Source organism: Apilactobacillus apisilvae (genome assembly GCF_023380225.1).
Taxonomy (GTDB): domain Bacteria; phylum Bacillota; class Bacilli; order Lactobacillales; family Lactobacillaceae; genus Apilactobacillus; species Apilactobacillus apisilvae.
Genome location: NZ_CP093362.1, coordinates 230,686 through 692,058, shown reverse-complemented (window position 1 = coordinate 692,058; position 461,373 = coordinate 230,686). Strand labels below are relative to the sequence as shown.

Below are 461,373 nucleotides of genomic sequence, written 5' to 3'. Positions count from 1 at the left end.
TTGCCTCTGGTTTCTTGTTTTCAGAATTTTTGAATCAATTGTATATCCGTTGGCGAATTAAAAAGGCCAATCAAAAAAAGGGGTAATGATTTCACTCATTACTCCTCTTTTTATTGACCTAAAAAGAAACTAAAAATTAATACTAATAATACGAAAGTTGTTATATATACATATAACATATCGTGTTCTTTATAAAATGAATAAATTGAAACAATAACTCTTAATACGGGGGTTAAAATTAAACAAAAAATTCCAACCATCATAATTGCATAAGATTTTAGTTGAGTCACTCCAGTGAAAATTTCTTTAAAAGAACTAGGATGATAATTTCCACTATATCCGGATTTACCAGTTAAAATAAAAATTAATAAACCAATCATCATAATTGTAGCTGAAATAATCACACCAATTCGAAGAATTTTACCAATTACTAATTCAATTTGATTCATTTCTTCTTTAGTAGTTTGTTTAGAATTATTCATCACTTACCTCCTAAAATCCTTTGATTAACATGTTTAATCCAATATAAAATAATACTGGGACGAAACAAATACGAATCCATCTAGCAGGCAATCTTTGCATAATTCGTGATCCTAAAGTTGCACCAACTAAAATTCCAAGGGCTAATGGTACCGCAATATATGGCAAAATTGATCCATTAAAGAAATAAACGGTAGCTGATGCAGCTGCAGTCACTCCCATCATTAGATTACTGGTAGCACTTGATGGTTTTAAGGGCATCTTCATAAAAGTATCCATTGCGATAACTTTGAATGCTCCAGAACCAATCCCTAGTAATCCAGATGCTAAACCAGCACCAAACATAACTGATAATCCTCCCGGAATGTTTTCTACTTGATAATCAATTTTTTTATTTTCAGCTTTATCATAATAGCTGCTATTTAACCTTAGTTTTTCAGCTAACGGATCATTTTTATGACTTAAATTAGACGAATTTTTATTTAAAAGCTTACGAATCATATTAAATGATGAGAATAATAATAGCAGACCGAATAATATGTAAAGATATTGAGGCTTTAAAATACCAGTTAATAGTGCTCCAGATACTGCTCCAATTGTAGTAGCAATTTCAAGGAACATCGCAACTCTTAAATTTAACACTTCATCTTTCAAATAAGCGATTGTTGAACCAGAACTAGTAGCGATAACAACGACTACACTAGCTCCAATTGCATATTTAATGTCTAAATTACAAGCTAACGTCAAAATGGGGGTTACAATAATGCCACCGCCTAATCCCAAGATAGCTCCGGCAATTCCAGCAAATATACCAATCACAATCATTAATAGGACTGTGCCAATCATGATGTTTCCTCCTTATATATTCAATTGATTTTATTATAACAACTATTATATTAAAGTCATTAAAAACGATTATATTAAATTTTTTGGAAAATTAAAGCCATTTTTATTTGCTATGTTATACTGAATTTAAAACTTTTAGGAGGATTAAGATTTTATGATAATTGATAAAGATCATAAAAGAGGCTTTAAAATTACATTGGGATTAATATTATCCTTATTTATGACCATTTCAGTCATAATGAATTCTGGATATTTAAAGTTTATCGACTCAGTTATTATTAGTTCAGTGCAAAAGTCACAGGGTGGTTTTGAAGACCGCTTAATGCATTTATGTACAACATTAGCTAGTCCCAAAATGGATATTATTTGGATTCTGATTATTGCCTTTTTCTTATGGGGATTTAGACATAAGATTGTCGCTATTTGGTCACTGTTCACTATTATTGGTGGGGACGTTATTGCATTTATTGTTAAAAATATTGTAAGAAGACCACGTCCATCATTACATAGTGCTGCCGATACAGGATTTAGCTTTCCTAGTGGACATGTTTTTGGAATCTTTATTGTCATTAGTATCATTTGGATTGTATTATTACCTTTAATTCAGGGTAAAAAGAAACAACTACTAATACAAATTGTGACATTTATTTTCTTGATTTTAGTAATGATGTCTAGAATCTATTTAAATGCTCACTTTCCTACTGATACTTTAGGTGCTGCTTTTATTGCATATACTTGGGTTCAAATTTCTCAAATTTTCTATGTAAAGTATGCTCCTTCATTAAAAGATCACTTTAAACCAGTAAAACGCTCATATTTATAAAAATAAAAAGTCGTTGATGATGTGAACCCTTAAATCGAAACAACTATTTATTTTCTAGGAGGTAAAGTTTCCGATATTCTTTCGGAGCTTTACCTCCTAGTTTTGTTTTAATTCTATAATTATTATAATATTTAATCCATTTTTTCATCGCTTTAATTAATGAAGACTTTGTTTCATAATGATTACTCATAATTTCTATTTTCATGATATGAAAGAATGATTCCATTTGTGCATTATCTAGACATGTCCCTTTACGGGACATGGATTGAAAGATGTGATTATTCTTTAATAATTTTTGCCATTTATTATTTTGATACTGAAAGCCTTGATCACTATGGACGGTGGTTCTATAGCTTAATTTTGGTAATTTTTTAATCAATTCTTTCATTGGCTTAATAGTAAAGTCGACATTTGGATGTTCGCTAATGGAAAAATTTAATATTTCATCAGAAAATAGATCCATAATTGGTGATAAATAAACCCTGTGATTTATATCTTGATTACCATATCTAAATTCACTGACGTCAGTTGTTAATTTTTGATAAGGACGATCAGTTTTAAATTTTCTATGAATCCTATTTTTGGCTATATGTCCAACTTGTCCAATATAAGAATTATATTTTCTTCTTTTTTTGTTATATTGATTGGTCGTTAAATTTAATGTTTTCATTATCCTTAATACTTTTTTATGATTAACAACTACGTTGTTATTTCTTAAAGCTAAGGTTAAACGGCGATACCCATAATTAGGATTAAAATGCTTTATTTTAGTGATCATCTTTTTTAAGTTATCATCTTTATCATCTTCTTTGAAATGTCGATAATAATAACTTCTACTTATACCGATACTTTTTAAAATGAATGATATAGAAAATCTTTTAAAGAAAGTAATCAATTTCTTTATGTGATCCATAGTAGATCCACATTCTTGTTTTATTTGTTCATAACGATAATTGATTAGATAATAATTAACTTTTTCTCTTAATGACTTGTTAGGTGATTTAATTTTAGTTTTATTTGATTTCATTTTTTTAGGGCCACGATTAGTGTATAATCCAGTTAGGCCTTTAGTCTCCAATCTTCGCTCCCAAGCAAAGATGGTACTTGGGGCTGATATGTTGAAGAAAAGTGCTGTTTCTGGATACGAACTGTGGTTAGTGTGCATCCAATGCAGCACTTTTCGTTTATAATATCCAGAATATACTTTGATTGGGTGCCTGACAATTAATCCTTTAATGCCGAAGGCATTATACATATGAATCCAATTTAAAATAGTTGTTCTGCTTTTAATATTATATTTTTTAGCAAGACTAGTAGAACCAATTCCTGCTGAAAAATATTCTTTAACTATTTTTTTCTTTAACTCAAAACTAAATTTTGTCATACAAAAACCCCTAAAGTGTTGTTTCACTTTAGGGGTTCACTTCATGATAATATCAGCGACTTTTTTGTTTATAGAATTTCTTTTAACCAATCATTTGCTAAATCAAACCATTTAGCTACATGTGAATTATTAGCATCATCTTTCCAAGCAGTTACATAATTAGCTAAAGCCATCCCATGAGGACCATGATGGAAAATGTGTAACTCATTATCAATATTGTGTTGATTTAATTCTAGTGAATAGTTTAGTGAATTAGTAACGGGAACTGCAGGATCATCAGCAGTATGCCAAATGAAAGTAGGCACATTTGTATCGGTTACATGTTCAGCAGCATTTAATTCACACTTATCATCAATCCAATTATTAACTCTTTTCTTATCGTCTGGAAAGCCAAGGGTTAGATCAGTAACGGGATAATTTAAAATGACGGCATTTGGTTTTAAAATGTTAGAATCATTAATTGAAACTTTATCCATTAGCCACTTACTATCATAAAAATCATTATATAGACTAGCAATCTGACCACCAATTGAAAAACCAGAGATAACGATTCGGTCCGGATCAATATTCCACTTTTGCGCATTTTTTCTGATTAGCTTAATTGTATTAGCTAGTTCAATCAATGGATTAGGTAACAAAGGCTTAGCTTCTTGTTCAAATGTATATCTTAGAAAGAAACTTTGGTATCCTTTAGCAGAGTAGTTTAATGCAATGCTTTCTGCTTGAACCATTGGAATGTGGGTATAAGATCCGCCGGGGATGATTACAATCGCTGGATGTTTGAAATTATTAGTTTCAACATCAGCGGGTCTAAGGTACCCTTGCATAAAGGCACTTGAATTTTTACGAACAGATTCTTTTAATATTTGCATATTTACACCTCAAATATATAATTTATATATACTATTCTAACGCAAGAAAGGCGTGAATGTCTGTTGAAAAATATAAAAGCGGATTTAGGCGACATTACGATTAATACTTTAAATCCCAAAGATTTTAATAATTATTGGGAAATGTTAGCAAATAGTGAACTTGCTAAAAAGACTGGCTTTGAACCAGTACTAGATGAAAAAAAGGCCAAAATGCTTTTTCAATCTGAAAACCAAGATAATATTACAGTTGCGATTAGAATTACTAAGTCTATGAAATTAATTGGAATTATTAACTTATTTCCAGAAATTGGTGAAAATTTTGAACCAGTATATAATAACCTAGAATTAGGGTACTTTATTAACGTTAATTATCAACAACATGGGTATATGACCAAAGCATTATCGAAAACATTGAGTTTAATCGATGGTAATACATTGATTGAAGCGACAATTGAAAAAGAAAATTTACCTTCAATGAAGGTTTTACAAAAATTAAACTTTGAAGAAATTGATCATTATGATGGATATAGAACTTTTTCATTAAAAATATAATAGTTATTGTCTAATTAAGCTTAATGTTATATAATGACCTAGTAAATCTAAGAAGAGGCGCAAATGACATTATTAACGGGTTCTAGTCAATAAAGTGATTAAAAAGAACTTGTGAAAGGGGATTTTGCCGAAATTTATAATTACTTTATTAATTATGAGTTGGGGCTCAGTTGAATAAGCTGAGGACTGTCGTAGTTTTCTACGGAGTGCTTTCTAGGATCAATAATTAAAGCTTTGTTAATTACGGATCTCTTCTTTGATGGGGAGATCTTTTTTAGTTATTTTTCTGATGGCACCTCTTAGAATCATAAGAGAGGATGACATATTTATGAGTGATAACTCACAGGATAAAGGGGTAAAGAGACGTCTAAAGACTAGACACGTCTCAATGATTGCCCTTGGTGGTTCAATTGGAACCGGATTGTTCGTTGCATCAGGATCAGTTATTAGTCAGGCTGGACCTGGTGGGGCATTAGTCGCATATTTCTTAATGGGATTAATGGTTTACTTTTTAATGACTAGTTTAGGAGAAATGGCCACTAATACACCTGTTTCTGGTTCATTCTCCGTTTATGCAGCTAAGTACGTTGATCCGGCTTTAGGATTTGCGATGGGATGGAACTATTGGTTTAATTGGGCCATTACAGTCGCCGTTGATATTAGTACGGCTGCATTGGTAATGAAATTCTGGTTGCCCAATATACCAAGTTGGATCTTTAGTGCGATTACTTTAGCATTGATTTTATTAATTAATGCATTATCGGTTAAAGCCTTTGGTGAAACTGAATTTTGGATGTCATTGATTAAAGTTATTACCATTTTTGTATTCCTAGGTGTTGGGGTTCTAACTATCTTTGGAATCATGGGTGGTCATACTGTTGGCTTATCTAATTTTCACTACAAGCAAGCACCATTTGTTGGTGGAATTCCAATGATTTTAGCAGTCTTTGTGGTTGCTGGATTTTCATTCCAAGGAACTGAGTTAGTTGGAATTACGGCTGGTGAAGCTGATAATCCTAGTAAGGCTGTTCCTCGTGCAATTAAAGATGTATTTTGGCGCATTATTTTATTTTATATTTTAGCTATTTTTGTGATTGGTGCAATTATTCCATATACTAGTCCTGACTTATTAGGATCTAGTGCTAGTGACGTTGCAATTAGTCCATTTACCATTGTTTTCAAACGTGCTGGTTTAGCAGCTGCAGCATCTATTATGAATGCAGTAATTTTAACTTCGGTTATTTCATCTGCTAATTCTGGTATGTATGCATCAACTAGAATGTTGTATTCAATGTCACATGAAGGCTATGCACCTAAAATTATGGGGAAAACCAATAAAAGAGGAATTCCTTACATGGCTTTAGGAGCTACTACGATTGTTTCATTATTAACTTTTATTAGTAGTATTGCAGGTCCACAAATTTACGTTTGGTTAGTAGCAGCATCAGGCTTAACTGGATTTATTGCTTGGGTTGGAATTGCACTTTCTCACTTTAGGTTCAGACGTGCATTTATCAAGCAAGGCCATAGTTTAAATGAGTTGAAATACCATGCCACTTGGTTCCCAACTGGTCCAGTAATTACATTATTTATTTGTATTTTGGTAATTTGTGGTCAAGATATTTCTTCTTTCGTCAACTTTAATTGGGAACAAATTGGAATTACTTATATTTCAGTTCCATTAGTTTTGATTTTATATTTTGCTTACAAATGGAAAAATCATACAAAAATTATTCCTTTAGATAAGGTTGATGTTTCACCAACTGATTTAAGAGATAAAGAATAGAATCAATGAGATGCTTTGAATTTAAAAGCATCTTTTTTATTGTTGTAAAATAATTAATGTAACTTATTTAAATATGTATTAGAATATAAATATTATTGATTTATTGAAGGAGAATTGCATGCTAGTACTAGCAGGAACTATTGGAGCTGGAAAGACTTCGTTAACAAAGCTTTTATCGCAACATTTAAATTCAACTGGTTACTATGAATCAGTCGATGATAATGAAATTTTACCTTTGTTTTATAAGGATCCTAAAAAATATGCTTTCTTATTACAAATTTATTTTTTGAATACACGTTTTGATAATATTGAAAAAGCTCAAGATGAAAAATTAAGTGTTATGGATCGCTCTATTTATGAAGATTCACTAATGTTTAGGCTAAATGCTGATATGAAGCGTGCCACTCAAACTGAATCTGATATTTATGATTCATTATTGTCTAACATGATGGAAGAAATACCTGACTCAACATTTCAAAAAAATCCTGATTTATTAATTCACATTAGTATCTCTTTTGATACGATGTTAAAACGAATAAAAAAACGTGGTCGTAGTTTTGAACAAGTTGCAAAAGATCCTAGTTTGTATAATTACTACAAAGACTTAAATGAGCGTTATGAAGATTGGTATAAAAACTATGACCAATCACCCAAGTTGCAAATCAACGGTGATAAGTATGATTTCATGGAAAATGAAAATGACTTGAAAGCAGTTATTAAGCAAGTTGATGATAAGTTAGTAGAATTAAACTTAAAATAGTTGATTATCTAAATTAGATGTAATATTATTAATTTATAGAGTTAAACGCGAAGTATGTTTATTAAGTAGACATTAAGAGATGTGATGGTTGGTGAGAATCACAAGTCGAAAATTCCGACATACGTAAAAGTGGGTAGGTAATGCTACACGGTAAATGGCCGTTATCATTGTACGAGTGTTTAGTTAATTTTTGACTAAGAACTTGGGTGGTACCGCGAAAAGAAGGTCTTCGTCCCAATGGATGAGGCCTTCTTTTTTATTATCCATTGGGAGGTTATTATTATGTTAGATATGAAAATGATTAGACAAAATCCTGATTTTATTAAGGATAAGTTAGCTACTAGAGGTATTAAAGCTGAAACAATTGATAAATTAATTGGTTATGACGAAAAACGCCGTGATTTAATTCTTAAGAGCGAAACTTTAAAAGCTGATAAAAATAAGGCATCTAAAAAAATTGCTGAAGCAAAACGTAACAAAGAAGATGCAACTGATGCAATTAATGAAATGAAACAAGTTGGTTCTGATATCAAACAATTAGATGCTGATTTGGAAAAAGTAGAAAAAGACCAACAAGATTTGGCAGCTCATTTACCAAATATTCCTGCAGATGACGTTCCAGTTAGTTTAACTGAAGAGGGTGCTGTTGAATTACGTAAAATTGGGAAAACTCGTGATTTCAACTTCGAACCCAAACATCATTGGGACATTGGTGAAAAATTAGGAATTTTAGATTTTGATGCTAGTGCTAAAGTTGCTGGTAGTCGTTTTGTTTACTATATGGGTGCTGGTGCTAAGCTAGAACGTGCTGTTTATAATTTCTACTTAGATCAAAATGATAAAGCAGGTTATAAAGAAGTATTGCCACCATACATGGTAAATTCAGCCTCAATGTATGGAACTGGTCAATTTCCTAAGTTCTTAGAAAATAAAGCTGGATTCGAAATTGCTGACAGTGATTTGACAATGATTCCAACAGCAGAAGTGCCATTGGTTAATTACTATCGCGATGAAGTTATTCCAACCGAAAAATTACCAGTTAAGTTTACTGCTTTAACACCTGCATTCAGATCAGAAGCTGGTAGTGCTGGTCGTGATACTCGTGGATTAATTCGTTTACACCAATTTAATAAGGTTGAAATGGTACAATTCACTAAGCCAGAAGATTCATGGGATGCGTTAGAAAGTATCACTGAACATGCTGAATCATTACTTAAATTATTAAAGATTCCATACCATGTAATTACTTTAACTACTAGTGATATGAGTTTTACTGCTGCAATGACTCATGATTTGGAAGTATGGATGCCTGCACAAGGTCGCTATCGTGAAATTTCAAGTTGCTCAAATACAACTGACTTCCAAGCTAGAAGATCTCATATCCAATACCGTGATGAAAATGGTAAATTACAATATGTTCATACATTAAATGGATCAGGACTTGCTGTTGGTAGAACAGTTGCTGCTATTTTGGAGAATTATCAAAATGAAGACGGAACTGTTGATATTCCAGAAGTATTACAACCATATATGCATGGTATGAAGAAGATTACAAAAGAAGACTAATTATTATTTTAAATTTGAGACAATCTCGATGATTGTCTCTTTTTTATAAAAAATTTAAAAATAGGGTAGACAAATGGTCTGATTTTAGATATACTATTTTTTGTTGAGTTTTTGAGATATGCAAAAATATAATTTAAAAAAGTTATTGACTTTCTAAAACTTAAGTGATATTATTAAATAGTTGTCTTGTTAAGACAATTTATCGGAAAGACCTTATGGAGGATTAGCTCAGTTGGGAGAGCATCTGCCTTACAAGCAGGAGGTCACAGGTTCGAGCCCTGTATCCTCCATTGAGCCGTTAGCTCAGCCGGTAGAGCATCTGACTTTTAATCAGAGGGTCGGCAGTTCGAACCTGCCACGGCTCATTACAATTTAAAAAAGCAACTTGCGGGCGTGGCGGAACTGGCAGACGCGCTAGATTTAGGTTCTAGTTTCTATATGGAAGTGGGGGTTCGAATCCCTTCGCCCGCATTATGCACAGCATATACTGCCGACTTAGCTCAGTTGGCTAGAGCGCTTCACTAGTAATGAAGAGGTCGGGTGTTCGAATCATCTAGTCGGCATATGCGGAAGTAGTTCAGTGGTAGAACATCACCTTGCCATGGTGGGGGTCGCGAGTTCGAATCTCGTCTTCCGCTTTTTATATTGTAAAATGCCTGCCGGGGTGGCGGAATTGGCAGACGCACAGGACTTAAAATCCTGCGGTTAGTAATAACCGTACCGGTTCGATCCCGGTCCTCGGCATTTAATTGAATATATTATTTTGCACCCATAGCGCAACTGGATAGAGTGTCTGACTACGAATCAGAAGGTTGTAGGTTCGAGTCCTACTGGGTGCATTTTTTTATTTCGGGAAGTAGCTCAGCTTGGTAGAGCACCTGGTTTGGGACCAGGGGGTCGCAGGTTCGAATCCTGTCTTCCCGATAATCTTTTATAATGAGAAAATAATTTGACTAATTCTTACTTTTATATGAAAGTGGAGATGTAGTTGAGTTGTTTTCTCATTTTTTGTATATGAATAATTCAAAATACTTTTAATTTGAATCATAACTCCGTATAATAAAAGTCAATATTAGTCAAAGATGGGACGGTTATTTATATGCAAGGTAAAAATCTTTCTGATATTATTGAAGCGTATTTAAAGAAGATATTGGCCGACGATGAAAAAGTAGAAATTAGCCGGTCTGACATTGCCAACCTTTTCGATGTTGTTCCATCTCAAATTAACTATGTTATAAAAACTAGATTTACCATTCAAAATGGTTATACTGTTGAAAGTAAACGTGGCGGTGGTGGATATATAAGAATTGAAAAGGTTAAGTTGCTTGAAAATTTAGATATTTTAGATACACTGATTACTGCAATCGGTGATAGTATATCTCAGCGTGAAGGTAAGGCCGTAATTGGCACTTTACTTGCGAATGAACTGATTACTGATAATGAAGCAGAATTATTGATTTCTGCTACTAATAAGCATACTTTATCCATTGGCAATAAAGTTTTTGAAAATAAAATTAGAGCTAAAATTATGATCTCAATATTGAATGATTTGAGATATAAAAGCTAGAAAGTGGGGCTATTTCATGGATAACATTTTTACTCCAAGTGCAAAGAACGTTTTAATTTTAGCACAAGAACAGGCGAAAACTTTTGGACACCAAGCTGTTGGTACTGAACATTTGTTACTAGCTTTAACAATTGAAAAAAATGGTATTGCTTATTCAGCACTACAACAATGTGGTATTTCTGAAGATGATATTAAAGGTGAAATTGAACTTATGATTGGCTATGGTAATTTTAAGGATCCAGATAAGAATACTTACTTACCATATTCTCCAAAGTCACAAAGTATTTTGACAATGTCTGGACAATTAGCTAAAAAGTACGGTTCTATTAAAATTGGAACTGAACACTTATTATTAGCATTGCTTGATACTCCTGATGTTTTATCAAGTAAGGTATTGGGGAGTATGAACTCTGGTGATAGTTCAATTTCTAATATAAAAACGGTATTATTACGCAAGATGGGTGTTTCTGGTAATAATAACAATACTAAACACATTCCATTTCCAGGTTCTAGAGAATCTCGAAAGAAAGTTGGGACACCCACACTTGATTCTTTAGCTACTGATTTGACTAAACAAGCTAATGAGGGCTTGATTGATCCTACAATTGGCCGCGATGGCGTTATTAAACGAGTTATTCAAGTCCTTAGTCGTCGTACTAAAAATAATCCAGTATTATTAGGTGAAGCTGGAGTTGGTAAAACAGCTGTAGTTGAAGGGCTAGCTCGTAAAATGGTTAAGAAAGAAGTTCCAGAAGATATCTCTAATAAGCGTTTAATGATGCTTGAAATGGGAACTTTAGTTGCTGGAACTAAGTATCGTGGTGAGTTTGAAAAACGTTTAATGAAAATCATTCAAGAAATTAAAGATGATGGGCATGTTATTCTATTTATTGACGAATTGCATACTTTAATGGGCGCCGGTGGTGCTGAAGGTGCGATTGATGCTTCTAATATTTTGAAGCCAGCGTTAGCTCGTGGTGAAATTCAAACTATTGGTGCAACTACCTTAAACGAATATCAAAAGCATATTGAAAAAGATGGCGCTTTAGCAAGACGTTTTGAAACAGTTGATGTTCCTGAACCAACTAAGTCAGAAACTAAACAAATTTTGAAAGGGATTCGTGCTAAGTACGAAGACCATCATCAAGTAAATATCACTGATGATGCAATTGATAAAGCTGTTGAATTATCAACTAGATATATTAGTGATAGATTTTTACCAGATAAGGCTATTGATTTAATTGATGAATCTGCTGCAATGGTAAGAATTGATAATTTAGATGATTCTGATAAGCTATCTGAAAAAGAAGCTAAATTAAATGAATATAAAAACCAAATGGAAGCATTAATTGAAGAGCAAAAATTTGAAGATGCAGTTGCTGTTCGTGAAAAAGAGCAGGCACTTCGTTTAGAAATTGAATCTGACGTTTCTAAATTAGAGGCTAAACAACAACAAACTAAGCAAAATCGTGATTACAAGTTAAAAGATACTGGTGAAGATGTTGCTAAGATTGTTTCAGAATGGACTGGGGTTCCAGTTACCAAGATGAAAAAATCGGATGCTAACCGTTTAGTTAACTTAGAAAATATTTTGCATAAAAAAATCATTGGTCAAGATGAAGCTGTATCTGCTGTTTCTCGTGCAATTAGAAGAGCACGTAGTGGACTAAAAAATCCAAATCGTCCAATTGGATCATTTATCTTCTTAGGACCTACTGGTGTCGGTAAAACTGAATTGGCAAAAGATTTAGCTGAAGAAATGTTTGGCTCTAAGGATGATATTATTAGAATTGATATGTCTGAATATATGGAAAAAACTTCAACTAGTCGAATGGTTGGTTCTGCTCCTGGTTATGTTGGTTACGATGAAGGTGGTCAATTAACTGAAAAGGTTAGAAGACATCCTTACTCAGTAGTTTTATTTGATGAAGTTGAAAAAGCTCATCCAGATGTATTTAATCTATTGTTACAAGTTTTAGATGATGGTTATTTAACTGATGCTAAGGGTCGTCATGTTGACTTTAGAAATACAGTTCTTATTATGACTTCTAACTTGGGTGCAACATCTCTTCGTGATAAAACCACTGTTGGTTTTGGTGCCGAGTCTGAAGACCAAGAAGAAAATCAATATAAGGCTATGTCTGCAACTATTAAAGCTCAAATGAAGAAGTTCTTTAGACCAGAATTCTTAAATCGGATTGATGAAACAATTATTTTCCATGAACTTAATAAGAAACAAGTTCAAGAAATTGTTAAGCTAATGACTGCTGACTTACTTGATCGTGTTAGAGCACAAGGAATTAACGTTAAAATGACACCTAGTTCTGTTGATTTAATTGCTGATAAAGGATTTAATCCGGAATTTGGTGCTCGTCCAATTAGAAGAACAATTCAAGCTGAAGTTGAAGATAAACTTTCAGAAGGAATGCTATCTGGAGAAATTAAACCAGGTGATAATATTAGCATTGGTGCTTCTAAAGGTAAGATTAGTATTACTAAAAAAAACGCTGATAATAAAAATGCGGTAAAAATATAATACAAAAAGAGGGAATTTTTCCTCTTTTTTTGTATAACTATTGACTTTGTTTTTTTAAAAGTATACTATACTATATATGTAACTACGAAGTTAAATGTGTGCTGGCGATCTATTGTCCGTCGAGCACGCTTATAATTAACCAAAAATAAGTTTATTTGATTTACTTATTTTGGTTTTTTTTTGCCCATTTTTAGTAAAAATAAGCAAAAAAAGTTAATTGTAATGAAAATGTAATATAATCCTTCGTAGAATATTTTGGAGAGGTGAAGAACTTGGCAGGACATTTAGTTAAATATGGTAAACACCGTATTCGAAGAAGTTACTCTCAAATCAAGGAAGTTCTTGATTTACCTAATTTAATTGAAATTCAAACTGATTCATACAAATGGTTTTTAGATGAAGGTTTGCGTGAAATGTTTAATGGCATTATGCCAATTGACGATTTTCAAGGAAAACTTTCATTAGAATTTGTTGATTACCAACTATTAGAACCTAAGTATACTGTTTCTGAAGCACGAGATCATGAGGCAAACTACTCTGCTCCGCTTCATATTACTTTAAAATTGACCAATCATGAAACTGGTGAAATTAAAACTCAAGATGTATTCTTTGGTGATTTCCCACTTATGACTGATCAAGGAACATTTATCATTAATGGTGCTGAACGTGTTATCGTTTCACAATTAGTACGTTCACCAGGAGTCTTTTTCCATGAAGAAAAAGCCAAAAATGGTCGTCTCTCATACGGGACTACTGTAATTCCTAACCGTGGTGCATGGATGGAATTTGAAACAGATGCTAAGAATCTTTCATATGTACGTATTGATAGAACTAGAAAGTTACCTATCACTGAACTAGTACGTGCTTTAGGATTCGGTTCTGATGATGAAATTACTCAAATTTTAGGTAGTAATGACAGTCTATCACTTACATTGGAAAAAGATGTTCATAAAGATACTGAAGATTCTCGTGTTGAAGAATCATTAAAAGATATCTATGAACGTTTACGTCCAGGTGAACCTAAGACTGCAGACTCTTCTCGTAGTTTACTAACAACTAGATTCTTTGATCACAAGCGTTATGATATGGCTCCAGTAGGACGTTACAAAACTAATAACAAGCTAAGTTTAAAGACTCGTTTATTAGGTTTAACTCTTGCTGAAACTTTAGCAGATCCTGATACTGGTGAAATTATTGCTAACAAGGGAACAGTCATAGATAAAAATGTTATGAAGACTCTAAGTTCATACTTGGATCGTGAAGACTTTAAAGCTTATACATTCAATCCTTCAGAGCAATCAGTTGTTCCTGAACCAATGACTGTACAAATCATTAAGGTTCAATCAGAAACTGATCCAGACCATGTTGTTAATGTAATTGGTAATGACAATATTCCATTAGACTATCAACACATTACTCCTGCCGATATTGTTTCTTCAATTAACTACTTCTTCAATCTACAAGAAGGAATTGGTGAACCAGATGATATCGATCACTTGGGTAATCGTCGTATTCGTTCAGTTGGTGAATTATTACAAAATCAATTTAGAATTGGTTTAGCACGAATGGAACGTGTTGTACGTGAACGTATGTCTATTCAAGATACTAGTACCGTTACGCCACAACAATTAATTAACATTCGTCCAGTTGTAGCATCTATCAAAGAATTTTTTGGTTCTTCACAACTATCTCAATTCATGGATCAAACCAACCCATTAGGTGAATTAACTCATAAACGTCGTCTATCTGCATTGGGACCTGGTGGTTTAACTAGAGACCGTGCTGGATATGAAGTTCGTGATGTTCACTACACTCACTATGGCCGTATTTGTCCAATTGAAACACCTGAAGGTCCTAATATTGGTTTGATTAACTCACTTTCAAGCTATGCTAAGATCAATAAATATGGATTTATTGAAACTCCATATCGTCGTGTTTCATGGGATACTCATAAGGTTACTGATAAGATTGATTACTTATCAGCAGATGAAGAAGATAACTTTGTGGTTGCACAAGCTAACTCTCCATTAGATGAAGACGGTTCATTTTCAAATGATATCGTTATGGCTAGATATAAGTCCAACAATATTGAAACTAAAATTGAAAACGTCGATTACATGGATGTTTCACCTAAGCAAGTAGTTTCAGTTGCGACTGCATGTATTCCTTTCTTGGAAAATGATGATTCTAACCGTGCTTTAATGGGTGCTAATATGCAACGCCAAGCAGTTCCTTTGGTTAATCCACATGCTCCATTAGTTGGAACTGGAATTGAATACAAAGCTGCTCATGATTCTGGAGTTGCCTTAATTTGTAAACATCCAGGTAATGTTGAATATGTTGATGCTGAAGAAGTTCGTGTTCGTCGTGAAGATGGGACATTAGACACTTACAAATTGATGAAATTCCAACGTTCCAATGGTGGTAAAAACTACAACCAACGTCCAATTGTTCGTGCAAATGATCATGTTGATGCTGATGAAATTCTAGCTGATGGTCCTTCAATGGAAAATGGAGAATTAGCACTAGGACAAAATCCAGTTGTTGCATTTATGACTTGGCAAGGTTATAACTTCGAAGATGCCATCGGTATCTCAGAAAGATTAGTTCGTGATGATGTATATACTTCAATTCATATTGAAGAATACGAATCAGAAACTAGAGATACTAAACTTGGGCCTGAAGAAATGACTAGAGAAATTCCTAACGTTGGTGAAGATTCATTAAAGGATCTTAACGAAGAAGGAACTATTCGTGTTGGTGCTGAAGTTCATGATGGTGATATTTTAGTTGGTAAAGTAACTCCTAAGGGTGTAACTGAGTTATCAGCCGAAGAAAGATTACTACATGCCATTTTTGGTGAAAAATCACGTGAAGTTCGTGATACTTCATTACGAGTACCTCACGGTGGTGGCGGTATTGTTCAAGATGTAAAAGTATTTACTAGAAAAAATGGTGATGAACTATCTCCAGGTGTAAATAAGATGGTTCGTGTATACATTGCTCAAAAACGTAAAATTCAAGTAGGGGACAAGATGTCTGGTCGTCATGGTAACAAAGGTACCGTATCTATTGTTATCCCTGAAGAAGATATGCCTTACTTACCAGATGGAACTCCCGTAGATATTTTATTGAGTCCTATGGGTGTGCCTTCCCGTATGAATATTGGACAAGTTCTTGAATTGCATTTAGGTATGGCAGCAAGAAAATTAGGTATTCATGTAAGTACTCCTGTTTTCGATGGTGCTCGTGACACTGATATTTGGGGGGCTGTTAAAGAAGCTGGAATGGCTTCAGATGGTAAATCAATCGTTTATGATGGACGTACTGGTGAACCATTTGATAAACGTGTTGCTGTTGGTGTAATGCACTACTTGAAACTTGCTCACATGGTTGATGACAAGATTCATGCCCGTGCTATTGGACCATATTCACTAGTTACTCAACAACCACTTGGTGGTAAAGCACAATTTGGTGGACAACGTTTTGGTGAAATGGAAGTTTGGGCTCTTGAAGCTTACGGTGCTGCTTATACATTGCAAGAAATCTTAACTTATAAATCTGATGATGTTGTTGGACGTGTTAAGACTTATGAAGCAATTGTTAAAGGTGAACCAATTCCTAAGCCAGGTGTTCCTGAATCATTCCGTGTTCTAGTTAAAGAATTACAAGCATTAGGATTAGATATGAAAGTTCTTGATTCAGATGACAAAGAAATCGAACTTCGTGACTTAGATGGCGAAGATGATGAAGTTGTTAATGTTGATGCTTTAAGTAAGCTTGCTGAAAAACAAAAGGCTGAACAACAAGAACAAGAAAATGCTAAAGCTGACAAAACAAATACCAACACTAAGGAATAAAGAAAGGGGACTATCCATTGGTCGATGTAAATAAATTTTCAAGCATGCAAATCGGTTTAGCATCTTCTGACAAGATTCGTAGTTGGTCATTTGGTGAAGTTAAAAAACCAGAAACCATTAACTATAGAACTCTAAAACCAGAAAAAGATGGTTTATTCGATGAAAGAATTTTCGGTCCAACTAAAGACTGGGAATGTGCTTGTGGTAAATATAAACGTATTAGATATAAGGGTATCGTTTGTGATCGCTGTGGAGTTGAAGTTACTCGTTCAAAAGTACGTCGTGAACGTATGGGACACATTGAATTAGCTGCTCCAGTTACTCATATTTGGTACTTTAAAGGTATTCCAAGTCGTATGGGACTTATTTTAGATATGAGTCCTCGTGCATTGGAAGAAATTATCTACTTTGCATCATACGTTGTTACTGATCCTGGTGATACACCACTAGAAAATAAACAACTTATGTCAGAACAAGACTATCGTCAAAAGAAACAAGAATATGGTAACCGTTTTGAAGGTAAGATTGGTGCTGAAGCTATAAGAACCTTACTTAACAATGTTGATGTTAAGAAAGAAGTTGCTGAATTAAAAGACCAATTAAAGAAAGCTACCGGTCAAAAACGTGTTCGTGCTGTTAGAAGACTAGATATTCTTGAATCATTCGTTCAATCAGGTAATGATTTAACTTGGATGATTATGGAAGCAATTCCAGTTGTTCCACCTGACTTAAGACCTATGGTTCAACTTGAAGGTGGCCGTTTTGCGACTTCTGATTTGAACGATTTATATCGTCGTGTTATTAACCGTAATAACCGTTTGAAGCGATTATTAGATTTACATGCTCCTGGTATCATCGTTCAAAATGAAAAACGTATGCTACAAGAAGCTGTTGATGCTTTGATTGATAATGGTCGTCGTGGTCGTCCAGTTGCCGGACCAGGTAATAGACCTTTGAAGTCACTTTCACATATGCTAAAAGGTAAGCAAGGTCGTTTCAGACAAAACTTACTTGGTAAACGTGTTGACTATTCTGGTCGTTCAGTTATTGATGTTGGACCATTCTTGAAATTTAACCAAATGGGACTACCAGTTCCAATGGCACTTGAATTATTCAAGCCATTTGTTATGAAAGAACTAGTTTCTAGAGAAATTGCATCAAATATTAAATCAGCTAAACGTCAAATTGAACGTAAAGATGAAGAAGTTTTTGATGTATTAGAAGATGTTATTAAAGAACATCCAGTTCTATTAAACCGTGCACCTACTCTTCATAGACTTGGAATTCAAGCTTTCGAGCCAGTTTTAGTTTCAGGTAAAGCAATGCGTCTTCATCCATTAGCTTGTGAAGCTTACAATGCCGATTTTGATGGGGACCAAATGGCTATTCATGTTCCTTTATCTGATGAAGCTCAAGCTGAATCAAGACTATTGATGTTAGCTGCTACTCATATTTTGGCACCTCGTGATGGTAATCCAATTGTTACACCATCTCAAGATATGGTTATTGGTAACTACTATTTAACTATGGAAGAAGCTGGACGTGAAGGTGAAGGTATGATCTTCAATACTCCAGAAGAAGCTAAGTTATCATATCAAAGTGGTTTGACTCATTGGCATACTCGTGTTGGAATTGCTGCTAAGTCAATGCCAAATAAACCATTTACAGATGAACAAAGAGACAAAATTTTAGTTACTACTATCGGTAAGATTATTTTTAATGGTATTCTTCCAAGTTCATTTACTTACCTAAATGAACCTACAGATACTAATTTACATGGTCATTTATCTGACAAGTTCTTCTTAGAACCTGGTGAAGATATTCATGAACATTTAAAGAATGCTCCAATTAATGGATCATTCAAAAAAGGTTTCTTATCAGATATTATTGCTGAAGTTTACAAGCAATATAAAGTAACTGAAACTTCACATTTATTAGATAAGATTAAAGATTTAGGTTACAATGAATCAACTAAATCAGGCTTAACTGTTGGAATAACTGACGTTACTGATTTAAAAGAAAAGCCTGAAATTATTACTGAATCTCATAAAAAAGTTGATAATGTTACTAAACAATTCCGTCGTGGTTTGATTACTGATCATGAACGTTATGAAAGAGTTATTGGTATCTGGAGTGATGCTAAGGATGACATTCAAAATAAATTGATGGAGAGTTTTGATCCTCAAAACCCTATCTTTATGATGAGTGATTCTGGTGCTCGTGGTAACATTTCAAACTTTACTCAACTTGCTGGTATGCGTGGATTGATGGCCGCTCCTAATGGTGAAATCATGGAATTACCTATTACTGCTAACTTCCGTGAAGGATTATCTGTTTTGGAAATGTTTATTTCTACCCACGGTGCTCGTAAAGGTATGACCGATACTGCTTTGAAGACTGCCAACTCAGGTTACTTAACTCGTCGTTTAGTTGATGTTGCTCAAGATGTTATTATTCGTGAAGAAGATTGTGGTACTGATCGTGGTGTTATTGTTACTGCCTTGAAACAAGGTAATGAAATGATCGAACCTCTTTACGATAGAATTCTTGGTCGTTACGCAATGAAGACTATTAAGAATCCTGAAACAGGCGAAGTTATTGTTAAACATAACCAAATGATTAATGAACCTGAGGCTCAAGCTATTATGGATGCCGATATTAAAGAAGTTGAAATTCGTTCAGCATTTACTTGTAATACTGTTCACGGGGTTTGTGAAAAATGTTATGGTCGTAACTTGGCAACCGGTTCTCCTGTAGAAGTTGGAGAAGCTGTTGGTACAGTTGCTGCCCAATCAATTGGTGAACCTGGTACTCAGTTAACTATGAGAAACTTCCATACCGGTGGTGTTGCTGGTAATGCTGATATTACTCAAGGACTTCCTCGTGTTCAAGAAATTTTTGAAGCTAGAAATCCTAAAGGTAAAGCAGAAATTTCTGAAGTTACAGGTACAGTTGACTTAATTGAAGAAAACCCTGCTGAAAGAGTTAAAGAAGTAACTATTAAAGGTGATTCTGATACTAGAACTTACAAAGTTCCAATCAATGCACGTATGAATGTTGTTGAAGGTGACTTCATTCGCCGTGGTGGAGCAATTAATGAAGGTTCTATCGATCCTAAAGAATTAATTAAAGTTCGCGATTCATTATCAACTGAAGTTTACTTGCTAAGTGAAGTTCAAAAGACTTACCGTATGCAAGGGGTGGAAGTTAGTGATAAGCATGCCGAAATCATGGTTCGTCAAATGCTACGTAAAGTAAGAATCATGGATGCTGGTGATACTGATGTTCTTCCTGGAACATTAATGGATATCGATGACTTTAAGAATGCTAATGCAGATGCAGTTATCTCTGGTAAAATTCCAGCTACATCACGTCCGGTAATCTTAGGAATTACTAAAGCCGCTCTAGAAACTAACAGTTTCTTATCAGCTGCTTCATTCCAAGAAACTACTCGTGTATTGACTGATGCTGCTATTCGTGGTAAGAACGATCCATTAGTTGGTCTAAAGGAAAATGTTATTATTGGTAAGTTAATTCCTGCTGGTACTGGTATGAAGACTTATGGTCGTATTGAACCAGAAGTTGAAGGTAAGGCAAAGGATAATAGTTCAGAAGATGTTTATTCAATTAGTGAAATTGATGAACGTATGAATCCTGAAGATGTAAATAATAAATAGTGTTTAAAAAAATAGCAATCACTAATATGTGATTGCTATTTTTGTATACATATAGATATTATGATACCTGCAAAAATAAATGGCACAAAAGGGAGCTTATTTTCTTTGTTTTTAAAATATACAAAAAATATTAGACATAAAGAAGATGATATTAAGACAATATTAATTAATGTATTTACATCAAAAACTATCGCACATATACAAATAATATCAATATCTGCACTTCCAATAAATTTTCCATACCTATTTAAAATGGTCAAAACTAAATAAATAGAAAAAATAATTAATATTTTGAATAAATCATAATTAATTGTAATTGCAATTACTAATAAAATAATAATTGCATACAATGAAACATACTTTTTATGAAAATCCTGTAATGAAAGAAAAATTAAACATAAAATGAATGGGACATAAATTAAACTGTTAGTTTTCAAATAAAAAAGAACGTTAATTAATATGGATAGTATTTCAATCATAAAAAATGAAATACTAATTTTTCTTTTACATTCCCGGCATTTTCCCATTAAAAATATATAACTAACAATGGGAATTAAATCAAACCACTGTAAAGTGTAATTACAATAATCACAGTGTGATCTTGGATAAATAATTGATTCATTACGGTTAGTTCGGCATTCAGCTAGTGCAATAAATGATCCCAAGATTGCACTGAATAATATTAAAATAAATATTTGAATTTTATCATCTCCTACAAGATAAATATACGTAAATAAAATATATTAAATTGCATTGACCAGATTTTTATTGCGTGTTAATATTATTAAGTGCTTAATCATTCGGTGAGATTCATCATAAAAAGAACCACCTGGATGTGTGGACTTATATAATATAAAAAATTTTCGGAAGGAGGAATTTTTAGATGCCTACTATTAATCAATTAGTACGTAAAGGTCGTCATTCTAGAAGTTCTAAATCAAAAGCCCCAGCTTTAAACCATGGGTATAACAGTTACAAGAAGAAGCAAACCAACAATCCTGCTCCTCAAAAACGTGGAGTAGCAACTCGTGTTGGTACTATGACTCCAAAGAAGCCTAACTCAGCTTTACGTAAGTATGCTCGTGTTAGATTATCAAACTTAATTGAAGTTACTGCTTACATTCCTGGTGTTGGTCATAATCTTCAAGAACATAGTGTTGTTTTAATTCGTGGTGGTCGTGTTAAGGATTTACCTGGTGTTCGTTATCATATCGTCCGTGGTGCATTAGATACTGCTGGTGTTACTGATCGTCGTCAAGGTCGTTCAAAATACGGTACTAAGAAACCTAAAGAATAAATTTTATAAGCTATAATACAAGGAGGATTTTTTAATGCCAAGAAAAGGAAATGTTCAACAACGTGAAGTTCTTCCTGATCCAATTTATAACTCAAAAATGGTTGCTAGTTTAATCAATCGTTTGATGTTAGATGGTAAAAAGGGAACTGCTACAGAAATTTTATATGGTGCATTTGACCTTATTAAGAAAGAAACTGGAAACGAAGCAGTTGATGTATTCGAAGAAGCTATGAAAAACGTTATGCCTGTACTAGAAGTTAAGGCTCGTCGTGTTGGTGGATCAAACTACCAAGTTCCTATCGAAGTACGTCCTGATCGTCGTGTTACATTAGGTTTACGTTGGATTGTAAACTACGCACGTCTACGTGGTGAACACACTATGGTTGAACGTCTAGGACGCGAAATCATTGATGCTTCTAACAATACAGGTGCTTCAGTTAAGAAACGTGAAGACACTCATAAGATGGCAGAAGCTAACCGTGCATTTGCTCACTACCGTTGGTAATATAAATTTGTACTTAATGTACAATTAATTAGTGGCTAATGGTATTAGCCACTTTTTTAAAAAAGTGAATTATTTGAGAGGAGAAACATTTTAATGGCTAACAACAAACGTGAATTCCCATTAGAAAAAACACGTAATATTGGTATCACTGCTCATATTGATGCTGGTAAAACAACTGCTACTGAACGTATTTTGTACTATACTGGTAGAATCCACAAAATTGGTGAAACTCATGATGGTGCTTCACAAATGGATTGGATGGTACAAGAACAAGAACGTGGTATTACTATCACTTCTGCTGCTACTACTGCTCAATGGAAAGACTACCGTATCAATATTATTGATACTCCAGGACACGTTGACTTTACTGCCGAAGTTGAACGTTCATTACGTGTTCTAGATGGTTCCATTACTATTCTTGATGCTGCCGCTGGTGTTGAACCACAAACAGAAACTGTTTGGCGTCAAGCTTCAGAATATAATGTTCCTCGTATTGTTTTTGCTAACAAGATGGATAAGTTAGGTGCTGACTTTGCTGCATCAGTTCAATCATTACATGATCGTTTAGATGCTAATGCACATGCTATCCAAATTCCTATTGGTAAAGAAGATACATTTGAAGGTGTTATCGATTTAATCGATATGAAAGCTGATATTTATGATGAAGATAAGTTAGGTGCAAAGTGGGATACTGTTGATGTTCCTGATGAATATAAAGATGCAGCTAATAAAGCTCGTCAATCATTAATTGAAGCCGTTGCTGATATCGATGATGATGTTATGGACAAATACCTTGAAGGTGAAGAAATTTCAAATGATGAAATTAAGGCTGCTATCCGTAAGGGTACATTAAACCTTGAATTCTTCCCAGTTCTAGCTGGTTCAGCATTTAAGAATAAGGGTATCCAAATGTTAATGGATGCTGTTCTTGAATACTTACCATCACCATTAGATGTACGTCCTTATAAGGCTACTGACCCTGAAAGTGGAGAAGATGTTGAACTTAAAGCTGATGATAGTAAACCATTTGCTTCATTAGCATTTAAAGTTGCAACTGATCCATATGTTGGTCGTTTAACTTATATTCGTGTATACCAAGGTACTCTTGAAGCTGGTTCATACGTTCTTAATGCAACTAAGGATAAACGTGAACGTGTTGGTCGTTTGCTACAAATGCATTCAAACCATAGAAAAGAAATTCCTGAAGTATTCTCTGGTGATATTGCTGCTGCTATTGGTTTGAAGAACACTACTACTGGTGATTCTTTAACTGATCAAAAGCATCCATTACACCTTGAATCAATGGTATTCCCAGACCCAGTTATTAGTGTTTCTGTTGAACCTAAGACTAAGGCCGACCAAGATAAGATGGATATTGCTTTACAAAAACTTGCTGAAGAAGATCCAACTTTCAAGGCTGAAACTAACCCTGAAACTGGTGAAACAATTATCGCTGGTATGGGTGAACTTCACCTAAATATCATTATTGATCGTATGAAACGTGAATTTAATGTGGAAGCTACTATTGGTGAACCACAAGTTGCTTACAGAGAAGCATTTACTAAGCCAACTAAGGCACAAGGTAAATTTATTCGTCAATCTGGTGGTAAAGGTCAATATGGTGATGTTTGGATTGAATTCACTCCAAATGAAACTGGTAAAGGTTTCGAATTTGAAAATGCCATTGTTGGTGGGGTTGTTCCTCGTGAATTTATTCCTGCTGTAGAACAAGGTCTAAAAGAATCAATGGATAATGGGGTTCTTGCTGGTTATCCATTAATTGATGTTAAGGCTAAGTTATTTGATGGTAGTTATCATGATGTCGATTCATCTGAAGCTGCATTTAAGGTTGCTGCATCAATTGCGCTTAAGAATGCTGCTAAGAGCGCTGGTCCAGTTATTTTAGAACCAATTATGAAAGTAGACATTGTTATCCCTGAAGAATACATGGGTGATGTTATGGGACAAGTTACTTCTCGTCGTGGTAGTGTTGAAGGTATGGAAGTTAGAAATAAGGCACAACTTATTCATGCATTTGTTCCATTATCAGAAATGTTTGGTTATGCTACTACTTTACGTTCAGCTTCACAAGGTAGAGGTACTTTCTCAATGACATTTGATCACTATTCAGCTGTTCCTAAGGCTATTCAAGAAGAAATTATTGAAAAAAATGGTGCTGAAAAATAATTTTAAAAAAGTGTTGAATTTATTCAACACTTTTTTTATTATATAGATAATGTATTTATGTGAAGAAATATCGAAAAGGACTTGAACTTTTGCGATATTTTTTGTATTATATAGAGGTACCTGTTTGAGGGACATCTATGTTCTTATACAGTTATCTAATTCAGGCTTTGATGTGTAAGGTTGCGACACACCCGGCCGCTTTGCCATGATAGGGCGTGGCGGTAATTTACACGGAGCTAGTCTTATTTTTAAATAAAGGCGAGGAGGGAAAACAATGGCAAAACAAAAAATTCGTATTCGTTTAAAGGCATATGAACACCGTACTTTAGACCAATCAGCTGAAAAGATTGTGGCTACTGCGCAAAGAACTGGTGCCAACATTTCTGGTCCAATTCCATTGCCAACAGATAGAACTGTTTATACTGTTCTAGCTTCACCACATAAATTTAAGAAGTCACGTGAACAATTTGAAATGTTAACTCACAAACGTTTAATTGACATCTTAAACCCAACACCAAAAACTGTTGATTCATTAATGAAACTTGATTTACCAAGTGGTGTTGATATCGAAATCAAACTATAATTAAAAATTACAATATATCGGAGGTGTACTCATGACCAAAAAAGGAATCTTAGGTAAAAAAGTCGGAATGACTCAAGTTTTCACTGAAAATGGTGAATTAATTCCAGTTACTGCTGTTGATGTAACTCCAAACGTTGTGTTACAAACAAAGACAACTGAAACTGATGGATACAATGCTATTCAACTTGGTTATGCTGACAAACGTGATGTTTTAAGTAACAAACCAGAAAAGGGTCATGTAGCAAAAGCAAATACAAATCCTAAGCGCTTCATTAAAGAAATCAGAAATGTTGAGCTTAGCGATTACAATGTATCAGATGAAGTTAAGGCAGACATTTTTGAAGCCGGTGACATCGTAGATGTAACAGGAATTACAAAAGGTCATGGTTACCAAGGTAACATTCATAAAGATGGTCAAGCTAGAGGACCAGAAACTCACGGTTCTAGATATCACCGTCGTCCAGGTTCACTTGGTGTTATTATTAACCGTGTTACAAAAGGTATGGAATTACCTGGTAGAATGGGTAATAACCAAGTTACTATTCAAAATCTAGAAGTTGTAAAGGCTGATGTTGACAACAACGTAATCTTAATCAAAGGTAACGTTCCTGGTGCTAACAAATCATTCTTAACAATTAAATCTGCAGCTCGCGGATCACAAAAATAAGAAAGGAGGAACCATAAATGACAAGCGTAGCATTATACAAAAAAGATGGTAGTAAAAATGGTAACGTTGATTTAAACGATGACATTTTTGCTATTGAACAAAATGACAGTGTTGTATTTGACGTTGTAACTATGCAAAGAGCATCTTTACGTCAAGGAACACATGCTGTAAAAAATAGACATGCCGTTAGTGGTGGTGGTAAAAAGCCATGGCGTCAAAAGGGTACTGGACGTGCTCGTCAAGGTTCAATCCGTTCACCACAATTTCGTGGAGGTGGAATCGTCTTCGGACCTACTCCACGTTCATACGGTTACCATTTACCTAAAAAGGTTAATCGTTTAGCTATTAAATCTGTTTTATCAGAAAAAGTTGCTAATGATAACTTTGTAGTGGTAGATTCATTAGATTTTGATGCTCCTAAAACTAAGGAATTTTCAGAATCATTAAATAAATTAAACGCTTCAGCTAAGACATTAGTAGTTTTGGAAGAAGACAATAAGAATGCTGCTTTATCAGCTCGTAACATTAGCAACGTTGAAGTTATTAGTGCTAAGAGTTTAAACACTTTAAGTGTTGTTAACAGTGGCAAAGTTGTCATCACAAAGGCTGCTCTTTCTCAAGTAGAGGAGGTGCTCGCATAATGGAAGCACGTGATATTATTCTACGTCCCGTAATTACTGAACAATCAACAGCAATGATGGACGATAAAAAATACACTTTTGATGTTGACTTACGAGCAACTAAAACACAAGTGAAAAATGCTGTTCAAGACATCTTTGATGTTAAGGTATTAAATGTTAATATTATGAATCTTAAAGGTAAATTGAAACGCCAAGGTCGTTACGAAGGTTACACTAAGAAACGTCGTAAAGCTATCGTTACCTTATCAAGTGATTCAAAAGAAATTAAATTATTTAGCGATAAATAAAATAATAAATATAGGAGGGAAATACCGTGGCTATTAAAACATATAAAGCAACCACCAATGGTCGTCGTAATATGACTAGCCTTGATTATGGTGTTATTACTACATCAAATCCAGAAAAGTCATTATTAGCTGCTAAGTCACATACTGCAGGTCGTAACAATTATGGCCATATGACTGTTCGTCATCGTGGTGGTGGTAATAAAAATCAATACCGTATTATTGATTTTAAACGTAACCATGATGATATTGATGGTACTGTAAAGACCATTGAATATGACCCAAACCGTACTGCTAATATCGCATTAGTTGTATATTCTGATGGTATTAAGACATACATTCTTGCACCTAAAGGATTAAAGGTTGGCGATAAAGTTCAATCTGGAGAAAATGCTGATATTAAAGTTGGTAACTCTTTACCACTTAACAACATTCCAGTTGGTACAACAATTCATAATATTGAATTAAAACCTGGTAAGGGTGGACAATTAGTTCGTTCTGCTGGTACTTCAGCTCAATTATTAGGTAAGGAAGGAAAATACGCATTAGTTAGATTAGCTTCTGGCGAAGTTCGTATGATTCTTTCAGTTAACCGTGCAACCATCGGAAGTATGGGTAACGAAGAACATTCATTAGTAAATGTTGGTAAAGCTGGTCGTAACCGTTACAAGGGACAACGTCCACATGTTCGTGGTTCTGTAATGAACCCTAACGATCATCCTCATGGTGGTGGTGAAGGTAAAGCTCCAGTTGGTTACCCATCACCATTATCACCATGGCATAAGAAAACTAATGGTAAGAAGACTCGTAAGAGAAAAGCTCGTTCAAACAAGTTTATCGTACGTCGTCGTAAGGGATCAAAAATGTAATAACTGATATATACATTAATGTATATATTTTCCTATAATGTTATTAAAGAGGAGGTTTCATAATGGGTCGTAGTTTGAAAAAGGGACCTTTTGCCGATAAGCATCTTTTAAAGAAAATCGATGCTCAAAAAGACCAAGAAAAGAAAGACGTAATCAAAACATGGTCACGTCGTTCAACAATTTTCCCTAGTTTTATTGGTTATACTATCGCTGTATATGATGGAAGAAAGAATGTTCCAGTATATGTACAAGAAGATATGGTAGGCCATAAGTTAGGTGAATTTGTACCAACACGTACTTTCCATGGACATGGAAATGGCGATGACAAGAAAACTGTCTAAACAAGGAGGATAACAAATGGCTGAACAAGTTACATCAGCACAAGCTACTGCTAGAACTGTTCGTATTGCCGCTCGTAAGGTTCGCCTTGTAGTTGATCTTATTAGAGGTAAAAGCGTTTCAGAAGCCGCTGCAATTTTGAAGTTCACTCCAAGAAGTGCTTCACCAGTTGTTTCTAAAGTTTTGATGTCAGCTGTAGCAAATGCAGAAAATAATTTTGATTTAGATCGTGAAGACTTGGTAGTAAGCGAAGTTTTTGTTAACGAAGGACCAACTTTAAAACGTTTCCGTCCTCGTGCTAAAGGTTCTGCTTCTCCAATTAATAAACGTACTAGTCATATAACTGTAGTAGTTTCAGAAAAATAAGGAGGGATTAAGCCGTGGGTCAAAAAATAAATCCTACCGGATTACGTGTCGGAATTATTCGTGATTGGGACGCAAAATGGTATGCTGAAAGAGCAGACTTTGCTACTGATTTAAATGAAGACTTGAAAATCCGTGAATATATTAGTAAGAGACTTGCTGATGCTTCCGTATCAAGAGTTGTAATTGAACGTGCTGCAAAACGTGTAAATATTTCAATTCATACTGCTAAACCAGGAATGGTTATCGGTAAAGGTGGATCAGAAGTAGAAAATCTTCGTAAAGAATTGAACACTTTAACAGGTAAACGTGTTCATATTAACATTATTGAAATTAAGAAACCTGATTTAGATGCTAAGTTAGTTGGTGAAAACATTGCCCGTCAACTAGAAGGCCGTGTAGCTTTCCGTCGTGCAATGCGCCAAGGTATGCAACGTGCAAGTAGATCTGGTGCTAAGGGTGTTAAAACTCAAGTTTCTGGTCGTCTAAATGGTGCCGATATGTCACGTGTTGAATCATATGCTGAAGGTACTGTTCCATTGCATACATTAAGAGCAGACATTGACTATTCATGGGAAGAAGCTCACACTACTTATGGTTCAATTGGTGTAAAAACTTGGATTTATCGTGGAGAAATTCTACCAGAATTAGCTAATGATAAGAAAGATAATAAAGGAGGGAAATAAACATGCTAGTACCAAAACGTGTTAAGTTCCGTCGTGAACACCGTGGTAAACTACGTGGACATTCAAAAGGTGGAAACACAGTAGCCTTTGGTAGTTACGGTTTACAAGCGCTTGATTCACATTGGATCACTAATCGTCAAATCGAAGCTTGTCGTATTGCTATTACAAGATACATGAAGCGTGGTGGGAAAGTTTGGATTAAAATTTTCCCTCATAAATCATACACTGAAAAAGGTGTAGGGGTTCGTATGGGTAACGGAAAAGGTTCTCCTGCTGGTTGGGTTGCTCCAGTTAAGCGTGGAAAAATCCTATTTGAAATTGGAGAAGTTTCTGATGAAGTTGCTAAAGAAGCTTTGCGTTTAGCTTCTACTAAACTTCCTGTTCGAACAAAGATTATTAAACGTGAGGAAGTAGGTGGCGAATCAAATGAAGGCTAAAGAAATTAATGAACTAACCACTGCTCAAATGCATGAAAAAGAACAAAGTTATAAAGAAGAATTATTCAACCTTCGTTTTCAATTAGCTACTGGTCAATTGGAAAATACTGCAAGATTGAAGAAAGTTCGTAAGAACATTGCACGTATCAAAACTGCATTGCGTCAACAAGAACTAAACAAATAGAATACGATAAAGGAGGTCAATGTTAATGGAACGTAATATGCGTAAGGTCTACAGAGGCCGTGTTGTTTCAGACAAGATGGACAAGACAATTGCTGTTGTTGTTGAAACTTATAAAACACATCCTACTTACGGAAAACGTGTTAAGTACTCAAAGAAGTACAAAGCTCATGATGAAAACAATGAAGCAAAAAATGGCGATATCGTTGAAATTATGGAAACACGACCATTGTCAGCTACAAAACATTTCCGTTTAGTTAATATCGTTAAAAAAGATGTAACTATCTAAAAATGTTTTTAACTTATCGTATTCTGAGTAAATACCGGAAGGAGGGTATTAGCTATGATTCAACAAGAAAGTCGTTTGAAAGTTGCTGATAACTCAGGTGCGCGTGAAATCTTAACTATTAAGGTTTTAGGTGGATCAAGCAGAAGATATGCAGGTATCGGTGATATAGTTGTTGCTACTGTAAAACAAGCAACACCAGGTGGCGTTGTCAAAAAAGGTGACGTTGTTAAAGCTGTTATTGTTAGAACTAAGGCTGTTTCACGTCGTTCAGATGGTTCATACATCCGTTTCGATGAAAACGCTGCTGTGTTAGTTCAAGACGATAAAAGTCCAAAAGGAACACGTATTTTTGGACCTGTTGCACGTGAATTACGTGATAACAAATTCATGAAAATTGTTTCCTTAGCGCCTGAAGTACTTTAATTAACTACTGTTAACCAAGGAGGTGCCAATAAATGTTTATTAAAACTGGTGACAAAGTTCGCGTAATTAGTGGTAAAGATAAGGGTAAAGAAGGAACCGTTACTAAAACTATCTCATCACAAGATCGCGTAATTGTTGAAGGCATTAATATTGTAAAGAAACATCAAAAAGCTTCTCAATCAAATCCACAAGGTGGAATTAATGATGTTGAAGCTCCTATCCATGTTTCAAATGTAATGTTAATTGACCCATCAAACAATGAACCAACAAAGGTTGGTTTCAAAATTGAAAATGGTAAGAAAGTTCGTATTTCCAAAAAAACTAACAAATCAATCGATTAATTTTAATTGAAAGGAGGATACCTTTCCATGTCAAACCGTTTACAAGACAAATATAAAGATGAAATTTCAAAATCATTGATCGAAAAGTTTAACTATTCATCAATGATGCAAGCACCTAAGCTTGACAAAATCGTTCTAAATATGGGTGTTGGTGATGCCGTTACTAATGCTAAAAACTTAGACGAAGCTGTTTCAGAATTAACTCAAATTTCTGGACAAAAGCCATTAGTAACTAAGGCTAAAAAATCAATTGCTGGTTTCCGTTTACGTGAAGGTATGTCAATTGGTGCCAAGGTTACATTACGTGGCGAACGTATGTATGATTTCTTAGATAAATTAGTTAACGTTTCATTACCTCGTGTTCGTGATTTCCATGGTGTTAACAAACGTTCATTTGATGGTCGTGGTAACTACACATTAGGTGTACGTGAACAACTAATTTTCCCTGAAATTAATTATGATAATGTTAACCGCGTTCGTGGTTTAGATATCGTTATTGTAACTACTGCAAATACTGATGAAGAATCAAAAGAATTGTTAACTCAATTCGGTATGCCATTTGCAAAATAATAGGAGGGTATAATATGGCTAGAAAAGCACTTATTGTAAAGAGTGAACGTCCTGCTAAGTTTTCAACTAGAAATTACACTCGTTGTGAACGCTGTGGAAGACCTCATTCAGTTTACAAGAAATTTCATTTATGCCGTCTCTGCATCAGAGATCTTGCCCACAAAGGTCAAATCCCTGGTATGAAGAAGGCAAGTTGGTAAAATAACTTAGTAAAAAGGAGGTTACGTTAATGTCCATGACAGATCCAATCGCTGACTTTTTAACAAGAATTCGTAACGCTAACATGGTTCGTCACGAATCTGTTGAAGTTCCAGCTTCAAAAATTAAAAAAAGCATTGCTGAAATTTTAAAACGTGAAGGTTTTATTCGCGATGTTGAATATATGGATGATGACAAGCAAGGTGTTATCCGTGTATTTCTTAAATATGGTAAAAATGATGAACACGTTATTTCTGGCTTGAAACGTATTTCAAGACCAGGTTTACGTTCATATGTAAAATCTGATTCAATTCCTAAGGTATTAAATGGTTTAGGTGTTGCAATTATCTCAACTTCTGAAGGTGTTGTTACCGATAAAGAAGCTCGTGCTAAAAAAATTGGTGGAGAAGTATTAGCTTACATTTGGTAATATTCTTTGCTTGAACTGGAGGTGTAATAAATGAGTCGTATTGGTTATAGAAAAGTTGTTTTACCAGAAAGTGTTGAATTAACTACTGATGGTAACAATGTAACTGTAAAAGGTGAAAAAGGTTCATTAACTCGTGAATTTTCACCAAACATTAAAATGAATGTTAACGATAATATCGTTACTTTTGAACCAGCTGTTAGATACGATAATAAGACCCGTGCTATGCATGGTACTATGCGTGCTAACTTAAACAACATGGTTGAAGGTGTAACTAACGGTTTTACAAAGACACTTAAATTAGTCGGTGTTGGTTACCGTGCCCAAGCTAAGGGTTCAGTATTAGAAGTAAATGTTGGTTATTCAAATCCTGTTGAAATTAATATTAATGATGACTTAAAGGTTGAAACTCCTGATAGCTTAACTATTAATATTAGTGGTATTAACAAAGAACATGTAGGAGACTTTGCTGCTCGCGTTCGTGCCGTACGTTCACCAGAACCTTATAAAGGTAAAGGTATCCGTTATGAAAACGAAGTTGTTCGTCGTAAGGAAGGTAAGACTGGTAAATAATAAGCATTTGCTTTTTATTTAGTCAATTTTACAAATTCAATTAAGAGGTGACTATTTTGATTAACAAACCAGATAAGAACAAGACACGTCAACGTCGTCACTTACGTGTCCGTAATAAGATCTCTGGTACTGCTGTGTGCCCACGTTTGAATGTTTATCGTTCTAACAAAAACATCTACGCTCAAATTATTGATGATGTAGAGGGTGTTACGCTTGCTAGTGCCTCAACTCTAGATAAAGACGTTAGTGGTGCAAATAAAACAGAACAAGCAAGTTCTGTTGGCTCATTAGTTGCCAAACGCGCTGCTGAAAAAAATGTTAAAAATGTTGTTTTCGATCGTGGCGGTTACTTATACCACGGACGTGTTCAAGCATTAGCTGATGCTGCACGTGAAAACGGATTAGAATTTTAAAAAAGGAGGAATAACCACAAATGGCAGAATTTATTGATCCAAATAAATTAGAACTTGAAGATACTGTTGTTTCTATTAACCGTATCACTAAGGTAGTTAAAGGTGGACGTCGTCTACGTTTTGCAGCTTTAGTTGTTGTTGGTGATAAAAACGGACATGTTGGATTCGGAACTGGTAAAGCCCAAGAAGTTCCTGATGCAATTCGTAAGGCTGTTGATGATGGCCGTAAGAACTTAATTACTGTTTCAAGAGTTGGTACAACTATTCCTCATGAAATTATCGGTACTTTTGGTGGCGGTAAGATCATGTTAAAACCTGCTGAAGAAGGTTCTGGTGTCGCTGCTGGTGGTGCCGTTCGTTCAGTTATGGAATTAGCTGGTATCGACGATGTTACAAGTAAACGTTTAGGTTCAGATACTCCAATTAATGCTATTCGCGCAACTTTTGCCGGATTAAAAGCATTAAAGAGTGCAGAAAAAGTTGCTACACTACGTGGCGTTTCTGCTCAACATTTAGCAGAATAAGGAGGGGTTTATAAGATGGCTCAATTAAAGATTACTTTAACTCATAGTGCAAATCACCGTCTCCCCAAACAACGTAAAATTGTTAAGGCACTAGGATTAGGTCGTATTAATAGTACCGTTGTTAAGCCTGATAACGAAGCAACTCGTGGAGCTCTATTCCATATTGCACACTTAGTTAAAGTTGAACAAGTTGATTAATAAATAACAAGGAGGTGCACTTCTAATGAAATTACATGAATTAAAAGCTGCTGAAGGTTCACGTTCATCAAGACAACGTCTTGGTCGTGGATTAGGAAGTAAAGGTAAGACTTCTGGTCGTGGACAAAAAGGTCAAAAAGCTCGTAGTAAGACCCGTCTAGGATTTGAAGGGGGTCAAATGCCTTTCTACCGTAGAATGCCAAAACGTGGTTTCACTAATATTAACCGTAAAGAATTTGCTATTGTTAACCTATCTACTTTAGATCAATTTGATAATGGTTCTGAAGTTACTCCAGAAACTCTTAAAGAATCTGGTGTTATTAATAACGTTAAGAACGGCGTTAAAATTCTTGGTAATGGTGAAATTAATAAGAAGTTAACTGTAAAAGCAAGTAAATTTTCCAATGCTGCTAAATCAGCAATTGAAAATGCTGGCGGTAAGACTGAGGTGATCTAAATGCTATCAACCTTGAAAAACGCTTTTAAAGTAAAAAGTATTCGTAATAAAGTTCTTTTTACTTTAGGAGTTTTGATTGTATTTAGACTTGGGGCATATATTACTGTCCCTGGGATAAACGCCAAAGCACTCCAAAGCGTTGCTTCATCTGGATTGGTTAGCATTTTAAACACCTTTAGTGGTGGTGGATTAACAAATTATTCACTATTCGCTATGGGTGTTTCACCATATATTACTGCACAAATTATTGTTCAGCTTTTACAAATGGACATTGTCCCTCGCTTTGTTGAATGGAGTAAACAAGGTGAAGTTGGACGTAAAAAATTAAATCAAGTTACTAGAATTTTGTCAGTAGTTCTTGCATTTGTACAATCAATTGGTATTACAGCCGGATTTAATACTTTAAGTAGTTTAAACCTTGTACAACATCCAGGACCAGCTACTTATTTAAGTATTGGTTTAATTTTAACCGGTGGATCAATGTTAACTACTTGGATGGGTGACATGATTACTGACCGAGGAATCGGCCAAGGTGTTTCAATGATAATTTTTGCCGGAATTATCGCTAGAATTCCAGTAGGAATTCAACAACTTTATAAAGAATATATTGTTGGTGATAGTTCTTCAGAATTATGGCAATCAATTATATTTATAGTTGTATTGTTTATAATTGTATTAATAATTGTTACTTTTGTTACTTGGGTTCAACAGGCTGAACGTAGAATTCCTATACAATATACGAGAAGAGAAACAGGTTCATCAGATAATAGTTATTTACCATTAAAGGTAAATGTTGCTGGTGTTATTCCTGTAATCTTTGCTAGTTCGTTTATTTCAACACCTCAAGCTATCTTGATGTTTTTTGCAAGTAAACATTCTGGTGATGGTTGGTATAAAATTATGAGTGATATATTTAATATGCAAACCATTCCGGGTGCTACTTTATATACATTTTTAATTATTGTATTTACATTTTTCTATGCTTTTGTTCAGGTTAATCCTGAAAAGTTATCTAAGAACTTGCAAAAGCAAGGAAGTTATATTTCTGGTGTTTGGCCAGGTAACGGAACACAAAAATATGTTTCTAAGCTTCTTATGAGACTTAGCGTTGTGGGTGCTTTATTCTTAGGAATTGTTGCACTTATTCCTTTAGTTGCACAAAATGTTTGGAATCTTGATGAGTCCATTGGACTTGGAGGTACAAGTTTATTAATTGTTGTTGGTGTTGCAATTCAAACAATTAGTCAAATTCGTGGTTTAATGATGAAACAAGAATATGTTGGATTCATTAAAGAACCAAGACCTGAAGATTTATAAAATTTGGTGTTCGGAGGAATTAAGATGACAATGAATTTGATTTTAATGGGTTTGCCGGGTGCTGGAAAAGGTACTCAAGCAGAAACCATTATTAAAAATTATGGGATCCCTCATATTTCTACAGGAGATATTTTTAGGGCCGCTATAAAAAATCAAACTGAAATGGGAATAAAGGCAAAACAATATATTGATAAAGGAAACTTAGTTCCTGATGATGTAACATGTGGAATTGTTAAAGATCGTCTTTCAAAAGATGATACAAAAGAAGGATATATGTTAGACGGTTTTCCTAGAACAATTGATCAAGCTGATTCTTTGCAAAGAATTAGTAAAGATCTAAATCGTCCATTGGATGCTGTTATAAATATTGACGTTGACCCTAAAATTCTTATTGATCGACTTTCCGGTAGATTTATATGTAAAAATTGTGGAGCTACTTATCACAAATTATATAAAAAGCCTAAAGTTGATGATACTTGTGATGTTTGTGGTGGTCATGAATTTTATCAACGTAGTGATGACAAACCTGAAACTGTTAAAAATCGTTTAGATGTAAACATTAAAATGAATACACCATTAATTGATTTTTACAGAGGTCTCGACCTATTGTATACCGTTGATGGTAGTCAAAATATTGATGATGTTACTGAAGACATTGACAAAATACTAAAAAAACTATAGTTACGATAATATAGGATTTGATGTAAGTTTGTTTGTGTGATAGACTAACTCATGTGTATTTGCGATTTTATAGATATTTCGGGATTAAAACATTACTGAATACTATTTATGTGTACCCTAATTATTATAAAAATCGTATTTTCGAGGAGGAAATTCTTTGTCTAAAGATAATGTTATTGAAATTGAAGGTAAGGTTACTGAAACTTTACCTAATGCTATGTTTCGTGTGGAATTGGAAAATGGACATGAAATTTTAGCTCACGTTTCAGGTAAAATTAGAATGCATTACATTAGAATTTTACCTGGAGATCGTGTCACTGTTGAAATGTCACCATATGATTTAAGCAAGGGACGTATTACTTACCGTTATAAATAAGTAGTACTGTCTTTAAATATAGGAGGGTTATTATAATGAAGGTAAGACCATCAGTAAAACCAATGTGTGAAAACTGTAAAGTAATTAGAAGAAAAGGCCGTGTTATGGTTATTTGTTCTAATCCTAAACATAAACAAAGACAAGGCAAGTAATTTATTTAATAAAACAGGAGGTGTATTTTAATGGCTCGTATCGCCGGAATTGATTTACCACGTGATAAGCGTGTTGTTATCGGTCTAACAAGTATCTTTGGAATTGGTCAAAGTAGAGCTGCTGAAATTCTTTCAAAAGCTGGCGTTTCTGAAGATGTTCGTGTTCGTGATTTAAGTTCTGAACAAGAAGATAAAATTCGTGAAGTCGTTGACAATTATAAAATTGAAGGTGACTTACGCCGTGAAGTAAGAATGAATATCAAGAAACTTCAAGAAATTGGTTCTTACCGTGGAATGCGTCATCGTCGTGGTTTACCACTTAGAGGTCAACATACTAAGAACAATGCTCGTACTCGTAAGGGTAAAAAAACCACAATGGCTGGTAAAAAATAATTAATAAAGGAGGTTAGTAAATCATGGTTCAAAAGAAAGGTTCACGTAAACGTAGAGCAAAGAAGAATATCGAAGCCGGTGTTGCTCATATTCACTCTACTTTCAATAATACATTAGTTATGATTACTGATATGCAAGGAAACGCTATTGCATGGTCATCAGCTGGTGCTTTAGGATTCCGTGGAAGTCGTAAATCAACTCCATTTGCTGCACAAATGGCTGCTGAAGCTGCTGCTAAATCATCTATGGAACATGGTATGAAGTCTGTTGAAGTTGCTGTTAAAGGTCCTGGTTCAGGTCGTGAATCAGCAATCCGTGCGCTACAATCAACTGGTTTAGAAGTTGCTGCAATTCGTGATGTGACACCAGTTCCACATAATGGATCTCGTCCTCCAAAGCGTCGTAGAGTTTAATTTTATATTCATCATAATAGATGAAAATATTAATATTAACTCATAGCGTTTTGAAAGGGGTAGAAGATAAGAATGATTGAATTTGAAAAACCTAATATTCATAAGATTGATGAAACTGATAATTATGGAGAAGTTGTTGTTGAACCATTAGAACGTGGTTATGGAACAACTCTTGGAAACTCGTTGCGTAGAATTTTACTTTCATCTTTACCTGGTGCTGCTGTTACAAGTATTCAAATTGATGATGTATTACATGAATTTTCTACTGTACCTGGTGTAGTAGAAGATGTAACACAAATTATTTTGAATATTAAAAAACTTTCATTAAAGCTTGATTCTTCTGATGAAGAAGAAAAGTCAATGGAAATTAATGTTACTGGTCCTGCACAAGTTACTGCTGATGATATTCAAGCAGATGGTGATGTTACTGTTTTAAATCCAGATTTACACATTGCCACTGTTGCTGAAGGTTCAACATTCCATATGCGAATGACTGCTAACAAAGGCCGTGGATATATTTCTGCAGATGAAAATAAGGCTCGTAATGATGGAATGCCAATCGGTGTCTTACCAGTTGATTCCATTTATACCCCAATCGAACGTGTTAATTATCAAGTTGAAAATGCACGTGTTGGTCAAGTATCTGATTATGATAAACTTACTTTGGATGTTTGGACGGATGGTTCTATCACTCCAAGTGAAGCTGTAAGTTTAGCTGCTAAGATACTAACTGAACATCTTGGAATGTTTGTTAATTTAACCGATGAAGCTAAAAACGCTGAAGTAATGGTTGAAAAAGAAGAAACACATAAAGAAAAGATGTTAGAAATGACAATTGAAGAACTAGACTTATCTGTTCGTTCATATAATTGTCTAAAACGTGCCGGTATCAACACTGTTCAAGAATTAACTAGTAAAAGTGAAAATGATATGATGAAGGTTAGAAACTTAGGCCGCAAGTCTCTTGTTGAGGTAATGCATAAGTTAGAAGATCTTGGATTATCATTACGAAAAGAAGATTAGTATAAAGGAGGATATCCATTTATGAGTTACCGTAAATTACAACGTACTAGTGCTCATCGTCGTTCATTATTACGTAACCTAACTACTGATTTGTTAGTTAACGGAGAAATTAAGACTACAGAAGCTCGTGCTAAAGAAGTACGTTCAACTGCTGAAAAAATGATTACTCTAGGTAAGCGTGGAGATCTACATGCCCGTCGTCAAGCAGCTTCATTCTTACAAAATGTTGTGGCTGATGCTAAAGAAGATGGCGATGATGTTACTGTTACTACTGCATTACAAAAGCTTTTTGATGAAATTGCTCCTAAATATGCAGAACGTAATGGTGGTTACACACGTATTATGAAAACAATGCCTCGTCGTGGTGACGGTGCAGCAATGGTTATTTTACAATTAGTTGACTAATTTAAAATAGACATATGAATAGCAACAATAGGAATCACTAGGTATATTAGTATAGAGCGTTATGATGATGGAATTTATCCAAGTCTAGCTTGAATGAAGTTTAAAACTTTGCGCTAATGTACTTATAGTGATTTTTTTATACATAAAATTATTTATTATGGAGTTGTAAGTATGGATAAAAAAATTATTAATGTTAAGAACTTAAAATTTAAATATGACAATAATAGTAATTATGCTATTAATAATTTATCGTTTTCCGTTAATAAAGGTGAATGGTTATCCATAATAGGCAAAAATGGTAGTGGTAAAACTACATTGATTAGTTTATTAGATGGTTTAATTCAATGTGAAACTGGAAATATATTTATTGACGGATTAGAATTAAACGAATCTAATTTAAATAATATAAGAGATAAAATTGGTATTGTTTTTCAAAATCCTAACAATCAATTTGTTGCATCGACTGTTAAAGAGGACGTTGCTTTTGGATTAGAAAATAGACAATATAATTATCAAAATATGCATAAAACTGTTCATGATATTTTGGTGGAAGTTGGTATGACTCAATATGAAAATAGTAATCCTTCAAGATTATCTGGTGGCCAACAACAAAGAGTAGCCTTGGCAGGAGTTTTAGCTGTTTTACCTAGCATTATAATATTAGATGAGTCCACTAGTATGCTTGATCCTAAGGCTAAAGATATGCTTATAAATTTGGTTAATCAATTTAGAAAGAAATATGACTTAACCGTTATTTCAATAACTCATGATATGGATGAAGTTCAATATTCTGATAGAGTAATGTTGTTAGAAAAAGGTAAATTAATAAAGTATATTTCACCACTAACTTTATTTAATGAAATTTCTAATGCCGAAGATTATGGATTAGAATTGCCATTATCTGAAAAAATCAGGATTAAATTAAGCGAAAATGGTTTTAATTTAGGTAATAATTATATGAATAATGAGGAGATTGCCAAATGGATAATTCGATATCATTCAAAAATGTAAGTCATATATATCAAAATAATACTCCTTTTGCTAAATGTGCTTTAAAAAATATTAATTTTAAAATAAAATCAGGTTCTTTTATTTCAATAGTTGGTAAAACTGGAAGTGGTAAGTCGACATTAATAAAACACATTAATGCTTTATTAAAACCTACAAGTGGGGAAATAAGTATTGGTAAATTTAAATTGAATTCTAAAACAAATAATAAAAATTTGAATCAACTGAGAAGTACCGTTGGAATGGTATTTCAATTTCCAGAACAACAATTATTTGCTGATACTGTAGAAGAAGATATCGCTTTTGGACCTTTAAATTTCGGCTATAGTAATGATGAAACATCTAGGACAATTGAGAAAGTAGTTGATTTAGTCGGACTAGATAAGTCCTTATTAACTAAATCTCCATTTGAATTATCTGGTGGACAGCAAAGAAAAGTGGCAATTGCTGATGTTTTAGCAACTCATCCTAAAATTCTTATTTTGGATGAACCAACAGCTGGCTTAGATCCACAAGGTCAAAAATTTATAATGAAGTTAATAAGCAAATTAAATAAGGAAAAAAATATAACAATAATTTTGGTTAGCCATCAGATGAATGATGTTGCAAACTATTCTGATAGTATATTCATAATGAAAAATGGTGAATTAGTAAAACAATGTCATCCCAATGAATTATTTAATAATGAATCTTTGTTAAGTGAGTATGATTTAAAAATGCCAGATAGTGCTATAATAGCTTCGCTATTAAATAATCACGGATTTGATTTAAATGATTTTAATTTTAATGATGAAGCTTTAATAAGCTCTATTTTAAAAAAATTAAGGAATGTTAAATAATTATGAATAATTTTATATTTGGTAGATATTTACCCTTAGGTTCTTTCGTTCATAAAATGAATCCAGCCGTGAAGATATTTTTGTGTTTTTATTTGGTTATTTTAGTATTTTTAGCTAATAACTTTTTTAGCTATTTATCAATGATCTTATTTGTCTCTTCTTTAATATTTTGCACTAAAACGCCGCTTAAACTTTTTATTAGAGGTATAATACCTTTAATCTGGATAATAATATTTACAATTATTATTCAGTTAATATTTAGCTCCGGTGGAGAGATTATTTATAAATTATGGTTTATTAGAATTACCAATTTAGGTGTGCATAACGCTATCTTTTTATTTTTTAGATTTTTATTAATAATATCTATTTCAACTGCGCTTACAATTACTACAAGTCCATTAGAAATAGCAGACGGAATTAGTATTTTGTTAAAGCCTTTAAAAAAATTAAAATTTCCAGTTGAAACTTTTTCCTTAATGATTTCCATTTCACTTCGTTTTGTTCCAACTTTAAATGATGAAGTTAAAACAATTATGGATGCACAAAGATCCAGGGGAGTAGATTTTGGTAGTGGTGGATTAATTAAGCGAATTAAATCTTTTGTTCCATTATTAATCCCGTTATTTGTTAGTGCTTTTAAACATGCCGATAATTTAAGTGTCGCAATGGAAGCTAGGGGTTATCAAATTAATCAAAAGCGTACTCATTATAATAGCTATCATTTTAATTATATTGATGCACTTTCAATTTTATTTTCTATATTAATTATGTTTTTATTATTTATAGTTAGAAATTAGGAGGAATATTTTGACTTATCGATATAAAATAACAATGTCTTATGATGGGACCAAATTTTCAGGTTTTCAAAGACAACCTAATCGAAGAACTATTGAAGGAACTTTAACAAAAATTGTTAATAAAATGGCTAAAAATCCTGAGAAACATATAGTGGTGTATGGTTCTGGAAGAACTGATGCTGGTGTGCATGCATTGGGACAAGTAGCACACTTCAATTTCCCCTATAATTTACAAGAAAAAAGTATGTTAAAAGCATTAAATAGTATGTTACCATTAGACATTGAAATATTAAAAGTTGAAAAAGTTAGTAATGATTTTCATGCTAGATATGATGTCTCTGGTAAAAGATATATGTATCGAATCGATTTAGGAGAATTTCGAAATCCTTTTAAAAGATTTTATACTGCACAATGGAAATTACCTGTTGACTTGGATAAAATAAATCATGCATTAGAAGACTTGGTAGGGGAACATGATTTTACAAGTTTTGTTGCTTCAGGATCAACTGCCAGAAGTAACATAAGAACTATTTATGAGGCGAATTGCTATATTGATGAAAAAAGTAATGAATTAATTTTTGAATTTTATGGTAACGGATTTTTATATAATATGGTTAGAATTCTTGTAGGTGTTTGTATTGAAATCGGATCTGGATATAGACCAGAAAATGATGTTTTAAGATTGTATGATGTTAAAGATAGGAGACAGGCGCGAAGAACGGTACCTGCATGTGGACTCTATCTTAAACATGTTTACTATGAAGATGAAGATCCTAAGCATCCAACAAAATTGCCCAAATATCAAAGATGATTTATGGTTGACTTTATATAAAAAAGTTTGTATCATTAATTATGGTATTGTTTGCCCCACAATAAGCCCCGGAAACTTATATTGGTGTCGAACAAACACAGAAACATGGAGGAATATTAAAGTGCGTACAACATATATGGCAAAACCAGGTGAAGTAGAACGCAAGTGGTACATTATCGACGCAACTGACATTAGTTTGGGTCGCTTAACTTCAACAGTTGCTTCTATTTTACGAGGAAAAAATAAACCAACATTTACACCTAACGTTGATACAGGTGATCACGTTATTGTTATTAATGCATCTAAGGTTGCATTAACAGGTCGCAAAGCAACTCGCAAAGTATACTCCCACCACACAGGTTATTTAGGTGGTCTTAAACAAAAAACTGCTGGTCAAATGTTAGAAAATACTCCAGAAAAATTAATTGAAACATCAGTTAAGGGTATGATGCCAGATGGTTCATTAGCTCACAAGCAATTATTACACTTGCATGTACATGCTGATGGTAGTCATGGTCATGAAGCTCAAAACCCTGAAGTATTAGACATTAATAACCTAATTTAAGGAGGAAACTTAATTGGCTCAAGTACAATATCGCGGCACAGGCCGTCGTAAAGACTCAGTAGCTAGAGTACTTTTAGTACCTGGTACTGGTAAAGTAGTTATGAACAAAAAAGCTATCGAAGATTACATTCCATTCCCTAACCTAAGAGCAGTGGTTATGCAACCATTTGATGTTACTGAAACTTTAGGTAACTATGATGCTTTAATCAATGTTAATGGTGGTGGATTCTCAGGACAAGCTGGTGCAGCTCGTCATGGTATCGCTCGTGCATTACTAGAAGTAGATCCTGATTTCCGTGCTCCATTAAAGAGCGCTGGCTTATTAACTCGTGATGCTCGTATGAAAGAACGTAAGAAGCCAGGTCTTAAGAAAGCTCGTAAGGCTGGTCAATTCTCAAAACGTTAATATTTATTTTATTAACCCTTCAAAGTACTTTTCATTTTCTGAAAAGTACTTTTTTATTTTACTGTTTTTAATGTGTATAATAATTATATATTATAAATTTTAGGAGTGATTAAAAATTAGTAATAAAAGTTATCGTATGAATATTCTTACAATGTTTATAGCTATAATTATAATACAGACAACTATACCAGGAATTGGTAATATACCGATAGGCCCGCTAAGTATTACAATAATTCCGATTACTATAATAGTTGCTGCAATTTTATTGGGAAGTAAAGAGGGATCTATCCTTGGCCTTATATGGGGACTAATAACATTTGTTCGTGCTTTTTGGTGGCCAACTAGTCCTTTGGCAGTTTTTGTTTTAGTAAATCCTTTGATTTCAGTGTTACCCAGAATATTAGTGGGATTTGTTAGTGGAATTTTTTACCATCGATTAATAAATTTTAGAATTAATAAAAATTTATTAATGGTATTTTCGGGAGTTATTGGATCTCTTGTTAATACAATATTAGTTTTATCACTAATTTATTTATTCTATCGTAATAATTCTTTTAACATCTATCATATTAATACTAGTGATTTATTGCCTTACCTTTTAGGTATTGCTGGAACTAATGGCCTAATAGAAGCAATCTTGTCAGGAATTTTTGTTCCAATAATTGTTAAACCTTTGCAAAAAATAAAAAAGTAGTGATTAAGGAACTGAAGTTATAATATTGAACAGATAAATAAAAGCACTTTCGATAAAAGTATTATTTTAATTTGGTAAAATAATATAATTCGGAGGTGTTTTTTGTATGACTAATAATAAATATTCATATGAAACTAAACTAGAAGCCGTTCGGCTTCTTAATGAAGGTATTCCTGGTAGAAAGATTTGTAAAATACTTGGTTTAAAGAGTGACGGCTTAATTTATACATGGCGGAAATATGTAAGAAATGGTGATTATTATCGTTTGAATCAAAAGCCTGGCAAACAATATAAATATAATAAAGGCAATTTAGAACTACCTAGTGATGTCAGAAAAGATATGGAAATTAAACAAATGAAGGAAGAACTTGAAGTTATAAAAAAATATTTAATCATGGAAGGGCTGTGGTAAATCAAGCTACTATTAAATTAATCGATACTTTCACATCCAAAATACCTTTAGTTAGGATTTGTCAGTATCTCAATATATCTAGAAGTACCTATTACTATCATAAAACACATGCAGCTCATTTTAATTTAAGTCAGATTGAACAGGAGATTCAACAACTATGTATAAAAACAAAGTTTTTATATGGTTATCGTAAAATTCATGCACTAATTAATAAGCACTTAAAATGCAGTGTTAGTAAAGTTCAAAGAATTATGGCTAAATACAATTGGGGGTGTCGTATTAAACGTAAAAGATCTCATCGACCTGGTAATCCGTTCAAACAATTTGATAATATAATCAATCGTGATTGGAACATTAGTTTACCAAATCGTAAATTAACCACTGATATCACTTATATTCCTTGCGGAAATAAAATGTTGTACCTCTCTACAATTATGGATAGTTTTAATTCGGAAATTATTGCTCATAAAATTTCTAATCATCCAAATACCCAATTGGCATTAGATACACTAAATCAATTAGGCTATTTAAGTGGTGCTATCATTCATAGTGATCAGGGTTCTACTTATACTTTGCGTGAATTTTTTGAATTAGCACGCAAAAAAGGCGCCATCAGAAGTATGTCCCGTAAAGGGACGCCAGCTGATAACGCCATCATTGAATCATTTCACTCAAGCCTAAAGACTGAAATGATATACACACAAGCTAAACCAAAAGGTTTAGCAGATACCATTAGGTGTGTGAATAATTATATCAAATTTTGGAATAATACACGAATATTAACAAAATTAGGCAACCAATCACCTGTAGAGTACAGGAAATCAGTTGCCCAATTAAATAATTAGAAAGCTGCTTTTATTTATTTGTTCAAAATAATAGTTGCAGTTCCTAAAATCACTACTTTTTTTCATTTTCTTCTTCTGGTTTATTTTTACCTTTACTGTTATTAGGACTTTTTTTAACCATCTTTAATTTTTTGTTACTAATAACAACTTTATCATGATACTTATCTTCTAGAACAGGATCATTAGTTTTAAAAGCGATTAAATATGAATTATTATATGCTTTTTCAATAATTCCCTTAAAAACAGTTTTTTCAAGATCAAATGAAACTTGGTCACCAATATCGAAAGGTGATTTATCATTACTTGTTAATTTATCTTTTACCAAAGGTAAACATCTCCTAACATACAGTTTAAAAATAACTAAAAAAATTCTTTTTGTCAATTTATTAGTCTTTATTAATTATAACATTGCTATTTTTATATAAAATAGTTTAGAATTATGTTTAAAAGTGAAAAGAGATGATTATATTAAAAATAAAAAGATAACTATTAATTTTGGTTGGATATTTATAATTTTTATTTTAACTATATTAATTTTTTCTACTGGTTATTATTATTTTAATAAAGCTTATACTTATAATATTTATAATCAAAAAAATGTCGAAAAAAATCATCGTAATTTCATTAATAAGTTATTGCCTTCCGTTAACGATGCGCAAAGAAAATATGGTATTTTAGCTAGTATCAGTTTAGCTCAAGCAGTAATTGAATCTGATTGGGGGACTAGTCAATTGGCTATGAAATACAATAATTTATATGGCATAAAGGCTTTTGAAGGACAACCATCAGTAAAATTATCAACTAATGAATTTGTTAATGGAAACTTTATAAAAATAAATGGAAATTTTCGAGTTTATAAAAATTGGGACGAATCAGTTCAAAGCCATGCTAGATTATTATTTAATGGAACTAATTGGAATCGTAATCAATATCAAGATGTAGTTAATTCCGATAATTATGTTGCAGCTGCTGAGGGATTACAAATTGATGGGTATGCAACAGATCCTAAATATACTAAAAAAATCATCGAAACTATTAAAAGGTATCATTTGAATCAATATGATAAAACATAAATAAGGAGAATTTATATGAAATTATTAGAAGATAAAATTGCATCAGAAGGACTTGTTTTGCCAGGTAATATTCTAAAGGTGGATCAGTTTTTGAATCATCAAATTGATCCAATGTTCATGAATGAAATGGGAAAAGAATTTGCTAAACTATTTAAAGATGATGGAATAACTAAAATTATTACAGTCGAATCTTCAGGAATTGCTCCAGCTGTTTTAACTGGACTACAAATGGAAGTTCCAGTTGTTTTTGCTAGAAAACATAAGAGTTTAACTTTAAATGATAATATCTATTCTAGTGATGTGTATTCTTATACTAAACAAACTAATAATAAAATTAGCATTGATAAACGTTTTATCAATTCCACGGATAATATACTTGTTATTGATGATTTTTTAGCAAATGGACAAGCAGTTTTAGGATTACTAGATATTGCTAAAAAAGCTGGTGCTAATGTTAATGGTGTCGGAATTGTAATTGAAAAAAGTTTTCAAAAGGGCCATAAAATCATTAAAGATTCTGGAATTCATTTAGAATCATTAGCTCGTATTGCTTCTTTAGAAAATGAAAAAGTTACTTTTGAATAAGCAAAAATTAGTCGGTAATTTTGCCGACTTTTATTTTGCACATAAATGAAAATAAAGATAGCTATGATATAATTAGACTATAAATAAATTGAGAGGATTGTGTTTTTTTTGTCAGTAAATGATGTAATTTCAGGAATGAATGGTAAACAAAAAGAAGCCGTATTATGTACTGAAGGGCCATTACTAATTATGGCTGGTGCTGGTAGTGGTAAAACACGGGTTCTAACTCATCGAATTGCCTACTTAATTGAAGAAAAACAGGTTTTACCTTGGAATATATTAGCGATTACTTTTACTAACAAGGCATCTAAAGAAATGAAAGAACGTGTTTCTAATCTATTAGACTATGGTGGAAATGAAGTATGGATTTCAACATTTCACGCTTTATGCGTTCGTATTTTGCGAAGCCATATCGATAAAATTGGTTACAATCGTGCCTTTACTATTGCAGGTAGTAGTGAACAAAGAACACTTGTTAAAAGAATTCTAAAAGACTTAAATATTGATCCTAAAAAAAATGATCCAAGAGCCATTTTGTCGGCTATTTCCAATGCTAAAAATGACTTAAAAACACCTTATGAATACCAAGAGAGTCTAAACCATACTAGTCCTTTCGAGGAAACAGTTGGTAAAGTTTATACAGAATATCAAAAACGTTTACATAATAATCAAGCACTAGATTTTGATGATTTAATTATGATGACAATTCAATTATTTGAAGATGTTCCTGACGTCCTTGATTACTATCAAAATAAATTTCACTACATTCACGTTGATGAATACCAAGATACTAATGAAGCTCAATATAAACTAGTTACAATGTTAGCTAAAAAATATAAAAATATTTGTGTAGTTGGTGATGCTGACCAAAGTATTTATGGTTGGCGTGGAGCTAATATGAATAATATCTTGAATTTTCAAAATGATTATAAAAATGCTAATACTGTGATGTTAGAACAAAATTATCGCTCAACGAAAAATATTTTAAATGCTGCAAACGATGTGATAAAAAACAACGTTTCTCGCAAAGAAAAAAATTTATGGACTGAAAACAAAGATGGCGATAAGGTTTCTTATTATCGTGGGCAAAGTGAAGTTGATGAAGCGCATTTTGTTGTCACTCAAATTAAAAAAATTATTGAAGAGAAAAATTATTCATATAATGATTTTGCAATTCTTTATCGAACCAATGCTCAATCTAGAATTATTGAAGAAACATTTTTGAAATCTAATATTCCATATATGATTGTTGGTGGCCATAAGTTTTATGACCGTAAAGAAATTCAAGATGTTTTAGCTTATTTAACTTTGATTGCTAATCCAAGCGATTCGATGAGTTTAGAAAGAATTATTAATGAGCCTAAACGTGGAATTGGTGCTTCCAGTATTGAAAAATTAAGAGTTTTTGCTCAAGAAAACAATTGGAGCATGTTAGAAGCAACTAAGAATATTGAATTAAATACTACTTTATCTAACCGTGCAAGAACCTCAATTGATCAATTTGGCAAAATGATGACTGGACTTCAAAAAATTGCTCAAGAAAATAAAGTTACTGATGTTACGGAACACATTTTGGATGATAGTGGTTATTTGGATAACTTAAAAAAATCAAAATCATTAGAATCTAAAGCTAGAATTGAAAATATTGAAGAATTTATATCAGTAACTCAACAATTTGATAACAATCGTACTGAAGACGAAGGTGACGAGCCGTTAACGGATTTTCTTGCTGATTTAGCTTTAGTTTCCGCACAAGATGATGTTGATGAGCAAACTCCACAAGTGACCTTAATGACTTTACATGCTGCTAAAGGACTAGAATTTCCTGTAGTGTTCTTAATGGGGATGGAAGAAGGTATTTTTCCATTAGGCAGATCTCTAGAAAATGAAGATGAACTAGAGGAAGAACGTCGTTTAGCATATGTTGGAATTACTAGAGCACAAAAGAAATTATTTATAACTAATGCTTTTTCTAGAATGTTATATGGTAGAAGGCAAACTAATCCAGAATCACGTTTTATTGATGAAATTTCGGATAATTTAATTCATTCAGAAAATAATTTTTCTAAAAATAATTCGTTAAAAACACCATTCGATTCATCAAGAGGTCGTCGAATGCAACAATTCTCAACTCAACGAGCTTATCGACAACCTAGCCAAAAAGTTCAAAAGCCTAAAGGTAGTGGAGCAGATAAAAAGTCGTGGATTGTTGGTGACAAAGTTCAACATAAAGCATGGGGTATTGGTACTGTCGTGAAAATTAATGGTAGTGGCGAAGATACAGAACTAGATATTGCTTTTCCTGACCAAGGATTAAAACGTTTACTTGCTGCCTTTGCACCAATTAATAAAGTTGAAAAATAACGTTTTTAATTGAGGTGAATTAAATTGTCAGATAAAACATTTAATAATATGAGTGATTCAGACCTAAAGAAAGAATATTCTGAGCTTAAAGATCAATTAAATTTATGGAGCCGTCAATATTACTATAATGACCAACCAAGTGTTGAAGACAGTGTATATGATGATAATTATCGTCAATTGCAAATTTTGGAAACACAAAATCCTAATCTGATTACTTCAGATTCACCAACTCAACATGTTGGATCGCAAACTTTGCCTGGCTTTGATAAAGTTCATCATGAGATTCCAATGTTATCACTAGGGGATGTTTTTTCTAAGCAAGAATTAGCAGAATTTGTTAATAATTTAAATAAAAATTATTCTCAAATCACTGAATATAATTGTGAATTAAAGATTGACGGATTAGCAATATCTTTACGTTATCAAAATGGTAAATTAGTTCAAGGATCGACTAGAGGTAATGGTACTATTGGTGAAGATATTACTAATAATTTAAAAACGATTAAATCGATTCCACATAAACTAACGCGACCAATTAATATTGAAGTACGTGGTGAATGTTATATGCCTAAAGAATCTTTTGCTAAACTAAATGAACAACGTGAGCGTGATGGTGAAAATGTTTTTGCTAATCCTAGAAATGCTGCTGCAGGAAGTTTAAGACAATTAGATTCTAAAGTCACAGCTAGTCGTAATTTAAGTACCTTTATGTATAATGTTGCTAATTATGATGATTTAAATACTAATACCCAATCTGGATTGTTATCCGAATTAAAATATTTAGGTTTTAATATTAATCCAACTTATGAAGTTGTTAAAAATATGTATGATATTAATAATTATATTGATAAATATACTGGTCAACGTGATAATCTAAGTTATGGTATTGATGGAATTGTTATTAAAGAAAATAATTTAGAATTACAAAAAGAAATTGGTGCAACAGTTAAAGTGCCCAAATGGGCGATTGCTTTTAAATTTCCTCCAGAAGAAGTTGAAACTAAGTTAAAAAATATTGAATGGACTGTTGGTAGAACTGGGGTAGTGACACCAACTGCGATTATGGACCCTGTTCAATTAGCTGGTACGATAGTTTCAAAGGCATCTTTGCATAATTCAGACTATTTGGAAGAAAAAGCAGTTCGAGTTGGTGATACGGTTAAGTTACACAAAGCAGGAGATATTATCCCAGAAATTTCTGAATATATTCCAAGTAAGCGTCCTAAAAATTTAGAACCTTACATTATTCCAAGCAAATGTCCATCTTGTGGTGATGAACTAGTTCATTTAGATGGTGAAGTTGCTTTGCGTTGTATTAATCCTAAATGCCCAGCACAGTTAACTGAACAAATTAATCATTTTGCTTCTCGCAATGCAATGAATATTGATGGATTAGGTCCTAAGATTGTTCAACAACTTTTTGATAAAGGCTTTTTAGATGATACGGCTAGTTTGTATAAACTTAATCGTGATGAATTAGAGACTTTAGATAAGTTTGGTTCTAAATCAGCTAATAATCTTTTAACTGCTATTGATAATAGTCGAAGTAATTCTATGGAACGATTATTATTTGGTTTAGGTATTCGTCATGTTGGTGCTAAGGCAGCTAAAATTATCTCCAAACATTTTAAAAGTATTAAAAGTTTAGCTAGTGCCAAAATTGATGATATTTCTTCAATTAATACAATTGGTAATACCATTTCGAAAAGCATTGTGACTTATTTTAAAAACCCCGAAGCTAATAAATTAATACAAGAATTTGAAGAATTAGGTATTAATATGGAATATAAAGAATCACAATTAAATTCAAGTAATATTGAATCTTCATTCTTTAATAAAAAAACGATTGTTCTAACTGGAAAACTATCACAAATGAGTCGTCCAAAAGCAGTATCTTGGTTAGAAAATCATGGTGCTAAGGTTACTAGTAGTGTTTCAAAAAATACTGATTTATTGATTGCAGGAAAAGATGCTGGTAGTAAGATGGATAAAGCACAAAAATTAAACCTATTAATTTGGGATGAAAATAAATTCATTGATGAAATGAATAACAATTAATCTTTTGTGGAGGCAAGCAAATTGAATAAATTAAAAGTATTATTCTTGGTGATGTTTACAACTGTTTTTCTAGCAGCTTGTGGAAATAACAAAAATAATAATGAAAATAGTTCTTCAGGAACGCAAGTTATTTCTCAAACTAACAGTAATTATTATCAAGGTGTAATTAAAAAGGGTCACTATTTGACCAGTAAGTCACGTGGTGTTTCCGTTCAACAAAATGATAATCAATTAAATCTTAAAGGATTTGAAAATGGATTATTAAGCATTTCAAAGGATCATTTCCCAACTGATGATTATATTTTACAAGAAGGTCAATATATTAATACTGATACAGTTGAAAATTGGTTAGGTCGTAAAAGTAAAAGTAATCCAGATGGATTGAATCCTGAAGGAAAAGATAGTAAAGAGCCTTTATATCTACAACAAATGGATGAACAAGATTTTATGACTGAAGATCATGATTCTTTGAAAATTAAGGGTATGACAATTGGATTGGGTATTAACTCAATTTATTATTATCGTAAAGAAGCCTATGGGGCTGTTTACCAAAAAACTCTTAACGAAAAAGATATTGTTAAACAAGGAAAAGAAATTGCTGACAAAATTTTGCAACGTTTAAGAAAGCGTAAAGAATTAAAGAATATTCCAATTGTTTTTGCACTTTACAAACAGGCTCCTAATGATAGTTTAGTGGGCGGTAACTTTTTTGCTTCTTCCGTTAATAATGGTAATAACATTAAAAACAGTGATTGGAAATCTTTAAATGTAAAAAACTATGTTTTACCTGATGAAACAAGTAAAGGTGTTAATAGTAATGATGAGAATGCTTTTGAAAACTTTAAGAACCAAATTCAAAAATTCTTTCCTAACTTGAGTGGGGTTACTGCACAAGCACATTATGTAGACGGACAACTCAGGGGAATGCATGTTAACATTACTACACAATTTTATGGGCAAAGTGAAATTATTAGTTTTACCCAATATGTAAATAGTACGGCTAATAAATATTTACCAAATAATATTCCAATTGATATTCAAATTAGTTCGACAGAAGGAATGCAAAGTTTTCTATCTAGAAAAACAGGGAGTAATAATTTCTATACCCATGTTTTCACTAGTTATTAAAATTAATTAAAAGATTGTGTTAAAATGTTTTTATAAGTATGAATTATTTTAAAGATGAATGAAAGAAGGAGCTATTCAATGTCTGAAAAAATAAGTAAAGACACCGTAAGTCATGTTGCTTCATTGGCTAAATTAGAATTAACAGATGAACAACTACCTTATTTTACCGATCAATTAGATAATATCATGGGAATTTTCGACTCATTAAATGAGGTTGATACTAATGATATTGAACCAACATTTAGTGTAACTGATCAAATTAATGTTATGAGAGAAGACGTTGCTGACAACTGGGGAGAAAGAGATCAATTATTGAAAAATGCTCCTGACGTTGCTGATGGTCTAATCCGAACACCTACAATTATTGATGAAAGTGAGGATTAATAGATGAACTTTTTAGGAAAAGATATTGCTAGTATCCATGAAAGTTTAGTTAAAGGCGATGTTACTGCTGAAGAATTAACTAAAGAAGCTATTCAAAATACTAAAAATAATGAAAAAGATATTAATGCATTTATTACAATCGATGAAGAAAATGCAATTAAACGTGCTCAAGAAATTGATAAGCGCGGTATTAATCCAGATAATGTACTATCAGGTATTCCAGTAGCAATGAAAGATAATATGCTAACTAAGGGTGTTTTAACCTCAGCTGGTTCAAAGATGTTATCTAATTTTAAACCGATTATTAATGGAACTGCTGTAAATAAGATGCTAGATGCAGATACTGTTAGCATTGGTAAAACTAATATGGACGAATTTGCTATGGGAAGTTCTACTGAAACATCATATTATGGTGACACTAACAATCCCTGGAATTTAGATAAAGTTCCTGGTGGTTCTTCTGGTGGATCAGCAGCTTCTGTGGCTGCTGGTGATGTTTTAGCAGCTTTAGGTTCAGATACAGGTGGATCCATTAGACAACCAGCTGCATTTAATGGAATTGTAGGTATGAAACCTACATATGGTCGTGTTTCTAGATGGGGATTAATTGCTTTTGCATCTAGTTTTGATCAAATTGGTCCCTTAACTAATAATGTTTATGATAATGCACTAGTTTTAAATGCTATTGCTGGACATGATGAACATGATTTAACTAGTTCAGACAAAGAAGTACCTGATTTCACTAAGGACATTGATGCAGGTGTTAAGGGTATGAAGATTGGTTTACCTAAAGAATACCTTGGTGAAGGTGTTAGTGAAGATGTCCGTAATTCTATCCAAGCTGCTGCAGATAAGTATCGTGAAATGGGTGCAACTGTTGAAGAAGTATCTTTACCACATAGTAAATATGGAGTAGCTGCTTACTACATCATTGCTCCTTCAGAAGCATCTTCTAATTTACAAAGATTTGATGGAATCCGTTATGGATATCGTTCTGAAGCTGCTAAAAATCTTGAACAGTTATATGTAAAAAGTCGTTCAGAAGGTTTTGGTGACGAAGTAAAACGTCGTATTATGTTAGGAACTTATTCATTATCAGCTGGCTTCTTTGATGCTTACTTCAAGAAAGCCGCTGAAGTAAGAACATTAATAACAAAGGATTTTCAAAATGTATTCCAAGATTATGATTTAATTCTTACACCAACTACACCAACGACAGCATTTGGTAAAGATGAAAACAAAGATCCTTTAACTATGTATATGAATGATGTTTTAACTATTCCTGTCAATATGGCTGGATTACCTGGAATGTCATTACCTGCTGGGTTCTCAAATGAACTTCCAATTGGAATGCAATTGATCGGTAAGCCATTTGATGAAACTACTATGTATAAAGCTGCCTATGCTTTTGAACAAAATACTGATTTTCATAATCAATATCCTAAGATTGGAGGAGACAAATAATGAATTTCGAAACTACAATTGGGCTAGAAGTCCATGTTGAATTAAAGACTAACTCTAAAATTTTTAGTCCTTCTCCTGTTGGTTATGGTGCAGAATCTAACCTAAATACTAATGTTATTGATTGGGGATATCCTGGTGTTTTGCCTACTACCAATAAAGGAGTAGTTAAGGATGGTATTATTGCTGCTTTAGCTTTACATGCTAATGTAAACCAACATCCTCATTTTGATCGTAAAAATTACTTTTATCCTGATAATCCTAAAGCTTATCAAATTACTCAACAAGATACCCCAGATGCAACTGATGGTTGGATTGAAATTGAAGTTGATGGTAAAAAGAAGAAAATTGGGATTGATGAAATGCATATTGAAGAAGATGCTGGTAAAAATAGTCATGGTAAGAATTACTCTTACGTTGATTTGAACCGTCAAGGGACTCCTTTAATTGAAATTGTTTCAAAGCCTGATATTGCATCTCCAGATGAAGCTTATGCTTATCTTGAAGCCTTAAGACAAAGAATTCTTTTCACTGGCATTTCTGATGTTAAGATGGAAGAAGGTTCTATGCGTGTTGACGTTAATATCTCAATTCGACCATATGGACAAAAAGAATTTGGTACTAAGGTGGAATTAAAAAACCTAAACTCATTTAACTATGTTCGTAAAGGTTTAGCTTACGAAGAAAAACGTCAACGTCAAATTTTAATGTCTGGTGGTAAGATTCAACAACAAACTAGACGTTTTGATGAAAATAACGGTACTACCATTTTAATGCGTGTTAAGGAAGGTTCTGATGATTATAGATATTTCCCAGAACCTGATCTACCATCTCTAAATATTTCAGATAAGTGGATTAATGAAATCAATTCTAATATTCCCGAAATGCCTAATAATCGTCGTGAGCGTTACGTTAATAAATTAGGTTTAACCGACTATGATGCAATGGTATTAACACAAACAAAAGAAATGTCTGATTTCTTTGATAATATGATTGAATTAGGTGCTGATCCTAAAATGGCATCTAATTATTTACAAGGTAATGTCAATGCATACCTAAATGATAAGCAAGTTGATTTATCTGAGACTGAAATCACTCCAGAAAACTTAACTACTATGATTAAGTTAATTGAAGATAAGACAATTTCTAGTAAAATGGCTAAGAAAGTATTTAAAGGAATTACTGAGGGTAAAGAGCCTAAGAAATTTGTTAACGATAATGGAATGGTTCAATTATCTGATCCAGCCAAATTACAACCAATTATCGATGATGTATTATCAAATAATCCACAATCCATTGAGGATTTTCATAATGGTAAAGATCGTGCAATTGGTTTCTTAGTTGGTCAAATTATGAAACAAACTCGTGGTAAAGCTAATCCACAGGTTGTAAATAAATTATTAATGGCTTCAATGAATAAATAATAGGATTAGGGGAATTTAGAATGCAAAAAAGAGCACGTGTAATATACAATCCAACATCTGGACGTGAAGCGTTAAAACAGAATATGATTGATATACTCGGTGTTTTTGAAAAAGCTGGTTTTGAAACTAGTGCATACGCTACAACTCCTAAACCATTTTCAGCAAGGGATGAAGCTAAAAGAGTTAGTTTAGCTGGCTTTGATTTAGTTGTTGCTGCTGGTGGCGATGGTACTATTAATGAAATTATTAATGGAATTGCGCCTTTAGAAAAACGTCCCCAGTTGGCTATTATTCCTGCTGGAACAACTAATGATTTTGCTAGAGCATTGCATATTCCTAGAGAAAATCCAGTTGCTGCTGCTAAAATTGTTTTAAAGAAACAAAATTTTAAAATGGATATTGGTAAAGCTGCTAATAAGTATTTCGTTAATATTGCTGGTGGAGGATTGCTAACTGAATTAACTTATGATGTTCCTTCAGAATTAAAAACTATTTTTGGTTATTTAGCATATCTTGTAAGGGGTGCTGAATTATTACCTAGAATAAAGCCCATTGATATGGACTTAGAATATGATGGTGGTCATTTCAAAGGCAAAGCCTCAATGTTTTTATTAGCAATGACTAACTCGATTGGTGGATTAGAGCAAATTGTCCCAGATGCTAGATTAGATGATGGTAATTTTACAATGATTATTGTTAAAACTAGTAATATTGTTGAAATTGTTCAACTTTTGGCCAAAGTCATTAGTGGTGGTCGTCATATAAATGATCCTAGAATCATTTATACTAAAACTAGTAAATTAATTGCTAATCCAATTAAAGATAAAATGCAAATTAATCTAGATGGAGAATATGGTGGAGATGCACCAATGACATTTAAAGATTTAAAACAACACATCGAAGTATATGCAAATATGGATGAAATGCCTACAAAATCAATTAGTTATGATGAAGTAAAAGTTGAAAAAAAATTTATTGATAAAGTTGATAAATTATCTTAATTTATTTTTAAAATGAAAAGTTTTGTTGTATTATATGATAAAGATACGACAAAACTTTTTTGTTTACTAAAGGGGAAAATATGAAAAATAAAGCACCAGTAGAAAAAAATGAAACTTATGATGTTAATATTATTGATTTAACATATCAGGGAATGGGATTAGCTAAAATAAATGATTTTTCAATTTTTATTGAAAATACCTTGCCCGGCGAAGAAGCTACAATTAAGGTTATTAAGGTTAACAAAAATTTTGGCTTTGGTAAGTTAATTAAGTTAATTAAATCATCTAAATATAGAGTTGAAAGTGTTGATAAAGATTATACTAGAACTGGTATTGCGCCGTTACAACATTTGAAATATGATGCTCAGTTGCAATTTAAACAAAATCAAATTCAACAGTTATTTGATAAAGCCAAAATGGGAATTAAGGTACTTCCAACTATTGGTATGGAAACACCTAATCATTATCGTAATAAAGCACAAATTCCCGTTAAGAAGATTAATGGTCAATTAGAAACAGGTTTTTATCGCCAACACTCTCATGACTTGGTACCAATTGAAGATTTCTATATTCAAGACCCAGAAATCGATAAAGCGATTGTTGTAGTTAGAGATATTTTAAGAAAATATCATGTTTCTCCTTATGATGAAGTTAATCATAGTGGAGTTATTCGAAATATTATGGTTAGACGCGGTCATTACAGTCATCAAATTATGATTGGTTTGATTACTCGTACTAAAAAGCTACCAATGGTTGATATGATTACTAAAGAAATTTCTCAATCATTACCAGAAGTTAAGAGTATTATGCAAAATATTAATTTAACCGATGGAAATGCATTAATGGGTAAAAAAACTATTTGCTTATATGGTAGCTCACATATTGAAGATAATTTATTAGGATTAAAATTTTATATTTCATTAACTTCTTTTTATCAAGTTAATCCAATTCAAACTGAAAAATTATATTCATTAGCAGTTGAAAAAGCTAATTTAGATGGCACCCAAAATGTTATTGATGCTTATTGTGGAATTGGTACAATTTCATTAGCAATGGCCAAAAAAGCCAAAATGGTTTATGGTGTTGAAATTGTTAAGGAAGCAATTGAAGACGCTAAAATTAATGCACAAAAGAATCATATAAATAATGCTAAGTTTGTTACTGGCAAAGCTGAAGATCAAATGGAAAAATGGCAATCACAAGGTCTAAAACCAGATGTAATTGTTGTTGACCCACCACGTAAGGGACTTGCATCATCATTTATTGATAGTGCAGCTAAGTTTGCACCTAAGCGAATTGTTTATGTTTCATGTAATCCATCTACATTGGTTCGTGATGCTAGAAGATTAGCAGATTATGGTTATGAAATATCTGAACCAGTTCAACCAGTTGATCAATTTCCTCAAACTGTGCATATTGAATCAGTTACTGTTTTTGAAAAGAAATAAAAAAAGATTGAAGATATTTCTTCAATCTTTTTTAGTTTAGTTTTTATTTAGATGTCTTTGTTGTAAATAATAAACTGGAACTCCGATTAATGTTAGTAAAATACCAATTACTGCTAGCGTAGTTTGAGCTATAATCGTAGCAAATAAGATAAAAATACCACCTATTAGAGCAATAATAGGGATGATGGGATACCATGGAACTTTATATGGTCTAATCATTTCAGGTTCTTTATGACGAAGTTTAAATACCGCAATGAATAATAGACAGTTAAATATCCACATAACAAATACTAACATATCAGTTAGTAAATCAAAGCTCCCAGCAAAAATCATAATGATAGCAATTAATAATTGGAAAATACCAGCAACGTAAGGTACTAAAGTCTTTTTTGTTAACTTAGTAAATGCTTCACTAAATGGTAATGATTTAGTTTTACCCATTGCATATGGAATTCTCATTCCACTAAGGGTATATCCATTTAATGATCCATATACCGAAATCAAAATACCAATAGTAACTAATTTACCACCAAATTCTCCAAATAATTTAATGGCTGCTTCAGATGCAGTATTTTGATTACCAGCAATTTGATCAATTGGTAATGTTTTTAGAAATACAACATTAATTAATGTATAGATTATAGTAATAAAACTTAATCCTAAAATAATAGCTTTTGGTAAATTCTTCTTAGGATTTTTAATTTCCCCAGCGACATCACAAACACCAATCCATCCATCATAAGCAAACATAGTGGCTAATAATCCTGATCCAAAAGCTGTCCATAAACCATCATGGTTAGTAGGGGCAATTGGGAATAATGATACATGAACTTCTCCAGGAATAAAGAATCCAATAATAGCAATAATAAAAATTGGAATTAGTTTAAAAATTAATGATACAGTTTGTACATTACCACTAATTTTCGAACCCATTAAGTTAATTAGTAAAATACTTAATGCACAGGTAATGGCAATTGGATTTAATAGACCACCTTGCAAATGAAAAAGATTAATTATTTGAGTGGAAAAAACAATCGATTCTGCCGCAATATTGGCTGGATAATAAATTAATATTTGTGCCCAACCCATTGAGAAACCAGTCAATGGACCATAAGTGTAATCTAAATATTTAATGGCTCCACCAGTTTTAGGAATTGCTGCCGCTAATTCAGAAACTGTTAATCCAGCACAAATTGTTAAGAGTCCACCAACAATCCATGCTAATACAGTTAATGTAAAGGAATGTGTGCTTTGTACAACACTAGCGGTTTTAAAAAATACACCACCACCAATTACAGTTCCCATAACTGTTGCTAATGCAGCCATCATTCCTATACCGCGTTTTAATTCATTTTCTTGCACTATTTTTTCCTCCAATAGTTTTTAATAAAAAAAGGCTGATGCTAAAGCATCAAACCACATTTTTATTTATTTGTTTTTTGCAATATCATGCTTACGTTGAAATTCAGCAATATTTTTATATTCACTTTGTAATTGACGACTTAAGCGGATATAAATTGGAACTAATTCACGATATGCTTCATAATTTTCGGGCTTAGGTTTAAGAGCATTAGTAATACCGACAAAGTTTTTAACATCAGCTAAGTCATCAATAATTCCTAAACTGTACATTCCAAGAGTTGCAGCACCTAAGGCAGTACCTTCGAAACTTTCTGGAATATTAACGTCTTGTTCAAAGATATCGGCTAACATTTGACGCCATAATCCTGAACGAGCAAATCCACCAGTTGCTTGAATGCTTGTTGGTGCACCCACAACTTCTTCTAGTGCTAAACTTACTGTATATAAGTTATATACAATGCCTTCTAGTGCAGCACGAATCATATGTGCTCTAGTATGAATTCTAGTGAGACCAAAGAAAGATCCACGTGCATTCGCATCCCAGATAGGTGCTCTTTCACCACCCAAGAATGGATGGAAAATCAATCCATCTGAACCTGCAGGAACTTGTTCTGCAATTTTAGTTAATAAATCGTAAGGATCCATATTTAATTGCTCAGCAGTAACTTTTTCCGGAGCACATAGTTGGTTTTTAACCCAACGGAAAACAATCCCACCATTATTAACTGGACCACCAACAACCCATTTACCAGGTGATAGATAGTAGCAGAATACACGGCCTTTAGGATCAATCTTAGGTTTATCAGTTACAACACGCACAGCACCAGAAGTACCGATAGTAACAGCTACTACACCAGGATTAATTGCATCAACACCTAGGTTAGCTAGAGGACCATCAGAAGCACCAATGACAAAAGGAACATTTTCATCAATACCAATTACTTTAGCATATGCTTTATTTAAACCTTTTAATTGATAAGTTGTATCAACTAATTCAGGAAGTTGGTCTCTAGAAACACCAGTTAGTTTAAGGGCTTCTTCATCCCAGTCCATATTGAAGATATTAAACATACCGGTTGCATTAGCAATTGAGTAGTCTTCTTTTAATTCACCAAATAGTTTATATAAAATATATTCTTTAATTCCGACAAACCAACTTGCTTTGTCATATAATTCTTTTTTATGATCCCTAATCCACATAATCTTAGTTAATGGAGTCATGGGATGAACTGGGGTACCAGTTCTTTCATATAGTTCTTTTGCTTTACCGGATTCTTTCAATTGATCAGCATAATCAACGGAACGATTATCTGCCCAAGTAACTGCACGAGTTAATGGTTTATGGTTTTCATCTAATAAAATTAAACTGTGCATTGCACATGAAAATGATACTCCTTTTAGAGTACCATGTTTTAAGTCAGCTTTTCTTAAAACTGATGTAAGACCTGAAATCATAGCAGAGAAAATTTCTTCTGGATCTTCTTCGGCCATATCAGGGGTATCTTGATACAAAGGATATCCATTATTTGAGTAACCTTTAACGTTACCTTCAGTGTCATATAATAGGGTTTTAACACTGGTAGTACCAATATCTACACCTATGATGTAGTTCATATTTAAACTTCCTTTCGGTATTAACAGAATAAAATTATTTATTCACTAACTATTTAATAGCGGTTACTATTATAATGAAATTGTAAATAAAAGTCATTATTGAATTATTGTTTAACGCTTTCATTATATTGAAAACAAAGGTTCTATTCAAGTTATTTAAGTAGTTTTATAATAAATTATAAATTAGTTTTTATTAAGTAAGGTGATTTACAATCCAAACTAGAAAAGAATTATATCATTTAAAAAATAATAAACATCATAGACTTATATTTATAATTATTATTTTATTAATAATTATGCTTACTTACATTAGTATTAATATTTACCATAATCAAACTAAAAATAATTACGCAGTAAAGGGTGTTCTTGTCAGCCAATATGATGGTTATATTGATTTTGTATCTTTAGCTAATGATAATCAAAAATTTGTTTATATTAGGGCTAGTCAGGGATCTACATATACTGATGATAACTTTTATGATAATTTTAGTCGTAGTCAAGGATCAGGGATGCAAATAGGTGCCTATCATGTTTTTAGTACTCAAAGCAATATTAAAAGTCAATTAACCAATTTTACGAATGAAGTTGGCTCAAATTATGGTTCAATTCCTCCTTTAATAATGGCAAATAATAATTTAACCAATAAGCAAATTAATAGTCTATCTAAATTTTTGTACTTAGTTCATCATTATTATAATAGTGATATAGTCGTTAATACTAGTGAAAATATTTTTAATAAACTTTTAAAAAATGGCAAATCGTATCTTAGTCTATTCAGTTTAAATAAGCTATCTAGTTCGTCTTTTATATCAATTAGTAACAATAGTTCCATGAATATTGACGGTTCTAATGTATCATTGAATCAAGTTGCATTTAATGGTAATAAGAAAAGTTGGGAACATTATTTAATGAAAACACGTGATCAATAATTTTATCTGAAATAATCAGTGATATTTGGTAAAATTAAGTATTAATAATAAAAATAGGTGAAATAAATGTTACAGCAATTTGAAAAATATTTTAAAAAATTAGGTTATGAACAACCAACCTTAATTCAATCAAAAGTTTATCCGCTAATTGAAAAAAATCATAGTGTATTAGGATTATCTCCAACCGGTTCTGGTAAAACAGTCGCATTTTTAATGCCCAGTTTAGCTAATTTAAAGCCAAATGAAGGTAGTCAATTGATGATTATAGAACCATCACAAGAATTAGCTATTCAGACTGCTAGAATAGCTAGAAATTGGGCTAATCTTTTAGGCCTAAAAGTTTTGGCATTAACTGGTGGAGCTAATATTAAGCGACAAACCGAACGCTTAAAGAAGCATCCAGAAGTTATTGTTGGAACGGCCGGTCGTTTAAAAAACTTAATTGATGATAAAAAGTTAAAAACTCATTTATTTAAAACTTTGATTATTGATGAAGCTGATGATCTATTACAAGGTGAAACTTTAACGACTGTTAGAGAAATCGTTGATTCAATGATGTCTGAAATTCAACTAGAATTTTTTTCAGCTACCGAAACTGAAATTTTAAAAGAATTAGGCCATTGGTTTGGAAATCGTGAAATCCATATAATTGATGTGCGTTCTGAAGATCATACACAAGGTGAAGTTAAACATGGATTGATGCAAGTTTTACGTGGGAATCGTAATAAAATGTTAGCTCGTTTTCAACACATTTCTGAATTTAAAGCCTTAGTCTTTTTCAATCAAACTGTTGATTTGAATAAGACTTATAGTTATTTCATTCATAATCATTACACGGGTGTTGCTAAACTAACTAGTGATCAAAATCAAAATAAACGTGAAAAAGCAATGAATGATTTTCGATTAGGACGAATTAAGTTACTTTTTACTACTGATGTCGCTGCACGTGGATTAGATGTACCCAAGTTGCCAGCAGTTGTTAACTATGACTTACCTGATCAAGCAATTGAATATATTCATCGAGTTGGTCGTACTGGTCGAATGGGTGAGAATGGTTTAGTTATAAATTTTGGTGATGATCATGATTTAAGAGATCTAAAAAACTTATTAAAAGGATATGATTATGATTTAAATCCAATTTATTTCTTTAAAAATAAAATAGTGGATGAAATTCCAGAATCATTTATTAAAGCAGAAAAAGAACGTAAGCAACGTGAAGCAATTAAACGACAAGAAAATAAAAAAAGTGCGCAAAATAAAGTTATTCCTAGTCCTAAAAAAGTTAATCGGACTAAACATATTGAATCTAATCCTTCTAAAAAGAGTAAAAAGAAAAACAAGCATACTAAGAATAAAGGGATGCGCAAAAAGTGGCGTAATTTAGATAGTAGAAACTCTAAATAACTTTACATTGTGTTTATTAAATGCGACAATTATAATTGTTGTATATGGCCTCATAGCACAACTGGATAGGGCGACCGCCTCCTAAGCGGCTGATCTCGGTTCGATTCCGAGTGAGGTCATAAATAAAGAAGCTGTTCATTTAATTATGAACAGCTTCTTTTATTTTTATAAAAAATTTACATAAAATTTACATAAAAACCATATTATATTTACAAACGATTGTTATAATTTGTTTGTAATTTAGATTAAGTCTTATGGGGAGGCTTCATTATGTTAAATTTAAAAAAATTTATAGCTATTATTTCGGTCTTTATTATTTCTGGTGCATTGTTAACAGCTTGTGGCAGTAGTAGTTCTAAAACTAAAATTACGGTAGTAGGCTCTACGGCCTTACAACCACTAGTTGAAGAAACTGCTAATGAATATCAGGAAGGTAATAATAACGTTTCAATTACAGTTCAAGGTGGCGGATCAGGAACTGGACTTAGCCAATTACAATCAAAGGCTGTAACCATTGGTAATTCAGATGTATTTGCTGAAAATCAAAACGGAATTGATGCTAAAAAGATGATTGATCATAAAGTTGCTGTTGTTGGCATGGCACCAGTTTTGAATAAATCAATTGGTGTAAAAAATTTATCAATGAGTCAATTAAGAGCTATATTCACTGGTGAAATTCAGAATTGGAAACAAGTTGGTGGTAAAAATCAAAAGATTGAAGTTATTAATCGTGTTAAAGGTAGCGGTACTAGAGCAACTTTTGAAGATAATGTCTTAAAGGGAAAATCGGCGATTAAATCACAAGAACAAGATTCTAATGGTACGGTTAAAAGAATCGTTGCAAGTACACCTGGAGCAATTAGTTATTTAGCATTTTCTTTTATTGATAAAACATTGCAACCTGTATCTATTGATAATATTCAACCTAATGATAAAAATGTAGAAGATAACTCTTGGAAAATCTGGTCTTATGAACATATGTATACTAATAAAGATATTAATAAAGAGACTAAAAAATTTTTAGAATATGTTCAATCAAAGAATGTGCAAAATTCATTGGTTAAAAAGTTAGGTTACATTAGTATTCATAATATGAAAGTTACTAAAGATGATAAAAACAAAATTATTGAATAGTTTTTAACAAAATGATGAAACTAATCATTTTAAATTATGGAGGTTTATCTATGGAGATAAAGAAAAAACTATTAATGCCATCCAAAGAAACTAGGCAAGATAGATTAGGCAAAGGAATTAGTTATTTAAGCATTGGTTTTATTATTTTATTAGTTACATTAATTCTTTATTTCATAATTTCAAAGGGGTTATCTACATTTACTACTAATAATATTAATATTTTAGATTTTTTAACTAAGCAAGACTGGTCTCCATCATCGATTGGAAAAGATGGTAAACCTGAGGTTGGTGCTTTACCAATGATTGTGACATCTTTTGGGGTAACCATTTTTTCAGCATTATTAGCAACTCCATTTGCAATTGCAATCGGTATTTACATGTCAGTCATAGCTCCTAAAAGAGGTCGTAAATTTTTACAAATAATTATTGAAATGTTAGTTGGAATTCCATCAGTAGTTTATGGATTCTTAGGATTAACAATTATTGTACCAATTGTGAGAAATATTTTTGGCGGAACAGGTTTTGGTATTTTGTCAGCCACATTGGTTTTATTCGTAATGGTGTTACCAACAATCACTTCATTAACTGTTGACAGTTTGAATGCTGTTCCTAAGTACCTCTCCGATGCTTCTTTGGCATTAGGTGCTACTCGTTGGCAAACCATTTATAAAGTTATTTTAAGGTCAGCAACACCGGGAATTTTAACAGCTATTATCTTTGGAATGGCAAGAGCTTTTGGTGAAGCATTAGCAGTTCAAATGGTGATTGGAAATGCTACGCTAATGCCTAAAAGCCTATTGACTCCATCTTCAACATTAACTAGTCAGTTAACAACTGGAATTGGTAATACAGTAATGGGCACTCTCGGAAACAATGCACTATGGTCTTTGGCATTAGTATTGTTATTAATGTCACTAGTATTTAATATTATTGTCAAAATGATTGGAAAGCGAGGTAATCTAAAATAATGAATCCAAAGACAACTAATAAAATTGCAATTGGTGTTATTTACTCATTTGTAGCATTAGTGGTTGCAATTTTAATATCATTAATTGGTTATATTTTGGTTACTGGAGTTCCACATATTTCTTGGCACTTCTTAACCGCAAAATCTCAATCATTTTTAGCAGGTGGCGGAATTAGAGATCAGTTATTTAATTCAGTTTACTTATTATTTTTAACATTATTGTTATCTTTTCCAATTGCTTTAGGATCTGGAATTTATTTGGCAGAATATGCTCCAAAAAATTGGATTACTGATGTTATTAGAACGACAATTGAAGTCCTAAGCTCATTGCCTTCAGTAGTAGTTGGATTATTTTGTTACCTATTATTCGTAGTTCAAATGCATATTGGATTCTCAATTCTGTCTGGTGCCATTGCACTAACATTCTTTAATTTACCTTTATTAACAAGAAATATTGAAGATTCACTAAAATCAGTTTCTAATCTACAAAGGGAGGCTGGTTTATCATTAGGTTTATCGAACTGGAAAACAATCATGGGGATTGTTTTACCAGCTGCAGTTCCTGGAATTATTACTGGAATTATTTTAAGTGCTGGAAGAGTTTTTGGTGAGGCAGCTGCATTAATTTACACAGCTGGTCAAAGTGCACCAATTATTGATTATGCAAACTGGAATATCTTTTCTGATAATAGTTTTTTAAATCCAATGCGACCAGCCGAAACTTTAGCCGTTCATATTTGGAAAGTTAATTCTGAAGGAATTACCCCAGATGCTAATCTAGTTTCTAGTGGATCATCAGCAGTTTTAATTATTGTAATACTAATCTTTAATTTATCGGCCCATTGGTTAGGTCGTCTTTTGTATAAGAAAATGACTTCTAATAGTTAAATGAGGGATATCAATGAAAACATATAACTTAAATGAAAATTTTATCGCCAAGTTTGATAACGAAAAAGCAATTGCTGCAAAAAAAATCAATGTATTTTATGGTACTCATCATTCAATTTTTAATGCTGATTTAGAATTTCCTCGATTTAGTATTACTGCGCTAATCGGTTCATCTGGATCTGGAAAATCAACTTTTCTAAGATGCTTAAATCGGATGAATGACACAGTCGCAAAAGTTGATGGTAATATTATGTACCGTGATGTAGATATCAATACTAAAGGAGTTAATGTTTACGAAGTTAGAAAACATATTGGAATGGTTTTTCAAAGACCAAACCCATTTGCTAAAACAATTCGTGATAATATAACGTTTGCCTTAAAAAAACATGGTATTAAAAATAAAAATGAATTGAATCAAAGAGTGGAAAGTAGCTTAAAAGAAGCGGCTTTATGGGATGAAGTTAAAGATAAATTGGATAAAAGTGCTTTATCACTTTCAGGTGGACAAGCCCAAAGACTATGTATTGCTAGAACCATTGCAATGAAACCTGATATTTTATTATTAGATGAGCCTGCAAGTGCTTTAGATCCGATATCGACCTCTAAAGTAGAAGAAACTCTCAAAAATTTAAAAGATAAATATACAGTAATCATTGTTACTCATAATATGCAACAAGCATCACGAGTTAGTGATTATACAGCCTTTTTTCATTCTGGACACGTTTTAGAATTTGATAAGACTGCTAACATTTTTACAAACCCTAAAATTAAAGCGACTGAAGATTATATTTCTGGTAATTTTGGATAGGTGATAACATGACAAGTATTTTACAAACAGAAAACGTTCATTTATATTACGGTGAATCTGAGGCCTTGCATGGTTTTGATTTAAGTTTTAATGAAAATGAAATTACCGCACTAATTGGTCCATCTGGTTGTGGAAAATCAACTTTCTTGAGATGCTTGAATCGAATGAATGATTTAAGACCCAATGTGACAATTAATGGCAGCTTTAAGTTTCAAGACGAAGATATTTATGCACCATCAACTGATTTAACCGAGTTACGTAAAAATATCGGGATGGTTTTTCAACAACCTAATCCATTTCCTTTTTCTGTGTATGATAATGTAGCTTACGGTTTAAAAATATCAGGAATGAAGGATAAAGATAAAATTGATAAAATCGTTGAAAATAGTTTAAAAGAAGCTGCCATTTGGGATGAAGTTAAAGATGATTTAAATAAAAGTGCATTATCTTTTTCAGGTGGACAACAGCAAAGAATTTGCATCGCCAGAGTTTTAGCGGTAAAGCCTAAAATTATCTTGATGGATGAACCTACCAGTGCATTGGATCCAATTTCTAGTTCTAAAATTGAAGATACTTTAGTTAATTTGAAAAAAGATTTTACTATTATTATGGTTACTCATAATATGCAACAAGCTTCTAGAATTTCTGATAAGACTGCATTTTTATTAAACGGTGATTTAATTGAATACGATTCAACCAAAAAAATGTTTATTAATCCTAATAAGCAAAAAACTAGTGATTATTTAAATGGTGAATTTGGATAGGGGGAAATTATTATGAATGAATCATTCTTAAATGAACTAAAAAAATTACAACGTACCTATATGAAGATGGGGATTACAGTTAGCGATCAAATTTATCAGTCAATTAAATCATTTACTGATAATGATCAAGTTTTGGCTAACAAAATTGTTAAAAAAGATAGTAAAATTAATGATGAAGAAGTTGATTTAGAAAAAGAATCACTTAATTTAATAGCATTAAAGCAACCAGTCGCTAATAATTTTAGAGCAATTATATCATTATTGAAGGCCAGTTCGGATTTAGAAAGAATTGGTGATCATGCCTCAACTATTGCTCGTGAAACATTACGTTTGAACACCAAGAATAGAATGCCGGATGTTAATGAAGCAATTAATCAAATGTCATTAAAAATTCGAGGAATGTTAGAATATTCTTTAGATGCTTATGTTCATGAAGATGAACAGGCAGCTCGTTTGATAGCTGAAGAAGATTTATTAATTGATAAAAAGTTTGTTTTAGCTAAAAATATTATTATTGATAATATTGAAAAAGATCAAAATAAAATTGAACTAGTTACTAGTTATTTAATGGTTGTTAGATTACTTGAAAGAATTGGCGATCATATAGTTAATTTATCTGAATGGATTGTTTATAATGCAACAGGCAAGATAGTTGAGTTAAATCCTGGTAAAATAGAGCCAGAGCTAATTGCTAAGGAATTAAAACAAGAACTAAAATAACCAGGAAGTGAACTATTTCTATGAAGAACATTTTATTAATTACGAATAACTTGAAGCTATCATCTCAAATTAGTAATTTAGCAGCTAATAATGGTATATTTATTAGTAATTTAAATAATATTAATTTAGAGGATATAAATTTTTTTCTTAAAAAGGATAATATTATAGCTATTATTTATGATTTATCCATCGTAGATAGCTTTAAAGATAATATTGATGTAATTAAAAAAATTAGAAGTAGTTTTACTAAGCCAATTATTATTGTTTCAAATAAGTATAATGAAGACCATGAGCAAGAACTTTTTGATTTAAAGATTGATGACTATATTTCTTCTGTATTAACTGCTAAACGAATTTTAAAACGTACTTTTCATAAAATTGAGTTGTATACCTACCTAATCAATAATGAATCGCAAAAAATTCGTAAAGAAACTTATAAAAATTTTGAAATAAGCTTAAAATATTTTCAAGTTAAATATCGTGAAAAAAAATTGGATTTAACACCTAAAGAATTTAACATTTTTTATTACATGGTTAGACACAATAATCAGGTTTTGAGCAGAGAACAAATTTTTAGCGGAGTATGGAGAGAAGATAGAAATAATTCTGATATTTTTATTTCATCTAGGATTGTTGATATGCATGTTAGTCATTTAAGAGATAAATTAAAATCATTGCCCGGTAATGAAGTTAATATAAAGACTGTTAGAGGATTTGGATATATTTTAAACTAAAATAAAAGGACACCTTTTTTGAACTGCCTTACAAAAGTTAATCATTTAAAAATAACTTTTATAAGGAACTCCATTATAAGGTGTCCTTTTTATCTTTTTATTTTAAAGAAATGCAGTAGTAGTTGCAGCTGCAATAATGAAAACTAAACCTAAAATAGTAATAATTAGTTCTTTGTTAGTCTTGTTTTCATGCAAGAAGTAAATACCAGTTAATGTGGCTAGAACTACAGATGTTTGTGAAAGCACAAATCCAGTAGCTAAACCATTCATATTTGGTTGAGCAGAAATTAAGTATGTTAATGCAGCAAAGGCAAAGAAGAAGCCAGAAATAATTTGTAAGTAGGATTCTTTTTGTTTAAAAATATTGTTGTTTTTAACATTTATTAAACAATAAATTAAAGCGGTTAAGAACATCCCTAAAGCTTGTGGTAGGAAAGCTTCTTTACCATTAATTTGAGCAGCTTGTGGTGCGGCAGAATATAACCAATAACCGATTACACCAATCAATAATAATCCAACAGCCTTTTTTAAATTAGTTGAACTTTGTGCATCTGAATGTTCTTGCCAAGCAGTCATAGTTGCACCAATTATAATTACAATTAAAGCAATAAATCCAATGATTCTGTTGGAAGTGCCTTGCCAATTACCTAGTGCAAAAACTCCCCATAGTGCAGTAACAATTAATTGTAAAGCAGTTGTAATAGGCATTACACGAGAAGATCCAATCAACTTAAATGATTTAAATGACATAATTTGACCAAATGACCATCCAGCACCAGATAATAATGATAAGAGGAATTTTGTTCCAGTTGGCATATTATTTCCAGATATCAATAAATAAATAAAAGCAAAAATCAAGGTACCAAGAGTAGCACCAAAAATTTGATTAGTTGGTTTACCCCCAAATTTGGCAGATACAGTTGGGAATAATCCCCATCCTAATAATGGCCCTAGGCCAATTAATAAAGCAATAGCGCTCAAAGTTATTCCTCCTCAATAATATTTATTTGAAATAAGTAGATATTTAAAAATAATATCATAAATACTATTCATTAGATATACAAAATGCTTGAAAAGTACAATACAGTGATATGTATTCTAATTTATTTTTTTAATTAATGAAAACGATTTCATTAAGTTTATAAATATGATAATATTACTTTATTGATATTATAAAACGCTTTCACAAAAAAAACAAAGGAAAGGTTAGGTATAATCAAATGCCATTTGTTGTTTTAGTATTAGGAATATTGTTATTATTATTTTTAATTATTAAATGTAAATTGAATACATTTATTTCATTAATAGTTACTTCAGTCTTAGTGGCTTTAGGTTTAGGAATGAATCCAGCTAATATTGCTACTTCTATTAAAAATGGAATTGGTGGATCGTTAGGTGAACTAGTTATTGTTTTTGGTTTTGGAGCAATGATTGGTCGACTAGTTTCCGATGCTGGAGGTTCTTATCGAATTGCTAGAACTCTTATTAGTTGGTTTGGTAAAAGAAAATTGCAATTTGCAATTGTAGTAGCTTCTTTTATTATTGGTATGTCATTATTCTTTGAGGTAGGTTTAGTTTTATTGACACCAATTGTTTTTGCGGTTGCTCTAGAAGCTGAAGTTCCATTTGTTTATTTAGGAATTCCAATGGCTGCCGCTTTATCTGCAACTCAAGGATTTTTACCGCCACAACCAGCACCAACTGCGGTTGCTTCTGCTTTAGGCGCTAACATTGGTCAAATGTTATTATTGGGCATTATTGTTGCAATTCCAGGAGTTATTGTTGCTGGACCAATTTTTACTAAATTAGCTAAAAAATTTGCTCCTGAAACATTTGTCGTAAAAAAATCATTACCAGCTTTTGGTGAAATTAAAGAATATGATTTGAAAGATACACCTAGTTTTGGAATGGCGGCCTTTACTTCTTTACTACCAGTTATTTTAATGGCTATTTCAACAGTTTATGATATGTTGTTTAATGGTGGTAAAGCACAACCTAATCCACATGGATTAGATGCATTTGTTTCAATGATTGGGAACCCAGTAATTGCTATGATTGTGACGTTGCTGTTTGCAATTTGGTCAATGGGATTCCGTCGTGGTAAAAAGATGGAAGACATTACTAATACTGTTACTGAAGCTATTAAATCTATTGCGATGTTATTGATGGTAATTGGTGGAGGATCAGCTTTTAAACAAATTTTAATTGATGGTGGAGTAGGTAAAGCAGTTCAACAAATGATGGCACATGCTAATTTATCTCCAATCCTTTTAGGATGGTTGATTGCTGTGATTTTAAGAGTTTCTCTTGGATCAGCTACAGTTGCTGGAATGACTGCCGCCGGGTTAGTTACACCTTTAATGCATTCACTAAACGTTAATCCAGTATTAATGGCTTTAGCAATTGGGGCAGGTTCATTGGCTGCTTCACATGTTAATGATGCTGGCTTTTGGATGTTTAAAGAATATTTTGATTTAAGTGTAAAACAAACTTTAAAAATTTGGACTACTTTAGAAACATTAATATCCGTTATCGGATTACTAATGGTATTGCTATTAAGTCTATTTATTCATTAAGACTAAAAAAAGCTAATCACAATTGTGATTAGCTTTTTATTTATCATGATTTATAAAAACAATAAACTTAGACCAGAAGTAGTTAAAAATAATTACTAAAATTTGAGCAAGAATTTTTACTACATTAAAACTACCATGCATTAATGTTTGACCAACCCAAATAATAGCTTCTTCTAATATCCATGAAGTTACTCGACCTAAAGTGAATGATTTCATTTCAGTAAGCACTTCTTGCCAAGTATTTGCTTTAGAATGAAACACCCATTTACGATTAGTAAAGAAAGCGAATAATACACTAGCAAACCAAGCAATTGCTGTATTCCAAAAAATATTTACGTTAGTATACTGATTTAATAGAAATGCAACAATTAAATCAACAACGGTTGTAAGTACTCCCCAAAATAAGTATGCGATAACTTCTTTATTGTTTTTAAATAATTGGATTAAAAATTTCAATTTATTTTTTCTCTTTTACAATATATTTTGGACGATGCTTTGTTTCTAAATATATTTTACCAATATAATTACCAACAATCCCTAAACAGAATAGCTGAATTCCATTAATTAGTAAAATTATTGATACCATTGAAGGCCATCCGGCAACAGAACCACCTAAAAGAATAGCTCTAAAGATAACAAAAATTAAACCTAAAATTGATAGGAAAAATGAGGTTCCACCGACCCAAGTAGCTATCTTTAATGGTACATCAGAAAAGTCGACAATTCCTTCTAAAGAATACTCTAATAGTTGATATAATGACCAATGAGAAGTTCCTGCAGCACGTTCAACACCATCATATTCAATGTATTTTGTATTAAATCCAACCCAACTAAAAATTCCTTTAGTAAATCGATTATATTCTTTAAGTTTTAAAACATTATCAACATATTGTCTAGTCATTAAACGATAATCTCTGACATTTTGTTTAATTTCCACATCTGACATTTTGTTAATTATCTTATAAAAACTGGAAGAAAGAAATGCTCTAATGGGATTTTGTTTTCTAGTTTTTTGAACACAACCAACAACATCATAGTTATCTTCTTTTATGTACTTAATCATTTTAGGTAGTAGTGCAGGTGGATCTTGTAAATCCACATCCATAACAGCAACATAGTCGCCACCAACATTATCTAGACCAGCAGCCATTGCAGATTCTTTACCAAAATTTCTAGAAAATGACACGTAGTGAACATCTTCATCTTTTTTATTTAAATTTTTAATAATACTTAAGGTTTTGTCAGAAGAACCATCATTAATAAACCAATATTCGTGATGGTAATTCAAATTATTTTGTTTCATTTCATGAAAAACGCGTTCTACTTCTTCGTAAAATAGTTCAATAGATGGTTCCTCATTATAACAAGGAACAATTAAACCGATAGTTTCCACTTTATTAACCTCCAAATTAATCTATGTTCATTTTACCATATCAATTGATTCTTTATACTTGTTTATTAAAAATTTAGTATATTAATATTAATTTTTAAAATCGGCATTTTTATATTCTTTTGTTATAATTAAAGTAATTAATATATTTTGTTCGGAGGATTTAGATTGAAAAAACCAATTAAAGTAATGACTGTTTTTGGTACTCGTCCTGAAGCTATTAAAATGGCGCCCATCATTTTAAAAATGCAGGAACAATTAGATGAATTTAAACCAATTACCGTCTTAACGGGTCAACATAAAGAAATGTTAGATCAAGTTATGGATATTTTTAATATTCAACCTGATTATAATATGCATGTAATGAAAGAAAAGCAGACTTTAAGCTCAATTACAACTGCTGTGATTAGTAAGTTAGACTATATCATTAATGAATCCAATCCTGATGTGATTCTTGTTCATGGTGATACAACAACAACTTTCGCAGCTTCAGTCAGTGCTTTTTATCATAAAATTCCGCTTGGTCATGTGGAAGCGGGTTTAAGAACTTGGGATAAATATTCACCATATCCAGAGGAAATGAACCGACAAATGACTGACACTCTATCTGATATTTATTTTGCCCCTACTAAATTAAGTCGAAGTAATTTAGTAAAACAAAATTTTGATGAAAAACGTATTTTTATTACTGGTAATACAGCAATTGATGCTTTAAAACAGACGGTGGATGATGATTATCACCACGATGTTTTAGATGATATTGATAGCAACCATCGTATTATTTTATTGACAATGCATCGTCGAGAAAACCAGGGTGAACCAATGTATAGAGCTTTTACTGCAATTAGAGATGAGGTTTTGAAACATCCCGATATTGAAGTTGTTTATCCAGTTCACTTAAGTCCAGTCGTTCAAAAAATGGCACATAGAGTTTTTGACGGAATTTCCAGAGTTCATTTGATTGATCCATTGGATGTTGTAGATTTCCATAATATGTCTGCAAGAAGTTATTTCATAATGACTGATTCTGGTGGTGTTCAAGAAGAAGCACCTTCTTTAGGGAAACCAGTCTTAGTGTTAAGAAATGATACTGAAAGACCAGAAGGAGTTGATGCTGGTACCTTAAAATTAGTAGGTACCGATTATGATAATATTAGGAATAATATGGATGAATTGTTGGACAATAGTTCAATTTATAAAAAAATGTCCCAAGCACAGAATCCTTATGGGGATGGACAAGCAGCTAGTCGAATTTTAAACGCACTGAACATTTTTATTAATAATGAATCAGGTGTTAATCAAAATGAAAAGTAAAAAAATTATAAACTATTTAAAAAAATTTATCTTAATTGTATTCAATCGATATAAAATTTCTAATGCTGGTGATTCGGCAATTGTTATTGCGTTCTATTCTTTGCTATCGATTTTTCCTTTAACAATTATTGCAGGAAATCTATTAAAATTATTTAATATTAATCAATATGAGATTGTTGATTACTTAGCTCCATTATTACCATCAACGATATTAAATACTTTAAAGCCAATCATTGATTCTGCATTAACAGGTGCGAGTGGTGATAATTTTTCCATTGGTTTAATTATTACTATTTGGTCTGCAAGTCGAGCATTAGCTGCTTTTCAAAAATCAGTTAATCAAGCTTATGGAATTCAAGAAACTAGTTCCATTATGACAAGAATTATTTCGTTTGTTTGGATGTTATTGTTGATTGTTTCACTATCAATTTTCTTGATTTTCTTTGGATTTGGTAAAGTTATTATCAATTATTCAGCTAATTTTATTGGATTATCACATCTTACTACTGATATTTTTATTATACTAAGATTTCCCTTAACCATTTTGGGTATATTTTTATTGATTTTGGTACTTTATTATTTTGTTCCAAATGTAAATACTAAATGGCGGTATGTATGGGCAGGCTCTTTAGTAGTAACTATTGGAATGCTACTTTTATCTAAAGGATTTTCAATTTACTTACATTATTTTGCAAAAAGTATGGATGCTTATAAAACCTTGGGAACATTTGTTATTTTAATGTTATGGTTATATATGTTAGGCACTATTTTAGTAATTGGCGCAGTTATTAATGCGTCCATTCAAGACAGTTTCGATACTAAAATTAAGACTAGAAAACCATCAATAAAGTCCTTTATACCTAAAAATGATAAATAAAAAATCGTTGATGAAAATCAACGATTATTTTTATTATATTCATCAACTAGATTTTTGGAAAATTCATCTAAAATTTTAATGTCATCTTCATCGGGTTCAAGGTTTATTTTTATTCCTTTTGCCCCTTGAATTGCATTTGCTTTTTTAAATTGTTCGATAAATTTATCTACTGAAGTATTATATGAATCTTCATAGAAATCATCACCAGATCCAGCAACACCAAAGATTTTACCTGATAAGTCAGTATCTTTTAAATCATCAAAAAAGTCTAAACCTTCTTCTGGTAAATGACCTTCATCATAAGTGTAGGCACAAACAACACAAATATCAGCATCTAATAATTCTTCAGTATCGGTTTGTGAAATTTCAGTTTCAGTAACGTCTGCACCTAAATCTTCTAAACCTTCTGTTACAATATCAGCAAGGTCCTCATTATTTCCAGTGATGGTTGCAAATACAACATGTGCTTTCAATTTTATAATCGATCCTTTCTCAAAAACGTTAATAATCTATATACTATTATACTAGGGAAGTGAATAACTATGAAGACTAAGATAACTAAAATTTCTGCACAAAAAAGAAAAGGTCGTTTTAATGTTTATATAAATGATCAATATGCATTTCCAATTAGTGAGAATGTGATGATTAAATACCATGTTTTTAAGGGGATGGAGATTGATAATGAATTAAAGAATAATCTAATTAATGATGATAATATTTCTAAGCTATATGGAAAAGCAATTGATTTTTTATCACATCAATTGAGAACTGAGCGTGAAACTATTAATAAATTAAATGATTTTACTGATAATGAAGATCATGTTGATAAAGTTATTAATAAGTTAAAAGAGCAAAAATTAATTAATGATCAAAATTATGCTAACAGTTACGTTAGAACTGAAGTTAAAAAACAAGACAAGGGACCATCGAATGTTTTCTTTAAACTAAAAGCTAAGTTCATTGATGAAAATAAAATTAAAGAGGCAATAGATAACTACTATAGTAGTGATGATGAGGCGATAAATTGTAGCGAACAAGCTAAAAAACTATTTAATAAGCATAAACGTGATGCTTTTAAAAATCGAATTAATAAGACTAAAATTAATTTGATGAAAAAAGGTTACAGTTCAGAAATTATAAACAAATCAATTGATTTGTTAGATTTTGAGCCTGATGTTGAACAACAAAAAGAATTACTCATCCAACAAGGCGAAAAAATATGGAATCGTAATCGAAAATATGAAGGATATCAAAGAAGTTTAAAAACTAAACAATCACTTTACAGAAAAGGATTCAATATTGATGATATTAATAATTTTATTGATTCTAAAAATAATAGTTTATAATAGTTAATAAAAGGAGTTATTTTTTATGTTTAAAATGATAAAAAATTCTTCACTAATATTATGGACAATAGAAATATTATTAGTAGTAGGAATTATTTTTATATGTACTAAACTTGATTTTATTTTTTCGCCAATAGGAACTTTCTTTTCGGCCATATTTATGCCTATTTTAATTGCTGGGGTACTATTTTATATGTTAAATCCAGTTGTTAATTTATTAATGAAAATTAAAATAAGTAAGACCAAAAATCTTTCTAGATTGATGTCGATTATTATAGTATTTATTTTATTTTTCTTGATATTATTCTATGCAACGTCTTTTTTAATACCTAGAATTGTTAATCAGGTAACCAATTTATTTAATAACTTACCCGATTTGGCTAATGAAACAACTAATTATGTAAAAAATTATTCACACAAAGGTATTTTAAAAAACGTTTATCTTAGTGATTATGTAAATAAATTTCAAAGTTATATTTCTAGTTATGCTCAACAGTTTTTGAGTGGATTAACATCTAGTATTGGTTCTATTATTTCAATGGCTGCTTCTACGGTAGTCATTTTAGTTACGGTTCCTGTAATGCTATTTTATATGTTAAAGGATGGACATAAGCTTCTACCTAATATTGCTAAAGTTTTACCATCTAATCGTCGTAAAAGTACAATTCGTTTACTCCAAAAAATGAGTGCTACTATTTCCAATTACATAGGTGGTCAAATGATTGAATGCTTATTTGTTGGTATCTTTACTTCGATTGGATATGTGTTAGTCGGTCAAAAATATGCATTATTATTGGGGTGCTTTGCTGGAATTTGTAATATCATCCCTTACGTTGGACCGTACATTGGAATTATGCCATCATTATTTATTTCTTTTTCTGAAGATTTTACAAAAGTCATTGCTGTTATCATTGTTGTTTTAATTGTTCAGCAAGTTGATGGAAATTTGGTTTATCCAAATGTTATCGGAAAATCTTTGAATATTCACCCATTAACCATTATAATTATTTTATTAGCTGCTGGAAATATTTCAGGATTGCTCGGTATGATTTTGGCAATTCCACTTTATGCCGTTGTTAAAGTGATTGTTCAATATGTTTATACAATATGGTTATTACAACAACAAAAAGAATAGCATAATGCTAAGAAACAGGAGATTTTATGAAAAAAGTAATTACTTATGGAACCTTTGATTTATTACACAAGGGTCATGTTAGATTATTAAAGAGAGCAAAGGCGTTAGGTGATGATCTAACTGTTTGTGTCTCAACAGATGAATTTAACGCCGAAAAAGGTAAAAAGGCATATACTTCTTATGAAGATCGTAAATACGTTTTAGAATCAATTAGATATGTTGATCATGTCATTCCTGAAAAAGGTTGGGATCAAAAAATCAAAGATGTTCAAGATAATAATATTGACATTTTTGTTATGGGCGATGATTGGGAAGGTCAGTTTGATTTTCTTAAAGATTATTGCGATGTAGTTTACTTACCAAGAACCGAAGGAATTTCAACTACTAAAATCAAGCATGATTTAGGTCTCAATGACGATAAAAAATGGGAAACTAAATAGTTTAAATAAAAACATCCTTAGAATTATATATCCTGGGGATGTTTTTTATATGTTACAATAATTCTTATATATTATTTTAAGACGGAAGGATTCAAAAAATGGGCAATAATAAAAATTTAGACAAAAGTGTAGATAAAAGAAGAACTTTTGCAATTATTTCTCATCCGGATGCTGGTAAAACGACAATTACTGAACAACTACTTTTGTTTGGTGGAATTGTAAGACAGGCTGGGACAGTTAAAGCTAAAAAGTCTGGCAACTTTGCTAAATCAGATTGGATGGAAATTGAAAAGAAACGTGGTATTTCAGTAACTAGTTCTGTAATGCAATTTGATTATTCTGGAAAAAGAATTAATATTTTGGATACACCTGGACATCAAGACTTTTCTGAAGATACTTATCGTACTTTGATGGCTGTTGATTCTGCGGTAATGGTTATTGATGCCGCTAAGGGGATTGAACCACAAACTAAAAAGTTGTTTCAAATTTGTAAGATGCGTGGAATCCCTATTTTTACTTTTATGAACAAAATGGATCGTGACAGTAGAGATCCAATGGAACTAATTAGTCAATTAGAAGATGTTTTAGGCATTGAGGGATATCCAATGAACTGGCCAATCGGTTCTGGTAAAATTCTTCGTGGATTATATGATCGATATAATAAGCGAATTGAATTGTATCGTCCTAAAGATGAAAATAAACCATACTTGCCATTAGATGATGATGGTAACTTATTGGAATCTAACCCAATTACAGAAGATAGTATTTATCAAGACGCTAAAGAAAGTATGGATTTAATCACTGAAGCTGGTAATCCATTTGATGCTTCTAAAATTAAAAATGGTGAACAAACACCGGTGTTTTTCGGTTCAGCTTTAGTTAATTTTGGAGTTAAAACATTTTTAGATGCATACTTAAAGTTCGCTCCTAAACCAGGGGAACATGAAACTTCCAATGACGTGGATGTTAAACCAGATGATGAACAATTTAGTGGTTTTGTATTCAAGATCCAGGCGAATATGAACCCTAAACACCGTGATCGTATTGCCTTCGTTCGTGTTTGCTCAGGAATGTTTGAACGTGGAATGGATGTAACTCTTGAAAGAAATCAAAAGAAATTACGTTTATCTAATGTTACTGAATTTATGGCAAATACACGTGAAAATGTAGAAAATGCAGTTGCTGGAGATATAATTGGTTTATATGATACCGGTAATTTTCAAATTGGTGATACGATCTATTCAGATAAACGTAAAGTGGAATTTACAAAATTACCACAATTTACACCAGAAATGTTTATGAAAGTATCTGCAAAAAACGTTATGAAACAAAAATCATTCCATAAGGGAATTAAACAATTGGTTCAAGAAGGTGCTGTTCAACTTTATACTGCTTATACAACTGGTGATTATATTCTTGGTGCAGTTGGACAATTACAGTTTGAAGTTTTTCAATTTAGAATGCAAAATGAATATAATTCTGAAGTTGTTATGGAACCAATGGGTAAAAAGACCGCTCGTTGGATTGATCCGGCACAATTAGATGAAAAAATGTCATCTTCTAGGAATATTTTAGTTAAAGACACCCATGATGAGCCATTGTTCTTATTTGAAAATAAATTTGCTGAACGTTGGTTTAAAGAAAAATATCCAGATGTTAAATTAACATCTAAACTATAGTAAAAAAGTCCTAATCATTGATTAGGACTTTTTTACTGAATATTTTCAGCTTTAATATAAAATAGATTATTTATTTCATACCAATGCTTATTATTTTCATCAATTATTGATAAAGTTATCTTAACTTCTTTATTATCTAATCCGTACCTAATTATTTCACCACTTGGATAGTTAAAGATAGATACTTTATTATTATAAATATCAGATTTTAAATAGGCTACTTTATTTAAGCTAATTATTTGCCAATTATTAGTATTTTTCAAAAAGCTGCCAAATGGATGGTAAATTGGGGTAAATGAATCGTTAATAATCCATTGATTACCACCAATATTTAGCCATAAATAATTTTCTGTTTTAACTTGATAAAATATTTTAATTTTACTATTTTTAGGAATATTTCTAATGATTTTGTTTTTTTCAGTGTTATTAAAAACATTAATATTATTTTTTGATTTTATATAATAACTTTCTCTGGTTATTTTTAGCCAATTTGATTTTTGGTAATACATTACAATTGATTTTATATGATTATCATATTGGCCTTTAAGCTCTCCTATATGTGACTTTAATTTATAGCCTGTTATTTTTGGGGGATTAATGCGATATTTTGTATGATACTTTCCAATTATAGTTTTGTAATTTTTAACCATTAGATAATTATCTAAGTTAATAAAGAATACATTAACTGGTTTACCATTAATAGACTGATATTTAATAAAAACATCATTATTATTTTTATTGAAATATTTTGGATTACCAACTATTTTACAAATTACATGTCCTTTAAAACTTGGAATAATAAAATTTGTTCTCGTATTTAAAGGCCCATTAAATGAATCAGCTTTTTTTAGGTTTATGCCATTTTCATTAATATAGTGAACTCTTAATGTAGCCAAAGATAGGGAAGCTGTTTCTTTGCTCAAATCACTTTTAAAATGGTCTTCAATTATTTTATGGTTTCTCTTATAGCTCTTGACTATTTTATTAAAAATTTTAAACAAAATAACAACCTCCCTTGAATCTATAATAACATATGAATTAAATATTTATGTATTTTTGTTATTAATAGTATGTTTTCTTTTTAAACAATAATATATAATGGAAAAGAAAGAGGGAATATTATTATCGATGAGCAAAAATATACCGAATTATTAAATCAGTTAAAAAATAATGAAATTAGTGAGTTGGTTATTAAGCCAGATGAATTTTTAGATTTTCAAGTAGCCTTTATGAACTTTCCTACTAGAAAAAGAGTTACTGGTAAAGCTGGTGAAAATGGAATAGTTACCTATACTTACTTGTCTGATAATAATTCTAATAATTAGTAAATCTTGTATTTTATAAAATTAATTGATATTCTAAATTTAATTAGAATGTTAAAAAGGAGATTTTTTTAATGGAAAAATGTAATTTTAAAATAATTTCAGAAACTGGAATTCATGCACGTCCTGCAACTTTGTTAGTTCAAACCGCAAGTAAATTTAACTCAGAGTTAGATTTGATATATCAAGGTAAATCAGTTGATTTAAAATCTATTATGGGTGTTATGTCACTAGGTGTTGGCCAAAATGCTGATATTACAGTTTCTGCTGATGGTGAAGATGAAAAGAGTGCAATTGAAGCCATCAAAAAATCTTTTAAAGAAGAAGGTTTAACTGAGTAGGTATGTTGAGGTATGAGGGGATTGCTGCTAGCAAAGGCTATGCAATTGCTAATGCATATAAGTTAGTTCATCCTAATTTATCTTTTTCAAGAATGATGATTGGTAATCCTAAAAAGGAAATAAAACGTTTAAAAAAGGCAATTAAACAAGCCATTAAAGATTTAAATAAAATTGAAGAAGTTGTAATAACTAACATGGGTTCTGCTTCTTCTGAAACTTTTAAATTGCAAGCTAATTTAATTTCAAGTCCTAGCTTTTTTGATAAAGTAACTAGTATTATATTAGATGATAAAGTTAATGCTGAGACTGCTTTACATGAATTCTTAGAAATGCAAATCATATCTATAAAAGACTCAGGCCCTGATAAGTTTATTTTGGACAAAGTTAAAGATATTAAAGATGTTGAAAAACGATTATTAACATATCTATTAAATAAACCTATGTCTGATTTAGCATTAATCCAATCACCAGTTATAGTAGTTTCAGAAGATCTAACACCTAATGATATCATTCAGTTAAGTAATAAAAATGTCAAAGGCGTAATTGCCGATTTAGGAACTAGTACTTCTCATTCTGCCATATTAACTAGATCATTAAATATACCTTCAGTTTTCGGCTTAAATAATGTTAGTTCTAACGTTAACTCTAACGATTCAATTATTGTTAATGGAATGTCTGGAGATGTTATTATTGACCCGAGTGAAAAACTATTATCTCAATATAAAACAAAAATTACTAAGTATAATGCTACAGAAAAGCCGTTAGATAAGTTAAAAAAACGTGAGGCTTTCACAAAGAATGGTAACTTAATTAGTATTAATGCTAATATCTCTAGTCCTAAAGAAGTGGACTTATTGAAAAACTATATGATTGATGGGATCGGTTTATATCGAACTGAGTACTTGTATATTGATTCAGATACATTACCAACAGAAGAGGAACAATTCAATGTTTATAAATTTATCTTAAAATCAATGGGAGATAAATCAGTTGTAATTAGAACTTTAGATATTGGTGGGGATAAGCAGGTTTCTTACCTAGAAAATGAATTTTCAGGAGAAGTGAATCCATTTTTAGGAAATCGTTCAATTAGATTTAGTCTATCTAGATTAGATATTTTTAGAACACAGATTAGGGCACTCCTTAGGGCTTCAATTTATGGTAATTTATCCATTATGTTTCCTATGATTTCTGAATTAGATGAATTATGTGCTGTAAAAAAAGTTTTTAAAGAAGAAAAAGAAAATTTAAAAAAATCTGGTATTCTCTATAAAGATGTTAAGTTAGGAATAATGGTTGAAGTGCCTTCAGTTGCAATTATGATTGATCAATTTATTAAAAAAGTAGATTTTATTAGTATTGGGACAAACGATTTAATTCAATATGTAATGGCTGCTGACCGTGGTAATCCAACAGTAGCTGCATTGGATAGTCCGTTAAATCCTGCTTTATTAAGATTAATGGAAAGAATTGCTAACGTGGCTAATGCATATAATGTTGAAGTATCCGTCTGTGGAGAAATGGCATGTAATCGTTATGCTTTACCATTGCTTGTTGGAATGGGAATAAAGAATTTTTCAATGAATATTAATTCTACTTTGGATGTTAAGGCATTACTTAGTTTAATTGATTATAATGTAATGCAAAAAATGACTGAAAATGTCATTAAAAATGCTGGAACAGTAAAAGATGTTATTAAAATAGAAAGAAGTTTTATTAAAATTTAATGTTTTTTGGACTAAAGGAATTAGAAATCCTTTAGCTCTTTTTTTATTCTATTATTTGCAAAGAAAACATCAAAACCATATAATTACAATTAATTATTAAGTTTAAGGGGGGTTAATTTTGAACATTGGAATATTTACTGATACTTATTTTCCACAAGTCAGTGGTGTTGCAACTTCAATCAAAACGTTAAAAGATCAATTAGAATTAAATGGCCATCAAGTTTATATTTTTACAACAACTGATCCTCATGTATCTAAAAATGATTACGAAAAAAATATCTTTAGATTTTCTAGTATTCCGTTTGTTTCTTTTACTGATCGTAGAATTGCAGTTAGAGGGATGTTTCAGGCTTATCAAATTGCCAAAAAATTAAACTTAGATATAATTCATACGCAAACTGAATTTTCAATGGGCATTATTGGTAAATTTGTATCTAAATTTTTAAGAATTCCTTGTTTACATACTTATCACACTATGTATGAAGATTATTTGCATTATGTTGCTAATGGTAAGTTATTGAAGCCAGTTCATGTTAAAGATGCTACTTTGGCTTTTTGTCATAATATGTCTGGAGTAGTTGCACCTAGTACACGTGTTCTAGATACGCTAGTTCGCTATGGAGTTAAAAGTCCAATTCGAATTATACCAACTGGAGTAAATATTAATAAGTTTGGTTTAAATGAAAATTATGATTTAAAAGCTAATTTAGGTTATGAAAACGATGTTCAAATCTTATTATCAGTTAGTCGTTTGGCATATGAAAAGAACATCTCTGAACTAATCGATATTATGCCTGAAATTTTAGTTAATAAACCAAAAGCTCAGCTGTTGATAGTAGGGGATGGACCTGCTAGAAACGATTTAGAAAAGCAGTCTCACGATATGCATTTAGAGAATCATGTAAAATTTATCGGTGAAATTAGTAATGATGAAATTAGTGCCTACTATCATATTGCTGATTTGTTCATTTCTGCTTCTAGTTCTGAATCACAGGGACTAACTTATATTGAAGCGATGGCTTCAGGTGTTAAAGTTGTTGTTACAGAAGGGCCTTATACTAAAAATTTATTGGATAGTAAAGCTCTTGGGATGACTTTTAAAAATAAAACTGAATTTATAAATGACATTCTTGCTTATTTATCTAATAAAATTATTATTGATGAAAATAATGCTGATGAGATTAGGTCTAATAAGCTTCACGAAATTTCTGCCGAAAATTTTGCTAATCGAGTGATTGCTTTTTATAAAAATGCACAGATAGAATATAACAATCAAGTTAGTGATTCTACAAGAATCAGTGATTAAGGAGGACTTATGTTAAACATAAATATGTTCTCAACTGCCGATAAAGTAAAAGGGCAAGGAGTTGGGAGCGCATATCTTGAATTGATTCGGATGTTAAAAAAACATTTTCCAAATGATTTTAATATTGAAATCAATAAACATAGTAAATCAGATATAACACATTATCATACAATAAATCCTAGTTATTATTTTTCAACTTTTTTTGCAAAACGTGGTAGAAAAATTGGTTATGTTCATTTTTTACCTGAAACATTGGAAGGAAGTCTTCATCTTCCTAAACCTATTAAATGGATATTTTATAAATATGTAATTGCTTTTTATAAAAGAATGGATCATATTGTAGTGGTAAATCCAACTTTTATTCCAAAGTTGGAAAAATATGGAATTCCTAAAAGCCGAATTACCTATATTCCTAATTTCGTTAGTAAAAAGGAATTTTATCCGTTGAACAATAATGAGAAAAATTCAATTAGACATAAATTAGAGTATAAAGATAGTGACTTTATAGTTGCAAGTACCGGACAAGTTCAAACTAGAAAAGGTGTTTTAGATTTTGCTAGATTGGCTGAAGCCAATCCAGATGTTAAATTTATATGGGCCGGTGGTTTTTCATTTGGTAAAATTACAGATGGTTATAAAGAATTGAAAGCTTTGGTTGATAATCCACCGAAGAATCTTTTCTTTCCGGGAATTGTTGATCGTGATTTGATTTTTAAATATTATAATATCGCTGATTTATTTTTATTACCTTCCTATAATGAATTATTTCCAATGTCAGTTTTAGAAGCATTTTCATGTGGAACACCCGTGATGTTAAGGCACCTTGATTTGTACAAAGAAATTATTGAAGGATATTATGTTCCATTCGACAATTTTAATGATATGAATTACGAATTGAAAAAATTAAAAAATGATTCTAAGTATTTATCAGAAATGTCTCAAAAATCAATAAATGCATCTAAATACTATTCAGAAAATCACTTAGCTTCAATTTGGTATGATTTTTACATATCACAATTAAAAGAAGGTTAAATATGTCTAAAAAGAATATAATTACTTTTATCTGTATGTTTTTATTTGGAGCCTTTATATTTTGGTATTTTATTAGAGATATAGAAATAAATATACTAGTTAAAGACTTCTTCACTATTAATTGGTGGTGGATTTTAGTAGCTGTTATTTGTATGGCTTTGTACTTAGGATTAGAAGCAATTATTACCAAAATGATTGTAGATACCCAATCTAAACATTTTACGTTTAAAGATGCTCTAAGAGTGCCCTTAGTAGAACAGCTGTTTAATGGTATTACGCCATTTTCTTCCGGTGGTCAACCTGGTCAACTATATGTTCTAGTCCAAACTGGTGTAGACGCCGGTAAAGCTAGCTCAGCTTTATTAATGAAATTTATAATTTTTCAAGGAATGATTGTGATTAATTTTTTGTTGAGCTTAATTATTGGATTTCATTACATTGAAGAAAAATTGCATTATTTGGCTATATTTGTTGTATTTGGCTTTATTATTCATTTATTTGTTATTGCCTTATTAATCTTGATTATGTATTGGTACTCTTTTACAAAGAAAATGATTGATACGATTATTAAACCACTTCACTTTTTTGTTAGTAATGAACGTTTTAATAAAATTAAAAATTTAATTGACGATAAGGTTGATACATTTCATCAAGAAAGTATAAAAATTGCTAAGCAATGGAAATTAATGTTTAAAATTATTCTTGTTACTTTTTTCCAGCTAGCATTTTACTATCTGATTCCATACTTTATTATGCTTTCTTTAGGTTTTAATAAAGTTAATATTATTGTAGTTGTTAGTTTACATGTTTTGATTTTCATGATTATATCTTTATTTCCAATTCCAGGTGGAGCTGGTGGAGCAGAGTATAGTTTTGAGGCTTTATTTAAAAGCTATATCACTAATAGTACTAAGTTAGTATTGGCCTTAATGATTTGGCGACTATTAACTTATTATTTGGGTATGATTCTAGGAGCTATCGCTTTATTTATTAAACCTGATAAGGTTAGTAAGAATATAGATAACAAATAAAATTTATTTTCGGAGGCATTGATAATGTCCAGTAACATTAAAAAAAGTAGAAGATTTCTTAATACAAAATTTGGCTTTTTTGTATTAATTGTTGCACTTTTTTGGTTAAAAACTTATTTTGCATATAATGTTGACTTTACTTTAGGTGCTAAGGGAGGAATTCAAAATTTTCTATTAGCAATTAATCCAATTCCGGCAGCTTTGCTTATTTTTGGAATTGCTTTATATTTTAAAGGAAAACTAGCTTATTGGCTGATGCTCATTATTGATTTAATTGAATCAATTTGGTTATTTGCTAATATTGTATATTACCGTGAATTTTCTGATTTTCTATCATTTGGAGTTATTAAAGGATCTGGTGATGTTCAAAACAATCTAGGCAAGAGTCTAGCTGAAATTATTCATCCACTAGACTTCATTGTTTTTTTAGATATTATTGTATTAATCATTTTACTCTTATTTAAATTTATTAAGGTAGATCATTCACCATTTAAAAAGAAAAATGCTTTTGCAATGACCATATTGTCATTTGTTTTAATCTTTGCTGAGTTTGGGATTGCTAATGCCAATCGTTCAGGACTGTTAACCAGAACTTTTGATAATAATTATATTGTTAAATATTTAGGATTAAATGAATATGCTGCTTTTAATGGTTATCAGACTTATAAAGAAAGTAAGACTAGATCAGAAGCAAAACCATCTGATATTAAGCCGGTCTTAGATTATTTGAAAAAGAATCGTAGTAGTCCTAATATGGAATACTTCGGTAAAGCAAAAGGTAAAAATGTCTTTGTAATTCATTTGGAAAGTTTCCAACAATTTTTGATTAACTATAAAGTTGATGGAAAAGAAGTTACACCTAACTTGAATAAATTTTATGGTAATAAAAATACTCTATCATTTGATAATTTTTATCATCAGGTGTCTCAAGGAAAGACTTCTGATGCTGAAATGATGTTAGAAAATTCATTGTTTGGATTGCCACAAGGTTCTGCAATGGTTAGTTATGGTACTCAGAATACTTACCAAGCTGCTCCTGCTATCTTATCTCAACGTGGATATAGCACTGCTGCTTTTCATGGGGATGTTCCTAGTTTTTGGAATCGTGATAATACTTACAAGTCCTGGGGATATCAATATTTCTTCGATTCTGACTATTATACTGAAAAACCATCTTATAGCGTAGGTTATGGTTTGAAAGATAAGATATTCTTTAAAGATTCAGCCAAGTATATTCAAAAATTACCACAACCATTCTATGCTAAATTAATTACTTTAACTAATCATTATCCATATGAATTAGATAAGCAGAATATTTCATTCCCAGCTACTAAAACTGGTGATGATACGGTTGATCCATATGTACAAACTGCTCATTATCTAGACCAGGCTTTTGGTGAATTTGTAAATTATTTAAATAAAACTGGACTTATGAAAAATAGTATGATTGTTTTGTATGGTGATCATTATGGTATTTCCAATAACCATAGGCCAGCAATTGCACAATTACTTCATAAGAAAAATATTACAAGTTATGACTTAGCACAATTTCAAAAAGTTCCATTTATGATTCATATGAATGGACTAAAGGGTGGAATTGATCACACTTATGGTGGAGAAATTGATGTTCTACCAACATTACTTCATCTATTAGGCATTAAGGATGATAATACTATTCAATTTGGAAATGATTTATTATCACCAAATAGAAGCCAAGTTGTAGCATTTAGAAACGGTGATTTAGTCTCTCCTAAATACACTATTATTGGTGGGACAGTGTATAATACTGAAAATGGTTCTGTAATTAATCCAAATCCTTCCCAACAAAAAGAGATTAAATCAATGCAAAATCATGTTACAACTGAATTATCATTATCTGATAAAGTAATATTAGGAGATTTACTAAGATTTTATAATCCTAAAGGTTTTACTAAAGTTAATAAAAAAGATTTTAATTATAAGTATTCATCAGCTATGAAACAACTGGATAAAATTGATAAAGATAAAAAATCAAGTTTATTAAGTAAACTTCGCAAAAATAATACAGATAACTTATATACTACAAATGCACCTGAATTAAAAAAATAAGAAAAAATCATTCTGTATTTATGTATATTAATTGACCTGCAAAAGTTGGACAAATAATTGTTTAATTTTTGCAGGTCAATTTTTATTTAAAATTCAATAATAATTTAAATAATTTAATTTATCATAGTTTTTCTTCATAAAATCAGTATATTAAAATTATTGTTGACTATTTATTCATTTATTGATATTATTATTTTTGTTGTCATTTAGACTACATATTAAATAAAATAACTTGTTGACTTTTATTATTTAACTTGTTATTATTTTATTTGTTGTTAAAAATAGCAAATTAGTTATTTAAAAAATAATTAAAAAAGTTATTGACTTTTACTTGTAAAGATGGCATAATAATTATTGTTGCGTTGCTGATAAAGCAAACGGCAATAAAAAATAATTATAAAAAGTTGTTGACGTTAAGTTGTTAACATGATATAATTAAAGAGCTGCTCAATGAAGCGGATAACTAATAAGTAGATCTTTGAAAACTGAACAAGATTGATAATCGATGATGTGTAAGGATTCTTATAATTTAGATTATAAGAAATTAAAACACAGCGAAGTCAATTCGCTTTTAAAAACAATTAATTTGATGAGCTAGAAAAGCTTTTCATCTATAAGATGAGAGTTTGATCCTGGCTCAGGACGAACGCTGGCGGCGTGCCTAATACATGCAAGTCGAACGAGTCCTCCCAATTTGATTTTATGCTTGCATAAAAGATTTTTGGATTCGGGACGAGTGGCGAACTGGTGAGTAACACGTGGGTAACCTGCCCTAAAGCAGGGGATAACATTTGGAAACAAGTGCTAATACCGTATAATTAGTTGGAACCACATGGTTCCAACTTGAAAGATGGCTCTGCTATCACTTTAGGATGGACCCGCGGCGTATTAGCTAGTTGGTGAGATAAAAGCCCACCAAGGCGATGATACGTAGCCGACCTGAGAGGGTAATCGGCCACATTGGGACTGAGACACGGCCCAGACTCCTACGGGAGGCAGCAGTAGGGAATCTTCCACAATGGACGCAAGTCTGATGGAGCAACGCCGCGTGAGTGAAGAAGGGTTTCGGCTCGTAAAACTCTGTTGTTAAAGAAGAACAAGTGTAAGAGTAACTGTTTACGCTTTGACGGTATTTAACCAGAAAGCCACGGCTAACTACGTGCCAGCAGCCGCGGTAATACGTAGGTGGCAAGCGTTGTCCGGATTTATTGGGCGTAAAGCGAGCGCAGGTGGTTTTTTAAGTCTGTTGTGAAAGCCCTCAGCTCAACTGAGGAAGTGCAGCGGAAACTAAAGAACTTGAGTATAGAAGAGGACAGTGGAACTCCATGTGTAGCGGTGAAATGCGTAGATATATGGAAGAACACCAGTGGCGAAGGCGGCTGTCTGGTCTATTACTGACACTGAGGCTCGAAAGCATGGGTAGCGAACAGGATTAGATACCCTGGTAGTCCATGCCGTAAACGATGAATGCTAGGTGTTGGAGGGTTTCCGCCCTTCAGTGCCGCAGCTAACGCATTAAGCATTCCGCCTGGGGAGTACGACCGCAAGGTTGAAACTCAAAGGAATTGACGGGGGCCCGCACAAGTGGTGGAGCATGTGGTTTAATTCGATGCTACGCGAAGAACCTTACCAGGTCTTGACATCTTCTGCCAACCTAAGAGATTAGGTGTTCCCTTCGGGGACAGAATGACAGGTGGTGCATGGTTGTCGTCAGCTCGTGTCGTGAGATGTTGGGTTAAGTCCCGCAACGAGCGCAACCCTTATTATTAGTTGCCAGCATTAAGTTGGGCACTCTAGTGAGACTGCCGGTGATAAACCGGAGGAAGGTGGGGATGACGTCAAATCATCATGCCCCTTATGACCTGGGCTACACACGTGCTACAATGGATGGTACAACGAGTCGCGAAACCGCGAGGTCAAGCTAATCTCTTAAAGCCATTCTCAGTTCGGATTGCAGGCTGCAACTCGCCTGCATGAAGTTGGAATCACTAGTAATCGTGGATCAGCATGCCACGGTGAATACGTTCCCGGGCCTTGTACACACCGCCCGTCACACCATGAGAGTTTGTAACACCCAAAGACGATGGAGTAACCTTCGGGAGCTAGTTGTCTAAGGTGGGACAGATGATTAGGGTGAAGTCGTAACAAGGTAGCCGTAGGAGAACCTGCGGCTGGATCACCTCCTTTCTAAGGATATTACGGAAACTTACATTAGGTTATCAATCTTATTCAGTTTTGAGAGGTTTACTCTCAAAAGAAGCTTATGCTTTTTGGGCCTATAGCTCAGTTGGTTGAGAGCGCACGCCTGATAAGCGTGAGGTCGATGGTTCGAGTCCATTTAGGCCCATAGGACTAGTGGATTACCACAAAACCTTATATGGGGAATTAGCTCAGCTGGGAGAGCACCTGCTTTGCAAGCAGGAGGTCAGCGGTTCGATTCCGCTATTCTCCATTGACACGAAAGTGTTGAACTTGGTTCTTTGAAAACTAGATATTATTAATTTCTAAAATTAACATTAAAATTTGTATTAAATACAATTTTAACCGAGAACACCGCGTTATTTTGAGTTTTTTAAAAAGTTTTATTCGTATTATACTCAATTAACCAAACATCACGAAGTGATGAACAGGTTAAGTTATGAAGGGCGCATGGTGGATGCCTTGGCACTAGGAGCTGATGAAGGACGGGACTAACACCGATATGCTTCGGGGAGCTGTACGTAAGCTTTGATCCGAAGATTTCCGAATGAGGAAACTCGATAACCTTAATCGGTTATCACCAATTAGTGAATTAATTAGCTAATTTGGCGGCAGACGTGGGGAACTGAAACATCTAAGTACCCACAGGAAGAGAAAGAAATTTCGATTCCCTAAGTAGCGGCGAGCGAACGGGGAACAGCTCAAACCAAAGAGCTTGCTCTTTGGGGTTGTAGGACTGAACATTTGAGTTACCAAGTTAGACAATAGTCGAACTAGCTGGGAAGCTAGGCGATACAGGGTGATAGCCCCGTAGACGAAATTGTTTAACCTCAGTTCAGGATCCTGAGTACAGCGACACACGTGGAACGTCGTTGGAATCCGGGAGGACCATCTCCCAAAGCTAAATACTCCCTAGTGACCGATAGTGAACCAGTACCGTGAGGGAAAGGTGAAAAGCACCCCGGAAGGGGAGTGAAATAGTTCCTGAAACCATGTGCTTACAAACAGTTAGAGCCCGTTAATGGGTGATAGCGTGCCTCTTGTAGAATGAACCGGCGAGTTATGTTAACATGCAAGGTTAAGGTGGATAAGACCGGAGCCGTAGCGAAAGCGAGTCTGAATAGGGCGTTTGAGTATGTTGAGATAGACCCGAAACCAGGTGATCTACCCATGTTCAGGCTGAAAGTGCGGTAAAACGCACCGGAGGGCCGAACTCGTGTACGTTGAAAAGTGCTGAGATGAAATGTGGGTAGCGGTGAAATTCCAAACGAACTTGGAGATAGCTGGTTCTCTCCGAAATAGCTTTAGGGCTAGCCTCGGATTTAGAATCATGGAGGTAGAGCCACTGTTTGGATGAGGGGCCCGTCATGGGTTACTAAATTCAGATAAACTCCGAATACCATTGATTTATATGTCCGGGAGTCAGACGATGAGTGATAAGATCCACCGTCGAAAGGGGAACAGCCCAGACCACCAATTAAGGTCCCTAAATATATGCTGAGTGGAAAAGGATGTGGAGTTGCACAGACAACTAGGATGTTGGCTCAGAAGCAGCCACCATTTAAAGAGTGCGTAATAGCTCACTAGTCGAGTGATTCTGCGCCGAAAATTTACCGGGGCTAAGCATATTACCGAGATTGTGGACATGACGTAGTCATGTGATAGGAGAGCGTTCTAAGGGCAACGAAGTTAGACCGTAAGGACTGATGGAGCGCTTAGAAGTGAGAATGCCGGTATGAGTAGCGAAAGATTAGTGAGAATCTAATCCACCGAATGACTAAGGTTTCCTGGGGAAGGCTCGTCCTCCCAGGGTAAGTCGGGACCTAAGCCGAGGCCTAGAGGCGTAGGCGATGGATAACAGGTTGATATTCCTGTACTAGTTAATTATGTTTGAACGATGGAAGGACGTAGGAGGCTAACTTGTGCGCACTATTGGATGTGCGTTCAAGCAGCAAGTCAGTTGAAGAGTGAAATGCTTTTCAGCGGGTTGACAAGCTGTGATGAGGACCGAATTTAAGTAGGGAAGTAAGCCACGTCACACTACCGAGAAAAGTTTCTAGTGAGTAATTAACTACCCGTACCGCAAACCGACACAGGTAGTCGAGGAGAGTATCCTAAGGTGAGCGAGTGAACTCTCGTTAAGGAACTCGGCAAAATGACCCCGTAACTTCGGGAGAAGGGGTGCTGCACTACGTGCAGCCGCAGTGAAAAGGCTTAGACGACTGTTTATCAAAAACACAGGTTTCTGCAAAATCGTAAGATGAAGTATAGGGGCTGACGCCTGCCCGGTGCTGGAAGGTTAAGTGGATGAGTTAGCTTCGGCGAAGCTCAGAAACGAAGCCCCAGTAAACGGCGGCCGTAACTATAACGGTCCTAAGGTAGCGAAATTCCTTGTCGGGTAAGTTCCGACCCGCACGAAAGGCGTAACGATCTAAGCACTGTCTCAACGAGAGACTCGGTGAAATTGAGATACCTGTGAAGAAGCAGGTTACCCGCGACAGGACGGAAAGACCCCATGGAGCTTTACTGTAATTTGATATTGGGTGTTGACATAGCTTGTACAGGATAGGTAGGAGCCGTAGAAACCGGAACGCTAGTTTCGGTGGAGGCATTGTTGGGATACTACCCTCGCTGTGCTAACACTCTAACCCGCACCACTTATCGTGGTGGGAGACAGTGTCTGATTGGCAGTTTGACTGGGGCGGTCGCCTCCCAAATAGTAACGGAGGCGCCCAAAGGTTCCCTCAGAATGGTTGGAAATCATTCGCAGAGTGTAAAGGCACAAGGGAGCTTGACTGCGAGACAGACAGGTCGAGCAGGGACGAAAGTCGGGCTTAGTGATCCGGTGGTACCATATGGAAGGGCCATCGCTCAACGGATAAAAGCTACCCTGGGGATAACAGGCTTATCTCCCCCAAGAGTTCACATCGACGGGGAGGTTTGGCACCTCGATGTCGGCTCATCGCATCCTGGGGCTGTAGTTGGTCCCAAGGGTTGGGCTGTTCGCCCATTAAAGCGGTACGCGAGCTGGGTTCAGAACGTCGTGAGACAGTTCGGTCCCTATCCGTCGCGGGCGTAGGAAATTTGAGGGGAGCTATCTCTAGTACGAGAGGACCGAGATGGACATACCGCTGGTGTACCAGTTGTCCCGCCAGGGGCACAGCTGGGTAGCTATGTATGGTTGAGATAAACGCTGAAAGCATCTAAGTGTGAAACCCACCTCAAGATGAAATTTCCCATTCCTTTATGGAAGTAAGACCCCTGAGAGATGATTAGGTAGATAGGCTAGAAGTGGAAGTGCAGCGATGTATGGAGCGGACTAGTACTAATTGGTCGAGGACTTAACCAAGTAAGGTTGTTCTCATTTAGAAATGATAATATCTAGTTTTGAAAGAACGAAGTTCTTTTAGAAAAATAGTGTGGTGGCGATAGCTAGAAGGATACACCTGTTCCCATGCCGAACACAGTAGTTAAGCTTCTAAACGCCGAGAGTAGTTAGAGGATCGCCTCTTGCAAGGGTAGGAAGTTGCCGCGCTATTTTAATTATGGAGGATTAGCTCAGTTGGGAGAGCATCTGCCTTACAAGCAGGAGGTCACAGGTTCGAGCCCTGTATCCTCCATATCTACGAGCCGTTAGCTCAGCCGGTAGAGCATCTGACTTTTAATCAGAGGGTCGGCAGTTCGAACCTGCCACGGCTCATTAAAACTAAATATTTTTGTTTTATATATGCCGACTTAGCTCAGCTGGCAGAGCATCTGTCTTGTAAACAGGGGGTCGGAGGTTCGAATCCTCTAGTCGGCATTTATGCGGAAGTAGTTCAGTGGTAGAACATCACCTTGCCATGGTGGGGGTCGCGGGTTCGAATCCCGTCTTCCGCTTTGTCAATTCATTAATATGCCGGGGTGGCGGAATTGGCAGACGCACAGGACTTAAAATCCTGCGGTTAGTAATAACCGTACCGGTTCGATCCCGGTCCTCGGCATTAATATTGCACCCATAGCGCAACTGGATAGAGTGTCTGACTACGAATCAGAAGGTTGTAGGTTCGAGTCCTACTGGGTGCATTTTTCGGGAAGTAGCTCAGCTTGGTAGAGCACCTGGTTTGGGACCAGGGGGTCGCAGGTTCGAATCCTGTCTTCCCGATAGGGTCAAAGTGCTCTTTACAACAAAAATTTATTTCGCGGTGTAGCTCAGCTGGCTAGAGCGTCCGGTTCATACCCGGGAGGTCGGGGGTTCGATCCCCTCTGCCGCGATTTAGGACTTGGACCTTTAGCTCAGTTGGTTAGAGCAGACGGCTCATAACCGTCCGGTCGTAGGTTCGAGTCCTACAAGGTCCATAATATTGGGGCTTTGATTTTAAATTTTAAATGGAGAATTACCCAAGTGGCTGAAGGGGGCGGTCTTGAAAACCGCTAGGTGGGTCAAACCACGCGAGAGTTCGAATCTCTCATTCTCCTTATTATCGCGGGATAGAGCAGTCTGGTAGCTCGTCGGGCTCATAACCCGGAGGTCGTTGGTTCAAATCCATCTCCCGCAATTTACGGTTCGTTGGTCTAGTTGGTTTAGGACGCCTGCCTGTCACGCAGGAGATCACGAGTTCGAGTCTCGTACGAACCGCTTTAATATGGCTCGGTAGCTCAGTTGGTAGAGCAACGGATTGAAGCTCCGTGTGTCGGCAGTTCGATTCTGTCCCGCGCCATTTAACTTAATTATTATGCGGGTATAGTTTAGTGGTAAAACCATAGCCTTCCAAGCTATTGTCGCGAGTTCGATTCTCGTTACCCGCTTTTGGTTTAATGGGCCTATAGCTCAGTTGGTTGAGAGCGCACGCCTGATAAGCGTGAGGTCGATGGTTCGAGTCCATTTAGGCCCATTTTGGAGAAGTACTCAAGTGGCTGAAGAGGCGCCCCTGCTAAGGGTGTAGGTCGGTTTTCCGGCGCGAGAGTTCGAATCTCTCCTTCTCCGTTGCGACCCGTTGGTCAAGTGGTTTAAGACACTGCCCTTTCACGGCAGTAACATGGGTTCGAATCCCGTACGGGTCATTATTATATTATCGCGGGATAGAGCAGTCTGGTAGCTCGTCGGGCTCATAACCCGGAGGTCGATGGTTCAAATCCATCTCCCGCAATTTTGTTGGTTCGTTGGTCTAGTTGGTTTAGGACGCCTGCCTGTCACGCAGGAGGTCACGAGTTCGAGTCTCGTACGAACCGTAACTTTTAAGATTATCCTTATTTGGATAATGTTTTTTTATATTTTAATTTAAAGACCCGTTGGTCAAGTGGTTTAAGACACTGCCCTTTCACGGCAGTAACATGGGTTCGAATCCCGTACGGGTCATTATATATGGAGAATTACCCAAGTGGCTGAAGGGGGCGGTCTTGAAAACCGCTAGGTGGGTCAAACCACGCGAGAGTTCGAATCTCTCATTCTCCTTAATTTTTGAAATTTAAAGATAGATGTTTACTATAAACATCTATCTTTTTTATATGTCATCGATAAATCACTAATTTTTACCACTGGATTATTATGAAACCAGTGGTAAAAATCTTTATAACTTTTCCAACAGGTCATTAATATATCTCTTTTTTTACCAAAGTCTTCTTTTAACATATAAATTGAATTAACATTTTTATATTTAATATTTATCATATTGGCTTTTAATATTTTTGTATTTTCTTCATCTAAGTTAAAATATAGATAGTTTACCATTTCCTTATTATCATTTATAGAGTTGCTATAAATGATTCTATATTCTAATTTATTTTTAAAGATAGATCTTTTATTACTAAAATCAACTATTTGATAATTTTGATTAACATTATTGATTGATTTAAAAATATATATTTTCCTACTAGGGTGCTTTTTCTTTATTAAATTGATAATGTAATTATTACCAAATGTTATTTTTATATTTTTGTCCATTTTTTCCTCTTTTGTTTTGTTCAAATATTTTACAAACTATAACTATATATTTACACTAAAGTATGTATTAAACAAGTCGGAGGTGCTGTTTTTATGAAAGTTAGAGTTTTAGGCTACTATGGTGGTTATCCATATGATGGTGTAGGAACTAGTGGGTACTTAATTCAAAGTGGTAATTTCAATCTGCTTTTGGATTGTGGTAGTGGTGTTTTATTAGAGTTGGAAAAGTATTTAGATCCTTTACAATTAGATGCATTAATATTATCTCATTATCATCATGATCATAAAGCTGATGTTGGGGTTTTAGAATATTATTGGCAACTAAATAAAGAAAACAGAAAGGAACCAACTCTACCAATTTATGGGAACACTGATGATGAATATTCTTTTGAAGGCCTTAATTGGAATAATGATACTAAAGCAATGCCATATAATGAAAATAAAAAATTGAATTTAGATCCGTTCACGATAACTTTTTTAAAAACTAAGCATCCAGTTCCATCTTATGCTGTAAAAATCCTTGAAAAATCTACTAAAAAAACTTTAGTATTTACTTCAGATACTAAATACTTTGATGGATTGGTTGATTTTTGTAGTGATGCAGATATACTAATCACTGATACTAATTTTTATGAGGATAAAAAAGGAATAAAATGGCATATGACTTCTAAAGAAACTGGTAAGTTAATTCGTGATTCTAAAGCTAAGTGCGTTATTATTAGTCATTTACCACAGTATGGTGTTCTTAGTGATTTATTAAATGAAACAGTTAAATATTCTGGAAATAAGTCTAATATTATGCTTGCAAAATTAGGACTTATGCTTGATATTAATTGAGTTTTATTGTTTACTTGTTCATGATTAATGATATAAAATTTAAATAGAAGTGAGGTGCTCTTTTATGGAAATGCAACGTATAAACGAAGATACAATTAAAGTTATTATAAGTAATGATGAGTTGTCTGAGCGAGGAGTAGATGTATTGTCGCTACTGGGTGATGAAGACCGTATTGAATCATTCTTATATGGTATTTTAGAAGAAATTGATGCTGATAAGGAATTTAAGGATACTTCTGCTGTTACATTTCAAGTAGTGCCTAATAAGTCTGGACTTGAAATGTTCATTAAAAATAACCATTTAAGTGATCAAGACATTGATAAAAATAAATTATCTAATGATAATTTTAATAAGACAACTAATAATAAAAATAATGGATATAATAATTCAGAACATGAAGATCTTGAAAATTTGAGCTTTGAATTGAATAAGCATATTAATAATTTCAACCAAGAGATTAAAGATCAAAATGGAAGAGATAATTTATTATATAATCTTAAGAAAATTAAAAATGAAATTGATGGATTAATGGGTTCTAAACAAAATGATATGATTAATAAATCAATTTCTCAACTTGTAAATGCTGCTAAAAGTATGGACAATGAAAATCCCAATACTTTAGTTACTAATATTACTCTTAAATTTAATTCATTTGAGGATTTAATTGGACTTTCAAAAGCTTTGGAAAATAAAATGCCAGAGACTTATTTATATAAATATAATGATGATTATTATTTATATATGACTTTACCTGATGGATATAATAATGATGATAAGGTTATATTTCAAAGAGACGTTTCTCTATCATTGGAATATGCTTCTAAAAGCAGAATTCCTATAGCTACTTTATCTGATGATGGTAAGTTAATGATTAAAGTTAATGCTTTACCAACCTTAAAAAAATATTTTGCAAAATAAAAGCTAGTACTTAAAAATACTAGCTTTTTTCGTATATATTGTTAGGGTGAATTATTTTGTTAATAGCTAAAAAAGGTACTGAAACGGTTATGTCAATTTATGCTAATAAAAATAATGATTACTATTGTCCAATTTGTTTATCTAAAGTCATTTTAAAAGAGTGTAAAAATAAGGTGAATCATTTTTCACATTTTTCAAATAGTGATTGTCCTAATCTTCATGAAAATGAAAGTAGTGAACACATTAAAGGAAAACTTCAAATTTTAAAATTTATTAATAATAAGAATACTAAAATGGAATATTACATACCGTGTATAAAGCAACGACCTGATTTAATAAATAAAAATATCGCTTTTGAATTTCAATGTAGTCCGATTAGTAGTGAAAGGCTAAAAGAAAGAATAGCTGGTTACAAAAAAATAAATATCCATTCTCTATGGATATTAGGCAGTAACTATTTAAAGCATTTTGGCAATATAAATACTAATAAATTTTTTTATTATTCTAAAAATTTAGGATTCTATATCATGTTTTGGTCTTTAAATAATTATTTGGAACTAAGATATAATTGTTTAGATATAGATGGAGTAATAAAATATAAAACTCATTTTTTCAATAACTTTAATGAACTTATTAATTTTATGAATACTAATACGGTTAATTATAATTATTTTTTAAGTTTTAATAGTTTAAAACATCAATATGATAGTTTAAGAAGTAAAATTAAATATAAAAATAAAAATGTATTATATTTTCAAGAATACTGTTATCTAAGAGGTGAAAATATTGAAGGAGTTCCGATAGTTAATGACTTAAAAAGATATTCTTATCCAATTTTTAATAATAACTATTTTTTTATTAAGATTGTAATTTTAATAAATTTAAAAAACGGTATTTATATTAGTGACTTATTTAAAATATATTGTTTACATGTAAAAAAATATTGTAATTTTCCATTAATTAAAGATATTTCTATATTTTATAAAATAGACTTTAAAAGATATATTATCATTTTAAAAAATAATGATTACATTAAAATAACCCATGGTAAAATATTCTTACTAAGAAGTATATTTTGGTTTAGTGATTATTTTGATCGCTTGAGCTTCTTAACAAAAAATAAATAAAAGTCCCCAAAATATATCTTTTGAGGACTTTTATTTATTTAACAATATGAAAATTAGATTTGTGCTTTTTTGAATGTTTAATAGCTTGATTCAAACTATCTTTTGTTAAGTTATCTTCACAGCATGTATTAAAAAGTTCAGAGTAGCATACATTATTTGTTAATATTCCATTATCGGTAGGATTCTCACAATTAAATATAACAGCTGATGCCGGCTTTTTAATATTCATTGCTTTAACAATCTTTTGATCTTCTTGAATTGTATTTTTGGCTAGATTAGATCTTCGATCTTCTTCAAACATCGAAATATCCAATTTATTATTTTCTGCTATGTTTAATGATAAGTCATTTGTGTATTTTAATCCGTCATTTAAAATTTTATCTTGCATGTCCATGAAAAATGATCTACCATTTCTCATACCTTGAAATAAAGCTGCTTTATAATCCAATACAACATCATGGTATAAAGAAGATAGTTCATTTGAAGACAAAATTTTTTTTAATTGGTTGTTTGAGTGACAAAAATCAGTTTGAATAACTTTCAGATTAAAGATAGGTATAAATTGAAATTTAAATTTAGAATCCATATCCTTAGATAACTGTACAACAGCTTCTTCTGATTGTTCACATTCTTTACATAACGGATCTATAAAAAGAAAAATTTCAAACATATTGTTCCTCCCTTCAAACTAATCCCAAAAATATATTAACAAAAACTACTTATTTAATTAGATTATTTAAATGAATAATACTACAATTATTAGCATACCAAAATATTTCATAAATACAAATAATTAATCTATTTTTATTAATATTTTTTACATATATTAAAATATGGTAAAATAATTGAGTGAAATGGCTTATATAAAGGAGGTTTTCCTAGTGATAAAAAATTGGAATAACTTTTTATTTCCATATGAACAAGCTTTAGGGGAACTAAAAATAAAGCTAAGAGGAATTCGTAATGAATTTATTCAATTTGGTAAAAGAAGTCCGATTGAATTTGTTACAGGAAGAGTTAAACCTGTTCCCAGTATTAAAGAAAAAATGACTAGAAGATATATATCAGAAAATCGTTTACCTCAAGATATGGAAGACATTGCTGGCCTTAGAATAATGTGCCCATTTGTTGAAGATATTTATCAAGTAGTTGATCTTTTAAGAAAAAGAACGGATATTAATATCTTAGAAGAACGTGATTATGTTAATAAAGAAAAATCTAGTGGGTACCGTTCATATCATATTGTCTTTGAATATCCGGTTGAAATGACTACCGGAGAACACAAAATTTTGGCTGAAATTCAAGTTAGAACTCTTGCCATGAACTTTTGGGCAACGGTAGAACATTCACTAAACTATAAATACAATGGAGTATTTCCAACAGAATTAAAAAATAGATTACAGCAATCTGCTGAAACTGCTTTTAAATTAGATGAGGGCATGTCAGAAATTCGTGATGAATTAATTGAAAAACAATCTGAATATTCTAAAAATAATAGGGATGATTAATAATGAGAGTTGCAATATATAGTAATGATGGATCCACTTCCAATAAAGTTGCAAGTCAATTAAAAGCAAAAATTAAGGACTCTGATAAGCTAAATTATGATGGTTTAAATCCAGAAATTGTTATATCTGTTGGGGGAGATGGAACTTTATTATCAGCATTTCATCATTACATTGACTCAATTAATAAGATTAGATTTGTTGGAATTCACACTGGACACTTGGGATTTTATACTGATTGGCGTGATTATGAAGTTCAACAGTTAGTCGATAGTTTAGAAGATGATAATGGTCAGAGTGTTAGTTATCCATTATTGTCAATTGATATTAAATATAAAGATGGTGGTCCATCTGATAGTATGGTAGCCTTAAACGAATCTACATTAAAGCGTGTTAATGGCACTATGGTTACTGACGTTAACATCAAAGACGAATTTTTTGAAAAATTTAGAGGTGACGGATTATGTGTATCTACACCGACTGGATCAACTGCATATAATAAATCAGTTAGTGGAGCGATAATCAGTCCTCAATTTAATGCAGTTCAAGTTTCTGAAATGGCGTCAATTAATAATCGAGTTTTTAGAACTTTAGGTTCACCAATTATTATTCCACCAAATGAATGGATTACTATTATTCCTGATGATCCATACCATAATATTTTAACTTGTGACCAATTATTAGTGAAGAATCGGCCAATTGAGTCCATTACTTATTCAATATCTAATGATCGTATTTATTTTGCTCAGTATCGACATACACATTTTTGGAAAAGAGTAAGTAATTCATTTATTGGAGTTCATAAAGATGACTGAATTTAATTGGGAAAATCATACCAAATCACCAATAAAACTAAGAACTTTTTTAAAATGGCATGGTGTTACTAGAAATTTGTTGAAGCAAGTTAAATTTCATGGTGGATTGATAATAGTTAATGGTAAAGAACAACATGTTAATTTTATGTTGAAATTTAATGATAAAGTGAAGTTAGTATTACCTAAAGAGGATTCTAATGATCATTTTTTGGTTTCTAACTTATCGATTGATATTTTATACGAAGATAGTCATTTTTTAGTTGTCAATAAACCATCCGGAGTTGCATCGGTTCCTTCCAGAATATACAAACAAGATACTTTAGCTAATCGTGTTAAAGGTTACTTTCAACGTCAAAACTATGAAAATCAACGAATTCATATTGTTAATCGGCTAGATATGGATACCAGTGGAATTGTTTTATTTGCAAAGCATCATTTTGCACATTCTGTTTTAGACAAGCAGTTTAAAGATGATACTATTAAAAAATATTACATGGCAATTGTAGATGGACATATAAATAATAAACATGTTGAGATTGATCTACCAATTGGTCGAAAAAAAGATTCTTTTGTTGAAAGAACAATTGATGATAATGGTAAGATATCTAAAACTGAATTTTGGGTAGAAAAAGAAATTAATCATTTTACATTATTAAATATAAAGCTTCATACTGGAAGAACCCATCAAATTAGAGTCCATTGCAAAGCTATTCATCATCCATTAATTGGGGACTGGCTATATAATCCTTATAATAATACAATGAAAAGACAAGCTTTACATTGCTATAAAACTATCTTTTATAACCCATTTATTGATAAATATATAGAATGCAATGCTCCAATTCCTGAAGATATGATGAAAATAATTAAATAAAAAGCTCCTTAAAAAGGAGCTTTTTATTATGATATACTTAAGGGTAATTAAAGGAGACTAGAAATGAAGAAAATAGAAATTGCAGAACAATTTTTATCCCAAAATATTAATCTTTTTAAGTGTCCAAATTGTGGGATGCCTTTTCAAAATATAAATAACCATTCTGTTACTTGTCCTAATAATCACTCTTTAGATATTTCTAAAAAGGGAACTTTGTACTTTATTAATCATAAGATTAATACCGAATACAATACTGATATGTTGGTTTCTAGAAGAAATATTATTAGGGCAGGCCTTTTTGATGGGATTTTAAACAAGATTTCAAGTCTAATACCATCGGGAAAACAAAATATTTTAGATATTGGTAGTGGCGAAGGAACCCCATTATCTAAGGTTGAATCAATTAGAAATAATCAAGATACCGCAATAGGGTTTGATATTTCTAAACCGGGAGTTAACTTATCAACTAGTGAGATTAATTCTAATTTATTTTATTGTGTTGCTGATTTGGCTAATCTTCCGTTTAATGATGATAGTATTTCTATAATTATGGATTTATTTTCGCCATCTTCTTACAATGAATTTAATCGAATTATTAAAAATAATGGACATTTAATAAAAATTGTTCCTAATTCTGGGTATTTATTGGAATTAAGAAAAAAGCTGTACAGTGATAATGACCAAAAACAAAATTATGATAATTTTAATGTTATCAATTTGTTTATGGAACATTATCCTAATTCAGTTACACATCAAGTGAAATATAAATTTAAAATTCCTCAAGGAATGCAGAAAGATTTAATGTTAATGACACCAATGCATTGGGGAAAAGATGCAAAAGATCTCACAAAAAGTCAGCTTAATGAACTTACATCAATTACCGTTGATGTTACCGTTTTAGATAATAAATTTACAAAATAAGGAGTAAAATTATGACTAATCATATTGTTTTGTTTGAACCACTAATGCCTGCTAATACTGGTAATATTGCTAGAACTTGTGCAGGTACAGATACAGTATTGGACTTAATTAAGCCTTTGGGTTTTTCAGTTGATGATAAACATTTAAAAAGAGCCGGCTTAGATTATTGGAATAAGGTTGATATCAATTACCATGAAAATTTACCTGATTTTATGGAAACATTAGGAGAAAAAGATCAATTGCATTTAGTTTCGAAGTTTGCAAGTAAAGATTATACGGATTGTGATTATTCTAAAATTGAATTTAACCATTATTTCATGTTCGGAAAAGAGACTACTGGGTTGCCAGAGCCATTTATGAGAAAACATTCTGAAAAAGCAATTCGTATTCCTCAAGATGATACTCACATTCGTGCGCTCAATCTATCTAATACATGCGCAATAGTTGTGTATGAAGCATTGAGACAACAAGGCTTTCCTAAATTGGATCGTACACATGAATATGAACATGATAAGTTAAAATAGAGGAGTAATATTTTTTGGCTAGAAAGAAAACAGTTCGTAAAAAGAAAAAATTGAATACTCATATCTTTTCTGTTGATAAAAAATATAATAATTATGTAATTGGATTATGTTTTATCGTTATTGCTTTATTTAGTTTAATGAAGTTAGGATTTATTGGTACGATTTTAAATAACATTTTCCGCTTTTTTGTTGGTGACAGTGTTCTAGTTTTATACATCATTTATTTCTTAATGGGAGGATTACTTTTATTTAAAGGAAATAAATTTAAATTCAACCCAAGAATTATAATCGGAAGTTTATTTATTTATTTAGGTGGACTTTTACTTTTATCAGCTTTGACTTTAACAAATGATAGTAGTATGAATTTTATAAATCAAAATTTGCAACTAATATCCCATGATTTTATTAGTATGAATGACAGTAGCGTACTAGGTGGCGGTATTATTGGAGCAATTCTATTAACTATTTTTAATTTTTTGGTATCCATTCTTGGTTCAGAAATTATTGCTATACTTTCAATGGTTATTGGAGCTTTAATTTTATGCAATATTTCAATGAATCAATTATTTGCTAAGTTCCAAAAAAATTCAGAAAATTTATCAAAAAAACTTGGTATATCGTCACAAAAAATAAGTTATAAAATTCATAATGTTCATTTAAAAAGTCATAAAAGTTCTAAAATATTCAATAATTCTGATAATATTAAACAAGAAGAAAGATTTGAGGATAATAAAAAAGTTTCTAAATCTAATCATGAGGAAAATAAACCCAAGTTATCTGGTTGGATGGATAAACATATTAGTGATAAAGATGAGGCCAAAGACTATAAAATAGCTAGTGATTATAATAAAGAAAATAAAGAATCTCCCAAAGTATCTGATGTTATAAATAAACATCAAGAGACTAAAGAAGATGATAATAATATTAACGTTAGTTCAGCAGATGATAGTGATTATACTTTACCATCATATAATCTTTTATCTGAAGTTAAACAAACGGATCAATCAGATGAGTATAAGGAAATTGACCATAATACTGGTGTTTTAAAAAAGACACTTAATAGTTTTGGTGTAGATGCTGAAATTAAAAATGTCAGCTTAGGACCATCAGTTACAGAATATGAAATCCATCCAGCAATTGGGGTGAAAGTTAGTAAAATTGTTAATTTGGCTGACGATTTAGCCTTGGCACTTGCTGCTAAAGATATTAGAATTGAGGCACCAATTCCTGGAAAGTCATTAATTGGAATTGAAGTTCCTAACAAACAAGTATCAATGGTTTCTTTTAGGGATGTTGTGGAGTCACAAAGCCCAAAACATGGTTTACTAAGTGTTCCTTTAGGAAGAAATGTAAATGGCGATGTTATTTCAACTGATTTGACAAAGTTGCCACATTTACTGATTGCTGGATCCACTGGTAGTGGTAAATCCGTTGCGATTAATGGAATCATTACTAGTATTTTATTAAATGCTAAACCTAGTGAGGTTAAAATGATGCTTATTGATCCTAAAAAGGTTGAGTTAGGCGTATATAATGGAATCCCACATTTATTAACACCAGTTGTTTCTGAACCTAAAAAAGCTGCTAGATCTTTGAACAAAGTTGTTAAAGAAATGGAACATCGTTATGATTTATTCGCTAAAAATAATCAACGAAAAATTAGTAATTATAATGACTACGTTAAAAAATTAAATCAAGAAGATAATGGAGATAGAGAGCCTTTACCTTATATTGTTGTCGTTGTGGATGAATTGGCAGATTTAATGATGACTGTTTCGAATGAAGTAGAGAGCGCTATTATTAGATTAGCTCAAATGGGGCGTGCAGCTGGAATTCATATGATTTTGGCTACTCAAAGGCCTTCAGTTGATGTTATTACAGGATTAATTAAATCAAATGTTCCTTCTAGAATTGCTTTTGCCGTCTCTAGTGGTGTTGATTCTAGAACCATTATTGATACTAACGGAGCTGAAAAATTATTAGGACGAGGAGATATGTTATATCTACCTATTGATAAAAATAAGCCAGCTCGTATTCAAGGAGCATTTATTTCTGATGATGATGTAGAAAATGTTGTTGATTACATAAAGCAACAACAAACAGCTGATTATGATGATTCTATGACTGTTTCTGATGAAGAAATTAAGCAAGAGGAAGCAACAGAAGATCAGGACGAATTATTTGGAGATGCATTAAAATTTGTTGTTCAGGAACAAAAAGCAAGTACTTCTTTATTGCAACGTAACTTTAGAATTGGTTATAATCGTGCTGCTAGAATTATAGATGATTTAGAACAGCGTGGATATATAGGACCACAAGAGGGTAGTAAGCCACGACAAGTTTATAAGCAACCTAGTGATTCTTAAAAATAAAAAAATGGAACCACTTAGGTTCCATTTTTTGTTATTGCATTATTGAATATACAGATCCCAGTACTAAACCAGCAACTGTCGAAATTATCATAACCCAAACAAAAATCATAGTAATTATTTGGAATCTTGATTTTTTCTTTTTAGCCATTAATTGCACCACTTTCTACACAATATATTAGTACTAAGTTTACAATTGATAATTATATATTGCAAATTCAAATTTTAAAGAAAGAAGATGAATTATAATTAGTCCTTTTTTATTTCTAAGTTTAATATTATTTCAAATAGTATTGCTTTTTATAGTTTCGTTGATATTCACTTCTATTAAATCTATTGTAAATAAATATTTTCCAAATAATTTAAGTATTAGTGACTTTTTCCCACTAATTAATGGTTTTTATATTTATCAAATATCTTTAAACAAAAATGGAACATCTTACTTACCTTTAGTATTATTTATTTGGGTTATTTTAGGCATTATTTTAGGCATTTTTTACTTATTTAGATCTAATGATGCTAATATTATTAAATTTTATAAGTTATTTTGGAAATTAGGCATTATATATATGTTTTTAGCGTGGATTTTAACAATTTTTATTTATGGTTATCAAATTTTATAAAAGTCATCTTTTTAGATGGCTTTTTTATTATATGAATAATGATAATGTGGTGGTGTAAAGTCTATTATAGTGGTAGAATTTAATTAAATATACTTTAATCGATTATTTTATAAAAAATATATAAAAGAGGTGACCCTAATGGTAAAATTTCATCATGAAACAGTACTACTTAATGAAGCAGTTGATGGCTTAAATATTAATCCAAATGGAATATATGTTGATTGTACTTTAGGCGGTGGTGGACATAGTGAGAAAATATTGCAACAATTGGACAAAGGTCATTTATATTCTTTTGATCAAGATCAAGTTGCAATTGAATATAATCAAGAACACTTAAAAAAATACATATCAGCTGGAAAAGTTTCGTTTATTCGTGACAATTTTAAAAATATTAGTGAAGCTTTAGATGAATTGGACGTTACTTCAGTTGATGGAATTATTTACGATTTAGGGGTTTCATCTCCACAATTTGATGATGCTAGTCGTGGATTTAGTTATCAACACAATGCTCGATTAGATATGCGAATGGATCAACGTAATTCTTTAGATGCTTGGCAAATAGTCAATAATTGGCCATACAACAAATTAGTTAAAATATTCTTTAGATATGGAGAAGAAAAATTTTCTAAGCAAGTTGCTCGAGCAATCGAAAATAATCGAGAAAAATCATCAATTGACACAACTGAAGAATTAGTTGAGGTAATTAAGCAAGGAATTCCAGCAGCGGCTAGAAGACATGGTGGTCATCCAGCAAAAAAAGTTTTTCAAGCTTTAAGAATTGCAGTTAATGATGAACTAGGTGCTTTAGAAACATCTTTAGAATCGGCTATTGATTTAATTGGAGTCAATGGGAGAATCTGCGTTATTACATTTCAGTCTCTAGAAGATCGACTAGTTAAAACTATGTTTAAAGAAAAAACTATTATTATGAATTTACCACATAATTTACCGGTTATCCCGCCTGAAATGCAACCCAAATATAAATTGGTTAGTCGTAAACCAATTTTACCTAGTGGCGAGGAACTTGAAGAGAATCATCGTTCACATAGTGCTAAGCTTAGAATAATACAGAGAATAAGCAATTAAATAACATAGAAAAGAGTAATTTAAATGTCACAAAATAATTTAGCTAGAAAGAAATATAATAATGCTTATAGTAATGTTTCTAAAAAACCAGCTACTAATAATACGGAAAAAATTCATCTTTCTTTGTCTAAGTTTGAAAAATCAGTTTTATTTGTAGGAACTGTAACTATATTTATATTAATGTTATGTTTAGTTGGAGCAAAAATTACTTTGGGCAATTATTCTACTGGATTACAATCAATTGAATCTTCTTTAAGTAAAATTGATAACAATAATACTTATTTAAGACAGGAGATTGGTGAGCTACAAAGTAGTAACAGATTACAAAATATTGCCAAAAAATCTAATTTGTCATTGTCTAATAAAAATGTAAGGAATGTAAGTAAATGAGTAATAAATTGAATAGCAATCCTAAACTAAAAAAACGCCAAAAAAATCGTAGCCATGTTGGACAACTTTTGTTGTTGCTATGTATGGGCGTTTTTTTGTGTATTGGGTTAAGATTTTCATACATTTCAGTATTCAAGCATGTTCAAGGAGTTAATTTAAGTCAGTTAGCTCATAATCTTTATACACAAAATAAGGTTATTCCTTCTAAAAGAGGAACTATTTACGATGCTAATGGTCAACCTTTGGCCGAAGATACTAGTAAGTATACTTTATATGCTGTTTTGAATAAAAATTATTTGGATATTAATCATAAACCAATGTATGTAACTAATAAGAAAAAGGTTGCTCGAGCTATTTCTGATGTTTTACCGATTTCTTATAAACAAGCACTAAAAAATTTGTCTCCTAAAAATAATGCCTTTCAAGTTGAGTTTGGAAGTGCTGGTTCCAATATTTCATTAATTACTAGGAAAAAATTAGAAAATAAGCATGTTTCTGGTTTAGGTTTTACACAACAACCATCTAGAATTTATCCAAATGGAGAGTTTGCTTCACATATTATTGGATATGCTTCGCCGTTAAATACTAAAAATGGTTCTTCTCAATTAGTAGGTCAAATGGGAATTGAACAAATATATAACAAGTTACTGACAGGAACAGACGGTTATAGCGAAGAACAAAAAGATAGTACCGGTGTAGAAATTCCTAATAAGAATAATAAAAGTAAAAAAGTCAAAAATGGTGATGATGTTTACACCACTTTAGACTATCGTTTACAGTCTTTATTAGAAACTGAAATGACCAATGTATATAATCAAGCTCATCCTTCAACTATGAATGCAGTTTTGGCGAACGCAAAAACTGGAGACATTTTAGCTGCAACTCAAAGACCAACATTTAATGCAACTACTAAACAGGGATTGGACAAAATTTGGCGAAATACATTGGTACAAGATTCTTATGAACCAGGTTCAACAATGAAAATATTTACAGTTGCATCTTCTATTAATAGTGGACATTATAATGGTAATGCAACTTATACATCTGGTCAGTATTTTATTGATGGACGTGTTGTTCCCGATTGGAATCCTGCCGGATGGGGAACAATTAGTTACAATAAAGGTTTCGCACTATCAAGTAACGTTGCAATGGCTCACCTGGAACAAAATATGGGACCTAAGACTTGGCGTCAATATATGAATCGCTTTCAATTCTTTAAACCATCTAATACAGGTTTTTCAGGTGAAGAAAATGGTAGTGTTCAGTTCCAATATCCAATTGAACAGGCTAATACTGCTTTTGGACAGGGGATTCAAGTTAATGCTCTTCAAATGGTTAGAGCGTTAACTTCGATTGCTAATGATGGAAAAATGCTTCAACCGAGATTTGTATCTAAAATTGTTAATCCGAAAAATAAAAAATTAATTCAAGAATTACCACCTAAAATAGTTGGTAATCCAATTACTTCTGAAACATCTAAAAAAGTTATCAAACATATGGAAGATGTTGTTTATCAACCTTATGGAATTGGTGCTGATTATAAAATTCCTGGATACAAAATTGCAGCTAAAACGGGTACTGCACAAGTCAGTGATGGTAAATCTGGATACGCTTCTGGTGATGATAGTTATCTATATTCTGTTGCCGGAATTGCACCCGCCAATAATCCTAAATACATTTTATATTTAACTATGAAACAGCCTAAATTACCTGCTGGTAAAACTGCTTCTCAATTAATGGCACAAATATTTAACCCAGTGATGCGTTTAGCTTTAGAAGAAAACGTTAATGCTAATAATTCAAATGATGTCGAAGTTCCCAAAATTGTTAATGACAGTATAGATGATGCTAAAAATAAGATGAAAAAATCTAAAGTTAAATATATTGTCATTGGTAATGGTAATAAAGTTATGGACCAATCAATTGATCCATATGAAAAGGTTACAAAGGATAGATTAGTTATTTTACAAACCGATGGTGATAAAAAATTGGCAAACTTTAAGGGTTGGTCTAGATATGACGTTGCAACTTATTGCAGAATGGCAGGAATATCTGTTGACTTGCAAGGTGATGGATATGCATACCAACAAAGTATTTTACCTAATAGTCCAATTTATGATATGTCTAAATTAAGTGTTAAATTTAAATAGAAATGGAATGTAATATATTATGATAAATGTTTTTTTACCGATAATCTTAAGTTTCTTAATAACGTTGATTTTTATGCCATCTTTGATTGGCTATTTTAGAAGAAAACATGAGGGTCAAATGATAAGGGAAGAAGGTCCAAAGTGGCACGAAAAAAAATCAGGGACACCAACTATGGGTGGACTTCTTTTTATTATTTCGATAATAATTGCTAGTTTGATTACTGGATTATTTATGCATAATTTTAATATGACAATTTTAATTTTGCTTTTTATATTAGTCTTATATGGACTTTTAGGAATGTGGGACGACAGCATAAAACTTTTTAGAAGACAAAATGAAGGTTTAAAAGCTTGGCAAAAACTTTTTGGTCAAATTATTGGTGGACTTGTATTCACTTTTGTTTATTCCCAGCATTTCCCAATGGCATTAAATATACCATTTTATGGTGATCTTAATATGGGATGGTTATATGTTATCTTTGTTATTTTCTATTTAACTGGTTTTTCCAATGCGGTGAATTTAGCTGATGGTCTTGATGGCCTTGTTTCCGGACTATCTATCATTGCTTTTGCAGCATACGGAGTTATTGCATATGCTCAACACCAAACCGACGTAGTGATTTTTTGTTCAGCAGTTGTTGGTGGTTTATTGGCATTTTTAATTTTTAATCATAAACCTGCCAAAATATTTATGGGCGATATGGGTTCATTAGCTTTAGGAGGTTCATTAGCTGCTGTTTCAATTTTATTACATCATGAATTATCTTTAATATGGATTGGATTAGTATTTGTTATTGAAACCCTAAGTGTAATGATCCAAGTTACTTCCTTTAAATTGACTGGAAAAAGAATATTTTTAATGTCACCTATTCATCATCATTTTGAGATGTTAGGTTGGTCAGAATGGAAAATTGATATTGTTTTTTGGTTAGTTGCAACCTTCACAGCTATTACAGGAGTAATGACTATTATTTAAAATTCTATATGATTAGAGGAATTTATTATGAAAAACATAAATAAATATACAAATAAAAATATATTAGTGTTAGGCGCTGGTAAAAGTGGTACTAATGCTGCCAAGTTGTTAATTAAATTAGGTGCTAAGGTAGTATTAAGTGACTCCAAAACCGAAGAACAAATAACTGATAAAGCGCTTTTAGAATCTATCGGAGTAAAAGTGCTTGCTGGCAAACAGTCTCCAGATATTTTGGCATCTAATGATTTTGACTTAGTTGTTAAAAACCCAGGTATTCCTTATGACACACCCATTGTTAAAAAAGCACAAGAATTAAAATTACCAATTATTGTGGAAGTTGAATTAGCAAGTGAAATTACTGATGCTGAATTAATTGGTGTAACTGGTAGTAATGGTAAAACAACAACTACTACTATGATTAACAAAATGTTGAATATGGAAAGAACTTCTGGAGAGTCCCGAGTTGCTGGTAATATTGGGGTTCCTGCTAGTAACGTTGCTGAAAAATCTAATTCAGATGATGATATCGTTATGGAACTTTCAAGTTTTATGTTATTAGGGATTACTGAACTACATCCACACATTGCTGTTTTAACTAATATTTTTTCTAATCACTTGGATTATCATAAGACTAGACAAAATTATGTAAATGCAAAAATGCGTATTACTATGAATCAAAATAAAAACGACTTTTTTATTGTTAATTTTGATAATGAAGAATGGCGATCTTTGAGTAAAAAAAGTAATGCTCAAGTCATTCCATTTTCTAGAAAAGGGAATTCTACCAAGGGTGCTTATGAAAAGGATGGAAAATTATATTTTAAAGATGAATATATAATGGATGCCCAAAACATTAGAATCCCTGGTGAACAAAATATTGAGAATGCTTTAGCTGCAATTGCTGTTGCAAAGATTAAGCAACGTTCTAATGTAGCAATTAAACATGTTTTAGAAACATTCGGTGGAGTTAGGCATCGTGTTCAATATGTTTTAGAAAGTGAAGATAGAAAATTCTATAATGACTCTAAAGCTACTGATATTGAAGCTACTCAAATGGCCTTAAGAGGATTTAATAAACCGGTAGTTTTGTTAGCTGGTGGATTGGATCGAGGATATAAGTTTGATCAATTAGTTCCTGATTTAAAAAAACATGTTAGCGGTATTGTTTTGTTTGGTGAAACTAGATACTTATTAGAAGATGCTGCCAAACAAGCGAATATAAAAAATATTAAATTAGTTAATAACTTAGATGAAGCTGTTCCATTGGCATACAAATTAAGTAATCAAGGAGATATTATATTACTTTCTCCAGCTAATGCTAGTTGGGATCAATTTTCAACTTTTGAAGTTCGTGGTGACCAATTTATAAAAGACGTAGAAAATTTAACTGGAAAGAAGGAAGAAAAATGAGGGTAATTATCTCCGGTGGAGGTACCGGTGGACATATATATCCAGCACTAGCATTTATTGAAGAATTATTAAAACAAGAGCCAAATTCTAAAATATTATATGTAGGTTCTACTAGAGGATTAGAAAAAAACATTGTTCCTAAAAAAGGCATTGATTTTAAAGAGCTAGAAATTCAAGGATTTAAACGTTCTTTATCTCTATATAATTTTAAAACGGTTGCTTTATTTCTAAAAAGTGTTCATAATTCCAAAAAAATAATCAAAGACTTTAAGCCAGATATAGTAATCGGAACTGGTGGTTATGTATCAGGTGCTGTTCTTTACGCTGCATCTAAAATGAAAGTTCCAACTATGATCCACGAACAAAATAGTGTGGTTGGATTGACTAATCGTTTCTTAAGTAAGCACGTAACTAAAATAGCGGTAGGCTTTAAGGATGCTATAAAACAATTTCCAGAATATAAAACTACATATACTGGTAATCCTAGAGCCCAACAAGTTGCTAATATGCACAGTGAATTTAAATGGTCTGAATATGATTTGAAAGATGATTTGCCAACAGTTTTAATTTTTGGTGGGAGTCAAGGTGCTTTAAAAATTAATAAAGTTGTTGAGGAATCAATGACAAATTTTAATAAACGTAGTTACCAAGTAGTTTTCGTTACTGGTTCTAATCGATATGCAGATGTTCAAGCTCAATTATCCAATACTAAGGTTGCTGATAATATTCGTGTTAAAAAGTATATATCTGATATGCCTAGTATTTTACCTAAAGTTGATTTGATAGTTGGTAGAGCTGGAGCTACTAGTTTAGCTGAAATTACTGCATTAGGAATTCCTTCAATTTTAATTCCTAGTCCATATGTTACTGCAGATCATCAAACTAAGAATGCTTTAAGTTTAGTTAAAAATGATGCTGCCTTAATTATTACTGAAGATGATTTGTCACCTAAAACCTTAATGAATAATATTGACTTTGTAATGCATGATGATGTAAAGAGAAAGCAAATGGCGGAAAACTCGAAAAAAATGGGATGCACAGATTCAGCTACTCAATTATTGAATTTAGCAAAGTCAATTATTAAATAAGAGGAAACCGTTTATGAAAGATTTTTTACAAGATCAATTTAAAAAATTTAAAAATTATTTTTCAAATTTGTTTAAAAATATCTCTTTTAAAGATGAAATTAAAAAATCTATTGATAAATTTTTTAATTTATTTAAAAAAATAAAGATAGGTAAAATAAAATTTAAATTAAAAAAGACTTTAATAATATTTATACCACTTATATTTGCACTTATTTTTTTGACCTATCTTATATCTCCATTAAGTAAGTTTGATTCTGTTCAGATTGATGGTAATGGTTACATTCCAAAAAATTATGTAAAAAAATTATTGAATGTTAACACTGGGGATAGTATTTTTAAAGTTGTGGGTCATAGGAAAAAAATAGTTAATAAATTATTAGATAATGATCACAGAATTAAATCAGTTTCTATTAGGATTCTCTCTTTTAATAAATTAATTGTTCAAGTTAGACCTTATAAAGAAATTGGTTATGAGACCAGAGGACTTGCACATTATTTAATATTAGAAAATGGTAGTGTTTCTAATTCTCCAATAGACAACCCTAACGATATTAAGCTTCCTTATATTGTTAATTTTAAGGACAGAGATAATTTAAAATCAATTATTGATAAATATATGAGTCTACCTAAAGATATTCGTGATAATATTAGGGTCATATCTTATGCTCCTACCAAAGTATATCCTGATGAATTGCATATATATATGAGGGACGGAAATAAGGTTTTAGTACTGTTGAGTAATTTTAGTTACAAAATGCAGTTTTATCGTTCTATTGCTACCAAATTAAAGTACAAGAGTATCATTAATATGGAAGTCGGCGCTTATTCATATCCGATAAATAAGCAAAAATAAGTGTCTTTAGAGTTAAAAAATAATATGTTAAAATTAAATTATAACTATAATTTATAAAAAACGAGTATTCTAACAAAAATTGAATCTTAATTGGAGGGTTCCTTTGGGATAATGAATTCTGAAATGTATGTTGGATTAGATATTGGAACTACATCTATCAAAGTTATCGTTGCTGAAAATGTTAAAGGACAGATGAATGTTTTAGGTTTAGGAAATGAACGTTCTGATGGTATTGACAGAGGGATAATTGTTGATATTGATAAAGCTTCCGAATCCATTAGAAGAGCTGTAGATCAGGCAGAAGAAAAATCTGGTATTAAAATTAATGATGTTATTGTCGGCATTCCTGCTAATCAATTAAAAATTGAACCTTGTAGTGGTATGGTTGCTATTTCTGATCAATCAAGAGAAATTTCTGATACAGATGTTAAAAACGTTACTGTGTCTGCAATGATTAAAAATTTACCACCTGAAAGAGAAATTGTTGACACATTACCTGATGAATTTATTGTTGATGGTTTTGATGGAATTAAAGATCCAAGAGGAATGGTTGGAGTTAGGCTAGAAATGAAGGGACGCATTATTACTGGTCCTAAAACAATTATTCATAACATCAGAAAATCAGTTGCTCAAGCTGGATTAAATCCTTCTGCAATTATTAATAGTCCATTAGCTCAGGGAATGACTATTTTAGATGATGGAGAACAAGATTTCGGAACGGTTTTGATTGATTTGGGTGGTGGCCAAACAACTGCTTCTGTAATTCATGATCATCAACTTAAGTTTACAACTGTTGATAGTGAGGGTGGAGAATATATTACTAAAGATATATCTGTGGTACTAAATACATCCACTGAAAGCGCTGAAAAGGTCAAACGTGATTATGGATTTGCTGATGCTATTGAAGCTTCAGAGGGCAATGAATTCCCTATTGAAGTAGTTGGACAAAGTCAGCCAATCAAACTATCGGAAAAATACTTAGCGGAGATTATCCAAGCAAGAGTTGATCAAATCTTTAATCGGATTTCTAAAACTTTGGCTAGTATTTCTGCATTAGATTTACCAGGTGGAATTGTTTTAACTGGTGGAGTAGCTGCATTACCAGGTATTTCTGAACTTGCAGCAGATCGATTTAATTCTAATGTTAGGGTTTATATTCCTAATCAAATGGGATTAAGACATCCTTCATTTTCTTTACCTTTGTCATTGGTAACATATCGTGCTAACATGAGTGAAATTCAAGTATTAGTACGTTCTTCTTTAGAAGGTAAAATTGTTAATGAAGATTATAATAGCAATGTTGAAGATGATAGCTTTATTCAAAATGATGCTTCTGATGATGAACATGAATCAGAAAACAATCATAATCAACCTGCCAATAATAATAAGAAGAAAAAGGGCATGGTTTCTAGATTAAGAAATGGTGCTAAAAATAAATGGCATGGCTTTTACAAAGAATTTTTTGAATAATTAAAAAGGATTAAACGGAGGAATTTTACATGGAATTTTCATTAGATTCTACAGAAGATCGCGGAGCAAAAATTAAAGTAATCGGTGTTGGAGGCGGTGGTAGTAATGCCGTCAATCGTATGATTGCTGAAGATGTTAAAGGTGTAGAATTCATTGTAGCTAACACTGATGTTCAAGCACTAAGCACATCTCAAGCTGAAACTAAAATCCAATTAGGGCCTAAATTGACTAGAGGACTTGGAGCAGGTTCAGACCCATCAGTTGGAACTAAAGCTGCTGAAGAAAGTGAAGAGGCACTTGCTCAAGCACTTGAAGGATCAGATATGGTATTTGTTACAGCTGGAATGGGTGGTGGAACTGGTAATGGTGCTGCTCCCATTGTAGCCAAAATTGCTAAGGATTCTGGTGCTTTAACAGTTGGTGTTGTTACTAGACCATTTACTTTTGAAGGACCTAGAAGATCTAAGTATGCTGCTGAAGGTGTTTCAGCATTAAAAGAAAATGTTGATACTTTAATTGTTATTGCCAACAATAGATTACTAGAAATTGTTGATAAAAAGACTCCTATGATGGAAGCTTTTCAAGAAGCAGATAACGTTTTAAGACAAGGGGTTCAAGGAATTTCTGATTTAATTACTAGTCCTGGTTATGTTAACTTGGATTTCGCTGATGTTAAGACAGTTATGCAAAATAAAGGTTCTGCTCTTATGGGAATTGGTTCTGCTAATGGTGAAAATAGAACTGCTGAGGCAACTAAAAAGGCTATTTCTTCACCATTATTGGAAGTTTCAATTGATGGTGCAAAGCAAGTATTATTAAATATTACTGGTGGACCAGATATGTCATTATTTGAAGCTCAAGATGCTTCAGATATCGTATCTCAAGCTGCAACTAGTGATGTTAATATTATTTTTGGTACTTCAATTGACGAAGATTTAGGTGATGAAATTAGAGTAACTGTAATTGCTACTGGAATTGAAACTACACCTGAAGAAATGATGAGTGGTAATAGAACCCAATCATCTAATACAAATAATAGTAGAATGATGGGACAACCTGGAAAGGTTGTTAGTCCAAGACATAATAAAGAATCTAAGAAGCCAGACAATGTTTCTAACGGACTTGATAATATGGATTCGGATAAGCCTAATAATAGTCGTTTTGCTAATGTTAAGAAGAAAGAATTTGATCCATTTGATGCTAATAATTCAGCTGATAATCAATCAGATGACAATTCTTCAAGTGATGATTTACCACCATTTTTCAAGTTCCGTCAAAAAAAAGATTAGCAGATTGAAACTTTCAACATTTCTTGAAAGGAATGAATTAAATGGCATCTAAATTTAGTTTTAGTAAATTTTTTGGTATGGATGAAGAAGAAATACCACAAAAACAAGACAATCATTCAATAAGAGATAAACAAAAGATAGTTTCTATTAATGATAATAAAAAAAGTGATAGTAAAATATCAGTTTTTGAACCTAGAATTTATTCTGATGTTAAGGTTATTGCTAAAAAATTAATTAATAACTATGCTGTAATTATTAACTTTGATAATGCTGATGATAAAACTACCAAAAGAATTATAGACTTTTTAAATGGTGTTATTTTTACTATTGATGGCAAAATTGAACGAATTTCCGAACTGGTCTTTTTATTTTCTCCACATAGTTATGATGTTGATGGTGAATTTAAGAAAAACATAAATCGAAGATTAAACTAAAATATTTAATTTGTTTTATAGAAGGAATTTGATTAATTAGATGAACAATAATGTTAAACAACATTTTAGAAAAGAAGAAAGTTCTTTTGTTGATTCAAGTGATGATTTAGCTAATGATTCTATAAATCAATATCGTCCGATATTAACTAAATTTTTAAATCCTAGAGAAATCTATATATTAAAAACTGTTGTTAATAGCTATTCAGGGCTTAATATTTCGACTTTTGGTGGGTATTATGGTTCTGAAATGAAAAGAGCTATTTTATACCCTGAATATTTTTCTCCAGAACAAGAAGATTTTAATGTTGTTGCTTTTAATATTGATTATCCAGAAAAATTTTCTAATTTAAAGCATAGTAAAGTATTAGGAACTTTAATGGGGTCTGGTATTGATCGTTCTACAATTGGTGATATTTTGACTGATGGCTGTAATTGGCAATTTTTGTGTACTAAAGAAATATCGGAATATTTGCAAATGTCTTTAGATAGAATTGGAAAAATTAAAGTATCTATTCAAAAAATTTCTTTAGACAATATCATTACTCCAGAAAATGATTGGGAAGAAAGACATTTAATATTGTCTTCATTCAGAGTGGATAATATTATATCTACTTCTTTTCATATTTCTAGAAATGATGCCAAGACACTAGTAAATCATAATAAAGTACATTTAAATTGGACTTTGCATGATCATCCTGATACTGAGATGTCAGTCAATGATGTTATTTCTGTTAGAAGGTACGGTAGGGTCAAGCTGGAAAGTAAAGATGGAGAAACTAAAAAGGGTAAAAGTAAAGCTTTTATTTCAATATTAAAAAAGTGATTTGGAGGAAATTTAAAATGGTACTTAGTCCACAAGATATTCACAATAAAGAATTTTCAGTAAAAATGAGAGGTTATAATATTGATGAAGTTAATGATTATCTAGATCGTATTATTAAAGATTATCAATTAACTTTAGAAGATAATGAAACATTGAAGAAAAAGTTAAATTCAGTAGATGAAAAATTAAAACAATACGATGGAATGAAAGATTCTTTAAATCAATCAATCATAGTAGCTCAGAATGCTGCTGATAATTTGAGAAGTGAGGCTAAGAAGGAATCTAAGACTATTTCTGAAGAATCACAAAAAAAAGCTAATAAGATATTGGATGATGCAACAACTAAGTCAAATAATATAATGAAAGATGCTTCTGAACGTGCTAAATCATTATTAACTGTTAATGATGATTTGCATAAAAGTACTTCTGAGTTTAAACAAAAAATTAGGACTTTATTACAAAGCCAACTTGATTTACTAGAAAATAATAAATGGGATCAAGTAATTAATTCTTCAGATGATAATTATGATAATGTTTTGAAAAAGGTAAATGAGCTTGACAATTATAAACAAGATAGCGTAAAATCTACAGGTAAAGATGAATTGAATGATAAAAAAGTAACAGTATTTTATCCAGATGGTTCATTTAATATATTTGAATAGTTTTGAGTAAGAGAATAGAAAGTTTGTATTGAAACATAAGCGAGCTAATGTATGGTGTGAGATTAGTTGTTAATCAATATATTTACAGATCATCTCTTTATTAATCTCAATATAATTAACTAAGATAGAATTATTTATTCTAAAATTGGGTGGTACCACGAAGACTTCGTCCCTTGCGATGAAGTCTTTTTTTATTAAAAAAGGAGTTGTTTGTTCATGCGAGTAAAAGATACATTAAATTTAGGAAAAACTAAGTTTAAAATGCGCGGTAATTTACCAGTTAAAGAAGTAGAACGTCAAAAAACATGGGAAGAAAACCAAGTATATGAATTAAGACAAAAGTTAAATCAAGGCAAACCATCATTTATTCTTCATGATGGACCTCCATATGCTAATGGTGATATTCATATGGGTCATGCGATGAACAAAATTTCAAAAGATTTTATTGTTAGATATAAGTCGATGAATGGATTTAGATCACCATATGTTCCCGGTTGGGATACTCATGGACTACCAATTGAACAAAAATTAACTCAAGCGGGTTATGACCGTAAAAAAATGTCAACTAATGATTTTAGAAAATTATGTCATGATTATGCTTTAAAACAAGTGGAACGTCAAAAAGATGAATTTAAACGTTTAGGTGTTTCAGCTGAATGGGACAATCCATATTTAACTTTAAAACCAGAATTTGAGGCAGCTGAAATTCGCGTCTTTGGTAAAATGGCTGAAAAAGGATTAATTTATCGTGGTAAAAAACCAGTTATTTGGTCATGGTCTTCAGAATCAGCATTAGCTGAAGCCGAAGTTGAATATCATGATATTACTTCTCCAACTGCTTTTTATGCTGAAAAAGTTATCGATGGTAAAGGAGTATTGGATGAAGATAATACTTACATGGTTGTTTGGACAACTACTCCTTGGACAATTCCAGCTTCTGAAGGGATTACAATTGATGCTGGATTCAACTATTCAGTTGTTAAACCAGAAGATGATGATCGACAATTTGTTTTAGCAACTGAATTAGTAGAAAAAGATGCTGAAACATTTGGCTGGAAAAATTATGAAATTGTTAAAACTGTAAAAGGTCAAGAACTTGAAGGTGTTCTTGCTCAACATCCATTTATGGACCGTAAGATCCTTACTATGCTTGGTGACTTTGTTACTATCGATACAGGTACAGGTTTAGTTCATACTGCTCCTGGATTTGGTGAAGATGATTACAATGTTGGTAAAGCTAATGGATTAGATATTTTTGTTGATGTTGATGCGCAAGGTTATTTGACCAAAGAAGCGGGGAAAGATTTTGAAGGTGTCTTTTATGATGATGCTAATGAAATCGCTTTGGATAAATTAAAAGAAAAGAATCTATTGTTAAAGGAAGAACCAGTTGTTCATAGTTATCCATTTGACTGGCGTACTAAAAAACCAGTTATTTATCGTGCAACTGATCAATGGTTTGCTTCCGTTGATAAGATTAAAGATAATATTTTAAATGCAATTGAAGATGTTGATTTTAAACCAGGATGGGGTAAAAAACGTCTTCATAATATGATTAAAGATCGTGGCGATTGGGTTATCTCTAGACAACGTGTTTGGGGAGTACCTCTTCCAATTTTCTATGGTGAAGATGGCGAAGCTATCATCACTAAAGAAACTACTAGTCATGTTGCCGACTTATTTGCTAAACATGGTTCAGATATTTGGTTTGAAAAAGAAGCTAAAGATCTATTACCTGATGGTTTTACTAGTGAACATTCACCAAATGGTAAATTTACTAAAGAAAATGATATTATGGATGTTTGGTTTGATTCCGGTTCATCACACCAAGGTGTCTGTGCTGAAAGAGACTACCTAACTTATCCTGCAGATTTGTATTTGGAAGGATCTGATCAATATCGTGGTTGGTTTAATTCTAGTTTAATTACAAGTGTTGCATATGATAACAAGGCTCCATACAAACAATTACTATCTCAAGGATTTACCCTTGATGGTAATGGTCATAAAATGAGTAAGTCACTAGGTAACACTATCGCACCAATTGACGTAATTAAGAAGATGGGTGCAGAAATCGTTCGTTTATGGGTAACCTCAGTTGATACTTCTGCTGATGTTCGTGTATCAATGGAAAACTTTGTTAAGGTGTCTGATTCATATAAAAAGATCAGAAATACAGTTAGATATATGTTAGCTAATACTTCTGATTTTGATCCTAAAGAAGATACTGTAGAATTTGCTGATATGGCACCTGTTGATCAATATATGCTGGTAAAATTAAATAAATTTATTAGTGAAGTTAAAAATGATTATGATAATTATGATTTTCTAAGTCTAAATCGTAAGTTACAATCATTCATTAACTCTGATTTATCTGCATTCTATCTTGATTTTGCAAAAGATATTTTATATATTGATGCAAAAGATAGTTTAAGTAGAAGATCTATGCAAACTGTTTTATATGATGCAGTTGTTTCTATTACAAAATTAATTACACCAATTCTTCCTCATACTGCCGAAGAAATTTGGCCATTCTTAAAAGAATCAGAAGATTTTGTACAATTATCTGAAATGCCAGAAGTTAAACATTTTGATAATGAAGATGCTATTTTCGATAATTGGTCACAATTTATGAAGCTTCGTGATGATGTACTAAAGGCTTTAGAAGAAGCCCGTGATGATAAATTAATTGGTAAAGCTTCTGAAGCTAATTTATCATTATATTTAAGTGGTGAAACTAAGTCATTATTTGATAAATTAGATGCAAATGTTCAACAAATCTTGATGGTTTCTCAAATGTCTATCGATACTATTGATAATGCACCAGAAGATGCACAAAACTTTAGAAATGAATTAGCTATTAAAGTTGATCATGCTGAAGGGGATACTTGTGAGCGTTGTCGTTTAATTAGTACTGATGTTGGATCTGATGCTGATTATCCTAAATTCTGTGGTCGTTGCGCTAAAATCGTTCGTGCAAACTTCCCAGAAACTGCATCTGAAGGATTTGAAGAAAAATAATAAAATTGACTGGGATTTAATCCCAGCTTTTTTATTTTAAGGAGAGTTATTATGATAAAAGGAAAAGTTAACAATTTTAATCCGGAACATGGTTTTGGATTTTTAAAAGGGCAAGATAAAAATAAAGTATTCTTCCATACTTCTGCTGTAAGTAATAAAAAAGCAGCTGACATTAAAATTGGAGAAGCTGTTGAATATCAAATTGCTGAGGGACAAAAAGGCCAACAAGCGGTTAAAATTACTTTTTTAGAAGATAACGATTCATTGAAAAAAGATTAAAATATCGATAAAATGAAATTATTAATGAAAAAGGTGATTTTTTATGAATTTAGAAGAAAAAGTAATCAAAGTTGAACCTAAATACAAAGGTTCAATTATTGACGTTGAAAAACAAACAGTTAAATTACCTAATGGAGATACATCCACAAGAGATGTTGTTCATCATTCAAAAGCTGTTGGCATTCTTGTTATTACTAAATCTAATAAAATGTTATTAGAAAGACAATGGCGTGCACCAATTTCCAAATCAACATTGGAAATACCAGCTGGTAAGGTAGACAATCGTGATGATACATCAAAACATGCTGCAATTAGAGAACTTAATGAAGAAACTAGATATCATGCCAATAATTTAAAAAGAATTACTGGATTTTATTCTACTGTTGGATTTTCTGATGAATATATGGATCTTTATATGGCAACTGATTTGGAACCAGTTAGTGACGAACTTCCACGTGATCAGGGAGAATATTTAAATATTGATGAATACACTTTGGAAGAAGCAATGAATTTAATTGACAGTGGTAAAATTGAAGATGCAAAAACAATTACTGCAATTTTCTACTGGAAGTTGTTACAAAAAAAGTAGGTGTTGAGTGTTATGAAAAATAATGCTGATTTAACCAGGGAAGAGTATCATAAAAGCAAACAAACTAATGACAAAAACAAATTTGAACAAAAAAATAGTAGATTAAAGAAAATTTTAAATTGGATAATTTTTTGGCTTATATTAGGAATTATTATTACCTATTTAATCTTGTTTTTCTTTAATCCATAGGATTGGTGATTAATTATGAAATTTGGAATTTTATGTGCAATGGATGAAGAAATTAAAACATTGATTTCTTCACTTGATAATGATAAGCAAACTAATATTCATGGAGTTATTTTTCATGAAGGAAATATTTTTGGAAAATCAGTTGTATTAGTTAAATCAGGAATTGGTAAGGTTGAAGCAGGATCTACTACTGCAATGCTAATTACTAATTTTAATGTTGATATTGTAATTAACTCTGGATCTGCTGGTGGAATTGGTACTGGATTATCAGTTGGTGATGTTGTTATTTCTAGTGAGACGGCATACCACGATGTTGATGCAAAAGCAGCCGGATATGCATATGGACAGTTACCTGGCCAACCAGCCAGATTTGAAGCTTCTAAAGAATGGACTAGTAAAGTAGCAGAAGCATCAGAAAATGTTGGTCTAAACGTGAAACATGGTCTGATAGTTACTGGAGATCAATTTATTGCTAGTCAAAGTGCAATCGACAATATCTTAAAAGAATTTCCAGATGCACTTTCATGTGAAATGGAAGGTGCTGCCGTTGGTCAAATTGCTAATCAATTTAACATTCCTTATGTTGTTGTGAGAGCTATGTCCGATGTTGGAGACGAGGATGCAGATAATAGTTTTGATAAATTTATTATTGATGCAGGTAAACGTTCTGCTAAGATGTTATTGAACCTATTTGAAAATAAATAATTAGAGAGGATTGAATATACTTGAAAGAAATTTATTTAGACAATGCTGCTACTACTAAAATTGACGATGAAGTTTTAGCAGATATGTATGATAAATTTAAAAATGTATATGGTAATGCCTCAACTTTATATGGACTTGGTAGAAGAGCCCATACAATTCTAGAAGATAGTAGAGATATTATTGCTAAAAGTATTAATGCCGAATCAGATGAAATTATTTTTACTAGTGGTGGAACTGAAAGTGATAATACTGCAATTATGCAAACTGCTGAAGCTAGAAAAAGTTTAGGTAATCACATTATCACTACTGCAATTGAACACGAAGCAGTTTTAAAGCCATTATCTTTTCTTGAAAATAATGGATTCAGAGTAACTTATCTTCCGGTAGATAAAAATGGTCAAATCAGCATTGATGATTTGAAATCTGCTTTAGATGACGATACTATTTTAGTTACAATCATGACTGGTAATAACGAAGTGGGTTCACATATGCCAATTCATGAAATTGGGAAAATTTTAAAAGATCACCAAGCTTGGTTTCATACTGATGCAGTACAAGCCTATGGGCTATCAAATATTGATGTAAAAGCTGATTATATTGATATGTTATCTACTTCAGCGCATAAGCTGAATGGTCCTAAAATGATGGGATTTTTGTATCGTAAAGAAGGAATTAGTTTTCCTAGTTTTATCAAGGGTGGAGATCAAGAAGATAAGCGTCGTGCTGGGACTGAAAACATTCCGGCTATTTCTGGCTTTGCAACAGCGGTTTCTTTAGCTACTCCTGAATTAAAGAAAAAATTACATGATCGTTATGTAGGATTTAAACGTACAATTATTGAAACATTAAAAAATAATAATATTGATTTTGAAGTTAATGGCTCTATGGACAACAATAACTTGCAGCATGTTTTTAATCTATGGGTTAAAAATGTTCCAACTGATCTATTACAAACTAATCTTGATTTAGATGGTATAGCTGTTTCTTCTGGGTCTGCATGTACTGCTGGTAGTATTGAACCATCACATGTTTTAATTGCAATGTATGGGAAAGAAAGTCCACGGATTAGTCAATCAATCAGAATTAGTTTTAGTAAATTTACTACTGATGATGATATTGATTCGTTTGTAACTTCTTTAATAAGAATTGTAAATCGGATAAAAAGATAGGAGAACTTAAAATGGCTTTTTCAACTGAAAATAAAATTGATGGTGATTCTAATGTTTATTCAATTAATCCATCAATCAAACGTTATACATTAACTGATACTGGATTCAGTAAAACTAATGCAGGTAACTTTGCATTTGAACAATCTTTAGACACTGAAGATCCTTACAAAGGAATAAAGTTAAAAATCACCTTTAAGGCTGATTTAAAATCGTTCAAAATGTCTACAGTTAGTGGTAATGGAATGAATAAAGTTAATATTTTTAAAAATACTAATAAAGATAATTTAATTCAGCAATTTCAATTTTTAATGAATAATTTTGTTGAACGAGAAGTTTTTATTAAAAAATAAAAAGAAACGCCTGGGCGTTTCTTTTTTTGTGAATTTATTGCATTTGATTGCTAAAATATGTATTATAGCAACTATGGGATATGCGACCTTCAAATCGTAGATTCTATGAATCTAGAAGAAATGATGGTGAGTTTTATATGACAGATAATAGTAAGACTCGTGTTGTTGTTGGAATGTCAGGTGGAGTAGATTCATCTGTTTCAGCTTATTTATTGAAGCAACAGGGTTATGATGTTATCGGGGTTTTTATGAAAAATTGGGATGATACCGATGAAAATGGAGTATGTACAGCAACTGAAGATTATAAAGATGTTGCTAAAGTTGCTTCTGAAATTGGGATTCCTTATTATTCTGTAAACTTTGAAAAAGAATATTGGGATCGTGTCTTTACTTATTTCTTAGAAGAATACAAGAAGGGTAGAACACCTGATCCAGATGTTATTTGTAATAAAGAAATTAAATTTAGAGCATTTTTAGATTATGCACTAGAATTAGGTGCTGATTATATTGCTACTGGCCACTATTCTCGTTTGGAAAGAGATAGTCAAGGGCATAACCATTTATTAAGAGGGAGTGACGATAATAAAGATCAAACCTACTTCTTAAGCCAATTGTCAGCTGAACAATTGGATCGTGTTATGTTCCCAATTGGTGATATGGAAAAACCAAAAGTTAGAGAAATCGCTAAAGAAGCAGGCCTTGCAACTGCTGATAAAAAAGATTCTATGGGAATTTGTTTTATCGGAGAAAAAAACTTTAAATCATTCTTAAGTAATTATTTACCTGCAACTTCAGGTAAAATGATGACTTTTGATGGTGAAGTTAAAGGTACTCATGATGGCTTAATGTACTATACAATTGGTCAACGTCGTGGCCTTGGTATCGGTGGCGATGGCACCGACAACCGTCCATGGTTTGTTGTTGGTAAAGATTTATCCAAAAATATTTTATACGTTGGTAAGGGATATGAAAATAAACATTTGTATGCTGATTATTTAGATGCCTCTGATATTTTCTGGATTAATGATATTACTAACCGTGGCAATGATTTTCGTTGTACTGCCAAGTTCCGTTATCGTCAAACTGATGTTAACGTTACAGTTCATTTGAATGATGATGGTAAGTCATTACGTGTCATTTTTGATGAACCGGCTAGAGCCGTTACTCCTGGTCAAGCAGTTGTTTTCTATGATGGCGATGAATGTTTAGGATCAGGCATTATTGATGCTGCTTTTCAAAATGACAAAGAATTACAATATATTTAACTATAAAAAGTCTTTAAAAAATATTTTAAAGACTTTTTTTGTTTAAAACTTTGAATTTATATTGGTAAATTGAGATAATATATATAATAATTTTTTAACGAGGGATAAAATTGAGATTATATTTTATAAGACATGGCAAAACAAAATGGAATTTAGAAAGTCGTTATCAAGGTGCAGGAGGCGATTCTGATTTATTGCAACAAAGTTATAATGAGATGGATAAATTAGCTACTGAACTGAAGACAATTAAATTTTCACATGCATATTCTAGTCCAATTAAACGGGCCAGATTAACTGCTAACAGGGTAATTAATCAATTAGATCATCGACCTAATTTATCTTTATGGAGCCGTTTAGAAGAGTTCAATTTAGGTAAAATGGAAGGCCAAAAGTTTTTGGATGTAGAAAAGAAATATCCTGAATCTTTTAATAATTTTAGGAATCATCCGGAAAAGTATGATGCTAAGGAAATTGGTGGAGAAAGCTTTTCTGATGTTATTAATAGAATGCGGCCTGCAATTCAATCAATAGTTAAAAATAATAATGATTATAGTAACGTAATTATTTTTAGTCATGGTGCTGCGCTTAAAGCCATTATTAATGCACTATTGGATACCCCAATTAAAGATGTTAGAAATCGTGGTGGATTAGCTAATACTAGCACCACCATTTTAGAAACTAATGATAATGGTTACAGCTTTCATTTAATTAAATGGAACGATACTGACTATTTAAATAAGAATTTAGATAAGACTGACTTAATATAGGTGATATTATGGAAAATAATGATGAAAAGTTAAAAAATAGACAATCTCAAGTTCAAAAAGAACATGAAAAAAGACAAAAAAAAGCTGACAAAACTTTACACAATTTAGTTACTGATATTGATGAACACCCACATGATTATCGAACTTATTATGATTTAGGTGCTTTTTTAGTTGAATTGCATAATTTTACTCAAGCAGAAGAGCTAATGATGAAAGCCTTGGGATTATTTGCAAATCAAAGTAAAAAAGCTAAAGAAGTTTTAACTTATGGCTTAGGGAATGTTTACTATGCTGCTGGTGAATTTGATAAATCGATTGAACAATTTAATTCTTTGAGTAGTTCAGATCTTAAATCAGATTCATATATTATGTTAGCTCAAAGTTATATGGGAAAAAAAGATTACAAAAAAGCGGTTGTTTTTGCTTTAACTGCACAAGGATTTAGAAGACAAGATCCAGATGTTAACTATCTTTTAGGAAGTAGTTTAATGGCATTGGGAAATTTTTCTGAAGCTGCTCAATTTTTAGATACAACATTAAAAGCCCAACCTAAAAATGGTAAAGCTAATTTTGATCGTGGAATTGTTGCAATGGTTTTAGGCGAAAATTTTAGTAATTATTTTAATAAATCTAAAAAATATGATGAAAAATATTTCAATGATGGTCAAAAGCGTTTATCTGATATCGAAAAATATATTCAAGCTAAACAAAGCAAAAAATAAGGAGGAATAAGCCCGTGGCAGAATCCATTAGTTTGTTCGCAGATAGTGGGGACGATAAAGAACAAAACCAAACATATATAAAAGGAAAAGTTACGGCCACCTTTTTTGAAAGTAACGATAGCTTTTATAAAGTAATTCTTGTTAAAATTATCGATACTAATCTTTCTGACTGGAATGAAGATGAAGTTGTTATTACTGGTAATTTTGCTGATGTAGTTGAGGACAATGAGTATTGCTTTTATGGTAATATAGTTGAACACCCAAAGTATGGAAAACAATTTAAAGCTACTAATTATGAAAGTAATGTTCCTACATCTTACGAAGGTTTAGTTTCATATTTATCTGGTGATGACTTTCCTGGAATTGGTAAAAAAACTGCTTCTAGAGTTGTTGATATTTTAGGTAATAATCTAATTCAAAATATTTTAAACGATTCTAAAGTTTTGAATAAAGTAGGATTGAATAATAAGCAAAATACAACAATTGTTAATTCTATTAATAAAAATAATGGGATGGAGCAAGTTATTATTGGCTTGAATAGTTATGGATTTGGTAGTGATTTATCATCTAGTATTTATAATAAGTATAAAAATGATACTTTAGATGTTATTAATGAAAATCCGTATCGCTTAGTTGAAGATATTAATGGCATTGGTTTTAAAAAAGCTGATGAAATTGCTTCTAAAATAGGGATGTCTTCCAACAATCCAGCTAGAATTAGAGCAGGATTAATCTCAGCTTTACAAAATTTATCAATAAAAAATTGTGATACTTACACTTTTACGGGGCCAATTATTGATGAAACTTTGAGATTATTAAATAATGGTAGCGGTAATAATATTTCTGGAGAGGATTTATCTAGTCAATTTATTGAATTAGCACGCAGTCAAAAAATTGTTGGAGAAGATGATCGGGTCTATTTAAAATCTCTATATGATGATGAATGGCAAATAGCTGAACATTTAAATCGAATTATTAAAAACCCAAGTCCAATTAAGTACAATAAAGCAACGATTAATAAAAAAATTAGATTAGTAGAAAAAAAGCTTAATATAGAATATGATGATTCACAGTTAGCTGCTTTAAAAAGCGCTGTTGATTCACAAATGTTTTTATTAACTGGAGGGCCTGGAACTGGTAAAACAACAATTATCAAAGGAATTATTTATTTATATGCTTATCTAAATGACTATTCTTTGAATCTTAATTCCTATAAAGATGAGGAATTTCCCATGTTATTGGCTGCACCAACTGGTCGTGCAGCTAAAAGGATGAATGAAGCTACAGGAGTTCCCGCTAGTACTATTCATAGATTATTAGGACTTAATGGTCATGAAGAAGATAGTGTTGAAAATACTAAAGACCTAGATGGTGGTTTGTTGATAATTGATGAGGTATCTATGGTAGATACTTACTTATTCAAGTCCTTAGTTAGAGCTATTCCCAATGAAATGAAAGTTATATTGGTTGGAGATAAGGATCAATTGCCTTCTGTTGGTCCTGGGCAGGTATTTAGTGACCTACTTAATTCTGAATGTATAAATAGTATGCATTTGAATACTATTTATCGTCAAGATAGTGATTCAACAATCATTCCATTGGCACATAGCATTCAACAAGGGACTTTACCTAGTGATTTTAAAGATAAAAAGCCTGATCGAAGTTTTATTTCTTGTACACCAAGTCAAATGAGTAATGTTATTGAACAAATTGTTACTAGAGCTAAATTGAAAGGTTTTACCGCCAATGATATTCAAGTCTTAGCACCAATGTATCGTGGAGCTGCTGGTGTTAATCACCTAAACGATGTAATTCAGTCTATTATGAATCCAAGTAATCCAGAAATATTTGAAGTTGAGTCTCGCGGTGTTATTTATCGAGAAGGCGACAAAGTTTTACAATTAGTTAATAGTCCGGAGAACAATGTATTTAATGGTGATATAGGGCAAATTATAAAAATCCAAAAAGATGATGATAAATCCAGTAATGATAAAATTACAATTGCTTTTGATCAAAGTGAGGTTACTTATAAAAGAAGAGACTGGTTACAAATAACATTAGCTTACTGTACAACTATTCATAAAGCACAAGGTAGTGAATTTAGGATGGTCATTCTACCGATAGTGCCTCAATTTTCTAAAATGTTAAAGAAAAATTTGCTTTATACCGCGATTACAAGAGCTGAAGATGCTCTAATAATGATTGGTAACTATAATTCTTTCCTAAATTGTGTTGAAAATGAATCAGATAATCGTAATACTAGTTTGAAATCTAGAATTCAAAAATTAATCAAAGGTAACGTTAAGCCTGAATTGAAATCATTTGATGACTCTAATGTTGATAAGTCTTCTAATGAAAATGATTACCATCTTACTAGTGAAATGATTAGAAAAGAATATGTTGATCCAATGATTGGAATGCAAGGCATTAAGCCATAAAAGGCATGTTTTATTTTATTTTTTGTGTTAAAATTAATCTTTGAATTATTCGATTGAGGGGGAACATTCCATGACAGACAATTCTGATAACAAAGGAATTAAAATTTTTTCGCTAAGTTCTAATAGACCTCTAGCAGAAAAAATATCAAAAACTTGTGGTGTAGAGTTAGGTAAAGCAACTATTAATCAATTTAGTGACGGTGAAATAAAAATTCAAATTGATGAAAGTATTAGGGGCGATTCGGTTTATATAATTCAATCTTTCTCTGACCCCATTAATACTAATGTCATGGAGCTATTCATCATGATTGATGCGGTTAGAAGAACTAGTGCTAAGTCAATTAATGTTGTTATACCCTACTATGGATATTCTAGATATTCAGCTAAAAGACGAGAGCGTAAACCCATTGTTGCAAAGCTGATTGCTTCTGTTTTAGAAAACGATGGAATCGATAGAGTTTTAACATTAGACTTACATTCTCCACAAATTCAAGGTTTCTTTAATAAACCTGTTGATAATCTAAAAATGGATAAAATTATGGCGTCACATATGTTAGATAATTATGATTTAAGTAATGCAGTAGTTGTATCTCCTGATCATGCTGGAGTAGGTCGTGCCAGAGGATTTGCTGGATTAATTGATTCACCAATTGCGATTGTTGACGATCGTGATCCTGGAAATATTAAGCATATACCTACTTTTGTAATAGGGGATGTGAAAGATAAAGTTGCTATAATTGCTGATGATATGATTGATACTGGAAATGGTGCAATTAAGGCAGCCAATGTATTAGCTAAAAATGGTGCTGATAAGATTTATGTAGTAACTACTCATGGAGTATTTGCCAAAGATGCATTACAGAGAATTGATGAATCACCAATTGAAAAAGTAATTGTTTCTGATTCGGTTTATCTATCTAATGATAAAAGAATAGACAAATTGGATGTTGTTTCAGTTGCCACTTTGATGGGCAAAGCGATCACCAGAATTCATGAAAATAAGTCGGTTGGTAAATTATTTAAATAATAATTATAGGCACTTGATTAAATCGGGTGCTTTTTATTTTGCAACGATATATTTTTATGCTAAACTACTTATTGTTATAAATTATGGTAGGTGATATATATTGAAGTGGAAAAAATCAATTGTAGGAATTATGACTGCTGGTTTAGCAATGGTATTAGTTGCTTGTGGTAGTCAAAGTTCTCAAGATAAGCAGATTAATAGTAAACAGTTAAATTTAAGTTATCCAACTGAAATATCATCAATGGATAATACTAAGGCTTCAGATTCTTCTAGTTTAACGATGTTATATCATACAACTGAAGGATTATATCGTTTGGGTGAAAATGATAAAATTGATAATGCCTTAGCTACAAGTTACAAAGTTTCTAACGATGGTAAACAGTATACATTTAACTTGCGAAAAGGAGCTAAATGGGTAAACGGACAAGAAGTGACAGCCAAAGATTTTGTTTATTCTTGGCGTCGAGCTGCTAATCCTAAATCAGCTTCTCAGTATGCATATCTATTCGCACAGATTCAAAATTATGACTCAATCCAAAAAGGTCAAATGAGTCCTGATAATTTAGGTGTTAAAGCGGATGGTAATTATAAATTAGTTGTTAATTTAAATAAGCCAGTTCCTTATTTTAGAAGATTATTATCTTTCCCCGTGTTCTTCCCATTGCAACAGTCAGTTGTTGATAAATATGGTAAGTCATATGGTGAAAATAGTAATAAGACAAATTCGGATGGTCCATTTGTACTAAAGAAATGGAATGGAACTAATGAAAATTGGCAATTGATTAAGAATAATAAATATTGGAACGCTAAAAATGTTCACTTAGATAAAATTAATGTTTCAGTTGTTAAGAATCCTAGTACTTCATTAAACCTATTCCAACAAGGAAAACTAGACGTTACTCCACTAAATGGAGATCAAGTTGTTAATTACAAAAACGAAAAGGGCTTTAAATCCTTTACTGGTGGTGCAACAGTTTATATGTTGCTAAACCAAAAGAAAAATCCTATATTAAGAAATGCTAATGCTAGACGCGCTTTGTCATTAGCTATTAATAGAGAAGAATTATCTAATAATGTTTTACGTGATGGTTCTGTTCCAGCTAAAGGACTAGTTCCATCTAAATTAGCTAGCATGAAAGGAAATGCTAGTGATAAGACATTTGGAGATAAGTCATATGTAAAAGATGCTGTTTCATACAATCTTAATGAGGCCAAATCTCTTTGGAAGAAAGCTATGAAGCAAGAAAATATGTCATCAGTTAACTTATCAATTTTGACAGCTGACGATGACCAATCCAAAGCTAATGCTGAATTTTTACAAACTCAATTAGATAAATTACCTGGTTTATCAATTAATGTAACTTCAATTCCTGATAAAACCAGAATGAGTCGTCAAGATAATGGTCAATTTGATATTGCCATTAATAAATGGGGAGCTGATTTTTCAGACCCAATTAACTTCTTACAATTGTTTGAATCTAATAATTCAATGAACTTTTCAAAATGGAGTAACTCTTCATTCGATAACTACATTGAAATGTCTAATAATCGAGATGCTAATAATTCAGAAAAACGTTTTGATGATTTAGTTAATGCTGAAAAAGTATTAATGCAAAATCAAGGAGTAATTCCATTGTATCAACCAGCAACTGCTGAGTTATGGAACACTCATATTAATGGATATATTTGGAATCCAGCTGGTATGAGTAGAAACTGGATTAACATTAAAATTAATAATTAGTTATTAAAGCTCTTAACATATTATTGTTGAGGGCTTTTCTTGACTTTATATAACGAAAAATTTTAAAATATTTATAGTTTAAAATAATAAGGGGGATTATTATGTATAAAGCTTCAGATCATCGTTATGATAGTATGAAAGTTCGTCGAGCAGGTAATTCTGGATTACAATTACCAGCATTGTCATTCGGTATGTGGCATAGTTATGGTGATGATGCTAACTTTAAAGATAGTGAAAAAGTAATGCTTGATGCTTTTGATAAAGGAATTTTTAGTTTTGATTTAGCTAATAACTATGGACCAGGTTCAGGTGCTGCCGAGAGAATGTTTGGCCAAGTTTATAATGCCGATTTAAAACCTTATCGTGATGAATTAGTTATTACGACTAAAGCTGGCTATCATATGTGGCCAGGACCTTATGGTTCTTTTTCTTCAAAAAAAACTTTAGTAGCTGCAATTGATCGTTCATTGAAACGAATGGGATTAGATTATGTTGATATTTACTATAGTCATAGATTTGATCCTAATACTAGTCTTGAAGAAACGGCCGAAGCACTTGATGGAATAGTTAAGTCAGGTAAAGCATTATATGCCGGTATTTCTAATTATAATGGTGAACAAACTAAAGAAATCATTAAGTACTTTAAAGAATTGCATACTCCATTTGTTGTTAATCAAATGTCTTACAACTTGTTAAATCGACAAGTTGAGCAGGATGGAACAATCGATACTTTAAAGGAAAATAATGATGCCCTAGTTGCATATGGTCCACTTGCTGAAGGAGTTCTAACTGATAAATATTTAAATGGAATTCCTGATGACTTAAAATTGCATTTTACTAATAGTTTCATGTTAAATGATAAAGGAAATGTGGTTGAAAAATTAAACAAATTAAATGATTTAGCTAAAAATCGTGATCAATCATTAGCTCAAATGAGTTTAGCTTGGTTATTACATGATCCGGTAGTAACAAGTGTTGTAACTGGTGCTTCTAAACCAGAGCATTTGATTTCTAATTTAAAGGCATTAGATAATTTATCATTTACTCAAGATGAACTTGATGAAATCGATAATATTCTAAAAAAATAATTTTTTTATAAAAGGGACTGTGACATAAGTCTCTAAAAAAATAACGCTCGTTGGAATTTAATTTTTCCAACGAGCGTTATTTATGTATAATAAAAAACGATATCGAACCAACCGATATCGTTTAAATAAATCTCCTTGAAAGGAAACTTAAAACTAATGAGTACTAATTATATTTTAAATATTCAAAATTGGCAACCTAAAAATAATCATCAAGTAAAAATTATCAATCAAATTGTTGAAATGATTGGTTTAGAAGAAAAATACATATTTGGTAGGCCACGAAAATACGACCTACGGTCACTATTAAAGTTAACCTTGTTTGCTTATTCTAAAGGGATTTTTAGTAGTCGCCAAATTAGTGAGCTGGCAGAAGAAAATTTACCTGCACGTTGGTTAACTAAAAATTCATTTCCTTCATACAGAACAGTCTGTCGATTTAGGATTTCAGATGAAGCAGAAAATTTAATTAGTAAATGCATGAATCAATTAACTAAATATCTAAGAAAAAATAATTATATTGATGATGTAAGTTTTATTGATGGAACTAAAATACTAGCGAATGCTAATAAGTATTCTTTTGTTTGGCGTAAAAATATAATCAGATTCGATAAATTAAATCGCGAAGCGATTATAAAATTACTACATGACATGAATGATGTTAAATATGTGGGTGAACTCCCAGATGACTCTGATATTTCAACAAGTGAGTTAGATGAAATCATCATCCATTTAGAAAATTGTTTAGCAGATTTAAATGATCAAATTAAACAGAATAAAAAACTATCACCTAATCCCCATAAACAAAAGCGTCGTAAGTTAAAAGCCATTAAAAGAAAACTTCGTTTTCGTAAATGCAAACAAATAGAATATCAAAAAAGTAATAAAATATTTTCCAATCGTAATAGTTATTCTAAGACTGATCATGATGCTACTTTTATGCGTATTAAGGAAGACCCCATGTTAAATGGACAACTTAAACCTGCTTATAATTTACAAATTGCCACTAGTGGACAATTCATAACTAATTTTGACATTTATCAAAATCCCACTGATACTCGTACTTTAATTCCGTTCTTAAATAAACAAATTAAGAATAATAGTTTAGGTAAATATATTGTTGCCGATGCTGGTTATGGATCTGAAAGTAATTATCGCTTTATAGAAGACAAACTAACTAATAACATTCCTTTAATTCCCTATGGAACAATGTTAAAAGAACAAAGTCGTAAATGGAAAAGTGATGACCGTAAGGTCATGAATTGGTATTATAATTCAAAAGATGATTATTATATTGATCCCAAAGGCATCAGATTTAATTTTAATGGTTATCGTAAAAGAACTGATAAATATAAATTCACTCGTGATTTTAAAGAATATAAAGCTGAAAAGTATGATCTTAATCAAGACATTAATTCATATGCTCTAACTAAGTCTGGTAACACTAGAAAAATTAGTATTAATTATGCATGGGAATATTTTAAAAACAAACAAAAAGCATTGCTTTTGGCACCAAAAACAAGTGATATTTACGCAAAAAGAAAGATAGACGTTGAATCGGTTTTTGGTAGACTAAAGGCTTCTTTGCGTTTCAATCGATTCTCCGTTAGGGGAATCGATAAGGTTAAAAAGGAAGCTGGGTTTACTATAATGGCATTAATTTTATAAAGTTATATACAAAAATAGGATTTACGTTAAATTTAAAACGTAAATCCTATTTTTGTATAGACTTATGTCACAGTCCCTTTTATTGTATACAATTACTTATTAATTACGTTATAATTGAATTTATTGTGTTTTTTAGAAAAATTTTTAAAGGAGAGAATGAAATGGGGAACTCCGCAAAAAAGCTAAACCTATATGAATTAATTGGTTTAGTAGTTGGTTCAATTATTGGTGGAGGAGTTTTTAATTTAATGAATGATATTTCTGCTAATGCTGGAGCTGGTGCAGTTATCATTGGATGGATTATAACTGGAATTGGAATGCTTTCTTTAGCACTAACTTTTCAAAATTTAACGATTAAAAGACCAGATTTACAAGCAGGTGTTTATAGTTATGCTGAAGCTGGTTTTGGTAGATACATGGGATTCAATTCTGCGTGGGGATATTGGTTATCAGTTTGGCTTGGTAATATTAGTTACGCTACCTTACTAATGAGTGCTTTGACTTATTTTTTCCCAATATTCGATAATGGTCATAATCTAATATCCTTTGGTGTTGGATCTATCTTTTTATGGATTTGTCACTTTTTAATTTTAAGAGGTATTCAATCTGCTTCTTTTATTAACACTATTATTACTTTCACTAAGTTAATTCCATTATTTTTGTTTATAGTAATTATGATTATTGCTTTTAAATTGAATGTGTTTACAACTGATTTTTGGTTGATGGGTAATAAGCCTTTCAATTTTAGTGATGTTTTGGGTCAAGTTAAAAGTACAATGTTAGTTACTGTTTGGGTCTTTTCAGGAATAGAAGGGGCCGTTATTTTTTCAGGATATGCTAAAAAAAGAAAAGATGTTGGTCGAGCTACGGTTTTAGGAATTGTAATAGTTGCATTGATTTATATGTTAGTTACTTTATTATCTTTTGGTGTAATGAAGCAAGCGCAGTTATCTCATTTAGGCCAACCTGCGATGGCATATTTATTACAAAGTTTAATTGGTAAGTGGGGAGCTATTATTGTTAATATAGGACTAATTATTTCAGTAATTGGTGCATGGCTTTCTTGGACTATGTTTGCATCTGAAGTTCCATATGAAGCCGCTAAAGTTGGTACTTTTCCAAAAACTTTTGCTAAAGAAAATAAAAATGGTGCCCCCATCAATTCTTTAATTTTCACAAATGTTTTAGTTGAAATATTTATGGTTTCATTTTTAGTTTCTTCTAGTGCTTATCACTTATTTTATTCTATTTCTAGTGCTGCTGTTCTTATTCCATATGCTTTTTCTGCTTTTTACCAATTAAAATATTCTTACTTGGATGATAAAACACCTAGTAGAAATAAAAATCTGTTTGTGGGAATTATAGCCAGTATTTACTCATTCTGGCTATTGTATGCAGCTGGATTAAATTTCATGTTATTAGCAACTATTTTGTTTGCAGCTGGAATCCCAGTTTATTATTATTTACAAAAATTTGATAATAAAGAAAGTATAGTATTTAATAATATAGAAAGATTTATTGCAGTAATTTTGTTTATTTTTGCTATTATTGCATTATATTGTCTCATTAATGGACTTATTACTGTTTAATAATATATAAAAAGCGCTGTGTTATATACTGCAGCGCTTTTTATATTATAAATGGGTATTTTGTTATTTTATAATCAATATCATAAAAACGACTACCTAATTGTTCACCATCAACTTGTCCATACTCTAATGAAGGTATTGTAATACTAATTTCATTTCCAGTAAATTTATGAATCGATCTCATCTTAAAGTGCTTTCCTATTATCACTAACATTAGAGTATAAACTAATCTAATAATATTTCTTTTTTCTATAACAATTAAATTCATATTATTATTAGATTGACTTACTGTACACATAATTGTTTTTGAAAAATAATAATTTTTATTATTATCTATTTTTATTTTAGATTCAAAAGAATCTATTTTATATAACAGTGGAATTAATGAAATAAGTTTAGTAATTTTATTAAATTTGCTTTTATTTCCAATGGTGCTTTTTAAATTAACAACATTGGCATCTAAACCAATTCCTATATTATTATGAAAAACGCCATATTGATTTTTTATATTTTCATAAAAAATTCCAATACTTAAATCATTAACCACCGGTTTTTTAATTAACTTAACTATTTCTTTTTTCCAATTGTTTCTTTTAATACCATGTTCTTTAGCAAAATTATTATTTTTACCAAAAGGTAAAATGCTAATCGGAATATCAGGAATACTTCTATCTTCTTCTTGTTTTACATAAATAGCACTTAATACTTCATTAAGGGTTCCATCACCACCGATAATTATTATTGCTTTAGGAAATTTTTTTATTTTTTTCCATTTTCTTATATAATAATTTAGTATTTCCTTGGCGTGATTTTTTTTTCTTGTTACCTTAAGAGTGTATTTAATATCGTTATCTTGTAAAATGTTTTCAACTTTTTTCCAGTTGTTTTTTGTTTTTCTGTCATTAGCTGCGGGATTCAGAATTATTAAGTAGTCTGAAAGCAATATATTTTCTCCTTTTTAATTAAAAAGACGAATTCATTTAAGAATTCGTCTTTCAAAAATAAGAATAGACAACTATTTTTTATTCATTATTAACATCGGTAAAATTAATGGATGTCTTTCGGTCTTATTATATAAGAATTCTTGTAAATCATCAATAATCGCATTTCTTATACTAGATTCATTGGCATGTCGATTACGCATAGCTCTCCTAATAGTTCTAAATACTAATCTACGACCTTCATCTAGTAGTTGACCAGATTCTCGCATGTAAACAAATCCTCTTGATAGCAAATCAGGGCCGGATTGAATTTCTTGGTCTTTTAGATTAATAGTTGCTACTACAACCACTAATCCTTCTTCAGATAGTAATTGGCGATCACGAAGAACTACACTTCCAACATCACCAATTCCATTTCCATCGACGTATACGTCTCCAGAAGTAAAATGTCCGGCTATTCTTGCAGAATCTTTTGTTAATGCCAAAACATCTCCGTTTTGCATAATAAAACTATTCTTTAGTGGAACACCACATTGCTCAGCTAGTTTTGTGTGAATTTTTAACATTCGATATTCACCATGAATTGGCATGAAAAATTTTGGCTTCATTAAACTAAGCATTAATTTTTGTTCTTCTTGTCCACCATGACCTGAAGTGTGAATTTTATTTACTTTACCGTGGATTACTTTAGCTCCAGCTTCTTCAAGTTCATTGATTACACGATCAACACTAATCTTATTACCTGGAATAGGGTTACTAGAAAACACAACAGTATCATTAGGTTGTATAGATATTTGTCTGTGTGTTCCGTTAGCAATTCTAGATAAAGCGGCCATTTGTTCACCTTGAGATCCGGTACACAATATAAGTGTTTTATCAGCAGGTAAAGACTGTAATTCAGAAGCATCTACAAAAGTATCATCGGGAACGTCTAAGTATCCTAATTCTTGACCATTAACAATCGCAGCTTCCATACTACGTCCAAATACAGCAATTTTTTTGCCGTGTTTAATTGCAGCATCACAAGCAGTTTTAATTCTTGATATATTTGAAGCGAAAGTGGCGAATATAATTCGACCAGTTTCTTCGTCAAATATATGATTTACAGCATGTTGAATCCAACTTTCAGACTTTGTCCAGATAGGGCGTTCAGCATTTGTACTATCAGACATTAGACATAAAACGCCTTCCTTACCGAGACGTGCCATTTCTTGCAAATCAGGTGGCTGTCTGGTAACAGGTGTTAAGTCAAATTTATAATCACCAGTTTCAACGATTACACCAGAAGGTGTATGGACAGCTATTCCAATTGTGTCTGGAATAGAGTGAGTGGTTCTGAAAAATGACACTTTAGTTTTGTTAAATTTGAGAACGCTTTTTGGATTTATTTCATGTAATTCAGTAGTTCTTAATAAACCATGTTCTTCTAATTTACTTTTTATTAATGCTAGGGCTAATGGACCAGCGTAGATTGGCACATTTAAGTCTTTTATTAAGTATGGAACACCACCAATATGGTCTTCGTGTCCGTGAGTAATAACTAACGCCTTGATTTTATCTTTATTTTGAACCAAGTATTGGTAATCAGGAATAACATAATCGATACCTAATAAATCATCTTCAGGAAATTTAATTCCAGCATCAATTAATATAATTTCATCTTGAAATTGAACTCCATAAGTGTTTTTACCAATTTCGCCAAGTCCACCAACGCCATAAATAGCAGTTTCATTATTTTTGACGTTTAGTTTATTCATAATTATTTAAACTCCGTAATTTTAAAATCTGGGCTCTTTTGTTCGTAAGCCAAGTGATTGCCTTCTAAAGGTTCAATAAATTCAATATTGTGATCTGTATTTTTGTCGACAATTTCTCTTGCTTCAACTTCAGTTTCACATTCTACATATAGAGATTTTGTAAATTCTCTTTTAGGATTAGATTTTGTATTTTCTTGATATAAAACTTTAAATATCATTTAAATAACTCCCTTTCATATTTTTAACCGTACGATTGTGCAAATACACAAATGATTAAATCAATTTTATCATATAAGTTTTAATAAGTATAGTAAGCAATTTAGTTGTGAAAATGTTAAAATCACTATCATAACAGTGATTTTAAGTAGGGGGGATATCTTTGTTAATCTTTGAAATGATATTGGCATTTGTTGCTGCTGTTATTATCTATAATTTAGTTCATCATTTTTTTATTACTAAACCTATTGATAAAGGAAATAAAATTACAATGGAAGTCTTAGATGAATTCGTTAAATATTTGAATCAAAAGAATGAAAATAAATTATACGTTATAGAAAAAAATAACAATGCTAAAATTTGGGGTAGAAATATTTATGATTATGAGTATGTAATTAATTATGATAAAACTTTTGATAAAGCAAATATTCAATCTTATATTCAGAATGAAATAAAAATATTTAATAATAAATCTAATTTTAATCATGACATTGTTATGACTGACTTCTTTTTTAGAAATGATGTTATGCATATAGATTTTGCTTACTTATTAAATTCATCAACATATGAATATGTTTTAGATATGAAAAAATTAAATAAATAATCCCTGTAAGTCATTATGATTTACAGGGATTTATATTATTCAACAAATAGGTCATTATCTTTTTTAGAAAATGGGTTTTCTTTATCGATATGATCATAAAATAAAGTACCATGTAGATGGTCAATTTCATGTTGACAAACAATAGCTGGATAATTCTTTAATCTAATAGTATGTTCTTTTCCTGAAACATCTTGATACTTAAGTGTGATTCTAGCTGAACGATGAATAAATCCTTCGAAATCTTTGTCTACTGATAAACAACCTTCACCTTCAGTTAAAGCACATCTTTGAACTGAATTGGACATAATAACAGGATTAATAATTACATCCTTGAATAATGGTTTTTCATCTTCATTGTCGCTTGGAACTAATACTGATGCCATCATTTCAGATACACCGACTTGTGGTGCAGCTAATCCAACCCCTGCTCTTAACCTGTATTTATCACATAAATCAGGATTTTGACTGACTTCTAGATATTCCATTAATTCTTTGGCTAATTTTTGATCTTTTTCACTAAGTGGAAACTTTACTTTACTAGCTTGTTGTCTAAGAACTTTGTTACCGTCTCTAACAATATCTTTCATTAAAAACAAATTATTTTCCTCCTTTTTTCTAAATTATTATATCATATGAAAAAAATAATTTAACGTATGTTAAATTTTATTCTTAAATGTTTTTATCTAAATTTAATTAAATTATGTATAATATATTATGAAAGTTTAATAGGGGGATTATATGAATAATAGATTGATTTTATCTGGTAATACTACAAGAATTAGAGAATTTGTTAAGTTTTTAAGCATAATTGATTATCCAATAGAAGTTTTATCGTTAAATAACAAATTAGAAAATTTTTTTAACGAATTTTTAACGCTAAATATTTGTAACAATTTTAAGATTCTAAATACACCAGTAGATAATTTTGAAAACTTTGATGCCATTCTATATTTGTATGATTTTCCAGAAAATGTTGATAACATTGAATTTTTAAAAGATAAAGTATCTAATTTTAGACTTTTAATTAATGATGCCATAGAGAAAGGATTCGATGGCAAAATATTGATTAATGGTTATCATGATGATGTTATTACATACTTTGCTAATAAATTCACTGGAAAATCTTTTCATAATATAATTGGTTTGGGAACATTGCCTAATACTTTAATTGTAAAAAATATTTTAAAAAATTATTTTAATGTTAACTATTCAGATATAAGTATTAGTACATTAGGCAATAATGCTTGCAATGTTATTTCTTGGAGTCGATCATATATTGGACAGTCACCCATTTTGTCATATTTATCTGATAAAAATAACTTGTTCAAAGACGAAATTAGGGAACAGATTAGTGGTGATTTGGCAGATGGTAAAACTATAAAAGATGATGTATTAAATTTTAAATCAATAATAATTATTATTGATGCTCTTTACCATAAAAAACCTACCATTTTAGATTTAACAAATTTGTCGAAGGTAAATAATGCAATTGAAGTTTTTTCCTCACCTGTTTTTATAAATGAAAAAGGTATCTTTAAGTACATAACTTTTTCGTTGTCTGACAATGAAAAAGATTTTTTAGATCATTCTGTCGAACAATCTAAAAATATAATTAATAAAGTAATGCAAAAGTAGGTGAAATATATAATGAGTCAGAACTATTCATATCCTATTTTTGAAAGTTGGAATAGGAATGAGATTATTTCAATGATGAGTTTGTACAACTCTGTTGAAAAAGCGTATGAAGATAATAATGGAATTAACAAAGATCAAATAATTGAATTATATAAACATTTTCAAAGTATAAATCCTTCCAAAATGGAACAAAAACAAATTGATAGTAATTTCTTTAATATATCAGGATACAGTATTTATAAAACTTTTAAAGCTGCAACAAATAATAAATCTAAAAATGTCAGAATGAATAAATAATTGATATATTTATGTGTGGTGATTTAATTTATGGATGAAGAATGGATAAAAACAACAGATAAAAAGATTATAAATCTTATTAGATTAACAAGAAAAAATACCTTAGATTATATTAATAAAGATATTAATGTTAGCACTAAGACTACTCGTAAAGACTTAGTTACTAATGTGGATAAGAGTAATGAACAATTTTTAGTTAATAATATTAGGGAAATTGATCCTAAATCCAAAATTTTAGGTGAAGAGGGATTTGGTGATAACGTAAATTCCATGAGTGGACATGTTTGGATTATTGATCCAATTGATGGAACTATGAATTTTGTTAAGGAAAAAAATCATTTTGCAATTATGCTTGCTCTGTATATAGATGGAAAAGGAATTTTAGGATATATATTAGATGTTATGCAAAATAAACTTTATCATGGAATATTTGGAAAGGTTTATGAGAATGATAAAGAAATTTTTAGTCCAAAAAATATTTCATTAAATAATGGCCTTATGGGGATGAGTGCACCATTATTAATAAATGATTATGATAATATGCAATCTATTGCTCATAAAAGCTCTGGTGTAAGAATATATGGAAGTGCTGGTATTCAGTTCATTTCCGTTATAAAAGGTGAACTTATAGGGTATATTTCACATTTGAAGCCCTGGGATATTGCTGCTGGAAAAGTCATGTGTGATAGCCTAGGCATTACTGTGACCACTATTGACGGGAATGCGCTTGATATGGTATCATCAGAAACTGTATTGATAGCGACGAAGATTGCACATAAGGAAATACTTGACTTAGTAAAGTAATGACCTTATGTGTAAATTTATATAAAATAATAACTTGATTCCGAGTTGCTAAGTAAGAGATAAGTGGATACTTCGAAAGGATGGCAAACATATGAAGACAAGAGACGATATTAGAAATATTGCTATTATTGCCCATGTTGACCACGGTAAAACAACATTGGTTAACGAATTATTAAAACAATCAGATACATTAGATGAACACGTTCAGATTGAAGATCGTGCAATGGATACAAATGACATTGAACGTGAACGTGGTATTACAATTCTTTCAAAGAATACTGCTGTTAGATATGGAGATAAACAAATTAATATTTTGGATACTCCAGGACATGCTGACTTTGGTGGAGAAGTTGAACGTATCATGCGAATGGTTGATGGTGTATTACTAGTTGTTGATGCTTTTGAAGGTACTATGCCTCAAACTCGTTTTGTTTTGAAAAAAGCGTTAGAACAACATCTAACACCAGTTGTAGTTATTAACAAGGTTGACCGTCCAGGTTCACGTCCTAGTGAAGTTGTTGATGAAGTACTTGACTTGTTTATTGAATTAGGTGCTGATGAAGAACAACTTGATTTTCCTATTATTTATACCTCAGCAATGAATGGAACTTCAAGTTATGATGATGACTTATCCACTCAAGAACATTCAATGAAACCTGTTTTTGATACTATCGTTGATGCTATTCCAGCTCCTATTGATAATTCAGATGAACCATTACAATTCCAAGTTGCTATGCTTGATTATGATGATTTCGTTGGTCGTATTGGTGTTGGTCGTATCTTCCGTGGAACTATTAAAGTTGGAGATAGTGTTACCGTTATGAAACTTGATGGTTCAACTCAAGATTTCCGTGTTACTAAGCTTATGGGATTCTTTGGACTTAAGAAGTTAGAAATTAACGAAGCTAAAGCCGGAGATTTAATTGCTATTTCTGGTATGGAAGATATTAATGTTGGTGAAACTATTGTTGATCCTTCTGCTAAAGAAGCTCTTCCAATTTTAAGAATTGATAAACCAACTCTACAAATGACATTTGGTACTAATACTTCACCATTTGCTGGACAAGATGGTAAATTTGTTACTGCTCGTCAACTAATTGATCGTCTTGAACGTGAATTGCATACTGATGTTTCATTACGTGTTGATGAAACTGATAACCCTGGTGCATGGACAGTTTCTGGACGTGGTGAATTACATTTATCAATTTTAATTGAAAACTTACGTCGTGAAGGATATGAACTACAAGTTTCACGTCCACAAGTTATCATTCGTGAAATTGACGGAGAAAAATGTGAACCATTTGAATCAGTTCAAATTGATACTCCGGAAGAATACTCTGGTTCAATCATTCAAACCTTATCTGAAAGAAAAGGTAACATGCAAAACATGGAAAATGTTGGTAATGGTCAAACTCGTTTGACATTCTTGGCACCTTCCCGTGGATTAATTGGTTACTCAGCAGAATTCTTATCACTTACTCGTGGTTATGGAATTATGAACCATACTTTTGAAAAGTACATGCCAGTTGTTAAGAATTGGAACCCAGGTAGAAGAAATGGTGCTTTGGTTTCAATTAATCAAGGTAAGAGTACAACTTACGCTACAATGGGTATTGAAAATCGTGGTACTATCTTTATTGATCCAGGTACCGAAGTATATGAAGGTATGATTGTTGGTAAAAATAGCCGTGATAATGATATTTCAGTTAATATCACAAAGGGTAAGAAACAAACTAACGTTCGTGCTGCTGGATCAGATGATACAGCTAAAATTAACGAACCAGATCATTTAACTCTAGAAGAATCTCTAGAATTCTTAAATGATGACGAACTTTGTGAAGTAACTCCTGAAAATGTTCGTTTAAGAAAAGATATTTTGAATACTAATGAACGTGAAAAGCAATCTAAGCGTAAACGTCATAACTAAAATTAAAATCAAAAGAGTAGGCCAAATGGCTTACTCTTTTTTTATTCAATTTTCAAAGAATAGCCTCGATTATGCTATAATATTATTAATATTAGCAATTTTTGGAGATGTATTTATGTTTAAATTTAAACAACATATATCGAACTTAAAGAAAAGTTTTTTAACGATGGATTATTATATTTTTATACCTTATATTCTTCTATCTTTTATTGGATTAATAATGGTTTATTCTTCTAGTTCGAATATTGCAGTTCAAAATGGAGGCACTCCTTTTGAATATCTGTTTAAACAAAGTATATATTTATTTATTAGTTTATTTTTAATAATTTTATGCTTAGCAGGTAATAATAAATTCGTTAGGAATCCTAAATTTTTAGGATTGTTCTCTGTAGTTTTATTTTGTAGTTTAATTTATTTAAAATTATTTGGCCATAGTATAAATGGTGCTGCTGGGTGGATTGCTTTAGGTCCCATTCATATTCAACCTACTGAAGTAGCGAAAGTATATATATTACTAAGATTTACTGCAACGATAACTAAAAAAGAACCATATTTAGAAGGTCATTGGTGGGCTTCTATGAGAGCCCAAATTCTTACTACATTATTTTTACTTTTTTTAATTGTTATTCAACCTGATTTAGGTGGTACAATTATTAACTTTTTAATTTTATTTGTATTGTTACTATCTAGTGGAATTAATTGGCGTGGCGCAGGTTTGTTACTAGGAATTACATCTGTGATTTCATATTTAGTAGTTAAACTATTAGCTATGATTTTTAGTAATGGAACTGATAATTATCAAATTCAAAGAATAATTTCTTTTACTGATCCATTTAAATACTCTCAAGGTATCGGTGCTCAATTAGTTAATTCATATTATGCATTGAGTAACGGAGGTGTCTTTGGAGTCGGATTAGGTAATAGTATTCAAAAAACAGGTTACTTACCTGAACCTAATACTGACTTTATTATGTCCATTGTGGCTGAGGAATTAGGACTTATCGGAGTATTATTTATTCTGTTTTTATTATTAACTATAATCGTTAGGTGTATCCAACTAGGTATTCGTTCTCGAAATACATATGATACATTAATATGTTATGGCGTAGGTTCGTACTTAACTATTCAGGCGTTTATTAACGTAGGTGGTGTAAGTGGTATGTTACCAATTACGGGTGTAACTTTTCCTTTTATTAGTTATGGTGGTTCTAGTATGATTACTTTGTCTTTGTGTATTGGTATGATTTTAGTTATTAGCTCGAAACAAAAGAAACAACGTTATGATTTCTAAATATTTTCTTGGAGGATTGTATTTTGAATAAAATGCTAGAAAATAGAAGATCTCTGATTATTTATGTATATTCCACTAAACAAATCAGACAATTAAAAAAGTATGGATTAATTTACTATGTATCTGATAGTATGCACTATGTAGTTATGTACATTAATTCTAATAATTATGATTTGGTTACAGAAAAATTGAAAAAATTAAAATTGGTTAAAAAAGTTTTAAGTTCACCATATATTGGTTTGTATAATGATCTTTCACAAAAAGAAGATATTGATGACCAAAAAGATGACGATGAATATTAAGAGGTGTTTAAATGCGAATTATATCCGGTAAGTTTGGCAGTAGAAACTTAAAGTCAGTACCTGGAAATAAAACAAGGCCTACTACTGATAAAGTTAAAGAATCTTTATTTAATATGATTGGTCCCTATTTTAATGGCGGAAATTTTTTAGATTTGTTTGCAGGTTCTGGTGCTGTATCGATTGAGGCAGTTTCAAGAGGCTTTGATAGTGCTACTTTAGTAGATCGACAATATTCTGCTATAAAAACAATTAACGAAAATATTAAAATTACCAAGGATAAAAATGCTTTTAACGTTTTAAAAATGAACGCTGAAAATGCATTAACATATTTATCTGAAAATAATAGAAAATATGATATTGTTTTTTTGGACCCACCATATAAAGATCAAAAAATGATTACTCAACTAAATGAAATTAAAAATTTAAATTTATTAAATAATGGTGGTATTGTTGTGTGTGAAACTGATGATAATGTCATTCTTGAAGATAATGTTGAAGGATATAAGATGATTCAACAGAAAAAATATGGAATAACGATTATCTCTATCTACAAATTACAGGAGTGATCTTAAATGACAATTGCTATATTTCCAGGTAGTTTTGACCCGATTACTAATGGACACTTAGACTTAATTAAGCGCGCTAGTAAGCAGTTTGATAAATTAATTGTTACTGTTGCAAAGAATACTAATAAAAATGGTATGTTTTCTTTAGAAGAAAGAATGCAAATGGTTAAGTTAAATGTATCAAATTTAGATAATGTTGATGTGAAAATTGCTGATGGATTGATTGTGGATTTTGCTAAATCAATGTGTGCAAGTGTTATTGTTCGTGGACTTAGAAATATTAATGATTTTAGTGCCGAGAACTCAATTTTTAATATGAATTATAATCTTGATAATAGTATTGATACAATGCTGTTAATTGCTAAGCCTAAATATCAGGTTATATCTTCTAGCTTAATAAAGGAAGTTTTTCATTTTGGAGGAGATGTATCTCAATATGTTCCTGAGAACGTGTTAAATAAATTGAAGGGAAAGATTTTTTAATTGTTCAAAAATAAACGAAATAAAGTATTATTAATATCAATTATTGGCCTAATTATTGGTATATTAATCATGTTTACACCATTTTTACCTCAATATATTGAAAGCCCTGGAAATGTTACTGATATAAAATCAATCATTAAAATTAATAATCATGAAGATAACAATAAGGGTAGTTTTATGTTAACCACAGTTACCGAGTCTAAAGCTTCTCCCGCTAGTTATTTATATGCCAAACTTAATCCGCATTATTCGATTGAAAGCGTTGAAGATGCTACTAATGGTGAAGATAATCAAACATATATGAAAGTTCAAAATTTTTATATGATTAATTCAATTAATGAAGCCATTTATAATGCCTATCTGCACGCAAATAAGAAGGTTTCTTTAAAATATAACGGTATTTACGTTTTGAATATTGATAATAAGTCTAAATTTAAAGATAAACTATCAGTAGGAGATACAATTATTGGTGCTGATGGAAAAAGTTTTGATAATTCAGAACAATTTAGAAAATATATTAATAATAAAAAAATTGGAGAAAAGGTTACTATAAAGTTTAATCATGATGGGGAAATTCATGAATCTACTGAACCTTTGATTAAATTATTTGGGTCTAAGGTTCCTGGAATTGGAATTATTTTAATTGATAATGATACAGTTAAACCTAGTATTCCAATTAAAGTTAATCCTGGTGCCGTTGGTGGACCTTCTGGTGGATTAATGTTTTCTTTGCAAATATACAGTCAGCTTACTGGTAAAAATATAAGGCATAATCAAAATATTGCTGGTACTGGTACAATCGATAAACATGGTAATGTTGGAGAAATTGGTGGTATTGATAAAAAAATAATTGCCGCTAAGAACGCTGGATGTAAATACTTTTTAGCTCCTTATGTTAAACCTACTAAGGAAACTTTAAAGTTTGAAGAAAATCACATGACTAATTATCAACTGGCGGTTAAAACAGCTAAAAAATATGCATCTAATATGAAAGTCATTCCAGTTACTAATTTTGATGATGCATTAAAACAATTGAATAAAATTTAAAAAAGGAAGAGATTTTATCTTCCTTTTTTCGTATATAAGTTTTAAAGGGAGGAAAAGGTGAATAAGATAGAAAACTTCATTTATAACATCAAAGGTTTTGCATTAAAATATTTTTATCAAATGATGATTGTATTAATACTAATTTTAATTTCATTAGGTTTAATGTTTATAGTTTACTTTCAAAATCATTCTAATGATAATGCAATTAATAGTTACCCTATATCTAATAGCTCGTATTCAAAAAATATTGAAACGAGCAGTTTAGATAATAATATTTATGTGGATATAAAAGGAGAAGTTAATGCTCCTGGAGTATACAAGTGTAATAAGGACGATAGAGTTACTGATATTATTAAATATGCAGGAGGTTTTAAAAGGCTTGCTAACCAATCATCAGTGAATTTAGCACAAAAAATTTACGATCAACAAGTAGTAATTGTTAATAAGAAAACAAATAATAATACTCAAGAAGAACAAGATTCTAACACAAATAATCGTTCTAAAGTGAATTTAAATACAGCTGATAAAAATGAATTACAGAAATTGGATAGTGTTGGAGACAAAAATGCAGATAAAATAATCGATTATCGTAATCAAAATAACGGATTCCATAATGTTGATGAATTAAAGAAGGTTAGTGGATTTGGAGATAAAACATTTGAAAAACTTAAAGATTATTTAGAAATATAATTATTTGATATAATATAATATAAATATTATTTAGGAGTGAACATAAAATGAGTGAGAAAAGAATTCCTTGGGATCAATATTTTATGTTACAGGCAGTTTTATTATCTACTAGGAGTACTTGTAATCGATTATCTGTAGGAGCAACTTTAGTCAGAGATCGTCGAATTATTGCAGGAGGATATAACGGCTCAGTATCTGGGGATGATCATTGTATTGATGTTGGTTGCTATATGCGAGAAGGACATTGTGTTAGAACTATTCATGCAGAAATGAATGCAATTTCACAATGTGCAAAATTTGGAGAAGCTACTGATGGTTCAGAAATATACGTAACCGATTTTCCATGCTTACAATGTACAAAGATACTATTGCAGTCTGGTATTATTAAGATAAACTATTTGAGAAATTATCATAATGACGAATATGCGAAAGAATTAATTAAAAAGAAAAATGTTAGTTTGCATAAAGTTGAATTAAATGAAGAAATGATTAATCAAGTTAAATTTAGCTCTTATTTACCAAAGTAAATTAAAAATCTATTTATATTTCCAGCAATTCTTTGTGTAATAATAAGTATTATATTTTTTGGTAATTTTTTTTTAGGAATAATATTGATTTTAATATGGATGTTACGAATGCTTTTTTTGCGTAGCTTTAAGACTACTTTGTATACCATTTTGATATCAATATTTTTTTGCTTTATTTGTACTTTAAAATTTTATTTTATAAATAATTATAATTTCGTTTCTAAAGATAATGTTTCTATGGAACTTTTAATTCATCCTGATGAATTAAAAATTAAAGATGATAGTTATAGTGGTGTATGTAAGTCTAAAGATAATAAAAAATATATTTTTTATAGTAATCAAGATATAAATTATATTAAACATTTACATAGTGCTGTTAATTTAACTGTTAATTGTAAAATATCTCCAATACATTTGCCAACTAATGAAAATGAATTTAACATGAAAGAATACTATCAATCTAATGATATTTATGAAAGTATTTATGTTAGTAAAATCACGAAAATTGAAGCAGTTAACAGAATATCTATAATTGACAAACTTCATAATTTTAGACAAAAACTCATAGAATATGGTAACGCTTTACCTAAACCTTTAAATTTATATTTTAATAGTCTTTTTTTGGGTAAAATGGATGATTCATTTAATGATGAATTATCTGGGGTGAAAACTTTGGGACTTATTCATCTATTTAGTATTTCAGGATTGCATGTTTTTTACATTATTGGAGTATTAACTTTTTTATTTATCAATTGCAAAATTAGTCGTGAAAAGTATTTGTTACTTTTAATAATTATATTACCAATCTTTTTTATTCTTGCAGGATCATCGATTGGACTATTGCGTTCTATCATCTCAGTTGAGATTAGTATGGTTTTAGCATTATTTAAAAGAAAAATAAGTTCTTTAGACATTTGGAGTTTATCAATTATAATTAACTTGTTTTTACAACCGCAGATGTTAATTCAATTTGGTTGTCAGTTAAGTTATGTTTTGGCTTTTGGACTTGTTTATACTAAAAATCTTAATACCTATTTTCAAACTATTTTTATGAATTTAATTAGCTTACCCCTAATTATTTATAGGATTTTTGAATGGCATTTACTAACAATGTTGGCTAATTTTATTGTAATTCCTATATTCTCAATTATTATTATGCCATTAATAACAATATCCATATTAACTTATCCGCTTATTCCTTTTTTTAGTGATATAACTGCTACGATTTTATCTTATTTTGATAATATACTTAATTTTATTGGTAAATTACCAGGAAATATAACTTTTGGGAAGCCAAATGTGTTCGTATGTTTAATTTTATTAATTATGACTTTATTTTTAATTGCCAATTACTCAAATAAAAAAATGATTATTTTATTAATAGCTTACATATGTTCATATGTATTTATTCATTTTCCAATATCCGGTGAGGTTACTACTTTTGATGTTGGCCAGGGAGACAGTTTTTTAATAAGAGAACCATTCAATAAATCTATCACAATGATTGATACCGGTGGAAAAGTTCAATTTGGAAAAACTTCGTCTAGTCCTAAATATAAAGCGCCTAAAATTTCTATTAATTATTTAAAAAGTCATGGATTAAATTACATTGATAACTTGGTATTAACTCATCAAGATGCTGATCATACAGGTGATGTTCCTAGTATTCTTAATAATCTATATGTAAAAAGGATTATTATTGGTGAAGGAACAAAGGACAACAAAAATTTTATGGACAAAATTTTACCTAACTTAAAATCGACTAAGTTAATCTTTGTTAGCGCTAATTCTAAAATCTTTAACTTTCCCTTTGAAATATATCATCCTTTTAAACCAGGACTTGGAAATAATGAAGATTCAATTGTTTTAGGAACTAGAAAGGGCAATCTTAATTGGCTATTTATGGGGGATTTAGGTCAAAATGGTGAAATAGATATAATCAATAAGTATCCTAATTTAACAGCAGATGTTTTAAAGCTAGGTCATCATGGAAGCAAAAATTCTAGTAGTGATAAATTCTTAGATTTCATTCATCCTAAAGTCGCAATCATTTCAGCCGGTAGAAATAATCGATACCATCATCCTAATAATGAAGTCTTAGACAAACTATATAAACGTCAGATAACTTATTTTAATACTCAAAAGCAGGGTATGATATCATATAAATATGGCTTTTTAGGAAACTACTGGAAAACTTTTTTAAAGGAGAATGACCTTGAAGATTAATGAACTTTTTAACTCTTTGACTCAAAATAATATTCAGCCTCTTTATTTAATAAAGGGAAATCAAGAATATTTAATAAGACAAATCAAAAATAAATTTATCTCTTTAATTCCAAAAGATGAGATTGCAATGAATTATGCAAATTATGATATGGAGAATACTAATATTTCAAATGCGGTAGAGGATGCCCTTTCTTTACCTTTTTTTGGCGAAAAGCGATTAGTTATTATCAATAATCCGTATTTTTTAACTGGTAATCGGGTTAAGGAAAAAATTGATCATGATATAAATTCTTTTATAAACTATTTAAATAACCTTCAAGAAAATACAATTATGCTTGTTATAGCTCCTTATGAAAAGTTAGATTCTAGAAAAAAAATTAATAAAATTATTGAAAAAAAAGCTGTTATTTTAGATTTGAATAATATTTCTGATCATGATATTAAGAATGCTTTAAAAAATAAAATCGATAATAATGGGTATTACATTGATAATCAATCTTTAAGTTACTTATTGCAAAGAACTTCTAATGATTTATCAAATGCAATGAGTGAATTGGATAAATTATTTCTTTATTGTCATCAAAGTAAAGTTATTGATAAATTATCCATAGAAAAAGTCGTAACTAAGTCTTTAGATCAAAATGTTTTTGATTTAGTTAATTACGTTATAAATAAAAATAGTAGTAGCTCAATTGAATTATATAATCAATTAATTTCTAGTAATAATGAACCTTTACAAATTAACGCAATTCTTTTATCTCAATTTAGACTTTTGATACAAGTTAAAGTAATGAGTAACAAAGGCTATAGTCAGGGAAAACTGGCAAGTAAATTAAGAGTTCATCCTTATCGTATTAAACTAGCTTTGCACAGTATTAGAGACTATAAATATAAAGAATTAATTGATGCTTATTTGGGATTAGTTGATATTGAAATTCAAATGAAATCGAGCAATATGTCTGCTGGATTATTATTCGAAATGTTTATGATTAAATTTATTGATAAAAATATGTAGAATAAAAAGGACAATCAATGACTGATTGTCCTTTTTTAATGCAAAGATTAAAAATCTTTATTTATTATTCATCATTGCAGCTAAACGAGATTTGTTACGTGCAGCTTTATTAGGTTTGATTAAACCTTTAGAACTTGCGTGATCTAAAGCACTTACAGCGTTGTTTAATAATTCTTCAAGGTTGTCAGCACCATTAGATTCAGCTTTTTCAAACTTTTTAACAGCAGTTCTCATTTCACTTAATTGTGATGAGTTACGTTTGTTAGCTTTTTCATTTGTTTTTACACGTTCAATAGCAGATTTGATAACAGGCATTAATTTCACCTCCGTAAATGTCGAATTTTAATAAAAATCCTCAAATTTCAACGACTTTTATTATACAAAATACAGTATATAAATGCAATAGTATTATTATAATTGTATACTTTAATATTATTATTAAAACTTGATATTTTTTAAATTACATAGTATTATAAATAATGTAATTTATTACCTGAACTTAGTTTTAACGTTATCTCACTTTTACGTATTACTCAGTTCAAGGTATATTGCAAATTTTGAAAGGTGGGAATTACAATGGCTTTAACACAAACTAAGAAAAACGATATTATTAAGAAGTATGCTCGTCATGATGGCGATACAGGTTCTGCTGAAGTACAAATTGCTGTATTAACTGCAGATATTACTGAAATTAATAATCATATGAGAGCTAACAAAAAAGACTTTCATTCACAACGTGGTTTAATGAAAAAAATTGGTCATCGTCGTAATTTACTACGTTACCTACGTAGCAAAGACGTTACACGTTACCGTGACTTGATCAAGAGCTTAGGCTTACGTCGTTAATAATTTAGATGGAACTATTATTACTAATAGTTCCATCTTTTTTTATACATAATATTTGTAATACCAAAAGAGTTATTAAATAACATAAAATATGATACACTATAACGAGTGTATATTTTGTTCGTATTTGAAATTTATAGTTTCAAAATAAAAGTTTTTTATTTTATTATAGTATGAGGTGAATTATGAAAAATAATATAAAAATCATTCCTCTAGGTGGCGTTAGAGAAAATGGTAAAAATTTATATGCCGTGGAAATCAATGATGGAATTTATATTTTAGATTGTGGTTTAAAATATCCAGAAAATGGAATGTTAGGGATAGATGTTGTTATTCCTGATTTTTCATATTTAGAGGAAAATAAAGATAAAATTGTTGGTGTATTTCTATCTAATGGTCAAGATGATTCAATTGGTGCATTGCCTTATTTCTTAAGTGATTTTAATGTGCCTATATTTGGATCTAAATTAACAATTGAACTAGCTAAGAATGAAATCAACGATAATCCTAAATCTAAGAGCTTTAATGACTATAATGTAATTGATCCCAAAAGTGAAATCATTTTTAATGATGTAACAGTTAGTTTCTTTAAAACTAGTTATTCAATTCCTGATTCAATGGGGATTGTTTTGTCAACTAATGAAGGGCAAATTGTTTATACCGGTGATTTTAAATTTGATCCAGCATTAAAAGGCGAATATAAAACAGCATATGGAGATATAGCTAGAGTTGGTGAAAAAAAAGTCATAGCTTTGCTTAGTGATTCTGGCAATGCAGATAATCCATTTCCAATGGACAATGAACTAAAAGCTGAACGATATATCTTTAATGTTTTAAAAGACAACGATGAAAGAATTGTTATAGCTGCTAATTCTTCTAATATTCTAAGATTACAACAAGTCTTTAATGCAGCCGCTGAATCTGAAAGAAAAGTATATATTGGTCACGACTTGTCTAAAAAAGTTATAACGGCAATAGAATTAGGGTATTTAGTTATTCCTAAAGACGATATGATTATTAAAACTGCTAAAGAACTTAATGAATTAGATAAACATGAAATTGTAATTTTAGAAACTAATCCAGTTGGTGAACCAATTAAAGTTATTCAGAGAATGGCTTCGCAAAAGGAAAAAAGCGTTAATTTGATACCCGGAGATGTTGTTTTAATAGTTACAACTCCATCACCAGCTTTGGATAATACCATGGCCAAAACTAGAGATATGGTATATAGAGCGGATGGGCAAGTTAAGACAGTTTCAGATGATTTAAATATTTCTAATCATGCTAGTGATGAAGATTTACAAATGATGATGGATTTATTAAATCCTGAGTATGTTATCCCTGTGAATGGTGAATATATGATGATGGATGCAAGTAAGAAAACTGCCATTGAATTAGGAATTGATAAAAATAATGTTTTTATTACTAACAAAGGTGATGTTCTAGAATATGATGGTAATAAAATCCATCATGGAAATTCAGTTGATGCTGGAAATACTATGATTGATGGTATTGGTATTGGAGATATTGGTAACATTGTCTTAAGAGATCGTAAGGTTTTATCAGAAGATGGTATTTTTATTGTAGTTGTAACAATTGATCGTAAGAAAAAATTGATTATATCTAAGCCTAAAATTACTTCTAGGGGATTCATTTATGTCAAGACTAATAAAGACTTGATGAACGATGCATCTCAAATTGTTTCTAAAACAATACAATCTAATTTAGATAACAAAGAATTTGACTGGAGCCATTTAAAACAAGCTGTTAGAGAACAAATTAGTCACTTTTTATTTGATGAAACTAAACGCAGACCAGTTATCCTTCCAGTTATTATGGAAGTTAATCAACATCATAGAAGAAATAAACATACATCTAAAAAAAATTATAAAAATAAAGAAAATAAATAAAGTAATTTTATGGACAATAAATTAAATAAAAACATCCAACAGATAAAACTAGATATTCAAAATCAAAGTTATCAAGAAGCTATAAACAAATTATTAGATATTTATCAAAATAAAAATATTTTCCCAGTTCCCGTTCTTTTGGCTAAGAGTTATTTTATGCAGAAGCAATTTATTAAAGCTATAAATATAGTATATGATAATATCAATGCATTTGTTAAAAACTATGATGATTTTAGACTTTTGGTAAAAATCCTTCTCAAAAATAACGAGTTTATAAAGTCAAGAGAACTTGCTGTTCAAGTTTCAAATACATTTGATGAAATTGATGATATTTTTATTCTAATTGAACAATCAGAACATCAATTTACTAATACACAATCCATTTATGCTAGAGAGTTGTCTAATAACTTTTATCATATGGGATTATATAAAAATTTATACAGTCAAAAAAAAAGCTTATTAGAAGGACAAAAATTGCCATTGGCTTTGTTTACCAAATATTCAAAATATCTTTTAATGGATCCTTTTGTTGATTCTATTATTAAGTCAGAATTATTAGATACTTTTAGAAAGCTTAATCTTAAAGAAACAGTTAAATTTATTGGATTGGATAAAAATATTTATGATATTCATCTGTCTAATTTAAAAGAATTAAGTTCTATGTATTCATACAATTATATTAATAATAAACTATATGAAGAATATGCTAATAATAATCCAATGGAATATTTTAAATTAAGGGCATATTTCGAATACCAGGGGATTTCAATGTATCCATTGAATGATAAAATAATTGCTGATTTGAATAACTGGTATAATCTGTCTATAGATGCTTATTTAGATAAAAATATTAGTAAATTTGATAAAAACAATTCTGATTTTAAAATTATTTCTATAATTATAAGTAAATTTAATGGTTTAAATTAAAATCATTTATAAACTTATGTTAAAAATTATATATTAAGTATTTACAAATAAAAATACAGTAGCTATAATATTAAAAGAATTCTTCTTGAGATTGATATGTTATTTTGTCTTTTTGGGAAGATGTAGTATAATAACTCATAAAGATACATTGTATTAATTCAATGTAAATCTTTCGAATTTATAGGAGGTTTTCATAAATGGCAAAAGAACATTATGAAAGAACAAAACCCCATGTAAATATTGGTACTATTGGCCATATTGATCATGGTAAGACTACTTTAACTGCAGCTATCACTAAAGTGCTATCAGAAAAAGGTTTAGCTGATGCTGAAGATTACGCACAAATTGATGCTGCTCCAGAAGAACAAGAACGTGGTATTACTATTAACACTGCCCACGTTGAATACTCAACTGAAAAACGTCACTATGCTCATATTGATGCCCCAGGACATGCTGATTACGTTAAGAACATGATTACTGGTGCTGCTCAAATGGATGGTGCTATTTTAGTTGTTGCTGCTACTGATGGTCCTATGCCACAAACTCGTGAACATATTTTACTTGCTCGCCAAGTTGGTGTTGAATACATTGTTGTATTCTTAAACAAGACTGATTTAGTTGATGATGACGAATTAGTTGACTTAGTTGAAATGGAAGTACGTGAATTACTTTCAGAATACGATTACCCAGGTGATGATATTCCTGTTATTCGTGGTTCAGCTCTTAAAGCATTACAAGATGACCAAGAACAAAAAGATGTTATCTTACACTTAATGGATGTTGTTGATGAATACATTCCAACTCCTCAACGTGATGATTCAAAACCATTACTATTACCAGTTGAAGATGTATTTACTATCACTGGTCGTGGAACTGTTGCATCAGGTCGTATTGATCGTGGTGTTGTTAAAGTTGGTGACGAAGTTGAAATTATTGGTCTTGTAGAAGACGTTCTAAAGACAACTGTTACTGGTCTTGAAATGTTCCGTAAGACTCTTGATGAAGGTGAAGCTGGAGATAACGTTGGTATGTTACTTCGTGGTGTAAACCGTGACCAAGTTGTTCGTGGACAAGTTGTTGCAGCTCCTGGCTCAATCAAACTTCATACAGAATTTGATGCACAAGTTTATGCTTTAAGTAAAGAAGAAGGTGGACGTCATACTCCATTCTTCTCAAACTACCGTCCTCAATTCTACTTCCATACAACTGATGTTACAGGTGTTATTACACTTGAAGATGGTGTAGAAATGGTTATGCCTGGTGATAATGCTAAGTTTAACGTTAAGTTAACTAAGCCTGTTGCCATTGAAAATGGTACTAAGTTCACTATCCGTGAAGGTGGACACACTGTTGGTGCCGGTGTTGTTTCTGGTATTGACGAATAAAAAGAATTTATTCTTTTGTAAAGATTCGAAAAGTTCGCTTTTCGAATCTTTTTTTATTGTTAATGGGTCAAATTCCCTTTAAATATTTACTTTTTACCGTTCATACGTTAAAATACTTATGTGCGCAATTGGAAGAAAAATTGTATCAAATTATATTTTCATGTCGGAGGGAAAATAATGTCTGCAAAATGGGAAAAAAAGGGTACTAATGATGGAGAATTAAAATTTGAAATTAGTACTGATAAAGTTAAAGAAGGTTTAGATAAAGCCTTCAATAAAAATAAAAAAAATATTAGCATTCCTGGTTTTCGTAAAGGAAAAGTTTCTCGCCAAATTTTTAATGAAATGTATGGTGAAGAAGCATTATATCAAGATGCTTTAAATATTTTACTTCCTGAAGCTTACAGTAATGCTGTAAAGGAAGCTGGTATTGAACCAGTTGCTCAACCAGAAGTTAATATTGATTCATTAGAAAAGGGCCAACCTTGGGTTTTAAAAGCTAATGTTACTGTAAAACCAAATGTTGAACTTGGTGAATACGAAGGTGTTGAAGTTGAAAAACCAAATACTCGTGTATACCAAAAAGATATCGATGCAGAAATTGAAAAGAAACGTCAAAACCAAGCTGAATTAGTTCTTAAAGAAGGTAAAGAAGCAGAAAAAGGTGATACTGTTGTCATCGATTTTGATGGTTATGTTGACGGAAAAGCCTTTGATGGTGGTAAGTCAAATAATTACTCACTTGAATTAGGTTCAAATTCATTTATTCCAGGTTTTGAAGATCAATTAATTGGTCATAAAGCTGGTGATGATGTTAATGTTAAAGTTACATTCCCTGAAAACTACCAAGCTAAAGAATTAGCTGGTAAGGAAGCAACTTTTAAGACAAAGCTACATGAAGTTAAAGCTAAACAATTACCTAAGTTAGATGATGAATTTGCTAAAGATGTTGACGAAGATGTTGATAGCTTAGATGAATTAAAAGACAAGGTAAAAGCTCAACTTAAGGATCAAAAGAAAACTGATGGTGAAAACCAATTAGAAGATGAAGCTATTAAATCAGTTGTTGCTAATGCAACAGTTAAAGATATTCCACAAGCAATGATTGACGAAGATGTTCAACGTCAAATGGATCAATATCTTGCAAATATGCAACAACAAGGTATTAATGCTCAAATGTACTTCCAATTAACTGGTACTAAGCCAGAAGATTTGAAAAAACAATTTGCTTCAGGTGCTGAAGAACGTGTAAAAACTAACTTAGTTCTAGAAGCTATTGTTAAAGACGCTAAGATTGAACCTACTAAAGAAGAAATTGATCAACAAGTTAAAGATTTAGCTGCTCAATATGGCATGAAAGAAGAAGCTGTGCGTGGTGCTTTAACTGATGATATGTTAAAACATGATATTTCTATTCAAAATGCTGTTAAGATGATTACAGATAATGCTAAAAAAGAACCAAAATCAAAAATGAAAAAATAATTTTTGATGATTTTTATGAAAGTTCAATTAACTTTGTTAATTGAACTTTTTGTTTTGTTAAGCATATTAAATGTGCTATTATCTATTTAGTTAGATTTATAAATTGAAGAGGTGAAATAGTTTGTTCGAAGATGATAAAAAAGATGGTCCAGTAACTTGTTCTTTTTGTGGTAAATCACAAGACCAAGTGAAAAAGATTGTTGCTGGTCCAGGTGTTTATATCTGTAATGAATGTATTGATTTATGTAAAGAAATTGTTGATGAAGAACTTTCACAAGAAAATAGTGATAAAACAATTAAGGCTTTAAGCCCAAGACAAATCGTGGACAAACTTAATGATTACGTAATTGGTCAAGATGATGCTAAAAAGACTTTAGCAGTTGCTGTTTATAATCATTATAAACGAGTAAATAGTTTAGATGATGACGATGACACTGATTTACAAAAGAGTAATATTTCTGTAATTGGACCTACTGGTTCCGGTAAAACCTATTTGGCTCAATCTTTGGCTAAAATTCTTAACGTGCCATTTGCAATTGCAGATGCAACTACATTAACTGAAGCTGGTTATGTTGGTGATGATGTTGAGAATATTTTACTTAAATTACTACAAAATGCAGACTTTGATGTAGATCGTGCTGAAAAAGGTATTATTTATGTTGATGAAATTGATAAGATTGCTAAAAAGTCTGAAAATGTTTCTATTACTAGAGATGTTTCTGGTGAAGGAGTTCAACAATCATTATTGAAAATTCTTGAAGGAACTGTTGCTAGTGTTCCACCTCAAGGTGGTAGAAAGCATCCACAACAAGAATCTATTCAAATTGACACTAAAAATATTTTATTTATTGTTGGTGGTGCATTTGATGGAATTCAAGATATCATTAAGAGCCGTTTAGGCGACAAAACAATTGGTTTTGGTACTGATTCTGCTGAATCAACTGAAATTGACGATGATAATGTTATGCAACACGTAATTCCAAGTGATTTATTAAAATTTGGCTTGATTCCAGAATTTATTGGTCGTTTACCTATTCTAACTGCTTTAAAGAAGTTAAATGAAAAAGATTTAGTTAGAATTTTAAGTGAGCCTAAGAATGCACTAGTTAAGCAATATACAAAGCTTATGAATTTAGATGGTGTTGATGTTACATTTAAGACAGATGCTTTAACTGAAATGGCTAAATTGGCAATTGCTCGCAAAACAGGGGCTCGTGGACTAAGATCAATCATGGAAGATACTATGAGAGATGTTATGTATAATGTTCCAAGTAATGATAATGTTAAAGAAATTATTATTACTAAAGAGTCTGTTTTGGGTGATGAAGAACCTAAGTTAGTTACTAAATAGTATTTTTAAAACGTCTTTTCTCGTTGTATTGAGAAGAGGCGTTTTAATTTAATTAAATAAAAAGTTTTAAAATGTGTTAAAATACATTAAGAACTTTAAAATGTAAGGGGAAGTACTACTGATGGACGTACACAATGTAAATATTGACATGAGTGCTGTAGAACCAAAGCAATATCCAGATAATGGATATCCTGAAATTGCTCTGGTAGGACGCTCAAATGTAGGAAAATCTTCATTAACAAATGTCTTAATTAATCGAAATAGCTATGCAAGAACTTCTAATACTCCTGGGAAAACTCAAACACTTAATTTTTATAATATTGATGATAAGATGTTCTTTGTTGATATTCCAGGATATGGATATGCCAGAATTTCTAAAAAAGAACGAGCAAAATGGGGAGTGATGATTGAAACCTATTTAACAACTCGTCGCCAATTAAACGGTGTAATTTTATTAATTGATGGTAGAAGAAAACCAAGTGATGATGATTTACAAATGTATGAGTTTCTAAAATACTATAATATACCTACTTTAATTTTAGCTACTAAAATGGATAAAACACCAAAAAGTAAATGGAATAAAGAGACTAGTTTATTAAATAAGACAATTGAATTGAATTATGATGATGAAATTGCTTTATTTTCTGCTCAAACTAAGTATGGTAAAGATAAAGTATGGAATTGGATTGAAAAGCATACGGGGGTAAATTAATTGGATTTCAATGATTATCAAAAAGCTGCTAATAAAACTCTACGTGGTAATGAACAAGTTTTAACTAATTGTGCATTAGGTCTAGGTAGTGAAACTGGTCAAGTTGTTGATTTAATTAAAAAATACACTTTTCATGGTGAAAATTTGGATCATGATCAGTTAGTCAAAGAAATGGGCGATGTTCTATGGTATTTGTCTCAAATTGCCGAATGGAATAATATTCCTTTTGAAGAAGTAGCCAACTTTAATATTAAAAGATTAAATAATACACATAATAGAATGTTGAAAGACTAAAAAAGGCTTCACAATAAAATTATTGTGAAGCCTAATTAGATTATTTTTCTTTTTTCTTACTTTTAGAATCTTTATTTCCATTTTTAAGAAACTTATCTCTTTTTTTGTCATTTGAGTCTACTTTAGCTAATTTATCGAACATGGCATTTAGGTCGTTGTTTCTTTGAATATTCAAACTCATAATACTCATCTCCTTAATTTTATAACTATATACTATCAAATTACTAATTATTTGTCATATTAAATGAGGTGATATATTTGGCAACTCCACATATTGAACACAAATTGAGATTATTACCTGATTTACCTGGATGTTATTTAATGAAAGATAAATTAGGGAAAATTATTTATGTTGGTAAAGCAAAAAATTTAAAAAATCGAGTTCGTTCTTATTTCAAAAGTCATCATGAAGGAAAGACAGCTAAGTTAGTTTCTAATATCAGAGATTTTGAAACAATTATTACTTCGACTAATAAAGAAGCTTTTTTACTAGAAATAACATTAATTCATAAACATCGACCTCATTTTAATATTCAATTAAAGCAAGGTAATAGTGGCTATCCTTATATTAAGATTACTAAGGAGAGAAACCCCCAGATAAAAATTGTTAATCATATTCGAAATGATGGTGGTTATTATTTTGGACCATATCCTAATGTTTATGCTGCAGATGAAACTTTGCATTTTTTGCAAAAAGTTTATCCTTTGAGAAGATGCAACGGTTACCAGAATCGACCTTGTTTATACTATCATATGGGTCAATGTTTGGGTGCTTGCTTTAAAAATATACCTGAATCAGTTTATGATGAACAAATTAAGAAAATTAAATCTTTTTTAAATGGCAACGTAACTATTGCTAAAAAGACTTTGACTTCTAAAATGTTAGAAGCTTCGAAAAATATGGAATATGAGAGAGCTGCGGAACTTCGAGATCAACTTAAATATATTGAGATCACTGTTGAAAAGCAAAAAATTATTTCTAATGATACAACACCAAGAGATATTTTTAATTATTATGTAAATGATGGCTGGTTATCAATTCAAATATTTTTTATTCGTCAATCTAGATTATTACAACGAATTAAGAGAACATTTCCAATTGTAGATTCACCTGAAGAAGAGATGACCGATTTTATCGTCCAATTTTATTCTCAAGAAAATCAACCATTACCTAATGAAATCTTGATTCCCAAGACCTTGGATAAAGATATGCTATCTGAAGCCCTTGATGAACGAGTTAGAGTACCCTTACGTGGGCAAAAAAAAGACTTATTGGATATGGCACAAAAAAACGCAAAGTTAGTCTTAGATGAAAAGTTTAGGCTAATGGAATTAGATAATATTAAAACAGTTGGTGCAATGGAAGATTTGTGTAATTTATTAAATATTCCCAATGGCCATCGAATTGAATCTTTTGATCATTCACATATTCAAGGTGCTGATTTAGTTTCAGCGATGGTAGTATTTGATGATGGTAAACCTAATAAAAGTGAATATCGTAAATACAAATTAAGAAACGAAGATCATGCTGATGAGGCAGCTAGTACTCGTGAAGTTATCAGAAGACGTTATGGTCGTTTATTAAAACAAAATGAAACATTACCTGATTTAATTCTTATGGATGGTGGAATAATCCAAATGAATGCGGTTAAGGATGTATTGGAAAATGAACTGAATTTACAAATACCGGTAGCTGGCATGGTAAAAAATGATAAACATAAAACTGCTGATTTGCTGTTTGGTCAGTTAGACGAGCATGTTTACCTAAATCCTAAAAGTCAGGCTTTTTATTTAGTTCAAAGAGTTCAAGATGAGGTTCATCGTTTTGCAATCAACTTTCATCGCAATATCCACACCAAACACTCTTTGAGTTCTCAATTAGATAATATTGATGGTGTTGGTCCTAAGACTAAAAATAAATTGTTACGCAAATTTGGTTCACTAAAAAACATTTCTGAAACACCAATTTCTAAAATTGAGAATTTAGGTATTTCGCATAAAGTGGCACAAAATATAAAGTTTACATTAGAAAAAATAAAAAGATAAATAAAAAGTTATATTGAGTTCTTTACGTAAAAAAATTTTCTCGTTATACTCAATAAATAAAATAAAAAAGTAGAGCTGATATAAAAATGTTTGTCGATCAAGTAAAAGTAAAAATAAAAGCAGGTGACGGTGGAAATGGAATCGTTGCCTTTCGTAGAGAAAAGTTTGTTCCTAATGGAGGACCTGCCGGCGGTGATGGTGGTCATGGTGGAAATGTTATTTTTGCTGTTGAAACCGGTATGAATACTTTAATGGATTTTCATTATAAACGTAAGTTTGTTGCTGATCGTGGTGCTGATGGTGGAAATAAGAAAATGACTGGGCGTAGTGCTGATGATTTAGTCGTTTATGTCCCTGAAGGAACATCTATTTATGATGAAGATACTAACCAATTAATTTATGATTTAGTGGATAAAGATGACAGCTATATTGTAGCTGCTGGTGGTCGTGGTGGCCGAGGTAATACTCATTTTGCTTCTGCTAAAAATTCTGCTCCTGAAATTTCAGAAAATGGCGAACCAGGTGAAGAACATAACATTAGATTAGAATTAAAAGTTCTTGCCGATGTTGGACTAGTAGGATTTCCTTCTGTTGGTAAATCAACTTTATTATCGACCATCACTAGTTCTAAACCCAAGGTGGCTCAGTATCATTTTACAACCTTAGTACCTAACCTGGGGATGGTAAGATTGGATGATGGTAGGGACTTTGCAATTGCAGATTTACCTGGTTTGATTGAAGGGGCCTCTTCTGGTGTAGGATTAGGATTTAAATTTTTACGTCATGTTGAGAGAACTAGAGTTATTTTACATTTGGTTGATATGAGTGGACAAGAAGGTCGAACCCCATTTGAAGACTACCAAAAAATTAATGATGAACTATCAAAATATGATAATAATTTATTGAAACGTCCACAAATTATTGTAGCAACAAAAATGGATATGCCAGACTCTAAAAATAATTTAAAACAATTTGAAGCAGAATTATCTAAAAATAATAATAATGCATATAAAGTTATTCCAATTTCTTCAATAACTCATAGTGGATTATCTAATTTAGTAAGTGAAACAGCTGATTTATTAGCTAAAACACCTAAATTTCCTATTACAGATGATCAGGAAACTAAGGAAACATCTGAATACAAATATGAGGCTGATGAAAAGCCATTTGAAATTAATAAAGATGAAGATGGCAATTGGATTTTATCTGGTAATAAGATTGAAAAGCTATTTAAGATGACAGATACTACCCACGATCAAAGTATGCTTAGATTTGCACGACAATTGCGTGGAATGGGCGTTGATGATGCTTTAAGGAAAGCAGGGGCTGAAAATGGTGATTTAGTATCCATTCTTGACTTTACATTCTCTTATGTAGATTAATATGAAAGGTGGGAATAATACCCATCTTTTTTTATGTATTGCAATTTATTTTTATATGCTACAATTTATATTAGTGATTTTAGATACGAATAATAAAAAAAGGAATAGATCTTTATGCAATTAGAATTTTTAGGAACCGGTTCTGGAGTTCCAGGTAAGTTTAGAAATGTTTCGTCAACAGCTTTAAAATTATTAGATGAGTGTAATTCTGTCTGGTTATTTGATTGTGGTGAAGGTACTCAACAACAAATTTTACGTTCAAATTTAAAGCCTAGAAAAATTAACAAAATTTTTATTACTCATTTACATGGTGATCATATTTTTGGGTTACCAGGTTTATTAAGTTCTAGATCTTTTCAAGGTGGTAATACACCAGTAACTATTTATGGCCCTAAGGGAATTAAAGATTTTGTTGAAATTAGTCTGGGAGTGTCGAAAACAAAGCTATCATATAAAATAAAGTATGAGGAATTTTCTGAAGCGGGAGTTTTGTTTGATAATAAGCTATTTAAAGTTGTTGCAGAAACTCTAGACCATCAAATTAAATCTTTTGGTTATAGAGTGATAGAAAAAGATCATCAAGGTGAGTTACTAGTTGATAAATTAAAAGAAGCTAAAATACCATCTGGACCAATTTATGGAAAGCTAAAAAATGGTGAAACTGTTACTTTAGATGATGGAAGAACTGTTAATGGAAAAGATTTTATTGGTCAATCTCAAAAGGGAAGAGTCATAACTATTATTGGTGACACTAGGAGTAATCCAAATAGTTATAAATTATCAGAAGACGCTGATGTTTTAGTTCATGAAAGTACATTTGGTAAGGGTGAAAGTAGATTAGCTCATAATTACTATCATTCTACTAATATGCAAGCAGCTAAATTAGCTAAAAAAGCTAATGTAGGCAAGTTATTATTAACTCATATTTCAGCTAGATATACTGGGAAAATGGCTAAAGAATTACAAAATCAGGCTAAAAGTATTTTTAATAATACTAAAGTGGTTAAAGATTTTGATGTGATTGATATACCTTTTGATAAAAAAGTTTAAAAGAGATGAATGTAGATGATACCAGCAAAATTTGATTGGAAAATTGATTCATCAATGATAGATGAAAATCAAAATAGAATTTCTCGAGAATTGGGAATTGGCTCATTAATAACCTCAATTTTATTTAGTCGTGGTTATAAAGATGCTAGTGCTATTAAGGAATTTTTAAGTCCACAACTTTCTAATTTAAGAGATCCTTACTTACTTCATGATATGCATAAAGCATGTGATCGAATAAAAAGTGCTATTCAAAATAATGAAAAGATTACAGTGTATGGTGATTATGATGCTGATGGAATCACAAGTACTGCTATCATGTATGAAACACTATCTAACTTAGGCGCTAATGTGAACTACTTTGTACCTAATCGATTTAAAGATGGTTATGGTCCTAATCCAAATATTTATAAACATTTAATTAGTGATGGAACTAATTTGATTGTAACTGTGGATAATGGAATTTCTGGGAATGACTCAGTAGCGATTGCAAATGAATTAGGGTGTGATGTTATAGTTACAGATCATCATAATATCCCTGATGAAATTCCAGATGCCTATGCAATTGTTCATGCTAGATATCCTGGGGATGAATATTCTTTTGGTGAATTTTCAGGTGTTGGGATTGCATTTAAAGTTGCTAGTGCCTTATTAGAAGAAATCCCTGAAGAATATTTTGATTTAGCTGCAATCGGAACAGTTGCCGATTTAGTGTCGTTAACTGATGAGAATCGCATCTTAGTATCTTATGGATTGGCCGCTCTTTCTGATACTCAACGTCCAGGATTAAGTAAATTAGAGAAATTAGCAGGTATTAAAACTGATAACTTAAATGAGCAAAGTATTAGTTTTGGGATAGCTCCAAGGTTAAATGCTTTAGGAAGAATTAGTGATGCCAGCACGGGAGTTGAACTGCTAACTACTTTTGATGAAGATTTAGCAGATGAATTAAGCCATGAAACTGAGAACGAAAATAAACAAAGAAGAAAATTAGTTGATGATATTTTTAAACAAGCTAATGATCAAGCTAAAAAAATAGCTGATAAAAATACAATTGTTGTTTATGGTAAAGATTGGCATGAAGGTGTTGTTGGAATTGTTGCTAGTCGATTAATTGAAAAATATCATAAACCAGCCTTGGTTTTAAGTTTGAATACTGAAACCAATATTTTAAAGGGCTCTGGGAGAAGCATTGAAAGATTCAATTTATTCAAAGCTTTAAATGGTGTCAGAAGTAATATGGTTTCCTTTGGTGGTCATAGTATGGCCGTGGGATTAAGTGTTGATTTAGATAACCTAAACACTGTTATTCAACACTTAGAAAGCTATGCGAACGAAAATAATATAACTGAATTGCAAAAGCCAATTTTAAAGTTAGCTAAAAAAATATCTGTCAATCAAGTTAATGAACAATTATTCAATCAATTACAATTATTATCACCTTTTGGAACTGATAATGAATATCCTATCTTTTCTTTTGAAGCTGATATGGTAACTAACATTCAAACAATGGGTAAAAACAATGAACATTTAAAATTTAAAATTCTAGGTGATAATTCTTCATTAAATGTATTAGCATTTAAAAAGGGTAATTTAGCTAATCGCCTAGAAGGTGTTAGCGATTGCGTTAGTGTTGCAGGACACTTAGAAAAAAATACTTGGAAAGGTCGGACAACAATCCAAGTTATGTTAGATGATATTTTTAGTGACAGTGTCGAAATCGTTGATTCTAGGACTAATAAATTAAATAAGCAGATGTTAAATTATTCAAATTCTTTATATGTATTCTTCAATGAAAAAATTTATGATAAATTAAAATCACTTATTAATGATAGTTCCAAAGCTGCTTTATTTAATAATTTGTTTTTATCTGATAATTTTGATAATATAATATTTGTTGATTGCCCTAATTCGTTTGAAGATTTAGATTTAGCTTTAAATTCTGTTAATAAAGATAGTAATTTAATTATGTATTTTTATAAAAAAAATATGGTCATGAACTACGCAATGCCTAATAGAAACCAGTATGCTGATCTTTTTAGATTTGTGGAAGGTCATAAAGATATAAATCTTAATAAAGATATTAACCTATTAAGTAATTATCTAAAAATAGATATAAATAATTTAATATTTATGCTAAAAGTATTTAAAGAATCAAAATTTATATCAATCGATAATGGCATTATGAATGGTAATCGTAATCCTATTTCAAATGATATAACTTTAACTAATAGTTATAAAAAAAGAAAGCAACAATATGATATTGAAAAAAACTTACTTATCGTTAATAATAGCGATTTTAATAAGGTTATTCGTAGTCATTTTGATTAGGATGAAAGGAAGTTATTTAACCAATGGCACTTGATTTATATAAATATGTTGCTAGTTATAAGGACTTTCCTGAAAAGGGAGTTACTTTTAGAGATATTTCGCCATTAATGGAAAATGGTGAAGCTTATCATGAAGCTACTGATCGTATTGTTAAATATGCTAGAGATAAAAAAGTTGATTTAGTAGTTGGACCAGAAGCTAGAGGATTTATTGTTGGATGCCCTGTTGCTTATGATTTAGGAATTGGATTTGTGCCTGCAAGAAAAAAAGGTAAACTTCCTGGTAAAGTTATTGGAGCATCATATGGATTAGAATATGGTAAGTCTTCTTTATATATTCATGCTGATGCTGTTAAACCAGGACAAAGAGTACTAATTACTGATGATTTATTGGCAACTGGTGGAACAATTGAGGCTACTATTGAATTAGTAGAAAAATTAGGTGGTATTGTTGTTGGAACTGCATTTATCATTGAAATTGAAGAACTAAAAGGTAGAGATAAAATTAAAGACTACGATTTATTAAGTCTTTTACAATATTAATTTTTAAGATGTGTTATCACATCTTTTATGGAGAGTTGGCAGAGCGGTAATGCATCGGACTCGAAATCCGACGAACCGGTATTTCCGGCGGGCAGGTTCGACTCCTGTACTCTCCTTAAACTTAAAAAAGTGTTAGTTATTTTATATAATTAACACCTTTTTTATAATTATGCTAACATGTTATGAAATAATATAATAAATGATATAATTATAATGTATCCTTTAGGAAAAGAGATTTAATTATGAATAAAAAAGTTATTATGTTATTTACATTACTTTTTACTTTAATTATATTGGCTTTTCAATTGTGTGGATTAAATAATAAATCAACTAATGTTTACGCTAATGATAAAAGAATTGGTTTAACATTAGATTGTTCTAGAATTTATTATTCTACTGATAAGATTAAGCAATATATTAATTTGCTAAGTAAAAATAAAGCTACTTATTTGCAATTACATTTAAATGATAATGAAAATTTTGGTATAGAAAATGAAACTTTAAATCAAACAACTGATAATGCTACAAAGAAGGGTAATGTTTACTACAATAAAAAAACAAAACTGCCATTTTTAAGTAAAGATCAGTTATTAGATATTATCCAATATGGATATGAAAAAGGAATTCAAGTTGTACCCGAGATTGATGTCCCTGGACATGCTCAATCGATTTTTAAATTACTTTCATATACAAAAAATGGTAAAAAGTTAGTTAAAGAGATTAGAAATCCAGATGGATATAATGAAATGTTTTATAATCGTAAGGCAACTATTGATCTTTCAAAAAAATTGCTTAGTGAATATGTAGGAATGCTACCTAAGGGTTATTATTTGGGGGTAGGAGCTGATGAAATTACCATCAGTGATAAACAAGATCAAAAGGCGGCAGTTAAATATATTAATACTATGGATGATTACGTTAATTCAAAATCCTTAAAGATGGAAATGTGGAATGACAGTTTTCATAAGGCAGTTTTAAATCAATATCATAAAAATATTTTAATTAATTACTGGAGCTTAAGTGGTGATGTTAGTGATACAAAAGATTATAACGACAATGTTAGACTTAGAGCAACGTTACCACAACTAAATTCTTCTGGATTTAAAACGATTAACTATAATAGTTATTACTTATATATAATTACCGATCCTCTATCTTTTACTAAAGATTCTATTAAAGATTGGAAAGATGATTTTGATAAATGGAAAATGGGGATGTGGAATGACGAATCTAGGAGTCAAATAGCTAAAAGTAAAAACAATATTGGAACATCGCTATCAATTTGGGGAGAATATCCAAATAAGTATGATGGTGATTCTGCTTATAAAAATACTAACTATTTTGTTAAATATTTTCTTAAAAAGGCACGTAGTTACTAAAGTACGATTAATTAATTTATGAAATTATGTTATATTATATATTGTATTACATAATTTTTAAGGAGTTTATAATGTTAAAATTAAACGTAAATACTAATTTTGTTAATCAAGAAATAACATTATCTGATAAAAGTACGGGTCAGTTATCTGGTGTACGTATTCCATCTACAATGGGACAGCAAGATGTTCAATGGACTTTTATTTCTACCGGTCGTAAACACGAAGGATTTGTTTTTACGGGTCAGTTGTCAGATGGACAAGTTATTAATTCATTTAATAATGAGGACCAATATAAAATACATTTGATGAATAAATAAAAAAGCACACATTTGTGTGCCTTTTTTATTTTAGTATTTTTTAATTCATAGTAAAATAATTATATTATTAAGGAAAGTTGAGTGATTTATTTGAAGGTTGGAATTGATAAAATTGGTTTCTATTCTCCTAAATTTTATATAGATACGTCTGATTTAGCAATAGCTAGAAATGAAGATCCTAATAAATATTTAATTGGTATTGGTCAAAAAAAGCAAGCTGTTATTCCTAATACCCAAGATGTGGTTACAATGGCAGCTAATGCTAGTTACAAAATAATTAGTCATGATGACATTGACAAAATTGATTTAATTATTTTTGGTACTGAAACGGGTGTTGATAATTCAAAATCTGCTGCTATCTATTTACAAAACTTATTGTCACTAAAATCTTCCGCCAGAGCATTTGAGATTAAACAAGCTTGTTATGGAGCTACTGCCGGATTACAAATGGCTAAAGAATATATAATTAATCATCCTGATAAAAAAGCATTAGTTATTGGTGCTGATGTTGCTAGGTATGGTATTAATACGCCTGGTGAAGTTACACAAGGTGGTGGAGCAATTGCAATGATTGTTTCATCTAATCCTTCGATTGCATCTTTTGATGGTGATAGTACTTTCCATTCTGATGATATTATGGATTTTTGGCGTCCGTTGTATAGTACTGAAGCTTTGGTTGATGGTCATTATTCAAATAATGTTTATGTTGATTTTTTTAAAAAAACATGGAAAGAATATAATGATAAAAATCAATTATCAATTGATGATTATTCAGCTTTAGTCTTTCATTTACCTTATGTAAAAATGGGCATTAAAGGTTTGCGTGCAGTTTTGTCGGAAGCAACTGAAGATAAACAAATTTCATTAAAAAATGAGTTTAATTTTTCTAAGACTTATAATGAAAATATTGGCAACCTGTATACAGGTTCTTTATATTTAAGCTTATTGTCATTAATAAATGAATCTAGTAATCTTAAATATGGTGATAGAATTGGTTTATTTAGTTACGGATCTGGTGCACAAGGAGAATTTTTCTCAATGAAATTAGAAAAATCATTTAAAAATGCAAAATCAATTAATGATTTAAATAATTTAATTGCCAATCGTGAGAAACTTTCCGTTGAAGAATATGAAAATATTTTTAATCAATGGTTGCCGATTAAAAATATTGATATTGATTTAAATTGGCAACGAGATGATTCAACGTTCTTTTTAAAGTCAATTAAAAATAGTCAAAGAATTTATTCTAGTAGATTAGAGGAAAAATAATATGAATTTATATTTAGCTAGTCCTTTTTTTAATGATGATCAAATCAACAGAGTGTCTAAAATTGAGCTTGCTTTATCTAAAAATAAAACAGTTGATAATGTATTTAGTCCAAGAAAATCTGAGATAAAGGATTGTAAAATTGGTAGTGAAGAATGGTCTAAAAAAGTATTTAAACTAGATACCGATGAAATAAAAAAAGCTGATGCCATCATTGCTATTATCGATTATGTTGACGATAATGTTGATAGTGGAACAGCTTTTGAAATTGGTTATGCAAATTCAATGAATAAACCAGTTATCGTTTTTCATGAAAAAGATAACAATGTTAATTTAATGATATCAAATAGTTTGAATGCTTATTTAACTAAATTTGATGAAGTTGAGCAATATAACTTTAAAACATTACCTAAATCTAGTTATACAGGAAAGGTGTTTTAACCGATATTACTTCGATAAAGTCCAACTACTTTGCCAATAATTGAAACTTGTTTTAAAATGATTGGTTCCATATAATCATTTTCTGGTTGTAATTTGTAATATTTTTCTTCTTTAAAAAATCTTTTACATGTTACTTCATTTTTATCAGTCATTGCAATTACAATGTCACCATTTTCTGCGTTTGACTGTTTTTTAACAATAACTTTATCGTTATTAAATATACCGATATTAATCATGCTTTCACCTTTAATGTTTAACATAAAGATATCATCTGTAGATTTGTTGTACTGATCTGACAATGAAAAATAATCATTAGATTCTTCAATTGCCAGAATAGGTTCACCGGCTGCAACATTTCCTAATAGCGGAATTCTTTCTGGATAGGCATTAACACCGATTTCTTTAAAACCTTTTTCAGTTATTTCCATAGCTCTAGGTTTTGCGTTATTTTTAACTAGTAGTCCTCTCTGAGTAAGTCTACTTAAATGCCCATGAACTGTTGAAGTTGATGATAGACCCATTGCTTTGCCTATTTCTCTAACTGTTGGAGGATATCCTTGATTATTGATGGTTTCCCATATAAATTTTAAAATGGCTATTTGTTTATTAGATGTTTTTCTAGTTTGAAAGGTCATATATATGCCTCAATTCTTGATTTTATTTAGGTTTAATATTAGCATATTAATATAATGTAAACAAACGTTCGTAAATAATAAAAAAGGAGACTTTAAAATGGCAGAAGATAAAATTTTAAAAGAATTAGTTCCTAGAATAAATGAATTATCTAAAAAAAGAAAAGCAGAAGGTTTAACAGATGCCGAAGAAGCTGAAAGAAAAGATTTGCATAAAAAGTATTTAAAACGTTTTAAAGAAAATATGAGAAGTCAAATCGAAATGGTTCAAGTTTTTAATAAAGAGGGTAAAGAAGTTACACCTGATAAAGTTAAAAATGTACAGAGAAAAAAGGGATTGCGTGACGACTAATTAAAAGAAATTTTGAAATTAATTTTTAATTTGTGTAAAATAATTATGTAAGTTGGGAGTGATATATATGTCTACAGCTCTATGGATAATTCTTGTTTTAGTAGCTTTAATTTTAGGTTTAGTTGGCGGGTTCTTCATGGCTCGTAAATACATGGAAAAATATCTTAAAGATAATCCACCAATCAATAAAGACCAATTAAGAGCCATGATGTTACAAATGGGTCAAAAACCTTCTACTAAGAAATTAAATCAAATGATGAACAGTATGAAAGCTCATGCTAAGTAGTTATTATTAACAAAAAAGACTTAAAATCTTTTAAAATTTTAAGTCTTTTTTATTTTTCTTTTGTAGCAGGATCTACATATTTAAAATCTGGATTAATCTCATCATCTAATTTATCAAAAGCATCTTGCATTTTCTTTTCTATCTCATGTTGACCTTCTTCATTTAATTTTATTTTTCTATCTATATATATAGGATCGCCAAAATTAATAACTGCCTTTTTTCTAGAAAATAAAGATTTAAAAGTTAAAGGTCCTTGATAGACTACAGGTAACAATGGTTTCTTTGATAACTTTGAAATTAAAGTGGCTCCACCCTTTAAATTTTGTGAATGTCTTGTACCAGATGGAAAAATAATTAATGATTTATTCGATTTTTGTAAAACCTTAACAGGTTCTTTAATTACTGAAGGACCTGGGTTTTCTCGATCAACGCTTAGAACATTTGCATGAATTAATATATATTTTAAAAAAGGATTTTTGAATAACTCTTTCTTTGCCATAAAAGCAAACTTTTTGGGACTAGCGGCTAACGCATAATATAATGGATCAAACCATGTTCTGTGTGGTGCTACCAATACATAGTTACCAGTAGGAATTCTATGTTTATTTTCATATTTAGGTTTACCATTAACTATGTATAATATTGACCTCGCTAATACTCTTAAAAAAGAATACATTTTTTTACTCCTTTCAACTCTTTATAAAACAATGATATTCTATTATTATTGTTTTATGCAAGTTAAATTAAGGTGGAGAAAGAAATTGAATGAATTATTACATGATAATGAAAGAATAGACCAACTGTATAGTAATGATATTAAGATTATTCAAAATCCTAATGTATTTTCATTTTCATTGGATGCAGTTTTGTTAGCAAATTTTGCAAAATTACCTTTCAAACAACAATCTAAGGCCGTAGATTTATGTTCTGGAAATGGTGCAGTTGGTATGTTTATGTCACATAAAACTAAAGGTGAAATAATAGAAGTGGAATTGCAGGATAAATTAGCTGATATGGCTAAAAGAAGTATTATTTTAAATGGTTTACAAAAACATGTAAAAATAATTAATGATGACTTATCTAATTTTAAAAAATATCTTAATAAAGATTCTATTGATGTCATTACCTGTAATCCACCGTATTTTCCTAATTTAGAAACAAGTAAAAAAAATCCAAATAAATATTTAGCAGTTGCTAGACATGAAATTACTACAAATTTAGGAGAAATTATGTCTGCAAGTAGTGAGCTGTTAAAAACTCATGCTAAAATATTTTTAGTTTATCGACCTGATCGTTTAACCGAATTAATGGAATCAATGCTGAAATATGGAATAGCTCCCAAAAAATTACAGTTTATTTACCCTAGAAAAAATAAAGATTCTAATATGGTTTTAGTTGAAGGAATTAATAGGGGGAAAAAGTCTGGGATGAAAATTCTACCACCAATTTTCACTTATAAAGACGATACTAATGATTATAGTGATTTTATCAGGGAAATATTATATGGAAAATAATTATTATCTTTATGTTCTATTATGTGGTGATAAATCTTTGTATGGGGGTATTACTAACAATTTAGAGCAACGGCTATTAAAGCATCAATCTGGTAAAGGAGCTAAATATACTAGATCACATTTACCTGTTAAAATGATATATAGTGAAACTTTTAGTAATAAATCAGATGCGTTAAAAGCTGAATATTATTTTAAACATCAGTCAAGAAAGAAAAAAATAGCATATCTATTAAAAAATGGGATTAATGTTTTTTAAATGGGATTAATGTTTTTTGATAATTATTTAATTTTAATATTGATTAATTATAATTTATGCTTTATTATTATAGATGGTTAATTTACTAAATTCACACTCAATGTGATAATTTGGCTAGTGCTTTTTATTAAGTCACCATATTAAAGGATCATTGAGGAGGAAAAACTATTTTGGAGGGCTATTATAATGGCTGTTATTTCTATGAAACAATTACTAGAAGCAGGTGTTCATTTTGGACACCAAACTCGTCGTTGGAATCCAAAGATGAAAAAATACATCTTTACTCAACGTAATGGTATTTACATCATTGATTTACAAAAAACTGTAAAGATGATTGATAATGCTTACAAATTTGTTAAGGATGAAGCATCAAAAAATGCTGTTTTCTTATTTGTTGGTACTAAAAAACAAGCACAAGATTCTATTCAAGAAGAAGCAACTCGTGCTGGTCAATTTTACGTTAACCACCGTTGGTTAGGTGGAACTTTAACTAACTGGGATACTATCCAAAAACGTATCAAGTACTTGAAAGACCTTAAAAAAATGGCTGAAGATGGTACTTTTGAAAGATTACCTAAGAAAGAAGTTTCTTTATTAAAGAAACAAACTGATAAGTTAGAAAAATTCTTAGGTGGTATTGAAGACATGCCTAAGGTTCCTGATGTTATGTTTATCGTTGACCCTCGTAAAGAACAACTTGCTGTTAACGAAGCTCACAAATTAAACATTCCTATCGTTGCTATGGTTGATACTAATACTAACCCAGACGATATCGATGTAATTATCCCATCAAATGATGATGCTATTCGTGCTGTTCGCTTAATTACTGCAAAAATGGCTGATGCTATTGTTGAAGGTAACCAAGGTGAAGAAGAAGTTGACGAAAAAACTTTCAAAGATGAAGATAATTCAAAAGATGAAAGTGAAAACAAATAATTAATTAAATAATTATATATATTTGTGCACTTAGGCTGACTCATGTTTTTGGACCGAAAAAGGCCTAATACATGAGTCAGTCTTTTTTATAACTATGATGATTTAAATATTTTAAGGAGGCCATTTCAATGGCAAAAATTACTGCTGCTCAAGTTAAAAACCTACGTGATAAAACTAGTGTAGGTATGATGGATGCTAAAAAAGCATTAGTTGCTTCCGATGGTGACGAAAAACAAGCTTTAGAATTCCTACGTGAAAAAGGTATTGCAAAGGCCGAAAAGAAAAGTGATCGCGTTGCAAACGCTGGTTTAACTCGTGTTGTTACTAATAACAACACTGCTGCTATTGTTGAGGTTAATGCCGAAACTGATTTTGTTTCAGGTAATGATGATTTTAAAGACTTAATCGATATGATTGCTGCTAAAATTGTTGAACAAAAACCAGCTAATGTTGAAGAAGCACTTAAAATGGATGTTGATGGTGAAACTATCAATGATAAAATTATTAATACAACTCAAATTACTGGTGAAAAAATCACTTTACGTCGCTTTGAAATTCTTAATAAAGAAGACGATGCTAACTTTGGTGCTTACTTGCATAATGGTGGATTAATTGGTGCTTTAGTACAAATTAAGGGTGCAGATGAAGCTACTGCAAAACATGTTGCTATGCACATTGCTGCTACTAATCCAGAATACTTAGATAGAAATTCTGTTCCTTCAGATCGTTTGGACAAAGAACGTGAAGAATTGAAAAAAGAAGCATTAGACGAAGGTAAGCCAGAAAAAATTGTTGAAAAAATGGTTGAGGGTCGTTTAAACAAATTCTTATCTGAAATTAGTTTAGCGGATCAAGAATTTGTTATGGATTCTGACAAAACTGTTTCTGAATTCGTTAAAGACAATGGTGGAGAATTAGAAGCCTTTGTTCGTTACGAAGTTGGAGAAGGTATTGAAAAAGAAGAACAAAGTTTTGCTGATGAAGTAAATAGTCAAATTAAATAATTAATTTTTTTATTAAAGGATGTACTCTGTATTGGGTTACATCCTTTTTTATATTTTTATTAAATTACTATATTAATCTGTTTTTGTTATTTATGTTATGCTAAAATTATAATAATGAATTGTGTAATGGAGGAAATTCGATGTCAGACGTAAAATACAAACGTATCGTCTTGAAGCTAAGTGGTGAAGCTTTAGCTGGAGATAGGGGTTTTGGAATTAATCCACCTGTTATAAAAAAAATAGCTGAAGAAATAAAAGAAGTTTATGAATTAGGTATTCAAATTGCCATTGTCGTTGGTGGTGGTAATATGTGGCGTGGAGTTGCTGGCGCCAAAATGGGTATGGAAAGAACTCAAGCTGATTATGTTGGTATGCTTGCTACCATAATGAATGGACTTTCATTACAAGATAATTTAGAATCAATTGATGTTCCAACTAGAGTTCAAACTTCAATTGAAATGAGACAAATTGCTGAACCATATATTAGAAGAAAAGCAGTTCGTCATTTACAAAAAAACAGAGTAGTTATTTTTGCTGGGGGTACTGGAAATCCTTATTTCTCAACAGATACTACTGCCGCTCTAAGAGCCGCAGAAGTCCATGCTGATGCAATCTTAATGGCTAAAAATGGTGTTGATGGAATTTATTCTGCAGATCCTAATAAAGACTCTTCTGCTGTTAAATATGATGAATTAACTCAAATGGATATTATTAATAAAAATCTTAATGTTATGGATACCACTGCTAGTTCTTTATCAATGGATAATGATATTCCTCTAGTAGTATTTAATTTAAATAAGTCTGGAAATATTAGAAAAGTTGTTCAAGGTGAAAAAATTGGAACAACTGTCAGGGGGAAATAAATTATGGTTACTTCAAAAGAAGTTTTAGATAATGCTAAAAGTAAAATGCAAAAAACAACTGATGCATTGAAAAAAGATTTGAGCTCTATTAGAGCTGGAAGAGCAAACGCTAGCTTATTAAATCGGGTTAGTGTAAATTACTATGGTGCACCTACTCCATTAAATCAAATTGCTGCAATAACTATTCCAGAAGCTAGAGTTATTATGGTTAAACCATATGATAAATCAGCATTAGATGATATTGAAAAGGGTATTTTAGAAGCTGATATTGGTATTAATCCAGCTAACGATGGTGATAATATAAGATTAGTTGTTCCTCAACTAACTGAAGAACGTCGTGCTGAAGTTTCTAAAAAAGTTAAAGCTACTGGTGAAAGTAATAAAGTTGCTATCAGAAATGTTAGACGTGAAGCAATGGATGCTGTTAAAAAAGGAAATAAAAATGATGATTTTAATGATGATGAAGCACATCGTCTAGAGGATCAAGTTCAAAAATTAACAGATAAAGAAATTAAGAATGTTGATAGTATCGTCTCTGATAAAGAAGACGAAGTAATGAACGGATAAGGAGATATTTTATGCCAGAACAAGAAATTACTCCAGGAACTAAAGAATTTGAAAAAATGATTTTTAAATTAAATGGAGATATGGATAGTAAAAATGCTCAAGCATTAGAATACAATGGAGGTAAATTACAAGAAATTCAAAAAGATGTATATGTAATGCCAGTATATGTTACAGATGAATTTAATTTATTTTTCGTTGTTTCAAAATTAATTGGTGATGATTGGGTCATTGCATTTACTCAGGCAACCATTCAAAACGAAACAGAAATTACTGATTTAACTGATCCAATTCCTACAGGTAGAGGTTTAAACATGCTCGGCGAACAAAGTGCCGCTGATGCAAATCAATTATTGAAATATTTCCAAACCTTAGTTGATACTAAGCGTGGGGAATGGAGATTAATTCAATAAAATTTAATCGACTTATTTAGGATGAGGATGTTAACTCATCCTTTATTTGTTTATTTTTATTTATAGGTGATATTATGTTTAATATAAATAGGCCAACGGAAAAATATCAATTAGATTTAGATAACATTCCTAAACATGTGGCTATTATTATGGATGGCAACGGTAGATGGGCAAAAAAAAGACATTTGCCTAGAATTGCTGGTCATAAACAAGGTATGGAAGTCGTTAAAAAAATTACTAAATCAGCAAGTGATTTGGGAATTAAGGTTTTAACTTTATATGCATTTTCTACTGAAAATTGGCATCGTCCGGATAAAGAAGTCAATTATTTAATGGGGCTACCTGAAAAGTTTTTTAATAAATTCGTTCCTGATTTAATAAAAAATAACGTTCAAGTACGTGTTATGGGTGAAATTGATAATTTACCAAATAATACTAAATTAGCAGTTAATAAAGCTATTAATGACACTAAAGGATGCGACGGAATGATTTTGAACTTTGCTTTAAATTATGGCAGTCATGATGAAATTGTTACTGCTATAAAAAAAATATCTAAAAAGGTTCAAGATGGTGAATTGAAAATTAATGAAATTGATACTGAAATGGTTGATCATTCTTTAATGACTGCTGATTTGAATAGCTTTGCTAATCCTGATTTACTTATTCGTACAAGTGGTGAAGAAAGATTATCTAACTTTTTACTTTGGCAATTAGCTTATAGTGAATTTGTATTTGATGATACTAAATGGCCTGATTATGATTCTAATAATTTAAAGGCATGCATTTATGAATATCAAAACCGTCATCGTCGATTTGGTGGCATAAAAAATAAATAGTTTAGAGGAAATAAAATGAAACAAAGAGTATTAACGGCAATTATTGCTTTAATAATATTTATTCCAGTCGTTTTATTAGGCGGAATATTTATAGATGTAGCTGCAATTGCATTAGGAATAATTGCTGTATCTGAAGCATTAGTTATGAAAAAGAAGTTGGTTGTTTCGATCGAAGCAATCCTATCTTTTATAGGTGTTTCTTTAATTATAGCTCCTGATAATTGGTTTATACATTTACCTAATTTTCTATCTTCACAGTTCTTATTATATATAGTTATTATGTTATTAATGCTTAGGACTGTTATAACTAGAAATCGTTTTTCTTTTGATGATGTTGGTGTCCTGACTTTATCGATGTTTTATGTAGGAATAGGTTTTCATTATTTTATTTCTGCTAGATCTGATAGCATATCAACATTGTTTTATGCTTTATTTATCGTTTGGATTACTGATAGTGGTGCTTATATTTTTGGTAAAAAATTTGGTAAAAATAAGTTAGCTCCACATGTGAGTCCAAATAAAACGTGGGAAGGATCGATTTGTGGATCTCTACTTGCAACCGTTATTGGTACAATGTGGATGTTATATTATAATATCGGTAATACTTCAGTTATAGAGGCTATATTTATTACCTTAATTTTATCAATTGTAGGACAATTTGGAGATTTGGTGGAGTCAGCTTTAAAACGCTATTATCGAGTAAAAGATTCAGGGAAAATTTTACCTGGACATGGTGGAATTTTAGACCGCTTTGATAGTCTTCTTTTTGTTTTACCGATATTACATTTGTTTGGAATTGTATAAATGATTATTTAAAGGAGCGATGATTGTGATTTTAACTATTGTATCTTTTATAATAGTTTTTGGAATTCTTGTCTTTGTCCATGAATTTGGACACTTTATAGTTGCTAAAAAGTCAGGAATTATGGTTCGTGAATTTTCTATTGGAATGGGACCTAAACTATTTTATTATCGACACAATTCAACAACTTATACGATAAGATTATTGCCATTAGGTGGATATGTAAGAATGGCAGGTTCTGCTGATAATGAATCACAAGAATTAGAACCTGGGACACCAGTTAGTTTACAGTTTGATAAAAATCAAAAAGTTAATTCAATTAATACAAGTAAAAAACAAACACTATATAAAGGAATCCCTTTAGAAGTAACTGGTTGTGATTTAGAAAATGATCTTTGGATTGAAGGTTACGAAAATGGTAATGAAGACCTAAAAAAAAGATACGATGTAAATCATGATGCAGTTATTATTGAGCAAGATGGTCTTGCTGTACAAATCGCACCTGAAGATGTTCAATTTCAAAATGCACCAGTTTGGAAAAAGTTTATAACTAATTTTGCAGGTATTTTTAATAATATTATTTTAGCAATTATAGCTTTTTCTTTGTTGGCTTTTCTTCAAGGTGGAGTGGCTTCTAATAGTAATTCTGTTAATGTTTCACCTAATAACCATATTGCTAAAGATGCAGGAATTAAGAATAAGGATAAAATAATTAGTGTAGATGGTCAAAAAATAAATGATTGGCAAAGCTTAAGTACTAATATTCAATCTAAACCAGATCAAAAAATAACATTAAAAGTTTTAAGGAATAATTCAGTAAAAACGATTAATTTAACAACTGGATCTGCTAAAAATGGTTCCAATAAATATGGCGTAATTGGTATTACAGGAACTTTAAATCATTCATTTAGTGCTAAACTATTTTCTGGATTCTCTCAAACTTGGAGCTTTACGAAGTTGTTAGTCACTAAATTAATATCGATGGTTTCTGGTAACTTTAGTTTAAACGACTTAGGAGGACCTGTAGCTATTTTTGCTAATACCTCACAAGCCGCTAAATTGGGAATTGATGGAATTGTTTACTTCTTGGCTTTCTTATCTATTAATTTAGCTATAATTAATTTAATTCCAATTCCTGCGCTGGATGGTGGTAAAATATTATTAAATATAGTTGAGGCAATCAGAAGAAAACCTACTTCTGAAAAAGTAGAAACAGTTGTTACTTTGGTTGGTTTTGCTTTTATAGTTATTTTGATGATTCTAGTTACACTAAATGATATACAGAGATACTTTTTACATTAAAAAGTAAATAAGGAGATTTTTTATGAAACAGTCTAAAATGTTGATTCCTACTACAAAGGAAGCTCCTAAGGGTGCCGAGGCACTAAGTCATAAATTAATGTTAAGAGCCGGTTATATTAAGCAAGTTTCAGCTGGAATGTATGCTTATTTACCACTAGCTTATCGCGTGATTTCTAAAATTGAAAATATTGTTAGAAAAGAAATGGATAGTATTGATGCTAATGAAACATTAATGCCAGCGGTTTTACCGGCCAAGCTTTGGAAAGAATCTGGACGTTTAGATACTTACGGTCCAGAGTTGTTTAAACTTAAAAATCGTCATGATACAGACTTTATTTTAGGACCTACTCATGAAGAAACTTTTACTACTTTAATAAGAGATTCAATTAAGTCTTACAAAAAGTTGCCTTTAATTTTATATCAAATTCAACCTAAATATCGTGATGAAGATCGTCCTCGTTATGGACTTTTACGTAGCAGAGAATTTATTATGGAGGATGGATATTCTTTCTCAATTGATGATGAAGATTTAGATAAAATCTATAATAATATGGAAAGTGCATATAGATCTATTTTTGATAAAATTGGTTTGAACTATCGAACTATTATTGGAAATGGTGGTGCAATGGGGGGATCAGATTCAATTGAATTTTCTGCTCCTGCTGCTGTAGGTGAAGATACAATTGTTTATTCAGATGATAGTAATTATGCTGCTAATTTAGAAATGGCTAAAAGCATTTATGAACCATTACAGAATAAAGCAGAAATCAAGGATATTGTGAAATTATCAGCACCTAACGTTAATAATGTTGATGAAGAAGTTAAGGCATTAGATACTACTAAAGATAAACTTATAAAAAGTATTTTATTCATTGCTGATGAAAAACCAGTTTTAGTTATGGTTCGCGGTAATGATGAAATTAATGATACTAAGGTTAAGAATTATTTATGCGCATCCGAACTAACACTAGCTAATGATGAACAAATTCAACATTTTGCTAATGTTAAAAGTAGTTATATTGGACCACTTGATTTAAATAAAGATGTTAATATTATAGCTGATAATTATGTTAAGAATATGATAAACGCTTATGTTGGTACTAATGAAGATGGATATTATTTTGCTAACGTAAATGCTGAGCGAGATTTTGAAAATGTCGATTACAATGATTTTAGAACTGTTAGAGAAGGTGAAATATCTCCAGACGGTTCGGGAATTTTGAAGTTTACTCGTGGAATAGAAATTGCTCATATTTTTAAATTAGGTACTAGATATTCCGATACGTTGGATGCGAATGTTTTAGATGCTAATGGTCGTCAAAAACCAGTTGTAATGGGTTCATATGGGATTGGAATTAGTCGTTTATTAACTGCTGTTGCTGAACAACAGTCTGATGAAAATGGATTGATTTGGCCTAAACAAATATCACCATTTGATATTCACTTAATTCCCGTCAATATTAAAAAAGATGATCAAGTAAAAGTATCTAATGAAATCGAAAAAGAACTTTTAGATAATGGTTATGAAGTTTTAACTGATGATCGTAAAGAACGAGCAGGAGTTAAATTTGCAGATTCTGATTTAATTGGTATCCCAATAAGAATTACTGTTGGTAAAAAAGCTACTGATGGAATTGTCGAAATTAAAATCAGAAAAACTGGTGAAACTATAGAAGTCAAAAAAGAAGAAGTTGGTAGTACTATTTCAATCTTATTAAAAGATTTGAAATAGATGATTTAAAAGATCAGTTTATTTTATAACTGGTCTTTTTTAATCTTTATGAATTTATTGGAGGTTTAATCCTTGCTAAATAAAAAAGAATTATTTTCCAAACTTTTGAAACAACTTCAATTCGATGGAGAAGAATCAGAATTCAGTAATGGAGAAATAGAAAAAATTGAAGTTCATAAGAAGTCTAAAATATTGGAATTCTTCATAACTTTGCCTAACATTCTTTCTTATGATGTTTTTGTAGATTTTTATAATCGAATGCAAGCAACTTTTGATGATATTAATAATATATCCTTAAATTTGTCTGTAAACGATAGTAATTTTAATAATAAAAATTTAGGTGATTATTGGAGTTGGGTCGTTAAGCATGCTAAAATTTCTGAATCGCTTAAACAAGAGTTATTAAAACATGATAATTTAAAATTGAATGATAAAAGGGTTGAATATACAGCTGAAAATGAGATTGTTAAGAATTTTTTGGTTAATAAAGCATTGGGCCCAATTGAAGAAACTTATCGTAGTCTTGGATTTCCACAGTTCAACATTCATGTTTATGTTGATGAAAGTGCTTCTCAAGAAAAAATTAAAGATTTTAAAATTCAAAAAGAAAAACGTGATGCCGAATTAGCCAAAAAAGCAGTTAAAGCAATCAAGGAATCATCTGATAAACGTCAAAATAATAGTAAAAAAGCAGTTCCCAGTGGAAAAGTTATGATTGGTAGACCAATTAAAAATGATGTTGATATTACAAAAATGATTGACATAGTTCAAGAAGAACGTTTAGTAGTTGTTAATGGTCATATTTTTGATAAGGAAATTCGTTCATTACGATCTGGTCGTCAACTAATGATTTTAAAAATTACTGATTATTCTTCTTCAATTGTTATTAAGAAATTTTCTAACAATGAAGATGATGAAAGTCAGTTTGCTGCTATCCAGGAAGGTGATTGGATAAAAGCTCGTGGTGGAGTGCAAGAAGACAACTATACACATGAACTTACTTTAAATGCTTATGATATTAATCCTTTAAAACACGAAGAACGTCAAGATAATTCTGAAGATAAACGAATTGAACTTCATTTGCATACTCAAATGAGTCAAATGGATGCTACTAATAGTATCAATGATTTTGTTTCAAGAGCTAAAAAGTGGGGACACTCTGCACTTGCTATTACTGATCATGCAGCTGTTCAAGGATTTCCATTTGCTTACAGTGCTGCTAAAAAGAATGATATTAAAATGCTATATGGAGTTGAAGCTAACGTTGTAGATGACGGTGTGCCAATTACTTTTAATGCCGATGACCGTGATTTATATGATGCAACTTATGTAGTATTTGATATTGAAACTACTGGATTATCTGCTATTTATGACAAAGTTATTGAAGTTTCAGCTGTAAAAATGAAGCATAATAATGTTTTAAGTCAATTTGAAGAATTTATTGATCCTGGTTTTCATTTATCTGATTTCACCACTCAACTAACATCAATTACTGATGAAATGGTTCATGGATCTAAATCTGAAGAAGATGTTTTTAAGCTTTTTAGAGATTTTTGTGGAGATGCAGTTGTTGTTGGGCATAATGTGACTTTTGATGTTGGCTTTATGAATGTTGGATATTCTAAGTATGGAATGGATGAAATTAAAAATCCAATTATTGATACATTGCCATTAGCTCGTTTCTTATATCCTAATTTTAAAAGTTATCGTTTAAATACTTTAGCTAAAAAATTTGATGTTTCACTAGAACATCATCATCGGGCAGTATTCGATGCCGAAAGTACTGGCCATTTAAACTATATTTTTGTAAAAGAAGCTGAAGATAAGTATGGGATAACTAAAGTTAATGAATTTAATGCACATATGAGTGAACATGATGCATATAAACACGCACGTCCTTTCCATGCAATCTTACTTGCACAGACACAAAGCGGTTTAAAGAACTTATTTAAATTAATATCATTATCGAACGTAAAATATTTTTACCGTGTTCCTAGAATTCCTAGAAGTGTACTAGAAGAATATCGAGAGGGTATTTTGGTAGGATCTGCTTGCTCTAGTGGTGAAGTATTCACTTCAATGATGCAAAAAGGTAAGCAAGAAGCTTTATCAAAGGCTGAATTCTACGATTATTTGGAAGTACAACCTAAGTCTGCTTATCAGCCATTGATTGATTCTCAACTTATTCATGATCAAAAACATTTGGAAGAAATTATTTCTAATATGGTTGAAGCTGGTGAAGAATTGGATAAGCCGGTAGTTGCAACCGGGGATGTTCATTATTTAGATCCGCATGACTATATTTATCGAAAAATTCTAATTCATTCTCAGGGATTTGCTAATCCATTGAATCGTCAAAAATTACCTGATTTACATTTCTTAACAACAGATGAAATGTTAGATAATTTTAAGTTCTTAGGTGATGATTTAGATCGCAAAATTGTTATTGATAACACTCATAAAGTTTCCAATATGATTGATGACGATATTCATCCAGTCTTAGATAAATTGTATACACCTCATATGAAAGGTGCAGAGGATGAAATTAAGAATAGTACTATGGACAAAGCTCATGAATTATATGGAGAGCAATTACCTGAGTTGATTCAAAAACGATTGGATAAAGAGTTAAAAAGTATTATTGGAAATGGCTTTTCAGTTATTTATTTAATTGCTAAACGTCTAGTTGCTAAAAGTAATAAGGACGGTTATTTAGTTGGCTCTCGTGGATCAGTTGGGTCTAGTTTGGTTGCTACGATGGCTGGAATTACTGAAGTCAATCCACTTCCGCCACATTATCGTTGTCCTAAATGTCAATACTCACTTTTCTATACCAAAGGAGAATACGGTTCTGGTTATGATTTACCACATAAAGACTGTCCTAAATGTGGAACTCTAATGGTTGGTGATGGACATAATATTCCTTTTGAAACTTTCTTGGGATTTAAAGGAAATAAGGTACCAGATATTGATTTAAATTTCTCTGGTGATTACCAACCAATTGCTCATAATTACTTAAAAGTACTGTTTGGTGAAAAAAATGTTTATCGTGCCGGAACAATTGGGACAGTTGCAGATAAAACAGCTTATGGATTCGTAAAAGCTTATGAACGTGATACTGAACAAGTTATTCGAAGTGCAGAGATTGATCGCTTGTCTAAAGGTGATACTGGAGTTAAAAGAACAACTGGGCAACATCCAGCTGGTATTATCATTGTTCCAGATGATATGGATATTTTTGATTTTACACCTATTCAATACCCTGCAGATGATCAAAATGCTGCATGGGAAACTACCCATTTTGATTTTCATTCTATTCACGATAACATTTTAAAAATGGATGTTTTGGGACATGATGATCCTACAATGATTAGAACTTTACAAGATTTATCTGGAATTGATCCACAATCAATTCCAATGGATGACCCAGGTGTTATGGGATTATTCTCTGGTACTAATACTATTGGAGTAACGCCTGAACAAATTCAATCAAAAACTGGTACGTTAGGGGTTCCAGAATTTGGTACTAAGTTTGTTAGAGGGATGTTAGAACAAACTAAGCCTAATAATTATTCACAGCTACTACAAATTTCTGGACTATCACATGGTACTGATGTTTGGCTAGGAAATGCTGATGAATTAATCCGTGATGGGAAAGCAACAATTGCTAACGTTATTGGTTGTCGTGATAATATCATGACTGATTTAATTAATTGGGGATTAGACTCAGAAACTTCTTTCCAAATAATGGAATCAGTTCGTCATGGTCGTGGGATTCCTGATGATTGGCAAAAACAGATGCATGAAGCAAATATTCCTCAATGGTATATCGATTCATGCTTAAAAATTAAGTATATGTTTCCAAGGGCCCATGCTGCTGCTTATGTTTTAATGGCACTTCGTGTGGCTTACTTTAAAGTTTACTTCCCATTAGTTTACTATTGTGCATATTTTTCAGTGAGAGCTGATGATTTTGATTTGGTTTCAATGTGTAACGGAAAAGAAACAGTTAAAAATAAAATGAAAGAAATCAACGATCAAGGAAATGATGCTTCTGCTAAAGATAAAAATTTATTGACTGTTTTGGAATTGTCTAATGAAATGATTGAACGAGGATTTGATTTTGAAATGGTTGATTTAGAAAAATCTGATGCTGAAAAATGGTTGATGGATGGTAAAAAATTAATTGCACCATTTAGAGCTATTCCAAGTTTAGGTATAAATGTTGCTAAACAAATTGTAGCAGCTAGAGCTGACAAGCCTTTTATTTCTAAAGAAGATTTGTCAAAACGTGGTAAGGTTTCTAAAAAAATAATCGAATTTATGACTGATAATCATGTGATTGATGATTTACCAGACGAAAATCAGTTAAGTTTATTTGATATGATGTAGATAGCGTTGAATTATTTATCTATTTATGGTATTATGTTTTCTGATTAGTATCCATGGAAAGGAGTGAGCAGAGATGCTCGCTCTTTTTATTGGCTTTTTTAGGAGGCGTTTCATTGAGTGAAATTACAGAAACAGTAAAGAAATTAGTTGATCCAATTCTTACTGACCATAATTTTTATTTGTATGACATTGAATTTGTTAAAGAGAGTAAAAATTGGTATTTAAGAGTATATATTGATAAGAAAAATGGAATTAATATTGAAGACTGTGCGCTTATCTCTGATGAGTTAAGTGAAAAATTGGATTCAATTGATCCTGATCCAATTCCACAAGCATACTTTCTTGAAGTTTCTTCTCCAGGAGCAGAAAGACCTCTAAAAAAACCAGCTGATTTTAAAAACTCAGTTGGTGAATATATTCATATTTCTTTATATGCACCCATCGATGGTAATAAAATTTATGAAGGTACTTTAAAAGAATATAACGAAGATGATTTGTTAATCGAAATTAATATCAAGGGTCGATTTAAAGATATATCGATTCCAAAGAAATCTATTGCTAAGGCTAGACTAGCAATTAAATTTTAATTAAGGGAGCAAAATAAAATGAGTAAAGAACTCTTAGGCGCTTTAGACGCTTTAGAAACTGAAAAGGGAATTGCTAAAGAAACGATTATTGATGCTTTAGAAGCAGCCTTAACATCAGCTTATAAACGTAATTATAATCAAGCACAAAACGTTGAGGTTTCTTTTGATGATAAAAAAGGTAAAGTTCATGTTTATGCTGTAAAGCAAGTTGTTGAAGAAGTTGCTGATAATCGTTTAGAATGTAGCCTATCAGATGCTCTACAATTAAATCGTGGGTATGAATTAGGTGACGACATTAGATTTGAAGTTACTCCTAAGAATTTTGGCCGTATTGCTGCACAAACAGCTAAACAAGTTATTATGCAAAGAGTCCGTGAAGCAGAAAGAACTATTGTTTACAACAAATATAGTAAGTACCAAGATGAATTAATGACTGGTGAAGTTGAAAGAGAAGACAATCATTTTGTATATATTGATTTAGGAAATGTGGAAGCTGTTATGTCACATAATGATCAAATGCCTAATGAAGAATATCGACCTCAAGATAGAATTAAGGTTTATGTAAACAAAGTTGAAGATGCTACTAAAGGACCACAAGTTTTTGTTAGTCGTACTGCTCCAGGATTATTAAAAAGATTATTTGAAGAAGAAGTTCCTGAGATTTATGATGGAACTGTTGAAATTGTTTCAATTGCTAGAGAAGCAGGTGATCGTGCTAAAGTAGCTGTTTATTCTAGTAATGATGATATTGATCCAGTTGGTACTACTGTTGGACCTAAAGGTCAAAGGGTGCAAACAATCGTTAATGAGCTTGGTGGAGAAAACATGGATATTGTTCAATGGACAGAAGATCCTGCTGAATTTATTTCCAATTCATTAAATCCATCAGAAGTGGTTGATGTTATTTTTGATGAAAATAATGAACATGCTTGTACTGTGATTGTACCTGATTATCAATTATCTTTGGCTATTGGTAAAAAGGGTCAAAATGCTCGCCTTGCAGCTAAATTAACTGGATATAAAATTGATATTAAATCAGAATCAGAAGTATCAAAGGAAACATCTGATATAATGAATGAAGATTCTGATTCAGATGATGAACTTTAATTTTTTAAGGAGTTGATAATTCAATGAAGCGTAGAAAAATTCCAATGAGAAAAGATATTGTCACTGGAGAAATGGCTCCCAAAAAAGAATTAGTAAGAGTTGTTAGAGATAAAGAAGGTAATGTATCAATCGACGAAACTGGTAAAAAGTCTGGCAGAGGTGCTTATGTTTCGATTGATGTTGATGTTGCAAAAAAAGCTAAGCAGAATAAGACATTTAATGAGGTTTTTTCTGTTGAATTAGATGATCAATTTTATGATGATTTAATCTCATATGTTGATCATAAACAAGCTAGAAAAGAATTGTTTAAAAATGACAGATAAAGACAAAATATTGAATTTTATTGGAATTGCCAAGCGTGCAGGTAAGGTAACAACTGGAGAAGATATTTTGCTAAGTGCAATCAAAAATAACAAAGTGAAATTTCTTTTAGTTGCTTCTGACACTGGTCAATCTAGTTATAAAAAATTCATGGATAAATCTAGTTATTACGGAATTCCAGTTAATAATATGTTTCTAAAAAATGAACTTAGTAATGCTATAGGTATGAAAAGAACTATTATTGGAATTTCGGATAATGGATTTGCCAAACGTTTAAAAGAAATGACAAATAATTGTAAAGGAACGTGATGATATGGGTAAAAAAAGAATTTATGAACTATCTAAGGAAATTAGAGTATCTACTAAAAAAATCATCGATACCGCTAAAAATAAGGGGATCGATGTTACAAATCATATGTCTACCTTAACTGATAGTGATGAAAAGACATTAAGAAACATTTTAGGTAAAAAGTCTAACCATCATTCAAATAATTCTAAAAAGCCTTCCGATGGACATCACAACAATAAGCCAATGAATAGTAATAATGGTAAACAACAATTTAATAATAATCATAAAAATACTAGTCAAGGTAAAAATACTTCAAAGTCTAATTTAAATAATAATTTTAAAAAAGGCAAAAAGAATAAAAAGAAATTCAATAAACGTAACAATCGTCATAATCGTTTTGCTGGAATGTATACTAAAAATCAACGCATTAGACAAAACCATAAGCAAAACAAGGCTCCGGAAAGAAAAGAACGTCCATTGCCAAAGACTTTTGTTTACACTACTGGAATGAATGCTCAAGAAATTGGTAAAGCATTGCACAGAGAACCAGCTGAAATTGTTAAAAAACTATTTATGTTAGGCGTTATGGTTAATCAAAATGTATCTTTAGATAAAGATACAATTGAACTTTTAGCAGCTGATTATGGTATTCAAGCAGAAGAAAAAGAAGTAGTTAATGTATCTGATTTGGATAAATTCTTTGAAGAAGAAGAAAATAACACTGATCATTTAGAAGATCGTGCTCCAGTTGTGACAATTATGGGACACGTTGACCATGGTAAGACTACTTTATTAGATTACTTAAGAAATTCTCATATTACTGCTGGTGAAGCTGGTGGAATTACTCAAGCAATCGGTGCTTATCAACTAAAGCAAAATGATAAGTCCATTACTTTCTTAGATACACCTGGACATGCTGCATTTACTGCTATGCGTGCTCGTGGGGCTGATATTACTGATATTACTATTTTAGTAGTAGCTGCTGATGATGGTGTAATGCCACAAACAATTGAAGCTATTGATCATGCTAAGGCTGCTAAAACACCAATTATTGTTGCAATTAATAAGATTGATAAGCCAGGTGCAAATCCTAACCATGTAATCGAACAATTGACTGGATATGGTTTAATTCCAGAAGACTGGGGGGGCGAAACTATCTTTGTTGAAATTTCAGCTAAGATGGGAACTAATGTTGATGAACTATTGAACATGATTTTACTTCAGTCAGACGTTATGGAACTTAAAGCTAATCCAGATCAAAATGCTGCTGGATCAGTGATTGAAGCTCGACTAGATCGTGGACGTGGACCAGTTGCTACCTTATTAGTTCAACAAGGTACTATGCATGTTGGTGATCCAATTGTTGTTGGTGATACATTTGGTCGTGTGAGAACAATGATGAATGAAAAAGGTCAAAATCTTAATGATGCGACTCCATCTACACCAATTGAGGTTACTGGTTTAAATGATGTGCCAGAAGCTGGTGATCGTTTTATCGTATTTGATGATGAAAAAACTGCTCGTAGTGCTGGTGAAGAAAGAGCTAAAGAAGCTCAAATGGAAGAACGTAAGAAAAATAATAGTGTTACTTTAGATAATCTTTTTGAATCAATTAAAGAAGGCGAAAAGAAAGAAGTTAATGTTATTATTAAAGCTGATGTTCAAGGGTCAGTTGAAGCATTAGCATCAAGTTTACAAAAAATTGATGTTGAAGGTGTAAAAGTAAATATTGTTCATAGTTCAGTAGGAGCTATTAATGAAAGTGATGTAGCATTAGCAGAAGCTAGTGATGCAATCATCTTAGGATTTAATGTGCGTGCTACTTCACAAGCTAAAGAACAAGCAGAAACTGATAAAGTAGATATTCGTTTACATCAAGTTATCTACGATGCTATTGATGAAGTTGAATCTGCTATGAAAGGTATGTTAGCACCTAAGTATAAAGAAGTTATTACTGGTGAAATCGAAGTAAGACAGCTATATAAGGCTTCTAAAGTTGGAACTATTGCTGGTGGAATGGTAACTAGCGGTTATGTGAATAGAGATAGTAAAATTCGCTTAATTCGTGATAATGTTGTTATATATAATGGCGAACTTAATAGTTTGAAACGTTTTAAAGATGATGCAAAAGAAGTTAAACAAGGTTTTGAATGTGGACTTACAATTGAAAACTACAACGATATTAAAGAAGGCGACGTTGTAGAATCATACAAAATGGAACAAATTCCTGTAAAATAAGGGGTGAATTGTAATGGCACAATATCGAGTTGGTAGATTAGAACAAGAAATTCAACGTGAAGTTAATGATATTCTTTTAAAAAGAGTTCGTGATCCACGTGTTCAAGGTGTAACAATTACTGGTGTAGATGTTACTGGTGATTTACAGCATTCAACAATTTATTACAGTATTTTGTCCAATAAAGAAAACGATGAAGAATCAACCCAAAAAGGATTAGATAAGGCTACTTCTTTAATTAGAGGTGAATTGGGTTCTCGTCTAAGTATTTATAGAACACCTGAATTAAATTTTAAACTTGATGAGTCAATTCAATACGGTAGCAAAATTGATCAACTTATTAATAACTTGAAAAAATCAGATAGATAAACAAAAAAGCAGATAATTTATCTGCTTTTTTTATTTGCAAAATTTCATTATGATATAATTTTATATAAATAATTTTAAATTAGGAGATTTAAATATGTTAGATGGAATTATTCCTTTATTTAAAGAAAAAGGTATGACAAGCTTTGATTGTATTCGCAAAATGCGTGGTATTTTAAAAATGAAAAAAATCGGTCATAGTGGTACTTTAGATCCAAATGTTGATGGTGTGTTACCAATTTGTGTTGGTAAAGGCACTAAAGTAGTAGATTATTTAATGAATTCTGGAAAAATTTATCAGGGTAGTATTACTCTAGGTTTTTCAACCACTACTGAAGATTTAGATGGTGAGATTGTAGATATGAAACCACTTGATAATCCTATATCTAATGATAAGATTAACAATCTTCTAGAAAGCTTTGTATCAGATGATTTAGTTCAAATTCCACCTATGTATTCTGCTATTAAGGTAAATGGTAAAAGATTATATGAATATGCTAGGAATAATGAAGAAGTAGAACGTCCCGAGCATCATGTAAAAATTCATTATTTTAAACAAATAAAAGCTAGCTTTTATGATAGTCAGAAAAAAGAACAAACAATTTATTTTGAAGTAGGTTGTGGTAAAGGAACTTATGTAAGAACTTTAGCTGTTGATTTTGGTCGCAAGCTTGGACTTCCAGCGGTTATGTCTAAGCTTACTAGAATTAAAAGTGGCAATTTTACAATCGACCAAACTGTTAAATTATCTGATGTTGAAGATGCAGTTAAAAATAATGACATTAATAATGTTTTATATTCAATTGATCATGCATTAAAAAATTATAAGCATGTTGATATGTCTTTAAATCAATGGAAGATAGTTCAAAATGGTGGTTTTTTAAGACCAAGTGAGTTGCAAATAGATGATAAAAAATGTGTTCTTTCATATAATAATGACATAAAGGCTTTATATTATTTCAGTAAAGATAAGCGTGAATTTAAGCCAGAGAAAATGTTTAGTAATAAATAAGAAAGGATATTTTCTAATGGAAGTTATTAAAATCCATCATCCAATTAATGAAAATTTAGAATTTAAAAATAAGTGTGTATTAGCAATGGGGTTCTTTGATGGTGTTCATTTAGGTCATCAGAAGGTTATTAATAAAGCTAAAAATATAGCTGACAAGAAAGGTTTAGATTTGGCAATATTGACCTATAATCATAAACCAGCAGTTGTCTATAAACAGTTAGATAGTCATGAAAGTAGATACTTGACTTTGTATAATCAAAAAATGAGTCTATTTAAAAATCTTGGTGTTAATAAAGTATTTTTAGTAAGTTATACTTTTGATTTTCAAAATCAATCACCAGAGGAATTTGTTAATAATTATTTAATTACTTTTAACGTAGATACTGTTGTTGCTGGTGTGGATCATACTTATGGTGATAAAAAGGCTAATATGGATATATTACCTGAGTATGCTAATGGAAAATTTAATGTTGAATCAGTTGATTTAGATAATTTGAATGAGAATAAAATCAGCTCTACCGCTATTAGGCATAATTTAGATCAAGGTGATATTAAAACTGTTAATGAATTATTAGGTAGACCGTTTAGAACTAATGGAATGGTTGTTCATGGCTTAGCTAGAGGTCGAGAATTAGGCTATCCAACTGCTAATATTCAACATGACGAAGTACAATGGTTGCCCAATATTGGGATATATGTTGTTAAAGTATTCATTGGTGGTAAAAAATACCGAGGGATGGCTTCGATTGGCAGAAATGTTACCTTTGGAAATAAAAATCCAATTACTGTAGAAATTAATATTTTAGATTTTGATCATAATATTTATGGTGAAGATTTATCGATTGATTGGTTATACAGAATTCGTGGCGAAGTTAAATTCAATGGCATTAATAGTTTAATAAATCAGCTTAAAGATGATGAGAAATTTACCAGAAACTTTTTTGATAAAAATAACGAGTAGTTTTCTTGACTTATATAAAACCTTTTGTTAAATTAGATATTGTAGTTAGCACTTAGCAATATCGACTGCTAAGACTGCTAATTATAAAGGAGTGATTGATATATGCTCAGTGAAAGACAAAAAACCGTTTTAGAAGTAATTGTTAGTGATTATACCAAATCGGGTGTACCTGTCGGATCAAAAGCATTATCTAATCAACTACCCGTACATGTCAGTTCAGCTACCGTGAGAAATGATATGGCTTATCTTGAGAAAATGGGATTGATTGCTAAAACACATTCATCATCAGGAAGAGTGCCATCAATTGAGGGCTATCGTTATTATGTTGATAATCTTTTGAACCCTAATCCAATTGATTTTACTGATAGTAAAATCATTGAAAATGCATTAGGTGGTCACTTTGGAAAGATTGACGAGATTGTTGAGCAATCTGCTAATATTTTATCAAATTTAACCAATTATACTGCTTTAGCTTTAAAGCCAGAGCAGCAGGTGAGTCGTAGATTAAGAAGTTTTCGTTTAGTGCCACTTGGCGATAGACAAGTTATGGCAATTTTAATTACTGATGATCAAGATGTTATCAATCAACTTTTTCATATATCTAATGATATCAATGGTGATCAATTAGATTCTGTTGTTAGACTGATTAATGATAAGTTAATTGGTAGAACTATATCTGAAGTATTAAAACTGTTATTAAAGGGTGATCTTACTAAAGAGGTTATTAAATATGTTAATAACCCTGAGGGATTATTACTTACTTTAAATGATATTTTAACTGAAGCTTCTAAAAATCAATTCTATATCGGCGGTGAATTGAATCTGTTAAGTTTTACTGATAATAACGATATCAGTTATTTAAAACCAATATATTCATTGCTCAATGATACTGATGATATATCTAAGTTTATTAATAACTCTGGTAAATCAATTTCAGTGAAAATAGGCCCAGAGATTAGCAATAGTTTATTAAAAAATTATAGCGTAATCACAGGGACTTATGATGTAGGTAACTATGGTAAGGGAATAGTTGCGGTTTTAGGACCCACTAGAATGCCATATTCAAGGATTATTGGTTTAGTAGAAGGTTTTAGCGATGAGTTATCAAAAAAACTTTTAAACTATTATAATAAGTATGATCAGTAAAAGGAGGTATTCACTTGGCAAATAAGGATGATAAAAAAGATTTGAAGCAATCTGAATCTGAAAAAGATGTATCTAAAAAGGAAGCTAAGGCTACTAAAAAGGATGCAAAGAAGAAGCAAAAGAATTCAGATCAAGATAAAATCAAAGAGCTTGAACAAAAAGTGGATTCAGTTTCTGATCAATATTTAAGAGCTGAAGCTGAAATGCAAAATATGCAAACTCGTTTCAAACGTGAACGTGCTGATATTTATAAATATGATGGTCAGAAATTGGCTACAAGTATTTTACCAGTAGTTGATAACTTAGAACGTGCTTTAAGTACTGAGGTTACTGATGATTCTGGAAAACAACTTAAGCAAGGTGTCGAATTAGTTCTTAACCATATGAACAAATCTTTAGCCGAAAATGGGATTAAAGAAATTGACGCATTGGGTAAGAAGTTTGATCCAACATTATGTCAAGCTGTTCAAACCGTACCTGCAGATGATGATCATCCTGCGGACACAGTTGTGGAAATTTTACAAAAAGGCTATCAACTAGCTGATCGAGTAATTCGACCAAGTATGGTTATAGTTTCACAATAATAAAAAATAAAGGGGTAAGATAATTATGGCAAGTAATAAGATTATCGGAATTGATTTAGGAACAACTAACTCAGCCGTTGCTGTTCTTGAAGGTAAAGAACCAAAAATCATTACAAATCCAGAAGGATCACGTACAACACCATCTGTAGTTGCATTTAAAGATGGCGAAACACAAATTGGTGAAGTTGCAAAGCGTCAAATGATTACTAACCCTAACACAATCTCTTCAATTAAGAGTCATATGGGTGAAGAAAATTACACAGTTGATGTTGATGGTAAGAAATATACTCCACAACAAATTTCAGCAATGATTTTACAATACATTAAGGGCTTTGCTGAAGACTATTTAGGCGATACTGTTAGCGAAGCAGTTATTACTGTTCCTGCTTACTTTAATGATGCTCAAAGACAAGCTACTAAAGATGCTGGTAAAATTGCTGGTTTAGATGTAAAACGTATTATTAACGAACCAACCGCTGCTTCATTAGCATATGGTTTAGATAAACAAGATAAAGATGAAAAAGTTCTTGTTTATGACCTTGGTGGTGGTACTTTTGATGTTTCCGTTCTTGAATTAGGTGACGGTGTATTCCAAGTGCTATCAACTAATGGTGATACTCATCTAGGTGGGGATGATTTTGATAAGAAAATCATGGACTACTTAGTTTCAGAATTCAAACAAGAAAATGGTGTTGACTTATCTAAAGATAAGATGGCATTACAACGTTTGAAGGATGCTGCTGAAAAAGCTAAGAAGGACTTATCTGGTGTTTCTGAAACTGAAATTAGTTTGCCATTTATTTCTTCAGGTGAAAATGGTCCATTACATTTGCAAACTAAGTTAAGCAGATCTAAATTCAATGAATTAACTTCTGATTTAGTTGATAAGACTAAGAAACCATTTGATGAAGCTCTTAAAGATGCTGGTCTAAGTACTTCAGATATTGATGAAGTTATTTTAAATGGTGGATCTACTCGTATTCCAGCTGTTCAAGAAGCTGTTAAGAGCTGGACTGGTAAGGAACCAAACCATTCAATTAACCCTGATGAAGCTGTTGCTTTAGGTGCTGCTGTTCAAGGTGGTGTCTTAACTGGTGACGTTAAGGATGTTGTATTATTAGATGTTACCCCATTATCATTAGGTATCGAAACTATGGGTGGAGTATTCACTAAATTAATCGACAAGAATACTACTATTCCAACTTCAAAAGCACAAGTATTCTCTACTGCTGCCGATAATCAACCAGCTGTTGATATTCATGTATTACAAGGTGAACGTCCAATGGCTGCTGACAACAAAACATTAGGTAATTTCCAATTAACTGACATTCCTGCAGCACCTCGTGGTGTTCCTCAAATCGAAGTTAAATTTGATATTGATAAGAATGGTATTGTTAATGTTTCTGCTAAGGACAAGGGTACTGGTAAGGAACAAAAGATTACTATCAAGGATTCAAATGGTCTATCAGACGATGAAATTAACAAGATGATGGATGAAGCTAAGCAAAATGAAGAAGCCGATAACAAACGTAAAGAAGAAGTTGACTTAAAGAATGAAGTTGACCAATTAATCTTCCAAACTGATAAGACTTTGAAAGAAGTTGAAGGTAAGGTTTCTGAAGACGAAATTAAGAAGGCTAAAGATGCAGAAGATGCATTGAAGAAAGCCAAAGAAGATAATAACTTAGATGATATGAAAGCTAAGAAAGATGAATTGAGTAAACAAGTTCAAGAATTAGCTACTAAGTTATATCAACAACAAGCTGCTGATCAACAAGCCCAAGGTGGTAAAGCTGATGGCAAAGAAGATTCATCAAAAGATAACGGTAAAGATGGCGACACTGTAAATGGTGATTTCCACGAAGTTCATGATGATGATGACAAAAACAACAAGTAATCAATGATTACTAAATGAGAAGTCAAAGTCTGACTCGTTGGGCTTTGGCTTTTTATTGAATATAGAATAAATATAATAACTATGGGGGATAAAAATGGCTGAAAAAGATTATTATGCTACTCTTGGTATATCTAAAGATGCTAGCCAAGACGATATAAAACATGCATATAGAAAAATGTCAAAAAAGTATCATCCCGATATTAATAAAGCTCCAGGGGCTGAAAAGAAATTTAAAGAAATTAATGAAGCCTATGAAGTTTTAAGTGATGAACAAAAGCGTCAAAACTACGATCAATTTGGATCAGCAGATGGCCCAGCCGGTGGTGGCTTTGGTGGCGGTGCTGGTGGTGCCGGAGGCTTTGGAGGCTTCGGTGGCACTGGTGGCGGCTTCGATGATATCTTTAGTCAATTCTTTGGTGGCGGTGGACAAAGATCTCGTCGAGATCCTAATGCACCTAAACCTGGTCGTGATTTACAATATCAAATGACATTAAAGTTTGAAGATGCTATTTTTGGTAAAAAGACTACCATTAGATATAATCGTGAAGCACAATGTGATACTTGTAATGGATCTGGAGCAAAGCCAGGTACTCATCCTGAAACTTGTCATAATTGTAGTGGTAGCGGTTATGTAACTTCTGTTCAAAATACACCTTTAGGCAGAATGCAAACTCAACATCCTTGTCCTGTATGTAATGGTACTGGTAAGGAAATTAAAGAAAAATGCCCTACTTGTGGTGGATCAGGTCATAAACAAGAAAGTCATGAAGTAGAAGTTAATATTCCTGCTGGTGTTGATGACGGGCAACAAATGAGATTACAAAATCAAGGTGAAGCCGGGACTAACGGTGGACCATACGGTGACTTATTTATTGTATTCCAAGTAAAGCCTAGTCCAGACTTCGAACGTCATGGATATAATTTAAACTATAAACAACCAATTTCATTTGTAAAGGCAACTTTAGGTAGTGAAATTGATGTTAAAACCGTTTATGGTGATGTTAAATTAACTATTCCAGCTGGTACTAAATCAGGTACTACCTTTAGACTACGTGATAAGGGTGTTCAAAAGTTAAATAGCAGTGGTAAAGGTGATCAATTAGTTACAGTTAACATTGCTACACCTAAAAATCTAAACCATGATCAAAAACAAGCTTTGAAAGCTTTTGCTGAAGCTAGTGGCGAAAAGGATTATAAAAACGGTGGCTTCTTTGAAAAAATGAAAGATGCTATTAGTGGTAAAAAGTAATTCAATAAGGGAGTTGATACATTGAAGTATCAACTCTTTTTTAATTTGTGCATTATGTTTCGTGTTGTTATAATTAATTATAATAATTAACCAGTTGAAAGTAGGAATTAAATATGGATATAAATAAGATGAAGGAGCACCAAAAATACATTCGTAATTTTTCAATTGTTGCGCATATCGATCATGGTAAATCAACTTTAGCTGATCGTATTTTGGAAATGACTGATACAGTTGCTAAACGTGATATGCAAAGTCAGCTCCTTGATAATATGGAATTGGAAAGAGAACGTGGAATTACAATTAAGTTGAATGCAGTTGAATTAACTTATCATTCAAAAGATGGGCACGATTATGAATTCCATTTAATTGATACTCCTGGGCATGTTGATTTTTCTTATGAAGTTTCCAGAAGTCTTGCTGCTTGTGAAGGTGCTATTTTAGTAGTTGATGCAGCTCAAGGTGTTGAAGCTCAAACACTTGCCAACGTATATTTAGCAATTGATGATGATTTAGAAATTGTCCCAGTTATTAATAAAGTTGATTTGCCTTCTGCCCAACCTGATGTCGTGAAAAAAGAAATTGAAGATATTATTGGTCTTGATGCAGATGACGCTGTGTTAGCAAGTGCTAAAAAAGGAATTGGTATTGAAGAATTAATGGAGAAAATTGTTCATGAAATTCCAGCGCCACAAGGAGATATCGATACTCCTTTGAAAGCGCTAGTTTTTGATTCTGTTTACGATGATTACCGTGGAGTGGTACTGAGTGTTCGTCTATATAATGGGGTTGTTAAACCTGGTGATAAAATTAGACTAATGAATAGTGGCAGTGAATATGAAGTCACTGAAGTAGGGGTTAACTCTCCACATCCTGTTCAAAGAGATTATTTGATGTCTGGGGATGTAGGTTATATAACAGCAAGTATTAAAGATATTAACCAAACCCGTGTTGGTGATACAATTACCAATGTAGATAATCCGGCTGAAGAAGCACTACCTGGTTATCGTGAAATGGAACCGATGGTTTATTCTGGATTATATCCAACCGATAATGCTAAATTTAGTGACTTAAGGGAAGCCCTAGAAAAATTAAAACTAAATGATGCAGCATTAGAATTTGAACCTGAATCTTCTCAAGCACTTGGTTTTGGTTTTCGTTGTGGATTTTTAGGATTATTACACATGGATGTTGTCCAAGAAAGACTGGAACGTGAATTTAATCTTGATTTAATTACTACGGCGCCATCTGTTACTTATCATGTAGAAACTACTGATAATGAGGTTAAGGATGTTGAAAACCCATCTGAAATGCCCGATTCTTCTGAAATAAGACAAGTTCAAGAACCATTTGTAAAAGCTACAGTTATGGTTCCTAATGATTATGTTGGCCCAGTTATGGAACTTTGTCAGGATCGTCGTGGTCAATTTGACACAATGGAATATATTGATGATTATCGTGTTAATGTTGTTTATTTTATTCCATTATCTGAAATTATTTTTGACTTTTTTGATAAACTAAAATCAGCAACTAGAGGCTATGCATCATTAGATTATGAACTTAGTGACTATAAACCATCCGATTTGGTTAAAATTGATATTCTTTTAAATAGTGAAAAAGTTGATGCTTTGAGTTTTATTTCTCATCGTTCATTTGCTGCTAATCGTGGAAGAGTGATTGTAAATAAACTTAAGGGGATTATTCCTAGACAAAACTTTGAAATTCCCGTTCAAGCAACTATTGGTGCTAAAGTTATTGCTAGAACTAATATTAAGGCTTATCGTAAAGATGTTACTGCTCATTTGTACGGTGGTGATCGTACTAGAAGAATGAAATTACTCGAAAAGCAAAAAGCTGGTAAAAAACGTATGAAAGCTGTCGGTAAAGTTGAAATTCCACAAGCAGCATTTATGGCAGTTCTCCAAACTGATGAAGAAGAAAAAGGAAGTAAATAATATAATAAAATAGAGTCTTTAACTTGGTCCCGTGAGACTATTAAGATATTCATTTGTTTTTTGTGTAAAGTCTACTTAATCTAATGGATAAGTAGACTTTTTTACTAAGTTAATACTCTTAATTAATCATTAAGGTGGTATTCATTTTGAATAAAAATAAAGATGTAATTTTAGATGTTGATGAAAAACCAGGATTTTGGCTATGGTTGGGATTATCAATGCAACATTTGTTTTCAATGTTTGGCAGTACAGTTATTGTTCCTTTACTAGTTGGCTTAAGTCCAAGTATTGCTTTATTTACTTCTGGGGTAGGAACTTTATTGCATATATTAATTACCAAAAAGAAAATTCCTGCATACATGGGTTCCAGTTTTGCTTTTATTGTACCAATGAAATATTTAATGCAAACAACTGGTTATCCGGGAATCGCACAGGGGGTCATTTCTGTCGGATTAATATATTTAATAGTTGCTTTAATGATTTGCTTTTTTGGCTCTAAATGGATTAATAAAGTTTTGCCAGAAGTTGTTGTTGGACCAATTGTCATTGTAATAGGTCTTTCATTAGCAGGGAGCGCTGCTAATGATGCGATGTTAAAAAATGGACAATATAATCTTAAATTTGTTTTTATTGCCATTGTTACTCTATTATTGGCTATCTTCTTTAATATTTATATAAAAGGTTTTCTTGGTTTTATGCCAATACTATTAGCAATAGTTTGTGGATATGTAATTTCTATTTTTTTAGGTGAAGTGAATTTAACTACTATTGCTAATGCCCCCTGGTTTGCAATGCCTAAATTTGAATTTCCTTTTATATCATATAATTTTCATTTTGAATGGGGAGCAATATTAGCAATTGCTCCAATCGCATTTGTAACTATTACTGAACATTTGGGCCATATTATGGTTTTAAATGAATTAACGAGACGTAATTATTTTCAAAATCCTGGTTTAAACCGAACTTTGAGTGGTGATGGAGCTGCATCAATATTTGCCGGATTGGTTGGAGGCCCCGCTGTCACTAGTTATGGTGAAAATATTGGTGTTATGGCAATCACTAAAATCCATAGTGTTTATGTACTGATTGGAGCTGCCACTTTTGCGATTTTATTTTCTTTTATCAATAAATTGAATGTAATTATTATGCAAATGCCGTTACCTGTAATTGGTGGAATAAGCTTCTTGTTATTTGGAACAATTGCATCTAGTGGAATTAAAATTCTAGTAGAAAATAAAATTGATATGAATTCCAATCGTAATTTGATGATTGTATCATCCATTCTAGTCATTGGAGTAGGTGGCTTCACTTTAAATATAGGAACTTTACCACTTAATGGATTAGCCGTTGCTACAATTATTGGTGTATTATTAAATCTTATTTTACCAAATCAAAATAATTGATTTTACTTTAAATACTAATTAAAAATAGTTTTATTAATGATATAATTATTATATGTATTTATTTTAATTATACTTAACTATCTTAATTAGTATTTTTATTTTACTATTTTATTAATAAATTAAGGAGAGGTATTAAATATGAATAAACCATATTTATCTGTAATAGTTGCTTGTTACAATGTTCAAGATTATGTTGAAGATTGTTTAGAATCTATTGCACAAACCGATTTTCCTAAAGAAAATATGGAAGTATTAATGATTGATGATGGTTCTACTGATGATACTTCATCAATTATTGATCAATATGAAGAAAAATATGACTCTTTTAAAGCATTACATAAAGAAAATGGTGGTATTAGTTCAACCAGAAATTATGGAATTAACAATGCTAAGGGAAAGTACATTGCATTTGTTGATGGTGATGATATTGTACCTGAAGATGCATATTCAAAGTTAACTTATAAGTCTAAACAAAATAATTCAGATGTTGTAGTAGGTTTCGTAAAACGTTTCGACAAAAATCGTTATAAAAATTCCTATTTACATTCTTTTGCAATCCATGATAATTCAGACAACACTAATATTTTTGATAATCATGATCTTTTGTATGATACAACGGTTTGGAATAAATTATATCGTCTAGATTTTTTATTGAACAATAATATTAAATTTATAGAAGGTATTATTTATGAAGATATTCCTTTTACTCTACAAGTCCATTTAAAATCTAAAGAAACTGACATCATAGAAGATGTTGTTTATAACTGGCGTTGGCGTGAAAGTAACGACTCTATTACGCAAAGTAGAAGTGCTTTATCCAATTTTAAAAGTCGTCTAGATGCCTTGAAAATGTGTAAAGAAATGTTAAAAAACTTTGGACAAGGTGAAAATAGCTCTTTATTCAAAGATCTTAAATATAAAGTTTTATTTTTAGATATTTTTATATTTATTGAAAACTTAGGTGATAATGAAGAAAGTTATATTTATACGGCACAAGAAATGGTTTATAAATTTCTTCGTGATTGGAATTTATGGGACTCTAAAGCGATGAAAAGCTTGCCTGTAAAGCAACAAGTAATTTATTACGCTTTGAAGAATGGTCAATTTAATATTTTGGATACTTATACGTATCGTCAATCGGTTGGTCATTTTAAAAAAGGATTTCATGGATTATCATATAAATTTTATATGCCGGAAATTTTTGAATATAGTGACGAATTTTCTAACATGATAGAATTTAGCAATGATAATGCTAAAATAAGCCAAAAAATTAGTAGTTATAATGTTGACGACAATGGTCATTTTATTGGTAAAGGTTACTTTATTTTTAGAAATATGAGATTATCAAAGAAATTTTTAGGATTGGGTAATGTAAATGAATTATTTTCTGCTAAGTTAGTTAATATTGATAATAATAAAGAAATGAAGATATCATTATTTAGGCCTAAGACTTCTTTATCGCAAAGATTATTAAATGCTCGTGGTAAATGGACTAATGCTAAATATCAATTTGAATTTGATTTAAATACGGCAACTAATAAATTAGGTTTAGGGACATGGAAAGTTTTATTAACTGATGTTATTGATAATAAATATTTAGTTAGTCGTTATGTTGCCTCTCCTAATCGTAAGACTAATCGCAAGTTTGTTTTACCATTTATTAATGAACAAAATCATGTTGGAGTAAATTATCGTTTTAATAATGTTGGAGAATTTGTTATTAATGCTGAAAGTATTTACGACAAGGATATTAAAACTCCAATTATTTCTAATGTTTTAACTTCGAATAACAATTTAGTTTTTGATATTAAGAATTGTAATACTGAAAATATAACTGCTGAATTATCATTTAGTGACGATGAGTCTATTGAAGGTAAGATTAATGAAGAAAATATTGTATTTGATACTAATGGATGGTCTAATAACTTACTTAAAAGAAAATCAGCTTTATTAATTAAGGATAAATTTACTAATAGTCAAATTGCATATTATTTCGATCGAAATAAAGAAAATCAACAAATTGATACAAGTGATGATATGAGTTACACTATTTTTTATGGAAATAAAAAATGTATTAAAGTAGTCTATGAAAATACACCATTTGAAACTAATAGTATTAATGTTGATAATAATAATTTATTAAATCTTTCAATTAATATTCCAGAAATTATAGATGCTAACGATGTTCTTATTAAGAATAGTAAAGTTGAAATGATTAGTACCGATAAAACGGTTAGAGAAGTTTTTGATACTGAATCTAATAATTTATCGTTAAAAGGCAACACTTTGTCATTAGATATTCCTTTAACTAATCAAGAAAAAAATCAATTGTATGTTTTATCTGGTAAATATTTATTCAAAATATATTTATATGTTAACGATGAAATTAGGGTATTTAGATTACTAGCAAATGATCAAAATTTTATTGATAAAAAAATGATGCCATTTAATGGTAAAGATAAAATTTATTATCAAGTACAAAATAATAATAGTAGTGACTTAATATTAAAGATTAATCAACCATTTTCTAGTTTTATTGATTCTAAAAAAGTATTTCGATCATTATCATATTCATTACTTTATCCTTTTATGCGATTTTTACCATTAAGAAAGATTATGGTATTTGACTGTTATTGGTCTAGTAAGTTTGATAGTAATGAAAAATTAATGTATGAATATGTTAAAAATGAACATCCAGAAATTAAAACTGTTTGGTTCTTTAATAATCTACAAACGCCGATTAATGGTAATGCTACTAAAGTAAAAGTTAATAGTTTTATGTATTGGTATTATTTAGCAGTTTCTAAGTATATTATTCAAAATACTAATATGCCAAATCGTTATGCAAAGAGAAAAGGCCAAGTCGAAGTTGAAACTTTACATGGAACTTTCTTGAAACATATGGGATTTGATGAACCTCATTTTAAATTTGCTACTCATGGTGTTCAAAATCGTTTTGCTAAAAGAAATCGTCGTTGGGATTATTTAGTAGTGCCATCAGATTATATGGCTACTACTGCTACTAATGCATTTGATTATGATCAAAAAGTGATTAAATCTGGTTTTCCTAGAAACGATGAACTATATACTAATAATAATAATCTTTATATTAATAGTATTAAGCAAAAATTAGGAATACCATTAGACAAGAAGGTTATTTTATATGCACCTACTTATCGTGAAAATGAAGGCTTTGATTTTCAGTTAGATTTAGATCGAATGCAAGCTAAATTATCTAGCAATTATGTTTTACTAATTAGATTACATTATTTTGTTGCTCATTCTAATAGTTTTTATAGTAATCCTGGATTTGTTTACGATGTAAGTGATTATAATAATATTAATGATTTATATTTAATTAGTGATGCAATGATCACTGATTATTCATCAGTAATGTTTGACTATGCTCATCTAAAACGTCCAATGATTTTCTATGCTTATGATAAAGATTGGTATTTAGATGATGAAAACCGTGGAGTTTACTTAGATTATGATAAAGAAATTCCTGGTCCTGTAGTGCTTAATGAGGATGATTTAATTAACCGAATTCAACATCTTGATTCGGTTGCTGATAATTATCATGATAAATTAATTGAATTTTATAATAAATTTGCTCAGTATGGTCAAAATGGAGATGCTGCTAAAAAAGTTATTGAAACAGTTTTATCTACTCGTAATAGTGATTTAGATCAAGAGCCAGAAAAACGTTTAATATCTAGAAAATTCGGTCATTTATTTAAAGTAAACTATTTACAAGCAGCTATTTTGAATCGTTTATCTAATATTTTGTCTAAAAAGAATATTATTATTTTTGAAAGTTTCTTTGGAACTCAATATTCAGACAATCCTAAAGCTATTTATGAATATATGTTAAAACATCATCCAGAATATAAGATGTACTGGAATGTTAATAAAGAATACGTTGACTATTTTAAAGAAAATAATATTCCATATATTGTTAGATTTAGTTATAGTGGGATTTTAAAACAAGCAAAAGCAAAATATTTTGTTACTAATGTTAGAAGACCATTTAGATGGAAGCCTGGTAAGGGCACTCAATTAATTCAGACTTGGCATGGAACACCATTGAAAACATTGGCTGCTGATGTGGATTTGGTTACGATGCCCGGGATGACAGCTGCAAAATATCATAAAGATGTATTTAGAGATAACCGCCGTTGGGATAAAATGATTGCCCCTAATATGTATTCAGCTAATATTATGCAAAGAGCATTCAGAATGAATTCTAATCAGATGATGTTAGATGGGTATCCCAGAAACGATGTTTTGGTGAATTCATCATGGAAAGACATTGCTGAAATTAAATCGTCATTAAATATTTCATCTGATAAAAAAGTTATTTTATATGCGCCTACTTGGCGTGATAATGAATATGTAAAAGCTAATGAATTTACTGCCAAGTTACACTTAGACTTAGATAAAATTAAAGAACATTTTGGCAATGACTTAATTATTTTAGTTAGAACTCACTATTTAATTGCTAATAATTTAGATTTATCTGATTATGATGATATTGCTATGAATGTAAGTCTTTATCCAGATATTGCAGAGTTATATTTAATTAGTGATGCTTTAATTACTGACTATTCATCAGTAATGTTTGATTATGCTGTTTTAAAACGTCCGATGATATTCTTCACTTATGATTTAGATTCCTATGCTAGTGAAATAAGAGGATTTTACTTTGATTTTGTTAAAGAGGCTCCAGGTAAAATTGTTCAAACTAACGATGGTGTAGTTAAAGAGTTAGATAATATTATTTCTGGTAACTGGAATATGAATGACAATTACAAAGATTTTGTCGATAAGTTTACACCTTGGATGGATGGTAATTCTTCTAAAAGAGCTACTGAACAATTTTTAAATAATAAAAATATGAAAGAATCTTTTGATACTGATATTAATAAATATGGATTGGCTGGAAAAATGAAAGTTAATGATGGTGCTTCATTATGGAATCTACAAAAAGATTTTACTGACTATGATGATATTAACTTCTCTCATAACTATAATGACAAAGATGATCTTGTAACTGTAAGTAAGATAATGAGCTTATCTGATCCTGATTTTAACGAAAATATTGGAATGAAATATGTTTTAATTCAATTAAACAGTCAACAATTTTGGATTAATATCAAAGATCTTTATTAATTAATTTGTAAAAGTCGTTAAAGTGATTACTTTAACGACTTTTATTTTTATTTGATACTTATTTCACGTTCTCTATAAAAAGCTTGAAAATAATTTATAAAATCGCTTACATTTTTTTAAAATACCCTTTATTTTATTAATTAAATGAGTTATAATTTATTTTGTTATGAAGTTCACAATTGAAAAATAATCATATGTATTTGTTTAAAATTAAAAATTATTGATTTCATAGTGATTATGTTTGCTTTATTTGTTTAAATTATTTTAATAAATTTATATTGATATGTGAATTATACATTTGATAGATAATTAATTCACAATATGAAAGAAATTAATAGATAGGAGTAATTTATTATGCAAGAATCCGCAAGTGCTCAAAAGTCAACAAAATCTCCAAGAACAATTTCTTGGACTAGTACAATTATGTATTTTGTTGTTTCATTAGTAATTAATGCTATGGGAAATGTTTTGACTCTAGTAACTAGTACTAAAATTCATCCTTCTTTTTTAGGATCAGCTTATTGGACAGCTGCAGAAAATAACTTAGGCTTTGCTATATTGGGAAATGGTCAATGGGTATTATTCTGGGCATTCTTTGGTTTAGGTATGTTGATTGCTGTATTTAATGCTATTTTGGTTGGCCACTGGAGTTGGTCCAGAATTATTGGAAATGCTGCTTTCTTAGGACCATTTTCATTATTGATTAACTACTTTAATGGATTAGTTTCTGGATGGTTACCTGAAGCACACAGTATTTGGATGATTATTTTATATGTATTTTTAAATTTCTTTGGAGTTGCTTTAATCGCAATCGCCATTTCGATTTATCAACGTGTAAATATTGCCTTACATCCAGCTGATGATTTGATGCAAATCCTTAGATTTAAATATTGTGGTGGGAATGCTGCTAAAGCTATGTGGTTTTCATACATTCCACCAACAATTATGGCAATTATAGCTATTATTATTACTCATCAATTTACTAATTTTGGACTGGGAACTGTATTTGCCTTCTTCTTCCAGGGAGGAATTACTGGAATTGCAGATGCTTATGTTTTCAAGAGCTTAAAGCATCAATCAATTGATGTTGGTTCCACAAAAGAATAACTTTAATGGTCTTGTTATTTGTATAAAATTTCAAGACTTTTTTAATATCAATAACTAGACAATTTAATTAACTTAATATAAAATTTAATTAAATAAGTTTATGTGCGATTCTTGTTTTACAGATAAAACATAAAATAAAATTAACAGGAGGTGTGATAGATGTTAAATAGAACTAAAAAGTTCTTAAGGGAAAATGGATATTATTATAAAAAAACATATATCAGACCACTACTGACTCCGGATAATGTTTATGTTTTTAGATTTGGTAAAAAACATTTAAATAATCGATTAATTATTAGGTACGGTCATCGATGGACTGGCCGTCAAAAAATTAATGAAATTGATCTAAGATTGCATAAGCAAAAACATCCAAGAATTTTCAAAGAAGAAAATTCATTGTTGCTTTACTTAGAAGGTCACTTGAAGCAACATGAAGATAAATTAAAACAATTAAAAATTCAAGAAACAAAAAAAGGTGCATCCAATTAGTTGGAGCACCTTTTTTGTAAATTATTAGGATAGGTGATTTATATTAATGACAATATTAAAAACAATATTAAAAACATTTTATCTATGAATTCCACTACTAGTATTGCTAAAAAATTACTTGGCCATTTAATAACTTTTAATGGTCTTAGCGGATATATTGTTGAAACAGAAGCTTATCTGGGTGTGGAAGATGAAGCCTGTCACTCATATAAGGGTCATCATTCAGATAAAAATAATTCAATGTATTTATCTGCAGGAACTATTTATGTTTATAGTATTTTTGGTCAAAACTTATTAAATATTATTACTCAAGATCCCAATGTTCCGCAAGGAGTTTTAATTAGAGCAATTCAACCTATTGAAATAAATCAATCAATGTTAGAGAATAGAAACCAACATGGATATAATATTAGTAATGGTCCTGGAAAACTAACTCAAGCTTTAGGAATTGATAAGACTATAAATGGTACTATGATCAATTGTAATCATTTGTATTTGGATTCTTATGAATTTAATATACCTAATAATATTATTTCTACGAATAGAATAGGTATAAAAAATAAGGGAATTTGAACTAATAAGAAACTAAGATTTTATGTAGATAAAAATCCATATGTTTCTAAAACAAAAAAACAAAACATCGATTTAAATAACTATGGATGGAAAATTAAAGGGGAACAATAATGCAGTGGACAAAACTTTCCGTAATAACTAATGATGAATCTCAAGATGCAATTGTTAACATTTTAATGGACTTTGGATCGCTAGGCGTTGAATTAAATAATGAAGATAAAAAAGTAATAGTTACTTCTTATTTTCCAAAGACTTTTGATATTAAAAATAAAATTTCCTCAATTCAATCAAGAGTGGATAATTTAAAATCTTTTGGTTTAAACCCAGGCCAAGGAAAAGTATTTAGTGAAAATTTGAATGATGATAACTGGAGTAAAGAATGGGAAAAGTATTATCATTCTACTAGAATTACTAAGTATTTAACGATCTCACCTTTATGGGAAGATTATCAAAAATCATTTAATCAAGAAATGGTTATTAAATTAAATCCTAAGAAAGCTTTTGGAACAGGCGTTCATCCAACTACAAAATTATGTATGCAAGCAATGGAAATGTACTTAAGAGAAGATCAATCAGTTATAGATGTCGGCACTGGATCTGGAATTTTAAGTATTGTAGCCAAATTATTGGGAGCTAATTCTGTTAAAGCTTGTGATTACGACGATGATGCAATTGATTCAGCTAAAGTGAATATTGAATTAAATGGTTATAAAGATGACATTAAAGTTTTTAAAAACAGCCTTTTAGATGATGTTAATGAAAAATTTGATGTTATTTTAGCTAATATGTTACCAGAAGCCGTATTACCTTTAATTCCACAGGCTAAAAACATTTTAAATGAACAAGGAATTATTATTATATCTGGAATTATCAAAGAAAAATTGTCATTAACTAATAAGACATTGGAGAATAATGGATTTAAGATAGATCAAATTATGACTTTAGATGATTGGCGAGGAATTATTGCACATATAAAAAAGGATGGTGAATAAAAGATGCAACATTATTTTACGAATCTAAAGCTATCAGAAAATGAAGAATTTATTATATCTGATGATATTGCTCATCATTTTTTATCAGTTTTGAGATCTAAAAATGGTGATAAATTTGAAATTGTAGATCAAAATCATAACTTATTTGTTGCTGAGATTACAAATTCAGATGATAAGTTGGCCAAAACTTTAAAACAAAGACATAATGAAGTTGAATTACCGGTTGATGTAACAATTGTTTGCGGATTACCTAAGAAAGAAAAGTCTGAGATGATTGTGCAAAAAGCGACTGAATTAGGAGTTAATCACATTATTTTTGTTTCAACTGATTGGTCGATTGCTCAGTGGAAAAATAATAAAGTTGATAGAAAACTTAATCGATTAAACAAAATCACCAGAAGTGCAGCTGAACAATCACATCGTAATCGTATCCCTTATGTTAGTTATATTAATTCTATTTCCGAATTGTTAAATAATAATTTTGATCATAAATTAATTGCTTATGAAGAATCAGCCAAAAAAGGCGAACATTCTGATTTAATTAAATCTTTTAAAAATACTAATGAGAAGGATAGTGTTGTTTGCTTATTTGGCCCTGAAGGTGGAATCTCACCAGCCGAAGTTAATAAATTGGTAGATAATGGATATGTAACATGTGGATTAGGGCCAAGAATTTTAAGAACCGAAACAGCACCACTATATTTTTTATCTTCGATTTCCACTTGGTTTGATTTATTAAAAGTATGATAAAATGTTAAAAATGATTATAAAAAGAAGTGATTAAAATGTCTAAACATAAAGTATGGTCTGAAGAAGATTTATTCAAGGAACTTTCAACTTATATGAATAATGATCATGTTAATTTAGTTAAAAGAGCATATAGTTATGCTGCAAAATGTCATAAAAATCAATTTAGACAGTCTGGTGAACCATATATTGTCCACCCAATTCAAGTCGCTAGTATTTTAGCTGATTTGAGAATGGATCCAGAAACTATTAGTGCTGGTCTATTGCATGATGTAGTTGAAGATACTGATGCGACTTTATCTGATATCAGAAAATTATTTGGCAAAAATATTGAACTAATTGTTGATGGTGTAACCAAACTAGGAAAAATTAAATACAAATCTAGTAGAGAACAATTAGCCGAAAATCATAGAAAATTATTATTAGCAATGTGCTCAGATATTCGTGTGATGATTGTTAAGTTAGCTGATCGTCTTCATAATATGCGGACTTTAGAGCACTTAAGACCAGAAAAACAAAGAAGAATATCTAATGAAACTTTAGAAATTTATGCTCCTCTAGCTGATCGTTTAGGAATTGGAACCATTAAGTGGGAATTAGAAGATATTTCATTGCGTTATTTAAATCCACAACAATATTATAAGATTGTGCACTTAATGAATTCGAAACGGAATGAAAGAGTTGCCTATGTGAATGAAGCTGTAAGAGAAGTTAAACAACAAGTTAAAGATATGAACTTATCTAATGTTGAAATTTATGGTCGACCTAAACATCTTTACTCAATTTATCGTAAGATGGTTATTAAACATAAAAAATTTGGTCAAATTTATGATCTATTAGCTGTTAGATGTATCGTTGATTCTATTAAAGATTGTTATGCTGTTTTAGGTGCAATTCATACTAAATGGTCACCAATGCCTGGTCGTTTCAAAGATTACATTGCAATGCCTAAAGCCAATATGTACCAATCACTTCATACAACGGTTTTTGGCCCAGGTGGTAAACCTTTGGAAGTTCAAATTAGAACTAAAAAAATGCACCAAGTGGCTGAATATGGGGTTGCTGCTCATTGGGCATATAAAGAAGGGATGAACGATGAAGTCCAAGCAACTTCTGACAATAATCGATTGAATTGGTTTAAACGAATTATTGAGTTACAAGAAGATACTGATAATGCATCTGACTTTATGGATGGAGTTAAGGGTGAATTATTTGGAGATCATGTATATGCATTTACTCCTAATGGGGATGTTTTAGAATTGCCTAAAGGCTCAACACCTTTAGATATGGCTTATTTAGTTCATACAGATGTTGGTAATCATACTACTGGTGCTAAGGTAAATGGGACAATCGAACCTTTAGATTATAAAATTCAAACTGGAAATATTGTTACAATTTTAACTTCTGTAAACTCGACTGGTCCAAGTAAAGATTGGGAAAATATGGTAACAACTAGTCGTGCTAAACATAAAATAAGACAATTCTTCAAGCATAAAGATCGCGAAAAAAATATTATTGCTGGTAAAGAGTTATTAACTAAAGCAATTAAAGATAATGGCTTTTCATTAGGTGATGTTTTAACTAAAGAAAATCTTAATAGAGTCCTTAAAGACACATATTATAAACAAATTGACGATATGTATGCTGAAATTGGTTTTGGTAATAAACAACCTAATGGAATTGTTAATATCTTAACTTCCCAAATTAGAGATGATGCTGAAAAGCAACGTCAGGAGCAAGAACAAAAAGATATTTTAGAAAATCACCAAACAATTGAAAAAAGTAACGATAGTAACTTAAAAAAAGGTAAATTAAACAAGGCATCCGATGGAGTAGTTATAAAAGATGTTGATAATTTATTAATTCGGCTAAGCCACTGTTGTGCACCAATTCCTGGAGATCCAATTGTTGGTTATATTACTAAGGGTAGAGGTGTTTCTGTTCACCGTTCCAATTGTCCTAATGTTATTGAAAATGACGAACGTTTGGTTAAAGTTAATTGGGAAATTCCAGAAGATTCACATACTTTATTTAATGCTTATTTACAAATTGAAGGTTATAACAGAAATAGTCTGCTAAATGATGTTATTAAAAACGTTAGCGGTGTATGTAAACAAATTAATTCAATTGAAGGAAAAGTTGCTCACGATAAAACAGTAACGATTTCTTTAAAAGTAAGTGTTAAAAATGTGGATCAGTTAAAGATGATTATGGATCATGTTAAAAATGTTCATGACGTTTATTTTGTAAAAAGGCCCTTTAAATAAAGGAGGTTTATTTAAGATTGAAAGTTATTTTACAAAGAGTTAACAATGCTAGTGTATCGATTGATAATAAAGTGTTTAATAGTATTAAAAAAGGTTTTTTGTTATTTGTTGGTATTAAAGATGGTGATTCTGAAGAAGATTTGGACTATTTAGTTCGTAAAATTACTAATATTAGAATTTTCGAGGATGAAAATGGTAAAACTAATTTAAACCTTGCATCGGTTAATGGTGAAATTTTATCTATTTCTCAATTTACTTTATATGCAAATACTAAACATGGAAATCGTCCATCATTTATTGATGCTGGTGATCCTAAGTTTGCATCTGAAATGTACGATTTATTCAATGAAAAATTAGTTAAAGCGGGTAACACAGTTAAAAATGGTCAATTTGGTGCAGATATGCAAGTTGATTTACAAAATGACGGACCATTTACAATAATATTTGATACTGAAAATAAATAAAAAGAAGCCATTGGCTTCTTTTTTAATTAGGAGATAAAAAATATGCAAAAAAATGTATTCTGGGATTTTGATGGCACTCTTTTTGATACTTATCCTATTATGGCTAAAAGTTTTTCACTAGCTATGCAAAAAATGAATATTGAAGAACTAGAAATTGATGAATATGATATTTTGGTTACGATGAGACAACATTCTTTAGCTACTGCATTGCAAAAGTTCTCAGCTGAATTTAATTTAGATGAAGGCTTATTGAAATCAAACTATAAATCAATTGAAAAAGACAAAATTAATATATCGAAACCATTTTTGAATGTGGATAAAGTTTTAACAAATATTATTAAAAATAATGGTAAAAATTATTTGTTAACTCATCGTGATAATAAAGCTATCGAACTTTTAAAGAAATTTAATTTTAATAATTTTTTTGATGATACTGTTACAAAAAGTCAGGATTTCAAAAGAAAACCTGACCCAGAATCTTTGAATTATTTAATTAGTAAACATAATATTGAGCGTAACGATGCTTTAATGATTGGTGATCGAAAAATAGATATTGATGCTTCGCATAATGCAGGTATTAAAGGTTGCCTTTTTGATAACAATAATATTATTAAATCTAAAGGTAATCCAGAGATGGAAATAAATAACTATTATGATTTTTTAAATGATCAATTTAAATAAATTTATTTAAAATATTATCAACGGCAAATCCATATGTTTCACCAAATAGATTTAAATGTGCTAGTAAATAATAAAATTGGTAGTAGATCAATCTTTGCTGCCATCCTTTATCAAGCGGATATTCATCATTATAACCTTCATAGAATTGTTGGCTAAAGCCACCAAATACAGTTGTTATTCCAATATCCATTTCACGATCACCGTAAAAAACATCTGGATCAATTAATATAGGATAACTATTTTCATCAAAGGTAAAGTTTCCTGACCATAAATCACCATGTAATAGTGAGGGGACAATCTCATGTGTTACGTTTTTTATAAATGAATTTTTTAACCTTTCAAAGCTAATTTGTCGATTATCGTTCCATAGACCGTTTTTCGTTGCCATTTTCACTAATGGTTCTAGCCTTTGATTAATATAAAAATTTTGCCAACTAGAATTCCATTTATTATTTTTTGGAATTTTACCTAGTTCGAAATTTTGATCCAAACCAAATTTCTTATTTGTAATTTTATGAACATTTGCGACCATTTTGCCCAGTTCATATTGATTGCCATTGCTTTTAACATTAAGCCATTTTTGAATCAAAAATCCGTCGTTATCTATTTCTCCATAAGTAACTATTTTAGGAACTTTTGCTGCTTGTGATAATAAATGGATTCCTTCTACTTCATGTTCAAAGAATTTTTTACCACGCTTAGGTTGTACTTTCATAAAATATTCTTGATTATCAGCAATCATATAGTATGAATCATTTATATCACCGCCAGAAACAGGTATTAGACTTTTGATTGTTTTAAATGGTAATTGTTTTAACCATTCATTATTTAAATTTTTCATAACAATACCTCCATTAATTATATTATAGTAAATTAATTAATAAATGGCTCCTATGAGTCTTGACTTTTTGGTCTAATTACATTAATCTAAAAATGAATAGAATAGTTCGCTGATGAAAAAGAAAAGTACGGGATTTTTCTGATATAAGAGAGCACCAATATTGCTGAAATGGTGACTGTTAAAATTCCAGAAATGACACTTTGGAGGCTGATAACTTATTATTAAGTTATTCGTTTTATACGTTACATATAAGTAAAAGAAAAGGTGGTACCGTGCTTTTTGCGCCCTTGTCAATATTTTTATAATATTTGGCAAGGGCTTTTTTTGTTCAACTGTCCTAACTTTAAATTGGAGGTATTACTCAATGAGATATCAACGTCCAAAAGGAACTGCCGATATTTTGCCTGGTGAATCAGAAAAATGGCAATATATTGAAGAAACCGCTAGAATGTTATTTTCTGATTATCGTTACAGAGAAATTAGAACGCCAATGTTTGAGAATTTTGATGTGTTTTCTAGAACATCAGGAGAAACTTCTGACATTGTAACCAAAGAAATGTATGATTTTTATGATAAAGGTGATCGTCATGTCACTTTAAGACCAGAAGGAACTGCTGGAGTAGTTCGTTCTTTTGTTGAAAATAAACTTTATGGTCCTGATACTCAAAAACCAGTTAAGGTTTTTTACATGGGTCCTATGTTTAGATATGAAAGGCCACAATCTGGTCGTTTAAGAGAATTCCATCAAATTGGGGTTGAGGCTTTTGGTAGTGAAGCTCCAGAACTAGATGTTGAAGTTATTGCAATGGCAATGGACTTACTACAACACTATGGAATTAATGACTTAAGATTAGCAATTAATACACTTGGTGATCAAGAAACTAGAGATAACTACCGTAAAGCATTGATTGATTACTTAACACCACATTTTGATAGTCTAAGTGAAGATTCTCAAGAAAGATTAAATAAAAATCCTTTAAGAGTTCTAGATAGTAAAGATCCTGCCGATCAAGTATTTGTCGATAATGCTCCTTCAATTTTAGATTATTTATCTGATAATGCGAAGAAACATTTTGATAAAGTAACTACTTTACTTAATGAATTAGGAATTGAATACAAAATTGATCACACGATTGTTCGTGGGTTAGATTATTATAACCACACCATTTTTGAAATTATGGCTAATTCTAAATCATTAGGAGAAGGCTACACGACTATTTGTGCTGGTGGTAGATATGATGGTTTAGTAAATGAACTAGGTGGTCCTGAAATGCCGGGTGTAGGTTTTGGATTAGGTGTTGAAAGACTACTACTTCTAATGGAAGCAGAAAAAGTGGAATTTCCAGAATTTAATCCACTTGATGCCTATGTGGTAGGAATTGGCGAAAAAGCTAATTTAGAATCTTTAAAAATTGTTCAATCATTAAGGATGAATGGATTTTCTGCTGACCGTGATTACTTGAATCGTAAACCTAAAGCTCAATTTAAGACTGCTAATAAAATGAACGCTAATTACACATTAACGATTGGTGATCAAGAAATTGAAGATGGAACAATTCATGTGAAAAATATGGAAAATAGTAAAGAAGAAACTTTTAAATTAGAAGAAGTTAAACAAAACTTTGGAAAATTAATTGAGGAAAACTTTTAATTAAGAGGAGGAATTATATATGGAACGAACTACTTATTGTGGTTTAGTAGACGAAAAATATTTAAACCAAGAAATTTGTTTAGATGGATGGGTTTCTAGAAGAAGAGATTTAGGTAAGTTAATTTTTGTTGACTTAAGAGATCGTGAAGGCATTGTTCAACTAGTTTTTAGTGATGAATATAATCAAAAAGCATGGGAAATTGCTGATCAATTAAGAAATGAATATGTTATCCAAGTTAAGGGTAAGGTTGTCGCTAGAGCTGAAAATGAAGTTAATGATGATATGAAAACTGGTAAAATTGAAGTTGATGTTAGCGATGTAGAAATTTTTAATAAGGCTAAAAATCCTCCATTTGATATTAAAAATAATATTACTGCTTCCGAGGAAACTAAACTAAAATATCGTTATTTAGATTTAAGACGTCCGGAAGTACAAAAGGGAATTATGCTAAGAAACAGAATTATGCAATCTGTTCATAGTTACTTTGATAAAAATGGATTTATTGATATTGAAACACCTAATTTAACAGTATCAACTCCTGAAGGAGCTCGTGATTATCTAGTTCCTTCAAGACTATATCATGGTTCATTTTATGCTTTACCACAATCACCACAATTATTTAAACAACTATTAATGGGTGCTGGGTTTGATCGTTACTATCAAATTGCTCGTTGCTTCCGTGATGAAGATTTACGTGGTGACCGTCAACCAGAATTTACTCAAATTGATATGGAAACTTCATTTTTAAATGAAGAAGATATTCAAAAATTAACTGAAGGTTTAATTGTCAAAGTAATGAAAGATACTTTAGGTTTAGATGTTAAAGCACCATTTAAACGTATCACTTGGCAAGAATCAATGGATCGTTTTGGTACTGATCAACCGGATGTTAGATTTGGTATGGAATTAAAAGATTTATCAGACGTTGTTAAAGATGTTGATTTTAAAGTGTTCTCAAATACCATCAAAGATGGTGGACAAGTAAAAGCGATTGCTGTTCCTGGTGGTGCTGATAAGTATTCTAGAAAAGATATTGACAAATATGGTTCATATATCGAACGTTTTGGTGCTAAAGGATTAGCATGGATTAAGATTACAGAAGATGGATTTACAGGTCCAATCGCTAAATTCTTTGATAAATCAGTTGAAGAAAATATTATGAAACGTACTGGTGCCAAAGTAGGCGATTTACTATTGTTCGCTGCTGATCGTGCTAAAGTTGTTGCTGATACTTTAGGATACTTACGTTGTGATATTGCTGAAAAACAAAATATGATTCCTAAAGATGTATTTGACTTCTTATGGGTTGTAGATTGGCCATTATTTGAATATGATGAAGGTGCTGAAAGATGGGTACCTGCTCACCATCCATTTACAATGCCAAATAAGGGTGACGAACATTACCTTAATGAAGGCGAAAATCCACATGCTGCACATGCGCAAAGTTATGACATCATTCTAAATGGACTAGAATTAGGTGGCGGTTCTATCCGTATTCATAATAAAGAATTACAATTGAAGATGTTAAGAGCATTAGGATTCGATAGAGAAAGAGCACAAGCTAGATTTGGCTATTTCTTGGATGCTTTAGATTACGGTTTTCCACCTCATGGTGGTTTAGCTATTGGTCTAGATCGTTTTGCTAGATTGTTAGCTCAAACTGAAAATATTCGTGATGTAATTGCATTCCCTAAAAATTCAAAAGCAACAGAACCAATGACTAACGCACCTGCTCAAGTTGCTCAAAAGCAATTATATGATTTAGGTCTTGAAAGTGAAGATACTTACGAAGAATGATTATGAAGGAACTTCCTTAATTGGAAGTTCTTTTCTTTTAAATAAGTATGATTAATTAATTATTAAATGTTATACTATTTTCATATTTATAAGAGAGGTAATGAAATTTATGGATGATGTTCAACGGATTTTAAAAAGGCATCAGTACATAGCTAAAGCTTCTACTGCTTTTATGTATGGTATTATGGTGTCAATTGCAATGAATTTCTTTTGGACCCCAGGTAACATTTATTCATCTGGATTTACGGGTTTATCACAATTGATAAATACTTTATCCACTAGGTATTTTCCATTTACAATCTCACCTTCAATTGGTTTGTTTATGCTAAATATTCCATTTTTTGTTTTAGCCTGGAGACAAATTGGTCATCAGTTTACTCTTTTTACAATTTTAACTGTTTTCTTAGCCAGTTTTATGATTAAAGCGATTCATCCAGTTTATTTAACTCATGATCCGATGATTTGTGCTATTTTTGGTGGTGTTGTTAATGGCTTTGGGACTGGTATGAGTTTGAAAAATGAGATATCAACTGGTGGACTTGATATTTTAGGAATTGTAATTAGGCGTAAAACTGGTCGTAGTATTGGGACAATTAATATAGCTTTTAATGTTTTTATTATTACAGCAGCTGGTTTTGAGTACGGTTGGCCTTATGCTTTTTATTCAGCTATTGGAATTGTTGTAAATGCTAAAGCAATTGATTTTGCTTATACGAGACAACAAAGAATGCAAGTTTTAATAGTTACTGATCACCCGAAAACAGTTATTGATAGTATTCAAAATCATATGCCAAGAGGAATTACGATTATTCATAATGCTGAAGGTGCATATAATCATAATAGTAAAGAAATTTTATTTACAACTATATCTAGATATGAGATGCCTGAATTAGAAGAAGCATTAGAAGAATCAGATCCACATGCTTTTGCAAGCATTACTGAGGCTTCAACAATTCTTGGCCATTTCTATGAGCATAAATTAAAATAGTTTATTGTGATTAATTGTTTTGAATCGATTGTGTTATAATAATTGATTGTGTATGGGTTATTTAACATTAATATGGTGGGGTTAATTTTGAAGATTATATATTTGTTTTTAATCAAAATAGTTTCTCTTTTTTGTTATTTTAAAAAGAAAAAAAATGTTATCTACATAATGAGTTTTGACAACAATTTAGGTTTAATAAAATCTATGGCTAGGAGCCTGCCTGCTGGTAGGCGCATGATTGTCTTTTATGAAAATGATAATGAGGCAGCAGCCACAGACTTAGCTGCTTACGGAGTTAAAACGATTCAGTTTAGAGATGGGATTTCATTAATTTTTAATGTTGTACCTATCATTATGACTGGTAGCATTATTTTTTGTGATAACTATTTTGCATTCTTAGGTGGAATTATTCGCAGTAATAATACTAAAATAGTTCAAATGTGGCATGCTAACGGAGCCATTAAAAAATTTGGCTGGGAAGATCCAGCTACTTACGAACGTAGTTCTTCAGATAAAAAGAGATTTCAAAATGTTTATAATCATTTTGATGAATATGTAGTTGCTTCTGCAACTATGGGAGATGTTTTTCAAAAAAGTTATCATGTTTCTTCAGACAGAATGAAAATGTTAGGATATCCACGTTCTGATCGGTTATTTAAGCAAAAATGGCGCGACATTGCTGAACGTAGGGTATATCATTTTGCTCCGCAGTTGAAAAATAAGCGAGTTATCTTGTATGCACCTACTTATCGTAATGATGGAAATTCATTCAACCCCCCTAAAAAGGTTATTTCAGCATTAACTTCTGATCCTAATGCGATTGTCATTATTAAGTTGCATCCACTTTTAAACAAATTAGAAAAAAAGTTACAAAAAGAAGCTTCTTCAGACAATGTTTTATTCTTTAGTCAGCTATCAACCACTGACTTATTGGTAATTACTGATACTTTAGTTACCGACTATTCATCGATAGCTTTTGATTATTCTTTACTACCTAATGCACATTCTATGTTATTTTATATGTTTGATATTGATCAATATCAAAAGCATCCGGGAATACAAGATAATATGTTAAATTGGCTTCCCAATAAGCCAATAAAAACTACTGAAGATTTAGCTAAATCTATTAGGGAAAATAAAAAGACTGATTTTACTAAATTTAATCGTGTTTGGAATAAATATAACGATGGTTTTGCAACTAGTCGTGTAATAGAAAAATATATAAAAAGTTTAAAGTAAAGGAAGTGTGATTGGCTTGAAGGAAGTCATTACATTAATTAAAGAGCAAATTAGTAATTTAGGAATCATGTTTAGGATTTCTAAATATCAAGATAAGTCTGATTACCAAAGTCATTATTTAGGATTGATTTGGGAATATTTATATCCATTAATTCAAATTGGAATTTATTGGTTAGTTTTTGGAATTGGATTGAAAAAAGGTACTTCAAATGGAATCGATTATCTAACATGGATGGTTATTGGTATAACACCATGGTTTTATATGAATGCTGCAACTTTAGCATCCTCAAAGAGTATTTATCAACAAGTAGGTATGGTTTCTAAGATGAAATTTCCTGTAAGTGTTTTACCTACTATTAAAATAATTTCTAATCTTAGTTCATTTTGGGCAATGCTAATTTTTTCCATTTTCATTGCATATGTAAAGGGTGGAATTGTACCTAGTCTTTATTGGGTACAATGGATTTATTATTTCTTCGCAATGATTTGTTGGTTAGTAGCTTTTGGAACCTTTAATTCAACGGTTACTATTTTAATTCGTGATTATCGTATTTTCCTACAATCATTAATGCGTGTCCTATTCTACATGTCAGGAGTACTATTTAATTTTGAAACTAATGCGTTTCCTGCATTTTTCGTTAGAATTTTACAACTAAATCCATTCTTTTACATTATTTCTGGCTTTAGAGAATCTATGTTAGGACAAACTTGGTTCTGGCAAAAGCCATTGCTAATGCTTATATTTTGGCTAATGGTCTTATTCTTCTTACTAGTAGGATCACATTTACATTATAAATTTAGAGCAAGATTTGTTGACTACATTTAGCATAAAAAGGGATTGGCAATTTTATGATTAATATAAAAAGTAAAATAATAAAATTATTAAAATTAACAATTAGATTATGTTTAATAATTTTAAATGATATATTTATTATTTTACCTGTTAAAAAAGATTTAGTTATCTTCGAAAGTTTTAAAGGAAAAGATATTAACGATAATCCTGCAGCTATCTATGAAGAATGGATTAATCAACATCCGAAAAAAAAAGATCTAGCCTATTTTGCCGTGAAGGTTTCTGAATATAACGACCTTAAAAACAAGTATCCTAATGTAAAAATGGTCAGAAGATTTCTACCTAAATGGGTATGGATTATGGCTCGTGCTAATTTTTGGGTTTTTAACTCTAGAACCCCCAATTGGTGGCGCAAAAATAAAGGAACCACTTATATGCAAACCTGGCATGGAACTCCCTTGAAAAAATTGGGGATAGATATAGCTAATGTTAAAATGCCAGGAACAAATACTGATAGATATAAAGAACGGTTTGTTAAAGAAGCGCATCGTTGGGATTACTTAATTGCTCCTAATCAATATTCTCATCAAATATTTGCTCGAGCTTTCGATTTTAATAATAAATTTTTGGATATAGGTTACCCCAGAAATGATATTTTATATTCAGGTAATAATAAAGATTACATTAATAAATTAAAATATAAATTAATCGGTGATAATAAATCCAAAATTATTATGTATGCTCCAACTTGGCGAGATGATGACTATAAAACTAGAGGTGTTTATAACTTTGAATTACCATTTAGTTTAGAAGAATTCTTTAATAATGTAGATGATAATGCTATTTTAATTATTAGGCCGCATTATCTAGTAAAAGATTCTATTAATATTAGTGGTTATGAAGATCGTGTCAAAATTATGGCAGAAGAAGACATTAGTGAGCTATATTTAATTTCTGATTTATTAATTACGGACTATTCTTCTGTTATGTTTGATTATGCTAATTTAAAACGTCCAATGTTATTTTTTGCTTATGATTTGGATCATTACGAAGAAGAACTGAGGGGATTTTATTTTAACTATAAAAACGACGTTCCAGGTCCTTTAGTACAAATTTCTTCTGAATTTTACAATAAAATTAGTGAATTTAATCATTACAATAAATTTAATAATTATGATGAAAAGTTTGAAAACTTTTATAAGAAATTTTGTTCATGGGAGTCTGAAGACTCTTCTAAAAAATTTGTACAAATTATGAGGAGGATTAGTGATGGAAAATAATTTTTTAATTGGCTCACATGTTAGTATGAATGGGAATAAAATGTTTTTGGGATCAGCTGAAGAAGCTAAAAGCTATGATGAAAATGTTTTTATGGTTTATACAGGTGCTCCACAAAATACTAGAAGGAAACCCATTAACGAGTTAAGAGCCGATGATGGTAAAAATTACATGAATGAAAATGGATTAAAAGAAGTAGTAGTTCATGCACCTTATATTATTAATTTGGGTAATATAAATAAACCTAGAAATTTTACATTTGGAATTGACTTTCTTCATGATGAAATTAGACGCGCTGAAGCTATTGGTGCTACACAAATTGTTTTACATCCAGGATCACATGTAGGGGCTGGTTCTGACGCTGCCATTAAGCAGATATCAGAAGGATTAAATGAAGTTATTGAACCAGATCAAAAAATTCAAATTGCTTTAGAAACCATGGCTGGTAAAGGTACTGAAGTTGGTCGTAATTTTGAAGAATTATCACAAATTATAGATGGTGTTACTGATAATGATAAATTATCAGTAACTTTTGATACTTGTCATACCAGTGATGCTGGATACGATATCAAAAATGATTTTGACGGTGTTTTAAATGAATTTGATCATGTTATTGGATTGAATAGATTGAAAGTTGTTCATTTAAATGATTCTAAAAATCCAATGGGAAGTCATAAAGATAGACATGAAATTATTGGACTAGGGAATTTAGGTTTTGATTGTTTAAATTATGTTGCCCACCATGAAAGTTTAGTTAATGTTCCTAAGATTATGGAAACACCAGCAGTTGTTATTGATAAAGACAAAAAGAAAAAAGTTTCACCACATTATTTTGAAGTTCAAATGTTAAAAAATGAACAATTTAATAACAACTTAATTGAAGATATTAAAAATCAATAAAAAATAGCCTTTAAAGGCTATTTTTTATTTAGTATCAATATTTAAACTTTCCATTATAATTGTGGCTGTTTCTTCAATTGATTTATCAGCAACATTAATTTGAAGGCAATCTAATTTTTTATACAAAACTTGAGCATATTCTAATTCTTTTTTGATGTTATCAGAATTAGAATATGGAGTGTCCTCATCTAAGCCATAAGATAACATTCTGGCTTTCCTAATTTTTTGAATTTTTGAAATATCACTAGTTAGTCCGAAAATTTTATTTTTATTAACTTGCCAAATTTCTTTAGGCAATTGTGTTTCTGGACCAATAGGGACATTAGATACTTTTAATTGTTTATTGGCTAAGTACAGTGATAATGGAGTTTTTGAAGTTCTAGATATTCCCAAAATAACTACGTCTGCTTTATCTAAATTTTGTGGATTGCTTCCATCATCATTTTCTACAGAAAATTCCATTGCAGCAATTCTTTTAAAATATTCTTCATTTAGGTTGTGGACTAATCCACTTACTCTTTCAGGATTGCTACCCAATCTGTTACTAATTGCCTTCATGGGTCCTTGGATACAATCAACGCTTTGTAAACCATTTTTTTCTGAAAATTGTTCAATAATATTACTTAAGTTAGAGTTGACTAAGGTATGGAAAATAACGGCTTTTTTCTCAGCCGCAATTTTTAAAATGCCATCTAATATCGATTCAGTTGTGATGAAAGGATATCTTTCATATAAAATATTTGTTTTTTTAAATTGCGCACCAGCGGTTTTTGCTACTTGTATTGCCGTTTCTCCACTAGAATCTGATATTGCAAAAATCGATAACTTATCCATTATTAAATCACTCCACATTGTAAATTTATTATTATTTTATCACAAAAATTATTTTATAATTTTTTATTGTTATATTGACGTTGTATTCATATTTTTGTATAATTATAAAGAACAGTTTTAATTAATGCTACATAGCAATTGAAACAGTTGTATTTTGAGCTCGGAGGGAGGGAATTTTCATATGTCAAAAACAGTCGTTCGCAAAAACGAATCTCTTGATGATGCTCTTCGTCGTTTCAAACGTACAGTTTCTAAAAACGGTACTTTACGTGAATACCGTAAGCGAGAATTCTACGAAAAACCTAGTGTTAAACGTAAATTAAAATCTGAAGCAGCAAGAAAGCGCAACAACAAGAAGAAAAGACGTCGCTTTTAGTTAAAAACGTTCCTGTTATTTCAGGAACGTTTTTTTGTAAGCTTATATAATTAATGGAGGAACTATTATGAGTATTTCAGAAAATATTAATAATGATTTAAAAAGCGCAATGAAAGCACATGATAAAATCGCTTTGACAGTTATTAGAATGGTTAAAACTGACTTAATGAATGAAAAAATTAAACTAGGTCATGACTTATCAGAAGATGAAGAATTAACTGTAATTAGTCGTGAAGTAAAGCAACACAAGGAATCAATTGACGATTTTAAATCAGCTAACCGTGATGATTTGGTTTCAGCACAAGAAGCCGAAATGAAAGTTTTAGAGAAATATGCCCCTAAACAATTATCTAAAGATGAAGTAGATAAAATCGTATCAGAAACAATCAAATCAGTTGGAGCTTCTAACATGTCAGACTTCGGTAAAGTTATGGGTGCTGTAATGCCTAAACTTAAAGGTAAAGCTGATGGATCAATTGTTAATCAATCAGTTAAAGGTTATTTAAAATAAATTTTAAAGTAAAGATTAATTTGAATTTTTAATCTTTATATATACATAATAAGTATAGCTTTTTTTAAATTATAAACTATGCTAATATTTGTTTATTAAACTATGATAAAGGGGTCGCTATATTTGACAGAAAATACTTCAGCACAAAAAGAATTTATACTAAATAATTTAGACTTTGAGCCTGTTTTATTAGGACCACAAAACAAGCACGTTGATATTCTTGAAGAGGGTATGAATGTTTCCATTAATGCTTTTGGAACTAAGATTAAGGTTTCCGGTAATGATGATGATGTAAATCAGGTAATTTCAATTTTAGATAATTTAGTTAAATTGTTACAAGATGGAATTACAATTAATGGTAGTGATTTTGTCAGTGCGATTAATATGGCCAAAAATGGCACATTAGAGTATTTTAGAGACTTATATAATCAAATATTAATTAAAGATGCTAAAGGACAACCGGTAAGGGTTAAAAACTTTGGACAACGTCAATATGTTCAATCTGTAAAACATAATGATATCACTTTTGGAATTGGCCCTGCTGGAACTGGAAAAACTTATTTGGCTGTGGTTATGGCAATTGCTGCTTTAAAGCATGGAGATGTTGATAAAATCATTTTAACTCGTCCTGCAGTTGAAGCCGGTGAAAGTCTTGGCTTTTTACCTGGTGATTTAAAAGAGAAAGTTGATCCATATCTAAGACCAATTTACGATGCTTTACATGCAATTTTAGGTCGTGAACACACTGCACGTTTAATGGAAAGAGAAGTTATTGAGATTGCTCCATTAGCATATATGCGTGGTAGAACTCTTGACAATGCTTTTGTTATTCTAGATGAGGCTCAGAATACTACGACTGCTCAAATGAAAATGTTTTTGACTAGATTGGGTTTTGGTTCGAAAATGATTGTCAATGGGGATGTTTCTCAAATTGATTTACCTAAACATGCTAGCAGTGGTTTAGTTCAGGCTCAGAAAATCTTAAAAAATGTTAAAAAAATTCGATTTGTTACTTTTGATTCTAGTGATGTGGTCAGACATCCAGTTGTTGCTAAGATTATTGATGCATATGAAGATTATTTTGAAAATGAACAAAAATAATGAAAGTAGGAAATATTATGGATTTAGAAATTTATGATAAAACAAATGAAGGTGTTTCAGATAAGGATACAAATCTAGTTAATGATGTTTTAGAGTATGCTGGTAAGTATTTAGAATTAAAAGAAAATACTGAAATGTCTGTAACCTTTGTTAATAACGATGAGATTAAAAAAATTAATAAGCAATATCGTGGAGTTGATCGTGCCACTGATGTTATTAGTTTTGCAATCGAAGATGGTGAAGATGAAGATTTTCCTTTAATTATGGATTCTGAAATGGCCGATGAAATTCCCGAAAATATCGGTGACATTTTTGTTTCAATTGACAAAGTTCAAGAACAAGCAGACTTTTTAAATCATTCCTATGAAAGAGAGTTAGGCTTTTTAGTTGTTCATGGATTTTTACATTTAAATGGTTACGACCACATGGAACCTGAAGATGAAGCGGTAATGTTTCCACTGCAACGAAAGATAATGGATAGTTATGGCCTTAAAAGATAATCATCAAGTTTGTAAGAATAATAGTTTTAATCAATCTTTTTTACATGCCTTACAAGGACTCTTGACCTTAATTAAGGACGAACGAAATTTTAGATTTCATTTGTTTAGTAGTCTTTTAGTAATTATTGTATCTTTTTTACTTCGAATTTCGATATATGATTGGCTTTTGATATTAACAGCCTCTTTTTTAGTTATTATGGCTGAAACTATTAATACAATAGTCGAAACGATAGTCGATTTATATGTTGGTGATAAATACAATAAATTGGCTAAAAAAGCTAAAGATGTTGCTGCCGGTGGTGTTTTAATAGCTGCTTTATTTGCTGTGGTAGTAGGGATGATTATATTTTTACCAATCATTTTACAAAAATTAAATTAACAATGGGAGATGTAATAAATGGATTTAGATCCTAATTTTCACTCAGGATTTGTAGCGATTGTTGGACGACCTAATGTTGGTAAATCAACATTTTTAAATCGTATTATTGGTCAAAAGATAGCTATTATGAGTGATAAAGCTCAAACAACTAGAAATAAAATACAAGGTGTTTACACTGATGACGATTCACAGATTGTGTTTTTGGATACACCGGGAATTCATAAACCTAGTAATCAATTGGATGATTTTATGGATAAATCAGCATTTTCAGCATTAAAAGATATTGATGCTGTATTATTTATGATTAGCGCAACTGAAACTAGAGGTGCTGGTGATAACTTTATTATTAATCAATTGAAGAAGATCGATAAACCTGTTTATTTAATTATCAATAAAATTGATGAAATCAATCCTAATAAATTGCTGGAAATTATGGATACCTATAAACGAGCATTAGAATGGAATGAAGTATTTCCTATTTCCGCATTACAAGGTAATAATGTTGATGAGCTAATGACCAATTTAAAAGATAAACTACCGGTAGGTCCTCAATATTATCCAGAAGATGAAGTTACTGATCATCCTGAAAGATTTATTGTTGCTGAATTAATCCGTGAAAAGATTTTATCGTTAACTCGTCAAGAAATTCCTTATTCAGTAGCTATCGACATATTAAGCATGAAAACTAAGAATAATGGTAATGTGGATATTCAAGCTGATATTTTAGTAGATCGTCCTGGACAAAAAGGAATTTTAATCGGTAAGCAGGGTGCTATGCTTAAGAAAATTGGAACTTTAGCTCGTCAAGATATTGAAGACTTACTAGGCAGTAAAGTATATCTAAAATTATGGGTTAAAGTTCAAACGGGATGGCGTGATAATCCATCAATTCTTAAATCATTAGGATATAATAAAAAAGAAAATTATTAGTTTAATTTGGTTGGTGAATATTGATGAATTCACAAACATATATGAATTTTCACGGTATTTTATTGTATCGTAAAAATTTTAAAGAAAGAGATATGTTAGTTAAATTTATTACAGCTGAAGTTGGTAAAAAGATGTTTTTTATCCGAGGTGCTCGTAAAAGAGGCTTTAAAATGATGCCTGATATCTTACCCTTCACTTATGGAACTTATTCTGGAAAAATTAGTAAAAATAATCTTTCTTATATATATAGTGCTCTAGATGACGATCATTACGAAAAAATTAGTAATGACATTTATTTGAATGCTTATGCTACTTATATTATGTCATTGATAGATGTAGCTTTTCCTGATTCAATGCCCATTTTGGGATGGTTTAATAAATTATTTGAAGCATTAAAATTAATTAATAACGGATCAGATGCAGCTATTATTACTAATATTATTGAAATTCAGTTATTGATTGTTTTTGGTGTTCAACCTGATTTGCATGGTTGTGTATTTTGTCACCGTGATGATTTACCATTAGATTATTCTGAAACTTATGGTGGATTAGTCTGTGCAAATCATTTTCACTTAGATCTGCACAGATTACACTTGAATGCTAGAACTGTTTTTTATTTAAGAAAATTTTCAATAGTCGATATTAGTAAAATTAGCAAGATCAAAGTTAATCAAAATACTAAAGATGAATTAAGAAGAGTTTTGGATAAAATATATAAGGATTCAGTTGGAATAAATTTAAAAAGTAAACATTTTTTAGATCAAATTAATAATTTGAAATTATAGAATTGACTTTTTATGTTTGCTAAATTATTATTAAGATAATTGAATTTAATAGGTAATGATAAAAGAATTTTATTTTTAATTATTTCCAGCGAAACTAGGATAGTGAAAGCTAGTTACAAATGATTTTTAATAATCGGCGCTTTTTGAACCGAAATAATTAAGCTGCTAGTTCTATTGGGGCTAGAAGTAGGGTGGAACCGCGAATAAAATCGTCCCTACTACAAATAAGTATTTGTTTAATACTATTTTGTAGTAGGGATTTTTTTGTGCCATCTAATAAACAGGAGGAATTATTCATGACAAAGAAGTTGTCTATGCAAGAAATTATTTTAAAATTACAACAATTTTGGTCATCAAAGGGTTGTATGTTAATGCAAGCTTATGATACTGAAAAAGGTGCTGGAACTATGAGCCCATACACTTTTTTGAGAGCTGTTGGTCCAGAACCATGGAATGCTGCTTATGTTGAACCTTCTAGAAGACCTGCTGATGGTCGTTATGGTGAAAATCCTAACCGTTTATATCAACATCATCAATTTCAAGTTATTATGAAGCCTTCACCTGAAAACATTCAAGAATTATATTTAGATAGTTTAAAAGAATTAGGAATTAATCCGATTGAACATGATATTCGTTTTGTTGAAGATAATTGGGAAAATCCTTCAATGGGTTGTGCCGGTGTCGGTTGGGAAATTTGGTTAGATGGTATGGAAGTTACTCAATTCACTTATTTCCAAATTGTCGGTGGACAAGAAATGAACCCAGTTGCTTCTGAAATTACTTATGGTCTTGAAAGATTAGCATCTTATATTCAAGATGTTAATAATGTTTTTGATTTAAACTGGAATGATGATGTTAAGTATGGTGATATTTTCAAGGAACCAGAATATGAGCATTCTAAATATAGTTTTGAAGAAAGTAATCAAGATATGCTTTTGAAAATGTTTGATAATTTTGAAACTGAAGCTAAAAAACAAATTGATAATGGATTAGTTCATCCGGCATATGACTATGTTTTAAAATGTAGCCACACATTTAATCTCCTAGATGCTAGGGGTGCTGTATCAGTTACCGAAAGAGCTGGTTATTTATCTAGAATTAGAAGAATGGCTAGAGCAATTGCTAAAGCATTTATCGATGAACGTAAAAAACGTGGTTTCCCATTGATCAAAGATGAAAAAAAACGTCAAGAATTATTAGCTGAAGATAATAAGGAGGAAAAATAATGGCACATACATTTTTATTGGAAATTGGTCTTGAAGAAATGCCAGCACATGTTGTTACTCCAAGTATTAAACAATTAGTAAAGAGAACAAAAGATTATCTAAAAGAACAAAGAATTAATTTTGATTCGATAAAACCATTTTCTACTCCTCGTCGTTTGACAATTCAAATTACTGGTTTATCAGATAAACAAACTGATATCGATGAATCAGTAAAGGGGCCATCTAAGAAAATTGCTAAAGATGATGATGGTAATTGGAGTAAAGCTGCTATTGGCTTTACTAAAGGACAAGGTGCTTCAACTGATGACATTACTTTTAAGGAAGTTAAAGGAACTGAATATGTCTTTGTTGAAAAACATATTGATGGTAAACCAGTTAGTGAAGTGTTGATGGGGATGAAGGATGTTATTACAAGTATGACCTTTCCAACCCTTATGAAATGGAATGTTTATGATTTAGAATTTATCCGTCCTATTAGATGGATGGTTTCATTATTAGATGATGAAATTATTCCAATTAATATTTTAGATGTCACTGCAAGTAATATTAGTCGTGGCCATCGCTTCTTGGGACAAGATACTAAAATCGTATCTGCTGATAACTATGAACAAGCATTATATGATCAATTTGTGATTGTTGATGCTGAAAAACGTAAAGACTTAATTAAAAAACAAATCGAAGATATTCGCGATGAAAATAATTGGATTATTAATATCAACGCTTCACTACTTGAAGAAGTTAATAATCTTGTTGAATGGCCAACTGCTTTTTATGGTAAATTTTCTGAAAAGTATTTAGAATTACCAGCTGAAGTTCTTATTACTTCTATGCGTGATAACCAAAGATTCTTCTATGTTGAAGATAAGGAACATAACATTTTACCTTACTTTATTTCGGTTAGAAATGGTAACGATAATTATATTGAAAACGTTGTATCTGGGAATGAAAAAGTTCTTACTGCACGGCTTGAAGATGCTATGTTTTTCTACAAAGAAGATCAATCTAAAGACATTGATTTTTATGTTAATAAGCTTAAAAAAGTTAGTTTTCATGATAAGATTTCAACTATGTATGAAAAGATGCAACGTGTTTCAGTTATAACCCAAGCATTAGGTAAACGTGTTGGATTAACTGATAATGAATTGTCTGAAGTTAAACGTGCTTCTCAAATTTATAAATTTGATTTGGTAACTGGTATGGTTGGTGAATTTTCTGAATTACAAGGCCTAATGGGTGAAAAATATGCCTTATTAAATGGCGAAAAGCCAGCAGTTGCGACTGCTATTCGTGAACATTATATGCCTATTTCAGCTAATGGTAACTTACCAGAAACAAAAGTTGGTTCAGTTTTAGCTGTTGCTGATAAGTTCGATAGTATTTTAACTTTCTTTGCTGCAGGAATGATTCCAAGTGGTTCAAATGATCCATATGCATTAAGAAGACAGGCTAGCGGAATTGTTAGAATTATTGAAGCTGAAAAATGGAACTTTAATTTAGAAGACATGATGAATTTATTTATTCAAGATGAAGAAATTGCTAAAGTTTCTCCAAAGTTGGATCAAACTAAAGAAATCGATGATATTGTAAGCTTTATCAAAGACCGTATTATTAAAGTTCTAAAAGATAATAAGTTAAGACATGATATTATTGATGCAATTTCTGGTACTAATAATCACAATATTCTATTTATCTTCGAGGTAGCTAAAGTCTTAGATCAACATAAAGATGATAATGAATTTAAAGAATCTATTGAGGCACTAACTCGTGTGTTAAGAATTGCTGAAAAGCAAAGCTTTAAAGATAGTGATTTAAATGTTGATCAATCATTATTTGAAAATGATTCAGAAAAGGCTTTATATAATAAAGTTTCTGAAATAAATAAATATTATGATTTGTCTGCTAAAGAGGATTTTGATGAGTTAGCTTCTTTAAAGACAGCTATTAACGACTATTTTGACGCTACTATGGTAATGTCCAAGAATGATGATGTTAAGAATAATCATTTAAGACAACTAACTATTATCTCTAATATGATTAATTGGTTTGCTGATTTAAATAAATTAATCGTTAAGTAATATCATTAGACAAACCTTTTAGATGTTGTTAAAATTGTTATTACTTGTACGTAATAATTAAAATGTCGCACTTTGGATATCTAAGTGCGACTTTTATAGCTAAAAAGGGGTGATAAATATGATTCCTTCTGAAATTATTGAAAAAATTCGTGATGAGACTAATATCGCTGATGTTGTTAGTCAATATGTATCATTGCATAAATCAGGAAGAAATTTATTTGGGTTATGTCCTTTTCATGAAGAAAAGACGCCATCTTTTTCAGTAAATGAACAAAAACAAATTTTCCATTGCTTTAGTTGTGGCAAGGGTGGAAATGTTTTTAAGTTCTTAATGGAATTACAAGATTTATCATATCCTGAAGCAATCAATAAAGTTGCTGAAATGCAAGGCATAGAATTAGATAGTAAATATAATAATACCCATAATAAAAAGCAGGTTAACTCTGGGGAACAACATTTATTTGATATTCATATTGAATCCACTAACCTATATCATCATATTTTGATGAATACAGAGATGGGTCAACCAGCTTTAGATTATCTCCATAATCGTGGATTAACTGATAAAACTATTGATAAATATCAATTAGGTTTTGCACCCCAAAATTCTATTTTAAAAACTTTTTTATCACAAAAAGATTTTCAATATCAAGATTTGCGTAAATCTGGATTATTTATAGAAGATGATGATGGAACTTTAAAAGATCGTTTCTTTAATCGTATTATGTATCCCATAACTAATAATCTGGGTAAAGTTGTAGCATTTTCTGGAAGAGTTTTGCATAAAGATGCTAATCAGGCAAAATATCTTAATAGTCCTGAAACAAAAGTTTTTAATAAAAGTAAAGTCCTATTTAACTTTTCTAATGCTAGAAACATTATTAGAAAAGAAAAAGTTGCTATCTTGTATGAAGGCTTTATGGATGTTATATCTGCATACCAGTCAGGAATTAAAAATGGAATTGCTTCAATGGGAACTAGTTTAACAGATGATCAAATTTATTTGTTACAAAGGACTACTAGTAAATTATATATTTGTTATGATGGTGATGCTCCTGGTCAAAATGCAATTAGTCGTGCTTTAAAATTATTGGAACCGACCAATCTAAAATTAGGTGTTATTCAGATGCCCAGTGGCATTGATCCGGATGAATATCGTAAACAAAACGGTGAACATAAGTTTAAAGATTATATGTCTTCAGCATTAGAGACCCCAATTTCATTTAAAATGCGATTTTTAAAATTAAATCGTAATTTGGATAATGAAAACGATAAAATTAGTTATATAAATGATGTTTTAAAAGCTATATCAAATATTGATGAACCAATAGAACGTGATGTTTATTTAAATGATCTTTCAGGTCAGTTTAATCTAAATAAAATGGATTTAACTAATCAAGTTAATAAACTTATTAGTAGAAGTAGTTTAGGTCGAAAGACTAGTAATTACAATAATCAATCTAATAATAATCTTTCAATATCATCAATCACTATGGACAATGTTAAACCAATTGGTAAAATTGAAATGGCTGAAAAAAGTTTGCTAAATCGGGTTTTAAATAATCATGAAATGTGGTTAAGGCTAATGAGTAAAGATGGCTTTTGCTTTGTTAATGATAAATACCAATTGATTTATATTCTTGCTCAAGCTTATTTTAAGGATCATGATGAATATAGAGCAAATGTCTTTCAAGATTTTGTTAAGGAAGATGATTTACAACAATTGTTAATTAATATTGATGTAATGGACTTATCAGGTGAAGCGACCAATTCAGAAATTGACGATTATGTTAATATAATCATGAACGAAGCTCCCATTGAAAAGCAACTCAAAAATAAACAAGTTGAATTAGATGAGGCTAAAAAAACGGGTGATATTGATCGTCAAATTGATATAACAACTGACATTATTAACTTACAAAGAAAAAGGCAACTTAATAATTAAGTTCAATTTAGGAGGCATTTTTAATGGCTGGAAAATCAAACAAAAAAGAATTAAAAGAATCAGTTAATGCATTAATTAAAAAGCAAAAGAAAGTTGGACATGTAACATACGATGACTTAAATGATAGTATTGCAGTTCCATTTAAGTTAACTAAAAAGCAAATGTACAGTCTTTTAGAAAAAGTTGAAGATAAAGGTATTAGTGTTGTAGATGCAAATGGTGATCCCGATCCTAGAGCGCTTGAGGCTGCTAAAAAAGTTACTCAATCTGAATTGAAAAATTCATCATCAGCTCCAACTGGTGTTAAAATTAATGATCCGGTTAGAATGTATTTAAAAGAAATTGGTCGTGTTTCTCTTTTAACAGCAGATCAAGAAGTAGAATTAGCTTTAAGAATTGAAAAAGGTGACGAAGAAGCCAAACAAGAATTAGCTGAAGCTAACTTACGTTTAGTTGTTTCAATTGCCAAAAGATATGTAGGTCGTGGAATGCAATTCTTAGATTTAATTCAAGAAGGTAACATGGGACTTATGAAAGCCGTTGAAAAGTTTGATTACCGTAAGGGTTTCAAATTTTCAACTTATGCAACCTGGTGGATTAGACAAGCAATTACTCGTGCAATTGCTGACCAAGCTAGAACCATTAGAATTCCAGTTCATATGGTTGAAACCATTAATAAATTGATTAGAATTCAACGTCAATTACTCCAAGATTTAGGTCGTGAACCTACTCCTGAAGAAATTGGTGCTGAAATGGATATGCCAACACAAAAAGTTCGTGGTATTTTGAAAATATCTCAAGAACCAGTTTCTCTAGAAACACCAATTGGTGAAGAAGATGATTCTCATTTAGGTGATTTTATTGAAGATCAAGAGGCTACTAGCCCAGCTGATCATGCAGCCTATGAATTACTAAAAGAACAACTTGAAGGAGTTCTAGATACTTTAACTGACCGTGAAGAAAATGTATTGAGATTACGTTTTGGACTAGATGATGGACGTACTAGAACGCTTGAAGAAGTTGGAAAAGTATTTGGTGTTACCAGAGAAAGAATTAGACAAATTGAAGCAAAAGCTTTACGTAAATTACGTCATCCTTCACGTAGTAAACAATTAAAAGACTTTTTAGAATAACCATTCAAAACAGGTAGCAGTTAAGTTACCTGTTTTTTGTTATAATATATAGTAAATAATTTTAGAAAAAGGTGTTTAAATGGATGCAAATCACTTATCACAAAGATTGAAAAAAGTATCGGATTACGTTCCAATCAATGGTCGATTAGCCGATATAGGTTCAGACCATGCCTATTTACCCTTGTACTTAATGAAAAATGGTAAGTTAGATTACGCTATTGCAAGTGAAGTTGCCAAAGGTCCCTTACAAAACGCGGAATATGAGATTAATAAATCCGGACTATCTGATAAAATTGATACTCGATTAGCCAATGGATTATTATCAATTAAAACAGAGGATAATATTAATTGTGTTGCTATTGCAGGAATGGGTGGAATTTTAATTCATGATATTTTAGAAAATGGTCAAAACCATCTTAACGGCAATGAAACTTTAATTCTTCAGCCCAACGTTGGTGAGAGTATCGTTAGAGAATGGCTTATGAATAATTATTATGAAATTACCAATGAGCATATTTTAAGAGAAGATGGACATAATTATGAAATTATTGAAGCAAAAAAATGCAACGATAAAATGATTTACACGCTCGAAGAATTGAAGTTTGGTCCATTTTTATTAGCAGAAAAATCAGATGTCTTTATTGGAAAGTGGACTAATGAAATCAATCGTTTGAACAATATTATTAGTAGTATGGATAATATGAATTCTAAAAAGCCAACTGATAAAATAAATAATATGAAAAAAGAAATAAAAGAAATAAAAGAGGTCTTATAAATGAAAGTGTTTGATTTGGTAAAACAATTTGAAAAGTTTGCACCTAAGAGCATTGCGGTTGATGGTGATCCGATTGGTTTACAAATTGGTTCATTAAATCAAAATGTTCATAAAGTAATGACTACTTTAGATGTAAGACCTGAAGTTGTTGATGAGGCTATTAATAATCATGTTGATTTTATATTTTCCCATCATCCATTAATTTTTCGCCCTGCCAAAAATTTAGATTTAAGTATTCCACAAAATGAAATGTATGCCAAAATAATTGAACATCATATTACTGTATATTCAGCTCACACCAATCTAGATAATGCAATTAATGGGATGAATGATTGGCTTGCTGAAAGATTAAAATTAACTAACACTAAGGGCCTTGTTTATCAAAAAGAAATTAACAATCGAAAGTATTTTATGGGGCGTATTGGTGAATTACCCACAGAAATGAATGTATTAGATTTTGCTAACTTTTGTAAAAAGCAGTTTAAAGTTGAAGGATTAAGATTAATTAGCAACACGCCTAATAATTCGATTAAAAAAGTTGCTGTATTAGGTGGAGATGGTGGTAAATTCTTTAATATAGCAAAAAATAAGGGTGCAGATGTTTATGTAACAGGTGATGTTTATTATCATGTAGGTCATGATATTTTAGCTGATAAGTTTTCAGTAGTTGATCCAGGGCATCATATTGAAAGTATTTGTAGGCCTTATTTAGCAAAAATGTTTAGAGAATGGTCTAATCAGTTTGAATGGAATATAGATGTGATAGAATCTAGTTTAAATACTGATCCATTTACTTTTATTTAAAAGGAGCTAATTATTATGCATAAGTATGAATCCTTATTGCCAAGATTTTTAAGTTATGTTCAAATTAATACTCGTTCAAATGAAGAATCCAAAACAATTCCTTCATCAAATTTTGAGGTTGAATTTTTAAATGATTTAAAAGAACAATTAAAGTCAATTGGACTATCCAACGTAAGAACTAATGAGCGTAGCGGATACGTTTTCGCTACGTTACCATCTAATATTGATGGTAATGTCACCAAAATTGGCTTTATTTCACATGTTGATACAGCTGATTTTAATTCCGAAAATATTAATCCACAAATTATTGATCATTACGATGGTCAATCTAAAATTAAATTAGGCAATAGTGAATATACATTAGATCCAAAAGTTTTTTCCAGCCTTAAAAAGTATAAGGGTCAAACTCTTATCACTACTGATGGTAATACCTTATTAGGTGCTGATGATAAAGCAGGAGTTGCTGAAATTATTACATCAATGGATTATTTATTAAATCATCCGGAAATTAAACATGGTGAAATTGAAATTGCATTTGGCCCTGATGAAGAAATTGGCACTGGTGCCGATAACTTTGATGTAAAAGACTTTGGTGCCGATATTGCCTATACAGTTGATGGTGGATCTTTAGGCCAGTTACAGTACGAAACTTTTAATGCAGCATCTGCAGTCGTTAACATAAAAGGTACCGATGTTCATCCTGGTGAAGCTAAAAATGTAATGGTTAATGCTGCCTTATTAGGAATGCAATTTAACCAAAGCTTACCTAAATACGAAAGTCCCGAATATACTGATGGGCGTGAGGGATTTTACTTTCTAACTAATATTGAAGGAACTGTTGATCAAGCTAAATTAAGCTATATTATTAGAGACCATGATGAATCCAGATTTGAAAGTCGTAAGCAATACTTTAAAAAAATTGCCGATGAAATTAATGATAACTTTTCTGAAGATATCATATCTGTTGATATTAAAGATCAATATTATAATATGGCCAAAATTATTCATCAGGATATGTCAGTGGTAGATTTGGCTGAGAAAGCAATGAATAATGTTGGAATTAATCCAGATATTTTTCCTGTTCGTGGTGGTACTGATGGATCTAAGATTTCATTTATGGGTTTGCCAACACCTAATATTTTTGCTGGCGGTGAAAACATGCATGGGCGTTTTGAGTATGTTTCATTACAAACAATGGAAAAAGCATGTGATTTATTAATCGAAATTGCAAATTTAAATACTAAAAAATAATTGGTCAATAAAGGTCAAATTATTTTTAATTGAATTATCGTTTTGTTAATATAGTACTTGTGAGTTAAAAATTTACTCACAAGTATTTTTTTATTATTAAAGGTGGGTGGAATATATTGAATCCAGATGATTTAACAGAAGCGGTTACCCAAGCACTTGCAGAAGCACAAAAAGTAGCAGTTAACCGTAAACATCAAGAAATAACAATTGCACATTTATTTAAATTCTTAATTCAACCAGGTGAGTTAGCACGTCAAGTTTATTCTGGCTTAGGGTTAGATTTGAAATCTTTAGAAAAAGAAATTGATAATGAATTGGACGAAATTTCTACTGTAGAAGGTAGTAATATATCTTATGGTCAAAATATTTCATCTAGTATGTATCAATTAATTCAAAATGCTAATAAAATTAAAGATAAATTAGGCGATCAATATATTGCAATGGATACTTTAACCATTGCTTTGATGGATGTTAGTGGAAATAAGCTAGCTGATTATTTAAAAGATAAAGATATTAATAAACAAAAAGTTATAAATGAAGTTGAAAAAATTCGTGGAGGTGAAAAGGTGACTTCTAAAAACCAAGAAGATAACTTCCAGGCACTTAAAAAATATGGAGTGGATTTAGTTAAAGAAGCTCGTGCCGGAAAATTAGGACCAATTATTGGTCGTGATGAAGAAATTTTAGATGTAATTAGAATCTTATCAAGAATGACCAAGAATAACCCCATTCTTTTAGGTGACCCTGGTGTAGGTAAAACAGCTATTGTTGAAGGCCTAGCCAAACGAATTGCGGTCAATGATGTACCTGATAATTTAAAAGACAAACAATTATTTGAACTGGATATGAGTTCATTAATTGCTGGAGCCAAATATCGTGGTGAATTTGAAGAAAGATTGAAGGCAGTTTTAAAAGCAGTTAAAAAATCTGAGGGTAAAATCATCATGTTTATTGATGAAATTCACAATATTGTTGGAGCTGGTAAATCAGAAGGTAGTATGGATGCTGGTAACATGTTAAAGCCAATGCTAGCTCGTGGTGATTTACATTTAATCGGTGCAACAACATTAGATGAATACCGTAAATACCTTGAAAAAGATAAGGCTCTGGAACGTCGTTTCCAAAGAGTTAGTGTGAAAGAACCTAGTGTTGAAGATACAGTTACAATTCTACGTGGGATCAAAGAACGTTTAGAAATTCACCACGGAGTAAGAATTCATGATAATGCTCTAGTTTCAGCCGCAAAATTATCAGATCGTTATATTACAGATCGTTTTCTACCTGACAAAGCAATTGACTTGGTTGATGAAGCCTCATCAACAATTGAAGTAGAAATGAACTCTAGTCCAACTGAATTAGATCAAGCTCATCGTAAATTAATTCGTGCCGAAGTCGAAGAAGCAGCATTAAAAAATGAAACTGATGACGAATCTAAGAATCGTTTATCTAAATTGGAACCCGAATTAGCTGATTTAAAAGAAAAAGTTAATAATTTAAATGGTAGATGGCAACAAGAAAAAGCTTCTATTCAAAAATTAGGTGACAAGAAGCGTGAATTAGATCAAGCAAAGAATGATTTACAACAAGCTGAAAGTTCATATGACTTGAATAAAGCCGCGGTTTTACAACATGGGACTATTCCTAAGCTGGAAGATGAACTTAGCAAAATGGAAAGCCAAGATCATACTAATGATTGGCTGGTTAGTGAGTCAGTTACTGAAAATGAAATTGGGAATGTTTTAAGCCGTGAAACTGGAATTCCGGTTACTAGGTTGATGCAAGGTGAACGTTCTAAGCTTTTACATTTAGATGATAATTTACATCAACGTGTAATTGGTCAAGATGAAGCAGTAGAAGCCGTTTCAGATGCTGTTTTAAGATCAAGAGCTGGTTTGCAAGATCCAAGTAAGCCTTTAGGATCATTCCTATTTCTTGGACCTACTGGTGTTGGTAAAACTGAATTAGCTAAATCTTTAGCTGTTAACTTGTTCGATTCTGAAGACCATATGGTTAGAATCGACATGTCTGAATATATGGAAAAAGCTTCTGTCTCAAGATTAGTCGGTGCAGCTCCAGGATATGTTGGTTATGAAGAAGGTGGACAATTAACTGAGGCGGTTAGAAGAAATCCCTATACAATTGTATTGTTTGATGAAATTGAAAAAGCTCACCCAGATGTCTTCAATATCTTATTACAGGTATTGGATGATGGTAGATTAACTGATGGGCAAGGTCGAACAATTGATTTTAAGAATACAATTTTAATTATGACATCTAATTTAGGATCTGACATTTTATTAAATGGTACCGATGAAAATGGTGATATTAATGATAAAGCCAAGCAAGATGTTGATGATTTATTAAAAACTAGTTTTAAACCTGAATTTTTGAATCGAATTGATGATGTCATTATGTTTAAACCTTTATCATTAAATAATGTTAAATCTATTGTTAATAAGTTGATTGATAAGCTTTCTTTTCGTTTGAAAGATCAACAAATTACGATTAACATTAGCGATGAAGCACTAAGTTGGTTAGCAAACAATGGTTATGAACCTCAATATGGTGCTAGGCCATTACAGAGATTTGTTACTCGATATGTAGAAACACCACTAGCTAAAATGATTATTGGTAATAAAATAAAGCCTAAATCTACAATTAATATTAAATTAAACGATGATAAATTAATATTTGACTAAAATAAAAGAGCTTAAGCATTTTTTGCTTATGATGTGAACCCCAAAAGTTGGACAACTTTTACTAGGATATTAATCCCAAATATTTATTTGGTGACTGGTATCCTAGTTTTTCTTTTATTCTATTATTATTGTAATCCTTAATCCATACTTTCATGGCATGGATTAAGGATTCTTTTGTATTATAATGAACATTCATCATTTCACTTTTCATAATATGAAAAAATGATTCCATCTGTGCATTATCTAAGCATGTCCCTTTACGGGACATAGACTGAATCGCATTATATTTTTTCAATGTATTAACCCAACTATGATGTTGATATTGAAAACCTTGATCACTATGTACAATAGTTCTATAAGGTAATGATTTTAGATTAAGCATTGCTTCATTTAGTGCTTTTAAAGTAAAACTTACATTTGGATGTCTACTAATATTAAAAGATAATATTTTGTCTGAATATAAATCCATTACTGGTGATAAATAAACCCGATGGTTTATATCTTCATTGCCATATCTAAATTCACTAACATCAGTAGTAATTTTTTGACCAAATTTATTGGCTGTAAAATCACCATTTAATATATTATTAGCAATTCTGCCTACTTGACCTTTATATGAATTATACTTACGTTTGCGTCGACTAAACAATTTACATTGCCAATTATTACGTTTCATTATATTTTGTACACGTTTATGATTAATTTTCAGGCCTGATTGTCTTAATACTGCAGTTATTCTGCGATATCCGTAAGCAGCGTGCTTAATAATAATATTTTTGATTTTATTTTCAATGTAAGAATTATCATAAGAAAGCTTCGCTTTCTTCAAGTTATAGTAATAAACACTGCGAGAATATTGAATTACCTGTAAAATATAACTTTTAGATAAAGATTTTAATTGATTAATCAGCTTATGTACAACCTCAAATTTACTACTCTTAGGATGTTTCATTTGAATTTTTGTATACACATACTTAATCATGTATTCATTAGCTAAATTTTTTTGACATGAGGTTACTTTTAATTCAGTTTTCTGCATTTTAGGACGGCCACGTTTGTTGTATAATGAACGTATACCTTTAGTCTCCATTCTTCTCTGCCAAGTGAAGATGGTACTACTGGCAGATATATTGAAATGAAGTGCTGTTTCTGGATATGACTTTTGTTGAGTGTGCATCCAATTCAGCACTTTTATTTTATACTCACCAGAATACACTTTACCGTAATTTCTTACAATTAAACCCTTTAAGCCGTAGGCTTTATACATATTAATCCATAGTAAAACAGTACTAGGATTCACAATATTATATTTTTTACAAAGATAAGTGGAACCATATCCTTGTAGATATTCTAAAACAACATTTAATTTAAATTCATAACTAAATTTAACCAAAAAATGACCCCCAAAATATTGAACAATTTCTTGTCCAACTTTTGGGGGTCACTTCATTAGGCTCTTTTTTTCTATTTCGTTGCATTTCCAGAAATTGCAGTTACACCGTTAACTAAAATTAGTGCAGTAATTACTGTAACAACTGCGATAGTAGTTGAATTATATGCGTAATTTTCCAATTGGCTAACAATATATCCTATAATTTCACCGAAAATTGCAGACCAAAAAATAACTATTAAATTTTTAGAAACAAATCTCATTATTATCCACCTCGCAATTCATAAAAATTTTATCACAATTCGATTTACAAATACAGTTTCAAATACAAACGAGTTTTTCAGTTGTTATTATTTGTTATAATTATAAATATTAGAAAGGGATGATTATTAATGAACTATTCGCCACTTAATATTATTAGTTCTTATAGCTTACTACAAAGCACCATATCGATTGATAACTTAATTGAAGTTGCTAAACAAAGAGGCTATGATTCATTAGCATTAACAGATGAAAATGTTATGTATGGATCAATTGAATTTTATAATAAGTGTATACAAAATAATATTCATCCAATTATAGGGCTTACACTACAAGTAAATAATTTAAGCGAAATTAATGAAAAATGTCTGATTGTACTAATTGCTAAGAATAATCGCGGGTATCAAAATCTAATGCAGATTTCAACTAAAAAAATGACTGCTTCTAAGATTCTGGATATAAATGATTATTTAGAATTTTTATCCGATTTATTTATTATTGTTCCTAACTATGGTGAACTTTCAGCTTTAATTAAAAGAAATGATAAAGATACCTTATCTCAATTTATTGACACTTTATCTAAGTATACTAGTAAAAATGATATTTATTTTGGCTTTAGTGACATTGATATAGGAAATTATAGCAATAATATTGATATAATTAGTGATAATTTAGATATTAAAAAAATTGCTTTTGCTAAAAACAAGATTTTGGATAAGGAAGATTCCTTTGCCTTAAAAGTTCTTAACTGTGTTAATTCTGGCGAACGTTTGTCTAACCCATTACAGGAAAGCTCTTTATTTGACGATGATTGGTTAAAGCCCAAAGAAAATATTATTAATCATTTTTCATTTAACAATTACAGTGAAGCCATTCACAATAATGAAGAGATTATCAAAAATACTCACGTTGATATTGAAAAAAAACAACCACAATTGCCCACTTTTCAAAATGATAAAGGTATATCTTCTAAGGATTTTTTATATCAATTATGCCAAGTTGGCCTTAATAATCGTTTTAAGGAGCTCAACATTAATGAAAATAAACGTTCAAAATATTATGATCGTTTAAATTACGAGTTATCTGTTATTAATCGAATGGGTTTTGATGATTATTTTTTGATTGTTTGGGATGTTATTAACTATGCCCACAAAAATAAAATTATGACCGGACCAGGAAGGGGTTCTGCTGCTGGCTCTTTAGTTTCTTATTGCTTATATATTACTGATGTTGATCCAATTAGATATGATCTACTTTTTGAACGTTTCTTGAATGAAGAACGTGCACAAATGCCAGATATTGATTTGGATGTTCCAGATAATAAAAGAGAACAAATATTAAACTATGTTCATAATAAATATGGAGATAACCATGTTGCTCAAATTGTTACTTTTGGAACAATGGCGGCAAAACAGGTTTTAAGGGATGTTGGAAGAACTTTTGGTCTTGCTACTTATCAAATGAGTGATTGGAGCAATGCGATTCCAAGTAAGCAATTGCATGTTACTTTAGATGAAGCTTACCAACAATCGCAAAAACTAAAAAATTTAATTAGTGACAATGCACTTAATCGGTTATTATTTTTAACTGCTAGAAAGTTAGAGGGATTACCTAGACATTATTCTACACATGCAGCGGGATTAATTTTAAGTAAAAATGAACTTTTTAAGACTTCACCGCTCCAAAATGGTAATGAAGGAATTTTAATGACCCAATATTCAAAAAACTATGTTGAAGAAATTGGTTTACTTAAAATTGATTTCTTGGGTTTAAGAAATCTATCTTTGTTAGCTAATATTGTGGATCATGTAAAAACAGAAGTAGATAGTAACTTTAATATTAAAAAGATTAGTCTTTCGGATCAAAAAACTTTATCTTTATTTCAAAATGGAGATACCAATGGTATTTTCCAATTTGAGTCATCTGGAATCAAAAAAGTTCTAAAGGCATTACATCCAGAAGATTTTAACTTAGTTGCAGTAGTTGATGCTTTATATCGTCCAGGCCCAATGGGGAATATTGACACATTTATTAAAAGAAAAAAAGGTCAAGAAAAAGTATCATATGCTGATGAGACATTAAAACCTATTTTAGGACCCACGTTTGGGATTATTGTTTATCAAGAACAGGTTATGCGTGTTGCTTCCACTATGGGTGGATTTACATTGGGGGAAGCTGACTTACTTAGAAGGGCTATGAGTAAGAAAAAACATAACGTAATGGAATCTATGAAGAATAAATTTATTAATGGTGCCCTTAAAAAAGGTTATAATAATGAAATTGCTCAACAAACTTTTGATTACATTGAACAGTTTGCCAGCTATGGTTTTAATAAATCACATGCAATTGCTTATAGTAAAATGGCTTTTGATTTGGCTTATTTAAAGTCACATTATAGTATTCAGTTTTTTGTTAGTATTCTAAATTCAGTTTTGAATAACACTAAAAAGATAAAAATCTATTTATCTGAAATTAAAAAACGCAATATTGAAGTCTGTGGACCTAATATTAACTTGAGTTATAGTCACTTTAAATATTTCAAACATAAAATTATTTTTGGTTTAAGTTCTATCAAAGGTATTCGTAGTGATTTTGTTAGAGATTTAATTAATGAACGTGATAAGAATGGTAAATTTAAAAGCCTATCAGAATTCTTGCATAGAATTGATCCTAAATATCGTAAAATTGATTTGATGAAAGGACTTATATATTCAGGTGCAATGGATAATTTTGGATACCATCGTTCTGAACTTCTAGCATCAATTAATGAATTTATTGAATCAATTAATTTAAGTGGAAATTCCTTAGAATTATTTGATGCCTTAAGACCCAAGATAAAGCATTTTGATGAATTAAAAGAAAATGAAAAATTACAGAAGGAAAATGAATATTTGGGCGCTTATTTATCTGGGCATCCAGTCGAACAGTATCTTGACTTTTTGGGTGAATTTAAAATTGTATCATCAGATAATATTGCCAATGCAAATAATGAACTTTATACAATACTTTATTTGGACTCAATAAAGCAGATTAGGACTAAAAATGGTAAACAAATGGCTTTTGCTCATGGAACCGATCTATCTGGTGAGATTAATATTACAATTTTTCCCAATGTTTATTCTAATGTAATTAATTGGATAAAATCTGGGATGGTTATTCTAGTAAAAGGAAAATCAGAAAAAAGGAATAATATTCAGGTTATTGCTAATAAAATATATCCGGCCGCTAATATTAAAAGTAAGATTATTAAAGAAAATAATTATAGTAAAGATAATAAGTGGTATTTAAAAATTGACAAAAATCATGACTCTAATGAAAATTTGAATGCCTTGTATCAAGAAATTAGCAAAAATCATGGAAATCATTCAGTTATTATTTTTAGAACTAGAAATGACCAAAAAACCTTATTAAATGAAAAATTTAATTTAAAATATAGTCACTATCTATATTCAAAACTAATTGAATTATTAGGTGAAAGTAATGTTGTTTATAAATGAAAAATTATTGTTAAAACTATAAAGAAAATAGCAGACATAAATTTTAAAAAGTGATACAATAACTTTGAAACCTATTATGTATTAGATATTGATTTTAATACAAAATAAAAGGAGAGATTTTACTTATGAAAAAAACAAAAATCGTAAGTACATTAGGACCAAAAAGTAATAGCGTTGATATCATCGCTAGCTTAATTGAATCAGGTGCTAATGTTTTCAGATTTAATTTTTCACACGGTGATCATGAAGAACATTTAGGTCGTTTAAATAAAGTTCATGAAGCTGAAAAGAAAACTGGTAAATCAATGGGAATCATGCTTGACACCAAGGGTGCTGAAATTCGTACCACTGAACAAGAAGATGGCAAAATTGATTTTCATACAGACGATCAATTCAGAATTTCAATGGACAGTAGCCTAAAGGGTACTAAAGACAAAATTGCTGTTACTTACCCAGGTTTATTAAATGATGTTAAAGTGGGCGGTCATGTTTTATTTGATGATGGTATTTTAGATGCTGTTGTTGATGAAAAAGATGAAGAAAACAATGAATTAGTTGTTACTGCTCAAAACAATGCTGTTTTAGGTTCACGTAAGACTGTTGATGCACCAGGTGTATCAATCAACTTACCAGGTATTACTGAAAAGGATTCAGATGATATTACATTTGGTCTTTCAGAAATGAACATTAACTACATTGCTGCTTCATTCGTAAGAAAACCTCAAGATATTATGGATATCCGTAAGCTACTTGAAAAAGAACATATGGAAGATGTTCAAATCTTCCCTAAGATTGAATCACAAGAAGGAATTGATAACTTTGAAGAAATCATGAAGGTTTCTGATGGTTTAATGATTGCTCGTGGAGACATGGCTGTTGAAATTCCTGCTGAAAATGTTCCAATCGTTCAAAAACATTTAATTCACAGATGTAACGAAATGGGTAAACCAGTTATTACTGCTACTCAAATGTTAGATTCAATGATTGAAAATCCACGTCCTACACGTGCTGAAGCTTCAGATGTTGAATATGCTGTTTTAACTGGTACTGATGCTACTATGCTTTCAGGTGAAAGTGCTAATGGTGCTTACCCAACTAAAGCTGTTCAAATGATGAGTAAGTTGAACGTTAAAGCTGAAGACCATTACAATGAATACGGTGACAAACGTCCTGAATTCACAAATGGTGATGTAACTGAAGCATTTGGTAAACAAGTTGCTCAAATGGCTAAAGATTTAGACATTAACACAATTGTTACTACTACTACTACTGGTTACTCAGCTCGTATGATTTCAAAATACCATCCAAATGCTGATATTTTAGCATTAACTTTCGATGACCGTGTTCGTCGTGGTTTAACAGTTAACTGGGGTGTTCAACCAATTGTTGTTGACAAACCAGAAACTACTGATGGTATGTTCGACTTTGCTGCTAAAAAAGCTGTTGAAACTGGATTAGCTAAAGAAGGCGAATTAGTATTAATCGTTGCTGGTGTTCCAGTTGGCGAAAAAGGTACTACTAATGTTATGCGTGTTAAGTTAATTGGTTCAGAATTGACTCAAGGTCAAGGAATCGGTGACAAGGCAGTTATTGGTAAAGCTTTTTTAGCAAGTAACGCTACCGAAGCTAACAGCAAAGCTGTAGACGGTGGCGTGTTAGTAGCTAAGAATACTAACAAAGACTTTTTACAAGCTATGAAGAAAGCAAGCGCAATTATCGTTGAAAATGGTGGAATGACATCACACGCAGCGGTAGTTGGTATTTCATTAGGTATTCCAGTTATCGTTAGTGCAACTGGCGCAACTGAAAATATCTCAGATGGACAAACTGTTACTGTTGACTCTCGTCGTGGAATTGTATACAGTGGCGCTGCTAATTCATTGTAATAATTAAATATAATTATTAATTAAAGAGGATGCGTATTTTACGCATCCTCTTTTTTAACTATCGAAATATTATGTAAATTAGTGTAGAATTGTATTATAAATAATCGAAATGAGGTATATTAATGAACAATATTTTAGGTAGAGCTGTTTCTGGTAATGTAACCGATGAAAATGATAAAAGCTATTTTGTTCAAGTAGATGGAATAACATTTTTATTAGATAAATCAGAAATTATTAACCCCTTGCATATTGGTAGCAAATTTAGTGGATTTGCTTATGAAAATGAAGATCATAAAATGCAAATGACAAGGAATGCACCTAAAGTTCAAATTGATAAGTTTGCTTTTGGTCAAGTTGTACAAAGTAAACATGGATTAGGCGTTTTTGTTAATATTGGTCTTCCTAATAAAGATATCGCTGTTTCAATTGATGACTTGCCCGAGTTAACTAAACTATGGCCCAAATATGGTGACTATTTAATGATTGCATTAAAAGTGGATAAAAAGGGTCGTATTTGGGGAGAACTAGCTGACGAACAAGTATTTCAAGATATTTCTACTCCTGGTAGCCGTGATTTAATGAATCATAATTTAATGGCAACTACTTATCGATTAAAAATGGCTGGAACTCGTGTTATTACTGATGATTACCATTTAGGATTCATTCACCCAAGTGAACGGGACATTGAACCTAATCTTGGAAAGCATGTTCAAGTTAGAGTTATTGGTATATTACGTGATGGTAGCTTGAACTTATCTATGAAGCCTCGTGGTTACGAAGCTATTGATGGTGATTCAAAAATGATTTTTGCAGTTTTAAAACACGCAGATAATTATCAAGTTAACTATACAGATAAAAGTAAGCCTGAAGATATTAAACAATTTTTTGGTATTAGTAAAGGACAATTTAAACGCGCAATTGGTCACCTATTAAAGGGTCGTTTAGTAGAACAGTCAGACGGCATTTTAAAATTGACTGAAAAAGGTATTGAAACTGAAGTTGAGGATTAAACGAGTGTTTTATGGATGAAGTGATTAAAGATTATTTGCATTTTTTAACTATTGAACGTGGGCTATCTGAGAATACAATTAAAAGCTACCGTCAAGATTTATTTGAATTCTATGATTATGTATATAAGCAAAAAATTGATAATATAAAAAATGTGGATTCTGATTTAATTTTAAAATACATGAAGTATATGAAAGAAAATGATAAAGCTAGGAATTCTATCATTAGGTTTATTTCCACTATGAGAAAATTTTTTCAGTACTTATTGCGTTTTAAATATATCGATAACAATCCAATGATTAAAATTGATACACCTAAGCCAGCACAGCACTTTCCTTCTGTTTTAACGGTTGCAGAAGTTGATAAACTATTAACAGTTCCAAATACTAATGATAAGTATGGTATTCGTGATCGTGCAATTTTAGAGGTTATGTATGCTACTGGTTTACGAGTAAGTGAAATGATTCATTTAAAAATGGATAATTTACATTTGGAAATGGGGATTATTCAAACCGTCGGTAAGGGTGATAAGGAAAGAATTATTCCGATTGGATCTGAAGCTATTAATTGGATTAATTTTTATATTGGTCATAGTCGCAATTTTTTATTAAAGAATCGACATAGTGATTATTTGTTTTTAAATGCTCATGGTGGTGGACTGAGCCGTCAAAGTATTTGGCAAAAAATAAAACGCGATGTTGCTTTAGCTGGAATTAATAAGAAAGTAACTCCCCATACATTACGGCATTCTTTTGCTACTCATATATTAGAAAATGGCGCTGACTTAAGGATTGTTCAAGAATTATTAGGACACTCAGATATTTCTACTACACAAATATACACTCATGTATCTCATGAACATTTAAGTAAGTCTTTTAATAAGTACCATCCACGAGCATAATTTTAATTGAAGAGGATTTTTAAAATGTTATTAAAGTATCGTAGTGAATATGAAAAAATAGTAATGGATATGTTATCTTTTCTACCTAATATGACTAATGAACATCTCAAAAATGAATTAGAGTGGTATAAGGCATCTGATCAACGAATTATTTACTTATGGAAAAATGAAAATAATAATTGGGCAGGAATGCTTTGCGTTGAGTGTAATAAAGATCTATTAGTGGTTCGTCGAATTATATTGACTCCTGATTCTTGGAGTATGAATAATTGTTGTATAATGTTAAATCAATTAACTGATTTACATATTAATAAACGAATTGTAGGTACAATGGATACTACTGAGATATGCGAAATCTGGGAGAAACGTAATGCAACTAAAAAATGATATAATAAATATTCATATTAACGATTTTGATGGGCCATTGGAACTATTATTACATCTTATTAAAAAGTCGCAAATGGATATTTATGATATTAAAATTGAAAAAATTACTAATCAATATGTTGAATATTTAGATAAAATGAAAAATTTAAATGTTGAAATAATTGGTGAATATTTTGTTATGGCATCTAACTTGATGGTTATCAAATCTAAACTTTTATTGCCAAAAAAAGAACCAATTGATGATAATGATGATTATGAAGATCCTAGAGATGAATTAGTTAATCGGTTGTTAATTTATCAACAATATAAGGAAGCTTCAAAATTTTTAAAAAAAATGAATTATAGTAATAATTTACACCATAGTATCGATGCTAAAGTTCCCAGTGCCAGTCAAATTATAGAAGCTAATAACAATAAAAGCATGGATGCATCAATTTTAAAAGAAGCATTCCAGTCAATTATTATAAAACGCCATGAAAATCATACTTATGTTCATGAAATTCATGAATGGCAGTATACAGTTAAAGAACAAACTTTATGGATAATAAATAAATTATCTAATGTTATCAGTATTGAATTTGAACAATTATTTGAATCAAATTCAAACTTAGAAAAAGTAGTAACTACTTTTTTATCAGCGCTTGAATTGGTCAAAGAAAAACAGATTTTTTTTGATAAAGTAAACGGTAAAATATATATTCACAAAATAGAGTAGGAGAATAAAATTTGTTAAGTGATTTAGCAAAAATTAGTGGTTTGATTTATATTTCTGGTGATGAGGGTACTTCAATATCTAAGCTTCAAAAAGCTACTAATATTTCTGCAAAAGAAATTAAGCTAGCCATCGACAAATTAAAAATGGACTTAGATAATGATATAAATAGTCCTTTCAGTATTTTTGAATATAATAGTAAATATCTTTTTGCTACAAAAAGTGAATTAGATGAATTATTACAAAAATATATTGTTAATGGAAATCAAGGGATTTCTTTAACCCAAACCTCATTAGAAGTTTTAACTATTATTTCTTATAGTCAGCCAATTACTCGTATTGAAATTGATGATATTAGAGGCGTTAATAGTAATAAAACTATTCAAAAATTAATTAAACAATCGCTAATTAAAACTAATGGTCATAAGGAAGTTCCAGGAAATCCAAAATTATATGAAGTTACTGATAACTTTTTTAAATTATTTGGATTATCTAGCTTAGAAGAATTGCCAAAAATTGATCAAAGTTTGCTCACTAAGGAGGAAAAATAATGGCCGATAGATTACAGAAAGTGATGGCAAGAGCTGGAGTTGCATCTAGAAGAAAGTCAGAATCAATTATTGCTTCTGGTAGGGTTACGGTTAACAAAAAAGTGGTTACCGAATTAGGAACTAAAGTTAAAGTTTCAGATTCTGTTGAAGTTGATGGCTTGCCAATTGGAAAAGAAAGAAAAGTATATTTTCTTTTATATAAGCCTAGAAGAATTATTTCTTCGGCTTCAGATGAAAAGAAACGTAAGACAGTTGTGGATTTTTTTGAAGGTATTCCTGAAAGAATTTATCCAGTTGGTCGTTTAGATTACGATACCTCAGGTCTTATTTTATTAACTAATGATGGTGAATTAGACAATCGTTTAACCCATCCAAAATATGAAGTAGAAAAAACATATGTAGCTAAAGTAGAAGGTATTCCAACTAATGATGAGCTTAAGCAGTTAAGACTAGGAATTAAAATTAATGGTAAAAAAACTAGTCCAGCTAAAACTAATGTTTTAGAAACTGATCCTAAGAAAAAAACTTCGGTTGTGCAGTTAACTATTCATGAAGGTAAAAATCATGAAGTTAAAAATTTATTTAAGGCCATTAAACATCCAGTGCAAAAGTTAAAGCGTGAATCATATGCATTTTTAAACTTGAGAGGCCTTCAATCAGGAGAATTTAGGCCCTTAAAAAAATATGAAGTTGAAAAATTATATGAAATTACTGATAACAAGCACAAATGATTGTTTTTATTTTAATGATCTGTTAAGGTACTAATAATAAAATAATGATGGTTTATCTTCAGGGCAGGGTTGAATTCCCGACCGGCGGTATAGCCCGCTACCTATCTCATGATAGTTGATTTGGTTAAATTCCAAAGCCGACAGTATAGTCTGGTATAAAGAAGATCTGCTTTTAGTGTGTAAAAAGGCCCTGTTAAATATAACAGGGCCTTTTTTGAAGATAATCCGCAAAGCGGAGGTATGTTTTATGTCTAGTAGAAAAGGTTTTAATTTACAACGAATTATTCAGATATCGGTTTTAAGTGGTTTAGCTTATTTGCTTTCTTATCTGTCAATTTCGATTATTCCAATTGCACCATATATGAAGCTGGATTTTGGTGATATTCCAATTTTGTTGGCTGCAATTTTACTATCTACTAGTAGTGGTGTAATTGTAGCTTTGATGAGAGCATTTCTATACTTTGTTTTTACAGGGCCATCAATTATTAATTTAATTGGGATCTCATCGTTACTATTAGCTAGTTTAACCATTGTATTTTCAATTGCTTTAGTAAATAAAATCATTAAAGGTAAATTTAAGTATCCTTTAATGATTATTATAGAAACAATTTGTTTAACAGTTATAATGAGTTTAGCAAATTACTTTATAATTACACCACTTTATGTACAACTTGCTGGATTTCAATTGAACTTTAGTCTTGTAAATTCTATATTATATGCAGTTGTTCCATTTAATATTATTAAAGGTATTTTCATTGGAGTTATTTTTGTTTTAATTTTTAGTCGTAGAAAATCTTGGTTTAGATATGGAGATAATAATTCAAATGAATGATGATTTAATGATTGTTTTGTTATCCATTAGTCAGCCTAGAAGAACAAAACTTATTGATAACCTTCTTATGGGTAAAAAAACAGTTTCCACTTTGTTTTGGGGTAATCAATATGGACTATTGAAATATTCTGGAATCTTTAAGGGAATTAATATTGATAGTGAAAAAACTGTTAATTCTTTAATTCATGATGGCTATGTTAAAAATTATGATAAATATCAATTTCTATTAACTAAAAAGGGTAATGCTAAAAAGGATTCTATTATTGAATCCTTTTATTTTCCCAAAGAATTATCTAGTCAATATTATTACGATGTTTTTACTTTTCAAGAACGTTTTTTATTATTAATTCAAGTTATTTCTGAGTATAGTTATCAAAATGTTAATTACTATCCATTGCAAACTAATTTTGAAAATACTAATTTAATAAAAAGTTTTTTTCATGATTTTAAGCAGCAACACATTGTTGAATTCATCTATAAATTGATAACACAATTTTTACAATCTGTTGATGAAGATAAAGCCAATCTTTTTGCCAATTTATTGATAGGTCACGATAATTATGGATTAACTGATGATCAATTAAAAAGTCATTATCAAATTTCTTTAGTTGAAACCTATTTCATTAAATATGATTTATGGATTTTATTAATAAAATTTATTAGTATACGAAAAGACGGACTTAGTAAATTCCTTTTAAAAAATATTGTGAAAAGTAGAATTAGCAATAGTGCTAATAACACTTTAAAATATTTTAATGAAGACTACTCATTGTCATATATTAGTAATCAAAATAACATAAAAATTTCAACCGTAAAAGAACATTTGTTAGAAAATGCAATTATTTTAAGTAAAGAACAGTTTCCATACACGAAGTTGTTAAGTAATGAAGATATTAAATTATTGAATTTTACTTACCATGGCATTTTGGTAGACGATTGGCAATTTATTAAAGTTAAGGGGAAAATAGATTTTTTTGCATTTAGGTTATATCAAATATTAAGGAGTAAGTAGTTTTGAATAGTGATTTATCTTTACAAGAAAAGTTATATTATTGGTTTGGATTTACAGATTTTCGCCCAGGTCAATTAGAAATATTAAAATATTTGAATCTTGGAAGAAATGTTTTTGGAGTTTTACCAACTGGAACCGGTAAAACCTTGATATATCAATTCTTTGGAAAATTAATTAATAAACCAATTGTAATTGTTTCACCATTAATTTCTTTAATGCAAGATCAAGTTGATCGGATGCGTTATTTAGGCGAAAAAAAGACTATTGCTTTAACTTCTAATTTAAATTTTAACGAAAAGAAAAAAGTTCTAAATAATTTAAATAAATATAATTATATCTACATTTCTCCTGAGATGTTATCACAAGAAGATGTCATTAAATCTTTTAAAAATATTGATTTAGGCCTTTTTGTTATTGACGAAGTTCATTGTATTATCCAATGGGGGCCTGATTTTAGACCGGATTATTTAAATTTGAAAAATGTTATTAATTATTTGAATTTTCCACAAATTTTGATGTTAACCGCTACAGCTTCTAGCAAAGATAGAAGTTCAATTATTAATATACTGAATCTTTCTAATGTGAAATTTGTTACTAAGTCTGTAAATCGTTCCAATATCATGTTGTCAGTTAAGTATTGTGATGATAAAGAGGATAAGAATAATAAGCTTTTGTCTTTAGTCAATAAGTTTAAAAGTCCAGGAATTATTTATTTTTCCAGTAAAAAAATTGCTAATAAGATTACTAACTTACTTAAAGTTAAAACTAATTTGAATGTCGAAGCTTATCATTCTGATTTAGATAGCGAAAATCGTTATCGAATTCAACATCAGTTTATGAATAACCATTTAGATCTTATTTGTGCAACTAGTGCTTTTGGCATGGGAATTGATAAAAATGATATAAGATATGTCATTCATTACCACATGCCTTCTAATATCGAATCTTATATTCAGGAAATTGGTCGTGCTGGTAGAGATGGCCTTTCGAGTATTGCTATAATTTTATATCAAGATAATGATGAAACTCTTCAATATAATTTATTAATAAATAATATTCCAGATGATAGTATGGTTAGTTTTTATTATGATAATTATCAATCTTTAAAAAATACTGTTGAAGATAAGCTAGACTTATTAAAATATTACTATGATCATCATTACAGTTTGGATGAAACAAAGAATGTTTTTAAATTAAGATCATTTGAACAAAATAATAATTTAAATGCTATGATAGATTATGTCGATAACCATAGTTGTCGAAGAAATAAATTATTATCTTATTTTAATGAGTCTTTTGATAATCATGATGATAAATGTTGCGATGGTAATGAGACGATTTTAGATGACTCTGAATTGCTCAATCAACATGATTATAAAAAAGATAATTATATAAAAAATTGGCATCAAATTATTGATTCTCTTTTTAATAAGCCATTAAATTAATGTATAATTAAATTTATTAATATGTAGGAGGGTTATTATTTTGAATAATAATGACAATGAAAATTCATCTTCTAAGTTATCTAGAATTGAATTAAGAAAAAAAAGTCGTAGCCATAAAATTATTGCGATTATTTTAATAACTTTAATAGTTGTTATTGGATTGTGTACATTAGTTTTTGGAATGATTAGTAATCCCAGCAACGGTGGTAGTAACGAATCTTCAAGTTCATCATCAAGTATGGTAAAATCTAACAGTAAACATAAGCAATCTGATAAAAATACTAAAAATAGTAAATCTAGTAGCTCTAATTCGGATTCAACTGCTATTAGTAGTAATGATCAATCTAGTAAAAGCATGAGTTCATCTTCTAAATCATCCTCAGATGATAGTGTTAGCTCATCTAGTTCTGCTAGTTCCGATAACAGTTCATCTTCTGTAAGTGAATCAAATTCATCTTCAAATAGTGATAATTCTAACAATAGAAATTATGCTGTGGTTGGACAAAATGGTGAAAACGATTTATATAGAATTGCTCAAAATAGTGGTATGACTGTTGATCAATTAAAACGTCTGAATGGTTTAACTAGTGATACTGTTTCAGTTAATCAAAAAATTAGAGTTAGATAATACTGATTGGGGAATATTAAATGAGTAATAATAAATTACAGGTTGCAATCGATGGACCGGCATCTGCTGGTAAAAGTACGGTTGCTAAGTTAATTGCTAATGAATTTTCATACATCTATTGTGATACCGGTGCAATGTATCGATCAATTGCATTAAAAGCAATGCGATTAGGCTATAATTTAAGTGATGAACGAATAATTGTAGAAATGCTAAAAAACACAAATATTTCTTTTGAACCAAATGAAAATCAACAAAAGGTTTTCTTAGATGGTCAAGAAGTGACTAATGATATTCGTCAAGAAGATGTTACTAATTCAGTTTCTGAAATTGCATCTTTAAGTGGTGTTAGATCTGATTTAGTTAAAAGACAACAAGCAATTGCTAGCAATGGTGGAATAGTTATGGATGGTAGAGATATTGGTACCACTGTTTTGCCTAATGCTGAAATTAAGATTTTCTTGATCGCTAGTGTTAAAGAAAGAGCCGAACGTCGTTTTAAAGATAACGCAGAAAAAGATATTCATGTTCCATTGGAACAATTAAAACATGATATTGAAGAACGTGATTATAAAGATTCACATCGTAAGATATCACCATTGTTAAAGGCTGATGATGCAATTGAAATTGATACGACTTCAATGTCAATTCAAGATGTGGTAGATGAAATATCTAAAATAATTAAAAATAACGGATAACTTAGTCATATAACTAGATTTTCTATAAAAGTTAGTCTAAAATATGAGATATAGTTGTCTCAAGGAGGAATTGTCAGATGAGTGAATCAGATGAAAAAACAAATAAAGATTTATTAGAAGCCTTGGATAGTGTCGACCAAGTCAATATTAATGATGTAGTTAGTGGTGAAGTTTTATCTATTGATAGTGATCATCAATTAATTATTGGAATTGATAATGCAGGTGTCGAAGGTGTTGTTCCTCGTCACGAAATTGCATCATCAAACGATGACTCAGAATCACAATACAAAGTTGGAGATAAGGGTAAATTTGTTGTTATCTCCAGAATTGGTGACGATAAAGAAGGTGGAAGCTTCTTGCTTTCAGTTCGTCGTCTACAAGAACGTAAAGTTTGGGATGAATTACAAGAAAAATCTAAGAATGACGAAACTATCAATGTAACTGTTAAAAATGCAGTTCGTGGTGGATTAGTTGTTGATGCTGGTGTTCGCGGATTTATTCCTGCTTCAATGATTACTAATCATTTTGTAAGAAACTTAAATCAATATGATGGTCAACAATTTGAATGTAAAATTGTTGAAATCATTCCAGAAAAGAACCGTTTAGTTCTATCACATAGTGATGTTATGGAACAAAAACAAGCAAAAGCGCTTGAAGAAGTTATGGGCAAGTTAAACGTTGGAGACATCGTTGAAGGTAAAGTTGCACGTATGACTAACTTTGGTGCCTTTGTTGACTTAGGTGGTATTGATGGATTAGTTCACGTTTCAGAAATTTCATATGAACGTGTAAACAAACCTTCAGATGTTCTAAAGAATGGCCAAGATGTTAAAGTTAAGGTTATTGCTTTAGATCAAGAAAAAGGTCGTATCTCATTATCAATTAAGCAAACTATGCCACAACCATGGGATGAAATTGAAGAAAAAGCTCCAGTAGGTAGCATTGTTGAAGTTACTATTAAACGTTTAGTTGACTTTGGTGCTTTTGCTGAAGTTATTCCTGGTGTTGAAGGATTAATTCATATTTCACAAATTTCTCATGAACATGTTAATACACCTTCTGATGTATTGAAAGTTGGTCAAACTGTTAAAGCTAAAGTTCTTGATGTTCAACCAGAAAATCATCGTTTAGCTTTATCAATGAGAGCACTTGAACCAGCACCTGAAAATGGTGATGATTCTTCAAAGGAAAATGCTAAGGTTTCTGATAATTCTACTGAAAATGCTCCTGAAGAAGAAAATGGATTTACTTTAGGTGACATTTTAGGTAAAGGATTAGACAAAGATAATCAATAATATTTTATAATCTTTAAAAATATCCTTCAATTTTATGAAGGATATTTTTTTATTAATTAATGGAAAGGGTGACATCCAATGGGATTACCCGTTGTCGCGATTGTTGGGCGTCCTAATGTAGGGAAGTCTACAATTTTTAATCGAATTGCCGGTGAACGTATTTCAATTGTTGAAGATACACCCGGAGTTACAAGAGATCGAATTTATTCACATGGAGAATGGTTAGGCCATGAATTCAGTATGATTGATACTGGTGGTATTGAAATGAATGACCAACCATTTGTTAAGCAAATTACTGCTCAAGCTGAGATTGCAATTGATGAAGCTGATGTAATCGTATTTATGGTTAATGGTAAAGAAGGAATTACTAATGCTGATGATAATGTTGCAAGAATTTTATATAGGACCAATAAACCAGTTATTTTAGCAGTAAATAAAGTGGATAATTTTGAAAGCCGTGCTGATATATATGATTTTTATTCACTAGGTTTTGGTGATCCATATCCTATTTCTGGAGCTCATGGTTTAGGATTAGGTGATTTACTGGATGAAGTTATCAAGAACTTTTCCGAAAAAACTGATAATAACGATGATGATAGTATTAAATTTAGTTTAATAGGCCGTCCTAATGTAGGAAAATCATCATTAGTAAATGCGATTCTTGGTGAAAAACGTGTAATTGTTTCAAATGTTGCAGGAACAACCAGAGATGCTATTAATACTAAATTTACACAAAATGGACAAGATTATACGATGGTAGACACTGCTGGACTAAGAAAACGTGGTAAAGTTTATGAAAATACTGAACGTTATTCTGTAATGCGAGCAATGCACTCAATTGATAATAGTGATGTTGCCTTAATTGTTTTGAATGCAGAAGAAGGTATTCGTGAACAAGATAAAAGAATTGCTGGATATGCACATGAAGGCGGTAAAGGTGTTATTATTGTTGTAAATAAGTGGGATACTTTAAAGAAAACTAGTTCTACTCAACGTGAATTTGAAGCAGGTATTAGAACTCAGTTTCAATATCTATCTTATGCACCTATTTTGTTTGTTTCAGCACTTACAAAGCAAAGATTATCTCAATTACCATCATTAATTAAAAAGGTAAATGATAACCATTCTAAGCGAATTTCATCTTCTAATTTAAACGATGTTATTATGGATGCTATTGCTATGACTCCAACACCAAGTATTAAAGGTAGAAAACTTAGAATTTATTATGCTACTCAAATCAGAACAGAGCCGCCTACAATTGTTGTTTTTGTTAATGATGAAGAATTGATGCATTTTTCATACTCTAGATATTTAGAAAATCAAATTAGAAATTATTTTGATTTTTCTGGAACACCAATAAAATTAATTACTAGAAAACGTAAATAAATGACTAAATTATAATATTTTTAGATAAATAATCATTAAATTGTTGAATTGTAGGGCTTCATGTGATATCTTGAATAATTGTAATGACACTAAACTGTTGTTATTACATATGTCGAAAAGCATTGATTGTTTTCCGAACTATTGGGAGGTGAAAACACATGGCTAACAAGGCAGAATTAGTAAGTAACGTAGCTAGCAAGACTGGTTTAACTAAAAAAGATGCAACTGCTGCTGTAGATGCTGTTTTTGGTTCAATCCAAGACAACTTGGCTAAAGGCGAAAAGGTACAACTAATCGGTTTTGGTAATTTCGAAGTACGTCAACGTGCCGCTCGTAAGGGTCGTAACCCTCAAACTGGTGCAGAAATTCAAATTCCTGCAAGTAAAGTACCTGCATTTAAACCAGGTAAAGCTTTAAAGGATGCTGTTAAATAAACAGTTAACTTTAAATAATAAAAGAGCCAGTTCGGCAAAATGTCGAACTGACTCTTTTTTATATCATTATTTCAATAGGAGGAAGATGGATGAGTTATTCTGAAAAGGCATTAGAGTTCTTAGAAGCTGGGAAAATTGACGACTTTAATAAACAATATGACTTAGCATATCATCATGATGATGACGATATGTTATATTCTTTAGCTGAAGAATTATATTCTTATGGATTTAGTGATCAAGCTAAACAAATTTATCAAAAATTGTTAAAAAAGTTTCCAGATGAAGATAGTCTAAGAGTCGATATATCCGATATTTTAATTAGTGAGGGAGAAACTGATGAAGCTTTATCTCAACTAAGTTTCATCGGGAAAGATTCTGATGCTTATTTACAATCATTAGTTACACAAGCTGATTTATACCAAACTCAGGGATTGTTCGATGTTAGTAAAGAAAAGTTGTTACAAGCAAAGAATTTAGCTCCTGATGAACAAATTATCACATTTGCCCTAGCAGAACTGTTGTTTACAACAGGTGAATATAATAAGTCAATTCCTTTATATTTAAATTTAATTAAACAAGGAGTTACCGAACTTTCATCAGTTAATTTGGTTGAAAGAGTTGGTATTTCTTATGCCAATGATAGTAATTTTGAAAATGCAATTGGTTATTTAAAACAAATTAAAACCATTAATATGACTTCCGACGTTAAATTTGAAACTGCATTTACCTATTTACAACTTAAAGAATATGATGAATCAATTAATTTATTTCAAGAATTACGTGAAAGTGATCCACAATATGCAACTTTATATCCTTATTTAGGACAAGCCTTAGAACAACAAAATAAGAATGAAGATGCATTATTAGTATTTCAAGAAGGACTCAGCGTTGATCAATACAATGAAAAATTATACTTACTAAGTGCTCGTTCAGCACTAAAAGTTGATGATCAAGAATTGGCTGAGAACTATTTAAAACAGGGGAATAATATCGATCCAGATGATATTGAAATCATTTTAGAGCTATCTAACTTATTAGTTGCTAGAGAAAAATATGAAGAAAATATTAAATTGTTAACTTCATATATTGAAGATCACGAATTAGATCCTCAGTTTTATTGGAATCTAGCCATTTCTTATGATGCAATGGATGATTTGACAAATGCCCATAAGTATTATTTAGCAGCTAAACCTTACTTTATGAATAACACTACTTTCTTGAAATCTTCAGCAATGTTCTTTAGAGAAAGTGGTGACATAAAAAATGCAATTTCATTATTAAAGGAATATGTTAAATTAGTTCCTTCAGATGATGAAGCTGCTTTTATGTTAGATGAATATCAAGATTACTAACTTGTTTTTATTTTGGTAGCTAGTTTTTGATAGTATATAACTGAAGCCAAATCCAGATTAAGGTGATTTGAAAGTTCAAATTCATTTTCTTCTGGATTTTTTATTACATAATTCAAAATATATCCTTGGAATAAGTCAGAAGGGCTTAAACTGATATCCAAAAATGCTTCGCTGGGTTTTAAATATTTATGCAAACCCGGTAAAGTTAAATGTGGATCTTCAGCAATTCTTTGCTTCAGAAAAATATCTTTTGAATTTTGTTTTTCTTGGATAGGTTTAATAAATATTGAAAAAGAATTTATAAAAGTTTTTTCATAGTCATTAAATTTTATTTTATTAAAAATTTTGTAGAAATCTTTTCTTAATATTTCTGACGATTTAAAACCTTTGCTAATCATTAACAGTGTCATTTTTGTATATGGATGAATGTTTGAATTATTAAGAATTTTTTCCATTTTAGATAACCAAGTTATATCAATATTAACTTTTTTGTTTCGATCACGACCTTTTAAAGTTAGTGTAGGTAGCTTATCTGAAAAGTCATGACTAAATAAATATTTAAAATAAATATTTATATGTGACAAAATTTTATTGTAAGTTGAATTATTAATTTGTCTTTTCTCTATTAACATATTCATGTATTGTTGAATGTCACGATCAAACAACTGATTTACGTGGTGATTTTTTTGATATCCAAGATTAAAATTAGATAAATACTCAAACATATCGATTAATGTACTAGTGTATTCTTTAATGGTGACTTTAGCTAAACCATTTATTTTTAAATATTGTTCAAAACTTTTTTGATAAGGATAGTTATTCATTATTTATTGCACCTCCATAAATGTTAAAAGTTACTTTAACCAATATAACATAAAAAAGAAAATTTTGTAAATAATACTATTAATCTGTTACTATTTATATAGTAAAGATAGGGGTACTAAGTAGAATGAAAATTAAAAAATTACCTGATGAATTTGAAAAAGCACGTCCTGTAATGCAAACAATTGAAAAAGCTGGATATGAAGCTTATTTTGTTGGCGGTAGTGTAAGAGATACTATTATTGGCGAACCCATTCATGATGTAGATATAGCATCTAGTGCTTATCCTGAAGAGATAAAAAAATTATTTAAAAATACAATTGATACTGGAATTGAACATGGAACTGTTATGGTTCTTGATAATAATGTTGGTTATGAAATTACTACATTTAGAACTGAATCTGGATATCAAGATTATCGTCGTCCAGATAAAGTTACATTTGTTCGTTCGCTAGAAGAAGACTTAAAACGTCGAGATTTTACAATCAATGCTTTAGCTATGCGTGAAAATGGTGAAGTTACTGATTTATTTGGTGGTATTGATGATTTAAATCACAATATTATCCGTGCAGTGGGTGACCCTAATGAGAGATTTAACGAGGATGCCTTGAGAATGATGCGTGCGGTTCGCTTTGCTAGCAAGTTAGATTTTAATATTGAAGATGACACTTTTAATGCAATTAAAAGACATAGTAAGCTTTTAGAAAAAATTGCAATTGAACGAATTTATGTTGAATTTATTAAGATGATGAAAGGATTAAAACCTAGGCAGGGATTATTGGATATTATTAATACTAATATGTATTTGTATATTCCATATTTTAATCATCATCATGATGACATTTTGTCTATTTCTAATTTAAAGAACTTAGACTTAACTAGTGAAGTGTCGATTTGGAGCTTAATTTGTTTTGCTTTTAAATATAATAGATTACAAATTGGTGAATTTTTGAAAGCTTGGAAATCTTCAAACGAAGTTATTAATGATACCAAAATTTGTTGTAGTGCAATTTATAAAATTTATTCTAAAACAATTAATGACATAAGCATTTATAATACAGGCAAAAGTTTGTTAATTATTGCTAATCATATTGCTTCTTTGTATGGATTTGATTTGAATGAAAATGATTTAATTAATGAGTATGATAACTTACCTATTAAAAATAAAAAAGAACTATCAATTAATGGTGGAATTTTAATTAAAAATGATATTTTAAAACCAGGTCCTAAATTAGGCGAAATTTTAAATGTGATTGAGAAAAAGGTTGTTAATGGTCGTCTAGAAAACGATACAAACGAACTAATTAATTTTACTAAACAATATTTGAAAGAGTGATTTCATGCAAACTTTAAGAGTAGAAAATTTGACCAAAACCTATGGTGAAAAAACGCTTTTTAAAGATCTTAATTTTATTATTAATGAACACGATCGAATTGGTTTGATTGGAACTAATGGAAGTGGAAAAACTTCTTTATTAAATGTTATTTCCGGATTAGATCATGATTCTACTGGTGACATTATCACATCTAAGACCTATACGATAGGTTATTTAAAACAACAACCTGAATTAGATGAGTCATTAACTGTGTTAGATGCAGTTTTTGCAGGAAGCCAGGATATCTTTAATACAATTAGATATTACGAACATACATTGGATATTTATGCTAAAAATCCTGATGATGAAAAAGCCGAACATCAATATTTATCAGCTGAAGCTAAAATGAATGAAGAAGATGCTTGGAATGCTGAAAGCGACGTTAAGACAATTTTAACTCAACTAAAAATTAATGATATGAATCAAAAAGTATCAACCTTATCTGGTGGCCAAAAACGTCGTGTTGGATTAGCACAAGTATTAATTCAATCACCTGATTTATTAATTTTAGACGAGCCCACTAACCATTTGGATTTTGATTCAATTGATTGGTTACAAGATTTATTGGCTAAATATAAGGGTGCTTTATTATTTGTAACCCATGATCGTTATTTCTTAGATAATATTGCTAACAATATTTGGGAATTATCGTTTGGTAATTTGTATGAATATGAAGGTAACTATGAAAAATATGTTCAACAAAAAGCTGAACGAGTAGATTATGAAGTCAATGCAGAACATAAAAAGCAAAGATTATATAAACAGGAATTAGCATGGATGAAAAAGGGCGCTAAGGCCCGTTCCACTAAGCAACAAGCTCGAATTAATCGCTTTAATGATTTAAAAAATGATGTTGGTAATTTACAAACGGATGATGACGTCGATATTACTTTAGGACAACACCGTTTGGGTAAGAAAGTTATTGAATTAAAGGACAATTATTTAAATTTAGATAATAAGAAGATTTTAGATGACTTTAGTTTTTTAATTCAAAGAAATGAACGAATTGGTATTAGTGGTGAAAATGGTGCTGGAAAGTCATCATTATTAAATGTTATTGCTGGGAAATTACAACCAGATAGCGGAACTGTTGAAGTCGGTGAAACCGTTAAAATGGCTTATTATACTCAACAGACGGAAAAAATCCCTGATGATAAACGAGTAATTAAATACTTAACTGATGTTGGAGAAAATGTTACGGATAATACGGGTAATAAAATTAGTGTTACTGATTTATTAGAGCAATTTCTTTTCCCTAAGTTTATGCACGGTACTTTGATTCGTAAATTATCTGGTGGGGAAAAACGTCGGCTATATCTTTTAAAATTGTTAATGCAACAGCCTAATGTTTTATTATTAGATGAACCCACTAATGATTTGGATATTTCTACTTTAACCGTCTTAGAAGACTACATTAAGGGTTTTGCTGGAACTGTTATTACAGTTTCACATGATCGTTACTTTTTAGATAAGGTTGCTAATAAACTCCTTATTTTTGATGGTAATGGTAAAATAGAACAACATGTGGGCTTATTTACCGATTATTTATCAGGATTGAAAAATAACTCTGATAATAATCAATCTCAAAAAAATGAAAAAACAAATTATAATGAGCAAAAAGCAACCAATGATGATAAAAAAACAAAGACTAAGTTAACTTATGCTGAACAGATTGAATTTGATGGTTTAGAAGATGAAATTGATAAATTAGATAGTAAAACATCTGAATTGCAATCAGAAATGCAAAACTATGGGGATGACTATGATAAGTTAGCTGACTTACAATCTCAGGTTGATGATTTAAATAAAAAATCAAATGAAAAAATGCAACGATGGGAATATTTAAGCCAATTTGCAGAATAGGAGTTTATGAAATGCTTGAAGATACTTATTTAAATTTAGCAAGATATATTTTAGAAAATGGTCATCAAAAAGGAGATCGTACAGGTACAGGTACAATTAGTACTTTTGGATACCAAATGAGATTTGATTTAAGTAAGGGATTTCCATTGTTAACAACTAAAAAAGTTCCTTTTGGATTAATTAAAAGTGAACTATTATGGTTTCTACGTGGTGATACTAATATTAAATTTTTACTAGAACATAAAAATCATATTTGGGATGAATGGGCATTTAAGACTTTTGTTGAGTCTTCAGATTATGATGGACCTGACATGACTGATTTTGGTCGTCGTGCCAATGAAGACAAAGATTTTAAGAAGATTTATTTGGCTGAAAAGAAAAAGTTTTGTCAAAAAATTCTTGAAGACGATAAATTTGCCGAAAAATATGGTGATTTAGGGTCAGTTTATGGTAGCCAATGGCGTCATTGGAAAACTTCAACTGGAAATACTATTGATCAAATTAAAAATGTAATTTCACAAATAAAAACAAATCCAAATTCTAGAAGATTAATTGTTTCTGCATGGAATCCAGAAGATATCCCTTTAATGGCTTTACCACCATGTCATACAATGTTCCAATTTTATGTTAATGATGGTAAATTAAGTTGCCAATTATATCAACGTTCAGCTGATGTATTTTTGGGTGTACCATTTAATATAGCTAGTTATGCATTACTAACATCACTAATTGCAAAAGAATGTGGTTTAAAGCCAGGTGAATTTATTCATACTTTAGGTGATGCACATATTTATTCTAACCATATTGAACAAGTTAAAACGCAGTTAGATAGAAAACCATATTCAGCACCTAAATTATGGTTAAATCCTGATAAAGATAGTATCTTTGATTACGATATGGATGATATTAAAGTTGTTGATTATAATCATCATGATCCAATTAAAGCTCCAGTAGCTGTATAAAAAGTGAGGATAACAATATGATTTCTTATTTGTGGGCAGAATCTAAAGGTCACATAATTGGTTCAAATGGTACATTGCCATGGAATTTGCCAAGTGATATGCATTATTTCAAAGCAACAACTACTGGTAATGTTATTTTAGCTGGTAAAAGAACTTATGAAAGTTTTGGTAGACCATTACCTAATCGCTTAAATGTTGTATTGACACATACTAGTAAAGATGATTTTCCCAAAAACGTTAAAGTTTTTAATAATGTGAATGAATTTTTATCTTTTTCTAAAGATAATCAAGACAAAGAAATTTTTGTTGTTGGTGGGGCTCAAATATTTAAATTGCTTTTGCCTTATGTTGACTTCTTATATCGCACAGTTATCGATTATAAATTTTCAGGTGATACGGTGATGCCTGATATTAATTATAATGATTTTAAGTTAATTAAGAGTGTTGACGGTAAGATGGATGATAAAAATATTTATCCACATACTTTCGAGGTTTTCAAAAGAAAATAATTTTAATTCTTATTGAAGGTGATAATAATGTCAAAAATAAAAATTGTTACTGATTCAACGGCTGGATTAACCGATGAAGAAATTGTTAAATATGATATTAATATTGTTCCTTTATCGGTAATGATTGATGGTACTGTTTATACAGAACGTGAAACCATTACTAATGAAGAATTTTATGAAAAAATGAAAAATACTAATTCATTACCTAAGACGAGTCAGCCACCTCTAGGTAAATTTATAGACATGTTTGATAAATTGGGATCTGATGGCAGTGAAGTCTTGTCAATTAATTTAGATAGTGAGCTTAGTGGTACTTATAAAACAGCTTGTGAAGCTGCTCGTTTATCTAAAGCTAACGTTAAAGTAATTGATAGTTTAACAACTGATCGAGCCTTAGCATTTCAAGTTATTAAGGCTGCACAATTATCTCTAGATGGTGAAAATGATATTGATAAAATAATTAACAATATTAATAAAGTCCGTGATAATACTAAATTATATATGGGAATTATTAATTTAGATAATATCGTTAAGGGTGGTCGATTACGGCCATGGGCTGGTGCAATTACTAATTTATTAAATATTAAAATTGCTATTCAACTAATTAACGGAAAAATTAATATTAACTCTAAAGGTCGAGGAATTAAGTCAATTCATAATTATTTTAAGAAGCATGTGTATCCTGAAATGTCTCAGACTTTAAAAGATAATAGCATTAATAGCATTGGGATTTCTTATGTAGGAGAAACTGAATTTATTGACCAAATTAGGGATGAAATTCATGAAATTTGTCCAGATGTAAAGATTGTTATGCGAGAAACCGTACCCATTATTGCTACTTATGGTGGTTTAGGGGCATTTGCACTTATGTATTATAGTGAATAATTTAATAGGGGCGCGATTAACACGAAAAAAATAATAAAACTTATATTAGGTCTTTTCTTTCTATTTGTATTAATTTGTGGTGGGTTTTATGTATATAAAAGTGTTAAGTCAGATACTAGTCACCATTATAATAATAAAAAAGTTACTTTTGTTGCCTTAGGAGATTCTTTAACTCAAGGTGTTGGTGATACAAATAATCAAGGCGGTTATGTAGGTAGAATAAAAAATAAATTGATTAAGTACGATAATGCTAAAGTTTCCGTTCGCAATTATGGAATCGCTGGCCAACGTAGTGATCAAATTAATGAACGCTTATTAAACAATACGGATAAACTTGCAACTAATGTTAAGCATGCTAATTCAATATTTTTAAGTGCTGGTGGGAATGATTTACTTCAGACATTACAAAAGAATGCATTAGTTAATGATAAGGATAAATTTAGTATAAGTATGAATAAAAGTTTAAATCAATATAAAAATAATTTAAATTCTTTAATTCAACATTTACGTCAAGTTAATAAGAAATCACCAATTTATATTTTTAGTGTTTATAATCCTGTTTATGTTTATTTTCCTAATGTTCATGCAATTAGTGAGTATGTTGATAAATATAATTCAGTAACTTCTGAAATTGTTAATAAACAAAAGAAAATGCATTTTGTTAATATTAACGATTTATCTTATGGTCAATATAAAACTGAGTCCCAAAGGGATAAACTAGCTAAAGATAATAATAATGATATTGATCCTTTATCAATTGCAAAACTTTACGATGATAAAAGTGAACTGAATGATTATCTATCAACCAAAGATCACTTTCATCCTAATAATTTAGGTTATGATTTTATGACTGATAAATTATTTAATTCAATGCAAAAATATAATGATTGGTATTATATAGGGAGTTGAAATAGTTGCATAAATCTCACAAGTTTAATATATTTAAATATTTATTTTTTATTTTAATTATTTTATTAATTGCTGGATTTGGGTATCTTTGGCTGCAAATTCATGGATCAACCATTAATGATTATGGGCAGAACAAAACAAATAATGATGAAACACCAATTTCCGTTTCATTGAACAAAAAACAAATAAACACGTTATCTTCATATTATCTTAAAAATTTTGATAAACATAATAATGATAGTATGAATTATAAATTTATTTTAAGTGATAAGGCTTATGTGTATGGGGATATTAAAATTTTGGGTTCAAAAGTTAATTATGTGTTAGCGATGACTCCTAAAATGTTAGATGACGGTAATATTGAACTAGACACTAATAGCTTAGAAATTGGCCATTTAGATATTCCAGCTAAGTTTGTTATTGCCTATGTAAGTAAAAAATATCATATTCCTAATTGGATCGAATTAAATAGTAAAGAAAGTAAAATTATTTTACATTTAAATCGTTTAGGTGGTAAAAATAAGGTATCATATCAAGCAGATAAAATTGATATGAATGGTAATGGTAATTTTATATTTAAAGCATTAGTCCCTAATAATTAGTTGGAGGATAATAATGAAAACTTTTTATCAGTTTTTAATGACTGAACGTAATTCTGGGAGTTTTGAACCTGTTGAACAATTTGCTAATAATGCATTTTATGATCAGTCATTTCCTAAACAATCAGTTTACTATGATGAAATTTCTGAATATTTAGAAGAAAATGCAAATTATTTACCCAGTATGACTATTTTTGATGAAGCCTGGCAAATGTATCAAGATTCTAATAGTTAAATAAAAATAAACCTAAATGTAATTTAGGTTTATTTTTATTACTAATAATGAAATATAAAATATAGTACAATAAAAGTAATAGATTGGAGCGGATAATATGATTCAATGGTTTCCTGGACATATGGCTAAAGCCATCAGACAATTTGAAGAAAACATACATTTAGTTGATATTGTTTTCGAATTAGTAGACGCACGTTGTCCATATAGTTCAATTAATCCAGAAGTATATAGAATAAGTAAGGAAAAACCTCGTTTAATGATTTTAACGAAAGCTGATTTGGCTAATCCTAATTTTACCAATCAATGGTTAAAATATTTTAAAAATCAAGGTTATGCTGCCATTTCTGTAGATTCTAAAAATAATACAACTGGTAATTATATTACTAAAGTTGTTAAGAACTTATTAAAAGATAAAATTAGTGCTAGTAAAAATAAAGGAATAGAAAATAAAATCATTCGTGCAATTTGTGTTGGAGTGCCTAACGTTGGTAAGTCAACCTTATTAAATCAAATTGTTAAACGCCGTGCGGCCCAAGTAGGTAATCGTGCGGGTGTTACTAAAGGTCAACAATGGCTTAGATCTAGCAAAGATTTAGAATTACTAGATACACCAGGAATTCTATGGCCAAAATTTAAAGATCAAACAGTTGCTAATAAATTAGCTCTAACGGGTGCTGTTAAAGATAGTATCTATGCTAGTGACGACGTTGCTTTATTTGCATTAGAATTTTTCCGCGAACATAACCGAGAAGGATTAATGAAACGCTATCGATTAAATGAAAACGACATGGAATTAAATAATGTAGATTTATTGTTGAAAATAACTCAAAATATCGGGATGCGTGATGATTATGAACAAGCATCGATGCGTTTAATTTTAGATAGTCGTAAGGGAAAATTAGGCAATTTCACGCTAGATAATGTTGAAGAATTATCTAAGGATGAAGGCAATGAATAATCAACTTTCAATAAAAAAAATAACTGAATTGCTTTCTAATGCTAATAGTTTATCAGATAGTATTTTTAACGAATATCAACTAGATTCACGAAAAGGTGTTCAGCTTGCACTTAAACGTCGAAAAAAACATTTGTTGAAAATACACGATGAAAAAGTTGATTTTCATAAACGCTTAAGATATGAAAACCATTTTTGGAATAACGGAATAAAATATGTTGCTGGTGTTGATGAGGTTGGAAGAGGGCCTTTAGCAGGCCCAGTCGTAACAGCTGCAGTTATTTTACCAAATGATTTTGAATTATACGAAGTTAATGATTCTAAGAAGTTGTCACCCAAAAAACGATTAGAACTATCTGAACTTATTAAACAAAATGCTTTATATTACAATATTGGTATTGCTTCTAATAAAATAATTGATCAAATTAATATTTACGAGGCAACTAGGTCTGCTATGAAAGATGCCATTGATGGTCTATCAGTAACTCCAAAAGAAATTATTGTGGATGCAATGAACATTGATGTGCCTATTCATCAAACTAGATTAATTAAAGGTGATGCTAAAAGTGCAAGTGTTTCAGCAGCTAGTATTATAGCTAAAGTGTATCGAGATAATTTGATGGATGAATATAATAATCAATATCCAGAATATGATTTCAATCATAATTCAGGTTATGGGACCAAAAATCATCTATATGCATTAAAAAAATATGGAGCAACTCCAATTCATCGAAAAACTTTTAAACCAGTTTCTGATATTATAGGTGATTAGTTTGCGTATTTAATTTTTAAACATCTTAGGGAGTTTAAAATGAAATTACGTAATTTATTATTAAAGTTAAAATTGACACCAGGTTTTGGAATTAAATCGCAATATCGATTTTATAAATATTTGAATTTTAAATACAAAGAAATACCTAATGAAATAATTATCGATGCTGAATCAATTGCTAAAGTTACAAATCTTTCTAAAAAAAGTACTAAAATATTCATTAATTCTTTTAAAAGCAAAAATTTAGATGATAATTTTATTTATCATTTAAATCATGTTAAATTTATTTCGATATTTGATGATGAGTATCCAATAAATTTAAGGGAATCTTATCTGCCACCAATTGTACTTTTTTATTTTGGAGATTTGTCATTACTAAATACTAAAAAATTAGGAATCGTTGGTGCTAGAAAATGTACAGATTATTCTTTTACAATTTTAAATAAAATAGTTCCCACAGTGGTCAATTCAAATATCACAATTGTTTCTGGACTAGCCGATGGGGTTGATAAATTAAGCCATCAGTGTACTATTGCTAATGAAGGTAACACCATTGCAGTGATTGGAACTGGACTTGATGTTTATTATCCAAAAAAGAACGAACAATTACAAAGAACCATAGCTATTAGTAATTTATTAATTAGTGAATATCCAGTGGGAAGTAAACCACTACGATTTCATTTTCCAGAAAGAAATCGTATAATTGCTGGATTAGTTGATGCTTTAACTGTAATTGAGGCAAAACATAAGTCTGGTAGTTTAATTACTGCTAATTTAGCGTTGCAAAACAATCGCGATGTTTTAGCAATTCCCGGTAGAATTGATAGTGAATTATCAATAGGGTGTAATGAGCTTATTTTAGCTGGAGCTAAGCCTGTTTTGTCTGCTAAAGATATTTTAGAAGAATTTCAATACAAATAAGATAATTTAATTAATGAGGGATATGGATGACTACAAAAACAACAAAAAAGAGGAAAAGACGATCACCCAAGAAAAAATTAGTGATTGTTGAATCTCCTACTAAAGCTAAAACCATACAAAAGTATTTGGGAAGAACTTACCGTGTGATTGCTAGTAAAGGACATGTGCGTGACTTACCTAAAAGTAAAATGGGGGTTGACATTGAAAATGATTATGAACCCCATTATATTTCAATTCGCGGTAAAGGTGATACCATTAAGGAATTGAGATCAGAAGCAAAAAAGGCTAAAAGTGTTTATCTCGCTTCTGACCCTGACCGTGAAGGAGAGTCCATTGCTTGGCATTTATCCCATTTATTAGGATTAGATGAAAAAGATGAAAATAGAGTTGCTTTTCATGAAATTACTAAAGATGCTGTAAAAGAAGCTTTTAAGCATCCACGTACCATTGATATGAGTTTAGTGGACGCTCAACAAGCTCGTCGAGTATTGGATCGATTAGTAGGTTATTCAATTTCACCATTACTATGGAAAAAAGTTAAAAAAGGACTTAGTGCTGGACGTGTACAATCAATTGCTTTATGGTTAATTATTCAAAGAGAACGTGAGATTAAAAAATTTGTTCCTAAAGAATATTGGACAATTGATGCAGATATGAAAAAAGACAATGATGATTTTAAAGCTAGCTTTTATGGTTTAGATAGTAAAAAATTTGAAATTGAAAATAATGATCAAGTGCAATCTATTTTAGGAAAAGTTGATAAGAAAAAAGCTTTTAATGTAGATAGCGTTGTTAAAAAAGAACGTAAAAGACAACCTCAACAACCATTTACTACTAGTACAATGCAACAAGATGCTAATAATAAGTTGAACTTCAAGACTGGTAAAACTATGATGAATGCTCAACAATTATATGAGGGAATTAATATTGGTAAAGAGGGAAATCAAGGTTTAATCACTTACATGAGAACTGATTCAACTAGAATTTCTGCTATTGCCAAGCATGAGGCTTCTAGTTTTCTACATGAAAATTATGGTGAAGATTATGCTGCAATTAAACCAATTAAAGGTAAGTTACCTGAAGGAGCACAGGATGCCCATGAAGCAATTCGTCCAACATCTGTTCATCGAACTCCCGCAAGTTTAAAAAGTTATTTAACTAATGATCAATATAAACTATATAATTTAATTTGGTGCCGATTCTTAGCAAGTCAAATGACACCAGCAATTATGGATACAATGGCTGTTAATATGAGTCAAAATGGTGTTGATTTTAAGGCAAATGGTTCAAAACTTAAATTTGATGGATTTTTGAAAGTTTATAATCGTGGTAAAGAGAAAGATAATATCTTACCTGATATTAAAAAAGGCGATCAAGTTAAGATGATTAAAAATAATCCAGATCAGCATTTTACTCAGCCACCAGCCAGATATAGTGAAGCTAAATTAATTCATGCTTTAGAACAAAATGGTGTCGGCCGTCCATCAACTTATGCACCTACTTTGGGAACTATTCAACGTCGTTATTATGTAAAATTAGTTGGTCGAAAATTTGAACCAACTGAATTGGGTGAAATTGTAAATGATATTATTGAAAAATATTTCCCTGATATTATTAATATAGATTTCACTGCTGACTTAGAAAATAATTTGGATAGTATCGAAGAAGATAAGGAAAATTGGATTAAAGTAGTTGATATGTTTTATGAACCTTTCTCCAAGGAAGTTTCTAACGCCGAAAAGAATATGGAAAATGTTCAAATAAAGGATGAACCCGCTGGTTATAATTGTGAAATCTGTGGTGCACCCATGGTCATAAAAATGGGCCGGTATGGGAAGTTCTATGCTTGTTCCCGTTTTCCTGATTGTCGAAATACTGAAGCAATTGTAAAGAAAATTGGCGTTACATGTCCTAAGTGTAAGAAGGGTGAAGTTATTGAACGTAAATCTAAGAAAAATCGATTGTTTTATGGATGCTCAAGATATCCAGAATGTGACTTTGTTACTTGGAACAAGCCAATTGGAAGAAATTGTCCTAAAGATGGCGAATATTTAGTTGAGAAAAAAATAAAGGGTGGAATTCAAGTTATTTGCCCTAATGGTGATTATGAAGAAAATGTACAGAAATAATAAAAAAGCTCTTAATTTAATTAAGGTCTCTTTTTATTAGATAGCGGTGTTTAAATGAAAAAATATGATGATAAAAAATTAATTGACTGGTTTATGGATTATATTATCAATGAACGTCAATATTCACAAAATACAGCTGATGCTTATAAAAACGATATTGATCAATTTTATTTTGAAATGAAATCCAATGATCGTCATTTGATACAAGTTGATAATTTAGATATAGAAACATATTTAAACAATTTACGTAAAAATAATGATAGTCGTAACACAATTATTAGGAAAGTATCTTCTCTACGCTCATTTTATAATTTTGTTATGAGAAATGAACTAGTTAAGGAAAATTTATTTAGTTTTGTTAATTTAAAGAAGCATTCTGGACATTTGCCTAGATTCTTTTATCAAAAAGAATTATTAGCCTTATTTAAAGGGGCAAAAGATGGACAAAATAAAACATTAGATTATCGAAATTATGCCTTATTGGAAATTTTATATGACACGGGGATGCGTGTTAGTGAATGCTCTAATTTAACTTATAATGATATAGATTTTGATAATCGAATTATCAACGTAATTGGAAAAGGTAATAAGCAGCGATATTTACCATTTGGTAATTATTTAATTAAAGCTCTAAAAGATTATAATATTAATTGTAGAACACCTTTAATGATTAAATATCATCAAGAACATGATTTTGTTTTTGTTAATCAATATGGTAAAAATATTACCAGCCGTGGAATTGAATATGCCATGAACGAAATCATTAAGAATACGTCACTAACAACTAAAATTCATCCACATATGTTGAGACACACTTTTGCAACTGAAATGCTTAATAATGGTGCAGATTTGCGTACTGTTCAAGAACTTTTGGGCCATAGTAGTTTATCTACAACTCAGATTTATACTCATGTAACTAACGAAAGCTTACTTAAAAATTATAATCGATATTTTCCTAGAGCTTAGTTAATAATTGTATTTCTTAACTAATTTATTGTAAAATTAAGTTAATATGAAAGTGCGGGGGTAGGTTATTATGCTAGTTAATTTAATTAATAATCATTTGAATGTCATAATAAACACTCATGGTGCAGAAGTTACGAGCATAAAAGATGCTAGTAATATTGAATATCTATGGCAAGCTGATAAAAAATTTTGGGGCAGACATTCTCCAGTTTTATTTCCAATTGTTGGTCGCTTAAAAGATGACAGATATAAATACAAAGATAAAGTTTATTCAATGGGTCAACATGGTTTTGCTAGGGACATGGATTTTGAGATTATTGAAAAATTTTCTGATATGGTTGTTATGATATTAAAATCAAATAAAGATACTTTAAAAATTTATCCCTTTGATTTTAAATTGAAAATTAAATACTATTTGGTTGATAATAATTTGAAAGCAAATATGGAAGTTATTAACGAAGGAAAGAATGAAATGTTGTTTTCTATTGGTGGACATCCTGCTTTTAATGTTCCTTTTATTAACGACTATAATAATAACTATGAAGATTATCAAGTTGAAGTTATACCAAATAAAGAATATCAACAAATTCCTTTTGAAGCTCCTTATATTAACTTGCATTCTATTAAAAAAGTTAATCTTAGTAAACCATTAAAATTAACACATAATTTATTCTATCAAGATGCTAAAGTAATGAAAGTAGATGAAGATAGAATCAAATGTGTTCTAAGCAGCGATAAATCTAAGCGAAATATTACAGTAATTGCTGATAATGCTGAATATGCTGGATTGTGGGCTGCTAAAAATGCTCCATTCGTTTGTATTGAGCCTTGGTGGGGTGTTGCTGACGATAAAGAAACAAGTGGTCAGTTTGAAAATAAAATTGGTTTAAATAAATTAAGCTCTAAAGACAATTTTAAGGCTAATTATTTAATTCAAATTAATAATTAATAAAAACCAACTAACTTAGTAGTAAATTAGTTGGTTTTTTAACAGTTATTAAAAATAATAAGTTACTTTAACTTATAAAATAAAAAAATAAAAAGCCTAAAATCAAAATAATATCAAAAGACTTATAGGTTTTATAAAACTATTTATTTTTTTTATTACGATTATATAGAAAACCAAAATGAACTAAATTTTCATCACCATTTTTAATTCTAATAATATTTTTTCTATGTCTTAAAAAAATAAAAATTGTTAAAAGTAATCCAATTATGCCAAGCCAAAGATCATGAGATCCAAAAAGCATTATAACAATAATTGGAAAGGAAATCATGCTTGCTAAACTGACCATACTAGTTAAATAAGTGAATGAAAATTCAAAAATACATGCACAAAGAAATAAAATAGGATGAATTGCTAAAAGCATTCCAGCACTTGTTGCAACAGCTTTTCCACCCTTAAATTTATCAAAAATAGAAAATGTATGACCTAAAATAGCAAATAATCCAAAAATTATTGGTGAAACATTAAGATTAAAAAACATAGGAAATAATGTTGCAATAGTTCCCTTAGCTATATCTAAAATCATTACAAATGTTCCGGCAACTTTGCCTAATACTCTATAAGTATTGGTTGTTCCAATGTTCCCGGATCCGTGTTGTCTAACATCAACATTAAAAAATATTTTACCAATCCACATACCACTAGGAATAGATCCTAAAAGATAGGCAAAAATTAACAAAAGAGCAATTTTCAAAGTTTTTCCTCCATAAATAAGTTATCTTTTAATTTTACCATGTTTATCTATTATGACAATAATATAAAAAGCGAACATATGTACGTTTAAATTAATTTATGGCCTTTAAAATGCTAATTAAATAAGGTAATATAATATATTGTAGTAAAGGAGTGCTTTGTAATGCCTAAAAAAACACAAAATTATGATGACTCCTCAATCCAAGTCCTAAAAGGATTAGAGGCAGTTAGAAAGCGTCCCGGAATGTACATCGGATCTACTGATGGCAAGGGATTACATCATTTAGTATATGAAATAGTAGATAATGCTGTTGATGAGGCATTAGCTGGTTTTGGTGATGAAATTGACGTTACAATACATCAAGATAATAGTATTACAGTAGTAGATCATGGTCGTGGAATGCCTGTTGGAATGCACTCTTCGGGTAAACCTACGCCAGAGGTCATTTTAACTGTATTACACGCCGGTGGTAAGTTCTCTGAAAATGGTGGATATAAAACATCTGGTGGACTTCATGGTGTCGGTTCTAGTGTAGTAAATGCTTTATCTACATCATTAAGTGTTTCTATCGTTCGTGATGGTCATAAATACGAAGAAGATTTCAAAGATGGTGGACATCCTGTTGGAACCCTTAGAAATCTTGGTAAAACTAATGAACACAGCGGTACTACTGTAACTTTTAAACCAGACAGTAGTATTTTTACAACCATAATTTTTAATTATAATATTTTAAAACAACGTTTAAAAGAATCAGCATTCTTATTGAATGGAATTAAAATTAACTTGTCTGATGAAAGAAAAGGACAAGAACAAAAAGATACATTTTATTATAAAGATGGAATTAAAGAGTTTGTTGCTTATTTAAATGAAGATAAACACACTTTAGGAAATATAATGTACTTTGATGGCAAAAAAGATGGGGTCGAAGTGGAAGTTTCTGCACAATATAACGATGGTTATACTGAAAACACACTATCTTTCGTTAATAATGTTAGAACTAAAGATGGCGGAACCCATGAATCTGGATTTAGAAGTGCCTGGACTAAATCATTTAACGAATTTGCTAGAAAAGTTAAATTATTAAAACAAAAAGATAAAAATCTGGATGGTGCTGATGTTCGTGAAGGATTATCTGCAGTTATTTCGATTAAAGTTCCTGAAGAGATGTTGCAATTTGAAGGACAAACCAAAGAAAAATTAGGTAGCCCAGAAGTTCGTTCAATTGTTGATAATGTAGTTTCAGCTAAACTAGGATATTATTTAATGGAGAACGGTGATTTTGCAAAAAGTTTAGTACAAAAATCACTAAGAGCTAGAAAAGCCCGTGAAGCTGCTAGAAAAGCCCGCGATGAAAGTCGTAATGGTAAAAAGCATCATAAAAAAGAACGATTATTATCAGGTAAGCTAACTCCAGCACAATCAAAAGACGTTTCCAAAAATGAATTATTTTTAGTTGAAGGTGATTCAGCTGGAGGATCTGCCAAGCAAGGCCGTGATAGAAAACATCAAGCTATTTTGCCACTTAGAGGTAAGGTTTTAAATACGGAACGTGCTAAGTTAGATGATGTTATGAAAAACGAAGAAATTAGTACCATGATTTATACTATCGGTGCTGGTGTTGGACCAGAATTTAATATACAAGATGCTAATTATGACAAAATTATTATAATGACCGATGCTGATGATGACGGTGCTCATATTCAAATTTTGTTATTAACATTTTTCTATAAGTATATGCGTCCTATGATTGAGCAAGGAAGAGTTTATATTGCTTTACCACCTTTATTTAAGATTCAACAAAAAAATGGTCGAAATACAAAAGTTGATTATGCCTGGACTAATGATGAACTAAAATTGAAATTAACTAATTTTGGTTCACATCCCTCACTTCAAAGATTTAAAGGGCTTGGTGAAATGAATGCTGACCAATTATGGGAAACAACAATGGATTCAGATAATCGTACATTAATTCAAGTCAACATTGACGATGCTGTATTAGCTGAAAAAAGAGTCACTACATTAATGGGTGATAAAGTTGAACCACGTCGTGAATGGATTGAAAAAAATGTCGAATTTAATTTAGAAGAAGACGGTAGCATATTAGATAAAACCAAAAATGAAAATATTGAATAAAGAAGGAGGATAATTGTTTGGATAAAAAAGCTATTATTGAAAAATTAACGCTAGAACAAATAATGAGTGAACGTTTTAGTAGATATTCTAAGTCAATAATTCAAGAAAGAGCATTACCTGATATAAGAGATGGTTTAAAACCTGTCCAACGTAGAATTCTTTATGCAATGAATAAAGACGGCAATACCTATGATAAAGGATTTAGAAAATCAGCTAAATCTGTGGGTAACGTAATGGGTAATTATCATCCCCATGGTGATAGCTCTATTTATGAAGCTTTAGTGCGCATGAGTCAGGATTGGAAATTAAGAGAACCTTTAATTGAAATGCACGGAAATAATGGTTCTATGGATGGAGATCCAGCAGCTGCGATGCGTTATACAGAAGCTCGTTTAAGTAAAATTGCTTCTGAAATGATAAGAGATATTGATAAAGATACTGTCGATTGGGTACCTAACTTTGATGACACAGAACAGGAACCTACAGTGTTACCATCACGCTTTCCAAACTTATTAGTAAATGGGGCAACTGGGATTTCTGCAGGGTATGCGACTGAAATTCCACCACACAATTTATCAGAAGTTATTGATGCTTTAATTTATTTACAAAAGAAACCAGATGCTGATTTAGATGAATTAATGAAATTCATAAAGGGTCCTGATTTCCCAGTGGGTGGAATTATACAAGGACTTGATGGAATCAAGAAAGCATATAAAACTGGTCGCGGAAAAATAGTTATTCGTTCAAAGACTAGCACTGAAAATTTACGTGGTAATAAATCATTAATCAGAGTAACTGAAGTCCCATATGATGTTAATAAACTACAAATGGTAAAACAAATTGATGAAATTCGCATTAGCAAAAAAATTGATGGAATTGCTGAAGTTAGAGATGAAAGTGACCGTAATGGATTATCAATTGCAATTGAATTAAAAAAAGATGTTGATGTAAAAGGTATTTTAAATTATTTATTTAAGAATACGGACTTACAAGTTAACTACCATTTTAATGTTGTTGCAATAAATAATATGCGACCAGAAAGACTACCATTAAAAACAATTCTAAAATCATATTTAGAATATCAAAGGGCGGTTATTACTAAGCGAACTAAGTTTGAATTAGATAATGTCATGAATCGCCAACATATTGTAAATGGACTGATTAAGGCCTTATCAATTCTAAATAAAGTGATTAAGACAATTCGTGCAAGTAAGAATCGTAAAGACGCTTGTCGGAATTTAGTTAAAGAGTACGAATTTTCTAATAAACAAGCTGATGCAATTGTCAAGTTACAACTGTACCGGTTAACCAATACGGATGTTACCGAATTAGAAGCTGAAAACGACAAGTTAAGTCAAAATATAATTAAATACAATAATATTTTGAATGACGATAAAGTTTTAAACAATGTTTTAACTAAAGAGTTTAAACAAATTCAAAAAGATTATGGTAATAGTCGTCGAACTAAAATTGAAAACCAAGTTCAAGAATTGAAAATTAGTAAAAATATTACTGTCCCTGATGAAGATGTTGTAGTTTTAGTTAGTCATGATGGGTACTTAAAAAGAAGTAGTGTCCGTTCTTATAAGGCATCAGATGTTAACGAAAATGGTTTGAAAGAAGACGATTATCCAATCTTCACTGCAGAAATGAGTACATTAGATCATATCTTTATGTTTACTAATAAAGGACATTTAATTTATCGTCCAGTTCACGAAATATCTGATGCTAAATGGAAAGAAACGGGTGAACACATTTCGCAAACTATTGGTCTAGATGATGATGAACAAATCATCAAAATCTTCACGTTTAAGTCATTAAAAGAAAATGGTTGTTTCTTAATTGCAACTAACGACGGCTACATTAAGCAAACTGAGTTCAGTAAATTATTACCAGGTCGTACTTATCGTTCACACGCACCTGTATATGAAAAACTAAAAACCTCAGATGCAAGAGTAGTTAATATTAAATATATTAATAACAACAATAAAGAAAACAAAGTAGTATTAATGTCTAATATTGGATTAGCAACTAAATTTGAACTTTCAGAAGTTTCAATTAATGGTGCAAAAACTACTGGTGTCAAATCAATGGATTTACATGACGATGAATATGTTGCTAATTGTCAATTAATCAACGATTCTGACGATGTTGCTATAATTACGCAACGTGGCTTTTATAAAAATATGTCCGTAGAAGATATTCCTTTAGCTAGTCGTGGTCGTAGGGGCGTTCAAGTTTTAAAACCATTAAAGAAAAATGCACATAAAATTATGGACTTTATAAGATTAATTCCTAATGAAAATGACTTTAAGCCAATTAGAATCTTTACTGATCGTCATAGATATCATGATATTATTCCTTCTGATCATCCAATTAATGATCGTCAATCTAATGGATCAGCTTTAATTGATACTTCGAGTGAAGGTAAACCATTAAAAATGAAAGTAATAAATGCAGAATTGCTTTCAGATAAATAATTCAAACTAATTAAAGAAAATATTTATAATAATCATAAAATTATTGTTATTTACCTTTTTATGGTTTATCATAATAAAAAGAATATTAGTATAACAATATATTATTATTAAATAATTAGGAGAATTTCATGAAAAAAACTAGACAAGAAAATATTTTTTCATCAAAAACTTTAACATATTTTTTACAATTAGCAGATACGATGAATTATACACAGGCTGCTCAAATTCTGGGTATTACTCAGCCTGCTTTGACTCAACAAATTAAAAAATTAGAAAAAACCATTGGATCACCACTATTCTATTCAATTGGTAAAAAACTTAAGTTATCTTCAGCAGGAACCATTATGCTTAAATCAACAAAAGATATTTATAGCATTTTAAACGAAACAGCTGATGAAATTGAGCAATCAAACAGTGCAACTAGTGGAGATATCAATATTGGGGTACTATCATCTATTCAAGATAAAGTATTAGAAGATTTTAGTATTGAGATGTACAAAAACAATCCATCTTTGAGAATTAACTTACGTATGTTAACTCGTAAAGAAATTTGGGAATCACTAGAAAATAACCAAATTGATTTAGCAATTATGTACTTACCAGATTCATCAATTAAGAATTGGAAACCATATGAAGCTAAGAAAATAATCAGTGATGATTTAATGTTTATTCATCACGATAAAGAGTTGTCTAAAAAAGATAAAGTTAAATTTCAAGATACATTAAATGCACCTTGGGTAACCTATCCAGAAGGATATTTCCTAGACTTTATTTTAAAAGAACAATTCAAAAATCAACTAGTTGATTTACCTAACAGTGCTGCTCGTTTTACTACTCCAAAACAAATTTTGAAGTTTGCAGTTAAAACAGGTTCTAATACTGCACTACCATCTTCATTTATGATTGACAAAGATATTGATAAAATGGAAAATGTAGATACATGGGTTTCTAAATTAACCCCCAATATTAAATTTGACTTAGCATTTGTTTATCGTAAAAACAAACGTCTAATTCCTCGTATTGGTAATTTCTTGGATCAATTTGATAAGTATTTAGAAAAAGAAGATTACTTATCTAGAATTAAAGAAAAAAATTAAAGACTTCAAAGGGGATTTTTTTAATGGCTAAAGAGTTAGTTTTTGGACACCAAAGTCCGGATACAGATGCAATTTGCGCATCTATCGAATATGCATATTATCAAGAAAAATTAGGTTATGACGTTGAGGCAGTTGCTTTAGGCGAACCTAATGAAGAAACTAAATTTGTTTTAGACTACTTTAATCAAGAAGCACCACGCATTATTAAAGAAGCCAAACCAGAAGTAGACTCAGTAATGCTAGTGGACCATAATGAACCTCAACAAAGTGTTGCAGATATCGATAAAGTAACAGTTACTCATGTTGTTGATCATCATCGTATCGCTAACTTTAATACGGAAAAGCCTTTATTTTACCGTGCTGAACCAGTTGGATGTGTAAGCACTGTATTATTCGAAATGTTTAAGGAAAAATCAATTGAAATTCCCGAAAAGATTGCTGGATTAATGTTATCAGCAATCATTTCAGATACTTTGTTATTAAAATCACCTACAACTACTGATGTTGATAAACATGCAGTTGAATCATTAGCTAAGATTGCTAATGTAGATTATGAAGAATATGGTATCAAAATGTTAAAAGCTGGTACTAACGTTGATGCCAGATCTGACGAAGATTTAATTGACGGCGATGCTAAGTCATTTACAATGGGTGGCAAATCTGTACGTATTGATCAAATTAATACTGTTGATTTAAATGACGTTTTAAAACGCAAAGATGACTTAAAAGCAGCTATGAAAAATGAAGCTGATAAAAATGATTATGATTTATTCTTAGTTATTGCTACTAACGTTTTAAATAGTAATTCTGAATTAATCGTAGTTGGTGAACCTAAGTCAGCTGTAGAAAAAGCTTTTGATGGTAAGCTTTCTGATGAAGATACAATTGCTTTACCAGGTGTTGTATCCAGAAAGAAACAAGTTGTACCACCATTAACTGATGTTTTAGATTAATAATAAAAAGTTTTTGGATTTATAAAATTCAAAAACTTTTTTATTTTATAAGAATTAATCCTTGCATTATCAAAAATAATGATTAGTATATATAATATATCGTGTAAGATATATTATTTCTAAGGAGTTGTTTATAATGGCTAAATATAGTAAAGAAGATTTGAAAAAAACTTTAACTGCTGAACAATATAATGTAACACAAAACGCAGGTACAGAAATGCCTTTTAATAATGAATATGATGATTTTTTTGAAGACGGATTGTACGTAGATATTGTTTCGGGAGAGCCTTTATTTACTTCTAAAGATAAATATAATTCTGGTTGTGGTTGGCCAGCATTTACTAAACCAATCGCAGACAAAAATATAAATAGTAATCTAGATACTTCCCATGGCATGGTAAGAAATGAAGTTAAAAGTAGTGGAGCTAATTCTCATTTAGGTCATGTCTTTCCTGATGGTCCTAAAGATAAGGGTGGCTTAAGATATTGTATTAATTCAGCTTCATTAAAATTTATTCCTGTCGATAAATTAGAAGATAATGGATATGGTGAATACCTAAAAGATTTTAAATAAGGGGTGAATTTGAATATGGCAAAAGATACAGCAATATTTGCAGGTGGATGTTTCTGGTGCATGGTAGAACCTTTTGATCAACAACCTGGGATTGAAAAAGTAGTATCAGGTTATACAGGCGGTCATGTACCTAATCCAACTTACGAAGAAGTATGTTCCCATACAACTGGACATACTGAAGCGGTTGAAATTACATTTGATCCATCAATCATTTCATATAAAGACTTAGTTGAAATTTATTGGAGACAGACCGATCCAACCGATGCTTCTGGACAATTCCAAGACCGTGGCGATAGTTATCGTCCAGTAATATTTGTAAACAGTAATGAACAAAGACAAATTGCTGAACAATCTAAAAAAGATTTAGCTGATAGTGGGATGTTTGATGAACCAATTGTTACTCAAATCGAAGATGCTAAGCCATTTTATCCTGCTGAAGATTATCATCAAGATTTCTATAAGAAGAATCCCTTGAGATCTCAAATTGAAGAACTTGGTGGTCGTCAACAATTTAAAGATACTAAATGGAAATAATTGTTTTAGAGTCCTTTAAGTGGGACTCTATTTTATACATAATGCAAGTATGGTAATATTATTGTTTAAGACATAAATAAAGGAACGATAAAATTGGCATTAAGAAGAACACATGTTGCTTTATCTGAGGCAATTGCTTTAGGTTATATTAATATCGAACATCAATCATTATTAGTATCAAGTCTCGAAATTATTGGTGTATGGATTGGTTCTCAACTTCCTGACATTGATCAAAAACAAACTAGAATTAATAAAAAAGTTGGAATAGTAGCTAAGCCCATGACATGGTGGGGACACAGAACGTGGTCACATACAGTTTGGTTTTTGGGAATACTACTGCTTTTAACTTACTATTTATCAAATAATAATTATACGAATGGTAATTTTATATTTAGCCAATTAAATTTAGCGTTCTTTTATTATGGTATTTTAGCGGGGAGTTTTTTACATATTCTTGAAGATTCGTTTTCATTTGGTGGAGTCAGATGGTTTTATCCTTTAGATAAGTCTATTAATGTTCGTAAAAAAGGTTTATTTAGATATAAAGTGGGTGGAACGAAAGAAAATGTTATTTTGTTTCTCTCTATTTTAGGAATAGTATTCAATTTAATACTATATGTAATTAATTTTAAATATTAAAAAGATCGACTGCTTTTTAGCAATCGATCTTTTTAATTTCGTCAAAAACGAACATTAAATACAATTTATTTTAAATTAGTTCGTCTTTTTTGTTGACGATTAATAGTTTAATTGATATTATTAAGACATCAAAAGCGAAGGGGAGATTTTCTAATGGATGTAGCAATAGTTATGGGTTCAATCTCTGATTGGCCTAATATCAAGCAAACAGCCTCATTGCTAGAAAAATTTGAAGTGTCTTTTAGCACACATGTAATTTCGGCTCATCGCATGCCTGATCAATTGCAAGAATTTGGAAAACAAGCAAAACACGAACAATATAAAGTGATAATTGCTGCTGCAGGTGGAGCAGCTCACTTACCTGGAATGCTAGCAGCAAACACAACTTTACCAGTTGTTGGAATTCCAGTTAAAACCAAAGCGTTAAATGGAATGGATTCATTATTGTCAATGGTTCAAATGCCATCTGGTGTTCCAGTTGCAACTGTAGCAATTGGAGATGCTGGAGCTAAAAATGCAGCTATATTAGCAGCTCAAGTTATTGCCTTGAATAATCCAAAAGTAGAAAAAAGTTTGGAAAAATTCAGAAATAATCAAACCCAGGAGGCTATTAATAGTAATGACAAACTCGAATGATTTTTTAACATCCCCATCAACAATTGGTATTTTAGGCGGCGGACAATTAGGTCAAATGATGGCCTTGTCAGCCAAAGAAATGGGCTATAAAGTAGGCATCTTGGATCCAACACCCAAGTCTCCAGCAGCTCAGGTTTCTGATTTTCAAATTGTAGCTGAATACAATGATAAAGATGCTCTAAAAAAATTGGCTGAAAAATCTGATGTTTTAACTTATGAGTTTGAAAATGTTGACCAAGATTCAATTAAAGATGTTCAGAATAAAGTTTTGATTCCACAAAAATTAAATGAATTATCTATTACAAGTCATCGTAAGCGTGAAAAAGATTTTTTGTTTAATAATAATTTACCAGTGGTTAACTATCAATATGTTAATAATGTCGATGATTTGAAATTAGCTGTAGATATTATTGGTTTTCCTAGCATCTTAAAAACATGTGAAGGTGGTTATGATGGTCATGATCAAATTGATTTAAACGATCAAGAAGACGTCATAAAGGCTGCTGAAAAAATAAATGGTCGTGAGTGGATTTTAGAACAGAAAGTTAATTTTGATAAAGAAATTTCAATTATGGTAGCTAGAAATAAGGATAATCAAATTGAAACTTTCCCACTAAGCGAAAACATTCATAAACACCATATTTTGCATACTAGTATTGTTCCAGCCAGGGTTGATGATAAAGTTCATAAAAATGCCGAAAAAGTTGCCCAAAAAATAGCTGAAAAACTAGAATTAATTGGAGTATTAGGAATTGAATTCTTTTTACTTCCCAATGATGAAATCATTGTCAATGAATTAGCGCCTAGGCCTCATAATTCTGGCCACTACACAATTGAGGCTTGTAATATTTCACAATTTGAAGCGCACATTAGATGCATTTGTGGATTATCATTGCCTAAAATTACTATGGATCATCACTCAGTAATGGTTAATTTATTAGGCGATAATTTAACATTAGCTAGAAATGAATTAAAAGATAATCCAGCATGGCATCTTCATGACTATGGTAAAGCTGAGATTCGCCCAGAACGAAAAATGGGACATATCACAGTTGTTGGTGATTCCATTGAAGATTTGTTAAAAGAAGTTAAGCAATTTGAATAATTAAGGAGCTTAAAAATGACTAATTTAATTGATTCGGGTAAAACTAAAGAACTTTTTGAAACTGAAGATAAGAATGTTTTAAGAGTACATTACACTGATCACACTACCGCTGGTGACGGTCTAAGGAATGAATTAATTGATAATAAAGGTGCTGTTAATAATCAAATATCTAGCTTGATTTTTCAATTTTTAACTAAAAATGACATCCCTAATCATTTTATTAAAAAAATTTCTGATACTGATCAATTAAACCAACGAGTTAACATGATTCCACTGGAAGTAGTTGTTAGAAACCTTTCATCTGGTCATTTTCAAAAACGCTTTGGTACTGATGATTTACAAAAATTATCTAAAACCGTCGTGGAGTTTTTTATGAAAAGTGATCATTTGCATGATCCAATGTTAAATGATTTAGATGCACAAGCCTTGAACATTGCTAAAGAAAATGAATTAATTACCATGCGTCATTTAGCACTCAAAGTAAACAGATTCATGAGTGAATTATTTATGGACATGGGAATCATTCTAGTTGATTTCAAATTGGAGTTTGGAATTAATGATAATGGTCAAATAATTCTGGCAGATGAAATTTCACCCGACTCATGTCGTTTAATTGATGCAACAACCAAAAATTCATTAGACAAAGATGTTTTTCGTAAACAAGAAGGCAATATGATGAACGGTTATTACAAAATTCTACATAAATTAGAAAACGAATTGGGGTAGGAGGAATTCATCGTGTATTTAGTGAAACTATATGTAACTCATAAACCATCTATTTTGGATCCACAAGGTGAAGCTATCAAAAAGGCCTTGCACAATTTAAATCACAATAGCATAACTTCAATTACTCAAGATAAATATTTTGAAATAAAAATAGACGCTAATTGCAAAGAAGATGCTGAAAAAGTTGTTAAAAAGTCATGCGAAGAATTACTAGTAAACCAAAATATGGAAACATCCCATTATGAAATAAAGGAAGTGTAATTGATGAAATTTGCAGTTATTAGTTTTCCTGGATCTAATTGTGATAATGACCTATATTATGCAATTAAAGATGCGTTGGGTGAACAGTGTGATATTGTATCTTCTAAAACTTATAATCTAGACGCTTATGACGGAATTTTAATTCCTGGTGGATTCTCATTTGGTGATTATTTAAGAAGTGGCGCAATAGCAAAATTATCACCAATTATGAGAGCAATAAAAAAAGCAGCTGATGACGGTAAATTTATTATTGGAATTTGCAACGGCTTTCAAATTTTAACTGAAGCTAACTTACTGCCTGGATCATTAATTAAAAACACTAATATGCAGTTTGTTTCATCTTGGGAAAAAGTCAAAGTTGTTAATAACAAAACTATGTTTACTAATAACTATAAAAAAGATGAAATCATTAAAATTCCTGTTGCTCATGGTGAAGGAAATTATTATTGTGATCAATCAACTCTCAAGCAATTACAGGAAAACAACCAAATTTTATTTACATATCAGGACAATCCCAATGGAAGTGTTCAAGATATTGCAGGTATTACCAATAAAAAAGGGAATGTTCTAGGGATGATGCCCCATCCAGAGAGAGCAGTCGAAGATATTTTAGGTAGTAAAGATGGCTTAAAGTTATTTAAATCAATTCTAAATCATAAGGTGAGGGTTTAATTATGCTAAAACAAGGCACAGAGTTATCAGCAGAGGCAATTCGTGATCAAAGAGTTTACTTAAAAATGGGATTAACTGACCAAGAATATCAATTAATTGTTGATAAATTAATTCATCGATTACCAAATTATACTGAAATTGGTCTATATTCTGCAATGTGGAGTGAGCATTGCTCATATAAAAATTCTAAACCAATTTTAAAAAAGTTTTGGTCAGATGGGTCACGAGTTATTCAAGGCCCTGGTGAGGGTGCCGGTGTTTTAGATATTAATGATGGACAAGCGGTTGTTTTTAAAGCAGAAAGCCATAATCATCCCAGCTTTGTGGAACCTTATGAAGGAGCTTCTACAGGTGTCGGCGGTATTATTAGAGATATTTTTTCAATGGGTGCTAAGCCCGTTGCATCGCTTGATAGTTTAAGATTTGGAGAAATTAAATACCCTAAAAACCAATTTTTACTTAATCGTGTTGTATCTGGAATTGCTGGCTATGGAAATTGTATTGGTATCCCTACAGTTGGCGGTGAAATTGGTTTTGATGATACTTATAATGGAAATCCATTAGTAAACGTTATGTGTGTAGGATTAATGGACCAATCTGATATCGAAGTTGGTCGATCTAAGGGAACTGGTAATGCGATTATTTATGTTGGTGCCAAAACAGGTCGTGATGGAATAAATGGGGCAACTTTTGCATCTAGTGAATTTAGCGAAAAAGAAGCATCAGACCGTTCAGCAGTTCAAGTTGGTGATCCATTTATGGAAAAGTTATTAGTAGATGCCTGTCTAGAAATAATTAAAAATCATTCTGATATTTTAGTAGGAATTCAGGATATGGGAGCTGCTGGGATTGTTTCTTCATCTGCTGAAATGGCAGCTAAAGCTAACAGTGGTGTCGATCTTGATTTAGACTTAGTGCCAAAACGTGAAAATAGTATGACACCATATGAAATTATGCTATCAGAATCACAAGAAAGAATGCTTTTATGTATTAAAAAAGGCTATGAACAAGAAGTTATTGATATATTCAAAGACTTTGGACTAGAAGCAGTAAATATTGGCCATGTTAATAATGATGGACAGTATCGTTTATCATACTTAGGAAAATCAGTTTGTGATATTCCAACCAAGAGTTTAGTTGATGATGTCCCCGAATATAAACACCCATTAATTAGACCTGACCGTTTAGTTAAAAAGCGCGAAAATTTCATCCCTAAAATTAGTCAACCATATAAAACCTTATCTAATTTACTATCACAGCCAACCATTGCTTCAAAAGAAAATGTATACCGTCAATATGACAGTCGAGTTCAAACTAACACTGTCTTATCACCAGGTAGTGATGCTGCCGTAGTAAGAGTTCGTCACACTAATAAATCATTAGCAATGACTACTGACTGTAATAGTCGTTACATTTATTTAAATCCTTATGTTGGTGGTCAAATTGCGGTTGCTGAAGCTGCTAGAAATATAATTGCCAGTGGTGGTCAACCAATCGGAATCACCGACTGCCTTAATTTTGGTAATCCGGATGATGCAGATAGTTATTATTCAATGGATAAATCAGTTGAGGGGATGTCCAAAGCTTGTGAATTATTTGATACTCCTGTAGTTGGTGGAAATGTCTCTTTATATAACGAAACGGATAGTAAAGCCATTTATCCCACTCCAATGGTCGGAATGGTCGGATTAATTGAAGATAATAATTATATTACAACTCAACATGCAACTAAAGCTAATCAATTGGTATACATAATTGGTGAAACTTATGACGATTTTAATGGTTCCGAATTGCAAAAAATGATTAATAAGGAAATCAGTGGCGATATTAAGCACTTTAATCTTCAAAAAGAATATGATAATCAAAAATTAGTTCAATCAGCCATTCAAAAAGGTTTAGTTGAAAGTGCTCATGATATTAGTGAAGGTGGTCTGGGGGTTTCTTTAGTTGAATCATTATTCAAAAACAATTTAGGTTTCGATGGTTCAATGAATATTACATCAGCTCAATTATTCTCTGAAACGCAATCAAGATTTGTTCTTACTGTTGATAAAGATAATCAATATGAATTTGAAGCATTAATGAAAAGCAACGCTACTTTTATAGGTAAAACTACTGACGGACCATTTATTAATTTTAAGCTCAATAATAATAACTTAAATGGTGAAATGGAGACATTAAAGAATGCTTGGAAGGAAGGTTTGGCATGCTACATGAAGTAAAAAGTTTAAATGAAGAATGTGGAATCTTTGGCATTTGGAACGCTAATAATGCAGCCGAATATGCTTATTTTGGAATGCACAGTTTACAACATCGTGGTCAAGAAGGTGCCGGAATTGTTTCTTTTGATGATAAGAATATATATATGCATAAAGGTGAGGGCCTATTATCAAAAATATTTGCTGATAAAAATAATTTAAATAAATTAACTGGTCGTTCGGCAATTGGTCACATTCGTTATGCGACTGCTGGTAGTCATGGATTGCAAAATATTCAACCTTTCTTCTTTAATGATCCTAGAATGCCATTTGCGATTTCACATAATGGCAATTTAACCAATGCTAAATCTTTAAGAGATGATTTAACTGACAATGGTGCACATTTCCAAGCTGATTCAGACAGTGAATTATTAGGATCACTCATGATGCTAGATCAACATGAAAGTTTTATCGATCGATTAAAGGTATCTCTTAAAAAATTACATGGTGGTTTTGCTTTTATTATTATGACTCCTAAAGGGATGCTTGGAGTTGCTGATCCTCACGGCTTAAGACCAATTGTTTTAGGTAAAACTAAAGCTGGCAGTTACATTTTATGTAGTGAAACTTGTGCTTTGGATGCAGTTAATGCCCAATATGTACGCGATGTGCAACCAGGGGAACTTGTTCACATTGATAATAATGATTATAAAATTGATCATTATACACCTTCGCAGGGATTAAGTATTTGCTCGCTAGAATATATTTATTTTGCCCGTTCTGACTCAATCATCCACGGTGTCAGTGTTCATAGTGCTCGTAAAAAAATGGGTATTCAGGTTGCAAAAGAGCATCCCGTAAAAGCTGATGTTGTGATTGGAGTACCTAATTCTTCATTAGATGCCGCTTTAGGATATGCAGAGGCAAGTGGGATTCCCTTTGATATGGGAATGATTAAAAATCAATATGTTGCAAGAACTTTTATTGAACCCACTCAGGACAAACGCGAATTAGGCGTTTCAATGAAATTAGCAGCGGTTAAATCTGTTGTTAGTGGTAAAGACATTGTTTTAGTTGACGATTCAATTGTTCGCGGAACGACTAGTAAATACATTGTTCAATTATTAAAAGAAGCTGGTGCTAAATCAATTCATGTTCGCATTGCTTCACCAGTTATTAAGTATCCTTGCTTTTATGGTGTGGATATTGAGAGTAAAACTGAATTAATTGGTGCAAACCAATCAGTTGCAGAGATCAAAAATACGATTGGGGCTGATTCATTAGGCTATCTAAGTGTTGATGGGTTAATTAAATCAATCAATTTGAATTGTAATAATAAATATCATGGGTTATGTACTGCTTATTTTGACGGACAATATCCAACCGATTTAGATGATTATAAAGCTAAATATGATGAAGAAACTGAACAAATCAAAGCACATAAAGGAGCTGAACAATTTGTCAGATAAATATCAAGAAGCTGGCGTTAGCATTGATAATGGTACAAAAGCTGTTAAAAGTATTAGCGAAATTGTTAAATCAACACAAGATCAAAATGTAATGGCTGGAATTGGGGGCTTTGGTGCTGAATATAGTTTAGTTAATGATATAAAAAAAATAAATAATCCAGTTTTAGTTTCTGGAACCGATGGAGTGGGCACTAAATTATTGTTAGCGATTCAAGCCAATCAACATACAAAAATTGGGATTGACCTAGTTGCAATGTGTGCAAATGATATTTTGGCACAAGGAGCAAAACCTTTATTTTTTCTTGATTATTTGGGAATTGGTCAGCTTCAACCAGATAAAGTTAAGCAAATAGTAAGTGGAGTTGCTGATGGTTGCAAACAAGCAGGATTATCATTAATTGGTGGCGAAATGGCTGAGATGCCAGGTATTTACAAATCAAAAGATTATGATTTAAGTGGTTTTGCCGTTGGAATCGCTAACCATGATGAATTATTAGGTGCCAATAATGTTAATTCAGGTGACATTGTCATTGGATTAAAATCTTCAGGAATCCATTCTAATGGTTATTCATTAGTCCGTAAGATAATTAGCGATGCAAAATTGGATTTAAACAAAAAATATGATGAATTAGATGACAAACTAATTAACGTTTTATTGAAACCCACTAAATTATATTACAAAAGTGTTTATGCATTAGTTGAAGCCGGTTTAGTTAACTCAATGGCCCATATTACCGGTGGTGGGATTGCTGATAACTTAGCTCGAAGTATTCCCAAAAATTTAACTGCGCAAATTAAAATTGGTAGTTGGAAAATTCCAACAATTTTTAAATTTTTAAAAACAAAAGGTCATTTACAACAATCTGATATGGATGAAGTCTTTAATCAAGGAATTGGGATGGCTTTAGTAGTTTCGCCAGATAATCTAAAGAAGGTGATTAATGGATTAGAAGAATCGCAAGAAAATTATTATCAAATTGGTATGGTGGTGAATAGAAATGAACAAGCAGTTGAATTCATCGGAAAATAAGCTAAATGTTGCAATATTTGCTTCTGGTAATGGGACTAACTTTCAAGCAATTATTGAGGCTAATTTACCGATCGAAGTCAAAGTTTTAGTTTGTGACCATCCTGATGCTTATGTTTTAAAACGGGCTAAAAAAGCCCAAGTTCCAGTTATGGTTTCAAAGGTGAAAAATGGCATCAGTAAAGAAGAACGGGAAAATAATATTTTACAGTGTTTGAAAGCTAATAATGTTAAGGCAATTTTTTTAGCAGGTTACATGCGAATTATTGGTTCCACATTATTAAATGCTTTTCCCAAACGCATTTTAAATATTCATCCCGCACTATTACCTAATTTCCCCGGTAAAAATGGCATTTTAGATGCCTATAATGCAAAAGTCAGTGTTACTGGCGTCACGATTCATTATATTGATGCTGGTATTGATACTGGTCAAATTATTAATCAAGTTAAAGTCAAAAGATATCCTAATGATAGTTTGAAAGATTTAGAAACTAGAATTCATCAAGTTGAGCACCAATTATATCCAAATACTATTCATGAATTAATTAATAAAGGGGTTCTATAAATTGAAAAAGTTAGCATTATTAAGTGTTTATGATAAAACCGGAATTGTTGAATTTGCTAAGGAATTGGAAGCAAGAGATTTTGAAGTCATATCCACGGGTGGGACTTTAAAGAAATTGCTAGCTAATGGAATTAAGGCTACTGCAGTTGATGATATTACTAATTTTAAAGAAATGCTTGACGGACGTGTTAAAACTCTTCACCCAAGAATTCATGCAGGTATTTTGGCTAAACGCGATAACAAAATACATATGCAACAACTATCAGACGAAAACATTCAGCCAATCGATTTAGTTTGCGTTAACTTATATCCATTTAAGGCAACTATTGAAAAGCCAGATGTAACAGATGATGAAGCCATTGAAAACATTGATATTGGTGGTCCATCAATGTTAAGAGCTGCTGCTAAAAATAGCCAAGATGTGATTGTCTTAACTGATGTTCATGATTATGATGAATATCTTAAACGCTATGATGACGACAACTTGGATCAACAATTTCATCGTCATTTAGCTGCTAAAGTTTTTAGATCAACGGCAGCTTATGATGCATTAATTGCAAAATACTTAACTAAAGAAGAATTCCCTGATAAATTAACGATGACTTATGAAAAAGTTGAAGCAATGCGTTATGGTGAAAATAGCCATCAACAAGCTGCATACTACAAACAAGCGATTCCTGAAAAGTATTCATTAGCTAACGCTAAGCAACTACATGGGAAAACATTATCATACAATAATATTCGGGATGCCGATGCAGCTTTAAGAGTAATTGCTGAATTTCCTGATGATCCAGCTGTTGTTGCTTTAAAACATATGAATCCTTGTGGAATTGGTACAGCTAAAACCTTATTAGATGCTTGGCAAGAAGCATTTGATGCTGATCCTATTTCTATTTTCGGTGGAATTATTGTTTTAAATCGTGAAGTTGATTTAAAAACTGCCCAAAAAATGCACGAAATTTTCTTAGAAATTGTTATTGCACCATCATTCACAGATGAAGCTTACGATGTTTTGGCCAAAAAGAAAAATATCCGATTAATTACTTTACCATTTGGACCTGTCGATCAAAATGGTCATGATGAAGTCAGTGTTTTAGGTGGAATGTTAGTTCAAAATCGTGATTTACTCCATGAAACACCTAATAATTTTAAAGTGGTCTCAAAAGTTCAACCAAGTAAGCAACAACTAAAGGCTTTGGCATTTGGACAAAATGCAGTTAAGCATGTTAAAAGTAATGCCATTGTTGTAACTACTGGCACTAAAACTTTAGGTGTTGGTGCTGGGCAAATGAACCGCATTGATTCGACCAAAATTGCGATTGATAAGGCACAATCCAAAGATGGATATGATAATGCTATTATGGCATCTGATGCATTTTTCCCAATGGATGATTGTGTTGAATTTGCCGGAAAACATGGGATTAAAGCAATTGTTGAGCCTGGTGGTAGTATTAAAGATCAAGCTTCAATTGATAAAGCTAATGAATTAGGAGTTGCACTGGTCTTTAGTGGAAAGCGTCATTTCAAGCATTAACAATTAAAGTATGACTTAAATGATTTTGGTAAGTGAGGTGGTTCAAATCCACCCATGCTTGTTCAACTACTTAATTAGGAGTGTGTCATGATGGAAAATTGGTTAGTTATTGGTTCCGGTGGTCGTGAATATGCTATTGCTAAATGTTTAGCTAAAAATAAAAAAAATAATATCTATGTAGCTCCTGGAAATGTCATGATGAATCAATTAAGCCGTGTTAATTGTGTTGATATTGATGAAATGGACTTTATTCATTTAATTAAATTTGCTAAAGATAATCAAGTTATATGTACAGTAGTGGGACCAGAGCAACCTTTGTCTAAAGGGATTGTGGATGCCTTTAAGGATGCTAATTTAAACATCTTTGGGCCTGATAAATATTCAGCTCAATTAGAAAGCTCCAAAGCATTCGCCAAAGAAATAATGAAAGAAGCTAATATTCCAACCGCTAATTATCGAGAATTTAAAAATTTTAAAGATGCCATAACATATATTGATGGTCATTCAATGCCAGTAGTCATTAAAGCTAACGGACTTGCCAATGGTAAAGGTGTCATTGTTGCTCAAAGTGAAGATGAAGCTAGGACTGCTGTTGAAATGCTCTTTAACTTACCTAATCAAAATGAAATAATTGTCGAAGACTTTTTATCTGGTCAAGAATTTTCATTTATTGTAATGGCTAATGGTGAAGATATTATTCCGATGCCCTTGGCTCAAGATCACAAACGTTTGATGAATGATGATAAAGGACCCAATACCGGTGGAATGGGAGCTTATAGTCCATTACCACAGTTTGGTAACAATGTTATTAAAGAAACAATAAAAAGTATAATTAAGCCCTTGCTACATAAAATGAAAGATAATGGTCATCCCTTCACTGGCTTTTTATATGCAGGGCTAGTAATGACAGAACAGGGAATTAAGGTCATTGAGTTTAATGTAAGAATGGGTGATCCTGAGACTCAAGTTATATTACCGCAATTAAAAAGTGATTTTGGAAATTTAATTAATGAATTACTTAATAATCAATCAGTAAGAGCTCAATGGGATGAAAGTAATTATCATTTAGGCGTTGTTTTAGCAGCCAAAGGTTATCCTAAAAAGCCAGTAGATCATTTAAAACTACCAATCTTTAACAATAACGATTTAGATATTAGTTATGCCGGTGTTCAATTTAATGAGGGAGATGTATACAGTCATGGTGGTAGAATCATGATGGTTACATCAAAAGGCGATAATATAGCTGCTATTCAGAAAAAGATTAATAAAGAAATTAAAAATAATGTTAATAGTGATGATTATGTATATCGGACTGATATTGGGTCAAAAGCGATTAGTGAAACCCTTATTTTAAAAGTTAATAAAAAAGGCACACACAAATTAAATGGATTGATCTGACCCCAAAAATTTGGACAACATTTTTCTAGGATATTAATCCCAAATATTGATTTAGTGATTGGTATCCTAGTTTTTCTTTAATTCTATTTTCATTATAATCCTTAATCCAAGCTTTCATGGCATGGATTAAGGATTCTTTTGTATCATAATGTACATTCATCATTTCACTTTTCATAATGTGAAAGAATGATTCCATTTGTGCATTGTCTAAACATGTCCCTTTTTGAACCGCCTTAAAAAGTTAGACATTAAAACTAATTTTTTAAGGCGGTTTTTCTATGACAAAATATTCAACTAATTTAAAAATTGGAATTGCTAATACAATTCTAAATCATCAAGATTCAGTGAATGGATTATCAAAAAAATATAACATTCCTAAATCCAATATTAAAAGATGGATCTATGTAGCTAGATATCAAGGCCTTACGGCCTTAAAAGTAAAACATAAAAAGCGTAATTTTAGTATTGAATTTAAACTTAAAGTGGTAAAATACTACCTAAATCATAATCTTGGTATAAATCCAGTTGCTGCTAAATTTAATTTAGGTCCTACTACTATTACTCTTTGGACAAAAATATTTAATGAATTATGAGCAATTGGTCTTATGCCTAAAAAGATTAGAATTATCTAATTACTGTTTAAAAGGCCTGCGGGCTGTGATGGAAGAATATCAAACAAAGTAAAGGCTCAATTCGTTTATAATTCATGGTCCGCAAATAATTTTCCTTATACACTTAATGTTTTATTAAAAGTAAATAATCTTAAAAGATCAACATACTATGATGAACTAAAAAGAATTAAAAATTATAAAGATAAATATGCAAAGGTAAAGGAACAAATAAAGCTTATATTTAAACGCAGTAAGATGACCTATGGTCATCGAAGGATTAAATGTATTTTGGATAAAATAGGATTCAATTATTGTTTGGAAACAGTCCGTAAATTAATGAAAAATATGCGATTACAGCCAACTATGTATAATAATCGTCGTAAGAAAAAATATAGTTCATATAGAGGAAATATTGGGAAAATTCATCCAAATATTCTGCATCAAAATTTTAAAGCTACTATGCCATATCAAATTTTACATACAGATATTACCCAATTAAAATTAAAAGATCATAGTAATGGTTACATCTCTGCAATAATTGATGAAGGTACTAAAGAAATTTTATCGATACAGGTAAGTGACTCTCCTAATCAACAACTTATTTATAAGAATTTAAAAGATTTAAAAAACAAAATTCCTGCGGAATCAAATCCCATTATGCATTCAGATCAAGGTTGGCATTATCAACTTCCTTATTACACTTCAAAATTAAAGAAGATGAACATTAAGCAAAGTATGTCACGTAAAGGTAATTGTTTGGATAATGCACCAATAGAAAGCTTTTTTAGCTTGCTTAAAAGAGAATATCTTAATAACTTTGAAATTAAAAATATCGAAATGTTAACGAAGTTAACTAAAGATTATTTAAACTTTTTTAACAATCAAAGAATTTCATTAAAAACAAAAGGAATGACTCCGATTGAATATCGAAATCATTCCATAAAGAATCATTTAATTTAATATAAATGTCTAACTTTTTTAAGGCACTCCACTTTTTGGGGGTCACTTTAGATGCCTTTTTTATTAACTAAGTTTTTTGCTTAAAACTAAAGTTATTTTTGAAGATTGATAATTATTAAATTGGGCGTTACCTTTCATGGTAATTCTAGTTGCTGATTTGTCATACTTTAAGTTATTGATTTTAATAGTTCCTTGTTTACTCTTCAATGAGATACTGTTATTACTATTTATATTATAGCTGTATGCCATATTTGGATTCTTTTCTTGTAAGCTGACATCTTTACGTTCGAAACTAAAATCTTCGTCAAATTCAATTGCCTTAGAATCTTTTACATCAAAATATAGATATTTGGTGTTACCATCGTCATCAACATTATCAAAAATTATTGATTTTACTTTCCAAGAATAATTTTTATTAGATTGATCAATAAGTTGTTGAGTAGGGGCTACTTTAGAATTTAAGTGACTAGAATGAAAATAAAATCCACCAACACCAATCACAACTAATAATACAAATATTGAAATAATAGTAATGAAAATTTTCTTAAACATTTAACAAACTCAACTCCTTTAAAGAATATTATACCATCTTCAAAAAATAAATAATAAAATTACAATTATTTTTTGATGTGTAGTCCATTATCATCGTATATTTCAAAAGCATCATTAAGCATTTTAGTCGAAAGTTTTTTAGCTTTAAAGTTACCGTCATATTTTTTTAAATAAGTAAACAGAACACTGTTCATCACATAGAAGCATTCTTGAAGTGTGTTAGTATCATTATCATTGCTATTTTTTGAGATGTTTTGACCCAATTGCTCGAATTTATCAACCATTTGTTTAAATTCATAATCAGAAATGTCACTATTATTTTTATTTAAAAATAGTTCTTTAGTTCTTTTCCAAATAAAAAACAAATTGTCTTGATGACATTCAGACATGTTTCTTTGCATTTGAGTATCATTACTATTACCCAATTTACTTAGGTTACGTTTATTATCTATACATACTAAATATGTTAAATTAACATTAAAATATTGGGCTAAAGATATCCATACTTTTAACTTTGGCTCACGATCACTACGCTCATATTTTGCTAAAGAATCTGCGACTATGGATATGTTTTTTTTTCTTTCAAATCATTAGATAACTGCTCCAGAGATAATCCTTTTTCTTTTCTAAGCTGTCTAAGTCTATTTTTAATTTTTAACACCTCATTTAATAAAATTTTAGCACATAATTTATACAAATTGTATTTATTTTGTAGAAAATTAACATGTTCACACGGTATTTTACGATACAAAAAGTATTATTAACACTTTCTTTGTATTATAATAACAAATAGGGGGATGATAATATTAATTGGACATTGATTATAGAAGTAGTAATTATATCACTTCTAGTTAGTGTGATTGTTCATATGATTTTTAATACAGAAAAATTTAATCCAGCTTTAAAATGGACTTCAACAACTAACACAAAATTGAATAATATTTTACCAAAAATTCTTAAATTTAAGGATAAGGCATTTATAAAATATAATGCATTTATATACACTATATGTACCGTGATTTTTATTATATTAGCTATTATAATCATTAATATGAAAAATTCTGTATCTATTTTAATTGTAATTTCTTTATTAGTAGCATTATATATATATAAAGTACAACCAAAAATGAAAATAGCTTCTAATGTTATTATTTCCAATAAACAGGGGGCTTTTATTGAATTTTTAAGTCGAAATAATTCTAAGGGGTTTATAAAATGTTGCAATGTAGATTTATTACGAAAAATTGATTCGTATAATGATAAAGTTGTAATTCCAGATGAGTTAATTTCAAAATATTTGAGCGATGACATTAAATTAGGTAAAGCAGTTACAGATAAAAGAGTTACTAAATTTATATTATCTAATAATGACACAAATAATATTCAAGACTTATTTAACAGTACTAAGAAAATTGAATTTAAAAATGATGAATATGAAATGTATTTAAATAAGGTTAATAATAATGATTCAGTATCTAATTATTATTTTAGATTTTATTTTACAACCAACGATAATTATATACGTAAAACTGTTACGATTAGTATTCAAGATTTGATAAAAAAAGGCCTTATTAGTAATCAATAATTTAAAAATCGAGTAGAAAAATATTCTACTCGATTTTTATTTATATACGGATTTAATCTTAAAAGACTAATTATTTTACAATTAATAGTCTATGTGCAATAATATGATTTCTGATATTAACTATAATAATTTTATTAAAGGAGAATGATTTATGAAACTACAACTAGCAATTGATTTAGAAGATGTTGACGGTGCAATTAATTTAATCGAAAAAACAAAGGATAGTGTAGATGTTTTTGAATACGGAACTCCTTTAGTTATTAACTTTGGTTTAGAAGGACTTAAAAAGATTAGAGATAGATTTCCTGATATTACATTATTAGGTGACTTAAAGATTATGGATGTTGCTTCATACGAAGTGGATCAAGCATTCAAATATGGTGCTAACATCACAACTATTTTAGGGGTTGCTGAAGACCAATCAATCAAAGATGCAATTCAAACTGCCCATGAAGCAGGTAAAGAATTACTAGTTGATATGATAGGGGTTCAAGACGTTGCAAAACGTGCCCAAGAACTAGATTCATTTGGTGCCGACTATATTGGAACTCATACTGGCTATGATTTACAAGCATTAGGAAAAACACCATTTGAAGACTTACACACAATTAAAGAAAACGTTAAAAACACTAAAACTGCTGTAGCAGGTGGAATTAAAGTGGATACCGCTGAAAAGATCATTGCTGAAAAGCCAGATTTATTAATTGTCGGTGGTGGAATTTCTACAGTTGACGATCCTGCTAAAGCTGCTAAAGAAATTAAGGAAATGATGAAATAATGAATCATTTAAAAGGTATTTTGGAAGAACTAGTTAATTCTTCCAAAAATATTGAAGATAATACTAATATTAGGAGTCAAATTTCACATAGTGGCAAAGTATTCACTTATGGATTAGGACGTTCGGGTTTAGTATTACAAATGTTTGCCATGCGTTTAGCTCAATTAGGCTTTAATTCACATGCTGTTGGTGAAGTGACTTCAACAGCCATTAATAGCCAAGATTTGTTAATTTTAGCATCTGGATCCGGTAATACCGCACAAGTCAAAATTGTTGCTTCAGAAGCTAAAAAAGCTGGTGCAAGTGTTTTTTTAATAACTTCAAATGAAAAGTCAGAAATTGGCAAAATTGCTGATGAAAAAGTCTTAATTCATAGCAAGTCTAAATATAGTAATGATAATCATTTGACTAATCAGCCAATGGGATCATTGTTTGAACAAATATTAATGTTATATTTAGACAGTTTAGTTATGGATATAATGAAAAAAGAAAATATTTATGAATCAGATATGATGGATAATCATGCTAATTTAGAATAATATAATAATTTTTATAAAAAGACTTACTAGAAAAAAAGTAAGTCTTTTTATTTTAGACAAATAAAAGTTTTAATTTATAGATGAAATTTTGAATTATTCTATTTTTTGTCTTTTTAATATACTTCGCATAATATATATTATGTAAAGTAGAGGAATGAAATAAATAATAATAACACTTTTGGGTATTCCCTACTATTTAATATATAAATTTATCTTTTATTTTTTAATACTATATACCAACAAATATGAATTATTATAATCACTAAAAACGGCACTGCTAAGATTCTTAAAGTAATTAACTTTAAATGCATATTTTGTGGAACTCCAGATCCGTCTATATTTCTGGTCATAATAATATAATTGATAAGATAGCAAAAATAATTAACCAAACAATGAAACTAATTTAAAAAAACTTCACTAAAATTTCATCCTTTTAAATAATCTATATTTTAATATTTAACAGTAACCATACATTATTTTTTAATGCGCGTAAAATTTTATAAAAATCTAATGTAAAAAGTAAATGATACTCGCCCCCTTTTATTTAAAGATGATTTCATGTATTGAAAAAATCATATTATAATTAATTGTTATATTTTAGTATTGTAAGAAAATATATAACATTTTTGAATTAGTTTGTGTTGGTGGAGCTTTAGTACTATTTAATATATATGTTATATTCGTAAGATTACGTAATTTTTTTAGAAAACATAGTAAGAATGAGAGGCATTGCAAATGACATTAGTTTTAATACCAGTTTTAATATTATTTTTAATAATTTCATTTTTTAAAAATAAATTCCAAAAATATTTTATTATGATTTGCTTATTTTTAACTTTAATAATATCAATTATAGTAATATCTGGAATTTCGATGGCTAAATAAATGCTTTATTATCAACGATTAGTGTTAAATATTTTGATTCAAAGTCAAAACAATTTAAAAAATCTTCCTTATTTATTAATAGGTAATATACAATAGAATTGTTTTAATTATTTTTAGATCAACGTTATAAAAATAAAAAGACATCCCTTACTAGCCAATCGACTATATTAAGGATGTCTTTTTATTGATAAATTAAAATAGTATGTCTTAATTTATTTTTGATTATTTTCATTAAGTAAGTTATCAAATATTCTTTTATCCCAACGATTTTATTATTTTTCATATAAACACCCCGCCTGATTATTTAAAAATTTAATATTATAATATAAGACTCATTTAACATCATCAAAATAAGTTTTTATATATGGTTGGAGCTTTTGATACAAATCTTTGTCTGATATATTTGTACTGTCATCGCCCCATATTGATAGTTGAGCACCAATATTATTGTTACTTTTATCTAAATTGCTAGAATCATTATCGTTCCAAATACTTTGATTCCATTTTTTAAGACTATTTTGCCAATATTCAATATTATTTTGATTAAATATCCTACTATCAGTAATCAAGTACAAGTAATAGAAATTGCAATTAATAGTTTTAAAACCAGCTTTATTTAGCTCCGGCATAGTAGCACGTAGTTTAATATTTTGCTGGCTTTGCTGTTGATTAGCCTTTTGACCATTTAAGCTCCAATAATTAATCAAAATATTTTTATGATATTGATTGATTACTCGCTTATGAAATGCATCATTCCACATAATCATATTTACTTGATGATTATTTAAATAATCATCCATTGAATTAATATATTTAACAACATTAGATTCCTGCTGTTGATTGGCAACCGTAATTTCATCCCCACCAATAGATAAATATCCATTTTTAGAAATTAATGGTAGATACTCATCAATTAAATTTTTTGAAAAATCAATGGTTGCTTGTTTACTATAAATCATTTCATTATAACCATTAGGATTAAAAACTTTTTGATAAAGATCATTCTGTCCATCAAGTTGTAACAATTTAAAGATGGCTTGAGCATGACCAGGAACATCAATTTCAGGGATTACTTCAACCCCCTTACTACTACCATATTGAATTAATGAACTTAATTGCGTTTTGCTTAAAAAAGGTAAATTAGTTTGAGGATTATAATAAACACCATCTTTAACCTTAGCATTTTGGATGGTTTGACCTAATGTTTTACTTTCTAGAGCAAAGTTTTCATTATCGGTTAAGTGTAGTGTTAGGTAGTTACCTTTTTTTGAATTTATTTCATTAATATATTTTTTAATAATACTAGGTCGCTGAAAGTTACGAGCACAATCAATGCTCATCCCAATTCTTTTACGATCGGCATTAACATTTATTAGATGCCATCCATATATTAAACATCCCAAAATCAAAATAGAAATTAAAATAAAGCTTACAATTAATTTTTTATTTAACTTCATCTAATTCCCCCTGGGTTAGATATTATTTATTTCATTAATTATATCTTGTTCAAATTTTTTAGGATTTTTTAATGGTGAATATCTGTGTGCTAAAGATCCATCACGTTTAATCAAAAATTTAGTATAATTAAATTTTATCCTACCACGATTAGATTCATTTTTTAAGTAAGTAAACAATGGTAATTCATGAGATCCATTAACTTTAGCCTGTTTAGTCATGGGAAAACTAACTCCAAAATGTAATTGGCAATATTCACTAGTTGCTTGATTAGACTTCAATTCCATATGAAATTGATCTGAAGGAACTCCAATAACCATCAAACCATCTTCCTTATATTTACGATATAATTGCTCTAAGTCTTTTAACTGCCCTGCCAATCCACATTTACTAGCAGTATTAACAATTAAAATAACATGGTTTTTAAAATCAGATAAATTGATAGTTTGACCATTCATTTCAGTTAATTTGAAATCATAGATACTTTTATCCATATTAGACTTTCCTTTCTAAATAAAAAAGATTATGAATATTCATAATCTTAGTTTCAATATATAATTGCTAATTCCAATGTTCTTTAATAATTTTTTGAATTATAGGAAGCTTAAAAATAAATACAAATACAAGAATTTGAATTGGTGCAACGATTGCTTCCTTAATAATTCTAGAAACAATAATGACATGCCAATCAATACCATTATATAAAGTTAGCCACAGAGTGTTTAAAAATAAATGAACAAATAAGCTAACTAATACTTGAGCTATAATAATTCGACTAACTCTAAATTTATCATCCCGATAGAGTAATAACCCATATATAAATCCACTAATTACAGCTGAAACTGTAAAACCAGGTATATATAATTCTCCACCGATGAAAGTAAATAATATATCACTAATCCCCAAAATAACTGACAACCAGATTGGTCCATATAAATAGGCTAAAATTCCAGTTACAATAAACGCAGGAGTGATAACTAAGTAAGTGGAATGAAAACCAATCTTACCAAGAACAAAGCTTAATGCCATCATAATGGCAATTACCGTCAAATCACTTACCTTCAGATGATGATGGTTGAAACTATTTTTCATAATGCTGTTCATAAGACATCTCCTAATTGGAGCTGCCACTGATAAATTATAAAGTTAGTGCTTAATAATATAACTATTGTGGCGAATGCGGACAATACATCGCAATCAAAATTTTCGTCTAGCGTTCACATTCCGTTCCACTAGCACTTAACGCATAAAGTCCTACCCCTTAAATTTTGTACTTTAAATATAGCATTAAAATTTAATTCTTACAATTTATTTGTCTGAATCAATCATCCAACCTAAAGCCAGGGCTTTTTCCCCTAAATGAGTACCAACGACTGGACCAAAGTAACTTTGTTCGATTGTCATATCAGGATACATTTCTTGAATCTTTTCACCCCATAATTTACCTGATTCAGGATCATTAGCATTAATAACAATTGCCTTGATTGGATAATCAGCTTCATCTACTGCTGCTTTAAATAACTCTTCAGTCCGTTTTAAAGCTTTTTTACGGGAACGTACCTTTTCAAAAGCAACTATTTCATTAGTTTTATTATCAAAGGTCAATAGTGGCTTGATTTTCAATAAACTACCTAAGAATGCTGAGGCGTTAGATAAACGACCACCACGAACTAAGTTTTGTAGATCATCTACTACAAACACTTCATTAATTGTTGATCTAATTTGATCTAAATTAGCAATAATTTCATCAATACTTTCGTGTTTTTGAGCCATTTTAGAAGCTTCAATTGCTAAGTTGCCCATTAGCTTAACGGTTAATTCAGAATTATAAGGAATTACCTTAATATTTTCAATCGTTGGTGCTAATGAAACTAGTGAATTATAAAATCCAGAAATGGTACTAGCTAAATGGATGCTAATAACAGCATCATAACCTTCATCAGCTAATTGGTTATAAGTATTAATCATTTCACCCATTGGAGGTTGTGAAGTACTAGGAAATGATTCAGAATTTCTTAATTTATCGTAAAATTCTTCAGTTGAAATGTCGATGCCCTCATTATAACTTTTACCATCAATAATGACTGGGATTGGGACAACGTGAATGTTATATTTTTCTTTTTCCTCCTTAGATAAGTAAGAAGTACTATCAGTAACAATTGCAATTTTCATTATTAGTTTTTTCACCCTTTAATTTTAAAATTAATAATTACTTGAAAATTATATTTATCTCTAAATTATAACATTAAATAGTCTTATATCGTAACAGCGATTAGTTTTTTGATAATGATATCCATAATATGTATACTGAAATATGTGTAAATTAAAGTAACGAAAGTGAGCTGATATTATGTCATTTGATGGATCATTCACACATGCAATGACAAAAGAACTAAATGAAAAATTATCAAATGGTAGAGTATCAAAAATAAATCAACCATATGATAATGAAATGATTATGTTAATCAGAGCTAATCATAAAAACTACCCTATTTTAATGTCTGCTAACCCTAACTATGCTAGAGTTCAGGTTACTAACATTCCTTACACCAACCCTGGTGTTCCAACGAATTTCACAATGACATTAAGGAAACATTTAGGCAGTGCTGTTTTAAGCAAAGTGTCACAAGTCGATAATGATCGAGTAATGAGATTTCATTTTATAACCAGAAATGAAATTGGTGATCTAAAAGAAATGTTGCTGATTGTAGAAATTATGGCTCGTCATAGTAATATCATTTTAGTTGATAAACAAGATGATATGCGTATTATTGATGCAGTTAAAAGAATTGGTGCTGATAAAAATCGTTACCGAACTATTTTGCCAGGTGACACATATATTAATCCACCTAAGCAAGATATGTTTGATCCATTTAATGCTAGTGATGAAAACTTAGATAAAATTAGTGCTTTAGTGAAAAGTTATCCAAATCAAGAGATGCTAGCTACTCAACTTAGACAAAATGTTCAAGGCTTAGGAAAAGATACTTCACTATACTTGGCAAAATATCTACATCAAAATGGTAATTTAAAAATTTTATTCCAATCATTTTTTGATAATTTTGACAAATTTAAACCAACATTAATGGTTAATGAAAAAAGCGATAGCTTTAGCGTTTATCCATTTATTCAAAATGATAAAAATGAAACTTTTGATAGTTTAAGTGCTTTGCTTGATAAGTATTATGAATCTAAGGCTCAAACTGATCGAGTACGTGAACAAGGCGGTACTTTAATTCATATTGCTAAAAATGAATTAAAAAAGAATCGAAATAAAAAGAAAAAATTACAAAAAACCTTAGACAATACCAAAAAAGCAGATGAATATCGAATTAAAGGTGAAATTCTAACAACTTATCTTTATAAGATTGAACGTGGAATGAACTCAATTAAATTGACTAATTTTTACGATAATAATAATTTAATTGAAATCAGTTTATCTAATCAAATTTCACCATCTGAAAATGCACAAAAGTATTTTAAACGTTATCAAAAGGCCAAAAATGCAGTTATTTATGTTAATGAACAATTAAAACAAACCAATTCAGAAATTGAATATTTCGATAATGTTTTATCGCAAATTGAACTTGCTAATCCTGATGATTTAAATGATATTAAGACAGAATTTAAAGCTGAAGGATATCTAAAGAAAAACCACAATCCTTCATCAAGCAAAAAAAACAGAAAGCAAAAAATAAGTAAGCCAGAACATTTTACATCGGATAATGGCATCACTATTTTAGTTGGTAAAAACAATCTACAAAATGATCAATTAACTTTGAAGGATGCTGACAAGCGTGATACTTGGTTGCATACACAAAAAATTCATGGTTCTCACGTTATTATAAAGTCATTTAATCCAGATGATATGACGATTCAACAAGCGGCTGAATTAGCTGCATACTTCTCAAAAGCTCGTGATTCCGCAAAGGTCCCTGTTGACTACGTCAAAGTTAAACAAGTTAGAAAGCCCAAAGGTGCTAAACCAGGTTTGGTGATTTACGAAGGTCAAAAAACTGTCTTTGTTACCCCTAAAGAAGAAACCATTGAACATTTACGTAAAAATAATCAATAATTAATTTACAAAGCATTACAAATAAAAGCATCCCTTATTCAGACTAGATCTGTAAGGGATGCTTTTTTAATCGAGATTATTAATTATCTTTTAAACGAAAAGTAATTTTAGCTCCTACTTCTTGCGAACTATCTCCATGTTCCTTGTTAACATTTAATTGCTTAAAAGGAAAGTTAGCACGCATTACTGTAGTTCTTTGCCTAGATGAATTGATATGGTTCATGATTTTATCATTAAAGTTATGAGTATAAAATTTCACCAATTCACGAATCCAGTTTATCCCAGTTGCTTTACTTAAAAATATTGTTTCAGTTAAGCGTAATGGACGAATTCCAACATATTCAGAAGTTCCATCAGATTTCTGATTAAACAAAATTTGAACTAATCCAATCCAATTAGACTTTTGGATGTGTTCAATTGAAATATTAATATCACTATTTAATTGTTTTTTATCAATATCTAAATAAGGTGCTTCATAGTTAGTAACATAGTCCAAATCATGATTAAAATTACTAATTAGTTTTTCTGAAACAATGAAGTAACTTTTTTCTTTGGTAACAAAGAAGTTTAGTGCATAACTAACATTTTTAGGTAAAATTACCCCGGTATCCTGATCTGGTGGCAATACTTGTACATTTAAATTATCGTATTTTTTTAATTGACGCATTAAGAAGTGACGGTTACCCGGAATAAAAATACGGACGGGTTTTTCTAACTCAATCACATTTAAAATTGCCCCTAATTGGATTGGCTCAATGTACTGTTTATCACTAATTTGTGGACATAATGATAGAGCGTTGGGATTATTATTAATAACAATCGTATTGTAACCCAATTTATGCAATTGAATTAATAATTCTGCGGTGTAATAATCGGCAGCTGTATTAGGACCTAATTTATTTCCACCTCGCCCAATAACCAATGCCGTTTGATCAGATTCTTGATGTGATTCATTTTCTTTTTCAAAACTACTATAAAATGATTCAATATTTTGTTCTAGTTCACCAGCTGAAGATTCAATAGTTTTATAAGTTGGATATTGATTGACTCGATGATAAATAGCACGAACTGTTTGGATAGGAACTGACCAAGTTTCAGCCATCATTCCATCCCCAAATCCATACTGATGAGCAGTTTCAATTGTAGTTAGTTTCATAGGTTCATCTACAATTAACTTTTCAATATCTAAAAGATTTTTTAACTTGTAAAAATAAAATTTATTAATCTTACTTAATTCTTCTAGCTCTTCAACTTGATAACCTCTGCGAATCGCCTCAATTAAAACTAATAAGCGATTAGATTGGGGATGAATTAAACGATTAATGAGCTCGTCATTATCTAAATTATTCATATTAGGTAAAACATCCCTAGGGCTGAATTGTGAACTACGTAAAGCTTTCAATAAAGCTTCTTCGACAGTACGACCAATTCCAATTGTGGATCCTACCGATTTCATAACGGTATTTAAACGCTGGCTAGCTTCTGGAATGTTTTCAAATGGCCAAACGGGAATCTTTACCATTATATGATCTAATGTGGGCTCAAGCATTGGTGTTAGATGATTATATTCTTTTGGTAATTGAATTTCATTCAGTAACTTACCTAGCATTAAATTAGCACAAGCATACACTAATGGATAACCAGCACAACGTGCAGTGAGCGCTGTACTTTGATTAATTAGTGGGTTTATTTTAGTAATAAAATAATTACTATCAGTATTGCTTAGTGCAAATTGCAAATGACAAACACCGACAAGATCAAGATTTTCCATTATTTTAAAAGTCGCTGTTCTTAATTTTTGATAATCGATGTCGGTTAAGGTTTGAATTGGCGAGATAACAATAGAATCACTAGAATGCACTCCAACCGCATCAATGTTTTCAAGCCCATTAATTAAAATTTCGGTTCCATTACTATCCCTAATCCCCACCATCTCAATTTGTTTAAAACCAACAACACTTTTTTCGATGATATATTTAGTGTCACTAGGATTAGAATCAATAAAATCCGACATTTCATCAGCGTTTTTACATACTTGCCTTTTTGATGAGTAGTTATTATTAACTGGTTTAACAATAACAGGAAAACCAATATCTCTAATTACGTCAAAAGCTTCAGATTCATTATTAACTAATTTCGAGGGAATAAAAGGTTCATTTGACTGATTAATAATCATTTTCATTCGGTTAGAATCATTAACAGTCTTTAATGCCTCATTGGATATACCTAAAATTTCAACATTTAATTCTTTAAGAATTCCTTGATTAAGTAATTCTTGAGTAATGTGAATTGCACGTAATCCACCAGTAATAGGAATAATTGCATCAGGCTGCTCTTTTTTTAATACTGCTAAAACATTTTTAAAATTAATTTCTTTAACAAAAGTGTTAGCTGGTTGCACTTCCACCATTGATAAAGAAAATGGATTATTATCCATAATTAATGTTTGAATGCCATTCTTTTTTAGCGCAACCATAATTTGAAACGCCCCAGCATCGAGCTCAGTTTCATTTCCAATAGAAGAAGGGCCACTACCTAAAATTAATACTTTTTTTATATTTTTCATAATTTGTTATCTCCTTTGCGAGCTAACATTTTCGAGAAATTCTTCAAATAAATCCACAGTATCTGCTGGACCAGGACCACCATCAGGAGAAAATTGAACTGAAAAAGATGGGTAATCACGATGCCTAATTCCTTGCACCGTACCATTAACTAAATCAACAAAAGTAATTAGCAATTGATCATGTTTAATTGATTTAGGATCGACTGCATAACCTTGGCTTTGTGAAGAATAAATAATTTGATTAGTAATGATTTGACGAATGGGATGATTACTACCATGGTGTTCAACTGATAATTTATAAGTATCAGCACCATTCGCTAATGCAAATAGTTCATGGCCAAGTCCCATACCAAACATTGGAATTTCTTTTTGAACAGAACTAATCATAGTCAAAACCGAATCTGGTAAATCTTTTGGTGAACCAGGCCCAGTTGATAAAATTACTCCATCTGGATCTAGATCCATTATTTCTTTACTACTAGTATCCCATGGCATCACAATCACATTACAGTCTAATTCAGCAAGACGACGCAAAATTCCATATTTTAAGCCGAAATCAATCAAGATGATATTATAACCATCCCCAGTATTGGGAAACGGTGCTTTCGTAGATACTTGCTTTACCTGTTGATTGGTTAATACTGAAGCACTTAATTGATCAAAAGCATGTTCATCATTAACATCAACAATGCTTGCTTTCATTGCTTCATTTTTGCGAATACGATGTGTCAGTTCCCTAGTATCAATTCCAGCAATACCTGGAATATTATGTTGTTTAAGAAATCGATCTAAAGTTAAATTACCCAATCGATTAGTAGAAATATTAGCATATTCTAAGACAACTACACCCTTGGCATTAGTAACAATTGATTCAAAACTTTTATGATTAATACCTGTATTTCCAATTGATGGTTGGGTGAAAACAATAATTTGATTATGATAAATTTGATTAGTGATGATTTCTTGATATCCTAACATATTAGAATTAACAATGATTTCACCAGTAGTTGTGGCTTCTGAACCAAAACTTTTTCCTTTATAAGATGTTCCATCTTCTAAAATTAAATAACGGGTTGTCATAATATGCTCCTTAAATCTATATTTAAGAATTTATTTATCCATGATTTCTACTGAATCTTTTCCATCAATTTCATTTACTTGGACTTTAATTTTTTCGTTCTTAGAAGTAGGAATATTTTTACCAACAAAATCAGCACGAATTGGTAGTTCACGATGACCACGGTCAATTAAAACTGCCAAACGAATATTATTAGGACGTCCTAATTCAGAAATAGCCGAAAAGGCCGATTTAATAGTTCTTCCGGTAAACAAAACATCATCGACTAAAATTACATTCTTACCTTCAACTGAAACATCTTTATTTTCAGCAACTGAAGGATCATCGTTAGTATGCTTAACATCATCACGATATTTTGTAACATCAATTTGTACGACTGGTATCTCTTTATTTTCTAATTTTTGAAGACGATTTGCAATACGTTTAGCTAAATATACACCGCGTGTCTTAATTCCTAAAATAACTAAATTGTTAATACCTTTGTTTCGCTCAATAATTTCATAAGTTATTCTTGTTAAAGCACGTTGCATAGCCATTTTGTCGACAACTAATTTTGACATAAATTGTTAATCCCCCTACGTTCTTTTTCTTAAATTTTCAATTGTTTGATTAAATATATTAGGTAATGGAGCTTCAAAAACCATTAATTTTTTTGTTTTGGGATGGATAAAGCCTAATTTTTTCGCATGCAAAAATTGACCATTACCTTTAATTGTTTTACGTGGTCCATATAGAGGATCTCCTACTAATGGATGTCCAATATATTTCATGTGGACTCTAATTTGATGAGTTCGCCCTGTTTCTAAAACACAAGAAACTAATGTATATTCGCCGAAGCGCTCTAAAACTTTAAAATGAGTGACTGCATTTCTACCATCATCAACAATTGCTTGTTTCTTGCGGTCTTTTTTAGAACGTCCAATGGGTGCATCAATTTTTCCACTATCTTCATTAATATTGCCATGAACTAAAGCAACATATTCACGAATATTACTCTTATCTTTCAATTGCTTTGATAATGATTTATGTGCATCATTATTTTTAGCAATCATTAATAAACCGGATGTATCCTTATCGATTCGATGAACAATTCCTGGACGAAATGTACCATTAATATTTGATAAAGGTGTATGAAATAATAATGCATTAACCAATGTATGATAAGGGTGACCTGGTGAAGGATGCACAACCATCCCTTGTGGTTTATTAACAACCAATACATCTTCGTCTTCATAAACAATATCTAAAGGGATGTTCTCAGGGTCCAAATTTAATTTTTTGGGTTCTGGTATGTTTACAACAACTTCATCACCGCATTTTAAGTCATATTTAGGCTTCTTAATTTCACCGTCAACTGTTACTAATTTATCTTCAATCAATGTTTTTGCTCTGGAGCGACTAATATCTTGAAAATGATTAGCAATGCTCTTGTCTAATCTTTTATCAGTTTCTTTTGCACTGAATTGAATTGTTTCTTTAATCTAAATCACCATCTCTTAAAATTGCTATAAATAAAATAATAATTCCAACTGTAATGCATGAATCTGCAAAGTTAAATATTGGGAAGTTAATAAAATCCAGTTGAATCATGTCAACGACATATCCTTGAAATAATCGATCAATAAAGTTACCAATAATTCCAGATAACAATATTAATAAACTAAATTCATATAATTTTTTAGTTCTTAATTTATACATAAAGTAGCTTACTAGAACAATTGCAAAGATACTAATTAAAGTAAATAACCATTGTTGACCTTCTAGAATACTCCAAGCAGCTCCATTATTATGCAAATTAGTGATTGATAGTATTCCTGGAATCAAAGTATTAACCGATCCCTCACTAATATTAGTGGACACTAAATACTTAGTCCATTGATCGGCACCTATTAATAATAGCATCCCAACAATTAAATATAATACTGGCATTCAAGGCCTCCTTTAGAATAGTCCGGTTATTTTTCCATTTTGATCAATATCCATATCTAAAGCAGCTGGATGAGTTGGTAATCCTGGCATGGTTAATACTTTCCCAGTCATTACTACAATGAATCCGGCACCAAGACGTGGTTGTAGTTCACGAACATGAATAGTGAAATTTTTGGGTGCTCCCAATTTTTTAGCATCATCAGTAAATGAATACTGAGTTTTTGCAATACAAACTGGCATCTTATCCCAACCATGTTTTTGAATATATTTAAGTTGCTTTTTGGCTTTAGAACTTAATTCAACTTTACTACCGCCATAGATTTTTTTAACTACCTTGTTAATTTTGGTTAAAACTTCTTCATTATTTTCATACAAAGGATTAAATTGATGTTCTTCATCACACATTTTTACTAATTTATTAGCTAAATTGATAGCACCTTTGCCACCTTTTGACCAAACATCAGTGTTAACAGCCGTAACTCCCTGAGCTTTAATGTATTCATCAAGTGCTTTAGTTTCATTATCGGTATCACTAGTGAACTTATTAATAGCAACAACAACCGGCTGACCGTATTGTTTCATATTTTGAATATGGCGACCCAGATTTGGAGCTCCTTTTAATAATGCATCAACATTTTCATTATCTAATTCAGCTTTATTTACACCACCATTTAACTTTAAAGCGCGAATAGTTGCAACGATGACAATTGCATCGGGATGTTTACCAATGTTAGGAGTAGTTATATCTAAAAATTTTTCTCCACCTAGATCAGCACCAAACCCTGCTTCAGTAATTGCATAGTCAGCTGAATTAATGGCAGCTTTAGTTGCTAAAATACTATTACAACCATGTGCAATATTAGCAAATGGTCCACCATGGATAAATGCAGGCGTATGTTCTAAAGTTTGTACCAAATTAGGCTTAATGGCGTCCTTCAATAATAAAGTTAGTGCACCTGTAACGCCTAAATCAGCAACTGTAATTGGTTCTTGATCATACGTGTAAGCAACTAACATCTTGCCTAGTCGTTGCTTCAAGTCTGATAAATCATTACTCAAACATAAAACAGCCATGATTTCACTGGCAACTGTAATATCAAAACCGTCTTCACGTGGAACTCCAGAAGTTCTTCCACCAAGTCCGATAATTGTATGACGAAGTTCTCGATCATTGATATCAACAACACGTTTCCATTCTACTTGACGTGGGTCAATGTTCAATTTATTACCATGATGAATGTGATTGTCGATTAAAGCAGATAAAGTATCATGTGCCTCAGTAATTGCAGGAAAATCTCCAGTAAAGAATAAATTAATATCTTCCATGGGAGCAACTTGAGCATATCCACCACCAGTGGCACCACCTTTGATTCCCATAACAGGTCCTAAAGAAGGCTCCCTTAGAGCAATTGCACAATTTTTATTGATGTGTTTAAATGCATCCCCTAAACCAATTGTTAAAGTTGTTTTACCTTCACCGGCAGCTGTTGGATTAATTGAAGTCACAAGAATTAATTTCCCATTTTTATTTGTATGCATAGGTAAATTAATTTTAGCTTTATACTTACCATAGTTTTCAATCTGTTCTTCATTAAGGCCTAATTTTTCAGCAATTTCATTAATGTTTTGTAATTTAGTCGCTTGTGAAATTTCAATATCAGTTTTCATGGTCTAGAAGCACTCCCTTAATTAGCTTTTTTATTAATGATACCATCAATCTCAATAATTGAATTAGCTGGTAAAAGAAATTCATAATTTTTACCATTAATTTCCATTTTTGCACAATGCTTAGTAAAAATAGTTTTATCAATATCATTAATATTGATTGAAATCCATCTGGGATCAAGTAAATTACTAATTGTAATAACATTATTTTCAAAAGTTATTTTACGAAACATTATTTGAAATAAACTAAAAATTCCAAATAGCAAAATAAAAAATAAAGTTATTTGTTGAAAATGTGTTATTTCAAGCCAAAATATAATACCAACGAATAATAAGGCAAAGGTCCAACTCCACATAATTATTGATGAAAGGATTCCGGGTTGATATAAAAAAGTCCGCTTTTGAGTTATCATATAAAAAACACCTCTTTAGGAGAAATAATATTATGTTTAAATTATACACTGATGCAGCTACTATGAACAAATCTGGAAATAGTTCAGCTGGCATTTTAATTGTTCATGATAAACAACAAATTCAAAAGAAATTCAAATTAAATTCAAATGATAATCATAGTGCTGAATTTGAGGCTTGTTTATTAGGATTTAAAGAAATTATTAAATTAGCTCAGAATGATACTAATGTTTTATATTTTACTGATAGTAAGATTGTTTATGAAAGCTTAGAAAAGCGCTATGCAAAACACTATCAAAATTTTCTGGACTGCATTTTAGAAATTCAGGATGATTTTAGTCTAGTTATAAATAATTGGATTCCTGATAAAAAAATGAAGGTGCCCACCAATTAGCTCAGCAAGCCCTTCATAGTTTTTATAAATTTGATTGAATATAGTTGTTAATTGGTTTGCGATACTGTTCCAAATCAATTTTTTTGTTTTTTAGAATTAGATTTGCTAGCAGTTTTCCAATCAAAGGACCAGTAGTTAATCCAGATGAGCCAAGTCCACCACCGACAAAAATGTTTGAATAGTTAGGTATGCTTCCAAAAAATGGAGCAAAGTCAGAAGTATATGCTCTAGTGCCAACTTTAATCTTAATGAGATTATCTTGATTTAATCCACTTACCAATCGATTTGCACTAGCTAATAAATCATCAATAACTTCATTGCTGGGTTTCAAATCAAAACCTTGATCATTTTCATGAGTTGCACCAACAATTAAACGTCCGTCGTTAAATGGGATGAAATCACGTTCACCTTCGGGCATTAAAACGGGCATGTTCTTTTTATTTTGTTCTAAATCATTTACAGAAATCTCAATCAGTTGCCCCTTTTGAGGACGAATATCCACTTTTAATGGCAAATTATCGAGTGTATTACGCATCCAAGCACCAGTAGCTACAACGATATTGTCATAAGCTAACTCATCATCACCCAATTGAATTTTACCGCGATTATTAATGGAAACTTTTTTATTTATAATTGTTAAATTTTTAAGTTTAGCAATGTCTTTTAAATGTTCAGCAAACTTTGCTCCATCAATTCGAGCACCACCAGTTACCAAAATTCCAGGAACTGATTTACTTAATAGCGGAATTTGATATTTAACTTCTTCAGCATCTAATTGATAAACATCACCAATCGTTTTGGTTTCCTTATTCCGTTCAATTGCTTTTTGATATAATTCATTTAATTTTTTAGGGCTATCTCTAGTAATAATTGTGCCGCACTGATTATAAATATCTTTATTCATATTAGTGTTTTTAGCAATTTTGGCTAATAAAGTTGCCCCATCACGTGCCAAGTTATACCATTTTTTATTACGTCTTTTTGATAGCCAAGGTGAAATAATCCCAGCAGCTGCTTTAGTTGCTTGTCCGACACCATCATCATACATAGTTACTTGTATTTCATTTTTTTTATCAAATTGACTTAAATAATATGCAGCAGTTGATCCAACAATTCCGCCACCAATAATCGCAATTTTTTTCATATAAAGACCTTCTATTTTCTGATTTTATGACCCCAAAATTGGAAATAATCAGTTCTTAATGAACCATTATACAGTTTTCTAGTTTTAGTAGCCTTTTGACCATAAGTTTTGTCAAATTCCAAATCACTAGTCAAGAAGTATTTAGACCAGCTAGTCATGGGTCTAAATACTTTTCCTAAATCTTTGTATAACTTAATAACACTAGCTTTGTCACTTAGTCGTTCACCATATGGTGGGTTGGATATAACCACTCCATTAATTTTATCGGTTTTAAAGTCTTGCACTGCTAATTGTTTAAAACTAATGTCATGGAGTAATCCAACTTCTTGAGCATTTACTTTAGCAGCATCAATTAAATTACCATCAACATCCGATGCCATAATATCAATTTCTTTATCATAATCGGCTTGATTATCAGCTTCATCACGAACATTATTAACTAATTTTTCATCAACCCAGTTCCATTTTTCACAATCAAAATCGCGATTGAAACCAGGAGCAATATTTCTAGCCATTAAAGCTGCTTCAATTGGAATCGTTCCTGAACCACACATTGGATCTAAAAACGGCATATCGGGATACCAATTAGTAAGCATAACTAATGCGGCTGCCATATTTTCTTTTAATGGAGCTGGACCTTTCGCAACACGATAACCACGTTTGAATAAGCTTTCACCAGTTGTATCTAATGTAACGATCACATGGTCTTTATTAATTCTGGTTTCTAAGCTGTATAAAGCACCAGTTTCTGGTAGACGTGTTCGACGATGATAAGTATCATTTAATTTATTTACAACTGCTTTTTTAGCAATTGCTTGTACATCTGGAACACTATGTAACTTTGAATTGTGGGAACGACCGTTCATTGGAAACTTAGCATCCATTGGTAATAACTTTTCCCATGGTAAAGATTTTATATTTTGAAATAATTCTTCAAAATTTTTGGCATCAAATTCACCAACTATAATTTCAATTCGATCAGCAGTTCTCAACCATAAGTTCGTTTTAATGATATCTTTAACTTCTCCTTCAAAACGAACACGTCCATTTTCTACTTGGGTCTGGTAACCTAAGTCACGAAGTTCTTTTCCAACTAATGCTTCAATTCCAGCAGCGCAAGTTGCCATTAGTTTAAATTTTGTCATTTATATTTACCTCTTATTTTAAATAATTTTAAGTATAAAAAAAGAGCGGAAGAAAACTTCCACTCGTCCTGAATGGTGTACATCCCTGTAAGCCATGTTTTGTGCTTCAAAATTAAGTCAGGCCTTTTAAATTTTGAAGTAGTAATCATCTATCTCAGAAACATAAGTTTCTCCCCCACACTTGGTTCAATTTCCGTGTGTGAAGCTCCCCTACCAAAGTTTGGGTTTCCCGCTCGAGGGGTTTACCGCGTTCCACCAATATTGTTTCCAATATTGTATCGTCACTGTGGCACTTTCAGAAGTACTAAAGCATAGATAATTCCTTAGCTACTTTCCTCCGCCATTACTACAAAAGTAGTCCCCCGGCTTATTTTTTCACCGAGCACGAACACTACAAGCATCGCAGCTTGTGCGAGAGTGGACTTTCCTCAGCTAACTTAAGTTAGCCGCGATTACTCAGGATATACACCAATTCTATATAATTTTAATAGCGATTAATATTGTTTTGTGATTCGTTTGAACCAAATACACGCATTTCTAAATTTGAAACACGTTTTAGTAAATCATCTTCAACACTATTAATCTGCCCATGATTATTAGATGGTTGTGGATTGCCATAATTAAAACCTGCTTGTCCCTGGTTAACATTATTAACTTGACTGCTAAGGTTATTAACCTGTTGTTTTAATTGCTCATTTATTTTTTTTAATTCATTAATGTTATTATCAAACGATTGATAGTCTTTAATAATACTATCTAAAAAAGCATCAACATCATTTGGATCATACCCACGCATCTTTTGTCTAAATTCTTTTTGCAAGATGTCTTTAGGGGTAAATTGAATATCATTCATATTTCACACCTCATATTTGCAATAATCACGAACAAATATTATCTTAACACATTATTGAGATAATTCAAATTATTCTGGGAAATCTTTTAAACTATTTTCATATTCATTAGCGGCTTCTTGTAAATCATCAAAACTAATCATTTTTAGATTATAGTCATGATTTTCAGCATATTTCTTAATTTCTTTATAATCGTACTTTGTTTTTCCTTCATTATCTAAGTCATAAATAAGTAATGCTTTATCAGTATGACTTAACATGAATTTTTGATATGCTTTTAATTGCATCGGTGATTGATATTTTTCATTGCTAACATTGGCTGAAAAATTAGCTGATTGAATACATTTTTGTAACTCCAACTTGTTTTCATCTTTCCATTGTTCTCCGAAGTTTTCGAATGGAAGCATTACAGCTGTTTGAAATTCATCAGGAAATGTTTTCTTTAAATCTTCTGCATTTTCAACGCTCCATTGCTCAATGCCTAAATGTCCACCAGTAATAATCCAATTAACGCCGTCCATTATTTCTTGTGATAAATTGTCTTTTATAACTTTATCGATTACAATCTTTTTAGGGTCATCTTTTTTGAAGATCCCTAATTCATAGCTTCGATATCCAGTTATCCATAGTCTACTCAATTATTTCAGCTCCTTAGTTATTAAGATGTTTTTACTAATGGTATAATATCATTAATTCTAGTTGAGTTTATTTGATATTTGAAAGGTGGTAATAATGGCAATTCATTATCCTAACGGGTCGACTTATAATTGGCCGAAAGATAATCATCGACCAAAATCACATTATAATAATAATAAATTAACTTTATATGGTGATCGTGGAATGACACTTGAACAGGAAATTAATAAAAGTAATTTATATTACTTAAATCAAGATATCGCGGTTATTCACAAGAAGCCGACTCCTATTCAAATTGTCAAGGTAGACTATCCTAAACGTAGTGCTGCTGTTATTAAAGAAGCTTATTTTCAAAAAGCTTCTACTACCGATTATAATGGTATTTATATGGGAAATTATATTGATTTTGATGCTAAAGAAACACGTAATTTAACATCTTTTCCGCTAGCTAATTTTCATAAACATCAAGTTGAACATATGCGTAAATGTGTTCATCAAGGTGGCATTTGTTTCGCACTTATTAAATTCGTTAAAACTGATGAATTATTTTTATTTAAAGCTACCGATTTATTTTCATATTGGGATTCTCAATATGTTGGCGGGAAAAAATCAATCAAAAAGACTATAATTGAAAAGTTAGGAATAAAAATTAATTATTCTCTTAACCCTACTATTCCATATTTAAGTGCAGTAGATCAGTTACTAAATAGTAAAGGAGAATCATAATGTCACAAAATGATTCAAAAAATACGCGTGTACGGCGTAATCAAAACAAGTACAAAAAAAGTAAGGTCGGTAAAATTATTAAAAGAACCATCCTAGGAATATTAGCACTTATTTCTTTAGGTGTAATTGCCGGCTCTGGAGTTTTTGCTTACTATGCTTCCAGTGCTCCTAAGATAACTTATAATTCCTTATCTAGTGATAATTCAACTAAAATATATGATAATTCAAATCATATTATTTCTCGTTTAGGTGCTCAAAATCGTGATTATGTTAAATCTGATCAGATTCCTAATAAGTTAAAGAACGCGGTTGTTTCAATTGAAGACCGCCGTTTCTATAAACATCATGGTGTTGACCCTATCAGAATTCTAGGTGCTACTTTATCTAATTTGAATGCTAGTTCAGGATTGCAAGGTGGATCCACATTAACGCAACAGTTAGTAAAACTTTCAGTATTCTCAACCGCTGCGTCTGATCGTACAATCAAACGTAAGTCTCAAGAAGCTTGGCTAGCCCTTCAAATTGAACGTAAATATTCAAAACAGAAAATTTTAGAATTTTACATTAATAAAGTTTATATGGGTAATAATGTTTACGGGATGCAAACAGCTTCTGAGTATTACTATGGTAAAACACTCAATAAACTTACTTTAGCTCAAACTGCAGTTTTAGCGGGGATGCCACAGTCACCTAAATTTAACAATCCTTATATCTATCCTAAATTAGCTAAAGATAGAAGAAATCAGGTACTTCAAGCTATGGCTGAAAGTAATACTATTACTGAAGCTCAATCGCAAAAAGCTCAAAAAGAGAATATTAAAAATGGTTTAATTTCTAGTAATCATACACAGAATGATTTGACTGATGTTAAGGAAAAATATGTTGATTCTTATTTAAATCAAGTTATTCAAGAATTAAAAGCAAGAGGATACAACCCTCAAGCTGGATTAACTGTTCATACAAACTTGGACTTATCAGCTCAAAAGAAACTATATAACTTAGCTAATAATGATCCACAAGTTGGTTTCCCTAATGACACAATGCAAGTGGGTGCTACTTTAATTAATCCTAAAACTGGTGCTGTTAACGCTATGATTGGTAGTCGTAAAACGGATATTACTTTTGGATTAAACCGGGCAGTTCAAACTGATCGTTCTAGTGGATCAACTGCAAAGCCATTAATGGATTATGGACCTGCTTTGGAATATTTAAATTATCCTACTTATCAAACTGTTCATGATACTCCATATACCTATCCAGGTACTAACACACAACTAAAAGATTTTGATTATCGTTATCAAGGTGCTATTACTATGCATAAAGCATTAGTAGAATCTAGAAATATTCCTGCAATTAGAACTTTGCAAAATGTTGGAATTGATAACGGTACTAGATTCCTAGCATCATTGGGGATGAAATTTAAGGATCCGTTAAATCTTCAAAACGGGATTGGACTTTACATTTCACCACAACAAGAAGCAGCCGCCTACGGTGCATTTGCAAATAATGGTGTTTATCATAAACCATATTTAATTAATAAAGTGGTTACTTCTGATAATGTTTCTCACAATATATCATCTAATGGCGTTCAAGCAATGTCTCCATCAACAGCCTTTATGATGAATTCAATGCTAAAAGGTGTAATGAACTTACCATATGGTTCAGGAACAGCAGCAAAAGTTCCAGGATTAATTGAAGCTGGTAAAACTGGTACTACTCAATACCCCGAAGGAACATATCAAGGATATCTTCCTTCATATGCTGTTATGGATTCTTGGTTTGCTGGATATACTACAAATTATTCATTGGCTATTTGGACAGGATATGATCACCAATTTCAAACTGGTAATTATATGACCGCTCAACAAACTGAAATTGCTCAAAAAATTTATAAATATGAAATGGAATATATCTCAAGAAATAAAACTAATGAAGATTGGGTTCAACCTAATGATGTAAGTTCGGTTAAATCTAATGGATCTACTGAATACTATAAAAATGGTTATCAATCTATTCAGACTGATTCTACTTCACCTTCTTCATCTAGGAGTACTACATCTACTAATAATAAATAAATAAAAAGGGACTGTGACATAAGTCTCTAAAAAATAACGCTCGTTGGAATTTAATTTTTCCAACGAGCGTTATTTATGTATAATAAAAAACGATATCGAACCAACCGATATCGTTTAAATAAATCTCCTTGAAAGGAAACTTAAAACTAATGAGTACTAATTATATTTTAAATATTCAAAATTGGCAACCTAAAAATAATCATCAAGTAAAAATTATCAATCAAATTGTTGAAATGATTGGTTTAGAAGAAAAATACATATTTGGTAGGCCACGAAAATACGACCTACGGTCACTATTAAAGTTAACCTTGTTTGCTTATTCTAAAGGGATTTTTAGTAGTCGCCAAATTAGTGAGCTGGCAGGAGAAAATTTACCTGCACGTTGGTTAACTAAAAATTCATTTCCTTCATACAGAACAGTCTGTCGATTTAGGATTTCAGATGAAGCAGAAAATTTAATTAGTAAATGCATGAATCAATTAACTAAATATCTAAGAAAAAATAATTATATTGATGATGTAAGTTTTATTGATGGAACTAAAATACTAGCGAATGCTAATAAGTATTCTTTTGTTTGGCGTAAAAATATAATCAGATTCGATAAATTAAATCGCGAAGCGATTATAAAATTACTACATGACATGAATGATGTTAAATATGTGGGTGAACTCCCAGATGACTCTGATATTTCAACAAGTGAGTTAGATGAAATCATCATCCATTTAGAAAATTGTTTAGCAGATTTAAATAATCAAATTAAACAGAATAAAAAACTATCACCTAATCCCCATAAACAAAAGCGTCGTAAGTTAAAAGCCATTAAAAGAAAACTTCGTTTTCGTAAATGTAAACAAATAGAATATCAAAAAAGTAATAAAATATTTTCCAATCGTAATAGTTATTCTAAGACTGATCATGATGCTACTTTTATGCGTATTAAGGAAGACCCCATGTTAAATGGACAACTTAAACCTGCTTATAATTTACAAATTGCCACTAGTGGACAATTCATAACTAATTTTGACATTTATCAAAATCCCACTGATACTCGTACTTTAATTCCGTTCTTAAATAAACAAATTAAGAATAATAGTTTAGGTAAATATATTGTTGCCGATGCTGGTTATGGATCTGAAAGTAATTATCGTTTTATAGAAGACAAACTAACTAATAACATTCCTTTAATTCCCTATGGAACAATGTTAAAAGAACAAAGTCGTAAATGGAAAAGTGATGACCGTAAGGTCATGAATTGGTATTATAATTCAAAAGATGATTATTATATTGATCCCAAAGGCATCAGATTTAATTTTAATGGTTATCGTAAAAGAACTGATAAATATAAATTCACTCGTGATTTTAAAGAATATAAAGCTGAAAAGTATGATCTTAATCAAGACATTAATTCATATGCTCTAACTAAGTCTGGTAACACTAGAAAAATCAGTATTAATTATGCATGGGAATATTTTAAAAACAAACAACAAGCATTGCTTTTGGCACCAAAAACAAGTGATATTTACGCAAAAAGAAAGATAGATGTTGAATCGGTTTTTGGTAGACTAAAGGCTTCTTTGCGTTTCAATCGATTCTACGTTAGGGGAATCGATAAGGTTAAAAAGGAAGCTGGGTTTACTATAATGGCATTAAATATAAGAAAGTTAATGACGAAAGTCATTAATTTTATAAAGTTATATACAAAAATAGGATTTACGTTAAATTTAAAACGTAAATCCTATTTTTGTAGAGTGATGTGAACCCCAAAAGTTGGACAACTTTTACTAGGATATTAATCCCAAATATTTATTTGGTGACTGGTATCCTAGTTTTTCTTTTATTCTATTATTATTGTAATCCTTAATCCATACTTTCATGGCATGGATTAAGGATTCTTTTGTATTATAATGAACATTCATCATTTCACTTTTCATAATATGAAAAAATGATTCCATCTGTGCATTATCTAAGCATGTCCCTTTACGGGACATAGACTGAATCGCATTATATTTTTTCAATGTATTAACCCAACTATGATGTTGATATTGAAAACCTTGATCACTATGTACAATAGTTCTATAAGGTAATGATTTTAGATTAAGCATTGCTTCATTTAGTGCTTTTAAAGTAAAACTTACATTTGGATGTCTACTAATATTAAAAGATAATATTTTGTCTGAATATAAATCCATTACTGGTGATAAATAAACCCGATGGTTTATATCTTCATTGCCATATCTAAATTCACTAACATCAGTAGTAATTTTTTGACCAAATTTATTGGCTGTAAAATCACCATTTAATATATTATTAGCAATTCTGCCTACTTGACCTTTATATGAATTATACTTACGTTTGCGTCGACTAAACAATTTACATTGCCAATTATTACGTTTCATTATATTTTGTACACGTTTATGATTAATTTTCAGGCCTGATTGTCTTAATACTGCAGTTATTCTGCGATATCCGTAAGCAGCGTGCTTAATAATAATATTTTTGATTTTATTTTCAATGTAAGAATTATCATAAGAAAGCTTCGCTTTCTTCAAGTTATAGTAATAAACACTGCGAGAATATTGAATTACCTGTAAAATATAACTTTTAGATAAAGATTTTAATTGATTAATCAGCTTATGTACAACCTCAAATTTACTACTCTTAGGATGTTTCATTTGAATTTTTGTATACACATACTTAATCATGTATTCATTAGCTAAATTTTTTTGACATGAGGTTACTTTTAATTCAGTTTTCTGCATTTTAGGACGGCCACGTTTGTTGTATAATGAACGTATACCTTTAGTCTCCATTCTTCTCTGCCAAGTGAAGATGGTACTACTGGCAGATATATTGAAATGAAGTGCTGTTTCTGGATATGACTTTTGTTGAGTGTGCATCCAATTCAGCACTTTTATTTTATACTCACCAGAATACACTTTACCGTAATTTCTTACAATTAAACCCTTTAAGCCGTAGGCTTTATACATATTAATCCATAGTAAAACAGTACTAGGATTCACAATATTATATTTTTTACAAAGATAAGTGGAACCATATCCTTGTAGATATTCTAAAACAACATTTAATTTAAATTCATAACTAAATTTAACCAAAAAATGACCCCCAAAATATTGAACAATTTCTTGTCCAACTTTTGGGGGTCACTTCAGAGACTTATGTCAAAGCCCCTTTTTATTTATCTAATTTAATAATGGGAATTTTAAAATCATTATTTTTATTATTTACTTTAGATTTATTTTTGTTATTAATATTACTTTCACGTTTGTTTTTCATATTTTCAACATCAGCAGGAGTTCTAATATTAGATTTATACCAGTTCATTAATATTCTATCGATATACTTCAAACTATATACTTGATTTAATACAGCTTCCCGCAATGCCAATGAAATAAGCTTTAGATCATATTTATCCTTATCTATCCAATCAGTTATTTCTTCAAGTTCAATTGGTGATAAAGGCCTGCCAAATTCTGATTCAATTTGTTTAAAAACATTACTTCTATCTGCAGCGGTCATTGGCTTATCATTATTTTTTTGTACATTTTCATTGCTAACACTTTCAATACTTTGATTATTCAATGTACTAAGTTTTTCATACATTAATGAAAAATCATATACATCAAAGGAATGGCCCTTTTTATTTTTTAAGGTTTTAATTTTCATGATTTTTTTTTGAATTAGTTCATGCAAAATTTCATAAGCCTTATTCTTAGAAAAACCGGTAGAGTTAGTAATTATATCTATATTAGGTAAATAATTTCCCATATCAATATTTCTTTTAATTTGTAAATACATGATTAATTCATCACTGTTCATTCCTAAATGAACATAATTTTTAAGTAAGTAATTAGAAATGCTAGTTTGACCAGATTGTAATATCAACTTTGCAAATTGATCCATATAATTAATCACCCTCTTAAATTAAAGATTAGAAATTGATTGTATAACTTTACCTGATTTTAAATCAATAGTTATATAGCATAAATTATCTTTTTTATTGAAATAGCTGATTACCCATGCAGCTTTGCCATTAAAAATGGTGGGTGCTGCACTTATTAGTTTATTAATAGGAGTAGAACTATTAGCAATATCAATAGCTTTTTCTTTAGAAATTGTATTTTTTTTAGGAACTATATTTATATTACCAGTTTTTTTATCAATTATTACGTAATTAACTTGATTATTTTTGTTCGTTCCTTCAACTGTATAATATGTTCTATTTACATCAGACATAAAGAAATTACTGGTCTTTGTAATTTTAGCTTTTTTCTCTGCAATATTAAATGCTTGCTTTTTAGCATCAGCGATTGGCTGCCTAGCCCATAAAAATATTCCAATTGTAAAAGCAATAAGTAAAATTATTAAAATAATAATCCATTTATAAATTTTATTAAGCCTATTTTTACTTATTTTGGGTATTTTCAATTAATTAACCTCCTTAATTATTATTAAATTGTTTAATAATTTTATCAATAGACAAAACTTTTAATTTTAAGTTATTAGGTAATAATTCTCTTATATCTTTAACTCCAATATCATTAATATAATTTATATTATTTAATAAAATTGTCCCCTTAACATTCGATAATTCAATCAAATGCTTAATTGAATTTTTAATCATTAATTTAAATATTGGTAAATTCTTATTTTCACTGTCTAAATAAAGGTTATTGAACTTAAAAGATTCAAAAATAAGACAATTTATTCTTTCACTAATATCTCTAATCGATAAAAATAAGTCATAGTTACCAATTATGATGGACTTTTTAGAATTAGTAAATTTCTTTATTATTTTTTCTTTATTACCATTAATCTTTTGAGATAATATAACTGATTTATATTTACAATCATTTTCTATCAAATTTTTATAAATATCATTAATGGAACTTTGAGTATTTGCCATAATAAATACATTTTCTTGATCCAAATTTAATTTATCTAGATCAATCTTGTCCTTTTTACCATTAAGTAAAACTTTATAATCTTTACTTAAATCATTTGATCCACGATTATTTAGTATTAAAGTATTTTTGGTTTCTAATTCTAATTTATTAAGTATAGGGCTTAAATTTCCTCTAGTGTATAATGAATCATCCATAAAAAGGATATTACTGATATACTTATAAATTATTTGATTTAATAAATTTTTATTATTAATTAAGCCGCCTCGAAATAAACTATTATCAACATTTTTATCAATATTTAAATCGTTTTCAAAAATAACATTATTATTATTTTGAATAAGCTTTGCTATTAAAGTGATATTATTATTAAAAAATTTTTCTAGTTCTATAAAATGATCATTGAAATCATTTAAAATAGCTTTGTCTTCAATTTGAATTTCACTAACGCTAATTAATTTCTTTCTAAGTACATTAATTTTATTTAATATACTATGTTGATTTTGTATATCAATTTTATGATTATTAAAGAAGTTATATAGATCCGAATTATCAATTTGATTAATATAGATATTATCTTTATTAATTAATTTATCTTTTTTTATCAATTTTTTTGAAAATGATTCTTGAATTCTTGCAGTTAATTTTTCATATGATTTAAGTAAATCATCAATTTGCTTAACTATATAATGATTTTTAGTAGAGTTATTAAATACATCATACAAATTTTTATTATGCGTTTGATATAACAAATATTGAACATGATGTATTAGTATTTTATTTTGATTAATTTGAAAATTAACACGATAATGTCTTAATAATTGTTCGTTAAACTGATTAGCATCTTTAACAATCAAATATGGATGATATTTTGCAATACTTTTAATATTATTAAATAAAAATTCATGCGATATAACTATTATATTAGAATTTTTTAAATCACTTTTAAGTTTGTTGATATAGTATCCTTTATTGTTAATATTTCCAATAATTTTTAGAAATGAGTTTTGTTCGTTATTCATATCAACATTTAGTTCATGTAAATCGCCAGTTTTAGTAAACGTTAGCCATATTAATATTTTGCATTTTAGAAATTCAGTTCTTTTAGATCCACTAACCACACTCAGTGCATCCCTAAATTTATTCAGATCTATATAGTCATCGGATGAATGTAAAACTATTTTTTTTAAATTATTTTGAGAAATCTTATTTATTTTATTTATTACTTTGGACAAATCACCATGCAATTTATGTTTATGAACTGATACAACAATTTTTTTATTATTTCCTATTAAATAACTTAATGGAAATAGATATGAAAAATCATCGTCTAGTTCATCATTAGTCTCCATTAATAAATTTTTAGATTGCTTGCTAAATTTATAATTATTATATATCGAATTCATTAACTTATTTTGCTCATCACTAAAATTATTAATTCCACCAAATAGATGTTTCTTTTTATCTTTACTACTAGGATATATATTATCTTTTAGTTTTTGACTATTTTTATACTGAATTTTTCTAATTTTTAAAGTGTTAATATCTATTAGTTTATCATTATCTTTATCGATTATATTATTGTATGCATTTTTAAAAACATCCATTGTATCCATTGGCAATGCAGGATTTATTTTTATTATCTTTTTTATTGTTTTTTTAGGCATCTTTTCAATTTGATTTAATAAAATTATTAATAATTTAGCAGTAGCTAAAGCATCACTACTAGATGAATGTGGATGCTTATGTAAAATATTTAGATTTTTACTTAAATCAATTAATCGATAGCTCTTTTCCGTCGGTAATAATAATTGGCTTAAAGTAACAGTATCGATCGCCATAATTTCTAATTTATCAATATCTATACGTGATAGTTCACTATTGATGAATGGAAAATCAAAATTAACGTTATGCGCAACAAAAATTGTATTTGATAATAATGAATATATTTTATTAGCAATTTCTTCAAATGTTGGTGCATTTTTAACTAATTCATTTGTAATACCCGTTAATTTGGTTATATCATCTGGGATTTCCATTTCAGGATTAATAAACGAATTAAAGGATCCAATAATTGTTTTATTTTTAACAAAGGTACAACTAAATTGAATTATACGATTGTTATTGGATTGACTAGTTCCAGTAGTTTCAATATCTACTACTGAAAAAATTGTACTACTCATTTTTATATCCACCAATCTGTAATCTAATCATTATTATTAATGATACTACATTTTATGATTCATTATCATCTCAAATAAACAATTTAAGTAATTTTTATTATTTTAATTATATGATAGTATTATTATTAAGAGAAAGTGAGCGATAATATTGGAAAGTCAAGCTATTGGTAAAAGCCACGCTAAAATAATTTTAATGGGAGAGCATAGCGTTGTATATAATCAACCTGCTATTGCCCTACCAATTCCTAAAATAGAGTTAAAAATTACAATTAATAAAAATGAAAATGACCAAATATTAAATAGTAAATACTATGTTGGACCGATTCAAAAAGTACCTAACGATTTATTGGGAATTAGAAACTTAGTAAACGCTATTTTAAAAAAATTTAATCAAGAAAATACTTGTTTTAATATGACAATTAATAGTAACATTCCTTCAGAAAGAGGAATGGGTTCATCTGCTGCAACATCTATAGCTGTTATTAAAGCTTTATATAATTATTTCAATAAAAAATTAAGTAAAGCAGAACTACTAAGATTAAGTGATGTGGAAGAAAAAATAACTCATGGTAACCCTTCAGGTTTAGATAGTGCTACAGCAGGATCGGATAATCCAGTATGGTTCGTTAAAGATGAGCCCTTAAAAGAATTAAATTTTAATTTAGATGCAACTTTAGTAATAGCAGATTCTGGCATTAAAGGTCGAACAGATATAGCTATTAATTATGTTAAACAACAGCTAAACGAAGATAATGACAATGCCAAAAAATCTATTAGTCGCATTGGAAAATTAGTAAATCAAGCCAGAAAAGATATTGAAAATAATAATCCTAAAGAACTAGGATTATTAATGTCTGAAAATCAAAAGGAATTAAAAAATCTTAAAGTAAGTAATTCTAAAATAGATGAATTAGTAAAAATAGCTAACATAAATGGTTCATTGGGTACTAAATTAACTGGTAGTGGCCTTGGTGGTTGTATAATTGCTTTAGCAAGAAATAATTACGAAGCCGAAAATATTGCTAATGCCTTGAATAAGGCCGGTGCTTTAGATACTTGGATTCAACCATTTAAATAAATTTATGGAGTATTAATAATGAACTCATTGAATCACCCTATTACTGCAAGAGCACATACTAATATTGCCTTAACTAAATATTGGGGAAAGAAAAATGAACAATTAATAATCCCTAATAACAGTAGTATTTCATTGACTTTAGATGAATTTTATACTGATACTACTGTCCAATTTATTGATGAGTTATCCAATGATGTTATTTATTTAAACGATAAGTTATTATCAGATAATAACAAAATAATTAAATTTATGGATATAGTTAGAGAAAAAGCTGGAATCAGTACTTTTGCTGAAATACATTCTTATAATCATGTCCCTACTTCAGCTGGATTAGCATCTTCAGCATCTGGATTTGCAGCTTTAGCTGCTGCCGCTAGTAAAGCTGCAGGTCTAGATTTAAATGAAATCGAACTATCTAGATTAGCTAGATTAGGTTCTGGTTCTGCCACTCGTTCAATCTATGGTGGGTTTGCTAAATGGAAAAAAGGAAATGATGATAAAACTTCTTATGCTGTAAGCGTTCAAGATCCGGTTAAAATGGATATTAGAATGATTGCTATTGTTCTAAATAATAGTCCTAAAAAAATTAGTAGTCGTGAAGGAATGAAAATATCAGTAGAAACTTCCCCCTACTATGAATCATGGATAAAACAAACTAATGATGATTTAAAAACTGTTGAAAATGCTATTAAAGATAATAATTTTACAATTTTGGGTAAAACTGCTGAATTAAATTCAATGAGAATGCATTCACTAACGCTAAGTTCAGATCCTTCATATTTATATCTAAATAATGATAGTTTAACTGTTATTCATGCAGTCAAAAATTTGAGAAAAAATGGTATTGAATGCTATTTTACGATGGATGCAGGACCTAATGTTAAAATAATTTGTCAATCAAATAATGTAAGTAGCATAGTTAAAAAAATATCTAATTTGTTTAATAATAATCAAATTAAGGTTTCAAAACCTGGTAGTAAGGTTAAATATTTATAATTTTGAAAGGAAATGATTAGTTTGATTTCTGTAAAAGCTCCAGGTAAATTATATATTGCTGGAGAATATGCGGTGGTTGAAAAAGGAATGCCATCAATTATTGTTGCATTGGATCAGTTTATTACTGTCAATATTAACCATAGTAAAAATTTAGGTGAAGTTCATTCTAAACAATATCCTGACAAAATTGTTCATTGGGAAGTTGTTAATAATGATATTGTTTTCAACAATGATGAAAAAGATTTTGATTATGTTGTTTCTGCAATCGAAGTAACAACTGAATATATAAAATCATTAGGTTATAATTTAGAAAATTTCTTAATTAATATAGATAGTTGCTTAAATAGCTCCGATGATAGAAAATATGGATTAGGGTCTTCAGCAGCAGTTACTGTTGGCGTAGTTAAAGCTATTTGCGACTTCTACCACTTAAATTTAGATTTAAGTGATATTTTTAAATTATCATCAATTGCTCATTTAAAGGTTCAAGGTAATGGATCTTTAGGAGATATTGCTGCAAGTGTCTATGGTGGTTGGATCACATATAGCTCTTTTGACAAAGAATGGTTATTTAAAAATTTAAGGCTACCCATTAACAAAATTATTGATATGGATTGGCCTGGACTAAATATAGAACCATTAACACCTCCCGATAATTTAAAATTGTTAATTGGATGGACTGGTTCTCCCGCTTCCACTTCCGACTTAGTTAAAAATGTCGAAAAAAGTGAAAATAACAATGAATATAATAATTTTCTTAAGGATAGTAGAAATTGTATTCAACGAATGGTGCACGGATTTCACACAAGAAGTCTTAAATTAATTCAAAAAGAAATATTAGTTAATCGATTGTTACTTAGTAAGTTAGGTAAATTTACTGGTACTAATATTGAAACACCTAAATTAAGTAAATTGTGTGACATTGCTATTAATAATCATGGTGCTGCTAAATCTTCTGGAGCTGGCGGTGGCGATTGTGGCATTGTAATAATTGATAAAAATGAGTCTACAGATAAAATTATTAATGAATGGAAAGAAAACGATATTAAAAACTTAAAACTAAACATTCATAATAAAATTTAAAGGAAGTATTTATATGACTAGTAAACATTCCCAAAGAAAAAATGAACATGTTTCATTAGCCAAAAAATTTTTTAACGATGAAAGTAAAGCCGGATTTGATCAACTAAGATTTATACATCAAAGCTTACCTGAAATTAATATTAAAGATATCGACTTATCAACTTACATTGAAAACCGTAAATTAAATATCCCCTTTTACATTGAAGCAATGACAGGTGGAAGCGAATATACAAAAAAACTTAATAATAAATTGTCTAAAATAGCAGAAGCAACTGGAATTGGAATGGCTACTGGATCTCAAAGTATTGCTATTAAAGATAAAAGTACTGTTAGTTCTTTTTCAATAATTAGAGAAAATTTAACTGGACCTGTTTTTGCAAATATTGGAGCATCTCATAGCCTTGAAGATGCACAAAAAGCAATTGATATGATAAATGCAGATTTTATAGAAATTCATGTAAACTCTGCTCAGGAATTAATAATGCCCGAAGGTGAGCGATCATTTTATTGGTTAGATAATATTGAGAAAATTATTAAATATGTAAATATACCTGTAATAGTTAAAGAAGTTGGTTTTGGAATGTCCAAAGAAACAATTGAGCAACTATCAAATATTGGTGTTAAAAATATTAATATTAGTGGTCGTGGAGGAACTAATTTCGCAAAAATTGAAAATTTTAGAAGACCAAATAAAGAACTAAACTATCTATTTAATTGGGGACAGACAACGGTTGAATCATTGTTTGAAGCAAAAGAATATTCAAATAAATTATCAATTATTGCTTCTGGAGGAATTAGAACTCCCCTAGACATTGCTAAATCATTATCATTAGGTGCTAAAGCTGTTGGAATTTCTGGATTTATACTAAACAATCTTATTAATAATGGTGTTGATGATACTATTGATTTGGTTAATGAAATAAAAAATGGACTTAAGGTTATTATGTGTTTGCTATCATGCAATAGCATTGATGATTTGAAGCATAAAAAAATGATATTAAGTGATAATTTATTAAGTTATTTAGAACAAAGAGGAATATTCTATTGACTTTTTCTTTTTGTTTTTATTTTTAAGTTAAAGTAACTTTTTATTATTAATGAGGGTAAATAAAAAGACCTTATTAAAGGTCTTAAATTTTAAATCTCAGTCCTTTAGGAATGAAATTTTTAACTGTTCCATTAACAACCTTGCCAAAAGCAAATGGTTGATTGTCACAAATTAATTGATACCAACCTTTCTTTAAAGATTTATCACAATTAATAGTATCTCCATGAATATAAGTAGCCCATTCTTTTTCATCTACAAATAAATGATTTTTCACTTCAGATGGCTTTAATGCCAAAGCCAACGCATAACTAGGTTCAAATCTTTTCTTCTTAAATGTTCCCAAATGAAGACCAGGACGCATAACTTTTAACCCCTTTAAATCTGGCATCCCCTTTTCAAAAGAATATAACTGATCGCCAAAAGTAATTAAATGTTTAGGTTTATAATTATTTAAATTATGTTCAGAAAATTGTTCCCACAATTTTTTTTCACTAGATTCCAGATTGCTTTGCAATGGCTTTTTAATTTTTTTATTATTACCATCGTCTAGGTTAACTATTTTAGATACAAAATGTCCTTCTCCTTTAAATTTATTAGGGAATAATCTCACCGTATCCTTTAAATTAGGATTTTTACTTTTACTCCATTCAGGTTTTCCGGAAGACATCCCTTCGTATTTATAAATTGGCATAGTTTTAACATTAAAGTTTTCTAACATCCATTCAACAATTTGTTCATCTTCTTCAGGAGCAAAAGTACACGTAGAATAAATAATTTTTCCACCAGGTTTCAACATTTTCATAGCCTGGTTAATAATTTCTTTTTGTCTAATTGAACATTCTATTGGATAATTTATATTCCAATATTTAGTTGCATCGGGATTTTTCCTGAACATCCCTTCACCAGAACAAGGTGCATCAATTAAAATTACATCAAAGAACTTAGGAAAATGTTTTGAAAGATTTTTGGGATCTTCATTTAAAATGATAGTATTTTTGCTTCCAAATCTTTCAACATTTTCAGTTAAAATTTTAGCTCTCTTATAATCAATCTCGTTCGTAACTAGAATACCTTCATTATTCATATAACTAGCAACGTGTGTTGTTTTGCCACCTGGTGCAGCACATAAATCTAAAACTTTGTCACCTGGTTTAACATCTGCGACTTCCCCAACATACATAGCACTAGGTTCTTGAGAATAAATTGCTCCACTTTGATGATCAATACTTTTACCATTTATTTCTCCATAGTATCCATATTTACAATATTCAATAGGATTACTTAGGTTTTCATTTTCAGGAACATGTGCTTTGAGTGGATTAATTCTGAATCCAGGATTGGTATCATTATTTAAGCTCTCAAAAAAAGAGTTTGCATCTTGACCTAATAATTCTTTATATTTTTTTATAAAATCACTTGGTAATTTCAAAATAAGACTCCCTTCAATTAATTGACTAGTTGGTATTTTTTGTTTAGTATATTAAATATTACGTTTTATTACAGAGGTGATATAAAGATGAATAAAAAGTTAATTGCAATTGATTTAGACGGAACTGCATTAAATAATCAATCAGATATTTCTAAAAGAACTGTTAATACTATTAACAAATTAATCCATCAAGGTAATATTGTTAGCATTGTTACGGGAAGACCACCCAGGTTAGTAGAAAACATTTATAATAAAATTGGTTTAAATAATCCAATGATTACTTTTAATGGTAGTTTAGGATATAACCCTAAAGATCAATGGGACCAAGCATACGAATATAACATTGATAAAAATATAGTTTTTAAGTTACTTGAAAAAAGCAAAGAAATTGGTATTAATTTAATGACAGTAGAAGGAAAAAATCTTTTTCTTGCTAATAAATCAGCAGATACTTCTGTTGGATTTTTCCCTACCGATTTAAATAAAGACGAAATAATATCAAAAGATAACTTAAAGGAAAATCCTATCTGTTTAACTTTACACGTTGATAAACCAAAAAAGGCCACATTTATTGATTATGTTAAAAATAATTACGGTGATATTTTAACCGTATCTCCATGGGGTGGACCTGATCCAATTATTGAAGTTGCTGCCAAAAATGTAAGTAAAGTGACAGGTTTAAATAAGTTAGCTGATTACTACAACATACCTAACAAAGACATTATTGCATTTGGTGATGAATTTAATGACGAGTCAATGATTAAATATGCCGGATTAGGCGTAGCCATGAAAAATGGTCAACCCAAAATCAAAGAAATCGCTGATGATATTACTGAATACGACAATAATTCAGATGGTATGGCAAGATACTTAGAAAAATATTTTAAAATTTAAAGCTTTCATAATTAATATGAAAGCTTTTTTATTTATTATTAAGTTTTCTAAATAGCTGTGTTGACTTAACTGCTGCTTGCCAACCTTTATAGTAATTATTAATTTTTTGTTCACTCATACTAGGATTAAAGCAATCTGATGAGTTATGTTTTGATTTAATTTCATCAATATCAGACCAATATCCGACGGCTAATCCAGCTAAATAAGTAACTCCAAGTGCAGTCGTCTCTGAAATCTTAGAACGTTCAATTGATGTATTTAAAATATCAGATTGAAATTGCATTAAATAATTGTTCTTAGCAGCACCACCATCAACTTTTAGTTGATTTAAGGATAATCCAGTTTCGTTAGTCATTGTATCGACAACATCTTTTGTTTGATAAGCAAGTGAATCCAACGTTGCTTTGACAAACTCTTCTTTTGAAGTCCCCCTTGTCAATCCAAAAACTGATCCACGACTCTCCTGATCCCAATAAGGGGCCCCTAATCCTGTAAATGCTGGCACTACATAAATATCATGATTATTATCAGTTGCTTCTGCCATATTTTCAGTTTCACTGGCATCCTTAATTATTTGCATTCCATCACGCAACCATTGAATCGCTGAACCAGCTACAAAAATGCTGCCTTCTAAAGCATAATTTATCTTTCCATCAATACCGTAAGCAATTGTAGTTAACAAACCACAATGAGATATGGTTGGTTCACTACCTGTATTCATTACGATAAAGGCACCTGTACCATAAGTATTCTTAATATTACCTGGTTTAAGAGCCAACTGGCCAAATAATGCTGCTTGCTGATCACCAGCTACACCAGCAATTGGTATTTGTACCCCTAAGAAATTATATCCAGCTGTATATCCATAGATTTCTGAAGATGACTTAACTTTTGGTAACATCTGTTTAGGTATATCTAGTAATTTCAAGATGTCTTCATCCCATGATAATTCATGAATATTAAACAACATCGTACGACTAGCATTAGAATAATCGGTAGCATGAACATGCCCACCAGTTAATTTCCATAATAACCAAGTATCAATTGTCCCAAACAATAAGTCCCCTTGTTCTGCTTGATTCCTTGCTCCATCAACATTGTCTAGAATCCACTTAATTTTAGTTGCAGAAAAGTATGAATCAATAACTAAACCTGTTTTTTGATGAATAATATCGGAATAACCACAATTTTTTAACCCATCTGCAATATCACTAGTTTGTTTTGATTGCCAAACAATTGCATGATAGATTGGTTCACCAGTAATTCGATTCCAAACTACCGTGGTTTCTCTTTGATTAGTTATTCCAATTCCTCTTATTTTATAAGGTGGAATTTCAGTTTTGATTAAAGTTTCTGATATTACAGACTGAACAGCACTCCAAATTTCATTAGCATCATGCTCAACCCATCCTGACTTAGGAAAGTATTGTGTAAATTCTTTTTGTGATTTACTAACAATTTTACCATCATGATTAAATAAAATAGCTCGTGCACTAGTAGTACCTTCATCAATCGCCATTAAATATTGTTTATCGCTCATTGTATTTCTCCAATATTAAAGATTATTGATCTTCTTCGCTTTTAAGTTTACCAGAAACACTATATCTATCTTTTTTCATTTCATTTAAGACGATATGAACGTGTTCAGCTGGTGCACCCGTATTTTTAACAATTGCATTAGTTACATCCTCAACTAAGCCTTTAATTTGTGAATCATTTCTTCCTTCAATTAAGTCAATATGTACAAGTGGCATATTATATCGCTCCTCATTTTTAATAATAACTAGATTATACTGTAAAAATATAACTAGTTCAATTTTTCAAAAGTTTCAATAATAATGATACAATAAAATTAATTAAAGAAAGGAAGCAATTGAAATGTCAGAATATCCAAATTACTCTGCTTGTACCAGTATATTGGTTGGTAAAAAAGCTTCTATCGATGGTTCAACAATGATCGGCAGAAATGAAGATTCTAAAGCTACTTGGCCTAAGCATTTTGTCGTTAATTTGAGAAAAGAATTTAAATCAAAACAAAAGTTCATTTCAAAAGATAATAATTTTGAAATGAATTTACCTAAAATATCGTATAAATATACATCAACACCAGAGTGGACCGATAAATACGGTAAATTTGAAGAAGATGGGATTAATGAATACAATGTTGCAATGAGTGCAACTGAAAGTGCTTATGCAAATGAAAATGTGCTTGGATATGATCCCCTAGTAAAAGATGGTATTGGTGAAGAAGCAATGGTTACAGTTGTTTTGCCATATATTAAAAGTGCTCGCGAAGGTGTCAAAAGACTTGGTAAAATCATTAGCAAGCATGGTACTTGCGAATCTAATGGAATTTTATTTTCTGATAAAGATGAAATTTGGTACCTAGAAACCGGTTCAGGTCATCATTGGGTTGCAATGAGAATTCCAGATGATTGTTATGCGGTGGTATCAAATCAAATTTCAATTAGAAATATTAATTTTGATGACTCAAATAACTTTATGTGGTCTAAAGGAATTAGAGAATTTGTTAATAATAATAAACTAAACCCAGAACAAAATGGCAGTTTTAATTTTAGACATATCTTTGGTACAAAAAATCTTACTGATGTTTATTATAATAATCCTCGCGTTTGGTATGGACAAAAAATGTTTAACCCAGATATTAAACAAAATCCAGAAAGTCATGATATGCCATTTATAAGGAAACCACAATATTTAATATCAGTTAATGACGCGCAGAAATTTTTAGCCTCACATTATCAAGGAACACCATATGATCCAATTGGAAGTGGTTCAAAAGAAGATAAGACCAAATATAGGCCAATTAGTCTAGCAAAGACCCAAGAAGCACATGTGTTACAAATTAGGCCTAATTTACCAGATAAAATATCTGGCATTCACTGGTTAGCAATGGGGGTTGCAGCTCAAAGTGTTTTTGTCCCATTTTTTGCAGGGATTGAAGATACCCTATCAGAATACAAGAATGGTAATTTAAATTATAGTCCCAAATCTGCTTATTGGATATTCAAACTAGTTGGAGTATTATTGGACCCTCACTATTTAGAATTAAATGATACAGTTAAGAATATTCAGGAAAATTTAAATATTAAATTTAAGCAGTTTATCATAAACGTAGATAAACAATATAATAAAGAAAAAGATATAAATAAATATTTAACTGATATGTCTAATAAAAATGCAAAAGATGCAATAAATGAATATCAAGAATTAGCCTATAATTTAATTGCTAACTCAACAGATTTTTCAAAATTAAACTATAAACAAGATTTAAATCTTTAAACAAAAAACAGACAATCAAATGATTGTCTGTTTTTTATTAATCGTAATTTTATATTAACGACGACGTGCTTCTTTAATACGTGCTGATTTACCATGACGATCACGTAGGTAGTATAGTTTAGAACGACGTACGGCACCACGACGTGTAACTTCTAGCTTAGCAACACGTGGTGAATGTAATGGGAAAATACGTTCAACACCAACACCTGAAGTGATTTTACGAACAGTATAAGTAGCTTGAATACCTGTTCCATGGCGTTTAATAACAACACCTTCGAAATCTTGGATACGTTCGTTAGTACCTTCAACAACTTTTACAGAAACTTTTACGTTGTCTCCAGCTCTAAATTCAGGAACATCACTCTTAAGTTGTTCCTTGTTAATTTTTGAAATTAATTCGTTTTGACGCATAAATAATAACATCCTTCCAACTAGCATTCATGTCTATATTTACGACAGCGGAATACCGTTTTATTTTGACTAAATATTATAGCCAAATAGAATAATAGCATAGCAGTAAAAAATTGTAAAGTTATTTTTCTTCTTCAATTCTTACTTCTGCTAGCAATTTCTTTTGTGTAGAACTCAATTGATTGTGATCAATTAAATCAGGTCTTCTCAAATATGTTTTTCTTAAAGCCTCTTTTTGTTTCCATAAAGCTATTTTTTGATGATTACCACTAGTCAATACTTCTGGGACTTTCATTCCTCTAAATTCAGCCGGCCTAGTATACTGTGGATATTCTAATAACCCACTAGAAAAAGAATCACCTGGGGCTGAATTTTGGTTGCCTAAGACCTCTGGCAATAGTCTAACGGTTGAATCAATCATTACCATAGCTGGTAATTCTCCACCAGTTAAAACAAAATCACCCAATGAATATTCATCTGTAATTAAAGTCTTGATTCTTTCGTCATAACCCTCATAATGACCACAAATAAAAGTCAAATGTTCTTCCTTAGATAAATCTTCAGCAGCTTTTTGATCAAATTTTTTCCCCGCTGGATCCATTAGAATAATACGACCTTGAGGAATATTTTGCTTTTTGGCTTCTTCTTGGGTATTAGATAAAGCATCGAAAATTGGTTGAGCTTGTAGCAACATTCCAGCACCACCACCAAAAGGATAATCATCAACATGATTATGTTTATCGGTAGTAAATTTTCTAAAATCTGTAACATTAATATCTAATAAATCATTATTTTTAGCTTTACCAATAATTGATTCACCCATAGGTCCACTGAACATATCAGGAAATAAGCTTAAAATATCAATCCTCATCATCTAATCCTCCTGGGACCTCAACAGTAACTATTGAATTATCTAAATTAACATTTTTAATAACTTGACTAATTTTAGGTAATAATAAGTCTTCTTTATCTTGACGTTCAACAACCCAAACATCATTAGGGCCTAAAGACATAATATCTTTTATTTTCCCAATATAATTATCGTCAATATCATATACATCTAAACCAATAATTTGATGATAAAAATATTCACCTGGAGCTAACTCAGTATTATTTTGTTGTTCAGATGATATTTTTAGATTAGAAGTTTTTAAATATTCAACATCATTTATTGTTGGCTTACCTTCAAAATGTAAAAGAATAAAGTTTTTATGCTTTCTAACATTGTCAATTACTAATTCTTCAGAATGATTATCCTTAAAGAATGCATAAACCACATTGCCAGGTTGAAAACGTTGCTCTGGAAAGTCAGTTATTGACATTACGCGGACCTCACCTTTAAGACCTTGTGTATTTACAATTTTACCAATATTATAATAATCCATTTACACATCCCCAAATTTTAAATATTAAAAAAACTCTTAAACAAAACACGAAGGTTTCATTTAAGAGTTTTTATTTTTGCCATCTTCAATAATTAATCTGACACGTTTTTTATTGTGAACACGAGCACTATAAACAATTGTTCTAATTGTCTGTGCTACATGTCCCTTTTTACCAATAATTCTACCAATATCATGTTTATTAGTAAATAAATGATATTCGTAAAAACGATCTGATTCATTATGTTCAATAACAATATCCTCTGGATATTCTACCAGCGGTTTTATAATTTTTGTAATAAGCGTATCGAAATTAGTCATAAATATCTATCACTTATTTCTTAGCATATTTAGCTTCGTGATATTTTTTCATAACACCAGCATCAGATAATAAATTACGAACAGTATCTGATGGTTGAGCACCCTTGTTCAACCATTCAAAGATATCATCTTCTTGTAATTCAACAGTGCTTGGTTGGGTTACTGGGTTGTAAGTACCAACCTTTTGAATGAAACGACCATCACGAGGGCTGCGTGAATCAGCAACAACAACACGGTAGAAAGGACGTCTTTTTGAACCCATTCTCTTCAAACGAATTTTAACAGACATTAATAAACACCTCCTGCTTTTCTTTTAACGATATTAAATATAACAGTTATTTAGATGCTTGTAAAGGTTTTTTTCTTTACACCGTTATTTTTATTTAAATTTATTTAATAATTCATTTTTTGCATCCATTTTTAAATATAAATCATTTTTAACAATAAAACTATGAACAGATTGATAGTTTGTAAAATCAATCTTTGATTTTACAATTCCATTTTTTTCAATATTCTTAGCTAATATAATTGCATGAGCAGAAATCTTATTACTATATAAAGGATTTTCATCGTATTCATCACTAATTTTGTCTTTCAAGACGGCAATTGCATTTTTAAAGTCAAGATCTCGATTAACTGCCTCAACCAAAACTTTTGGTTTTAGTAAATTTCGCATAAATAATTCACCTTACTTAATTTTATTAATATTTATAATCTTACCTATATGTTTATTAACCGATAAATTATCACTTGAGCCTTCTAATAACCACAAAACATTATCAAATCCATAGTTATTAACATCTTCTTCACCGATACCATCCGTAAATATTAAAGCTAGACCATCTTTTAAATGATATTTTGCAATAAAATCAAAAATGGATTGATAACTCGTTCCACCATTTGCGTTTCTAATAAATTTAATATCATTAGTAGAATTTAAGACATATGATTGATTTAAATATACTTTTGTATCAAATGGATAAATCGTTATCTTGGATGGATAATGCTTACTAATATTTATTATTTTAGATAAAGCATTTTGTAAATTATCATTACTAATTGATCCAGAATGATCTATGAATATATTAATGGGTACTATCGTATTAGACATCTTACCAGGAATTTCCATCCGATAGGCCTGCCTGCGATTGAATCGATTAATCGTATCTTTTTTACTGTATGGAATATTACTAATGCCCATTTGAAGATATTTATTTAGATTAACAGGCTTAGAAGTTATTTTTTCAATTTGCTTTTTAATTGGATTAGGTAATTTGCCTCTTTTACGATTATCTATATTCTTAACACTCTGCTTAATAATTTCTTTAATTTTCTTATATTTAGGAGATTGTCCACTATCGGACTTATGAAATTTTTTATGATCATCCATTAATTTCATATTATTAGAATCACTTTCAGATTTCTGCTTAATCATGAAAGTGTTTAACAACTTAATATATTCACTAGAATCTTTAAATTTAGGCATCTTCGTTTGATAAAAATAAGTTATTTTTTCAATAGTCCAAGCATTTTTAGGGACATCATCAATATATTGATTCACTGAAATATCAGAGGCAATATTTTCAATATTATCTTTACCATTATATCTAACAGGGTGCAACCAAATAATGTGTAAAGCGAGATGTTGTAATATTGCAATTATATCGATTTCAGATTTAATAGATTTTGAAAATAACTGCGGGTTAAAACCAATTATTAGTGAATTTTCCTCCCACTCTAAGGCAAATGAACTTTTCAAATTACTATCACCAGTTCTCTTTAGATTCATCAATATATAACCATAAATTTTATTTTGAGAAAAACTATCTATAATAACCCTGCTTATTAATTTTTGAATTAAATTAATTTTTTTATCATTATCACTGTTATTAATTTTATAAATTAAATCATTTATGTTCATAAAAATCACCTAAATAAACTGATCAAAAATTATACTTTGAAATTGTAAATACAAGTTTTCAAACTCAATATCTTCATGACTAATAGTTAAATTATAAATATCATTTATTAAATCCGTATTATTAGCAACATGTAACATAAATCCATATTGACCGTCAGGACTTAATTTAGACAGTAATTGATTTAACCTCTGTGCTAAATCAGGTGACCATGCTTGAATATCATCAATCATTTTTTCTAATAATTCATTTTTGTTTAGTTCATCTAATTGGATAAACTTATTGACTATATTTGACAATGGTTCGTTTATTAACTGACTCACCGATAAATTATTAAGATTATTTTTACTAAAATTTAAAAAGCTAGCAGCCAACTCTTCACCAATATTTCCAGCAATCAAATTTATTTTAATATTATAATTCAAATCTTTAAATTTATCGTTATCGATAATATCAGAAACTCGCTGCCATGATCTGGGAGTAGGATTCATATCATCATCATTCACAATATTTAAAAATTTAGGATTTTCCTCAATATATTTTATGACCAATGAATTAATTATCGATTGTCCATTTTTAATAGATTTAGCCCATTTTAACCAATCATTAACATTAGCATCCATTACAATTCTAGTAGTACGATCTTTAATAGCTTTGTCACTGGTAAACACACTATAATCGCTATCTTCAAATCCATCCATCGATGAATCCGGATTTTCAGCAATAATTATTTTTACTTGAGATGGTAATTTTAATGAATTAATTTGTCTTTGAAGAACTAAATTCATTAACTCACTTTGTACACCACTAGAACCACGGTTAAACTCATCTAAAAACCAATAAATTGGTTGTTGCGGGTTTTTCTCAGCATATTTAATAATTTCAATTAAAGTATGAGAATATCCATATTTTACATCAGCAATAACACCATATTTTTGAGTATCAATAAAAGATTCTTTATTTAACGGTGGCACTGGAATACTTAAATCACCTTTTTCAGATAAACTAACAACCGTTGTAAATAATTTAGCGCTATTTTTTAATGATAATTCCTCAACTAAAGCTGATTTACCAATTCCAGCAACTCCAACAATATTAGGCACATGGCCACTTTTTATTACTATATCCACAGCTTTTAGAGTATCTAAATATCCTAATGTCATATATATCTTTCCTCCTTATAAAAATAGACATACTCACTGAAAGTTCAGTAACTATGCCTATAGTTATTAACGACGCTTTTTATTACGACGTTTTTTATTTTTATTTATTTTTTTACTCATTTTACGACTCATACGTTTCATAGCCATTTGAGATAACTTACCAGATAATCCGGAGCCACCCATACCTGGCATCATACCAGAGGCGCCATCACCGCCACCCATATTACCAAGCATATTTTCCATTCCTGACATATTTCCATTAGACATCTTACTCATCATTGTCTTCATTTGATTAAATTGCTTAATCATTCGATTAACCTCTTGAATTGGACGTCCACAACCTCTGGCAATACGACGTCTTCTAGATGGCTTTAATACATCAGGATTATCTCTTTCTTCATTTGTCATTGAATAAATCATCGCTTTGATATGTTCCATATCCTTAGGATCCATATTAACGTTCTTTAAAGCTGGATTATTGGCCATTCCAGGTATCATTTTCATAATATCTTCTAATGGTCCCATTTTTTGAATTTGATTTAATTGATCTAAGAAATCTTCAAAACCAAAAGTATTGTTTTGCATCTTTTCGGTAAGCTTTTGAGCTTCTTTTTCATCATAATCCTTTTGGGTTTTCTCAATTAGTGAAAGAATATCACCCATCCCTAAAATACGTGAAGCCATACGATCAGGATGGAAAACATCCAATGCATCCATCTTTTCACCCTGACCAACAAACTTAATAGGTTTTTGAGTTACTTCTCTAATTGATAAGGCAGCACCACCACGAGTGTCACCATCTAATTTAGTCAAAACAACACCGGTAATATCTAATGCATCATTAAATCCTTCCGCAGTGTTTACGGCATTTTGACCGGTCATAGCATCGACAACCAAAAGAATTTCATCAGGATTAGTTAGTGTTTTAATATTTTTTAACTCATCCATTAATTTTTCATCAATTTGTAAACGACCAGCTGTATCAATTAAAACATAGTCATTATGATTTTCTTTAGCAACTTCCATACCTTGCCTTACAATTTCAACAGGATCCATATCAGTACCCTTTTGAAAAACAGGAACATCAACTTCCTTACCCACTTGTTCTAATTGGTCAATCGCAGCAGGACGATAAACGTCAGCAGCAATTAACAATGGTCTAGATTTATTTTCATTTTTTAATTTTAAAGATAATTTACCAACCGTAGTTGTTTTACCTGCACCTTGTAAACCAGCCATCATAATAACTGTTGGAATTTTATCAGATTTATTTAAAGGAGTTGCTTCCTCTCCCATTGTTTTAGTTAATTCCTCATCAACAATTTTAACAATTTGTTGAGCTGGATTTAAACCTTCAAGCACATCTGAACCCTTGGCACGTTCTTGAACCGTTTTTACAAATTTCCTTACAACGGAAAAGTTCACATCGGCTTCTAATAGAGCAAGGCGAATTTCTCGCATTGTTGTTCTTAAATCTGATTCAGAAACTTTTCCTTTTCCACGTAGATTACGCATTGCTTTTTGTAATCGTTCAGTTAATCCTTCAAATGCCATTTAATATACCACTCTCACTTTTCTTCTGTGTGTTCTAAGTCATCAACTAACTTTTTCAATTTTTTATCATTTGGATAATGAATTGATATATATTTTTTTATTGCATCAGACTCATCATTTCTAGTCATAAAATCCTTGTACAAATATAGTTGTTTTTCATAATTTTCTAAAATTACTTCGGTTCTTTTAATATTATCATAAACCGCTTGTCGACTAACATTAAATTCCTCAGATATCTCACCTAATGAATAATCATCTGCATAATATAATTGGACATAATTAGTTTGTTTGTCAGTTAATAAAGGTCGATAAAACTCAAACAATGAATTAATTCGGTAATTCTTTTCTATTTTCAAAATAAATAACCTCCTAATTCATATTTATTTAAGTAGTCCTTTAAATAATCCATAAACATAATCATTAGCATCAAATTTACTTAAATCACTAACTTTTTCACCTAATCCTACATATTTAACTGGCAAATGTAGTTCATTTCTAATAGCCAACACAATTCCACCCTTAGCAGTACCATCTAATTTAGTCAAAACGATACCCGTTACATCAGTAGTTTCTTTAAATAATTTAGCTTGGTTAAGTGCATTTTGACCAGTTGTAGCATCTAATACTAGTAAGACTTCATGAGGAGCTTCAGGAATTTCTCTAGTTAGAACTTTCTTCATCTTAGATAGTTCATTCATTAAGTTAACCTTATTTTGTAAACGACCAGCAGTGTCAACAAACAATACGTCATAATTTTCAGATTTGGCTTTATGAACGGCTTCATAAACAACTGCAGATGGATCACTTTTTTCTGGCTTTTTAACAATATCTACTTTATCTCTTTTGGCCCATTCATCTAGTTGTTCAATTGCTCCGGCTCTAAAAGTATCAGCAGCAGCTAATAATACCTTTTTACCATCTTTTTTATATTTATCGGCCATTTTACCAATTGTGGTAGTTTTTCCAACTCCATTAACTCCAACAAAAAGAATTACTGTAGGACCTTCATCAGCAAAATGAATTTCAGTAGATTCATCATTACCAGACTGATCATAAATTTCAATCATCTTTTGAATAATGACGTTTTGGACATCTTCTCTACTTTTGGCATTTTTTAACTTAACTTCATCTCTTAATTGATCAGTTAAATTAACAGCCATATCAAATCCGACATCAGATTCAATTAGAGTATCTTCTAAATCATCAAAAAAATCTTCATCGACAGATCTAAAGTTAGCAAATAAACGATTTAATTTTTCACCGAAAGTGGATCTAGACTTAGACAGTCCTTTTTCAAATTTTTTAGAATGTTCTTGTTCTTGTTCTTGTTCTTGTTCTTGTTCTTGTTCTTGTTCTTGTTCTTGTTCTTGTTCTTGTTCTTGTTCTTGTTCTTGTTCTTGTTCTTGTTCTTCAGTATTGTCTTGGGAAACTACTTCTTTGTCAATGTCTTTCGTTTCTTTTGATGGTTCAAAATTATTTTTCGCTTCTAATTCAGAGGATTTTTCTGTTTTTGAAGTGCCATCTAAATCAGCATTGGTTTTATTATTATCTGATTTGTCTTCCGAATTAACTTGGTTAGATTGCTGTTCTTGTTCTTTCTTTTCCTTATTTTTTTTAGATCTACTTTTAAATATATCAAATAATCCCATATTTTAATCCTCCATTGAATTAAATTTATTTAGGTTGGCTGAAACAACTTCTGAAACACCTGAATCTTGCATTGTAACACCATACAAAGTATCTGCATACATCATGGTTTCTTTTCTATGAGTTATAACAATAAATTGAGTATTAGTATCTAAATTACTCATATATTTAGCATATCTATCCACATTTTCTGCATCAAGTGCAGATTCAGCTTCATCTAGTATACAAAATGGGACTGGCTTTACTTTTAAAACAGCAAATAACAATGAAATAGCAGTTAAAGCTTTTTCACCACCAGAAAGCAAAGACATATGACGATATTTTTTGCCAGGTGGTTGTGCCATTATTTCAATACCAGTCGTTAATAAATTGTTCGGATTAGTTAAAACTAATTTAGCTTTACCGCCACCAAATATTTCAGTGTATACATCTTTAAACTGCACCGCAACTTTATCAAAAGTATCCTTAAATTTATATTTCACGGTACTATCAATCTTATTCATCGTTTCAGTTAATTGATTACTAGAATTTTTTAAATCTTCAGATTGATTTATTAAAAATTGATATCTTTTTGAAACCTCTTTATATTCGTCAATTGAAGATATATTAATATTCCCTAAAGCATTGATTTGTTCATTCAATAAACCTATCGATTTTTTAATATCATTATAAGATTCATTAATTTTAAAATTATTAACATTTTTAGTATCAATATTATATTTACTACTTAGTTTTTCTTTTAATTTAATTATACCATTATCAATTTGATTATCATTAGTACTAAATTTGTTATAACTACTGGTAACAATTATATAATTTTCTCTTTTTTCTTCAAGCATACTATCTAAATTACTAATTTTGGTTTGCAAGTTTACAATTAATTGATTACATTTATTCAATTCTAATTTATTAGATTTAATTTGTTGCTTCAAATTATTTATTTTTTCTTTACTAGTAGAATTAGAAATAATTAGCTTAAGATCTTCATCTAACGAATCAATTGAGTCATTAGTTAATTGAATATCATTATCTAACTGATCAATTGATTCAATAACATCAGCATTCTTATTACGGTAATTATTTATTTTTTCTTTAATAACTGCTAATTTCGATTTATTGGAATTCAAATCATCATTAAGACTGGAAATCAGTGACTCTAATGTAATAATTCTTTCATTGGTATTTTTAGATGCACTTTGATTTTTTAATAAATCTTGATTTAACTTATTTTTAATTTGATTGTTATTTTGGATTTGTTCCTCATAATCATCATCAAATATATCGTTGATAGACATTCTAATTGATTTTAATTCACGCTTTTTTTGACTAATTATTTTTTCATTAAACTCTTTATTATTACGATAATTACTTATTTTTGTAGATAAGGAATTCATCTTATCTTCTAAAGATTTAACTTCATCAGATAAATTTATAAATTTCTCATTATTTTCATTTATAGTTTTCTCTTGATTTTTTAAAAGAATACTAAATGAATCCATTTTTTTACTTAAATCAGTAAGTTTGTTCTTTTGTGATAACATTCCATCATAATGATTTTTATTTTTACCACCAGTCATTGAACCACCTGAATTAATAATTTCTCCATCTAAAGTAATAACTCTATTACTATAATTAATGGCACGACTAATTGCAGTAGCAGAATCTAAATCTTTTGAGATAATGACATTACCTAACAGATGTTTTTTAATAATTAACAGCTCTTTATCAATATCAACTAATGAATCTGCGGTGCCTATAAACCCTTCATAGTTCTTGCAAGTATCTATTTTCTGATTGGTGATAAATCTTTTTGACACACTTTCAACCGGTACAAATGTCGCTCTACCTAATTTATTTTGATTCAAATAATTAATTGCATTTTTGGCAGAATTACTATCTTGAACAATAATTTGTTGTAATTGAGAACCTAAAGCTGTTTCAATTGCTAATGAATATTTTGAACTTACCTTCAAATAATCAGATACTGATCCGTATACTCCAGATAATTGTTTTTTATCAGCTAGTATATTTTTTGCTCCACGATAAAAATTAGAATGATCATCGGTAATTTTTTTCAAACTATTATACTTTATTTTTATATTCTGATATTCTTCTAAGCTATGATACCAATCAGCCTTATTTTTTTGAATAATACTATTTAATTCAGATAACTTTTTTTTATACTGCATATATTTATTATCAATTTTAGAATAGCTCTCTTTTGATTGACCAATCATTTCACTAAAACTAGATATTTTAGAATTAAATTCTGCTACATCATTTTTTATTTCTCTTATCTTATTTTTTTGGCTAATGTTTTGAACATCACTTTGTTTTTTATTTTTGTCTAAATAAATGTTTTTATTATTTAAATCAGCCATTTTTTGCATAATATCTAGGTAATTAGATTTTAATTCTTCTTGAAAATTTCTTTTACTTGATAATTCCTTATTAAGTAAATTGAGATTACTAGCTTGAACTTTATTATTTAATTCAGTAAATTTTGCAGAAAGTTGATCAATTTCCTTTTTATAAGATGAACTATTATTGAGTAGGTTCTTTTTTTGAATAATCAATTTTTTTAAGTTGCCTTTTTTATCAATAATACTTTTTTTCTTGAATTCCAAATCTTGCTTAGATAAGTTTTGTTCTCCAGATATTCTTTCTAATTGTTGAGAAGATTTTAAAAGTTGATTTTGTAATTTTTCTTTTAAATTTAGATTTTTTTCAAGTTCATTTTTTTGATTATTGGCTTCTTTAGAATATTTTGATATTTCATTGTTTAGAATATCTTTTTTATTTTTAAAGCTAACTAATTCTTTATTATTAACATCTTTTTTAGATATGAAATCTTTTAATTCAAAAACTAATTTATTTATATCTAATTTTTCTAATTGATCTTTTTTTTCTAAATATTTTTTAGCAAGATTACTCTGTTCTTTTAAAGAATCATTACGGCTTTTCAACTCGTAAATAATATCTTCGACACGATCAAGATTATCCTTAGTTTGCTTTAATTTTAAATTAGCATCGTGTTTTTGATGTTTATATTTAAATACTCCGGCAGCTGTTTCAATAATTGATCTTCTATCTTCAGGCTTACTATTGAATATCTTTTCAATATTACCTTGAGAAATAATAGAAAAAGAACCAAGCCCCATCCCAGTATCCATAAACAAGTTATTAATATCCTTTAATCTACATTCTTGTTTATTAATAAAATATTGACTATCGCCATTACGAAAAAGTTTCCTAGCAATAATAATCTCAGAATATGGACTATTGATATATTGATCAGTATTATCTAGAGTTAATTTTACTTCTGCTCGATTCAGAGCTTTATGATCAACAGAGCCAGAAAAAATGATATCAGGCATTTTAGTTCCACGAAGTGTTTTGGCTGATTGTTCTCCTAAAACCCAGCGAATAGCTTCAATAACATTACTTTTACCACTACCATTAGGACCTACGATTTCGGTTAAACCATTATTAAAATTGATTTTGGTTTTATTAGCAAAAGATTTAAAGCCAATAACTTCTAATGATTTTAACTTCAAATTTAATTCCCCGTTCTAAAATTTATTAGTTTAAATACTGTTTTAAAGCTTTTTTAGCAGCTACTTGTTCAGCATTCTTCTTAGAATTACCTTCTCCAATACCTTCTTCTTTATCATCAATAGTAACCGATACTTTAAAGCGACGATCATTGTCTGGACCATTTTCATCTAATAAATGATATTCAATTTCTACAGGACCATTTTGTTGAGCCAATTCTTGTAATTCGGTTTTGTGATCAAAGAATTCATCAAACCAACCTTCATCTAATTTAGGAAAAATTACTTGATGACAAAACTTAACTACTGGCTTCATTCCTTGATCTAAATAAACAGCCCCAATAAACGACTCGAAAATATCACATAACAATGAGTCTCTTTCTCTAGCCTGAGCTTTTTCTTCACCTTTTCCTAAACGGATATACTTATCAAAATGACATTCTCTAGCAAAGCTACTAAAACTACGTTCATTAACCATTGCAGCCCTTAATCTAGTTAGTCTACCCTGTGGTAATTTAGGATATCTTTTAAAAATATAATCAGAAACCACTAGTTCGTAAACTGCATCACCTAAAAACTCAATTCTTTCATAAAATTTTAAGTCTTTTCCAGGATGTTCATTAACATATGAAGCTTGTGTAAAGGCCTCATCCAATAATGATTCATCTTTAAATTTTATTCCAAATTTTTCATCTAATAATTTATCAAATTCTGCTATCATTAAAATATCCCTCCATATATTAAAGAAACAATAAAAAGCGATTACCCTTTGAGTAATCGCTTTTTAATTATCTATTTGTTGTCTGAGTTTGACATTACATAATCTACAGCTTCGTCAATGGTTTGAATTTTTTCAGCATCTTCATCAGAAATTTCTGTATCAAAAGTATTTTCTAAGTCTAGCACAAATTCAACAAAATCAATTGAATCAGCATCTAAATCCTTTTGAAAATTTAAACTACCTGTAATTGATTTACGATCGACACTAAATTGATCGGAAACCATATCAGAAATTTTATTAAATACTTCTTCTTTTGTCATTTAGCTTTCCTCAAATCTATATTAAATTAATAAGTTAATTATATCAGATTTATTTATTTTTAGCATTTTGTTTAATTTCTGCCATTTTATCAGAATTTTCGTTAAAGTAAGTCACAACGTTATCAATTGTCTTTGAGTCAATCATTGACTTAATTTGGAAAATTGTATTTTTAATAGTATTAGCTTTGCTGCTACCATGAGCTTTAACAACCGGTGCTTTAGTACCCATTAAGACAGCACCACCATATTGAGAGTAATCCATTTGTTTACCAATTTTCTTAAATGTAGGTTTCAGCATTAATGCACCAAACTTAGATTTTAAGCCAGCTGACATAATATCACCTTTAATCAAAGTCAATAATGATAATGCAGTTCCTTCGATAGCTTTCAAAGCAGCGTTACCAGTAAATCCATCGGTAATAACAACATCTGCAGCACCATTTAACAATTCTCTAGATTCTACATTTCCAATAAAATTAAGGTTATCATCCTTAGATAATAGCTCATTAGCAGCTTTATGCAAACTATCACCTTTATCTGATTCAGTTCCGTTATTTAATAAGCCAATTCTTGGGTTATTAATTTTTCTAACATTTTCTGCATAATACTTACCCATAAAAGCATATTGATATAGATTAAAAAGTTTAGATTCAGCATTAGCGCCAACATCTAACATTACAAAATTATCATGTTCCGGATCATTAACAATGGGTAAAGTGGTTGCTAAACCAGGGCGATCAATCCCTTTAATTCTACCGATAATAAATAATCCAGCAGCTAAAATGGCTCCAGTATTACCAGCAGAAAAGAAAGCATCAGCTTCTTTATCTTTAACCGCTTGAGCAGCCATATCTAAACTAGAATTTTTCTTTTTCATGACTGCCTTTACAGGTTCTTCACCCATTTCAATTACTTCATCAGATTGAATTAACTCAATTCTTGTGTCATCTTCAATTAATGGTTGAATTTTATCAACTTGTCCAAAAAGTTTAAATTCAATATCTGAGTACTGATTTCTTGCCAATTCAACACCCTTAACTACTTCTGTAGGTGCGTAATCTCCACCCATAGCATCAATTGCAATCTTCATTTTATTTCTCCTTAATTAATCAAATATTTTTTCATTAGCATGATTTATATAATTTGCTAAAAGCTTATTTTCTGGATTACTTTGCCAGCTTTTTTTACTAACAATTAAAATTGCTTCTTGTTGAGCAATATTTAACATTGTTAAATCGGCAACTGGATCTCCAACATTAAATTCAGGAAGCCCTGATTGTGATTTTCCCATTACATCACCAGGGCCTCTTAATTCTAAATCTTTTTGAGAAATTACAAATCCATCATTACTATTAACCATTACATCCATTCTTTTAGCCCCAACCTCGGTTTTAGGATCAGCAATTAATAAGCAATATGATTGCTGACCACCTCTACCGACTCTACCACGTAATTGATGGAGTTGGGATAATCCAAAATGGTCAGCATTAAAGACAATCATCATTGTCGCATTACTGACGTCTACTCCAACTTCAATAACTGTCGTTGAAACTAATATTTGTAAACGATTTTCTTTAAAATCATTCATAATTTTATTTTTTTCATCATCATTCATTTTGCCATGTAACAATCCGACATTATAATAATTCTCAAAACTTTTTTGAAAACTTTCATAAATATTAACAGCATTTTTCATATCAACCGCTTCTGACTCTTCAACCAATGGAGTAACAACGTAAATTTGCTCGCCCTTATTTAAACGATTCTTTATAAATGGTAAAGAAGATTTAAATTGACTTTCTCTAATCCAAGCTGTTTTAATTGGCTGTCTGCCAGAAGGTAATTGATCAATTATCGAAACATCCATTTCCCCATAAGATGTAATTGCTAAAGTTCTAGGAATTGGGGTCGCTGTCATTGCCAATATATTGGTTCCAATACCCTTTTCACGCAATTTTTTTCGCTGATTAACTCCAAATCGATGCTGCTCATCGATTATTGCTAAGCCCAATTTATCATAATTAACAGCATCTTGAATTAAAGCGTGTGTTCCAATGATTAAATTAATTTCACCATTTTCAATTCTAGGCAATAGTTCTTTCCTAGCAGATAATTTAGTATCACCAGTTAATAAAGCAATGTTAATATTATCATTTTTAAAAAAATTAGCTAAACTATTAGCATGTTGTTCAGCCAAAATTTCAGTAGGTGCCATTAAAGCTGCTTGATAACCAGATTGAATACAGGCATAAATTGCTAAAACCGCAACAACAGTTTTTCCAGAACCAACATCACCTTGGAGCAATCGATTCATCTGTCGACTAGATTGCAAATCATATAAAATTTCATCAATAACTTTTTTTTGAGCATCCGTTAAATTAAATGGTAATTGTTTTATAAACGAATTGATAATATTACTATTGTATTTAAGTGCAATACCATTATTGGTTTTATTACTTTTTAAACTTTGTAAACGCATTTGAAATATAAAAAACTCATTAAACTTAGCACTCCGACGAGCCAACATAGCATCCCTTTTACTACCTGGAAAATGCATATCGTGAATTACTTTAGCTAGTTTTTCAATTTTATATTTTTTTCGCAAAGAAGTCGGCAGTATGTCTTGAATACATTTTTGATAATTTTCATAAGCATTTTTAATAATATCCTTTAAAGTGGTTTGACGAATATGTTTATTAACCTTATAAATTGAACTCATCTTGTTATTATTAATTGATGTAAGAATCTTAATGCCAGATAATGACGAGCGATTTTTATCAAATCTACCGTAAATCAAAACATCTTCGCCAACAGGTAATTGTTTTTTTAACCAAGGCTGATTAAAAAAAGTAACCTTAATAACAATATTATTCACAAGTAATCTAACATTTAAAATGTTTCTTCTTCGACCATAATGAACAACTGTTGGTTCGGATGCAATGGTTCCCTTTAGTGTTACTTTCTCTTGATCGGAAATATCATCGATGTTTTTCACCTGAAAATCTTCGTATCTAAAAGGATAATACAAAAGCAAATCAAAAATATTATTAATTTGAAGTTCAGATAAAGCTTCTTGCTTTTTAAGTCCAACACCCTTTAAAGCAGAAACACTATCATCAAGACTGTTCATAACATCAACTCCCAAACAAGAAATTAAAAATAAAAAAATCGGAGTAACCTCCGATTACTTTATTCTACAGAAATTAAGAATGAATAAACCGGTTGATCCCCTTCATGGACTTCTACTTCAAGCTCAGAATCAATCGTTTCCAATTTAGATTTAACTTTATTGGCATCCTTTTCGTTAGATTCTTTTCCATAAATAATGGTAATAACTTCACTGTCCTCATCCAACATATCTTTAACCATATTAACGGTAGTTTCAACAGAATTTTTTCCAGTTACTTTAATATCTCCATCAACGATACCCATAAAATGTCCTTTTTTAATATCAACACCATTGATATTAGTATCTCTAACTGCATAAGTAACTTCACCGCTCTTGACGGTGTCTAGAGTATCTTCCATCTCATTAACATTATCATCTAGAGAAGCGGTAGGATTAAACGAGAGCACAGAAGTTAATCCTTGTTGTAAAGTTTTAGTATGAACTATTTTTGCAGGAATATCGACAACCTGAGTGGCTTGTTCAGCTGCCATAAAAATGTTCCCATTATTAGGCAAGATAATAGCATTTTTAGCATTACTATTATTAATGGCATTAACAATATCCTGAGTACTTGGATTCATTGTTTGTCCACCTTTAATGATGTCAGTTACTCCTAAACTACTAAATAATTCACCTAGACCATCACCTGAAACTATTGAAATAATGGCCGTTTCTTTTGGTTCAGATTTAAGATCAGCTTGTTCTTTTTTTTCATCTTTTTCGATAATATCTTCCTGTTGTAATCGCATATTATCTACTTTAACATTTGCAAGATCACCGAATAGTTGTCCCCAAGCCAAAACTTTACCTGGATGCTCAGTATGAACATGAACTTTAACAATTTCATCATCATTAATTACTAATAAGGAATCACCCAATTTTGCTAAATACTCATAAAATTTATCATAATCAAAATCATATTTAACTTGTTGACCTAAACCAATTCTAACCATTATTTGTGTACAATATCCATACTTAATGTCGGATGGATTTAACTTTCCTTGTGCACTTTCATTACTTTGTTCGTGGCTAGCATCAATCATTTGATTCATTTCACCAGAATTAGGTTGATGACTTTCATCAATTTTACGATTATTTAAAACATCACTAAAAGCCTTAATAACAAAAACTAATCCTTGACCACCTGAATCAACAACACCGACCTCTTTTAATACGGCTAGTAAATCAGGAGTTGTTTGTAAAGCCATATTAGCCCCGTTATACAAATCATCAAATAAATCTGCCAAGTCACTATGTTTAGATTCCTTACCAGCTTGAGCAATCCCCTTAATAACCGTTAAAATTGTACCTTCAGTAGGTTTCATAACAGAATTATAAGCTGTTTTGGCACTATTTATAAATGCTTCAACAATGTCTTCAGATTTTAATTCTTTTTTATCTTGTACAGATTTAGAGAATCCCCTAAAAATTTGAGATAGAATAACGCCAGAGTTTCCTCTAGCTCCCATTAATAAACCTTTAGATAATGATTGGGCCAAGTCACCCACAGAATCACTAGAATCCTGTTCAACATATTTAGCTCCACTTTCAAATGACATACTCATATTAGTTCCTGTATCGCCATCTGGAACGGGAAATACGTTTAAAGAATTAATAAATTTTGAATTACTTTTAAGTGTAACAGATGCCGCTTGGACCATCTGATTAAATTTAGAACTTGTTATATTTGAGACAGACAACTATAATAACCCTCCTTAGTTAACATCAATCATATTTTAGTCTAAGACTCTAACGCCCTGAACAATAATATTTACTGCATTGGCAGAAATGCCAAGCATCGTTTCTAGATTATATTTTACTTTTGATTGAACATTTTTACATACTTCTGATATTTTAGTTCCAAAACTAACAATTATATTAACTTCAACAGAAATACCATTATCATCTTGAGTAATAACAACACCTCTTGAATAATTGTCTTTTTTCAAAATATCATTAACATTATCTCTAATTTGATTTTTGCTAGCCATTCCTACAACACCAAAGTTATCAGTGGCAGCACCACCAACTACTGTAGCAATGACATTATTATCAATATCAATCAATCCATATTTAGTCTTAATTTTTACGGCCATATTTACAGCCTCCTTAGAAGATAAATTTTCTAATATATTCGATATATAATATTACCACAAGTTTATAAAAAGCTAAAGGGTTGCTGGTATTAAAAGAGTTTAAACTGTCAAGTATAATTCCTTGAAAGAAAAACATTGCAAATTCACCATCAATATGCTAAATTATTAGAGTGAGATGTAATAAAAGCAACGCTTTTGAGAAATCATTTAAAAGGAGGAATTTACCAATGGCTAAAGATTTTATTAATGGTAAAAGAACTCATTATGGTAACAAACGTTCCCATGCTTTGAATTCTTCACGTCGTAGCTGGAAGCCAAATCTACAAAAAGTTCGTATCTTAGTAGATGGCAAACCTAAGAAGGTTTGGGTTAGTACCCGTACTCTAAAATCAGGTAAAGTTACCCGTGCCTAATTATATTCAGCTTGGCTTTTGGCCAGGCTTTTTTAATACAAAAAAACGATGTTTTAAATAAACATGATGTGAACCCTTAAATCGAAACAACTATTTATTTTCTAGGAGGTAAAGTTTCCGATATTCTTTCGGAGCTTTACCTCCTAGTTTTGTTTTAATTCTATAATTATTATAATATTTAATCCATTTTTTCATCGCTTTAATTAATGAAGACTTTGTTTCATAATGATTACTCATAATTTCTATTTTCATGATATGAAAGAATGATTCCATTTGTGCATTATCTAGACATGTCCCTTTACGGGACATGGATTGAAAGATGTGATTATTCTTTAATAATTTTTGCCATTTATTATTTTGATACTGAAAGCCTTGATCACTATGGACGGTGGTTCTATAGCTTAATTTTGGTAATTTTTTAATCAATTCTTTCATTGGCTTAATAGTAAAGTCGACATTTGGATGTTCGCTAATGGAAAAATTTAATATTTCATCAGAAAATAGATCCATAATTGGTGATAAATAAACCCTGTGATTTATATCTTGATTACCATATCTAAATTCACTGACGTCAGTTGTTAATTTTTGATAAGGACGATCAGTTTTAAATTTTCTATGAATCCTATTTTTGGCTATATGTCCAACTTGTCCAATATAAGAATTATATTTTCTTCTTTTTTTGTTATATTGATTGGTCGTTAAATTTAATGTTTTCATTATCCTTAATACTTTTTTATGATTAACAACTACGTTGTTATTTCTTAAAGCTAAGGTTAAACGGCGATACCCATAATTAGGATTAAAATGCTTTATTTTAGTGATCATCTTTTTTAAGTTATCATCTTTATCATCTTCTTTGAAATGTCGATAATAATAACTTCTACTTATACCGATACTTTTTAAAATGAATGATATAGAAAATCTTTTAAAGAAAGTAATCAATTTCTTTATGTGATCCATAGTAGATCCACATTCTTGTTTTATTTGTTCATAACGATAATTGATTAGATAATAATTAACTTTTTCTCTTAATGACTTGTTAGGTGATTTAATTTTAGTTTTATTTGATTTCATTTTTTTAGGGCCACGATTAGTGTATAATCCAGTTAGGCCTTTAGTCTCCAATCTTCGCTCCCAAGCAAAGATGGTACTTGGGGCTGATATGTTGAAGAAAAGTGCTGTTTCTGGATACGAACTGTGGTTAGTGTGCATCCAATGCAGCACTTTTCGTTTATAATATCCAGAATATACTTTGATTGGGTGCCTGACAATTAATCCTTTAATGCCGAAGGCATTATACATATGAATCCAATTTAAAATAGTTGTTCTGCTTTTAATATTATATTTTTTAGCAAGACTAGTAGAACCAATTCCTGCTGAAAAATATTCTTTAACTATTTTTTTCTTTAACTCAAAACTAAATTTTGTCATACAAAAACCCCTAAAGTGTTGTTTCACTTTAGGGGTTCACTTCAACATCGTTTTTTGTATTAATCCTTACTTTGAATAACACAAAGAATTCCACAATCAAATTTAAATTTAGCATAATTGCCAATAAATTCATTGCTTGAAAAAGATATGGGGCTAGGAACTTGATAATTATCTAACGTATATTTAGATTCACTTAAAGTTAATTTCATTGAATTTAATGGAATATAAGCTAGATATTTTTTATCAGATTCTTTTTTTATTTTATAACTACCAGGTAAATAGTAACTAATTGTATTCTGTGCATCAATAATTTTTATTTTATTAACAATATTATTGTATTCAGGGTCAGTTATCATCAAAAAATTTGATAGAAAATGATCTAATCGACCACCCGTAGCACCATAAATATTAATAACATCAGCATTTAATTCTTCATCAGCTATCTTCAAAGCTAACTGTGTGTCTGTATAATCTTTATGAGAATTAAAAGTTCTTAAATCACTAACTTTACTTTTTACCAATTCTAACTCATCATTACTAATCGAATCATAATCGCCTATCGCGATTGCTGGAGTAATGCCTAACTTAATTAATCTAAGGCTGCCTCTATCAACACCAATCCACTTACCATTAATATCACAATTTTTCAATGTATCAGGCCATAAGTTAGTTGGCCCACCTACTAACAAATTTACTATATTCATTTACTTAGTAGCATCCTTAATACTTTGAACCTTAGAAGCTGGATTTTCAGCATCAAATACATATGAACCTGCAACAGCCACAGTAGCACCCGCAGTATAAGCTTGTTTAACAGTTTCGTTATTTACTCCACCATCAATTTCAATATCAAAGTTATAACCTTCACTATTTTTTAAATCATTTAACTGTTGAATTTTTTTAACGGTTTCAGGTAAAAATTTTTGACCACCAAATCCAGGATTAACAGTCATAACTAAAACTTGATCAACCATATATAATACCGGTTTAATTGCATCTACTGGAGTTCCCGGATTGATAACAACTTCAGCTTTAACACCCTTATTTTTAATCATTTGAAGTGCACGGTGAATATGTGGAGTAGCTTCTACATGAACACCAATTAAATCGGCACCATTGTCAGCGAATTCATCTACATATCTTTCAGGATTCTTAACCATCATATGAACATCTAAAATTAGGTTAGAAATTTTCCTAATTTGTTTAACCCAACCAGGACCATATGAAATAGATGGAACAAAATCACCATCCATTACATCGATATGTAAATATTCAGCATCATTTTCAATCTTATTAATATCTCTTTCTAAATTTAAATAATCTGCACTTAGAATAGATGGAGCTACTTTAATCATAATCAATTCCTCATTTCTTTTTATTATAAACAGGTTTCTTATTCTTTAAAATATCATATAGTTGGAGATAACTTTTATAACGATTTTGTGAAATTTCATTTTTTTCTAAAAGTCTTTTTATTTCACATTTAGGTTCGTTAATATGAACACAACCTCTAAATTTACATTTGTTTGCATTACGCTTAAATTCTGGAAAATAGTTCCTTAAATCATCCGATTTAATATCAAAAGTATCATAAGATGAAAATCCTGGGGTATCTGCTACTAATCCATCATTAATTTTAATGAAATTGACTTTTCTAGTTGTATGTTTACCACGATTTAAAGCAGAAGATATTTCTCCAGTTACTAATTTTAACTCTGGATTAATTTTATTCAATAATGTTGATTTACCAGCACCTGTTTGTCCCATAATAACTGTTTCTTTATTAACAAATAAATCGCTCAACTCATTTAAAGACTTATTATCTTTATCAGCCATAATCACAGTATAACCAATATTTTTATAAGTCTTTTTAACCTCATTAAAATACTGAATTTGTTCAGTGGATAATAAGTCTAATTTAGTAAAATAAATAATTGGAGTAATTTTACTAATTTCTAAAGCTACTAATTGACGATCTAATAAATTATTAGAAAATTCAGGTTGAGTCGCAGCAGTAACTACAACTGCTTGATCAATATTAGCAATTGGTGGCCTTACTAATGCATTTTTTCGATCAAAAACTTTTAGTAAATATCCTTCATCTTGAGAACTGGACTCAAATTCTACATCATCTCCAACGATTGGAGTAATTCTTTTTTTACGAAAATTACCTCGCGCACGAGTTCTATAAATTTTGCCATCACTTATAACGTCATAAAATCCACTAAGTGACTGAAATATTTTACCTTTTGACAACAAATCACCTTCAATCATTTCATAATAAGTTCACCGTCTCGGTAAACCTCATATCTAATCTTTTCATTAGTTTTCAAATTATAAGGTATATTAATTTTAGTATCCTTATTAATAAACATTGTCTCATATAATGAGAGACCTTTACCATTGATATTTGAATAAATAACAATTTTATTCCCACGTTCATCGTTAGTATCTTTATAAGGAACAGTTAAAGATAAATTAAAACTATGATTTAAATTATCATTACCCATACTACCCTTGGAAATCCAAAGTTCAATATTATATCCACCTTGAATTTTTAATCCAGCACTAGGATTTTGCTGATATACGATGCCATTTGGTTGATCTTTGGTGTTTTCATAATGATAATTGGCCTTAAGATGATTTTTATTAATATAATTTTTCACTGCATTTTCATCCATACCAACTAAATTGGCCATATCAAATGGTTTTCCATATTTTGATACAACTAGATTTAAAGTGGATTTTTTAGGATTGACTTTAGTATTAGGCAAAATGTTTTGGTTCAAGATGTGATTAGGCATAAAATAATTATTATAATTATATATCTTATTAACTTTAAAACCCATTTTGATTAGTGAATTATAGACTTTATTATAATCCTTACCGACATAATTATTCATTTTAATATTACTTTCGCCGTCGCTTACAATTAATTTAATTCCAGAATGATTTAATAAACGTGTATTAGCTTTAGGGATAGTTTCGATAACATGATTATGAGGTAATTTATAATCATGTCGATAAATTACCTTGGTTGATAATAAACGTGACTTCCTAATTTTTTGTTCAGCCGTTTTTAAATTATTATTATACACATTAGGTACTTGAACTTTAGAAAAGAAAATAAAATGCATCAGTAAGATAATCAAAATTATAAAAAATAGCAATCCTAACATTACAAGAACCAACTTTTTTGTTTTATTATTATTAACATCATAATTATAATCTTTATTTAAATCTAAGATTTTTGTTTTATCATCATCAAAATCATTACTACTATTAACTTTAAAAAATAGTTTTGCCTCATTTTTTCTTTCAGGCAATAAAGAACTTTCCAAGTCATCCTTCATTTGTATAACGCTGTCATAACGATCATCAGGATTTTTAGCTGTTGATTTTAATACCACATTTTCTAAAGATTGTGGAACTATATTATTACTTCTTATTATAGATGGGACATTACTGTTAGAATGTTTCATTGCAATGTTAACTGGTGAATCACCACTAAAAGGTACACTGCCAACTAATAATTCATATAAAATAATACCTAAAGAATAAATATCTGACTTTTTAGTTATTGCTTTTCCTAAGATTTGTTCAGGTGAAATATAATGAATTGAACCCACAATTGAATTTGTTTTAGTTAATGGCAATAAATTATCCATTAATGCAATACCAAAATCCGTTATTTTAACATTTTTATCCTTTGTTATTAAAATATTTTGTGGTTTTAAGTCACGATGAATAATCCCATTCTTATGAGCTTCATTAACTGCTGATAGGACTTGTGACATTATATAAATTACAGTTTTTAAATCAATGGGATAATTTTTTTGAATATATTTTTTCAAATCATTTCCAGGTACATATTCCATAACCAAATATTTATTATCTTTGTAATCACCAACATCATATACCTTAACAATGTGACTATCATTTAATTTATTTATTGCTATTTTTTCATATTTAAAATGACGTTGGGCTTTTTTACTATTTTTAAAATCTAATCGGATTAACTTAATCGTAACTAATCGATTTAATTTATTATCATGAGATAGATAAACATTAACCATCCCACCTTCGCCAATTTTGTTGATAATCTTATAACGGTTATTTATTACCATACCGTTTTTCATTGACTATCACTTCCCAACGAATTTTTAACAATAATAACCGAAATATTATCTTTTCCACCGTTGTGATTAGCAAGATTAATTAAATTTTGAGCAACTTTTTCAACTGGTAAGTTTCTTTTTAACTCATCAGCAATATCTACATTATCAACCATATTTGTAAGTCCGTCACTACATAATAGAATTATATCATTATCCATTAATTTAAATTTAGTAATGGCTGCATCTGCATCTGCAGAAACACCTAAACCTTTTATAATAATATTTTTTAAAGGTGACATATCAGCATCTTCTCGAGATAATTCACCCTTTTGAACTAGTGCGTTAACGTAAGAATGATCTTCAGTGATTTGACGCATTTTATTACTATGAATCAAGTAGCATCGACTATCACCTAAATGCGTAACTAAATACTGGTTACCAAAGAAAACAGCAACTACAATTGTTGTTCCCATTTTCTCAAGTTCTTTTTTTGTTTCGGAAGTCTGTAAAATTTTATCATTAACAATTTTTAATTGCTTTAAAAGCCAATTTTCAATTTCATGAATAGAAATAATATTAAATTCTTTAAATTTTTCTCCTAAAATGTCAACAGCCATTTTAGAAGCAACTTCGCCACCTCGATTACCACCAATTCCATCAGCTAGAATTGTAATAAATGCACCTTGTTGATTATAAAAGACCCCAACATAGTCTTCATTATTTATCCTAACTCTACCAATTGATGATTTTGAAGCTATTTTCATAAAAATTCTCCACTATTTTTTAATCAAATTACATACAAAGAAGCCATCTGAATCATAATCATCTGGATAAATTTGTAAGTACTTACTACTATTATTTAAATTAAGACTTGTTTTTGTTGGGACTAATTCAAAATTATCATTTTGTTGTATAAATTTATTTACAACATCAACATTTTCTTGATTAAGAATTGTACAAGTACTATATACTAACTTACCACCTTTTTTTAATTTAGACGCCACAGAATTCAAAATATCTAGTTGGATATCAGATAAATGTTCAACATCCGAAAGTTTTTTTTCATAGCGAATTTCTGGTTTTCTTCTAATTAAACCAATTCCTGAGCAAGGAGCATCAACTAAAATTTGATCAAATTGTTCGTCACTAAATAGTATATCTAAGTTACGAGCGTCACATGCTTCGGTATTTAATACATCACTAACGTGTAATCTTTTAGCATTTTTTTCAACTTGGGCAAGACGCTTTTCATGTAAATCTAATGCAAAGACATGTCCATCTTTTCTAATATCTAGTTGTTCAGCAATCTGAGTAGTTTTTCCACCAGGAGCAGAACAAGCATCTAAAATTTTGTCACTAGGAACGATATTCATGGATTCTACTGGCAACATAGCACTTTCATCTTGAATCGTCATATAACCATCTTTAAACAAATCACTATAACTGGCAGATTTATTAGACAAAATTAGACCAGAATTAACCAATTTACTAGACTGAACATTATAACCTTCATCTTCAAGCTGTTCAGATAATGTCTGTTTATCAGTTAATCGAGAATTGAATCTAACTGATTGCTTAGATGAATGATTAATACTTTTCAGAATAGAAATTGTCTTGGATTCACCTACTTGATTATTCAATTGCTCAATAATCCAAGGAGCAACACTATATTCAATTGAAAGTTTTTCTAAATAGTCCGTTATATTATCGAATGTAGGAAGACCATTTCTTTTAATTTGATGTAATGTTCCAGTCACCATTCTTCTAATCCCATCATGACCCATTTTTTTGGCGATTTTAATAGTTTCATTAAAAATAGCACGTTCGGGAATTTTATCTAAATAGTACATTTGATAAATGGCAGTATAAAGTAATTCTTTTACCCATACATCAACTTTATTAGGCTTTTTTAAAAAGGCTTTTAAATAGTATTCTAAAGTTAAACGATGCTGGATAACACCATAAACAATGTTTGTAAGTAAACTAATATCTCGACTATCTAATTCACTATGATCAATTACTTGGTTCAATTGCAAGTTAGAATAAGATCCATTAGAAATTTTGTTTAATGTTTTAACTGCTAATAGTCTGGGATTATCTTTACTCATTAGTTATTACCTGTTCCTTTTCCTTAATATTTTGGCCAGCACCATTTATATAAGAACTAATATTTTGTTTAGGTTTGCCAGCTGGTTGTAATTCTAAAATTGAAATAACAGTTCCATTTCCACAAGCAATTAATAAATGCTTTTTATTTTTAGTCACTACTTCACCCGGATTTAGGTCTGTTTTTTGTTCTAAGGGTTTAGTTACCCAAACTTTTGTCCTTTTACCATTCAAAATGGTATAAGCGCTAGGATCAGGACGCAATGCTCGAACTTTACAATCAATTAAAAATGCGGATTGAGAAAAATCAAGTTTTTCTTCTGAACGTTTAATGGTTGGTGAAAAAACAACTTTGCTTTCGTCTTGAGTTAATGGCTTAACACTTCCATCAATAACTTTAGGCAAAGTTTTTAATAATAATTGACTACCTAGTTTACTTAATTTTTCAAATATAGAAGCTGTATCATCATCTGATTCAATATTTATGGCAGATTGTGATAAAACATCCCCAGCATCCATTTTTTTAACCATATACATAATTGATACACCAGTTTGCTTATCACCATTCATAATTGAATATTGAACTGGAGCTCCACCACGATATTTAGGTAGTAAAGATCCATGAACGTTTACCGCTGCAAACTTAGCTGAATCTAATAATTTTGTAGGCAAAAACTGGCCAAATGCTGCTGTGATAATAAAGTCAGGCTTCATATCAATAATTTCAGTCATTTCTTTACTACCACTAATTTTTTCTGGTTGTAAAACTGGAATATCTAAATCTTTAGCCAATTCTTTTACTGGTGAAGCTTTTAACATTCTTTTACGACCAAATGGACGATCAGGTTGAGTTACAACGGCCATCACATTATATTCATCAGAATTAAATAAATCTTTTAATATTGGAACTGCAAAAGATGGTGTTCCCATAAAAACAATATTTTTCATTTTAAATCTACTTCCTTACATAAAGTTTAAAGGATCCGGATCAATATTCACATAAAGTCCCTTTTGTGCATCCTTTTGGTAATGTTGCAAGATATATTCTAAACAAGCATGTAAATTAGGTTCATTTTTATACTTTAGAATAATTTGATAATAATATTTATTTTTTATTCGTAAAATTGAACTAGGTGATGGTCCTAGCATAATCGTTTGATTGCTTAATTTTGCCTTTAAGATTTTAGAAATTTCAAACATTTTAGAAGCAGCTTTAGATTCATTAACGTCACTAGAAGTAATTTTAACTGTAAAATAATAAGGCGGATAGTTAGTTATATGCCTCAAATGCATCTCTGTACGATAAAACTGTTCATAATCCTGATTCTTGGACAATTGAATTGCATAATTATCTGGATTGAAAGTTTGAATATACACCAATCCATTTTTTTCAGCACGACCCGCACGACCGCTAACTTGAGTTAATAATTCAAAAGTTTTTTCACTTGAACGAAAATCTGGTAAGTCTAAAGAAGTATCAGCATTTAATACTCCAACCAAAGTAACATTAGGAAAATCTAAACCTTTTGCAATCATTTGTGTCCCCAATAAAATATCCGCCTTACCTTGACCAAATTTTTGTAACAAACGCTCATGAGCACCCTTTTTTCTAGTTGTATCAACATCCATTCTAATAATTCTTGAATTAGGAACTAATTTTTGTAACTTTGATTGTACTTTTTGAGTTCCTGTCCCATAATATCTAATTTTATTGTCGTTACAATTAGGACATTTATAAGGTATTTGCTCTTCATGTCCACAATAATGACATTTCATAGTTTTAGTATCCATATGAAGTGTTAAAGAAATATCACAGTTAGGACATTTTAAAACAAATCCACAAGTTCGGCACATAATAAATGATGAATAGCCTCTTCGATTAAGCATTAAAACAATTTGTTCACCCTTACTAATACGATTATTAATTGCATTTAATAGCTCATCAGAAAAATCTTCATCACCATTATTAATAAGTTCATTTTTCATATCAATAATATTAACTTTAGGTAACGATTTATTATTAATTCGATGTGGTAATTTAATTAAATCATAAAGTCCCTTGGTTGCACGAGCCCTAGATTCCAATGAAGGTGTAGCACTGCCCAAAACAACCGGACATTTATGATATTTGGCACGCCATTTAGCAACATCTCTTGTATGATATCTAGGGGTTTCATCCTGCTTATAACTAGAATCATGTTCTTCATCCATAATAATGATGCCAATATCATTTAAAGGTGCGAAAATTGCTGAACGAGCACCAACTACTACATCAGCTTCACCTCGTTCAATTCTTCGCCATTCATCATATCTTTCACCATTAGATAGGCCACTATGTAGCATTGCAACACGATCACCAAAGCGGCCTTTTACACGACGAGACATTTGAGGTGTTAAAGAAATTTCAGGAACTAGCATCAAAGCAGTTTTATTCATTGATAACGCTTTTTGAATTGCCTGAAGATAAACTTCTGTTTTACCAGATCCTGTAACACCTTCTAATAAAAATACTTTATCTAAACTATTAATAATGGGATCGTTAATTTTATTAACTGCAGATTGTTGCTCATTATTTAATTTCAGTGGATAGTTTCGTTCAACTTTTTGTTTGTATGGATTTCTATATTCTTCAATTTGAGTTTGAATTAACCATTTCTTTTTAATAGCTGTTTTGATTGTAGATTCAGAAATATTATATTTATTACATAAATATCTTTGAGCAATAATTTCTTGAGGATTATCTTTTATATAGGTAAGTAATTTTTGCTGATTAACGGCATTTTTTCGCACATCTTTAAATATTGTTTCAACATCAGAAGGCTTTATGATTGGTTGTATCCCTAATATTTTTTTAGCATGTGCTTTATTTTTAACATTGTATTTGATTTCAATCTTATTGTTTCTTTTTAATTTAATAATATTTTTTAAAATATCATTTTCCAATTCTTCCGGATTAAAATCAATTATTTTAGATTTGTAAAATAATTTTTTAACATCTTCGTTATCAATACTAGAATCCAGCAGTTTTAATTGTTTTTGATATTTTGCATGCATCACACCGGGTAACATCGTCAAAATACAACTTATTTGAAAAGAAAATGTTTTATTAGCCATCCACTTAGACATTGAAAGCAGTTCACTATTTAAAACCGGACTCAAATCCATTACACTTTCAATATCTTTTAATTGTCCATCAAATGTACCAGCATAATCAATATCCCAAACAATTCCTTGAATTTTTCGGCTACCATTACCGAAAGGTACAATTACACGCATCCCTCGTTGTAATTGATCAGACAAAAATTCTGGAATTCGATAAGTATACGGTTCATTAGTTTGCATTGTTGGAACATCAACAATTATTTTAGCTAAATTCAATATATCTCTTCCCTATTTATTAATTCGATTGCTAACAATATTAATTAATTGATTAGCAATATTTTTTTTACTATCAACATCTGTTTCATCGATAACGCCGTTAGAATCTATAAATGATACTTTATTATTATCACTACTAAAGCCAGTTTCTGCATGACTTACATCATTTGCAACTAAAAGATCTAGATTCTTATTTTTTAATTTTACTTTAGCGTTTTGAACTAAATTTTGAGTTTCTGCGGCAAAACCAACAACAAATTGGTTGTTTTTAACTTTAGCCACTTCCTTTAGAATATCATGAGTCTTTACTAAATCTAAAACTAATTTATCAGATGATTTCTTTATTTTCTGTTTGTTATATTGAGAAGGCTTATAGTCAGAGACAGCAGCTGCCATAATTAGTACATCAGCATTATTTAAATTATTTTTAACTACTGCTTCCATTTCAGCAGAGGTTTTAACTTTAATAACGTTTGCTTTTTGGTTAGGAATTAACTTAGATGGCGCCGTAACTAAAGTAACATTGGCACCAGCATCAATTGCCGCATCAACGATTGCATACCCCATTTTACCAGATGAATTATTACTTATATACCTTACAGGATCAATTGGTTCTCTAGTACCACCAGCTGTAATCAAAATGTTTTTATTAAATAGTGAATCTGAATCTTTTAATTGATCATATAATTTATCAACTATGACTTCCGGCTCAATCATTCGCCCCTTTCCCGAATATCCCTCAGCTAAATAACCTTTAGTAGGTGAAAAAATATTGATTCCATCATTGTTTAAAGTTTGTAAATTTCTTTGAGTAGCTGGATTATGCCACATATGGTCATTCATAGCAGGAACGACAAATTTTTTTCCATCTGTGGCTAATAAAGTAGTTGTAACAGCGTCATCAGCAATTCCGTTTGCCATTTTAGAAATTAAGTTTGCGGTTGCTGGTGCAACAACTGAAATATCAGACCACTTAGCAATATCGATATGAGTAATTTCTTTTTCATTAGGTTCATCATTTATATCAGTAAAAACTAAATTTTTAGTTAAAGTTTGAAAAGCCAATGGTGTTACAAACATTTGGGCACCTCTAGTCATTATGACACGTACATTAGCGCCTTTTTTTATCAAATCTCTTGCCAACGTTAAAGATTTATAACAAGCAATACTTCCAGAAACATACAATGCAACATTCAAATTATTAAACATATGAGCACCCCAGTCTTTTATTATTATTGTATCAAAATAATTACGAATCAAAAAAATAAAAACCTTTGCTATATATCGCAAAGGTTTAAACAATTATTTTTCAGTTCTTGTAAGTTTAACAGTGCCAGCAGCAATTTCTTCAAAAGCTTTTCCAACAGGCTTTCTTGATTTATAACTATCTAATAATAATGGAGAACCTGATTCAATCTCATGGGCTCTTCTACTAGCTAACATAATTAGTGAGTATCTTGAATCAACTCTTTCAAGTAACTTATCTACAGATGGATATAATAACATTAAGCTTCGTCTCCTAACGATGATAAATAATCAGGCATAACACGATTTACTTTTAAACGTTCACTGTTAACAATGGTTTTAATTCTATCGACGGCATTGTCAACCTTATCATTTAAAACAGCATAATCATAATTACGCATCATTTTAATTTCTAATACTGCTTTTTTAATTCGCTTATTGATGACATCCATATCATCGGTTCCACGACCAATTAAGCGATTTTTTAGTACTACTAAATCAGGTGGTGTAAGAAAAACAAAAATTGCTTCTGGACAATTAGCTCTGACTTGCATAGCACCATTAACTTCAATTTCTAAAAAGACGTCATGACCTGCATCTAAAGTATCATTAACATATTTTAATGGTGTTCCATAATAATTGTCAACATACTTAGCATATTCTAAGACTTCCCCATTTTTAATGTGTTCTTCAAATTGCTCTTTAGAAACAAAAAAATAGTCTTTACCGTTCACTTCACCTTCACGAGGCTTTCTGGTAGTCATTGAAATGGAATATTTAAAATCTACATCTGGCTCGTTAAATAATGCCTTTCTGACAGTCCCTTTACCTACACCAGAAGGACCAGAAAGAACAATTAGCATTCCTCGTTTTGCCATTATAAAACCCCTTAAAATAAATATTAGTATTCCTATTATGGGCTATTTTAATAAATTTTTCAAATTTATTTTTTCTCTTCATTAGCTAAGTTCAATAGTTCGTTGGCGTGTTCTAATGTTAATTTGGTAACCGTTGAGCCAGATAACATACGAGCCAATTCATCGACACGATTCTTTTTATTTAACTTTAAAACTTTAGTAGTAGTACGTTCATTATTCACTGATTTTTTAATGAAGTAATGGTGATCTGCCATAGCAGCAACTTGTGGTAAATGCGTAATACATAATACCTGTGAATCTTTAGCAATTGAAGATATTTTATCAGCAATTGCCTGAGCAACTCGCCCTGAAACACCAGTATCAACTTCATCAAAAACAATTGAAGTAATACCTTGTAGATTTGCAAAGACTGTTTTTAAGGCTAACAATATTCTGGATAATTCACCACCAGATGCTATCTTACTTAGTGGCAATAGACTCTCTCCTGGATTAGTACGCATATAAAATTCAACATGCTCATTTCCATATTGATTAAAGGAACCATTAGGCAATTTACTAAAATTCACACTAAATTCTGTTTTAGACATGTAAAGATCACTTAATTGTTTGTGAACTTCATTTTCTAAACCAATAGCTGTCTTATGTCTCAAGTTACTTATTTTTTTAGCTAGATTGTCTAGCTTTTTATAAGCGTTATTGTATTGCTGATTTAAATCTTCACCAGTCTCTTTATCAGATTGCATAGAGTCCAATTCATTTTTGACATCATCATAATGTTTAAGAACTTGTTTAATAGAATCACCATACTTACGTTTTAATCCGTAAATTATATTTAGACGTTCTTCTATTTCTTCTAACTTATTTTCATCAGACTCTTGAAGATCAACTTGATCAGATATATTATCAGATGAATCTTGCAGTAGGTAAAAAGCATTTTTAATATTATCAGAAATTTCATTAAATTTAGGATCGACATCTTCAATTGATTGCATCGAATTCATAGCTTGACCAATCATATCAATTGGACTAATTGTTTCATCTCCATTAATTGCATTAAAAGAAAAGTTTAATGCATCAACAATTTTCTGATAATTTTGCAAATGATCCCTTTCTTTTGCCAATTCTTCTTCTTCATTTAATTGCAAATTGGCGTTACCAATTTCATATTCTTGAAATTTCAGCATATCAATTCTTTGAGACCATTCTTTTTCATTATTTCTTTTTTCTTTAATGAGTTTTTCTAAATTATTATATTGTTCATAACAATTATAGTAATCTTTTAGTAAAGAATGAATATCATCAAAACCAAATTCATCAAGTAATTGAACATGCTTTTCTGGTTGCATTAAATTTTGACTATCATTTTGTCCTTGAATATCAACAACGGTTAACCCAATTTTTTTAAGTGTAGTAGTATTCACTAAAATCCCATTAACTCGACAAATATTTTTACCGTTACGATAAATTTCTCTTTGTAAAATAACACTGCCATCAGAATGATCAATTCCCAATTCATCCAAAATGTTATAAGTTGGACTATCATTTGGAAAAATAAATAATCCTTGAACTAACAATTTATTACTGCCATTACGAATGAACTTTTGCGAACCACGACCACCAGCTAACAAACCAACAGCATCAATAATAATTGATTTACCAGCACCAGTCTCTCCAGTAAGAACCGTCATGCCAGAGGAAAAATCTATCTCCAATTTATCAATGATTGCCAAATTACTTATAGATAAATTTTCTAGCAATTAAAGAACTTCCTTTCAAACATAGAATTATTTTAAATTATCAGAATTTTTAATGGTTTGATCAATCGATACCTTCGGATTAATTGATGGATTGTCATCTGATCTCAAATGTAATAAGAATTCGATATTCCCTTCGCCACCCTTAATTGGTGAATAATCTAAACCATCAACAGAGTATCCTGCATCAATAGAAAAATTAATTATGTCATCTAAAACATCTGCATGAACGTTATGATCCTTGATAATACCATGCTTTCCAATTTTATCTCGTCCTGCTTCAAATTGTGGCTTTACAAGTGCCACAACCTCACCACCTAATTGTAAGATGTTTTTCAATGGTGGCAAAATTAAATGCAACGATATAAATGAAACATCGATTGAAGAAAATTCTGGTTGACCATAATTAAAATCAGATAACTGACTATATCTGAAATTTGTATGTTCCATTACTTTAACCCTAGGATCTTCTCTAAGCTTCCATACTAATTGATTGCTTCCCACATCTAGTGCATAACTTAATTTAGCACCGTTTTGTAGCATAACATCAGTAAACCCACCAGTAGATGAGCCAATATCTAAAACTGTTTTATCTTTAACATCGATGTTGAATACTTTTAAAGCTTTTTCTAATTTTAAGCCACCACGACTAACATATGGCATGGGTTTCCCCTTTAAATGAAGTTTGGTTTCTTCAGAAATTTTAGTTCCTGGCTTATCTATTCTTTCTTCATTTTTTCCTAGAATTTCACCAGCCATTACAGCACGTTTAGCCTTTTCACGAGTATCAAATAGTCCTTGTTGAACCAAAAGTACATCTACTCTTTGCTTTTTCATTCTTAAATACTCCTATTTACTGATTTTAAAGTACGTAAGAAATGACTCCAATAAATCAGTATTAATTTCATACTTTTTATTTATAATTTTTAATATTTCACGACTATGATTTAAAACATTAGCTAGCTCTTTATATGAATTAGCTAGTCCAATTAAGTTGGGATAGGTGTTTTTAATACTGTCTTGATGAACTGGTTTACCTAAACTGTCGGATGTTGATACTACATCTAAAATATCATCGTAAATTTGAAACGCTAGACCATAATCATCAGCATAATTAGATAAAAGCTTTTGTAAACTTTCATCAGCATCAGCCATTATAGAACCTGCAACAACAGCATAGTTAATTAGCGCACCTGTTTTACCACGATGCAATTTTTTTAAAGATGATAAGTCTAATTTAGTATTTTCAAATTCGATGTCAGAAGATTGACCAGCAACCATTCCACTAGGGCCACTAGCTTTAGATAATAAAAAGACTAATTTTGCTTTTTTATTATCAGGTAAATCATTGTCAGTAATCCATTGAAATGATAACGACAACAAACCATCACCTGCTAAAGTCGCTATTCCAGAACCAAACTTAATATGATTAGTAGGAATTCCTCTACGCAAATCATCATTATCCATCGCTGGTAAATCATCATGAATTAAAGAATATGTATGCAAAAGTTCAAGTGCACAAGCAGCTCTTAAACTATCATTACTAATTTCTTTGCCCAATGTTTGCATAGTTGCCAAAGTTAATAGTGGCCTTAAACGTTTGCCACCAGCCATCAAAGAATATTTCATGGATTCGTATAAAGTTTCTTGATCAACATCTTTTTTTAAATTATTTTTTAAATAATTATTGATTTTTTTTAAATATTCATTTTCAAAATCACCCAATAGTTGATTTAACATTATTTTGTATCACTTTCTGATTTTTCAAACGATACTTCTTTATCATCATTAGTCATTTCTTTAGCAAGTGTATTTTCTGCATTTTTAAGCGTGGATTCTAAATCTTTGGTTAATTTAACCCCATCTTGAAATTCTGATAAAGCTTTTTCTAAAGGGATATCTCCTTGTTCCAATTCATTTACAATACTCTCTAATTTTTGCATATTATCTTCGAAAGTTTCTTTTTCGGCCATTGTTTTACTTCCTTTCTATGTTGTTAATAGTTGCCTGAGCAGATCCATCAATTAAGTTTAGATTAATTTGACTATTTTCACTCAAATCATCAACACTTTTGATTACGTTGTCATTTTCATCGGTTGTGTAACTAAATCCTCTTGACATTGTTTTTAATGGGCTTAGATGATCTAAAGAATCCGCAATATTTTTGATCTTGTTTTTTTTTGAACTAACAACTAATCTAATATTTCTTTCCAATTGTTGTTGCTTTATATTTAAAATTTTAAGATTAGCATCAATTCTTTGTTTAGGAGAATTAATCTGTAATTTATTAGATAGTTGATTTAAGTTTTTATCAAATCTTTGTAAATTAGTTTTCATGTTAATAATTAATTTTTCACGTAACCCATCTAAATTTTGTAGATAAGAATCATACAAACGATCAGGTTGTTTAAAAATATAAGAGTTTTTTGCTTTATTTAAACGTTGATTCATAATATTTATATTATTTTTAAAAGCATTAAAAATTCTTAATTGTGCTTGTTGCAATTCAGCTAAAACATCAGTTAAAACAGGAACAGATAATTCAGCAGCAGCAGTTGGGGTAGCAGCCCTAACATCTGCAACTAAATCGGCAATCGTTGTATCAGTTTCATGGCCTACGGAAGAAATCACTGGAATTTCACTATCAAAGATAGCTCTAGCAACATTTTCTTCATTAAATGGCCATAAATCTTCAATTGATCCACCACCACGACCAATTATTAAAGTATCGAAATTTCCCATCTCATTAACTCGAGCGATTTGATGAGTAATATCATTAGCTGCTTCATCCCCCTGTACAACCGCTGGAAATAAAACAATTTGTGCTATTGGATATCGTCTTCTAGTTGTCGTTATAATATCTCTAATAACTGCTCCACTGGCAGAGGTCACAACGGCAATTCTTTTAGGAAATTTAGTTAATTGTTGTTTAGGAGCTGAAAATAGCCCCTCTTTAGATAACTTATTTTTTAATTGTTCATATGCTTGATAAAGTGCACCTACACCATCAGGTTCCATATGATCAATATATATTTGATAGTTACCGGTCTTTTCATATAAAGAAATTCTTCCGGTAACTAAAACTTTCATCCCTTCTTCAGGAGTAAATTTAACTTTATTAAAGGATGATTTAAACATAATTGCACTAATCTTAGCGTTATCATCTTTTAAACTAAAATATTGATGCACAGGTCTCAATCTAAAATTAGATATTTCACCGGTTAAATAAACTTTACCTAAGTAAGGATCGCGATCAAACTTTTTTTTGATATAACTAGTTAAATCGCTAACTGATAAGTAATCATTACTCATTATGTTTTTCACTCCATTTTGTAAGTTCAACGGTTTGACTCATTAAAGTGCTAATTGTCATCGGACCAACACCACCAGGAACTGGCGTAATGTAACCGGCTACTTGAGATACATCATCGTAATCGACGTCCCCAACTAATTTTCCATCTTCATTTAAATTCTGACCAACATCAATTACAGTAGCACCTGATTTGACATCTTTTTTAGTAACCGTATGTAATTCACCAGTAGCTGAAACTATAATATCGGCATCTTTAGTATAATCATTTACGTTAGCATAATGATTAATAACACTAACTTCAGCACCAGCATTAATTAATAATGCTGCCATTGGTCTGCCAACAATAGTACTTCTACCAATCACAACTGCTTTTTTGCCCAATAATTCAATATTATATTCTTCAAGCATTTTCATAATACCTTTAGGCGTACAAGCAACTGGATAATTTTCGTTTTCATTTAAAAATAATTTTCCAGAATTAATGGTTTGAAAACCATCGACATCTTTTTGGGGATTGATATGTCCCATTACAAATTTTTCATTAATATGTTTTGGTAGTGGTGATTGAATTAAAATTGCATTAATTGAATCATTATGATTATATTCATCTAATACTGATAATAATTCTTTTTCAGTTGTTTCTTCAGGCAATGCTTTTACTATTGATTTAATACCAAGTTGTTCAGCTTTCTTGTGTTTACTTCTTACATATCGCTTACTAGCTTGATCTTCACCTACAATAATAACTGCTAAACAAGGAACAATAGATTTACTATTCATAATTGTAACTTCTTCTTTTGTACTTTCATTTAACTTTTTTGCTAATAATCTTCCATCAATAACAGTTGCCATAATAGAAACACCCCAATTATTTTTTATCCTTATTTTAGCACATTAAAATAAAATTATGCATTAAAAAAATAGATTTGCATCAAAGCAAATCTATTTTTAAATTTATAAAATAGCATTAGATAGAACACCATTAACAAATTTACGTGAATGATCATCACTATATTTCTTAGTTAACTCTAAAGCTTCATTAATTGCTACCTTAGATGGAATATCATCTACATAAAAGATTTCAAAGAAAGCCATTCTAAGAATTGCTAGATCAGTTTTAGCAATCCTATCAATTGACCAACCTGAAATAAGATATTCACTAATTTTAGTATCTAATTCTTCTCTTTTTTCTAAAACACCATTAACTAATTCCAAATAATAAGATGGAATATCATCTTCTGTTTCTGAAATGGCATGAAAAAAAAGCTCTTTATCTGTAGTATCATTTGCATTAATTGCAAACAATGTTTGAAATGCAAACTCTCTTATTTTATGTCTCGTAAAATTCACTATTGTTCACCCTTATTATCACTATCGTCGTCATCAAACAAATTATTTGAATCAAATGCATTGTCCGCTTTTTCAGGAACAATTCCCTCTACATGAACATTAACTTCACCTAAATTTAGTTCTGTCATGAATAAGAGTTGTTGTTTTACTTGTTCTTGGATATTTAAAGCCACTTTAGGCACGGAAACACCATAGTTTAAGTAAACATAAACATCGACAATTAATTTATCGTTATCAAAATTTAATTTAATTCCCTTGCCAAATTCTTTTCTACCAAAAAGTTCGTTAACCCCATTAGCTAAAGAACCACGCATCCGATTAACGCCCTTAACTTGAACAGCAGAAATACTAGAAATTATTTCTAATACTCGTGGAGAAATTTGCATTTCACCAGCTTGTGAACTTGATGATTTCAAAGCAATATTGTTACTATCTGCCATAAGGATTACCCCCAATCGAGCAATTAAAATCTTAATTAATTAAATTATTAAGCTCTTGAAATATAACTACCTTCAGTAGTATTAATTAATAGTTTGTCACCAGCATTAACAAAGAAAGGAACTTGAACAATTAATCCAGTTGTCATAGTAGCAGGTTTACTACCACCTGATGCAGTATTCCCCTTAATGCCAGGTTCAGTTTCTTCAACTTCTAAAGTAACAGTCTTAGGAACTTCGATACCAATTACTTCATTTTCATATTGAACAATGTTTACTTCCATGTTTTCTTGCAAGTAATTTAAAGCATCTTTTATTTTTTCACCAGGAACAGTTAATTGGTCGTATGTTTCCATATCCATGAATACATAACCAGAACCATCTTCGTATAAATATTGCATAGTTTTAGAATCAATTTGTGCTTGTTCCATTTTGGCACCTGAACGGAAAGTCTTATCTTGAACCGCTCCAGTTCTTAAGTTCTTTAACTTAGAACGAACAAAAGCACCACCCTTACCAGGCTTTACATGTTGAAAGTTAACAATACGCCAAATTGCATTATCAACCTTAATTGTTAATCCAGTTTTAAACTGAGCTGTTGAAATTGTTGCCATAATTAAATAATCCTCCTAATATTAACTATTAAATATAGTTCATTATATTGCTTAATATTTATTATAACATTTTTTTTTATAATAAAAAAAGCCTGATAATCAGGCTTTTTATACATCATTTACTTAATTATTTAGAAACTGCTTCAGATACAGGGTAAACTGAAACTTGACGATTCTTACGGCCCATACGTTCAAAACGTACAACACCATCTGATAAAGCAAATAAAGTATCATCATTAGCACGCTTAACATTTTTACCAGGGTAAATATGTGTACCACGTTGGCGATAGATGATTGAACCAGTTGTAACAGTTGATCCATCAGCAGCCTTAGTACCTAGACGACGACCTGCTGAATCACGACCGTTAGCAGTTGAACCTCCCCCTTTATGGTGAGAGAAGAATTGTAGATTCATTTTTAACATAGGATTACACCTCCGTACAATTTAATCGTTTATTATATCTAATTTAATATATTTTGCATAATTTTTAGAAACATCTGATATACCATTTTCAAAACTACTTAAAATAGCTTGAGCAGCTATATCAGTATCATGATTTTTAGCTTCAGGAATAGTTACCTGCATAAAACCACCATCAGAATTATTACTTTTAACTTTAGACTCTAAGTGCGCTACACTATCTAATCCATTTACAGTAGAAATAGACAGTACAGAAACAGCAGCACAAACTATATCCTTACCATATTCTCCTGAATCAGCATGACCAGTTAATTTAAAAGATGTTATATGATCATTTAAATTATTATGATAAATATTAACCTTAATCATTATAGCCTCTTTACTATGCCTTGATTGAGTCGATAGTAACCTTAGTATATGGTTGTCTATGACCCTTCTTTGAACGGGCACCCTTCTTAGGTTTGTAACGAAGAATAGTAATCTTCTTGCCACGGCCGTGTTTTTCAACAGTACCTTCAACTGAAGCACCGTCTACTAAAGGAGTACCAACCTTAGCTGAGTCACCACCAACAAAAACAACTTGGTCAAAGTTAACCTTGTCACCTTCGTTTGCGTTTAACTTTTCAACATAGATTGAGTCACCTTCAGCAACTTTATATTGCTTACCGCCTGTTACGATAATTGCGTACATAATGTGCACCTCCTTGAAATAATATGCTTAGACTCGCCGAAGATAAGCGTTCATCAAATGAAACTTAATACTTACTACGTGCGGTTGTAGCTGTGAAGTCCACAAATACAACAGTGTAAGTATACACATATTAAGGTATTTAGTCAACAAAAAAGTAGATTACAATTTGTAATCTACTTTTTATAAATGTCACAGAAGAGATTCGAACTCTTGACCTACGGTTTAGAAGACCGTTGCTCTATCCAGCTGAGCTACTGCGACATCAAATAACCAACAAAAATAATTATATTAAAAATAGTATTCTATGTCAACAGTTTTTAAATATTTTTATTAATTCTTTTAACTTCTTCAATAACATCATTAATTTTAAGATTTAAGTCAACAATTCCAAACTTATTAAATATTTTCCAAGCGTATAAAAAGTCTTTCTCATTATGACTGGATAAACTGTTAAAAAGCATTTTTTTAATAACAATGTATACATTACTAAAATCACTATCAGATTTATTACTAAAAATACGATTTTGTTCGTCATTTGATATATGAATTAAATGATTCCAATTTTTTAAATTAGCTACTAACAAAAACAAATTCATACTTTTAGAAAAGTCTTCCAAAATATTCTTTTTATAATCGTCTGGACTAACATCTAGTTTAGTAAAATTTAAAATGCTAAATCTTTTAGAATCACTTGCTAATTTAGATAAACTAATATCTAAATTAATATAAGCTTTTTTAAGTCTATTATTTGGATTAACTGGTAAATTACTTTTTTGTTCTTCAATTCTAAATTTAGAAATAGAATTTTTTAAAAGTTCATCAAAATCAAACAAAATATCACTCCTTAAGGATAATATCGATTTTATCATGAGCAATATAATTTTCAAACAAAAAAGAGATTATAATTTTATAATCTCCTAAAAATATTTTTTAATATTGTTCCATATATTGTTCTCTTTCCCATTCAGAAACTTGAGCACGATATGCATCATATTCTAAATGCTTAGCAGCTAAGAAGCTGTTAAAGATTTTCTCACCCAATGCATGCTTAATTGTATTGTCATAAGATAATTCTTTAAGTGCATCAAGTAAATCATCTGGTAAATTAACAATTTGATTTTCTTTTCTTTCTTGAGCATTCATATGATAAATATTTCTATCAACACTCTTTGGTGGAACAATTTCATTTCTTAACCCATCAAGACCAGCTTCAAGCACTGCAGCAACTGCCATATATGGATTAGCTGTTGGATCAGCACTTCTTACTTCTAATCTAGTTGCAAGTCCACGAGCATTAGGTACACGGATTAATGGAGAACGATTTGATCCTGACCAAGCAACGTAAACAGGTGCTTCATATCCAGGAACTAAACGCTTGTATGAGTTAACAATTGGATTACAGATTGCAGTGTAACTCTTAGCGTGTTTAATTAATCCACCTAAGAAATGATATGCAGTCTTGGATAATTCTAAATCACCTTTTTTATCATAGAATACATCACCATCTTTATTGAATAATGACATATTTAAATGCATTCCTGAACCGTTAATACCACTCAATGGTTTTGGCATAAATGTAGCATAAAGACCATGTTTTCTTGCAACCGTTTTAACAACCAATTTAAATGTCTGAATATTATCTGCTGCATTTAAAGCATCAGCATATTTAAAGTCAATTTCATGTTGTCCAGGGGCGACTTCATGATGGGCAGCCTCGACATCAAATCCCATTTCTTCAAGAGTTAGAACAATGTCACGGCGACAATTTCCACCTAAGTCTAGAGGGGCCATATCAAAATAACTACCTTGATCATTCAATTTAACTGTTGGTTTACCATTTTCATCCATCTTGAACAAGAAAAATTCTGGTTCAGGTCCAATATTAAAGGAAGTAAAGCCGGCATCTTTCATATCTTTAAGAACTCTAATTAAATTATTACGAGGGTCACCTTCAAACGGTTCACCATTAGGCTTGTATACTTCACAAATAACCCTAGCAATTTTCCCTTTTTCTGAGCTCCAAGGAAAAATCATCCAAGTTGAAAGATCTGGATGTAAATACATATCACTTTCTTCAATTCTAACGAATCCTTCAATAGATGAACCATCAAACATTAACTTATTATCTAGTAATTCATCTAACTGACTAATTGGGACCTCAACATTTTTTAATGTTCCTAAAACATCAGTAAACATTAATCTTAAAAATTTAACATCTTTTTCTTTTACAATACGACGGATGTCGTCTTTTGAATAATCATGTTTTGTAGCCATTTAACTCTACCCCTAACATTTTTATTATATTAATTAAAAAGAATTATTGCCCTTAACATCTTTATAGTTTAAACCACCAACATTTAAAAGTTCATCTGAAAGTATTTTTCTAGCTTCTTCATCAGACAAATTCTTATGAGTATCTTTATTATTTAACTCGTCTTGTTTACGCTGCTCATAGACTTTCTTAATTTTAGAAATGTTCATCCCTTCAGATAAATAATCTTTAATCTCTAAAATCTCATCAATATCATTTAAAGAGTACATTCGGCGATTTCCTTCATTTCTTTCAGGTGAAACAAGTCCCTGCTCTTCATAATATCTTATTTGTCTAGCAGTTAAACTAGTAAGTTTCATAACAGTGCCAATTGGTAAAACTGATAAAGAACGTCTTAAGTCTTTTTCTTTCATAAAAATAACTCCCTCTAATATATTTTATATTAACATTATAATTGTCCTTGTCAAGATCATATGTCATGTTTTATAACATGAATTTAAAATTATTTATTAATCCATTTAGTTATATCTTGTTCAATTGAATAAATTTCTTCCTTATTATTTAAAATGTCATACCATGTAACATCCATTTTATTTCTAAACCAAGTTAATTGTCTTTTAGCATAGTGTCTTGAATTCTTCTGAATTAAATCTTTAACATCATTTAGATTTAAATTTCCATTAAAATAACCATCAAACTCTTTATAGCCTATCCCTTTGCATGCTGGCAAATCTAATCCGCCTTTATTATACAGCCACTTAGCTTCGTCGACTAAACCACTGCTAAACATATCATCTACTCGTTTATTAATTCTTTGGTATAAGTTATTACGATTGGTGTTTAATGCAATTATATAACTATCAATTTCAATATCAGACTTGTCATTTTGTTCAGAAAATTTATTCCCCGATTGTTTATAAAATTCCAAAGATCTAATAATACGACGCTCATTATTAACAGGAATATTAATTGCTGATTCATGATCAACTTTATCTAAGCGTTTCCACAAATTATATTTACCATTATCAATTGAATATTTATGTAAATCATTTCTCAATTTGTTATCTTTGTCGAAGCTTTGACCAAATTTAAAACCATCAACTAAGGATTGTAAGTAGAATCCAGTACCTCCAACTATGATAGGCAATTTACCCCTACTAGATATATCTTTAATTAAATTTTTAGCATCATCAACAAAATTAGATGCTGAATATCGTTCATTAACATCTTTAAAATTAATAAGATGATGTTTTACTCCATCCATTTCATTACTTGTAACTTTAGCTGTTCCAATGCTCAAATGTCTATAAACTTGCATTGAATCACCAGAAATAATTTCACCATCAAATTTTTTGGCCAACGATATAGACAATGACGTTTTACCTATCGCTGTAGGTCCAGCTATTATTAAAACTTTATTCATGTTTTTCACCGTTTCTTTTAGAATAATACTTAACTTTATAATAATAAATTATTGAGTAAAAATAAACACAAAACTGGATATATTGTAGTAAATCTTGCATAATAGAAATGTATAGATATATACATAAGGAGGTTATTATATGAAGAAATTTGGAAACGGATTCTTGTTAGGTGTATTAGCTACACTAAGCGCTGTCGTTGGTGCATTATTTTCTTTTAAAAAGACAGTCGTTGAACCTGTAGAAAATCATGAACAAAAGCTTGAAGAAAACAGAAAGCGTGTTTTAAGAAAGCAACGTTCTGCTCATCTAAATTAAAAGCGAAAAAAATAAATCCATTGGAAGTAAATTTCTTTCAATGGATTTATTTTTTATATTATTTTTTTGTTTTACCGTTCCAATTACGATAACCGCTTTTCAAAATATAAATAGTTTTATAACCTTTTTTACTTAAAAAAATAGCAGTGCGCATACTAATATTCATACCTTGATCATATAAGTAAACAGGCATATCAGATCTAATATTGCCATAAAAAGTCTTAATGGTTGAATATGGCATACTTCTAGCACCTAATATGTGCCCAGAATCAAAATCTTTTGTTTCTCTTAAATCGACAATTTGACCTCGATGACTACCCTTTTGAAAATCTTCTTCATTAATTATGTTTGCAGCTCTATTAGCCCTTATTCTAGTAGATAAGTTAATAATAAAAAATACAGCAATAATTAATACTACTAAAACCAGTGAAGAATACATCATGAATCTCCTAACCTAATTAAATTATTTTTGAGTATTTCTTAACGCAAGCGATGCAGCACCGATAACACCAGCATCATTACCTAATTGGGCTAAACGAATTTTAGTAGAATCACGAACGGGTCTAAAAGCGTTTTCTTGGAAATATTTAGTTGTTGGTTGTAGTAATGTGTTACCAGCGTTAGATACACCACCACCAATAACAATATTACCAGGATTTAGAGTGTTACCAACATTAGCTAAAGCTAAACCTAAGAAATAACATACACGGTCAACAACCTGATTAGCAAAAATATCACCATTGTCAGCTAAGAAGAAAACAATTTTAGAAGTAATTTCTTCGCCAGTATTAATCATTTCTTTTAATCTTGAATTACCAGTAAATTCAGTAGATAAACTTTTTGCCACATTAATCACACCAGTAGCTGAAGCATATTGTTCTAAACATCCACGTTTACCACAAGTACACATAAAGCCACCTGGTTCAACAGTAATATGGCCAATTTCACCAGCGCCACCATTAATACCATGAGCTAATTCACCATTAATAATGACACCACCACCAACACCAGTTCCTAAAGTAACAAAAACAACATCAGAATCTTTACTACCGGCACCTTGCCAATATTCTCCCAATGAGGCAACGTTAGCATCATTATCTATGGAAAAAGGAAGGCCTAAAGCCTGTTCAATTTGATCCTTGATTTTTTGAGTTGTCTTCCAGTTTAAGTTATAAGCACCAATTACTGTACCTGCTTCACGATCCACTGAACCTGGAGTTCCCATTCCAATACCTACAAAATCATCAATTTTATGATCAGAGTTTTCCATCTTTTTTGTAATAGATTCAATAATATTTGGAACAATATGACTTCCGTTAGCGCTTACATCTGTGGTAATAGCCCATTTATCAAGAATTTCACCACTATCTGTTAAAAAGCCTAATTTTGTAGTTGTTCCTCCTAAGTCAATTCCAATCAATTTACGTACCATTTGTAGTTCCTCCTAAATATTGTTATTCTCAGTTTTATTTTCTTCGATTTTATGTTCATGTTTTAAAACTAGTTTAGCTTGTATAAACTCTTTTTGAGTAATGACATTTGATTCATTTAAATGATCCAGTTCTAAAGCCATAACTTCAATATCCCAAATTCTTTTACCTACATAAACATAAATACCAAATCTTTTTAATAGTTGTTGCACATCATACAACGTATTCATTGTCCCACATCCTAAAAAAAAATGCACTAATTATTTGACATATATCCAGTTTTTAAACAAAAAATTATGATTATTAATAAGACAATAAAAGAAAGTATCTTTTTAGACTTATTGACCTTATAATTTGGTAATCCAATAATATAAGGTACAAAAAATCCTGCAATTAATCCACCTAAGTGCCCTGATAAGTCAATTGTTGTACTGGTTAAATCAAAAACTATATTAATACCAATTAATATTAAAAAACTTTGTGACATTTTTCTAACTGCCACGTTATCATGAAAAGTTTCCCCTAACATTAAGAAAACACCAAACAATCCAAAAATAGCAGTACTTGCACCAGCACTAGGATTATTAGAAAATGCAAAACTAACAATATTCCCCATAATACCAGATAACATGAAAATCAATAAGTAACGAAAATGGCCAAAGATCTTTTCTAATTGAATCCCTACATAATATAAACTAATTCCGTTCATTACAATATGTAATAAACCTAAATGAATAAATATTGGTGTAATAAAACGCCACCATTGACCAAAATATTGAATTGGATATCTATACATAGATCCATTCATAACAATTTCATCACTGGTATTTGTAATTAAACCAAAAATATAAACAAAAGCCATGATTAGCAATAAAAGCTCTGTTATAAATGGTTTTTCATCAATATCATGGTAAAAAGAAGAATTTTTTATTTTAATAAATGATTCTTTTAACTTTTTGATCAAAATCATCAACTTTCCAAAGTGCTTTTTGATATATTTGTTCCTTGAAACAAAGAGAAAGAGTATATCCATTATATTTTTTTAAAATTCGATCGTAAAAACCGCCGCCAAATCCCAAACGATTATTATCTAAAGAAAAGGCCAAACCTGGGACAATTAATAGATCAATATCACTAATATTAGCTTTAAAAGTAAATAATGGTTCATATATATCAAAAGAACTTTTTTTAAATTTAGTATCTTCAGTACAATTAATAAAGACCATTTCTTCTTTAGATATGACTTTAGGAACAAAAACTTCCTTATTATCTAAAAAAGCCTTTCTAATAATCGGTCTTGTATCAATTTCAAATTTTAAACTTATAGTGATTGCTATAGAGTCGCTATTTTTCCATTCTAAACTATTAAATAATTTTTTATAAAGTTTGTGTTCATAATAACTTTTATGATTCTTATTTTTTAATAGACCAATAATTTGTTTTCTAATATTTTTTTTATCCATATAACACTCTCTTAAGATATAAAAAAAGGATTGGGCTTTAAACCCGAATCCTTATTTTGTTTCACGATGTAATGTAACTTTTCTTTGACGTGGACAATATTTATTTAGTTCCAAACGATCAGGGTTATTACGACGACTCTTAGTTGATAAGTAGTTACGTTCGTGACATTCTGTACATTCTAGTGTAATGTGTACTCTCATTAGTGTTACACCTCCAAATTTATCTTTTTACAATTTATAGATATAAACAACCGTCAACTTTTAATATATTATCATTTTTTTTAGGATTTGACCAGAGTTTATACAAATATTGTTAAGGAAAATTACTTAACAGCAATAATTTTATTCAAAACCTTTATCTGACTGTACATATTTCCAATAAGCTGAGTATATTTGCTTAGCTAAGTTAATATTATTACTTTCAGCATCGTCTGGCAAGTTTGGAATTGCTAGTGCAACTACTACTTGCGGATTCTTAGATGGTGCAAAAGAACCTAAACTAAGAGTAACAGTACTATTATGATTATAAAAAGTTTGCGCAGTCCCAGTTTTAGCAGAAATTTCTGGTTTAACTTGATTTAGCGTAATCCCAGTTCTATACTGACTAGTTCCATGAACAACTTTATAAAAACCATCAGTAACAACTTTTCGTTGAGCCGGAGTCATATCAATTTTATTTAATATATTAGGTGTCACAGAATATTTAACTCTTCCTAGTTTACCGTCTTTGTTAGATGATCTAATATTTTGCACAACATGTGGCTCAATACGATATCCCCCATTAGCAATGGTAGAAATATATTGTGCTATTTGCATAGTTGTATAATTATCATAATTTCCATAAGATAAATCAAGTGCTTTACCAATATTAGCAAAACCACTAGGACCCTGAATTCCCTTAGTTTCACCAGGTAAATCGATTCCTGTTTTCACTCCCAAACCGAATTGATTAAAGTATCCTCGCATAATGTTAAACACATCAGGATTCATCGTTAATGGAGCTCCTGAATAATAATTAAATTTGGCCTCTTTCATAGCTAATTGCATCATATAAGAGTTAGAAGATATTTCTAAAGCGGTAGAAGCATCAACTGGTAAATTTGCAGATCCATTATGATTAAACCAAGAACTTTTTTGGATACCACCAGTAAGAATTGGTTTATCAGTTAAAACAGAATTAGTGGGAGTTATAACTTTATCCATAAGTGCTCCAGACACCATAGCACCCTTAACAACAGATCCCATTGTAATGGAACTATTAATTGTTCCCAATGCATTAGGCGTTAATTTACCAGTCTTAGGATTTCTATTCACTCCACCCATTCCTACAACAGATCCGTCTTTAGGATTCATAACAACAGCATAAGCACCAGTAGAATTTCCTGACATTTCGGCATGTTCTACTAAGTACTGTAATTTTTTTTGAAATTGTGAATTAATAGTTAACTGAACATTATCACCTTTTTGACCACCATACTGTTTAATTGACTTATCTAAGCTACCATTTTGAATTAAAGTTTGTGACTTAGATCCTCTCAAAACAGGTTCATATTCTGATTCTAAGTAATTTTGTCCAACGCTATCATTTCTAGAATATCCTTGCGCAAGTAAAGTATTAATCTTATCGATTGGTAATCCTGTTTTTTCTGAAGAAACTGTTCCAACGATACTTTGAACAGAATTACCATTAGGATATTCTCTAGTCCAACTACTACCAATTTGAATACCCGGCATTTCAGTTAAATGTTCTCCGACTTCGGCTAATTCTTTATTAGTAACTCCCGTTGTTTTAATATAAGTAGTGGATAGTTGATATGCACCACTCATTTTTTGAAAAATAACAGCTGCATTCTTAGCAGATGCACTTTTACCATATAACTTATCATTCTGAACCTTATCTAAAGCAGCATTATATTGAGTATCGGGGGTTGAATTAGCTGGTAACTTTAAGCTTTTTTCTATATTCTGCAAATTAGAAGGATTAGATAGGTAATATTCAGCTGCCTGTCTAGAAGTTAAGGCGCTTGAATCAACGCTTATATACTTACTTAACTTATTAGCAAGATTATATAAGTCACTACTATTAACACCTATACTTTTAGTATATTGGATAGCCTGATGGGCCTTGTTTCCAACTAAAACTCTTCCAGAAGAATCATAAATCATCCCTCTTTGAACATTCCCCAATTTTATAGAATTATCGGATCGATTTACTTCAGCTTTATATTGACTTCCATTGACGATTTGTAAATATGCTAATTGAATCATTAATACTAAAAACAAAGCACCGACAATAAATAATAATATTTTTAATCGAAAAGGTACTCTCGAATTTATATTTTTGTTTTGATGATGAAATATTTTTTGTAGAAAACTATTCAAGGTTATCTAAACTCCTTGTTATAAATTTTTTTAAACATGAATGTTATTATATACGTATTGTATAATATATGTATAAAATAGTGACAACAATTTCATTAATGAAAGGATGACAAGTTATTAAACATATAAAAAATCATATACCACTTATGTTAAGTTTTTTTATTCCGTTTATAATTATGGCATGTTATTTTGCATATCGCAATATGTTTCCATTTGGTAATGGTAGCATTTTAACAGTAGATTTAGGCCAACAGTACGTAGATTTTTTTTCATTTTATAAAAGAACTATCAATACACTTAACTTTGGTAATCTATTTTATTCTTTTTCAAATGGATATGGTGGTGAAATGACAAGTATATGGTCTTACTATTTAATGAGCCCGTTAAACTTAATTATTGCTATTCTACCGAAAAGTTTCATGAATGGTAGTATTATGTTGATTACGTTATTAAAATATGGACTGTCAGGATTAAGTTTTGGATACTTAATAAAAACCAAAAAAGTTAAAAACAATTTAACAATTCCAATATTTGCAACTTCATATGCAATGAATGGTTGGATAATTGCTAACCAATTGAATATTATATGGTTAGATGCAATGATTATATTACCAATAATTATTTTAGGTATTGATAATATAATTAAAAAGAACTCTTATAAAGTTTATTTAATATCATTAACAGCTATAATAATCATTAATTATTATATGGCTTTTATGATTTGTATATTTTCATGTACATATTTTATCGCTAATTACGTTATTAAATACAGCAATATCAATAATAAAATTAAAATGATTTTAAAATATATTGGAACTAGTTTAACTGCATTTTTAATTTCATCATGGCTAATGATACCTAACATAATAGCCCTTAAAGATGGTAAAGGGCAATATACAATCAGTAATATAAAATGGAAATTTGAGTATAATCCTTTAGATATGATTTCTAAGTCTTTAAATGGTGCTTTTAACTTTGATCAAATACCTAGTGGCTATCCTAATATATTTATTGGAAGTATTGCATTAATATCAATGATTTCTTTTTTCTTCAATCACAACATTAGAATAAAAAAAAGAGTTATATATTTTTTGCTACTATCATTTTTGATTATATCCATGTCCTTTGAACCACTTGATTTACTTTGGCATGCATTTCAATTTCCAGTATGGTATCCATATAGATTTTCATTTATTACTTGTTTCTTGATTGCATATTTAGGAGCAATTGGCTTTAATAGTTTGCCTAAAGAAATAAATATTACTTTAATAATAAAAGTTTCAGTCATTCTTGTTGCTGGAATGTTATACGTTGGAGTTAATATTAATAGATTTACATTTTTATCTATAGAAAAATATATAATTTCATTGTTAATTTTAGCAATAACATTTTTAATAATAATGTTAATCAACAAAAAAACATTTAAATACTATTTATTAAGCCTTCTTATAATCACTATATGTGATATGGGAATAAACACTTTCAATTCATTAAATAGCATTTCATATGTTAATAATAGTGACTATACTACTTATAATAAAATATTATCAAATAAAATATCATCAATCCAAAAAAATGATAATTCATTCTACCGAATTGGAAAATCATTTTATCGTACTAAAAATGATCCTTTAGAAAATAATTTTAATGGTGGTTCAGTATTTTCATCCACTTTACAAAAGAAAAATACTGAATTTGAATCAAAAATTGGAATTCCATTTAATAGCGGATCAATTGATTATTCTAATGGCACCTTATTTACCGACTCCTTATTAAGTTTTAAATATATAATTAATATGGATAATGGATTTAAAAAATATCCAATGATTCAGCAAAGTGGAAAACGATATGATGTTATTAATAATAAAGTAAATAATGATTTTAATAGTTATAAAAACAATAATTATTTTCCAATAATTTATGAAACAAATCAGAATTCATTAAAAAAAATAAAAACTAATGATGACCCCTTGAACTATCAAAACAATATTTTTAAATCTTTATCTAATTCAAATAAAAATATATTTAATTTTAATAATGATTATAAAGTAACTTTTAATAATGTTTATAACACCAAATCTCTTAACAAATCAGTTGTTAAAAAGAAAAATTTATTAAAACCAGCTTCTATTGATATTAAATACAACTATACTGATGGAAACATTCCTTATCTACTGTTATCTGGTAATTTTAATAAAGATAACTGCTCAATTTTTGTTAACGGAAATAGTGTTATTGTGCCTAAAACATTTTCTAATTCAATAGTGATCAGCTTACCTAAGCAAAACAGTACAATAGATATTAATTTTAAAAAAGCTAGTTTATACTCTAATGATTTTGGCCTTTATAATCTTAACTATAATCAATTTAAAAAAGATACAAATTATATTCATAATCAAAGGAATAATATTAAATTTAATAATAATAATATATCTGCTGATTTAAACTTTAACAAAAAAGGTAATATTTTGACGTCAATACCTTATTCAATGGGATGGCATTTAGTCATAGATGGTCATGAATCCAAAATATCGCCATGGTTAAATGAATTTATTGGTAGTAGTAAAATGGTTTCAAGAGGAAAACATAAAGTTTTCCTATATTATTATCCTAGTGGTTTAAACATAGGCATTATCATGACAATAATTGGAATTTCAATATTATTAGTTAACTTGATTATAAATAAAAAAAAGTACAAATAAAAAGATCCTTAAGATGAGTAGATTCATCTTAAGGATCTTTTTATTCATTATTGAACATCAATAATTTTAACCTGCATATCACCAGCAGGAATTTCAATTGTTACATCATCATTTTTCTTATGACCTAACAATGCTTTAGCAATTGGGGAATCATTTGAAATTTTTCCACCCATTGGATCTGCTTCAGCAGCTCCAACAATTTGATAAGTTTCTGGATCTTCATCTGGTAATTCTTTAAAAGTAACTTTTTTACCAACGTTAACCAAGTCTTTATCAACATCTTCATTATCTACAACATTAGAATATTGAAGCATATGTTCAACAGTAGTAATTCTACTTTCTAACATACTTTGTTCATTTTTAGCAGATTCATATTCAGAGTTTTCAGATAAATCACCATAACTCCTGGCAATTTTGATTCTTTCAATAATTTTAGGTCTTTGATTTAATCTTAAATCTTCTAATTCATTTTCCAATTTCTTTTTACCTTCAAGGGTCATTGGATATGTTTCGTCTTCAGCCATACTATATCTCCTTTAATTAAATTGTTGTATCTATATTATTCAAAACTTTGGTATTACCATGTTTTAATAAAATTGATTGAATTTTAGTAGTTAATAAATCAATAGCAACTTGGTTTTTACCACCCTCAGGAACAATAATATCTGCATAACGCTTACTTGGTTCAACAAATTGGTTATACATAGGTCTAACAGTTTCTAGATATTGTTGAACAACTTCATCAAGTGTACGTCCACGTTCCTTAGTATCACGTTGAATACGTCTTAAAATACGAATATCATCATCAGTATCCACAAATACCTTAATATCCATTAAATCTCTTAAACGTTTATCATCTAAAATCAAAATTCCTTCAAGAATAATAACATCACGAGGTTCTTGAGTAACTGTTTCTTCACTACGATTCAACTTTTTATAATCATAAACGGGTTTCTCAATTGCTTTATAGTTTAATAACTTGTGTAAATCATCGATTAATAAATCCGTATCAAAAGATAATGGATGATCATAGTTAGTTTCTTCTCTTTCAGCCCAAGTTTTTTGTGATTGGTCCTTATAGTAAGAATCTTGTTGTAAAATCATTATTGAGTGCCCTAACAACTGATTAAAAATAGCACGACTTACAGTAGTTTTACCACTACCAGAACCACCAGTTACACCTATAACAACAGGACGTTTTTTATTTTCTACCATATTAATCTCTCCAAATTATTTTTATCTCATATAGTTATTATTTTTGACTATTGAACTACTATTTAACAAATCACTGGTATACATAACTTTATTTTTCTTAGTATCAATGTAAAAATGCAAATAATTTTTATCCCTATCCCTTGGATTTAAAACTGCTTTCACAGCATTAATACTAGGATTACTAATAGGTCCAGGTCCATATCCAGTATGCTTAAATAAGTTATAAGGAGATTTAATTTTATAATCTTTTTTTTCAATTGATTGACTAAAACTTTTCCCATTAGCATACAAAATACTGGACTTCATTTCAAGTGGTAATTGATAATTTAATCGGTTAAATAATACTCCAGCAATCTTTTCACGATCAATATTGCTATACCTTTCCAATTCAACCATCGATGCTAAAGTCATGACTTGATTTACCGTAAGTCCTTGCTTCTTGATAGTTTTATAATAAGGCTTTAGCTCATTATTAGATTTATCCAACATTTGTTTAACAATGTCCTTCAAATCAATTCCTTTTTGCGAATTATAAGTAGCAGGATATAAATATCCCTCCAACTTATATCTAGTATTTTTAGATTTAAATGAAGAACTCAACATTTCTGGATATTGTTTTTCCAATTGCGATAAATAATTTTTATCATCAATAAGATTAAGAAAATCTTCTCGAGAATATTGACTTCTATTTTCTATATCCTTGGAAATTTGATTAATATCATCGCCTTCTCTAACAAGCAATCTACCATAATTGCCTTGAAGCGGTTGCGAAGAACCACCGTTTTTCAGTTTTTTAGCAATCGTCGATAAACTCATTGAAGGTGAAAATTCATAATATCCAGCTTTTAAATTATTATAATGATTACTATTTACATAATAATCAAATACCATCCCACTCTTAACAATTTTATTATCCTGTAAAATTGATCCAATTTTCTTATCCGAAGCACCTAAAGGAATATTGACTTGTATGACACTTTTATCTTTGGAATTAAGTGGTTCTAAAGAACTATTTAAATATTGATGTCCTAGGAAAAATATAAAACATCCCAATATAATCAAAATTCCCACAATTGTGAAACTAATCTTTCGGCCTAAATTATTATGCTTCTTAGAAGAATTATCGGATTTTAATTTATTAGCCAATACAATTCCTCCATCTTAGACAATTAACGAACTTCAACATCGAATTCTTTTTCTAAATTCCTTTGAATCTTGTCCATAACTTTATTAACATCATCGTCTACTAGAGTATCACGTTTATTTTGGAATACTAGATTATAGGCCATTGATTTTTTACCTTCTGGAACATGTTCACCATTATAAACATCAAAAATATTAACTTCTTTTAAGAATGCGCCACCACGTTTTTCAATTACCTTAACAATATCAGAATTTGTAATATTGTCATCTACTAACAATGCGATATCTCTTGAAATAGATGGATATTTAGAAATAGATTCATAACTTTGATCTGACTTAGGTAAATCATTTAAGCTATCTAAGTTTAAGTCGAAAACATAAGTATCATTAATCTTAAATTGTTTTGCAATATTAGGATGTACTTCTCCAACAAAGCCAACATAATGACCATGAATCATAATATCAGCAGTTCTACCAGGATGCATTTCTGGGTATTCTGCATTAGATACATAATCAATTTGTCCATTAAAACCAATAGTTTCTAGATACTTATTTACAATTCCTTTAATTTGGTAAAAATCTACTTCTTTATTGTTTTCATCCCAATTACTTGATATTAATGAGCCTGAAATAGCACCAGCAATATGTTCAATTTCTGAAGGCTTAACTTGGTCTTTAGTATCCTTATAAAATACACGGCCTTGTTCATATAAAGCAACGTCGCTAACATTTCTTGCCTTGTTATAAGCGATATCATCTAATAAACCGGTTAATAAGTTCATTCTTAAAGTTTCATGATCATTAGTCATAGGATAACTAAGATTAGTTTCAAACGAATTTTGCATCATAAACATATTAGCTTTTTCTGAGGTAGTTAGAGCATATGAAATTGCATGGGTTAAACCTAGTCCCTCAAGAATATGTCTACTATCTCTCATCAATTGTTGTTTAGGTTGAAGTTTACCAGTAGTCATAGTAGTTGTAGGCAAAGTAGATGGTAAATTATCATAACCATAAATTCTCGCAACTTCTTCAATCAAATCAGCATCAATATGAATATCCCCACGTCTGACAGGAACAGTAACTGAAAATGAATCATCATTTCTATGAACAATAAATCCTAATCTTTCAAATATATCTTGAACTTGTTCGTAAGAAAGATGGGTCCCCAAAATATGATTAATTTTCGTTAAAGTAATTTCAACAACTACTGGTGAAATTTTGTATTCAGTTCCATCTAAAATATCATCGCAAACATCACCATTCGCTAATTCATTACTCATTTGGCAAGCGTTTTCCATAGCTTCATCTAAACCACTATGATTAACACCACGTTCAAATCTTTGGGAAGCCTCAGTGTGTATAACATGCTTACGTGCCATTTTTCTTACTTTAATAGGATCAAAAACTGCACATTCAAATAAAACATTTTTAGTTTCCTTAGTAATTGATGTATCTAGGCCACCAATTACACCTGCTAATGCAATTGGACGATCATCAGCAATGATAATATCTTTTTCATCGAGATTTAAATTATCTTCACCTAATGTAGTAATTTTTTCACCCTTTTTGGCATTTCTTACAGTAACTTTATTACCATTTAGCTTATCTAAATCATAAGCATGCATAGGTTGACCAAATTTTAGCATTACATAATTAGTAATATCGATAATATTATTAATGGGTTTAATTCCAGCATTCCATAAACGAATTTGTAACCATAGTGGACTAGATTTAATATTCACATTATTGACAATCCGATTTTTATAGATTGGAGCAATATTTTCATCAACATCGCTGTTAACTTGATCTGATGTTTTCTTACCAGAAGTTTCTTTAACTGTAACATCATCATAATTTACATGCTTATTATAAATAGCAGACAAATCATGAAGAGTTCCATATATGCTTAACATATCACCACGATTAGGAGTAACATCTAAGTCGATTAGTTCATCATCCATACCAATATATGAGTATACATCATCACCATTTTTGGCATCATCAGGTAGAAAGTAAATTCCATCAGCCCATTCCTTAGGAACAACATCTTTTGGAAAACCTATTTCATCTAAAGCACATAGCATCCCATTAGATTGAATACCACGCATTTTAGATTTCTTAATTTTTATATTATCAGCAATTCGAGCACCAGATAATGCAACAATTACTTTCTTACCCTTTTCAACATTGGGAGCACCACAAACAATTTGAATAGGTTCGTCTTCACCAACATCGATTTGACATACATGTAGATGATCTGAATCAGGATGGTCTTCCAAGCTAAGGATTTGTCCAACAACTATTTTTTTTAGTCCCTCACTAGGTTTATCAACAGAATCAACTTCTACTGAAGAACGTTCTATTTTTTCGGCTAAATCTTTTGCAGGAATATCTAAATCAATATATTCCTTAAGCCATTTATAAGATACTTTCATATAAAATTCTCCTTAATTAAATTGTGATAGGAAGCGAACATCATTTAAATAAAAATCACGAATATCGTCAACACCATATTTAAGCATTGCAAAACGATCTGGACCTAATCCGAAGGCAAATCCACCATAAGTATCTGAATCAACGCCTGCCATATTCAGAACATTAGGATGTACCATCCCAGCACCTAAGACTTCAATCCAACCAGTATTTTTACATACGTCACAACCTTTACCATTACACTTAAAACAAGTTACATCGGCTTCAACTGATGGCTCTGTAAATGGAAAATAACTTGGTCTTAATCTAATATCATATTTGTCACCAAATAATTGATGTAATAAATATTCTAAAGTCCCTTTTAAATCTGCCATTGTAATATGCTTATCAATCACAATTCCTTCCACTTGGTGGAATTGGTGTGAATGAGTAGGATCGTCAGTATCACGGCGATATACAACCCCAGGTGAAATCATTTTTAAAGGACCTTTATTAAAATCATGTTTTTCCAAAGTTCTAGCTTGCATAGGAGAAGTTTGTGTTCTCATTAAAATTTCTTTTGTAATGTAAAAAGTGTCTTGCATATCTCTTGCAGGATGATCTTTAGGTAAGTTCATCATTTCAAAATTATACTTATCTTCTTCAACTTCAGGACCGCTTAAAACTTCATATCCCATGCCAATAAACATATCTGAAATTTCATCAATGATTGATTGAATAACATGGGGATGCCCTTTAGCAATCGGATCACCAGGTAAAGTAACATCAATTTTTTCAGCAGCTAATTGTTTATTTAAGGCAATCTTTTCTAATTCAGATTGCTTTTTATCCAAAGCTAATTGAATATCATCACGAATCTTATTTGCATAACTACCAACTTTAGGACGTTCTTCAACTGGTAAATCTTTAATACCTCTTAAAGCCTTTGTAATTAGTCCTTTTTTACCCAATAAATGAACTTTAATTTCATCATTCATTTTTTTAATATCAGTTGCACTTTTAATATTTTCTAGACCTTTATCGCGTAACTCGGTCAAATCATTTTTTAGACTCATAAATTTCTCCCTTCAATAAAAAAAGCCTCATCCCTAAAAGGGACGAAGCTTCGCGGTACCACCCTAGTTTATGAGTATTAAACTCATACACTTAATTTCAATAACGGTGATTAACCGGAAAATTTTTCGTTAATAAATAACTCCCAATATCAGCTCAGAAAATGAATTCAACTAATATACGATTACTCTCAGCAAATGAAATCTTTCTGTAAATAATTAGTCTACTAATTTTTCTTCTACACTCTTAATAGAATAATAATGCAAATAAAGGAACAGGTCAAGACCGGTTTCACAAATTAAACCATTTATCTGCCCAGTTATGAACTTCATCCATTATAGGTTCTAAATCTTTACCTCTATTAGTTAACTCATATTGAATTAGCGAAGAATCTTTAAAAGTTTTTCTGGCTACAATATCATCTTTTTCTAGCTCTTTTAATCTTTCAACTAGAACCCTATCACTGCATTTATCAATACTATTAGAAATGTTTTTAAATCTTTGAGGACCATTAAGGAGCGTTTCAATAATTAAACCATTCCACTTTTTACCTAAAATGGAAAATGTTTTTTCAAATTTAGGACATAAATTACAATTAGTTGAAGATTTTAATTGACTATTGGTAGACAAATTCATTATCCCTCCTATTAATACTTTTCAAATATTTGTTTTAAATTACGATACTTTGGGGCAAAATACTCTCTAATAGCATCATAGTCATCAATGAGTGAAACAATCACACTTTCAGAATATTTTGGTTTACTTAATGTTAGACCCCACATATGCTTAATAATAATATCTTTTTCTTTATCATTTAATTTAGTTATTTTTTGAGCATTTCTTAATGCAATTCTTGGGTGCATATAGGCATGTGAGCCTAAGTGAAACTTATCCAATCGCCAATCATAATAAAATAAATCATGTAGAAGTCCACCTCTAGCGGTAGATCTAGAATCCAAATTAAAACGTTTAGCAATTTTATAACTTTCATATGATACATCAATACAATGTTTTAGCCTTGTAGAAGAATGATGCTGTGTATAATTGGCTAAATCTATTACCATTGGAGATGCTAATAGATCAGAAACATATGACATATATAATTTATCATTTTTCCATGAGTCATCAGCCATAATTAAATTATCTCCTTATAATCATTAATTTATTATTTTTGTAGATGAAACATTAGAACACCTGCAGCAATTGCAACATTTAAAGATTCTGCATTTCCTTTAATGGGAATATATAGATTCTTAGTGGTAATATCAAGTAATTTTTTCTGCATCCCATTACCTTCATTTCCCATAATTAAAGCAAACTGTCTGGAAGGCTTAATGTCACTATAAATTGACGCTTCATCATTAAGCTCACTACCGTATATAGGTAGTTTATTTTCTTTTAATTTATCTATCCAATGATTTAAATCACCTTCAATTATTTTTAAATGAAATTGACTTCCCTGCATTGCTCTAAGAACCTTGGGGTTAAATTGATTAGAAGTGCCTTCACCAAAAATAACGCCATTCATTCCAGCTGCATCGGCAGTTCTAACCATTGTTCCAATATTACCAGGATCCTGAATATTGTCTAACAATAACCATGAACCATCAATATTTTCATTTTCAATAATATTTGAAGAAGGTAATCCTACAATTGCAAAAATACCTTGTGGTGTAATTGTAGAGCCTAAATCGTTAGCTATTTCATCATTAATTTCAATTATTTCTTTAGAGTAATTGATTAGTTCTTCATTATGCAATTCAAATTGCTTTGGTGTCGTTAAAATAACTTGAACATCTTGATTTGAATCTAATGCTTCACTAACTAAATGCCAACTTTCTAATATATAAAGAGAGTGTTTTTCTCTACCTTTTTTACTTTTTAATTTTTTCCATTCTTTTATTCTGCTATTTTTAACAGAAGTTATTTTTTCCATAGTAAGGAATAGCCCCTTTTTAATACTAACTTATTCATATTATTTTATAATAATATATGAATGATTGCAAAAGGAGTGATAACAATGAAAAAAACTATTAAATTAATTGTAACTGGAACAGTTCAAGGTGTTGGTTTTAGATGGTCGGTAAAAGAAATTGCAGATAAACTAAATGTGCAAGGTTACGTGCAAAATTTATCAGATGGTTCTGTTAAAATAATTGCTAGTATAAAAAATGATGATATTTCAAAATTTCTTAAACAAATAAAGAATTCAAGCAGTTCAATAATAAATGTTGTGAAAATAAAAAAAGAAATATTAAATTATAAAGACTATCAAAATTTTTCAATTAAAATTTAATATAATTGTGCTTTTCTGGTATTATTAGTAAGTAAAAAAAATTAAGAAAGGTTTTTATTATTAATGAAGAATTTAAAGAAGTATAGTGTTCTTTCATTGGTTGGATTGTCTGCATTGGCCTTATCTGGATGTGTAAGACAAGATTCATCTGGCAAACCATATGGATTAACATATGAATATTTAGCATTACCCGCACAGCATATTTTAGACTTTATGTCTAAATTTGTTGGTGGTTACGGTTGGGCAATCATTTTATTAACTGTCATAGTCAGAATGGTTCTATTACCAGCTATGATCAGTCAAATGAAAAAATCCACAATGATGCAAGAAAAAATGAGCCTTGTTAGACCTCAGATGAAAAACATTCAAGAACGTCAAAGAAATGCAAGTTCTAAAGAAGAACAAATGCAGATTCAACAAGAAATGATGAAACTATATCGTGACAATAATATAAGTATGACTGGTGGAATTGGTTGTTTACCTTTACTAATTCAAATGCCAGTATATATTGCACTATATAACGGTATTAGATATTCTCCAGAAGTTTCACATACAATGTTTTTAGGGATTAAACTTGGTGATAAAAGTTTAATTTTAGTTGCTCTATCATTTGTAGCGTATATTATTCAAGGATATTTAATGACCTTAGGATTACCTGAAGATCAAAAGAAACAAATGAAAATGATGTCATACATCACTCCTGTCATGATTGTTTTAGTAACATTTAGTGCTCCTGCAGGATTAGGATTTTATTTCTTTGTAAGTGGTATTTTTGCATGTATTCAAACAGTTATAATGAATTTATATCGACCAAAGATTAAAAAAGAAGTTGCTGCACAAGCAAAAGAACAAGCTAAACAAGCAGAACAAAAAATACATGATATTACTAAAGAAGAAACAACTTCAGTAAAAGAAGAGCCAAAAAAGATTGATAATGATTTAAGAAAAAGAAATTCTGGAAAACAAAATAAAGAATAATAAAAAGGGTTGTTTACTGATATTAGTAACAACCCTTTTTATTATTCTTTATTATCAATATTTTTAATATGCTCAATCTTATCTTGGGTTAAAATTGGAAAAGAAATTGTGAAAATAGATCCATACCCGGCTGAACTTTCAACAGAGATTTTACCGTGATAGGCTTCAACTAAACGCTTAGCGATGGATAATCCTAAACCATTTCCACCTTGATCACGACTTCTAGCTTTATCAACTCTATAAAATCGATTAAAAATTTTATTAATACTTTCTTCGTTAATACCCTCACCAAAATCTTGAACGGCTATATCTACATATCGATATTTAATCGATAAAGATATATGAATTTCTTTTCGCTTAGTAGAATATTTAACAGCATTATCAAGAAGAATAATCAAAATTTGTTCTAAATGATTACGATAGATTTGAATAATAGTTTCATCATCAATATCATCATCCAAGTTAAATGTATAATCTGGGTGAATCATTTTAAAATCATTATATTCCTGATGAACTATGTCTTGAACATCAGTTAGTTTATTATTATAGTTAATCTCAACTTGCTCTGCTCTGGATAAATCTAACATTTCCTGAACTAAACTTTTCATTCTATTTATTTCATCAACAGAAGATTTAATAGATTCATTCAGTATTTCTGGATCGTCTTTTCCCCAACGAGAAAGCATATCTAGATGACCTTGAATTACAGCAACGGGAGTTCTTAACTCATGTGAAACATCCCCAACAAATTGTTGCTGCTGATCAATATATCTTTGCATCGTATCCAACATATCATTAAACAAATTACCTAAATCAGATAATTCATCATTTTGATGTAAATCAGGAACCCTTACTTCAGTTTTAGGCGAATCATTAACACTATTTATAGTATTAGAAATTATCTTAATTGGCCTTAGCATATAAGCTGCTAATATATAAGATAATAATGATGCAAAGAAAATTCCTAATAACAAAATAACTATCAATATAATAAATAATTTACGTGTATAAACACGATAATCATTAAGATTGTTTATTATCCTTAAATAGCCAATCTTTTTACCATCAACTTTAGAATATATAGGAGTTTCTTCAATCAATGAAGAATGATTAGAGTAATTAACACGTTCTTTAACCCTATTATTTATATGTTTAATATTTATAAGTTGCTTAGGAGTTTCCTTAGAGAAAAATATAGAATTGGCATCTTTATCAAAGACATTAACAACGATATCGTCCTTAGAAATACTACTAAAAATCGAGTTAGAGGATACTTTACCTAATTCTTTATGATTTTTAATTTTTTCATTCTGAGGAATCAGTATACTAATAACTTCTTTTTCAGATAAAGTATCATTAAATTTAGTTAGTCTTCCAGAGATGGAATCAAGAGTTTCACTAGTATGTGCAGTCTCTTGACTTAACAGTACATCTGAGAAGCGATCATATATAAGAAAAGAAAAAATAGATAATATTAAAAATATTATTATGGCAGATCCAATAGACCATTTCCATTTTAAAGATAAATATTTTTTATTATGTTCATGATGATTAATGTCATCATCATTTTTTAAAATCATGATCTCATCACGTACCCAGTACCTCTGACAGTTTGAATGTAACTTTTCTGGTCACTACGATCAATTTTATTTCTTAGATATCTAACATATACATCAACTACGTTGGTTTCAGCATTAGATTCGTATCCCCATACTTTGTTTAAAAGAACGTCTCTAGCTAAAACAACATTAACATTTTCCATCAATGTCAATAACAACTCATACTCACGTTTTGTTAAATCAATAATATCATCGCCACGTTTAACAATACGACTTTCTTTTTCCACAGTAATATCTTTAAAGTGAACTACTTTTTGATTTTCAGTTTTTTCGTCCCCTTCAATATTGATACGACGTAATAAAGCACGAACACGAGCTAATAATTCTTCGATTGCAAATGGTTTTACTATGTAATCGTCTGCTCCATGATCAAAACCAGAAACTCTGTCAATAACTGAGTCTCTTGCTGTCATGATTATAATTGGAGTATTCTTTTTTTCTCTTAGTCTTCTGGCAACTTCCATACCATTTAGTTTGGGAAGCATTAAATCAAGTAAAATCAAATCAAAATCACCATTGATAGCTTCATCTAGTCCTTCTCTACCATCAGATGCAACAGTCGCATCATATCCTTCATGCTTTAACTCTAGTTCAACGAATCTAGATAAACTTTTTTCGTCTTCAACTATTAAAATTCTACTCATAATAGTACACCTCTACAAATTTTCTAACATCTTAATATTATACTAATATATTTTATCATAATAAAAACAGCAATAGTAGTGGCATAAAGACAAATATTATTATTAAAGAATATAATATTAATTATAATTAAACTGTTTTGCAATAATTATGATTTCAATTTCATTTATAAATTTTATTGATAATATATGTAATATTATTTATAATCTTTATTGTTTAAACTATAAAGAATAGAGGAAAAATTATGAAGGCTGCTGTAGTTAGAGATAATTCAGATGGATACGTAGATATTAAGGATGTTAATTTAAGAGAAATTAACAATGGTGAAGCTTTAGTTGATGTAGAATACTGTGGACTTTGTCATACAGATTTGCATGTTGCTTCTGGTGATTTTGGTAAGGTCCCTGGCAGAATTATTGGACATGAAGGTGTTGGTAGAGTATCAAAAGTTGCCGAAGATGTTACTAATTTAAAGATTGGCGATCGTGTTTCAATCGCTTGGTTCTTTAAGGGATGTGGACATTGTGAATATTGCTTAACTGGTCGTGAAACATTGTGCCGTAATGTTGAAAATGCTGGATTTACAATGGATGGAGCTATGGCTGAACAGGTTATTGTTGATGCTGACTATGCCGTTAAAGTTCCTGACAACTTAGATCCAATTGAAGCTACTTCACTAACATGTGCTGGAGTGACAACTTACAAAGCGTTAAAAGTTGGTAATTTAAGACCCGGTCAATGGAATGAAGTTGTTGGTGCTGGTGGATTAGGAAATCTAGCTGTACAATTTGCACACAATGTATTTAATGCTCATGTGGCTGTTGTTGATGGTAATGATGAAAAATTAAAAGCAGCAAAAGAAAATGGTGCTGACTTATTAATTAATCGTCATGATGAAGATGTTGCAAAAACAATTCAGGATAAAGTTGGTGGTGTTCATAGTTCTGTTGTCACTGCTGTTAACAAAGATGCTTTCACAACTGCAGTTAACGCTTTAAGACCTGATGGAAAGTTAGTTGCTGTTGCTCTACCTAAAGGTGACATGGCTTTAAACATTGATAAAACTGTCTTAGATGGTATCCAAGTAGCAGGTTCTTTAGTTGGAACTAGACAAGACTTAACTGAAACTTTCCAATTTGGTAGTGAAGGTAAAGTTAAGCCAATTGTACAAACTTGTAAATTAGAAGACATTAACGACATTATCGATGATATGAAAAACAATAAGATTGTTGGTAGAATGGTTATTGATTTTACAAAATAATCAAACTAAAAAGAGCTTAAACAATAAAGTTAAGCTCTTTTTATATACAAAAAAACAACCAGATTCCATGGTGATCTGGTTGTTTTAAAAAATTAGTCGTTAGTTTTAACAACTTGTTTTCCATCATAGTATCCACAACTAGGACATACCATGTGAGGTTTACGTAATTCACCACAGTTTGGGCAAGCACTCAAACTTGGTTGAGTCAACTTAATGTGACCACGACGCATACCTTTTTTAGCTTTTGAAGTTTTTCTCTTTGGTACAGCCAATGCAAAGACCCCCTTTATATTAAAAATAAAACATCCACTAGTGAAAAATTTTTAAGCCTTACCAATTATTTATCACTATCGTTAAATAGCTCTTTCAACTTAGCAAGACGTGGATCTACCTTTTTATTATCCGCCTTCTGAGTTTCATATTCTTCTTCAGAAATAACTTCCCAATCATTGCCTTCAGGCATTTTACTTCCGTTTTTTTCCTCAGGTGACAGAATATGCATTGGAATCTGTAAAATGATATTATCAGCTACTGATTTATCAAAATCAATAACATCATCATCTTCTAATAAAAATGCAGCTTCATCATCTTCTTCATACTTCTTTAGTTGAGCTTTAGTATCAACATAAACTTCATCGATTTTAAAATCTAATGGTAAGTTTACAGGAGTTAATGATCTAGACGAAGGAACCACAATGTTACCTCGAACATGAGCATTAACAATAGCATTACCATTGTCATAGAATACATAAGCATCCACATCGAATTTATCTTTTGCAGAAATGACATATTTACTATATCTATCCATTATATCTTGGGATAAATCCAACTTTTCACTAACAGAAAGTGGTTCATTCTTGTAATCTGATAATTCTTTTAATACCCATTTCATAGGTTTACCTCCTAATGCAACGACGTTAATTATACATAGTAATATAATAGTTTGTCAAGGTGTTTTCCTTGATACCTGAAATTCTAAAATATTAATGGAATTCTATATAAATCTTCATATTTTTCACTTGCAATACTATATACATTTCCAGCTCGATAGTCAAACAACAGTTCATTGCTAAGTAATTTCTTATTAGGTTTAGAAATGACTTCCATATTTACATGTTTCTTTTCTTGCCTTAAATAAGATCTACCTAAGCCATTAAAGCCCAATATTCTTACATATTGCTGCGATTTAAAAAAATCTGAACGTTTAAAATTTAAAAGAGTGTAGACACACAGCCTTCTTAATCTAGCATATGTGTAACGTTTTGTTTTTAATTTATTTAAAAAATGTTCAAAATCATTAGATTCATATATATATTTTTTAAAACGATGCTCTAGTCCCTCATTCATTTGATAAATATTTTTTAAATCATCCAAAGAGGATGTTAAAATTTTGTACTTTAAATAATCCCAAAAAACATTCCAATTTATGCATTGATGATTTTTTAATAAATCAAAAGTCTTTTGCGGAACAAAAGGAGCAATTTTCTGAAATTGTTTAATATTTTTTCTGATAGATGATGCACTAGAAATACTATCAAATGACAATTCTGTATCACTATGATTACTATCTTTTCTCTTAATGGGGACTAATTTCATAGAATTATTTAACTCATTATTATAAGTAGCATAATTAAGCCCCAATGTATCATTAGGACTATCAATCATTACTCCCGTTTTGTTTAAAAATGCAGTTTTAATTAAAGATGAGTAAGTATGATTATAATCTTGAAATAATTTATGATCATTAACTAAAATTTTAGATAATTCATAAAAATTTAAATTAGGATTCTCACTTCCAAATGAAAGCCACGTACAATTAAGGCTACCTAAAATATTTACTGAATATTTAGCAAATATATCTACTGGTTGCACTGCAAATTGAAATGGTAATTCTAAGACTAAATCAGCTCCATTATCAAGCGCCATTTGGGTTCTATCCCATTTATCTAAAATAGCTGGTTGTCCTCTTTGTACCCAATTTCCACTCATTAAAACAACACAAATATCAGCATGGGTTAAAGCCTTAGCTTTTTTTATATGATATAAGTGTCCATTATGAAAAGGATTATATTCACTTATAATTCCTACAGCTTTCAGCATATCAATTAGCCCTTCTCACAAACAAAAAACCATCTAGTTGTATCTTTAGATATTTTCTCTTTACCAAAATCACTATAAACATTAACATTTTCAAATCCGGCATTTTTTAACTTTTTAAGATATTCATTTAAATCATATGTTCTTTCATGATGTAATTCACTAAATGCATCATAAGCATCAATTGAATAATTATAATTAAAAAATGATAAATCATGTTCAACCGAATGTGGCTTATCTCCAACATAAGAGGTCCACATAAAAGCACGATCATCATCGTGATAATTATACATATACCCTGGATAAACTACATCAGTTTGATAAGGAGTAATTACATCAAATAGATATTTTCCATTTTCATTTAAATGATTAAAAACATTTATAAATGCTTTTTCTACCGCTAAAATATCGTCCAAATAACATAATGAATCATCAAAACAAGTTATCGTATCATAATTTGGAAAAGAAGATAGATTTAACATATCTCCTTGAATTAACTGGATATTTTTATTGTGATTACTAAAATTATTTTCAGCCATTGTTAACATATCAGATGAAATATCCATACCACTAATTTTATATCCTTCAGATTCCATTAAAGATATTAGTCTACCGGTACCACAAGCAATATCTAATATATCATTTGATTTATTTACATTAGATTTAACAAAATCCAACCATTTATCATACATGGTTGGATCAAATAATTCATCGTATAATTCAGCAAATTTTTGATAAATCATATTACTTTGTCCATTCATCAATATTAACAGATGGTGCATCAGACCATAATTTTTCTAAATTATAATATTCTCTCTCATCACTTTGGAAAACATGTACGATTACGTCTCCCAAATCAACTAAAATCCATTTTGCAGTATCTTTGCCTTCAACTTGTTGAACTTCAAATCTGTTTTCTTCTGCTTGATCAACAATTTCATCAGCAATTGATTTAACTTGACGATTTGAATTAGCATCCATAATAACAAAATAGTCTGACATTAAACTAACTTTGCGAACATTTAATGCAACTATATTATTAGCTCTTTTACTTGCTGCAGCTTTTACTACTATCTCTAGCTTATTTTGACTACTCATTTATAAAATTCTCCTTATTATTTTATATTTGAATTAACGACCCATTGATTATAAGTATCTATAGTTTTAGGATAAACTGATTTATTATTACTAATTAAATAATTTAAAGTATGCTTAGTTTGATATGCAACACCATCTTGTAAATTATTAAATGTAATTTTTCTGGCATCATCTACGCCTGGAAAGTCACGTCCCATTTCAATATAATCAGCCATGTATACAATTTGATCCAAAGTTGACATATAATTAGCACCGGTGGTGTGATATTTAACAGCGTTTAGTACTAGTTCGTTATAAATCCCCAGTTCATGTTCAACTAATAAATATCCAACAGCACCATGCCAAATTGCATTTCCATATTTTAATAAATCTTCGTCTAAATGGTATTTTTTGATTGTTGCGATAAAATCTTCATCTGGACGTTGTTTTGCATAATCATGTACTAATCCAGCAATACTAGCTAATTCTTCATCATACCCATTTAATTTGGCTAGCTTAATTGCCATTTGCTCTACTCTCAACACATGTTCAAACCTAGATGTCTTTAATGAGCTTCTTAACTTATTAACTAGTTCTTCTCTAGTGTATGGAACAACGTTTTCTTTATATGTTAGTTTAATTTCATTCATAAATATGATGCTCCTTTATATAATCCAAAACTGCATTTGGAATCAAGTAGCGGACTGAATTTCCTTTTTTAATGTGATTGCGTATCAAAGTTGAAGAAATATCTAATTTAGGTATATCAATGTTAATAACTCTATATGGAGACTCTGTACTATATCCATCTCTCTGAACACCAACAAAATTAACAATATTATTTAGTTCATTAATTTTATACCATTTGGGTAGATAGTTAACCATATCTCCACCAATAATAAAATAATATTCAACATTGGGGTTGTTTTTGTTTAGAGTAACCATTGTATCATATGTGTAACTTTTACCTTTACGATTAATTTCGTCCATTGATGTTGCAAAATAAGGATTATCTTTGATTGCTAAATTAACCATCTGTACACGATAGGTTGAATCAATTGCATTTTTGGAATCAATATGTGGCGGTTTATAATCAGGCATAAAAAAGACTTTATCTAAATTAAGTTGAGTTCTTACTTGTTCTGCAATAAATAAATGTCCATTATGAATAGGATTAAATGTACCACCTAAAATACCAATTTTCTTCTTTGGCTTTTTTTGTACAACTTTATTAACCATTGTACTTTATACACCTTCTTTAGATATGTTTTACTTCTACAGAATAATTTTGAAACTTTTCCTTACTTGCAGGCATAAACAACAATAAAGTTTTACCAATTGTTTGAACAACATTAATATCACTATTTTCTTCAATAAATGATTTAACATCATCAACATCTTCATCAGCATTTTGTTGAATATTAATCTTGATTAATTCTCTTCTTTGCAATGCATCCAATACTTGCTCCAACCAAATATCATTTAATCCATTTTTACCTACTGAAAATAGTGGATTCATACGATTAGCTTGTGATCTTAAATAACGTTTTTGTTTACCTCTTAAATTCATTCATGTTCTCCTTTTTAAATCATTGCTCTTCTTAATAATACAGATACACCTTTAGGGGCCCATCCAGCAACTACAACTCCTGATGGTACAGTAATCCAACCTAATCCTTCAATCACTAAATCACTTTTTTGATCCGTTTTAAATTCATAACGAACTAATTCAGGAAATTCTTTTATTGAATCTTCGCTAGGTGGCGTTAACATTTCACCAAAATGTTTTTCATAAAAGTTATCTGCATTGATTAACTTGGTACGGTGAATAAATAAATCATTTTCTACATAAACTGTAAAGCCATGTTTCTTGTCACCATTAACATAATCAAATCTAGCAACCCCACCAAAGAAGAGCGTTTGTTCTGGATTTAATTGATAAACTTTAGGTTTGATTTGTTTTTGTGGTTCAACTATTTTTAAATCTTTTCCATTTAAATAATGAGCCATTTGTTCTTGATGAATAATTCCTGGGGTATCAATTAATTTATGTCCATCTTCTAAATCAATACTTATTTTATCCAAAGTGGTTCCAGGAAATCTAGAAGTAGTAATAAGCTCTTTAATACCCGTATTTTGTCTAATGATTTGATTTATTAAGGTAGACTTACCAACATTAGTAACACCTACAACATAAACATCACGATTCTTACGATATTTATCGATATTTTCAAGCAAACTATCAACAGATTCATTAGTTTTTGCCGATACTAATTCTACATCAATTGGTCTAATTCCAGCTTCATTTGAACGTTGTCTAATCCAATCTTTTAATTTACTATTTTTTAGTGACTTAGGTAATAAATCGGCTTTGTTACCTACTAACATTACTGGATTATCACCAACAAAACGATGTAATCCGGGGATCAAACTACCATTGAAGTCAAAAATATCCACCAAATAAACAATTAAAGCATTAGCTTCTCTTATTTGATTCAATAAGGCTAGAAAGTCATCGTCAGTAAGACTAACTGGTGAAATTTCATTATAATGGCGTAGTCTAAAACATCTTTGACAATAAATTTCACCAGTATCTTTAGCTTTTTCTAGAGCAGAACTAGGCGTATAACCCAAAGCATTTTTGTCGTCAGTTTGTATCTCAGAACCACATCCAATACAACGTAAATCTTCATTAGATATATTTTCAGTCATTAATATCCTCCTGCCATTCTAAATCATTATATTTTTTTAATAATTTTTTCCAAATTTTCTTTTCGATAAAACGATTAGGCTTAGTATTCCAGGCATCAGTTGAAATAAGCGGTTTAACTAAAACGCTTCTAACGCCTGCATTATTTGATGCCCAAACATCTGTTAACAATTGATCTCCAACCATTATAACTTGTTTTTTGTCTAAATGATATTTATTTAAAGCTCTATCAATACCCTTAGGCAAAGGCTTAAACGATCGGGAAATAAAATCTAAATTCAACATTTCCAAGGCTTTTTTTACCCTTGAGTGCTTATTATTAGAAATTACAACTAATCTAATATTATGTTTTTTTAATTTCTTAAGCCAATTTCTTAGTTGAGGAGTTCCATATGGATTATTCCAAGGAATTAAAGTATTATCTAAGTCTGTAAATACAGCTTTAATTCCCATGTCTTCTAATTTAATTGGTGATATATTATATATCATTGGTATCATCCATGTTGGTTTAAATTTAGATATCATTATATAGCTAACTCCTCTAACTAAAGTATGTATAATTAATTGAGTAGAATAAATACTCAATTAATAAGAAAAAAACTCCCACCTACTTACGTTAAGTGGTGAAAGTTTTGATTGTATATAAAACTTATTTAACAGCCTTCTTAGCAGTTTCTGCTAATGAAGCAAATGCTTTTTCATCATTTACTGCTAAATCAGCTAACATTTTACGGTTCATTTCAATATTTGAAAGTTTTAGACCGTGCATTAACTTACTGTAGCTTAATCCATTCATACGAGCTGCAGCGTTAATACGAGCAATCCATAATCTTCTGAAATTACTCTTGTTTGCTTTACGATCACGGAAAGCATATTCACGTGACTTCATAACTTGATCTTTAGCAGTCTTAAATAGACTATGTTTACCTTCACGGTAACCCTTTGCTTCTTTTAAAACACGTTTACGACGTGCGTGAGTAACTGTTCCACCCTTAACTCTTGGCATGTTTAAATCCTCCTAAAATTGTGTTTCAATTAATTAAAACATTTTTTCGTATTTGCTAGCAGTAGTTTTGTTAATCATGCTAGTTCCACGTAAGTTACGACGTTGTTTCTTAGTTTTACCATGAAAACGGTGACTTGTATAAGCGTTGGCACTCTTTAAACCACCCTTAGCAGTTTTTTTGAAACGCTTAGCAATAGCACGGTTTGTTTTAGTCTTTGGCATTATAAAATCCTCCCTTAATTTCTTTAAAGTATTAATAAATACTAACTATTTTTTATCGCTTGATTTAGGTGCGAGCATTAGGAACATACTTCTACCGTCCATTTTTGCTCGTTGGGTAACATTAGCAACATCTGATGTAGAATCTGCCATTCTGTTTAAAACATCACGACCTATTTCCTTATGTGTGATGGCACGTCCCTTGAAACGAATTGATACACGAACCTTTTCACCTTTTGACAAGAATGTCTTAGTTCTTTTTAATTTAGTATTAAAATCATTAGTATCAATAGTTGGGCTAAGTCTAATTTCCTTAACACTGACAACTTTTTGTTTCTTACGAGCTTGACGAGCTTTCTTTTGTTGTTCAAAGCGGTATTTACCGTAATCCAATACTTTAGCAACCATTGGTTTAGCCTTAGGAGCAACAACTACAAGATCTAAGCCTGCATCTTCAGCAAGTTTCATCGCTTCTGATGTTGATTTAACTCCTAATTGATCACCATTTGCACCAATTAAACGAACTTCACGTGCTCGAATTCCATCATTAACCATCATATCGTTTGCTATGGTAATTCACCTCCAAGTATATTAAAAGCAGAAAAAATGCGGAAGCCAAGAAGGCTCCCGCATTTGTCCTTTGCTGTACAAAGGTTTATCCGATATCATGCCTAGCAACTTAATTATCACTTAGGCGAGAAGCGGGAAGGCTTCTGCTTTTTCAATAAACTAATAATATCAAATTATAATATGCTTGTCAACAAATTATTCATTTCCTCTTGAATAATTAGCAATATCATTTTTAATTTCTTTTGCAAAATCTTCAAATAATTCATCTTTACTATCTTGTTCACTGTATTTACGAACTGATACACTTTGAGAATTCATTTCATTATCACCAACAACCAATGTGTATGGGGTTTTATTGGTTTGAGCATCACGGATTAAATAACCCATCTTTTCATTACGATCATCAACACTTGAACGAATTCCCATTTGAACTAATTTTTCATTAATTTCTTTAGCATAATCACCATGTTTATCCATACTTACAGGAATAATTTTAACTTGATGTGGAGCCAACCATGTAGGGAATGCACCTTTATATACTTCAATTAAGTAAGCAATAAATCTTTCCATCGTTGAAACTAAGCCACGATGCATCATAACTGGACGATGTTCTTGACCATCTTCACCAACATAATGTAAATCAAATCTTTCAGGTAACATAAAGTCCAATTGAATAGTTGATAAGGTTTCTTCATTACCCATTGCTGTGTATGTTTGAACATCTAGCTTAGGACCATAGAAAGCTGCTTCACCTTCTGCTTCAACATAGTCTAATCCAAGATCATCCATAGCACCTTTAAGCATAGATTGAGATTTATTCCACATTTCGTCATCATCAAAATATTTTTCAGTGTTTTTAGGATCACGATAACTTAATCTAAAGTGATAGTTACTAATATCAAAATCTTTGTATACTTCAGTCATTAAATGAAGAACCTTTTTAAATTCATCTTGAATTTGTTCAACACCTAAGAAGGTATGACCATCATTTAATGTCATTTCACGAACACGTTGTAGTCCAGATAAAGCTCCAGATTTTTCGTATCTATGCATCATACCTAATTCAGCAATACGAATTGGTAATTCACGATATGAACGAATATGGTGTTTGTAAATTTGAATATGACTTGGACAGTTCATGGGACGTAATTCAAGTTCTTCACCTTCACCCATATCCATTGGGGGGAACATATCATCACGATAATGATCCCAGTGACCAGATGTCTTGTAAGCATTTAAATTCATAAGAACAGGCGTAATAACATGTTCATAACCATTTGCTAGTTCCTTATCAACAATATATCTTTCAACAACACGACGAACAGTTGCACCATTAGGCATCCAGTATGCTAAACCAGCACCAACTTTAGGATCAACAAAGAATAAATCTAATTTATTACCAATAACACGATGATCACGTTCTTTAGCTTCTTGACGTCTGTTTAAATCATCTTCCAAGTTGGCTTTTTTATAAAAAGCAGTTGCAAAAATTCTTTGTAACATTGGGTTTGATGATTTACCTTCCCAATAAGCACCGGCAACTGATAGTAACTTAAAGGCTTTTAGTGGTTTAGCAGAAGACATAACAGCGCCTTCGCCTAATCCTAAATAATCGCCAATTTGATAAAAGACTACTTTGTTATCTTTAGCTAACTTATTAACTAATTTGGCTTGGTATGGATCACCATCAACTTGTTTTAATGCATCTTCTAGACTTAGAACTTTACGTTCAATTTTAACGTTATCTTTAACCATTTTGTTCATACGTTCTTCAAGTTGTGGTAATTCATCAGCACTAACTTGAGTTTCACGTTTATCAGTATCAACAAAAAAACCATCATCGTTAGTATTACTTTCACCAAATTGAATGTTAGTAAATTGATCTGCTAAAGCTGCTTTTAATAATTGAGCTGCAGTTTGACGTAATACCTTCAAACCATCATCACTATCTTTAGTAACAATTTCAATTTTTCCACCTGATTGTAATGGTAAATCAACGTCTACCATTTCACCATCAATCTTACCAGCTACAGCTTTTTTAGCTAAACTAATAGAAATTGATTTAGCAATATCTTCAGTAGTTACACCTTCATCAAAATCTTTTACATTTCCATCTGGGAATTCAAAAGAAAGGCTAGCCATAAATATCTCTCCTCTTTAAATTTTTAAACGGGAAGTTAAAAACAAAAAAGCCCCTAGCACTACACAAAAAGTGTAATACTAGGGACGTAATTTACGTGGTTCCACCCGAATTCTATCCATAAATTAAAATTATGGACCTCATAAATAGTAAGTAACGGAAACTACCCGTTCTAAAATTATCCTTTAGAAATTTAAGAAGTGGTAACTTAAAGTGATTAAATAAGAAAACTTCCAGTAAATGTTTTCTTTCCCTGTAATAGATCAAGATAAGTCATATCTTCTAATTAACTACTATTATCATCATTTAAAGTTAAATTGTCAAGTTAAAATTATTGAGGGCGACGATTATATCCAGTCATTTGAACTTCTTTTGATAAAAAGTGTATTCTTTGCATAATTCTTTGTGCTTTTAAAGGTTCTTCATCACCCTTATTATTAAACTTCAAGTGATTATTTTCAAATTGATCCATCGAATAATTAGAAGTGAAGAAAGTAGGTAATTCATTTTGCATTCGATATTCTAAAATAACACTAAAAATATCATCCCTAATCCAAGAAGACATATCATCAGCACCAATATCATCTAATATTAACAAAGGTGTCATTTTAATTTTACCAACTTTTTTAGAAACTGTATTATTTTGAATTGAACCTTTGATATTAGTAACAAAACTAGGAAAATGCAATAGCATTACTTCATGACCATTTTTGACTAACTCATTAGCCATAGCTGCCATTAAAAATGTTTTGCCAACACCAAATTCACCATACAGATATATACCCTGATGGTAAGATTTAGGATTCTCTTCATAATCACTAATAAATTGTAAACAATTATCATAAGCATTTGCTCTAATTTGATTGTTATCATTATAAAAAGAATCAAAATTAATTTTACGTAAAGCGTCAGGTAAAGCAACTAAATGCATTTTTTTTAACATTTTATTAGCCCTTATCGATTCAATTTTTTCTTTAGTTGGAACATATGCAACGTTGATTGCATTTTTGCTTAGTTCTAATTTTGGCTGATATCCAGGAATAGTTGATTCTTCACCAGAATTAACCTTATTACGTTCTCTAACAAATTCATATAGCTTAGAAATTGATTTAATAATCGTAGAATGATCTAATTCATCATTATGACTACTTAAAAATCTTTTAACCTCTTTATCTTGAAAAACTTCATTAGCTAATGATTTAAATCGTTCACCAAATTTTTTATTAATCATTAAGTTAGATAATTCGTCACTTAAATTTTCCATTATCTTCCCTCTTTTCTCCAGCTTCTAATTTTTTTCAGTTTATCATCTAATTCTTTTCTTCTAGAATTGCTTAAATTATTATCGATAGATACATTTTTTTTAGTAGAATTACTTTTTTTAGCCCAATCAGGTAATTCTTCCTTAATTGGTTTTCGATAATTACGTTTTCGTTCACGTTTTTTTTCATCATTACTTTTTTTACGATTGCGAATTTCAGTGATTGCGTCTTCAGCAGTGCGAACGCCCTTCTGTGACCAATTATCAGCAATCGTTGTAAATAAGTTTCTACTTAGTCCAGATTTTTTTTGATCAATAATAATATGATAAGTAATCATATTAATTACTTCAGGTTTTAGTACAGAAACTTCAATCACATCACGAATTGTCCTAACTTCATTATCGTGAACAAAACCATCCACTTGAACCTTGAGTCCTTGCAAAAAATCAATCGGTGAATATTCTTGAGCCATCTCAACAATTTGTTTTTCAGAATTATCTAACTTTTGTGTATCTTCTGGAATATATGTTTTACGATTGTCTTCTTGAACACTGTTTTGATTATTAAATTGTCGATCAGCTAATATTTTTAATTTTTTAGGATCAAAAACATTGTTGTTAACATTAGTTGATCTTTCAATTAAACGCGCCATATTTGTTTCATCAATCCCATATAAAAGATGCTCAGAATTAATTAATTCATGATTTTTTTTAACATCGTTCAAGTTAACAAAAGAACTCTCTAAAATAGATAATATCAAACTAAAATCAAAATCGTCATCTATATTTGGTTTATTTGATCCTTTATCTTCATAATCATTAATCATTTCTTTAGTTTGATTGATAACATCAGGTGTCTTAGATAACTCGCTCCCCTTAATATTAAATACTTGAAGGAAGTTTTTAGATATGTCATCAAACCCGTCTAAAGATAAAGTATCATTAACTAAAGAATTTGATAAATCTGTATATCGATTTTCTCCAACAATTTGTAAAAGTGTAACACTTAATAAATCATCTTTAAAAAATTCAGTTGGATTTAAAGGATTAACCAAGCGATAAACATACTTATTATCTTTAATGTATGTCTTAATTAACCCTGATCCTTCTAATTTTAGTCTAGCTTCATAAAATGCTTTAATATCTATATTTAAATATGCTAGTAATTCAAAATTAGCATGCATTGAAAAATCGGTATCATGTTCATACATTCTCCAAAAACAATTGATCAACGCATATGCATTAATCCCAATTATTGGTTGATATAACATGTCTAATGATTCTCTTTCAATGTCAGAAATATTATAATAGCTAGAAAAAATTTGAAAATTATCTTGTGGATTCAGCTTAGAGCAATTCTCCATCATTATTTACCATCATTCTTTTGATGATCTTTATCAATAACCTCTTTTAGTTCATTATAAAAGACCGTCATATCTTTGAATTGACGATAAACACTTGCAAATCTAATATAAGCAATTTCATCAACATTAACAAGCTCTTTCATTACATACTCACCAATAGATTGACTAGGAATTTCATTTTCTCCCATTGATCTAATTTTACTTTCAACATTATCTACAATTTCTTTCATTGAATCCATAGAAACTGGTCTTTTTTCCGCAGATCTAATAATTCCACGTAATATTTTTTCTCTATTAAATTCTTCACGATTACCATTATTCTTAACTACCAATAATGGTGTTTGTTCAATTCTTTCAAAAGTAGTATAGCGATAACCACACTTTTCACACTCTCTACGGCGACGAATAACTTGGCCATTTTCAGTAGGACGGCTATCGACCACTCTAGATGAATTTTTATGGCAATGAGGACATTGCATTAACTGTCACCTCAATTAATTTCTTTAGATATTTTATTGAATAATTTTACCACTTGCGAACGTGTTTGCATAATAGAACCATTACTATCAACCAGATTATCAGCTAGTCTTTCCTTAAATTCTAATGGCCACTGATTGGCAATTCTTTTAGTAGCATCAGCAATACTCAAACCATTGCGTGCAATTAACCTTAGTAATTGATTATTTGCAGTACAAGTAACTACAACAATTTTATCACACATATAAGAATATCCGCTTTCAAATAAAGTTGGTGCATCAAGAACTATAGTTTTTTCAGTAGATTTGTTAATTCTATCATTTACAGAAAATCTAATATATGGATCCATAATTCTCATTAAGGATGTCAAATTACTTTTATTACTGAAAACAATTTTAGATAACGACTTACGATTTAAGCTACCATCATCATTCAAGATATGGTTACCGAAATATTTAACAATATCATTAAGACAATTAGTTCCTTTTTGCTGTAATTCATAAGTTATTTTATCAGCATCAATAATTTCATAACCATTTTCAGACAAGCATTCTGAAACATTAGATTTACCAGTTGCAATTCCACCAGTAAGGCCAATAATTTTAGTCATTATTTGACACTTGTTTCTGACATTTAGGACAAAAAGTGGTTCCTCTTTGAGCTACTCTAATTTTTTCAAAACTAGTACCACATCTTTCACAAGGTTTACCAGCTTTGCCGTATACGTGCAGTTGATTTTGAAATTGACCAGCTTCACCGAAAGCATTTGAATAAGAATGAACAGTTGTTCCATGTCCTTTAATGGCCATCTTTATTTCTTCAATAATATTACTTCTTAAATCCATAATTTGATTATCTGGAATAGTATTAGTTATTGTTTCTGGATGAATTTTACTTAACCATAAAACTTCATCACAATATATATTACCTAGACCAGCAATATTGCTTTGATTAAGCAAAAATGGTTTAATTTTCCCTCTAGCTTTATTCATAATTGATTTCATATAACCAAAAGTTAAGTCTTCTTTAGTTGGTTCAGGACCAATTGTTCCTAATCCTGATAATGTATGTTCATCACCATTTTTAATCAAATACATCCTACCAAATTTACGGCTATCTTTGTATCTAAGTTCTCTACCTCCATCTAAGTGAAAAATAACATGGGTATGTTTGGTAGGTTCAGTACCTTCTGGTTCAACATCATACTTACCTTCCATTCTCAAATGAGATACCAATGTCATTCCATTTGAAAAACGAAACAATAAATATTTCCCTCTACGATCTATTTTTTCAATTTTTTGATTAGTTAAAGTAACTTTTAATTTTTCTGGACTAACATTAATCATTTTAGGATATAAAACATCAATACTATTAATATGAGAACCTTTGACTAGTTGAGTAAGTCCTTGTCTAACAGTTTCAACTTCAGGTAATTCTGGCATTTCAAAAACCTCACTTTTTATTTAATATTATACCAATTTTTTCCATAATGACTTTTAACTTTTAGTGGAACTTTTAGTTTCAGAGCAGAATCCATAACTTTAGGTACAAGCTTTTCTAATATTTTAATTTCATCATTAGGTGCTTCAAATATTAATTCATCATGAACCTGTAATAACATTTTAGCCTTTAAATTATTATCTTTTAAAGCTTTTTGCATTTTAATCATTGCTATTTTAATAATATCAGCCGCACTACCTTGAATAGGAGAATTCATAGCAGTTCTTGCTGCAAAAGAACGTTGATGAAAGTTTCTAGAGTTAATTTCAGGTAAATATCTACGACGATGCAAAATAGTTTCAACGTAACCGTTATTCTTCGCTTTTCCAACAATATCATCCATATAGTTTTTAACATCAGGATATTCGGCAAAATATTTTTCGATAAACTGTTTAGCATCCTTACGGCTTATTCCAGTATTGTTAGCTAAACCAAAATCAGAAATTCCATAAACAATTCCAAAATTAACAGCCTTAGCTTGTCTTCTTAGCTCAGGTGTAACATCACTATTATCTTTCAAGTCAAAAATTCTTCTAGCAGTAGATGCATGAATATCATCATTATTAATAAATTCATCTTGCATGTTTTTATCATTTGAAATTGAGGCTAAAACTCTTAATTCAATTTGTGAATAATCAGATGAAAAGATTTGCCAATCTTTATGGCTTGGCACAAAAGCTTGTCTAATTTTACGGCCTTCTTCAGTTCTAATTGGAATATTTTGAAGATTAGGTTCAACAGAAGACAAACGACCCGTTTGTGTAAGTGTTTGCAGATATCTAGTATGCACCTTATGATCATCATGAATATCTTTAGACAAACCAACTATATAAGTTGATAAAATTTTAGATAATTGACGATAGTCCAGTACTTCTTGAACTATGGGATAATTTGATGCTAATTTTTCTAAAACATCAACTGCTGTTGAATACCCCGTTTTGGTCTTTTTTAAAACTGGTAAGTGCATCTTTTCAAATAAAATTTCTCCCAGTTGTTTAGGAGAAGCAATGTTAAATTTCACACCAGCTTCATTATAAATAAGTTGTTCTATTTCACTGATTCGTTCAGTTAATTTACTACTCATTTGATCGAGAATATCTTTATCAACAAAGATTCCATCAATTTCCATTTTAGCTAAAACAAAAGCTAATGGAAGTTCAAGATTTTTATACAAATCAATTTGTTGGTTATCGTTTAGCTCATCTAATAATTTTTGTTTGAGGGACTGAATTGCCATAAGCTTTCTTGAGAAATGTGAATATAAAACATCATCTTCAGGAATTCTGCGCTTAGCACCCTTACCATAAACATCTTCATCAGATTGAATTTCAAAGTAGTCATGTTCGTTGGCTACTCGACCTAAATCATTGCTATTATCGTTAGTATTTAGTAAATATGAGGATAATAATAAATCAAAACCGACATTTTTTAGTGTAATGCCAAGACGATTTAATCCAACATAAGTTCTTTTAGTATCAAAAACATTTTTTACAATATTATTATTTTCTAAAATATTTTTTAGTTGAGGTAATTTTAAAAGATTGATGTCCTTGGAAACATAATTATCATTATCAATTTTTAAAGCAAATCCAATGAAGTTGTCACTATGATAATTTTCACCGTCAATACCTAAATAAAAAGTAACCTCATCATTATTGTTCTTTAAATCTATTAAATTATCTTTAGTTAATTCAGTATAATTAATGGATTTCATATCCTTGGTTTCATCAAAATCCATTTGACTAAGAAATTTTTTAAAATTCATTTCACGATAAAATTTAACTAACGCTTCTAGATTATCACCTAAATAATTTAAATTGGTTAATTCAATATCTATCGGTGCATCACGATGAATTCTAGCTAATTTTTTATCTAAAAAAGCTTCTTGTTTGTCTTCAATCAAATGTTCTTTAAGCTTTTTACCACTGACTTCATCCAAATTATCATAAAGATTTTCGACACTATTAAATTTTTTAATTAATTTTAAAGATGTCTTGTCGCCCACACCTTTTACGCCGGGATAATTATCAGAACTATCACCTTTGAGTGCTTTCCAATCAATAATTTGTTGTGGTGTAATTCCCATTGTTTCTTTAACATAATCAGTATCATAATGAGTTACACCTGAAACACCACGATTAGAGATAGAAACAGTCGTTTTTTCTGAACATAACTGAGTTAAATCATTATCTCCTGTAACAACTGTTGTTTGAAAGCCGTTATTATCTGCTTCCTTAGAAATGGTTCCAATAATATCATCAGCTTCATAGTTATCAAGCTCATAAGTTTTAATTCCACGGGCTTTTAAAAGCTCTTTTACATATTTAAATTGTTCGATTAATTCTTCTGGAGTTTTATGTCTTCCTGCTTTATAACCATCATACATATTAGTTCTAAAAGTCGTTTTACCAGCATCAAATGCAACTAAGGCATGTGTGGGATTGGTTTTTTTTAGCATAATATCTAACATATTATTAAATCCATAGATAGCACTCGTATGAACACCCTTATTATTAGTAAAGCGTTCTACTTGATTGATTAAAGCATAAAAAGCTTTATAAACAATACTATTACCATCTATCAATAGTAATCTCTTTTCAGCCATAAAATTCTCCTTTTAACTGTAAAATATTTTATAATTAAATTTTAACACTTATCAATATTAATTATATCTAAAATAAAAAAGATGATGTTGTAATAACATCATCTTTTTTAATAATTAATCTCTATCATTACCACCAAAAATGCTTAATAGTTGTAAGAACAGATTAATAAAATCTAAATATAATGCCATAGCTCCATTAATAGCTAAGCCATTTTCTGAAACTTCAGAACCATGTTCATTATACAATTCTTTAATTTTTTGACTATCATATGCAATTAATATGGTAAAGATTATTACAGCTATAACTGAAATAACAAAACTGAAGAATGGAACTCTTAGAAAAGCATTAATAATACTTACAATAATTAACGCAATCAATGCCCCGGTTGCTTGAGTACCAATTTTATCTAGGCTTCTCTTAGTTGTAATACCAATAAAAGACATAACCGCAAAATCCACAGTAGCAGTTAAAAATGCTTGAGTAATAACCGTTGCACTATATGCTAGGAATATATAAGAATATAATCCACCAGTTAAAGCCGAAAATGCAATAAACATTATAAAACCTAGCGTAGAATTGTTCATTGCAACTTTAGAAGTAGCATAAGCTAAAACTAGCCATATAACAATTCCTACTATACTAGGAACTAAGGCCAAAGTAGTGTGGTAAACAGATCCTACCAAGTAAGAAACAATTCCAGAAATAAGAACGGATAGTGCCATCCATCCATATGTCTTGGTTAAAAATTTATTCATACCAAATGAATTGTTTACTAAACGACGATTAGTTTGATCATAATCATTCATCATTAATCCCCCTTTATATAAAACATAATAATTTAGTATATTTTACCAAATAAAGAAGTATGAATACAAGTTTTTAGTTCACATTATTAATTACATCATTTAGCAATTCTTCGTAAATTTTTTCATATTTTTGAATATCACCAGCACCCATAAAAATGACAACTGCATCGTGATAATCCAATAATGGAGACATATTTTCAGCTTTAATTAATCCACCATTTTTAGTAATCTTAGCTTCTAAATCAGCACTAGAAACTTTACCCGCTTTTTCACGAGGTGAACTATAGATTTTAGTAATATAAACATCGTCTGCTTTATTTAGACTTTCAGCAAATTCATCTAAATAAGCAATAGTTCGACTAAAAGTATGGGGCTGAAAAACAGCAATAATTTTTTTACTTGGATATTCTTGTCTTGCAGCATCTAAAGTAGCATTAATTTCTGATGGATGATGAGCATAATCATCAATAATGGTCATATCACCCACTTTTCTTTGAGCAAAACGACGTTTAACTCCACTAAATGTTTCCAATTCTTGTTGTACTTCATCTAGATTATCATGTTCAAAGTATGAAACTGCGATAACAGCAAGTGAATTCAATACATTATGTTCACCGTATAAGTGAATTTGGAATTTACCCAAATTTTTACCACGATATTCTACGTCAAATGATGAACCAGAAGTACTACGAGTAATGTTAGTAGCTCTAAAATCATCATCTTCATTAGTACCGTAATAATAAATGGGTACATTAGCAGTTAAATCTCTAAGGTTTTTATCGTCACCCCAAGCAAAAATACCTTTTTTAGTTTGATTTACGAATGTTTGAAATGCACTTTTTACATCTTCAATACCAGTATAATAATCCGGATGATCAAAATCGATATTAGTCATAATCGCATAATCAGGTTTAGTTGCTAAGAAATGTCTTCTATATTCATCAGCTTCATAAGCAAAGAATCTAGCATTAGGAACTCCCTTACCAGTACCGTCACCAATTAAAAAGTCAGTTGGAGCAATTCCTGATAAAACATGTGATAAAAGACCAGTTGTACTGGTTTTACCGTGAGCTCCACAAACGCCAATACTTGTATGTCCTTGAATCATTTTACCTAAGAATTCATGATAACGATAAACCTCTAATCCCATTTCACGTGCTTTTTTAATTTCAGGATGATCATCGTTAAATGAATTTCCAGCAATAACAATTAGACCCTCATGGATATTATTTTCATCAAAAGGCAATACCTTGATTCCGGCTTGTTCTAGACCTCTTTGTGTAAAAGTATACTTTTCAATATCAGAACCTTGAACTGTGCATCCCCTATCGCGAAGAATTCTGGCCATTGCAGACATCCCTGTACCTTTAATACCTACAAAATGATATGTCTTACTTGTATCCATAATCTAAACGCCCCTTTAAGTTTTCGTTAATTTAATAATAGCAAACTTTAAATAATAAAGTTAATAAAATTATTAAATGTTTAGTTTTTTATAATCTTTCTCTGTTAAATATACATCTCTAGGCTTAGAACCATGCTGCCCAGAAACATAATTATTCTGCTCTAAATTATCAATCAAGCTTGCTGCACGATTATAGCCAATTGAAAAGACTCTTTGTAATTTAGAAGTTGAAACATTATCTTCTTTAGAAATATATTTTAATACTTGTGGCATTAATTCATCTTGTTGTTCCACTTTATTAACATGTTTTAAAAGTGATTCTGGTTGGAAAGCATACTTAGGTTGGCCTTGCTTTCTAACTTGGCTAGTAATATTTTCAATTTCTTCATCTGTAACAAAAGTTCCTTGTAATCTAATTGATTGACTAGCACCGCTACCTAGATAGAGCATATCACCTTTACCTAATAATCTTTCAGCTCCAGCATTATCAATAATCGTTCTTGAATCAACTTGACTAGAAACCATAAAGGCAACACGAGTTGGAATATTATTTTTAATTGTACCAGTAATAATATCAACACTAGGTCTTTGAGTCGCTACAATCAAATGAATTCCTGCAGCTCTAGCCTTTTGGGTAATTCTAACAATATAATCTTGAACTTCACTTGAAGCAACCATCATTAAGTCAGCCAATTCATCAATCACAATCAAAATATAAGGAATTTTTAATCCATACTCACCATGTTCTTCTGCCATTTTATTAAATTGTTCAACATTTCTGGCACCAGAAGAAGCAAGTTTTTCATAACGTTCATCCATTTCTTTGACTGCCCATTTTAAAGCAGCTGATGCTTGTTTAGGATCAGATATAACTGGTGAAAGAAGGTGTGGCAAATTATCATATGGGGCCATTTCTACAGCTTTAGGATCAATTAAAATCATTTTTAGTTCAGCAGGAGTAGCTTTGTAAAGTAAAGAAATTAACAAACTATTTAAGAAAACACTTTTACCAGATCCAGTAGCACCGGCAATTAATCCATGTGGCATTTTACGAATATCAGTCATTTGTGGTTTGCCAGTTAAATCAACACCTAAAGCTACTGTTAGTGGATCTTTATTGTTTTTAAATTGTGGTGTGTCCAATACTTCAGATAGCATAACTGGTCTAGGATGCGGATTAGGAATTTCAATTCCCACAGTAGTTTTACCTGGAATTGGTGCTTCGATTCTAATGTCCTTTGCCGCTAGAGCCATTTTCAAATCATCTGTTAAGTTAGTTATCTTACTTACTTTAACCCCCAACTGTAGTTTAACTTGGAACTGAGTTACTGTAGGTCCATTTGTCCAATCCACTACATTGGCATTAACATGAAAAGCACTGAGCGTTTCATCTAATTTTTGAGCCTGACTCTCAATCCAATCATCTAAACTATCATCATCAACATTCTTTGGTTCAGATAATAAATCCAAACTAGGAAATTGATATTTACTATCATCATAAACAGTTTCTTCAGACTCATCTTTTTTATCATTAAATAAGGACAAATCTTTTTGAGCATCCTGCTCTTCATTAATAATTGAAGATAAAGAATGTCCTAATACTGAATGCTCTTCTTTATTATCATTAACTTCTGCATCTTTGCTATTTGAAACTTCATTAGTAGACTTTGATTCATCAGAAGGATTTTCTTTGTTGTTTTTATCTATCACTTCAGAATCTTTTAGATTATTAACGTCATCCGGTTTAGCAGCAACAAATTTTTTCCCATCACTTTCAATATTTTTCAAATACTCAAAATCATTAGCATACAAATCAACATATTTACTATATGGTGTTTTATTGTCTTCTGTTTCAGGTTCTATTTCTGAATCATCATCTTCATTATCAATTTGTTCTTTATCGTCATCATTTATAGAAATCAAACTGTCATTAGAATCATTATTTTCATTAATATCGTTTTCTTGATTAGCAATAATCGTATTATCATCGTTTTGAATTTTTTCTTTGATGGGTTCAATGACATCTTCATTATTATCATTATCAAAAGTAGGATTTTCATCTGATAAGGTTTCAGTTGAATTGTCGTCATCTTCATTAGCAGATTCTTTAACAATTGATTCCGATGGATCATAGTTATCTAGGTCAATTGCACCTTCATCATTATCCGCATAAACAATCAAGTTATCTGAATTAACCTCCAAAGACTGCTTAATTTTTAAATAAGGTAATGAAATTTTTAGTTTATAATACGGTTCACTACTACCTAAAAATTCTTGCTGCTTAGTAGGTTTGAATTCAGCAGCTCTTTGCGCAATTGGATTGTCACTTGTATCTACATCAGACTGTTTTAAATCTTTTTTGCGATTATAATTATGCTTTTTGTTTTCTTTGATCTTATTTATATGTCTATTTTCTTGTTTTTTGGTATTGATGCGATACTTTCTGTAAAAAGCAGGTCCATCATAATGTTCCATATAACTTTCATCCTCAAAAATCAATATTATTTTATGTACAAAAGAGGAAGAACTCCTCTTTTTATTTATTCAAACAAAGTGGATGCATTATCAAAATCAAATTCAGATCCAACTTCATAATTATCAGGTAAAATTAAAGCTCCCGGTTTTTGTGGTGCATTCGGAATATGAAGTTCACGTCCTGAACAAATCATTCCATTACTATCTTCACCTTTTAATTCACCAGGAAAAATAATTAACCCATCCGGCATCATTGCACCAACTTTGGCAACAACAACTTTAATGTTTGCTTGCATGTTTGGTGATCCACTAACAATTTGTAAAGATTTACCATCATTAACTTCAGTTTCTGTTATTTTTAAATGATCTGACTTTGGATGATCACTTACAGACTTTACATAACCAACTACAAATTTGGGGTCATCATCTAAAACAATATTATCAGCTAAATTCTGTGCCTTTAAAGCATCATTTAGTTTGGTAACGTCATCAGCATTCAAATCAATTTGACCATTCATATCAGTTAACTTAGGTAAAATATGGCTAGCATTCAAAAAATTGTAACCAATTATTTCACCATTATCTGTTTCAGAAATAGTAACTATATCGTTCTTGTACTCTACATTTTGTTCACCAGTTGTTTCACCTAAAACAACAACTAAAATATCGCCATTTTGTTTAGGATTATAACTTGCAATTAACATTAAATCTTACCTCTCAATATTTAATTTAAAGAATCAATGAATTCTTCAACTTGTTTTTTAGTTTTTCTATCTTTGTTTACAAAACGGCCAATTTCTTCACCGTTATTGAAAGCAATAAAACTAGGAATACCCATTACACTTAATTCAGCAGCTAAATCGATATTTTCATCACGATCAACAGTTAAAAATGTGTATTCTTTATATTCAGCTTCAATTTCAGGCATCGCAGGCTTAATAAAAGAGCAATCGGGACACCAGTCAGCGGTAAAGAATAGAATATACTTGCCACTATCAATTTTATCTTTCAATTCATTTAAGTTCATTTTTGGTAATTGTTCCATTAATAAACACTCCTTATAGTTTAATGTTGTTATATTATAACTTATAAATTAGAAAATGTTATCTACTTTGATTATAATATAACTTAGTAATAATAAATCGGAGGTAATCATAATTTCAAACAATAAATTATTTTATACAGGCTTGCTAATTGGAAGTATTGCAACCAGCTTCTATAGTAACCAACTCTATAAAAAATATAAGGTTCAATCCATAATTAACAAAAAGATTCAAGATGCAAAAAGTAATTTTAATAATGAAATTTATGGATATTGGATTTTTAAAAAGAAAAATGAATACATTGGATCAATTAACATTAAGATAGACAATAAAATCATTGAACATCCCTTTAAAATTGATAATAAGCTTATGTTTAGATGGCAAGAAGATTAAATCGATAATTTAATCTTCTTTATTTTTATCAAAATATGCCACTACCTTATAAATTGGTCCTTTAGCACTAAATTTATGTTCATATTCAGTTTCAATATTATCATCATTATATTCACTATTGTGTAAATCTAAAGATAATAAGTCAAAATACATACCATAATTATTAAAAGTTATTATAGAGTATTCAAATAAGCCACGATTATCTGTTTTAAAAATAACGGGTGCATCTTTTTTCAAAACTGTTTTATAGCTATCTAAAAATTTAGGTGAAGTTAAGCGTCTTTTAGCATGACGCTTTTTAGGCCATGGATCAGAAAAGTTCAAATAAATAGCATCTAACTCATGTTCATCAAAAAATGTATCAATACCAGCACCGTCGGTATGAACCATTTGTAAATTAGGTAACTCAGACGCAACAACTTTTTTTAATGCAATCGCAATAACGGTTTGTTGAATCTCAATTCCCAAAAAATTAATTTCAGGATGTTCTTTAGCCATTTCAACAATGAATTGACCTTTCCCTGTTCCAATTTCTACGTGAATTGGTTGATCTTTTTCAAATCTGGTGGCCCATTGGCCCTTTAATTCTTCAGGATTATCAACGATATATTCTGAATGATCTTTAATAAAATCATTTGCCCATGGTTTATTTCTAACTCTCAAATTTTCTCCTCCTATAAAAAATGGTCAAAACTTTTGTTTTGACCATTTAATTGCCAAATTAATTGTCGATAAAATACTATCTTTTATTCTAAGGTTTATTGTCCAACTACGTCAAGATAGTATTAAATTTTTAATTTAGCTTTATTAACTTTTTTATTGATATAAAATTTTGTGAGCAAGTATAATTCAATCGTGTCTAGAACTATTAAAATCAACGACGTCATAATATTATTGCTAAAAATAGTAGCAACAAAAAATAACAATATTGTTAAAATCATTAGCCTATTAATAATACTAGTAAAACTAGCTAATTTATTTTCATCAGATATTGGATAAATATAAGTAAAAGCATTGTCGTCAAAATTAGAATAATAAGGAATGATTTGAAAAACAATTAAATAAATAAATAACAAACTTAATAAAATAGCCAAGATTGAATTATTTATAAATAATATTAATATTGTTCCAATTAAAGTTAGTCTAATATATAAACCACTAACCTCTTTATCTCTAAAAATGCCTCTTACATATAAGTAAGCAAAAACATTGTTATTATTAAATAATGATAATAATGGATCTAAATATTTACGGCGCTTAACTTTACCTTCTAGCATTGGAACTTCAGTAAACATATTGAAGAATTGATAAATACGATGCATTCGACTATTTTCATTCTCAATTACCTTATTCCAATTAATAGACATATTACTACAATTATTTTTTACGAATACTAGATAAAAAGCTATCAAGATAGAAACAATTAGTGAAATGATTCCTGAAATCCAAATTAGCATATAAAAAGTCAATATAGGTATAACAATTTTAAAAATAAAATTGCGCTTTTCACTATCTTGTCTATAAATATTAATAAAAGAAACGTTCATAATAATATACTTATTTAAAAGTAAAATTATTAACATAAAAGCAGCGTATATGCCACTAAATTTTGAAAAAGTAACTGCTACAAATGGTAATAAAATAATCCACAATAATATTTGAATAATAGAAGCCATTAAATAACTATATCTCATTGCTGATTTAAAATATTTATAAAAAGATTGTTCTTTTGGCATCAAAAATACATAATCAGCCTTCTTTATAAAGTCAGCAAATCCACCAAGTTGTACAGAAATAAACATAACTAGTAAAACTAACGGTTGACTCCACCAAAGGCCCTTAGGAAGATGTTTAAGTGCCATTGAATACTCATAAGCTAATCCACCAAAACAAAACATCAAAGCGATTACAAAAAAATCATTAAATACATATCTTAAATATTTAGTCATTTCAATTAAATGGGCACCAAGACGATGTTTAAAAAGACTATTCATTATTTGATTCCTCAGCTAATTTTAGATAAATATCATTTAATGAACTTTCGTCATCACCATATTCTTTTTTCAACGCTTCTAAGTTACCTTCTGTTCTAACTTGCCCATTATGAATTAAAACAAATCGATCACAAAAGCGCTGTGCAGTATCTAAAACATGAGTAGACATTAGAATGCTACTTCCTTGCTTTTTTTGATTATTAATTAAATTCAACAAATCATTAACTGCTAATGGATCCAAACCTAAAAATGGTTCATCAATAATAAATAATTTTGCATTAGTAATGAAAGCACAAACAATCATCACTTTTTGACGCATTCCTTTGGAAAAGTTAATCGGGAACCATTCTAATTTATTATCTAAGCGAAACATTTTTAATAATTCTTTTGCCCTCTGCCAAGCTTCATTTTCATCTAATTGATATGCCATAATGGTTGTTTCAATATGTTCTTTTAATGTTAGTTCTTTATATAAAATAGGAACTTCAGGAATATAAGCAATCTGCTGCTTATATTTATTAATGTCTTTATCGATTGCAGTTCCATTAATTTTAATGTCTCCAGAAAATGGAGTTAAAATACCAATAATATGATTAATAGTAGTTGATTTACCAGCACCATTTAATCCTATCAAACCAACTAGCTCACCATCTTTGATATTAAAAGATATGTCCTTAAGTACAGGAATTTGTGAATATCCCCCTACTAAATGGGAAACTTCTAATGCCATATATTATCACCCTTAAAAAACATTTTATTATATTGATTATATCATAATTTAGACAAAGTTATTTTAAGGTTATTTTATGTTATTATTGATATTGTATTGTAAATTAGAAAAGGAAAGGAGATTTTAATATGGATGATTGTATTTTTTGTAAAATTGTTAAAAATGAAATCCCTAACTACACTGTTTATGAAGATGATGTAGTAAAAGCTTTTTTAGATATCTCACAAACAACCCCCGGGCATACCCTAGTTGTTCCTAAAAAACATGTAAAAGACATTTATGAGTATGATACAGAAATGGCCGAACAAGTTTTTGCTAGAATTCCTAAAATTGCTAGAGCAATTAAAAATTCTGCTCCAGATATTAAAGGAATCAATATCATTAATAATAATGGTAAAGTTGCATCACAATCAGTATTTCATTCTCATTTTCATTTAATTCCTAGATATAGTAATGATGATGGATTTTCATTAAACTTCTCAGATAATTCAAATCGCTATAATGAGGATACTTTGACCCGAATTCAAAATAACATTTCAAAACATTTGGAGGGTTAATGATATGAAAACCTTTTTAAAAATATTAGGTGTGTCTGCTGCTGGATTTGCTACATATTTATATGTAAACAAGAAAAATCCTAGCAGTTTTATTAAAGATATATCAAATAATACAAAAGGATCTTTAGACGATTCAAGAAAAATTAATGAATCTAGAAAAGATTTACAAAAAAACATTCAAAAATTACAAGGTGAATTAAAAAAATCTACTCCAATTTTTGAAGGTATGCAAAAAGATATAAGTGATTTCCAATTTAAGATAAACCCTAGATTAGAAATGATTCAAAAAAGAATCGATCATTTACAAAAATAATAGATGTAAGTTTTAGTCCCCTCTTAATTTTATTAGGGTAAATATGTTATAGTTGAAATTGGTCGTGTTTAATCACAATTTATTAAAAATTTTAGAAATGGATGTGTTAATTTTATGAATAAGAAATGGTTAGTCGGTATTGCCGGTGCCTTAATGAGTGTTTCATTAGTTGCATGTGGTAGTAAAACTGTTGCAGTTACCAATGGTGGTAAAATCACTCAAAGTGAATACTATAGTAGTATGAAAAACACTGCTAACGGTAAAACAGTTCTACAACAAATGATTTTAGATAAAGTATTAAACAAACAATATGGTGATAAAGTATCATCTAAAGATATTAATGCTCAATTTAACCAAGCTAAAAGTCAATATGGATCACAATTTGACACATTATTACAACAACAAGGTTATACAGAACAAACTTACAAAGATACTCTTAAATCACAAGCACTATTACAAGCTGCCATGAAAGCTAATATTAGCTACTCAACTAAAGACTTAGAAAAACAATTTAAGTCATTTGAACCAAAGATTACTGTTAATGAAATATTAGTTTCAGACAAAGAGACTGCTAATAAAGTTATTGAACAACTTAATGATAAGAAGGGTAAAAACTTCTCTGAATTAGCTAAAAAGTATTCTAAAGACACTACTAATAAAGATAAAGGTGGTCGTGTAGATGCATTTGACAATACTGACACAAGTATTGATTCAGCATTCAGTAAAGCTGCTTATAAGTTATCAAACGGTGAATACACTAAGACACCTGTAAAGACTAAGTCTGGATACCAAATTATTCAAATGGTTAACCATCCTAAGAAAGGATCTTCATACAAAGATCATATTTCTGAATTGAAAGAACAAATTGCTAAGACTAAGATGCAAGATCCTACTCTTCAAAAAGAAGTTGTTTCTAAAGCACTTAAAGATGGTGGAGTTGAAATCAAGGACAAAGACTTACAAAACATTTTAGCTTCTTTCTTAAATAATAAATAATTTAATTAATTATTAAAAAGGATTCCCTTTTATAGGAATCCTTTTTTTGTGCTATTTTTTATTTAAACTCAAAATTATTGATTTATCAAAATAATCTAAGACATCATGATTACAAGTAACGTAAATAACTTGTAATGATTTACTAATATCCTCTAAAAGCTTAAAAGCATTATTAGAACGATCAATATCAAATTCAGAAAATCCATCATCAATAATAATTGGTAATTTATAATCACGACCAAAAACTACTGATAAAGATAGCAGTAATGATAAATATAGCTGTTCAATCGTTCCCCTGGATAATTCCCCAATATCAAACTGAGTTTTATCATTTCTAGTAACTTTTAACTTATTTTTAAAGTATGTGATTTTAATATAGTTATTGTTTGTTAAAGTTCCAAAATATTCTTGGGCTTTTTGTTGAAACAAAGGAATTCGATCAGCAGTGGCTATATTAAGCGCCTGGTTAATCCAATTAAAAGATAATTTAGTCGTTAGCCACTCATCTACCAAGTCATTAATTTCTGCTTCAAGATTAGCTTTTTTTTGTTGTAATTCTTGATAAGTTCCATTTTTAGTTAGTTCATCGATATTAACTTTAACCTTTTCAGCTTTTTGACTATTACTTAATAAGTGTTGCTGTTTAGTATTTTGTAAGTCTAATTTCTTTTTTAAAGCTTCATTTATATCTTCTTTATTTTTAAATGATTTTAATTTATTAATTTCATTATCATCTAATTGGCTTTTTATATTTTGACGCTGATTATTAATTTGAATCGCTTTGTGTTGATTGTTCATTTCATAATCAAATTCAGATTGATTATTTACCGAACGAACTGAAAAAAACTTGTTTATTTCGGTTGTTATTTCAACATTAGCTTTAACAAGTTCATCTTTTTTTAATAAATAACGATTTAAATCTTCTGAATATCGTTTATTTTCATCAATTAATTTATTATTTCTGGTAATAAATTGATTGATATTAGATAAGTTTTGATCATAATTATCACCTAAACTTAAATAATTTTTAGAAAATTTCCATTGGCTAAAATAATTTTCAATTTTAGATAATAATTCATTAATATCCTTACTATAATCATTTACATTATTATTTCGATAATTATCATCTAAAATAAACCAGTTATCAATATTATTATCTGAAAAGTTATATTTAACTCGATAAGAATTAATTTTTTCATTAATTCTACTCTGATAGTTTAATTTATTTTTATTACTATAATAAAGATATCCAGAAATAATAAATAAAGCGATACATAATAACTTAAGTGTCCCAGGCAATAATAATAAAATAACCCCTAAAGCGATTAAACTAATAATCAATTTATTGTTTACTTTAACTGGATTATTATTTAATGCTTTCTGTAAATCGGTAATATTATTTTTATCATCTTTAGTTATCGGTAAAGGATTACTACTTAAACTGTCATGAGTTTCTTTTAAAATTTCTTGCTTAACTTTCAAAAAACTATTTAAATCATTTATTTTGTCATAATTATTGAATAATTCATTAATTTTATCTTGATTTTGTTCATAAAAAACAAGTTCAGAATCTTTGTTTATTTTATTTTGTATTTCATTAATTTGATTATCTAAAATATCTATTTGATTTTTATTTAACTTAATAGAATTATTCAATTTATATAATTGATTTTGAGCATTATTATCAAATCCATCCTTAACCTTAATTGGCTTCAGATCAATTAACTTCTCATATAATGGCCATTTACTTTTATGATTTTTAAGCTGATCAATTTCTTTATTAAGATTATCTATAAAATGCTTTAAACTAATATTTTCTTCGTTGATAGAATTAAATTGTATCAATAAATTTTTATAATTATTTAAAGAAGACTTACTTTCATTTATTTTTAATAATAAATTATCATATGATTTAAGTTTTTGATTTAGAGGTGGCTTTCTTCCCTTTGGGGCATATAAATTTCTAGATTCTTTATCTAATTGGGCGCGAATATTTATCCAATCACTACTACCCACAAAACCTACTTTTTGAATTCTTTCAATTAAATCAGTATCACTTAATTTGGTAATATCCTTAATATTTATATCACCAAAATAGAATAAATTTTCAAAAGTTGGACGATCAATTGGGCCTAATATATTCTTTAAAACATCGTTATCTGTATCACATTCATTATCCAAGTCATAAATACTTAAATCTCCACCATACTTACCAGCAACTCTTTTTATAATAAAATTACGGTTATCTTCAGTCTTAATAGTTAAGCTACCACCATAAGCGTTGCTATCTTTGGGGATATATTGGCTATATTTATTGCCACGACCATTTAAATATCCAAATAAGATTCCTTCAATTAAACTTAGCAGAGTTGTTTTACCAGATTCATTATTTCCGTATATTAACTGTAAATTGTTCTTATTTAAATCAAAAGTAACATCATGCCATTTACCATATCCGTAAATTTCTATCTTATTAATTTTCATTATCTTCATCCTTATTACCTAGTATTTTAATTTGAGATTCTTGATATAAAATATTAGGTATATCATCACTTAAATGTTTTTGTATAAAATCATATTTATTTAAGCTTTGAGCTAAATTAGATACCTGGTCATTATTAAAAGTATCTTTTGCTGCTTTTTGCCAAATTTCATCATCAATTTGTGAAACAATTTTTTTATTCACAATAACTTTAATATCATATATCCAAACATTTAAATTTTGATATTCTTTTTTTAAAGTGTTTTGGATTCTAATCAGCAATTCATCTTGATTGATTATATGTTGGTAATTATCAACTTTTAATTCTAATTGAAGTAAATGCATTTTAGGATAATTAAGCTTATATAATTTATTCATTAAATCAGTAATAATTGTATCGAAATCATCTTGAGTTAATTTAATTTTTAAAGCATCCCAGATAATAACTGAAGTTTCTTCAAAACTAATATCCAGCTGATTATTTTTTTCATTGACCAATAAGTAACCTTTTGGACCTGATTCTTTTTTATGACGGCCCTGAATATTTCCAGAATACATAATAGGTGGATTATCATTTAATTTCATACGTTTATGAATATGACCCAAAGCCCAATAATTATAATTTTTACTAATTAATTCCTGTAGATTAAAAGGTGCATAATTATCGCCTGTATTTTCTTCACTTCCATGAAGCATCCCAATTTGAAAATCAACGTCTTGTTTTAATGGATATTTATTAATCATCTTTTCATTAATCCAGCGATTAGAGTAACTAAAACCTGTAATGGCAATTTTTTCGCCATCAAGATCAAAAGTTGTCGTTTCAACTTCATTTCCAAATACGTATACATTATTTGGAAAATCAAGCTGATTATTATCAATATTTAAATAATCATGGTTTCCAAAAATTATAAATACTTTTATATTCTGTTCATTTAATTTCAAAAGTTGATTGTAAAAGAATTCATAAGTTTTAGGAGTTTGCGTATCACGATCAAATAAATCACCAGCTAATAAAATAAAATCAACTTTTTCTTCAATTGAATTTTGAACTAATTTTTCAAATGCTATAAAAGTTGAATTGTAAATGTATTCCCATAAATCATTGGGAATATAGTCACTTTTTAAGCCTTCAAAGGGGCTTTCTAAATGCAAATCTGCGGCATGAATAAATTTCAATATACAATTCTCCTTAAAAAAACGTCGTATCACTAATATATTAATGATACGACGTTTACTATAATTTGGCCAATTTCTATTGGCCGATAAATTTCTTAGCACTATCAAACAAACTACCAGCACCGTTTTTAATACTATCAAATCCTTTTTCAACGTTGTTACTAAACTTACTTGCACCGTCTTGAATACTGTTCCAAATTCCAGAATTAGATTTGTTGTTTGTATTAGGATGATCATCATCATATTGCGATTGAGCATCTTTTACGGAGAAATTGTTGTTTCCGGTAGTTGGTAATATTTGTTGCATTTCATTTCTAAATAACGGACCAACACCATTACCACTCAAGTTTTCTAAATGATGATTACTGTTAGTAGTATCAAACCCTTCCCAAGTAGCAACCACTACCTTAGGTGTATAACCAACAATCCATTTATCACGAGTGGCATCTGAATCACCAGTATTATCAGCCTCAGTACTACCAGTTTTACCAGCAATTTGATATCCATATGGTTTGGCATCCACTCCAGTACCATTGTTAAAAACACCTAACATCATACTAGTCATTTGTTGAGCAACCTCTTTAGACATCACCTTTTTAGATTCATTTTGATCATTGTTTACAATAACTTTTCCTGATGAATCAACAATTTTTCTAATATAATGTGGAGTCGTCATATTTCCATTGTTGGCAAATGCAGTATAGGCTCCCGCCATCTGTTGTGGTGAAACTCCCTTAGACATTCCACCTAAAGCTAAGGCTAAATTTTTATCTTTTTTGGTGACAGGTAAACCAAATGATTTTACAGAATCATAACCGGCTTCCACCCCAATTTTATTTAGTAACCATACAGCCGGAGCATTCATACTTTCTGCTAAAGCTTTATACATAGGTACCTTACCTGTATAAACTCCGCCATAATTTTTAGGCGTATATTTATTTTTACCATATGATTTTTGTTCATTCACTAAACTTGAATCATAATTATAACCATTTTGTAAAGCAGGCGTATAAACAGCTAATGGCTTCATAGTTGAACCCGGTTGTCGTTTAATTTGAGTAGCACGATTATATCCTCTAAACACATGTTGACCTCTTCCACCAACAACTGCATTAACCCCACCATTTCTAGGATCTACAGCAATTGAAGCTGCTTGTACCTTCGTACCATCAGAAGCATTACTAGGAAACATACTGTCATTTTCAAAATTATTCTGCATGCTACTTTGTTGGCTTTGATTTAAATTAGTATAAATTTTATAGCCACGATTCATGATATCTGATTCAGATAATCCATATTTATTAATAGCCTCATCAATTACAGAATCAAAGTAATATGGATATTTATAACCGTTTTTGTATTGATAATCATTCACAACTCTAATTGGCGTTTTCTTCAAATTATTTGCAGTGCTTTGATTTAAATTGCCGTTTTCAACCATTAATTGAAGAACCGTATTTCGACGCTGTAAAGCCCAATTAGGATGATCTACAGGATTGTATTCACTTGGATTAGTTAACATTCCAGCTAAGACAGCTGCATCTTGAATTGGTAAATCTTTAGCATTCATCCCAAAATAACGTTTAGAAGCATCTTGGACACCATAAACGCCATTGCCAAAATATGCATTATTCATATACATAGTTATAATGTCTTTTTTAGAATATATATTTTCAACTTGAATAGACAAAAATAGTTCTTTTAGTTTACGACTAAATGTCTGTTGCTGAGTTAAATATGCATTTTTAACTAATTGCTGAGTTAAAGTACTCCCACCTCCGCTAATATAGTTTAGATGCATTAATTTATTTTTAGCCACCGATAACATGGCTCGAGCAAATCCCTTTGCTGAAAATCCATATTCATGATAAAAATTATGATCTTCAGTCGATAAAATTGCCTTGGGTAGACTAGCAGAAATATTCTTATATCCAACATAAGTGCCTTTTTGTGAATATATATTTCCTGCCTTATCATTAGAAGCATCATATATAATTGTTGATTGTTCTAATGAAGACTGTAAATCACGCACATTAGTAGTTTTAGCAATATAAGTACAATAAGCACTAACCACAAAAATTAAAGACAAAATACAGACAATGATTAATCTAGTAATTTGATATTTTTGCCATATAATTTTAAATTTTTGCTTAGTAGTATATTTTTCTTTCATATATTAAGTTTTCTCCTCCAAATAGTAGGAAATTATAATACTTCTATTTTACCCCAAAAGAATAATCTATGGGCAAAAAGAGCACAATTTAACGTATGTTAAACTGTGCTCTTTATTATATTACATTTCTTCAGGAGATTTAACACCTAATAGACTTAATGATTCTTTCAATACAATTGATACAGATTTAACTAGAGCTAAGCGAGCATCTTTTTGATCATTATCTTCAAGGATCTTAGTATGAGCATAATATTTGTTAAATGCCTTGGCTAGTCTCAATGAGTATTTAGCAATAACAGAAGGTTCAAATTCTGCACAAGCCATTTTAACTCTCTGTGGAAAGTCATTAAGTAGTTTAATAACATTCCATGATTCAGCGTCGTTCAATTGTTTCTTAGAAGCAGAAAAGTCAGTGTTACCTGATTTTCTTAAGATACTTTCTGCACGGGCACGGGCATATTGAACATAAGGACCTGTTTCTCCTTCAAAGCGAAGTTGATCTTCAAGATTAAAGTCAATATTGTTAATTTTTTCATTTTGTAGGTCACCAAAAACAATTGCTCCAACCCCAACTTCTTTGGCAACTTCATCTTTGTTAGGTAAATCAGGATTCTTATCAGCAATTTGTTTTTTGGCGATTTCAATAGAATCATCTAACACTTCATCTAGTAAAATAATTCTTCCAGATCTAGTAGATAATTTTTTACCATTAACAGTAATTAATCCAAATGGAATATGATGTAAATCTTTAGCTGAAGGAACTCCCATTTCAGTTAAAACAGCCTTTAATTGTTTGAAGTAGTATGTTTGTTCAGATCCAACAACATATAAATTCATAGCTGGCTTGTATGTTTGGTCTCTATAAATTGCGGTTGCAATATCTCTAGTGATATATAATGAAGCACCATCACTTTTTAAGATTAAAGCAGGGTTTAGATTATATTTATCTAAATCAACAATTGTAGCTCCTTGTGATTTTGATAGTAGACCTTTTTTATCAAGGTCATCAACAACACCCTGTAATTTATCATTATAAAAAGCTTCTCCATTATAAGTATCAAATGAAACACCTAATTTTTTGTAAATCTTTTCAAATGCATCAATTGAAACTTCGCGGAACCATTTCCATAACTTAGTAGCTTCTTCATCACCATTTTCGAGCTTTCTAAACCAATCACGAGCTACATCATCCAATTCAGGTTTTTCTTTGTCTACTTTATGAAACTTAACATAATATTTAACTAAATTATTGATTGGGTCTTTTTTAACATCTTCTTCATTACCCCACATTAAGTAAGCAGTAATTAATTTACCAAATTGAGTCCCCCAATCACCTAAGTGATTATCTTTTATAGGTTTATAACCATTTTTAGTTAAAATATTAGCTACAGAATTACCAATTACAGTTGATCTTAAATGACCCATTGAAATAGGCTTAGCAATGTTAGGTGAAGACATATCAATAGTAACGTTTCCACCTTTACCATCATTATTTTTTCCATAATCATTTTTTTCTTTTAAAATAGTTTCGATAACATTAGCACTATATTTAGATTTATCTAAAAAGAAGTTAACGTAAGGACCAGCTGCTTCAACATGATCAAAATTTTCTTGATTAATTTTTTCTACAATATCAGTAGCAATTTGTTGAGGGGCTTTTCTAAATTTTTTGGCTAAGATAAACGTTGGAAAAGCCAAGTCACCCATCGTTGAATTTTTAGGACGTTCAATTTTATTTACAAGGTCTTCGGCTTTTAATTCACCATCTAAAGCATCAGATAGAGCTTTAGCAACTAATTCTTTATTTTCCATTTTATATTTCCTCCAATAAAAAAGTCTCTTACAGTAAAACAACTGTAAGAGACGAGATAACCCGCGGTACCACTCTAATTGATATAAAATATCCGCTTATTTTATTATAAAATATTCTAAAAAGTACGAATTCAATATGCATAACCTTCGGCTTACACCATTTCCAAAGTCGCTAAATATTAATACATACTTACTAATCTTTTATCGCTGAATACTAATATCTACTTAAAAAGTGATAAACACTAAGCGGGTAACGGGAATCGGACCCGCGACTTAAGCTTGGGAAGCTTATATTTTACCACTAAACTATACCCGCAGATATAAACTAATTATATCATACGTTGCAAAATTGTGCATTGATAATTAAGTGGTTTGTTTTTTAATTAGTTTTGCTTGCTTTTTACTTACAATTGCTCTTTGGTTATATTCATTAACTACTATGTCATCATCTTGATGATGTTCATTAATTAGTACCATTACTGAGTTTTCATAAATTTTATCAATAGTTCCAGAAAAATCATGTTTTAAATAGCCAAAACGTGGAGCAGCAATATAATCTCCAATTTTTAGTTCAGCCATATACATTCACCTCTTGATTAATAATTTTGTGTTATTGATATTATCAAACAAGTAATGCAATAGCAAGCATATTTTTCCATAAATATTAATTATTTATTTTCTTCAAATTTTTGATTAATAAAATCAGCTGAATACTGTAATTTTTCCAATTCTTCTTTAGTTAAATCCAAATTAATTTGTTTTTCAATCCCATTTCTGCCAACGATAGCGGGATAAGATAAATAAACACCATATTCTTTGCGATAATTAGAAACTACTAATTCTGTTTTAGAATCTGACATAATGACGTTAGCTAATTTAACAGCAGCAGTAGCAACGCCATAATTAGTATAAAATTTACCTTGGAAAACTGTGAATCCACCATCTCTAGCATCTTTATCTAAATTTGCTAAGTCCAAGCCATTTTCTTTAGCCAATTTAGTAATTGGTTCATCAAAGACTTCAACTGTCGACCAAGCAGTAAATTGTGAATTACCATGTTCACCTAAGTTGTAACCTTTAACTGATCTAGAATCAATATCTAATTTAGCTGCAACAGCGCGTTTCATTCTGGCAGAATCGAGTAGTGTTCCAGTTCCAATGACATGTTCTTTTGGCAAATCAGTTTCTTGTTGGTAAATAGATGTAATAACATCAACTGGATTAGTAATTGCAACAATTAAACCATTAAATCCACTATTTTTAATTTTAGGGGCAACTTCTTTAACAGCTTTCACATTATTTGATAGTTCAGCAAAACGGTCATTACCATTTGCCTGTTTAATTAAATCAATATTACCTAAAGCAGAAATAATAACATCAGCATCTTTTAATAAAGAATAGTCATTAATAAAAATGTTAGTGTGAAATGGTAAATTAGGCATTGCATCTTCAAAATCTAATGCATCAGCTTTAACTTTACTTTCATTTTTATCAATTAATACTAAATCATCAGCAAATCCATTTGCTACAATATAGTGAGCCACAGTTGATCCAACATGACCCATCCCAATAACACCAATTTTTCTTGTCAAAACAAACCACTTCTTTTTTATTTTTTTATTATACTAACATTAACTTTTTGAAACTGCAATAATTCAAAGGTCTTATGGTAAAATTATAAAAAAGGAGGCGCTATTTTATGCTAGTATCGATCGTATATATAATATTAGGTATCTACATACTTAATATCATAATTGGGCTAACAAGACTATCGGCTAAGAGAATTATTCAGTGGCTAATTTATACTCGAATAACTTATATTTTACTTTTTATGTTCAACATTATTTTAGCATTTAGAGTTTTTCATAATAATAATATTGAAGCATTAATTACAGTCCTACTAATAGTAAGTTCGTCAATTATGGTCGAAATAAATTATTCTAATAAACAACGAAGCAGTCTAAAAAACATCAATGTAACTCTATTAATAATAAGCATTTTAGCTTTAATAATTTTTAATTTAATCATTGTATTAAAATAGCGATACTTTCTTAATTTTGAAAGTATCGCTATTTTTATAATTTACGATTGTTTAAAGCATTATCAATAGTCCGATCAACTAATACTGATTGAGCATCTATTACTGGATAGTTATGATCAGCAGCCCTTTCTTGAGCAACTGAAAGTTCAGTACATCCAAGTATAACAACATCACAATTTAGCTCATTAACCATTTCTTCCAAGATATGATGATATAAACTAACATTTACTTTATTTTGTTCTTTAATATACTTATAAATCAGTTCCATCGTTTCATCTTCAATATGCTTGGTTGGTTTTACCAAATCATAATTACTTTTATTGATTTCCACATCATAAATACCATCATAAATAGTACCACGAGTTGCTATCAATCCTACTTTTTTTGCATTAGGATAAACATTACTAATTTCTTTCACTGCTTCTTTAGGCATGTGTAAAATGGGAATATTAGTAGCAGCTTGTAACTGATTGTAGAAATAGTGAGCAGTATTACAAGGAATTACAAAGAATTCCGGATTGAGCTGACTTTGTTGCTTAATATCTTCCAGCAAAGGTATCAATGGATTAGGTTTTGAATTATCTAAAATATATTCAGTTCGATCAGGTATTGTTGAATGATTTACTAATATATAATTTAAATATTCTTGATCAGAATGAGCTGGTGTTCTTTGATTCAAAACATGAATGTAACTTTCAGTTGCTTCAGTCCCCATTCCGCCAATAATCGAAAAAAACTTTCTCATAAAATCATATCCTATTTATTTTTAAAATATGTTTGGAAATTTTTAGCGTAAATATGCTTCATCCAAGTTACTAACATCCAACGCTTAAAGTTACGATCTTTATCGTACCAAAAAGTCGTACCAAATTGTCCTTTATTGATAAGTTCTAAAGCATAATCTTTATCTGAGTTATCCTTGGCATACTTTTTGAATACTTCTTTACCAACACCTAGCCATAACCAGTATTTAGATTTATCCTTGTTAGCATAGACGGTTTCTTTATCTTTTAAGCTATCAAAAGCATAATCTTGAACAGCCCAATCGGCAAGATTGTAGCCATTTAAACTAACAAAGAAACTACTTCTACCTTGTCTTAAATTGATTTCAAATAATTTAAACGAATTATCCCTGATATCATATTTCATATCAAAATTAGCATAACCTGTAAAATTAATTTTTTCTAAAAAGGCTTTAACCATTGAATATAATTTTTCATTGTATTCAGGTAAAATGGCTACATAGTTTCCAATTGAAGATGGTGAAGGATCTTCTAGTAACGGATGACCTAAACACATCATTTTGACTTCATGGTGCTTATCAACATATGCATTTAAAGTTCTCATATTACTATCATCACCAGGAATAAAGTCTTGTAAAATCAAATCAGATGTGTAGCCATTATCATAAATTTTACCAACAATATCTTTAAATTCCTCTTCAGATTTAATAATAAAGGCTTTTTTACGACCTTCAAAATGAATATCTAACCATTCAACACTATTAGTAGGTTTTAAAGCTACCGGATAACCAAAAGGTTGTTCAATATCATCATTACTTTCGTAATCTTTTTTACTAATAATTTTTGTTTTAGGATAAGGTAAACCGTATTTTTCACATTCTTGATAAAAGTTTTCTTTACTATTTAGTTTCTTAATTAATGTGTAGTCAACATATGGACAAACAAAAATATCATTCAATTCATCTTTATGCTTCGATATTAACTCAGCATAACCATCACCACAACCAATCAAAATAACTGGTTCTGGATGTTTAGCATATTCTTGCTTTAATTTAAGCATTTCTTCAATCCATTTTGGATCTTCACTAAAACCATCAATTAAAGATAAATCAACAATTTTAGTATATCTGGTAGGTGCTAATGCTTTTTCAGCATATGCTTTAACTGGTTGACCATATTTTTCATAGAGAGATCTGGCCATCCCATAAGCATTAAAATCACTACCTAAAAGTACTACTGTAAAATCAGATGTATTATTACTCATTTTCTAACCCTTTCAAAACATTTTTAACTACAACGGAGTCAGTTTCGTAAGGAGTATCAACACCGTTGATTTTTTGGTAAGGATCGCGTCCCTTACCAGCTATCACTATAATGGAATTGCTATTTCCTGACAAAATTGCTTGCTTAATTGCCATCCGACGATCTAATTGGACATGCACATCAACTTTACTGTGATCGATGTATGAATCAATTTCTTCAATAATATCCTCAGGATTTTCAAAGGCAGGATCATCGGTAGTAAGAAATGCCTCATCAGCATTTTCAGTTAGTGCCATCCCAAAACCTTTCCTACGGTCCTCGCCCTTATTTCCAGGACTTCCTACAACTACAATGACTTTTCCATTTGGATTACCCTTTTTCAAAAAGCTTAGCAAGGCATGCATGCTTGCATAGTTATGGGCATAATCAACATAAACGAAACCGTTTTGGTTTGCATTATAAGATTCCATTCTACCAGGAACGAAAACTTTTTCTAGACCATTTTTGACATCTTGAGCATCAGCTCCAGCTAACGCAGTAGCAATTATAGCTGATGTTGCATTTGATTCATTGTAGTCTCCTGCAACTGCAATTCGATATTCACCTGATAAATTCATTTTTGCAACTTTTTCATTATTTGGTAATAATTTTATTTTATTATCATTAATCGTGTCAGCAACACTATCAAAGATAAAGTCTGGGTGACGATTATCCAATAACTTTTTGTCATGGTCACTAAAAAGATAAATATTTTCAGGTTCAGTCGTTGCTTTTGCCGCATTATAAACATCTGAAAAGTGGTCAGTATCTGCATTAATAATACAAGTATCTGAATTAACTAACAACTGCTCCTTACAATGTAGATAGTCAGCAAAAGTTGGATGTTCATTTGGTCCAATATGATCAGGGGATATATTTAAAAATAATCCAATATTATATTTTAATCCATAAACCCGATTTTTTTTATATGCTTGGGAAGATACTTCCATCACCATATGAGTCATCCCATTATCAACAGCTGTTTTCATATATTTGAAAATATCTAAAGATTCAGGAGTTGTTAAATGAGATTTAAATTTTTGATCAGATTGATTTCCTAAAATAGTATCAATTGTTGATAACAAAGCCGTTTTTTTATTAGTAGTATAGTCTAAAATGCTTTTAGCAAAATAAGATGATGTTGTTTTACCTTTAGTACCGGTATAAGCAATAATAAATAAATTATTTTCAGGATAGCCATAAAAAGCAGCACCTATAATAGACATTGCTTTTTGTACATCAGTAACAATAATTTGGGTTAATCCATTCCCCTCATCATATTGCTTTTCAGAAACATATCCAGACGCTCCTGAATCTTTAGCCATACTTAAATATTGTGTTTTAAAGTTTCCCTTGCAGAAGAATAATGCATTTTTTTTAACATTTCTAGAGTCATAAGTTACATCATGAAAGGTATCATGATCTCCAATAACAATTTTTTTCAATAAGTTATGTTCAGATAAAATTATTTTTATTTCATTAATTCCAAGTGACATTAAAATTCATTTCCTAACATCAAAATTTAAGCTTGTAATTCTACTTTGTTAATTGTATCTGCATCAGTATCTTCTGGGAAGTAAACTTCATACCATAAGATAAACAAGTAAGGTGTCATAATCTTTTGCATACTAGACTTACCCTCATCATGTTCTTTTAGGATTCTCATTAATTCATCTGTATTAAAGAATTTTTGAGCTACATCTGAAGTAAATGCACGAACAATTCGTTTATGGAATTTTGGTTCTCTAATCCATGAAGCAATTGGAGATGGGAAGCCAAGTTTTTCTTTCATTGCAACCTTTTCAGGTAATGCATTCTCAGCAGCTTTTCTAAGTGAAATCTTAGTTCCCTCATTATTTATACGAGTTTTAATTGGCATAGTAGATGCAAATTCAGCAACCTCTTTATCAACTAAAGGAGTTCTAACTTCTAATGAATTAGCCATACTCATACGATCAGCCTTTTGCAAAATATCAAATGGAAGCCAAGTATTAATATCAAAATATTGCATTTGAGTCATTTCGTCTTTATCTTTAACTTCATCAAAAATATGTTTTGAGTAAGCACCTGAATCTCGATTCAAACTTTGATCCTTTAATAAACGATTTCTATCATCATAATTAAAGACATAATTTACACGATAATAACGTTCACTTAGAGGTTGAGCTCCACGAATTAAGAAACGACGTCCATGGAATCTTGGCATTTTAGTAACCATTTTAGCTAATGTATTTCTGATAAATCCAGGTACATATTTTTGATATCTTTCAAATGGCTTAGCTTCAAGATAAGTGTTATATCCACCAAAGAATTCATCAGCACCTTCACCAGATAATGCAACTTTAACTTGTTTTCTAGTTCCTTTAGCTAAGTAGAATAATTGGATAGCAGATGGATTAGAAAGAGGTTCATCCATGTAATACATCATTGTTGGCAAGAAATCAAAGTAGTCTTCATCAGTAATTTTAATTGGTGTATTTTCTTGACCAATTTGATTAGCAAAATCAGTAGACCAGGAAAGTTCACTATATTTTGAATTATCAAAACCTAAAGAAAATGATTTGATAGGTTTTAATTTAGATGCCTCATTTAATACATAACTAGAATCTACACCACTAGATAAGAAGCTGCCAACTTCAACATCAGCAACCATATGTGCTTTAACAGAATCCTTTACAAGTCCTTCAATCTTTTTAGCATCTTCTTCAACATTTTGTGAATTATCGATGTGGTCATAATTAAATTGATAGTAACGATGAGTTTCTGTTTTTTTGCTATCAATATGGTGAATAAAGTATGTACCAGGCATTACTTTATATACATTTTTAAACATAGTTTCTTCTGATGGAATAAACTCAAAACTTAAATGGATTGGTAACAAGCTAATATTTAATTGCTTATTAAACGCTGGATTACTTAAAAATGATTTTATTTCAGATCCATACATAAAAGCATCCCCATCATCATAATAATATAATGGTTTGATACCAAAATGATCACGGGCACCAAAAACTTCATTTTTAGCTTTGTCATAAATAACAAAAGCATACATTCCACGAAGCTTTTTCAATAATCCAGAACCCCAAGCTTCATAACCACGAATTAAAACTTCTGAATCAACATCAGTTTCAAATTCGTATCCTTGATCTTGTAATTCTTTCCTAATTTCTTTATAGTTGTAAATTTCACCATTAAAAGTTAAAACTTTTTTTTGATCTTTACTAAATAAAGGTTGGCCACCATGAGCTAAATCAATAATTGATAATCTTCTAAATCCCATTGATACATTTTCATCTTGAAAATATTGTTCATCATCGGGACCACGATGCTTAATTCGATCAGCCATTTTACTGATAGTATCGCTAGGAACGTCTTTTTGATTTACATATCCACAAAATCCACACATGTCGATTTTTCCCCTTTTCATTAAACATAATTAATTTTTTTATAGGTTATTTTATTTTTAATTTGTTACTAATAATATTGTACCAAAAGTTCAGTCATATAGACCACAAATCATAAAATTTCTTGTTTAATAATATTTAGTACACAAACTATTATTAAGTATAAACGTATATAGCAGTCTGTAAAGAATAATATTCTTGATTTTAACTTAATAAATTGTATTAAAAGGTATATAATTGGAAATAAATGCCCTAATGGCGGAATTGGCAGACGCGCAACGTTCAGGTCGTTGTTTGGACTTCCAAGTATGGGTTCGAATCCCTTTTAGGGCATAATAAAAAGCACTAGATAATATTTATTCTAGTGCTTTTGTTTTATCTTAGTTTATTATAATTTGCCATTGCTTGACCGGTAACAGATTTTAGATTAGATAGAGAATTTTCTGGAGTTCCGCAATATAATATTTCACCACCATATCTACCAGCATTCGGACCAACATCAATCATCCAATCAGCCTTACTAATTACGGATAAATTATGTTCTACAATAATAACTGTATTTCCTTTTTTCACTAAATCGGCAAACAAATTATTCATATTTTGTACATCATTCATATGCAAACCTGCAGTAGGTTCATCTAGTAAATAAACAGTTCCAGTTTGATTTAACTGAACCGCTAATTTTAATCTTTGTACTTCTCCACCAGATAAAGTATCTAAAGATTGTCCCAAAGATAAGTAATCTAAACCAACCTTTTGCATATTAATTAATTTATCATAAATAATTTTATGATCTTTGAAAAAAATAATAGCATCTGAAATCGACATTGATAGAACTTCACTAATGTCTTTGCCATTATATTTATATTGCAAAGCTTCATCACTGTATCTTTTTCCATGACATTTCTCACAAGTTTGAATTACAGGATCCATAAAAGACATATTGGTAATTTGAACGCCGCGCCCCTTACATAGAGGACATTTACCTTTACCATTGTAACTAAATAGTTGTCTAGATACATTGTTAGAATTACCGAAAATCTTTCTAATTTCATTTAATATGTCTAAATAAGTAGCTGAGGTTGAACGAATATTTACTCCGACTGAATCTTGTGATAAATCAATATAACCATTTTTTAGCTTACTTTTTACTGCTGTAATCAAAGAACTTTTTCCAGATCCAGCAACTCCAGAAATAACAGTTTCAGCATTCATCGGAATTTGAACATCAACATTTTTTAAATTATGAATATTAACATTTTTTAAAGAGAGTTTCTTATCAAATGATTTGGTTTGATTAAATTTAAGTGGTTCTTTTATTAATTTACCAGTAAGTGTATCACTGTTTAACAAATCATTATAAGTTCCTTGAAATGTTATATTTCCACCATCAGCACCAGGTTTTGGACCTATTTCTACAACATAATCAGCAACCGGGATCAACTCTGGATTATGCTCAACTACTAGAATAGTATTTCCCTTATCTTTTAATTTTTTTAAGGCATTAATAATTAGTTTTATGTCAACTGGATGTAAACCCACACTAGGTTCATCTAAAATATAAACCATATCAGATAAAGAACTATTCATATATTTGGCAATTTTAATTCTTTGAGTTTCACCACCAGATAAAGTATCAGTACTCCTATCTAAAGTTAAATAACCTAGTCCTAAATCAATCAGCGAATTGATCTTGGTTGTTAATTCTCTTAGTAAATTTTGAACCAGTGGTGTCTTTATTTCAGATAAAAATTTAACCACGTGAATTAAGTCCATTTTTAAAATATCGGCAATATTATAATTATTAATTTTACATTTTAGAACTTCTGGTCTTAATTTACTACCACCACATTTATCGCAAACAGTGCGATTAACAATTTCTGCAATTGCCTTTTTATGGTGTTGTCCTTCTCTACTTTCAATAATTGAACGCTTAATACGGGGAACAACACCTTCGTAAAGAATTGAACTACGCCATATTTTAGGTGCATTTTTTAAATGTTGTTGTGGTGCATAAAGTAACATATATAATTCATGTTCATCATAATCTTTAATTTTTTTATCATTATTAAAAAGACCCGTATGTCCATAACGATTCCAACGCCATGTTCCAGGACCAAAACTAGTAAAAGTAATTGCTCCTTCATTTAATGACTTATTGTAGTCAATGATTTTATCAGGATTAATATTATCGATATAACCAAGACCGTTACATTTATCACACATTCCTTGCGGTAAATTAAAAGAAAATGTATCAGAATATCCAACCCAGGGTTCACCATCCCTGGCAAATAACAAACGAATCAAAGAATAGATGCCAGTGTATGTTGCTAAAGTTGATCTAGGATTTTTACCCACCTTTTTTTGTTGAATAACTATTGCAACTGGTAAATTATTAATCTGTCCAACATCAGGCACCCCATATTTAGGTAAATATTGTTGAGTAAAACTAGGAAATGTTTCGTTAAGTTCCCTTCTAGATTCAGCGGCAATTGTATCAAATACCAATGAAGATTTACCAGAACCTGATAATCCCGTAAAAACTGTAATTTTATGTTTTCGAATTTTAATGTCTAAATTTTTTAAATTATTTTGATAAGCATCTTTAACATCTATAAAGTCTCTATCTAACATAAAAAAGTTCCTCCTTATTACTGATATAATTAATAGTAACAAAATTATATGCTCCAATAGTAATAATAACTATTTATAAATTGCAAATATACCAATATTTAAGCTATAATTTAACTAATAAGTAAATTTTTTTGAAAGAAGATGTAAAAAATGAAAGAAAAAACACTTAACTTAGTAATGTTCATTTATAGTTCATACAAAGGATCAGAATTAAATTTTGCTAAAAGTTTAATTTCACATAACTACGATGAAACTATGGAATCAATCAAAGATGCAATGGAAGATTCTAAAAAAGCTTTCAAAACTAGAATGTTAGAACCGATTAAGATTCCTGCAGACACGGTTTCAATTGATTATAGTGCTGCATTTGAAAAAATGACTGTAAATAAGATTACTAATATGGAACTTCGTAAAAAAGCCAGAAGATGGGCAATTGCAGAATCTATGTTGAAAAAAATAAATGAACAATGAAAAAAGCAATGACAATTAGGAACTGCAACTATTATTTTGAACAAATAAATAAAAGCAGCTTTCTAATTATTTAATTGGGCAACTGATTTCCTGTACTCTACAGGTGATTGGTTGCTTAATTTTGTTAAAATTCGTTTATTATTCAAAAATTTGATATAATTATTCACACACTTAATAGTATCTGCTAAACCTTTAGGTTTAGCTTGTGTGTATATCATTTCAGTCTTTAGGTTGGAGTGAAATGATTCAATGATGGCGTTATCAGCTGGCGTCCCTTTACGGGACATACTTCTGATGGCGCCTTTTTTGCGTGCTAATTCAAAAAATTCACGCTAAGTATAAGTAGAACCCTGATCACTATGAATGATAGCACCACTTAAATAGCCTAATTGATTTAGTGTATCTAATGCCAATTGGGTATTTGGATGATTAGAAATTTTATGAGCAATAATTTCCGAATTAAAACTATCCATAATTGTAGAGAGGTACAACATTTTATTTCCGCAAGGAATATAAGTGATATCAGTGGTTAATTTACGATTTGGTAAACTAATGTTCCAATCACGATTGATTATATTATCAAATTGTTTGAACGGATTACCAGGTCGATGAGATCTTTTACGTTTAATACGACACCCCCAATTGTATTTAGCCATAATCCTTTGAACTTTACTAACACTGCATTTTAAGTGCTTATTAATTAGTGCATAAATTTTACGATAACCATATAAAAACTTTGTTTTTATACATAGTTGTTGAATCTCCTGTTCAATCTGACTTAAATTAAAATGAGCTGCATGTGTTTTATGATAGTAATAGGTACTTCTAGATATATTGAGATAATGACAAATCCTAACTAAAGGTATTTTGGATGTGAAAGTATCGATTAATTTAATAGTAGCTTGATTTACCACAGCCCTTCCATAATTAAATATTTTTTTATAACTTCAAGTTCTTCCTTCATTTGTTTAATTTCCATATCTTTTCTGACGTCACTAGGTATTTCTAAATTGCCTTTATTATATTTATATTTTTTGCCAGGCTTTTGATTCAAACGATAATAATCACCATTTCTTACATATTTCCGCCATGTATAAATTAAGCCGTCACTCTTTAAACCAAGTATTTTACAAATCTTTCTACCAGGAACACCTTCATTAAGAAGCCGAACGGCTTCTAGTTTAGTTTCATATGAATATTTATTATTAGTCATACAAAAAACACCTCCGAATTATATTATTTTACCAAATTAAAATAATACTTTTATCGAAAGTGCTTTTATTTATCTGTTCAATATTATAAATTCAGTTCCTAATTGTCATTGCTTTTTTATTTCATTAGTTTAAATAATTTATAATAATCGGCCGTTCCTAAACCGGTTGCTTGATTGTAAATAGTATTTGACTGTCCTGTATAGTACAAATTACTGTTATTATCTTTATCATTAATAGATTTAAAAGGCGTTTTACTAGTCTTAGCATAATCGTATATTTTAGGATTCCAAAGTCCCATGCGATGATGTGATTTGGAAATCATTAAAGAATTAACACCAGCAATTTGTGGAGTAACAATACTGGTACCCCCATCAATGTTCCATTTACCGTTATTATAAACTAAATAACCAGTTTGCGGATCTCCATTAGCCACAATATCAGGCAAATTTCTTCCTGTTTTTCTACCAGTGACAGTTTGAGGAGTACTATATTGTTGAGCATAACCACTATTCATATTCCAATAGTCTTTGGCATTAAAAGTACCGACACCCTTAACATTTTTTTGATAACTAGGTAATGAATTCATCTCACTAAATCCACCACCTGATCCAGCAAAATAACTAGGAATAAAAATTGAGCTATTTTCATTATATATTTTTAAAAGATTAAAGTAAGGATACAAAAAGTCATTAGACCATGCTCTTTCTTTATCAATAGATATTTGTTGATTGTTAACTCGATAATTAATTGGCAAACTTGTAGCACCAACTGACGTCACGTATGGAGATGAAGATGGCGTTTCAACAGTTAGTTTAGTTATTCCTGAAGAAATTCCGTCATATGCTCCATTATCACCCGATGCATTAAAAAAGCTAATACCTTGAGCAGCAGCTTGTTCCAAAATCAAGTTAATAATTTTATTATAATGTTTGCTCAAAATGCCTAATTTAATTTCTTTTTGAATTTCTGCTTCACTAATTCCCCAACTTAATGAAAGTGTATCTGACTTATTATCGCTAATTGATTCAGATAAACTATTTAACATCCCAAAAACTGTGGGTGATGATAAATAAACGTTTATTTTAGATTTTGGTGCGATTGTTCCTGCTTGTTCTAAATCCATTGCTGTTTCATCACTATTGTTAATCATCTTACTATTTTTTTGCTTATGAATATAAATACGATTATTTGAACTTGGAACTTTCATTTTTGACCAAAAATGACTAACATCAGATTTATTAAAACTGCCAAAAGAAATTATTCCAATAGAAGAATTTTTAGAATAATCTTTATATAAGGGCGATATATTATATTGATTAATGAATTTATCAGGTCCACCCTTTTTTAATTGTTCTGGTTTATTAGTATCAATGTTATTAACTTTCTTGTTGATATTATCATAATTGTTAAATCCAATGATATCAATAATATATTTGTTATAACGTTTTGGTAAAGACAATTTATGATTAGGAGCTGTTATATCAACTCCATCTTTATGTACATTTTTTGATTCAAAATGAAGTGCCTTCTTTATATTTTGCATACTACCAGAGACATTCAACACAATGTTCCCTTTGTATAATTTTGTAGATAAATGATATTTTTTTAAGTATTTTATTATATTATTAATCTTATATCCACTTTGACCATATTTTTTGCTGAAAGCATCAGGTGAAATGAATTTTTTATTGTTTGACTTTAAAACAAATTTACTTAGTTCATCATTATGTCTGGGTTTCATTACGACTAAAAAATCCATATTTTTAGTCGTAGATAAATTATGATTATTATCACTAATTTTTGTAGACTTTAATGTTTCTTTAGCACTTACATTTGTTACGAAAAAATTATTTTGTAAACAAATAAGAAAAATCACCAAAAATAATACAAAAATAATTTTACTTTTTCTATTCATCCAAAAATCACCCTTCAATGTACTTTATCAATTATTTATATTGCTTAATATATGGTTAGTATAACATTTATAATTATATTTAATTAATTTTATGTTATCATAATAATAACTAAGATTTGTATAGAGAGGTGTTATTTATATGTTTAAAGATTTTAAAGCATTCCTTTCCAGAGGTAGTGTAGTTGATTTAGCTGTTGGTGTTATCATCGGTTCTGCTTTTACAGCAATCGTTAAATCTCTTACTACTGACCTGATTAATCCATTCTTAGGTTTATTCTTGGGACAAATTAATTTATCTGGATTGGTTTTCTCTGTTGGAAGTGCCCAATTTAAAGTAGGTTCATTCATTGAAGCAATCATAAACTTTATCATTATTGCATTTATTATTTTCTTAATGGTAAGAGCATTCAACAAGTTGACTAAACGTGATACAACAGCTAAAGATAGTAAAACAGATGTATTACTTAGTGAAATTCGTGATCTATTAAAAAATGAAAATAAATAATTGGATTAATACCTTGATAATTTATTCAAGGTATTTTTTTGTGCTTATATCAAATATGATAGAATATTAATATTATTGTTTAAACAAGGAGTTAATATGGTGATAATTACTGCAGGAATGATTGGCGTGGGAAAAACTACACTAACTGAAAAGATTGCTAAACATCTTGATACTAAAGCTTTTTACGAACCAGTTGGGGGAAATCCAGTTCTGCCTTTATATTACAAGGATCCAAAACAATACGGATTTTTGTTACAGATATACTTTTTAAATAAACGTTTTGAAATGATCAAGAAGGCATTGTCTGATGATAATAATATTTTAGATCGCTCTATTTATGAAGATGCATTATTTACCAAACAAAACAATGTAGAAGGAAACATCACTGATTCAGAATTGAAGATTTATTTATCATTGTTAGACCGTATGATGTCAGAATTAGAAGCTTTACCTAAGAAGGCCCCTGATTTAATGGTATATGCGCAAACTGATTTCGAAACCATTTTAAAAAGAATTAAGAAACGTGGTCGTGATTATGAACAATTTGATAATAATCCGAAATTAAAAGATTATTATTATAATATGTGGTCAGCTTACAAAAATTGGTACGAAGATTACGATGCAAGCCCAAAAATGAAAATTGATTTACAAAAATACGATTTATCAGAAGAAAAAAATGTTGAAATTATATTAAATCAAATTGATAATGAATTAAAGAAAATCAGAAAATAAAAAAGAGAGCTAATAGGAACTGCAACTATTATTTTGAACAAATAAATAAAAGCAGCTTTCTAATTATTTAATTGGGCAACTGATTTCCTGTACTCTACAGGTGATTGGTTGCTTAATTTTGTTAAAATTCGTTTATTATTCAAAAATTTGATATAATTATTCACACACTTAATAGTATCTGCTAAACCTTTAGGTTTAGCTTGTGTGTATATCATTTCAGTCTTTAGGTTGGAGTGAAATGATTCAATGATGGCGTTATCAGCTGGCGTCCCTTTACGGGACATACTTCTGATGGCGCCTTTTTTGCGTGCTAATTCAAAAAATTCACGCTAAGTATAAGTAGAACCCTGATCACTATGAATGATAGCACCACTTAAATAGCCTAATTGATTTAGTGTATCTAATGCCAATTGGGTATTTGGATGATTAGAAATTTTATGAGCAATAATTTCCGAATTAAAACTATCCATAATTGTAGAGAGGTACAACATTTTATTTCCGCAAGGAATATAAGTGATATCAGTGGTTAATTTACGATTTGGTAAACTAATGTTCCAATCACGATTAATTATATTATCAAATTGTTTGAACGGATTACCAGGTCGATGAGATCTTTTACGTTTAATACGACACCACCAATTGTATTTAGCCATAATTCTTTGAACTTTACTAACACTGCATTTTAAGTGCTTATTAATTAGTGCATAAATTTTACGATAACCATATAAAAACTTTGTTTTTATACATAGTTGTTGAATCTCCTGTTCAATCTGACTTAAATTAAAATGAGCTGCATGTGTTTTATGATAGTAATAGGTACTTCTAGATATATTGAGATACTTACAAATCCTAACTAAAGGTATTTTGGATGTGAAAGTATCGATTAATTTAATAGTAGCTTGATTTACCACAGCCCTTCCATGATTAAATATTTTTTTATAACTTCAAGTTCTTACTTCATTTGTTTAATTTCCATATCTTTTCTGACGTCACTAGGTATTTCTAAATTGCCTTTATTATATTTATATTGTTTGCCAGGCTTTTGATTCAAACGATAATAATCACCATTTCTTACATATTTCCGCCATGTATAAATTAAGCCGTCACTCTTTAAACCAAGTATTTTACAAATCTTTCTACCAGGAACACCTTCATTAAGAAGCCGAACGGCTTCTAGTTTAGTTTCATATGAATATTTATTATTAGTCATACAAAAAACACCTCCGAATTATATTATTTTACCAAATTAAAATAATACTTTTATCGAAAGTGCTTTTATTTATCTGTTCAATATTATAACTTCAGTTCCATAGCTCCCTTTTTTATTTATCAGTTGATAAATCTGTAATAGATTGAGAATAAATTGACATCGCTAATATTAAATCATCGATCGGTTGAAACTCATTAGCTTGATGCATGGTATCTTCGGTCCATGGAAATAAAGCACCAAATGCAACTCCACGCTTCATCATTCTACCGTAAGTTCCACCACCAACAACTTCAGGTTCTGCTTTCTTAACACCAGTCTGATCACGATAAATACTAATTAAACGATTTACAATTGGATCAGCAGGATCCACATAATGAGGAACCATATTATCAGTATTTTTTACAACACCTGAAAATTTAGAAATTGCATTGTTTAAATGCTCTTCAATATTTTCTACTGAAATTCCCTTAGG

The 461,373-nt window shown here is 30.4% G+C and carries 455 protein-coding genes, 36 tRNA genes, 3 rRNA genes, 1 other RNA gene, 2 pseudogenes, 3 riboswitches and 3 other annotated features (2 of these 503 cut by a window edge); of the genes and pseudogenes, 328 read left to right on the top strand and 169 right to left on the bottom strand.

Going from position 1 to position 461,373, the window contains the following annotated elements; translation table 11 throughout:
• Window positions 1-86, top strand: the 3' end of a protein-coding gene (locus MOO46_RS03635) for a threonine/serine exporter family protein (RefSeq protein WP_249511617.1). The gene continues 370 nt to the left of window position 1, outside the view; the window shows 86 of its 456 coding nt (coding positions 371-456); the start codon falls outside the window, past its left edge; its stop codon occupies window positions 84-86.
• A gap of 24 nt (window positions 87-110) precedes the next feature.
• Here MOO46_RS03635 and MOO46_RS03630 read toward each other — a convergent pair whose 3' ends face one another.
• Together MOO46_RS03630 and MOO46_RS03625 are read right to left on the bottom strand one after the other, a co-directional pair.
• A complete protein-coding gene (locus MOO46_RS03630) occupies window positions 111-482 on the bottom strand; it encodes a DUF1634 domain-containing protein (RefSeq protein ID WP_249511616.1) in 372 nt (123 codons plus the stop codon).
• Between the two features lie 10 nt (window positions 483-492).
• Window positions 493-1,326 (bottom strand): sulfite exporter TauE/SafE family protein, encoded by an 834-nt coding sequence (locus MOO46_RS03625; RefSeq protein WP_249511615.1) that lies wholly within the window; start codon window positions 1,324-1,326, stop codon window positions 493-495.
• Between the two features lie 154 nt (window positions 1,327-1,480).
• Between MOO46_RS03625 and MOO46_RS03620 the strand changes: the two genes are divergently transcribed.
• Window positions 1,481-2,149 (top strand): phosphatase PAP2 family protein, encoded by a 669-nt coding sequence (locus MOO46_RS03620; protein WP_249511614.1) that lies wholly within the window; start codon window positions 1,481-1,483, stop codon window positions 2,147-2,149.
• Between the two features lie 43 nt (window positions 2,150-2,192).
• Here MOO46_RS03620 and MOO46_RS03615 read toward each other — a convergent pair whose 3' ends face one another.
• Window positions 2,193-3,533 carry an IS3 family transposase gene (locus MOO46_RS03615; RefSeq protein WP_249510559.1) on the bottom strand — a complete coding sequence of 447 codons (1,341 nt, stop codon included), beginning with the start codon at window positions 3,531-3,533 and terminating at the stop codon, window positions 2,193-2,195.
• 68 nt (window positions 3,534-3,601) lie between these two features.
• Window positions 3,602-4,405 (bottom strand): alpha/beta hydrolase, encoded by an 804-nt coding sequence (locus tag MOO46_RS03610; protein ID WP_249511613.1) that lies wholly within the window; start codon window positions 4,403-4,405, stop codon window positions 3,602-3,604.
• 63 nt (window positions 4,406-4,468) lie between these two features.
• On the opposite strand from MOO46_RS03610, the gene MOO46_RS03605 reads away from it, so the two are divergent.
• The 16 genes from MOO46_RS03605 to rpoC all read left to right on the top strand — a co-directional run bounded on the left by MOO46_RS03605 (window position 4,469) and on the right by rpoC (window position 20,709).
• Window positions 4,469-4,957 (top strand): GNAT family N-acetyltransferase, encoded by a 489-nt coding sequence (locus tag MOO46_RS03605; RefSeq protein ID WP_249511612.1) that lies wholly within the window; start codon window positions 4,469-4,471, stop codon window positions 4,955-4,957.
• Between the two features lie 44 nt (window positions 4,958-5,001).
• Window positions 5,002-5,177: riboswitch (Lysine riboswitch) on the top strand.
• Window positions 5,178-5,285: 108 nt separating this feature from the next.
• Window positions 5,286-6,743, top strand: coding sequence for an amino acid permease (locus tag MOO46_RS03600; RefSeq protein WP_249511611.1), 1,458 nt, complete (start codon window positions 5,286-5,288; stop codon window positions 6,741-6,743).
• A 118-nt stretch (window positions 6,744-6,861) separates the two neighbouring features.
• Complete coding sequence (locus MOO46_RS03595; RefSeq protein WP_249511610.1) at window positions 6,862-7,503, top strand: deoxynucleoside kinase; 642 nt, start codon at window positions 6,862-6,864, stop codon at window positions 7,501-7,503.
• Window positions 7,504-7,785: 282 nt separating this feature from the next.
• Window positions 7,786-9,069: a serine--tRNA ligase gene (gene serS, locus MOO46_RS03590; protein WP_249511609.1), complete on the top strand. Its 1,284-nt coding sequence runs from the start codon at window positions 7,786-7,788 to the stop codon at window positions 9,067-9,069.
• Between the two features lie 217 nt (window positions 9,070-9,286).
• Window positions 9,287-9,359: transfer RNA gene (locus MOO46_RS03585), tRNA-Val, on the top strand.
• A 2-nt stretch (window positions 9,360-9,361) separates the two neighbouring features.
• A tRNA-Lys gene (locus MOO46_RS03580) sits at window positions 9,362-9,434 on the top strand.
• A gap of 22 nt (window positions 9,435-9,456) precedes the next feature.
• Window positions 9,457-9,540: transfer RNA gene (locus MOO46_RS03575), tRNA-Leu, on the top strand.
• 18 nt (window positions 9,541-9,558) lie between these two features.
• Window positions 9,559-9,632: transfer RNA gene (locus tag MOO46_RS03570), tRNA-Thr, on the top strand.
• A gap of 3 nt (window positions 9,633-9,635) precedes the next feature.
• Window positions 9,636-9,707, top strand: a tRNA-Gly gene (locus MOO46_RS03565).
• A 20-nt stretch (window positions 9,708-9,727) separates the two neighbouring features.
• Window positions 9,728-9,813: transfer RNA gene (locus MOO46_RS03560), tRNA-Leu, on the top strand.
• 21 nt (window positions 9,814-9,834) lie between these two features.
• Window positions 9,835-9,908 (top strand) — tRNA-Arg (locus MOO46_RS03555).
• 11 nt (window positions 9,909-9,919) lie between these two features.
• Window positions 9,920-9,993, top strand: a tRNA-Pro gene (locus MOO46_RS03550).
• Window positions 9,994-10,168: 175 nt separating this feature from the next.
• Window positions 10,169-10,636, top strand: coding sequence for a CtsR family transcriptional regulator (locus tag MOO46_RS03545; RefSeq protein WP_249511608.1), 468 nt, complete (start codon window positions 10,169-10,171; stop codon window positions 10,634-10,636).
• Window positions 10,637-10,652: 16 nt separating this feature from the next.
• On the top strand, window positions 10,653-13,172 hold the full coding sequence (locus tag MOO46_RS03540; RefSeq protein ID WP_249511607.1) for an ATP-dependent Clp protease ATP-binding subunit: 2,520 nt from the start codon (window positions 10,653-10,655) through the stop codon (window positions 13,170-13,172).
• A 263-nt stretch (window positions 13,173-13,435) separates the two neighbouring features.
• Window positions 13,436-17,032: a DNA-directed RNA polymerase subunit beta gene (gene rpoB / locus MOO46_RS03535; protein ID WP_249511606.1), complete on the top strand. Its 3,597-nt coding sequence runs from the start codon at window positions 13,436-13,438 to the stop codon at window positions 17,030-17,032.
• Between the two features lie 17 nt (window positions 17,033-17,049).
• Window positions 17,050-20,709, top strand: coding sequence for a DNA-directed RNA polymerase subunit beta' (gene rpoC, locus MOO46_RS03530; RefSeq protein WP_249511605.1), 3,660 nt, complete (start codon window positions 17,050-17,052; stop codon window positions 20,707-20,709).
• A gap of 35 nt (window positions 20,710-20,744) precedes the next feature.
• Here rpoC and MOO46_RS07940 read toward each other — a convergent pair whose 3' ends face one another.
• Window positions 20,745-21,377 (bottom strand): prepilin peptidase, encoded by a 633-nt coding sequence (locus MOO46_RS07940; protein WP_396121417.1) that lies wholly within the window; start codon window positions 21,375-21,377, stop codon window positions 20,745-20,747.
• 215 nt (window positions 21,378-21,592) lie between these two features.
• On the opposite strand from MOO46_RS07940, the gene rpsL reads away from it, so the two are divergent.
• The 41 genes from rpsL to MOO46_RS03325 all read left to right on the top strand — a co-directional run bounded on the left by rpsL (window position 21,593) and on the right by MOO46_RS03325 (window position 45,298).
• Window positions 21,593-22,006, top strand: coding sequence for a 30S ribosomal protein S12 (gene rpsL / locus MOO46_RS03525; RefSeq protein ID WP_249511604.1), 414 nt, complete (start codon window positions 21,593-21,595; stop codon window positions 22,004-22,006).
• Between the two features lie 34 nt (window positions 22,007-22,040).
• Entirely contained in the window at window positions 22,041-22,511 is a 471-nt protein-coding gene (gene rpsG / locus MOO46_RS03520) for a 30S ribosomal protein S7 (RefSeq protein ID WP_249511603.1), read from the top strand.
• A 93-nt stretch (window positions 22,512-22,604) separates the two neighbouring features.
• Window positions 22,605-24,698 (top strand): elongation factor G, encoded by a 2,094-nt coding sequence (gene fusA / locus MOO46_RS03515; RefSeq protein WP_249511602.1) that lies wholly within the window; start codon window positions 22,605-22,607, stop codon window positions 24,696-24,698.
• A gap of 274 nt (window positions 24,699-24,972) precedes the next feature.
• A complete protein-coding gene (rpsJ, locus tag MOO46_RS03510; RefSeq protein ID WP_105956381.1) occupies window positions 24,973-25,281 on the top strand; it encodes a 30S ribosomal protein S10 in 309 nt (102 codons plus the stop codon).
• Between the two features lie 31 nt (window positions 25,282-25,312).
• Window positions 25,313-25,948 (top strand): 50S ribosomal protein L3, encoded by a 636-nt coding sequence (gene rplC / locus MOO46_RS03505; RefSeq protein ID WP_249511601.1) that lies wholly within the window; start codon window positions 25,313-25,315, stop codon window positions 25,946-25,948.
• A gap of 17 nt (window positions 25,949-25,965) precedes the next feature.
• The gene (gene rplD / locus MOO46_RS03500) at window positions 25,966-26,589 is read left to right on the top strand and encodes a 50S ribosomal protein L4 (protein WP_249511600.1); all 624 of its coding nucleotides are present in this window, start codon (window positions 25,966-25,968) and stop codon (window positions 26,587-26,589) included.
• The gene (gene rplW / locus MOO46_RS03495) at window positions 26,589-26,876 is read left to right on the top strand and encodes a 50S ribosomal protein L23 (protein WP_249511599.1); all 288 of its coding nucleotides are present in this window, start codon (window positions 26,589-26,591) and stop codon (window positions 26,874-26,876) included. The genes rplD and rplW overlap by 1 nt, the downstream gene beginning before the upstream one ends.
• 26 nt (window positions 26,877-26,902) lie before the next feature.
• Window positions 26,903-27,742 carry a 50S ribosomal protein L2 gene (gene rplB, locus MOO46_RS03490; protein WP_249511598.1) on the top strand — a complete coding sequence of 280 codons (840 nt, stop codon included), beginning with the start codon at window positions 26,903-26,905 and terminating at the stop codon, window positions 27,740-27,742.
• 62 nt (window positions 27,743-27,804) lie between these two features.
• Window positions 27,805-28,083 carry a 30S ribosomal protein S19 gene (rpsS, locus tag MOO46_RS03485; RefSeq protein ID WP_249511597.1) on the top strand — a complete coding sequence of 93 codons (279 nt, stop codon included), beginning with the start codon at window positions 27,805-27,807 and terminating at the stop codon, window positions 28,081-28,083.
• A 16-nt stretch (window positions 28,084-28,099) separates the two neighbouring features.
• Window positions 28,100-28,447: a 50S ribosomal protein L22 gene (rplV, locus tag MOO46_RS03480; RefSeq protein ID WP_249511596.1), complete on the top strand. Its 348-nt coding sequence runs from the start codon at window positions 28,100-28,102 to the stop codon at window positions 28,445-28,447.
• Window positions 28,448-28,461: 14 nt separating this feature from the next.
• Window positions 28,462-29,130 carry a 30S ribosomal protein S3 gene (rpsC, locus tag MOO46_RS03475; protein ID WP_249511595.1) on the top strand — a complete coding sequence of 223 codons (669 nt, stop codon included), beginning with the start codon at window positions 28,462-28,464 and terminating at the stop codon, window positions 29,128-29,130.
• Window positions 29,131-29,132: 2 nt separating this feature from the next.
• The gene (rplP, locus tag MOO46_RS03470; RefSeq protein ID WP_249511594.1) at window positions 29,133-29,567 is read left to right on the top strand and encodes a 50S ribosomal protein L16; all 435 of its coding nucleotides are present in this window, start codon (window positions 29,133-29,135) and stop codon (window positions 29,565-29,567) included.
• The gene (rpmC, locus tag MOO46_RS03465; protein WP_105956372.1) at window positions 29,557-29,751 is read left to right on the top strand and encodes a 50S ribosomal protein L29; all 195 of its coding nucleotides are present in this window, start codon (window positions 29,557-29,559) and stop codon (window positions 29,749-29,751) included. Before rplP ends, rpmC begins: the two co-directional genes overlap by 11 nt.
• Window positions 29,752-29,770: 19 nt before the next feature.
• A complete protein-coding gene (gene rpsQ / locus MOO46_RS03460; RefSeq protein ID WP_249511593.1) occupies window positions 29,771-30,037 on the top strand; it encodes a 30S ribosomal protein S17 in 267 nt (88 codons plus the stop codon).
• A 54-nt stretch (window positions 30,038-30,091) separates the two neighbouring features.
• On the top strand, window positions 30,092-30,460 hold the full coding sequence (rplN, locus tag MOO46_RS03455; protein ID WP_249511592.1) for a 50S ribosomal protein L14: 369 nt from the start codon (window positions 30,092-30,094) through the stop codon (window positions 30,458-30,460).
• A 32-nt stretch (window positions 30,461-30,492) separates the two neighbouring features.
• Entirely contained in the window at window positions 30,493-30,801 is a 309-nt protein-coding gene (rplX, locus tag MOO46_RS03450; RefSeq protein ID WP_249511591.1) for a 50S ribosomal protein L24, read from the top strand.
• A 27-nt stretch (window positions 30,802-30,828) separates the two neighbouring features.
• Window positions 30,829-31,371 carry a 50S ribosomal protein L5 gene (gene rplE, locus MOO46_RS03445; RefSeq protein ID WP_249511590.1) on the top strand — a complete coding sequence of 181 codons (543 nt, stop codon included), beginning with the start codon at window positions 30,829-30,831 and terminating at the stop codon, window positions 31,369-31,371.
• A gap of 14 nt (window positions 31,372-31,385) precedes the next feature.
• Window positions 31,386-31,571 carry a type Z 30S ribosomal protein S14 gene (locus MOO46_RS03440; RefSeq protein ID WP_105956367.1) on the top strand — a complete coding sequence of 62 codons (186 nt, stop codon included), beginning with the start codon at window positions 31,386-31,388 and terminating at the stop codon, window positions 31,569-31,571.
• 29 nt (window positions 31,572-31,600) lie between these two features.
• The gene (rpsH, locus tag MOO46_RS03435) at window positions 31,601-31,999 is read left to right on the top strand and encodes a 30S ribosomal protein S8 (RefSeq protein ID WP_249511589.1); all 399 of its coding nucleotides are present in this window, start codon (window positions 31,601-31,603) and stop codon (window positions 31,997-31,999) included.
• 30 nt (window positions 32,000-32,029) lie between these two features.
• The gene (gene rplF / locus MOO46_RS03430) at window positions 32,030-32,569 is read left to right on the top strand and encodes a 50S ribosomal protein L6 (RefSeq protein ID WP_249511588.1); all 540 of its coding nucleotides are present in this window, start codon (window positions 32,030-32,032) and stop codon (window positions 32,567-32,569) included.
• Between the two features lie 56 nt (window positions 32,570-32,625).
• On the top strand, window positions 32,626-32,982 hold the full coding sequence (gene rplR, locus MOO46_RS03425) for a 50S ribosomal protein L18 (RefSeq protein WP_249511587.1): 357 nt from the start codon (window positions 32,626-32,628) through the stop codon (window positions 32,980-32,982).
• A 20-nt stretch (window positions 32,983-33,002) separates the two neighbouring features.
• Window positions 33,003-33,506, top strand: coding sequence for a 30S ribosomal protein S5 (gene rpsE / locus MOO46_RS03420; RefSeq protein WP_249511586.1), 504 nt, complete (start codon window positions 33,003-33,005; stop codon window positions 33,504-33,506).
• Between the two features lie 15 nt (window positions 33,507-33,521).
• The gene (rpmD, locus tag MOO46_RS03415; RefSeq protein ID WP_249511585.1) at window positions 33,522-33,704 is read left to right on the top strand and encodes a 50S ribosomal protein L30; all 183 of its coding nucleotides are present in this window, start codon (window positions 33,522-33,524) and stop codon (window positions 33,702-33,704) included.
• Window positions 33,705-33,729: 25 nt separating this feature from the next.
• Complete coding sequence (gene rplO, locus MOO46_RS03410; protein ID WP_249511584.1) at window positions 33,730-34,161, top strand: 50S ribosomal protein L15; 432 nt, start codon at window positions 33,730-33,732, stop codon at window positions 34,159-34,161.
• Window positions 34,162-35,478, top strand: a complete 1,317-nt coding sequence (gene secY / locus MOO46_RS03405) for a preprotein translocase subunit SecY (RefSeq protein ID WP_249511583.1) — start codon at window positions 34,162-34,164, stop codon at window positions 35,476-35,478. It abuts the gene before it with no gap.
• A gap of 30 nt (window positions 35,479-35,508) precedes the next feature.
• The gene (locus MOO46_RS03400; protein ID WP_317619378.1) at window positions 35,509-36,159 is read left to right on the top strand and encodes an adenylate kinase; all 651 of its coding nucleotides are present in this window, start codon (window positions 35,509-35,511) and stop codon (window positions 36,157-36,159) included.
• Window positions 36,160-36,316: 157 nt separating this feature from the next.
• Window positions 36,317-36,535 carry a translation initiation factor IF-1 gene (infA, locus tag MOO46_RS03395; protein WP_105956358.1) on the top strand — a complete coding sequence of 73 codons (219 nt, stop codon included), beginning with the start codon at window positions 36,317-36,319 and terminating at the stop codon, window positions 36,533-36,535.
• Between the two features lie 35 nt (window positions 36,536-36,570).
• On the top strand, window positions 36,571-36,687 hold the full coding sequence (gene rpmJ, locus MOO46_RS03390) for a 50S ribosomal protein L36 (protein WP_105956357.1): 117 nt from the start codon (window positions 36,571-36,573) through the stop codon (window positions 36,685-36,687).
• Window positions 36,688-36,717: 30 nt separating this feature from the next.
• A complete protein-coding gene (gene rpsM / locus MOO46_RS03385) occupies window positions 36,718-37,080 on the top strand; it encodes a 30S ribosomal protein S13 (protein ID WP_249511581.1) in 363 nt (120 codons plus the stop codon).
• Between the two features lie 23 nt (window positions 37,081-37,103).
• Window positions 37,104-37,493, top strand: a complete 390-nt coding sequence (gene rpsK / locus MOO46_RS03380; protein ID WP_249511580.1) for a 30S ribosomal protein S11 — start codon at window positions 37,104-37,106, stop codon at window positions 37,491-37,493.
• 72 nt (window positions 37,494-37,565) lie between these two features.
• Window positions 37,566-38,516, top strand: coding sequence for a DNA-directed RNA polymerase subunit alpha (locus MOO46_RS03375; RefSeq protein ID WP_249511579.1), 951 nt, complete (start codon window positions 37,566-37,568; stop codon window positions 38,514-38,516).
• A gap of 21 nt (window positions 38,517-38,537) precedes the next feature.
• A complete protein-coding gene (rplQ, locus tag MOO46_RS03370) occupies window positions 38,538-38,921 on the top strand; it encodes a 50S ribosomal protein L17 (protein WP_249511578.1) in 384 nt (127 codons plus the stop codon).
• 171 nt (window positions 38,922-39,092) lie between these two features.
• The gene (locus MOO46_RS03365) at window positions 39,093-39,932 is read left to right on the top strand and encodes an energy-coupling factor transporter ATPase (protein WP_249511577.1); all 840 of its coding nucleotides are present in this window, start codon (window positions 39,093-39,095) and stop codon (window positions 39,930-39,932) included.
• Window positions 39,902-40,768, top strand: a complete 867-nt coding sequence (locus MOO46_RS03360; protein WP_249511576.1) for an energy-coupling factor transporter ATPase — start codon at window positions 39,902-39,904, stop codon at window positions 40,766-40,768. Before MOO46_RS03365 ends, MOO46_RS03360 begins: the two co-directional genes overlap by 31 nt.
• Window positions 40,768-41,565, top strand: a complete 798-nt coding sequence (locus MOO46_RS03355; protein ID WP_249511693.1) for an energy-coupling factor transporter transmembrane component T family protein — start codon at window positions 40,768-40,770, stop codon at window positions 41,563-41,565. The genes MOO46_RS03360 and MOO46_RS03355 overlap by 1 nt, the downstream gene beginning before the upstream one ends.
• Before the next feature lie 34 nt (window positions 41,566-41,599).
• Window positions 41,600-42,376: a tRNA pseudouridine(38-40) synthase TruA gene (gene truA, locus MOO46_RS03350; protein WP_249511692.1), complete on the top strand. Its 777-nt coding sequence runs from the start codon at window positions 41,600-41,602 to the stop codon at window positions 42,374-42,376.
• 121 nt (window positions 42,377-42,497) lie between these two features.
• Window positions 42,498-42,941 (top strand): 50S ribosomal protein L13, encoded by a 444-nt coding sequence (rplM, locus tag MOO46_RS03345; protein WP_249511575.1) that lies wholly within the window; start codon window positions 42,498-42,500, stop codon window positions 42,939-42,941.
• Window positions 42,942-42,954: 13 nt separating this feature from the next.
• The gene (rpsI, locus tag MOO46_RS03340; protein ID WP_249511574.1) at window positions 42,955-43,347 is read left to right on the top strand and encodes a 30S ribosomal protein S9; all 393 of its coding nucleotides are present in this window, start codon (window positions 42,955-42,957) and stop codon (window positions 43,345-43,347) included.
• A gap of 151 nt (window positions 43,348-43,498) precedes the next feature.
• The gene (locus tag MOO46_RS03335; protein WP_249511573.1) at window positions 43,499-44,041 is read left to right on the top strand and encodes an ECF transporter S component; all 543 of its coding nucleotides are present in this window, start codon (window positions 43,499-43,501) and stop codon (window positions 44,039-44,041) included.
• A 106-nt stretch (window positions 44,042-44,147) separates the two neighbouring features.
• The gene (locus MOO46_RS03330) at window positions 44,148-44,453 is read left to right on the top strand and encodes a transposase (RefSeq protein ID WP_249510625.1); all 306 of its coding nucleotides are present in this window, start codon (window positions 44,148-44,150) and stop codon (window positions 44,451-44,453) included.
• On the top strand, window positions 44,447-45,298 hold the full coding sequence (locus MOO46_RS03325; RefSeq protein ID WP_249511572.1) for an IS3 family transposase: 852 nt from the start codon (window positions 44,447-44,449) through the stop codon (window positions 45,296-45,298). Before MOO46_RS03330 ends, MOO46_RS03325 begins: the two co-directional genes overlap by 7 nt.
• Before the next feature lie 52 nt (window positions 45,299-45,350).
• Here MOO46_RS03325 and MOO46_RS03320 read toward each other — a convergent pair whose 3' ends face one another.
• Window positions 45,351-45,623 carry a DUF2187 domain-containing protein gene (locus tag MOO46_RS03320; RefSeq protein WP_249511571.1) on the bottom strand — a complete coding sequence of 91 codons (273 nt, stop codon included), beginning with the start codon at window positions 45,621-45,623 and terminating at the stop codon, window positions 45,351-45,353.
• 124 nt (window positions 45,624-45,747) lie between these two features.
• On the opposite strand from MOO46_RS03320, the gene MOO46_RS03315 reads away from it, so the two are divergent.
• The 10 genes from MOO46_RS03315 (at window position 45,748) to rlmD (ending at window position 58,224) form a co-directional block, all read left to right on the top strand.
• Window positions 45,748-46,371: a glycoside hydrolase family 73 protein gene (locus MOO46_RS03315; RefSeq protein WP_249511570.1), complete on the top strand. Its 624-nt coding sequence runs from the start codon at window positions 45,748-45,750 to the stop codon at window positions 46,369-46,371.
• A 15-nt stretch (window positions 46,372-46,386) separates the two neighbouring features.
• Window positions 46,387-46,956 carry a xanthine phosphoribosyltransferase gene (locus tag MOO46_RS03310; protein ID WP_249511569.1) on the top strand — a complete coding sequence of 190 codons (570 nt, stop codon included), beginning with the start codon at window positions 46,387-46,389 and terminating at the stop codon, window positions 46,954-46,956.
• 108 nt (window positions 46,957-47,064) lie between these two features.
• A complete protein-coding gene (gene pcrA / locus MOO46_RS03305; protein ID WP_249511568.1) occupies window positions 47,065-49,320 on the top strand; it encodes a DNA helicase PcrA in 2,256 nt (751 codons plus the stop codon).
• Window positions 49,321-49,368: 48 nt separating this feature from the next.
• Complete coding sequence (gene ligA / locus MOO46_RS03300) at window positions 49,369-51,378, top strand: NAD-dependent DNA ligase LigA (RefSeq protein WP_249511691.1); 2,010 nt, start codon at window positions 49,369-49,371, stop codon at window positions 51,376-51,378.
• Window positions 51,379-51,429: 51 nt separating this feature from the next.
• Entirely contained in the window at window positions 51,430-52,506 is a 1,077-nt protein-coding gene (locus tag MOO46_RS03295) for a CamS family sex pheromone protein (RefSeq protein ID WP_249511690.1), read from the top strand.
• A 78-nt stretch (window positions 52,507-52,584) separates the two neighbouring features.
• Window positions 52,585-52,890: an Asp-tRNA(Asn)/Glu-tRNA(Gln) amidotransferase subunit GatC gene (gene gatC, locus MOO46_RS03290; RefSeq protein WP_249511567.1), complete on the top strand. Its 306-nt coding sequence runs from the start codon at window positions 52,585-52,587 to the stop codon at window positions 52,888-52,890.
• A gap of 3 nt (window positions 52,891-52,893) precedes the next feature.
• Window positions 52,894-54,354: an Asp-tRNA(Asn)/Glu-tRNA(Gln) amidotransferase subunit GatA gene (gatA, locus tag MOO46_RS03285; RefSeq protein ID WP_249511566.1), complete on the top strand. Its 1,461-nt coding sequence runs from the start codon at window positions 52,894-52,896 to the stop codon at window positions 54,352-54,354.
• The gene (gene gatB, locus MOO46_RS03280; protein ID WP_249511565.1) at window positions 54,354-55,775 is read left to right on the top strand and encodes an Asp-tRNA(Asn)/Glu-tRNA(Gln) amidotransferase subunit GatB; all 1,422 of its coding nucleotides are present in this window, start codon (window positions 54,354-54,356) and stop codon (window positions 55,773-55,775) included. The genes gatA and gatB overlap by 1 nt, the downstream gene beginning before the upstream one ends.
• Window positions 55,776-55,795: 20 nt before the next feature.
• Window positions 55,796-56,776 carry a diacylglycerol kinase gene (locus tag MOO46_RS03275; RefSeq protein ID WP_249511564.1) on the top strand — a complete coding sequence of 327 codons (981 nt, stop codon included), beginning with the start codon at window positions 55,796-55,798 and terminating at the stop codon, window positions 56,774-56,776.
• An 80-nt stretch (window positions 56,777-56,856) separates the two neighbouring features.
• Window positions 56,857-58,224, top strand: coding sequence for a 23S rRNA (uracil(1939)-C(5))-methyltransferase RlmD (gene rlmD, locus MOO46_RS03270; protein ID WP_249511563.1), 1,368 nt, complete (start codon window positions 56,857-56,859; stop codon window positions 58,222-58,224).
• Between the two features lie 36 nt (window positions 58,225-58,260).
• Here rlmD and MOO46_RS03265 read toward each other — a convergent pair whose 3' ends face one another.
• Together MOO46_RS03265 and gntK are read right to left on the bottom strand one after the other, a co-directional pair.
• Complete coding sequence (locus MOO46_RS03265) at window positions 58,261-59,586, bottom strand: APC family permease (protein WP_249511562.1); 1,326 nt, start codon at window positions 59,584-59,586, stop codon at window positions 58,261-58,263.
• A gap of 66 nt (window positions 59,587-59,652) precedes the next feature.
• A complete protein-coding gene (gene gntK / locus MOO46_RS03260) occupies window positions 59,653-61,200 on the bottom strand; it encodes a gluconokinase (RefSeq protein ID WP_249511561.1) in 1,548 nt (515 codons plus the stop codon).
• Window positions 61,201-61,496: 296 nt separating this feature from the next.
• On the opposite strand from gntK, the gene MOO46_RS03255 reads away from it, so the two are divergent.
• The 10 genes from MOO46_RS03255 to MOO46_RS03210 all read left to right on the top strand — a co-directional run bounded on the left by MOO46_RS03255 (window position 61,497) and on the right by MOO46_RS03210 (window position 69,548).
• A complete protein-coding gene (locus MOO46_RS03255; RefSeq protein ID WP_249511560.1) occupies window positions 61,497-62,129 on the top strand; it encodes a GH25 family lysozyme in 633 nt (210 codons plus the stop codon).
• 66 nt (window positions 62,130-62,195) lie between these two features.
• A complete protein-coding gene (locus MOO46_RS03250; RefSeq protein WP_249511559.1) occupies window positions 62,196-63,533 on the top strand; it encodes a DEAD/DEAH box helicase in 1,338 nt (445 codons plus the stop codon).
• 46 nt (window positions 63,534-63,579) lie between these two features.
• Window positions 63,580-63,652 (top strand) — tRNA-Arg (locus tag MOO46_RS03245).
• Window positions 63,653-63,803: 151 nt separating this feature from the next.
• Complete coding sequence (locus MOO46_RS03240; RefSeq protein WP_249511558.1) at window positions 63,804-64,667, top strand: phosphate ABC transporter substrate-binding protein PstS family protein; 864 nt, start codon at window positions 63,804-63,806, stop codon at window positions 64,665-64,667.
• 50 nt (window positions 64,668-64,717) lie between these two features.
• Window positions 64,718-65,635, top strand: a complete 918-nt coding sequence (pstC, locus tag MOO46_RS03235; RefSeq protein ID WP_249511557.1) for a phosphate ABC transporter permease subunit PstC — start codon at window positions 64,718-64,720, stop codon at window positions 65,633-65,635.
• Window positions 65,635-66,522, top strand: coding sequence for a phosphate ABC transporter permease PstA (pstA, locus tag MOO46_RS03230; protein ID WP_249511556.1), 888 nt, complete (start codon window positions 65,635-65,637; stop codon window positions 66,520-66,522). Before pstC ends, pstA begins: the two co-directional genes overlap by 1 nt.
• Before the next feature lie 13 nt (window positions 66,523-66,535).
• Complete coding sequence (gene pstB / locus MOO46_RS03225; protein WP_249511555.1) at window positions 66,536-67,330, top strand: phosphate ABC transporter ATP-binding protein PstB; 795 nt, start codon at window positions 66,536-66,538, stop codon at window positions 67,328-67,330.
• Window positions 67,331-67,338: 8 nt separating this feature from the next.
• Window positions 67,339-68,094, top strand: a complete 756-nt coding sequence (gene pstB / locus MOO46_RS03220) for a phosphate ABC transporter ATP-binding protein PstB (protein WP_249511554.1) — start codon at window positions 67,339-67,341, stop codon at window positions 68,092-68,094.
• A 12-nt stretch (window positions 68,095-68,106) separates the two neighbouring features.
• Window positions 68,107-68,814, top strand: a complete 708-nt coding sequence (phoU, locus tag MOO46_RS03215) for a phosphate signaling complex protein PhoU (RefSeq protein ID WP_249511553.1) — start codon at window positions 68,107-68,109, stop codon at window positions 68,812-68,814.
• Between the two features lie 20 nt (window positions 68,815-68,834).
• Entirely contained in the window at window positions 68,835-69,548 is a 714-nt protein-coding gene (locus MOO46_RS03210; protein ID WP_249511552.1) for a winged helix-turn-helix transcriptional regulator, read from the top strand.
• 102 nt (window positions 69,549-69,650) lie between these two features.
• Here the strand turns inward: MOO46_RS03210 and rbsU are convergent, their stop codons facing one another.
• Window positions 69,651-70,529 carry a ribose/proton symporter RbsU gene (gene rbsU / locus MOO46_RS03205; protein ID WP_249511551.1) on the bottom strand — a complete coding sequence of 293 codons (879 nt, stop codon included), beginning with the start codon at window positions 70,527-70,529 and terminating at the stop codon, window positions 69,651-69,653.
• A gap of 239 nt (window positions 70,530-70,768) precedes the next feature.
• Here rbsU and MOO46_RS03200 point away from each other — a divergent pair, with 239 nt between their 5' ends.
• Window positions 70,769-72,124, top strand: coding sequence for a gluconate:H+ symporter (locus MOO46_RS03200; protein WP_249511550.1), 1,356 nt, complete (start codon window positions 70,769-70,771; stop codon window positions 72,122-72,124).
• 36 nt (window positions 72,125-72,160) lie between these two features.
• Here the strand turns inward: MOO46_RS03200 and MOO46_RS03195 are convergent, their stop codons facing one another.
• The gene (locus MOO46_RS03195; protein ID WP_249511549.1) at window positions 72,161-72,580 is read right to left on the bottom strand and encodes a GtrA family protein; all 420 of its coding nucleotides are present in this window, start codon (window positions 72,578-72,580) and stop codon (window positions 72,161-72,163) included.
• Between the two features lies 1 nt (window position 72,581).
• Window positions 72,582-73,517: a glycosyltransferase family 2 protein gene (locus MOO46_RS03190; RefSeq protein WP_249511548.1), complete on the bottom strand. Its 936-nt coding sequence runs from the start codon at window positions 73,515-73,517 to the stop codon at window positions 72,582-72,584.
• 186 nt (window positions 73,518-73,703) lie between these two features.
• Here MOO46_RS03190 and wecB point away from each other — a divergent pair, with 186 nt between their 5' ends.
• Together wecB and MOO46_RS03180 are read left to right on the top strand one after the other, a co-directional pair.
• Window positions 73,704-74,828, top strand: a complete 1,125-nt coding sequence (wecB, locus tag MOO46_RS03185) for a non-hydrolyzing UDP-N-acetylglucosamine 2-epimerase (protein WP_249511689.1) — start codon at window positions 73,704-73,706, stop codon at window positions 74,826-74,828.
• Window positions 74,818-75,705: a YihY/virulence factor BrkB family protein gene (locus MOO46_RS03180; protein WP_249511547.1), complete on the top strand. Its 888-nt coding sequence runs from the start codon at window positions 74,818-74,820 to the stop codon at window positions 75,703-75,705. Before wecB ends, MOO46_RS03180 begins: the two co-directional genes overlap by 11 nt.
• Before the next feature lie 17 nt (window positions 75,706-75,722).
• Here the strand turns inward: MOO46_RS03180 and MOO46_RS03175 are convergent, their stop codons facing one another.
• Complete coding sequence (locus MOO46_RS03175; protein WP_249511546.1) at window positions 75,723-76,178, bottom strand: flavodoxin; 456 nt, start codon at window positions 76,176-76,178, stop codon at window positions 75,723-75,725.
• A gap of 69 nt (window positions 76,179-76,247) precedes the next feature.
• On the opposite strand from MOO46_RS03175, the gene recX reads away from it, so the two are divergent.
• From recX to MOO46_RS03155, 4 genes are all read left to right on the top strand, one after another.
• Window positions 76,248-77,051, top strand: a complete 804-nt coding sequence (gene recX / locus MOO46_RS03170) for a recombination regulator RecX (RefSeq protein WP_249511545.1) — start codon at window positions 76,248-76,250, stop codon at window positions 77,049-77,051.
• A 25-nt stretch (window positions 77,052-77,076) separates the two neighbouring features.
• On the top strand, window positions 77,077-78,186 hold the full coding sequence (locus MOO46_RS03165; RefSeq protein ID WP_249511544.1) for an AI-2E family transporter: 1,110 nt from the start codon (window positions 77,077-77,079) through the stop codon (window positions 78,184-78,186).
• Window positions 78,187-78,212: 26 nt separating this feature from the next.
• On the top strand, window positions 78,213-78,626 hold the full coding sequence (gene tagD / locus MOO46_RS03160) for a glycerol-3-phosphate cytidylyltransferase (RefSeq protein ID WP_249511543.1): 414 nt from the start codon (window positions 78,213-78,215) through the stop codon (window positions 78,624-78,626).
• Between the two features lie 98 nt (window positions 78,627-78,724).
• Window positions 78,725-80,305 (top strand): peptide chain release factor 3, encoded by a 1,581-nt coding sequence (locus tag MOO46_RS03155; protein ID WP_249511542.1) that lies wholly within the window; start codon window positions 78,725-78,727, stop codon window positions 80,303-80,305.
• 32 nt (window positions 80,306-80,337) lie between these two features.
• On the opposite strand, the gene MOO46_RS03150 is transcribed toward MOO46_RS03155, so the two are convergent.
• Window positions 80,338-81,306: a MucBP domain-containing protein gene (locus MOO46_RS03150; protein WP_249511541.1), complete on the bottom strand. Its 969-nt coding sequence runs from the start codon at window positions 81,304-81,306 to the stop codon at window positions 80,338-80,340.
• 183 nt (window positions 81,307-81,489) lie between these two features.
• On the opposite strand from MOO46_RS03150, the gene MOO46_RS03145 reads away from it, so the two are divergent.
• From MOO46_RS03145 to MOO46_RS02985, 33 genes are all read left to right on the top strand, one after another.
• A complete protein-coding gene (locus MOO46_RS03145) occupies window positions 81,490-81,630 on the top strand; it encodes a hypothetical protein (protein ID WP_249511540.1) in 141 nt (46 codons plus the stop codon).
• Between the two features lie 71 nt (window positions 81,631-81,701).
• Complete coding sequence (locus MOO46_RS03140; protein WP_249511539.1) at window positions 81,702-81,968, top strand: phosphocarrier protein HPr; 267 nt, start codon at window positions 81,702-81,704, stop codon at window positions 81,966-81,968.
• A gap of 2 nt (window positions 81,969-81,970) precedes the next feature.
• Complete coding sequence (ptsP, locus tag MOO46_RS03135) at window positions 81,971-83,695, top strand: phosphoenolpyruvate--protein phosphotransferase (RefSeq protein ID WP_249511538.1); 1,725 nt, start codon at window positions 81,971-81,973, stop codon at window positions 83,693-83,695.
• Window positions 83,696-83,813: 118 nt separating this feature from the next.
• Entirely contained in the window at window positions 83,814-85,001 is a 1,188-nt protein-coding gene (locus MOO46_RS03130; protein ID WP_249511537.1) for a glycosyltransferase family 4 protein, read from the top strand.
• 9 nt (window positions 85,002-85,010) lie between these two features.
• Window positions 85,011-86,033, top strand: coding sequence for a glycosyltransferase family 4 protein (locus tag MOO46_RS03125; protein WP_249511536.1), 1,023 nt, complete (start codon window positions 85,011-85,013; stop codon window positions 86,031-86,033).
• Window positions 86,034-86,035: 2 nt separating this feature from the next.
• Window positions 86,036-87,064, top strand: a complete 1,029-nt coding sequence (locus MOO46_RS03120; protein ID WP_249511535.1) for a lysylphosphatidylglycerol synthase transmembrane domain-containing protein — start codon at window positions 86,036-86,038, stop codon at window positions 87,062-87,064.
• A 24-nt stretch (window positions 87,065-87,088) separates the two neighbouring features.
• Window positions 87,089-89,152 (top strand): LTA synthase family protein, encoded by a 2,064-nt coding sequence (locus MOO46_RS03115; RefSeq protein WP_249511534.1) that lies wholly within the window; start codon window positions 87,089-87,091, stop codon window positions 89,150-89,152.
• 614 nt (window positions 89,153-89,766) lie between these two features.
• A 16S ribosomal RNA gene (locus MOO46_RS03110) occupies window positions 89,767-91,339 on the top strand.
• A gap of 85 nt (window positions 91,340-91,424) precedes the next feature.
• Window positions 91,425-91,499 (top strand) — tRNA-Ile (locus MOO46_RS03105).
• A 32-nt stretch (window positions 91,500-91,531) separates the two neighbouring features.
• A tRNA-Ala gene (locus tag MOO46_RS03100) sits at window positions 91,532-91,604 on the top strand.
• Between the two features lie 177 nt (window positions 91,605-91,781).
• Window positions 91,782-94,700, top strand: a 23S ribosomal RNA gene (locus tag MOO46_RS03095).
• Window positions 94,701-94,769: 69 nt separating this feature from the next.
• Window positions 94,770-94,886: ribosomal RNA gene (rrf, locus tag MOO46_RS03090) — 5S ribosomal RNA — on the top strand.
• Together the 16S, 23S and 5S rRNA genes with 23 tRNA genes alongside form the textbook arrangement of a ribosomal RNA operon.
• Before the next feature lie 12 nt (window positions 94,887-94,898).
• Window positions 94,899-94,971, top strand: a tRNA-Val gene (locus MOO46_RS03085).
• Window positions 94,972-94,978: 7 nt separating this feature from the next.
• A tRNA-Lys gene (locus MOO46_RS03080) sits at window positions 94,979-95,051 on the top strand.
• 29 nt (window positions 95,052-95,080) lie between these two features.
• Window positions 95,081-95,153, top strand: a tRNA-Thr gene (locus tag MOO46_RS03075).
• A 5-nt stretch (window positions 95,154-95,158) separates the two neighbouring features.
• Window positions 95,159-95,230 (top strand) — tRNA-Gly (locus tag MOO46_RS03070).
• 18 nt (window positions 95,231-95,248) lie between these two features.
• Window positions 95,249-95,334: transfer RNA gene (locus tag MOO46_RS03065), tRNA-Leu, on the top strand.
• A gap of 8 nt (window positions 95,335-95,342) precedes the next feature.
• Window positions 95,343-95,416: transfer RNA gene (locus MOO46_RS03060), tRNA-Arg, on the top strand.
• A gap of 5 nt (window positions 95,417-95,421) precedes the next feature.
• Window positions 95,422-95,495, top strand: a tRNA-Pro gene (locus MOO46_RS03055).
• Between the two features lie 36 nt (window positions 95,496-95,531).
• Window positions 95,532-95,605 (top strand) — tRNA-Met (locus tag MOO46_RS03050).
• Between the two features lie 10 nt (window positions 95,606-95,615).
• Window positions 95,616-95,689 (top strand) — tRNA-Ile (locus MOO46_RS03045).
• A gap of 32 nt (window positions 95,690-95,721) precedes the next feature.
• A tRNA-Ser gene (locus tag MOO46_RS03040) sits at window positions 95,722-95,809 on the top strand.
• A 6-nt stretch (window positions 95,810-95,815) separates the two neighbouring features.
• Window positions 95,816-95,889: transfer RNA gene (locus MOO46_RS03035), tRNA-Met, on the top strand.
• A 5-nt stretch (window positions 95,890-95,894) separates the two neighbouring features.
• Window positions 95,895-95,969 (top strand) — tRNA-Asp (locus MOO46_RS03030).
• 9 nt (window positions 95,970-95,978) lie between these two features.
• Window positions 95,979-96,051, top strand: a tRNA-Phe gene (locus tag MOO46_RS03025).
• A gap of 17 nt (window positions 96,052-96,068) precedes the next feature.
• Window positions 96,069-96,139, top strand: a tRNA-Gly gene (locus MOO46_RS03020).
• An 11-nt stretch (window positions 96,140-96,150) separates the two neighbouring features.
• Window positions 96,151-96,225, top strand: a tRNA-Ile gene (locus MOO46_RS03015).
• A gap of 4 nt (window positions 96,226-96,229) precedes the next feature.
• Window positions 96,230-96,317, top strand: a tRNA-Ser gene (locus tag MOO46_RS03010).
• Window positions 96,318-96,321: 4 nt separating this feature from the next.
• A tRNA-Glu gene (locus MOO46_RS03005) sits at window positions 96,322-96,394 on the top strand.
• Window positions 96,395-96,406: 12 nt separating this feature from the next.
• Window positions 96,407-96,480, top strand: a tRNA-Met gene (locus MOO46_RS03000).
• 7 nt (window positions 96,481-96,487) lie between these two features.
• A tRNA-Asp gene (locus MOO46_RS02995) sits at window positions 96,488-96,562 on the top strand.
• A 54-nt stretch (window positions 96,563-96,616) separates the two neighbouring features.
• Window positions 96,617-96,689 (top strand) — tRNA-Glu (locus tag MOO46_RS02990).
• Window positions 96,690-96,697: 8 nt separating this feature from the next.
• A tRNA-Ser gene (locus tag MOO46_RS02985) sits at window positions 96,698-96,785 on the top strand.
• 30 nt (window positions 96,786-96,815) lie between these two features.
• Here the strand turns inward: MOO46_RS02985 and MOO46_RS02980 are convergent.
• The gene (locus MOO46_RS02980; protein WP_249511533.1) at window positions 96,816-97,274 is read right to left on the bottom strand and encodes a hypothetical protein; all 459 of its coding nucleotides are present in this window, start codon (window positions 97,272-97,274) and stop codon (window positions 96,816-96,818) included.
• Window positions 97,275-97,367: 93 nt separating this feature from the next.
• Here MOO46_RS02980 and MOO46_RS02975 point away from each other — a divergent pair, with 93 nt between their 5' ends.
• From MOO46_RS02975 to MOO46_RS02965, 3 genes are all read left to right on the top strand, one after another.
• The gene (locus MOO46_RS02975; protein WP_249511532.1) at window positions 97,368-98,111 is read left to right on the top strand and encodes an MBL fold metallo-hydrolase; all 744 of its coding nucleotides are present in this window, start codon (window positions 97,368-97,370) and stop codon (window positions 98,109-98,111) included.
• A gap of 64 nt (window positions 98,112-98,175) precedes the next feature.
• Window positions 98,176-99,030 (top strand): adaptor protein MecA, encoded by an 855-nt coding sequence (locus tag MOO46_RS02970; protein WP_249511531.1) that lies wholly within the window; start codon window positions 98,176-98,178, stop codon window positions 99,028-99,030.
• Window positions 99,031-99,086: 56 nt separating this feature from the next.
• A complete protein-coding gene (locus tag MOO46_RS02965) occupies window positions 99,087-100,157 on the top strand; it encodes a competence protein CoiA (protein WP_249511530.1) in 1,071 nt (356 codons plus the stop codon).
• 34 nt (window positions 100,158-100,191) lie between these two features.
• Here MOO46_RS02965 and MOO46_RS02960 read toward each other — a convergent pair whose 3' ends face one another.
• The gene (locus MOO46_RS02960) at window positions 100,192-100,827 is read right to left on the bottom strand and encodes a DsbA family protein (protein ID WP_249511529.1); all 636 of its coding nucleotides are present in this window, start codon (window positions 100,825-100,827) and stop codon (window positions 100,192-100,194) included.
• 214 nt (window positions 100,828-101,041) lie between these two features.
• Here MOO46_RS02960 and MOO46_RS02955 point away from each other — a divergent pair, with 214 nt between their 5' ends.
• The 6 genes from MOO46_RS02955 (at window position 101,042) to MOO46_RS02930 (ending at window position 107,162) form a co-directional block, all read left to right on the top strand.
• A complete protein-coding gene (locus tag MOO46_RS02955; protein WP_396121416.1) occupies window positions 101,042-101,665 on the top strand; it encodes a GTP pyrophosphokinase family protein in 624 nt (207 codons plus the stop codon).
• Window positions 101,666-101,667: 2 nt separating this feature from the next.
• Window positions 101,668-102,477, top strand: coding sequence for an NAD kinase (locus tag MOO46_RS02950; protein WP_249511527.1), 810 nt, complete (start codon window positions 101,668-101,670; stop codon window positions 102,475-102,477).
• The gene (locus tag MOO46_RS02945) at window positions 102,470-103,351 is read left to right on the top strand and encodes an RluA family pseudouridine synthase (RefSeq protein ID WP_249511526.1); all 882 of its coding nucleotides are present in this window, start codon (window positions 102,470-102,472) and stop codon (window positions 103,349-103,351) included. Before MOO46_RS02950 ends, MOO46_RS02945 begins: the two co-directional genes overlap by 8 nt.
• A gap of 63 nt (window positions 103,352-103,414) precedes the next feature.
• Window positions 103,415-104,272, top strand: coding sequence for a methyltransferase domain-containing protein (locus MOO46_RS02940; protein WP_249511525.1), 858 nt, complete (start codon window positions 103,415-103,417; stop codon window positions 104,270-104,272).
• Window positions 104,273-104,283: 11 nt separating this feature from the next.
• On the top strand, window positions 104,284-104,796 hold the full coding sequence (locus MOO46_RS02935; RefSeq protein ID WP_249511524.1) for a tRNA (cytidine(34)-2'-O)-methyltransferase: 513 nt from the start codon (window positions 104,284-104,286) through the stop codon (window positions 104,794-104,796).
• A gap of 230 nt (window positions 104,797-105,026) precedes the next feature.
• Window positions 105,027-107,162 carry a DNA translocase FtsK gene (locus tag MOO46_RS02930; protein ID WP_449658084.1) on the top strand — a complete coding sequence of 712 codons (2,136 nt, stop codon included), beginning with the start codon at window positions 105,027-105,029 and terminating at the stop codon, window positions 107,160-107,162.
• Between the two features lie 37 nt (window positions 107,163-107,199).
• Here the strand turns inward: MOO46_RS02930 and MOO46_RS02925 are convergent, their stop codons facing one another.
• Window positions 107,200-107,316 (bottom strand): DUF4044 domain-containing protein, encoded by a 117-nt coding sequence (locus tag MOO46_RS02925; protein ID WP_260525478.1) that lies wholly within the window; start codon window positions 107,314-107,316, stop codon window positions 107,200-107,202.
• Window positions 107,317-107,407: 91 nt separating this feature from the next.
• On the opposite strand from MOO46_RS02925, the gene MOO46_RS07935 reads away from it, so the two are divergent.
• The 29 genes and pseudogenes from MOO46_RS07935 (at window position 107,408) to arcD (ending at window position 139,020) form a co-directional block, all read left to right on the top strand.
• On the top strand, window positions 107,408-107,788 hold the full coding sequence (locus MOO46_RS07935; RefSeq protein ID WP_396121415.1) for a DUF3397 family protein: 381 nt from the start codon (window positions 107,408-107,410) through the stop codon (window positions 107,786-107,788).
• A 138-nt stretch (window positions 107,789-107,926) separates the two neighbouring features.
• Window positions 107,927-108,874, top strand: coding sequence for a 16S rRNA (cytosine(1402)-N(4))-methyltransferase RsmH (gene rsmH / locus MOO46_RS02920; protein WP_249511523.1), 948 nt, complete (start codon window positions 107,927-107,929; stop codon window positions 108,872-108,874).
• Between the two features lie 24 nt (window positions 108,875-108,898).
• On the top strand, window positions 108,899-109,264 hold the full coding sequence (ftsL, locus tag MOO46_RS02915) for a cell division protein FtsL (RefSeq protein ID WP_249511522.1): 366 nt from the start codon (window positions 108,899-108,901) through the stop codon (window positions 109,262-109,264).
• Window positions 109,261-111,414 carry a penicillin-binding transpeptidase domain-containing protein gene (locus MOO46_RS02910; RefSeq protein WP_249511521.1) on the top strand — a complete coding sequence of 718 codons (2,154 nt, stop codon included), beginning with the start codon at window positions 109,261-109,263 and terminating at the stop codon, window positions 111,412-111,414. The genes ftsL and MOO46_RS02910 overlap by 4 nt, the downstream gene beginning before the upstream one ends.
• A gap of 19 nt (window positions 111,415-111,433) precedes the next feature.
• Window positions 111,434-112,390, top strand: a complete 957-nt coding sequence (gene mraY, locus MOO46_RS02905) for a phospho-N-acetylmuramoyl-pentapeptide-transferase (RefSeq protein WP_249511520.1) — start codon at window positions 111,434-111,436, stop codon at window positions 112,388-112,390.
• Window positions 112,391-112,417: 27 nt separating this feature from the next.
• Window positions 112,418-113,800, top strand: a complete 1,383-nt coding sequence (gene murD / locus MOO46_RS02900; protein ID WP_249511519.1) for a UDP-N-acetylmuramoyl-L-alanine--D-glutamate ligase — start codon at window positions 112,418-112,420, stop codon at window positions 113,798-113,800.
• Window positions 113,797-114,888 carry an undecaprenyldiphospho-muramoylpentapeptide beta-N-acetylglucosaminyltransferase gene (murG, locus tag MOO46_RS02895; protein ID WP_249511518.1) on the top strand — a complete coding sequence of 364 codons (1,092 nt, stop codon included), beginning with the start codon at window positions 113,797-113,799 and terminating at the stop codon, window positions 114,886-114,888. Before murD ends, murG begins: the two co-directional genes overlap by 4 nt.
• Window positions 114,889-114,901: 13 nt before the next feature.
• On the top strand, window positions 114,902-115,741 hold the full coding sequence (locus MOO46_RS02890; protein ID WP_249511517.1) for a cell division protein FtsQ/DivIB: 840 nt from the start codon (window positions 114,902-114,904) through the stop codon (window positions 115,739-115,741).
• 108 nt (window positions 115,742-115,849) lie between these two features.
• Window positions 115,850-117,211, top strand: coding sequence for a cell division protein FtsA (ftsA, locus tag MOO46_RS02885; RefSeq protein ID WP_249511686.1), 1,362 nt, complete (start codon window positions 115,850-115,852; stop codon window positions 117,209-117,211).
• A 29-nt stretch (window positions 117,212-117,240) separates the two neighbouring features.
• Entirely contained in the window at window positions 117,241-118,500 is a 1,260-nt protein-coding gene (gene ftsZ, locus MOO46_RS02880) for a cell division protein FtsZ (RefSeq protein ID WP_249511516.1), read from the top strand.
• A 41-nt stretch (window positions 118,501-118,541) separates the two neighbouring features.
• A complete protein-coding gene (locus tag MOO46_RS02875) occupies window positions 118,542-118,934 on the top strand; it encodes a cell division protein SepF (RefSeq protein WP_249511515.1) in 393 nt (130 codons plus the stop codon).
• 40 nt (window positions 118,935-118,974) lie between these two features.
• Entirely contained in the window at window positions 118,975-119,757 is a 783-nt protein-coding gene (locus MOO46_RS02870; RefSeq protein WP_249511514.1) for a YlmH family RNA-binding protein, read from the top strand.
• A 17-nt stretch (window positions 119,758-119,774) separates the two neighbouring features.
• Window positions 119,775-120,419 carry a DivIVA domain-containing protein gene (locus MOO46_RS02865; protein WP_249511513.1) on the top strand — a complete coding sequence of 215 codons (645 nt, stop codon included), beginning with the start codon at window positions 119,775-119,777 and terminating at the stop codon, window positions 120,417-120,419.
• Window positions 120,420-120,635: 216 nt separating this feature from the next.
• Window positions 120,636-123,437: an isoleucine--tRNA ligase gene (gene ileS, locus MOO46_RS02860; RefSeq protein WP_249511512.1), complete on the top strand. Its 2,802-nt coding sequence runs from the start codon at window positions 120,636-120,638 to the stop codon at window positions 123,435-123,437.
• A 51-nt stretch (window positions 123,438-123,488) separates the two neighbouring features.
• Window positions 123,489-123,716 (top strand): cold-shock protein, encoded by a 228-nt coding sequence (locus MOO46_RS02855; RefSeq protein ID WP_249511511.1) that lies wholly within the window; start codon window positions 123,489-123,491, stop codon window positions 123,714-123,716.
• Window positions 123,717-123,759: 43 nt separating this feature from the next.
• Window positions 123,760-124,305, top strand: a complete 546-nt coding sequence (locus MOO46_RS02850; RefSeq protein WP_249511510.1) for an NUDIX hydrolase — start codon at window positions 123,760-123,762, stop codon at window positions 124,303-124,305.
• 12 nt (window positions 124,306-124,317) lie between these two features.
• Window positions 124,318-124,494, top strand: coding sequence for a hypothetical protein (locus MOO46_RS02845; RefSeq protein ID WP_249511509.1), 177 nt, complete (start codon window positions 124,318-124,320; stop codon window positions 124,492-124,494).
• A 15-nt stretch (window positions 124,495-124,509) separates the two neighbouring features.
• Entirely contained in the window at window positions 124,510-125,199 is a 690-nt protein-coding gene (locus MOO46_RS02840) for a 5'-methylthioadenosine/adenosylhomocysteine nucleosidase (RefSeq protein WP_249511508.1), read from the top strand.
• 20 nt (window positions 125,200-125,219) lie between these two features.
• Window positions 125,220-126,368 carry a cysteine desulfurase family protein gene (locus tag MOO46_RS02835; protein ID WP_249511507.1) on the top strand — a complete coding sequence of 383 codons (1,149 nt, stop codon included), beginning with the start codon at window positions 125,220-125,222 and terminating at the stop codon, window positions 126,366-126,368.
• Window positions 126,369-126,379: 11 nt separating this feature from the next.
• Entirely contained in the window at window positions 126,380-126,718 is a 339-nt protein-coding gene (locus tag MOO46_RS02830; protein WP_249511506.1) for a DUF1831 domain-containing protein, read from the top strand.
• Between the two features lie 137 nt (window positions 126,719-126,855).
• Window positions 126,856-127,983 (top strand): tRNA 2-thiouridine(34) synthase MnmA, encoded by a 1,128-nt coding sequence (mnmA, locus tag MOO46_RS02825; RefSeq protein ID WP_249511505.1) that lies wholly within the window; start codon window positions 126,856-126,858, stop codon window positions 127,981-127,983.
• A gap of 110 nt (window positions 127,984-128,093) precedes the next feature.
• A complete protein-coding gene (locus MOO46_RS02820) occupies window positions 128,094-128,750 on the top strand; it encodes a histidine phosphatase family protein (protein WP_249511504.1) in 657 nt (218 codons plus the stop codon).
• A gap of 8 nt (window positions 128,751-128,758) precedes the next feature.
• On the top strand, window positions 128,759-129,472 hold the full coding sequence (locus MOO46_RS02815) for a tetratricopeptide repeat protein (RefSeq protein ID WP_249511503.1): 714 nt from the start codon (window positions 128,759-128,761) through the stop codon (window positions 129,470-129,472).
• A 14-nt stretch (window positions 129,473-129,486) separates the two neighbouring features.
• A complete protein-coding gene (gene recD2, locus MOO46_RS02810; protein ID WP_249511502.1) occupies window positions 129,487-131,910 on the top strand; it encodes an SF1B family DNA helicase RecD2 in 2,424 nt (807 codons plus the stop codon).
• A 70-nt stretch (window positions 131,911-131,980) separates the two neighbouring features.
• The gene (locus MOO46_RS02805; protein WP_249511501.1) at window positions 131,981-132,937 is read left to right on the top strand and encodes a ribose-phosphate diphosphokinase; all 957 of its coding nucleotides are present in this window, start codon (window positions 131,981-131,983) and stop codon (window positions 132,935-132,937) included.
• Window positions 132,938-133,037: 100 nt separating this feature from the next.
• Window positions 133,038-134,678, top strand: coding sequence for a peptide ABC transporter substrate-binding protein (locus tag MOO46_RS02800; protein WP_249511500.1), 1,641 nt, complete (start codon window positions 133,038-133,040; stop codon window positions 134,676-134,678).
• A 101-nt stretch (window positions 134,679-134,779) separates the two neighbouring features.
• A complete protein-coding gene (locus MOO46_RS02795) occupies window positions 134,780-135,766 on the top strand; it encodes an aldo/keto reductase (protein ID WP_317619373.1) in 987 nt (328 codons plus the stop codon).
• 156 nt (window positions 135,767-135,922) lie between these two features.
• Window positions 135,923-137,422, top strand: a pseudogene (locus tag MOO46_RS02790) (IS1182 family transposase); the annotation flags it as partial.
• 170 nt (window positions 137,423-137,592) lie between these two features.
• Window positions 137,593-139,020 carry an arginine-ornithine antiporter gene (gene arcD / locus MOO46_RS02785; RefSeq protein ID WP_249511684.1) on the top strand — a complete coding sequence of 476 codons (1,428 nt, stop codon included), beginning with the start codon at window positions 137,593-137,595 and terminating at the stop codon, window positions 139,018-139,020.
• Window positions 139,021-139,060: 40 nt separating this feature from the next.
• On the opposite strand, the gene MOO46_RS02780 is transcribed toward arcD, so the two are convergent.
• The 3 genes from MOO46_RS02780 to MOO46_RS02770 all read right to left on the bottom strand — a co-directional run bounded on the left by MOO46_RS02780 (window position 139,061) and on the right by MOO46_RS02770 (window position 141,936).
• Complete coding sequence (locus MOO46_RS02780) at window positions 139,061-139,963, bottom strand: diacylglycerol/lipid kinase family protein (protein WP_249511499.1); 903 nt, start codon at window positions 139,961-139,963, stop codon at window positions 139,061-139,063.
• A gap of 72 nt (window positions 139,964-140,035) precedes the next feature.
• Window positions 140,036-141,718: a ribonuclease J1 gene (gene rnjA, locus MOO46_RS02775; protein ID WP_249511498.1), complete on the bottom strand. Its 1,683-nt coding sequence runs from the start codon at window positions 141,716-141,718 to the stop codon at window positions 140,036-140,038.
• A gap of 2 nt (window positions 141,719-141,720) precedes the next feature.
• Window positions 141,721-141,936, bottom strand: coding sequence for a DNA-directed RNA polymerase subunit epsilon (locus MOO46_RS02770; protein WP_249511497.1), 216 nt, complete (start codon window positions 141,934-141,936; stop codon window positions 141,721-141,723).
• 161 nt (window positions 141,937-142,097) lie between these two features.
• On the opposite strand from MOO46_RS02770, the gene MOO46_RS02765 reads away from it, so the two are divergent.
• The gene (locus tag MOO46_RS02765; protein WP_249511496.1) at window positions 142,098-142,538 is read left to right on the top strand and encodes a hypothetical protein; all 441 of its coding nucleotides are present in this window, start codon (window positions 142,098-142,100) and stop codon (window positions 142,536-142,538) included.
• Between the two features lie 35 nt (window positions 142,539-142,573).
• Here MOO46_RS02765 and def read toward each other — a convergent pair whose 3' ends face one another.
• Window positions 142,574-143,134, bottom strand: a complete 561-nt coding sequence (gene def, locus MOO46_RS02760) for a peptide deformylase (protein WP_249511495.1) — start codon at window positions 143,132-143,134, stop codon at window positions 142,574-142,576.
• A gap of 142 nt (window positions 143,135-143,276) precedes the next feature.
• On the opposite strand from def, the gene MOO46_RS02755 reads away from it, so the two are divergent.
• The 13 genes from MOO46_RS02755 (at window position 143,277) to holA (ending at window position 155,348) form a co-directional block, all read left to right on the top strand.
• Window positions 143,277-144,173 carry a Rossmann-fold NAD(P)-binding domain-containing protein gene (locus MOO46_RS02755; RefSeq protein ID WP_249511494.1) on the top strand — a complete coding sequence of 299 codons (897 nt, stop codon included), beginning with the start codon at window positions 143,277-143,279 and terminating at the stop codon, window positions 144,171-144,173.
• A gap of 12 nt (window positions 144,174-144,185) precedes the next feature.
• On the top strand, window positions 144,186-144,470 hold the full coding sequence (locus MOO46_RS02750; protein ID WP_249511493.1) for a UPF0223 family protein: 285 nt from the start codon (window positions 144,186-144,188) through the stop codon (window positions 144,468-144,470).
• A 30-nt stretch (window positions 144,471-144,500) separates the two neighbouring features.
• The gene (locus MOO46_RS02745; protein ID WP_249511492.1) at window positions 144,501-145,274 is read left to right on the top strand and encodes an inositol monophosphatase family protein; all 774 of its coding nucleotides are present in this window, start codon (window positions 144,501-144,503) and stop codon (window positions 145,272-145,274) included.
• A gap of 91 nt (window positions 145,275-145,365) precedes the next feature.
• Entirely contained in the window at window positions 145,366-147,201 is a 1,836-nt protein-coding gene (gene typA, locus MOO46_RS02740; protein ID WP_249511491.1) for a translational GTPase TypA, read from the top strand.
• A gap of 115 nt (window positions 147,202-147,316) precedes the next feature.
• Entirely contained in the window at window positions 147,317-148,492 is a 1,176-nt protein-coding gene (locus MOO46_RS02735) for an FtsW/RodA/SpoVE family cell cycle protein (protein WP_249511490.1), read from the top strand.
• Window positions 148,493-148,524: 32 nt separating this feature from the next.
• Window positions 148,525-148,794: a DUF2129 domain-containing protein gene (locus MOO46_RS02730; protein ID WP_249511683.1), complete on the top strand. Its 270-nt coding sequence runs from the start codon at window positions 148,525-148,527 to the stop codon at window positions 148,792-148,794.
• Between the two features lie 11 nt (window positions 148,795-148,805).
• Entirely contained in the window at window positions 148,806-149,360 is a 555-nt protein-coding gene (gene rsmD / locus MOO46_RS02725) for a 16S rRNA (guanine(966)-N(2))-methyltransferase RsmD (protein WP_249511489.1), read from the top strand.
• Between the two features lie 6 nt (window positions 149,361-149,366).
• Entirely contained in the window at window positions 149,367-149,843 is a 477-nt protein-coding gene (coaD, locus tag MOO46_RS02720; protein WP_249511488.1) for a pantetheine-phosphate adenylyltransferase, read from the top strand.
• A complete protein-coding gene (locus MOO46_RS02715; protein WP_317619371.1) occupies window positions 149,844-150,890 on the top strand; it encodes a SepM family pheromone-processing serine protease in 1,047 nt (348 codons plus the stop codon).
• A gap of 57 nt (window positions 150,891-150,947) precedes the next feature.
• A complete protein-coding gene (locus tag MOO46_RS02710; protein ID WP_249511487.1) occupies window positions 150,948-151,580 on the top strand; it encodes a helix-hairpin-helix domain-containing protein in 633 nt (210 codons plus the stop codon).
• Window positions 151,581-151,627: 47 nt separating this feature from the next.
• A complete protein-coding gene (locus MOO46_RS02705) occupies window positions 151,628-152,107 on the top strand; it encodes a ComE operon protein 2 (protein ID WP_249511486.1) in 480 nt (159 codons plus the stop codon).
• Window positions 152,108-152,344: 237 nt separating this feature from the next.
• Window positions 152,345-154,333 carry a DNA internalization-related competence protein ComEC/Rec2 gene (locus tag MOO46_RS02700; protein ID WP_249511485.1) on the top strand — a complete coding sequence of 663 codons (1,989 nt, stop codon included), beginning with the start codon at window positions 152,345-152,347 and terminating at the stop codon, window positions 154,331-154,333.
• A complete protein-coding gene (holA, locus tag MOO46_RS02695; RefSeq protein ID WP_249511484.1) occupies window positions 154,323-155,348 on the top strand; it encodes a DNA polymerase III subunit delta in 1,026 nt (341 codons plus the stop codon). Before MOO46_RS02700 ends, holA begins: the two co-directional genes overlap by 11 nt.
• 57 nt (window positions 155,349-155,405) lie before the next feature.
• On the opposite strand, the gene rpsT is transcribed toward holA, so the two are convergent.
• Window positions 155,406-155,663: a 30S ribosomal protein S20 gene (gene rpsT, locus MOO46_RS02690; RefSeq protein WP_249511483.1), complete on the bottom strand. Its 258-nt coding sequence runs from the start codon at window positions 155,661-155,663 to the stop codon at window positions 155,406-155,408.
• A gap of 261 nt (window positions 155,664-155,924) precedes the next feature.
• Here rpsT and rpsO point away from each other — a divergent pair, with 261 nt between their 5' ends.
• The 8 genes from rpsO (at window position 155,925) to MOO46_RS02650 (ending at window position 164,255) form a co-directional block, all read left to right on the top strand.
• A complete protein-coding gene (gene rpsO, locus MOO46_RS02685; RefSeq protein WP_249511482.1) occupies window positions 155,925-156,194 on the top strand; it encodes a 30S ribosomal protein S15 in 270 nt (89 codons plus the stop codon).
• Between the two features lie 185 nt (window positions 156,195-156,379).
• Complete coding sequence (locus tag MOO46_RS02680; RefSeq protein WP_249511481.1) at window positions 156,380-158,104, top strand: ribonuclease J; 1,725 nt, start codon at window positions 156,380-156,382, stop codon at window positions 158,102-158,104.
• A 9-nt stretch (window positions 158,105-158,113) separates the two neighbouring features.
• Window positions 158,114-159,031 (top strand): hypothetical protein, encoded by a 918-nt coding sequence (locus MOO46_RS02675; RefSeq protein ID WP_249511480.1) that lies wholly within the window; start codon window positions 158,114-158,116, stop codon window positions 159,029-159,031.
• 197 nt (window positions 159,032-159,228) lie between these two features.
• Window positions 159,229-160,416, top strand: a complete 1,188-nt coding sequence (gene tuf / locus MOO46_RS02670; protein ID WP_249511479.1) for an elongation factor Tu — start codon at window positions 159,229-159,231, stop codon at window positions 160,414-160,416.
• A gap of 177 nt (window positions 160,417-160,593) precedes the next feature.
• Window positions 160,594-161,898 carry a trigger factor gene (tig, locus tag MOO46_RS02665; RefSeq protein ID WP_249511478.1) on the top strand — a complete coding sequence of 435 codons (1,305 nt, stop codon included), beginning with the start codon at window positions 160,594-160,596 and terminating at the stop codon, window positions 161,896-161,898.
• 121 nt (window positions 161,899-162,019) lie between these two features.
• Entirely contained in the window at window positions 162,020-163,249 is a 1,230-nt protein-coding gene (gene clpX, locus MOO46_RS02660) for an ATP-dependent Clp protease ATP-binding subunit ClpX (RefSeq protein WP_249511477.1), read from the top strand.
• Between the two features lie 121 nt (window positions 163,250-163,370).
• On the top strand, window positions 163,371-163,961 hold the full coding sequence (gene yihA / locus MOO46_RS02655) for a ribosome biogenesis GTP-binding protein YihA/YsxC (RefSeq protein WP_249511476.1): 591 nt from the start codon (window positions 163,371-163,373) through the stop codon (window positions 163,959-163,961).
• A complete protein-coding gene (locus MOO46_RS02650) occupies window positions 163,962-164,255 on the top strand; it encodes a nucleoside triphosphate pyrophosphohydrolase family protein (RefSeq protein ID WP_249511475.1) in 294 nt (97 codons plus the stop codon). It abuts the gene before it with no gap.
• 40 nt (window positions 164,256-164,295) lie between these two features.
• On the opposite strand, the gene MOO46_RS02645 is transcribed toward MOO46_RS02650, so the two are convergent.
• On the bottom strand, window positions 164,296-164,436 hold the full coding sequence (locus MOO46_RS02645; RefSeq protein WP_249511474.1) for an SPJ_0845 family protein: 141 nt from the start codon (window positions 164,434-164,436) through the stop codon (window positions 164,296-164,298).
• Window positions 164,437-164,513: 77 nt separating this feature from the next.
• Between MOO46_RS02645 and uvrC the strand changes: the two genes are divergently transcribed.
• The 10 genes from uvrC to MOO46_RS02595 all read left to right on the top strand — a co-directional run bounded on the left by uvrC (window position 164,514) and on the right by MOO46_RS02595 (window position 175,007).
• On the top strand, window positions 164,514-166,301 hold the full coding sequence (gene uvrC, locus MOO46_RS02640; protein ID WP_249511473.1) for an excinuclease ABC subunit UvrC: 1,788 nt from the start codon (window positions 164,514-164,516) through the stop codon (window positions 166,299-166,301).
• A gap of 86 nt (window positions 166,302-166,387) precedes the next feature.
• Window positions 166,388-167,683, top strand: coding sequence for a GTPase ObgE (gene obgE / locus MOO46_RS02635; protein WP_249511472.1), 1,296 nt, complete (start codon window positions 166,388-166,390; stop codon window positions 167,681-167,683).
• Window positions 167,684-167,797: 114 nt separating this feature from the next.
• Window positions 167,798-168,733: a ribonuclease Z gene (gene rnz / locus MOO46_RS02630; protein WP_249511471.1), complete on the top strand. Its 936-nt coding sequence runs from the start codon at window positions 167,798-167,800 to the stop codon at window positions 168,731-168,733.
• A gap of 15 nt (window positions 168,734-168,748) precedes the next feature.
• Window positions 168,749-171,061, top strand: coding sequence for a single-stranded-DNA-specific exonuclease RecJ (gene recJ, locus MOO46_RS02625; protein ID WP_249511470.1), 2,313 nt, complete (start codon window positions 168,749-168,751; stop codon window positions 171,059-171,061).
• Window positions 171,062-171,084: 23 nt separating this feature from the next.
• Entirely contained in the window at window positions 171,085-171,603 is a 519-nt protein-coding gene (locus MOO46_RS02620; protein WP_249511469.1) for an adenine phosphoribosyltransferase, read from the top strand.
• A gap of 29 nt (window positions 171,604-171,632) precedes the next feature.
• A tRNA-Ser gene (locus tag MOO46_RS02615) sits at window positions 171,633-171,719 on the top strand.
• A 126-nt stretch (window positions 171,720-171,845) separates the two neighbouring features.
• On the top strand, window positions 171,846-172,982 hold the full coding sequence (locus MOO46_RS02610; protein WP_249511468.1) for a family 20 glycosylhydrolase: 1,137 nt from the start codon (window positions 171,846-171,848) through the stop codon (window positions 172,980-172,982).
• Between the two features lie 71 nt (window positions 172,983-173,053).
• Window positions 173,054-173,299, top strand: coding sequence for a hypothetical protein (locus MOO46_RS02605; protein ID WP_249511467.1), 246 nt, complete (start codon window positions 173,054-173,056; stop codon window positions 173,297-173,299).
• Window positions 173,300-173,389: 90 nt separating this feature from the next.
• Entirely contained in the window at window positions 173,390-174,568 is a 1,179-nt protein-coding gene (locus tag MOO46_RS02600; protein WP_249511466.1) for a hydroxymethylglutaryl-CoA synthase, read from the top strand.
• Window position 174,569: 1 nt separating this feature from the next.
• Window positions 174,570-175,007 carry a nucleoside 2-deoxyribosyltransferase gene (locus tag MOO46_RS02595; protein WP_249511465.1) on the top strand — a complete coding sequence of 146 codons (438 nt, stop codon included), beginning with the start codon at window positions 174,570-174,572 and terminating at the stop codon, window positions 175,005-175,007.
• Here the strand turns inward: MOO46_RS02595 and lexA are convergent.
• On the bottom strand, window positions 175,004-175,642 hold the full coding sequence (lexA, locus tag MOO46_RS02590) for a transcriptional repressor LexA (protein WP_249511464.1): 639 nt from the start codon (window positions 175,640-175,642) through the stop codon (window positions 175,004-175,006). The genes MOO46_RS02595 and lexA overlap by 4 nt on opposite strands.
• Before the next feature lie 97 nt (window positions 175,643-175,739).
• On the opposite strand from lexA, the gene MOO46_RS02585 reads away from it, so the two are divergent.
• Both MOO46_RS02585 and MOO46_RS02580 read left to right on the top strand, forming a co-directional pair.
• Window positions 175,740-175,991, top strand: coding sequence for a DUF896 domain-containing protein (locus MOO46_RS02585; RefSeq protein ID WP_249511463.1), 252 nt, complete (start codon window positions 175,740-175,742; stop codon window positions 175,989-175,991).
• A 67-nt stretch (window positions 175,992-176,058) separates the two neighbouring features.
• A complete protein-coding gene (locus tag MOO46_RS02580) occupies window positions 176,059-176,277 on the top strand; it encodes a YneF family protein (protein WP_249511462.1) in 219 nt (72 codons plus the stop codon).
• A gap of 49 nt (window positions 176,278-176,326) precedes the next feature.
• Here the strand turns inward: MOO46_RS02580 and MOO46_RS02575 are convergent, their stop codons facing one another.
• Window positions 176,327-176,953 (bottom strand): lysophospholipid acyltransferase family protein, encoded by a 627-nt coding sequence (locus MOO46_RS02575; RefSeq protein WP_249511461.1) that lies wholly within the window; start codon window positions 176,951-176,953, stop codon window positions 176,327-176,329.
• Between the two features lie 85 nt (window positions 176,954-177,038).
• On the opposite strand from MOO46_RS02575, the gene MOO46_RS02570 reads away from it, so the two are divergent.
• The 35 genes from MOO46_RS02570 (at window position 177,039) to MOO46_RS02400 (ending at window position 218,493) form a co-directional block, all read left to right on the top strand.
• Window positions 177,039-177,791 carry a tRNA1(Val) (adenine(37)-N6)-methyltransferase gene (locus MOO46_RS02570; protein ID WP_249511460.1) on the top strand — a complete coding sequence of 251 codons (753 nt, stop codon included), beginning with the start codon at window positions 177,039-177,041 and terminating at the stop codon, window positions 177,789-177,791.
• On the top strand, window positions 177,781-178,047 hold the full coding sequence (locus tag MOO46_RS02565) for a GIY-YIG nuclease family protein (RefSeq protein WP_249511459.1): 267 nt from the start codon (window positions 177,781-177,783) through the stop codon (window positions 178,045-178,047). Before MOO46_RS02570 ends, MOO46_RS02565 begins: the two co-directional genes overlap by 11 nt.
• 186 nt (window positions 178,048-178,233) lie before the next feature.
• On the top strand, window positions 178,234-178,983 hold the full coding sequence (gene rpsB / locus MOO46_RS02560) for a 30S ribosomal protein S2 (protein WP_249511458.1): 750 nt from the start codon (window positions 178,234-178,236) through the stop codon (window positions 178,981-178,983).
• Window positions 178,984-179,111: 128 nt separating this feature from the next.
• On the top strand, window positions 179,112-179,987 hold the full coding sequence (gene tsf, locus MOO46_RS02555) for a translation elongation factor Ts (RefSeq protein WP_249511457.1): 876 nt from the start codon (window positions 179,112-179,114) through the stop codon (window positions 179,985-179,987).
• Window positions 179,988-180,127: 140 nt separating this feature from the next.
• A complete protein-coding gene (pyrH, locus tag MOO46_RS02550; RefSeq protein ID WP_249511456.1) occupies window positions 180,128-180,850 on the top strand; it encodes a UMP kinase in 723 nt (240 codons plus the stop codon).
• A gap of 3 nt (window positions 180,851-180,853) precedes the next feature.
• Complete coding sequence (gene frr / locus MOO46_RS02545; protein WP_249511455.1) at window positions 180,854-181,417, top strand: ribosome recycling factor; 564 nt, start codon at window positions 180,854-180,856, stop codon at window positions 181,415-181,417.
• 11 nt (window positions 181,418-181,428) lie between these two features.
• Window positions 181,429-181,827 (top strand): hypothetical protein, encoded by a 399-nt coding sequence (locus MOO46_RS02540; protein ID WP_249511454.1) that lies wholly within the window; start codon window positions 181,429-181,431, stop codon window positions 181,825-181,827.
• A gap of 74 nt (window positions 181,828-181,901) precedes the next feature.
• Window positions 181,902-182,663: an isoprenyl transferase gene (locus MOO46_RS02535; protein WP_249511453.1), complete on the top strand. Its 762-nt coding sequence runs from the start codon at window positions 181,902-181,904 to the stop codon at window positions 182,661-182,663.
• A gap of 15 nt (window positions 182,664-182,678) precedes the next feature.
• A complete protein-coding gene (locus tag MOO46_RS02530; protein ID WP_249511452.1) occupies window positions 182,679-183,467 on the top strand; it encodes a phosphatidate cytidylyltransferase in 789 nt (262 codons plus the stop codon).
• 25 nt (window positions 183,468-183,492) lie between these two features.
• Window positions 183,493-184,767: an RIP metalloprotease RseP gene (rseP, locus tag MOO46_RS02525; protein ID WP_249511451.1), complete on the top strand. Its 1,275-nt coding sequence runs from the start codon at window positions 183,493-183,495 to the stop codon at window positions 184,765-184,767.
• Window positions 184,768-184,789: 22 nt separating this feature from the next.
• Complete coding sequence (locus tag MOO46_RS02520; RefSeq protein ID WP_249511450.1) at window positions 184,790-186,499, top strand: proline--tRNA ligase; 1,710 nt, start codon at window positions 184,790-184,792, stop codon at window positions 186,497-186,499.
• Between the two features lie 72 nt (window positions 186,500-186,571).
• The gene (locus MOO46_RS02515) at window positions 186,572-190,891 is read left to right on the top strand and encodes a PolC-type DNA polymerase III (RefSeq protein ID WP_260525477.1); all 4,320 of its coding nucleotides are present in this window, start codon (window positions 186,572-186,574) and stop codon (window positions 190,889-190,891) included.
• Window positions 190,892-190,944: 53 nt separating this feature from the next.
• Entirely contained in the window at window positions 190,945-191,478 is a 534-nt protein-coding gene (rimP, locus tag MOO46_RS02510) for a ribosome maturation factor RimP (protein ID WP_249511449.1), read from the top strand.
• A gap of 18 nt (window positions 191,479-191,496) precedes the next feature.
• Complete coding sequence (gene nusA, locus MOO46_RS02505) at window positions 191,497-192,585, top strand: transcription termination factor NusA (RefSeq protein WP_249511448.1); 1,089 nt, start codon at window positions 191,497-191,499, stop codon at window positions 192,583-192,585.
• 23 nt (window positions 192,586-192,608) lie between these two features.
• Window positions 192,609-192,908: an RNase P modulator RnpM gene (rnpM, locus tag MOO46_RS02500; RefSeq protein ID WP_249511447.1), complete on the top strand. Its 300-nt coding sequence runs from the start codon at window positions 192,609-192,611 to the stop codon at window positions 192,906-192,908.
• On the top strand, window positions 192,898-193,215 hold the full coding sequence (locus MOO46_RS02495) for a L7Ae/L30e/S12e/Gadd45 family ribosomal protein (RefSeq protein ID WP_249511446.1): 318 nt from the start codon (window positions 192,898-192,900) through the stop codon (window positions 193,213-193,215). Before rnpM ends, MOO46_RS02495 begins: the two co-directional genes overlap by 11 nt.
• 4 nt (window positions 193,216-193,219) lie before the next feature.
• Window positions 193,220-195,433 carry a translation initiation factor IF-2 gene (gene infB / locus MOO46_RS02490; protein WP_249511445.1) on the top strand — a complete coding sequence of 738 codons (2,214 nt, stop codon included), beginning with the start codon at window positions 193,220-193,222 and terminating at the stop codon, window positions 195,431-195,433.
• Window positions 195,434-195,446: 13 nt separating this feature from the next.
• Window positions 195,447-195,800 carry a 30S ribosome-binding factor RbfA gene (gene rbfA, locus MOO46_RS02485; protein ID WP_249511444.1) on the top strand — a complete coding sequence of 118 codons (354 nt, stop codon included), beginning with the start codon at window positions 195,447-195,449 and terminating at the stop codon, window positions 195,798-195,800.
• Between the two features lie 94 nt (window positions 195,801-195,894).
• Window positions 195,895-196,809: a tRNA pseudouridine(55) synthase TruB gene (truB, locus tag MOO46_RS02480; RefSeq protein ID WP_249511443.1), complete on the top strand. Its 915-nt coding sequence runs from the start codon at window positions 195,895-195,897 to the stop codon at window positions 196,807-196,809.
• A 16-nt stretch (window positions 196,810-196,825) separates the two neighbouring features.
• Window positions 196,826-197,770 (top strand): riboflavin biosynthesis protein RibF, encoded by a 945-nt coding sequence (gene ribF, locus MOO46_RS02475; protein WP_249511442.1) that lies wholly within the window; start codon window positions 196,826-196,828, stop codon window positions 197,768-197,770.
• 102 nt (window positions 197,771-197,872) lie between these two features.
• A complete protein-coding gene (gene hrcA, locus MOO46_RS02470) occupies window positions 197,873-198,916 on the top strand; it encodes a heat-inducible transcriptional repressor HrcA (RefSeq protein ID WP_249511441.1) in 1,044 nt (347 codons plus the stop codon).
• A 14-nt stretch (window positions 198,917-198,930) separates the two neighbouring features.
• On the top strand, window positions 198,931-199,500 hold the full coding sequence (gene grpE, locus MOO46_RS02465) for a nucleotide exchange factor GrpE (protein WP_249511440.1): 570 nt from the start codon (window positions 198,931-198,933) through the stop codon (window positions 199,498-199,500).
• Between the two features lie 25 nt (window positions 199,501-199,525).
• Window positions 199,526-201,397, top strand: coding sequence for a molecular chaperone DnaK (gene dnaK / locus MOO46_RS02460; RefSeq protein WP_249511439.1), 1,872 nt, complete (start codon window positions 199,526-199,528; stop codon window positions 201,395-201,397).
• 94 nt (window positions 201,398-201,491) lie between these two features.
• Window positions 201,492-202,646 (top strand): molecular chaperone DnaJ, encoded by a 1,155-nt coding sequence (gene dnaJ, locus MOO46_RS02455; RefSeq protein ID WP_249511438.1) that lies wholly within the window; start codon window positions 201,492-201,494, stop codon window positions 202,644-202,646.
• A 113-nt stretch (window positions 202,647-202,759) separates the two neighbouring features.
• On the top strand, window positions 202,760-204,598 hold the full coding sequence (lepA, locus tag MOO46_RS02450) for a translation elongation factor 4 (RefSeq protein ID WP_249511437.1): 1,839 nt from the start codon (window positions 202,760-202,762) through the stop codon (window positions 204,596-204,598).
• Between the two features lie 146 nt (window positions 204,599-204,744).
• Window positions 204,745-206,001 (top strand): solute carrier family 23 protein, encoded by a 1,257-nt coding sequence (locus MOO46_RS02445; RefSeq protein WP_249511436.1) that lies wholly within the window; start codon window positions 204,745-204,747, stop codon window positions 205,999-206,001.
• A gap of 138 nt (window positions 206,002-206,139) precedes the next feature.
• Window positions 206,140-211,173 (top strand): bifunctional glycosyltransferase/CDP-glycerol:glycerophosphate glycerophosphotransferase, encoded by a 5,034-nt coding sequence (locus MOO46_RS02440; RefSeq protein ID WP_249511435.1) that lies wholly within the window; start codon window positions 206,140-206,142, stop codon window positions 211,171-211,173.
• 354 nt (window positions 211,174-211,527) lie between these two features.
• Window positions 211,528-212,280 carry a fructose permease gene (locus MOO46_RS02435; RefSeq protein ID WP_249511434.1) on the top strand — a complete coding sequence of 251 codons (753 nt, stop codon included), beginning with the start codon at window positions 211,528-211,530 and terminating at the stop codon, window positions 212,278-212,280.
• Between the two features lie 159 nt (window positions 212,281-212,439).
• On the top strand, window positions 212,440-212,769 hold the full coding sequence (locus MOO46_RS02430; RefSeq protein WP_249511433.1) for a hypothetical protein: 330 nt from the start codon (window positions 212,440-212,442) through the stop codon (window positions 212,767-212,769).
• Window positions 212,770-212,802: 33 nt separating this feature from the next.
• On the top strand, window positions 212,803-213,342 hold the full coding sequence (locus MOO46_RS02425) for a DNA-3-methyladenine glycosylase (protein WP_249511432.1): 540 nt from the start codon (window positions 212,803-212,805) through the stop codon (window positions 213,340-213,342).
• A gap of 110 nt (window positions 213,343-213,452) precedes the next feature.
• Window positions 213,453-214,334, top strand: a complete 882-nt coding sequence (gene prmA, locus MOO46_RS02420; RefSeq protein ID WP_249511431.1) for a 50S ribosomal protein L11 methyltransferase — start codon at window positions 213,453-213,455, stop codon at window positions 214,332-214,334.
• Window positions 214,335-214,337: 3 nt separating this feature from the next.
• Window positions 214,338-215,081, top strand: coding sequence for a 16S rRNA (uracil(1498)-N(3))-methyltransferase (locus MOO46_RS02415; RefSeq protein ID WP_249511430.1), 744 nt, complete (start codon window positions 214,338-214,340; stop codon window positions 215,079-215,081).
• 38 nt (window positions 215,082-215,119) lie between these two features.
• Window positions 215,120-217,348, top strand: coding sequence for a RelA/SpoT family protein (locus MOO46_RS02410; protein ID WP_249511429.1), 2,229 nt, complete (start codon window positions 215,120-215,122; stop codon window positions 217,346-217,348).
• A 17-nt stretch (window positions 217,349-217,365) separates the two neighbouring features.
• Complete coding sequence (dtd, locus tag MOO46_RS02405; RefSeq protein WP_249511428.1) at window positions 217,366-217,812, top strand: D-aminoacyl-tRNA deacylase; 447 nt, start codon at window positions 217,366-217,368, stop codon at window positions 217,810-217,812.
• Window positions 217,813-217,854: 42 nt separating this feature from the next.
• Window positions 217,855-218,493 (top strand): HAD-IA family hydrolase, encoded by a 639-nt coding sequence (locus MOO46_RS02400; protein ID WP_249511427.1) that lies wholly within the window; start codon window positions 217,855-217,857, stop codon window positions 218,491-218,493.
• On the opposite strand, the gene MOO46_RS02395 is transcribed toward MOO46_RS02400, so the two are convergent.
• The gene (locus MOO46_RS02395; RefSeq protein WP_249511426.1) at window positions 218,486-219,334 is read right to left on the bottom strand and encodes a fructosamine kinase family protein; all 849 of its coding nucleotides are present in this window, start codon (window positions 219,332-219,334) and stop codon (window positions 218,486-218,488) included. The genes MOO46_RS02400 and MOO46_RS02395 overlap by 8 nt on opposite strands.
• Window positions 219,335-219,698: 364 nt before the next feature.
• On the opposite strand from MOO46_RS02395, the gene hisS reads away from it, so the two are divergent.
• The 7 genes from hisS to MOO46_RS02360 all read left to right on the top strand — a co-directional run bounded on the left by hisS (window position 219,699) and on the right by MOO46_RS02360 (window position 227,981).
• Window positions 219,699-220,985: a histidine--tRNA ligase gene (hisS, locus tag MOO46_RS02390; RefSeq protein ID WP_249511425.1), complete on the top strand. Its 1,287-nt coding sequence runs from the start codon at window positions 219,699-219,701 to the stop codon at window positions 220,983-220,985.
• 19 nt (window positions 220,986-221,004) lie between these two features.
• Complete coding sequence (gene aspS, locus MOO46_RS02385; RefSeq protein WP_249511424.1) at window positions 221,005-222,783, top strand: aspartate--tRNA ligase; 1,779 nt, start codon at window positions 221,005-221,007, stop codon at window positions 222,781-222,783.
• Window positions 222,784-222,892: 109 nt separating this feature from the next.
• Window positions 222,893-223,771: a YitT family protein gene (locus tag MOO46_RS02380; protein WP_249511680.1), complete on the top strand. Its 879-nt coding sequence runs from the start codon at window positions 222,893-222,895 to the stop codon at window positions 223,769-223,771.
• Window positions 223,772-223,843: 72 nt separating this feature from the next.
• Window positions 223,844-225,010: a CDP-glycerol glycerophosphotransferase family protein gene (locus MOO46_RS02375; RefSeq protein WP_249511423.1), complete on the top strand. Its 1,167-nt coding sequence runs from the start codon at window positions 223,844-223,846 to the stop codon at window positions 225,008-225,010.
• A 16-nt stretch (window positions 225,011-225,026) separates the two neighbouring features.
• Window positions 225,027-225,836: an ABC transporter permease gene (locus tag MOO46_RS02370; protein WP_249511422.1), complete on the top strand. Its 810-nt coding sequence runs from the start codon at window positions 225,027-225,029 to the stop codon at window positions 225,834-225,836.
• 23 nt (window positions 225,837-225,859) lie between these two features.
• On the top strand, window positions 225,860-227,083 hold the full coding sequence (locus tag MOO46_RS02365; RefSeq protein ID WP_396121411.1) for a CDP-glycerol glycerophosphotransferase family protein: 1,224 nt from the start codon (window positions 225,860-225,862) through the stop codon (window positions 227,081-227,083).
• The gene (locus MOO46_RS02360) at window positions 227,073-227,981 is read left to right on the top strand and encodes a deoxyribonuclease IV (RefSeq protein ID WP_249511421.1); all 909 of its coding nucleotides are present in this window, start codon (window positions 227,073-227,075) and stop codon (window positions 227,979-227,981) included. The genes MOO46_RS02365 and MOO46_RS02360 overlap by 11 nt, the downstream gene beginning before the upstream one ends.
• A 24-nt stretch (window positions 227,982-228,005) precedes the next feature.
• Here the strand turns inward: MOO46_RS02360 and MOO46_RS02355 are convergent, their stop codons facing one another.
• Window positions 228,006-228,815, bottom strand: a complete 810-nt coding sequence (locus tag MOO46_RS02355; RefSeq protein WP_249511420.1) for a pyruvate, water dikinase regulatory protein — start codon at window positions 228,813-228,815, stop codon at window positions 228,006-228,008.
• Window positions 228,816-228,996: 181 nt separating this feature from the next.
• Here MOO46_RS02355 and rpsU point away from each other — a divergent pair, with 181 nt between their 5' ends.
• From rpsU to clpB, 15 genes are all read left to right on the top strand, one after another.
• A complete protein-coding gene (gene rpsU, locus MOO46_RS02350; protein WP_105956104.1) occupies window positions 228,997-229,191 on the top strand; it encodes a 30S ribosomal protein S21 in 195 nt (64 codons plus the stop codon).
• Window positions 229,192-229,258: 67 nt separating this feature from the next.
• Window positions 229,259-229,702: a GatB/YqeY domain-containing protein gene (locus tag MOO46_RS02345; protein ID WP_249511419.1), complete on the top strand. Its 444-nt coding sequence runs from the start codon at window positions 229,259-229,261 to the stop codon at window positions 229,700-229,702.
• 123 nt (window positions 229,703-229,825) lie between these two features.
• Window positions 229,826-230,803 carry a PhoH family protein gene (locus tag MOO46_RS02340; protein WP_396121410.1) on the top strand — a complete coding sequence of 326 codons (978 nt, stop codon included), beginning with the start codon at window positions 229,826-229,828 and terminating at the stop codon, window positions 230,801-230,803.
• 17 nt (window positions 230,804-230,820) lie between these two features.
• On the top strand, window positions 230,821-231,303 hold the full coding sequence (gene ybeY / locus MOO46_RS02335) for an rRNA maturation RNase YbeY (protein ID WP_249511417.1): 483 nt from the start codon (window positions 230,821-230,823) through the stop codon (window positions 231,301-231,303).
• Window positions 231,287-231,682 carry a diacylglycerol kinase family protein gene (locus MOO46_RS02330; protein ID WP_249511416.1) on the top strand — a complete coding sequence of 132 codons (396 nt, stop codon included), beginning with the start codon at window positions 231,287-231,289 and terminating at the stop codon, window positions 231,680-231,682. The genes ybeY and MOO46_RS02330 overlap by 17 nt, the downstream gene beginning before the upstream one ends.
• A gap of 18 nt (window positions 231,683-231,700) precedes the next feature.
• A complete protein-coding gene (gene era, locus MOO46_RS02325; protein WP_249511415.1) occupies window positions 231,701-232,612 on the top strand; it encodes a GTPase Era in 912 nt (303 codons plus the stop codon).
• A gap of 23 nt (window positions 232,613-232,635) precedes the next feature.
• Entirely contained in the window at window positions 232,636-233,397 is a 762-nt protein-coding gene (recO, locus tag MOO46_RS02320; protein WP_249511414.1) for a DNA repair protein RecO, read from the top strand.
• Between the two features lie 296 nt (window positions 233,398-233,693).
• Window positions 233,694-234,623, top strand: coding sequence for a glycine--tRNA ligase subunit alpha (glyQ, locus tag MOO46_RS02315; RefSeq protein WP_249511413.1), 930 nt, complete (start codon window positions 233,694-233,696; stop codon window positions 234,621-234,623).
• Window positions 234,623-236,698, top strand: coding sequence for a glycine--tRNA ligase subunit beta (gene glyS, locus MOO46_RS02310; protein WP_249511412.1), 2,076 nt, complete (start codon window positions 234,623-234,625; stop codon window positions 236,696-236,698). Before glyQ ends, glyS begins: the two co-directional genes overlap by 1 nt.
• Window positions 236,699-236,816: 118 nt before the next feature.
• Window positions 236,817-238,643, top strand: coding sequence for a DNA primase (gene dnaG / locus MOO46_RS02305; RefSeq protein ID WP_249511411.1), 1,827 nt, complete (start codon window positions 236,817-236,819; stop codon window positions 238,641-238,643).
• 23 nt (window positions 238,644-238,666) lie between these two features.
• Window positions 238,667-239,776, top strand: coding sequence for an RNA polymerase sigma factor RpoD (gene rpoD / locus MOO46_RS02300; RefSeq protein ID WP_249511410.1), 1,110 nt, complete (start codon window positions 238,667-238,669; stop codon window positions 239,774-239,776).
• 79 nt (window positions 239,777-239,855) lie between these two features.
• Entirely contained in the window at window positions 239,856-240,551 is a 696-nt protein-coding gene (locus MOO46_RS02295; RefSeq protein ID WP_249511409.1) for a tRNA (adenine(22)-N(1))-methyltransferase, read from the top strand.
• On the top strand, window positions 240,552-241,355 hold the full coding sequence (locus tag MOO46_RS02290; RefSeq protein ID WP_249511408.1) for a Nif3-like dinuclear metal center hexameric protein: 804 nt from the start codon (window positions 240,552-240,554) through the stop codon (window positions 241,353-241,355).
• Between the two features lie 15 nt (window positions 241,356-241,370).
• Complete coding sequence (pepT, locus tag MOO46_RS02285) at window positions 241,371-242,606, top strand: peptidase T (protein ID WP_249511407.1); 1,236 nt, start codon at window positions 241,371-241,373, stop codon at window positions 242,604-242,606.
• A gap of 116 nt (window positions 242,607-242,722) precedes the next feature.
• A complete protein-coding gene (gene clpB, locus MOO46_RS02280; RefSeq protein WP_249511406.1) occupies window positions 242,723-245,305 on the top strand; it encodes an ATP-dependent chaperone ClpB in 2,583 nt (860 codons plus the stop codon).
• Window positions 245,306-245,366: 61 nt separating this feature from the next.
• Here clpB and MOO46_RS02275 read toward each other — a convergent pair whose 3' ends face one another.
• Both MOO46_RS02275 and MOO46_RS02270 read right to left on the bottom strand, forming a co-directional pair.
• Window positions 245,367-246,698, bottom strand: a complete 1,332-nt coding sequence (locus MOO46_RS02275) for an IS3 family transposase (protein ID WP_249510541.1) — start codon at window positions 246,696-246,698, stop codon at window positions 245,367-245,369.
• 71 nt (window positions 246,699-246,769) lie between these two features.
• Window positions 246,770-246,958, bottom strand: a complete 189-nt coding sequence (locus tag MOO46_RS02270) for a DUF2929 family protein (RefSeq protein WP_249511405.1) — start codon at window positions 246,956-246,958, stop codon at window positions 246,770-246,772.
• A gap of 129 nt (window positions 246,959-247,087) precedes the next feature.
• Between MOO46_RS02270 and dnaE the strand changes: the two genes are divergently transcribed.
• The 17 genes from dnaE (at window position 247,088) to MOO46_RS02185 (ending at window position 265,708) form a co-directional block, all read left to right on the top strand.
• Window positions 247,088-250,453 carry a DNA polymerase III subunit alpha gene (gene dnaE, locus MOO46_RS02265; protein WP_249511404.1) on the top strand — a complete coding sequence of 1,122 codons (3,366 nt, stop codon included), beginning with the start codon at window positions 247,088-247,090 and terminating at the stop codon, window positions 250,451-250,453.
• A gap of 125 nt (window positions 250,454-250,578) precedes the next feature.
• Window positions 250,579-252,339: a pyruvate kinase gene (gene pyk / locus MOO46_RS02260; protein ID WP_249511403.1), complete on the top strand. Its 1,761-nt coding sequence runs from the start codon at window positions 250,579-250,581 to the stop codon at window positions 252,337-252,339.
• A 122-nt stretch (window positions 252,340-252,461) separates the two neighbouring features.
• The gene (locus MOO46_RS02255) at window positions 252,462-253,349 is read left to right on the top strand and encodes a CvfB family protein (RefSeq protein WP_249511402.1); all 888 of its coding nucleotides are present in this window, start codon (window positions 252,462-252,464) and stop codon (window positions 253,347-253,349) included.
• Window positions 253,350-253,360: 11 nt separating this feature from the next.
• Window positions 253,361-254,248: a site-specific tyrosine recombinase XerD gene (gene xerD, locus MOO46_RS02250; RefSeq protein WP_249511401.1), complete on the top strand. Its 888-nt coding sequence runs from the start codon at window positions 253,361-253,363 to the stop codon at window positions 254,246-254,248.
• 24 nt (window positions 254,249-254,272) lie between these two features.
• Window positions 254,273-254,635: an N-acetyltransferase gene (locus tag MOO46_RS02245; RefSeq protein WP_249511400.1), complete on the top strand. Its 363-nt coding sequence runs from the start codon at window positions 254,273-254,275 to the stop codon at window positions 254,633-254,635.
• Window positions 254,619-255,350: a segregation and condensation protein A gene (locus MOO46_RS02240; RefSeq protein ID WP_249511399.1), complete on the top strand. Its 732-nt coding sequence runs from the start codon at window positions 254,619-254,621 to the stop codon at window positions 255,348-255,350. Before MOO46_RS02245 ends, MOO46_RS02240 begins: the two co-directional genes overlap by 17 nt.
• 11 nt (window positions 255,351-255,361) lie before the next feature.
• Entirely contained in the window at window positions 255,362-255,898 is a 537-nt protein-coding gene (gene scpB / locus MOO46_RS02235; RefSeq protein ID WP_249511398.1) for an SMC-Scp complex subunit ScpB, read from the top strand.
• Window positions 255,898-256,629, top strand: coding sequence for a pseudouridine synthase (locus MOO46_RS02230; protein WP_249511397.1), 732 nt, complete (start codon window positions 255,898-255,900; stop codon window positions 256,627-256,629). The genes scpB and MOO46_RS02230 overlap by 1 nt, the downstream gene beginning before the upstream one ends.
• A gap of 50 nt (window positions 256,630-256,679) precedes the next feature.
• A riboswitch (FMN riboswitch) is annotated at window positions 256,680-256,799 on the top strand.
• 77 nt (window positions 256,800-256,876) lie between these two features.
• Window positions 256,877-257,461: an ECF transporter S component gene (locus MOO46_RS02225; RefSeq protein ID WP_249511396.1), complete on the top strand. Its 585-nt coding sequence runs from the start codon at window positions 256,877-256,879 to the stop codon at window positions 257,459-257,461.
• Window positions 257,454-258,473 carry a helix-turn-helix domain-containing protein gene (locus MOO46_RS02220; protein WP_249511395.1) on the top strand — a complete coding sequence of 340 codons (1,020 nt, stop codon included), beginning with the start codon at window positions 257,454-257,456 and terminating at the stop codon, window positions 258,471-258,473. Before MOO46_RS02225 ends, MOO46_RS02220 begins: the two co-directional genes overlap by 8 nt.
• Window positions 258,474-258,475: 2 nt before the next feature.
• A complete protein-coding gene (locus tag MOO46_RS02215) occupies window positions 258,476-259,918 on the top strand; it encodes a RecQ family ATP-dependent DNA helicase (protein ID WP_249511394.1) in 1,443 nt (480 codons plus the stop codon).
• Window positions 259,919-259,958: 40 nt separating this feature from the next.
• On the top strand, window positions 259,959-260,546 hold the full coding sequence (locus tag MOO46_RS02210; protein WP_249511393.1) for a LysM peptidoglycan-binding domain-containing protein: 588 nt from the start codon (window positions 259,959-259,961) through the stop codon (window positions 260,544-260,546).
• A 20-nt stretch (window positions 260,547-260,566) separates the two neighbouring features.
• Window positions 260,567-261,241: a (d)CMP kinase gene (gene cmk / locus MOO46_RS02205; protein WP_249511392.1), complete on the top strand. Its 675-nt coding sequence runs from the start codon at window positions 260,567-260,569 to the stop codon at window positions 261,239-261,241.
• 77 nt (window positions 261,242-261,318) lie between these two features.
• Entirely contained in the window at window positions 261,319-262,536 is a 1,218-nt protein-coding gene (rpsA, locus tag MOO46_RS02200) for a 30S ribosomal protein S1 (RefSeq protein ID WP_249511391.1), read from the top strand.
• Between the two features lie 78 nt (window positions 262,537-262,614).
• Window positions 262,615-263,922, top strand: coding sequence for a ribosome biogenesis GTPase Der (gene der, locus MOO46_RS02195; RefSeq protein WP_249511390.1), 1,308 nt, complete (start codon window positions 262,615-262,617; stop codon window positions 263,920-263,922).
• A gap of 158 nt (window positions 263,923-264,080) precedes the next feature.
• On the top strand, window positions 264,081-264,356 hold the full coding sequence (locus MOO46_RS02190; protein WP_249511389.1) for an HU family DNA-binding protein: 276 nt from the start codon (window positions 264,081-264,083) through the stop codon (window positions 264,354-264,356).
• A gap of 89 nt (window positions 264,357-264,445) precedes the next feature.
• Window positions 264,446-265,708, top strand: a complete 1,263-nt coding sequence (locus MOO46_RS02185) for a tetratricopeptide repeat protein (RefSeq protein WP_249511388.1) — start codon at window positions 264,446-264,448, stop codon at window positions 265,706-265,708.
• Here MOO46_RS02185 and MOO46_RS02180 read toward each other — a convergent pair.
• Window positions 265,705-266,532, bottom strand: a complete 828-nt coding sequence (locus MOO46_RS02180; RefSeq protein WP_249511387.1) for a phage integrase N-terminal SAM-like domain-containing protein — start codon at window positions 266,530-266,532, stop codon at window positions 265,705-265,707. The two genes, MOO46_RS02185 and MOO46_RS02180, sit on opposite strands and share 4 nt — an antisense overlap.
• Before the next feature lie 125 nt (window positions 266,533-266,657).
• Between MOO46_RS02180 and MOO46_RS02175 the strand changes: the two genes are divergently transcribed.
• From MOO46_RS02175 to MOO46_RS02110, 14 genes are all read left to right on the top strand, one after another.
• A complete protein-coding gene (locus tag MOO46_RS02175; RefSeq protein WP_249511386.1) occupies window positions 266,658-267,866 on the top strand; it encodes a CCA tRNA nucleotidyltransferase in 1,209 nt (402 codons plus the stop codon).
• A gap of 4 nt (window positions 267,867-267,870) precedes the next feature.
• Entirely contained in the window at window positions 267,871-269,769 is a 1,899-nt protein-coding gene (locus MOO46_RS02170) for an ABC-F family ATP-binding cassette domain-containing protein (RefSeq protein ID WP_249511385.1), read from the top strand.
• Window positions 269,770-269,780: 11 nt separating this feature from the next.
• A complete protein-coding gene (locus MOO46_RS02165; RefSeq protein WP_249511384.1) occupies window positions 269,781-270,731 on the top strand; it encodes a thymidylate synthase in 951 nt (316 codons plus the stop codon).
• Window positions 270,732-270,748: 17 nt separating this feature from the next.
• A complete protein-coding gene (locus MOO46_RS02160) occupies window positions 270,749-271,240 on the top strand; it encodes a dihydrofolate reductase (RefSeq protein WP_249511383.1) in 492 nt (163 codons plus the stop codon).
• Window positions 271,241-271,267: 27 nt separating this feature from the next.
• Complete coding sequence (locus MOO46_RS02155) at window positions 271,268-272,125, top strand: DegV family protein (RefSeq protein WP_249511382.1); 858 nt, start codon at window positions 271,268-271,270, stop codon at window positions 272,123-272,125.
• Window positions 272,126-272,140: 15 nt separating this feature from the next.
• Window positions 272,141-273,034, top strand: a complete 894-nt coding sequence (locus tag MOO46_RS02150) for a GDSL-type esterase/lipase family protein (RefSeq protein ID WP_317619377.1) — start codon at window positions 272,141-272,143, stop codon at window positions 273,032-273,034.
• 5 nt (window positions 273,035-273,039) lie between these two features.
• Window positions 273,040-273,636, top strand: coding sequence for a YpmS family protein (locus tag MOO46_RS02145; protein ID WP_249511381.1), 597 nt, complete (start codon window positions 273,040-273,042; stop codon window positions 273,634-273,636).
• 10 nt (window positions 273,637-273,646) lie between these two features.
• Complete coding sequence (locus MOO46_RS02140) at window positions 273,647-273,868, top strand: YozE family protein (protein ID WP_249511677.1); 222 nt, start codon at window positions 273,647-273,649, stop codon at window positions 273,866-273,868.
• A gap of 97 nt (window positions 273,869-273,965) precedes the next feature.
• Entirely contained in the window at window positions 273,966-274,826 is an 861-nt protein-coding gene (gene ylqF / locus MOO46_RS02135) for a ribosome biogenesis GTPase YlqF (protein ID WP_249511380.1), read from the top strand.
• Entirely contained in the window at window positions 274,819-275,595 is a 777-nt protein-coding gene (locus MOO46_RS02130) for a ribonuclease HII (RefSeq protein WP_249511379.1), read from the top strand. The genes ylqF and MOO46_RS02130 overlap by 8 nt, the downstream gene beginning before the upstream one ends.
• 39 nt (window positions 275,596-275,634) lie before the next feature.
• Window positions 275,635-276,516: a DNA-processing protein DprA gene (gene dprA / locus MOO46_RS02125; RefSeq protein ID WP_249511378.1), complete on the top strand. Its 882-nt coding sequence runs from the start codon at window positions 275,635-275,637 to the stop codon at window positions 276,514-276,516.
• Between the two features lie 26 nt (window positions 276,517-276,542).
• The gene (gene topA / locus MOO46_RS02120; protein WP_249511377.1) at window positions 276,543-278,645 is read left to right on the top strand and encodes a type I DNA topoisomerase; all 2,103 of its coding nucleotides are present in this window, start codon (window positions 276,543-276,545) and stop codon (window positions 278,643-278,645) included.
• 54 nt (window positions 278,646-278,699) lie between these two features.
• Entirely contained in the window at window positions 278,700-279,611 is a 912-nt protein-coding gene (locus tag MOO46_RS02115; RefSeq protein ID WP_249511376.1) for a tyrosine recombinase XerC, read from the top strand.
• Window positions 279,612-279,681: 70 nt separating this feature from the next.
• Window positions 279,682-280,560, top strand: a complete 879-nt coding sequence (locus MOO46_RS02110) for an aldose 1-epimerase family protein (protein WP_249511375.1) — start codon at window positions 279,682-279,684, stop codon at window positions 280,558-280,560.
• Window positions 280,561-280,699: 139 nt separating this feature from the next.
• Here MOO46_RS02110 and plsY read toward each other — a convergent pair whose 3' ends face one another.
• Complete coding sequence (gene plsY / locus MOO46_RS02105) at window positions 280,700-281,311, bottom strand: glycerol-3-phosphate 1-O-acyltransferase PlsY (RefSeq protein WP_260525476.1); 612 nt, start codon at window positions 281,309-281,311, stop codon at window positions 280,700-280,702.
• 162 nt (window positions 281,312-281,473) lie between these two features.
• Between plsY and parE the strand changes: the two genes are divergently transcribed.
• From parE to purD, 18 genes are all read left to right on the top strand, one after another.
• Entirely contained in the window at window positions 281,474-283,444 is a 1,971-nt protein-coding gene (gene parE, locus MOO46_RS02100; RefSeq protein WP_249511374.1) for a DNA topoisomerase IV subunit B, read from the top strand.
• A 17-nt stretch (window positions 283,445-283,461) separates the two neighbouring features.
• On the top strand, window positions 283,462-285,924 hold the full coding sequence (gene parC / locus MOO46_RS02095; protein ID WP_260525475.1) for a DNA topoisomerase IV subunit A: 2,463 nt from the start codon (window positions 283,462-283,464) through the stop codon (window positions 285,922-285,924).
• Between the two features lie 128 nt (window positions 285,925-286,052).
• Complete coding sequence (locus MOO46_RS02090) at window positions 286,053-287,021, top strand: LysR family transcriptional regulator (protein ID WP_249511373.1); 969 nt, start codon at window positions 286,053-286,055, stop codon at window positions 287,019-287,021.
• A gap of 23 nt (window positions 287,022-287,044) precedes the next feature.
• Window positions 287,045-287,974 carry a manganese-dependent inorganic pyrophosphatase gene (locus tag MOO46_RS02085; RefSeq protein WP_249511372.1) on the top strand — a complete coding sequence of 310 codons (930 nt, stop codon included), beginning with the start codon at window positions 287,045-287,047 and terminating at the stop codon, window positions 287,972-287,974.
• Window positions 287,975-288,110: 136 nt separating this feature from the next.
• Window positions 288,111-288,548 (top strand): peptide-methionine (R)-S-oxide reductase MsrB, encoded by a 438-nt coding sequence (gene msrB, locus MOO46_RS02080; protein ID WP_249511371.1) that lies wholly within the window; start codon window positions 288,111-288,113, stop codon window positions 288,546-288,548.
• Window positions 288,549-288,563: 15 nt separating this feature from the next.
• Window positions 288,564-289,082 carry a peptide-methionine (S)-S-oxide reductase MsrA gene (gene msrA, locus MOO46_RS02075; RefSeq protein ID WP_249511370.1) on the top strand — a complete coding sequence of 173 codons (519 nt, stop codon included), beginning with the start codon at window positions 288,564-288,566 and terminating at the stop codon, window positions 289,080-289,082.
• Window positions 289,083-289,175: 93 nt separating this feature from the next.
• Window positions 289,176-289,721, top strand: coding sequence for a metal-dependent hydrolase (locus MOO46_RS02070; protein ID WP_249511369.1), 546 nt, complete (start codon window positions 289,176-289,178; stop codon window positions 289,719-289,721).
• Between the two features lie 153 nt (window positions 289,722-289,874).
• Complete coding sequence (gene purE / locus MOO46_RS02065) at window positions 289,875-290,357, top strand: 5-(carboxyamino)imidazole ribonucleotide mutase (protein WP_249511368.1); 483 nt, start codon at window positions 289,875-289,877, stop codon at window positions 290,355-290,357.
• Window positions 290,341-291,462 carry a 5-(carboxyamino)imidazole ribonucleotide synthase gene (gene purK / locus MOO46_RS02060; protein WP_249511367.1) on the top strand — a complete coding sequence of 374 codons (1,122 nt, stop codon included), beginning with the start codon at window positions 290,341-290,343 and terminating at the stop codon, window positions 291,460-291,462. Before purE ends, purK begins: the two co-directional genes overlap by 17 nt.
• A gap of 15 nt (window positions 291,463-291,477) precedes the next feature.
• Window positions 291,478-292,188 carry a phosphoribosylaminoimidazolesuccinocarboxamide synthase gene (purC, locus tag MOO46_RS02055; RefSeq protein WP_249511366.1) on the top strand — a complete coding sequence of 237 codons (711 nt, stop codon included), beginning with the start codon at window positions 291,478-291,480 and terminating at the stop codon, window positions 292,186-292,188.
• A 12-nt stretch (window positions 292,189-292,200) separates the two neighbouring features.
• The gene (gene purS, locus MOO46_RS02050; protein WP_249511365.1) at window positions 292,201-292,449 is read left to right on the top strand and encodes a phosphoribosylformylglycinamidine synthase subunit PurS; all 249 of its coding nucleotides are present in this window, start codon (window positions 292,201-292,203) and stop codon (window positions 292,447-292,449) included.
• A 3-nt stretch (window positions 292,450-292,452) separates the two neighbouring features.
• Window positions 292,453-293,121, top strand: coding sequence for a phosphoribosylformylglycinamidine synthase subunit PurQ (purQ, locus tag MOO46_RS02045; protein ID WP_249511364.1), 669 nt, complete (start codon window positions 292,453-292,455; stop codon window positions 293,119-293,121).
• A 2-nt stretch (window positions 293,122-293,123) separates the two neighbouring features.
• On the top strand, window positions 293,124-295,343 hold the full coding sequence (purL, locus tag MOO46_RS02040; RefSeq protein ID WP_260525474.1) for a phosphoribosylformylglycinamidine synthase subunit PurL: 2,220 nt from the start codon (window positions 293,124-293,126) through the stop codon (window positions 295,341-295,343).
• On the top strand, window positions 295,328-296,788 hold the full coding sequence (purF, locus tag MOO46_RS02035; RefSeq protein ID WP_249511363.1) for an amidophosphoribosyltransferase: 1,461 nt from the start codon (window positions 295,328-295,330) through the stop codon (window positions 296,786-296,788). The genes purL and purF overlap by 16 nt, the downstream gene beginning before the upstream one ends.
• On the top strand, window positions 296,778-297,818 hold the full coding sequence (gene purM / locus MOO46_RS02030) for a phosphoribosylformylglycinamidine cyclo-ligase (protein ID WP_249511362.1): 1,041 nt from the start codon (window positions 296,778-296,780) through the stop codon (window positions 297,816-297,818). Before purF ends, purM begins: the two co-directional genes overlap by 11 nt.
• Window positions 297,787-298,380 (top strand): phosphoribosylglycinamide formyltransferase, encoded by a 594-nt coding sequence (purN, locus tag MOO46_RS02025; RefSeq protein ID WP_249511361.1) that lies wholly within the window; start codon window positions 297,787-297,789, stop codon window positions 298,378-298,380. Before purM ends, purN begins: the two co-directional genes overlap by 32 nt.
• Before the next feature lies 1 nt (window position 298,381).
• Window positions 298,382-299,914 carry a bifunctional phosphoribosylaminoimidazolecarboxamide formyltransferase/IMP cyclohydrolase gene (gene purH / locus MOO46_RS02020; RefSeq protein WP_249511360.1) on the top strand — a complete coding sequence of 511 codons (1,533 nt, stop codon included), beginning with the start codon at window positions 298,382-298,384 and terminating at the stop codon, window positions 299,912-299,914.
• A gap of 90 nt (window positions 299,915-300,004) precedes the next feature.
• Window positions 300,005-301,312 carry a phosphoribosylamine--glycine ligase gene (gene purD / locus MOO46_RS02015; protein WP_249511359.1) on the top strand — a complete coding sequence of 436 codons (1,308 nt, stop codon included), beginning with the start codon at window positions 300,005-300,007 and terminating at the stop codon, window positions 301,310-301,312.
• A 25-nt stretch (window positions 301,313-301,337) separates the two neighbouring features.
• Here the strand turns inward: purD and MOO46_RS02010 are convergent.
• Window positions 301,338-301,532 (bottom strand): annotated as a pseudogene (locus MOO46_RS02010) (IS3 family transposase); the annotation flags it as partial.
• A gap of 58 nt (window positions 301,533-301,590) precedes the next feature.
• Here MOO46_RS02010 and MOO46_RS02005 point away from each other — a divergent pair.
• The gene (locus tag MOO46_RS02005; RefSeq protein ID WP_249511357.1) at window positions 301,591-301,905 is read left to right on the top strand and encodes a helix-turn-helix domain-containing protein; all 315 of its coding nucleotides are present in this window, start codon (window positions 301,591-301,593) and stop codon (window positions 301,903-301,905) included.
• 42 nt (window positions 301,906-301,947) lie between these two features.
• Window positions 301,948-302,883: an IS3 family transposase gene (locus MOO46_RS02000; RefSeq protein ID WP_317619376.1), complete on the top strand. Its 936-nt coding sequence runs from the start codon at window positions 301,948-301,950 to the stop codon at window positions 302,881-302,883.
• 63 nt (window positions 302,884-302,946) lie between these two features.
• Here the strand turns inward: MOO46_RS02000 and MOO46_RS01995 are convergent, their stop codons facing one another.
• Window positions 302,947-303,435, bottom strand: a complete 489-nt coding sequence (locus MOO46_RS01995) for a hypothetical protein (protein ID WP_249511356.1) — start codon at window positions 303,433-303,435, stop codon at window positions 302,947-302,949.
• A 65-nt stretch (window positions 303,436-303,500) separates the two neighbouring features.
• Complete coding sequence (locus MOO46_RS01990; RefSeq protein WP_249511355.1) at window positions 303,501-303,860, bottom strand: hypothetical protein; 360 nt, start codon at window positions 303,858-303,860, stop codon at window positions 303,501-303,503.
• A gap of 443 nt (window positions 303,861-304,303) precedes the next feature.
• On the opposite strand from MOO46_RS01990, the gene MOO46_RS01985 reads away from it, so the two are divergent.
• The 3 genes from MOO46_RS01985 to hxlB all read left to right on the top strand — a co-directional run bounded on the left by MOO46_RS01985 (window position 304,304) and on the right by hxlB (window position 306,337).
• A complete protein-coding gene (locus MOO46_RS01985) occupies window positions 304,304-305,020 on the top strand; it encodes a hypothetical protein (protein WP_249511354.1) in 717 nt (238 codons plus the stop codon).
• A gap of 151 nt (window positions 305,021-305,171) precedes the next feature.
• Window positions 305,172-305,798 carry a 3-hexulose-6-phosphate synthase gene (hxlA, locus tag MOO46_RS01980; RefSeq protein WP_249511353.1) on the top strand — a complete coding sequence of 209 codons (627 nt, stop codon included), beginning with the start codon at window positions 305,172-305,174 and terminating at the stop codon, window positions 305,796-305,798.
• Window positions 305,798-306,337 (top strand): 6-phospho-3-hexuloisomerase, encoded by a 540-nt coding sequence (gene hxlB, locus MOO46_RS01975; protein WP_249511352.1) that lies wholly within the window; start codon window positions 305,798-305,800, stop codon window positions 306,335-306,337. Before hxlA ends, hxlB begins: the two co-directional genes overlap by 1 nt.
• Before the next feature lie 209 nt (window positions 306,338-306,546).
• Here hxlB and MOO46_RS07930 read toward each other — a convergent pair whose 3' ends face one another.
• The 5 genes from MOO46_RS07930 to MOO46_RS01955 all read right to left on the bottom strand — a co-directional run bounded on the left by MOO46_RS07930 (window position 306,547) and on the right by MOO46_RS01955 (window position 310,849).
• A complete protein-coding gene (locus tag MOO46_RS07930; protein WP_396121409.1) occupies window positions 306,547-306,726 on the bottom strand; it encodes a DUF3923 family protein in 180 nt (59 codons plus the stop codon).
• An 828-nt stretch (window positions 306,727-307,554) separates the two neighbouring features.
• Window positions 307,555-308,679 carry a family 20 glycosylhydrolase gene (locus MOO46_RS01970; RefSeq protein WP_249511351.1) on the bottom strand — a complete coding sequence of 375 codons (1,125 nt, stop codon included), beginning with the start codon at window positions 308,677-308,679 and terminating at the stop codon, window positions 307,555-307,557.
• A 15-nt stretch (window positions 308,680-308,694) separates the two neighbouring features.
• The gene (locus MOO46_RS01965; RefSeq protein ID WP_249511350.1) at window positions 308,695-309,171 is read right to left on the bottom strand and encodes a glutathione peroxidase; all 477 of its coding nucleotides are present in this window, start codon (window positions 309,169-309,171) and stop codon (window positions 308,695-308,697) included.
• Window positions 309,172-309,238: 67 nt separating this feature from the next.
• Entirely contained in the window at window positions 309,239-309,781 is a 543-nt protein-coding gene (locus tag MOO46_RS01960) for a folate family ECF transporter S component (RefSeq protein ID WP_249511349.1), read from the bottom strand.
• Window positions 309,782-309,846: 65 nt separating this feature from the next.
• A riboswitch (THF riboswitch) is annotated at window positions 309,847-309,941 on the bottom strand.
• A gap of 44 nt (window positions 309,942-309,985) precedes the next feature.
• Window positions 309,986-310,849 carry a DegV family protein gene (locus tag MOO46_RS01955; protein ID WP_249511348.1) on the bottom strand — a complete coding sequence of 288 codons (864 nt, stop codon included), beginning with the start codon at window positions 310,847-310,849 and terminating at the stop codon, window positions 309,986-309,988.
• A 178-nt stretch (window positions 310,850-311,027) separates the two neighbouring features.
• Here MOO46_RS01955 and MOO46_RS01950 point away from each other — a divergent pair, with 178 nt between their 5' ends.
• On the top strand, window positions 311,028-312,752 hold the full coding sequence (locus tag MOO46_RS01950; RefSeq protein ID WP_249511347.1) for an NFACT RNA binding domain-containing protein: 1,725 nt from the start codon (window positions 311,028-311,030) through the stop codon (window positions 312,750-312,752).
• A gap of 79 nt (window positions 312,753-312,831) precedes the next feature.
• On the opposite strand, the gene MOO46_RS01945 is transcribed toward MOO46_RS01950, so the two are convergent.
• From MOO46_RS01945 to MOO46_RS01915, 7 genes are read right to left on the bottom strand one after another with little or no spacing between them, the layout of a single operon-like run.
• Window positions 312,832-315,318, bottom strand: a complete 2,487-nt coding sequence (locus tag MOO46_RS01945; RefSeq protein WP_249511346.1) for a carbamoyl phosphate synthase preATP-grasp domain-containing protein — start codon at window positions 315,316-315,318, stop codon at window positions 312,832-312,834.
• 6 nt (window positions 315,319-315,324) lie between these two features.
• Window positions 315,325-316,398 (bottom strand): carbamoyl phosphate synthase small subunit, encoded by a 1,074-nt coding sequence (locus MOO46_RS01940; RefSeq protein WP_249511345.1) that lies wholly within the window; start codon window positions 316,396-316,398, stop codon window positions 315,325-315,327.
• Between the two features lie 30 nt (window positions 316,399-316,428).
• Window positions 316,429-316,956, bottom strand: a complete 528-nt coding sequence (pyrR, locus tag MOO46_RS01935) for a bifunctional pyr operon transcriptional regulator/uracil phosphoribosyltransferase PyrR (RefSeq protein WP_249511344.1) — start codon at window positions 316,954-316,956, stop codon at window positions 316,429-316,431.
• Window positions 316,957-316,971: 15 nt separating this feature from the next.
• A complete protein-coding gene (locus MOO46_RS01930; RefSeq protein WP_249511672.1) occupies window positions 316,972-317,877 on the bottom strand; it encodes an RluA family pseudouridine synthase in 906 nt (301 codons plus the stop codon).
• Complete coding sequence (gene lspA / locus MOO46_RS01925; RefSeq protein WP_249511343.1) at window positions 317,873-318,325, bottom strand: signal peptidase II; 453 nt, start codon at window positions 318,323-318,325, stop codon at window positions 317,873-317,875. Before lspA ends, MOO46_RS01930 begins: the two co-directional genes overlap by 5 nt.
• A 12-nt stretch (window positions 318,326-318,337) precedes the next feature.
• On the bottom strand, window positions 318,338-319,993 hold the full coding sequence (locus MOO46_RS01920; protein ID WP_249511342.1) for a formate--tetrahydrofolate ligase: 1,656 nt from the start codon (window positions 319,991-319,993) through the stop codon (window positions 318,338-318,340).
• A gap of 17 nt (window positions 319,994-320,010) precedes the next feature.
• Entirely contained in the window at window positions 320,011-320,346 is a 336-nt protein-coding gene (locus MOO46_RS01915; RefSeq protein WP_249511671.1) for an EbsA family protein, read from the bottom strand.
• A gap of 89 nt (window positions 320,347-320,435) precedes the next feature.
• Between MOO46_RS01915 and MOO46_RS01910 the strand changes: the two genes are divergently transcribed.
• A complete protein-coding gene (locus tag MOO46_RS01910; protein WP_317619370.1) occupies window positions 320,436-320,795 on the top strand; it encodes a reverse transcriptase-like protein in 360 nt (119 codons plus the stop codon).
• A gap of 22 nt (window positions 320,796-320,817) precedes the next feature.
• Here MOO46_RS01910 and MOO46_RS01905 read toward each other — a convergent pair whose 3' ends face one another.
• The 5 genes from MOO46_RS01905 to MOO46_RS01885 form a co-directional block, all read right to left on the bottom strand.
• Window positions 320,818-321,939 (bottom strand): NAD(P)/FAD-dependent oxidoreductase, encoded by a 1,122-nt coding sequence (locus MOO46_RS01905; protein WP_249511341.1) that lies wholly within the window; start codon window positions 321,937-321,939, stop codon window positions 320,818-320,820.
• An 11-nt stretch (window positions 321,940-321,950) separates the two neighbouring features.
• Window positions 321,951-323,084, bottom strand: coding sequence for a THUMP domain-containing class I SAM-dependent RNA methyltransferase (locus tag MOO46_RS01900; RefSeq protein ID WP_249511340.1), 1,134 nt, complete (start codon window positions 323,082-323,084; stop codon window positions 321,951-321,953).
• An 83-nt stretch (window positions 323,085-323,167) separates the two neighbouring features.
• An RNA gene (gene rnpB, locus MOO46_RS01895) (RNase P RNA component class B) lies at window positions 323,168-323,548 on the bottom strand.
• A 20-nt stretch (window positions 323,549-323,568) separates the two neighbouring features.
• Window positions 323,569-323,937, bottom strand: coding sequence for a cell division regulator GpsB (gene gpsB / locus MOO46_RS01890; RefSeq protein WP_249511339.1), 369 nt, complete (start codon window positions 323,935-323,937; stop codon window positions 323,569-323,571).
• A 69-nt stretch (window positions 323,938-324,006) separates the two neighbouring features.
• The gene (locus MOO46_RS01885; protein WP_249511338.1) at window positions 324,007-324,573 is read right to left on the bottom strand and encodes a DUF1273 domain-containing protein; all 567 of its coding nucleotides are present in this window, start codon (window positions 324,571-324,573) and stop codon (window positions 324,007-324,009) included.
• A gap of 94 nt (window positions 324,574-324,667) precedes the next feature.
• Between MOO46_RS01885 and recU the strand changes: the two genes are divergently transcribed.
• The 3 genes from recU (at window position 324,668) to MOO46_RS01870 (ending at window position 329,129) form a co-directional block, all read left to right on the top strand.
• Window positions 324,668-325,297 (top strand): Holliday junction resolvase RecU, encoded by a 630-nt coding sequence (gene recU, locus MOO46_RS01880; RefSeq protein WP_249511337.1) that lies wholly within the window; start codon window positions 324,668-324,670, stop codon window positions 325,295-325,297.
• The gene (locus MOO46_RS01875) at window positions 325,297-327,372 is read left to right on the top strand and encodes a PBP1A family penicillin-binding protein (protein ID WP_249511336.1); all 2,076 of its coding nucleotides are present in this window, start codon (window positions 325,297-325,299) and stop codon (window positions 327,370-327,372) included. Before recU ends, MOO46_RS01875 begins: the two co-directional genes overlap by 1 nt.
• 149 nt (window positions 327,373-327,521) lie before the next feature.
• Window positions 327,522-329,129: an IS1182 family transposase gene (locus tag MOO46_RS01870; protein ID WP_249511335.1), complete on the top strand. Its 1,608-nt coding sequence runs from the start codon at window positions 327,522-327,524 to the stop codon at window positions 329,127-329,129.
• Between the two features lie 24 nt (window positions 329,130-329,153).
• Here the strand turns inward: MOO46_RS01870 and MOO46_RS01865 are convergent, their stop codons facing one another.
• The 4 genes from MOO46_RS01865 to MOO46_RS01850 form a co-directional block, all read right to left on the bottom strand.
• Window positions 329,154-330,485: an IS3 family transposase gene (locus MOO46_RS01865; protein ID WP_249510541.1), complete on the bottom strand. Its 1,332-nt coding sequence runs from the start codon at window positions 330,483-330,485 to the stop codon at window positions 329,154-329,156.
• Window positions 330,486-330,564: 79 nt separating this feature from the next.
• Entirely contained in the window at window positions 330,565-331,293 is a 729-nt protein-coding gene (locus tag MOO46_RS01860; protein WP_249511334.1) for a DnaD domain-containing protein, read from the bottom strand.
• 21 nt (window positions 331,294-331,314) lie between these two features.
• Window positions 331,315-331,818 carry a PepSY domain-containing protein gene (locus tag MOO46_RS01855; protein WP_249511333.1) on the bottom strand — a complete coding sequence of 168 codons (504 nt, stop codon included), beginning with the start codon at window positions 331,816-331,818 and terminating at the stop codon, window positions 331,315-331,317.
• 13 nt (window positions 331,819-331,831) lie between these two features.
• Entirely contained in the window at window positions 331,832-334,477 is a 2,646-nt protein-coding gene (locus MOO46_RS01850) for an exonuclease domain-containing protein (protein ID WP_249511332.1), read from the bottom strand.
• A gap of 148 nt (window positions 334,478-334,625) precedes the next feature.
• On the opposite strand from MOO46_RS01850, the gene mvk reads away from it, so the two are divergent.
• The 4 genes from mvk to fni are packed head-to-tail and all read left to right on the top strand — an operon-like array spanning window position 334,626 to window position 338,682.
• Window positions 334,626-335,555 carry a mevalonate kinase gene (mvk, locus tag MOO46_RS01845; protein ID WP_249511331.1) on the top strand — a complete coding sequence of 310 codons (930 nt, stop codon included), beginning with the start codon at window positions 334,626-334,628 and terminating at the stop codon, window positions 335,553-335,555.
• A gap of 27 nt (window positions 335,556-335,582) precedes the next feature.
• On the top strand, window positions 335,583-336,551 hold the full coding sequence (gene mvaD / locus MOO46_RS01840; protein ID WP_249511670.1) for a diphosphomevalonate decarboxylase: 969 nt from the start codon (window positions 335,583-335,585) through the stop codon (window positions 336,549-336,551).
• A gap of 21 nt (window positions 336,552-336,572) precedes the next feature.
• Window positions 336,573-337,634, top strand: coding sequence for a phosphomevalonate kinase (locus MOO46_RS01835; protein ID WP_249511330.1), 1,062 nt, complete (start codon window positions 336,573-336,575; stop codon window positions 337,632-337,634).
• Window positions 337,635-337,647: 13 nt separating this feature from the next.
• Window positions 337,648-338,682 (top strand): type 2 isopentenyl-diphosphate Delta-isomerase, encoded by a 1,035-nt coding sequence (gene fni / locus MOO46_RS01830; RefSeq protein WP_249511329.1) that lies wholly within the window; start codon window positions 337,648-337,650, stop codon window positions 338,680-338,682.
• Window positions 338,683-338,764: 82 nt separating this feature from the next.
• Here the strand turns inward: fni and MOO46_RS01825 are convergent, their stop codons facing one another.
• Window positions 338,765-340,111 (bottom strand): RsmF rRNA methyltransferase first C-terminal domain-containing protein, encoded by a 1,347-nt coding sequence (locus tag MOO46_RS01825; protein WP_249511328.1) that lies wholly within the window; start codon window positions 340,109-340,111, stop codon window positions 338,765-338,767.
• A gap of 87 nt (window positions 340,112-340,198) precedes the next feature.
• On the opposite strand from MOO46_RS01825, the gene MOO46_RS01820 reads away from it, so the two are divergent.
• Window positions 340,199-341,005 carry a Cof-type HAD-IIB family hydrolase gene (locus MOO46_RS01820; RefSeq protein WP_249511327.1) on the top strand — a complete coding sequence of 269 codons (807 nt, stop codon included), beginning with the start codon at window positions 340,199-340,201 and terminating at the stop codon, window positions 341,003-341,005.
• Between the two features lie 28 nt (window positions 341,006-341,033).
• On the opposite strand, the gene glpK is transcribed toward MOO46_RS01820, so the two are convergent.
• Both glpK and MOO46_RS01810 read right to left on the bottom strand, forming a co-directional pair.
• On the bottom strand, window positions 341,034-342,545 hold the full coding sequence (glpK, locus tag MOO46_RS01815; RefSeq protein ID WP_249511326.1) for a glycerol kinase GlpK: 1,512 nt from the start codon (window positions 342,543-342,545) through the stop codon (window positions 341,034-341,036).
• 22 nt (window positions 342,546-342,567) lie between these two features.
• Window positions 342,568-342,759 (bottom strand): 2-hydroxymuconate tautomerase, encoded by a 192-nt coding sequence (locus MOO46_RS01810; RefSeq protein ID WP_249511325.1) that lies wholly within the window; start codon window positions 342,757-342,759, stop codon window positions 342,568-342,570.
• Between the two features lie 124 nt (window positions 342,760-342,883).
• Between MOO46_RS01810 and MOO46_RS01805 the strand changes: the two genes are divergently transcribed.
• Window positions 342,884-344,308, top strand: coding sequence for a C69 family dipeptidase (locus MOO46_RS01805; protein ID WP_249511324.1), 1,425 nt, complete (start codon window positions 342,884-342,886; stop codon window positions 344,306-344,308).
• 54 nt (window positions 344,309-344,362) lie between these two features.
• Here the strand turns inward: MOO46_RS01805 and rplS are convergent, their stop codons facing one another.
• From rplS to MOO46_RS01715, 18 genes are all read right to left on the bottom strand, one after another.
• The gene (gene rplS, locus MOO46_RS01800) at window positions 344,363-344,719 is read right to left on the bottom strand and encodes a 50S ribosomal protein L19 (RefSeq protein WP_249511323.1); all 357 of its coding nucleotides are present in this window, start codon (window positions 344,717-344,719) and stop codon (window positions 344,363-344,365) included.
• A 121-nt stretch (window positions 344,720-344,840) separates the two neighbouring features.
• Complete coding sequence (gene trmD, locus MOO46_RS01795; RefSeq protein WP_249511669.1) at window positions 344,841-345,590, bottom strand: tRNA (guanosine(37)-N1)-methyltransferase TrmD; 750 nt, start codon at window positions 345,588-345,590, stop codon at window positions 344,841-344,843.
• Window positions 345,580-346,104 (bottom strand): ribosome maturation factor RimM, encoded by a 525-nt coding sequence (gene rimM, locus MOO46_RS01790; protein ID WP_249511322.1) that lies wholly within the window; start codon window positions 346,102-346,104, stop codon window positions 345,580-345,582. Before rimM ends, trmD begins: the two co-directional genes overlap by 11 nt.
• A gap of 60 nt (window positions 346,105-346,164) precedes the next feature.
• Window positions 346,165-346,422: a KH domain-containing protein gene (locus tag MOO46_RS01785; RefSeq protein ID WP_249511321.1), complete on the bottom strand. Its 258-nt coding sequence runs from the start codon at window positions 346,420-346,422 to the stop codon at window positions 346,165-346,167.
• A gap of 13 nt (window positions 346,423-346,435) precedes the next feature.
• On the bottom strand, window positions 346,436-346,711 hold the full coding sequence (gene rpsP / locus MOO46_RS01780) for a 30S ribosomal protein S16 (protein WP_105955998.1): 276 nt from the start codon (window positions 346,709-346,711) through the stop codon (window positions 346,436-346,438).
• Window positions 346,712-346,801: 90 nt separating this feature from the next.
• Entirely contained in the window at window positions 346,802-347,098 is a 297-nt protein-coding gene (locus tag MOO46_RS01775; protein ID WP_249511320.1) for a hypothetical protein, read from the bottom strand.
• A gap of 12 nt (window positions 347,099-347,110) precedes the next feature.
• Window positions 347,111-348,343 carry a VWA-like domain-containing protein gene (locus MOO46_RS01770; RefSeq protein ID WP_249511319.1) on the bottom strand — a complete coding sequence of 411 codons (1,233 nt, stop codon included), beginning with the start codon at window positions 348,341-348,343 and terminating at the stop codon, window positions 347,111-347,113.
• Window positions 348,344-348,352: 9 nt separating this feature from the next.
• Window positions 348,353-349,504: an ATP-binding protein gene (locus tag MOO46_RS01765; RefSeq protein WP_249511318.1), complete on the bottom strand. Its 1,152-nt coding sequence runs from the start codon at window positions 349,502-349,504 to the stop codon at window positions 348,353-348,355.
• 66 nt (window positions 349,505-349,570) lie between these two features.
• Window positions 349,571-351,058 (bottom strand): signal recognition particle protein, encoded by a 1,488-nt coding sequence (ffh, locus tag MOO46_RS01760; RefSeq protein ID WP_249511317.1) that lies wholly within the window; start codon window positions 351,056-351,058, stop codon window positions 349,571-349,573.
• A gap of 14 nt (window positions 351,059-351,072) precedes the next feature.
• On the bottom strand, window positions 351,073-351,414 hold the full coding sequence (locus tag MOO46_RS01755; protein WP_249511316.1) for a putative DNA-binding protein: 342 nt from the start codon (window positions 351,412-351,414) through the stop codon (window positions 351,073-351,075).
• A gap of 24 nt (window positions 351,415-351,438) precedes the next feature.
• Entirely contained in the window at window positions 351,439-352,707 is a 1,269-nt protein-coding gene (ftsY, locus tag MOO46_RS01750; RefSeq protein WP_249511315.1) for a signal recognition particle-docking protein FtsY, read from the bottom strand.
• Window positions 352,708-352,710: 3 nt separating this feature from the next.
• Window positions 352,711-356,262, bottom strand: a complete 3,552-nt coding sequence (smc, locus tag MOO46_RS01745) for a chromosome segregation protein SMC (RefSeq protein WP_249511314.1) — start codon at window positions 356,260-356,262, stop codon at window positions 352,711-352,713.
• A gap of 25 nt (window positions 356,263-356,287) precedes the next feature.
• Window positions 356,288-356,980, bottom strand: a complete 693-nt coding sequence (rnc, locus tag MOO46_RS01740) for a ribonuclease III (RefSeq protein ID WP_249511313.1) — start codon at window positions 356,978-356,980, stop codon at window positions 356,288-356,290.
• A 71-nt stretch (window positions 356,981-357,051) separates the two neighbouring features.
• Window positions 357,052-357,300 carry an acyl carrier protein gene (acpP, locus tag MOO46_RS01735; RefSeq protein WP_249511312.1) on the bottom strand — a complete coding sequence of 83 codons (249 nt, stop codon included), beginning with the start codon at window positions 357,298-357,300 and terminating at the stop codon, window positions 357,052-357,054.
• Window positions 357,301-357,349: 49 nt separating this feature from the next.
• Window positions 357,350-358,390: a phosphate acyltransferase PlsX gene (gene plsX / locus MOO46_RS01730; RefSeq protein WP_249511311.1), complete on the bottom strand. Its 1,041-nt coding sequence runs from the start codon at window positions 358,388-358,390 to the stop codon at window positions 357,350-357,352.
• A 15-nt stretch (window positions 358,391-358,405) separates the two neighbouring features.
• Window positions 358,406-360,430 carry an ATP-dependent DNA helicase RecG gene (gene recG, locus MOO46_RS01725; protein WP_249511310.1) on the bottom strand — a complete coding sequence of 675 codons (2,025 nt, stop codon included), beginning with the start codon at window positions 360,428-360,430 and terminating at the stop codon, window positions 358,406-358,408.
• A 59-nt stretch (window positions 360,431-360,489) separates the two neighbouring features.
• Window positions 360,490-362,169, bottom strand: coding sequence for a DAK2 domain-containing protein (locus tag MOO46_RS01720; protein ID WP_249511309.1), 1,680 nt, complete (start codon window positions 362,167-362,169; stop codon window positions 360,490-360,492).
• A gap of 36 nt (window positions 362,170-362,205) precedes the next feature.
• Entirely contained in the window at window positions 362,206-362,565 is a 360-nt protein-coding gene (locus MOO46_RS01715) for an Asp23/Gls24 family envelope stress response protein (RefSeq protein ID WP_249511308.1), read from the bottom strand.
• A 227-nt stretch (window positions 362,566-362,792) separates the two neighbouring features.
• On the opposite strand from MOO46_RS01715, the gene rpmB reads away from it, so the two are divergent.
• The gene (gene rpmB, locus MOO46_RS01710; RefSeq protein ID WP_054657116.1) at window positions 362,793-362,978 is read left to right on the top strand and encodes a 50S ribosomal protein L28; all 186 of its coding nucleotides are present in this window, start codon (window positions 362,793-362,795) and stop codon (window positions 362,976-362,978) included.
• A 90-nt stretch (window positions 362,979-363,068) separates the two neighbouring features.
• Here rpmB and MOO46_RS01705 read toward each other — a convergent pair whose 3' ends face one another.
• The 29 genes from MOO46_RS01705 to miaA form a co-directional block, all read right to left on the bottom strand.
• Window positions 363,069-364,409: an IS3 family transposase gene (locus MOO46_RS01705; RefSeq protein WP_249510559.1), complete on the bottom strand. Its 1,341-nt coding sequence runs from the start codon at window positions 364,407-364,409 to the stop codon at window positions 363,069-363,071.
• 59 nt (window positions 364,410-364,468) lie between these two features.
• On the bottom strand, window positions 364,469-365,113 hold the full coding sequence (locus MOO46_RS01700) for a thiamine diphosphokinase (RefSeq protein ID WP_249511307.1): 645 nt from the start codon (window positions 365,111-365,113) through the stop codon (window positions 364,469-364,471).
• A complete protein-coding gene (rpe, locus tag MOO46_RS01695; protein ID WP_249511306.1) occupies window positions 365,114-365,764 on the bottom strand; it encodes a ribulose-phosphate 3-epimerase in 651 nt (216 codons plus the stop codon).
• A gap of 10 nt (window positions 365,765-365,774) precedes the next feature.
• Window positions 365,775-366,665 carry a ribosome small subunit-dependent GTPase A gene (rsgA, locus tag MOO46_RS01690; RefSeq protein ID WP_249511305.1) on the bottom strand — a complete coding sequence of 297 codons (891 nt, stop codon included), beginning with the start codon at window positions 366,663-366,665 and terminating at the stop codon, window positions 365,775-365,777.
• Window positions 366,666-366,679: 14 nt separating this feature from the next.
• Window positions 366,680-368,548, bottom strand: coding sequence for a Stk1 family PASTA domain-containing Ser/Thr kinase (gene pknB / locus MOO46_RS01685; protein WP_249511304.1), 1,869 nt, complete (start codon window positions 368,546-368,548; stop codon window positions 366,680-366,682).
• Window positions 368,545-369,291: a Stp1/IreP family PP2C-type Ser/Thr phosphatase gene (locus tag MOO46_RS01680; protein WP_249511303.1), complete on the bottom strand. Its 747-nt coding sequence runs from the start codon at window positions 369,289-369,291 to the stop codon at window positions 368,545-368,547. The genes pknB and MOO46_RS01680 overlap by 4 nt, the downstream gene beginning before the upstream one ends.
• 12 nt (window positions 369,292-369,303) lie before the next feature.
• Window positions 369,304-370,635, bottom strand: a complete 1,332-nt coding sequence (gene rsmB / locus MOO46_RS01675; RefSeq protein ID WP_249511302.1) for a 16S rRNA (cytosine(967)-C(5))-methyltransferase RsmB — start codon at window positions 370,633-370,635, stop codon at window positions 369,304-369,306.
• On the bottom strand, window positions 370,628-371,581 hold the full coding sequence (gene fmt, locus MOO46_RS01670; protein ID WP_249511301.1) for a methionyl-tRNA formyltransferase: 954 nt from the start codon (window positions 371,579-371,581) through the stop codon (window positions 370,628-370,630). The genes rsmB and fmt overlap by 8 nt, the downstream gene beginning before the upstream one ends.
• A 15-nt stretch (window positions 371,582-371,596) precedes the next feature.
• Window positions 371,597-374,014 (bottom strand): primosomal protein N', encoded by a 2,418-nt coding sequence (priA, locus tag MOO46_RS01665; protein ID WP_249511668.1) that lies wholly within the window; start codon window positions 374,012-374,014, stop codon window positions 371,597-371,599.
• Window positions 374,015-374,023: 9 nt separating this feature from the next.
• Complete coding sequence (coaBC, locus tag MOO46_RS01660; RefSeq protein ID WP_249511300.1) at window positions 374,024-375,220, bottom strand: bifunctional phosphopantothenoylcysteine decarboxylase/phosphopantothenate--cysteine ligase CoaBC; 1,197 nt, start codon at window positions 375,218-375,220, stop codon at window positions 374,024-374,026.
• A 93-nt stretch (window positions 375,221-375,313) separates the two neighbouring features.
• On the bottom strand, window positions 375,314-375,517 hold the full coding sequence (gene rpoZ, locus MOO46_RS01655) for a DNA-directed RNA polymerase subunit omega (protein ID WP_249511299.1): 204 nt from the start codon (window positions 375,515-375,517) through the stop codon (window positions 375,314-375,316).
• Entirely contained in the window at window positions 375,517-376,134 is a 618-nt protein-coding gene (gmk, locus tag MOO46_RS01650) for a guanylate kinase (RefSeq protein ID WP_249511298.1), read from the bottom strand. The genes rpoZ and gmk overlap by 1 nt, the downstream gene beginning before the upstream one ends.
• A 65-nt stretch (window positions 376,135-376,199) precedes the next feature.
• Window positions 376,200-377,891, bottom strand: coding sequence for a DNA repair protein RecN (gene recN / locus MOO46_RS01645; protein ID WP_249511297.1), 1,692 nt, complete (start codon window positions 377,889-377,891; stop codon window positions 376,200-376,202).
• A gap of 27 nt (window positions 377,892-377,918) precedes the next feature.
• Window positions 377,919-378,725, bottom strand: a complete 807-nt coding sequence (locus tag MOO46_RS01640) for a TlyA family RNA methyltransferase (protein ID WP_249511296.1) — start codon at window positions 378,723-378,725, stop codon at window positions 377,919-377,921.
• Window positions 378,726-378,737: 12 nt separating this feature from the next.
• A complete protein-coding gene (locus MOO46_RS01635; protein ID WP_249511295.1) occupies window positions 378,738-379,628 on the bottom strand; it encodes a polyprenyl synthetase family protein in 891 nt (296 codons plus the stop codon).
• Entirely contained in the window at window positions 379,628-379,861 is a 234-nt protein-coding gene (locus MOO46_RS01630; protein WP_249511294.1) for an exodeoxyribonuclease VII small subunit, read from the bottom strand. Before MOO46_RS01630 ends, MOO46_RS01635 begins: the two co-directional genes overlap by 1 nt.
• A gap of 4 nt (window positions 379,862-379,865) precedes the next feature.
• Window positions 379,866-381,200 carry an exodeoxyribonuclease VII large subunit gene (gene xseA, locus MOO46_RS01625; RefSeq protein WP_249511293.1) on the bottom strand — a complete coding sequence of 445 codons (1,335 nt, stop codon included), beginning with the start codon at window positions 381,198-381,200 and terminating at the stop codon, window positions 379,866-379,868.
• Entirely contained in the window at window positions 381,193-382,053 is an 861-nt protein-coding gene (locus MOO46_RS01620; protein ID WP_249511292.1) for a bifunctional 5,10-methylenetetrahydrofolate dehydrogenase/5,10-methenyltetrahydrofolate cyclohydrolase, read from the bottom strand. The genes xseA and MOO46_RS01620 overlap by 8 nt, the downstream gene beginning before the upstream one ends.
• A gap of 102 nt (window positions 382,054-382,155) precedes the next feature.
• Window positions 382,156-382,551 (bottom strand): transcription antitermination factor NusB, encoded by a 396-nt coding sequence (gene nusB / locus MOO46_RS01615; protein ID WP_249511291.1) that lies wholly within the window; start codon window positions 382,549-382,551, stop codon window positions 382,156-382,158.
• Window positions 382,551-382,991: an Asp23/Gls24 family envelope stress response protein gene (locus MOO46_RS01610; RefSeq protein WP_249511290.1), complete on the bottom strand. Its 441-nt coding sequence runs from the start codon at window positions 382,989-382,991 to the stop codon at window positions 382,551-382,553. The genes nusB and MOO46_RS01610 overlap by 1 nt, the downstream gene beginning before the upstream one ends.
• 47 nt (window positions 382,992-383,038) lie before the next feature.
• Window positions 383,039-383,602, bottom strand: coding sequence for an elongation factor P (gene efp / locus MOO46_RS01605; RefSeq protein ID WP_249511289.1), 564 nt, complete (start codon window positions 383,600-383,602; stop codon window positions 383,039-383,041).
• Between the two features lie 127 nt (window positions 383,603-383,729).
• Entirely contained in the window at window positions 383,730-384,026 is a 297-nt protein-coding gene (gene rpmA / locus MOO46_RS01600; protein ID WP_249511288.1) for a 50S ribosomal protein L27, read from the bottom strand.
• 21 nt (window positions 384,027-384,047) lie between these two features.
• Complete coding sequence (locus MOO46_RS01595) at window positions 384,048-384,392, bottom strand: ribosomal-processing cysteine protease Prp (protein WP_249511287.1); 345 nt, start codon at window positions 384,390-384,392, stop codon at window positions 384,048-384,050.
• A gap of 13 nt (window positions 384,393-384,405) precedes the next feature.
• Window positions 384,406-384,714 carry a 50S ribosomal protein L21 gene (rplU, locus tag MOO46_RS01590; protein ID WP_249511286.1) on the bottom strand — a complete coding sequence of 103 codons (309 nt, stop codon included), beginning with the start codon at window positions 384,712-384,714 and terminating at the stop codon, window positions 384,406-384,408.
• Between the two features lie 19 nt (window positions 384,715-384,733).
• Window positions 384,734-384,810, bottom strand: a sequence feature (ribosomal protein L21 leader region).
• 91 nt (window positions 384,811-384,901) lie between these two features.
• Window positions 384,902-384,975 (bottom strand) — tRNA-Arg (locus tag MOO46_RS01585).
• A gap of 56 nt (window positions 384,976-385,031) precedes the next feature.
• On the bottom strand, window positions 385,032-385,547 hold the full coding sequence (locus MOO46_RS01580) for a hypothetical protein (RefSeq protein ID WP_249511285.1): 516 nt from the start codon (window positions 385,545-385,547) through the stop codon (window positions 385,032-385,034).
• A gap of 97 nt (window positions 385,548-385,644) precedes the next feature.
• A complete protein-coding gene (glnA, locus tag MOO46_RS01575; protein ID WP_249511284.1) occupies window positions 385,645-386,988 on the bottom strand; it encodes a type I glutamate--ammonia ligase in 1,344 nt (447 codons plus the stop codon).
• A gap of 33 nt (window positions 386,989-387,021) precedes the next feature.
• Window positions 387,022-387,399: a MerR family transcriptional regulator gene (locus MOO46_RS01570; protein ID WP_249511283.1), complete on the bottom strand. Its 378-nt coding sequence runs from the start codon at window positions 387,397-387,399 to the stop codon at window positions 387,022-387,024.
• A gap of 89 nt (window positions 387,400-387,488) precedes the next feature.
• Entirely contained in the window at window positions 387,489-388,409 is a 921-nt protein-coding gene (miaA, locus tag MOO46_RS01565) for a tRNA (adenosine(37)-N6)-dimethylallyltransferase MiaA (RefSeq protein ID WP_249511282.1), read from the bottom strand.
• A 139-nt stretch (window positions 388,410-388,548) separates the two neighbouring features.
• Between miaA and MOO46_RS01560 the strand changes: the two genes are divergently transcribed.
• Entirely contained in the window at window positions 388,549-388,725 is a 177-nt protein-coding gene (locus tag MOO46_RS01560; protein WP_249511281.1) for a DUF3042 family protein, read from the top strand.
• A gap of 58 nt (window positions 388,726-388,783) precedes the next feature.
• Here MOO46_RS01560 and MOO46_RS01555 read toward each other — a convergent pair whose 3' ends face one another.
• From MOO46_RS01555 to MOO46_RS01525, 7 genes are all read right to left on the bottom strand, one after another.
• A complete protein-coding gene (locus MOO46_RS01555) occupies window positions 388,784-389,164 on the bottom strand; it encodes a rhodanese-like domain-containing protein (RefSeq protein WP_249511280.1) in 381 nt (126 codons plus the stop codon).
• A 24-nt stretch (window positions 389,165-389,188) separates the two neighbouring features.
• The gene (locus MOO46_RS01550; protein ID WP_249511279.1) at window positions 389,189-390,157 is read right to left on the bottom strand and encodes an ROK family glucokinase; all 969 of its coding nucleotides are present in this window, start codon (window positions 390,155-390,157) and stop codon (window positions 389,189-389,191) included.
• Between the two features lie 12 nt (window positions 390,158-390,169).
• Window positions 390,170-390,385, bottom strand: coding sequence for a YqgQ family protein (locus MOO46_RS01545; RefSeq protein ID WP_249511278.1), 216 nt, complete (start codon window positions 390,383-390,385; stop codon window positions 390,170-390,172).
• Between the two features lie 26 nt (window positions 390,386-390,411).
• A complete protein-coding gene (locus tag MOO46_RS01540) occupies window positions 390,412-391,119 on the bottom strand; it encodes a rhomboid family intramembrane serine protease (protein ID WP_249511277.1) in 708 nt (235 codons plus the stop codon).
• Window positions 391,088-391,618 (bottom strand): 5-formyltetrahydrofolate cyclo-ligase, encoded by a 531-nt coding sequence (locus MOO46_RS01535; protein ID WP_249511276.1) that lies wholly within the window; start codon window positions 391,616-391,618, stop codon window positions 391,088-391,090. Before MOO46_RS01535 ends, MOO46_RS01540 begins: the two co-directional genes overlap by 32 nt.
• Window positions 391,619-391,669: 51 nt before the next feature.
• The gene (gene rpmG / locus MOO46_RS01530) at window positions 391,670-391,819 is read right to left on the bottom strand and encodes a 50S ribosomal protein L33 (RefSeq protein WP_249511275.1); all 150 of its coding nucleotides are present in this window, start codon (window positions 391,817-391,819) and stop codon (window positions 391,670-391,672) included.
• A gap of 141 nt (window positions 391,820-391,960) precedes the next feature.
• Window positions 391,961-394,000: a peptidoglycan D,D-transpeptidase FtsI family protein gene (locus MOO46_RS01525; RefSeq protein WP_249511274.1), complete on the bottom strand. Its 2,040-nt coding sequence runs from the start codon at window positions 393,998-394,000 to the stop codon at window positions 391,961-391,963.
• Between the two features lie 146 nt (window positions 394,001-394,146).
• Between MOO46_RS01525 and MOO46_RS01520 the strand changes: the two genes are divergently transcribed.
• Window positions 394,147-396,702 (top strand): YfhO family protein, encoded by a 2,556-nt coding sequence (locus tag MOO46_RS01520; RefSeq protein WP_260525472.1) that lies wholly within the window; start codon window positions 394,147-394,149, stop codon window positions 396,700-396,702.
• A 47-nt stretch (window positions 396,703-396,749) separates the two neighbouring features.
• Here the strand turns inward: MOO46_RS01520 and greA are convergent, their stop codons facing one another.
• The 8 genes from greA to MOO46_RS01480 all read right to left on the bottom strand — a co-directional run bounded on the left by greA (window position 396,750) and on the right by MOO46_RS01480 (window position 404,485).
• A complete protein-coding gene (greA, locus tag MOO46_RS01515; RefSeq protein WP_249511272.1) occupies window positions 396,750-397,226 on the bottom strand; it encodes a transcription elongation factor GreA in 477 nt (158 codons plus the stop codon).
• 16 nt (window positions 397,227-397,242) lie between these two features.
• The gene (gene udk, locus MOO46_RS01510; RefSeq protein WP_249511271.1) at window positions 397,243-397,917 is read right to left on the bottom strand and encodes a uridine kinase; all 675 of its coding nucleotides are present in this window, start codon (window positions 397,915-397,917) and stop codon (window positions 397,243-397,245) included.
• 21 nt (window positions 397,918-397,938) lie between these two features.
• Window positions 397,939-399,063 carry an endolytic transglycosylase MltG gene (gene mltG, locus MOO46_RS01505; RefSeq protein ID WP_249511270.1) on the bottom strand — a complete coding sequence of 375 codons (1,125 nt, stop codon included), beginning with the start codon at window positions 399,061-399,063 and terminating at the stop codon, window positions 397,939-397,941.
• A 23-nt stretch (window positions 399,064-399,086) separates the two neighbouring features.
• Window positions 399,087-401,498, bottom strand: coding sequence for a phenylalanine--tRNA ligase subunit beta (pheT, locus tag MOO46_RS01500; protein ID WP_249511269.1), 2,412 nt, complete (start codon window positions 401,496-401,498; stop codon window positions 399,087-399,089).
• Window positions 401,499-401,510: 12 nt separating this feature from the next.
• Window positions 401,511-402,551, bottom strand: a complete 1,041-nt coding sequence (pheS, locus tag MOO46_RS01495; protein WP_249511268.1) for a phenylalanine--tRNA ligase subunit alpha — start codon at window positions 402,549-402,551, stop codon at window positions 401,511-401,513.
• 35 nt (window positions 402,552-402,586) lie between these two features.
• Window positions 402,587-402,799, bottom strand: a binding site (T-box leader).
• Between the two features lie 41 nt (window positions 402,800-402,840).
• Window positions 402,841-403,185, bottom strand: coding sequence for a winged helix-turn-helix transcriptional regulator (locus tag MOO46_RS01490; RefSeq protein ID WP_396121408.1), 345 nt, complete (start codon window positions 403,183-403,185; stop codon window positions 402,841-402,843).
• An 11-nt stretch (window positions 403,186-403,196) separates the two neighbouring features.
• Entirely contained in the window at window positions 403,197-403,682 is a 486-nt protein-coding gene (locus MOO46_RS01485) for an HD domain-containing protein (protein ID WP_249511266.1), read from the bottom strand.
• A 32-nt stretch (window positions 403,683-403,714) separates the two neighbouring features.
• Complete coding sequence (locus MOO46_RS01480) at window positions 403,715-404,485, bottom strand: TrmH family RNA methyltransferase (protein WP_249511265.1); 771 nt, start codon at window positions 404,483-404,485, stop codon at window positions 403,715-403,717.
• Between the two features lie 84 nt (window positions 404,486-404,569).
• On the opposite strand from MOO46_RS01480, the gene MOO46_RS01475 reads away from it, so the two are divergent.
• Together MOO46_RS01475 and yidC are read left to right on the top strand one after the other, a co-directional pair.
• The gene (locus MOO46_RS01475; protein WP_249511264.1) at window positions 404,570-404,845 is read left to right on the top strand and encodes an acylphosphatase; all 276 of its coding nucleotides are present in this window, start codon (window positions 404,570-404,572) and stop codon (window positions 404,843-404,845) included.
• 63 nt (window positions 404,846-404,908) lie between these two features.
• The gene (gene yidC, locus MOO46_RS01470) at window positions 404,909-405,823 is read left to right on the top strand and encodes a membrane protein insertase YidC (protein ID WP_249511263.1); all 915 of its coding nucleotides are present in this window, start codon (window positions 404,909-404,911) and stop codon (window positions 405,821-405,823) included.
• Between the two features lie 41 nt (window positions 405,824-405,864).
• On the opposite strand, the gene MOO46_RS01465 is transcribed toward yidC, so the two are convergent.
• Both MOO46_RS01465 and MOO46_RS01460 read right to left on the bottom strand, forming a co-directional pair.
• The gene (locus MOO46_RS01465) at window positions 405,865-407,403 is read right to left on the bottom strand and encodes a HAMP domain-containing histidine kinase (RefSeq protein WP_249511262.1); all 1,539 of its coding nucleotides are present in this window, start codon (window positions 407,401-407,403) and stop codon (window positions 405,865-405,867) included.
• Window positions 407,400-408,086 carry a response regulator transcription factor gene (locus MOO46_RS01460; RefSeq protein WP_249511261.1) on the bottom strand — a complete coding sequence of 229 codons (687 nt, stop codon included), beginning with the start codon at window positions 408,084-408,086 and terminating at the stop codon, window positions 407,400-407,402. Before MOO46_RS01460 ends, MOO46_RS01465 begins: the two co-directional genes overlap by 4 nt.
• Window positions 408,087-408,328: 242 nt before the next feature.
• Here MOO46_RS01460 and adhP point away from each other — a divergent pair, with 242 nt between their 5' ends.
• Window positions 408,329-409,345, top strand: a complete 1,017-nt coding sequence (gene adhP, locus MOO46_RS01455) for an alcohol dehydrogenase AdhP (protein WP_249511260.1) — start codon at window positions 408,329-408,331, stop codon at window positions 409,343-409,345.
• Window positions 409,346-409,437: 92 nt separating this feature from the next.
• On the opposite strand, the gene rpmF is transcribed toward adhP, so the two are convergent.
• The 25 genes from rpmF to MOO46_RS01330 form a co-directional block, all read right to left on the bottom strand.
• Window positions 409,438-409,617, bottom strand: coding sequence for a 50S ribosomal protein L32 (gene rpmF, locus MOO46_RS01450; protein ID WP_249511259.1), 180 nt, complete (start codon window positions 409,615-409,617; stop codon window positions 409,438-409,440).
• Between the two features lie 65 nt (window positions 409,618-409,682).
• The gene (locus MOO46_RS01445) at window positions 409,683-410,237 is read right to left on the bottom strand and encodes a DUF177 domain-containing protein (RefSeq protein ID WP_249511258.1); all 555 of its coding nucleotides are present in this window, start codon (window positions 410,235-410,237) and stop codon (window positions 409,683-409,685) included.
• A gap of 83 nt (window positions 410,238-410,320) precedes the next feature.
• Window positions 410,321-411,445, bottom strand: coding sequence for a nucleotidyltransferase (locus tag MOO46_RS01440; protein WP_249511257.1), 1,125 nt, complete (start codon window positions 411,443-411,445; stop codon window positions 410,321-410,323).
• Window positions 411,446-411,450: 5 nt separating this feature from the next.
• Window positions 411,451-412,185 (bottom strand): class I SAM-dependent DNA methyltransferase, encoded by a 735-nt coding sequence (locus MOO46_RS01435; protein WP_249511256.1) that lies wholly within the window; start codon window positions 412,183-412,185, stop codon window positions 411,451-411,453.
• A gap of 1 nt (window position 412,186) precedes the next feature.
• Window positions 412,187-412,540: a ribosome silencing factor gene (gene rsfS / locus MOO46_RS01430; RefSeq protein WP_249511255.1), complete on the bottom strand. Its 354-nt coding sequence runs from the start codon at window positions 412,538-412,540 to the stop codon at window positions 412,187-412,189.
• A 17-nt stretch (window positions 412,541-412,557) separates the two neighbouring features.
• Window positions 412,558-413,169: a bis(5'-nucleosyl)-tetraphosphatase (symmetrical) YqeK gene (yqeK, locus tag MOO46_RS01425; RefSeq protein ID WP_249511254.1), complete on the bottom strand. Its 612-nt coding sequence runs from the start codon at window positions 413,167-413,169 to the stop codon at window positions 412,558-412,560.
• Complete coding sequence (locus MOO46_RS01420; protein ID WP_249511253.1) at window positions 413,162-413,758, bottom strand: nicotinate-nucleotide adenylyltransferase; 597 nt, start codon at window positions 413,756-413,758, stop codon at window positions 413,162-413,164. Before MOO46_RS01420 ends, yqeK begins: the two co-directional genes overlap by 8 nt.
• Window positions 413,759-413,777: 19 nt before the next feature.
• Entirely contained in the window at window positions 413,778-414,089 is a 312-nt protein-coding gene (yhbY, locus tag MOO46_RS01415; protein ID WP_249511252.1) for a ribosome assembly RNA-binding protein YhbY, read from the bottom strand.
• A gap of 14 nt (window positions 414,090-414,103) precedes the next feature.
• On the bottom strand, window positions 414,104-415,231 hold the full coding sequence (gene yqeH, locus MOO46_RS01410) for a ribosome biogenesis GTPase YqeH (protein WP_249511251.1): 1,128 nt from the start codon (window positions 415,229-415,231) through the stop codon (window positions 414,104-414,106).
• The gene (locus MOO46_RS01405) at window positions 415,224-415,754 is read right to left on the bottom strand and encodes a YqeG family HAD IIIA-type phosphatase (RefSeq protein WP_249511250.1); all 531 of its coding nucleotides are present in this window, start codon (window positions 415,752-415,754) and stop codon (window positions 415,224-415,226) included. The genes yqeH and MOO46_RS01405 overlap by 8 nt, the downstream gene beginning before the upstream one ends.
• A gap of 124 nt (window positions 415,755-415,878) precedes the next feature.
• On the bottom strand, window positions 415,879-416,235 hold the full coding sequence (gene rplT / locus MOO46_RS01400; RefSeq protein ID WP_249511249.1) for a 50S ribosomal protein L20: 357 nt from the start codon (window positions 416,233-416,235) through the stop codon (window positions 415,879-415,881).
• 33 nt (window positions 416,236-416,268) lie between these two features.
• On the bottom strand, window positions 416,269-416,457 hold the full coding sequence (gene rpmI / locus MOO46_RS01395) for a 50S ribosomal protein L35 (protein ID WP_249511248.1): 189 nt from the start codon (window positions 416,455-416,457) through the stop codon (window positions 416,269-416,271).
• Window positions 416,458-416,502: 45 nt separating this feature from the next.
• On the bottom strand, window positions 416,503-417,012 hold the full coding sequence (infC, locus tag MOO46_RS01390; RefSeq protein WP_249511247.1) for a translation initiation factor IF-3: 510 nt from the start codon (window positions 417,010-417,012) through the stop codon (window positions 416,503-416,505).
• Between the two features lie 36 nt (window positions 417,013-417,048).
• Window positions 417,049-417,179 (bottom strand) — a sequence feature (ribosomal protein L20 leader region).
• 40 nt (window positions 417,180-417,219) lie between these two features.
• Window positions 417,220-419,166, bottom strand: a complete 1,947-nt coding sequence (gene thrS / locus MOO46_RS01385; RefSeq protein ID WP_249511246.1) for a threonine--tRNA ligase — start codon at window positions 419,164-419,166, stop codon at window positions 417,220-417,222.
• Window positions 419,167-419,495: 329 nt separating this feature from the next.
• The gene (gene dnaI / locus MOO46_RS01380; protein WP_249511245.1) at window positions 419,496-420,428 is read right to left on the bottom strand and encodes a primosomal protein DnaI; all 933 of its coding nucleotides are present in this window, start codon (window positions 420,426-420,428) and stop codon (window positions 419,496-419,498) included.
• Window positions 420,428-421,792 carry a replication initiation and membrane attachment family protein gene (locus tag MOO46_RS01375; RefSeq protein ID WP_249511244.1) on the bottom strand — a complete coding sequence of 455 codons (1,365 nt, stop codon included), beginning with the start codon at window positions 421,790-421,792 and terminating at the stop codon, window positions 420,428-420,430. Before MOO46_RS01375 ends, dnaI begins: the two co-directional genes overlap by 1 nt.
• Window positions 421,792-422,268, bottom strand: a complete 477-nt coding sequence (gene nrdR, locus MOO46_RS01370; RefSeq protein ID WP_249511243.1) for a transcriptional regulator NrdR — start codon at window positions 422,266-422,268, stop codon at window positions 421,792-421,794. Before nrdR ends, MOO46_RS01375 begins: the two co-directional genes overlap by 1 nt.
• A gap of 11 nt (window positions 422,269-422,279) precedes the next feature.
• Window positions 422,280-422,876, bottom strand: a complete 597-nt coding sequence (gene coaE, locus MOO46_RS01365; RefSeq protein WP_249511242.1) for a dephospho-CoA kinase — start codon at window positions 422,874-422,876, stop codon at window positions 422,280-422,282.
• Window positions 422,869-423,708: a bifunctional DNA-formamidopyrimidine glycosylase/DNA-(apurinic or apyrimidinic site) lyase gene (mutM, locus tag MOO46_RS01360; protein WP_249511241.1), complete on the bottom strand. Its 840-nt coding sequence runs from the start codon at window positions 423,706-423,708 to the stop codon at window positions 422,869-422,871. Before mutM ends, coaE begins: the two co-directional genes overlap by 8 nt.
• Before the next feature lie 17 nt (window positions 423,709-423,725).
• Window positions 423,726-426,371: a DNA polymerase I gene (gene polA / locus MOO46_RS01355; protein ID WP_249511240.1), complete on the bottom strand. Its 2,646-nt coding sequence runs from the start codon at window positions 426,369-426,371 to the stop codon at window positions 423,726-423,728.
• A gap of 114 nt (window positions 426,372-426,485) precedes the next feature.
• Complete coding sequence (locus tag MOO46_RS01350) at window positions 426,486-427,178, bottom strand: Bax inhibitor-1/YccA family protein (protein WP_249511239.1); 693 nt, start codon at window positions 427,176-427,178, stop codon at window positions 426,486-426,488.
• A gap of 73 nt (window positions 427,179-427,251) precedes the next feature.
• Window positions 427,252-428,583, bottom strand: coding sequence for a UDP-N-acetylmuramate--L-alanine ligase (murC, locus tag MOO46_RS01345; RefSeq protein WP_249511238.1), 1,332 nt, complete (start codon window positions 428,581-428,583; stop codon window positions 427,252-427,254).
• A 72-nt stretch (window positions 428,584-428,655) separates the two neighbouring features.
• The gene (locus MOO46_RS01340; protein WP_249511237.1) at window positions 428,656-431,058 is read right to left on the bottom strand and encodes a DNA translocase FtsK; all 2,403 of its coding nucleotides are present in this window, start codon (window positions 431,056-431,058) and stop codon (window positions 428,656-428,658) included.
• A 65-nt stretch (window positions 431,059-431,123) separates the two neighbouring features.
• Window positions 431,124-431,762, bottom strand: a complete 639-nt coding sequence (ytpR, locus tag MOO46_RS01335; protein ID WP_249511236.1) for a YtpR family tRNA-binding protein — start codon at window positions 431,760-431,762, stop codon at window positions 431,124-431,126.
• Window positions 431,763-431,782: 20 nt separating this feature from the next.
• Complete coding sequence (locus MOO46_RS01330; RefSeq protein WP_249511235.1) at window positions 431,783-432,103, bottom strand: thioredoxin family protein; 321 nt, start codon at window positions 432,101-432,103, stop codon at window positions 431,783-431,785.
• A 142-nt stretch (window positions 432,104-432,245) separates the two neighbouring features.
• Between MOO46_RS01330 and MOO46_RS01325 the strand changes: the two genes are divergently transcribed.
• Window positions 432,246-432,494, top strand: a complete 249-nt coding sequence (locus MOO46_RS01325; protein ID WP_249511234.1) for a hypothetical protein — start codon at window positions 432,246-432,248, stop codon at window positions 432,492-432,494.
• 9 nt (window positions 432,495-432,503) lie between these two features.
• Here MOO46_RS01325 and trmB read toward each other — a convergent pair whose 3' ends face one another.
• The 3 genes from trmB to MOO46_RS01310 all read right to left on the bottom strand — a co-directional run bounded on the left by trmB (window position 432,504) and on the right by MOO46_RS01310 (window position 435,218).
• Entirely contained in the window at window positions 432,504-433,157 is a 654-nt protein-coding gene (gene trmB, locus MOO46_RS01320; protein WP_249511233.1) for a tRNA (guanosine(46)-N7)-methyltransferase TrmB, read from the bottom strand.
• 122 nt (window positions 433,158-433,279) lie between these two features.
• Entirely contained in the window at window positions 433,280-434,488 is a 1,209-nt protein-coding gene (locus tag MOO46_RS01315) for an ABC transporter permease (RefSeq protein WP_249511232.1), read from the bottom strand.
• Window positions 434,481-435,218: an ABC transporter ATP-binding protein gene (locus MOO46_RS01310; protein WP_249511231.1), complete on the bottom strand. Its 738-nt coding sequence runs from the start codon at window positions 435,216-435,218 to the stop codon at window positions 434,481-434,483. Before MOO46_RS01310 ends, MOO46_RS01315 begins: the two co-directional genes overlap by 8 nt.
• Window positions 435,219-435,346: 128 nt before the next feature.
• On the opposite strand from MOO46_RS01310, the gene MOO46_RS01305 reads away from it, so the two are divergent.
• From MOO46_RS01305 to MOO46_RS01295, 3 genes are all read left to right on the top strand, one after another.
• Window positions 435,347-435,775 carry an HIT family protein gene (locus MOO46_RS01305; RefSeq protein ID WP_249511230.1) on the top strand — a complete coding sequence of 143 codons (429 nt, stop codon included), beginning with the start codon at window positions 435,347-435,349 and terminating at the stop codon, window positions 435,773-435,775.
• A gap of 4 nt (window positions 435,776-435,779) precedes the next feature.
• Complete coding sequence (locus tag MOO46_RS01300; protein ID WP_249511229.1) at window positions 435,780-436,088, top strand: hypothetical protein; 309 nt, start codon at window positions 435,780-435,782, stop codon at window positions 436,086-436,088.
• A gap of 114 nt (window positions 436,089-436,202) precedes the next feature.
• Window positions 436,203-437,084, top strand: a complete 882-nt coding sequence (locus tag MOO46_RS01295; protein WP_249511228.1) for a peptidylprolyl isomerase — start codon at window positions 436,203-436,205, stop codon at window positions 437,082-437,084.
• A gap of 51 nt (window positions 437,085-437,135) precedes the next feature.
• On the opposite strand, the gene MOO46_RS01290 is transcribed toward MOO46_RS01295, so the two are convergent.
• From MOO46_RS01290 to MOO46_RS01260, 7 genes are all read right to left on the bottom strand, one after another.
• Complete coding sequence (locus MOO46_RS01290; RefSeq protein ID WP_249511227.1) at window positions 437,136-439,568, bottom strand: ATP-binding protein; 2,433 nt, start codon at window positions 439,566-439,568, stop codon at window positions 437,136-437,138.
• Window positions 439,558-440,745 (bottom strand): metallophosphoesterase family protein, encoded by a 1,188-nt coding sequence (locus MOO46_RS01285; protein WP_249511226.1) that lies wholly within the window; start codon window positions 440,743-440,745, stop codon window positions 439,558-439,560. Before MOO46_RS01285 ends, MOO46_RS01290 begins: the two co-directional genes overlap by 11 nt.
• Window positions 440,746-440,821: 76 nt before the next feature.
• Entirely contained in the window at window positions 440,822-442,918 is a 2,097-nt protein-coding gene (locus MOO46_RS01280; RefSeq protein WP_249511225.1) for a transglycosylase domain-containing protein, read from the bottom strand.
• 120 nt (window positions 442,919-443,038) lie between these two features.
• The gene (gene argS, locus MOO46_RS01275) at window positions 443,039-444,730 is read right to left on the bottom strand and encodes an arginine--tRNA ligase (RefSeq protein ID WP_249511224.1); all 1,692 of its coding nucleotides are present in this window, start codon (window positions 444,728-444,730) and stop codon (window positions 443,039-443,041) included.
• A gap of 245 nt (window positions 444,731-444,975) precedes the next feature.
• A tRNA-Gly gene (locus tag MOO46_RS01270) sits at window positions 444,976-445,046 on the bottom strand.
• 47 nt (window positions 445,047-445,093) lie between these two features.
• Window positions 445,094-445,309 carry a DUF2187 domain-containing protein gene (locus MOO46_RS01265; protein WP_249511223.1) on the bottom strand — a complete coding sequence of 72 codons (216 nt, stop codon included), beginning with the start codon at window positions 445,307-445,309 and terminating at the stop codon, window positions 445,094-445,096.
• 89 nt (window positions 445,310-445,398) lie between these two features.
• On the bottom strand, window positions 445,399-446,322 hold the full coding sequence (locus MOO46_RS01260; protein WP_249511222.1) for an L-lactate dehydrogenase: 924 nt from the start codon (window positions 446,320-446,322) through the stop codon (window positions 445,399-445,401).
• 107 nt (window positions 446,323-446,429) lie between these two features.
• On the opposite strand from MOO46_RS01260, the gene MOO46_RS07925 reads away from it, so the two are divergent.
• On the top strand, window positions 446,430-446,771 hold the full coding sequence (locus MOO46_RS07925) for a DUF1516 family protein (RefSeq protein WP_396121407.1): 342 nt from the start codon (window positions 446,430-446,432) through the stop codon (window positions 446,769-446,771).
• Between the two features lie 34 nt (window positions 446,772-446,805).
• Here MOO46_RS07925 and MOO46_RS01255 read toward each other — a convergent pair whose 3' ends face one another.
• Genes MOO46_RS01255 through asnB form a run of 4 tightly spaced genes read right to left on the bottom strand, consistent with a single transcriptional unit; the run spans window position 446,806 to window position 452,222 of the window.
• Window positions 446,806-447,516 carry an aspartate/glutamate racemase family protein gene (locus MOO46_RS01255; RefSeq protein WP_249511221.1) on the bottom strand — a complete coding sequence of 237 codons (711 nt, stop codon included), beginning with the start codon at window positions 447,514-447,516 and terminating at the stop codon, window positions 446,806-446,808.
• Between the two features lie 11 nt (window positions 447,517-447,527).
• Window positions 447,528-448,778: a carboxylate--amine ligase gene (locus tag MOO46_RS01250; RefSeq protein ID WP_249511220.1), complete on the bottom strand. Its 1,251-nt coding sequence runs from the start codon at window positions 448,776-448,778 to the stop codon at window positions 447,528-447,530.
• Window positions 448,771-450,312: a UDP-N-acetylmuramoyl-L-alanyl-D-glutamate--2,6-diaminopimelate ligase gene (locus tag MOO46_RS01245; RefSeq protein WP_249511219.1), complete on the bottom strand. Its 1,542-nt coding sequence runs from the start codon at window positions 450,310-450,312 to the stop codon at window positions 448,771-448,773. Before MOO46_RS01245 ends, MOO46_RS01250 begins: the two co-directional genes overlap by 8 nt.
• Before the next feature lie 26 nt (window positions 450,313-450,338).
• Entirely contained in the window at window positions 450,339-452,222 is a 1,884-nt protein-coding gene (gene asnB, locus MOO46_RS01240; protein WP_249511218.1) for an asparagine synthase (glutamine-hydrolyzing), read from the bottom strand.
• 247 nt (window positions 452,223-452,469) lie between these two features.
• On the opposite strand from asnB, the gene MOO46_RS01235 reads away from it, so the two are divergent.
• Window positions 452,470-452,553 (top strand) — tRNA-Leu (locus MOO46_RS01235).
• A gap of 42 nt (window positions 452,554-452,595) precedes the next feature.
• On the opposite strand, the gene MOO46_RS01230 is transcribed toward MOO46_RS01235, so the two are convergent.
• Window positions 452,596-454,854: an ATP-binding cassette domain-containing protein gene (locus MOO46_RS01230; protein WP_249511217.1), complete on the bottom strand. Its 2,259-nt coding sequence runs from the start codon at window positions 454,852-454,854 to the stop codon at window positions 452,596-452,598.
• 150 nt (window positions 454,855-455,004) lie between these two features.
• On the opposite strand from MOO46_RS01230, the gene MOO46_RS01225 reads away from it, so the two are divergent.
• Window positions 455,005-455,325 (top strand): hypothetical protein, encoded by a 321-nt coding sequence (locus tag MOO46_RS01225; protein WP_249511216.1) that lies wholly within the window; start codon window positions 455,005-455,007, stop codon window positions 455,323-455,325.
• 62 nt (window positions 455,326-455,387) lie between these two features.
• Here MOO46_RS01225 and MOO46_RS01220 read toward each other — a convergent pair whose 3' ends face one another.
• From MOO46_RS01220 to MOO46_RS01205, 4 genes are all read right to left on the bottom strand, one after another.
• A complete protein-coding gene (locus MOO46_RS01220) occupies window positions 455,388-455,612 on the bottom strand; it encodes an IS3 family transposase (RefSeq protein WP_249511210.1) in 225 nt (74 codons plus the stop codon).
• Between the two features lie 45 nt (window positions 455,613-455,657).
• Window positions 455,658-456,239, bottom strand: coding sequence for an IS3 family transposase (locus MOO46_RS01215; RefSeq protein ID WP_249511215.1), 582 nt, complete (start codon window positions 456,237-456,239; stop codon window positions 455,658-455,660).
• Entirely contained in the window at window positions 456,233-456,538 is a 306-nt protein-coding gene (locus MOO46_RS01210) for a transposase (protein ID WP_249511214.1), read from the bottom strand. Before MOO46_RS01210 ends, MOO46_RS01215 begins: the two co-directional genes overlap by 7 nt.
• Before the next feature lie 116 nt (window positions 456,539-456,654).
• Complete coding sequence (locus MOO46_RS01205; protein WP_249511213.1) at window positions 456,655-458,454, bottom strand: S53 family peptidase; 1,800 nt, start codon at window positions 458,452-458,454, stop codon at window positions 456,655-456,657.
• A 139-nt stretch (window positions 458,455-458,593) separates the two neighbouring features.
• Here MOO46_RS01205 and mscL point away from each other — a divergent pair, with 139 nt between their 5' ends.
• Entirely contained in the window at window positions 458,594-458,959 is a 366-nt protein-coding gene (gene mscL, locus MOO46_RS01200; protein ID WP_249511212.1) for a large conductance mechanosensitive channel protein MscL, read from the top strand.
• A gap of 96 nt (window positions 458,960-459,055) precedes the next feature.
• Window positions 459,056-459,691 carry a deoxynucleoside kinase gene (locus tag MOO46_RS01195; protein ID WP_249511211.1) on the top strand — a complete coding sequence of 212 codons (636 nt, stop codon included), beginning with the start codon at window positions 459,056-459,058 and terminating at the stop codon, window positions 459,689-459,691.
• Window positions 459,692-459,750: 59 nt separating this feature from the next.
• Here the strand turns inward: MOO46_RS01195 and MOO46_RS01190 are convergent, their stop codons facing one another.
• The 4 genes from MOO46_RS01190 to pepV form a co-directional block, all read right to left on the bottom strand.
• A complete protein-coding gene (locus MOO46_RS01190) occupies window positions 459,751-459,975 on the bottom strand; it encodes an IS3 family transposase (protein ID WP_249511210.1) in 225 nt (74 codons plus the stop codon).
• A gap of 45 nt (window positions 459,976-460,020) precedes the next feature.
• The gene (locus tag MOO46_RS01185) at window positions 460,021-460,602 is read right to left on the bottom strand and encodes an IS3 family transposase (protein ID WP_249511209.1); all 582 of its coding nucleotides are present in this window, start codon (window positions 460,600-460,602) and stop codon (window positions 460,021-460,023) included.
• Window positions 460,603-460,643: 41 nt separating this feature from the next.
• Window positions 460,644-460,901, bottom strand: a complete 258-nt coding sequence (locus tag MOO46_RS01180; RefSeq protein ID WP_249511208.1) for a transposase — start codon at window positions 460,899-460,901, stop codon at window positions 460,644-460,646.
• A gap of 112 nt (window positions 460,902-461,013) precedes the next feature.
• Window positions 461,014-461,373 carry the 3' portion of a dipeptidase PepV gene (pepV, locus tag MOO46_RS01175; protein WP_249511207.1) on the bottom strand. It continues 1,050 nt past the right edge of the window, so 360 of the gene's 1,410 nt are visible here — the last part of the coding sequence; its start codon lies off the right edge, out of view; its stop codon occupies window positions 461,014-461,016.

Excerpts from the sequence above, each read along its gene's own strand:
- MOO46_RS02430 (WP_249511433.1), top strand. The coding sequence starts at position 212,440 with ATGTTAAATAGAACTAAAAAGTTCTTAAGGGAAAATGGATATTATTAT.
- MOO46_RS01405 (WP_249511250.1), bottom strand. The coding sequence starts at position 415,754 with ATGATATCTAAATTTAAACCAACATGGATGATACCAATGATATATAAT.
- MOO46_RS03240 (WP_249511558.1), top strand. The coding sequence starts at position 63,804 with ATGTTAAATTTAAAAAAATTTATAGCTATTATTTCGGTCTTTATTATT.
- MOO46_RS02220 (WP_249511395.1), top strand. The coding sequence starts at position 257,454 with ATGAATGATGATTTAATGATTGTTTTGTTATCCATTAGTCAGCCTAGA.
- ligA (WP_249511691.1), top strand. The coding sequence starts at position 49,369 with ATGAGTGATTCAGACCTAAAGAAAGAATATTCTGAGCTTAAAGATCAA.
- MOO46_RS01560 (WP_249511281.1), top strand. The coding sequence starts at position 388,549 with ATGAAGAAATTTGGAAACGGATTCTTGTTAGGTGTATTAGCTACACTA.
- MOO46_RS02940 (WP_249511525.1), top strand. The coding sequence starts at position 103,415 with ATGAAGAAAATAGAAATTGCAGAACAATTTTTATCCCAAAATATTAAT.
- rpsK (WP_249511580.1), top strand. The coding sequence starts at position 37,104 with ATGGTTCAAAAGAAAGGTTCACGTAAACGTAGAGCAAAGAAGAATATC.
- MOO46_RS03200 (WP_249511550.1), top strand. The coding sequence starts at position 70,769 with ATGCCATTTGTTGTTTTAGTATTAGGAATATTGTTATTATTATTTTTA.
- rbfA (WP_249511444.1), top strand. The coding sequence starts at position 195,447 with ATGGCACAATATCGAGTTGGTAGATTAGAACAAGAAATTCAACGTGAA.
- coaE (WP_249511242.1), bottom strand. The coding sequence starts at position 422,876 with ATGACTAAAATTATTGGCCTTACTGGTGGAATTGCAACTGGTAAATCT.
- pyrR (WP_249511344.1), bottom strand. The coding sequence starts at position 316,956 with ATGTCAAAATTAGTTGTCGACAAAATGGCTATGCAACGTGCTTTAACA.
- MOO46_RS02910 (WP_249511521.1), top strand. The coding sequence starts at position 109,261 with ATGAGTAATAAATTGAATAGCAATCCTAAACTAAAAAAACGCCAAAAA.
- rlmD (WP_249511563.1), top strand. The coding sequence starts at position 56,857 with ATGAAAAATAAAGCACCAGTAGAAAAAAATGAAACTTATGATGTTAAT.
- MOO46_RS02950 (WP_249511527.1), top strand. The coding sequence starts at position 101,668 with ATGAGAGTTGCAATATATAGTAATGATGGATCCACTTCCAATAAAGTT.
- gntK (WP_249511561.1), bottom strand. The coding sequence starts at position 61,200 with ATGAACTACATCATAGGTGTAGATATTGGTACTACCAGTGTTAAAACC.
- parE (WP_249511374.1), top strand. The coding sequence starts at position 281,474 with ATGCCTAAAAAAACACAAAATTATGATGACTCCTCAATCCAAGTCCTA.
- MOO46_RS01255 (WP_249511221.1), bottom strand. The coding sequence starts at position 447,516 with ATGAGAAAGTTTTTTTCGATTATTGGCGGAATGGGGACTGAAGCAACT.
- phoU (WP_249511553.1), top strand. The coding sequence starts at position 68,107 with ATGAATGAATCATTCTTAAATGAACTAAAAAAATTACAACGTACCTAT.
- ffh (WP_249511317.1), bottom strand. The coding sequence starts at position 351,058 with ATGGCATTTGAAGGATTAACTGAACGATTACAAAAAGCAATGCGTAAT.
- MOO46_RS03625 (WP_249511615.1), bottom strand. The coding sequence starts at position 1,326 with ATGATTGGCACAGTCCTATTAATGATTGTGATTGGTATATTTGCTGGA.
- purN (WP_249511361.1), top strand. The coding sequence starts at position 297,787 with ATGAACAAGCAGTTGAATTCATCGGAAAATAAGCTAAATGTTGCAATA.
- era (WP_249511415.1), top strand. The coding sequence starts at position 231,701 with ATGGATTTAGATCCTAATTTTCACTCAGGATTTGTAGCGATTGTTGGA.
- pheT (WP_249511269.1), bottom strand. The coding sequence starts at position 401,498 with ATGAAAGTATCTTATAAATGGCTTAAGGAATATATTGATTTAGATATT.
- MOO46_RS03125 (WP_249511536.1), top strand. The coding sequence starts at position 85,011 with ATGTTAAACATAAATATGTTCTCAACTGCCGATAAAGTAAAAGGGCAA.
- MOO46_RS02530 (WP_249511452.1), top strand. The coding sequence starts at position 182,679 with ATGAAACAAAGAGTATTAACGGCAATTATTGCTTTAATAATATTTATT.
- MOO46_RS01535 (WP_249511276.1), bottom strand. The coding sequence starts at position 391,618 with ATGGATAAAAAAAATATTAGAAAACAAATTATTGGTCTATTAAAAAAT.
- recU (WP_249511337.1), top strand. The coding sequence starts at position 324,668 with ATGGCAATTCATTATCCTAACGGGTCGACTTATAATTGGCCGAAAGAT.
- MOO46_RS01680 (WP_249511303.1), bottom strand. The coding sequence starts at position 369,291 with ATGAAAATAGCTTCAAAATCATCAATTGGTAGAGTTAGGATAAATAAT.
- MOO46_RS03400 (WP_317619378.1), top strand. The coding sequence starts at position 35,509 with ATGAATTTGATTTTAATGGGTTTGCCGGGTGCTGGAAAAGGTACTCAA.
- MOO46_RS01435 (WP_249511256.1), bottom strand. The coding sequence starts at position 412,185 with ATGATTTATCAAAAATTTGCTGAATTATACGATGAATTATTTGATCCA.
- purE (WP_249511368.1), top strand. The coding sequence starts at position 289,875 with ATGGATGTAGCAATAGTTATGGGTTCAATCTCTGATTGGCCTAATATC.
- MOO46_RS02565 (WP_249511459.1), top strand. The coding sequence starts at position 177,781 with ATGGAAAATAATTATTATCTTTATGTTCTATTATGTGGTGATAAATCT.
- MOO46_RS01950 (WP_249511347.1), top strand. The coding sequence starts at position 311,028 with ATGTCATTTGATGGATCATTCACACATGCAATGACAAAAGAACTAAAT.
- MOO46_RS02805 (WP_249511501.1), top strand. The coding sequence starts at position 131,981 with ATGACAGACAATTCTGATAACAAAGGAATTAAAATTTTTTCGCTAAGT.
- rsmH (WP_249511523.1), top strand. The coding sequence starts at position 107,927 with ATGGTAAAATTTCATCATGAAACAGTACTACTTAATGAAGCAGTTGAT.
- MOO46_RS01220 (WP_249511210.1), bottom strand. The coding sequence starts at position 455,612 with ATGTCCCGTAAAGGGACGCCAGCTGATAACGCCATCATTGAATCATTT.
- MOO46_RS02870 (WP_249511514.1), top strand. The coding sequence starts at position 118,975 with ATGAACAATAATGTTAAACAACATTTTAGAAAAGAAGAAAGTTCTTTT.
- prmA (WP_249511431.1), top strand. The coding sequence starts at position 213,453 with ATGCAGTGGACAAAACTTTCCGTAATAACTAATGATGAATCTCAAGAT.
- gpsB (WP_249511339.1), bottom strand. The coding sequence starts at position 323,937 with ATGAATGATATTCAATTTACCCCTAAAGACATCTTGCAAAAAGAATTT.
- MOO46_RS01245 (WP_249511219.1), bottom strand. The coding sequence starts at position 450,312 with ATGTCACTTGGAATTAATGAAATAAAAATAATTTTATCTGAACATAAC.
- MOO46_RS01330 (WP_249511235.1), bottom strand. The coding sequence starts at position 432,103 with ATGGAACAATTACCAAAAATGAACTTAAATGAATTGAAAGATAAAATT.
- MOO46_RS01460 (WP_249511261.1), bottom strand. The coding sequence starts at position 408,086 with ATGAGTAGAATTTTAATAGTTGAAGACGAAAAAAGTTTATCTAGATTC.
- hxlB (WP_249511352.1), top strand. The coding sequence starts at position 305,798 with ATGAATCATTTAAAAGGTATTTTGGAAGAACTAGTTAATTCTTCCAAA.
- MOO46_RS03295 (WP_249511690.1), top strand. The coding sequence starts at position 51,430 with ATGTTTACAACTGTTTTTCTAGCAGCTTGTGGAAATAACAAAAATAAT.
- rpsQ (WP_249511593.1), top strand. The coding sequence starts at position 29,771 with ATGTTAATGGAACGTAATATGCGTAAGGTCTACAGAGGCCGTGTTGTT.
- MOO46_RS02005 (WP_249511357.1), top strand. The coding sequence starts at position 301,591 with ATGACAAAATATTCAACTAATTTAAAAATTGGAATTGCTAATACAATT.
- xseA (WP_249511293.1), bottom strand. The coding sequence starts at position 381,200 with ATGAGTAATGATTACTTATCAGTTAGCGATTTAACTAGTTATATCAAA.
- MOO46_RS03155 (WP_249511542.1), top strand. The coding sequence starts at position 78,725 with ATGGGCAATAATAAAAATTTAGACAAAAGTGTAGATAAAAGAAGAACT.
- MOO46_RS01295 (WP_249511228.1), top strand. The coding sequence starts at position 436,203 with ATGAATAAGAAATGGTTAGTCGGTATTGCCGGTGCCTTAATGAGTGTT.
- MOO46_RS01915 (WP_249511671.1), bottom strand. The coding sequence starts at position 320,346 with ATGTGGAGTTGGACCTTTGCCTTATTATTCGTTGGTATTATATTTTGG.
- MOO46_RS03545 (WP_249511608.1), top strand. The coding sequence starts at position 10,169 with ATGCAAGGTAAAAATCTTTCTGATATTATTGAAGCGTATTTAAAGAAG.
- pstB (WP_249511555.1), top strand. The coding sequence starts at position 66,536 with ATGAAAACATATAACTTAAATGAAAATTTTATCGCCAAGTTTGATAAC.
- MOO46_RS01310 (WP_249511231.1), bottom strand. The coding sequence starts at position 435,218 with ATGGCATTAGAAGTTTCCCATTTAGTAGGGGGATATTCACAAATTCCT.
- MOO46_RS01785 (WP_249511321.1), bottom strand. The coding sequence starts at position 346,422 with ATGACTAATTTCGATACGCTTATTACAAAAATTATAAAACCGCTGGTA.
- purL (WP_260525474.1), top strand. The coding sequence starts at position 293,124 with ATGCTAAAACAAGGCACAGAGTTATCAGCAGAGGCAATTCGTGATCAA.
- rpmA (WP_249511288.1), bottom strand. The coding sequence starts at position 384,026 with ATGTTAAAAATGAATCTACAATTCTTCTCTCACCATAAAGGGGGAGGT.
- tig (WP_249511478.1), top strand. The coding sequence starts at position 160,594 with ATGTCTGCAAAATGGGAAAAAAAGGGTACTAATGATGGAGAATTAAAA.
- rplN (WP_249511592.1), top strand. The coding sequence starts at position 30,092 with ATGATTCAACAAGAAAGTCGTTTGAAAGTTGCTGATAACTCAGGTGCG.
- MOO46_RS01480 (WP_249511265.1), bottom strand. The coding sequence starts at position 404,485 with ATGGAAAAAATAACTTCTGTTAAAAATAGCAGAATAAAAGAATGGAAA.
- plsX (WP_249511311.1), bottom strand. The coding sequence starts at position 358,390 with ATGAAGATTGCAATTGATGCTATGGGTGGAGATTACGCACCTACAGAA.
- MOO46_RS01420 (WP_249511253.1), bottom strand. The coding sequence starts at position 413,758 with ATGGTTAATAAAGTTGTACAAAAAAAGCCAAAGAAGAAAATTGGTATT.
- nrdR (WP_249511243.1), bottom strand. The coding sequence starts at position 422,268 with ATGCAATGTCCTCATTGCCATAAAAATTCATCTAGAGTGGTCGATAGC.
- rplS (WP_249511323.1), bottom strand. The coding sequence starts at position 344,719 with ATGCGTCAAAACGAATTAATTTCAAAAATTAACAAGGAACAACTTAAG.
- rpsS (WP_249511597.1), top strand. The coding sequence starts at position 27,805 with ATGGGTCGTAGTTTGAAAAAGGGACCTTTTGCCGATAAGCATCTTTTA.
- rpsO (WP_249511482.1), top strand. The coding sequence starts at position 155,925 with ATGGCTTTAACACAAACTAAGAAAAACGATATTATTAAGAAGTATGCT.
- MOO46_RS02520 (WP_249511450.1), top strand. The coding sequence starts at position 184,790 with ATGAAACAGTCTAAAATGTTGATTCCTACTACAAAGGAAGCTCCTAAG.
- infB (WP_249511445.1), top strand. The coding sequence starts at position 193,220 with ATGGGTAAAAAAAGAATTTATGAACTATCTAAGGAAATTAGAGTATCT.
- MOO46_RS01210 (WP_249511214.1), bottom strand. The coding sequence starts at position 456,538 with ATGACTAATAATAAATATTCATATGAAACTAAACTAGAAGCCGTTCGG.
- yqeH (WP_249511251.1), bottom strand. The coding sequence starts at position 415,231 with ATGACTGAAAATATATCTAATGAAGATTTACGTTGTATTGGATGTGGT.
- MOO46_RS02960 (WP_249511529.1), bottom strand. The coding sequence starts at position 100,827 with ATGTTTGAAATTTTTCTTTTTATAGATCCGTTATGTAAAGAATGTGAA.
- glyQ (WP_249511413.1), top strand. The coding sequence starts at position 233,694 with ATGACAAAGAAGTTGTCTATGCAAGAAATTATTTTAAAATTACAACAA.
- ftsZ (WP_249511516.1), top strand. The coding sequence starts at position 117,241 with ATGGAATTTTCATTAGATTCTACAGAAGATCGCGGAGCAAAAATTAAA.
- rpmG (WP_249511275.1), bottom strand. The coding sequence starts at position 391,819 with ATGAGAGTACACATTACACTAGAATGTACAGAATGTCACGAACGTAAC.
- rpoZ (WP_249511299.1), bottom strand. The coding sequence starts at position 375,517 with ATGTTATTATATCCATCTGTAGATAAGTTACTTGAAAGAGTTGATTCA.
- rplV (WP_249511596.1), top strand. The coding sequence starts at position 28,100 with ATGGCTGAACAAGTTACATCAGCACAAGCTACTGCTAGAACTGTTCGT.
- MOO46_RS02155 (WP_249511382.1), top strand. The coding sequence starts at position 271,268 with ATGTCAAAAATAAAAATTGTTACTGATTCAACGGCTGGATTAACCGAT.
- MOO46_RS02255 (WP_249511402.1), top strand. The coding sequence starts at position 252,462 with ATGAACAATATTTTAGGTAGAGCTGTTTCTGGTAATGTAACCGATGAA.
- MOO46_RS02735 (WP_249511490.1), top strand. The coding sequence starts at position 147,317 with ATGTTTAAATTTAAACAACATATATCGAACTTAAAGAAAAGTTTTTTA.
- rpe (WP_249511306.1), bottom strand. The coding sequence starts at position 365,764 with ATGATTAAAGTAGCTCCATCTATTCTAAGTGCAGATTATTTAAATTTA.
- MOO46_RS02575 (WP_249511461.1), bottom strand. The coding sequence starts at position 176,953 with ATGTATTCTTTTTTAAGAGTATTAGCGAGGTCAATATTATACATAGTT.
- MOO46_RS03335 (WP_249511573.1), top strand. The coding sequence starts at position 43,499 with ATGTTTATAGCTATAATTATAATACAGACAACTATACCAGGAATTGGT.
- MOO46_RS01180 (WP_249511208.1), bottom strand. The coding sequence starts at position 460,901 with ATGACTAATAATAAATATTCATATGAAACTAAACTAGAAGCCGTTCGG.
- MOO46_RS01555 (WP_249511280.1), bottom strand. The coding sequence starts at position 389,164 with ATGTATTCTTCACTGGTTTTAGTAGTATTAATTATTGCTGTATTTTTT.
- fmt (WP_249511301.1), bottom strand. The coding sequence starts at position 371,581 with ATGAAAAATATTGTTTTTATGGGAACACCATCTTTTGCAGTTCCAATA.
- MOO46_RS03600 (WP_249511611.1), top strand. The coding sequence starts at position 5,286 with ATGAGTGATAACTCACAGGATAAAGGGGTAAAGAGACGTCTAAAGACT.
- MOO46_RS02435 (WP_249511434.1), top strand. The coding sequence starts at position 211,528 with ATGCAAGAATCCGCAAGTGCTCAAAAGTCAACAAAATCTCCAAGAACA.
- dnaE (WP_249511404.1), top strand. The coding sequence starts at position 247,088 with ATGAACTATTCGCCACTTAATATTATTAGTTCTTATAGCTTACTACAA.
- rimP (WP_249511449.1), top strand. The coding sequence starts at position 190,945 with ATGGAAAGGAGTGAGCAGAGATGCTCGCTCTTTTTATTGGCTTTTTTA.
- MOO46_RS02160 (WP_249511383.1), top strand. The coding sequence starts at position 270,749 with ATGATTTCTTATTTGTGGGCAGAATCTAAAGGTCACATAATTGGTTCA.
- rpsG (WP_249511603.1), top strand. The coding sequence starts at position 22,041 with ATGCCAAGAAAAGGAAATGTTCAACAACGTGAAGTTCTTCCTGATCCA.
- cmk (WP_249511392.1), top strand. The coding sequence starts at position 260,567 with ATGAGTAATAATAAATTACAGGTTGCAATCGATGGACCGGCATCTGCT.
- rpsL (WP_249511604.1), top strand. The coding sequence starts at position 21,593 with ATGCCTACTATTAATCAATTAGTACGTAAAGGTCGTCATTCTAGAAGT.
- lepA (WP_249511437.1), top strand. The coding sequence starts at position 202,760 with ATGGATATAAATAAGATGAAGGAGCACCAAAAATACATTCGTAATTTT.
- rnc (WP_249511313.1), bottom strand. The coding sequence starts at position 356,980 with ATGATAGCAGAATTTGATAAATTATTAGATGAAAAATTTGGAATAAAA.
- MOO46_RS02930 (WP_449658084.1), top strand. The coding sequence starts at position 105,027 with ATGGGAGGATTACTTTTATTTAAAGGAAATAAATTTAAATTCAACCCA.
- MOO46_RS02295 (WP_249511409.1), top strand. The coding sequence starts at position 239,856 with ATGGATGCAAATCACTTATCACAAAGATTGAAAAAAGTATCGGATTAC.
- MOO46_RS01810 (WP_249511325.1), bottom strand. The coding sequence starts at position 342,759 with ATGCCACTTGTACATATTGACTTAATTGAAGGAAGAAATGATTCACAA.
- tsf (WP_249511457.1), top strand. The coding sequence starts at position 179,112 with ATGGCAAAAATTACTGCTGCTCAAGTTAAAAACCTACGTGATAAAACT.
- MOO46_RS03210 (WP_249511552.1), top strand. The coding sequence starts at position 68,835 with ATGAAGAACATTTTATTAATTACGAATAACTTGAAGCTATCATCTCAA.
- coaD (WP_249511488.1), top strand. The coding sequence starts at position 149,367 with ATGACAATTGCTATATTTCCAGGTAGTTTTGACCCGATTACTAATGGA.
- rpmC (WP_105956372.1), top strand. The coding sequence starts at position 29,557 with ATGAAGGCTAAAGAAATTAATGAACTAACCACTGCTCAAATGCATGAA.
- MOO46_RS02110 (WP_249511375.1), top strand. The coding sequence starts at position 279,682 with ATGCTAGTTAATTTAATTAATAATCATTTGAATGTCATAATAAACACT.
- MOO46_RS02755 (WP_249511494.1), top strand. The coding sequence starts at position 143,277 with ATGAATAATAGATTGATTTTATCTGGTAATACTACAAGAATTAGAGAA.
- MOO46_RS02415 (WP_249511430.1), top strand. The coding sequence starts at position 214,338 with ATGCAACATTATTTTACGAATCTAAAGCTATCAGAAAATGAAGAATTT.
- dnaK (WP_249511439.1), top strand. The coding sequence starts at position 199,526 with ATGGCAAGTAATAAGATTATCGGAATTGATTTAGGAACAACTAACTCA.
- MOO46_RS02180 (WP_249511387.1), bottom strand. The coding sequence starts at position 266,532 with ATGAATAACTATCCTTATCAAAAAAGTTTTGAACAATATTTAAAAATA.
- dnaG (WP_249511411.1), top strand. The coding sequence starts at position 236,817 with ATGATTCCTTCTGAAATTATTGAAAAAATTCGTGATGAGACTAATATC.
- yqeK (WP_249511254.1), bottom strand. The coding sequence starts at position 413,169 with ATGAATGAAATTAAACTAACATATAAAGAAAACGTTGTTCCATACACT.
- purK (WP_249511367.1), top strand. The coding sequence starts at position 290,341 with ATGACAAACTCGAATGATTTTTTAACATCCCCATCAACAATTGGTATT.
- MOO46_RS01860 (WP_249511334.1), bottom strand. The coding sequence starts at position 331,293 with ATGGATCAATTTGCAAAGTTGATATTACAATCTGGTCAAACTAGCATT.
- MOO46_RS03610 (WP_249511613.1), bottom strand. The coding sequence starts at position 4,405 with ATGCAAATATTAAAAGAATCTGTTCGTAAAAATTCAAGTGCCTTTATG.
- rpmB (WP_054657116.1), top strand. The coding sequence starts at position 362,793 with ATGGCTAAAGATTTTATTAATGGTAAAAGAACTCATTATGGTAACAAA.
- trmD (WP_249511669.1), bottom strand. The coding sequence starts at position 345,590 with ATGAGGATTGATATTTTAAGCTTATTTCCTGATATGTTCAGTGGACCT.
- MOO46_RS02935 (WP_249511524.1), top strand. The coding sequence starts at position 104,284 with ATGACTAATCATATTGTTTTGTTTGAACCACTAATGCCTGCTAATACT.
- ileS (WP_249511512.1), top strand. The coding sequence starts at position 120,636 with ATGCGAGTAAAAGATACATTAAATTTAGGAAAAACTAAGTTTAAAATG.
- MOO46_RS03365 (WP_249511577.1), top strand. The coding sequence starts at position 39,093 with ATGGATAAAAAAATTATTAATGTTAAGAACTTAAAATTTAAATATGAC.
- rpmI (WP_249511248.1), bottom strand. The coding sequence starts at position 416,457 with ATGCCAAAGACTAAAACAAACCGTGCTATTGCTAAGCGTTTCAAAAAA.
- MOO46_RS03330 (WP_249510625.1), top strand. The coding sequence starts at position 44,148 with ATGACTAATAATAAATATTCATATGAAACTAAACTAGAAGCCGTTCGG.
- rplC (WP_249511601.1), top strand. The coding sequence starts at position 25,313 with ATGACCAAAAAAGGAATCTTAGGTAAAAAAGTCGGAATGACTCAAGTT.
- fusA (WP_249511602.1), top strand. The coding sequence starts at position 22,605 with ATGGCTAACAACAAACGTGAATTCCCATTAGAAAAAACACGTAATATT.
- rplW (WP_249511599.1), top strand. The coding sequence starts at position 26,589 with ATGGAAGCACGTGATATTATTCTACGTCCCGTAATTACTGAACAATCA.
- MOO46_RS01475 (WP_249511264.1), top strand. The coding sequence starts at position 404,570 with ATGAAAAAAACTATTAAATTAATTGTAACTGGAACAGTTCAAGGTGTT.
- rplU (WP_249511286.1), bottom strand. The coding sequence starts at position 384,714 with ATGTACGCAATTATCGTAACAGGCGGTAAGCAATATAAAGTTGCTGAA.
- lexA (WP_249511464.1), bottom strand. The coding sequence starts at position 175,642 with ATGACCTTTCAAACTAGAAAAACATCTAATAAACAAATAGCCATTTTA.
- rpsT (WP_249511483.1), bottom strand. The coding sequence starts at position 155,663 with ATGCCTGTTATCAAATCTGCTATTGAACGTGTAAAAACAAATGAAAAA.
- rpsP (WP_105955998.1), bottom strand. The coding sequence starts at position 346,711 with ATGTCTGTTAAAATTCGTTTGAAGAGAATGGGTTCAAAAAGACGTCCT.
- MOO46_RS02410 (WP_249511429.1), top strand. The coding sequence starts at position 215,120 with ATGTCTAAACATAAAGTATGGTCTGAAGAAGATTTATTCAAGGAACTT.
- MOO46_RS01305 (WP_249511230.1), top strand. The coding sequence starts at position 435,347 with ATGGATGATTGTATTTTTTGTAAAATTGTTAAAAATGAAATCCCTAAC.
- MOO46_RS02395 (WP_249511426.1), bottom strand. The coding sequence starts at position 219,334 with ATGAAAAATTTAAATAATGAATGGTTAAAACAATTACCATTTAAAACA.
- MOO46_RS03595 (WP_249511610.1), top strand. The coding sequence starts at position 6,862 with ATGCTAGTACTAGCAGGAACTATTGGAGCTGGAAAGACTTCGTTAACA.
- yidC (WP_249511263.1), top strand. The coding sequence starts at position 404,909 with ATGAAGAATTTAAAGAAGTATAGTGTTCTTTCATTGGTTGGATTGTCT.
- adhP (WP_249511260.1), top strand. The coding sequence starts at position 408,329 with ATGAAGGCTGCTGTAGTTAGAGATAATTCAGATGGATACGTAGATATT.
- MOO46_RS01900 (WP_249511340.1), bottom strand. The coding sequence starts at position 323,084 with ATGACAAAATTTAAACTAATGGCAACTTGCGCTGCTGGAATTGAAGCA.
- ftsL (WP_249511522.1), top strand. The coding sequence starts at position 108,899 with ATGTCACAAAATAATTTAGCTAGAAAGAAATATAATAATGCTTATAGT.
- MOO46_RS01910 (WP_317619370.1), top strand. The coding sequence starts at position 320,436 with ATGTTTAAATTATACACTGATGCAGCTACTATGAACAAATCTGGAAAT.
- MOO46_RS02875 (WP_249511515.1), top strand. The coding sequence starts at position 118,542 with ATGGCATCTAAATTTAGTTTTAGTAAATTTTTTGGTATGGATGAAGAA.
- gatB (WP_249511565.1), top strand. The coding sequence starts at position 54,354 with ATGAATTTCGAAACTACAATTGGGCTAGAAGTCCATGTTGAATTAAAG.
- MOO46_RS01290 (WP_249511227.1), bottom strand. The coding sequence starts at position 439,568 with ATGAAAATTAATAAGATAGAAATTTACGGATATGGTAAATGGCATGAT.
- MOO46_RS03620 (WP_249511614.1), top strand. The coding sequence starts at position 1,481 with ATGATAATTGATAAAGATCATAAAAGAGGCTTTAAAATTACATTGGGA.
- truB (WP_249511443.1), top strand. The coding sequence starts at position 195,895 with ATGTTAGATGGAATTATTCCTTTATTTAAAGAAAAAGGTATGACAAGC.
- MOO46_RS02850 (WP_249511510.1), top strand. The coding sequence starts at position 123,760 with ATGAATTTAGAAGAAAAAGTAATCAAAGTTGAACCTAAATACAAAGGT.
- MOO46_RS02830 (WP_249511506.1), top strand. The coding sequence starts at position 126,380 with ATGGCTTTTTCAACTGAAAATAAAATTGATGGTGATTCTAATGTTTAT.
- purF (WP_249511363.1), top strand. The coding sequence starts at position 295,328 with ATGCTACATGAAGTAAAAAGTTTAAATGAAGAATGTGGAATCTTTGGC.
- rsmD (WP_249511489.1), top strand. The coding sequence starts at position 148,806 with ATGCGAATTATATCCGGTAAGTTTGGCAGTAGAAACTTAAAGTCAGTA.
- MOO46_RS02245 (WP_249511400.1), top strand. The coding sequence starts at position 254,273 with ATGTTATTAAAGTATCGTAGTGAATATGAAAAAATAGTAATGGATATG.
- MOO46_RS02795 (WP_317619373.1), top strand. The coding sequence starts at position 134,780 with ATGTATAAAGCTTCAGATCATCGTTATGATAGTATGAAAGTTCGTCGA.
- nusA (WP_249511448.1), top strand. The coding sequence starts at position 191,497 with ATGAGTAAAGAACTCTTAGGCGCTTTAGACGCTTTAGAAACTGAAAAG.
- MOO46_RS03275 (WP_249511564.1), top strand. The coding sequence starts at position 55,796 with ATGCAAAAAAGAGCACGTGTAATATACAATCCAACATCTGGACGTGAA.
- rplQ (WP_249511578.1), top strand. The coding sequence starts at position 38,538 with ATGAGTTACCGTAAATTACAACGTACTAGTGCTCATCGTCGTTCATTA.
- coaBC (WP_249511300.1), bottom strand. The coding sequence starts at position 375,220 with ATGTTTAATAATTTGAATGTTGCATTGTATGTTTCTGGAAGTATTGCT.
- MOO46_RS03115 (WP_249511534.1), top strand. The coding sequence starts at position 87,089 with ATGTCCAGTAACATTAAAAAAAGTAGAAGATTTCTTAATACAAAATTT.
- MOO46_RS02700 (WP_249511485.1), top strand. The coding sequence starts at position 152,345 with ATGGAACTTTTAATTCATCCTGATGAATTAAAAATTAAAGATGATAGT.
- rnpM (WP_249511447.1), top strand. The coding sequence starts at position 192,609 with ATGAAGCGTAGAAAAATTCCAATGAGAAAAGATATTGTCACTGGAGAA.
- MOO46_RS01620 (WP_249511292.1), bottom strand. The coding sequence starts at position 382,053 with ATGGCAACTGTTATTGATGGAAGATTATTAGCAAAAAAGTTAAATGAA.
- MOO46_RS03630 (WP_249511616.1), bottom strand. The coding sequence starts at position 482 with ATGAATAATTCTAAACAAACTACTAAAGAAGAAATGAATCAAATTGAA.
- MOO46_RS02270 (WP_249511405.1), bottom strand. The coding sequence starts at position 246,958 with ATGAGATTTGTTTCTAAAAATTTAATAGTTATTTTTTGGTCTGCAATT.
- MOO46_RS03360 (WP_249511576.1), top strand. The coding sequence starts at position 39,902 with ATGGATAATTCGATATCATTCAAAAATGTAAGTCATATATATCAAAAT.
- rpsB (WP_249511458.1), top strand. The coding sequence starts at position 178,234 with ATGGCTGTTATTTCTATGAAACAATTACTAGAAGCAGGTGTTCATTTT.
- obgE (WP_249511472.1), top strand. The coding sequence starts at position 166,388 with ATGTTTGTCGATCAAGTAAAAGTAAAAATAAAAGCAGGTGACGGTGGA.
- MOO46_RS02595 (WP_249511465.1), top strand. The coding sequence starts at position 174,570 with ATGAATTTATATTTAGCTAGTCCTTTTTTTAATGATGATCAAATCAAC.
- MOO46_RS02675 (WP_249511480.1), top strand. The coding sequence starts at position 158,114 with ATGGACAATAAATTAAATAAAAACATCCAACAGATAAAACTAGATATT.
- ytpR (WP_249511236.1), bottom strand. The coding sequence starts at position 431,762 with ATGTTAATTGCAAGTTATAATCCTAAACAAAATGGCGATATTTTAGTT.
- MOO46_RS02605 (WP_249511467.1), top strand. The coding sequence starts at position 173,054 with ATGTTAAAATTAAACGTAAATACTAATTTTGTTAATCAAGAAATAACA.
- pyrH (WP_249511456.1), top strand. The coding sequence starts at position 180,128 with ATGTCAGACGTAAAATACAAACGTATCGTCTTGAAGCTAAGTGGTGAA.
- MOO46_RS02705 (WP_249511486.1), top strand. The coding sequence starts at position 151,628 with ATGAGTGAGAAAAGAATTCCTTGGGATCAATATTTTATGTTACAGGCA.
- MOO46_RS03615 (WP_249510559.1), bottom strand. The coding sequence starts at position 3,533 with ATGACAAAATTTAGTTTTGAGTTAAAGAAAAAAATAGTTAAAGAATAT.
- ftsY (WP_249511315.1), bottom strand. The coding sequence starts at position 352,707 with ATGGGATTATTTGATATATTTAAAAGTAGATCTAAAAAAAATAAGGAA.
- MOO46_RS03140 (WP_249511539.1), top strand. The coding sequence starts at position 81,702 with ATGGAAAAATGTAATTTTAAAATAATTTCAGAAACTGGAATTCATGCA.
- MOO46_RS02855 (WP_249511511.1), top strand. The coding sequence starts at position 123,489 with ATGATAAAAGGAAAAGTTAACAATTTTAATCCGGAACATGGTTTTGGA.
- MOO46_RS01940 (WP_249511345.1), bottom strand. The coding sequence starts at position 316,398 with ATGACAACCCGTTATTTAATTTTAGAAGATGGAACATCTTATAAAGGA.
- MOO46_RS02330 (WP_249511416.1), top strand. The coding sequence starts at position 231,287 with ATGGCCTTAAAAGATAATCATCAAGTTTGTAAGAATAATAGTTTTAAT.
- MOO46_RS02360 (WP_249511421.1), top strand. The coding sequence starts at position 227,073 with ATGGAAAATAATTTTTTAATTGGCTCACATGTTAGTATGAATGGGAAT.
- recX (WP_249511545.1), top strand. The coding sequence starts at position 76,248 with ATGAAGACTAAGATAACTAAAATTTCTGCACAAAAAAGAAAAGGTCGT.
- ribF (WP_249511442.1), top strand. The coding sequence starts at position 196,826 with ATGGAAGTTATTAAAATCCATCATCCAATTAATGAAAATTTAGAATTT.
- wecB (WP_249511689.1), top strand. The coding sequence starts at position 73,704 with ATGACTGTTTTTGGTACTCGTCCTGAAGCTATTAAAATGGCGCCCATC.
- thrS (WP_249511246.1), bottom strand. The coding sequence starts at position 419,166 with ATGGCTAGCCTTTCTTTTGAATTCCCAGATGGAAATGTAAAAGATTTT.
- MOO46_RS01945 (WP_249511346.1), bottom strand. The coding sequence starts at position 315,318 with ATGAAAAATATAAAAAAAGTATTAATTTTAGGTAGTGGCCCTTCTTCT.
- polA (WP_249511240.1), bottom strand. The coding sequence starts at position 426,371 with ATGGCTGAAAAGAGATTACTATTGATAGATGGTAATAGTATTGTTTAT.
- MOO46_RS01960 (WP_249511349.1), bottom strand. The coding sequence starts at position 309,781 with ATGAACAGCATTATGAAAAATAGTTTCAACCATCATCATCTGAAGGTA.
- lspA (WP_249511343.1), bottom strand. The coding sequence starts at position 318,325 with ATGCCAGTATTATATTTAATTGTTGGGATGCTATTATTAATAGGTGCC.
- miaA (WP_249511282.1), bottom strand. The coding sequence starts at position 388,409 with ATGAATAAAGTTTTAATAATAGCTGGACCTACAGCGATAGGTAAAACG.
- rpsH (WP_249511589.1), top strand. The coding sequence starts at position 31,601 with ATGTCCATGACAGATCCAATCGCTGACTTTTTAACAAGAATTCGTAAC.
- MOO46_RS02680 (WP_249511481.1), top strand. The coding sequence starts at position 156,380 with ATGAAAAATAATATAAAAATCATTCCTCTAGGTGGCGTTAGAGAAAAT.
- MOO46_RS01550 (WP_249511279.1), bottom strand. The coding sequence starts at position 390,157 with ATGGTACGTAAATTGATTGGAATTGACTTAGGAGGAACAACTACAAAA.
- pheS (WP_249511268.1), bottom strand. The coding sequence starts at position 402,551 with ATGAGTCTAAAAAATGATTTGACCGAGTTACGCGATAAAGGTCTAGAA.
- gmk (WP_249511298.1), bottom strand. The coding sequence starts at position 376,134 with ATGGCAAAACGAGGAATGCTAATTGTTCTTTCTGGTCCTTCTGGTGTA.
- topA (WP_249511377.1), top strand. The coding sequence starts at position 276,543 with ATGACTACAAAAACAACAAAAAAGAGGAAAAGACGATCACCCAAGAAA.
- murG (WP_249511518.1), top strand. The coding sequence starts at position 113,797 with ATGAGGGTAATTATCTCCGGTGGAGGTACCGGTGGACATATATATCCA.
- MOO46_RS02290 (WP_249511408.1), top strand. The coding sequence starts at position 240,552 with ATGAAAGTGTTTGATTTGGTAAAACAATTTGAAAAGTTTGCACCTAAG.
- MOO46_RS02730 (WP_249511683.1), top strand. The coding sequence starts at position 148,525 with ATGCTAGAAAATAGAAGATCTCTGATTATTTATGTATATTCCACTAAA.
- pstB (WP_249511554.1), top strand. The coding sequence starts at position 67,339 with ATGACAAGTATTTTACAAACAGAAAACGTTCATTTATATTACGGTGAA.
- ybeY (WP_249511417.1), top strand. The coding sequence starts at position 230,821 with ATGGATTTAGAAATTTATGATAAAACAAATGAAGGTGTTTCAGATAAG.
- MOO46_RS02085 (WP_249511372.1), top strand. The coding sequence starts at position 287,045 with ATGGCTAAAGAGTTAGTTTTTGGACACCAAAGTCCGGATACAGATGCA.
- der (WP_249511390.1), top strand. The coding sequence starts at position 262,615 with ATGGGATTACCCGTTGTCGCGATTGTTGGGCGTCCTAATGTAGGGAAG.
- aspS (WP_249511424.1), top strand. The coding sequence starts at position 221,005 with ATGGAACGAACTACTTATTGTGGTTTAGTAGACGAAAAATATTTAAAC.
- MOO46_RS01955 (WP_249511348.1), bottom strand. The coding sequence starts at position 310,849 with ATGAAAATTGCAATTGTTACTGATAGTACTTCTTACTTATCTAAGGAG.
- MOO46_RS01340 (WP_249511237.1), bottom strand. The coding sequence starts at position 431,058 with ATGGAACATTATGATGGACCTGCTTTTTACAGAAAGTATCGCATCAAT.
- MOO46_RS02925 (WP_260525478.1), bottom strand. The coding sequence starts at position 107,316 with ATGGCTAAAAAGAAAAAATCAAGATTCCAAATAATTACTATGATTTTT.
- MOO46_RS02945 (WP_249511526.1), top strand. The coding sequence starts at position 102,470 with ATGACTGAATTTAATTGGGAAAATCATACCAAATCACCAATAAAACTA.
- pknB (WP_249511304.1), bottom strand. The coding sequence starts at position 368,548 with ATGAAAAACGGTATGGTAATAAATAACCGTTATAAGATTATCAACAAA.
- MOO46_RS02745 (WP_249511492.1), top strand. The coding sequence starts at position 144,501 with ATGGATGAAGAATGGATAAAAACAACAGATAAAAAGATTATAAATCTT.
- argS (WP_249511224.1), bottom strand. The coding sequence starts at position 444,730 with ATGGAAAATAAAGAATTAGTTGCTAAAGCTCTATCTGATGCTTTAGAT.
- udk (WP_249511271.1), bottom strand. The coding sequence starts at position 397,917 with ATGGTAGAAAATAAAAAACGTCCTGTTGTTATAGGTGTAACTGGTGGT.
- MOO46_RS01630 (WP_249511294.1), bottom strand. The coding sequence starts at position 379,861 with ATGGCCGAAAAAGAAACTTTCGAAGATAATATGCAAAAATTAGAGAGT.
- MOO46_RS02840 (WP_249511508.1), top strand. The coding sequence starts at position 124,510 with ATGAAATTTGGAATTTTATGTGCAATGGATGAAGAAATTAAAACATTG.
- MOO46_RS01965 (WP_249511350.1), bottom strand. The coding sequence starts at position 309,171 with ATGGATAAAAGTATCTATGATTTCAAATTAACTGAAATGAATGGTCAA.
- rplD (WP_249511600.1), top strand. The coding sequence starts at position 25,966 with ATGACAAGCGTAGCATTATACAAAAAAGATGGTAGTAAAAATGGTAAC.
- rplT (WP_249511249.1), bottom strand. The coding sequence starts at position 416,235 with ATGCCAAGAGTTAAGGGTGGAACAGTTACTCACGCACGTCGTAAACGT.
- greA (WP_249511272.1), bottom strand. The coding sequence starts at position 397,226 with ATGGCTGAAGACGAAACATATCCAATGACCCTTGAAGGTAAAAAGAAA.
- MOO46_RS01375 (WP_249511244.1), bottom strand. The coding sequence starts at position 421,792 with ATGATGGAGAATTGCTCTAAGCTGAATCCACAAGATAATTTTCAAATT.
- glnA (WP_249511284.1), bottom strand. The coding sequence starts at position 386,988 with ATGGCTACAAAACATGATTATTCAAAAGACGACATCCGTCGTATTGTA.
- recO (WP_249511414.1), top strand. The coding sequence starts at position 232,636 with ATGAATTCACAAACATATATGAATTTTCACGGTATTTTATTGTATCGT.
- purD (WP_249511359.1), top strand. The coding sequence starts at position 300,005 with ATGGAAAATTGGTTAGTTATTGGTTCCGGTGGTCGTGAATATGCTATT.
- mutM (WP_249511241.1), bottom strand. The coding sequence starts at position 423,708 with ATGCCAGAATTACCTGAAGTTGAAACTGTTAGACAAGGACTTACTCAA.
- rsmB (WP_249511302.1), bottom strand. The coding sequence starts at position 370,635 with ATGAGTAAAGATAATCCCAGACTATTAGCAGTTAAAACATTAAACAAA.
- MOO46_RS01350 (WP_249511239.1), bottom strand. The coding sequence starts at position 427,178 with ATGAATGATTATGATCAAACTAATCGTCGTTTAGTAAACAATTCATTT.
- MOO46_RS02890 (WP_249511517.1), top strand. The coding sequence starts at position 114,902 with ATGAAAGATTTTTTACAAGATCAATTTAAAAAATTTAAAAATTATTTT.
- MOO46_RS01970 (WP_249511351.1), bottom strand. The coding sequence starts at position 308,679 with ATGAAGTTAAATAAAAAATTAATTGTAAGCTTTATTTTAATTTCTATT.
- MOO46_RS02750 (WP_249511493.1), top strand. The coding sequence starts at position 144,186 with ATGAGTCAGAACTATTCATATCCTATTTTTGAAAGTTGGAATAGGAAT.
- MOO46_RS01190 (WP_249511210.1), bottom strand. The coding sequence starts at position 459,975 with ATGTCCCGTAAAGGGACGCCAGCTGATAACGCCATCATTGAATCATTT.
- MOO46_RS03165 (WP_249511544.1), top strand. The coding sequence starts at position 77,077 with ATGTTTAAAATGATAAAAAATTCTTCACTAATATTATGGACAATAGAA.
- tuf (WP_249511479.1), top strand. The coding sequence starts at position 159,229 with ATGGCAAAAGAACATTATGAAAGAACAAAACCCCATGTAAATATTGGT.
- MOO46_RS01920 (WP_249511342.1), bottom strand. The coding sequence starts at position 319,993 with ATGAAAACTGATATTGAAATTTCACAAGCGACTAAATTACAAAACATT.
- MOO46_RS02240 (WP_249511399.1), top strand. The coding sequence starts at position 254,619 with ATGCAACTAAAAAATGATATAATAAATATTCATATTAACGATTTTGAT.
- MOO46_RS02090 (WP_249511373.1), top strand. The coding sequence starts at position 286,053 with ATGAAAAAAACTAGACAAGAAAATATTTTTTCATCAAAAACTTTAACA.
- arcD (WP_249511684.1), top strand. The coding sequence starts at position 137,593 with ATGGGGAACTCCGCAAAAAAGCTAAACCTATATGAATTAATTGGTTTA.
- MOO46_RS02175 (WP_249511386.1), top strand. The coding sequence starts at position 266,658 with ATGAAAATTAAAAAATTACCTGATGAATTTGAAAAAGCACGTCCTGTA.
- MOO46_RS02165 (WP_249511384.1), top strand. The coding sequence starts at position 269,781 with ATGCTTGAAGATACTTATTTAAATTTAGCAAGATATATTTTAGAAAAT.
- purC (WP_249511366.1), top strand. The coding sequence starts at position 291,478 with ATGACTAATTTAATTGATTCGGGTAAAACTAAAGAACTTTTTGAAACT.
- MOO46_RS02980 (WP_249511533.1), bottom strand. The coding sequence starts at position 97,274 with ATGGACAAAAATATAAAAATAACATTTGGTAATAATTACATTATCAAT.
- hxlA (WP_249511353.1), top strand. The coding sequence starts at position 305,172 with ATGAAACTACAACTAGCAATTGATTTAGAAGATGTTGACGGTGCAATT.
- msrA (WP_249511370.1), top strand. The coding sequence starts at position 288,564 with ATGGCAAAAGATACAGCAATATTTGCAGGTGGATGTTTCTGGTGCATG.
- frr (WP_249511455.1), top strand. The coding sequence starts at position 180,854 with ATGGTTACTTCAAAAGAAGTTTTAGATAATGCTAAAAGTAAAATGCAA.
- MOO46_RS02495 (WP_249511446.1), top strand. The coding sequence starts at position 192,898 with ATGACAGATAAAGACAAAATATTGAATTTTATTGGAATTGCCAAGCGT.
- ylqF (WP_249511380.1), top strand. The coding sequence starts at position 273,966 with ATGATTCAATGGTTTCCTGGACATATGGCTAAAGCCATCAGACAATTT.
- gatA (WP_249511566.1), top strand. The coding sequence starts at position 52,894 with ATGAACTTTTTAGGAAAAGATATTGCTAGTATCCATGAAAGTTTAGTT.
- MOO46_RS01705 (WP_249510559.1), bottom strand. The coding sequence starts at position 364,409 with ATGACAAAATTTAGTTTTGAGTTAAAGAAAAAAATAGTTAAAGAATAT.
- MOO46_RS02815 (WP_249511503.1), top strand. The coding sequence starts at position 128,759 with ATGGAAAATAATGATGAAAAGTTAAAAAATAGACAATCTCAAGTTCAA.
- asnB (WP_249511218.1), bottom strand. The coding sequence starts at position 452,222 with ATGTGTGGATTTTGTGGATATGTAAATCAAAAAGACGTTCCTAGCGAT.
- rplF (WP_249511588.1), top strand. The coding sequence starts at position 32,030 with ATGAGTCGTATTGGTTATAGAAAAGTTGTTTTACCAGAAAGTGTTGAA.
- mscL (WP_249511212.1), top strand. The coding sequence starts at position 458,594 with ATGTTTAAAGATTTTAAAGCATTCCTTTCCAGAGGTAGTGTAGTTGAT.
- dprA (WP_249511378.1), top strand. The coding sequence starts at position 275,635 with ATGAAATTACGTAATTTATTATTAAAGTTAAAATTGACACCAGGTTTT.
- MOO46_RS02620 (WP_249511469.1), top strand. The coding sequence starts at position 171,085 with ATGGCACTTGATTTATATAAATATGTTGCTAGTTATAAGGACTTTCCT.
- MOO46_RS03375 (WP_249511579.1), top strand. The coding sequence starts at position 37,566 with ATGATTGAATTTGAAAAACCTAATATTCATAAGATTGATGAAACTGAT.
- MOO46_RS01280 (WP_249511225.1), bottom strand. The coding sequence starts at position 442,918 with ATGAAAGAAAAATATACTACTAAGCAAAAATTTAAAATTATATGGCAA.
- rpsM (WP_249511581.1), top strand. The coding sequence starts at position 36,718 with ATGGCTCGTATCGCCGGAATTGATTTACCACGTGATAAGCGTGTTGTT.
- MOO46_RS02865 (WP_249511513.1), top strand. The coding sequence starts at position 119,775 with ATGGTACTTAGTCCACAAGATATTCACAATAAAGAATTTTCAGTAAAA.
- murC (WP_249511238.1), bottom strand. The coding sequence starts at position 428,583 with ATGGATACAAGTAAGACATATCATTTTGTAGGTATTAAAGGTACAGGG.
- MOO46_RS01765 (WP_249511318.1), bottom strand. The coding sequence starts at position 349,504 with ATGACATTAGGATATTTAGATACTCTAAAAGCTGTGGATATAGTAATA.
- MOO46_RS02770 (WP_249511497.1), bottom strand. The coding sequence starts at position 141,936 with ATGATATTTAAAGTTTTATATCAAGAAAATACAAAATCTAATCCTAAA.
- MOO46_RS03120 (WP_249511535.1), top strand. The coding sequence starts at position 86,036 with ATGTCTAAAAAGAATATAATTACTTTTATCTGTATGTTTTTATTTGGA.
- MOO46_RS01715 (WP_249511308.1), bottom strand. The coding sequence starts at position 362,565 with ATGGCCGTAAAAATTAAGACTAAATATGGATTGATTGATATTGATAAT.
- MOO46_RS01995 (WP_249511356.1), bottom strand. The coding sequence starts at position 303,435 with ATGTTTAAGAAAATTTTCATTACTATTATTTCAATATTTGTATTATTA.
- pstC (WP_249511557.1), top strand. The coding sequence starts at position 64,718 with ATGGAGATAAAGAAAAAACTATTAATGCCATCCAAAGAAACTAGGCAA.
- MOO46_RS02610 (WP_249511468.1), top strand. The coding sequence starts at position 171,846 with ATGAATAAAAAAGTTATTATGTTATTTACATTACTTTTTACTTTAATT.
- MOO46_RS02975 (WP_249511532.1), top strand. The coding sequence starts at position 97,368 with ATGAAAGTTAGAGTTTTAGGCTACTATGGTGGTTATCCATATGATGGT.
- rimM (WP_249511322.1), bottom strand. The coding sequence starts at position 346,104 with ATGGATTATTATAATATTGGTAAAATTGTAAATACACAAGGTCTTAAA.
- MOO46_RS01850 (WP_249511332.1), bottom strand. The coding sequence starts at position 334,477 with ATGAGTAGTACAATTTTTTCAGTAGTAGATATTGAAACTACTGGAACT.
- MOO46_RS02440 (WP_249511435.1), top strand. The coding sequence starts at position 206,140 with ATGAATAAACCATATTTATCTGTAATAGTTGCTTGTTACAATGTTCAA.
- MOO46_RS01485 (WP_249511266.1), bottom strand. The coding sequence starts at position 403,682 with ATGGCTGATGACTCATGGAAAAATGATAAATTATATATGTCATATGTT.
- recG (WP_249511310.1), bottom strand. The coding sequence starts at position 360,430 with ATGAACAGTCTTGATGATAGTGTTTCTGCTTTAAAGGGTGTTGGACTT.
- MOO46_RS01905 (WP_249511341.1), bottom strand. The coding sequence starts at position 321,939 with ATGAAAAAAATTGCGATTATTGGTGGCGGAATTGTTGGATCAACTGCT.
- MOO46_RS01265 (WP_249511223.1), bottom strand. The coding sequence starts at position 445,309 with ATGGCTGAACTAAAAATTGGAGATTATATTGCTGCTCCACGTTTTGGC.
- MOO46_RS01250 (WP_249511220.1), bottom strand. The coding sequence starts at position 448,778 with ATGAGTAATAATACATCTGATTTTACAGTAGTACTTTTAGGTAGTGAT.
- purQ (WP_249511364.1), top strand. The coding sequence starts at position 292,453 with ATGAAATTTGCAGTTATTAGTTTTCCTGGATCTAATTGTGATAATGAC.
- MOO46_RS01610 (WP_249511290.1), bottom strand. The coding sequence starts at position 382,991 with ATGGCAGATAGTAACAATATTGCTTTGAAATCATCAAGTTCACAAGCT.
- rplO (WP_249511584.1), top strand. The coding sequence starts at position 33,730 with ATGAAATTACATGAATTAAAAGCTGCTGAAGGTTCACGTTCATCAAGA.
- MOO46_RS01490 (WP_396121408.1), bottom strand. The coding sequence starts at position 403,185 with ATGAATTTGTCTACCAATAGTCAATTAAAATCTTCAACTAATTGTAAT.
- MOO46_RS02355 (WP_249511420.1), bottom strand. The coding sequence starts at position 228,815 with ATGGATAAGTTATCGATTTTTGCAATATCAGATTCTAGTGGAGAAACG.
- MOO46_RS02585 (WP_249511463.1), top strand. The coding sequence starts at position 175,740 with ATGGCAGAAGATAAAATTTTAAAAGAATTAGTTCCTAGAATAAATGAA.
- dnaJ (WP_249511438.1), top strand. The coding sequence starts at position 201,492 with ATGGCTGAAAAAGATTATTATGCTACTCTTGGTATATCTAAAGATGCT.
- rplP (WP_249511594.1), top strand. The coding sequence starts at position 29,133 with ATGCTAGTACCAAAACGTGTTAAGTTCCGTCGTGAACACCGTGGTAAA.
- truA (WP_249511692.1), top strand. The coding sequence starts at position 41,600 with ATGTCTTATGATGGGACCAAATTTTCAGGTTTTCAAAGACAACCTAAT.
- pepT (WP_249511407.1), top strand. The coding sequence starts at position 241,371 with ATGCATAAGTATGAATCCTTATTGCCAAGATTTTTAAGTTATGTTCAA.
- efp (WP_249511289.1), bottom strand. The coding sequence starts at position 383,602 with ATGGCAACAATTTCAACAGCTCAGTTTAAAACTGGATTAACAATTAAG.
- MOO46_RS01595 (WP_249511287.1), bottom strand. The coding sequence starts at position 384,392 with ATGATTAAGGTTAATATTTATCATAATAATTTAAATGATCATATAACA.
- secY (WP_249511583.1), top strand. The coding sequence starts at position 34,162 with ATGCTATCAACCTTGAAAAACGCTTTTAAAGTAAAAAGTATTCGTAAT.
- MOO46_RS03310 (WP_249511569.1), top strand. The coding sequence starts at position 46,387 with ATGAAATTATTAGAAGATAAAATTGCATCAGAAGGACTTGTTTTGCCA.
- murD (WP_249511519.1), top strand. The coding sequence starts at position 112,418 with ATGAAAAACATAAATAAATATACAAATAAAAATATATTAGTGTTAGGC.
- rsfS (WP_249511255.1), bottom strand. The coding sequence starts at position 412,540 with ATGAGTAGTCAAAATAAGCTAGAGATAGTAGTAAAAGCTGCAGCAAGT.
- MOO46_RS03250 (WP_249511559.1), top strand. The coding sequence starts at position 62,196 with ATGTTACAGCAATTTGAAAAATATTTTAAAAAATTAGGTTATGAACAA.
- msrB (WP_249511371.1), top strand. The coding sequence starts at position 288,111 with ATGGCTAAATATAGTAAAGAAGATTTGAAAAAAACTTTAACTGCTGAA.
- MOO46_RS01985 (WP_249511354.1), top strand. The coding sequence starts at position 304,304 with ATGATTTTTAATACAGAAAAATTTAATCCAGCTTTAAAATGGACTTCA.
- tagD (WP_249511543.1), top strand. The coding sequence starts at position 78,213 with ATGAAAAAAGTAATTACTTATGGAACCTTTGATTTATTACACAAGGGT.
- MOO46_RS01300 (WP_249511229.1), top strand. The coding sequence starts at position 435,780 with ATGAAAACCTTTTTAAAAATATTAGGTGTGTCTGCTGCTGGATTTGCT.
- xerD (WP_249511401.1), top strand. The coding sequence starts at position 253,361 with ATGGATGAAGTGATTAAAGATTATTTGCATTTTTTAACTATTGAACGT.
- MOO46_RS01230 (WP_249511217.1), bottom strand. The coding sequence starts at position 454,854 with ATGTTAGATAGAGACTTTATAGATGTTAAAGATGCTTATCAAAATAAT.
- MOO46_RS01570 (WP_249511283.1), bottom strand. The coding sequence starts at position 387,399 with ATGAAAGAAAAAGACTTAAGACGTTCTTTATCAGTTTTACCAATTGGC.
- pstA (WP_249511556.1), top strand. The coding sequence starts at position 65,635 with ATGAATCCAAAGACAACTAATAAAATTGCAATTGGTGTTATTTACTCA.
- glpK (WP_249511326.1), bottom strand. The coding sequence starts at position 342,545 with ATGAGCGATAAACAATATTTAATGGCGATTGATGAAGGTACTACTAGT.
- MOO46_RS02580 (WP_249511462.1), top strand. The coding sequence starts at position 176,059 with ATGTCTACAGCTCTATGGATAATTCTTGTTTTAGTAGCTTTAATTTTA.
- MOO46_RS02400 (WP_249511427.1), top strand. The coding sequence starts at position 217,855 with ATGCAAAAAAATGTATTCTGGGATTTTGATGGCACTCTTTTTGATACT.
- MOO46_RS02970 (WP_249511531.1), top strand. The coding sequence starts at position 98,176 with ATGGAAATGCAACGTATAAACGAAGATACAATTAAAGTTATTATAAGT.
- rpmJ (WP_105956357.1), top strand. The coding sequence starts at position 36,571 with ATGAAGGTAAGACCATCAGTAAAACCAATGTGTGAAAACTGTAAAGTA.
- MOO46_RS02645 (WP_249511474.1), bottom strand. The coding sequence starts at position 164,436 with ATGAGTTTGAATATTCAAAGAAACAACGACCTAAATGCCATGTTCGAT.
- MOO46_RS01700 (WP_249511307.1), bottom strand. The coding sequence starts at position 365,113 with ATGAATATAGTAAATTTGTTAGTAGGTGGGCCAACTAACTTATGGCCT.
- MOO46_RS01640 (WP_249511296.1), bottom strand. The coding sequence starts at position 378,725 with ATGAAAAAGCAAAGAGTAGATGTACTTTTGGTTCAACAAGGACTATTT.
- MOO46_RS01545 (WP_249511278.1), bottom strand. The coding sequence starts at position 390,385 with ATGAATACGTTGTATGATGTGCAACAACTATTAAAAAGATTTGGTATT.
- rpsA (WP_249511391.1), top strand. The coding sequence starts at position 261,319 with ATGAGTGAATCAGATGAAAAAACAAATAAAGATTTATTAGAAGCCTTG.
- acpP (WP_249511312.1), bottom strand. The coding sequence starts at position 357,300 with ATGACAAAAGAAGAAGTATTTAATAAAATTTCTGATATGGTTTCCGAT.
- MOO46_RS01205 (WP_249511213.1), bottom strand. The coding sequence starts at position 458,454 with ATGAATAGAAAAAGTAAAATTATTTTTGTATTATTTTTGGTGATTTTT.
- MOO46_RS01195 (WP_249511211.1), top strand. The coding sequence starts at position 459,056 with ATGGTGATAATTACTGCAGGAATGATTGGCGTGGGAAAAACTACACTA.
- yihA (WP_249511476.1), top strand. The coding sequence starts at position 163,371 with ATGGACGTACACAATGTAAATATTGACATGAGTGCTGTAGAACCAAAG.
- MOO46_RS01465 (WP_249511262.1), bottom strand. The coding sequence starts at position 407,403 with ATGATTTTAAAAAATGATGATGACATTAATCATCATGAACATAATAAA.
- MOO46_RS02380 (WP_249511680.1), top strand. The coding sequence starts at position 222,893 with ATGGATGATGTTCAACGGATTTTAAAAAGGCATCAGTACATAGCTAAA.
- rnz (WP_249511471.1), top strand. The coding sequence starts at position 167,798 with ATGCAATTAGAATTTTTAGGAACCGGTTCTGGAGTTCCAGGTAAGTTT.
- MOO46_RS02230 (WP_249511397.1), top strand. The coding sequence starts at position 255,898 with ATGGCCGATAGATTACAGAAAGTGATGGCAAGAGCTGGAGTTGCATCT.
- recJ (WP_249511470.1), top strand. The coding sequence starts at position 168,749 with ATGATACCAGCAAAATTTGATTGGAAAATTGATTCATCAATGATAGAT.
- MOO46_RS02540 (WP_249511454.1), top strand. The coding sequence starts at position 181,429 with ATGCCAGAACAAGAAATTACTCCAGGAACTAAAGAATTTGAAAAAATG.
- serS (WP_249511609.1), top strand. The coding sequence starts at position 7,786 with ATGTTAGATATGAAAATGATTAGACAAAATCCTGATTTTATTAAGGAT.
- MOO46_RS01315 (WP_249511232.1), bottom strand. The coding sequence starts at position 434,488 with ATGAATAGTCTTTTTAAACATCGTCTTGGTGCCCATTTAATTGAAATG.
- MOO46_RS01875 (WP_249511336.1), top strand. The coding sequence starts at position 325,297 with ATGTCACAAAATGATTCAAAAAATACGCGTGTACGGCGTAATCAAAAC.
- pyk (WP_249511403.1), top strand. The coding sequence starts at position 250,579 with ATGAAAAAAACAAAAATCGTAAGTACATTAGGACCAAAAAGTAATAGC.
- rpmD (WP_249511585.1), top strand. The coding sequence starts at position 33,522 with ATGGCTCAATTAAAGATTACTTTAACTCATAGTGCAAATCACCGTCTC.
- MOO46_RS02845 (WP_249511509.1), top strand. The coding sequence starts at position 124,318 with ATGAAAAATAATGCTGATTTAACCAGGGAAGAGTATCATAAAAGCAAA.
- MOO46_RS01775 (WP_249511320.1), bottom strand. The coding sequence starts at position 347,098 with ATGCGAAATTTACTAAAACCAAAAGTTTTGGTTGAGGCAGTTAATCGA.
- MOO46_RS02225 (WP_249511396.1), top strand. The coding sequence starts at position 256,877 with ATGTCTAGTAGAAAAGGTTTTAATTTACAACGAATTATTCAGATATCG.
- MOO46_RS03255 (WP_249511560.1), top strand. The coding sequence starts at position 61,497 with ATGCTTACTTACATTAGTATTAATATTTACCATAATCAAACTAAAAAT.
- MOO46_RS02115 (WP_249511376.1), top strand. The coding sequence starts at position 278,700 with ATGAAAAAATATGATGATAAAAAATTAATTGACTGGTTTATGGATTAT.
- ptsP (WP_249511538.1), top strand. The coding sequence starts at position 81,971 with ATGTTGAGGTATGAGGGGATTGCTGCTAGCAAAGGCTATGCAATTGCT.
- fni (WP_249511329.1), top strand. The coding sequence starts at position 337,648 with ATGACTAGTAAACATTCCCAAAGAAAAAATGAACATGTTTCATTAGCC.
- mnmA (WP_249511505.1), top strand. The coding sequence starts at position 126,856 with ATGACAGATAATAGTAAGACTCGTGTTGTTGTTGGAATGTCAGGTGGA.
- typA (WP_249511491.1), top strand. The coding sequence starts at position 145,366 with ATGAAGACAAGAGACGATATTAGAAATATTGCTATTATTGCCCATGTT.
- rpoD (WP_249511410.1), top strand. The coding sequence starts at position 238,667 with ATGGCTGGAAAATCAAACAAAAAAGAATTAAAAGAATCAGTTAATGCA.
- MOO46_RS07925 (WP_396121407.1), top strand. The coding sequence starts at position 446,430 with ATGCTAGTATCGATCGTATATATAATATTAGGTATCTACATACTTAAT.
- MOO46_RS01870 (WP_249511335.1), top strand. The coding sequence starts at position 327,522 with ATGAGTACTAATTATATTTTAAATATTCAAAATTGGCAACCTAAAAAT.
- hrcA (WP_249511441.1), top strand. The coding sequence starts at position 197,873 with ATGCTCAGTGAAAGACAAAAAACCGTTTTAGAAGTAATTGTTAGTGAT.
- MOO46_RS01225 (WP_249511216.1), top strand. The coding sequence starts at position 455,005 with ATGAAAGAAAAAACACTTAACTTAGTAATGTTCATTTATAGTTCATAC.
- MOO46_RS03180 (WP_249511547.1), top strand. The coding sequence starts at position 74,818 with ATGAAAAGTAAAAAAATTATAAACTATTTAAAAAAATTTATCTTAATT.
- rplX (WP_249511591.1), top strand. The coding sequence starts at position 30,493 with ATGTTTATTAAAACTGGTGACAAAGTTCGCGTAATTAGTGGTAAAGAT.
- MOO46_RS03540 (WP_249511607.1), top strand. The coding sequence starts at position 10,653 with ATGGATAACATTTTTACTCCAAGTGCAAAGAACGTTTTAATTTTAGCA.
- gatC (WP_249511567.1), top strand. The coding sequence starts at position 52,585 with ATGTCTGAAAAAATAAGTAAAGACACCGTAAGTCATGTTGCTTCATTG.
- rnjA (WP_249511498.1), bottom strand. The coding sequence starts at position 141,718 with ATGAATAAACTAAACGTCAAAAATAATGAAACTGCTATTTATGGCGTT.
- MOO46_RS01520 (WP_260525472.1), top strand. The coding sequence starts at position 394,147 with ATGTTAAGTTTTTTTATTCCGTTTATAATTATGGCATGTTATTTTGCA.
- MOO46_RS02345 (WP_249511419.1), top strand. The coding sequence starts at position 229,259 with ATGAGTATTTCAGAAAATATTAATAATGATTTAAAAAGCGCAATGAAA.
- rpsU (WP_105956104.1), top strand. The coding sequence starts at position 228,997 with ATGTCAAAAACAGTCGTTCGCAAAAACGAATCTCTTGATGATGCTCTT.
- MOO46_RS02365 (WP_396121411.1), top strand. The coding sequence starts at position 225,860 with ATGATTAATATAAAAAGTAAAATAATAAAATTATTAAAATTAACAATT.
- glyS (WP_249511412.1), top strand. The coding sequence starts at position 234,623 with ATGGCACATACATTTTTATTGGAAATTGGTCTTGAAGAAATGCCAGCA.
- MOO46_RS01445 (WP_249511258.1), bottom strand. The coding sequence starts at position 410,237 with ATGAAATGGGTATTAAAAGAATTATCAGATTACAAGAATGAACCACTT.
- infC (WP_249511247.1), bottom strand. The coding sequence starts at position 417,012 with ATGATGGTTAATGATGGAATTCGAGCACGTGAAGTTCGTTTAATTGGT.
- MOO46_RS01805 (WP_249511324.1), top strand. The coding sequence starts at position 342,884 with ATGTCAGAATATCCAAATTACTCTGCTTGTACCAGTATATTGGTTGGT.
- MOO46_RS02130 (WP_249511379.1), top strand. The coding sequence starts at position 274,819 with ATGAATAATCAACTTTCAATAAAAAAAATAACTGAATTGCTTTCTAAT.
- MOO46_RS02535 (WP_249511453.1), top strand. The coding sequence starts at position 181,902 with ATGTTTAATATAAATAGGCCAACGGAAAAATATCAATTAGATTTAGAT.
- hisS (WP_249511425.1), top strand. The coding sequence starts at position 219,699 with ATGAGATATCAACGTCCAAAAGGAACTGCCGATATTTTGCCTGGTGAA.
- dnaI (WP_249511245.1), bottom strand. The coding sequence starts at position 420,428 with ATGGAAAATTTAAGTGACGAATTATCTAACTTAATGATTAATAAAAAA.
- MOO46_RS01770 (WP_249511319.1), bottom strand. The coding sequence starts at position 348,343 with ATGAACATAAATGATTTAATTTATAAAATTAATAACAGTGATAATGAT.
- rplE (WP_249511590.1), top strand. The coding sequence starts at position 30,829 with ATGTCAAACCGTTTACAAGACAAATATAAAGATGAAATTTCAAAATCA.
- MOO46_RS02170 (WP_249511385.1), top strand. The coding sequence starts at position 267,871 with ATGCAAACTTTAAGAGTAGAAAATTTGACCAAAACCTATGGTGAAAAA.
- rpsE (WP_249511586.1), top strand. The coding sequence starts at position 33,003 with ATGGCAGAATTTATTGATCCAAATAAATTAGAACTTGAAGATACTGTT.
- yhbY (WP_249511252.1), bottom strand. The coding sequence starts at position 414,089 with ATGAATTTAAGAGGTAAACAAAAACGTTATTTAAGATCACAAGCTAAT.
- MOO46_RS03440 (WP_105956367.1), top strand. The coding sequence starts at position 31,386 with ATGGCTAGAAAAGCACTTATTGTAAAGAGTGAACGTCCTGCTAAGTTT.
- MOO46_RS01440 (WP_249511257.1), bottom strand. The coding sequence starts at position 411,445 with ATGCTGAAAGCTGTAGGAATTATAAGTGAATATAATCCTTTTCATAAT.
- MOO46_RS02375 (WP_249511423.1), top strand. The coding sequence starts at position 223,844 with ATGGTGGGGTTAATTTTGAAGATTATATATTTGTTTTTAATCAAAATA.
- mraY (WP_249511520.1), top strand. The coding sequence starts at position 111,434 with ATGATAAATGTTTTTTTACCGATAATCTTAAGTTTCTTAATAACGTTG.
- MOO46_RS02190 (WP_249511389.1), top strand. The coding sequence starts at position 264,081 with ATGGCTAACAAGGCAGAATTAGTAAGTAACGTAGCTAGCAAGACTGGT.
- MOO46_RS02185 (WP_249511388.1), top strand. The coding sequence starts at position 264,446 with ATGAGTTATTCTGAAAAGGCATTAGAGTTCTTAGAAGCTGGGAAAATT.
- rpsJ (WP_105956381.1), top strand. The coding sequence starts at position 24,973 with ATGGCAAAACAAAAAATTCGTATTCGTTTAAAGGCATATGAACACCGT.
- MOO46_RS01820 (WP_249511327.1), top strand. The coding sequence starts at position 340,199 with ATGAATAAAAAGTTAATTGCAATTGATTTAGACGGAACTGCATTAAAT.
- MOO46_RS01635 (WP_249511295.1), bottom strand. The coding sequence starts at position 379,628 with ATGTTAAATCAACTATTGGGTGATTTTGAAAATGAATATTTAAAAAAA.